The 435748-nt window shown below is 63.9% G+C and carries 413 protein-coding genes, 5 tRNA genes, 2 other RNA genes, 2 pseudogenes and 2 riboswitches (1 of these 424 running past the window's edge); of the genes and pseudogenes, 177 read left to right on the forward strand and 245 right to left on the reverse strand.

The features are described from left to right. Positions 1-1048: the beginning of a molybdopterin-containing oxidoreductase family protein gene (locus LK12_RS12205; RefSeq protein WP_052223426.1), read on the reverse strand. Its footprint begins 1214 nt before the window's first position; the window shows 1048 of its 2262 coding nt (coding positions 1-1048); its start codon is at positions 1046-1048; its stop codon lies off the left edge, out of view. A 488-nt stretch (positions 1049-1536) separates the two neighbouring features. Next, a complete protein-coding gene (locus LK12_RS24650; protein WP_156135467.1) occupies positions 1537-2154 on the reverse strand; it encodes a hypothetical protein in 618 nt (205 codons plus the stop codon). A 117-nt stretch (positions 2155-2271) separates the two neighbouring features. On the opposite strand from LK12_RS24650, the gene LK12_RS12215 reads away from it, so the two are divergent. Then, positions 2272-3852 (forward strand): winged helix-turn-helix domain-containing protein, encoded by a 1581-nt coding sequence (locus LK12_RS12215; protein ID WP_039284014.1) that lies wholly within the window; start codon positions 2272-2274, stop codon positions 3850-3852. A 204-nt stretch (positions 3853-4056) separates the two neighbouring features. Here the strand turns inward: LK12_RS12215 and LK12_RS12220 are convergent. The 4 genes from LK12_RS12220 to LK12_RS12235 all read right to left on the reverse strand — a co-directional run bounded on the left by LK12_RS12220 (position 4057) and on the right by LK12_RS12235 (position 5796). Beyond that, a tRNA-Arg gene (locus LK12_RS12220) sits at positions 4057-4133 on the reverse strand. Between the two features lie 62 nt (positions 4134-4195). Beyond that, complete coding sequence (locus LK12_RS12225; RefSeq protein WP_039284017.1) at positions 4196-4705, reverse strand: DUF1178 family protein; 510 nt, start codon at positions 4703-4705, stop codon at positions 4196-4198. Positions 4706-4712: 7 nt separating this feature from the next. Beyond that, positions 4713-5528, reverse strand: coding sequence for a carbon-nitrogen hydrolase family protein (locus LK12_RS12230; protein WP_039284020.1), 816 nt, complete (start codon positions 5526-5528; stop codon positions 4713-4715). 4 nt (positions 5529-5532) lie between these two features. Then, positions 5533-5796, reverse strand: coding sequence for a glutaredoxin (locus LK12_RS12235; protein WP_039284022.1), 264 nt, complete (start codon positions 5794-5796; stop codon positions 5533-5535). A gap of 160 nt (positions 5797-5956) precedes the next feature. Between LK12_RS12235 and LK12_RS12240 the strand changes: the two genes are divergently transcribed. The 3 genes from LK12_RS12240 (at position 5957) to LK12_RS12250 (ending at position 8970) form a co-directional block, all read left to right on the forward strand. Beyond that, the gene (locus tag LK12_RS12240) at positions 5957-6427 is read left to right on the forward strand and encodes an Hsp20 family protein (protein WP_039284024.1); all 471 of its coding nucleotides are present in this window, start codon (positions 5957-5959) and stop codon (positions 6425-6427) included. A 235-nt stretch (positions 6428-6662) separates the two neighbouring features. Continuing rightward, positions 6663-8558 (forward strand): methyl-accepting chemotaxis protein, encoded by a 1896-nt coding sequence (locus tag LK12_RS12245; protein ID WP_082010477.1) that lies wholly within the window; start codon positions 6663-6665, stop codon positions 8556-8558. A 70-nt stretch (positions 8559-8628) separates the two neighbouring features. Continuing rightward, entirely contained in the window at positions 8629-8970 is a 342-nt protein-coding gene (locus tag LK12_RS12250; RefSeq protein ID WP_039285263.1) for an energy transducer TonB family protein, read from the forward strand. A 78-nt stretch (positions 8971-9048) separates the two neighbouring features. Here the strand turns inward: LK12_RS12250 and LK12_RS12255 are convergent, their stop codons facing one another. From LK12_RS12255 to tpiA, 3 genes are all read right to left on the reverse strand, one after another. Then, positions 9049-10677, reverse strand: coding sequence for a CTP synthase (locus LK12_RS12255; protein ID WP_039284028.1), 1629 nt, complete (start codon positions 10675-10677; stop codon positions 9049-9051). 130 nt (positions 10678-10807) lie between these two features. Beyond that, positions 10808-11197: a preprotein translocase subunit SecG gene (gene secG / locus LK12_RS12260; protein ID WP_039284031.1), complete on the reverse strand. Its 390-nt coding sequence runs from the start codon at positions 11195-11197 to the stop codon at positions 10808-10810. A 147-nt stretch (positions 11198-11344) separates the two neighbouring features. Continuing rightward, the gene (tpiA, locus tag LK12_RS12265) at positions 11345-12103 is read right to left on the reverse strand and encodes a triose-phosphate isomerase (protein WP_039284034.1); all 759 of its coding nucleotides are present in this window, start codon (positions 12101-12103) and stop codon (positions 11345-11347) included. Between the two features lie 373 nt (positions 12104-12476). Between tpiA and LK12_RS12270 the strand changes: the two genes are divergently transcribed. The 9 genes from LK12_RS12270 (at position 12477) to lexA (ending at position 21803) form a co-directional block, all read left to right on the forward strand. Then, on the forward strand, positions 12477-14426 hold the full coding sequence (locus tag LK12_RS12270) for a SurA N-terminal domain-containing protein (protein ID WP_039284038.1): 1950 nt from the start codon (positions 12477-12479) through the stop codon (positions 14424-14426). Between the two features lie 18 nt (positions 14427-14444). Further along, positions 14445-15956, forward strand: coding sequence for an anthranilate synthase component I (trpE, locus tag LK12_RS12275; protein WP_039284041.1), 1512 nt, complete (start codon positions 14445-14447; stop codon positions 15954-15956). Positions 15957-16095: 139 nt separating this feature from the next. Continuing rightward, positions 16096-16872, forward strand: coding sequence for a phosphodiester glycosidase family protein (locus tag LK12_RS12280; protein WP_039284044.1), 777 nt, complete (start codon positions 16096-16098; stop codon positions 16870-16872). Between the two features lie 4 nt (positions 16873-16876). Next, positions 16877-17473 (forward strand): anthranilate synthase component II, encoded by a 597-nt coding sequence (locus LK12_RS12285; RefSeq protein WP_039284048.1) that lies wholly within the window; start codon positions 16877-16879, stop codon positions 17471-17473. Then, positions 17470-18462, forward strand: coding sequence for an anthranilate phosphoribosyltransferase (gene trpD / locus LK12_RS12290; protein WP_039284051.1), 993 nt, complete (start codon positions 17470-17472; stop codon positions 18460-18462). The genes LK12_RS12285 and trpD overlap by 4 nt, the downstream gene beginning before the upstream one ends. Before the next feature lie 52 nt (positions 18463-18514). After that, complete coding sequence (gene trpC / locus LK12_RS12295; protein ID WP_039284054.1) at positions 18515-19303, forward strand: indole-3-glycerol phosphate synthase TrpC; 789 nt, start codon at positions 18515-18517, stop codon at positions 19301-19303. A gap of 1 nt (position 19304) precedes the next feature. Beyond that, positions 19305-19814, forward strand: coding sequence for a cyclic pyranopterin monophosphate synthase MoaC (gene moaC, locus LK12_RS12300; protein WP_039284057.1), 510 nt, complete (start codon positions 19305-19307; stop codon positions 19812-19814). After that, positions 19814-21034: a molybdopterin molybdotransferase MoeA gene (locus LK12_RS12305; protein ID WP_039284061.1), complete on the forward strand. Its 1221-nt coding sequence runs from the start codon at positions 19814-19816 to the stop codon at positions 21032-21034. Before moaC ends, LK12_RS12305 begins: the two co-directional genes overlap by 1 nt. Before the next feature lie 85 nt (positions 21035-21119). Then, positions 21120-21803: a transcriptional repressor LexA gene (lexA, locus tag LK12_RS12310; RefSeq protein ID WP_039284063.1), complete on the forward strand. Its 684-nt coding sequence runs from the start codon at positions 21120-21122 to the stop codon at positions 21801-21803. A gap of 21 nt (positions 21804-21824) precedes the next feature. On the opposite strand, the gene LK12_RS12315 is transcribed toward lexA, so the two are convergent. Beyond that, on the reverse strand, positions 21825-24005 hold the full coding sequence (locus tag LK12_RS12315; RefSeq protein WP_039285264.1) for a ComEC/Rec2 family competence protein: 2181 nt from the start codon (positions 24003-24005) through the stop codon (positions 21825-21827). A 29-nt stretch (positions 24006-24034) separates the two neighbouring features. Here LK12_RS12315 and gltX point away from each other — a divergent pair, with 29 nt between their 5' ends. Both gltX and LK12_RS12325 read left to right on the forward strand, forming a co-directional pair. Then, complete coding sequence (gltX, locus tag LK12_RS12320; RefSeq protein ID WP_039284066.1) at positions 24035-25477, forward strand: glutamate--tRNA ligase; 1443 nt, start codon at positions 24035-24037, stop codon at positions 25475-25477. Positions 25478-25489: 12 nt separating this feature from the next. Further along, positions 25490-26773 carry a citrate synthase gene (locus tag LK12_RS12325; RefSeq protein WP_039284069.1) on the forward strand — a complete coding sequence of 428 codons (1284 nt, stop codon included), beginning with the start codon at positions 25490-25492 and terminating at the stop codon, positions 26771-26773. 117 nt (positions 26774-26890) lie between these two features. On the opposite strand, the gene LK12_RS12330 is transcribed toward LK12_RS12325, so the two are convergent. Beyond that, positions 26891-28969: a transglycosylase domain-containing protein gene (locus LK12_RS12330; RefSeq protein ID WP_156135468.1), complete on the reverse strand. Its 2079-nt coding sequence runs from the start codon at positions 28967-28969 to the stop codon at positions 26891-26893. A gap of 163 nt (positions 28970-29132) precedes the next feature. On the opposite strand from LK12_RS12330, the gene LK12_RS12335 reads away from it, so the two are divergent. Next, complete coding sequence (locus LK12_RS12335; protein WP_331454139.1) at positions 29133-29372, forward strand: hypothetical protein; 240 nt, start codon at positions 29133-29135, stop codon at positions 29370-29372. On the opposite strand, the gene LK12_RS12340 is transcribed toward LK12_RS12335, so the two are convergent. The 4 genes from LK12_RS12340 to LK12_RS12355 form a co-directional block, all read right to left on the reverse strand. Continuing rightward, positions 29373-30749: a sensor histidine kinase gene (locus tag LK12_RS12340; RefSeq protein WP_039284077.1), complete on the reverse strand. Its 1377-nt coding sequence runs from the start codon at positions 30747-30749 to the stop codon at positions 29373-29375. It lies immediately after the preceding gene. After that, positions 30749-31711: a hypothetical protein gene (locus tag LK12_RS12345; RefSeq protein WP_039284080.1), complete on the reverse strand. Its 963-nt coding sequence runs from the start codon at positions 31709-31711 to the stop codon at positions 30749-30751. The genes LK12_RS12340 and LK12_RS12345 overlap by 1 nt, the downstream gene beginning before the upstream one ends. Positions 31712-31746: 35 nt before the next feature. Next, the gene (locus tag LK12_RS12350; protein ID WP_039284082.1) at positions 31747-32925 is read right to left on the reverse strand and encodes a hypothetical protein; all 1179 of its coding nucleotides are present in this window, start codon (positions 32923-32925) and stop codon (positions 31747-31749) included. Positions 32926-33015: 90 nt separating this feature from the next. Further along, on the reverse strand, positions 33016-33318 hold the full coding sequence (locus tag LK12_RS12355; protein WP_039284084.1) for a hypothetical protein: 303 nt from the start codon (positions 33316-33318) through the stop codon (positions 33016-33018). A gap of 69 nt (positions 33319-33387) precedes the next feature. Here LK12_RS12355 and LK12_RS12360 point away from each other — a divergent pair, with 69 nt between their 5' ends. Then, complete coding sequence (locus tag LK12_RS12360; RefSeq protein WP_039284086.1) at positions 33388-36204, forward strand: coiled-coil domain-containing protein; 2817 nt, start codon at positions 33388-33390, stop codon at positions 36202-36204. A gap of 81 nt (positions 36205-36285) precedes the next feature. On the opposite strand, the gene LK12_RS12365 is transcribed toward LK12_RS12360, so the two are convergent. From LK12_RS12365 to ndhC, 21 genes are all read right to left on the reverse strand, one after another. Next, positions 36286-37932 (reverse strand): transferrin-binding protein-like solute binding protein, encoded by a 1647-nt coding sequence (locus LK12_RS12365; protein ID WP_231568337.1) that lies wholly within the window; start codon positions 37930-37932, stop codon positions 36286-36288. A gap of 198 nt (positions 37933-38130) precedes the next feature. Further along, the gene (locus LK12_RS12370; protein ID WP_039285269.1) at positions 38131-38418 is read right to left on the reverse strand and encodes a DUF1467 family protein; all 288 of its coding nucleotides are present in this window, start codon (positions 38416-38418) and stop codon (positions 38131-38133) included. Between the two features lie 10 nt (positions 38419-38428). Continuing rightward, a complete protein-coding gene (locus tag LK12_RS12375) occupies positions 38429-40054 on the reverse strand; it encodes a ribonuclease J (RefSeq protein ID WP_039284094.1) in 1626 nt (541 codons plus the stop codon). Beyond that, on the reverse strand, positions 40051-40830 hold the full coding sequence (locus tag LK12_RS12380) for a type III pantothenate kinase (RefSeq protein WP_039284098.1): 780 nt from the start codon (positions 40828-40830) through the stop codon (positions 40051-40053). The genes LK12_RS12375 and LK12_RS12380 overlap by 4 nt, the downstream gene beginning before the upstream one ends. Positions 40831-40844: 14 nt before the next feature. Next, complete coding sequence (locus LK12_RS12385; protein WP_039284101.1) at positions 40845-41567, reverse strand: biotin--[acetyl-CoA-carboxylase] ligase; 723 nt, start codon at positions 41565-41567, stop codon at positions 40845-40847. Between the two features lie 15 nt (positions 41568-41582). Then, complete coding sequence (nuoN, locus tag LK12_RS12390; protein ID WP_039284104.1) at positions 41583-43046, reverse strand: NADH-quinone oxidoreductase subunit NuoN; 1464 nt, start codon at positions 43044-43046, stop codon at positions 41583-41585. Next, positions 43046-44593 (reverse strand): NADH-quinone oxidoreductase subunit M, encoded by a 1548-nt coding sequence (locus LK12_RS12395; RefSeq protein WP_039284106.1) that lies wholly within the window; start codon positions 44591-44593, stop codon positions 43046-43048. Before LK12_RS12395 ends, nuoN begins: the two co-directional genes overlap by 1 nt. Positions 44594-44717: 124 nt before the next feature. Further along, positions 44718-46766, reverse strand: a complete 2049-nt coding sequence (gene nuoL / locus LK12_RS12400) for an NADH-quinone oxidoreductase subunit L (protein ID WP_039284109.1) — start codon at positions 46764-46766, stop codon at positions 44718-44720. Positions 46767-46770: 4 nt separating this feature from the next. Further along, the gene (nuoK, locus tag LK12_RS12405) at positions 46771-47076 is read right to left on the reverse strand and encodes an NADH-quinone oxidoreductase subunit NuoK (RefSeq protein ID WP_039284112.1); all 306 of its coding nucleotides are present in this window, start codon (positions 47074-47076) and stop codon (positions 46771-46773) included. Then, a complete protein-coding gene (locus LK12_RS12410) occupies positions 47073-47690 on the reverse strand; it encodes an NADH-quinone oxidoreductase subunit J (RefSeq protein WP_039284116.1) in 618 nt (205 codons plus the stop codon). The genes nuoK and LK12_RS12410 overlap by 4 nt, the downstream gene beginning before the upstream one ends. A 15-nt stretch (positions 47691-47705) precedes the next feature. Continuing rightward, the gene (gene nuoI, locus LK12_RS12415) at positions 47706-48191 is read right to left on the reverse strand and encodes an NADH-quinone oxidoreductase subunit NuoI (RefSeq protein WP_039284120.1); all 486 of its coding nucleotides are present in this window, start codon (positions 48189-48191) and stop codon (positions 47706-47708) included. Then, positions 48188-49234, reverse strand: a complete 1047-nt coding sequence (nuoH, locus tag LK12_RS12420) for an NADH-quinone oxidoreductase subunit NuoH (protein WP_039284124.1) — start codon at positions 49232-49234, stop codon at positions 48188-48190. Before nuoH ends, nuoI begins: the two co-directional genes overlap by 4 nt. Then, positions 49234-51252 carry an NADH-quinone oxidoreductase subunit NuoG gene (gene nuoG, locus LK12_RS12425; RefSeq protein WP_039284127.1) on the reverse strand — a complete coding sequence of 673 codons (2019 nt, stop codon included), beginning with the start codon at positions 51250-51252 and terminating at the stop codon, positions 49234-49236. The genes nuoH and nuoG overlap by 1 nt, the downstream gene beginning before the upstream one ends. Beyond that, positions 51252-52559 (reverse strand): NADH-quinone oxidoreductase subunit NuoF, encoded by a 1308-nt coding sequence (gene nuoF / locus LK12_RS12430; protein WP_039284131.1) that lies wholly within the window; start codon positions 52557-52559, stop codon positions 51252-51254. The genes nuoG and nuoF overlap by 1 nt, the downstream gene beginning before the upstream one ends. Then, positions 52549-52713 carry a hypothetical protein gene (locus tag LK12_RS24655; protein WP_156135469.1) on the reverse strand — a complete coding sequence of 55 codons (165 nt, stop codon included), beginning with the start codon at positions 52711-52713 and terminating at the stop codon, positions 52549-52551. The genes nuoF and LK12_RS24655 overlap by 11 nt, the downstream gene beginning before the upstream one ends. 11 nt (positions 52714-52724) lie before the next feature. Then, positions 52725-53393, reverse strand: coding sequence for an NADH-quinone oxidoreductase subunit NuoE (gene nuoE, locus LK12_RS12435; protein WP_039284134.1), 669 nt, complete (start codon positions 53391-53393; stop codon positions 52725-52727). Next, positions 53386-53586 (reverse strand): hypothetical protein, encoded by a 201-nt coding sequence (locus LK12_RS12440; RefSeq protein ID WP_231568338.1) that lies wholly within the window; start codon positions 53584-53586, stop codon positions 53386-53388. The genes nuoE and LK12_RS12440 overlap by 8 nt, the downstream gene beginning before the upstream one ends. Next, complete coding sequence (locus tag LK12_RS12445) at positions 53583-54788, reverse strand: NADH-quinone oxidoreductase subunit D (protein ID WP_197063531.1); 1206 nt, start codon at positions 54786-54788, stop codon at positions 53583-53585. The genes LK12_RS12440 and LK12_RS12445 overlap by 4 nt, the downstream gene beginning before the upstream one ends. Before the next feature lie 2 nt (positions 54789-54790). Beyond that, positions 54791-55663: an NADH-quinone oxidoreductase subunit C gene (locus tag LK12_RS12450; RefSeq protein WP_039284139.1), complete on the reverse strand. Its 873-nt coding sequence runs from the start codon at positions 55661-55663 to the stop codon at positions 54791-54793. Between the two features lie 7 nt (positions 55664-55670). Continuing rightward, on the reverse strand, positions 55671-56246 hold the full coding sequence (locus LK12_RS12455; RefSeq protein WP_052223363.1) for a NuoB/complex I 20 kDa subunit family protein: 576 nt from the start codon (positions 56244-56246) through the stop codon (positions 55671-55673). After that, positions 56243-56617, reverse strand: coding sequence for an NADH-quinone oxidoreductase subunit A (gene ndhC / locus LK12_RS12460; protein ID WP_039284142.1), 375 nt, complete (start codon positions 56615-56617; stop codon positions 56243-56245). Before ndhC ends, LK12_RS12455 begins: the two co-directional genes overlap by 4 nt. A 476-nt stretch (positions 56618-57093) precedes the next feature. On the opposite strand from ndhC, the gene LK12_RS12465 reads away from it, so the two are divergent. Next, entirely contained in the window at positions 57094-58287 is a 1194-nt protein-coding gene (locus LK12_RS12465) for a thiolase family protein (RefSeq protein ID WP_039284145.1), read from the forward strand. Between the two features lie 209 nt (positions 58288-58496). Here the strand turns inward: LK12_RS12465 and arsB are convergent, their stop codons facing one another. The 4 genes from arsB to LK12_RS12485 all read right to left on the reverse strand — a co-directional run bounded on the left by arsB (position 58497) and on the right by LK12_RS12485 (position 61150). Then, a complete protein-coding gene (arsB, locus tag LK12_RS12470; protein ID WP_039284147.1) occupies positions 58497-59567 on the reverse strand; it encodes an ACR3 family arsenite efflux transporter in 1071 nt (356 codons plus the stop codon). Positions 59568-59588: 21 nt separating this feature from the next. After that, entirely contained in the window at positions 59589-60059 is a 471-nt protein-coding gene (locus LK12_RS12475) for an ArsI/CadI family heavy metal resistance metalloenzyme (RefSeq protein ID WP_039284149.1), read from the reverse strand. Beyond that, the gene (locus LK12_RS12480) at positions 60059-60397 is read right to left on the reverse strand and encodes an ArsR/SmtB family transcription factor (RefSeq protein WP_039284151.1); all 339 of its coding nucleotides are present in this window, start codon (positions 60395-60397) and stop codon (positions 60059-60061) included. Before LK12_RS12480 ends, LK12_RS12475 begins: the two co-directional genes overlap by 1 nt. Positions 60398-60676: 279 nt before the next feature. Continuing rightward, on the reverse strand, positions 60677-61150 hold the full coding sequence (locus LK12_RS12485) for an SH3 domain-containing protein (RefSeq protein WP_039284154.1): 474 nt from the start codon (positions 61148-61150) through the stop codon (positions 60677-60679). Between the two features lie 81 nt (positions 61151-61231). Between LK12_RS12485 and LK12_RS12490 the strand changes: the two genes are divergently transcribed. The 3 genes from LK12_RS12490 (at position 61232) to LK12_RS12500 (ending at position 64233) form a co-directional block, all read left to right on the forward strand. After that, entirely contained in the window at positions 61232-62248 is a 1017-nt protein-coding gene (locus LK12_RS12490) for a 2-hydroxyacid dehydrogenase (RefSeq protein ID WP_039285278.1), read from the forward strand. A 130-nt stretch (positions 62249-62378) separates the two neighbouring features. Continuing rightward, complete coding sequence (locus LK12_RS12495; protein WP_039284156.1) at positions 62379-63683, forward strand: ammonium transporter; 1305 nt, start codon at positions 62379-62381, stop codon at positions 63681-63683. Positions 63684-63714: 31 nt separating this feature from the next. Next, on the forward strand, positions 63715-64233 hold the full coding sequence (locus LK12_RS12500) for a DUF805 domain-containing protein (protein ID WP_052223364.1): 519 nt from the start codon (positions 63715-63717) through the stop codon (positions 64231-64233). 20 nt (positions 64234-64253) lie between these two features. On the opposite strand, the gene LK12_RS12505 is transcribed toward LK12_RS12500, so the two are convergent. The 8 genes from LK12_RS12505 to LK12_RS12540 all read right to left on the reverse strand — a co-directional run bounded on the left by LK12_RS12505 (position 64254) and on the right by LK12_RS12540 (position 73004). Beyond that, positions 64254-65660: an NAD(P)H-dependent flavin oxidoreductase gene (locus tag LK12_RS12505; protein ID WP_039284158.1), complete on the reverse strand. Its 1407-nt coding sequence runs from the start codon at positions 65658-65660 to the stop codon at positions 64254-64256. Between the two features lie 51 nt (positions 65661-65711). Next, the gene (locus LK12_RS12510; protein WP_039284159.1) at positions 65712-66449 is read right to left on the reverse strand and encodes a class I SAM-dependent methyltransferase; all 738 of its coding nucleotides are present in this window, start codon (positions 66447-66449) and stop codon (positions 65712-65714) included. Positions 66450-66532: 83 nt separating this feature from the next. Beyond that, positions 66533-67660 carry a peptide chain release factor 2 gene (prfB, locus tag LK12_RS12515; protein ID WP_039284161.1) on the reverse strand — a complete coding sequence of 376 codons (1128 nt, stop codon included), beginning with the start codon at positions 67658-67660 and terminating at the stop codon, positions 66533-66535. Between the two features lie 131 nt (positions 67661-67791). Continuing rightward, positions 67792-68337 (reverse strand): peroxiredoxin, encoded by a 546-nt coding sequence (locus LK12_RS12520; protein WP_039284163.1) that lies wholly within the window; start codon positions 68335-68337, stop codon positions 67792-67794. 52 nt (positions 68338-68389) lie between these two features. After that, positions 68390-68620 (reverse strand): biotin/lipoyl-containing protein, encoded by a 231-nt coding sequence (locus tag LK12_RS12525; RefSeq protein WP_039284166.1) that lies wholly within the window; start codon positions 68618-68620, stop codon positions 68390-68392. A gap of 216 nt (positions 68621-68836) precedes the next feature. Beyond that, a complete protein-coding gene (locus LK12_RS12530) occupies positions 68837-70267 on the reverse strand; it encodes an acyl-CoA reductase (protein WP_039284169.1) in 1431 nt (476 codons plus the stop codon). After that, on the reverse strand, positions 70264-71634 hold the full coding sequence (locus LK12_RS12535; protein WP_156135470.1) for a long-chain-fatty-acid--protein ligase: 1371 nt from the start codon (positions 71632-71634) through the stop codon (positions 70264-70266). The genes LK12_RS12530 and LK12_RS12535 overlap by 4 nt, the downstream gene beginning before the upstream one ends. Before the next feature lie 20 nt (positions 71635-71654). Further along, the gene (locus LK12_RS12540) at positions 71655-73004 is read right to left on the reverse strand and encodes a hypothetical protein (RefSeq protein WP_039284172.1); all 1350 of its coding nucleotides are present in this window, start codon (positions 73002-73004) and stop codon (positions 71655-71657) included. 132 nt (positions 73005-73136) lie between these two features. Between LK12_RS12540 and LK12_RS12545 the strand changes: the two genes are divergently transcribed. From LK12_RS12545 to LK12_RS12560, 4 genes are all read left to right on the forward strand, one after another. After that, a complete protein-coding gene (locus tag LK12_RS12545; RefSeq protein ID WP_052223427.1) occupies positions 73137-73811 on the forward strand; it encodes a TetR/AcrR family transcriptional regulator C-terminal domain-containing protein in 675 nt (224 codons plus the stop codon). 60 nt (positions 73812-73871) lie between these two features. Then, complete coding sequence (locus LK12_RS12550; RefSeq protein WP_039284176.1) at positions 73872-75125, forward strand: MFS transporter; 1254 nt, start codon at positions 73872-73874, stop codon at positions 75123-75125. Positions 75126-75148: 23 nt separating this feature from the next. Then, on the forward strand, positions 75149-76030 hold the full coding sequence (locus LK12_RS12555) for an SDR family NAD(P)-dependent oxidoreductase (protein WP_039284179.1): 882 nt from the start codon (positions 75149-75151) through the stop codon (positions 76028-76030). Between the two features lie 326 nt (positions 76031-76356). Further along, positions 76357-77232: an HpcH/HpaI aldolase/citrate lyase family protein gene (locus tag LK12_RS12560; protein ID WP_039284183.1), complete on the forward strand. Its 876-nt coding sequence runs from the start codon at positions 76357-76359 to the stop codon at positions 77230-77232. Between the two features lie 105 nt (positions 77233-77337). On the opposite strand, the gene LK12_RS12565 is transcribed toward LK12_RS12560, so the two are convergent. After that, positions 77338-78708 carry a M20/M25/M40 family metallo-hydrolase gene (locus LK12_RS12565; RefSeq protein WP_039284186.1) on the reverse strand — a complete coding sequence of 457 codons (1371 nt, stop codon included), beginning with the start codon at positions 78706-78708 and terminating at the stop codon, positions 77338-77340. Between the two features lie 520 nt (positions 78709-79228). Between LK12_RS12565 and ettA the strand changes: the two genes are divergently transcribed. Further along, positions 79229-80908: an energy-dependent translational throttle protein EttA gene (gene ettA / locus LK12_RS12570; RefSeq protein ID WP_039284189.1), complete on the forward strand. Its 1680-nt coding sequence runs from the start codon at positions 79229-79231 to the stop codon at positions 80906-80908. Positions 80909-81174: 266 nt separating this feature from the next. Beyond that, positions 81175-82101 (forward strand): RcnB family protein, encoded by a 927-nt coding sequence (locus tag LK12_RS24230; RefSeq protein ID WP_231568339.1) that lies wholly within the window; start codon positions 81175-81177, stop codon positions 82099-82101. Between the two features lie 72 nt (positions 82102-82173). Here LK12_RS24230 and LK12_RS12580 read toward each other — a convergent pair whose 3' ends face one another. After that, the gene (locus LK12_RS12580; protein WP_039284191.1) at positions 82174-82725 is read right to left on the reverse strand and encodes a cytochrome b; all 552 of its coding nucleotides are present in this window, start codon (positions 82723-82725) and stop codon (positions 82174-82176) included. Between the two features lie 123 nt (positions 82726-82848). On the opposite strand from LK12_RS12580, the gene LK12_RS12585 reads away from it, so the two are divergent. Next, positions 82849-83514, forward strand: coding sequence for a prolyl hydroxylase family protein (locus tag LK12_RS12585; protein ID WP_039284195.1), 666 nt, complete (start codon positions 82849-82851; stop codon positions 83512-83514). A gap of 117 nt (positions 83515-83631) precedes the next feature. Here the strand turns inward: LK12_RS12585 and LK12_RS12590 are convergent, their stop codons facing one another. Further along, a complete protein-coding gene (locus tag LK12_RS12590) occupies positions 83632-85245 on the reverse strand; it encodes a lysine--tRNA ligase (protein ID WP_039285290.1) in 1614 nt (537 codons plus the stop codon). A 111-nt stretch (positions 85246-85356) separates the two neighbouring features. On the opposite strand from LK12_RS12590, the gene LK12_RS12595 reads away from it, so the two are divergent. Next, positions 85357-86232 carry a mechanosensitive ion channel family protein gene (locus tag LK12_RS12595; RefSeq protein WP_039284198.1) on the forward strand — a complete coding sequence of 292 codons (876 nt, stop codon included), beginning with the start codon at positions 85357-85359 and terminating at the stop codon, positions 86230-86232. A 69-nt stretch (positions 86233-86301) separates the two neighbouring features. Beyond that, on the forward strand, positions 86302-87765 hold the full coding sequence (locus LK12_RS12600; RefSeq protein ID WP_197063522.1) for an amidohydrolase family protein: 1464 nt from the start codon (positions 86302-86304) through the stop codon (positions 87763-87765). Positions 87766-87768: 3 nt separating this feature from the next. Here LK12_RS12600 and LK12_RS12605 read toward each other — a convergent pair whose 3' ends face one another. Both LK12_RS12605 and LK12_RS12610 read right to left on the reverse strand, forming a co-directional pair. After that, positions 87769-88059 (reverse strand): DUF2218 domain-containing protein, encoded by a 291-nt coding sequence (locus tag LK12_RS12605; protein WP_331454144.1) that lies wholly within the window; start codon positions 88057-88059, stop codon positions 87769-87771. Positions 88060-88064: 5 nt separating this feature from the next. After that, complete coding sequence (locus LK12_RS12610) at positions 88065-88652, reverse strand: PadR family transcriptional regulator (RefSeq protein ID WP_231568340.1); 588 nt, start codon at positions 88650-88652, stop codon at positions 88065-88067. Between the two features lie 205 nt (positions 88653-88857). Between LK12_RS12610 and LK12_RS12615 the strand changes: the two genes are divergently transcribed. Both LK12_RS12615 and LK12_RS12620 read left to right on the forward strand, forming a co-directional pair. Next, complete coding sequence (locus LK12_RS12615) at positions 88858-91575, forward strand: ATP-dependent DNA helicase (RefSeq protein WP_039284208.1); 2718 nt, start codon at positions 88858-88860, stop codon at positions 91573-91575. A 39-nt stretch (positions 91576-91614) separates the two neighbouring features. After that, positions 91615-92160 (forward strand): SixA phosphatase family protein, encoded by a 546-nt coding sequence (locus LK12_RS12620; protein ID WP_039284211.1) that lies wholly within the window; start codon positions 91615-91617, stop codon positions 92158-92160. Positions 92161-92165: 5 nt separating this feature from the next. Here LK12_RS12620 and LK12_RS12625 read toward each other — a convergent pair whose 3' ends face one another. The 5 genes from LK12_RS12625 to rpmF all read right to left on the reverse strand — a co-directional run bounded on the left by LK12_RS12625 (position 92166) and on the right by rpmF (position 95239). Beyond that, complete coding sequence (locus LK12_RS12625) at positions 92166-92564, reverse strand: MerR family transcriptional regulator (protein WP_039284215.1); 399 nt, start codon at positions 92562-92564, stop codon at positions 92166-92168. 14 nt (positions 92565-92578) lie between these two features. After that, entirely contained in the window at positions 92579-92875 is a 297-nt protein-coding gene (locus LK12_RS12630) for an integration host factor subunit alpha (protein ID WP_039285296.1), read from the reverse strand. A 114-nt stretch (positions 92876-92989) separates the two neighbouring features. Beyond that, complete coding sequence (locus LK12_RS12635; protein ID WP_156135472.1) at positions 92990-93961, reverse strand: beta-ketoacyl-ACP synthase III; 972 nt, start codon at positions 93959-93961, stop codon at positions 92990-92992. Beyond that, positions 93958-95019 (reverse strand): phosphate acyltransferase PlsX, encoded by a 1062-nt coding sequence (gene plsX, locus LK12_RS12640; RefSeq protein WP_039284219.1) that lies wholly within the window; start codon positions 95017-95019, stop codon positions 93958-93960. Before plsX ends, LK12_RS12635 begins: the two co-directional genes overlap by 4 nt. Positions 95020-95059: 40 nt before the next feature. Continuing rightward, complete coding sequence (gene rpmF / locus LK12_RS12645) at positions 95060-95239, reverse strand: 50S ribosomal protein L32 (protein WP_039284222.1); 180 nt, start codon at positions 95237-95239, stop codon at positions 95060-95062. Positions 95240-95401: 162 nt separating this feature from the next. Here rpmF and LK12_RS12650 point away from each other — a divergent pair, with 162 nt between their 5' ends. After that, the gene (locus LK12_RS12650) at positions 95402-95794 is read left to right on the forward strand and encodes an MAPEG family protein (RefSeq protein WP_039284225.1); all 393 of its coding nucleotides are present in this window, start codon (positions 95402-95404) and stop codon (positions 95792-95794) included. Between the two features lie 10 nt (positions 95795-95804). Here the strand turns inward: LK12_RS12650 and LK12_RS12655 are convergent, their stop codons facing one another. Together LK12_RS12655 and LK12_RS12660 are read right to left on the reverse strand one after the other, a co-directional pair. Continuing rightward, positions 95805-96482: an MBL fold metallo-hydrolase gene (locus LK12_RS12655; RefSeq protein WP_039284228.1), complete on the reverse strand. Its 678-nt coding sequence runs from the start codon at positions 96480-96482 to the stop codon at positions 95805-95807. A gap of 52 nt (positions 96483-96534) precedes the next feature. Continuing rightward, a complete protein-coding gene (locus tag LK12_RS12660; protein WP_039284231.1) occupies positions 96535-97185 on the reverse strand; it encodes a S24 family peptidase in 651 nt (216 codons plus the stop codon). A 95-nt stretch (positions 97186-97280) separates the two neighbouring features. Here LK12_RS12660 and LK12_RS12665 point away from each other — a divergent pair, with 95 nt between their 5' ends. Beyond that, positions 97281-97481, forward strand: a complete 201-nt coding sequence (locus LK12_RS12665) for a hypothetical protein (protein ID WP_039284234.1) — start codon at positions 97281-97283, stop codon at positions 97479-97481. Further along, entirely contained in the window at positions 97471-97833 is a 363-nt protein-coding gene (locus LK12_RS12670) for a hypothetical protein (RefSeq protein ID WP_052223366.1), read from the forward strand. Before LK12_RS12665 ends, LK12_RS12670 begins: the two co-directional genes overlap by 11 nt. A gap of 19 nt (positions 97834-97852) precedes the next feature. Here the strand turns inward: LK12_RS12670 and LK12_RS12675 are convergent, their stop codons facing one another. The 7 genes from LK12_RS12675 to LK12_RS12705 all read right to left on the reverse strand — a co-directional run bounded on the left by LK12_RS12675 (position 97853) and on the right by LK12_RS12705 (position 106191). Then, positions 97853-99526 (reverse strand): acetolactate synthase large subunit, encoded by a 1674-nt coding sequence (locus tag LK12_RS12675; RefSeq protein WP_039285301.1) that lies wholly within the window; start codon positions 99524-99526, stop codon positions 97853-97855. A 149-nt stretch (positions 99527-99675) separates the two neighbouring features. Further along, positions 99676-101127, reverse strand: a complete 1452-nt coding sequence (gene cysS, locus LK12_RS12680; protein ID WP_039284237.1) for a cysteine--tRNA ligase — start codon at positions 101125-101127, stop codon at positions 99676-99678. Between the two features lie 33 nt (positions 101128-101160). Beyond that, positions 101161-102066, reverse strand: coding sequence for a multidrug DMT transporter permease (locus LK12_RS12685; RefSeq protein ID WP_039284239.1), 906 nt, complete (start codon positions 102064-102066; stop codon positions 101161-101163). 54 nt (positions 102067-102120) lie between these two features. Then, positions 102121-102780, reverse strand: coding sequence for a nitroreductase (locus tag LK12_RS12690; RefSeq protein ID WP_039284242.1), 660 nt, complete (start codon positions 102778-102780; stop codon positions 102121-102123). A 41-nt stretch (positions 102781-102821) separates the two neighbouring features. Continuing rightward, positions 102822-104636, reverse strand: a complete 1815-nt coding sequence (gene cobT, locus LK12_RS12695; RefSeq protein ID WP_039284245.1) for a cobaltochelatase subunit CobT — start codon at positions 104634-104636, stop codon at positions 102822-102824. Between the two features lie 156 nt (positions 104637-104792). Continuing rightward, positions 104793-105443, reverse strand: a complete 651-nt coding sequence (gene fsa / locus LK12_RS12700; protein ID WP_039284247.1) for a fructose-6-phosphate aldolase — start codon at positions 105441-105443, stop codon at positions 104793-104795. Between the two features lie 58 nt (positions 105444-105501). Continuing rightward, positions 105502-106191 carry a DUF4197 domain-containing protein gene (locus tag LK12_RS12705; RefSeq protein ID WP_039284251.1) on the reverse strand — a complete coding sequence of 230 codons (690 nt, stop codon included), beginning with the start codon at positions 106189-106191 and terminating at the stop codon, positions 105502-105504. Positions 106192-106239: 48 nt separating this feature from the next. On the opposite strand from LK12_RS12705, the gene LK12_RS12710 reads away from it, so the two are divergent. Both LK12_RS12710 and LK12_RS12715 read left to right on the forward strand, forming a co-directional pair. Then, positions 106240-108405: a primosomal protein N' gene (locus LK12_RS12710; protein ID WP_039284253.1), complete on the forward strand. Its 2166-nt coding sequence runs from the start codon at positions 106240-106242 to the stop codon at positions 108403-108405. Between the two features lie 35 nt (positions 108406-108440). Next, complete coding sequence (locus tag LK12_RS12715) at positions 108441-109997, forward strand: cryptochrome/photolyase family protein (protein ID WP_039284257.1); 1557 nt, start codon at positions 108441-108443, stop codon at positions 109995-109997. Here LK12_RS12715 and ada read toward each other — a convergent pair. Together ada and LK12_RS12725 are read right to left on the reverse strand one after the other, a co-directional pair. After that, the gene (gene ada, locus LK12_RS12720) at positions 109994-111037 is read right to left on the reverse strand and encodes a bifunctional DNA-binding transcriptional regulator/O6-methylguanine-DNA methyltransferase Ada (protein WP_039284261.1); all 1044 of its coding nucleotides are present in this window, start codon (positions 111035-111037) and stop codon (positions 109994-109996) included. The two genes, LK12_RS12715 and ada, sit on opposite strands and share 4 nt — an antisense overlap. Further along, positions 111037-111516 (reverse strand): DUF1203 domain-containing protein, encoded by a 480-nt coding sequence (locus tag LK12_RS12725; RefSeq protein WP_039285304.1) that lies wholly within the window; start codon positions 111514-111516, stop codon positions 111037-111039. Before LK12_RS12725 ends, ada begins: the two co-directional genes overlap by 1 nt. Before the next feature lie 228 nt (positions 111517-111744). Here LK12_RS12725 and LK12_RS12730 point away from each other — a divergent pair, with 228 nt between their 5' ends. The 5 genes from LK12_RS12730 to LK12_RS12750 are packed head-to-tail and all read left to right on the forward strand — an operon-like array spanning position 111745 to position 116521. Then, positions 111745-112299, forward strand: coding sequence for a F0F1 ATP synthase subunit delta (locus LK12_RS12730; protein ID WP_039284263.1), 555 nt, complete (start codon positions 111745-111747; stop codon positions 112297-112299). 13 nt (positions 112300-112312) lie between these two features. Beyond that, complete coding sequence (gene atpA, locus LK12_RS12735; protein WP_039284265.1) at positions 112313-113842, forward strand: F0F1 ATP synthase subunit alpha; 1530 nt, start codon at positions 112313-112315, stop codon at positions 113840-113842. A gap of 59 nt (positions 113843-113901) precedes the next feature. After that, positions 113902-114777: a F0F1 ATP synthase subunit gamma gene (locus LK12_RS12740; RefSeq protein WP_039284269.1), complete on the forward strand. Its 876-nt coding sequence runs from the start codon at positions 113902-113904 to the stop codon at positions 114775-114777. Positions 114778-114801: 24 nt separating this feature from the next. Continuing rightward, positions 114802-116259 (forward strand): F0F1 ATP synthase subunit beta, encoded by a 1458-nt coding sequence (gene atpD, locus LK12_RS12745; protein WP_039284271.1) that lies wholly within the window; start codon positions 114802-114804, stop codon positions 116257-116259. Positions 116260-116263: 4 nt separating this feature from the next. Beyond that, entirely contained in the window at positions 116264-116521 is a 258-nt protein-coding gene (locus tag LK12_RS12750; RefSeq protein ID WP_039284274.1) for an ATP synthase F1 subunit epsilon, read from the forward strand. A gap of 83 nt (positions 116522-116604) precedes the next feature. Here the strand turns inward: LK12_RS12750 and LK12_RS12755 are convergent, their stop codons facing one another. Beyond that, the gene (locus LK12_RS12755; RefSeq protein ID WP_039284277.1) at positions 116605-116883 is read right to left on the reverse strand and encodes an HNH endonuclease; all 279 of its coding nucleotides are present in this window, start codon (positions 116881-116883) and stop codon (positions 116605-116607) included. Positions 116884-117097: 214 nt separating this feature from the next. Between LK12_RS12755 and LK12_RS12760 the strand changes: the two genes are divergently transcribed. Beyond that, positions 117098-118645: a CpaF family protein gene (locus tag LK12_RS12760; RefSeq protein ID WP_039284279.1), complete on the forward strand. Its 1548-nt coding sequence runs from the start codon at positions 117098-117100 to the stop codon at positions 118643-118645. Positions 118646-118693: 48 nt separating this feature from the next. On the opposite strand, the gene LK12_RS12765 is transcribed toward LK12_RS12760, so the two are convergent. Continuing rightward, entirely contained in the window at positions 118694-118903 is a 210-nt protein-coding gene (locus tag LK12_RS12765; RefSeq protein WP_039284281.1) for a hypothetical protein, read from the reverse strand. Between the two features lie 44 nt (positions 118904-118947). Here LK12_RS12765 and LK12_RS12770 point away from each other — a divergent pair, with 44 nt between their 5' ends. The 3 genes from LK12_RS12770 (at position 118948) to LK12_RS25175 (ending at position 120357) form a co-directional block, all read left to right on the forward strand. Continuing rightward, positions 118948-119922 carry a DMT family transporter gene (locus LK12_RS12770; protein ID WP_331454141.1) on the forward strand — a complete coding sequence of 325 codons (975 nt, stop codon included), beginning with the start codon at positions 118948-118950 and terminating at the stop codon, positions 119920-119922. Between the two features lie 70 nt (positions 119923-119992). Continuing rightward, positions 119993-120124: an entericidin A/B family lipoprotein gene (locus tag LK12_RS12775; RefSeq protein WP_039284284.1), complete on the forward strand. Its 132-nt coding sequence runs from the start codon at positions 119993-119995 to the stop codon at positions 120122-120124. A 104-nt stretch (positions 120125-120228) separates the two neighbouring features. After that, positions 120229-120357, forward strand: coding sequence for an entericidin A/B family lipoprotein (locus LK12_RS25175; protein ID WP_082010481.1), 129 nt, complete (start codon positions 120229-120231; stop codon positions 120355-120357). A 1-nt stretch (position 120358) separates the two neighbouring features. On the opposite strand, the gene LK12_RS12780 is transcribed toward LK12_RS25175, so the two are convergent. From LK12_RS12780 to LK12_RS24240, 12 genes are all read right to left on the reverse strand, one after another. After that, on the reverse strand, positions 120359-121357 hold the full coding sequence (locus tag LK12_RS12780) for a bile acid:sodium symporter family protein (RefSeq protein ID WP_039284287.1): 999 nt from the start codon (positions 121355-121357) through the stop codon (positions 120359-120361). An 84-nt stretch (positions 121358-121441) separates the two neighbouring features. After that, entirely contained in the window at positions 121442-122998 is a 1557-nt protein-coding gene (gene gcvPB, locus LK12_RS12785; RefSeq protein ID WP_039284291.1) for an aminomethyl-transferring glycine dehydrogenase subunit GcvPB, read from the reverse strand. Further along, complete coding sequence (gene gcvPA / locus LK12_RS12790; protein WP_039284293.1) at positions 122995-124365, reverse strand: aminomethyl-transferring glycine dehydrogenase subunit GcvPA; 1371 nt, start codon at positions 124363-124365, stop codon at positions 122995-122997. The genes gcvPB and gcvPA overlap by 4 nt, the downstream gene beginning before the upstream one ends. A 20-nt stretch (positions 124366-124385) precedes the next feature. After that, a complete protein-coding gene (gene gcvH / locus LK12_RS12795; RefSeq protein ID WP_039284296.1) occupies positions 124386-124757 on the reverse strand; it encodes a glycine cleavage system protein GcvH in 372 nt (123 codons plus the stop codon). 12 nt (positions 124758-124769) lie between these two features. Next, entirely contained in the window at positions 124770-125858 is a 1089-nt protein-coding gene (gene gcvT / locus LK12_RS12800; protein WP_039285310.1) for a glycine cleavage system aminomethyltransferase GcvT, read from the reverse strand. Between the two features lie 86 nt (positions 125859-125944). Continuing rightward, positions 125945-126065: riboswitch (glycine riboswitch) on the reverse strand. Continuing rightward, positions 126066-126168, reverse strand: a riboswitch (glycine riboswitch). Between the two features lie 62 nt (positions 126169-126230). After that, positions 126231-126914, reverse strand: coding sequence for an NAD(P)H-binding protein (locus LK12_RS12805; protein ID WP_052223367.1), 684 nt, complete (start codon positions 126912-126914; stop codon positions 126231-126233). Between the two features lie 14 nt (positions 126915-126928). Next, the gene (locus LK12_RS12810; protein ID WP_039284299.1) at positions 126929-128089 is read right to left on the reverse strand and encodes a deoxyguanosinetriphosphate triphosphohydrolase; all 1161 of its coding nucleotides are present in this window, start codon (positions 128087-128089) and stop codon (positions 126929-126931) included. A 42-nt stretch (positions 128090-128131) separates the two neighbouring features. After that, positions 128132-128449, reverse strand: a complete 318-nt coding sequence (locus LK12_RS12815; RefSeq protein ID WP_039284301.1) for a hypothetical protein — start codon at positions 128447-128449, stop codon at positions 128132-128134. 10 nt (positions 128450-128459) lie between these two features. Next, the gene (locus LK12_RS12820) at positions 128460-129965 is read right to left on the reverse strand and encodes an NAD(P)(+) transhydrogenase (Re/Si-specific) subunit beta (RefSeq protein ID WP_039284304.1); all 1506 of its coding nucleotides are present in this window, start codon (positions 129963-129965) and stop codon (positions 128460-128462) included. Further along, complete coding sequence (locus LK12_RS12825; RefSeq protein ID WP_039284307.1) at positions 129965-130270, reverse strand: NAD(P) transhydrogenase subunit alpha; 306 nt, start codon at positions 130268-130270, stop codon at positions 129965-129967. The genes LK12_RS12820 and LK12_RS12825 overlap by 1 nt, the downstream gene beginning before the upstream one ends. A 1-nt stretch (position 130271) precedes the next feature. After that, a complete protein-coding gene (locus LK12_RS12830) occupies positions 130272-131414 on the reverse strand; it encodes an NAD(P) transhydrogenase subunit alpha (RefSeq protein WP_039284310.1) in 1143 nt (380 codons plus the stop codon). Positions 131415-131429: 15 nt separating this feature from the next. Next, complete coding sequence (locus tag LK12_RS24240; protein WP_082010483.1) at positions 131430-131555, reverse strand: aa3-type cytochrome c oxidase subunit IV; 126 nt, start codon at positions 131553-131555, stop codon at positions 131430-131432. Positions 131556-131767: 212 nt separating this feature from the next. Between LK12_RS24240 and LK12_RS12835 the strand changes: the two genes are divergently transcribed. From LK12_RS12835 to LK12_RS12850, 4 genes are all read left to right on the forward strand, one after another. Next, the gene (locus LK12_RS12835) at positions 131768-133192 is read left to right on the forward strand and encodes a sigma-54-dependent transcriptional regulator (RefSeq protein WP_039284313.1); all 1425 of its coding nucleotides are present in this window, start codon (positions 131768-131770) and stop codon (positions 133190-133192) included. A 39-nt stretch (positions 133193-133231) separates the two neighbouring features. After that, on the forward strand, positions 133232-133696 hold the full coding sequence (locus LK12_RS12840; RefSeq protein ID WP_039284315.1) for a nuclear transport factor 2 family protein: 465 nt from the start codon (positions 133232-133234) through the stop codon (positions 133694-133696). A gap of 184 nt (positions 133697-133880) precedes the next feature. Beyond that, the gene (locus LK12_RS12845) at positions 133881-134270 is read left to right on the forward strand and encodes a limonene-1,2-epoxide hydrolase family protein (RefSeq protein ID WP_039285313.1); all 390 of its coding nucleotides are present in this window, start codon (positions 133881-133883) and stop codon (positions 134268-134270) included. Beyond that, positions 134267-135034: an SDR family NAD(P)-dependent oxidoreductase gene (locus tag LK12_RS12850; RefSeq protein ID WP_039284318.1), complete on the forward strand. Its 768-nt coding sequence runs from the start codon at positions 134267-134269 to the stop codon at positions 135032-135034. The genes LK12_RS12845 and LK12_RS12850 overlap by 4 nt, the downstream gene beginning before the upstream one ends. 10 nt (positions 135035-135044) lie before the next feature. Here LK12_RS12850 and LK12_RS12855 read toward each other — a convergent pair whose 3' ends face one another. From LK12_RS12855 to LK12_RS12865, 3 genes are all read right to left on the reverse strand, one after another. Then, positions 135045-135398 (reverse strand): hypothetical protein, encoded by a 354-nt coding sequence (locus tag LK12_RS12855; RefSeq protein ID WP_039284321.1) that lies wholly within the window; start codon positions 135396-135398, stop codon positions 135045-135047. 191 nt (positions 135399-135589) lie between these two features. Continuing rightward, positions 135590-136717 (reverse strand): dihydropteroate synthase, encoded by a 1128-nt coding sequence (gene folP / locus LK12_RS12860; protein WP_039284324.1) that lies wholly within the window; start codon positions 136715-136717, stop codon positions 135590-135592. A 228-nt stretch (positions 136718-136945) separates the two neighbouring features. After that, on the reverse strand, positions 136946-138079 hold the full coding sequence (locus tag LK12_RS12865) for a site-specific DNA-methyltransferase (RefSeq protein ID WP_039284327.1): 1134 nt from the start codon (positions 138077-138079) through the stop codon (positions 136946-136948). A 279-nt stretch (positions 138080-138358) separates the two neighbouring features. Between LK12_RS12865 and LK12_RS12870 the strand changes: the two genes are divergently transcribed. Then, entirely contained in the window at positions 138359-139072 is a 714-nt protein-coding gene (locus LK12_RS12870; RefSeq protein ID WP_039284330.1) for a sulfotransferase family protein, read from the forward strand. Here LK12_RS12870 and LK12_RS12875 read toward each other — a convergent pair. Then, positions 139057-139968, reverse strand: a complete 912-nt coding sequence (locus tag LK12_RS12875; protein WP_039284333.1) for an oxidoreductase — start codon at positions 139966-139968, stop codon at positions 139057-139059. The genes LK12_RS12870 and LK12_RS12875 overlap by 16 nt on opposite strands. A gap of 29 nt (positions 139969-139997) precedes the next feature. Beyond that, positions 139998-140633, reverse strand: a complete 636-nt coding sequence (locus LK12_RS12880; RefSeq protein ID WP_052223368.1) for a ribonuclease HII — start codon at positions 140631-140633, stop codon at positions 139998-140000. Between LK12_RS12880 and LK12_RS12885 the strand changes: the two genes are divergently transcribed. The 7 genes from LK12_RS12885 to LK12_RS12915 all read left to right on the forward strand — a co-directional run bounded on the left by LK12_RS12885 (position 140632) and on the right by LK12_RS12915 (position 146198). Next, complete coding sequence (locus LK12_RS12885) at positions 140632-141810, forward strand: PQQ-dependent sugar dehydrogenase (RefSeq protein WP_039284336.1); 1179 nt, start codon at positions 140632-140634, stop codon at positions 141808-141810. The two genes, LK12_RS12880 and LK12_RS12885, sit on opposite strands and share 2 nt — an antisense overlap. A 38-nt stretch (positions 141811-141848) precedes the next feature. Continuing rightward, complete coding sequence (locus tag LK12_RS12890; RefSeq protein WP_039284339.1) at positions 141849-142367, forward strand: GNAT family N-acetyltransferase; 519 nt, start codon at positions 141849-141851, stop codon at positions 142365-142367. 51 nt (positions 142368-142418) lie between these two features. Further along, complete coding sequence (locus LK12_RS12895; RefSeq protein ID WP_039284341.1) at positions 142419-142964, forward strand: DUF1285 domain-containing protein; 546 nt, start codon at positions 142419-142421, stop codon at positions 142962-142964. Next, positions 142961-143569, forward strand: coding sequence for a CoA pyrophosphatase (locus tag LK12_RS12900; RefSeq protein WP_039284343.1), 609 nt, complete (start codon positions 142961-142963; stop codon positions 143567-143569). Before LK12_RS12895 ends, LK12_RS12900 begins: the two co-directional genes overlap by 4 nt. Positions 143570-143665: 96 nt before the next feature. Beyond that, positions 143666-144838: a CCA tRNA nucleotidyltransferase gene (locus LK12_RS12905; protein ID WP_039284346.1), complete on the forward strand. Its 1173-nt coding sequence runs from the start codon at positions 143666-143668 to the stop codon at positions 144836-144838. Then, positions 144835-145506, forward strand: a complete 672-nt coding sequence (locus LK12_RS12910; protein WP_039284347.1) for a retropepsin-like aspartic protease family protein — start codon at positions 144835-144837, stop codon at positions 145504-145506. Before LK12_RS12905 ends, LK12_RS12910 begins: the two co-directional genes overlap by 4 nt. Before the next feature lie 44 nt (positions 145507-145550). Further along, positions 145551-146198: a retropepsin-like aspartic protease family protein gene (locus LK12_RS12915; protein ID WP_039284350.1), complete on the forward strand. Its 648-nt coding sequence runs from the start codon at positions 145551-145553 to the stop codon at positions 146196-146198. A 38-nt stretch (positions 146199-146236) separates the two neighbouring features. On the opposite strand, the gene parC is transcribed toward LK12_RS12915, so the two are convergent. Next, positions 146237-148525 (reverse strand): DNA topoisomerase IV subunit A, encoded by a 2289-nt coding sequence (gene parC / locus LK12_RS12920; protein ID WP_039284353.1) that lies wholly within the window; start codon positions 148523-148525, stop codon positions 146237-146239. 103 nt (positions 148526-148628) lie between these two features. Between parC and LK12_RS12925 the strand changes: the two genes are divergently transcribed. After that, positions 148629-149168: a type 1 glutamine amidotransferase domain-containing protein gene (locus LK12_RS12925; RefSeq protein ID WP_039284355.1), complete on the forward strand. Its 540-nt coding sequence runs from the start codon at positions 148629-148631 to the stop codon at positions 149166-149168. Between the two features lie 49 nt (positions 149169-149217). Here the strand turns inward: LK12_RS12925 and LK12_RS12930 are convergent, their stop codons facing one another. The 3 genes from LK12_RS12930 to LK12_RS12940 are packed head-to-tail and all read right to left on the reverse strand — an operon-like array spanning position 149218 to position 151671. Then, positions 149218-149580 carry a 2Fe-2S iron-sulfur cluster-binding protein gene (locus LK12_RS12930; protein WP_052223369.1) on the reverse strand — a complete coding sequence of 121 codons (363 nt, stop codon included), beginning with the start codon at positions 149578-149580 and terminating at the stop codon, positions 149218-149220. After that, a complete protein-coding gene (locus tag LK12_RS12935) occupies positions 149552-150631 on the reverse strand; it encodes a cysteine desulfurase family protein (RefSeq protein ID WP_039284357.1) in 1080 nt (359 codons plus the stop codon). The genes LK12_RS12930 and LK12_RS12935 overlap by 29 nt, the downstream gene beginning before the upstream one ends. Further along, entirely contained in the window at positions 150628-151671 is a 1044-nt protein-coding gene (locus LK12_RS12940) for a cysteine desulfurase family protein (protein WP_039284360.1), read from the reverse strand. Before LK12_RS12940 ends, LK12_RS12935 begins: the two co-directional genes overlap by 4 nt. Positions 151672-151801: 130 nt before the next feature. Here LK12_RS12940 and LK12_RS12945 point away from each other — a divergent pair, with 130 nt between their 5' ends. Beyond that, entirely contained in the window at positions 151802-152458 is a 657-nt protein-coding gene (locus LK12_RS12945; RefSeq protein ID WP_039284362.1) for an alpha/beta hydrolase, read from the forward strand. A gap of 40 nt (positions 152459-152498) precedes the next feature. On the opposite strand, the gene LK12_RS12950 is transcribed toward LK12_RS12945, so the two are convergent. Further along, positions 152499-152711, reverse strand: a complete 213-nt coding sequence (locus tag LK12_RS12950) for a hypothetical protein (RefSeq protein ID WP_039284364.1) — start codon at positions 152709-152711, stop codon at positions 152499-152501. Positions 152712-152787: 76 nt separating this feature from the next. Here LK12_RS12950 and LK12_RS12955 point away from each other — a divergent pair, with 76 nt between their 5' ends. After that, positions 152788-154674: a DUF885 domain-containing protein gene (locus LK12_RS12955; protein WP_039284366.1), complete on the forward strand. Its 1887-nt coding sequence runs from the start codon at positions 152788-152790 to the stop codon at positions 154672-154674. 56 nt (positions 154675-154730) lie between these two features. On the opposite strand, the gene LK12_RS12960 is transcribed toward LK12_RS12955, so the two are convergent. After that, complete coding sequence (locus tag LK12_RS12960) at positions 154731-155084, reverse strand: hypothetical protein (RefSeq protein WP_039284369.1); 354 nt, start codon at positions 155082-155084, stop codon at positions 154731-154733. A 113-nt stretch (positions 155085-155197) separates the two neighbouring features. After that, on the reverse strand, positions 155198-156799 hold the full coding sequence (locus LK12_RS12965; RefSeq protein WP_039284371.1) for a phosphoenolpyruvate carboxykinase: 1602 nt from the start codon (positions 156797-156799) through the stop codon (positions 155198-155200). A gap of 241 nt (positions 156800-157040) precedes the next feature. Between LK12_RS12965 and LK12_RS12970 the strand changes: the two genes are divergently transcribed. The 8 genes and pseudogenes from LK12_RS12970 to LK12_RS13005 all read left to right on the forward strand — a co-directional run bounded on the left by LK12_RS12970 (position 157041) and on the right by LK12_RS13005 (position 162876). Further along, a complete protein-coding gene (locus LK12_RS12970) occupies positions 157041-157811 on the forward strand; it encodes a response regulator transcription factor (RefSeq protein ID WP_039284374.1) in 771 nt (256 codons plus the stop codon). Then, complete coding sequence (locus tag LK12_RS12975) at positions 157804-159393, forward strand: sensor histidine kinase (protein ID WP_039284377.1); 1590 nt, start codon at positions 157804-157806, stop codon at positions 159391-159393. Before LK12_RS12970 ends, LK12_RS12975 begins: the two co-directional genes overlap by 8 nt. Then, the gene (locus LK12_RS12980; RefSeq protein WP_039285316.1) at positions 159393-159827 is read left to right on the forward strand and encodes an HPr kinase/phosphorylase; all 435 of its coding nucleotides are present in this window, start codon (positions 159393-159395) and stop codon (positions 159825-159827) included. The genes LK12_RS12975 and LK12_RS12980 overlap by 1 nt, the downstream gene beginning before the upstream one ends. A gap of 48 nt (positions 159828-159875) precedes the next feature. Further along, positions 159876-160820 (forward strand): RNase adapter RapZ, encoded by a 945-nt coding sequence (gene rapZ / locus LK12_RS12985; protein WP_039284379.1) that lies wholly within the window; start codon positions 159876-159878, stop codon positions 160818-160820. Positions 160821-160868: 48 nt separating this feature from the next. Continuing rightward, positions 160869-161274: pseudogene (locus LK12_RS12990) on the forward strand (PTS sugar transporter subunit IIA). After that, a complete protein-coding gene (locus tag LK12_RS12995) occupies positions 161271-161549 on the forward strand; it encodes an HPr family phosphocarrier protein (protein WP_039284382.1) in 279 nt (92 codons plus the stop codon). The pseudogene LK12_RS12990 and the gene LK12_RS12995 overlap by 4 nt, the downstream one beginning before the upstream one ends. 5 nt (positions 161550-161554) lie before the next feature. After that, positions 161555-162364: a TrmH family RNA methyltransferase gene (locus tag LK12_RS13000; protein WP_039284384.1), complete on the forward strand. Its 810-nt coding sequence runs from the start codon at positions 161555-161557 to the stop codon at positions 162362-162364. 92 nt (positions 162365-162456) lie between these two features. Beyond that, positions 162457-162876 carry an META domain-containing protein gene (locus LK12_RS13005; RefSeq protein WP_082010484.1) on the forward strand — a complete coding sequence of 140 codons (420 nt, stop codon included), beginning with the start codon at positions 162457-162459 and terminating at the stop codon, positions 162874-162876. A gap of 6 nt (positions 162877-162882) precedes the next feature. Here LK12_RS13005 and rmuC read toward each other — a convergent pair whose 3' ends face one another. The 6 genes from rmuC to plsY form a co-directional block, all read right to left on the reverse strand. Beyond that, positions 162883-164445: a DNA recombination protein RmuC gene (gene rmuC / locus LK12_RS13010; protein WP_039284386.1), complete on the reverse strand. Its 1563-nt coding sequence runs from the start codon at positions 164443-164445 to the stop codon at positions 162883-162885. 60 nt (positions 164446-164505) lie between these two features. Next, on the reverse strand, positions 164506-165075 hold the full coding sequence (gene def / locus LK12_RS13015) for a peptide deformylase (RefSeq protein WP_039284388.1): 570 nt from the start codon (positions 165073-165075) through the stop codon (positions 164506-164508). 80 nt (positions 165076-165155) lie between these two features. Then, positions 165156-165335: a hypothetical protein gene (locus tag LK12_RS13020; RefSeq protein ID WP_039284389.1), complete on the reverse strand. Its 180-nt coding sequence runs from the start codon at positions 165333-165335 to the stop codon at positions 165156-165158. After that, positions 165332-167938: a type I DNA topoisomerase gene (gene topA / locus LK12_RS13025; protein WP_039284392.1), complete on the reverse strand. Its 2607-nt coding sequence runs from the start codon at positions 167936-167938 to the stop codon at positions 165332-165334. The genes LK12_RS13020 and topA overlap by 4 nt, the downstream gene beginning before the upstream one ends. Positions 167939-168109: 171 nt before the next feature. After that, positions 168110-169231, reverse strand: a complete 1122-nt coding sequence (gene dprA / locus LK12_RS13030) for a DNA-processing protein DprA (protein ID WP_039284395.1) — start codon at positions 169229-169231, stop codon at positions 168110-168112. Further along, entirely contained in the window at positions 169228-169812 is a 585-nt protein-coding gene (gene plsY / locus LK12_RS13035) for a glycerol-3-phosphate 1-O-acyltransferase PlsY (RefSeq protein WP_039284398.1), read from the reverse strand. Before plsY ends, dprA begins: the two co-directional genes overlap by 4 nt. Positions 169813-169930: 118 nt before the next feature. Here plsY and murI point away from each other — a divergent pair, with 118 nt between their 5' ends. The 3 genes from murI to hemA all read left to right on the forward strand — a co-directional run bounded on the left by murI (position 169931) and on the right by hemA (position 172907). Continuing rightward, positions 169931-170773 carry a glutamate racemase gene (murI, locus tag LK12_RS13040; RefSeq protein WP_052223370.1) on the forward strand — a complete coding sequence of 281 codons (843 nt, stop codon included), beginning with the start codon at positions 169931-169933 and terminating at the stop codon, positions 170771-170773. Next, positions 170770-171591 carry a hypothetical protein gene (locus tag LK12_RS13045; protein WP_052223371.1) on the forward strand — a complete coding sequence of 274 codons (822 nt, stop codon included), beginning with the start codon at positions 170770-170772 and terminating at the stop codon, positions 171589-171591. The genes murI and LK12_RS13045 overlap by 4 nt, the downstream gene beginning before the upstream one ends. 101 nt (positions 171592-171692) lie before the next feature. Continuing rightward, positions 171693-172907, forward strand: a complete 1215-nt coding sequence (hemA, locus tag LK12_RS13050; RefSeq protein ID WP_039285320.1) for a 5-aminolevulinate synthase — start codon at positions 171693-171695, stop codon at positions 172905-172907. Positions 172908-173068: 161 nt separating this feature from the next. On the opposite strand, the gene LK12_RS13055 is transcribed toward hemA, so the two are convergent. From LK12_RS13055 to LK12_RS13070, 4 genes are all read right to left on the reverse strand, one after another. Further along, complete coding sequence (locus LK12_RS13055) at positions 173069-174295, reverse strand: type III PLP-dependent enzyme (RefSeq protein WP_039284401.1); 1227 nt, start codon at positions 174293-174295, stop codon at positions 173069-173071. Positions 174296-174660: 365 nt separating this feature from the next. Next, positions 174661-175863, reverse strand: coding sequence for a carboxynorspermidine decarboxylase (locus LK12_RS13060; protein WP_039284404.1), 1203 nt, complete (start codon positions 175861-175863; stop codon positions 174661-174663). A gap of 80 nt (positions 175864-175943) precedes the next feature. After that, a complete protein-coding gene (locus LK12_RS13065; protein WP_231568341.1) occupies positions 175944-176333 on the reverse strand; it encodes an endonuclease domain-containing protein in 390 nt (129 codons plus the stop codon). Positions 176334-176385: 52 nt separating this feature from the next. Continuing rightward, on the reverse strand, positions 176386-177597 hold the full coding sequence (locus LK12_RS13070) for a saccharopine dehydrogenase family protein (protein WP_039284407.1): 1212 nt from the start codon (positions 177595-177597) through the stop codon (positions 176386-176388). A 200-nt stretch (positions 177598-177797) separates the two neighbouring features. On the opposite strand from LK12_RS13070, the gene LK12_RS13075 reads away from it, so the two are divergent. From LK12_RS13075 to LK12_RS13085, 3 genes are all read left to right on the forward strand, one after another. Continuing rightward, positions 177798-179030: a DUF3419 family protein gene (locus LK12_RS13075; RefSeq protein ID WP_039284409.1), complete on the forward strand. Its 1233-nt coding sequence runs from the start codon at positions 177798-177800 to the stop codon at positions 179028-179030. Positions 179031-179033: 3 nt separating this feature from the next. After that, the gene (locus tag LK12_RS13080; protein ID WP_039284412.1) at positions 179034-179675 is read left to right on the forward strand and encodes a class I SAM-dependent methyltransferase; all 642 of its coding nucleotides are present in this window, start codon (positions 179034-179036) and stop codon (positions 179673-179675) included. A gap of 84 nt (positions 179676-179759) precedes the next feature. Continuing rightward, positions 179760-180266: a nuclear transport factor 2 family protein gene (locus tag LK12_RS13085; RefSeq protein ID WP_039284415.1), complete on the forward strand. Its 507-nt coding sequence runs from the start codon at positions 179760-179762 to the stop codon at positions 180264-180266. Here LK12_RS13085 and LK12_RS13090 read toward each other — a convergent pair. Next, positions 180256-180681, reverse strand: a complete 426-nt coding sequence (locus tag LK12_RS13090) for a PaaI family thioesterase (protein ID WP_052223373.1) — start codon at positions 180679-180681, stop codon at positions 180256-180258. The genes LK12_RS13085 and LK12_RS13090 overlap by 11 nt on opposite strands. A 194-nt stretch (positions 180682-180875) precedes the next feature. Between LK12_RS13090 and LK12_RS13095 the strand changes: the two genes are divergently transcribed. From LK12_RS13095 to LK12_RS13110, 4 genes are all read left to right on the forward strand, one after another. Next, positions 180876-181847 carry a threonine ammonia-lyase gene (locus tag LK12_RS13095; protein ID WP_039284419.1) on the forward strand — a complete coding sequence of 324 codons (972 nt, stop codon included), beginning with the start codon at positions 180876-180878 and terminating at the stop codon, positions 181845-181847. A gap of 54 nt (positions 181848-181901) precedes the next feature. Further along, complete coding sequence (locus tag LK12_RS13100; protein ID WP_039284422.1) at positions 181902-182330, forward strand: MAPEG family protein; 429 nt, start codon at positions 181902-181904, stop codon at positions 182328-182330. A gap of 5 nt (positions 182331-182335) precedes the next feature. Then, positions 182336-182593, forward strand: a complete 258-nt coding sequence (locus LK12_RS13105) for a hypothetical protein (RefSeq protein ID WP_039284425.1) — start codon at positions 182336-182338, stop codon at positions 182591-182593. A gap of 206 nt (positions 182594-182799) precedes the next feature. Next, positions 182800-183459 (forward strand): CPBP family intramembrane glutamic endopeptidase, encoded by a 660-nt coding sequence (locus tag LK12_RS13110; RefSeq protein ID WP_052223374.1) that lies wholly within the window; start codon positions 182800-182802, stop codon positions 183457-183459. A gap of 18 nt (positions 183460-183477) precedes the next feature. Here LK12_RS13110 and LK12_RS13115 read toward each other — a convergent pair whose 3' ends face one another. The 5 genes from LK12_RS13115 to ilvD form a co-directional block, all read right to left on the reverse strand. Beyond that, positions 183478-183939 (reverse strand): GreA/GreB family elongation factor, encoded by a 462-nt coding sequence (locus LK12_RS13115; RefSeq protein ID WP_039284428.1) that lies wholly within the window; start codon positions 183937-183939, stop codon positions 183478-183480. Further along, the gene (locus LK12_RS13120; RefSeq protein WP_039284431.1) at positions 183936-185195 is read right to left on the reverse strand and encodes a class I SAM-dependent RNA methyltransferase; all 1260 of its coding nucleotides are present in this window, start codon (positions 185193-185195) and stop codon (positions 183936-183938) included. The genes LK12_RS13115 and LK12_RS13120 overlap by 4 nt, the downstream gene beginning before the upstream one ends. Positions 185196-185288: 93 nt before the next feature. Continuing rightward, a complete protein-coding gene (locus LK12_RS13125) occupies positions 185289-186701 on the reverse strand; it encodes a bifunctional ADP-dependent NAD(P)H-hydrate dehydratase/NAD(P)H-hydrate epimerase (protein ID WP_039284435.1) in 1413 nt (470 codons plus the stop codon). Next, positions 186688-187056: a hypothetical protein gene (locus LK12_RS13130; protein WP_039284438.1), complete on the reverse strand. Its 369-nt coding sequence runs from the start codon at positions 187054-187056 to the stop codon at positions 186688-186690. Before LK12_RS13130 ends, LK12_RS13125 begins: the two co-directional genes overlap by 14 nt. 75 nt (positions 187057-187131) lie before the next feature. Further along, on the reverse strand, positions 187132-188988 hold the full coding sequence (gene ilvD / locus LK12_RS13135; protein ID WP_039284441.1) for a dihydroxy-acid dehydratase: 1857 nt from the start codon (positions 188986-188988) through the stop codon (positions 187132-187134). 205 nt (positions 188989-189193) lie between these two features. Here ilvD and LK12_RS13140 point away from each other — a divergent pair, with 205 nt between their 5' ends. Continuing rightward, a complete protein-coding gene (locus LK12_RS13140; RefSeq protein WP_039285324.1) occupies positions 189194-189619 on the forward strand; it encodes a DUF3806 domain-containing protein in 426 nt (141 codons plus the stop codon). Positions 189620-189637: 18 nt separating this feature from the next. Here LK12_RS13140 and LK12_RS13145 read toward each other — a convergent pair whose 3' ends face one another. The 3 genes from LK12_RS13145 to LK12_RS13155 form a co-directional block, all read right to left on the reverse strand. Then, the gene (locus LK12_RS13145) at positions 189638-190363 is read right to left on the reverse strand and encodes an N-formylglutamate amidohydrolase (protein WP_156135492.1); all 726 of its coding nucleotides are present in this window, start codon (positions 190361-190363) and stop codon (positions 189638-189640) included. A 22-nt stretch (positions 190364-190385) separates the two neighbouring features. Next, positions 190386-191201 (reverse strand): 4-(cytidine 5'-diphospho)-2-C-methyl-D-erythritol kinase, encoded by an 816-nt coding sequence (locus LK12_RS13150; RefSeq protein WP_039284446.1) that lies wholly within the window; start codon positions 191199-191201, stop codon positions 190386-190388. Positions 191202-191272: 71 nt separating this feature from the next. Beyond that, entirely contained in the window at positions 191273-192922 is a 1650-nt protein-coding gene (locus LK12_RS13155) for an electron transfer flavoprotein-ubiquinone oxidoreductase (RefSeq protein ID WP_039284450.1), read from the reverse strand. A 99-nt stretch (positions 192923-193021) separates the two neighbouring features. Here LK12_RS13155 and LK12_RS13160 point away from each other — a divergent pair, with 99 nt between their 5' ends. From LK12_RS13160 to LK12_RS13180, 5 genes are all read left to right on the forward strand, one after another. Continuing rightward, positions 193022-193774 (forward strand): uracil-DNA glycosylase family protein, encoded by a 753-nt coding sequence (locus LK12_RS13160; protein ID WP_039284453.1) that lies wholly within the window; start codon positions 193022-193024, stop codon positions 193772-193774. Between the two features lie 44 nt (positions 193775-193818). Beyond that, a complete protein-coding gene (locus LK12_RS13165) occupies positions 193819-195621 on the forward strand; it encodes a lytic transglycosylase domain-containing protein (RefSeq protein WP_039284456.1) in 1803 nt (600 codons plus the stop codon). Next, positions 195611-196138 carry a molybdenum cofactor biosynthesis protein B gene (moaB, locus tag LK12_RS13170; protein WP_039284458.1) on the forward strand — a complete coding sequence of 176 codons (528 nt, stop codon included), beginning with the start codon at positions 195611-195613 and terminating at the stop codon, positions 196136-196138. Before LK12_RS13165 ends, moaB begins: the two co-directional genes overlap by 11 nt. Before the next feature lie 59 nt (positions 196139-196197). Continuing rightward, on the forward strand, positions 196198-196704 hold the full coding sequence (locus LK12_RS13175; protein ID WP_052223376.1) for a DUF924 family protein: 507 nt from the start codon (positions 196198-196200) through the stop codon (positions 196702-196704). Between the two features lie 94 nt (positions 196705-196798). Beyond that, positions 196799-198004 (forward strand): cytochrome P450, encoded by a 1206-nt coding sequence (locus tag LK12_RS13180; protein WP_052223377.1) that lies wholly within the window; start codon positions 196799-196801, stop codon positions 198002-198004. A 4-nt stretch (positions 198005-198008) separates the two neighbouring features. Here LK12_RS13180 and LK12_RS13185 read toward each other — a convergent pair whose 3' ends face one another. Further along, positions 198009-198851 carry an arylamine N-acetyltransferase family protein gene (locus LK12_RS13185; RefSeq protein ID WP_039284461.1) on the reverse strand — a complete coding sequence of 281 codons (843 nt, stop codon included), beginning with the start codon at positions 198849-198851 and terminating at the stop codon, positions 198009-198011. A gap of 244 nt (positions 198852-199095) precedes the next feature. Between LK12_RS13185 and LK12_RS13190 the strand changes: the two genes are divergently transcribed. Further along, the gene (locus tag LK12_RS13190) at positions 199096-199884 is read left to right on the forward strand and encodes a DODA-type extradiol aromatic ring-opening family dioxygenase (protein WP_039284463.1); all 789 of its coding nucleotides are present in this window, start codon (positions 199096-199098) and stop codon (positions 199882-199884) included. Between the two features lie 76 nt (positions 199885-199960). Here the strand turns inward: LK12_RS13190 and LK12_RS13195 are convergent, their stop codons facing one another. Together LK12_RS13195 and LK12_RS13200 are read right to left on the reverse strand one after the other, a co-directional pair. Further along, the gene (locus tag LK12_RS13195) at positions 199961-202534 is read right to left on the reverse strand and encodes a TonB-dependent receptor (protein ID WP_052223378.1); all 2574 of its coding nucleotides are present in this window, start codon (positions 202532-202534) and stop codon (positions 199961-199963) included. A gap of 433 nt (positions 202535-202967) precedes the next feature. Continuing rightward, positions 202968-203846 (reverse strand): alpha/beta fold hydrolase, encoded by an 879-nt coding sequence (locus LK12_RS13200; protein WP_039284466.1) that lies wholly within the window; start codon positions 203844-203846, stop codon positions 202968-202970. A gap of 180 nt (positions 203847-204026) precedes the next feature. Between LK12_RS13200 and malQ the strand changes: the two genes are divergently transcribed. Beyond that, positions 204027-206015, forward strand: coding sequence for a 4-alpha-glucanotransferase (gene malQ / locus LK12_RS13205; protein WP_231568342.1), 1989 nt, complete (start codon positions 204027-204029; stop codon positions 206013-206015). A 15-nt stretch (positions 206016-206030) separates the two neighbouring features. Here malQ and LK12_RS13210 read toward each other — a convergent pair whose 3' ends face one another. From LK12_RS13210 to LK12_RS13230, 5 genes are all read right to left on the reverse strand, one after another. Continuing rightward, positions 206031-206483: a tRNA (cytidine(34)-2'-O)-methyltransferase gene (locus LK12_RS13210; protein ID WP_039284469.1), complete on the reverse strand. Its 453-nt coding sequence runs from the start codon at positions 206481-206483 to the stop codon at positions 206031-206033. Between the two features lie 50 nt (positions 206484-206533). Further along, positions 206534-207700, reverse strand: coding sequence for an alpha-hydroxy acid oxidase (locus LK12_RS13215; protein ID WP_039284471.1), 1167 nt, complete (start codon positions 207698-207700; stop codon positions 206534-206536). Positions 207701-207702: 2 nt separating this feature from the next. Next, a complete protein-coding gene (locus LK12_RS13220) occupies positions 207703-209013 on the reverse strand; it encodes an NtaA/DmoA family FMN-dependent monooxygenase (RefSeq protein ID WP_039284474.1) in 1311 nt (436 codons plus the stop codon). Between the two features lie 209 nt (positions 209014-209222). Beyond that, the gene (locus LK12_RS13225; protein ID WP_052223379.1) at positions 209223-209984 is read right to left on the reverse strand and encodes an MBL fold metallo-hydrolase; all 762 of its coding nucleotides are present in this window, start codon (positions 209982-209984) and stop codon (positions 209223-209225) included. A gap of 97 nt (positions 209985-210081) precedes the next feature. Then, entirely contained in the window at positions 210082-211881 is a 1800-nt protein-coding gene (locus LK12_RS13230) for a sensor domain-containing diguanylate cyclase (RefSeq protein ID WP_052223380.1), read from the reverse strand. A 468-nt stretch (positions 211882-212349) separates the two neighbouring features. Here LK12_RS13230 and LK12_RS13240 point away from each other — a divergent pair, with 468 nt between their 5' ends. Beyond that, positions 212350-213099, forward strand: a complete 750-nt coding sequence (locus LK12_RS13240; protein ID WP_197063524.1) for a phosphatase PAP2 family protein — start codon at positions 212350-212352, stop codon at positions 213097-213099. A gap of 93 nt (positions 213100-213192) precedes the next feature. Here LK12_RS13240 and LK12_RS13245 read toward each other — a convergent pair whose 3' ends face one another. The 7 genes from LK12_RS13245 to LK12_RS13275 form a co-directional block, all read right to left on the reverse strand. Continuing rightward, positions 213193-213696, reverse strand: a complete 504-nt coding sequence (locus tag LK12_RS13245) for a flavin reductase family protein (protein WP_039284483.1) — start codon at positions 213694-213696, stop codon at positions 213193-213195. 316 nt (positions 213697-214012) lie between these two features. Then, on the reverse strand, positions 214013-214873 hold the full coding sequence (locus LK12_RS13250; protein WP_039284485.1) for an OmpA family protein: 861 nt from the start codon (positions 214871-214873) through the stop codon (positions 214013-214015). Positions 214874-215242: 369 nt separating this feature from the next. After that, positions 215243-216010, reverse strand: coding sequence for an ion channel (locus LK12_RS13255; protein ID WP_197063525.1), 768 nt, complete (start codon positions 216008-216010; stop codon positions 215243-215245). Between the two features lie 103 nt (positions 216011-216113). Beyond that, positions 216114-217748, reverse strand: coding sequence for an alpha-D-glucose phosphate-specific phosphoglucomutase (locus LK12_RS13260; protein ID WP_039284487.1), 1635 nt, complete (start codon positions 217746-217748; stop codon positions 216114-216116). A gap of 169 nt (positions 217749-217917) precedes the next feature. Further along, on the reverse strand, positions 217918-218424 hold the full coding sequence (locus LK12_RS13265) for a hypothetical protein (RefSeq protein WP_039284490.1): 507 nt from the start codon (positions 218422-218424) through the stop codon (positions 217918-217920). A gap of 132 nt (positions 218425-218556) precedes the next feature. Continuing rightward, positions 218557-218895, reverse strand: coding sequence for a hypothetical protein (locus LK12_RS13270; protein ID WP_039284492.1), 339 nt, complete (start codon positions 218893-218895; stop codon positions 218557-218559). 76 nt (positions 218896-218971) lie between these two features. After that, positions 218972-219619 (reverse strand): helix-turn-helix transcriptional regulator, encoded by a 648-nt coding sequence (locus tag LK12_RS13275; RefSeq protein WP_231568343.1) that lies wholly within the window; start codon positions 219617-219619, stop codon positions 218972-218974. Positions 219620-219816: 197 nt separating this feature from the next. On the opposite strand from LK12_RS13275, the gene LK12_RS13280 reads away from it, so the two are divergent. After that, positions 219817-220566, forward strand: coding sequence for a hypothetical protein (locus LK12_RS13280; protein WP_052223381.1), 750 nt, complete (start codon positions 219817-219819; stop codon positions 220564-220566). A 319-nt stretch (positions 220567-220885) separates the two neighbouring features. On the opposite strand, the gene LK12_RS24245 is transcribed toward LK12_RS13280, so the two are convergent. Continuing rightward, positions 220886-222526, reverse strand: coding sequence for a DUF6119 family protein (locus LK12_RS24245; protein ID WP_082010485.1), 1641 nt, complete (start codon positions 222524-222526; stop codon positions 220886-220888). Between the two features lie 494 nt (positions 222527-223020). Here LK12_RS24245 and LK12_RS25370 point away from each other — a divergent pair. Continuing rightward, a pseudogene (locus tag LK12_RS25370) lies at positions 223021-223170 on the forward strand (hypothetical protein); the annotation flags it as partial. 452 nt (positions 223171-223622) lie between these two features. On the opposite strand, the gene lepA reads toward LK12_RS25370, so the two are convergent. Both lepA and LK12_RS13295 read right to left on the reverse strand, forming a co-directional pair. Next, a complete protein-coding gene (lepA, locus tag LK12_RS13290; protein ID WP_039284497.1) occupies positions 223623-225440 on the reverse strand; it encodes a translation elongation factor 4 in 1818 nt (605 codons plus the stop codon). A gap of 45 nt (positions 225441-225485) precedes the next feature. Continuing rightward, a complete protein-coding gene (locus LK12_RS13295) occupies positions 225486-228191 on the reverse strand; it encodes an EAL domain-containing protein (RefSeq protein ID WP_039284499.1) in 2706 nt (901 codons plus the stop codon). Positions 228192-228389: 198 nt separating this feature from the next. Between LK12_RS13295 and LK12_RS13300 the strand changes: the two genes are divergently transcribed. Then, positions 228390-229694 carry an FAD-dependent oxidoreductase gene (locus tag LK12_RS13300; protein ID WP_039285333.1) on the forward strand — a complete coding sequence of 435 codons (1305 nt, stop codon included), beginning with the start codon at positions 228390-228392 and terminating at the stop codon, positions 229692-229694. A gap of 99 nt (positions 229695-229793) precedes the next feature. Here the strand turns inward: LK12_RS13300 and dnaN are convergent, their stop codons facing one another. Next, positions 229794-230912: a DNA polymerase III subunit beta gene (gene dnaN, locus LK12_RS13305; RefSeq protein ID WP_039284501.1), complete on the reverse strand. Its 1119-nt coding sequence runs from the start codon at positions 230910-230912 to the stop codon at positions 229794-229796. Positions 230913-231129: 217 nt separating this feature from the next. On the opposite strand from dnaN, the gene LK12_RS13310 reads away from it, so the two are divergent. After that, positions 231130-231489, forward strand: a complete 360-nt coding sequence (locus LK12_RS13310; protein WP_039284504.1) for a hypothetical protein — start codon at positions 231130-231132, stop codon at positions 231487-231489. Positions 231490-231510: 21 nt separating this feature from the next. Here the strand turns inward: LK12_RS13310 and fabG are convergent, their stop codons facing one another. The 5 genes from fabG to LK12_RS13335 all read right to left on the reverse strand — a co-directional run bounded on the left by fabG (position 231511) and on the right by LK12_RS13335 (position 235358). Continuing rightward, positions 231511-232275 (reverse strand): 3-oxoacyl-[acyl-carrier-protein] reductase, encoded by a 765-nt coding sequence (gene fabG / locus LK12_RS13315; RefSeq protein ID WP_039285334.1) that lies wholly within the window; start codon positions 232273-232275, stop codon positions 231511-231513. An 8-nt stretch (positions 232276-232283) separates the two neighbouring features. Further along, positions 232284-232886: a class I SAM-dependent methyltransferase gene (locus tag LK12_RS13320; protein WP_039284507.1), complete on the reverse strand. Its 603-nt coding sequence runs from the start codon at positions 232884-232886 to the stop codon at positions 232284-232286. A 21-nt stretch (positions 232887-232907) separates the two neighbouring features. After that, positions 232908-233843, reverse strand: a complete 936-nt coding sequence (fabD, locus tag LK12_RS13325) for an ACP S-malonyltransferase (RefSeq protein WP_039284509.1) — start codon at positions 233841-233843, stop codon at positions 232908-232910. 134 nt (positions 233844-233977) lie between these two features. Beyond that, complete coding sequence (locus LK12_RS13330; RefSeq protein ID WP_231568344.1) at positions 233978-234517, reverse strand: VOC family protein; 540 nt, start codon at positions 234515-234517, stop codon at positions 233978-233980. Between the two features lie 31 nt (positions 234518-234548). Then, the gene (locus LK12_RS13335; protein ID WP_039284514.1) at positions 234549-235358 is read right to left on the reverse strand and encodes an LD-carboxypeptidase; all 810 of its coding nucleotides are present in this window, start codon (positions 235356-235358) and stop codon (positions 234549-234551) included. Between the two features lie 54 nt (positions 235359-235412). Here LK12_RS13335 and LK12_RS13340 point away from each other — a divergent pair, with 54 nt between their 5' ends. Then, positions 235413-236828: a glutamate ligase domain-containing protein gene (locus LK12_RS13340; protein WP_039284517.1), complete on the forward strand. Its 1416-nt coding sequence runs from the start codon at positions 235413-235415 to the stop codon at positions 236826-236828. 180 nt (positions 236829-237008) lie between these two features. Then, positions 237009-238541, forward strand: a complete 1533-nt coding sequence (locus LK12_RS13345) for a globin-coupled sensor protein (protein WP_039284521.1) — start codon at positions 237009-237011, stop codon at positions 238539-238541. Positions 238542-238553: 12 nt separating this feature from the next. On the opposite strand, the gene LK12_RS13350 is transcribed toward LK12_RS13345, so the two are convergent. Beyond that, entirely contained in the window at positions 238554-239501 is a 948-nt protein-coding gene (locus LK12_RS13350) for a DUF808 domain-containing protein (RefSeq protein ID WP_039284524.1), read from the reverse strand. Positions 239502-239753: 252 nt separating this feature from the next. Here LK12_RS13350 and LK12_RS13355 point away from each other — a divergent pair, with 252 nt between their 5' ends. Beyond that, a complete protein-coding gene (locus LK12_RS13355) occupies positions 239754-240578 on the forward strand; it encodes a flagellin N-terminal helical domain-containing protein (protein ID WP_039284526.1) in 825 nt (274 codons plus the stop codon). 147 nt (positions 240579-240725) lie between these two features. On the opposite strand, the gene LK12_RS13360 is transcribed toward LK12_RS13355, so the two are convergent. Further along, positions 240726-241394 (reverse strand): glutathione S-transferase, encoded by a 669-nt coding sequence (locus LK12_RS13360; protein ID WP_039284529.1) that lies wholly within the window; start codon positions 241392-241394, stop codon positions 240726-240728. Positions 241395-241510: 116 nt separating this feature from the next. Here LK12_RS13360 and LK12_RS13365 point away from each other — a divergent pair, with 116 nt between their 5' ends. The 4 genes from LK12_RS13365 to LK12_RS13380 all read left to right on the forward strand — a co-directional run bounded on the left by LK12_RS13365 (position 241511) and on the right by LK12_RS13380 (position 246244). After that, positions 241511-242755 carry a polyhydroxyalkanoate depolymerase gene (locus LK12_RS13365; protein WP_039284532.1) on the forward strand — a complete coding sequence of 415 codons (1245 nt, stop codon included), beginning with the start codon at positions 241511-241513 and terminating at the stop codon, positions 242753-242755. Between the two features lie 52 nt (positions 242756-242807). Next, positions 242808-243257 (forward strand): DUF2946 family protein, encoded by a 450-nt coding sequence (locus tag LK12_RS13370; protein WP_052223382.1) that lies wholly within the window; start codon positions 242808-242810, stop codon positions 243255-243257. 126 nt (positions 243258-243383) lie between these two features. Then, a complete protein-coding gene (locus LK12_RS13375) occupies positions 243384-245522 on the forward strand; it encodes a TonB-dependent receptor plug domain-containing protein (RefSeq protein WP_039284534.1) in 2139 nt (712 codons plus the stop codon). A gap of 2 nt (positions 245523-245524) precedes the next feature. Next, complete coding sequence (locus LK12_RS13380) at positions 245525-246244, forward strand: energy transducer TonB family protein (protein WP_039284535.1); 720 nt, start codon at positions 245525-245527, stop codon at positions 246242-246244. Positions 246245-246333: 89 nt separating this feature from the next. Here LK12_RS13380 and LK12_RS13385 read toward each other — a convergent pair whose 3' ends face one another. Beyond that, positions 246334-247044: an AbiV family abortive infection protein gene (locus LK12_RS13385; RefSeq protein WP_039284536.1), complete on the reverse strand. Its 711-nt coding sequence runs from the start codon at positions 247042-247044 to the stop codon at positions 246334-246336. A gap of 3 nt (positions 247045-247047) precedes the next feature. Next, positions 247048-248061 carry a hypothetical protein gene (locus tag LK12_RS13390; RefSeq protein WP_039284538.1) on the reverse strand — a complete coding sequence of 338 codons (1014 nt, stop codon included), beginning with the start codon at positions 248059-248061 and terminating at the stop codon, positions 247048-247050. 334 nt (positions 248062-248395) lie between these two features. On the opposite strand from LK12_RS13390, the gene LK12_RS13395 reads away from it, so the two are divergent. The 5 genes from LK12_RS13395 to LK12_RS13415 all read left to right on the forward strand — a co-directional run bounded on the left by LK12_RS13395 (position 248396) and on the right by LK12_RS13415 (position 252000). After that, positions 248396-248800 carry a hypothetical protein gene (locus LK12_RS13395; RefSeq protein ID WP_156135474.1) on the forward strand — a complete coding sequence of 135 codons (405 nt, stop codon included), beginning with the start codon at positions 248396-248398 and terminating at the stop codon, positions 248798-248800. A 410-nt stretch (positions 248801-249210) separates the two neighbouring features. Then, complete coding sequence (rpsF, locus tag LK12_RS13400) at positions 249211-249570, forward strand: 30S ribosomal protein S6 (RefSeq protein ID WP_039284541.1); 360 nt, start codon at positions 249211-249213, stop codon at positions 249568-249570. A gap of 3 nt (positions 249571-249573) precedes the next feature. Then, positions 249574-249798 carry a 30S ribosomal protein S18 gene (rpsR, locus tag LK12_RS13405; RefSeq protein ID WP_039284546.1) on the forward strand — a complete coding sequence of 75 codons (225 nt, stop codon included), beginning with the start codon at positions 249574-249576 and terminating at the stop codon, positions 249796-249798. A 13-nt stretch (positions 249799-249811) separates the two neighbouring features. Continuing rightward, positions 249812-250417 (forward strand): 50S ribosomal protein L9, encoded by a 606-nt coding sequence (rplI, locus tag LK12_RS13410; RefSeq protein WP_039284549.1) that lies wholly within the window; start codon positions 249812-249814, stop codon positions 250415-250417. A 152-nt stretch (positions 250418-250569) separates the two neighbouring features. Further along, entirely contained in the window at positions 250570-252000 is a 1431-nt protein-coding gene (locus tag LK12_RS13415) for an AMP nucleosidase (protein WP_039285338.1), read from the forward strand. A 47-nt stretch (positions 252001-252047) separates the two neighbouring features. On the opposite strand, the gene LK12_RS13420 is transcribed toward LK12_RS13415, so the two are convergent. After that, positions 252048-254450 (reverse strand): TonB-dependent receptor, encoded by a 2403-nt coding sequence (locus tag LK12_RS13420; RefSeq protein WP_039284552.1) that lies wholly within the window; start codon positions 254448-254450, stop codon positions 252048-252050. 611 nt (positions 254451-255061) lie between these two features. Here LK12_RS13420 and LK12_RS13425 point away from each other — a divergent pair. Then, positions 255062-256270, forward strand: a complete 1209-nt coding sequence (locus LK12_RS13425) for a L,D-transpeptidase family protein (RefSeq protein WP_052223383.1) — start codon at positions 255062-255064, stop codon at positions 256268-256270. A 36-nt stretch (positions 256271-256306) separates the two neighbouring features. Here LK12_RS13425 and LK12_RS13430 read toward each other — a convergent pair whose 3' ends face one another. The 10 genes from LK12_RS13430 to hrpB form a co-directional block, all read right to left on the reverse strand. After that, the gene (locus LK12_RS13430) at positions 256307-257062 is read right to left on the reverse strand and encodes an alpha/beta fold hydrolase (protein WP_039284555.1); all 756 of its coding nucleotides are present in this window, start codon (positions 257060-257062) and stop codon (positions 256307-256309) included. Then, positions 257059-257505 (reverse strand): GFA family protein, encoded by a 447-nt coding sequence (locus LK12_RS13435; protein ID WP_039284557.1) that lies wholly within the window; start codon positions 257503-257505, stop codon positions 257059-257061. The genes LK12_RS13430 and LK12_RS13435 overlap by 4 nt, the downstream gene beginning before the upstream one ends. Positions 257506-257542: 37 nt before the next feature. After that, entirely contained in the window at positions 257543-257908 is a 366-nt protein-coding gene (locus tag LK12_RS13440; protein ID WP_039284560.1) for a carboxymuconolactone decarboxylase family protein, read from the reverse strand. Between the two features lie 141 nt (positions 257909-258049). Beyond that, complete coding sequence (locus tag LK12_RS13445) at positions 258050-259075, reverse strand: aspartate-semialdehyde dehydrogenase (protein ID WP_039285343.1); 1026 nt, start codon at positions 259073-259075, stop codon at positions 258050-258052. Between the two features lie 181 nt (positions 259076-259256). Next, on the reverse strand, positions 259257-261662 hold the full coding sequence (gene lon, locus LK12_RS13450; protein WP_039285345.1) for an endopeptidase La: 2406 nt from the start codon (positions 261660-261662) through the stop codon (positions 259257-259259). A 154-nt stretch (positions 261663-261816) separates the two neighbouring features. Then, a complete protein-coding gene (locus LK12_RS13455; RefSeq protein WP_039284562.1) occupies positions 261817-262152 on the reverse strand; it encodes a YbaB/EbfC family nucleoid-associated protein in 336 nt (111 codons plus the stop codon). Between the two features lies 1 nt (position 262153). Beyond that, positions 262154-264058 (reverse strand): DNA polymerase III subunit gamma/tau, encoded by a 1905-nt coding sequence (locus tag LK12_RS13460; RefSeq protein WP_039284565.1) that lies wholly within the window; start codon positions 264056-264058, stop codon positions 262154-262156. 70 nt (positions 264059-264128) lie between these two features. After that, an RNA gene (gene ffs, locus LK12_RS24260) (signal recognition particle sRNA small type) lies at positions 264129-264223 on the reverse strand. A gap of 60 nt (positions 264224-264283) precedes the next feature. After that, on the reverse strand, positions 264284-264562 hold the full coding sequence (locus LK12_RS13465; RefSeq protein ID WP_039284568.1) for an ETC complex I subunit: 279 nt from the start codon (positions 264560-264562) through the stop codon (positions 264284-264286). Between the two features lie 45 nt (positions 264563-264607). Beyond that, a complete protein-coding gene (gene hrpB, locus LK12_RS13470) occupies positions 264608-267061 on the reverse strand; it encodes an ATP-dependent helicase HrpB (RefSeq protein ID WP_039284571.1) in 2454 nt (817 codons plus the stop codon). 199 nt (positions 267062-267260) lie between these two features. Between hrpB and LK12_RS13475 the strand changes: the two genes are divergently transcribed. Then, positions 267261-269195, forward strand: coding sequence for a putative bifunctional diguanylate cyclase/phosphodiesterase (locus LK12_RS13475; RefSeq protein WP_039284573.1), 1935 nt, complete (start codon positions 267261-267263; stop codon positions 269193-269195). A gap of 32 nt (positions 269196-269227) precedes the next feature. On the opposite strand, the gene LK12_RS13480 is transcribed toward LK12_RS13475, so the two are convergent. Further along, entirely contained in the window at positions 269228-269980 is a 753-nt protein-coding gene (locus tag LK12_RS13480; protein WP_082010488.1) for an energy transducer TonB family protein, read from the reverse strand. Positions 269981-270062: 82 nt separating this feature from the next. Then, positions 270063-271079 (reverse strand): polyprenyl synthetase family protein, encoded by a 1017-nt coding sequence (locus LK12_RS13485; RefSeq protein WP_039285347.1) that lies wholly within the window; start codon positions 271077-271079, stop codon positions 270063-270065. A gap of 109 nt (positions 271080-271188) precedes the next feature. Between LK12_RS13485 and LK12_RS13490 the strand changes: the two genes are divergently transcribed. After that, positions 271189-271491, forward strand: coding sequence for a chorismate mutase (locus tag LK12_RS13490; protein ID WP_039284576.1), 303 nt, complete (start codon positions 271189-271191; stop codon positions 271489-271491). Positions 271492-271511: 20 nt separating this feature from the next. On the opposite strand, the gene LK12_RS13495 is transcribed toward LK12_RS13490, so the two are convergent. The 4 genes from LK12_RS13495 to LK12_RS13510 all read right to left on the reverse strand — a co-directional run bounded on the left by LK12_RS13495 (position 271512) and on the right by LK12_RS13510 (position 274280). After that, complete coding sequence (locus LK12_RS13495) at positions 271512-271715, reverse strand: hypothetical protein (RefSeq protein WP_039284579.1); 204 nt, start codon at positions 271713-271715, stop codon at positions 271512-271514. 85 nt (positions 271716-271800) lie between these two features. Then, positions 271801-273276, reverse strand: coding sequence for a sensor histidine kinase (locus tag LK12_RS13500; RefSeq protein WP_407938160.1), 1476 nt, complete (start codon positions 273274-273276; stop codon positions 271801-271803). Continuing rightward, positions 273227-273904, reverse strand: coding sequence for a response regulator transcription factor (locus tag LK12_RS13505; RefSeq protein ID WP_039284584.1), 678 nt, complete (start codon positions 273902-273904; stop codon positions 273227-273229). The genes LK12_RS13500 and LK12_RS13505 overlap by 50 nt, the downstream gene beginning before the upstream one ends. Before the next feature lie 67 nt (positions 273905-273971). Beyond that, on the reverse strand, positions 273972-274280 hold the full coding sequence (locus tag LK12_RS13510; RefSeq protein ID WP_039285349.1) for a PepSY domain-containing protein: 309 nt from the start codon (positions 274278-274280) through the stop codon (positions 273972-273974). Positions 274281-274414: 134 nt separating this feature from the next. Here LK12_RS13510 and LK12_RS13515 point away from each other — a divergent pair, with 134 nt between their 5' ends. Next, positions 274415-276211, forward strand: coding sequence for an ABC-F family ATP-binding cassette domain-containing protein (locus LK12_RS13515; protein ID WP_039284587.1), 1797 nt, complete (start codon positions 274415-274417; stop codon positions 276209-276211). A 223-nt stretch (positions 276212-276434) separates the two neighbouring features. Here the strand turns inward: LK12_RS13515 and LK12_RS13520 are convergent, their stop codons facing one another. Further along, entirely contained in the window at positions 276435-276908 is a 474-nt protein-coding gene (locus LK12_RS13520) for a DUF6456 domain-containing protein (protein ID WP_039284589.1), read from the reverse strand. A gap of 89 nt (positions 276909-276997) precedes the next feature. Between LK12_RS13520 and LK12_RS13525 the strand changes: the two genes are divergently transcribed. Further along, positions 276998-277570, forward strand: a complete 573-nt coding sequence (locus LK12_RS13525; RefSeq protein ID WP_039284592.1) for a helix-turn-helix domain-containing protein — start codon at positions 276998-277000, stop codon at positions 277568-277570. 25 nt (positions 277571-277595) lie between these two features. Then, a complete protein-coding gene (locus LK12_RS13530; RefSeq protein ID WP_039284594.1) occupies positions 277596-278819 on the forward strand; it encodes a glycosyltransferase in 1224 nt (407 codons plus the stop codon). Between the two features lie 58 nt (positions 278820-278877). Here LK12_RS13530 and LK12_RS13535 read toward each other — a convergent pair whose 3' ends face one another. The 4 genes from LK12_RS13535 to yajC all read right to left on the reverse strand — a co-directional run bounded on the left by LK12_RS13535 (position 278878) and on the right by yajC (position 282731). After that, complete coding sequence (locus tag LK12_RS13535; protein WP_039284596.1) at positions 278878-279663, reverse strand: hypothetical protein; 786 nt, start codon at positions 279661-279663, stop codon at positions 278878-278880. 53 nt (positions 279664-279716) lie between these two features. Next, the gene (gene secF / locus LK12_RS13540) at positions 279717-280703 is read right to left on the reverse strand and encodes a protein translocase subunit SecF (RefSeq protein WP_039284598.1); all 987 of its coding nucleotides are present in this window, start codon (positions 280701-280703) and stop codon (positions 279717-279719) included. Between the two features lie 12 nt (positions 280704-280715). Then, complete coding sequence (gene secD / locus LK12_RS13545) at positions 280716-282329, reverse strand: protein translocase subunit SecD (RefSeq protein ID WP_039284601.1); 1614 nt, start codon at positions 282327-282329, stop codon at positions 280716-280718. A 66-nt stretch (positions 282330-282395) separates the two neighbouring features. Beyond that, positions 282396-282731, reverse strand: coding sequence for a preprotein translocase subunit YajC (yajC, locus tag LK12_RS13550; RefSeq protein WP_039284603.1), 336 nt, complete (start codon positions 282729-282731; stop codon positions 282396-282398). Positions 282732-283016: 285 nt separating this feature from the next. Between yajC and LK12_RS13555 the strand changes: the two genes are divergently transcribed. The 4 genes from LK12_RS13555 (at position 283017) to aroQ (ending at position 284603) form a co-directional block, all read left to right on the forward strand. Next, positions 283017-283093 (forward strand) — tRNA-Pro (locus LK12_RS13555). A gap of 122 nt (positions 283094-283215) precedes the next feature. Then, a complete protein-coding gene (locus LK12_RS13560) occupies positions 283216-283629 on the forward strand; it encodes a holin family protein (protein ID WP_039284605.1) in 414 nt (137 codons plus the stop codon). 117 nt (positions 283630-283746) lie between these two features. Further along, positions 283747-284088 (forward strand): hypothetical protein, encoded by a 342-nt coding sequence (locus LK12_RS13565; protein ID WP_156135475.1) that lies wholly within the window; start codon positions 283747-283749, stop codon positions 284086-284088. A 77-nt stretch (positions 284089-284165) separates the two neighbouring features. Then, positions 284166-284603: a type II 3-dehydroquinate dehydratase gene (gene aroQ, locus LK12_RS13570; RefSeq protein WP_039284608.1), complete on the forward strand. Its 438-nt coding sequence runs from the start codon at positions 284166-284168 to the stop codon at positions 284601-284603. Between the two features lie 219 nt (positions 284604-284822). Here aroQ and LK12_RS13575 read toward each other — a convergent pair whose 3' ends face one another. After that, complete coding sequence (locus tag LK12_RS13575) at positions 284823-285290, reverse strand: Lrp/AsnC family transcriptional regulator (RefSeq protein WP_039284610.1); 468 nt, start codon at positions 285288-285290, stop codon at positions 284823-284825. Positions 285291-285545: 255 nt separating this feature from the next. Between LK12_RS13575 and LK12_RS13580 the strand changes: the two genes are divergently transcribed. From LK12_RS13580 to LK12_RS13605, 6 genes are all read left to right on the forward strand, one after another. Next, positions 285546-287363 (forward strand): histidine kinase, encoded by a 1818-nt coding sequence (locus LK12_RS13580; RefSeq protein ID WP_039284612.1) that lies wholly within the window; start codon positions 285546-285548, stop codon positions 287361-287363. Positions 287364-287432: 69 nt separating this feature from the next. After that, complete coding sequence (locus tag LK12_RS13585; protein WP_039284616.1) at positions 287433-288437, forward strand: polysaccharide deacetylase family protein; 1005 nt, start codon at positions 287433-287435, stop codon at positions 288435-288437. A 64-nt stretch (positions 288438-288501) separates the two neighbouring features. Further along, a tRNA-Ile gene (locus tag LK12_RS13590) sits at positions 288502-288577 on the forward strand. Between the two features lie 270 nt (positions 288578-288847). After that, complete coding sequence (locus LK12_RS24660; RefSeq protein ID WP_052223384.1) at positions 288848-290479, forward strand: hypothetical protein; 1632 nt, start codon at positions 288848-288850, stop codon at positions 290477-290479. Positions 290480-290486: 7 nt separating this feature from the next. Continuing rightward, complete coding sequence (locus LK12_RS23830; protein WP_052223385.1) at positions 290487-291371, forward strand: glycosyltransferase family 25 protein; 885 nt, start codon at positions 290487-290489, stop codon at positions 291369-291371. A 179-nt stretch (positions 291372-291550) separates the two neighbouring features. After that, positions 291551-291627 (forward strand) — tRNA-Pro (locus LK12_RS13605). 86 nt (positions 291628-291713) lie between these two features. Here the strand turns inward: LK12_RS13605 and LK12_RS13610 are convergent. Continuing rightward, positions 291714-293366, reverse strand: coding sequence for an FAD-dependent oxidoreductase (locus LK12_RS13610; RefSeq protein ID WP_039284619.1), 1653 nt, complete (start codon positions 293364-293366; stop codon positions 291714-291716). Between the two features lie 202 nt (positions 293367-293568). Between LK12_RS13610 and LK12_RS13615 the strand changes: the two genes are divergently transcribed. Both LK12_RS13615 and LK12_RS13620 read left to right on the forward strand, forming a co-directional pair. Then, on the forward strand, positions 293569-295176 hold the full coding sequence (locus tag LK12_RS13615) for an EAL domain-containing protein (protein WP_039284621.1): 1608 nt from the start codon (positions 293569-293571) through the stop codon (positions 295174-295176). Positions 295177-295207: 31 nt separating this feature from the next. Beyond that, the gene (locus tag LK12_RS13620) at positions 295208-295639 is read left to right on the forward strand and encodes a BLUF domain-containing protein (RefSeq protein WP_039285357.1); all 432 of its coding nucleotides are present in this window, start codon (positions 295208-295210) and stop codon (positions 295637-295639) included. Positions 295640-295645: 6 nt separating this feature from the next. On the opposite strand, the gene LK12_RS13625 is transcribed toward LK12_RS13620, so the two are convergent. The 4 genes from LK12_RS13625 to LK12_RS13640 all read right to left on the reverse strand — a co-directional run bounded on the left by LK12_RS13625 (position 295646) and on the right by LK12_RS13640 (position 300210). Continuing rightward, entirely contained in the window at positions 295646-296821 is a 1176-nt protein-coding gene (locus LK12_RS13625) for a sulfotransferase family protein (protein ID WP_039284625.1), read from the reverse strand. 115 nt (positions 296822-296936) lie between these two features. Then, positions 296937-297626, reverse strand: a complete 690-nt coding sequence (locus LK12_RS13630) for a TadE/TadG family type IV pilus assembly protein (RefSeq protein ID WP_052223386.1) — start codon at positions 297624-297626, stop codon at positions 296937-296939. 11 nt (positions 297627-297637) lie between these two features. Continuing rightward, positions 297638-298258 (reverse strand): TadE/TadG family type IV pilus assembly protein, encoded by a 621-nt coding sequence (locus LK12_RS13635; RefSeq protein WP_052223387.1) that lies wholly within the window; start codon positions 298256-298258, stop codon positions 297638-297640. Beyond that, positions 298258-300210, reverse strand: coding sequence for a pilus assembly protein TadG-related protein (locus tag LK12_RS13640; protein WP_039284627.1), 1953 nt, complete (start codon positions 300208-300210; stop codon positions 298258-298260). The genes LK12_RS13635 and LK12_RS13640 overlap by 1 nt, the downstream gene beginning before the upstream one ends. A gap of 183 nt (positions 300211-300393) precedes the next feature. Here LK12_RS13640 and LK12_RS13645 point away from each other — a divergent pair, with 183 nt between their 5' ends. Next, a complete protein-coding gene (locus tag LK12_RS13645; RefSeq protein WP_039284630.1) occupies positions 300394-300879 on the forward strand; it encodes a low molecular weight protein-tyrosine-phosphatase in 486 nt (161 codons plus the stop codon). An 8-nt stretch (positions 300880-300887) separates the two neighbouring features. Here LK12_RS13645 and LK12_RS13650 read toward each other — a convergent pair whose 3' ends face one another. Beyond that, positions 300888-301475 (reverse strand): GNAT family N-acetyltransferase, encoded by a 588-nt coding sequence (locus tag LK12_RS13650; protein WP_039284633.1) that lies wholly within the window; start codon positions 301473-301475, stop codon positions 300888-300890. 14 nt (positions 301476-301489) lie between these two features. After that, positions 301490-301933 carry a MaoC family dehydratase gene (locus tag LK12_RS13655; protein ID WP_052223388.1) on the reverse strand — a complete coding sequence of 148 codons (444 nt, stop codon included), beginning with the start codon at positions 301931-301933 and terminating at the stop codon, positions 301490-301492. A 207-nt stretch (positions 301934-302140) separates the two neighbouring features. On the opposite strand from LK12_RS13655, the gene purC reads away from it, so the two are divergent. From purC to LK12_RS13675, 4 genes are all read left to right on the forward strand, one after another. Continuing rightward, entirely contained in the window at positions 302141-302923 is a 783-nt protein-coding gene (gene purC / locus LK12_RS13660; RefSeq protein ID WP_039284640.1) for a phosphoribosylaminoimidazolesuccinocarboxamide synthase, read from the forward strand. Positions 302924-303020: 97 nt separating this feature from the next. After that, positions 303021-305861: a M16 family metallopeptidase gene (locus LK12_RS13665; RefSeq protein ID WP_039285364.1), complete on the forward strand. Its 2841-nt coding sequence runs from the start codon at positions 303021-303023 to the stop codon at positions 305859-305861. Positions 305862-306001: 140 nt separating this feature from the next. Next, a complete protein-coding gene (locus LK12_RS13670; RefSeq protein WP_039284643.1) occupies positions 306002-307249 on the forward strand; it encodes an MFS transporter in 1248 nt (415 codons plus the stop codon). A 210-nt stretch (positions 307250-307459) separates the two neighbouring features. Then, complete coding sequence (locus LK12_RS13675) at positions 307460-308002, forward strand: hypothetical protein (RefSeq protein WP_052223389.1); 543 nt, start codon at positions 307460-307462, stop codon at positions 308000-308002. Positions 308003-308015: 13 nt separating this feature from the next. On the opposite strand, the gene LK12_RS23835 is transcribed toward LK12_RS13675, so the two are convergent. The 4 genes from LK12_RS23835 to LK12_RS13695 all read right to left on the reverse strand — a co-directional run bounded on the left by LK12_RS23835 (position 308016) and on the right by LK12_RS13695 (position 311731). Next, positions 308016-308948: an LLM class F420-dependent oxidoreductase gene (locus LK12_RS23835; RefSeq protein WP_052223390.1), complete on the reverse strand. Its 933-nt coding sequence runs from the start codon at positions 308946-308948 to the stop codon at positions 308016-308018. A 116-nt stretch (positions 308949-309064) separates the two neighbouring features. Then, complete coding sequence (locus LK12_RS13685; protein WP_039284647.1) at positions 309065-309940, reverse strand: isocitrate lyase/PEP mutase family protein; 876 nt, start codon at positions 309938-309940, stop codon at positions 309065-309067. 163 nt (positions 309941-310103) lie between these two features. After that, positions 310104-310769: a Crp/Fnr family transcriptional regulator gene (locus LK12_RS13690; RefSeq protein ID WP_039284650.1), complete on the reverse strand. Its 666-nt coding sequence runs from the start codon at positions 310767-310769 to the stop codon at positions 310104-310106. A gap of 287 nt (positions 310770-311056) precedes the next feature. Then, positions 311057-311731, reverse strand: coding sequence for an HAD-IA family hydrolase (locus tag LK12_RS13695; RefSeq protein ID WP_039284654.1), 675 nt, complete (start codon positions 311729-311731; stop codon positions 311057-311059). Positions 311732-311790: 59 nt separating this feature from the next. Between LK12_RS13695 and glmU the strand changes: the two genes are divergently transcribed. Next, a complete protein-coding gene (gene glmU, locus LK12_RS13700) occupies positions 311791-313158 on the forward strand; it encodes a bifunctional UDP-N-acetylglucosamine diphosphorylase/glucosamine-1-phosphate N-acetyltransferase GlmU (protein WP_039285372.1) in 1368 nt (455 codons plus the stop codon). A gap of 125 nt (positions 313159-313283) precedes the next feature. Here the strand turns inward: glmU and LK12_RS13705 are convergent, their stop codons facing one another. After that, entirely contained in the window at positions 313284-314030 is a 747-nt protein-coding gene (locus LK12_RS13705; protein ID WP_039284657.1) for a tetratricopeptide repeat protein, read from the reverse strand. A 209-nt stretch (positions 314031-314239) separates the two neighbouring features. Here LK12_RS13705 and LK12_RS13710 point away from each other — a divergent pair, with 209 nt between their 5' ends. From LK12_RS13710 to LK12_RS13720, 3 genes are all read left to right on the forward strand, one after another. Beyond that, positions 314240-315067 carry a TIGR00266 family protein gene (locus LK12_RS13710; RefSeq protein ID WP_039284661.1) on the forward strand — a complete coding sequence of 276 codons (828 nt, stop codon included), beginning with the start codon at positions 314240-314242 and terminating at the stop codon, positions 315065-315067. Between the two features lie 117 nt (positions 315068-315184). After that, complete coding sequence (gene glmS, locus LK12_RS13715) at positions 315185-317008, forward strand: glutamine--fructose-6-phosphate transaminase (isomerizing) (protein WP_039284666.1); 1824 nt, start codon at positions 315185-315187, stop codon at positions 317006-317008. Between the two features lie 87 nt (positions 317009-317095). Beyond that, positions 317096-319459, forward strand: a complete 2364-nt coding sequence (locus LK12_RS13720; RefSeq protein WP_039284669.1) for a putative bifunctional diguanylate cyclase/phosphodiesterase — start codon at positions 317096-317098, stop codon at positions 319457-319459. Positions 319460-319576: 117 nt separating this feature from the next. Here LK12_RS13720 and purQ read toward each other — a convergent pair whose 3' ends face one another. After that, positions 319577-320254: a phosphoribosylformylglycinamidine synthase subunit PurQ gene (gene purQ / locus LK12_RS13725; protein ID WP_039284673.1), complete on the reverse strand. Its 678-nt coding sequence runs from the start codon at positions 320252-320254 to the stop codon at positions 319577-319579. Further along, positions 320254-320490 carry a phosphoribosylformylglycinamidine synthase subunit PurS gene (purS, locus tag LK12_RS13730; RefSeq protein WP_039284675.1) on the reverse strand — a complete coding sequence of 79 codons (237 nt, stop codon included), beginning with the start codon at positions 320488-320490 and terminating at the stop codon, positions 320254-320256. Before purS ends, purQ begins: the two co-directional genes overlap by 1 nt. Before the next feature lie 130 nt (positions 320491-320620). On the opposite strand from purS, the gene LK12_RS13735 reads away from it, so the two are divergent. Together LK12_RS13735 and LK12_RS13740 are read left to right on the forward strand one after the other, a co-directional pair. Further along, a complete protein-coding gene (locus LK12_RS13735) occupies positions 320621-321526 on the forward strand; it encodes an SDR family NAD(P)-dependent oxidoreductase (RefSeq protein WP_039284677.1) in 906 nt (301 codons plus the stop codon). A 194-nt stretch (positions 321527-321720) separates the two neighbouring features. Further along, complete coding sequence (locus tag LK12_RS13740; RefSeq protein ID WP_156135476.1) at positions 321721-322518, forward strand: methyltransferase, TIGR04325 family; 798 nt, start codon at positions 321721-321723, stop codon at positions 322516-322518. Between the two features lie 34 nt (positions 322519-322552). On the opposite strand, the gene LK12_RS13745 is transcribed toward LK12_RS13740, so the two are convergent. From LK12_RS13745 to LK12_RS13760, 4 genes are read right to left on the reverse strand one after another with little or no spacing between them, the layout of a single operon-like run. Further along, complete coding sequence (locus tag LK12_RS13745) at positions 322553-322927, reverse strand: DUF2794 domain-containing protein (protein ID WP_039284680.1); 375 nt, start codon at positions 322925-322927, stop codon at positions 322553-322555. A gap of 5 nt (positions 322928-322932) precedes the next feature. Next, positions 322933-323643: a serine O-acetyltransferase EpsC gene (epsC, locus tag LK12_RS13750; protein ID WP_039284684.1), complete on the reverse strand. Its 711-nt coding sequence runs from the start codon at positions 323641-323643 to the stop codon at positions 322933-322935. Positions 323644-323697: 54 nt separating this feature from the next. Continuing rightward, entirely contained in the window at positions 323698-324321 is a 624-nt protein-coding gene (locus LK12_RS13755; RefSeq protein ID WP_039284688.1) for an HdaA/DnaA family protein, read from the reverse strand. 12 nt (positions 324322-324333) lie between these two features. Then, the gene (locus LK12_RS13760) at positions 324334-325623 is read right to left on the reverse strand and encodes a hypothetical protein (protein WP_039284691.1); all 1290 of its coding nucleotides are present in this window, start codon (positions 325621-325623) and stop codon (positions 324334-324336) included. 69 nt (positions 325624-325692) lie between these two features. Between LK12_RS13760 and purM the strand changes: the two genes are divergently transcribed. Beyond that, positions 325693-326796: a phosphoribosylformylglycinamidine cyclo-ligase gene (gene purM, locus LK12_RS13765; RefSeq protein ID WP_039284695.1), complete on the forward strand. Its 1104-nt coding sequence runs from the start codon at positions 325693-325695 to the stop codon at positions 326794-326796. A gap of 230 nt (positions 326797-327026) precedes the next feature. Here purM and LK12_RS13770 read toward each other — a convergent pair whose 3' ends face one another. Then, positions 327027-328112: an AI-2E family transporter gene (locus LK12_RS13770; protein WP_052223392.1), complete on the reverse strand. Its 1086-nt coding sequence runs from the start codon at positions 328110-328112 to the stop codon at positions 327027-327029. A gap of 188 nt (positions 328113-328300) precedes the next feature. On the opposite strand from LK12_RS13770, the gene purN reads away from it, so the two are divergent. Then, the gene (gene purN / locus LK12_RS13775; protein WP_039285379.1) at positions 328301-328915 is read left to right on the forward strand and encodes a phosphoribosylglycinamide formyltransferase; all 615 of its coding nucleotides are present in this window, start codon (positions 328301-328303) and stop codon (positions 328913-328915) included. Between the two features lie 91 nt (positions 328916-329006). Here purN and LK12_RS13780 read toward each other — a convergent pair whose 3' ends face one another. The 6 genes from LK12_RS13780 to LK12_RS13800 form a co-directional block, all read right to left on the reverse strand. Further along, positions 329007-329258 (reverse strand): YdcH family protein, encoded by a 252-nt coding sequence (locus LK12_RS13780; RefSeq protein WP_039284699.1) that lies wholly within the window; start codon positions 329256-329258, stop codon positions 329007-329009. Positions 329259-329346: 88 nt separating this feature from the next. Then, positions 329347-329592 carry a hypothetical protein gene (locus LK12_RS13785; protein WP_039284703.1) on the reverse strand — a complete coding sequence of 82 codons (246 nt, stop codon included), beginning with the start codon at positions 329590-329592 and terminating at the stop codon, positions 329347-329349. Between the two features lie 129 nt (positions 329593-329721). Beyond that, positions 329722-329856, reverse strand: a complete 135-nt coding sequence (locus tag LK12_RS25305; protein ID WP_269430664.1) for a hypothetical protein — start codon at positions 329854-329856, stop codon at positions 329722-329724. A 164-nt stretch (positions 329857-330020) separates the two neighbouring features. Beyond that, positions 330021-330443 (reverse strand): nucleoside-diphosphate kinase, encoded by a 423-nt coding sequence (gene ndk, locus LK12_RS13790; RefSeq protein WP_039284706.1) that lies wholly within the window; start codon positions 330441-330443, stop codon positions 330021-330023. A 78-nt stretch (positions 330444-330521) separates the two neighbouring features. Next, entirely contained in the window at positions 330522-330959 is a 438-nt protein-coding gene (locus LK12_RS13795; RefSeq protein ID WP_039284709.1) for a DNA polymerase III subunit chi, read from the reverse strand. 22 nt (positions 330960-330981) lie between these two features. Continuing rightward, positions 330982-332445, reverse strand: a complete 1464-nt coding sequence (locus tag LK12_RS13800; protein WP_039284712.1) for a leucyl aminopeptidase — start codon at positions 332443-332445, stop codon at positions 330982-330984. Between the two features lie 95 nt (positions 332446-332540). Here LK12_RS13800 and LK12_RS13805 point away from each other — a divergent pair, with 95 nt between their 5' ends. The 4 genes from LK12_RS13805 to rsmA all read left to right on the forward strand — a co-directional run bounded on the left by LK12_RS13805 (position 332541) and on the right by rsmA (position 338298). Next, on the forward strand, positions 332541-334847 hold the full coding sequence (locus tag LK12_RS13805) for an LPS-assembly protein LptD (RefSeq protein ID WP_039284716.1): 2307 nt from the start codon (positions 332541-332543) through the stop codon (positions 334845-334847). Between the two features lie 195 nt (positions 334848-335042). Then, complete coding sequence (locus LK12_RS13810; protein ID WP_407938165.1) at positions 335043-336413, forward strand: peptidylprolyl isomerase; 1371 nt, start codon at positions 335043-335045, stop codon at positions 336411-336413. A 20-nt stretch (positions 336414-336433) separates the two neighbouring features. Next, on the forward strand, positions 336434-337444 hold the full coding sequence (gene pdxA, locus LK12_RS13815) for a 4-hydroxythreonine-4-phosphate dehydrogenase PdxA (protein ID WP_039284719.1): 1011 nt from the start codon (positions 336434-336436) through the stop codon (positions 337442-337444). Positions 337445-337461: 17 nt separating this feature from the next. Further along, positions 337462-338298 (forward strand): 16S rRNA (adenine(1518)-N(6)/adenine(1519)-N(6))-dimethyltransferase RsmA, encoded by an 837-nt coding sequence (rsmA, locus tag LK12_RS13820; RefSeq protein ID WP_156135477.1) that lies wholly within the window; start codon positions 337462-337464, stop codon positions 338296-338298. Here rsmA and LK12_RS13825 read toward each other — a convergent pair. Then, positions 338258-338770 (reverse strand): PilZ domain-containing protein, encoded by a 513-nt coding sequence (locus tag LK12_RS13825; RefSeq protein WP_039284724.1) that lies wholly within the window; start codon positions 338768-338770, stop codon positions 338258-338260. The genes rsmA and LK12_RS13825 overlap by 41 nt on opposite strands. 56 nt (positions 338771-338826) lie before the next feature. Continuing rightward, entirely contained in the window at positions 338827-340932 is a 2106-nt protein-coding gene (locus LK12_RS13830; protein WP_039284727.1) for a malate synthase G, read from the reverse strand. A 268-nt stretch (positions 340933-341200) separates the two neighbouring features. Here LK12_RS13830 and LK12_RS13835 point away from each other — a divergent pair, with 268 nt between their 5' ends. After that, positions 341201-341476 (forward strand): hypothetical protein, encoded by a 276-nt coding sequence (locus tag LK12_RS13835; protein ID WP_039285386.1) that lies wholly within the window; start codon positions 341201-341203, stop codon positions 341474-341476. A gap of 82 nt (positions 341477-341558) precedes the next feature. Here LK12_RS13835 and ssrA read toward each other — a convergent pair. Beyond that, positions 341559-341917: a transfer-messenger RNA gene (gene ssrA, locus LK12_RS24265) on the reverse strand. 6 nt (positions 341918-341923) lie between these two features. Then, complete coding sequence (gene mscL, locus LK12_RS13840; protein WP_039284730.1) at positions 341924-342397, reverse strand: large conductance mechanosensitive channel protein MscL; 474 nt, start codon at positions 342395-342397, stop codon at positions 341924-341926. Between the two features lie 175 nt (positions 342398-342572). On the opposite strand from mscL, the gene LK12_RS13845 reads away from it, so the two are divergent. Genes LK12_RS13845 through LK12_RS13865 form a run of 5 tightly spaced genes read left to right on the forward strand, consistent with a single transcriptional unit; the run spans position 342573 to position 345506 of the window. Then, entirely contained in the window at positions 342573-343196 is a 624-nt protein-coding gene (locus LK12_RS13845) for a LemA family protein (RefSeq protein WP_052223393.1), read from the forward strand. 4 nt (positions 343197-343200) lie between these two features. Then, positions 343201-344007, forward strand: coding sequence for a TPM domain-containing protein (locus LK12_RS13850; protein ID WP_039284732.1), 807 nt, complete (start codon positions 343201-343203; stop codon positions 344005-344007). A gap of 11 nt (positions 344008-344018) precedes the next feature. Next, positions 344019-344702 carry a TPM domain-containing protein gene (locus LK12_RS13855; protein ID WP_039284735.1) on the forward strand — a complete coding sequence of 228 codons (684 nt, stop codon included), beginning with the start codon at positions 344019-344021 and terminating at the stop codon, positions 344700-344702. Next, positions 344699-345259 (forward strand): NUDIX hydrolase, encoded by a 561-nt coding sequence (locus LK12_RS13860; RefSeq protein WP_039284739.1) that lies wholly within the window; start codon positions 344699-344701, stop codon positions 345257-345259. Before LK12_RS13855 ends, LK12_RS13860 begins: the two co-directional genes overlap by 4 nt. Position 345260: 1 nt before the next feature. Next, a complete protein-coding gene (locus tag LK12_RS13865) occupies positions 345261-345506 on the forward strand; it encodes a hypothetical protein (RefSeq protein WP_039284741.1) in 246 nt (81 codons plus the stop codon). 63 nt (positions 345507-345569) lie between these two features. Here the strand turns inward: LK12_RS13865 and mmsB are convergent, their stop codons facing one another. The 6 genes from mmsB to LK12_RS13895 all read right to left on the reverse strand — a co-directional run bounded on the left by mmsB (position 345570) and on the right by LK12_RS13895 (position 351474). Beyond that, a complete protein-coding gene (mmsB, locus tag LK12_RS13870; protein ID WP_039284743.1) occupies positions 345570-346442 on the reverse strand; it encodes a 3-hydroxyisobutyrate dehydrogenase in 873 nt (290 codons plus the stop codon). Positions 346443-346541: 99 nt separating this feature from the next. Beyond that, the gene (locus LK12_RS13875) at positions 346542-347324 is read right to left on the reverse strand and encodes an enoyl-CoA hydratase-related protein (protein WP_039284745.1); all 783 of its coding nucleotides are present in this window, start codon (positions 347322-347324) and stop codon (positions 346542-346544) included. Then, entirely contained in the window at positions 347321-348364 is a 1044-nt protein-coding gene (locus LK12_RS13880) for an enoyl-CoA hydratase/isomerase family protein (protein WP_039284747.1), read from the reverse strand. The genes LK12_RS13875 and LK12_RS13880 overlap by 4 nt, the downstream gene beginning before the upstream one ends. After that, entirely contained in the window at positions 348364-349506 is a 1143-nt protein-coding gene (locus LK12_RS13885) for an acyl-CoA dehydrogenase family protein (RefSeq protein ID WP_039284750.1), read from the reverse strand. Before LK12_RS13885 ends, LK12_RS13880 begins: the two co-directional genes overlap by 1 nt. A 31-nt stretch (positions 349507-349537) precedes the next feature. Then, positions 349538-349978: a hypothetical protein gene (locus tag LK12_RS13890; RefSeq protein ID WP_039284753.1), complete on the reverse strand. Its 441-nt coding sequence runs from the start codon at positions 349976-349978 to the stop codon at positions 349538-349540. A 71-nt stretch (positions 349979-350049) separates the two neighbouring features. Then, positions 350050-351474 (reverse strand): aldehyde dehydrogenase family protein, encoded by a 1425-nt coding sequence (locus tag LK12_RS13895; RefSeq protein WP_039284756.1) that lies wholly within the window; start codon positions 351472-351474, stop codon positions 350050-350052. 399 nt (positions 351475-351873) lie between these two features. On the opposite strand from LK12_RS13895, the gene LK12_RS13900 reads away from it, so the two are divergent. From LK12_RS13900 to LK12_RS13910, 3 genes are all read left to right on the forward strand, one after another. Next, a complete protein-coding gene (locus tag LK12_RS13900; RefSeq protein ID WP_039284759.1) occupies positions 351874-352365 on the forward strand; it encodes a flavin reductase family protein in 492 nt (163 codons plus the stop codon). 103 nt (positions 352366-352468) lie between these two features. Then, a complete protein-coding gene (locus LK12_RS13905) occupies positions 352469-353236 on the forward strand; it encodes an SDR family NAD(P)-dependent oxidoreductase (RefSeq protein WP_039284762.1) in 768 nt (255 codons plus the stop codon). A 64-nt stretch (positions 353237-353300) separates the two neighbouring features. Beyond that, positions 353301-354089 carry an alpha/beta fold hydrolase gene (locus LK12_RS13910; protein WP_039284767.1) on the forward strand — a complete coding sequence of 263 codons (789 nt, stop codon included), beginning with the start codon at positions 353301-353303 and terminating at the stop codon, positions 354087-354089. Here the strand turns inward: LK12_RS13910 and LK12_RS13915 are convergent. The 4 genes from LK12_RS13915 to LK12_RS13930 form a co-directional block, all read right to left on the reverse strand. Beyond that, entirely contained in the window at positions 354079-356430 is a 2352-nt protein-coding gene (locus LK12_RS13915; RefSeq protein ID WP_039284771.1) for a TonB-dependent receptor, read from the reverse strand. The genes LK12_RS13910 and LK12_RS13915 overlap by 11 nt on opposite strands. An 85-nt stretch (positions 356431-356515) precedes the next feature. After that, positions 356516-357361 (reverse strand): SDR family NAD(P)-dependent oxidoreductase, encoded by an 846-nt coding sequence (locus LK12_RS13920; RefSeq protein ID WP_039284774.1) that lies wholly within the window; start codon positions 357359-357361, stop codon positions 356516-356518. 30 nt (positions 357362-357391) lie between these two features. After that, a complete protein-coding gene (locus LK12_RS13925; RefSeq protein WP_052223394.1) occupies positions 357392-358717 on the reverse strand; it encodes a cytochrome P450 in 1326 nt (441 codons plus the stop codon). Positions 358718-358918: 201 nt separating this feature from the next. Next, complete coding sequence (locus LK12_RS13930; protein ID WP_039284776.1) at positions 358919-359254, reverse strand: 2Fe-2S iron-sulfur cluster-binding protein; 336 nt, start codon at positions 359252-359254, stop codon at positions 358919-358921. A 275-nt stretch (positions 359255-359529) separates the two neighbouring features. Here LK12_RS13930 and LK12_RS13935 point away from each other — a divergent pair, with 275 nt between their 5' ends. From LK12_RS13935 to LK12_RS13975, 9 genes are all read left to right on the forward strand, one after another. Continuing rightward, complete coding sequence (locus LK12_RS13935; protein ID WP_039284778.1) at positions 359530-360816, forward strand: metal-dependent hydrolase family protein; 1287 nt, start codon at positions 359530-359532, stop codon at positions 360814-360816. A gap of 23 nt (positions 360817-360839) precedes the next feature. Continuing rightward, positions 360840-362270 carry an aromatic ring-hydroxylating oxygenase subunit alpha gene (locus LK12_RS13940; protein WP_039284780.1) on the forward strand — a complete coding sequence of 477 codons (1431 nt, stop codon included), beginning with the start codon at positions 360840-360842 and terminating at the stop codon, positions 362268-362270. Then, positions 362267-363031, forward strand: coding sequence for an SDR family NAD(P)-dependent oxidoreductase (locus LK12_RS13945; RefSeq protein WP_039284784.1), 765 nt, complete (start codon positions 362267-362269; stop codon positions 363029-363031). Before LK12_RS13940 ends, LK12_RS13945 begins: the two co-directional genes overlap by 4 nt. Beyond that, positions 363028-364191 (forward strand): CaiB/BaiF CoA transferase family protein, encoded by a 1164-nt coding sequence (locus tag LK12_RS13950; protein ID WP_039284788.1) that lies wholly within the window; start codon positions 363028-363030, stop codon positions 364189-364191. The genes LK12_RS13945 and LK12_RS13950 overlap by 4 nt, the downstream gene beginning before the upstream one ends. Beyond that, complete coding sequence (locus tag LK12_RS13955; RefSeq protein WP_039284791.1) at positions 364178-365401, forward strand: CaiB/BaiF CoA transferase family protein; 1224 nt, start codon at positions 364178-364180, stop codon at positions 365399-365401. The genes LK12_RS13950 and LK12_RS13955 overlap by 14 nt, the downstream gene beginning before the upstream one ends. Positions 365402-365441: 40 nt before the next feature. Further along, complete coding sequence (locus tag LK12_RS13960) at positions 365442-366362, forward strand: TIGR03619 family F420-dependent LLM class oxidoreductase (RefSeq protein WP_039284794.1); 921 nt, start codon at positions 365442-365444, stop codon at positions 366360-366362. 30 nt (positions 366363-366392) lie between these two features. Next, positions 366393-367124, forward strand: a complete 732-nt coding sequence (locus LK12_RS13965) for an alpha/beta hydrolase (RefSeq protein ID WP_039284798.1) — start codon at positions 366393-366395, stop codon at positions 367122-367124. Between the two features lie 202 nt (positions 367125-367326). After that, positions 367327-367758, forward strand: a complete 432-nt coding sequence (locus LK12_RS13970) for a Zn-ribbon domain-containing OB-fold protein (protein WP_039284803.1) — start codon at positions 367327-367329, stop codon at positions 367756-367758. Between the two features lies 1 nt (position 367759). Beyond that, a complete protein-coding gene (locus LK12_RS13975) occupies positions 367760-368929 on the forward strand; it encodes a thiolase family protein (RefSeq protein ID WP_039284806.1) in 1170 nt (389 codons plus the stop codon). A 72-nt stretch (positions 368930-369001) separates the two neighbouring features. Here the strand turns inward: LK12_RS13975 and LK12_RS13980 are convergent, their stop codons facing one another. Beyond that, positions 369002-370201, reverse strand: coding sequence for an acyltransferase family protein (locus LK12_RS13980; protein WP_039284809.1), 1200 nt, complete (start codon positions 370199-370201; stop codon positions 369002-369004). Positions 370202-370506: 305 nt separating this feature from the next. Between LK12_RS13980 and LK12_RS13985 the strand changes: the two genes are divergently transcribed. Then, positions 370507-371511: a LacI family DNA-binding transcriptional regulator gene (locus LK12_RS13985; protein WP_039284813.1), complete on the forward strand. Its 1005-nt coding sequence runs from the start codon at positions 370507-370509 to the stop codon at positions 371509-371511. Here the strand turns inward: LK12_RS13985 and LK12_RS13990 are convergent. The 3 genes from LK12_RS13990 to LK12_RS14000 all read right to left on the reverse strand — a co-directional run bounded on the left by LK12_RS13990 (position 371508) and on the right by LK12_RS14000 (position 374321). Continuing rightward, positions 371508-372779: an MFS transporter gene (locus LK12_RS13990; protein WP_039284816.1), complete on the reverse strand. Its 1272-nt coding sequence runs from the start codon at positions 372777-372779 to the stop codon at positions 371508-371510. The two genes, LK12_RS13985 and LK12_RS13990, sit on opposite strands and share 4 nt — an antisense overlap. 143 nt (positions 372780-372922) lie before the next feature. Then, positions 372923-373408 carry a VOC family protein gene (locus tag LK12_RS13995; RefSeq protein ID WP_039284819.1) on the reverse strand — a complete coding sequence of 162 codons (486 nt, stop codon included), beginning with the start codon at positions 373406-373408 and terminating at the stop codon, positions 372923-372925. A 130-nt stretch (positions 373409-373538) separates the two neighbouring features. Next, the gene (locus LK12_RS14000) at positions 373539-374321 is read right to left on the reverse strand and encodes an SDR family NAD(P)-dependent oxidoreductase (protein WP_039284822.1); all 783 of its coding nucleotides are present in this window, start codon (positions 374319-374321) and stop codon (positions 373539-373541) included. A 215-nt stretch (positions 374322-374536) separates the two neighbouring features. Between LK12_RS14000 and LK12_RS14005 the strand changes: the two genes are divergently transcribed. Further along, positions 374537-375778, forward strand: coding sequence for a CaiB/BaiF CoA transferase family protein (locus tag LK12_RS14005; RefSeq protein WP_039284825.1), 1242 nt, complete (start codon positions 374537-374539; stop codon positions 375776-375778). A gap of 51 nt (positions 375779-375829) precedes the next feature. On the opposite strand, the gene LK12_RS14010 is transcribed toward LK12_RS14005, so the two are convergent. From LK12_RS14010 to LK12_RS14030, 5 genes are all read right to left on the reverse strand, one after another. Further along, a complete protein-coding gene (locus LK12_RS14010) occupies positions 375830-377338 on the reverse strand; it encodes an alanine/glycine:cation symporter family protein (protein ID WP_231568346.1) in 1509 nt (502 codons plus the stop codon). A gap of 178 nt (positions 377339-377516) precedes the next feature. Beyond that, entirely contained in the window at positions 377517-378299 is a 783-nt protein-coding gene (locus tag LK12_RS14015) for an enoyl-CoA hydratase-related protein (protein WP_039284830.1), read from the reverse strand. 130 nt (positions 378300-378429) lie between these two features. Then, positions 378430-379410, reverse strand: a complete 981-nt coding sequence (locus LK12_RS14020) for an NAD(P)H-dependent flavin oxidoreductase (RefSeq protein WP_039284833.1) — start codon at positions 379408-379410, stop codon at positions 378430-378432. A 37-nt stretch (positions 379411-379447) separates the two neighbouring features. Beyond that, the gene (locus LK12_RS14025; RefSeq protein ID WP_039284836.1) at positions 379448-380653 is read right to left on the reverse strand and encodes an acyl-CoA dehydrogenase family protein; all 1206 of its coding nucleotides are present in this window, start codon (positions 380651-380653) and stop codon (positions 379448-379450) included. Beyond that, complete coding sequence (locus LK12_RS14030) at positions 380650-381747, reverse strand: acyl-CoA dehydrogenase family protein (RefSeq protein WP_039284840.1); 1098 nt, start codon at positions 381745-381747, stop codon at positions 380650-380652. Before LK12_RS14030 ends, LK12_RS14025 begins: the two co-directional genes overlap by 4 nt. A gap of 176 nt (positions 381748-381923) precedes the next feature. Between LK12_RS14030 and LK12_RS14035 the strand changes: the two genes are divergently transcribed. Next, positions 381924-383102, forward strand: a complete 1179-nt coding sequence (locus LK12_RS14035) for an amidohydrolase family protein (RefSeq protein ID WP_052223395.1) — start codon at positions 381924-381926, stop codon at positions 383100-383102. Positions 383103-383337: 235 nt separating this feature from the next. Next, positions 383338-384060: a hypothetical protein gene (locus tag LK12_RS14040; protein ID WP_156135478.1), complete on the forward strand. Its 723-nt coding sequence runs from the start codon at positions 383338-383340 to the stop codon at positions 384058-384060. Positions 384061-384090: 30 nt separating this feature from the next. Here the strand turns inward: LK12_RS14040 and LK12_RS14045 are convergent, their stop codons facing one another. Further along, positions 384091-384756, reverse strand: coding sequence for a TetR/AcrR family transcriptional regulator (locus LK12_RS14045; protein ID WP_039284845.1), 666 nt, complete (start codon positions 384754-384756; stop codon positions 384091-384093). Between the two features lie 153 nt (positions 384757-384909). Here LK12_RS14045 and htpX point away from each other — a divergent pair, with 153 nt between their 5' ends. Together htpX and LK12_RS14055 are read left to right on the forward strand one after the other, a co-directional pair. Further along, positions 384910-385812 carry a zinc metalloprotease HtpX gene (gene htpX, locus LK12_RS14050; protein ID WP_197063526.1) on the forward strand — a complete coding sequence of 301 codons (903 nt, stop codon included), beginning with the start codon at positions 384910-384912 and terminating at the stop codon, positions 385810-385812. Positions 385813-385962: 150 nt separating this feature from the next. Continuing rightward, a complete protein-coding gene (locus LK12_RS14055; protein ID WP_231568347.1) occupies positions 385963-387381 on the forward strand; it encodes an aromatic ring-hydroxylating oxygenase subunit alpha in 1419 nt (472 codons plus the stop codon). 93 nt (positions 387382-387474) lie between these two features. Here the strand turns inward: LK12_RS14055 and LK12_RS14060 are convergent, their stop codons facing one another. From LK12_RS14060 to LK12_RS14080, 5 genes are all read right to left on the reverse strand, one after another. Further along, positions 387475-388749 (reverse strand): DUF1214 domain-containing protein, encoded by a 1275-nt coding sequence (locus tag LK12_RS14060; protein WP_052223396.1) that lies wholly within the window; start codon positions 388747-388749, stop codon positions 387475-387477. A gap of 77 nt (positions 388750-388826) precedes the next feature. Further along, positions 388827-389639, reverse strand: coding sequence for a LysR family transcriptional regulator (locus LK12_RS14065; protein WP_039284848.1), 813 nt, complete (start codon positions 389637-389639; stop codon positions 388827-388829). 95 nt (positions 389640-389734) lie between these two features. After that, complete coding sequence (gene apaG / locus LK12_RS14070) at positions 389735-390133, reverse strand: Co2+/Mg2+ efflux protein ApaG (RefSeq protein WP_039284850.1); 399 nt, start codon at positions 390131-390133, stop codon at positions 389735-389737. 80 nt (positions 390134-390213) lie between these two features. After that, entirely contained in the window at positions 390214-391569 is a 1356-nt protein-coding gene (locus tag LK12_RS14075) for a PAS domain S-box protein (RefSeq protein ID WP_052223397.1), read from the reverse strand. After that, positions 391566-392774, reverse strand: a complete 1209-nt coding sequence (locus tag LK12_RS14080) for a trans-sulfuration enzyme family protein (protein ID WP_039284851.1) — start codon at positions 392772-392774, stop codon at positions 391566-391568. Before LK12_RS14080 ends, LK12_RS14075 begins: the two co-directional genes overlap by 4 nt. Positions 392775-392870: 96 nt before the next feature. On the opposite strand from LK12_RS14080, the gene LK12_RS14085 reads away from it, so the two are divergent. Next, on the forward strand, positions 392871-394154 hold the full coding sequence (locus LK12_RS14085; RefSeq protein WP_039284852.1) for a phospholipid carrier-dependent glycosyltransferase: 1284 nt from the start codon (positions 392871-392873) through the stop codon (positions 394152-394154). A gap of 32 nt (positions 394155-394186) precedes the next feature. Here LK12_RS14085 and LK12_RS14090 read toward each other — a convergent pair whose 3' ends face one another. The 7 genes from LK12_RS14090 to LK12_RS14120 form a co-directional block, all read right to left on the reverse strand. Beyond that, positions 394187-394672: a hypothetical protein gene (locus LK12_RS14090; RefSeq protein WP_039284853.1), complete on the reverse strand. Its 486-nt coding sequence runs from the start codon at positions 394670-394672 to the stop codon at positions 394187-394189. Positions 394673-394780: 108 nt separating this feature from the next. Next, positions 394781-395968 carry a glycosyltransferase gene (locus LK12_RS14095; RefSeq protein WP_039284859.1) on the reverse strand — a complete coding sequence of 396 codons (1188 nt, stop codon included), beginning with the start codon at positions 395966-395968 and terminating at the stop codon, positions 394781-394783. Positions 395969-396013: 45 nt separating this feature from the next. After that, complete coding sequence (leuB, locus tag LK12_RS14100) at positions 396014-397057, reverse strand: 3-isopropylmalate dehydrogenase (RefSeq protein ID WP_039285411.1); 1044 nt, start codon at positions 397055-397057, stop codon at positions 396014-396016. Between the two features lie 19 nt (positions 397058-397076). Continuing rightward, positions 397077-397682 carry a DNA repair protein RecO gene (gene recO, locus LK12_RS14105; RefSeq protein ID WP_039284860.1) on the reverse strand — a complete coding sequence of 202 codons (606 nt, stop codon included), beginning with the start codon at positions 397680-397682 and terminating at the stop codon, positions 397077-397079. A 50-nt stretch (positions 397683-397732) separates the two neighbouring features. Then, a complete protein-coding gene (locus tag LK12_RS14110; protein ID WP_039284862.1) occupies positions 397733-397987 on the reverse strand; it encodes an accessory factor UbiK family protein in 255 nt (84 codons plus the stop codon). Between the two features lie 42 nt (positions 397988-398029). Continuing rightward, positions 398030-398584 (reverse strand): TspO/MBR family protein, encoded by a 555-nt coding sequence (locus LK12_RS14115; RefSeq protein ID WP_039284864.1) that lies wholly within the window; start codon positions 398582-398584, stop codon positions 398030-398032. Between the two features lie 91 nt (positions 398585-398675). Continuing rightward, entirely contained in the window at positions 398676-399458 is a 783-nt protein-coding gene (locus tag LK12_RS14120; RefSeq protein ID WP_039284870.1) for a TlyA family RNA methyltransferase, read from the reverse strand. Positions 399459-399507: 49 nt separating this feature from the next. Between LK12_RS14120 and LK12_RS25310 the strand changes: the two genes are divergently transcribed. The 4 genes from LK12_RS25310 to LK12_RS14140 all read left to right on the forward strand — a co-directional run bounded on the left by LK12_RS25310 (position 399508) and on the right by LK12_RS14140 (position 404365). Further along, a complete protein-coding gene (locus tag LK12_RS25310; RefSeq protein WP_052223398.1) occupies positions 399508-400068 on the forward strand; it encodes a hypothetical protein in 561 nt (186 codons plus the stop codon). Positions 400069-400596: 528 nt separating this feature from the next. Next, positions 400597-402435, forward strand: a complete 1839-nt coding sequence (locus LK12_RS14130) for a cation:proton antiporter (RefSeq protein ID WP_039284873.1) — start codon at positions 400597-400599, stop codon at positions 402433-402435. Positions 402436-402512: 77 nt separating this feature from the next. Beyond that, a complete protein-coding gene (locus LK12_RS14135; protein WP_082010522.1) occupies positions 402513-403091 on the forward strand; it encodes an OmpA family protein in 579 nt (192 codons plus the stop codon). Positions 403092-403264: 173 nt separating this feature from the next. Further along, the gene (locus LK12_RS14140; protein ID WP_039284876.1) at positions 403265-404365 is read left to right on the forward strand and encodes a branched-chain amino acid aminotransferase; all 1101 of its coding nucleotides are present in this window, start codon (positions 403265-403267) and stop codon (positions 404363-404365) included. 95 nt (positions 404366-404460) lie between these two features. On the opposite strand, the gene LK12_RS14145 is transcribed toward LK12_RS14140, so the two are convergent. The 4 genes from LK12_RS14145 to LK12_RS14160 form a co-directional block, all read right to left on the reverse strand. Continuing rightward, positions 404461-404805 (reverse strand): hypothetical protein, encoded by a 345-nt coding sequence (locus tag LK12_RS14145; protein WP_039284879.1) that lies wholly within the window; start codon positions 404803-404805, stop codon positions 404461-404463. After that, positions 404802-406007 carry an aromatic ring-hydroxylating oxygenase subunit alpha gene (locus LK12_RS14150; RefSeq protein WP_039284881.1) on the reverse strand — a complete coding sequence of 402 codons (1206 nt, stop codon included), beginning with the start codon at positions 406005-406007 and terminating at the stop codon, positions 404802-404804. The genes LK12_RS14145 and LK12_RS14150 overlap by 4 nt, the downstream gene beginning before the upstream one ends. A 96-nt stretch (positions 406008-406103) precedes the next feature. After that, the gene (locus LK12_RS14155) at positions 406104-406730 is read right to left on the reverse strand and encodes a TetR/AcrR family transcriptional regulator (protein ID WP_082010495.1); all 627 of its coding nucleotides are present in this window, start codon (positions 406728-406730) and stop codon (positions 406104-406106) included. Positions 406731-406812: 82 nt separating this feature from the next. Next, entirely contained in the window at positions 406813-407412 is a 600-nt protein-coding gene (locus tag LK12_RS14160) for a DUF7700 domain-containing protein (RefSeq protein WP_039284885.1), read from the reverse strand. A 178-nt stretch (positions 407413-407590) separates the two neighbouring features. Between LK12_RS14160 and yghU the strand changes: the two genes are divergently transcribed. The 3 genes from yghU (at position 407591) to LK12_RS14175 (ending at position 410175) form a co-directional block, all read left to right on the forward strand. Beyond that, a complete protein-coding gene (gene yghU / locus LK12_RS14165) occupies positions 407591-408439 on the forward strand; it encodes a glutathione-dependent disulfide-bond oxidoreductase (RefSeq protein WP_039284888.1) in 849 nt (282 codons plus the stop codon). 111 nt (positions 408440-408550) lie between these two features. Next, a tRNA-Gln gene (locus LK12_RS14170) sits at positions 408551-408625 on the forward strand. 161 nt (positions 408626-408786) lie between these two features. After that, positions 408787-410175: a tyrosine-type recombinase/integrase gene (locus LK12_RS14175; RefSeq protein WP_039284891.1), complete on the forward strand. Its 1389-nt coding sequence runs from the start codon at positions 408787-408789 to the stop codon at positions 410173-410175. Positions 410176-410299: 124 nt separating this feature from the next. Here the strand turns inward: LK12_RS14175 and LK12_RS14180 are convergent, their stop codons facing one another. The 12 genes from LK12_RS14180 to LK12_RS14235 all read right to left on the reverse strand — a co-directional run bounded on the left by LK12_RS14180 (position 410300) and on the right by LK12_RS14235 (position 422293). Further along, positions 410300-410530 carry a DUF2274 domain-containing protein gene (locus LK12_RS14180; RefSeq protein WP_039284893.1) on the reverse strand — a complete coding sequence of 77 codons (231 nt, stop codon included), beginning with the start codon at positions 410528-410530 and terminating at the stop codon, positions 410300-410302. A gap of 2 nt (positions 410531-410532) precedes the next feature. Further along, positions 410533-411771 (reverse strand): TrbI/VirB10 family protein, encoded by a 1239-nt coding sequence (locus tag LK12_RS14185; RefSeq protein ID WP_039284895.1) that lies wholly within the window; start codon positions 411769-411771, stop codon positions 410533-410535. Further along, positions 411768-412631: a P-type conjugative transfer protein TrbG gene (gene trbG / locus LK12_RS14190; RefSeq protein WP_231568348.1), complete on the reverse strand. Its 864-nt coding sequence runs from the start codon at positions 412629-412631 to the stop codon at positions 411768-411770. The genes LK12_RS14185 and trbG overlap by 4 nt, the downstream gene beginning before the upstream one ends. After that, entirely contained in the window at positions 412628-413461 is an 834-nt protein-coding gene (gene trbF, locus LK12_RS14195; RefSeq protein WP_039284898.1) for a conjugal transfer protein TrbF, read from the reverse strand. The genes trbG and trbF overlap by 4 nt, the downstream gene beginning before the upstream one ends. Before the next feature lie 5 nt (positions 413462-413466). After that, complete coding sequence (gene trbL / locus LK12_RS14200; RefSeq protein WP_039285421.1) at positions 413467-414771, reverse strand: P-type conjugative transfer protein TrbL; 1305 nt, start codon at positions 414769-414771, stop codon at positions 413467-413469. 150 nt (positions 414772-414921) lie between these two features. Continuing rightward, entirely contained in the window at positions 414922-415653 is a 732-nt protein-coding gene (trbJ, locus tag LK12_RS14205) for a P-type conjugative transfer protein TrbJ (protein WP_039284899.1), read from the reverse strand. Then, positions 415650-418136, reverse strand: a complete 2487-nt coding sequence (gene trbE / locus LK12_RS14210) for a conjugal transfer protein TrbE (RefSeq protein WP_039284901.1) — start codon at positions 418134-418136, stop codon at positions 415650-415652. The genes trbJ and trbE overlap by 4 nt, the downstream gene beginning before the upstream one ends. Positions 418137-418155: 19 nt before the next feature. Then, positions 418156-418455 (reverse strand): VirB3 family type IV secretion system protein, encoded by a 300-nt coding sequence (locus LK12_RS14215; protein WP_039284903.1) that lies wholly within the window; start codon positions 418453-418455, stop codon positions 418156-418158. Further along, positions 418452-418784, reverse strand: a complete 333-nt coding sequence (locus LK12_RS14220) for a TrbC/VirB2 family protein (protein ID WP_039284905.1) — start codon at positions 418782-418784, stop codon at positions 418452-418454. Before LK12_RS14220 ends, LK12_RS14215 begins: the two co-directional genes overlap by 4 nt. A gap of 4 nt (positions 418785-418788) precedes the next feature. Continuing rightward, positions 418789-419802, reverse strand: coding sequence for a P-type conjugative transfer ATPase TrbB (gene trbB, locus LK12_RS14225; protein WP_039284907.1), 1014 nt, complete (start codon positions 419800-419802; stop codon positions 418789-418791). Next, positions 419799-420230 carry a hypothetical protein gene (locus LK12_RS14230; protein WP_039284908.1) on the reverse strand — a complete coding sequence of 144 codons (432 nt, stop codon included), beginning with the start codon at positions 420228-420230 and terminating at the stop codon, positions 419799-419801. Before LK12_RS14230 ends, trbB begins: the two co-directional genes overlap by 4 nt. After that, the gene (locus tag LK12_RS14235) at positions 420230-422293 is read right to left on the reverse strand and encodes a conjugal transfer protein TraG (protein WP_039284910.1); all 2064 of its coding nucleotides are present in this window, start codon (positions 422291-422293) and stop codon (positions 420230-420232) included. Before LK12_RS14235 ends, LK12_RS14230 begins: the two co-directional genes overlap by 1 nt. Before the next feature lie 171 nt (positions 422294-422464). On the opposite strand from LK12_RS14235, the gene LK12_RS14240 reads away from it, so the two are divergent. Then, positions 422465-422719 carry a hypothetical protein gene (locus LK12_RS14240; RefSeq protein WP_039284912.1) on the forward strand — a complete coding sequence of 85 codons (255 nt, stop codon included), beginning with the start codon at positions 422465-422467 and terminating at the stop codon, positions 422717-422719. A 338-nt stretch (positions 422720-423057) separates the two neighbouring features. Here LK12_RS14240 and LK12_RS25185 read toward each other — a convergent pair whose 3' ends face one another. From LK12_RS25185 to LK12_RS14255, 3 genes are all read right to left on the reverse strand, one after another. Beyond that, positions 423058-424887, reverse strand: coding sequence for a YecA family protein (locus LK12_RS25185; RefSeq protein WP_407938163.1), 1830 nt, complete (start codon positions 424885-424887; stop codon positions 423058-423060). Positions 424888-425366: 479 nt separating this feature from the next. After that, positions 425367-426479: an AlbA family DNA-binding domain-containing protein gene (locus tag LK12_RS14250; RefSeq protein ID WP_197063527.1), complete on the reverse strand. Its 1113-nt coding sequence runs from the start codon at positions 426477-426479 to the stop codon at positions 425367-425369. A 53-nt stretch (positions 426480-426532) separates the two neighbouring features. Beyond that, complete coding sequence (locus tag LK12_RS14255) at positions 426533-427375, reverse strand: hypothetical protein (protein WP_039284916.1); 843 nt, start codon at positions 427373-427375, stop codon at positions 426533-426535. Between the two features lie 301 nt (positions 427376-427676). Between LK12_RS14255 and LK12_RS14260 the strand changes: the two genes are divergently transcribed. The 5 genes from LK12_RS14260 to LK12_RS14280 all read left to right on the forward strand — a co-directional run bounded on the left by LK12_RS14260 (position 427677) and on the right by LK12_RS14280 (position 435284). Beyond that, positions 427677-428504: a hypothetical protein gene (locus tag LK12_RS14260; RefSeq protein ID WP_039284919.1), complete on the forward strand. Its 828-nt coding sequence runs from the start codon at positions 427677-427679 to the stop codon at positions 428502-428504. Between the two features lie 331 nt (positions 428505-428835). Next, positions 428836-429267: a hypothetical protein gene (locus LK12_RS14265; RefSeq protein WP_039284920.1), complete on the forward strand. Its 432-nt coding sequence runs from the start codon at positions 428836-428838 to the stop codon at positions 429265-429267. A 15-nt stretch (positions 429268-429282) separates the two neighbouring features. Then, positions 429283-430605 carry a hypothetical protein gene (locus tag LK12_RS14270; RefSeq protein ID WP_039284922.1) on the forward strand — a complete coding sequence of 441 codons (1323 nt, stop codon included), beginning with the start codon at positions 429283-429285 and terminating at the stop codon, positions 430603-430605. A gap of 72 nt (positions 430606-430677) precedes the next feature. After that, positions 430678-433908: a hypothetical protein gene (locus LK12_RS14275; protein WP_052223399.1), complete on the forward strand. Its 3231-nt coding sequence runs from the start codon at positions 430678-430680 to the stop codon at positions 433906-433908. 32 nt (positions 433909-433940) lie between these two features. Then, positions 433941-435284 carry a hypothetical protein gene (locus LK12_RS14280; protein WP_039284928.1) on the forward strand — a complete coding sequence of 448 codons (1344 nt, stop codon included), beginning with the start codon at positions 433941-433943 and terminating at the stop codon, positions 435282-435284. The last annotated feature ends 464 nt before the right edge of the window (positions 435285-435748 follow it).

Genomic DNA, 435748 nt, shown 5'->3' on the forward strand with positions numbered 1-435748 from the left:
AGGCGAGGTTCTCGTAAGGCTCGTCCTGCAGGGTCTCCCCGCCGGGCAGATCGAGATTGCCGGTTATCGCGCGCAGGATCGCCTGGCAGAGCAGCGCGGAGCGTGCCGCCCCCTCGCCGATCTGGCTGGTCGAGACCCCGAACGACAGGCGCGCCGGCGCGCTGGTGGCATAGAGGCGCGCGGCCTCGACGATGGCCTCCGCCGGAACGCCGGTGATTTCACTCGTCCGCTCGGGCGTCCATTCGCGCGCGATCTCGCGAACCTCGTCGAACCCGGTGCACCAGTTCTCCACGAAGTCCTTGTCATGGAGCCCTTCCTCAATGATCGCGCGGATCATGCCGAGGGCCAGCGCCCCGTCGGTGCGCGGTCGGGGCGCAAGGTGCAGGGTGGCAATGTCCGCCGATTTCGTGCGGCGCGGATCGATGACGATCAGCTTCATCTCTCCGCTCTGCACGGCCTTGCGCAGGTGCCCCCACCCCATGGGATTGCTTTCGGCGTAATTGGCACCCCACATGATCAGGCACTTGGTCACGCCGGGCGTGAACGAGGCCGTCACCGTGTCCCAGCCGTACATGGCGCATTCGGTGATCATCGAGCCCGAGCCGCAATTGCGCCCGCTGTTGATGAAGTTCGGCGTTCCCCATTCGGTGACGAACCGCCATGTCGCCCAGTCCCGGGCATGTTGCGTCCCGCCCAGCGTCGCTAGTGCTTCCGGGCCTTCGCGCTCGCGGATGTCGGCCAGCTTGTCGGCGATCTCGTCCATCGCCTGTTCCCAGCCGATCTTCTCCCATTTGCCCTCACCGCGCGCACCGACGCGCTTGAGGACATGGTTGAGCCGATCGGGGTGCTCGTACAGCTCGATCACGGCGCTGCCCTTGGGACACAGCCGCCCCGCATTCACCGGGTTGTCGGGATCGCCGTGGAACCGGACCGGGCGCCCATCCTCGACTTCCACGAGCATCCCGCAATTCGCCGGGCACAATCCGCAAAGCGTGCGCTTCACGTTTCCACCGAATGCGAGTCGGCCGTTCAGGCGCTCTCCTGACATCTTCATCCCCTGCCGTCGTCGCGGAATCCCTGACTTGCAGCCGGGCACCGTCCTTTGCGCCGCGTGCAGATTCGCCTGCCGCTGCCGCCTACGATACCAACGTACTTTGTAACGCCAAGTGTTTCGATCGGCGACACGTAGAGCACTGGGAGGGAAATGTCCGGGCCTTCGCCGAGGCTGTAGGCAAGTGAGGCCTCTCCCGAACAGCCGTCATTCACGGCCTCGGGTGTGGCGGAAGTACAGCTGTCACTTGCTTGCTGTCACGCCCCCGCCCGCGACAAACATTCGCGGCGGCCGGTTGCCAATGAGTCGCATTCAAATGCGACCATTTCCCTATTGAGGGCCGGTCAGGCTGGAAGATCTCGTTCGGGGCCAACTCTTTTCGTCAACCTGCCCATCTTACGCTCATATCATCCATTCTACCCGAGATGAAAATGGACAGCGGTGACGGAGGGACAGTCCGCCGCCGCTGTCCTCACCGGCGCACGTTAATGCACAATCACTTCGCGCATCACATAGGTGCCAGTGATCTTACGGATCTGGTTGTAAAGCTTGCGCACGGTTTCATCCCCCTGATCGACGTTGGCTTTGCCGTAGGCATCGAGGAACTTCATGTATTCCGCCTTGCTTCCCGCCCATTCCTTCACCGAAGGATAGACGATCTCCAGCACCAGATCGAAACTGTGATCTGTCGGCGCCGGGTTCCAGTAGATGCGATAGTCCTTGATCATCCCGAGTTTCTTGGCGACCTCGTTGCTGGCGATCCAAGTCGACTTGAGGCCTTCCAGATAAGTGTCGAACTGGCCGTCATCGACTTGCACGGTAGTCAGTTCAATGACCTCCTGGCCGGATTCGTAGTCCTCGTAGAGGTCCATTTTCGCCATCGCCGGGGCTGACACTGCCATTGCAGACACCGCAGCGGCGGCAGATAGGGCAAGATGCTTCCATTTCATGCCGGTAATCCCCTTCCTCATTTCGCTTCGCGGCCGCTCCACGGCATGCCGACGCGATTTTATTGGCAGCAGGCGACCCATAAATCCTGATGAAAAGGTGATGGCGGTGAACTTTGAGTAGAGAAGCTTTGATTTGCCAACACGTTCGGGCACAATATTCGCCCGACTTGTTCATTTCTCTTTGGGAGGAATGTAGGTGCGTTTGACAAGATGACCTACCCGGCGAGCGATCCGACCCGAAGGCCTGGGGATGCACGGCGAGTCTCGCGAGTGCCTCCGAGCCGCTTTCGTATCGGCGCGTTCACGGTCGACCCCTCCGGCAACCGGCTGGAATGTGCCGGGGTGAGCCACGCGGTCGAGCCGCTGGTCATGGATGTGTTGTGCTTCCTTGCGGGTCGTGCCGGCGAAACGGTCTCGCGCGACGAGTTGATCGAGCATGTGTGGTTCTTCAACCCCTATGCCGATGAGAGCCTCACTCGCGCAGTCTCGCTCCTCCGCCGCATATTCCGGCAGGATCTGCGCACCCGGAACTACATCGAGACTGCTTGGAAGCGGGGCTACAAGCTCACTGCCGAGGTGGCACCGCTGGCGCCGATCCGTCCCGAGGCAGGCAGGCATCAGGTACTCCTGCGCGAAGACGAATTCGCGGTCGCTGTCCTGCCGTTCCGCCAGCAAACGATCGAAAAGGGCGACGTTTTCCTGACCGACGGGCTGACTCGCGATCTGACCATGCTTCTTTCGCGCGTGCCGCGCCTGCGCGTCGCGGCCTACAGCTCAGCGCAGACGGTGCGCGAAGGGGTGGATCGCGCGCCGGCCATCTCCAATCGGCTGAACGTGCGCTACCTCGTATCGGGTTCACTGGCGCGACAGGGGGCGAACTTCCAATTGCGCATCGCGCTGATGGACGGGGTCGACGACGCCCAGCTTTGGGCACAGCGGATCGACGCGCCGCTCGACCAGTTTTTCGCAGTCCAGGACAAGATCGTACTCGACGTTTCAACCTCGCTATCTTCGGCTCTGCACCTGTCGCATGCAGCGGCGCTTCGGGAACGCAGGCCGTTTCAACTCAACGCCTACGAACTCGTCCAGCGAGCTGAATCGCTACGGCTCAACTACAATCGGGAGACAGCGCATGAGATCGTCGGCCTGCTGGAACAGGCGCTGGAAATCGATCCCAAAGACGGTGTCGTTCATGCGGCGCTGGCGGTTCAGCACACGCAGAACGTCACAAGCAAGTTCTGCGATGCACCGACCGAGACGTTCTCACTCGCCAAGCGCCATATCGACACCGGACTTGCGCTTTCGCCGCACGATCCGGAGGTCCTCGCGGCGGCGGGAATCACCGCGACGATGATGGGCAATGCCCGGCTCGCGGTGCGCCATCTGCGAGCGGCTTTGGACCTGGATCCCAACAACGCCCACACACTTGCCGTGCTCGGTTGGCAACAGTGCTGGCTCACCGGCGAAGACGAAGGGTTGCGGATGATCGAGACCGCAGAAGAGCGCGCGCCGCATCATCCACGATTCTCGGTCTGGGCCCATTATCGCGGGCATTGCGAAGTCAGGCTCGGCCGCATCGAGCGGGCGATCGAGGCCTACAGGGCCGGCGAAGCACGCAACCCCGGATACAGCCTCAATCTGGTGACGCTTGCAGCGGCACAGGCTGTGGCTGGCCAGACCGCGGATGCGCGCGCTACGCTGATGCGTCTGAGAGCAATCACACCCGACTATGCACTGGAAGACTATAACAATTTGGCCCGTCGAATGGCCTATTGGTTCGGTGAAGATCTCACGCGAGAGGCAATGGTCTGCGCGATAACAGAGGTCTGGCGTACGTTGCCGGCTGATTGAATTGCTGAGGAATCCGCCATGACGCTATCCGTCATCGGTGCGAAGTTTCCCGAAAGTAAGGAGGACCAGACCCTGCGTCTCCTTCCTTCTACGCTGTGGAGGTCTGCTGCAATCGTAATAGATTGCTCCAAGCCCGCGCTCGCGCGTATTGCGGCCAATCACCCGGATAAGGCCTTTGCAGGAGTTCACACTTTATTTCGGGGATGGCGCGCCCGACAGGATTCGAACCTGTGGCCCCCAGATTAGGAATCTGGTGCTCTATCCTGCTGAGCTACGGGCGCGCGCCGGGGTCTCCTAGCTTGGAGGCGGCGCCTTGGCAATCTGCCGAGAACAATCCCGAAAGTCAGTTCGTGCTGTCGGGCGGGGTGACCGGAAATGGTAGCGGCATGACCGAGATTCCCTCGTCCAGAAGTTCCTGGGCCTCTTCCAGCGTGGTCTCGCCGTGGATCGCTTCGGCATCGCGCTCGCCATAGTGGATCGCCCGGGCATCTTCGGCGAAGGATTGCCCGACGTAGCGCGAATCCTTGAGCGCATCCTCCTGCATCTTCGCCAGCTTGTGCATCAATTCGACGGCCTTCGGTGGCAGCGGCGCATTGGCGACCGGTGCGGCCGGCTCGGCGGGCTCCTCCACGCGCTGCGGTTTCGCCGGACGGCCCGCGCTGGAAGGTTCGGGTAATTGGTTGCTCTTGCGCGAGAGACGCGGCGCCTGCATCGCCTTGTCCACATCGGCCGAACCGCAATAGGGACAAGCGACAAGCCCCCTCTCCCGCTGCGATGCGAAATCGTCCGAGGACTTGAACCAGCCCTCGAATCGGTGGGAGCCTCCTCGGCATTGCAGGTCGTAAACGATCATCGGATGGCTATTTGGCGATCTCGCGGCGATTGGCAAGGCTGGGCAGTTGTGCCCGTACCTCGGCAATGCGGGCGGGATCGACCTCGGCATAGCCGAGGCCAGGTTGCGAGCCCCCCATGTCGAGCAGGACTTCGCCCCACGGATCGATCGCCAGGGAGTGCCCGTATGTCTCGCGCCCGTCCTCATGCCGTCCGACCTGCGCGGCGCTCAGGACATAGGCGCTCGCTTCCACGGCGCGGGCCCGTTGCAGCAGATGCCAGTGCGCCTTGCCGGTCGGCACGGTGAAGGCGGCCGGAATGGCGATGACATCGCATCCGGCCCGGCCCAAAGCCTCGAACAGCGCAGGAAAGCGAATATCATAGCAGATGGTCAGCCCGAGCAGCCCGAGCGGCGTTTCCACGGTTACCACGCGATCTCCGGCCGCATAGGCGTTGGATTCGCGCCAGGATTCGCCGGTATCGAGATCGACGTCGAACATGTGTAACTTGTCGTAACGGGCCTGAATTGCGCCGTCGGAATCGATCACGAAGGCGCGATTGGCCCATTTCCCGTCTTCGCGCGCAATCGCCAGCGATCCCAGGTGAACCCAGATCCCTTCGCGGGCCGCTGCCTCGCGAACGGCTGCCAGCACTGCATCCCCGCCCTCGGACCGGATCGCTTCGGCGGCCCGCGAACGCTTGCGATCGAGCAGCCCGGACATCTCAGGAGTAAACAGCATGGCGGCACCTTCGCTGCGCGCCTCGGCGGCGGCCGCGACGATCGCGGCGGCATTGGCCGCCGGATCGATTCCGGACGTCATCTGCAGAAGGGCAGCCCGCACCATCGGGTCAGAGGCCGAGCGCCGGATCGAGCTTGCCATCACGCTCGAGCGCGTTGACCTCGTCGAAGCCGCCATAGGGCTTGCCGTCGATCAGGATCTGGGGGACCGTGCGGGCACCCGGCACGCGCTCTTCCATCTCGGCGCGCTTGGGACCGCCCATGGTCACGTCGTACTCTTCGTAGGCCACCCCCTTGCGATCGAACAGCGACTTGGCCGCGACGCAGTAGGGGCACCCCCACTTGGTGTACATTTCGACCTTGGGCTGGCTCATGCGGCGCTCCTTCTTTGCCTGTGTGACGACCCTTGAAACCGCGGGCCGCTAGCATATCTAGGGTTTCGAGTCATGGCCCGCCATGGGGATGACTCATCAAGGAGGCGCCGGGTTCCCGGGCCTCGCCGAAACGAAGATTGCTCATTGGAGGATTTTTGTCATGAACCGTATCGATTTTTCGCCCTATCGCCGCACCATGGTGGGCTTCGACCGCCTTTTCGACATGATCGAGAATCAGGGACGCGCCAACACCGGCGACAAGTATCCGCCGTTCAATATAGAGCGGCTGGGTGACGATGCCTATCGCATCACCCTTGCCGTGGCCGGGTTCCGCGCAGCCGACATCGACATCACCGCGCAGGCCAACCTGCTGATCGTGAAGGGCAACAAGCCCGATGATTCGTCGGAAGGTGAATATCTGCACGTGGGAATCGCCCAGCGCGGCTTCGAGCGTCGCTTCGAACTGGCCGATTATGTGCGCGTGGATAGCGCCGATCTTGCCGACGGCTTGCTCGTGATCAACCTCGTACGCGAAGTTCCCGATGCCATGAAGCCCAAGAAGATCGCCATCGGCGGCAATCAACTAACTGTCGTAGATGGTGAATCCGACAAGGATAGTGCTGCGGCCTGACGCCGGGAGCGGCGATCAAAAAGCCAGGAAAACCGAGGCGGTCCGGGTGCCCGGGCCGCCTTTGTCGTGGTTAACGTTAGCGCGGTGTTCACCATGCCGTCACTGTACCGGGTAAAGTTCCCTAAGCTTTTACCTAAGCAATTGTAGGGCTATTGCCCCTGCTTCACTTAAATTCGCTCACACCCATACTGGCTAAACGGTCTCCTGCCCTACCCCCCCAGGAGACGGATTAGCCATGAAACGTTTGAAGATCGCCCACCGGCTGGTGTTCGCCTTCAGCCTTCTGCTGGCCATCACGGCTGGCATGGGACTGTTTGCCGTCCGCCAGATCGGTGAGGTCAATTCGCTCACCAGCGAGCTGACGAGCAATTCACTGCCGGCAGCGCAGGCGCTTGGCGACCTTCACGCCTATGCATCCCAATACCGCATTCATCAGGCCGACACGCTCGAGGCCGCCGGCACGCCGGGATGGGAACGCCAGACCAAGGTCCTGCGCAATTCCGGCGCGGTTATCGACGGGGTGCTCGACGATTACCGCAAGCACATCCACCAGCCCGCGCAGATCGAGGCGCTTGAGCAGGTCCGTGCCGACTGGCAGGCGTACGTGGCCCAGAACGATGCAATGCTCGAACTGGCGCAATCCGATCCCGAAGCGGCCCTCGAAACCTTCCAGGCCGAAGGGCTCGACAGCTTCTACAATCTCGAAGACCACCTGCTCACGCTGATCGACCTCAACACGAAGGCCGCAGATGCCGCATCCAAGCGTGGTGAAGCGATCTATGCGAAGGCCAGCAAGATCATGACCGGCGCTGCGCTGGGCGGCCTCGCCTGTGCGGCGATCCTGCTGTTCGTGATGATGCGGTCCGTCGCGCGGCCGATCAAGCGGCTGGACGGCGCCGTGCGCTGCCTGGTCGAAGGCGATACGGATGTCGTCATCCCGGGTGTCGAGCGCATGGACGAACTCGGCAGTCTTGCCCGCGCTCTGGAACGCTTCCAGGGCCTGGCGCGCGCCGATCAGGAACGCGCGCACGAGGAACAGGAACGTGCCAAGCACCTGCAGCACACCGTGCAGGCCATCGGTGACGGCCTGGCAAAGCTTGCCGAGGGCGACCTCGCCATTCGCCTTGCCGAGGATGGCGATGGCGCCCTCGCCCGCCTGCCGGTCGACTACAACCTTGCTGTAGCCCGCCTGGCGGAAACGATGCGCCAGATCGTCGATGGCTGCAATTCGATCCGCGTCGGCACCGACGAGATCGCCGCGGCGACCTCGGATCTCGCCGGCCGCACCGAGCAGCAGGCCAGTTCGCTGGCCGACACCGCCCGCACGCTCAACGAGTTCACCAGCGTGGTCCAGGTTACCGCGGACAATGCCCGCCAGACCAGCACGCGTCTGCTCGTCGCCCGCGACACGGCCACCAAGGTCGAGGACATCGCCCACCAGGCCGTCGATGCCATGCGCGGTATCGAAACGACCTCCAAGGAGATGGCCGCGATCATCAACACGATCGACGGTATCGCCTTCCAGACCAACCTTCTCGCCCTCAATGCCGGCGTTGAGGCCGCCCGTGCGGGGGAAGCGGGCAAGGGCTTCGCGGTCGTCGCCACCGAGGTCCGCGCGCTGGCACAGCGTTCGGCCGACGCCGCCAACGACATCCGCGGCCTGATCGATCGCAGCACCAAACAAGTCGGCGATGGCGTCTCGCTGGTGGAAAGCAGCGGCGATGCCCTGCGCCAGATCGTCGGCGAAGTCGCCACGGTCTCCTCGCTGGTCGAGGAAATCGCCGGTGCCGCGGAAAAGCAGGCCGAAGGCATTACCGAGATCTCGGGCATGGTTGCCGGGATGGACACCTTCACCCAGCAGAACGCGGCCATGGTCGAGGAAAGCTCGGCCGGTAGCCGAAATCTCTCGCACGAAACGCAGCGCCTGATGAGCCAGATGGCCGCCTTCCGGCTTGGCGACGGCGAACCTGGCTACACCTACGAGGCTTCGGCCCACGGTCTTCCGGCCGCCGATGCAGCCAACACGCAGGAGTCGGAACCGGACCATGCCCCTGAAGCCCCGGTACGCAAGCCGGCAGCCGCCGTCTCGGGTGCGAACGCCCTCGCCCTCGATGACTGGAGCGAATTCTAAGACGTTTTTTTGAGTGCCCCCCGGACGATGGGCCTTCGAGCCACTGTCCGACCGGAAATGGAGAATGACCATGAAGAAAACAATTCTGAAAATTTCCGCAGCGCTTTCGGTTGTAGCCATGACCGCAAGCCCGGCTCTGGCCGACGACTGGCTGAACAACGTGAAACGCGTCGTCGCTTCCAAGCAGACCTATCCGCGCACGGCGCAGATGCGCGGCGAGGAAGGCACCGCCCAGGTGAAGGTCTTCATCTCGGCATCGGGCAAGGTCGAAAAGGCCGAACTGGTCGGCTCGTCGGGATCGCGGTCGCTCGACAAGGAAGCGGTATCGCTGATGTCGCGCGTCGGCAACCTGCCCGCACCGCCGGCCGGCACCAGCTCGGTCGTGCTGCCGCTGACCTGGAAGCTGATCTAAGCCGATCAGCGCGGCGAGCCCAGGCTCGCCTTCCGGACAAAAAAAGACCGGCTCCCATCGGGGCCGGTCTTTCTTGTGTCAGACGAGGCGGGCCTGTTGCAGGGCCGCGGCTATGAAGCCTGAAAACAGCGGGTGCGGATCGAATGGCTTGGACTTGAGTTCCGGATGGAACTGCACGCCGACGAAGAACGGATGCTCGGGCCGTTCGACGATTTCGGGCAGCAAACCATCGGGCGACATGCCCGAGAAGATCAGGCCGCCACCTTCCAATGCATCGCGATAGGCCACGTTGACCTCGTAGCGGTGGCGGTGACGCTCGCTGATCTGGTTGCTGCCATAGATCGCGGCGATCTTGCTGTTGGGCGAAAGCAAGGCGGGATAGGCACCGAGGCGCATGGTCCCGCCAAGGTCACCGCCCTCGGCACGCTTCTGCAAACCGTCCTTGCTCATCCACTCTGTAATGATGCCGACGACCGGCTCTTCGGTCTGCCCGAATTCGGTCGACCCAGCCTTGGCAATGCCGACCGAGCGCGCCCCCTCGACGCAGGCCATCTGCATGCCGAGACAGATCCCGAAGAACGGAACGCCTCGCTCGCGGGCGAAACGCACCGCCGCGATCTTGCCCTCGGTCCCGCGCTCGCCGAAGCCGCCCGGCACGAGGATGCCATGCATCGGTTCGAGGGCGGCGGCGATCTCGGAATCTTCCTGCTCGAAGATCTCGGCGTCGATCCAGCGTATCTTGACCTTCACCCGGTTGGCCATGCCGCCGTGCACGAGCGCTTCGTTGAGCGACTTGTAGGCGTCCGGAAGGCCGACGTACTTGCCGACCACGCCGATGGTCACTTCCCCCTCTGGGTGGTCGTAACGGTCCGCGATGTCCTGCCAGCGCGTGAGGTCGGGATCGGGCGATTGCATGCCAAAGTGGTGCAGAACCGCCGCATCCAGCCCCTCGCCGTGATACTGCAGCGGGACATGGTAGATGTTGGGCGCGTCGAGCGCGGGAATGACGGCTTCGCGCCGCACGTTGCAGAACAGCGCGATCTTGGCGCGTTCGCTGTCGGGCAGCGGGCGTTCGCAGCGGCACAGCAGGACGTCGGGCTGGATGCCGAGGCCGGTCAGCTCACGGACCGAGTGTTGCGTCGGCTTGGTCTTCAGCTCACCGGCTGCGGCAATGTAGGGAACCAGCGTGACGTGGACGAAGCAGCTCTGTTCGCGGCCAAGCTCGTTGCGCAGCTGGCGCATGGCCTCGACAAAGGGCAGGCCCTCGATGTCGCCGACGGTGCCACCGATCTCGCACAGCACGAAGTCAAGGTCGTCGGTATCGGCCTGCGCGAAATCCTTGATCGCGTCGGTGACATGCGGGATCACCTGTACCGTGGCGCCGAGATAGTCGCCGCGGCGTTCCTTGGCGATGATGTCGCGATAGATACGGCCCGAGGTGATGTTGTCGCCCTGGTGCGCCGAGACGCCGGTGAAGCGCTCATAGTGCCCCAGGTCGAGGTCGGTTTCCGCCCCGTCGTCGGTCACGTAGACCTCGCCGTGCTGATACGGGCTCATCGTGCCCGGATCGACGTTGAGATAGGGGTCGAACTTGCGGATTCGCACCTTGAACCCGCGCGCCTGCAGCAGTGCTGCAAGGCTCGCCGCCATGAGGCCCTTGCCGAGCGAGGAAACCACGCCGCCGGTGATAAAAATATGCCGCGCCATGGGAGTCGGGCCTTAAATTGCATGGGGGCCCCAGGGCAAGCACCCAGAGCCTCAATCCACAGGACAAACACGAGGAATCACCCTCTGGCAGCGCCAGACGGCATTCCGGTTACGGTAAAACGCTTGAGGGTTACTGCTTGGCAGCTCCCGAAAGCGGATCGTCGGCGGGCGCCTGCTGGGCAGGAGTCGCGTCGCCAGCGGCCGCAGCACCCTTGTCGGCGGCCCCTGCCAGCGGATCGGCTGGCTGAGCCGGGGCGGTGTTGCGCTCGAGCGAGGTGTCGATGTCGCGGCCGGAAGTCTGATCCACGGCCAGAGCGGCCAGTACGATGCTGAGAGCCACGAAGAGAGTCGCCAGAACCGCCGTCGCCCGCGTCAGGAAATTGGCTGCGCCCCGTGCGGACATCAGCCCCGAGGGACTGCCGCCGACACCAAGGCCGCCGCCTTCGGACTGCTGCATCAGGACTACGGCAACGAGGCCCGCTGCAATCAGCGCCTGGACCACGGTGAGGAAAAGGAACATCTTCGTATCAGCCTTCTGGCGGGCCTAGCGCCCACATCGTTCGCCGCGCAGATAGGCCCTAGGCAGGCTTCGCGCAACCCGTGTCTTGGCCGTCTTCGGCCTCCATCGGCCGGGACGGACAAGCCTTGCCCGTCCCGCCGCATCGTTTCAGTCGCCGGCCAGCGAAGCCGCTGCGCCGACGATGGAAAGAAAGCTCTCGGCCGTGAGGCTGGCACCGCCGACCAGGGCACCGCCCACCTCGGGCACCGAAAGCAGCTCGGCGGCATTGTCCGCCTTGACCGAACCGCCATAGAGAATGCGCACTTCCGCCCCGCTCTCGCCGTAGATGGCAACGAGCTTTGCGCGGATCGACTTGTGCATCGCCGCCACGTCGGCGACGGAAGGCACGCGGCCGGTGCCGATCGCCCAGACCGGCTCATAGGCGACGGAAAGCTTTTCGGGCGCTCCATCGCCATGCGGACATGAGCCTTCGAGCTGCGCGCCGACGACCGCTTCGGCCCGTCCCGCGTCGCGCTCGACTTCGGTTTCGCCCACGCACAGGATGACCCCGAGGCCCGCACCGAGCGCCGCCTCGGCCTTGGCCTTCACGTCCGCATCCGTTTCGCCATGCAGCGTGCGCCGTTCGGAGTGGCCGACAATGGTAAAGTCCGCCCCTGCATCCTTGAGCATCACCGCGGAGATATCGCCGGTGAAAGCGCCACTTTCCTCTGCGTGGCAATCCTGACCGCCCACACCGATGATATCCGCCGCATCGCGCGTGCGGTAGATAAGAGTAGCCGGCGGCGCGACCGCGACCTGCACCTTTGGAAAGCGTGCCGCTGCCCGGTCTATCGCGCGCGCCTCGTTGAGCATCGCACGCGTGCCGTTCATTTTCCAGTTTCCAACAATGTAAGGCAAACCAGCCATTTCAAACCTTTTTAAATTCCGGGGCGAATCCTGCCGATTCCCGCCGGCGAGGGAATCAGGCTCGTCGCTGTCGCGGCGCTGCTAAGCTAGGGCCGCCCGGCTGTCAAAATTCATCGGCCATTAATTTGGTGAAGCCCGTCATTGCCCCCCCACGACCGCGCTGCCGGCGCTAAAGCAATTCGATTTGCGCGCTCCGACGTCACGGCCCCGGAAAAACCCGGAGAACATCGTCCGCCATCGCCGGGGCATCGACGCAATTGTCCCCAGTAGCCGCGCGAGGCATTGCAGGATGCGGCAAGGCCTCCTAAAGCCTGCGCCCGTTTACTGCGAAGCCGGCAGGTTTCGCGCAGGCAATCGCTGATCGGCACGGTCCATGATCTCTATCTTCAGAAAATTCTTCACATCCAAGATCGGCGCGGGGATTGCCCTCGTCGTGCTGGTGATCATCGCCATCGCCTTCGCCAGCGGCGACATCGCCGGAATGCGCGGTTCCAGCGCAGGCGGCGGCGGTTCAGCCGTGGCGACCGTCGGCGGCGAGGACATCGACGCCAACGATCTGGCGCAGGGCGCCACCCGGGCGCTCAACCGGGTCAAGCAGCAGGAACCGACCGCGACGATGAAGCTGCTGGTCGCCCAGGGCGGCGTCGAGCAGGTCCTGAGCGACCTCATCGACCGCACCGCGCTGTTTGTCTTCGGCAAGGACCACAAGATCATCGTCAGCGACCGGCTTGTGGATAGCGAGATCACGCAGATCCCGGCATTCCAGGGCGTCGACGGGAAGTTCGACCAGAACACCTTCCGCCAGGCCCTCGCCCAGCAGGGCATTTCCGAACAATCGCTGCGCGAGGACATTGCCCACAACATCACCGGCAAGGTGCTGATGGTGCCAGCCACCTCGGGCACCGAAATGTCCGAGTTCGCGGCCAAGCGGTATGCCTCGCTGCTGAACGAAACCCGCTCGGGCTCGGTCGCCGCGCTTCCCTCGCTGCTGTTTGCGCCGGACAAGGACCCGACGGACAAGCAGCTGGCGGCCTTCTACAAGGATCATACCGACGAGTTCATCCGCCCCGAACGCCGCGTGATCCGCTACGCCACCTTCGACCAGGATTCGATGAAGGCCCCGGCCCCTCCCACCGATGCGGAAATCGCCGCGCGCTACGAGTCCGAAAAGTCGGCCTACGCCGCGCAGGACAAGCGCAAGATCACCCAGCTGATCGTGCCGACCGAAGCGGCGGCCAAGGCCGTCGTTTCCGAAGTCGAGGGCGGCAAGTCGCTCGAGGCCGCGGCCCGGGAAAAGGGATTGTCGGCCGCCAACCTGGAATTCTTCAGCAAGGACGAACTGGCCAGCCAGTTCTCCCCGGAAGTCGCCGATGCCGTGTTCGCGGCACCGGTCGGCAAGCTCGCCACGCCGCAAAAGAGCCCGCTCGGCTGGCATGTCATCCGCGTCGATGAAGAGAGCAAGAAGCCGGCGCGCTCGCTCGACGAGGTGAAGGACGAACTGATCGAGCAGATCAGGGAAGAAAAGCGCCGCAAGGCCTTCATGGACATGGTCAGCAACGTCGAAGACCAGTTCGACAACGGCGCCAACCTGACCGAAGTCGCCAAGGCGATCGGTGCCGAAGTCAAGAAGACTGCCCAGGTCACCGCTGACGGCAATGTCTACATGAAGCCGAACGAATCCGTTCCCGAAGCGGTCAAGCCTGTGCTTTCGACCGCCTTCACCATGGAGCAGGAAGAGCCGCAGGTTGCCCCCGCGGTGCCGGGCAAGTCCTACGTCCTGTTCGACGTGACCGAGATCGCCCCGTCCGCGCCTGCGCCGCTGGACGAGATCAAGGACGACGTGAAGCTCGCCTGGAAGCTCTACACCGGCTCGGAGGCGGCCAAGAAGGCCGCGCTCAAGATGCAGGCCGAGATCAAGAAGGGCAAGACGATCGAGCAGGCCTTGTCGAGCATCGGAAAGCGGCTGCCGCCGGTCCAGCAGGTCTCGATGTCGCGCCCGACGCTCACCGAAGCGCTGCGCCAGGGCAAGCAGGTCCCGCCGCCGGTCTCGCTGATGTTCCACATGGCCGAAGACACGGTGAAGGTGCAGTCGGCCGCCCAGGAGCGCGGCTGGTTCGTGGTCCAGCTCAAGAAGATCGCGCCTGGCGACGTCGAGTCCGACGAACTGGTCAAGGGTGCCCGCAGGGAACTCGGCCGCCAGCTTGGCGATGCCTATGGCGATGCACTTGCCAAGGCGATCCGCAAGGACGTCGGCGTGACCAGGCACCCCAAGGCGGTCGCGGCCGTGCGCGACCAGCTTGCCGGTACCGGTACCCAGAACTGATCGGCGGGACGGCACGCCATGAACAGGGAATCGGATCGGTCGGCTGCGCTTGAAACCCTCTCGCAGGGCAGGCCCGCCCTGCTCTGGCGCAAGCTCGTCGCCGATACCGAAACCCCGGTGGGCGCAGCGCTCAAGCTGTTCGAGGAAGGACGCGGAGACTTCCTGCTCGAATCCGTGGAAGGCGGCGAAACGCGCGGGCGCTACAGCCTGATCGGCCTCGATCCCGACCTGGTATTCCGCGCCAGGGGCGCCGCGTGCGAGATCAACCGCGCGTGGGCAGCCGACCGCGATGCGTTCGAGGCGCTCCCCGGCGACAGCCTGTCCGAACTGCGCGCGCTTGTAGCCGCCTGCCACATCGACGTACCGGCCGAACTGCCCAAGGCGCTTGCCTGCCTCGTCGGCTATTTCGGATACGAGACGATCGGTCTGGTCGAGAAGTTGCCGCGCGCGCCCCAGAGCGCGCTCGACGTGCCCGACATGCTCTTCGTGCGCCCCTCGCTGATCCTCGTCTTCGACCGGCTGGGCGAGGAGCTGTTCTGCGTCGCCCCGCTGTGGCCCGAGGCAGGTGCACCCGAACGCGTCGTCGATGCCGCTGCCGAGCGCATCGACGAAGCCCTGCGCCGCCTCGCCGCGCCGGTGCCCGCTTCACCCGTTCGGGCCGACCTGCCCGAACCGCAGGCCACTCCGGTCATGCCCGCCGAGACTTACAAGTCCATGGTCCTCAAGGCGAAGGACTACATCGAGGCGGGCGACATCTTCCAGGTGGTTCTGGCCCAGCGCTTCACCTGCGAATTCACGCTGCCGCCGCTGGCCCTCTATCGCGCGCTGCGCCGGGTAAATCCCTCGCCGTTCCTCTATTTCCTCGACCTGCCCGGCTTCGCGCTGGTGGGATCGAGCCCGGAAATCCTCGTGCGCGTGCGCGATGGCGAAGTCACCATCCGTCCCATCGCCGGCACCCGCCCGCGCGGCAAGACGCCCGCCGAGGACAAGGCCAACGAGGCCAGCCTGCTCGCCGACCCCAAGGAACGCGCCGAGCACCTCATGCTGCTCGATCTCGGCCGCAACGACGTCGGCCGCGTGGCGACGCGCGGCAGCGTGGAAGTGACCGACAGCTACACCATCGAGCGTTACAGCCACGTCATGCACATCGTCTCGAACGTGGTCGGCCGGCTCGACGCCGAAAAGCACGATGCCATCGACGCGGTCTTCGCGGGCTTCCCGGCGGGCACCGTCTCGGGCGCCCCCAAGGTCCGCGCCTGCGAGATCATCGCCGAACTCGAACCCGAAACGCGCGGTGCCTATGCCGGCGGCGTCGGCTACTTCGCGCCCGACGGCTCGGTCGACTCCTGCATCGTCCTGCGCACCGGTGTCCTCAAGGACGGCGTTCTGCACGTGCAGGCGGGCGCCGGCATCGTCGCCGACAGCGACCCGGACTCCGAACAGCGGGAATGCGAACACAAGTCCGGCGCCCTGTTCGCCGCGGCACGCGAAGCCGTACGCGTGGCCGGAGAGCCGGGTTTCGGGCAGTGACGACACTCAAGCACACCAAGACATCGTCATTTCCGCGCAGGCGGGAATCCAGTTCCGCAGTTTCGTGTTGATACGCCGTCTGCTGGATCCCCGCCTGCGCGGGGATGACGAAAATGGGAACCGCAAACTCCCGGCGGGAATGGCCGCATTGTCGGCCCTCCTCCTTGCAGCGTGCTCTTCCGGCGAACCCGAAAAGCAGGCCGAAGCCCCGCCCCCGCCGCCGTGCGAAAGCGCGACCTTCGAAAGTGTCGCGCTCACCCATTGCACCGCCACTCCGGGCCGACACAGCATCCACATGGTGCTCGGCCCCAAGGCCGGCGCGCCCTATCGCAGCCTTTCGCAGCTTGCGGTCAACCGGCCCGACAACGCCCATGCCGTCGCCTTCGCGATGAACGGCGGCATGTTCGATGCCGACGGGCAGCCGATCGGCTACTACGTCGAGGACGGCGAGCGGCTGCACAAGCTCAACACCAACGAAGGCCCGGGCAACTTCCATATGCTGCCCAACGGCGTGTTCTACGGTGAGGCCGAGGGGCACTGGGCCGTGCGCACCAGCGAGGATTTCGCCGCAAACGTAAGCAAGCGCCCCGACTTCGGCACCCAGTCCGGCCCGATGCTCGTCATCAAGGGCAAGCTGCACCCGAAGATCGACCACGACGGCACTTCGCTCAAGCTGCGCAACGGCGTCGGCGTCGACAAGCAGGGCCGCGCGCACTTCGTCATAGCCGACGAACCGATCTCCTTCGGCAAGCTCGCCCGCTACTTTCGCGATGAGCTCCATTGCCCCGACGCGCTGTTCCTCGACGGCAGCGTTTCCTCGCTGTGGGACCCCGAACATGGCCGTGTCGACGGCGGACCGCCGCTCGGCCCCTTGATCGTTGTCGAGAAAACGGCGAAGGCGCCTCAGGAAAGGTAGCGCCATGATCCTGGTCATCGACAATTACGACAGCTTCACCTGGAACCTCGTCCACTACGTGATGGAACTGGGGGCCGAAGTCGAAGTGGTGCGCAACGATGCGCTTTCGGCCGGACAGGCGATCTCTTCGGGCGCGAAGGGCTTTCTGCTCTCGCCCGGCCCCTGCACGCCCAATGAAGCCGGGATCAGCCTCGATCTGGTGGGCGCGGCCGCCGATGCCGGCAAGCCGCTGCTCGGCGTTTGCCTGGGGCACCAGTCGATCGGCCAGTACTTCGGCGGCAAGGTGGTGCGCGGCGGGCTGATGCACGGCAAGACCTCGCCGGTCACGCACGACAACACCGGCGTTTTCGAAGGTCTGCCCTCGCCCTTCACGGCCACGCGCTACCACTCGTTGATCGTCGAGGACATTCCCGATGTCCTCAAGGTCAATGCCCGGTCCGATGACAATCACGTCATGGGTTTCCGCCACGAAAGCCTGCCGATCCACGGCGTGCAGTTCCACCCGGAAAGCATCGCCACCGAACACGGCCACGCGATGCTGGCGAACTTCCTGAAGCTGTGCGGGATCGACGCGAAGCTGCCCGAACGGATCAGCGCATGAGCCTGCCCGATCCGCTCTATCCGCTGGAGGAAGTCGAAGCCGAGACCGCATTCGGCGCGATCCTCGACGGCCGGGTGCCGGACGAGGACATCGCGGCCTTTCTCGTCGCCCTGTCCGATCGGGGCGAGACTGCAAGCGAGATCGCCGGCGCCGCGCGGGCTATGCGCGCCCGGATGATCCCGATTTCCGCGCCGGAAAACGCCATCGACGTCTGCGGCACCGGCGGCGACGGGCATCATACACTCAATGTCTCGACCGCCGTCTCGTTGGTCGTGGCCGCCTGCGACGTGCCAGTCGCCAAGCACGGCAATCGCGCCGCCAGTTCCAAGGCCGGTGCTGCGGACACACTCGAAGCGCTCGGCCTCGATCTCGATCGCGCGGCCGAAACGGCGGAAACGACGCTGGCGGAAATCGGCATCTGTTTCCTCTTCGCGGCCAAGCACCATCCGGCGATGGGCCGGATCATGCCGATCCGCAAGGCCATCGGCCGCCGTACGATTTTCAACCTCATGGGCCCGCTCGCCAATCCCGCAGGGGTTCGCCGTCAGCTCGTGGGCATTGCCCGCCCGGCCTATGTGCCGATTTACGCCGAAGCCCTTGCGCGGCTCGGCACCGATCACTCGATGGTCATCTCGGGCGACGAAGGCCTCGACGAACTCAGCCTGGCGGGCGGCAACGAAGTGGCCGAAGTGCGCGGCACCGAAGTCTCCATGCGCCGGGTCACGCCGCAGGATGCCGGACTTTCCGTCGCGCCGGTCGATGCCATCCGTGGAGGCGATGCCGCTTTCAACGCGGCTGCCCTGCGCGCGCTTCTGCAGGGCGAGCCCGGCCCCTACCGCGATGCCGTGCTGTTCAACGCCGCCGGCGCCCTGATCGTGGCCGGCGAGGCGCGGAGCTGGGCCGAGGGCGTGGAGGAAGCTGCCGAAGCCATCGACAAGGGCCTCGCCAATGCCCTCCTCAACTGCTGGATCGACGCCACCAAGGGCTGAACTGCAAATACCTCCCGAACGGCTAAGGCAGTGTGCGAATTTCGAGGAAACGATGTCCGACAAACTCACCGAAATCTGCGAGACCAAGCGCGAGGAAGTCGACGAGCGCATGGCCGTTGCCACCATCGCCGATCTCGACCGGCATGCCGCGCATCAGGACGCGCCGCGCGGGTTCGAGGCTGCCTTGCGCCGCAAGGCCGAAACCGGCTTCGCGCTCATTGCCGAGATCAAGAAGGCCAGCCCCTCGAAGGGCCTGATCCGTCCCGACTTCCGCCCCGCCGAACATGCCGTTGCCTATGAGCGCGGCGGCGCGGCCTGTCTCTCGGTGCTCACCGACGCGCCCTATTTCCAGGGGCACGAGGACTACCTGATGGATGCGCGCGCCGCGGTCTCGCTGCCGGTGATCCGCAAGGACTTCATGATCGATCCCTGGCAGGTCGCCGAGGCGCGCGCGATCGGTGCCGATGCGATCCTGATCATCGTCGCCGCGCTCGACGACACCCTGATGGCCGAAATCGAGGCTGCCGCGCGCGAACGCGGGATGGACTGCCTCGTCGAAGTCCACAACGAGGCAGAAATGGAGCGCGCCGCCCGCCTGAAATCGCGGCTGATCGGCGTGAACAACCGCGATCTCAAGCGCTTTGTCACCGATATCGGTGTGACCGAACGGCTCGCCCCGATGGCGCCGGAAGGCACGCTGCTGGTGAGCGAAAGCGGCATCAACACCCACGCCGACCTCGAACGCCTCGCCGGCTGCGGCGCGCGCACTTTCCTCGTCGGCGAAAGCCTGATGCGGCAGGCCGATGTCGAGGCGGCGACACGAACCCTGCTGGAGGGCTGACATGGGCAAGTCTCTCACCCACATCGATTCCGAAGGCTCCGCGCGCATGGTCGACGTCGGCGCCAAGGCCGAGACCCAGCGCGTTGCCGTCGCCTCGGGCCGGATCACCATGACCGTCGAAGCGCTCGCCGCCATCCGCGCAGGCGACGCGCCCAAGGGCGACGTACTGGGCACCGCGCGTATCGCCGGGATCATGGCCGCGAAGAAGACCAGCGATCTCATCCCGATGTGCCATCCGCTTATGATCGATGCAGTAAATGTCGATTTCACCTTCGAGGACGATGCCATCCGCGCCACCGCCACGGCTGCCCTCACAGGCAAGACCGGTGTGGAAATGGAAGCGATCACCGGGGTTTCCGTTGCGCTCCTGACAATCTACGACATGGCCAAGGCCCTCGATAAGGGCATGGTGATTGGAGAGATACGCTTGATCGAGAAACGTGGCGGCAAGTCCGGGCACTGGAAAGCCGACCTTGGGAAGGCCGATCCGGGGAAGGCTGACATAAGCTGATGGCAAAGGTACCGCCGATTCCGCTCGAGGAAGCCCAGTCGCGCCTGCTCGACCTTGCCGGGCCGCTGCCGACCGAACACGTCGATATCGAAGGTTCCGTCGGTCGCTATCTGGCCGAGCCGCTGCTCGCGCGCCGCACGCAGCCCGCCGCCGACCTCTCGGCGATGGACGGCTATGCCGTCACCGCCGACGATCTTGCCGGGCCCTGGCAGGTCGTGGGAGAAAGCGCTGCCGGGCACCCCTATTCGGGTGAAGTCCGCAAGGGGCAGGCCATCCAGGTTTCCACCGGCGCGCTGCTTCCCGCCGGCGCGGCATCGGTGATCCTGCAGGAAGACCTCGCCCGCAAGGACCACGAGATCACGCTGACCGGGGAAGCCCCCAAGCCGGCGCACAAGCACATCCGTCCCTGCGGCCTCGACTTCATGAAGGGCAGCGAAGTGATCGCTTCCGGTTCGCTGATCGGTCCAGCCGACGCGGCGTTGGCGATCGCGGCGGGACACAAGCACCTGCCCGTGTGCCGCAAGCCGCGCGTGACGGTGATCGATAGCGGCGACGAACTCGCCGCCGATCCCGAGTCCTGTGCGCCGCATCAGATCCCCGCCAGCAACGGCGCGATGCTGCTGGCCATGGCCCGAAAGCTCCCCGTCAATGCCGAACGAAGCGGCCCGGTCGCGGATACGCTCGATGCGCTCATTGACGCCTTCGATGCGGCAAACCACGCGGACGTTATCGTCACCAGCGGCGGCGCGTCGGTGGGCGAACACGATCTGGTCCGCCCGGCACTCGAAGCCTGGGGCGCATCGCTCGACTTCTGGCGCGTCGCAATCAAACCCGGCAAGCCGATCCTCGTCGCCCGGCGCGAGCGCAGGACCGGCCCGCAGATCGTGATCGGCCTGCCCGGTAACCCGGTTTCCAGCTTCGTCACCGCCTATCACTTCATGCTGCCGCTGCTGCGCCGTATGCTCGGCGCGCGCTATGCCTTGCCGATGCGGATCGCAACCAGGCTAGGCGCCCCGGTCCGCGCCAATGGCGGGCGTCGCGAATTCGTGCGCGGCATCTGGAACGGAGAGTGCGTCGTACCGCATACGCTGCAGGACAGCGGCGCGCTTTCGGCCCTGGCCGCCAGCAACGTGCTGATCGACCGCCCTGCCTTTGCACCCGAAGGGGCCGAAGGCGACGAGGTGCGGGTGTTCCTGCTCCAAAATGGCGGTATTGCTTGACGTTACGAATTTCGTTGCTTAATTGTTCTCCCAATGTTCGCGAAACGGAACATTCCGGGCGAACGCAGGACAAGAGGCAGCGACCATGTTGACGCGCAAGCAGCACGAATTGCTCCGGTTCATCCAGACCCGGCTTGAGGAAAGCGGCATCTCTCCCAGTTTCGAGGAGATGAAGGAAGCCCTCGATCTCAAGTCGAAATCGGGTGTCCACCGGCTGATCTCGGCGCTTGAGGAACGCGGCTTCATCCGTCGCCTGCCCAACCGCGCCCGCGCGCTCGAAGTGCTGCGCCAGCCCGAGGATGCGAACAGCAAGCCGGCGCAACCCGCGGTGCCGGCGAACAGCAACGAGACCCAGGCACCGCGCGCGATGCCCGAACCGGCGAACGACGTGGTCGAAATCCCCCTGCACGGCCGCATCGCCGCCGGCGTTCCGATCGAGGCGCTGGAAGGCCAGTCCACCCTGCCCGTCCCTGCCGCCCTGCTTGGCTCAGGCGAACACTATGCGCTCGAGGTTTCCGGCGATTCGATGATCGATGCCGGCATTCTCGATGGCGACTTCGCACTGGTGAAGCGCACCAACACTGCACGCGATGGCGAAATCGTCGTGGCTCTGGTGCGGGGCGAGGAAGCGACGCTCAAATACCTGCGCCGCGAAGGCAGCATGGTGCGGCTCGACCCCGCCAATGCCGCCTATGAGCCTCAGGTCTACGGCTCCGACGAAGTCGAGGTTCAGGGCAAGCTGGCCGGCCTGCTGCGCCGCTACCACTGAGAACCGCGGACGCCTCGGCGCTTATCTGCCGGGCCGCCACCAGCCATGCCGGCCCTGCCCGTCCGCGACGGTGGTAACCCCGGCCCGGTCCAGATCGATGGCCAGCCCGCCGGTTCGTGAGAGCATGGAGCGGTCCGCCTTGAGCCACTTCGGGCGGCAGCTCCTCGGCAGCCAGCGATCGGCGATGACGATATCCGCCTTGTCGCACGCTGCCGCCAGGGCCCGCTCGGGCACACGATCGCGGCTTCGGGTGAGAAGCAGGTTCCAGATGCGTCCTTCCCGCCTGACCGGAACCGAGCAGAAGTCACGATTGCACTGCGCACCCGGCCACTGCCGCAGGTTCACCGGCTCGCCTTCCATGCCGGCGAGTTCCAGCAGGTTGTCGCGCACATAATCGCTGCGGCTGTCGCGCAGGACAAACAGGCTGCTGCCATCCTGCGCCACGAGACCAACGTGGCGCCCATCGCCAGTAACAAGCACGTCCGGCGGGGTCATCGTGGCCAGAAAGGCCGCACCGACAGCGGCAGGTATCAGGCCGAACCAGCGTATTTTTCGGCTCCACAGGCCCAGCCACAGTCCGCCCGCGACGAACAGGAGGAAGGCGCCGGTGCCCATGGCGGGGAGCAGGTTCACCGCACCCGGCCGCGAAGCGATCCAGTGGGCAAGGCCGATCAGCAGGTCGATGGCCTGCTCCGCCAGCCACCATGCCGGCGCACCGGCCCCGACGATGTCCATCAGCAAGCCAGCGGCAATCAGCGGCATGACCAGGAAAGTCGTCAAGGGAATAGCGACTACGTTGGCCAGCGCGCCATAAACGCCGGCCCGGTGAAAGTGGTAAAGCCCGATCGGCATCAGCGCCAACTCGATCACGACGCCGGTCAGCAGCAACATGGCGACCCCGCGACCGGCACGCAGGAGAGCCGGCTCCTCGCGCGGGCCGAGAAACCGCCGTACCGGGCCCGCCGTACCGAGCGCGACAATGGCGAGAACAGCCGCGAAACTCATCTGAAAGCTCGGACCCACAAGCGATTCCGGCCATAGCAGCAGCACGCAGAACGCCGCGACAGCGAGCATCCGCAACGACAGCGCCTCTCGACCCAGCGCCAGGGCTATCAGAACCAGCAACGCGCCGATGCACGAGCGGACCGTTGGCACCTCGGCGCCCGTCAGCAGGGTATAGCCGATTCCCGCCAGCGCTCCGGCCCCTGCCGCAACTACCGGGAGGCGCACACGCAGGGCCAGCCAGGGCGAGAGCGCCAGCAGCCGCAGGGCCAGCAGATAGACCGCCCCGATCACTGCACTGACATGCAGGCCGCTGATCGAGAGTAGGTGGGCGAGCCCCGCATCGCGCATGGCCTGCGCATCGCCTTCCGCGATCCCCCCGCGATCGCCCGTCGCCAGAGCGGCGGCAATCCCCGCTTCGGCGGGCGCAAGCCGCGTGCGGACATGGCGGGACAGCGCGCTGCGCGTCGATTCCAGGCGGTTGCCCTGCAACCCCGGTTCGATGACTTTCACCGGCCCCAGAACCGTTCCTGTCGCCGCAAGTCCCGAAAACCAGGCGGTTCGCGCAAAGTTGTACGCCCCGTGCAGCATCGGTGGCGCCGGCGGCATCAGGCGCGCCTTGAACCTCACAAGCGCGCCCGTGCCCACGTTATCGGCGCCTTTTCCATCGGGAACATTCACCCGGACCTTGAGCGCCCGCGCCGTATCGCGTTCACGCATCGCCAGGATCAGCCGCTGACGATCAAGCGCGGGCTGCTCTTCCCGCGCCAGCACCCGCGCCGTGAAGGTTCCCGCCATGGGCCGTTCGATCGGCACCGCGCCTACGACGGACGATCGCGCCCAGACGACAAGACACCCCGCGGCCAGCACCAGCGGAAGCGCAATGGCCGCTTGCATCAGATGCGGGTGGCGCGCTTTTGCCGTGCCTGTCGCATAGAGCGCCCCCGCCAGCGCCAGGCACAGCACGCTCAACGCCGCCCACCATCCCGCAGATGGCAATGCGAACCACGCCGCTATGCCTCCACCGAACGCGACGGCCAGCCACGGCGCGCGATCGAAGCCTGCATCGGAAAGAAATCTCTCGAATCCCGCCAACCCTCTCGACAAGAGGAGCTTGCTGTTCCATGGCCGATGTTGCAGTGCAGCGCCTTCAAGCGCGTCTTCGCACGTGATATCGGATGAAGTGGCCTGGCTCGCCATGGCCCGCATAGGACAGGAAGGTTGGAGTAATGGCAAGCGGCAGTGCATCGGGCGGATCGAACGGCAAGAAGGCCGTCGTAACGCGCTTTGCCCCCTCGCCGACGGGCTTCCTGCACATCGGCGGCGCCCGCACCGCCCTGTTCAACTGGCTCTATGCCCGTCACCACGGTGGCAAGTACCTGCTGCGCGTCGAGGATACCGATCGCGCGCGTTCCACCGTACCGGCCATCGACGCGATTTTCGACGGACTTTCCTGGCTGGGACTGGAGGGTGACGAAAGCCCGGTGTTCCAGTTCGCCCGGTCGCATCGCCACGCCGAAGTGGCCGCCGAACTGCTCGAAAAGGGGCACGCCTACCGCTGCTACCTTTCTTCCGAGGAACTCGCCGCCCGCCGCCAGAAAGCGCAGGAGGAACGCCGCCCGTTCCGTATCGACAGCGAATGGCGCGACGCAGACCCCGCGACCTGGCCCGAAGGCGCGCCCTACGTGGTGCGCATCAAGGCCCCGCGCGAAGGCGAAACCACCATTCAGGACCTCGTACAGGGGCCGGTGACCGTGCAGAACGAGGAAATCGACGATTTCGTCATCCTGCGCAGCGACGGCACGCCGACCTACATGCTCGCGGTCGTGGTCGACGACAACGACATGGGCGTGACCCACGTGATCCGCGGCGACGACCACCTCAACAACGCCTTCCGCCAGCTCGTCATCCTCAAGGGCATGGGCTGGGACATTCCCGAATATGCCCACGTTCCGCTGATTCACGGCGCGGACGGGGCCAAGATGTCGAAGCGCCACGGCGCGCTGGGCGTCGACACCTATCGTGATGAACTGGGCGTCCTGCCGGAAGCTCTGTTCAACTACCTGCTGCGCCTGGGCTGGGGCCATGGCGACGACGAGATCATCGACCGCGATCAGGCGGTGCAGTGGTTCGACATCGCCCACGTGGGCAAGTCGCCCTCGCGCTTCGACCTCGCCAAACTTCAGAATCTCAACGGCCACTACCTGCGCGAAGCCGACGACGCGCGGCTTGCAGGCCTGATCCGACCGAAGCTCGGCGCCGGTGTGGAGATGGACCTGCTGACGCGCGCGATGCCCGTGCTCAAGGTCCGCGCCAAGGACCTCAATGATCTTGCAGAAGGGGCCGCCTTCCTCTTCGCCAAGCGCCCGCTCGAAATGACCGAGAAGGCGCAGGGGCTTCTGACCGACGAGGCGCGGGGGCGCCTTGCCGCGATTCACCAGCGCCTGTCCGGGGAATCCGACTGGACTCTGGAAGGCCTGGAAGCCAATCTGAAGGCAATGGCCGGGGAACTGGAACTGGGCCTCGGCAAGCTCGCGCAACCCTTGCGGGCAGCCCTGACGGGTCAGACGACCTCTCCGGGAATTTTTGACGTATTGGTATTGCTCGGCAGGGAAGAAAGCCTCGCGCGCATCGGTGCGCAGGCGGATGTTCCCGCCGGGTCGCAAGCATAAGGAGAAGAACAGGTGGGTGATCAGGTCAAGCTGAGCGCAGGTGGCGCGGAATACGACTACCCTGTCCTCAAGGGCAGCGTCGGCCCGGATGTCGTCGATATTCGCAAGCTCTATGCCCAGACGGGCATGTTCACGTTCGACCCGGGTTTCACGTCGACCGCAAGTTGCGAATCCGCGCTGACCTACATCGACGGCGACGAAGGCGTGCTGCTGCACCGCGGCTACCCGATCGGCCAGCTTGCCGAGAACTCGTCGTTCATGGAAGTGAGCTACCTGCTGCTCAATGGTGAATTACCCAGCAAGGACGAACTGGCCAAGTTCGAATTCACCATCAGCCGCCACACGATGCTGCACGATCAGCTGCGCACATTCTACCAGGGCTTCCGCCGCGATGCGCACCCGATGGCGATCATGTGCGGCGTGGTCGGCGCGCTTTCGGCGTTCTACCACGACTCGACCGACATTTCGGATCCCGAGCACCGCAAGATCAGCTCGCACCGCCTGATCGCCAAGATGCCGACGATCGCGGCCATGGCGTTCAAGTACGCCGTCGGCCAGCCGTTCCTCTATCCGGACAACAGCCTGTCCTACACGGGCAACTTCCTGCGCATGACGTTCGGCGTTCCGGCCGAGGAATACGAAGTGATCCCCGAAGTCGAAAAGGCGATGGACCGCATCTTCATCCTTCACGCCGACCACGAGCAGAACGCCTCGACCTCGACCGTGCGTCTCGCCGGTTCGTCGGGAGCCAATCCCTTCGCGTGCATCGCGGCCGGCATCGCCTGCCTGTGGGGCCCGGCGCATGGCGGCGCGAACGAAGCTGCGCTCAACATGCTCAAGGAAATCGGCACACCCGACAAGATTCCGCACTACATCGAGCGCGCCAAGGACAAGAACGATCCGTTCCGCCTGATGGGCTTCGGCCACCGCGTCTACAAGAACTACGACCCGCGCGCGACGGTCATGCAGAAGACCGTCCGCGAGGTGTTCGATGCGCTCAAGGTCGACGATCCGCTGTTCGAGACCGCGCTGCGCCTTGAGGAACTGGCGCTCAACGATCCCTACTTCATCGAGAAGAAGCTGTTCCCGAACGTCGACTTCTACTCGGGCATCATCCTCAATGCGATCGGCTTCCCGACCTCGATGTTCACCGCGCTCTTCGCGCTTGCCCGCACCGTGGGCTGGGTCGCGCAGTGGAACGAAATGATCTCCGATCCCGGCCAGAAGATCGGCCGTCCGCGCCAGCTCTACACCGGCCCGACGCAGCGCGATTACATTCCGCTCGACAAGCGCTGAATGTAGCTGCGGTCACCCGCGAAATCGGAAAGGCCCTCGCGCAAGCGGGGGCCTTTTTTCATTGGGAGAGATGCCGTCGCCCCCCCGTCAACATGGATGTTACTTTTCTAAACCGGCTTACGGTTGTTGCGAGGTGCCTTGGTCCCGCCGCGATTCCTCGAGCGAGCGCTGGACGTCGCGTTGAACCTCGTCCCGCGCCCGGCCGAGTTCCTCGGTGAGCCGGTCGCTGTCGATCTTCAGGCCGCCATTGTCGATCCGCAGGTCGATGGGATTGCCGTCGATCTGGCCGCTGATGACAGCTTGGCCGTTCTCGAAGCGCAGGTTGCCGACATCGCCCAGCGGAATCTCGCCGAGATCGGGCAAGTCGAGCGGCTGCACGGGGCCGCTCGGATCGGCGCGGGGTTCGGAAACATCGCGTTCGCCCAAGGCCTCGCGCATGAAATCGCGCCAGATGCGCGCCGGAATGGTCCCGCCGGAGACGCCCTTGAGCGGTGAGTTGTCGTCGTTGCCCATCCAGACGCCGACGACCAGGTCGCCGGCATATCCGACGAACAGCGCATCGCGGCTTTCCTGGCTGGTGCCGGTCTTGCCGTAATTGGGCGCACGCAGCATGGCCGCCCGGCCGGTGCCCCGATTGATCGCTGCGCGCAGCAGCCTCTCGATGTCCGTGTGGGTGCGGCCTGACAGGCTGTGTCGCTTGCCGAGGATACCGTCGAACCAGCCTTCCTTTTCCGCGGCAAAGGCCGTGGGCTTCACCGGGAAACGGTTGCCCGCCACACCCGCATAGGCCGAGGTCAGCTCGATCAGCGTCATGCTCGCCGTGCCCAGCGCCATGCTGGGGTCCCCCGGCGGCAAGGGTGCGGTTACGCCGAGCGCGCGGGCCATGTCGATCACCGCGGTATCGCCGACCTTGTCGAACAGGCGGACGGCAGCAACATTGCTCGAACGCGCGAAGGCATCCTCCAGTGTGAGTGTCGGCGAATAGCGCCCTGCGGCATTCTCGGGGCGATAGCCTCCGGAGCGAATCGGCGTGTTCTCGATCGTGTCTGCGGGTTTCCAGCCCTTCTGCAGAGCCGCCAGATAGACGAACAGCTTGAAGGTCGATCCGGGCTGGCGACGCGCCTGGGTCGCGCGGTTGAAAGGCGTATTGGCGTAGTCCTTGCCGCCCACCATGGCGACCACTTCGCCATTCGGATGCATGGCCACCAGCGCGACCTGCGCCTTGCCCAACGGGGCGCGGGCAATCGCACGCCGCGCGGCAGCCTGGAGGCGAGCGTCGAGCGTCGTCGTGTATGTCTGTTTGGCGTAGCTGCCGTCTTCTAGCGCGCGGGCCTGCGGCAGAGCCCAGTCGGCGAAGTAGGTCCCCGTCGGCAGATCGCTCGCGGTGCGGATGTCGAGCCGTGGCGCACGCACACTCGCTTTGCGGGCCGTGAGGTATCCGGCATCGACCATCGCCTGCAGCACCACGCGCATGCGCTTTTCGGCGAGGTCGTAATGACGCGACGGTGCCAAGGCCGATGGCGCTTTCATCAGGCCCGCCAGCATCGCCGCCTGCGCCGTCGTCAGCCGTTCGGGCTGGCGGCGGAAGTAGTGCAGCGAGGCGGCCCGTAGCCCATAGGCATTGTCACCGAAATAGGCGTTGGAGAGATAGCGCTGGAGGATTTCGTCCTTGGTAAGCCACGCCTCCAGCCAGAACGCGATGAGCATTTCCCGCCCCTTGCGCCCCAGCGTCTGTTTCGAGGAAAGGAAGGTGAACTTGGCGAGTTGCTGGGTGATGGTACTGCCACCCTCGGTACGGCCCGTGGTCATGTTGGTCCACAGCGCCCGCGCCAGGCCGCGCGGATCGATACCCCAGTGGTCGTAGAATCGCCGGTCCTCGATGGCGAGGAACGCCTGAACCACGTGGCCCGGCAGCTTCTTCACTTCGACCGGCGCTTCCACCAGCGCGCCATTGCGGGCGATCGGCGTGCCATCGGCAGCCAGCAGCGTGATCTGAGGCGGTGACAGCGGCTTCAGCGACTTGGAAAGCGGCGCGGTAACGGCCAGCCACCCGACCAGCAGCATGAAAAGCAGAAGCGTCGCGGCGATGAAGCGTGACAGGTACCAGCGTTTGCCGCGCCGCTTTTTCGGAACCGCGCCGTCATCGGCCTCGCGCTCCTCATGCCATTGCGCCAGGTCCTCCTCATCATCTTCCATGGGAGGAAGGCTTCGCAAGTCATCCATCTTCAGTGCCGGACCGTTCGCTATTCTGTCTGCGCTCCATAGCACCGGAAACTGACGGTACGAACACTTCGTGAAGCCGAACGGCGAAACGCTGTCGAACTTTTAAGCCACAATCCCGCCACAAGCCGCTATCACCTTGGGCGAAGACCAAGCGGGACGCGACACCATGCTGTTTGTCAGGATTATCGCTTTCATATTTGGCCTGCTTGCAGTGGCCATGGGTCTGCTGTGGGTGGGCCAGGGCACCGGCGTGGTGCTCTGGCCGGCGGACAGCTTCATGCTTGCCGACAGGGCCTGGGCGATACGCGGGGCTCTGCTGGCAGCCGTAGGGTTGATCGTGATCTGGCTCGCTCGCCGCGGAAACGGCAGGGCGTAATCACCCTTCCGGGTCGGCAGGCACGTCGAGGATGAAGCGCGCGCCTTGCCCCGGCGCGCTTTCGACGGTCAGACTTCCGCCCATCGCTTCGGCAAGACGACGCGAGATGTACAGGCCAAGCCCGGTCCCGCCATCGCCGCTGCGGCCCAGGCGTTCGAACTTCTCGAACATGCGGGCCTGCTGGTCTTCGGCTATTCCCGCCCCCTGGTCGGCCACGATGACCCGGGCACGATCGCCGGCGTCCTCCAGCCTGATCCAGACCTCGGAATCTTCCGGCGAATAGCGGATCGCGTTGCCGATCAGATTGAGCAGGACCTGCAGCACGCGGCGGAACTCGGCGATGGCGGGCAGCGTCTCGGAAGGCTGCGGCGGTTGCAGCGCGATGCCTTTTTCCCGCGCGCGAACACCGAGTATGCCGGCTGCCTGACGCGCCACTTCGGAGAGGTCGATACGATCGGGCGCAGTGCTGAATCCCTCCGATTCGACAACTTCGAGGTCGGCCATGTCGTCGAGAAGCTCGAGCAGCAGCTTCCCCGCGCTGGCGATTTCCCCGGCGTAGTCGGAATAGGCATCGGGCAAGGGCCCGGCGAGACGCGTGCGGATCGTCTCGGCATTGGCGATGATGCGGGAAATCGGCTGCTTGAGCACTGGTGCAAGATCCTGCCCGACGAGGCTGCGGCGGCGATAAGTTACCGGCGTACCGCAAGCGGACACCTCTTCCGGAGCCGGCTCGTCCGAAAGCAGCAGCAATTCGAAACCGACCGGCTCGAAACCGGGCTGCATGTGGGGGATCAAGGCGACTCGCCAGGTCCGTTCCGAACCCTCGACAAGCACACGCGCGCCGTCGAGCAGACGCCAGTGAAGCGGTTGCTGGTGCGCGGCATCGGCCAGCGGCAGGAACTCGGTCCAAAGCCGGCCCAATCCCGCTTCCATGGTCTGCGCAGTCCCGGCAAGCTCCGCGGAATTGCAGGCCACGGCCAGAAGCCGCTGACCGGCGTCGAGCTGGGCCGAGAGTTCGGCCAGATGACGTTCGGTCAGCAGACGCCGGCTTTCCGTCGCCGCAGGCTCTTCCGGCGGGGTCGGTGCCGAATGCCAGCTAAGGACGCGCAATTCGCACCCTTGCCCATCGCCCTGCGGCTCCACTTCCACCCAGGCCGTGACGGTATCCGCCCCATCTTGCACACAGACCGCGCGCGCCAGTTTGAACCCGTAGCGCCGGGCCTTGCGAACCAACTCGTGCAACTCGGGCGGTGCAATAGTGCCCGGAAGTTCGCCCCCGCAGCGCAGTTGCAGGCCTGCGAGCGGCTCGTCTGCGCTGAGCAGGCGATCGCCTTCGTCGCTGACCGCACGGGCAAGAATGGTGGCCTGGCCGTTCATCAGCCGCCGAAACGTCCTGCAGACTGGCCGGAGGAGAGAATGGCTGCTGCGAGATCGGGGCCGAGCCGTTCGAAGCCCGGCGGCAGAGTTACTTCGGGATGAAGGGCGAGGAACTGCTCTTCGACGGCGGCCGGCTTGAGTCCCGCGGAGCGCAGCGCCAGAGCCATGCGTGCGACCTGCGCCTCGTGGGTCGAGAACGTGACGGCATCGCGGTCCTGACCCGATCCCGCCGCGAGGGCGCTGAGAAACAGGGCAACCCCGGCATGGTTAACCGAAAGCGCCGCCTGCGCGCCGCTGCCCAGGTTCATGATCAATCGCGAAGCCAGTCCGAGCCGACTGGCACCCTCGTCGTAGGACTGGCGAACGGCAGCTTCGGCATAGGACACGCGATCCGCCGCACGAGGTGCCTCCTGGGCGACCAACCGCATGGTGAGCAGCACGGCATGAAGCAGTTCGCCGGGCAATTCGCGCAAGGGCAGCTTCATGCGCCGCTGCGCCTGGCACCACCGGGCCTGGCCGGCCAGAAACGTCATCGCCAGATCCTGCGTCGCCGCATCGGGCGAAGCGATCAGGTTCTGCATCAAGGGCGAGACGACCGGATCGAGCGACAGGCGAACCTGCAGTCTTTCAGTAAGTTGCCACTCTAGCGCCAGCGCGTGGAGATGCGAAAGCAGCCCGGGATTGTCGATAAACGCCTGCGTCAAATGCTCCGCGTCAATGCCGATATCGGTCGGCTCGTCACCGGCTGCCAGGACGGCCAGCAGTTCCCCCGCAAGGTCGGCCAGCATGCCGCGAACGCGCGCGAGAATTTCGTCGCTGAAAACGGAACTGTCCTCCGCCGCCACGAGATGCCGGAGAACTGGCAGTACGGTCTGCGCCATGGCGTCGCCTCGCGCGAGCTCTTCGCGCAGCACGGCCTCGACGTTTTCTCCGTTTGCCGGATGGACAGCTTGGTCGATCATCCGTCCTATGTACTACGCTTTTGGTTAAATACGGACTAATCTCTCGATCTTGCAGGCAGAAGCAGCCCCGTCACGATCAGGCCGATGGAGATAATCTGCACGGCGGGCAGCAGTTGGCCTGTCGCGGACACTACCGTCAAGGCCAGTCCCAGCACCAGACGATCACCGATCCACCGCGCCGCGCTGCCCGAGACGACCCGCGGCAGCAGCGTCACCAGCAGCATGAAGACAATTGGCACGGACAACCACGATACCGCCAGCTCTCCCGCGAAACGCGGCGTGCCTGCCAGGATCAGGAGCGCGAACACCAGGTCGGTCAGCCAGCCCAGCAGATCGGCGCGGGGAATGGCCGGGGGCATCCGGCCCAGCGCGTGGCGTTCCACCGATCGCACCAGTCGCGTCGCTTCGCACAGCACCCAGGCGAACGCCGCAAACAGGAATCCGCCCCAGACGAGGCCGAACCACCCCAGACCACCGGCGATCACCAGCGCGACCACGACCGCGATGGAAAGCGCATTGCTGGCATTTCCGGCATGGAGCAACGAGGAGCCGAAACTGACGACGCCGAGCCGCGCCAGGGACCGGCCCGGCGATGTCGGACCATCGGCGACGCGGGACTGCAGCCACTCGTTTTCGAGCGCGAAAGCCTCTGCCTCGGTACGGATCATGCGCCAGTCCGTGCCGACACGGACCGCCGAAGGCACCTCGCGCATGGCCACGCCGGATTGCAGCGCGATGCGCGTAAGGGCCGATACCACGTCGCAGTCGGCCGGCAGCTCGCGCAGGCGCTCGACCAGCTGGCCGGGTACCCGCATCAGCCCGGCACCGGCGCGATTGATGTCGATGCGCTCGTAGCCGGCCGCCAGTGCACCCTCCACGGGCTGCACCAGCACAACGGGACCGCGGTCCTCGAGCAGGGGCACCGCCTTTGCGGGCTCGACGAACAGGCCTTCGCTCACCACCACGAGTTCGTCGTTGGCGGTCACCAGGCTGGAAAGCTGCCCGGGGCCCGTGGCGATCGAGAATTTCAGTCCGGCGTCTTCGGCGAGGTGCTGGACGGCTATGACTTCCGGAGACGTGCCGCGCGCCAGGCAAATCACGCGCTGGCAATCGAGCGCCAACACCAGCCCGAGCTGGTGCTGTGCCAGCGTCGCACCTGCCACCGACAGGAACGCGCGCGGAAACGGCTGTCCTGCAGCAGCAGGTTCCGTCATGGCCAGCAATGCTATCCGCAAGTCCTTCCTCCGGCTCCGCGGTGCCTGATTTAGGCCCCCCGGCAGCGCGTGCCAAGCAGCGCGCGAAAATCAGCCAGCGGAAAACTCCGCCACATAGGTCTTTAGCCGGCGCACGACCGCCGGATCGCCGGGCGCGGCATCCAGGGCCTCTTCGGCCAACTCGAGCAAACGGGGGCAATGGAAGCTGGCGGCCAGACCCTTGAGGCGCATGGCCGCTATGTGCCAGTTTCCGTCGCAGCGCGAACGTTCGAGCAAATCCGCCTGCCGCGCCACGCCCTCTATGAAAGAGCCACGCAATTCCGCGAACAGCTCGGCATCGCCGCCTGCCGCCGCCGCGAGCGTCTCTTCGAGGGCACCTGCTTCATAAGCCATGTTTCCAGAATAAGACGGAAAGAGTTAATCCGGGGTTTATTGCCGCCCCATCCGTGATATCCTGTCGAGATGGCAGGGGAAAACAGGATCATCGCGTTCGGCGCGAATGACGGCGAAAACGCCGAGGTCGCTCGCGACCAGGCGACGGAGCTGCCCGAAGCACCCGGTGCGCAGGCCACGGAACAGGAAACCTGGGACGAGGCCCTCGTAGACGATACAGAGGCGCACGACATTGCCGGCTCCGGCGGATGGATCGCTCCGGTGCTGGCCGGTCTTGCCGTGGCCGCCTGGAGCGGCCTGTTCATCTGGGCCCTGCTGCCCGCACTGCAGGCGGGCGTACCGCTGGCCGAAGTACCCCAGCTGGTCATGCAATGGTGTGTTCCCGTCCTCCTGATCGGCCTCGTCTGGCTGCTGGCGCTGCGCCACAGCACGCGCGAGGGCAGACGCTTCGGCGACGTCGCGCGCACGCTGTCGACCGAATCCGCCTTGCTCGAACAACGCCTCACTACCGTGAACCGCGAGCTCAGCCTCGCGCGCGAGTTCATCGCCGCCCAGTCGCGAGACCTGGAATCGCTCGGCCGCATGGCCGCGGAACGCCTCTCCCAGAATGCCGAGCGCCTGCAGGACCTCGTGCGGGACAACGGTTCGCGCGTCGAATCGATCAGCACCGTCAGCAGCGCAGCCCTGCAGAACATGGAGAAGCTGCGCGGCCAGCTTCCGGTCATCGCCAGTTCTGCCAAGGACGTCACCAACAACATCGGCAATGCCGGACGCACGGCGCAGGTGCAGCTGGAAAACATGGTCCAGGGCTTCAACCGGCTCAACGAGTTCGGCACTGCCAGCGAACGCCAGGTCGAATCGCTGCGCGTGCGGGTCTCCGAAACGCTGGAGGAATTCCAACGCCAGGCCGAACAGTTCCAGGCCATTGCCGAAGAACGGTTTGCCGCCCTTGCCGAGCGTGGAGAAGAGTTCCGCATCGATCTGGACAAGCACGAGGTCGATGCCATCGCCTCGCTGCGCAGCCGGGCCTCCGCGCTCGCGGCCGAAATCGATTCGACACGGCACGAGCTGGACGAACACGAAGCGCAGAGCCTGACGTCGCTGCGCGCCCGTCTCGTCTCGCTGCGGGACGAAAGCGACGTCGTCGCGCGCGCGCTTCGCGAAGGCGAAGTACGGGCCCGCGAAGCGCTCAAGGAATCCCTCGCGGCGCTCGAGGCCGATCAGGCTGCCAGCACCGACCGCATTGCCGAAGCCCATCGGGGCGCTATCGACGCGCTCAAGGAATCGCTGGAATCCCTGCGCGAGGAACAGTCTTCCGCTGCGGCCGGTTTCAGGCTGACCCAGCAGGACGTGATCAAGACGCTGAAGGCTTCGCTGGAAGCGCTGCGCCAGGAACAGTCGACGGCTTCGGAGGCGATTGCGGCCACGCAGCAAGCCGCCGTCGATGCGCTCTCCGCCCGCCTCGCGACTCTTTCGGACGAAGCCGACCGCATGGACGCGGCGCTCGGCGAACGAGCCGAAAAGTTCACCATCGAGGCCGAAGAGCGTCAGGCACGGCAGGTCGAGCAGGAACGCCATGCGATCACCCGCATCGAACACATGCTCGGCGAACTCGACGGCAACATCGCCGAACGCCTCGAGCGCCACCGCCGGCAGACCACGGCGCTCGCCGAGCGCGCGCAAGCCGTGACCGAAGAACTCGAGCGCTTCGAAGCCCGGCTCGCCGATATCGCCGGCCAGAGCGGCGAGACGGAAAGCAACCTGACCGCCAGCCTCGAAGCCCTGACCGAACGCCTGACCGCGGCACGCGCAACGCTTACGGCAACGGATCGCGACGTCGAGAAACTCACCGAAGACTCGGTGCGCCTGCTCGAGCTGATCCAGGCCAGCGCCAAGAACACCCATTCCGCCTTGCCCGAAGCCCTCGCCGTTTCCGAGGGACGCCTGGTCCGCCTCGAAAGCGGCGTGTCGGACCTTCTCGACGTCCTGCGGGAATCGGCGGAAAGCAGCGAGGATCTCGCCTCGGGGATCGAGCAGTCGGGTGCAAACCTCAAGTCGCTCGTGGCGCAGCTTGCCGATGCGCAGTCCGCCATCGTCAGCCAGAACAATATCCACTCCGAGCATCTCCAGCGGCTGCAGGACACGCTGGCCGAGATCGACCAGTCGACCGAGCGGCTGAGCGGCAAGGCCCGCGACGAACTGACGGCCGCGATCGCCGCCCTGCGTGCGACACTGGCGGAATCGGTGGAATCCATCGAGAACGACAGCGCAGCACGCATCGCCTCGGTCGCAGAAGCGTTGAGCGAGGAAAGCGGGAAGGCCATCGACCGGGCCATGCGGGCCAAGGTCTCGGAGATTTCGGGCCAGCTGGAACAGGCCGTCTCCCATGCCTCCGGCGTTTCGCGTGAAGCGACGATCCAGCTGCGCGACCAGCTGGCCAAGGTCGATGAACTGACCGGCAACCTGGAAAACCGCGTCGCCCACGCGCGCAGCCGGGCCGAGGAACAGGTCGATAACGACTTCGCCCGCCGCGTCGCCCTTATTACCGAATCGCTGAACTCCAATTCGATCGACATTGCCGGCGCACTTTCGACCGACGTCGCCGACACGGCCTGGGCGGCCTACCTGCGCGGCGACCGCGGCATCTTTACACGCAGGGCAGTCCGACTGCTCGAAAGCGGCGAAGTGAAGCAGATCCAGCAACTCTTCGAACGCGACGATACCTTCCGCGAGCACGTGAGCCGCTACATCCACGATTTCGAAGCGGTGCTGCGTCAGGTCCTTTCCACGCGCGACGGCAATGCCCTCGGCGTCACCCTGCTTTCGTCGGACATGGGCAAGCTCTACGTGGCGCTGGCGCAGGGCATCGAGCGGTTGCGGGGATAGTTCCGGCTACCAGTTTTATGAACGGCGGCGCCCGTCCGGTATCAGTTGCAACGGGCGGCTCACGCCGTTTTTGCCGATCGTCTATCTGGCTTTTGCTACCGTGGCGCCACGAATGCCCACTTCCAGGGGATCGCCCTGCCCTGCACGCGTAAGAACCCAGAACGTGCCAGCCAGTTCTTCGGCATTGTGCCCGTAGAACTGCCCCCAGAACGATCCGCCATAGTAACCGTCTCGGTCGATCCCACCTTCGAGGATCGAGTTGCGCGCAATCAGCGCGCCATCGATGTTGAACACACCGAAATCTGCAAGGGCTTTGGTGACCTGTTCGGTGCCTTTCAGCGCCAGGGTTCCGGTGAACGCCTGCCGTGAGAAGTCGACGCTGAAGGCGGAGTTCCCTGTCACATCGTATTTGGCCGATGCATCCGCATTGACCCCGGTACCATAAGCGATGCCTTCATAACTCGCCTTACCCGTGCGTGCCGCGAGATAATTGTCACCGGTTTTGAAGCCATACGTGAAGTAGTAATCCGACACAGGGCCGCCATACGTTCCGGTCCAGTGGCCGAACGAGGCGTAGGTCATCTGCACCTCGCTGTTCGCTGCGCCGGGCTTGTACAGTTCCAGCGTGACCTGCTGCTCACCGTATCCGTTGTCGCCAGACTTGGCATATGCCGTGAAATTGGGGTCCGCGCTGGCAATCTTGTCATTGATGGTAAACCGTCCGCCGACCATGTCGGAAGATGGCATGTTGATATCGAACGTCTCTGAATTCAGCCACCTCAGGCTGCCGTTGACCCCTTCGCCAGTGTAGTAGAAAAGCTGCTCCTGTGTCATGGCTGTCAGCGTCTGATTGACTGGTTTCAAAGAGGCGTCTTTCGATCCTACCAAGGACCCTACGGCAGCCATTCCATAATCGTTGCCGGTAGCGAAAGTTGCGCCGAGTTCTTCGCCATTAGGCCCAAAGAAGCGCCCCGCTATCGAACCCGAGGATTGTCCGTTCCAGCTGCCATAGACGGCATTGCCGGAGAAACTGCCGTCTATGGCAGAAAGGCTGCCTCCAGCGCGAAACTCGATGCCACCGCCCATGGCGCTGAAATCCGTAACCAGTCCGTATTCGGTTACATAGGCCTGAGCGTCGAAGATGCCCTGCAGAAAGTCGACACTGAACTGTCCCGCGCCCTGGAAGGACAAAGGCTCTTCACCCGGCATCGACACGAGGCCGAAAACATCGATACCGTAGGCGGCCGTCCCGTTTCTCGGCACCGCCGCAGCCTGCGTAGGCAACCCGTAGGTGAACGACGCGAATTCGACCGACTGATTCGAACCTTCGGTCATATTATGCTGCCAGTAGCCCATCCCGACGTACTGCTTGGCATTACCGCCGGAATAGGGCCTGCTCACCAGCGTCAGATAATCGGTCTGCGAACCGGAAGTCTTCTTGTAGACCGTCTCGTCCAGATCCTGTGAACTGATGTCGGCAGAAGCGAAGGACAGGCTGCGGCTGGCCGAACTTACGGTATAGCTGCTTGTCTTCGCATCGTAATCGATGTTCAGGGAGCCGGCTTCGGCCTGTCCGTCAATCGCAGTCCCGGTCGTCTTGTCCCACGTACCCTTGAGATAGGCGGCGTCGTTGGAAAACGATTGGCTGTACTTGAGATCTGTAAGCGTGGCGTTGGTGGGAGTAGGAGTTGAGCTGGGAGCGGGAGTCGGTGCCGGCGTGCTCCCCACGCCGCCCGTTCGGCCACCGCATGCCGAAAGCGAAAGCAGCGCAATGGCGCTCGCTGTCCAGTATCGAATTTTCATGAATCAACCCCGCCATTGAAATATGGCTCTGGTGCGCACGCGCCGAGAAAAGGTCAATTCAGAACGGAATTGAGTCAATTAAATTACATACATAGCGCCCCTTTCGGGAGCGTGCGATCTACATCAGTACCCCAAATCCTCCACCGGCGGCTTGCCGAAGAAGTTCAGGTCTTCCAGCGTGATCCATCCGTAGATGTAATTCGCGTAGTAGATGGCGAAGAGCACGGCGGCGAGCAGCGTCGCGCGCAGGATGATCTTGCCGGGCCGGAAGTTCACCGGTGCGCTGTCGGCATGCCCCGTCTCGATTTTCTTCCCTTCCTCATGCGGCGTGCGCAGGCCGAAGGGCATGACCAGAAAGGCGCTCAGCACCCAGAACAGGCCATAGATCGCGACGATCGAGAACCACTGCATGTGCATGGGGTCAATCCTCCAGCAACAGGACCTGGACCTGCGGCCGCTTGCCCGACCAGCGGGTGGCGGCCCGGCGCGCGGCAAGGCGGGCCGCCTCGGAGCGGGCATCGCGATCGCCCTTCTTCGCCCGCCTCAGGGCCTCGGCGACGTCGCGGCGGGCTTCCTCCACGAATTCGGCATAGTCCTCGTCGAGCGGCAAGCCCATCGCGGCGACTTCGACATTACCCTTGCGGTCGGCCGCGACCGAGACCACGCCGTTGTAGCCGATGCGCCGGCGCATCACCATCGCCTCGCCATCGGACGGGGTGATGATGTCGCCGTCGAGTACGAGCCGTCCGGCCCGCACTTCACCGAACTTGCCGGGATGGTCGGGCGCGAGACGGACGAGATCGCCGTTCTTCTGGAACACCGCCTTGGGAATGCCGCAGGAAAGACCGAGCCGGGCCTGCTCCTTCATGTGACGGATTTCACCGTGGACCGGCAGCAGTATCTGCGGGCGCAGCCAGCCATAGAGCGCTTCGAGTTCGGGACGTCCCGGATGGCCCGAGACGTGGATCATGCTCTGCCGGTCGGTGACGAGTTCGACGCCCGCTTCGGCAAGCCGGTTCTGGATACGGCCGATGGAAAGCTCGTTGCCGGGGATCTGGCGGCTGGAGAAGAGCACGACATCGCCCTTTTCCAGCTTGATCGGGTGGCTGCCTTCGGAAATGCGCGCCAGCGCCGCGCGCGGCTCGCCCTGCCCGCCGGTGGCGATGATCAGCACTTCGTCGCGCGGCAGATCCATGGCCTCTTCGATGTCGACCAGTTCGGGCAGTTTCTTGAGGTAACCGCAAGCCTGTCCGGTGCGGATGATGCGGTCGAGCGAGCGCCCGGCCACGCAGAGCCGCCGCCCGGTCTTGCGCGCAACGTCGCCCAGCGTCTGCAACCGCGCTACGTTCGAGGCGAAGGTCGTGACCAGCACGCGCTTGCCCTTGTGGCGCTTCACTTCCTTGAGCAGGCCTTCGTAGACCTCGCCTTCGGATCCCGAAGCCTTGTCGTTGAAGACATTGGTGGAATCGCAAACCAGCGCCAGCACGCCCTCGTCGCCGATGGCGGTCAGTTCCTCGGCCGTTGCCGGGGTGCCGATCTGCGGCGCGTCGTCCAGCTTCCAGTCGCCGGTGTGGAAGATGCGGCCATAGGGCGTCTCGATCACCAGCGCGTTGCCTTCGGCAATCGAGTGCGCAAGCGGCACGTAGCGCACGCCGAAGGGGCCGATCTGGAATTCCTCGAGATCGTCGATGACGATCAGTTCCACCTCGTCGAGCAGACCCGCCTCTTCCAGCTTGGCCGCCACCAGCTTGGCCGTGAAGGGCGTGGCATAGAGCGGCACGTCGAGATCTTCGGCGAAATAGGGGACTGCACCGATGTGGTCCTCATGCGCGTGGGTGAGCACGATACCGAGCAGGTTCTCGCGCTCGTTCTCGATAAATTCGAGGTCGGCGAAGACCAGATCCACGCCGGGGTATTCGTTCATGCCGAAGGTCATGCCCAGATCGACCATCAGCCACTTGCCCTGACAGCCGTAGAGATTGACGTTCATGCCGATCTCGCCCGAACCGCCGAGCGCACAGAAAACCAGTTCCTTGCCGGGAATCACTTGGATGCGGCCCTTTCAGCCAGAATTGCCAGGCCCTCGATCGTGAGGTCGGCCTCGACCGCATCGAATATCTCGGTCGCCTGGTCGAACAGCACCGCCAGGCCGCCGGTGGCGACGACCTTGGCGGGGCGCCCGATCTCGGCGCGGATGCGGGCGATCAGGCCTTCCATCATTGCAACGTAGCCCCAGAACACGCCGATCAGCATCTGATCCTCGGTATTGCGGCCGATGACGCTGGGGCTTTCGGGAATTTCTATGGCGATGCGCGGAAGCTTGGCTGTGTTGCCCACCAGGGCATCGAGCGAGAGGTTGATGCCCGGCGCAATGATGCCGCCCTTGTAGGCGCCGTGGAAGTCGATGACGTCGAACGTCGTGGCCGTGCCGAAATCGACGACGATGAGGTCGCCTCCGTGCTTGGCATGTGCGGCAATGGCGTTCACCGCGCGGTCCGCACCCAAAGACTTCGGTTCATCGACATCGATATCGATGGCGTAGTCGGCCGCCCCCATGCCGGCGATCAGCGGTTCGACTTGAAAATAGTGCCGGCAGAGCACTTCGAGATTGTGAAGCGCGCGCGGAACGACCGTCGAAATGATGATCCGGTCGATCATCTTCGCCTCGACCCCGCGGATGGCGAGCAGTTGCATCAGCCATACGGCGTATTCGTCGCCGGTACGGCGCGGGTCGGTAGCGATGCGCCAGCGGCCCTTGATCGTGCGCCCTTCCAGCAGCGCGAAAACGACGTTGGTATTGCCGGCATCAATGGCGAGCAGCATGGCTTACGGTTTCCTCAATGCGGCGCACTTGCAAGCAGGACGTCGCCGGCATGGATCGTGCGCCGCGATCCGTCTTCCAGATCCAGCAGGAGATTGCCGTCCTGCGAAAGCCCGGCGAAGCTGCCTTCAAACGCTTCCTCACCCGGAGGGAGCACCGTCAACCGGGTACCCTTCGGATGCGCGGCACTTTGCCAGCGCCGCAGGAGCGGAGCAAGGCCGGCGGTTCGCCAGCGATGCAATTCCAGGTCGAACGCGACGGCCAGCGCCTGGGCGAACATGTCGCGGCCAAGATCGACGCCGAGGTCCGAAAGCGCCGCCACCCTGCGGTCGGGCACCTCGGGGGCCACCCGCAGGTTGACGCCGATGCCGACGATGACGAGATCTCCTACCGCTTCGAGCAGGATGCCCGCGATCTTCGCGCCGCCCAGCAGCAGGTCGTTCGGCCACTTGAGCCGAAGATCGGCGCGTTCGGGAAGATAGCCGACCAGCGCCTCGTAGACGGCGAGACCGGCCATCAGCGCCAGCGTCTGCGCCGGCGGATCGGCGGATGCCAATCGGACTATGGTTGAGCCCATGAAGTTCCCGGCCCCGTCGTTCCAGACGCGGCCGAGACGCCCCTTCCCCTCGACCTGCCGGTCGGCGACCAGCCATTCGCCTTCGGGCAGGTATTCCCCGCCCGCAAGGCGCGCAGCCAGATCCGCGTTGGTGGAGCCGGTTTCTTCGACGATCCTGATCAAAGCGTCCGGATCGGATCAGAGCGCATGGAACAGGGCCAGGGCCGCTGCGTCGGTCAGCGAACCCAGCCACTTCGTCAGCAGGAAGCCCAGCGGCGAGATCACCACGCAGGAGACGAGAAGGATCAGCTTGTGCCAGATATCGCTTTCGCCCTTCACCACGTCGGCAGGTTCGTCGAAGTAGATGATCTTCACGACCTTGAGGTAGTAGAAGGCGCCGATCACCGAGGCTGCGAAACCGAGTGCCGCGAGCGCGATCATCCCGCCATCGACGGCCGCCTTGAACACCAGGAACTTGCCCCAGAAACCGAACAGCGGCGGGATACCGGCAAGGCTGAACATGACCATGGCGATGCCCAGCGCGAGCGCGGGCCGGGTACGCGACAGACCGGCGAGTTTCGCGATCTCCTCGACGTAATTGCCGTTCTCGTCCTTGAGCATCAGGATCGCCACGAAGCCGCCCAGCGACATCGCCACGTAGATGGCCAGGTAGAACAGCATCGCCGATGCGCCCTCGGGAGTCGCCACGGCGAGACCGACGAGGATAAAGCCGACGTTGTTGATCGACGAATAGGCCATCAGACGCTTGATGTTGCTCTGACCGATGGCGCCGAGGGCACCGACCACGATCGAGGCGAGCGACACGAACAGCACGATCTGCTGCCACGCGGCGGCCTGTTCGCCGAAGGCGTCGAGCATGACGCGCATGGTGAGGCCGAGCGCGGCAACCTTCGGCGCGGTGGCGAAGAAGGTCGTCACCGGCGTCGGCGCGCCTTCGTAGACGTCGGGCGTCCACATGTGGAACGGAACGGCACTGATCTTGAAGGCGAGTCCGGCGAGCATGAAGACGATGCCGAACAGCGCGCCGTTCGACAGACCGCCCGCCAGCGCGGCATTGATGCCGGAGAACGAAGTCGTGCCGGTAAAGCCGTAGGTCAGGCTCATGCCGAACAGCAGGATGCCCGAGGCCAGCGCGCCCAGCACGAAGTACTTGAGGCCCGCTTCGTCCGAGCGCCCGTCGTTGCGCAGGAACGCGGCCAGCACGTATGCGGCGAGCGAGTTCATCTCGAGGCCGATGTAGAGCGTGATGAGATCGCCGGCCGAAACCATGATCCCCATGCCCAGCGCGGCGAAGATCACCAGCACCGGGAATTCGGCGCGCATCGCGTTGTAGCGCTCGAAGAAGGCAGGTGCGATCACCAGCGTGGCGGCGGCCGAGATGTAGATCAGGATCTTGGCATAGCTGGCGAAGGCATCGGCATAGAACTGCCCGAAGAAGGCCGAGGTGTCCGGTCCCATCGCCCCGCCGCACAGCGCGGGCGCGACGAGCGCGCTGGCCGCAACGAGAGCGGCAACCGCAAGGATCGAGATAAGACGGCTTGCCTTGTCCCCGCCCCAGGCGGCGACGAGCAGCAGGACCAGGCCCGCAATGCTAAGCGTTTCTTCCGGCGCGATCAGGCGCAGCGACTGCGACCAGTCCATCAGTGTGCCCCCTCATGCGCAGCTGTTTCTTCGTGCGCAGGCGTTTCTTTGCTGGTGGCGGCCCCCATGGCCACCTTGCTGTCCCCTTCCGGCGCCGCACGGGCGATCCGGGCTTCCAGCGCGGCGATATCGTCGCGCATCGGAGCAATGAAGCTCTCGGGGTAGATGCCCATCCACAGCACCGCGAGCGCCAGTGGAACGACCATCAGGTATTCGCGGACGTCGAGGTCGGCCATGGCGGCGGCATCGGCGTTCTTCTGTTCGCCGAAGGCAACCCGGCGATAGAGATAGAGCATGTAGGCCGCGCCCAGGATGATGCCGGTGGCGCAGACCAGCGTGGTCCAGGTCGAGACCTCGTAGATACCCGCGAGGCTCAGGAACTCGCCGACGAAACCGCTGGTGCCCGGAAGACCGATCGAGGCCATCGTGAACAGCAGGAAGAACAGCGCGTAGCGCGGCATGTTGATCGAGAGGCCACCGTAACGGTCGATCTCGCGGGTGTGGAGGCGATCGTAGATGATGCCGACGCTGAGGAACAGCGCACCCGAGACGAGACCGTGGCTGAGCATCATCAGCATCGAGCCTTCGAGACCCTGCTGGTTGAAGGCGAACAGGCCGATGGTCACGATCGCCATGTGGGCGACCGAGGAATAGGCGATCAGCTTCTTCATGTCGTGCTGGACGAGCGCGATCAGCGAGGTGATCACGACGGCGGCCATCGACAGGCCCCAGATCAGCGACGCGAAAGTCGAGGAAGCTTCCGGGAACATCGGCAGCGAGAAGCGGATGAAGCCGTAGCCGCCCATTTTCAGCAGCACGCCGGCCAGGATCACCGAACCGGCAGTCGGCGCCTGGACGTGGGCGGCGGGAAGCCAGGTGTGGACGGGCCACATCGGCATCTTCACCGCGAAGCTGGCGAAGAAGGCCAGCCACAGCCAGGTCTGGACCGAAGGATCGAAGTCGTAGACCATCAGCGTCGGGATGTCGGTCGTGCCGGCCACGTTGACCATGTAGAGCATGGCGACCAGCATCAGCACCGAGCCGAGCAGCGTGTAGAGGAAGAACTTGTAGGCCGCGTAGATGCGGTCCTGCCCGCCCCAGATGCCGATGATCAGGTACATCGGGATCAGGCCGGCTTCGAAGAACATGTAGAACAGGAAGATGTCCTGTGCGGCGAACACGCCGATCATCAGCGTTTCCATGAGCAGGAACGCGCCCATGTATTCGCCGACGCGCTTGTCGATCGACTTCCAGCTCGCACCGATGCAGATCGGCATGAGGAACACCGAAAGCTCGATCAACAGCAGGGCAATGCCGTCGATGCCCAGCGCGTAGGAGAAGCCGGAGAACAGTTCCACGCGCTCGGTGAACTGCCACTGCGCGCCGCCGACGTCGAAATTCTGCCACAGCACAATGCCGAGCAGCAGATCGACGAGCGTTGCGATCAGCGCAAGATTGCGCGCCGCTTTCGCGTCGAGGAACAGGCACGCCACTGCTGCCGCAAGCGGCACCAGCAACATCAGGGAAAGGATCGGAAAGCCTCCCATCACTTGCTCCCCTTCGTATTCAGCATTTTCATCCCCGTTCGTGTCGAGCGAAGTCGAGACACGGTGTTGCGCGCACGGTTCTCGACTTTGCTCGAACCGAACGGAACGTGTGCATTACCCGCGATCATCCCGCGATCACCCAGCTGATGGCGCCGACAAGGCCCAGCAGCATTATGAGAGCATAGCTGTACAGATAGCCCGACTGGACCTTCTGCGCGTAAGTGGACCCCTTGGCCACGGCCCAGGCGGCGCCGTCGGGACCGAAACGGTCGATGACGCCGATATCGAGGATCTTCCAGAACACCCGTCCGATCCAGAAGGCCGGCACCACGAACATGTAGTGGTACAGCTCGTCGAACATCCACTTGCGGTACACGAAGGTGTAGACCGGCCCGAGCTGTTCGGCGGCGGCCGCCGGGAAGCTGGTATTCCTGATGTACCCGTACCAGGCGAGCGCAAGGCCGATGATCATGACGATGAACGGCGTCCACTTGATCAGTTCAGGCAGGGCATGCATCGCGTGGATGAGGTGTTCGTGGAACACCAGGGCGCCCTTCCAGAATTCGCCAGAGCCATCGGACACGAAGGCATGCTGGAAGACGAAGCCGGCAAAGACCGCGCCCATGGAAAGCAGCACCAGCGGCACCAGCATGACCCAAGGGCTCTCGTGCGGATGATAGCCGGCCGTTCCCTCGTGCGCATCGGCGCCTTCCGAGGAGTGGTGGCCGGTATCCTCGCCCGAGTGTTCCTCGTCCGGGTGATCGTGGTGATCGCCGTGAACGGCATGCTGGACATGCTCGGAACCCGCCCAGCGCGGCTTGCCGAAGAAGGTCAGGAACACGAGACGCCAGGAATAGAAGCTGGTCATCAGCGCGGCGAGAATGCCCATCCAGAAGGCGAAGTTGCCCATCGAGGTCCCGCTGGCATAGGCCGCCTCGAGGATCGAGTCCTTCGAGTGGAAGCCGGCGAAACCGACACCGAAAACGCCCACGCCGGTGATGGCGAGCGTGCCCGCCGTCATGGCCCAGAAGGTGATCGGGATGTGCTTACGCAGGTTGCCGTAGAAGCGCATGTCCTGCTCGTGGTGCATCGCATGGATGACCGAGCCGGCACCGAGGAACAGCAGCGCCTTGAAGAAGGCGTGCGTGAACAGGTGGAACATGGCCGAGCCGAACGCGCCCACGCCGGCGGCGAAGAACATGTAGCCGAGCTGCGAGCAGGTCGAGTACGCGATGACGCGCTTGATGTCCCACTGGGTACAGCCGATGGTCGCGGCGAAGAAGCAGGTCGCGGCGCCGATGAAGGTCACGAAGGCCATCGCCGTCGGGCTTACCTCGAACATCGGCGAGAGGCGGCAGACCATGAAGACGCCGGCGGTAACCATGGTCGCGGCGTGGATCAGCGCCGAAACCGGGGTCGGGCCTTCCATCGCGTCGGGAAGCCAGGTGTGCAGGCCGAGCTGCGCCGACTTGCCCATAGCGCCGATGAACAGCAGCAGGCACAGGATCGTCATCGTCTCGAAGCGCATGCCGAGGAAGCCGATGGTCGAACCGGCCATGCCGGGTGCAGCCGCGAGGATCTCGGGGATCGAGACGGTGCCGAACACCATGAAGGTGCCGAAGATGCCGAGCATGAAGCCGAGGTCGCCCACGCGGTTGACCACGAAGGCCTTGATTGCGGCAGCATTGGCCGAGGGCTTGCGGAACCAGAAGCCGATCAGGAGGTACGAGGCCAGGCCCACGCCTTCCCAACCGAAGAACATCTGCACCAGGTTGTCGGCCGTCACCAGCATGAGCATGGCAAAGGTGAACAGCGACAGGTACGCGAAGAAGCGCGGCTGATCCGGGTCTTCCTCCATGTACCCCCACGAATAGAGGTGCACGAGCGCCGAGACCGAGGTCACGACGACGAGCATGACCGCCGTCAGCGTGTCGACACGCAGCGCCCAGTCGAAGGTGAGCGTGCCCGAGGCTACCCACTTCAGCACCGGAACCACGGTCGCTTCAGCGTTTCCGCTCAGGAAGCCGAGGAAGACCGGCCAGGACAGCCCGCAGGCGATGAACAGCGCCCCGGTCGTGATGACCTTGGCCGGAACGTTTCCGAGCTGCTTGTTGCCGAGCCCGGCGATGATCGCTGCCAGCAGCGGCAGGAAGACGATGAGCAGGATGGACAAGGCCTTATCCCTTCATCCGGTTGACGTCGTCGACGGCAATGGAGCCGCGGCCACGGAAGTAGATCACGAGGATGGCAAGCCCCACTGCTGCCTCGCCGGCGGCCACCGTGAGCACGAACATCGCGAAGATCTGTCCGGTCAGGTCGCCCAGGAAGGCGCTGAACGCCACGAGGTTGAGATTCACCGCAAGCAGGATGAGTTCGATCGCCATCAGGAGAACGATCACGTTCTTGCGGTTGAGGAAGATGCCGAGGACGCCGAGCACGAAGAGGATCGAGCTCACCACGACATAGTGTTCGACACCGATCACAGCGAAACCCCCTTGCCGATTTCCGGCTTGACGTTGACGGTCGCGTCGCCGGGACGGCGCGAGACCTGCTTGCCGATCTTCTGGCCGCGCACGTCGCCACGCTGGCGGTGGGTCAACACGATGGCGCCGATCATGGCCACCAGCAGGATGATGCCCGCCGCTTCGAACAGGAACAGGTAGCGGCTGTAGAGCAGCGCGCCGATGGCCTGGATATTGGTCATGCCAACGGGCGTGGCGGCGGTGCCGTCGGGCGTACCCAGCTGGATGGCACCGGCCTTGTAGGCGCCGACGCCGAGCACGATCTCGGCCAGCAGCACGAGTGCGACGAGCGCCCCGAACGGGAAGTACTTGACGAAACCGGCGCGCAGTTCGGCGAAGTCGATATCGAGCATCATGACGACGAACAGGAACAGCACCGCGACCGCGCCGACATAGACGATGACCAGCAGCATCGCGATGAATTCGGCGCCCGCCAGAACCATCAGGCCCGCGGCATTGAAGAACGCCAGGATCAGCCAGAGCACCGAGTGCACCGGATTACGCGAGAGGATGGTGATGGCGCCGGACGCGATGGTCATCACGGCGAACAGGTAAAAGGCGATAACGTGAATCATGACCCCGAGCGCCCCCTACCGATACGGCGCGTCGGCTTCAAGGTTCGCGGCAATCGCCCGCTCCCACTTGTCCCCGTTCGCCAGCAGCTTAGCCTTGTCATAGAGCAGTTCTTCGCGCGTTTCGGTCGCATATTCGAAGTTCGGCCCCTCGACGATCGCGTCCACCGGGCATGCTTCCTGGCAGAAGCCGCAGTAGATGCATTTCGTCATGTCGATGTCGTAGCGCGTGGTGCGGCGCGAGCCGTCCTCGCGCGGCGCCGCCTCGATGGTGATCGCCTGCGCCGGGCAGACCGCCTCGCACAGCTTGCAGGCGATGCAGCGCTCTTCACCGTTGGGATAGCGACGCAGCGCGTGTTCGCCGCGGAAGCGGGGCGAGAGCGGGTTCTTCTCGAACGGATAGTTGATCGTCGCCTTGGGCTTGAAGAAGTACTTCAAGGTCAGCCAGTGCGCCTTCACGAACTCGTAGAGCGTGAAGGATTTTACGAGTTGAGCGACGCTCATACTGCATACCTCGTAAGCATCAGGTAGCCCGAGACCAGCACGACGAAGCCAAGCGATACGGGCAGGAAGACTTTCCAGCCCAGACGCATCAGCTGGTCATAGCGGTAGCGCGGGACAGTCGCCTTCACCCAGGAGAAGACGAAGAAGAAGAACAGGACCTTGAGCAGGAACCACACGAAGCCCGGCACCACGTAGAGGAACGGAATGTCGAGCGGCGGCAGCCAACCACCGAAGAACAGCGTCGTGTTGAGCGCGCACATCAGCAGCACGTTGGCGTATTCACCCAGCCAGTAGGCGGCGAAGGCCATCGACGAATATTCGGTCTGGTACCCGGCGACGAGTTCCGATTCCGCCTCGGTAAGGTCGAACGGCGCGCGCTGCGTCTCGGCCAGCGAGGAGATGAGGAACATCACCCACATCGGGAACAGCAGCGGGTTGAACACGAAGCCGTTGAAGATGCCGAGGACGTGGCCTTCCTGCGCCTTGACGATGTCGTTCATGTTGAACGTGCCCGCCCACAGGACCACGCAGATCAGGATAAAGCCGATCGAGACTTCGTACGAGATCATCTGCGCCGAGGCGCGCATGGCCGAGAAGAACGGGTACTTCGAGTTCGAAGCCCAGCCCGCCATGATCGTGCCGTAGACACCCAGCGACGAGATCGCGAGCACGTAGAGCAGGCCGACGTTGATGTCCGCCAGCACCGCGCCCGAATTGAACGGGATCACCGCCCAGGCCATGAGCGCGACAGTGAAGGTCACGATCGGCGCGATCAGGAAGATGCCCTTGTTCGCGGCCGAGGGGATGATGGTTTCCTGCAGGAAGACCTTGAGGCCGTCCGCGAAGGACTGCAGCAGACCGAACGGGCCGACGACGTTGGGGCCGCGGCGCAGCGCCATGGCCGCCCAGATCTTGCGGTCGGCGTAGATGATCATGGCCACGCCAAGCAACAGCGGCAGCGCGATCAGCAGGATGCCGCAGACCGTCGCGACGAACCACGCCCAGTCATAGGACATGCCCAGCGATTGGAAGAAAGCCGTCATTATTCCGCAGCCTCCGCAATCTCCTCGCCGTGCAGCAGTTCTGCCGAGCAGCGCTGCATGGTCGCACTGGCGCGAGCGATGGGATTGGTCATGTAGAAGTCCTTGACCGGGTAGGCGATCTGGCCGGATGCGGAACCGCCGCCGGCAGGCAGGTCGCTCCCGTAGTCCGCCAGGCCTTCGCTGCCAAGGGCCGGAACCTCGGAAATCATCGCCGCGCGCAATTCCTCGAAGCTGTCGAAGCCGACCGAGACGCCGAAGGCATCGGCGAGCGCGCGCAGGATCGTCCAGTCCTCGCGCGCGTCACCCGGTGCGAACACCGCCTTGTCGGACCATTGCACACGGCCTTCGGTGTTGACGTAAGTGCCCGCCTTCTCGGTGTAGGCCGAGGCCGGCAGGATCACGTCGGCGGCATGGGCGCCCTTGTCGCCATGATGCCCGATGTAGACGATCATCGAGTCGGCGAACCTGGTGTAGTCCACTTCGTCGGCGCCGAGCGAGAGCAGCACCTTGGGCTTGGCCGCGACGATATCCGCCAGGCCGCCCTTCTGCGCGTAGCCGAGCATCAGCCCGCCCATACGGCTTGCCGCCATGTGCAGGACGTTGAAGCCGTTCCACTTCGTGCCGTCTTCCAGCTCGCGCACGATGCCGATCTGCTCGCCGACCGAAAGCGCGGCCTCGAGGCCGCCACGGCCCAACCCTGCCCCGCCGACGATGATCGCCGGGCGCTTGGCATCGCGGATCGTTTCCCACACGTGGTTCGGCAGATCGCCGATCTTCGAAAGGTCGTCGCCGAGGAACTCGCCGCCGAAGGTGGTATCCCACTCGGGACCGATCAGGAAGACCTTGGCGCCGCGCTTCACCGCCTTGCGCAGGCGGACATTCACCAGCGGCGCTTCGGCGCGCACGTTGCTGCCGACGATCAGGATCGCGTCGGCCGTCTCGATGCCGGAAAGCGTGGTGTTGAAGTTCACCGCGGCAAGACTGGACGTATCGTAGTCCATGCCGGTCTGGCGGCCTTCGAGCAGGCTGGAGCCGAGCGCGCCGACCAGCTTCTTGGCCGCGAACATCGTTTCGCAATCGAGCATGTCGCCGGCGACGGCGGCAATCGACTTGCCGGGCTTGAGCGTCGCGATCGCCTCGAACGCCTCGTTCCAGCTTGCGGGGACGAGCTTGCCGTCGCGGCGCAGGTAGGGCTTGTCGAGGCGGCGGCGGACAAGGCCGTCGACCATGTAGCGCGCCTTGTCGCTGATCCACTCCTCGTTGACGTCGTCGTTGACGCGCGGGAGTACGCGCAGCACTTCGCGGCCGCGGCTGTCGATGCGGATGTTGGAGCCGATCGCATCGGACACGTCGATGCCGAGCGTCTTCTTCAGCTCCCACGGGCGCGCCTCGTAGGCATAGGGCCGCGAGGTCAGCGCGCCGACCGGGCAGAGGTCGATCACGTTGGCCGACATCTCATGCTTGGCGGCATGTTCCAGATACGTGGTGATCTGCATGTTCTCGCCGCGATAGAGCGCGCCGATCTCGTCCACGCCGGCGATCTCCTCGGAGAAGCGCACGCAGCGGGTGCAGTGGATGCAGCGCGTCATCTGCGTCTTGATGAGCGGGCCCATGTACTTCTCGGTGACCGCGCGCTTGTTCTCGTGGTAGCGCGAACCGCCGCGACCATAGGCCATGGCCTGGTCCTGCAGGTCGCACTCGCCGCCCTGGTCGCAGATCGGACAATCGAGCGGGTGGTTGATGAGCAGGAACTCCATCACCCCTTCGCGGGCCTTCTTGACCATTTCGCTGTCGGTGCGGATTTCCTGGCCCTCGGTCGCCGGAAGCGCGCAGCTCGCCTGCGGCTTGGGCGGTCCGGGCTTCACCTCGACCAGGCACATGCGGCAGTTGCCGGCGATCGACAGCCGCTCGTGATAGCAGAATCGCGGGATTTCCTTGCCGGCCAGTTCGCAGGCCTGCAGCACGGTTGCGCCGTTGGGGACGTCGAGTTCGACGCCGTCGACTTTGACCTTTGGCATTATTCGGCAGCCTGTTGCAGCGAGCCGAGGCGCTCTTCGATGCGGCGCTCGATCTCGGGACGGAAGTGGCGGATGAGGCCCTGGATCGGCCAGGCGGCAGCGTCGCCCAGCGCGCAGATGGTATGGCCTTCGACCTGCTTGGTGACCTGCTGCAGCATGTCGATTTCCTCGACATGCGCTTCGCCGGTGCGCAGGCGCTCCATCACGCGCCACATCCATCCCGTACCTTCGCGGCACGGCGTGCACTGGCCGCAGGACTCGTGCTTGTAGAAGTAGGACAGGCGCGAAATGGCGCGCACGATGTCGGTGGACTTGTCCATGACGATCACGGCGGCAGTGCCGAGGCCGGAGCCCAACGCCTTGAGCCCGTCGAAGTCCATCGGCGCGTCCCAGATCTGGTCGGCCGGAACCAGCGGAACCGAGGAACCGCCGGGGATCACGGCGAGCAGGTTGTCCCTGCCGCCGCGGATACCGCCGCAGTGCTTCTCGATCAGTTCGCTGAAGGGAATGCTCATTTCCTCTTCGACGACGCATGGCTTGTTCACGTGGCCGGAGATCTGGAAGAGCTTGGTGCCCTTGTTGTTCTCGCGTCCGAAGCTGGCGAACCAGGCCGCGCCGCGCCGCATGATCGTAGGCGCAACCGCGATCGATTCGACGTTGTTGACCGTCGTCGGGCAGCCATAGAGGCCAGCGCCGGCCGGGAACGGCGGCTTGAGGCGGGGCTGGCCCTTCTTGCCTTCGAGGCTCTCGATCATCGCGGTCTCTTCACCGCAGATGTAGGCGCCCGCGCCGCGGTGGACGAAGACGTCGAAATCATAGCCAGACCCGCAGGCGTTCTTGCCCAGCAGGCCGGCCGCGTAGGCTTCGTCGCGCGCCGCGAAGAGCGTCTCGGCCTCGCGGATATATTCGCCGCGGATGTAGATGTAGGCCGCACGCGCGCCCATCGCGAAGCCGGCGACCAGCGCGCCTTCGAGCAGGATGTGCGGATCGTGGCGAATGATCTCGCGGTCCTTGCACGAGCCCGGCTCGGATTCGTCGGCGTTGATGACCAGGAAGCTCGGCTTGGGATTGCCCGCGGCATCGAGCGGGGGCTGCTTGGGCATGAAGGACCACTTCATGCCGGTGGGGAAGCCCGCACCGCCGCGGCCACGCAGGCCCGAAGCCTTGATTTCCTCGACGATGGCCTCACGGCCCCGGGCGAGGATTTCCTTGGTGCCGTCCCAGGCACCACGCGCCTGTGCATCCTTCAGGTGCCACGACTGGTAGCCATAGACGTTGGTGAAGATGCGGTCCTTGTCAGCGAGCATCGTTGCACCCCTTGATCGACTTTTTACTCTGCGCCGCGCCGATGGCGACGAAGGCCGCGCCCACGCCGAAGAAAGCGACGAATGCGGAATTGCCAGTGCCCATTCCCAGCGCACCCGCAACGAAGAACATCACGCCGGCCAAGATCAAAAGCATCCCGGCTTTCATCACCACTCCCCCCGGTAATCGTGATTTTCCGAAACCATCTCCTTGAGAGTGGTCGGTCCGCCGAGCGGCTCGACGGTGTGACGGCCAGGCTCCTGCGTGCCCGCCTTGGGCGTTTCGCCCCTGGCCAGGGCATCGAGCACGGCATCGAGGCGCTCCGGGGTAAGGTCCTCGTAGTTGTCGTCGTTGATCTGCACCATCGGCGCGGAGGCACAGTTGCCCATGCACTCGACTTCGGTGAGCGAGAACAGGCCGTCCTCGGTAGTGTGCCCCTTCTGCATCCCGCGCGCCTTGCAGGCGGCCATGATGTCGTCCGAGCCGCGCAGCATGCACGGCGTCGTGCCGCAGACCTGCACGTGGAAGCGGCCGATCGGGGCGATGTTGTACATCGTGTAGAAGGTCGCGACCTCGACCACGCGGATGATCGGCATGTCGAGGTAGTCCGCGACATATTCCATCACCGGGATCGGCAGCCAGCCTTGCGTGTCGAGCTCGGCGCCGACCTGGCGCTGGGCAAGGTCGAGCAGCGGCATCACCGCAGAGCGCTGGCGCCCTTCGGGATAACGCGCGACGATGTCCTTCGCCTTGGCGGCGTTCTCGTCGGTCCAGGCAAAATTGCCCCAACGCGCCCGCAGTTCGGGCGTATCGGGTTCGATATAGCGGTCAGCCATGCTTACCCCTGCGCTTCAGCCACTGATCCTGGCCGAAAAAGAAAATTTCGAATCCGGCGATGGCGGTCGCCAGCATCGCGATCGTCGGCGACGGCACCACGCCGACCGTCATCGCCCCGAAGTAGAGCGCGACGAGAAACAGGCCGGTGGCGGCCGCCCAGACGCGGATCATTTCGACGTTCGACAGGTTCAACGGTCGCACTCCCCGAAAACGACGTCGATCGCGCCCAGAATGGCGGTCGCGTCCGGCAGCATGTGCCCCTTGCACATGAAATCCATCGCCTGAAGGTGGCTGAACGCGGTCGGGCGGATCTTGCAGCGGTACGGCTTGTTGGTGCCGTCCGAGACGAGATAGACGCCGAATTCGCCCTTGGGGCTTTCGGTCGCGACATAGACTTCGCCCGCCGGGACGTGGAACCCTTCGGTGTAGAGCTTGAAGTGATGGATCAGCGATTCCATCGAGCTCTTCATCTCCGCGCGCTTGGGCGGCACGACCTTGCGGTCTTCCGAACTGATCGGCCCTTCGGGCATTTCCGCCAGGCACTGCTTCATGATCTTCGCCGACTGGCGCACTTCCTCGACGCGGACCATCATGCGGTCGTAGCAGTCCGAGTTGGTGCCGACCGGGATCTCGAAGTCCATGCGGTCGTAGACGTCGTAGGGCTGGCTCTTGCGGATATCCCAGGGGATGCCCGCGGCGCGGATCATCGGGCCGGAGAAGCCCCAGGCAATCGCATCATCGCGCGAGACCACGGCGATGTCGACGTTGCGCTGCTTGAAGATGCGGTTGTCGACGACGAGGCTCATGGCGTCCTCGAACAGCGTCGGCAGGCGCGTGTCGAGCCACTCGGCGATGTCGGCGAGCAGCTTGAGCGGCACGTCCTGGTGCACGCCGCCGGGACGGAACCAGGCCGAGTGCATGCGGGCGCCCGATGCGCGCTCGAAGAAGTTGAGGCAGTCCTCGCGGATCTCGAACAGCCACAGGTTCGGCGTCATCGCGCCCACGTCCATGACGTGGCTGCCGATGTTGAGCATGTGGTTGCAGATGCGGGTGAGCTCGGCGAACAGCACGCGCAGGTACTGGGCGCGCAGCGGCACTTCGAGGTTCAGCATCTTCTCGATGGCGAGAACGTAGCTGTGCTCCATGGCGAGCGGCGAGCAGTAGTCGAGCCGGTCGAAATAGGGGAGCGCCTGAAGGTAGGTCTTGTGCTCTATCAGCTTTTCGGTGCCGCGATGCAGCAGGCCGACGTGGGGATCGACGCGCTCGATCACTTCGCCGTCAAGCTCCATGACCATGCGCAGAACGCCGTGCGCGGCGGGATGCTGGGGACCGAAGTTGATCGTGTAGTTGGTAACGATCTCGCCGTCGGTGGTGGGGGACTCTTCGAGCTGCATGCTCACTTGTCGTCCTCCTTGGTGTCCTTGGGTTCTGTTGCGCCCTTGGTGTCCTGGGCCGATTCCTGCCGAGGCGCCTTGTCCGGACGGCTTTCCGTCGGCTTGGGCGCATCCTTTTCGCTTTCACCCGTGGTCTTGTGGGCGGGAGAACCCTTCGAGGCCTTTTCACTGGCCTTGCCGTTGGTCGGCTCGCCGGCTCCGCTGTCGCCCTTCTTCTCGGTGACCTTGGGCTTCTCCACCGGCGGCGGCGTGGCCTGCTCGGCTGCCTTCTCGTCGCCCGGGAGCACGTAATCGGCGCCTTCCCACGGGCTCATGAAATCGAAGGTACGGAAGTCCTGCGCGAGCTTGACCGGTTCGTAGACGACGCGCTTGTCCTCTTCGGAATAGCGCAGTTCCTGATAGCCGGTGAGCGGGAAATCCTTGCGGAACGGGTGCCCCTCGAAACCATAGTCGGTGAGGATGCGCCGCAGGTCGGCATTGCCGGAGAAGATCACCCCGTACATGTCGAACACTTCGCGTTCGAGCCAGCCCGCGTTGGGCCACAGCCTCGTCGCGGTCGGCACCGGCGTGTTTTCGGCGGCGTTCACCTTCACCAGCAGGCGATGGTTCTTCGTCAGCGAGAGCAGCATGTAGACGACTTCGAAGCGTTCCGCCCGCGAGGGGTAGTCGACTCCGGCCATTTCCATCAGCTGCTGGTAGCCGTGCTCGTCGCGCAGCAGGCGCAGCGCGTTCTCGATCTGGGCGCGCGCGACGGTGAGCACGATCTCGCCATGCTCCTCGCGTGCGGACAGCAGCATGGAGCCGAGCGCGCCGGTCAACGTGTCGATCACGCCCTCATTCGATGCGAACTTCGGTGCGGAATGCAGAACGGGCATCTGGTTCTTACCTTTCGACCGTACCGATGCGGCGGATCTTCCGCTGAAGCTGCATCACCCCGTAGAGCAGCGCTTCGGCGGTCGGCGGGCAGCCCGGCACGTAGATGTCGACCGGCACGATGCGGTCGCAGCCGCGCACGACCGAATAGCTGTAGTGATAGTAGCCGCCGCCATTGGCGCACGAGCCCATCGAGATGACGTACTTGGGCTCCGACATCTGGTCGTAGACCTTGCGCAGCGCCGGGGCCATCTTGTTGCACAGCGTACCGGCCACGATCATCACGTCCGACTGGCGCGGAGACGCGCGCGGCGCGGCGCCGAAGCGCTCCATGTCGTAGCGCGGCATGTTGACGTGGATCATCTCGACCGCGCAGCAGGCGAGGCCGAAGGTCATCCACCACAGCGAGCCGGTACGGGCCCACTGGAACAGTTCCTCGGTCGAGGTGACGAGAAAACCCTTGTCCGAGACTTCCTGGTTGAGGTCCTTGAAGTACGATTCCTCGGGCGGGATGATCTCACCGCCGGGGCCCGGATGGGCGGCGCGGGCCAGAGGCTGGCCGTCAGAATTCACGAGAGTGCTCATTCCCAGTCCAGAGCTCCCTTCTTCCATGCATAGGCGAGGCCGATCGCCAGTTCGCCGAGGAAAATCATCATCGTCGTCCACCCGGCCCAGCCGGTCATGTCGAGCGAGACGGCCCAGGGAAACAGGAACGCGGCCTCGAGGTCGAACACGATGAACAGGATCGCCACCAGATAGAAGCGAACGTCGAACTGGCTGCGCGGATCCTCGAACGCAGGAAAGCCGCACTCGTATTCGGAGTTCTTGTCAGCGCTGGGCTGATGCGTGCCGGTCAGATGGGCGACGCCGATCGGCAGGAACACGATCACTGCCGAGAGAAGGAGAGCGATCACCAGAAATATCAGGATCGGCAGGTATTGTGACAGATCGGTCAATGGTCTCTGGCCTCATACCGGGTGCGGCTGCCGGACTTGTCCCACGGGGGGCACGCCCGGTCGTTGGGCGCGCTCTTAGGCCAGCCCCAGCACCATCGCAAGGTGTCGGAGTGGATTAATCCGTCCATCCGCATTGCATTGCAACAAGAGATCGCCCCGAAACGCCGACTTTCAGGGATCCGCACGCGTTTCCGCCGCGACTCATGCCCCCTGTAACGAAATATTGCGCGAACCGGCACGGTCCGGGTCTGGCAATCGGGGGACGCCGCCCCCATCTCGACTCCAAGTTGCTTGGTGTTCACGGGCCGCTGGGAGCGTGGCAACCCGTGGAGCCAGGCAGGATGCGCCGGCGCTGATCGATCGCAATGCCGGCGTTACATGCCGCGGCGATAGTGCCGTTTCAGTCATTGCATTTGGTGCATCGCAACATTATCCGATCGACAACTGTCACATTTTCCAGTTCGAAAGGCACGCGTATGGCCCAGATTTCGGCTTCCGATCCGATCGTCATCCTCTCCTATGCCCGCACGCCCATGGGCGGCCTCCAGGGCGCGCTTGCCGATGTTGCGGCGACCGACCTCGGCGCCACCGCCGTCAAGGCCGCGGTCGAGCGCGCCGGAGTCGCCGGCGACGACATCGAGCGCATCTACATGGGCTGCGTGCTTCCCGCCGGCCTAGGCCAGGCCCCTGCCCGCCAGGCCGCGCTCAAGGCCGGCCTGCCCAAGTCGGTCCAGGCAACGACCGTCAACAAGGTCTGCGGCTCGGGCATGCAGACCGTCATCATGGGCGCCGAGGCGCTCGCAGCCGGTTCGCTCGACGTCGTCATCGCCGGCGGCATGGAATCGATGACCAATGCCCCGTACCTGTCGAAGAAGCACCGCGGCGGCGCCCGCGCCGGTCATGACACGCTCTACGACCACATGTTCCTCGACGGCCTCGAGGATGCCTACGACGGCGGTTCGATGGGCTCGTTCGCCCAGTGCACGGCAGACGAATACCAGCTCACCCGTGAAAGCCAGGACGACTACGCCATCGAGTCGCTGCGCCGTGCCGTCGACGCGATCAACTCGGGCGCCTTCAAGGACGAAGTCGTTCCGGTCACCGTGAAGACCCGCAAGGGCGAAGTCGTCGTCGACACCGACGAGCAGCCGCCCAAGGGCAACCCGGAAAAGATCCGCGCGCTGAAGGCCGCCTTCGCCAAGGAAGGCACGATCACCGCCGCCAGCTCCAGCTCGATCTCGGACGGCGCCGCCGCCATGGTGCTGAGCCGCAAGAGCGTGGCCGAAGCCAAGGGCCTCACGCCCATCGCCACCGTCGTGGGCGTCGCGGCCCATGCGCAGGAGCCCAGCAAGTTCACCACGGCCCCGGTCGGCGCGATCACCAAGCTGATGGACAAGGTGGGCTGGAAGCTCTCCGACGTCGACCTGTTCGAGATCAACGAGGCCTTCGCCTGCGTCGCGATGTTCGCGATGAAGGACCTCGGCATCGCGCACGACAAGGTGAACATCCACGGCGGCGCGACCGCGCTGGGCCACCCGATCGGCGCTTCGGGCACCCGCATCATCGTCACCCTCATCAACGCGATGAAGGAAAAGGGCCTGAAGAAGGGCGTCGCCAGCCTGTGCATCGGCGGCGGCGAAGCCACGGCCGTCGCGATCGAGATGCCGTGATCCCGCTATCCTGACGCGAAACAGGAAACCCCCGCCCTGACCGGCGGGGGTTTTCGTTTGGGGGAGCCGGAAGCGTCCTGACCTTCATACGTCATCCCAGCGCAGGCTGGGATCGCCATCGGCATTTCGTGTCGATGCAGCATGACGAGAGGCGGGAGCCAGTTTGCCAACGATCCCAGCCTTCGCTGGGATGACGGCATTTTCAGACCTCACTCCTCCGGAAAGCTCCCCCGCGTGCGGTTCGCGAAGGCCACCAGCGACAACATCACCGGCACCTCCACCAGCACACCGACAACCGTTGCCAGCGCCGCACCGCTGCCAAGCCCGAACAGGCCGATCGCCACCGCAACGGCAAGCTCGAAGAAGTTCGATGTCCCGATCAGCGCGCAGGGCGCCGCCACCGCATGCGGCACTTTCCAGAGCTTCGCCGCGCCATAGGCGAGGAAGAAGATCCCGTAGCTCTGCATCATGATCGGCGCGGCAATCAGCGCGATCAGCACCGGACGCGAGACGATGGTCTCGGCCTGAAATCCGAACAGCAGCAGCACGGTGAACAGCAACCCGATGATCGAAAGCGGCTTCATCCGTCCGGTGAAGTCCGAGATGGCATGCTCATCCCCACCGTGGCTCGCCAGCAGGCGGTGGCGCACGAAGGCCCCTGCCCCCAGCGGCACCACGACATAGAGCGCGACCGAAAGCAGCAGCGTCTCCCACGGCACGGCAATGTCGGTCACGCCCAGCAGCAGCGCGACGATGGGCGCGAAGGCGACGATCATGATCAGGTCGTTCGCCGCCACCTGCACCAGCGTATAGGCCGGATCGCCGCGCGTGAGCTGCGACCACACGAAGACCATCGCGGTACACGGCGCCGCGCCGAGCAGGATCAGGCCGGCGATGTACTGCTGGGCATCGGCAGGCGCGATCAGGTCGGCGAATATCACTTCGAAGAACAGCACCGCCATCGCAGCCATGGTGAAGGGCTTGATCAGCCAGTTCACCACCAGCGTAATCATCAGGCCCTTGGGCTTGTCGCCCACCCGGCGCACCGCACCGAAATCGACCGCGACCATCATCGGGAAGATCATCGCCCAGATCAGCACCGCAACGACGAGATTGACCGACGCGTACTCGACAGCCGCCAGCGCCGCGAAAAGCTGCGGCATGAGATTGCCCAGCGCGATCCCGGCGAGAATCGCAGTGCCGACCCAGACCGAGAGCCATTTCTCGAACAGGCCCAGTCCTGCCGCGCGGGCATCGATTTCAGCAGTCTTCGTGGTCATGATCTGCCCCCTCTTCTGCCCTCAACAGCAGGACGTCTTGGCCGGCACCACCGATGGCGCGCAGCACGCATCGGGCGCAGCATTGGCCGAGGCAAGCCGGTCGAAATCGGGGCTGCCGCCGTAAGTGATGCTTTCGCCTTCGGTCAGGAAGGCTTCCCAGACCACCCCGTCGGGATCGGCGATCCAGCTCTTTTCCGACTTGGCATAGCAGCAGGTCGTCGCGCCCTCTTCCAGCACCGGACGGTCGGCAGCGGCGAGCCGGTCATAGACCTGGGCGAGTTCGGCCTTGTCCTCGACCTGAACGCCGAGGTGCTCGATCCCCTTGGCGGCATCCTCGCGCATGGAAATTGCGAAATTGATGCGCGGGTCATCGAGCATCCACTTCGCGTAATCGGCCTTCACGACGGCGGGCTCGGCACCGAACAGGCTGGAATAGAAAGCGATCGACTTGTCGAGGTCGGCCACGCCGACATGCACATGGAAACGTTTCATCAGGCGCTCTTTCTTTGGGAATCGGGAAGGCAGGCGGTCGAGTCCCCGCAAGGCACGCCGCCGCAGCAGTTTTCGGTGAGGTAGCCCATCACCCCGTTCATCGCGGCATAGTCTGCCGAATAGATGATCGAACGGCTTTCGCGCCGCTGTGTGACCAGGCCCGCGTTGGCAAGCTGGGCGAGATGAAAGCTCATGGAAGACGGCGGCACATCGAGCTGTTCGGCAAGCGCTCCGGCGGGAATGCCGCCCTCGCCCGCCTGCACCAGCAACCGGTACGCAGCGAGTCGATGCTCCTGCGCCAGCGCGGACAAGGCGCGTATGACCGAATCGGCTTCCATCCGTCACTCCGATATTTCTATAACTATCGAATTATAGAATTCGGAATGACCGCGCAACGGTTTTTGCAGTCGGGATGCGCTTCCGATTTTCCTACTCGCTTCCGGTCGGACAGATTGCGGGCGGCATTCCTGTGCCCGCTCTTTGAACCGGTAAATCCCGTCACCGTCCGACGTGCGAAAATAGCGACGATCCAAGCCTTTGGATTCGCTGCCCTTCGCAAAGACTCACCATGGCGCGAGTCGACAAAGTTAGAGAAGTTTGCGCGGAGCGCGCAGGGATCAGGGCTCGCCCGCCCCCCACAGGGCGTCTTCGCGCACGAAGCCCTTGTGCCCGTCGGTATCGAAACCGCACCACCCGCCGTCGCACTCGCCCAGCAGACCCACGACTCCGGGCTCCACGCGCCAGAGCATCGGCGACGAACCGCTGGCCTCGGCATGCATCTCGACCAGCCCGTCGCCGATGACGATGGCCGAGCGCTGGCGCGAAAGCAGCAGGTCGCGCATCCAGCCCTTGTCCCCCGCCGGGTCCTCGATCTGGCGCCACGGTCCCTCTCGGCGGATGATCTTCACCGGCAGGTGCAGCCGGCGATAGACCCATTCGATCTTGTAGGTATTGCCCGGCCCCACGCGCATGTTGGCCACATCCGTATCGATGGAGGCCCAGTAGGGGACCTTGTCGTCGTCATCGGCCCGGGCCGGCGCGGCAAGGGCGCACAGCGCGAGCAGGTGCAGAATCCAGGCATGGCGTTTCATGTCCGATCCTTACTCCGCGCTACATCGCGCCATCAAGGCTGCTTGACCGCCCCCCTGTGGAAGGCATAGCCGGTAACCATGATGGTATCGGCTAGCGACACGTCCGCCCCTCCTCACCCGCCCCGCCCGCGGGTGGTGGTCACGCGAAAGCTTCTGCCCGAGGTGGAAGCGCGCATGACCGAGCTGTTCGACGTTTCGCTCAATACCGACGACAGGCCGATGACCCGCGAAGAACTGGCGGCCGCCATGCGCGAATGCGACGTGCTGGTGCCCACCGTCACCGACTCGATCGATGCCGACCTGATCGCGCAGGCCGGTGACAAGCTCGGCCTGATCGCCAGCTTCGGCGCCGGCACCGAGCATATCGACCTTGCTGCGGCGCGCGCCCGCAAGATCGTCGTCACCAACACCCCCGGCGTCTTCACCGACGACACCGCCGACCTGACGCTGGCGCTGATCATCCTCGTCTCGCGGCGGTTCAGCGAGAACGTAAAGATCCTGCGCGAAGGCAAGTGGGCCGGATGGGGCCCGTCGCAGATGCTCGGCCACTCGCTGATGGGCAAGACGCTGGGCATCGTCGGCATGGGCCGGATCGGCCAGGCGGTCGCGCATCGCGCCAGGGCCTTCGGCATGGAGATCCGCTACCACAACCGCAATCGCCAACCCGCCGCGCTCGAGAACATGTTCTCAGCCCGCTACGAGCCCGATCTCGACACGCTCACCGCCGAAGCGGACATCCTCTCGCTGCACTGCCCGGCCGGGCCCGAAACGGTGAAGCTGTTCGACGCGCGGCGACTGGCGCTGATGAAGCCGACCGCTTGCATCGTGAACACCGGGCGCGGCCAGATCATCGACGAGGAAGCTCTGATCGCGGCGCTTTCGGAGGGGCGGATTGCCGGTGCCGGGCTCGACGTCTTCGCCCACGAACCGAACGTCGATCCGCGCCTGCTGAATCTGCCCGGCGTCGTCGCCATGCCGCACCTCGGCAGCGCCACCTACGAAGGCCGCGGGGCGGCCGGCGAGCGGATCATCGCCAATATCCGTTTCTGGGTCGACGGCCACCGCCCGCCGGACATGGTCCTGCCCGAGCTGCCCTGAACGGTTCCCCGCAAGGCAAACCCGCAATTCCGGCAAACGCTTGTCTAGTAGCGATTTCCTGCTCTAAGGGCTCTCGAGGAGGAACACCGGGCCAGCGCCAAAGGTGCGGCCCCAAGGGGGAACATTGCCGATGACCAAGCCGCGCCTGCTGGCACTCGCAGCCGCACTCGCACTGATGCCGGGTATGGCTTTCGCTCAGGACGGGCAACTCGATGTCGCCAATAGCGGCGACACGGCCTGGCTGCTCGCCAGCTCCGCACTTGTCATGCTCATGGCGATGCCAGGCCTTTCGCTGTTCTACGGCGGCCTCGTTCGGACGAAGAACTTCCTGTCCGTACTCGTGCAATGCGGCGCTATCGCAGCGGTCGCATCGCTTGTCTGGATCGTGGTCGGCTATACGCTGAGCTTCGGCGATGTGACGAACGGCTGGCTCGGCGGCGGCAACGCGTGGATGCTGATCACGCTCGGCAACGTGCGCACAAGCACCACCGTGCCCGAAAGCGCCTTCGTCCTGTTCCAGATGACCTTCGCCGCGATCACCCCCGCGCTCATGGCCGGCGCCTGGGTCGACCGCGCCCGCTTTGGCTGGGTGATCACCTTCTGCGCGCTGTGGAGCCTCGTGGTCTATGCCCCGGTCACCCACTGGATCTGGGGCGGCGGCTGGCTGTCCGCCGGTGTCGGCACGCTCGACTGGGCCGGCGGCATCGTCATCCACACGACCGCCGGTGTCTCCGCGCTGGTGGTTGCGATCATGCTCGGCAAGCGCAAGGGTTTCCCGCAGACGCTGATGCTGCCGCACAGCCCTGCCCTCACCATGGCCGGCGCCGCGCTGTTGTGGGTCGGCTGGTTCGGTTTCAATGGCGGTTCGGCCCTGCATGCAAACGACGATGCCGCCGCGGCCATCATCGCCACCCATGCCGCTGCGGCCACGGCCGCGATGGTCTGGTTACTCGTCGAACGCATCATGGTCGGCAAGCCCACCAGCGTCGGCTTCGCGACCGGCGCGATCGCCGGCCTCGCCACGGTGACGCCGGCCGCCGGTTTCATCTCTCCCGGCGCTGCGATCGTGTTCGGCGCGGCGGGCGCCGTCGTCTGCTATTTCGCGATCCAGCTGGTGAAGCAGAAGCTCAAGATCGACGATTCGCTCGACGTCTTCGCCGTCCACGGCGTCGGCGGCATGCTCGGTTCTGTCCTTCTGGGCATCTTCATGTCCGCCAGCCTTGGCGGCGTGGGTTACGCGGATGGCATGAACATGGTCGCGCAGACCTTCGCGCAGCTTGTCGGCGTGGGGATCACGATCGTCTGGTCGGTGATCGCCTCGGTCATTCTCGCCCTGATGGCCTCGATGCTCTTCCCGATGCGTGTCAGCGAAGACGCGGAGCGCGAGGGCCTCGACATAACCAGCCACGGCGAGCGGGCCTGGGAATTCGATTGACAAGAACCCGGTAGCAGCGGGAGATCGCGTCATGACAGGCGATCTCCCGCTCTTCGGTCAGGCCATCAGGCGTTCCTTCACGATGAGGGGCCGCGCCCGCCGCACCGAGGTGATCGTCTACATCGTCGTCTCGCAACTCCTGGCCGCAAGTCTGGCCGCGCTGGCCGGACCGTTCCTCACCGACGAAACCGTTACCTGGGTCCGCTTCGCAGCGACCACGCTGGCGATCATTCCGGTCTTCACCCTATCGGCAAGGCGCCTTCACGACTTCGGGCTCAGCGGCAGGTGGACCGTTCTGCTGGTGCTGGTGGTAGCGAGAAGCCTTGGCCTCGAACTAGTCGCGCTCCTGGGAGGCTGGGATGCCCGGGCGATGATCGAAGCGCCGCTTTCCTATGTCGACTGGCTGCTTTTCCTGCCCTTCGCATGGCTTTACATCGCCCTGCTGATCGTACCGGGCAAGAAGGGGCCGAACCGCTACGGCCCCGATCCGCGCAGCAGTGACACCGAAAACGAAACGGCCGGTCCGGGTAGTCCCGAACCGGCCGCCTGAAACGCTCTGCGCTGAACCGATCAGTCGCCCGTCAGGATGCGGTCGACCAGTTCCTTGACCGTCGGCGTGAAGCCGTTGGAATAAAACGGATCCTGCTTGAACTTGTAGGCCGCGTGGCCCGCAAACATCAGGTTCTTGTCGACCGGGCCCCCGTGGGCGATGTCCTGCAGGGTCTTCTGGATGCAGAAGCTGCGCGGATCGGCAAGGCGACCGGTCGTGTAGTCGTCATGGTCCTTCCACGAAGAAAAACCGCAGTGCGAGAGACAGCCCATGCAGTCTGCCTGGTCCTGGCGGATCTCGTCGCGCTCTTCGGGCGAGACGAAGATGATCGTATCGTCGGGCGTGCGCAGCCCGTCGGTGTAGCCCTGCGCAGACCATGCCCGCGCGCGCTCGAGATCCTTGGGCGTGACCCAGAAGTTCTTGCCCTTCACGCCGACGTCGAGCCGCACGGTGTGCTCTCCGGCCTCCACCTTGGAATAGGGAATCTGCCGGTCCGAGCGTGCTTCCAGATTGCGCAGGAACGAGTTGCGCACGGCCGAGGAGTAGAATCCCGTCGGCGAGAAGCGGTGCAGCAGCACGTCGCCGGGCTCGAGGTTGCGCAGTTCGTCCTTCCAATCCTGCGGGATCGGGCTTTCCTTGGTCAGCAGCGGACGGGTGCCGAACTGGAAGGCGATGTTGCCCAGTTCCGGATTGTCGATCCACTCGTCCCAGTCGCGCAGGTACCAGACGCCGCCGGCCATCACGATCGGCACCTCGTCGGAAATGCCTTCCTTGCGCATCACCTCGCGCAGCGCCTTGACCCGCGGATAGGGATCTTCCGGCTTGAGCGGGTCCTCGGCATTGGACAGGCCGTTGTGGCCGCCGGCCAGCCAGGGATCCTCGTACACCACGGCCCCCATCAGTTCGGAGACCTTGTGATAGGCCCGCTTCCACAGGGCGCGGAACGCACGGCCCGAGCTGACGATGGGCAGGTAGTTGACGTTGAAGCGCGCCGCAATCTCGGAAAGCCGGTAGGGCATGCCCGCGCCGCAGGTTACCCCGGTGACCAGGCCCTTGGTCCGTTCCAGAATGCCCTCGAGCACCTGCTGCGCGCCGCCCATTTCCCACAGCACATTGATGTTGATGGCGCCCTGCCCGCCAGAAATGTCATAGGCCCGACGCACCTGTTCCACGCCGCCGTCGATGGCGTACTGGATCAGTTCCTCGTGGCGCTCCTTGCGGGTAAGCGCCTTATAGACCTGCGGGATGATCTTGCCTTCGGCATCGTAGCTGTCGGCGTTGACGGCACTGACCGTGCCGATACCGCCGGCCGCCGCCCAGGCGCCGGAACTCATGTGGTTGGTCGCCGACACACCCTTGCCGCCCTCGATCAGCGGCCAGACTTCCCGGCCACCGTAGACAATCGGCTTGAGACCCTTGAAACTCATATTCCCTTACGTCTTTCCCCTGGCGATGCGCTGAACCGCTGCCCGTTGCTATCAATCCGCCTTCGTGTCGCTCGACACGCGGCAGGGTGTAATGTTTTCGGGCGCAGGACGCGCACCCACGGCTTCGAACTGCGCATAGTACCCTTGCAGTTCCGGCTTACGAACAAATTCCGTCAAACGAAAGCCCACGGCGCCCAATTCGCAGAAGAGAAGCGCTGGTGGAATACCATGCATATCGGTCGGCCGATCGACATCGACGACAATAACCCGTCCTCCCGGGCGGAGCGCCGGGCGCAACCGCCACAGGAAGGCGTAAGGCTCCGAAACCTCGTGATACATGTGGACCATGAAAATGCGGTCGAAACTGTCCCCCGGCAGCCTCGGATTGTCCTCGGTCCCGACCTTGATCGATACGTTTTCCAGCCCGTCGCGCATGACACGCTGGCCGAGACGCTCGGTGGCGGCCGGATTGATGTCCTCGGCGAGAACCCTGCCCTTCGGCCCCACCCTCTCGGCAAGCCGGACGGTATAGTAGCCCTCCCCCGCGCCGATGTCGGCCACGCTCATTCCCGGCTCGATATCGGCCAGATCCATGACGACCTTGGCTTCGTTGACACTGTCGCGCTGGACTTCGGAAGAAATCATGTTTTCCGCCGCTTCCGAAACCGGACGGTCCGCCACCGGAAAGTCTCGCGCGGAATCGGGCCTTCCGTCATCCGCGGGTTGCGGCTGACAGGCGCAGAGCGCCAGCGTCAAGGCAGCAAAAACGGGGCGTCGGGGCCGAAGCATGCGGCCCCTTAGCGTTTCGCCCGACACTTGGCAAAATCCTTGTTAGCAGGGTATCCGCAGGCGCGGTCCGGCCATGCCCAGGCTCAGTCGACGTCCTCCACCTCGACCTTCTCGCCGGTAACGCGCTGCGAGAGGGCCGCGGCCATGAACGCGTCGAGATCGCCGTCGAGCACATCGTCCGGAGAGGTCGAAACCACGCCCGTACGCAGGTCCTTCACCTGCTGGTACGGCTGCAACACGTAAGAGCGGATCTGGTGGCCCCAGCCGATGTCGCTCTTGCTGGCGTGCTCGGCACTGGCGGCTTCCTCGCGCTTGCGCATCTCTTCCTCGAACAGGCGCGACTTGAGCATGCCCATGGCGATTTCGCGGTTCTTGTGCTGCGAACGGTCGATCTGGCTGGCAACGACGATGCCGGACGGCTGGTGGGTAATGCGCACCGCCGAGTCCGTCGTGTTGACGTGCTGACCGCCCGCACCCGAGGCGCGGTAGGTGTCGATCTTCAGATCGGCCGGGTTGATGTCGATCTCGAACGTGTCGTCGATCACCGGGTAGACCCAGACCGACGAGAAGCTGGTGTGGCGGCGCGCGGAGCTGTCGTAGGGGCTGATGCGCACGAGGCGGTGGACGCCGCTCTCGGTCTTGGCCCAGCCATAGGCGTTCTCGCCTTTGAGCAGCAGCGTGCAGCTCTTGATGCCCGCGGCTTCACCCGCGTGGTATTCGACCAGCTCGACCTTGTAGCCCTTGCGCTCGGCCCAGCGCGTGTACATGCGCTGCAGCATCTCGGCCCAGTCCTGGCTTTCGGTACCGCCGGCGCCGGCGTGGACTTCCAGATAGGTGTCGTTGCCGTCCGCCTCGCCCGAAAGCAGCGCCTGCACCTTGTCGCGGTCGGCCCGCTCGGCCAGCGCTGCCAGTGTCGACAGGCCCTCCTGGACCGTCTCGTCGTCGTCTTCCGCCTCGCCGAGTTCGACGAACTCGACAGCGTCAGCCATTTCGGCGCTGATCTCGTTAACCGCACCGATCGAGGCTTCGAGCCGGCGACGTTCCTTCATCACCGCCTCGGCTTCCTTGGGGTTGTCCCAAAGCGTCGGATCCTCGACGCGCGCATTCAGCTCGTCGAACCGGCGCAGCGCCCGCTCCCAGTCGAGCGATTTGCGCACCAGCGCGAGGGCCTTTTCGATGCGGTCAATATGGGCCTGACCTTCGGCGCGCATGACAAGAACTCCAATCAAGCAGGGCCACCCTGCGACGCCCGCTCAAACGGGATCGCGCGGAGACGGTTCCGTGCGGAAAGCGACGCCCTTACCCGGCAAGCCCGGTCCGTTTCAAGAGCGACCGCGAGAGATCAGCGTTTGGCGGCGAGCTTCTTCACCGCTGCGAGCGTGAGTTTGACGTGGTCGCGATAGTCCATGTCCGAATGAACGAGCGTGATAGTGCCATCCTGGGCGATCACGTAACTGGTGCGCTTGGTCATGTTCGCAGGCGCTCCCGGGTGCGTAAGTGCGACGTCGTACCCCTTGACGATCTGCGGGGTCGCGACGCCCACCGCGAACTTGTCGCGGCAGGCCTCGGTTGAAAACTTCTGCAGCGTCGGCAGGTCATCTACCGAGAGGCCTATCACCGTCGCTCCAAGCGCGGCGAAGTCGTCGGTCGCCTCGGCAAAGGCATGCGCCTCCGCCGTGCAGCCCTGGGTGAAGGCCTTGGGATAGAAATAGACTACCACTGGCCCTTGCCGCAACGCGTTGCGCAGGCTGAAGCGCTTGGCTTTCCCGGCGAGCGCGACCGACGTACGGAACATCGGCGCCTTGGTCCCGACGGGGAGATCGGCAAAAGCTGTGGCTGGCAGCATCAGGGCTGCCAGAGCTACGATAGTGGTCGGCAAATTGCGCATGGAAGCAATCTGGACCGGCCGGAACCCGTTGTCCAGCCGGTCGCGGAGGCCGTTATTCGATATAACCGAGAACGGTGCCCACTTCGTAGGTCTCGCCGGTCTGGGCGACGATCTTGAGAGTGCCGCTGGCGGGCGCTTCTACTTCGTTCGTCGACTTGTCAGCCTCGAGCGAAAACAGCGGCTGGCCTTCGGTCACCTGGTCGCCGTCCTTGGCAAGCCATTCGGCGACCTGGCCCTCTTGCATCGAGAAACCGATTTTCGGGAGCAGGATTTCAACGGCCATGGTACTTATTTATCCTCCATCGGTCGGCGGCCGCTGACACAGGTCGTCCCGCGCACGCGCCGCCACATTGCCCGGTGATGCCTAGCGCAACAGATGATGCAAGCAAGACTTTGCCGCCGGTGACGCTTTCACACGAAACCATTTCGTAGGGGCGATGGAATAAGGGCGCAATATCCCCTCCATGCGGGCCTGGGGGCGGAACGCGCCGCGAATGCATTACCTCGGGGCCGCTGGTTCCACGCCATCCTCGTGCGCCATCCAATGCACGAAGCGGTGCAGCGGATACATTGCATCGTGCGGATTGCCGATCGTCGATGGCCCCGCCTCGCCCAGGTGGACGATCCGCTGCGCGCCGCCGGCGGCTAGCCGGTCGCGGTAGTCGGCCATGCGGTCGAAGGGGTAGAATCCCACCGTCTGGGTCGCCACGTTGATCCACTTCACGGCATCGTCGAGGCTGTCGACCCGCACCACATTGGCCGTCTTGTTGATCGGATGGAAATCGACCGGCTCGTCCGAACGCACGACCAGACCTTTGCCGTCGGTCTTGCCCCAGACGCCGAATTCGTCGTCCATCATCACCATCATCTCGACCGCCTCGCGCATGTCCTGATCGAGCTTGCGTACGTCGCCGCTTTCGGCGGCGCGGCGGGCGATGTGGAAGTGCAGCCGCTCGCAGAAACGATCAACGTCTTCCTGGGGTCCTTCCACGAACTGATAGCGGCTGGCGACGCAGGCCTCCTGGTTCAGCGTCATGACGTCAGCCGAACACAAGTCCGCCACCTGGTCGAGCGTCTCGTCATTCACCAGGGCTTCCTTGCCCACCATCGAGATCGAGGTCTTGGGATCGAAAGAGACAAGCTGGAAACCCGGCATCAGGTACTTGATGACATTGTTGATTGCATCGCCGCCGCCCCAAGCCACGATCTTGTCGAAGTACTGCGGGCGGTAAAGCACGCGTTCGGTCGCATCGTCGCCGCCGCGCCAGTAGGCTGCGGACATCGACTTCACCACCGGATGCTCCGGGTCCAGGTCAGCCATGGTGCGCAGGATCGCGACCATGGTGAAAGGATCGGCGCTGGGCATCTTGAACAGGTTGATCGCCTTGACCAGCGCGCCCTGCGCGATCGACTGCACTGCAACCCCCGGCGAATTGCCGGGCATGACGTGGATGAGACGCGGGGCAAAGGCGCGCACGAAGCTCTTGCGCCCGGTGAAGTCGGACTTGGGCACCCACATGTCGAGCGCGCGCGGATCGGGGAAGTTCTGCTCCAGCACGGCGGTGAGCACCCGCTTATCGAGATAGGAGACAGCATGGCGGATGGTGTTTTCCACCACGGCACGCGGCAGGATGTGATGCGTGCACATCCGCTCGATGCATTCCTGCATGTAGGGGTTGTCGCTGGCGAGCATGCGCTGACCGGATTCGACGAGGAAATCCATGATCTCGGCCGTCGGCACATTGAGCAGCGGGGGGACTTCGGTGCGCGGCGGCACGACCCTGTCGAACGGCACCTTGGGCGTGGCGAAGGTCACGCCCAGGTCGCGCGACTTCTGGATCACGTCGCTGCCGTGGAGCACTTCGCCGCGCAGGAAGAAGGGAGCGGAAACGGCCGCTTCGGCCGGGTTGATCTCGGTTATCGTGTTCATGACATGCCTCTCACGTAAGCATCTACGGTTCCCGCGCAGCCGATCTTATCGTCGCCCTCGATATCCGAATAGCGATAGATGTCGTCGCGGATGGATGGTGACCTGGCGCCGCAGGCGCACGGTTCGTAGTCGACGTGAACGTGGTCGCCGGAGATCACTCCGCCCCAGCGCCCGTCCAGAGAGAGATCGAAGAAGGCAGCCCTCCCCTCGACCTGCCCCCTGCCGGCGCCGTCGAGCAGCGCATCGCCGGCCTTGTCCAGCGGCAGGATCACGACCCACGGCGGCACGTGGTAGCGCCCCCCTTCCTTGCAGCGCGCAAAGCCGGTGTTGAGCTCCTGCATGCCATACATCTGGTAGATGTAGTCGGGCTGCAGATTGAAAGTCTCGAACACGAACTCGCGATAATCCGGCGGCAGTTGCGCCCGCTTGAGACCGCCGCCGAGGTAGATGGCATTCTCGGGATGGAAGTCCTTGCCCGAATAGCCACGCTCGCGAACCTTCACCGCGAAGGGATATAGCGCGCCCCACATGCCGGTGATGTAAAGCCGCTTGTCGCGCTTCGCGATAATGTCGTCCACCGCGCCTTCCTGCGCCCGGTCCAGCGCTTCCTGTCGGGTCCGCGCTTCCTCTTCATAGGCCGCAACCTCATCGGGCCGGGCCGTGCCCTCGGCGATGGCCTTGCGCAGCAGCACCATCTTCGTAAGGGAGCCAATGGTGACAGGCGGAATTCCCGACTGGAAGCGCGGGGCCTCCGGGTCGACGAAGGCTTTCATCATTGCCTGCCCATTCGCGACGTTTCGCGGCGTATAGGCGACGGCGCTGGCGGGGCCGGCCGGCGTTCGCATATCGCCCGCCCTGATGCTCGAGCCCCACTGCACGGCCGCGACCGAATCCCTGCAGATGTGATCGAAGTCTGCCTGCGAGGCCACCAGCATCGCAGATTTGCCTGTCGTCCCGCTGGAGCACGAAACGAAAAGCCCCGCCTTGCCGCATGCCTCGACCCAACCGTCGATATCGGTCACACCCGTCAAGTCCACCCCGTCGGTTGGGTAGGCCGAGACTGTGCCGAGCCATTTCGTGAGCTTGTCCCACTTGCCTGCGAAGAGAAAGCTTTCGGGGTAGGACTTGTAGGCCGTGTGCGGCAACAACAAGGGCACCGCGTCTGCAAGCGACCGGATCTCGGTTATTCCCGCTTCCTTCGCTCGGAAACCGACCACCTTGATGCGGCCGAGGCGCCCCAGGAGCCGTTCGTTCATTGCCGCGACCTGCGCCTCGTGCACGTCGGCGAAGGCGTAGTCATAACAATCTTCCCGCCCCAGCGCGGACAGGAGATTTTCGACATGCGTTTCCGTGAGGGTACCGTCCATGTGTTCTTCCTCTTCCGTAATCACGCCGCGCCGCGCACATAGGCATCGACCGTGCCGGCACAGCCGATCTTGTCGTCCCCTTCCAGGTCCGCGTAGCGCACGATGTTATCGCGCACGGACGGGCCGTGATTGCCGCACTTGCAGGGGCTGAAATCGAGCGAGATCTTGTCGCCGGTGATCACGCCGCCCCAGCGGCCGTCGAGGGAAAGGTCGAAGAACGCGGCGCGGCCTTCCATCTCGCCGCTCGAGTGATCGAGCGCCGTATCGCCCGACTTGTCGAGCAGGACCGGGACCATCCACGGCGGCACATGGTAGCGCCCACCCTCGCGGCACTTGGGCATGCCCGAGTTCAGTTCCTGCATCGAATAGTTCTGGAAGTGGCGGTCTGCGGGGATGTTGAAGGTCTCGAAGACGTATTCCTGATAATCCGCAGGAAGCTGCGCGCGCTTGAGACCGCCGCCCACGTAGATCGAATTGTCGGGATTGAAATCCTCGCGGCCATAGCCCGCATCGCGCACTGCCTTGGCAACCTGCCACAGCCCGCTCCACAGGCCCGAAAGCTGCAGCTTCTTGTCGCGGTTCTCGATGATGAACTGCGCGGTGGCGGGCACCGCCTCCTCGATCGCCTTTGCGCGCGCGGCCGAGGTTTTCTCGAACGCCGCGATCTCGTCGGGCAGCGCGGTGCCTTCGGCGATCTTCTTGCGCATCACCACCATCGAGGTGAGCGAGCCCACGGTGATCGGTGGCACCGGATAGGTCCAGCGTGGCCATTCGGGATTGGCGAATGCATCGTACTGCGCCTGCGCGATCGTCGCGTTCTTGGGCACGGTGGCCACCGGTGCACAGCCGACGATCAGGCGATCCTGCGCCGGCTTCACGCCCGATCCCCACGAGAACACGTTGACCGTATCGATCTTCGACCAGTCCATGTCCTTCTGCGAGGCGATAAGCATGGCGGACTTGCCGGTCGTGCCACTCGAACAGGAGATGAAATAGCCCTTCGCGGCCAGCCGGGCGATCCAATCGTCGATGCCCTCGATGCCTTCGAGCGAGACTCCTTCGACGGGATAGGGAGAAATCGTGCCGAGCCACTTGGTCAGCCGGTCCCAGCGCTCGTCCATAAGGTAGCTTTCGGGATAGGACTTGTAGGCCGTGTGCGGGAACAGCACCGGCACGATGTCCGCAATCCTCTCGATCTTTTCCAGCCCGGCGTCACGGGCACGCAGGGACAGCAACTTGATGCGGGCCTTGCGCTCCTGAAACCGCTCGTCGAGCGCGGCGATCTGCGTCTCGCGCAGATCGTCATGCGAAAACGTAAAACGGTCGGGATCGGCTACCAGGGCCATGAGTTTGTCGGCTGCTGCGCCCATCTCCATCTCTCCTCTTGCGGTCGCGATCCGGCAGCTCTGGACAGTCCGGCGCGACTCGATTAATGGCATCTTATGCGTTTCATTAAGCGCGATTCTCTTGGCGAAGCAAGTGAAATCGGTATCAGTCAGTCCATGCCCGAGCGTACGCACCGCAAGCCCTCCCCCCCGAAGTCCGCGGCTGCGCCCGTACGCGCAGGACGCCCGACGCGCGAACAGGCCCGCGCCCGGCAGGAGGCGCTGCTGGACTGCGCGCTGGGGCATTTTCTGGAAAAAGGCTTCGAGGCCGCAACCATCGAGGCGATCGCGGCCGATGTGAACATGACCAAGCGCACGGTCTATGCGCGCTATACCGACAAGTCCGCCCTCTTCCGCGCAGCGATCCAGCGGGGAACAGAGCGCCTGGCGGCAACGCCCGAAGTCATTGCCGCCACGCGCGCTGACGGCCTCGAGGAGACGCTCGTCAATATCGCCGAGTTGCGCATCGCCCTGGTCTCGACGCCCGAAGGGACCAAGCTGCAACGGCTCATCAACACCGAGTCCTATCGCTTTCCGGACATATTCCAGACCTATTACGATATCGCCGCGCTGCCCACCGTGCAGTTCCTCGCCGGCATCCTTGAAAACGAGACGGCTGCGGGACGCCTGGCCATCGACGATCCGCTGCTGGCCGCAAACGTGTTCATGAGCATGGTGGTCAGCGGTCCGGTGCGTTTCATCCTTTCGGGCAATGATCCTGGACGGGAGGATATCGACCGCCGCGTGCGTTTCGCGGTACGGCTGTTTCTGAAGGGCGCCGAACCCCGATGAGGTGAAGGCGGCAATCCGTGATCTGCAAGAGCGGACGCGGACAATGGGAGAGAGTGTGACGTGACCTATTTCCGGGAATTCCGGGTCAACTGGCCCATGCTGCTCGGCGCCATGCTGGGCCTCGCCCTGGGATCGGCGCTCAATCACTACATGACCAACCTCTTCGCCCCGGCGCTGATCGCCGAGTTCGGCTGGGAGAAGTCGCAATTCGCGCTGGTGGGGACGCTGGGGCTGGCGAGCATGTTCGTCGTACCGCTCTGGGGCCGCTTCACCGACCGCTACGGCGCCCGCATTGCGGCAGCCATCGGCTTTACCGTGGTGCCGCTCACCTTCTTCGCCTTCAGCGTGATGAGCGGCAACATCTACGAATTCTTCGCGATCACCGTGTTCCAGCACTTGTTCGGCGTGTTGACGACCACGCTGGTGTTCAGCCGCGTGATCGTCCAGCGCTTCGATCTCGCCCGCGGCATGGCCCTCTCGATCCTGATGAGCGGCGCCCCGCTGGTGGGGGCCGGGGTGGTGCCGCTGGTCGGCGAAGTAATCGACAGCGAAGGCTGGCGTACCGGCTATCGCCTGCTCGGAGTCCTGTCTGCGATCGGCGGCATCGCGGCGGTCACGCTCGTGGGCCGCAGGCGCAAATCGGCCGCCGGACAGCCGCAACCCGCCGAACAAACCGCGCGCGCAATCACCAGGACGGAATTCGCCGCACTCCTGCGCCATCCTGCATTCCTGCTGATCGTGGCGGGGATGTTCTTCTGCAACGTGCCGCAGGTCATCGTCTCCTCGCAGCTCAAGTTGGTGCTGATGGAAAGCGGGGCGCCGAGCCACCTGGCGACCTGGATCGTCTCGCTCTACGCGGTCGGCGTCGTCGTGGGACGGTTCTTCAGCGGCCTGGCGCTCGACAAGATCTCTCCGCAGACGGTGGCGCTGGCCGCGCTGGGCCTTCCCGCCATCGGCTTTCTCATCCTCGCCTCACCGGCCGAACAAGGCTGGCTGCTCGCCTCCGCCGTGCTGCTGGTGGGGCTGGCGCAGGGCGCGGAAGGCGACATCGGCGCCTATCTCACATCGCGTACCTTCGATCTTGCGCACTTCAGCCTGATTTACAGCTTCCTCATCGCCTCGATGGGGCTTGCCACCGCTTTCGGCTCGATCGTGCTGAGCATGACACTCGGCGCCACGGCCCGCTTCGACGCCTTCCTGATCATTGCCGCGGCCCTGACCATTGTCGGCGCGCTTTGCTTCTTCATGACCGGACGCGGCGGACGCCCGCCCCGCAGCGAAGATGAAGCCCTCCTGACCGCCCCGGTCGCCTGAATTCCCGTATAAAGGAAGAAACCATGTCCCCATCCCAGAACGCCACCGCCTCGCGCTGCGTCGTCGTCACCGGCGCCAGTTCCGGGATAGGCAAGGCCAGCGCCGAGGCCTTCGCCCGGATGGGCTGGCACGTGATCGGCACCGGGCGGGATCCTGCGCGCTGTGCCGATGCCGAAGAAGCCATCCGCGCAGTCGCATCGCACGGCAGCCGCGTCGACTTCGTACGCGGCGACTTCACGGAAATGGCCGAGGTGAAGAGAGTAGCGAGCGAAATCGCGAACCTGACTGACCGCGTCCACGTTCTGGTAAACAATGCCGGCGGCGTGCGCGACGCCCACTACCGGACATCGGAAGGCCTCGAAGCCACCTTCGCCGCAAACCATCTCGCGCCGTTCCTGCTGACCCGGGAACTCCTGCCGCTGCTCGAAAAGGCCGCCGACGATTCGCCCCCGGGGACGGTGCGGGTGATCGCGGTCTCCTCGAGCGCGCATCTCGTATGCCAAGGCTTGAACTGGAACGACCTGATGATGGTCGAGGATTTCACGGCAAACGCTGCCTATTGTCAGGCGAAGCTGGCCAACCTGCTATTCACGCGAGAACTGAACCGGCGGCTTGCCGACAAGGGAATCGTGGCCCAGGCCATGCACCCGGGGCGTGTCGGCTCCAACTTCGCCAGCCACGGCGACGATGCGATGCAGGCCTATATGGCCGCCAACGAATGCATACTCCCCGAAGCCCCGGCGCGCACGATCATCTGGATGGCCACCGCGCCGGAGGTCGGCCGCGATGGCGGTCGTTATTTCCACGATCTTGCCGAAATCGATGCCGCACCGCAGGCCTGCGATGATGACGCCGCAGCACGCCTGTGGAGCGAAAGCGAGAACATGCTCGCAAACCTCGTCTGAAACAGACAGCAGTGTGCCGTCCCGCGCGCGCCGGACCATCCGGAATCGCGCGGGACGGCCGGTGCGACCCGCGAGGGATTTCAGAAACCGAAAATAACTTCGAAGTTCGATATTCTTCTCTGGCCGGCCCGACCTCTATCAGGACGCCCACAAACTGACGCTCAATTAACTGAGAGCGCGTGATGGATAATCAATATTAGCGACAGATCGAAGAATTACTGCGATCTTAATAGTGCAATAGTATACATTCAAGAGGTTTTTTATCGGCTGCTTGACCGTGATGCTTCTCGCACCCATGGAGGCGCGAAGCCCGAAAGGATGTGCCGATGACGACCCCAGCCGACCGCCCGCGCCGCAGTGCGCTCTATCTTCCGGCCTCGAACGCCAAGGCTCTGGCCAAGGCCCGCACCCTGCCGTGCGATGTTGTCATTCTCGATCTCGAGGACGCCGTCGCCCCGGAGATGAAAGCCGAGGCCCGCGCGGCAGCCGTTGCCGCCGTAGAGGAAGGCGGCTTCGGCCATCGAGAAGTGGCGATCCGCGCGAACGGCATCGACACCGAATGGGGCGCCGAGGACCTTGCGGCCATTGCCGGCTCCAAGGCCGATGCCGTGCTGGTCCCCAAGGTCGGCAGCCCGCAGGACATCGGCCGTTACGAGAAAGCGCTGGAGCCGGCCCCGGCCTCGATGCAGCTCTGGACGATGATCGAGACTTGCGAGGCGGTGTTCAATCTCGAACGCATCGCGGCGATGGCCCCTTCCACACGGCTGTCGCTTTGGATCATGGGCACCAATGACCTCGCCAAGGAAATGCGCGCACAATTGACGCCGGAACGCACACCGTTCCTGCCGTTCCTGTCGATGGCCGTCGCCGCGGCCCGGGCGCACGGCGTCACGATCCTCGACGGCGTGTGCAACGAGTTCCGCGACATTCCGGTATTCGAAGCGGAAGCGCGGCAGGGCCTGCTGTTCGGGTTCGACGGCAAGAGCCTGATCCACCCGGCCCAGATCGATCCATGCAATACCGTGTTCAGCCCGAGCGAGGCCGATCTGGCCTGGGCCCGCGCCGTGATCGAGGCGTTCAAGCAGCCGGAAAACCAGGGCAAGGGCGCCATCCGCGTCGATGGCAAGATGACCGAACTGCTCCATCTGGAACAGGCCGTGCGCATGGTCGCCGTGGCCGAACAGATCGCGGCGGCGGGTTAGTGAGCCCACCCCGCTGCGGCTAGGCAGCAAGCTGCCAAGCCTCGCGGCCCTCCCGCTTGCGGGAGGGCGAAATCAGCGCATCATACCGACGAGATTTCGTCGCTCCTACCCGCCAACGCCCTCGGCAATTTCGCCGGGCTCGTTGGCGATCACTTTCAGTACCGCCGTCCAGGCGTCGACGTTCTGCTGCAGCGTCGCCGGATCGACCTTGTCGAGCGTATCGTCGGGCGTGTGATGCAAGTCGAAGTAGTGCATCCCGTCCTGCCCCAGATCGACCACCGCCAGTTTCTGCTTGGCGATGATCGCGCCTACGTCCGCGCCGCCTTCGGTCTCTCCCGGATGCGGCACGATGCCCATCGGCCAGAGCGCGGCGTTGATCTTGTCGGCGAGCGCCTTGTTGGTGGGGGCGAAGTTGTTTTTCACCTGCCACACGTTGTCCGCTCCGAAGTCGCTTTCCATCGCGACGGCATGGGGCTCATCACCGTGCATTTCGGCATAGTGCGTTCCGCCGCCCTGCCCGTTCATGCCCATTTCCTCGTTGCCCGACCACAGCACTCGGATCGTGCGCAGAGTCTTGCCGTCCTTCTGCGCGGCGAGCGCAGCAGCCGTCACGATGGCGCAGCCGGAGGCGTCGTCGATGGCGCCGGTGCCGAGGTCCCAGGAATCGAGGTGGCAGGCGACCAGCACGATCGGCAGCGAGGGATCGCGGCCCGGCAGTTCGGCCACGACATTGCCCGAAGGCGCGCCGGGGTTGGGTTTGCCCATCAGTGTCATGTCGATCTGCATCGGCTTCCCGCGCTCGGCGATCCGGGCGATCAGGTCCGCATCGGGATTGGAAACGGCGCCGGCCGGGATCGGAGTGACGCCTTCGGCCCAGGCCGTAGCGCCGGTGTGCGGATTGCGGTGGCTGTCCGTGCCAGCCGAACGAATGACGATGCCAGCCGCGCCTTTCTGCGCCGCGATGCTCGGCCCCTTGCGACGCACATTGCCGTAAGGCCCATAGCCTGAACCATCCTGCGCGCGGCGCATGGCATGGTCGACGAAAGCCACCTTGCCCTTGAGCGATCCCTGGGGCGCGGCCTCCAGCGCGGCGAGCGTCGGAAAATAGACCATGTCCGCCTTCAGGCCATCGGCGGGCGTCGGCACGGAAAAGCCGAGCGCGGTGATCGCCAGCGGCTGCTGATAGGGCGCCGTCAGCTTGGCATGCTCCGGACCGCGCTGCCAGACATTGGCCTTGAACGGCTCGATCTTCACATTGCTGAAGCCGAGCACCTTGAGCTTGGCGTCGGCCCATGCCCGCGCCCGCGCTTCGGCCTCGGAGCCGGCGATGCGCGGCCCGATCTCGGTGGTCAGGCCCTCGACGATGTCCCAGGCGACACCCGAGCCCTGTTGCGGCGTCGCTGCGGCGGTGATGGAGGTAAAAGGAAGAGCGGCGATAGCGGCGAGAAGCGCCGCGCGGGGGAGTTTGCGAACCATGGCGCCATGCGTAACGCGGCGCGCGGGGAATGCCAACGCTGCAGTGCGTACCACTCGTCGTGGTGTACCCAACAGGTCGTCATCCCAGCGAAGGCTGGGATCGCTGCGAGCCTCGCGCAACGTCGAAAGAGATCCCAGCCTTCGCTGGGATGACGTGTCGGATTTCGCATGGCGTATCGGGTGAACGCTTTCCTACACGGGCGCTCTCTGGGACAATAGCCCAAATCCCGGGCTCGCTGACTTCACCACATTCGCCCCAAACGAAAGGTCACACCCATGCCACACATCCTGACCTGTCACCTTACGAAAACATGCCGGAATATCGGGCACTTCGCGCACCGCTGTTCGGCAAGGTCAGGCCCAGGGGCGACACACAATTCGACGCCTCCGTGTCAACCCGAACGTCACACCCTTCGCCGCCCGGCCCGCCGATCCGCACCACCCTTGGCAATCCCCGCGCTGCCCTGTAGAGCGGCGCGCAAACACCCCGAACACGCCAGATTTCATCCAGAGGAAACCGATGGCCGCGCAATACGCCTTCGTCATGAAGGACATGACCAAGACCTTCCCCGGCGCCCAGAAGCCGGTGCTGAGCAACATCAACCTGCAGTTCTACCAGGGTGCCAAGATCGGCATCGTCGGCCCGAACGGTGCCGGCAAGTCGACCCTGATGAAGATCATGGCCGGCATCGACACCGATTTCACCGGTGAAGCCTGGCCGGGCGAGAACATCACGGTCGGCTACCTGCCGCAGGAACCGCAGCTCGATCCGACCAAGACGGTGCTCGAAAACGTCAAGGACGGCGCCCGCGACATCGCCGACATGGTAGAGCGCTTCAACGCGATCTCGGCCGAGATGGGCGATCCCCAGGACGATACCGATTTCGACGCGCTCATGGAGGAAATGGGCACGCTGCAGGACAAGATCGACGCGGTCGACGGCTGGACGCTCGACAACCAGCTCGAAGTCGCGATGGAAGCGCTGCGCTGCCCGCCGGGTGACTGGTCGGTGGAAAGCCTGTCCGGCGGTGAAAAGCGTCGTATCGCTCTCACCCGTCTGCTGATCCAAAAGCCCGACATCCTGCTGCTGGACGAACCGACCAACCACCTCGACGCCGAAAGCGTGGACTGGCTGGAAAACCACCTCAAGGAATATGCCGGTGCGGTGCTGATGATCACCCACGACCGCTACTTCCTCGACAACGTGGTGGGCTGGATCCTAGAACTCGACCGCGGAAAATACTTCCCCTACGAGGGCAACTACTCGACCTACCTCGAGAAGAAAGCCAAGCGCCTTGCCCAGGAAGAGCGCGAGGAAACCGGCCGCCAGAAGGCGCTCAAGGACGAACTCGAGTGGATCCGCGCCGGCGTCAAGGGGCGCCAGACCAAGTCCAAGGCCCGTATCCGCAAGTTCGAGGAACTGCAGAACGCGCAGGACCAGCGCACGCCGGGCAAGGCCCAGATCGTTATCCAGGTGCCCGAGCGCCTGGGCGGCAAGGTCATCGAGGCCAAGAACATCTCCAAGGGCTTCGGCGACAAGCTGCTGTTCGAGGATCTCTCGTTCATCCTGCCGCCGGGCGGCATCGTCGGCGTGATCGGCCCCAACGGCGCCGGCAAGTCCACGCTGTTCAAGATCCTCACGGGTCAGGAAAAGCCGGACTCGGGCGAGATCGAGATCGGCTCGACCGTGCACCTGGGCTATGTCGACCAGAACCGCGACCACCTCGACGACAAGCACAACGTCTGGGAGGAAATCTCCGACGGGCTCGATTACATGAAGGTCAACGGCCACGACATGTCGACGCGCGCCTATGTCGGCGCCTTCAACTTCAAGGGCCAGGACCAGCAGAAGAACGTCGGCAAGCTCTCGGGCGGTGAACGCAACCGCGTCCACCTCGCCAAGATGCTCAAGCAGGGCGGCAACGTGCTGCTGCTCGACGAACCGACCAACGACCTCGACGTGGAAACGCTGGGCGCGCTGGAAGAGGCGATCGAGAACTTCGCGGGCTGCGCCGTGGTGATCTCGCACGACCGCTTCTTCCTCGACCGTCTGGCCACGCACATCCTCGCCTTCGAGGGCAACAGCCACGTCGAATGGTTCGAAGGGAACTTCGAAGCCTACGAGGAAGACAAGCGCCGCCGCCTCGGCGACGCGGCGGACCGTCCGACCGCGCTGTCCTACAAGAAGCTGACGCGCTGACCATGTGGCGCGTCCTGCCGATGCGGCGGGATGCGCCACCGGCGCCACGCAAAGTGAAGCGAGTTCCGTTTGCATCCAACCCGGGCTCGTATCTCCCGGCCGACGAGGCGCGCCGCTGCCCGGACAGCGCTGTTCATACAAAATAACAAATAGATTAACAAAAGGCGCACAATCGGTTCACTCCCCCGACAGCGCGTTTCATGTAATACCTGTCAGCAGGATGAGCCGCGATCGCCGTGCGGCAAGTCCGGTTTAGGAGACCGGATATGGCAGACAGGAAAACAATGAAGACCCGTGCCCTTTTGACAGCAGGAGCCTGGAGCGCGATGGCCCTCGCCGTCGCCAGCATGGCGGTGCCGGACATCGCCGCAGCGGCCGAGCGCCCTTCCCGTCATCAAAATCATGAACGGGGATCGGACAACCGCCCCAATTTCAACAACCGCACCCAAGGATCGGCTCGCGCCAGTGCGCAGGCTCGCGAAGCATGGTCGCGCAACAATGCCCGGCAGGCTCGCTCCGGCGCACCAGATATGACCGAATCCCGTCAACGCGCGATCAGAACCGCACGGGAGCAACGCCGTCAGGAAAGCCGGCGAGATGCCGAGCGCAGCCGCGAGACCTGGCAGCAGCGCCGGGCTGAACGTCACGAAGACCGGGCAGAACGGCGGGACAACCGCAGCAACCAATGGATGAAGCAATACCAGCGTCGCGATAACCGCGACGACCGCCGCGACAATCGCTATGACCGGCGCGACGACCGCCGCGACGACCGATATGACCGGCGCGACGATCGCCGCGACCACCGTTACGAGGGCCGCAATGACCGTCGGGACCATCGCTGGTCCGACCGTAACGATCGCCGCGAGTATCGCGACCATCGCCGTTGGGACCGCCACTCCTGGCGCCGGAATAATCGCTACGACTGGCGCGACTACCGGGCCCGCCATCGCTCAACGTACCGGATAGGCCGGTACTACGCACCGTACTATGGCTATTCCTATCGCCGGCTCGGCATCGGCTTCACCTTGGGCTCGATGTTCTACAGCAATCGCTACTGGATCGACGATCCGTGGATGTATCGCTTGCCGGAAGTCTACGGACCCTATCGCTGGGTGCGCTATTACGACGATGTGCTGCTGGTAAACGTCTATACCGGCGAAGTGGTGGACGTGATCTACGACTTCTTCTGGTAAGCCGCAGCGCTTCGCAAGAAAGCCCCCGGACCACGCGTCCGGGGGCTTTTCTCGTTTCCGCTACGGGACGTCTCAACGCCGGCGCAGCATCGGGATCATGCGGGCCATCGTGTCGTCGTGATCGAGGAACATGTGTTTCAGCGCCCCCAGGACGTGCAATGCGAACAGGGCCAGCATCACGATTGCCAGCACTTCGTGGCTTTCCTTGAAGATCCCGCCCAGCGCCTTGTCGGAACCCACGGGCAAGGCAGGGGCCTGGAAAAGCCCGAACCAGCCGACCGGGCGCCCCCCGCCGGAGACCATGGCCCAGCCGGTCAGGGGAATGAACAACAACAGGAAATAGAACATGAAGTGTGTCACCCGCGCCAGGGCCACTTCCCAGGCGCTCAGCGCCGCTGACAGGGCGGGCCCTTTATAGATGAGCCGCCAGACGATTCGGAACAGCGTCAGGCCCAGAACGGTCAGGCCATTTGCCATGTGGTACCCCATGAGCGCGGCCGCTTGCTCCTTGGGCAGGTCCTCGGCACTCCATGCAAGAACGAAATTTGCGGCAATGAGCAGCGCAATCAGCCAGTGAAGGGTAATTGCCACACGCGTATATTGGGGCGAACGTGTTGTTTTCATGCGCTATGCTCCCGAATTCGAGTGACCGACAACCGTATGTATCGTTCCGATATGGCTGTATTTTCGCTGCAGGGAAACAGGATCAATTGATCTACGCGTCCGTCCGCGTAATCTTCGTCCTGCATGGCAGGTTCAGTTCATCCCGATTGCAAGAGGCTTGCACGCATCGGCTCCGCCGTGCGCGAACGGCTTACCGCCGATCCTTCCGTGCAGCGGTTTCCCGAGGAGCGCGCCGAAATCTATGCTGTCGAGGGGTTTCTGCACACCGATGATTGCGCGCGCCTGATCGGTCTCATCGAAGGCATAGCGCGCCCGTCCGGCCTCGTGGACGAAGCCGACTGGCCCCAGTACCGCACCAGTTATTCGAGCGACATCGACGTTCACGACGATACCGTGCGCGCCCTGGACGACAGCATTGCCGCCCTCACGGGTCTACGGCTGGATTGCAGCGAGTCCCTCCAAGGGCAGCGATACAGGTGCGGAGAGTATTTTCACGAGCATTACGATTGGTTCGACACATCTGCTGAATACTGGCGCAGGGAAAGCGAATGCGGCGGGCAACGCAGTTGGACTGCGATGGTCTACCTGAACTGCGTCGAGGAAGGCGGTTCTACCGACTTTACGCGCATGCAGATCAGCGTGCCGCCACTTACCGGCAGCCTTCTGCTGTGGAACAACCTGTGTCCAGACGGGACGCCGAACCCCTGGACAATGCATGCAGCCCGGCCAGTCGTGCGCGGGGTGAAGTACGTCGTCACGAAGTGGTTCCGCACGCGCCGCTGGTGCTGAAACCTACGGTCGCCGCTTCGCCCTCCCGCGCGCCGCGCCCATGACCTCGCCCGGTAAGATGCGCGTGACCACGTGCCGCGCTTCGGCGTCAGTGCATCGTGCCTCGTCTCGCTGGCCTCAGGCGTCAAGCGCCTGCGCTATCAGTTGGCGCGTTTCCGGCACACCGTAAAGAGCGATGAAACTGCCCATCCGCGGCCCTTGCGAAGAGCCCAGCAGCGTTTCGTAAAGCGCCTTGAACCAGTCGCGCAGGTTTTCGAACCCATAGGCCTCGTCTTTGCCGATCTCGTAGACAGTGTTCTGCAATTCCTCTGCGCTCGTATCGGAGCCGGCCTTCGCCAATTCGGCATCGAGCGCCCGCAGGGCTTGCGCCTCGTTGGCGGTCGGCGCGCGGCGCTGCAGGCTCGGGGCAATGAAATCGCGGTTGGTGGCAAGCGCCGCGCGCACCAGCTCTTCCAGCTCCGGGTGGGCCTCGGGCGTCGCCTCGGCGACGTAATTGCCCAGGTAGGACCAGACCTGATCGGCCGTCGCCTCGGCTCCGAGCACCCCGACCAGGTTGAGCAGGAGCGAGAAGGTTACCGGCGGGGTATCGCCCGCGCCTTTCGGCGTGGTGCCCGCACAGTCCCCGTTCACGCGCAGAAGGTGCCAGACCGGATTGCCGAGCTGCTTGTCGAGCGGCTGGTTCGCCAGGTTGCCCCGAAACTGCCAATATTCGTCTACCGCCTTGGGAATGACGCCGACGTGCAGCTGCTTGGCGCTCTTGGGCTCGCGGAACAGATAGAAACCCAGCGATTCCTCGGTGCCGTAGGTCAGCCATTGCTCGATGGTCAGCCCGTTGCCCTTGGATTTGGAGATCTTCTCGCCGTTCTCGTCGAGGAACAGTTCGTAGATCAGCCCTTCCGGCTTCCGCCCGCCAAGGACCTTCACGATCTTGCCCGACTGCGTCACCGAATCGGTGAGATCCTTTCCGCTCATCTCGTAGTCGACACCGAGCGCGTACCAGCGCATCGCCCAGTCGACCTTCCACTGGAGCTTAGCCTGGCCGCCGAAGACCGACTGTTCGACGACGCTGCCGTCCTGATCGGTGAAGCGAATCATGCCGGTAGCCGGATCGAGCACTTCGACGGGAACCTGGAGAACGATGCCGGTCGAGGGAGATACCGGCAGCACCGGGGAATAGGTCTTGCGACGTTCCTCGCGCAGCGTGGGCAGCATGACGTCGAGGATCGCCTGATTGCATTCCAGGACGCGACTGAGCGCCGCATCGAACGCACCGGAATTGTACCGGTCGCTCGCGGAAACGAATTCGTATTCGAAGCCGAAACGATCGAGGAAGTCGCGCAGCATTGCATTGTTGTGGTGCGCGAAGCTTTCGAACTTGCCGAAGGGATCGGGAATCCGCGTGAGCGGCTTGCCCAGATTTGCGGCAAGCATCTCGGGCTGCGGAATATTGTCGGGGACCTTGCGCAAGCCATCCATGTCGTCCGAGAAGGCGACCAGCCTCGTCGGTGCGCCACCGGTCAGCGCTTCGTAGGCCCGACGAACGAGGGTTGTGCGCAGGACTTCCTGAAACGTACCGATATGGGGTAAGCCCGAGGGACCATAGCCGGTCTCGAACAGCACCGGCTCGCCGCCGGGTTTTCCGTTCGGGTATCGCTTGAGCAGCTTCTGGGCCTCCTGGAAGGGCCAGGCCTTGGACACACGGGCGGCTTCGATCAGGGCGTCATCAGTCATGGCGGCGCTCATTGGCTAATTGTGCCGGTTTCGCAAGTGCGAAGCTGACAGAGGAACCCCCACAATCGGGGATCGTTATGTGCAAAAAGGCACCGAAAGGACTGAAGAATCGTGAATTATGTCGCCATCCTGCGTGATGAACTCGAGGAAATGAGCAAGGCGTTCGTGCAGACCCTGCCCACGCTGGTCATCGCGCTGGTCATACTTTTCGCAACCTGGATCGTCGCTCGCGTGGCCGTGGCAGCGGTTTCCCGCATCACTGGCCGCACCACCCTGCGCGACGACCTCAAGCAATTGATCGACACGCTCGTCCGCCTAGTGGTCTGGATCCTGGGCATACTGATCGCACTGACCGTGGCGATCCCCAGCTTCACGCCGGCGGGCGCATTCACCAGTCTGGGTGTCGGCGCTCTGGCCATCGGCTTCGCATTCCAGGACATCTTCGAAAACTTTCTCGCCGGCGTGCTGATCATGCTGCGCGAAAAGATGAACATCGGCGATACCATCGAGTGCGAAGGGCTGTTGGGCAAAGTCGAGAAGATCACCCTGCGTGAGACGCACATTCGCCAGTTCTCCGGCGAACTGACAGTGGTGCCCAATTCGATGCTGTTCAAGAATCCGGTCGAGATCTACACCGACCAGCCCTTGCGCCGCTTCGACATCATTGTGGGCGTTTCCTACGACACCGATCTTTCCAAGGCGCAGCCGGTGATCCAGGGCGCGGTGGAAAGCGTGGAAGCGGTCGACAAGGAAAAGGGCGTGGTCGTCTTCGCCCAGGAATTCAATTCCAGCTCGGTCGACTTCCTCGTGCAGTGGTGGACCGACACCGTGGCCCAGGACCTGCGCCTGACGAAGAGCGAAGTGGTCATGGCGGTGAAGGCCGCACTCGACGAAGCGGGAATCGAAATTCCGTTCCCCTACGTTACCAATACCTTCAAGGAACCGCTGTCGCTGCAGCAGGTGCCGGAAGCCGCCAACGCGGCCTGACGAGGATCGCCCGCATCGGCGATGCTCTCCGGGGTTGCGCCGAGCGGACAGCAAGGCATCTTGGCCGGCATGATACGTCGATTCCTGCCGGCCTTGCGCCTCTTCGCCCGCTCCCTCGCGTTTTCGGGCGCGGTCTGCACAGCTTCTGCGACGCTCGCGGCCGAGACCGAAGGGCAGACAATCGTGCTGCGCCATGTCGACCTCGTCGATTTCAGCGAGGATGCCCCCCTGCGTTTGCATGACGGCATGGTGATCGTGTCCCAGGGCAGGATCACGTATGCTGGACCCATGTCGGGCGCGCCCTCGGTCAGGAACGCGCGTGACGTCGACGCGACGGGCCTCACGGCGATCCCCGGCCTCGCCGACATGCACGTTCACGTCTGGGACGAGGCGGAACTGGGCGCCTATCTCGCCCATGGCATCACGACCATCCGCAACATGTCCGGGATGCCGTTTCATCTCGACCTGCAACGCCGCCTGGAAACCGGGCAGATCGATGGTCCGCGGCTCGTCACCACGGGACCTATTCTCAACAGCCAAGGCGCGAATGCGCAGATCAACCATCAGCTGGTGGAAACGGCAGACGCGGCGAGAAAGGCCGTGGCCGATCAGGCAGAGGCGGGCTTCACCCGCCTGAAGGTCTATTCGAACCTAAAGCGGGCGCCCTACGAAGCGCTGCTGGACGAAGCACGCACTCGTGGACTGAAGATCACTGGCCATACCCCGGAGGGCGTCCGCCTCGACGGCATGCCCTTTGAGCGCCCTTTCTCGATCGGGTTCGAGGAAATCCTGGACGACGGGTTCGAGACCATCGAGCACGTCGAGTCGATCCTGTGGCACGGTCTTGCGGATGGGCGCGACGATGGCGCGGCGCGGGCCCTGGCACGCAGGATTGCCGCATCCGGCACCGCGGTAACGCCCACCCTGGTGGCCCACCACAATCTGGTGATGATGGCCCGAACCCATGGCGCGTACGCAGATCGGCCCGGCACAGAGACGCTGAACCCCGTCACCCAGGCCACGGAACAGGAATACATCGACGTCTGGTCGAAACAGGACGCGGCCCGGCACGAAGCAAAGGATGCCTGGCTCAGCCGCTTCACCCGGATGCTGGCAGAGGAAGGCGTCACCCTGGTGACCGGGAGCGATTCGGGGATATTTTCCAACGTCCCCGGTATATCGCTGCACGAGGAACTGGCGCTGATGCAGCGCGGCGGGATGAGCCCCTTTGCCGTACTCAAGGCATCCACCGCCAATGTCGCCAGTGTCCTGGGGGAGACAGGAAAGGCGGGCTGCCTGCTCCAGGGGTGCCGAGCCGATATCGTTCTGCTGGGATGTGATCCGCTCGAAGCTATCGCATGTACCAGACATGTCCGCGGCGTTCTCATGGGCGGACGGTGGTATGGTCCGGATAAACTTGCGGCCCTACAGGCTGCGGCAGCCCAGCCGGACCCCCAGCGCACGATCGAAAACCTGACCGAAGGCATGGCGGCTCAGGGCACCCCTCTCGATCCCGCCGCCCTCGGCCTCTGATCGTCAGCTTGCTGCCTCTTTCCAGGTCCAGTCGTACGCCAGCGGCGCTTCGCGGAAAGCGAAGCGATCGATGTGGCGGGCGACGACATCCGTGAGACGTTCGACCTCGCCGGCGTCGTCTCCGACGATGACAAGGGCAATGCCCTCGGCATCGGCATCCATCGTCACGATCGCGGAAGGGAATGTTACCCGCCCGCTGTCACCGTCGATCCGGGTCTCGAGCTTGTGGCTCCAGTGCTTGCAAAGCTGGCCAACGTACTTGCCGCCATTGTCGGTCTTCACCCGCGCGGTCATCGTGCTCACGTCTCGATCCTTTCGATCTTTCGAGTGGCTTCGTCGATTGCATCGGCAATCTGCAGGGCGAGGTCACGGTCCGCGCCTTCGTGATTGAGACGATCGAACACCGCCGTCTTCAATGCCTGCATCGCCCGGCGCACCGGAGCCGGATCAACCTTTTCGCGCTGCTGCGCCAGGGCCGTGAGTCTGGCCTTGAGCGATGCCGCCCTCTCGGAATCGGACTCGGCCTGTTGCCGGCCTTCTTCGGTCGCCTCGTAGGACTTTCGCGAGCTCTCATCGGCCACGACCGCAATCAGTCCGGATTCTTCCATGTACGTGAGCGCCGGATAGACCACGCCCGGGCTGGGCGCGTAGTCCCCACCCGACAACGCCTCGATCTCGCGGATCAGGTCATAGCCGTGCCGCGGCGCTTCGACGATCAGCGCCAGTAGCAGGGTCTGCAAATCGCCCTGGTCGAACAGCCGCTTGCGCCGACCGCCGTGCATGCCGGGACCGCGGCCGCCACCGTGCCCCCATCCGCGTCCCATACCACGCCCACCCCGGCGACCGCCGGAAAACGCCTCTTCGAAGCCGTCGCAACCGCCGCGCATCGAACCACTCCGCCTGCCACGAAGGCAGTGTCCATTGGTTACCATTGTGTCTCTCATCTCGGATTCCATAACTTTCATGATCGGTCTAAGATATATCTTAGCTAGGCACATGCAACCTGCAAAAAGGTATCGAGGTGTAATTTTCGGGTGACCGGGCGCCGCACCGCCGTTTCCAAGCGCAACCACGCCCCCTAAGACGTCGGTCATGGCTGCTCTGCCCATCTCCGCCCTCCACGCCAGTCACGGCGGTTGCTGGCTGCGTGAGGCGGACACCACCCGCATCGTGTCCAAGGGCGAAGCCGTCATGGCTGCCGCCGATACGCCGCTACTGATCCTGAACGCCCCTCTCGTGGCGACCCGCCTCGGCTACCCCGACCTGTCGGGCCTGGATCTGCTCGAGTTGTTCGCCTTCGTGCATCCAGCCCGCTTCGTGGTGCCCACGCCCAAAGGTCTCGCGCACGCGCTTGGTCTTTCCGAGCCTGCCGGTGATGCCGACGTCCCCGCCCTGCTGCAGCAGGCTGCCGGCGCACTGTTGGAAACGTGCGAATCCGCTGATTGGCCGGAACGCGAAGGCGCCTGGACCGCGCTGCAATCGCTCGTGCGCATGCGCTGGCCGTGGGCCACCCTGCTCACCGGGCGCATCGCCAAGCCGCAACGTGCCGAGCGTTGGCTGTTTTCACGATTGCCCGAATGGGAAGAAAGCCCCGACCTCCCGCAGCCGCGACAGATCTTCCTCGACAAGGACGACGTCCTGCGTCGGCTGGAGGACCTAACCGGTACTGGCGCCGAGCAGCGTCCCGGCCAACGCGCCTATGCCAGCGAAGCGACTTTCGCCTTCGAGCCACGCGAGACATCCGGCCACCCTCGCCTGCTGCTCGCACAAGCCGGCACCGGCATCGGCAAGACCCTCGGATATCTGGCCCCGGCGTCACTGTGGAGCGGTCAGGCCGGAGGTACGGTCTGGGTGTCGACCTACACCAAGGCGCTGCAACGCCAATTGCGGCACGAAAGCCGGCGCGCCTGGCCGGAGCGTCGGGCAGACGGCTCCCAGCCCGTAGTCGTCCGCAAGGGGCGCGAGAACTATCTTTGCCTGCTCAACCTCGAAGATGCGCTGCAAGGCGGCTTCGCAGGCCGGGCTGCGATTCTGGCACAACTCGTGGCGCGCTGGGCGGCCTACAGCCGCGACGGCGACATGATCGGCGGAGACCTTCCCGGATGGCTCGGCACGCTGTTTCGCCAGCGAGGGATCACGTCGCTCACAGACCGACGCGGCGAGTGCGTCTATGCGGGCTGTCCGCATTACCGCAAATGCTTCATCGAGCGGGCCTCGCGCGCCAGTGCGGGCGCCGATCTGGTCATCGCCAACCATGCGCTGGTCATGGTCAATGCCGCTCGCGGGCGAGACGTGGCCGCGCGGCCGACCCGTATCGTCTTCGATGAGGGCCATCACGTTTTCGATGCGGCCGATTCGACATTCGCGGCTGCGCTCAGCGGAACCGAGACCATCGAACTGCGCCGCTGGGTGATCGGCCCGGAAAAGACATCGCGCGGACGCCGCCGCGGTTTATCCGCTCGCCTTGCCGACATAGTCAGCTACGACGAGGCCGGCAGCAAGGCGATCGCCGCCGCACGTGCCGCAGCCGAAGCCATGCCGGGCGACGGCTGGATGCAGCGCATTGTCGAAGGTGCGCCCTGGGGACCGCTGGAAGAACTGCTCGCTGCAGTTCGCGCCACGGTCTATGCGCGCGATGAAAGCGGCGGCCAGGAGGCCGGCTATGGCCTGGAGACAGAAGCCGCGGGGCTCGACGGCGCCTTCATCGAGATCGCGCAGGCCGCGCGCGAAGCTCTGGCGGACTTGCGCCAGCCGCTGATCCGGCTCGGCGTCCGGCTCGAAGCCTTGCTCGAAGATCCGCCCGACTGGCTCGACGGTCCCGGACGTGCGCGGCTTGAAGGCGCGCGACATTCGCTGTCCTGGCGCATCGATACTCTGGCAGGGTGGGAAGCCCTGCTTGAACGGCTGGGTGGTCCGGCCGATCCGGAATATGTCGACTGGCTGGCCGTCGATCGCTCCGAAGCGCGCGAATTCGATATCGGCATTCACCGACGCTGGCTCGACCCGATGAAGCCTTTCGCCAAAGTCGTGCTCGAACCGGCGCACGGCGTCATCATGACCTCCGCGACGCTGCGCGACGGCGAGGACTGGGGCAAGGCGGTCGCCCGTTCCGGCGCTGGACATATCGGCGTCATGCCGCACCTCACGGCGCAGGATAGCCCGTTCGACTATGCCACGCAGGCCGAAGTCCTGATCGTCACCGACGTGCCCCGCGGAGACATTCCCGCGCTTGCGGCCGCTTATGCCCGCCTGATCGAAGCCTCGGGCGGTGGCGCACTCGGCTTGTTCACGGCGATACGTCGGCTGCGGGCCGTGCACGGCCGTATTGCCGACCGGCTCGCGCGCGCCGGCCTGCCGCTCTACGCACAACATGTCGATCCCATCGACACCGGCACGCTAGTAGACATCTTTCGCGACGATCCCGCAGCCTCACTACTCGGCACCGATGCCCTGCGCGACGGCGTCGACGTGCCGGGCCATTCGCTGCGACTGGTCGTGATGGAGCAAGTTCCATGGCCCCGGCCATCGATCCTTCACCGCGCACGGCGTCTCGCGGGGGGCGGTTCGGCCTACGACGATTCGCTGATCCGCGCCCGCCTCGCCCAGGCATTCGGCCGCCTGATCCGCAGCCGCGAGGATCACGGTCATTTCGTCGTGCTGTCCTCCGCATTCCCTTCTCGCCTGTTGACGGCCTTCCCTGCGGGAACGCCGATCCGAAGGATTTCTCTGGAGGAGGCTTTACATCGCGTAGCCGGCCATGCTTCAGGAGAAAGCAAGCACGAAGGCGAAGCCGCCCGCCCTCTGTTCTGATTTCCTCCTGAGTATTTTCGCCGAGAGTTGCCTGTCCGAATGAAGACGCTGGGAATCTTCCGTCACGCCAAATCGGACTGGAACGACGCGCGCCTGCGCGACTTCGACCGTCCGCTCAATACGCGTGGCCGGAAGGGCGCCGCCATCATGGGCAAGCATATCCGCGATCACGCCGTAGGCTGGAAGCGTATCCTCGCCTCCCCTGCGGTTCGGGTCACGCAGACCATCGAACTGGCTGGCGAGGCCGCCGGGGAAACGCCGCCGATAACGTGGGACCGGCGCATCTACCTGGCCAATTCCGCCACGCTCATGGACGTGTTGCGCGAACAGGAAGGTGATCCGCCCTCGATCATTCTCATCGGCCACAACCCCGGTCTTGAAGACCTGATCTTCGATCTCGTGCCCGACGATGGCACGAGCCCGCTGCGCGATATCGTCGAAGAGAAGTTTCCCACCGCCGCCTATGCCGTGCTGGAACTGGATATCGACAGTTGGGCCGACATCGACGAGGGCTGCGGACGCCTTGCCCATCTGGTGCGGCCGCGCGACCTCGATCCCGCCTTGGGACCCAGCGCAGTCGATTGATCGGCTCAGGCCGCAGCCAGCGCGTCGGCAAGCATGCCACGAAGTGAGACAAGATCCTCGAGAAGCGATGCGTTCGCGCCGATATCGTTCGCGTCCGCTTCCGTAGCCGCCTCCCCGGACGCCGAGCTCCTCGCCCGTTCCGAAATCGCCTTGCAGGCGCCGCGCAAGGTGTACCCTTCGCGATGTACCAATCGATCGATCTCGGCGATCAGGGCGACATCCTGCGGCCGGTAGTACCGGCGCCCGCCACTGCGCTTGATTGGCTGGAGGCGGGGAAACTGCTCTTCCCAGTAACGCAGGACATGCTGCTTGATGCCCAGAGCGCGTGCCACTTCACCAATCGTGCGCAACGCTTCGGGATCCTTCCCGTCGTCGAATACGAGCTGTTCTTGCGTGCCGCTCATCGTCCCTCCGGCCATCAGGTCCCGGCGATACGGTCCTTGAGCATCTGACTGGCGCGAAACGTCATGACCCGTCGGGGCGTGATCGGAACCTCGACGCCCGTCTTGGGATTGCGGCCGATCCGCTCTCCCTTGTCGCGCAACAAAAAGGTTCCAAACCCCGAAATCTTGACGTTCTCCCCCTCACTCAGGGCCTGCGTCATATGTTGGAGTATGGACTCCACCATCGCAAGGGACTCCGATCTGGAGAGCCCAAGCTTTCTGTGGATCGCTTCCGCGATTTCGGCCCTGGTAAGTGTCTCCGTGGAGCGCATCATGCCCGCATTCCCCTAACGTGCGCTAACCCCCGCGCACGATCATATGAAATTATTGGGGAAAAGCAATCCTAGGTGCAATAATGAACTTTAACTTGCGCTCGCGCCTCAAATTTACATGCGAATGAGACTTGCGCCCCACGTAAAACCCCCGCCCATGGCTTCGAGCATGACGAGGTCGCCTTTGACGATCCGGCCGTCGCGAACCGCCTGATCGAGAGCCAGCGGGACGGACGCGGCAGAAGTATTTGCATGCTGCCCGACGGTCATTACGACCTTCTCAGGCGAGAGATTCAGTTTCTTGGCCGTGGCATCGAGAATGCGGGCATTGGCCTGATGCGGCACCAGCCAATCGATGTCGGAAGTGGAAAGACCAGCCTCTTCAATGACTTCCTTGAGGACATCGGCAAGGTTCACGACAGCGTGGCGAAAAACTTCACGCCCCTTCATGCGCAGCTTGCCGACCGTGCCCGTCGTCGAAGGCCCGCCGTCGACAAAGAGCAGCTGGTTGTGTGCGCCATCGGCATGCAGACGCGTGGCGAGAATGCCGCGCTGCTGTTCGCCTTCCTGTTCCTGCGCTTCCAGGACGACGGCGCCGGCACCGTCGCCGAACAGGACGCAGGTGGTGCGATCTTCCCAGTCGAGGATGCGGCTGAAGGTTTCGGAACCGATCACCAGAGCGCGTTTTGCCATGCCGCTGCGCAACATCGAATCGGCAACACCCAATGCATAGAGGAAGCCCGAGCATACGGCGGCCACGTCGAATGCGATGCCGCCCCTGCACCCCAGGTTGTTCTGGACGGTGGTGGCGGTGGCCGGAAAGGTCTGGTCGGGCGTGGCCGTGGCAAGAATGATCAGGTCGATCGTCGCCGCCTCGATGCCGGCCGCTTCCAGCGCCTTCGTCGCGGCATCGGTGGCGAGGCTGGAGGTGGTCTCATCCGGTCCGGCCACGTAACGGTTGGAAATACCGGTGCGTTCGACGATCCATTCATCGCTGGTGTCGACTTGCTTTGCCAGTTCGGCATTGCTGACTGCGCGGCGCGGAAGGGCCGAGCCGGTACCCAGGAGAACCGAACGCAGCATCAGGCGCGCTCTTCCTGCGTTCGCGGCATGCGCCAGGATTCCCCGCCCACACGGGCGAGGTCTGCAGTAATGCGCTCGGTCACGTTTTCCTCCAGCAGCCGCGCGGTAACCGCGACGGCATTGGCCACACCTGCGGCGTTGGCCCCGCCATGGCTCTTCACGACAATGCCATTGAGGCCAAGGAAGACGGCGCCGTTATGGTTGTTTGGATCGAGATGATGCTTGAGCAGTTCCGTCGCCGGGCGCGAGATCAGGAAACCGATCTTCGAGCGCAACGAACTCGCAAAGCTGCGCCGCAGGAGATCCGCGACGAAGCGGGCAGTCCCTTCGACGGCCTTGAGAGCGATATTTCCGGAGAATCCGTCGGTCACCACGACATCGACGTCGCCGCGGCACATCTTGTCGGCTTCGGTGAAGCCATCAAAGGAAATCGCGAGATCCTCTGCCGCACCTTTCAGCGTTGCCGCCGCATCGCGCAGGAGGTCGGTACCCTTGATTTCCTCTGTGCCGATGTTGAGCAAGCGCACGCGCGGCTCGTTGCGCCCCGTGGCGACGCGCGCATAGGCCGAACCCATGATCGCGAACTGCACGAGGTTGCGGCTGTCGCACTCGGTGTTGGCGCCGAGATCAAGCATGATCACGTCGTTATCGCCGAGTGTCGGCAAGAGGGCGGCCAGCGCGGGGCGATCGATGCCCGGCATCGTGCGCAGCGTGAGCTTGGCAATCGCCATCAGCGCACCGGTATTGCCGGCACTGACGGCAGCACCGGCATCGCCGTTCTTCACCGCCTGAATGGCGCGCCCCATCGACGTGGTCTTGGCGCGGCGAAGGGCCTGGCTGGGCTTGTCCTCGCCGCTGATGACATCGTCGGTGTGCAGGATTTCGGAGCTGGCCCGCAGGTTCGGGTGCTTTTCGAGTGCGGCCTTGATCCGCGTCTCGTCCCCGACCAGCAGGAACTTGAACTGGTCGTGCCGACGGCGCGCAAGCGCGGCGCCCTCGATCATGACGCGCACGCCCTCATCACCGCCCATCGCGTCAACGGCGATACGCGGCAAACTCATGGGCTCTCTCCGAAACTCGAAATTCTAAGACTTTGACGTCTTAGATCTCGACCGCGACGATTTCACGGCCATTGTAGTGGCCGCAAGCGTTGCAGAGGTTGTGCGGACGCTTCAGTTCGCCGCAGTTCGGGCATTCGTGGAACGCTTCAGCCTTGAGGGCATCGTGGCTGCGGCGCATGCCCCGGCGGGACGGGGTCGTTTTTCTCTTAGGGACAGCCATTTCGGCACCTGTTCCTGAAAATGCGATTATGTCAAAAAGGCCGCCGATGACCGTTGGCGGACACGGCGGCTTGCGAAGGCGCGCCTATACCCGATTTCTGACGAGTTGCAACCCGTTCGTGCCTGCCCCATGAACTCTCCCGCCCGAGGGGAGAGCAATTCCATGATTCTGCAAACGACACTGAGCCTTGCCGCAGCCGCGGCGATAATCAACATCTGGCTGGCGTTCCGGGCCGGCAAGATGCGCATGAACACGAAGATCATGCATGGCGACGGCGGAAATCCGATGCTTCTGCAACGCATGCGCGCCCAAGCCAATTTCGTCGAGAACACGCCTTTCGTCCTGATCCTCGTCGCCGCCATCGAAATGACCGGCAAGGGCGGCACCTGGCTCGCCATTGTCGGATCCGTCTATCTCCTCGCGCGCCTCAGCCATGCATTCGGAATGGACAAGTCCGAAGCCAATCCGCTGCGCGCCGTCGGTTTCCTGGTGACAGCCCTGACCTTGGTGGGGCTGGCCGCCGTAGCCGTTCTGATAGCCCTCGGCCGCTTCTAGCGCGGCAGGTTCAGACCGGCAGCCCGCGCTTGATCGCCGCATCGCTCACGTAAGGGTTGGTGCGGCGTTCCTCGCCGAAGGTGCTGACCGGGCCATGCCCCGGCACGAAGGTCACGTCGTCGCCGAGCGGCCAGAGCTTCTTGGTGATCGATTCGATCAGGTCATCCAGATTGCCGCGCGGAAAGTCCCAACGCCCGATACCGCCCTGGAACAGCACGTCGCCGACGATGGCGAACTTGCTGGGCGCGTGATGGAACACCACGTGCCCGGGCGTATGACCGGGACAGTGGATCACATCGAGTTCCAGTTCGCCGACCGTGACCGTGTCCCCGTCTTCAAGCCAGCGGTCGGGTTCGAAGGTGTGCGCTTCCATGTTCCAGCGCGCCCCGTCGTCGTCGAGCTGGGCAATCCAGAAGCGATCCTCTTCCTGCGGGCCCTCGATGGGAACGCCCATTTCCTTGGCGAGCACGCCGGCCTGTCCGCAGTGATCGAGGTGGCCATGCGTCAGGAGAACCTTCTCCAGCGTCACGCCGGTCTTCTCCAGCGCCTCCTTCAACTTCGGCAGATCGCCGCCCGGATCGACCAGGGCGCCGCGCATGGTCTTGGTGCACCACAGGAGCGAACAGTTCTGCTGGAGCGGCGTGACGGGAATGATGCCGACGCGCATCGGCTGGCTTGTCTCGGTCATGTGTCCGGAAATGGCGGCAGTGAACGTCGATTGCAACCGCTGCGATGCAGCATCAGATCCGCCCGCCCTTCCATACCACCCGGCCGATCACCTCCACCTCGTCGGGCCGGCACTCGATCGGACGATAGACCGGGTTGTCGCTGAGCAGCACGACGAGGCCGGGCCGGCTGGTTTCCACCCGCTTGACCAGGAGGTTGTCTTCCAGTCGCAGGACGTGAATCCCATCCCGCAAGCCCTGGACGGTGCGATCGACGAGGATCTCGTCACCGTCGCGCAGCGTCGGGTCCATCGAATCGCCGGTCACGGCAATGGCCGAGAGACTTTCGACCCGCAGCCCCATGCTTCGCAACCAGCGCGCGGAAAAGCGGATCGTGTCGAATACCGCCTCTTCGCCATCGAGGGTGCCGGGCCCTGCGGACGCCCCAAGCGTCAGGCGCGGAACATCGACCCACCCCGGCGCCCCCACGGGATCTACCGCAATGAAGGAATTATCCTTCAACTTACCCAGCTCGGTCTCGTCCACACCGAAGAACCGCGCCAGCATCGCACGATCGCCTTCCTCCAGCTTGCGAGGACTGCCCTTCCTGACAAACTGCTGCAAATAACTGGGGTTCTTGCCGATCATGCGCGATAGTGACGCCAGGCTGACCCGGCGGGCATCGGCCAGTTCAAGCAAACGTCGAGGGGTGTCGGCGATTTCCATCTTGTAATGGGTATATGAAAGAATTTTCCTAGACAAGTAGGATTTCCATTGGAACATTAGAGGAACATCAGCAAAGAACGGAAGGACCTGCCACGATGCTCCTGCCCCGGATCGAGCGCTTCCTGCGCCAGACCGACATGCCCTGCACAAAGTTCGGCCGCCTAGCGGCCCACGATCCGCGCTTCGTTCTCGACCTGCGCAATGGCCGCATCCCCCGCGAGCGCACCGCGAGCCGCGTCGAATCGTTCATGACCGCCTATCTCGCCCGTACACAGGAGAGCAGCCATGCACGTTGACCCCCAAGGCGCCGACTGCATCTCGCCGAGAGCGCCCGGACGCGGCCCGTGGCTGCGCCTGCTGTCGCAGGTCCTGCAGCTGGCCGGCCCGCAGGCCGAATTTCTCACCCATGCGGAGCGTCCCTGGACCAGCGCGACCTTCGAAGGCACGCGGCATATCGTCATTCTGGCGTTCCGGGGACGCGATGCCATGGAGCGGGGAGAAGCCTTCGGCAGCGCCCTGCCCGATCACGAGTTCGATATTCCCGGCCACCTCGTCGCCGATGCCGCCATTGCCAGCATCGAACGTGAAAACGGCCCCTCCCCGCAAATGCGGGTCGAGGCCGACTTTCTCCTGCTGCGCGACTGCTGAGAGGTCGCGCATTCGCCCGCTAGAGCGCCCGGGACAGGTCCTTGATCTCCGTGTTGAGAATCCGGTCGTTCTCCGAATAGTCGACCGGACAGTCGATCAGGTGGACACCGGGCGTATCGCGGCAATGGGCCAGCAGTTCGCGAAGGTGCTTGGCACTCTCGACGCGGTGACCGTTGGCACCATAGCTCTGCGCATACTGGACGAAGTCGGGATTGCCGTAATCCAGTCCGAAGTCCTCGAAACCCATGTTCGACTGCTTCCAGCGGATCATGCCATAGGCGTTGTCGTTCAGCACCAGCACCGTGAGATTGAGCCCCAGGCGGACGGCGGTTTCCAGCTCCTGGCTGTTCATCATGAAGCCGCCATCGCCGCAGATGGCGAATATCTTGCGGTCCGGATAGACCATGGCGCTTGCCATCGCCGAAGGCAGCCCGGCACCCATGGTAGCGAGCGCGTTGTCGAGCAGGACCGTGTTCGGCTTGCATGCCACATAGCCACGCGCGAACCAGATCTTGTAGATGCCGTTGTCGAGGCAGATGATCGCATCGTCCGGCAATGCATCGCGCACCTGCTGGACCAGATGCGGCGGAAAGATCGGGAAGCGTTCGTCCGCAGCAAGCTTGGCCGTGTGCGCCACTTCCGCCTTGCGGTATTCCAGCATGCCGTCGAAGTCCCACTTGGGCGACGGCGTGATCGCTTCCTTGATCTGCCACATGGCATTGGCGATGTCGCCGATCACCTCGATCTGCGGGAAGTACACCGGATCGACTTCGGCGGTCTTCGTCGAGATATGAACGACCGTGCGCTCATGCTGGTTCGCTTCGTTATGCATGAAGAACGGCGGCTTCTCGATCACGTCGTGACCGATGTTCACGATGCAGTCGGACGCTTCGATGGCACGGTGGACGAAATCGCCGGCCGACAGCGCCGCACAGCCGAGAAACTTGGGATGGCGCTCGTCGATGACGCCCTTGCCGAGCTGGGTCGTCAGGAAAGGGATGCCGGTCTTTTCGACAAACTCGTTGAGCATCTTGCCTGTCATCTTGCGATTGGCGCCAGCGCCGATGACAAGGACCGGACGCCGGGCCTTTTCCAGTGCCTCGCAGGCCTGGACGATGGATTTCACATCGGCCGTGGGACGGCGGACGATGGAACGGGGCACGGGCCGCGATTCGGTATACTCGTCGGCGATGTCCTCGGGCAGTTCGATGTGTGTCGCGCCGGGCTTTTCTTCCTCGGCAATTCGAAAGGCCTCGCGCAGGCGGCTCGGAATGTTGTCCGACGAAGCCATCTGGTGCGCATACTTGGTGATCGGATGCATCATCGCGACCACGTCGAGGATCTGGAAACGGCCCTGCTTCGACTTCTTGATCGGCTTCTGACCGGTGATCATCATCATCGGCATGCCGCCAAGCGTCGCATAGGCCGCCGCGGTCACGAGATTGGTCGCGCCCGGCCCCAGCGTCGACAGGCAGACGCCTGCCTTGCCGGTGTGCCGTCCGTAGGTAGCCGCCATGAAGCCGGCACCCTGCTCGTGACGCGTCAGAATGAGTTTGATCTTGGACGAGCGCGAAAGCGAATCGAGAAAATCCAGATTTTCTTCACCCGGAACCCCAAAAACGTACTCGACGCCTTCCGCTTCAAGGCATTGCACGAACAGATCAGACGCCTTGGTCTTGTCAGCTTCTGCCACGACCATTCCTCCCATTGCCGGTCATTGTCCGGGTAACAGGAAGCCCGGCCATTCCCGAAGCGAAATACACGCCTTGGCCGGGAAATCGTCCTGATGGAATTGCCAGCTAGCAGTTGCATCAAAGCCGGGGCGTAGAAACCTGCCGCAGGTCAGCCGAGCTTCCATTCCCAACCGAGCGGATCGCCGTCCATCACCTCGACCCCACGCACCGCCAGTTCGTCGCGCAAGGCGTCCGAAGCGGCGAAGTCCTTGTCCGCGCGGGCCTGCTTGCGGCGTGCGAGCACGTCCTCGATCTCGGCCTCGGCGATCTCGGCGGCCTTCGGCCTGATGCGCAGGTCGGCGCGCGTCATGCCGAACAGGCGCAGCCCGAGCACGCCATCCATCAGCTCGACAGCAGCCCGCTTTGCGGTGGGATCGACCTTCTTGGCGGACAGCACGTCTTCCAGCGCGGTGAGCGCGACGGGCGTATTGAGATCCTCGCTCATGGCCTTGTCGAAGGCATCGAGCATGGGCGCCAACTTCTGATGGCAGGCCTCACCGGCCTCCACATCGGCCAGACGCTCGGCCGCCATAAGCATGCGCTTGAGGCGCGTGAGCGCTGCACCCAGCCCTTCCCAGCTGAATTCCAGCTCGCTGCGGTAATGCGCCTGCAGGCACATCATGCGGTAGGCGAGCGGGTGGTAGCCCTTGTCGATCAGCAGCTGCAGCCGCAGGAACTCGCCCGAGGACTTGCTCATCTTGCCCGAACGCTCGACGAGAAAGTTGTTGTGCATCCACACGCGCGCGCCCGAATTGGCGGGCACGTCGAGTCCGTTGGTGCAGCAGAACGCCTGATTCTGCGCGATCTCGTTGGGATGGTGGATTTCGCGGTGGTCGATGCCCCCGGTGTGGATGTCGAAGGGGAAGCCCAGCAGGTCGCCGGACATCACCGAGCATTCGAGGTGCCAGCCCGGCGCTCCCTTGCCCCAGGGCGAATCCCATTCCATCTGCCGCTTCTCGCCCGGCGGGGTCTTGCGCCAGATCGCGAAGTCGGCGGCGTTGCGCTTGCCCTCCACGGTTTCGATCCGGCCTTCGCCTTCCTCGGTCACCGCACGCGCCAGGCGGCCATAGTCGGCCACCGTCGAGACATCGAAATAGAGGCCGCTGTCGAGCTCGTAGCAGTGCTTATCGGCAATCGACTTCGCGAAGTCGATCATCTGCGGCACATAATCTGTAGCGATCGACCACTTGGCCGGCTCGCGAATGTTGAGTGCCTTGATGTCGGCCCAGTACGCCTCGGTATAGTGCCTGGCGATGTCCCAGATGGACTGCGCCCGCTCGGCCGCCATCTTCTCCATCTTGTCCTCGCCCGCGTCGGCATCGTCGGTGAGGTGACCGACGTCGGTGATGTTGATGACGTGGGTGAGCTTGTAGCCCTTGTAGCTCAGCGTGCGGCCCAGAACGTCTGCAAAGACATAAGCGCGCATGTTGCCGATGTGCGGGTAGTTGTAGACCGTCGGCCCGCAGGTGTAGACGCGCGCCTCGCCTTCATGAACGGGCTGGAACGGCTCGAGCTGGCGAGTGAGGCTGTTGAAGAGCGTGAGGGATTGCGCGTCGGTCATGGGCACGGGGCATTAGGCGGCGCGCCGTCCCAGTCAAGCGTGCGACACCATCAGGACCGCTACGCCGAGCGTGATCAGCATGAAACCGAACCATTCGCGGGCAGTAAGCCAGCGACCGGAGACGTACCGCGACATCACCGCGACAACCGGCATCTCTATCAAAGCCAGCGTGCGCACGTTCGCCGCCAGCGTAAGCGAGAACGAAATGAACCATCCCGCCGATGCCAAAGCACCAAGCGCGCCCGCCAGCACGCTCAGCCGCCATTCTCGCAGCGACCCGAAGAAACCGGAGGCATCCTTCACCACGAACCACACCGCCAGCGTCGCGGACTGGATCGCCAGCGAGACCACCAGCATCGTCAGGCTGCGCAGCATGAAACCGCCCTGCGGCACCAGATCGATCGACGCGCGAAAACAGATCGCGGTGAGGCCGAACAGCGCCCCACTGGCAACGCCCACGACCAGCGGCTTCCACTCCCTGAGCTTGGCCGCACTGTCTCCCATGCGCAGCGACGCCATGACCACACCGACGGTCACGATCAGCACGGCGACCCAGCCAAGCCACGACAGACGGTCGCCGATCATCACGAAACCGAGGACAGCCACCGTCACCGGCTCGGTCTTGATGTAGGCATAGGCCACGCCGAAATCGCGCTTGGCCATCACCACCAGCATCAGCGCCGTGGCGACGATCTGGGTAACCGACCCTGCAAACGACCACGCCAGCGCCTCGGTAGGGATCGACGGGATCGGGGCCGGGACAAAAGAGAGATAAGTTGCCAGCAGGATCGCGGCGAACGGCAACCCGTAAACGAAGCGCACCTGCGTGCCGCCGACAGTGCCGATGCGGGCCGTCAGGCGCGATTGCACGGCGTTTCGCAGAACCTGCGCAAACGCAGCCATCAGTGTGAACGGCACCCAAAGAAGGGCGTGCGTCACGACCGTCCCCCGGAATTGGCGAAAGACGCGCCGCGCTGAACTTCCAATCTCAACTCAGAACCCGAGAAGACGCACCTGATCATCAAGCGGCACCCTCTCACGCTCGAAATTGTTCACCGGCGCGTCGGGATCGCGGTAACCAATGGCCAGGCCGCAGAACAGCAGCGTATCGTCGGACAGGCCGAGGTGCGCCTTGATGGTCCGCCCATAAACGCCCATCCATTCCTGTGGACAGGAATCGAGCCCTTCGCCGCGCAGCAGCAGCATGATCGTCTGCAGCCACATGCCAACATCGGACCACTGCGGCTCCTTCATCAACTTGGGGAAATGGCTCAGCAACAGCACCGGCGCGCCGAACGAAGTCAGGTTCTGCTGCGAGAACAGGTTACGCTGATCGACATCCTCCCGCCCGATAGTCATCGCGCCGTACATCTGCGCACCGAGCGTGCTCAGGCGCTGCTTGTACTTGTCCACCTGACCGGGCGCCGAGAAATCGTATTCGAGCGGATCGTCCGGCTTGCTGGCGAGCAGAACGTCCTGCAGCGCCTTGAGCGGTGCGCCGGTGAGGACTGTCGCTTCCCAGGGCTGGTAGTTGCAGCCCGAAGGTGCCATCCGCGCCGCTTCCAGCACGCTGAGCAGGGTTTCCGTTTCGACAGGCTGTTCGGTGAACGCCCTGATCGAGCGTCGGGTGGCAACAGCTTCGGCAACGTCCATCGGCATTTCCTTGCAATTCGGCGGATCATCCGGCTAGGTGGTCATTCTTCCTCGAACAGCCCGGCGAGCTGCTCGATCATCGTTCCGCCAAGCTGTTCGGCATCCATGATCGTCACGGCGCGGCGATAGTAGCGGGTCACGTCGTGGCCTATGCCGATGGCCACCAGTTGCACCGGGCTCCTGGCCTCGATCCATTCGATCACCTTGCGCAAGTGCGCTTCAAGGTATCCGGCGGAATTCACCGACAGGGTCGAATCGTCGACCGGAGCGCCGTCGGAGATCACCATCAGGATGCGACGGTCCTCCGGCCGCGCGAGCAGGCGCTGGTGCGCCCAGAGCAGCGCCTCGCCGTCGATGTTTTCCTTGAGTAGCCCCTCGCGCATCATCAGGCCGAGGTTCTTGCGCGCGCGGCGCCAGGGCTCGTCTGCCTGCTTGTAGATGATGTGGCGCAAGTCGTTGAGACGGCCCGGGTGCGGCGGCTTGCCGGCGGTAAGCCAGGCATCGCGGCTGAGGCCGCCCTTCCAGTTGCGCGTGGTAAACCCGAGAATCTCGACCTTGACGCCGCAACGCTCGAGCGTGCGCGCCAGCACATCGGCGCTGATCGCGGCAATCGAGATCGGCCGCCCGCGCATCGACCCCGAATTGTCGAGCAGCAGGGTCACGACCGTATCCTTGAACTCGACGTCGCGCTCGATCTTGTAGGATAGCGACTGGCCCGGCGAGACGACCACGCGCGCCAGCCGCGCGGCATCGAGCAGGCCTTCTTCCTGGTCGAAGTCCCACGACCGGCTCTGCTGCGCCATCAGCCGGCGCTGCAGACGATTGGCGAGCCGCGTCACAACGCCTTGCAAGCCCTTGAGCTGCGCATCGAGATAGGCGCGCAGCCGCGTCAGTTCCTCATCGTCGCACAGTTCAGCAGCGGCAACGATCTCGTCGTAGGCGTCGGTGAAGACCTTGTAGTCGAAACCTTCGGGAATTTCGGTCCAGGGCCGGTTCGGGCGTACGGGCATCATGCCCTCTTCGCCCTCGTCGCCTTCCTGGCCTTCCTCCATTTCGTCGGAAGCTTCGCCCTCGCTCTCGCTTTCGCCCTCGTTCTCGCCCTGCGAGGGTTCGGCGGCCATTTCCGAGGGCTGTTGCTCCTCGCCTGATTCGTCGCCCTCCTGGTCCTCTTCGGTTTCCTCGTCGCCGTCCTGATCGTCTGGCTCTTCGGGCGGCTGTTCGATGTCTTCGGGGCGCGTCAGTTCGAGGTGCTGGAGCATGTCCAGCGACAGAGTCTGGAAAGCGTCCTGATCCTGGATCGACTGGGCCAGCGCGTCGAAATCGCCGCCCGCCTTCTCCTCGATCCACGAGCGGACCATGTCGACGCCGGCCCGCGCCGCTTCGGGGATCGGCTGGCCAGTCAGCTTCTCGCGCAGCATCAGCGCCAATGCGGATTGCACCGGAACCTGATCGGGGGTTTCCGCCCGCATGATCGGATCGGAAGCCATGCGCGCCATCAGCGACGCATCGAGGTTCTCGCGCATGCCGGGATAGGCATTGGACCCCAGCGCCTCGTAACGCACGGCTTCCACGGCGTCGTAGCAGGCGCGGGCCGAGGGCTCGGACGGCGCATTGCGCATGTGCAGCTTGTCGTTGTGGTGCCGCATCTTCAGCGCGAAGCTGTCGGCATAGCCCCTTGCCTGCATCGCCGCCCCGCGCGGAAGGCTCCTGCCCGGCATCGGCAGGCGGAACGTGCCGCCGCTCGCGCTGGGCGCATCGGCCGTCCAGTTGACCTCGATCTCCTTCTCGTGCGCGATGGCCCGGCTGGTGCCGGCGAGAACGGACTTGAAGCGGTCTGAAGGGGATTCGTCTGACATTGCCAATTTGCCTAGCGCATCAGTGTGGGCGGCTCAAATGGACGATGCGCCAGTATTCGCAATAGGACTTCGACAAGCTCAGCCCGAGCGGTTTTGGAAGGGTATGTATCCCTACCTCCGCTCATCCTGAGCCTGTCGAAGGATGTCGGCGCGATCTCAGATCGACTGGCCAGTCTTCGCCCAGTCTGCAAGGAAGCCTTCGATGCCCTTTTCAGTCAGCACGTGCTTGAACAGGCCCTTGATGACGGCCGGTGGCGCCGTCATCACATCGGCACCGATCCTGGCGGCTTCGAGCACGTGCATGCCGTGGCGGATGGATGCGGCGAGGATTTCGGTTTCGAAGGCGTAGTTGTCGTAGATCAGGCGGATGTCGCGGATCAGGTCCATGCCATCGAAGCCATTGTCGTCATGGCGACCGATGAACGGCGAGATGAACGTCGCGCCGGCCTTGGCAGCGAGCAGCGCCTGATTGGCCGAGAAGCACAGCGTGACGTTGACCATCGTGCCGTCGCCGGTGAGCTTCTTGCAGGTCTTGAGGCCATCGACCGTCAGCGGCACCTTGATGCACACGTTGTCGGCAATCTTGCGCAGCACTTCGGCCTCGCGCATCATCCCGGCATGGTCCAGCGCGACGACTTCGGCGCTGACCGGGCCGTGCACGATGCCGCAGATTTCCTTGGTGACTTCCATGAAATCACGGCCGGACTTGGCGATCAGCGAGGGGTTGGTGGTGACGCCATCGAGCAGACCGGTATCGGCAAGCTCCTTGATGTCGGCGATTTCGGCGGTGTCGACGAAGAATTTCATGGTGCGATCCTGAAGTGACGAGTCTCCGGCGCGCTATAGGGAAGCGGGCCCGGCGCGGCTAGAACCCTTTCAGTCCGGCAATCAGCACGGGGTCGTTGGTCGAGGCCGGATCCTCGCGGATGGCCGCTTCGCTGGCGCCGATCTCGTACCAGATGGCGTTGTCCGCATCGAGCGCAAGGGCATGCGCGGCATCGCTGACGTTTACTCCGGAAAGTGCGGAAATGGCCTGGTTGAGGATCGGGTTGTCGGCAAGGCGCATGGCCTTGTCGAGTTCGGGAATCATCGCGTTGACCAGTGCCGAACCCATGGCCTGACGCAGGAAAGTGGTTGCCGCAGTCTTGCCGCCCCGGATCAGCGCCAGCGCATCCCTGATGGATATGGTGCGGACCGCTTCAGCCACGACAGGCGCGGCCTTGCGGGCGCCATCCTCGGCAAGATTGTTGAGTTCGTGCTGCAGCTTCTCGCGGAAGGCCGGCGACCTCAGTACGGCCCCGGCGAGCGTGCCGGGCTTGCCGAAGAGGACCGGCAGGTCGATGCGGGCAACGGCGCTGTCCCAGAAGCCATCCGGCTCGGTCAGCCGTGCAAAGGCGCGCTGGGTGGAATGGCGAAGCAGCCGCTGCACAACTTCAACGTAGCTCATCTTCTCGATGGAGGCACAGCCGGACACGGCCAGTGCTCCCGATGCGAAAAGTCCGGCCAGCAGCGCGCGGCGCCCCAGTGCAAATTCATCCGATCCCCAGTCTTGCATGCACACCTCCTTCACCTCCGGAGCGACCGATGCCTATATGCAAGGCCGATGGAACGCGTCCGACTCCTTGTTTTCAATGCCGCACTGGGCGTTCTCGACTACCGTGTACCGCAGGGAATGACGGTCGAATACGGCTCGGTCGTCGTCGCCCCGCTGGGGCCGCGCCAAGTGCTGGGCATTGTCTGGGAAGCGGAACGCCTGAATGCGCAGGATGTGCCCGCATCCAAATTGCGGCCGCTGCTGGAAGTGCTGCCCGTGCCGCCGCTGCCGGCGCAGCTTCGGCGGCTGATCGAATGGACGGCGGACTATTACTGCGCTCCGCTGTCGTCGGTCGCGCGCATGGCGCTCGGCAGCACGGCGGCGCTGCGCGGCGGCGGGACAACCACCGAATACCGCCTGACGGGGGAGGAACCCAAGCGGATGACGCCGCAGCGCGCCGCGGCGCTCGACGCGCTGCAGGGCGAACAGGGCTCGATCCGCGAACTGGCCGAATTGGCGAGCGTATCCGAAGGCGTGCTGCGCGGTATGGTCGGTGCGGGGCTGCTGGAGCCGGTGACTGTCGATCTCGACCGCCCCTACCCCCCTGCCCGCCCCGACTTCGCCGTACCCAAGCTCAGCGAGGCGCAGAAGGAAGCAGCCGATACGTTCGTGGCGGCGGTCAAGGATCATGCCTTCGCGCCCTTCCTGCTCGATGGTGTGACAGGTTCCGGCAAGACCGAGTGTTATTTCGAGGCCGTGGCCGAAGCCTTGCGCCTGGGCCGGCAAGTGCTCGTCCTGCTGCCCGAGATCGCGCTGACCGAAAACTTCCTGCGCCGCTTCGAGCAGCGCTTCGGCGTCGCGCCGATCCTGTGGCACTCCTCGGTCAAGTCCAGCGAGCGGCGGCGAGCCTGGCGCGCCATCGTGCATGGCGAGGCGCAAGTCGTCGTCGGCGCGCGCTCGGCGCTGTTCCTGCCTTACGCCAGCCTCGGCCTCATCGTGGTGGACGAGGCGCACGAAGTCTCGTTCAAGCAGGACGACGGCGTGCGCTACAATGCGCGCGACGTCGCCGTGATCCGCGCCAAGTTCGAAGCGATTCCGGTGATTCTCGCCAGCGCCACGCCTGCGCTCGAATCGATGCAGCTCGCCGAGGCCGGGGTCTATCGCAAGATCGAACTGCCCGACCGTTTCGGCGGGGCCATGCTGCCCGAGATCGAGATCATCGACTTGCGCAAGGAAGTGCCCGAGCGCGGCCGCTGGCTGGCGCCCCGGCTCGTCGAGGAAATGAAGGACCGGCTGGCGCGCGGCGAACAGTCGCTGCTGTTCCTCAACCGGCGAGGCTATGCGCCGCTGACGCTGTGCCGCCATTGCGGCTACCGCTTCCAGTGCCCCAATTGCACCGCGTGGCTGGTGGAACACCGCTTCTCACAGCGCCTCGCCTGCCACCACTGCGGCCACGAAGTGCCCGTGCCCGATGCCTGCCCCGAATGCGGCACGGCAGACTGCCTCGTCGCCTGCGGGCCGGGGGTGGAGCGCATTGCCGATGAAGTGGCCGAAATCCTGCCCGAGGCGCGGACGGCACTTGTCACCTCGGACACGATGAACACCCCGGAAGCGATCGGCGAATTCGTCGCCAAGGCCGAGGGCGGGGCCATCGACGTGATCATCGGCACGCAGCTCGTCACCAAGGGCTACCACTTCCCCGAACTGACGCTTGTCGGCGTCGTCGATGCCGATCTCGGGCTGGAAGGCGGCGACTTGCGCGCGGCGGAGCGGACCTACCAGCAGGTCGCACAGGTTGCCGGCCGTGCAGGGCGCGGCGAGAAGCCGGGCGAAGTTCTGATCCAGACGCGCCATCCCGAAGCCGCCGTCATCGCCGCGCTGGCCAACGGCGACCGCGATGCCTTCTACGCCGCCGAAACCGAATCGCGCCGCGAAGCCGGGGCCCCACCGTTCGGGCGCTGGGCCGCGATTATCGTCAGCTCGGAGGATCAGGCAGAGGCGCTTTCCGCTGCCCGCGCCATCGGTGGCACCGCGCCGAACCTGCCGGACATGCTGGTTCTCGGCCCCGCCCCTGCCCCGCTCTCGCTGCTGCGCGGACGCCACCGCTTCCGTCTGCTGATCAATGCGCGTCGCTCCGCAGAATTGCAGAAGGCCCTGCGCGACTGGCTGGAGCCGCTGCAATTCCCGCGCGGCGTGCGCGTCAGCATCGATATCGATCCCTATAGCTTCGTGTAACGGCACAAAGCGCGCGCTGACCGGTTAGGCTTCCCATGGCAGGCAAGACTCTCGTTCCGATCCTCGGCGACCAGCTGACGCGCACTCTCGCCTCGCTGCGCGGCCAGACCAAGGCCGATACCGTGGTGCTGATGATGGAGGTCCGCGACGAGACCACTTACGTCAAACACCACAAGCAGAAGATCGCGCTGATCCTCTCGGCCATGCGCCACTTTGCCGCCAAGCTGGAGAAGGCCGGCTGGCAGGTCGACTATGTGAAGCTGACCGACAAGGACAACACCGGCAGCTTCAGCGGTGAAGTCGAGCGGGCGGTAAAGCGCCATTCGCCCGACCGTATCCGCGTCGTCGAACCCGGCGAACTGCGCGTGCGCGAGATGATGGATGCCTGGGCAGATGACTTCGACATCGATGTCGAGATCCTACCCGACGACCGCTTCGTCTGCTCGATCGTGGATTTCCGCAACTGGGCGGACGGGCGCAATAGCCTGCTGATGGAGAGCTTCTACCGCGACATGCGCCGCCGGACCGGCCTGCTCATGTACGGCGACGGTCCCGAAGGCGGCGAATGGAACTACGACAAACAGAACCGCGCCTCGCCTGACGAGGACATGGACCCGTCACCGACACCGCGCTTCGAGCCCGACAACATGACCTGCGAAGTGATCGAGATGGTGCAGAGCGAATGCGCCGATCACTTCGGCGATCTCGACCGGTTCGGCTGGCCGGTCACGTCCGATCAGGCGGACGAGGCTCTCGACGCGTTCATTGCTGAACGCCTACCCGAGTTCGGCAAGTATCAGGACGCGATGGTCCACGGGCAGGACGACCTCTACCACTCGCTCCTGTCCACCTCGATCAATCTCGGGCTGCTCGATCCGCTCGACTGCTGCCGGCGCGCCGAGCAGGCCTATCACGCGGGCGACGCGCCGCTGAATGCGGTCGAGGGGTTCATTCGCCAGATCATCGGCTGGCGCGAATACGTCCGCGGTATCTACTGGCTCGACATGCCCACGCTGCGCTCGGCCAATGCGCTGCAAGCGCGGCGCGCGCTGCCCGAGTTCTACTGGACCGGCGAGACGGACATGCGCTGCATCGCCGACTGCGTCCGCTCGACGCGCGAGAATGCGCATGCGCATCACATCCAGCGGCTGATGGTGCTCGGCAACTTCGCACTGATCGCCGGGATCGAGCCGCAGCAGGTCGAGGACTGGTTCCTCGTCGTCTATGCCGATGCCTACGAATGGGTAGAGCTGCCCAATGTCGCCGCCATGGCGCTATGGGCGGACAAGGGCCGGCTGGCCTCCAAGCCTTATGCGGCAAGCGGCAACTACATCAACAAGATGTCCGACTACTGCGGGGATTGCCGCTACACGGTCTCGAAGAAGACCGGCGAAGACTCGTGCCCCTTCAATTCGCTCTACTGGCACTTCATGGACCGCCACCGCACCCTGTTCGAGAAGAACCGCCGGATATCGCGGGTCTATTCGAACTGGGACCGGATGGATGCCGACAAGCGCAAGGCCTACCTGGATACCGCCGAGGTCTTCCTCAAGTCGCTCAAACCGGCCGGCAAGACCTGGGCCCGCGACTAGACCGAACCTTCGCGCTCCCGGCGCAGAAGTTCCCGCTTGATCTCCTCGCCATAAGCATAGCCGCCCACCGAGCCGTCTGTGCGGATCACGCGATGGCACGGGATCAACACGGCCACGTTGTTCGCTCCATTGGCTGTGCCCGCCGCCCGAACGGCGCCCGGCTTGCCGATCGCCGCGGCGATCTGGGCGTAAGTGCGCGTCTCACCGGCCGGGATTCGCTGCAATTCCTGCCACACGGCTTCCTGAAACGCCGTACCCCGCACATCGAGCGGGATAGCCCGGCTCCTTCCCGGTTGCTCGACGGCGGACACGACCTGCTCGACCAGCTTGGCAAAGTCCTCTCCGCCTTCGACCAACTCGGCGTTGGGGAAACGCTCGGCCAGTTCCTCCCGGCCCTCCGCGAAGGACAGGCGGCACACACCCTTGTCGGTTGCCGCAACGAGCATTGGCCCCAGGGTGGACGGCACCACCGTCCAGCGAATCGTCACGCCCAGCCCGCCATCGCGCCATGCAGAGGGCGCCATCCCCATTCTCCCTTCGCTCGCTTCGTAGAATCGCGAGGATGCGCCGAACCCCGCCTCGTAGATCGCTTCGGTCACGCTGGCACCGGCACTCAACGCTTCGCCTGCCAGCGCCATGCGCCGCGCGCGCATGTATTGGGCCGGAGAGAGGCCCACGGCGCGCTTGAACACGCGCTGGAAATGCGCCGGGCTGTATCCCACCACCTCGGCCAGTTCCGCCAACGCCGGAGGCTGTTCCGCCGCGCCAAGCAGTTGCAGCGCGCGCGAGATGGCTTCTTCATCGCGCGAGGCTTCATTGGGCCGGCACCGCAGACAGGGACGCAGCCCGGCGGCCTCTGCCGCTTCGGGTCCTGCAAAGAAGCGCACGTTCTCCCGGCGAGGATGGCGCGCCGAGCAGGACGGACGGCAATATATCCCGGTCGTGAGCACGCCGGTGACGAATCGCCCGTCGAAGGCCTTGTCCCGGGACATCACCGCCTGCCACGCGCGGTCGTCGTCCACTGCCGGTTGAGCACACATCACGCATCGTCTCCATGACGCTCTATCCGCGCCGCGAAACATCCATAGGCGGCATTGTGGGCGTGGATGCAAGCGATCCGCCTATCGGCAAACAGGTCGCGAATCCCCTGCTCCGTTTCACCGGGCATTGTCAGCCTGGCGCATACCAGATCCCCAGCCAAGTCGAATCCGCGAAGTGAAAGTGGCCGCCCCGCGAAGACTGGAGGCAGTCGATCGACCCAGGCCTCTGGCTCTCGCGCCGCTTCCCTCACATATATCGCATAAGCGGTACGATAGGGATTGGCGACGTCGTGGCTCACGAAGTTGAGCAGAATCAGGCTCTCGCCCCTGCGTGCATCCTCTAGGCTGACGCGGCAGGGAAAGCCTCTATCGGCATCTGCGGTGACCCGTCTTGCGCCCGACCGTGCGAGTTCCGCGGTGGTCATCGCGAAATAGCGGGCAAAGGTTTCGCGGGATAAGCCGGCAATTCTATAGGTCACGGGCAACTCCTTTTCGGTGTCACCAGAACCCATTAAGCATTGCACGCGCCTGCGCTTCCCGCCTGTTGCTTTCAAACCGCACGGGCGAGCATTGTCGGTAGTGGTCAAGGGGCGCCTTGCATCGCAACAATATCGTCGCTATGCGCGCCCCGTCTGCGGGCCGGGGGGCACGGTGTTATGTTGCGTCCCCAAGTGCCTCAGCCCACCCGATGTAAGGATAGGACACGCGTGGAGAATTCCGGCGGCATTAAAGCCAGCTTGCAAGGGCGCTACGCTTCGGCGCTGTTTGACCTTGCCAGTGAAAACGGCACCGTATCGGCGGTCGAGACCGACCTCGATAAGATTGGCGAAGCCATCAAGGAGAGCGCTGATTTCGGCGCCCTGATTCGCAATCCGCAGATCAGCCGCGACGCGGCCGGCAAGGCAATGGAAGCCGTTGCCGACGTGCTGGGCCTCTCGCCGCTCACCAAGAATTTCCTGGGCGTCCTGGCCGGCAATCGCCGCCTGTCCGCCCTGCCCGAAATCATTCGCGCCTTCACTGCCATCGCCGCCGCCCAGCGCGGCGAAGCGACGGCAGAAGTCACTTCCGCCCACGCGCTGAGCGACGAACAGGTCGAACAGCTGCGCCAGAAGCTGGAAGTGCGCGAAGGTCGCAATGTAAAGATGAAGACGAGCGTGGACCCCGACCTGCTTGGCGGTCTCGTCGTCACTATCGGCTCCAAGCGCATCGACAGCTCGATCCGCACTCGTCTCAATTCGCTCGCCCAGGCCATGAAGGGCTAAGAAAGGCAGAACAATGGATATCCGCGCAGCAGAAATCTCGAAGGTCATCAAGGACCAGATCGCCAGCTTCGGCACCGAAGCACAGGTTTCCGAAGTCGGCTCGGTTCTGTCGGTCGGTGACGGCATCGCCCGCATTCACGGCCTCGACAACGTCCAGGCCGGTGAAATGGTCGAGTTCGCCAACGGCGTTCAGGGCATGGCGCTCAACCTCGAAGCCGACAACGTCGGCGTCGTGATCTTCGGCTCGGACGCCGAGATCAAGGAAGGCGACACCGTCAAGCGCACCAACACCATCGTCGACGTTCCCGTCGGCAAGGGCCTGCTGGGCCGCGTGGTGGACGCTCTCGGCAACCCGATCGACGGCAAGGGCCCGATCGTCGCCGACAAGCGCGCGCGCGTCGAAGCCAAGGCTCCTGGCATCATCCCGCGTAAGTCGGTACACGAGCCCGTGCAGACCGGCCTCAAGGCCATCGACGCTCTCGTTCCCGTCGGCCGCGGCCAGCGCGAGCTGATCATCGGTGACCGTCAGACCGGCAAGACCGCCGTCGCCATCGACACCTTCATCAACCAGAAGGGTCCGAACTCGGGCGACGACGAGAGCAAGAAGCTCTACTGCATCTACGTCGCCGTCGGCCAGAAGCGCTCGACCGTCGCGCAGATCGTGCGTCAGCTCGAGGAAAACGGCGCGATGGAATACTCCATCATCATCGCCGCGACCGCTTCGGAGCCCGCTCCGCTGCAGTACCTCGCGCCCTACACCGGCGCCGCGATGGGTGAGTTCTTCCGCGACAACGGCATGCACGCCGTGATCGTGTACGACGACCTTTCCAAGCAGGCCGTCGCCTACCGCCAGATGTCGCTGCTGCTTCGCCGTCCGCCGGGCCGTGAAGCCTACCCGGGCGACGTGTTCTACCTGCACAGCCGCCTGCTTGAGCGCGCCGCGAAGATGAACGACGAGATGGGCGCCGGTTCGCTGACCGCTCTGCCGATCATCGAAACCCAGGCCGGCGACGTTTCGGCCTACATTCCGACCAACGTGATCTCGATCACCGACGGCCAGATCTTCCTTGAAACCGGCCTGTTCTACCAGGGCGTGCGTCCGGCCATCAACGTCGGCCTCTCGGTCAGCCGCGTCGGCGGTTCGGCCCAGACCAAGGCGATGAAGAAGGTTGCCGGTTCGATCAAGCTGGAGCTGGCGCAGTACCGCGAAATGGCGGCCTTCGCGCAGTTCGGTTCGGACCTCGATGCGTCGACGCAGAAGCTGCTCAACCGCGGTGCGCGTCTGACCGAGCTGCTCAAGCAGCCGCAGTTCTCGCCGCTGCCGTTCGAAGAGCAGACCGTCTCGATCTTCGCCGGCACCAACGGTTATCTCGACAAGCTCCCGGTCGACAAGGTGACCGAATACGAAGCCGAAATGCTCAGCTTCATGCGTTCGGAACATGCCGACGTTCTGGCGGAAATCCGCAACACGCAGAAGTTCGAAGGCGAGATCAAGGACAAGACCGTCGCGGCGCTCGACGCCTTCGCCAAGCAGTTCGCCTGAGACTGACCTGATCCCCATCGTTCCGGTTTCGGCCGGAACGATGAAACGGAGAGAAACGAGTGGCATCGCTCAAGGAACTCAAAGGCCGCATCAACTCGGTCAAATCGACCCAGAAGATCACCAAGGCCAAGCAGATGGTCGCCGCGGCCAAGCTGCGCAAGGCGCAGGCCGCCGCGGAGTCCGCGCGTCCGTACGCCGCCCGCCTCGCCGAGGTGATGGGCTCGCTCGCCAGCAAGATCACGGTGAGCGAGAACTCGCCCAAGCTGCTTGCCGGCACCGGCAGCGATCAGGTTCACCTGCTCGTCGTCGCGAACTCGGACAAGGGCCTGTGCGGCGCGTTCAACTCGAACATCGTCAAGGCCGCCCGGGCCAAGGCGCGCGAGCTTGAGGCAGAGGGCAAGACCGTGCTGTTCTACCTCATCGGCCGCAAGGGCCGTGCAGTGATCAAGCGCGAACACCCCAAGCAGATCGCTCACATGTTCGATACCACGGACGTACGCGATCCCGGCTTCAACGAGGCGGAACGCGTCGCCGACGAACTCGTCGCCATGTACGAGGACGGCAAGTTCGACGTTGCGCACCTGTTCTTCTCGAAGTTCCGCTCGGCCCTGCTGCAGGAACCGACCGGCATGCAGATCATCCCGGTTCCGGCCCCGAAGGAAGCCGCGACCGGTTCCGACGCGGTGACCGAATACGAACCGGAAGAGGAAGAAATCCTCGCCGCGCTTCTCCCGCGCTACCTGAAGACGCAGATCTTCGGCGCGCTGCTGGAGAACGCAGCGTCCGAACAGGGTGCGTCGATGACCGCCATGGACAACGCGACGCGCAATGCCGGCGAACTGATCGACAAGCTTACCATCGTCTACAATCGCACCCGTCAGGCTGCGATCACCACCGAACTCGTTGAAATCATCGCCGGCGCGGAAGCGCTCTAAGGCATCGCAGGCAAGGACAGAAAAATGGCCACCGCACCCGTGCTTAACCAGACCACGACCGGCAAGATCAGCCAGGTCATCGGCGCCGTCGTCGACGTGACCTTCGAAGGCGAGCTGCCGGCCATCCTCACCGCGCTCGAGACCGACAACAACGGTCAGACGCTGGTTCTCGAAGTTGCCCAACACCTGGGCGAGAACACCGTCCGCACCATCGCCATGGACGGCACCGACGGCCTCACCCGCGGCCAGGACGTGACCAACACCGGCAAGCAGATCTCGGTGCCGGTCGGCCCCAAGACGCTCGGCCGCATCATGAACGTCGTCGGCGAGCCGATCGACGAGCGCGGCCCGATCGGTTCGGACATGCACGCCCCGATCCACGCCAAGGCCCCGGACTTCATCGAGCAATCGACCGAAGCGGCGATCCTGGTCACCGGCATCAAGGTCATCGACCTTCTCGCGCCTTACGCCAAGGGCGGCAAGATCGGCCTGTTCGGCGGCGCCGGCGTCGGCAAGACCGTGCTTATCCAGGAACTCATCAACAACATCGCGAAGGGCCACGGCGGCGTGTCCGTGTTCGCCGGTGTCGGTGAGCGTACCCGCGAAGGCAACGACCTCTACCATGAGTTCCTCGACGCCGACGTCATTGCCAAGGACGCCGAAGGCAACGCCATTTCGGAAGGTTCGAAGGTGGCCCTCGTGTTCGGTCAGATGAACGAACCCCCGGGCGCCCGTGCCCGCGTCGCGCTCTCGGGCCTGACCATGGCCGAGTACTTCCGCGACCAGGAAGGCCAGGACGTTCTCTTCTTCGTCGACAACATCTTCCGCTTCACCCAGGCGGGCGCCGAAGTGTCGGCCCTGCTCGGCCGTATTCCTTCGGCCGTGGGCTATCAGCCGACCCTGTCGACCGACATGGGCGCGCTGCAGGAACGCATCACCTCGACCACCAAGGGCTCGATCACGTCGGTTCAGGCCATCTACGTTCCGGCCGACGACCTTACCGACCCGGCGCCGGCCACCTCGTTCGCCCACCTGGACGCAACGACCACGCTGAACCGCGCCATCTCCGAGCTGGGCATCTACCCGGCGGTCGACCCGCTCGACTCCACCTCGCGCGTTCTCGAGCCGCGCGTCGTCGGCAACGAGCACTACGAGACGGCCCGCAAGGTCCAGGAAACGCTGCAGAAGTACAAGTCGCTGCAGGACATCATCGCCATTCTCGGCATGGACGAGCTTTCGGAAGAAGATAAGCTCACCGTGGCGCGCGCCCGCAAGATCCAGAAGTTCCTCTCGCAGCCGTTCCACGTTGCCGAGGTCTTCACCAACATCCCGGGCAAGTTCGTGCAGCTCGAAGACACCGTGAAGTCGTTCAAGGCTGTCGTCGACGGCGAGTACGACCACCTGCCGGAAGACGCCTTCTACATGGTCGGCGGCATCGAAGAAGCCGTCGCGAAAGCCAAGAAGCTGGCCGAGGACGCCTGAGGCCATGGCTCTGCACTTCGAACTCGTCACGCCGGCGAAGCTCGTCCGTTCCGAGGACGTCCACATGGTGGTCGTCCCCGGTACGGAAGGCGAGTTCGGCGTGCTGGAGGGCCATGCGCCCTTCATGTCGACGATCGCCGACGGCGCGCTGCAGGTCTACAAGACCGCAAACGGCGCGCCCGAGCAGATCCGCATCACCGGCGGTTTTGCTGAAGTCGGCGATGCCGGCCTGACCGTGCTCGCGGAGCACGTGGAAGGCTGAGCGCCACACACATTGCTGACTACAAAGCGGGTGTCGTCAATTGCTGGCGGCACCCGCTTTCGTTTGCCTCCCCGCTCGGGCAGTCACTTTCTGCGCGCTGTCGGAGCGTGAAAGTCCGGCGGCTTGGTGCCGACCCAGGCAACGAATTTCGCGATCGCGGGTGACTTGCGCAGGGTTCGGCCATCGCTTCCGATCCGGTCCAGTTCCGCGTTGCTGAAATTTGCATGTATGGTGCGGTGACAGATGGGATGGACCGGCACCACATCGCGCCCGCCGCGGCTCTTGGGTACGGGGTGATGCCACTCGACCCGGCGCCCCAACGGCCTTGCGCACAGCCAGCAGGTCAATGCATCGTCGGTCATGGGAGGCTATCTAGCGTCTCCGGTCGACAGCGCCAATGCAGCCCTCGGCGTCCCTGACGACTGGCCTCGCAGCGGCGGACAATCCCGCCATATCTTTCTCTTTCAATATCGACGCCATTAGGAAGTTATCAAAGTTTCAACCTTAATGATCGGTTTTCAACACGATGAAACACGCCTGGCCCAGGCCGGGGCAGTGAAAGAGGTTGGAAGACTTATGAGCGCATTCGGGCGGCGAAACGGAATCGGCGGAATGGGACAGGGTTCGCGGCCTGCCTTCGGCGTGGCCAAGCCCCTGAAGGGTGGAGCCCAGGAAAAGGCCCCTCCACCACCCGCATCCGGCAATCCGGGCTCGGCACCGATCCCGGGCGGCGGCGACCAGTTTCCGCCGTTGCCGGGCGGCGATGGCGCGGCGGCGCCGCAGAACCTTCGCGAAGATGCCATGACGCGCCTGGCGGATCGCGCCAATGCGGTGCACGATTCGCAATCCGAGCAGGGCGGCTTCGAAGCCTCGATCCACAAGATCAAGGAACAGGTGCTTCCACGCCTGCTCGAACGCGTCGACCCGGAAGCGGCCGCCACCCTGACCAAGGATGAACTGTCGGAGGAATTCCGGCCGATCATCATGGAGGTGCTGGCCGAGCTCAAGATCACCTTCAACCGCCGCGAACAGTTCGCGCTGGAAAAGGTCCTGATCGACGAGCTTCTCGGTTTCGGACCGCTGGAGGAACTGCTGAACGACCCGGATGTCTCCGACATCATGGTCAACGGACCCAACCAGACCTACATCGAAAAGAAGGGCAAGCTGCAGCTCGCGCCGACCAAGTTCCGCGACGAGCAGCACCTGTTCCAGATCGCCCAGCGCATCGTCAATCAGGTCGGCCGCCGGGTCGACCAGACCACGCCGCTGGCCGACGCCCGTCTCAAGGACGGCAGCCGTGTCAACGTGATCGTCCCGCCGCTTTCGCTGCGGGGCACCGCGATCTCGATTCGTAAGTTCTCCGAAAAGCCGATCACCATCGACATGCTCAAGGACTTCGGTTCGATGAGCGAAAAGATGGCGACCGCGCTCAAAATCGCCGGCGCCTGCCGCATGAACGTCGTCATCTCCGGCGGTACCGGCTCGGGCAAGACGACCATGCTCAACGCCCTGTCGAAGATGATCGACCCGGGCGAGCGCGTGCTGACGATCGAAGACGCCGCAGAACTTCGCCTGCAGCAGCCGCACTGGCTACCGCTCGAAACGCGTCCGCCGAACCTGGAAGGCCAGGGCGCGATCACCATCGGCGACCTCGTCAAGAACGCCCTGCGTATGCGCCCGGACCGCATCATCCTGGGCGAAATTCGTGGCGCCGAGTGCTTCGACCTGCTCGCCGCCATGAACACCGGCCACGACGGCTCGATGTGTACGCTTCACGCCAACAGCCCGCGCGAGTGCCTGGGCCGTATGGAAAACATGATCCTGATGGGCGACATCAAGATCCCCAAGGAAGCCATCAGCCGCCAGATCGCCGAATCGGTGGACCTCATCGTGCAGGTTAAGCGTCTTCGCGACGGTTCGCGCCGCACCACCAACATCACCGAAGTGATCGGCATGGAAGGCGACGTCATCGTCACCCAGGAACTGTTCAAGTTCGAATATCTGGACGAAACCGACGACGGCAAGATCCTGGGCGAATTCCGCGCTTCGGGCCTGCGGCCCTACACGCTGGAAAAGGCGCGCCAGTTCGGCTTCGACCAGGCCTACCTCGAAGCCTGCCTGTAACCCTCTTGGCCGCACCTCCTTCCGGGAGGGCGGATCGGCCGGGCCTACTCAATTGCCGCCGAGCAAGGCCCGGCCGGACAAGCCAAGCAAGAGCACCGCTGACATCAGCGCCCAGAAGAAGATCGCCGTCCACGGCATGAAACCCACCCTGTCGAGGTTGCGCCGCCGGATGCGTCTGCGATCCTGAATCCATGCGAGCGCTGCCAGCAATGCGGACACCGCACCCGCGATTGCCATGATTCGGTTGGTATCCGTCATGCCCGGCCCTTGCCTGCCTGTGCGGCAGAGTTAAAGCCCCCGCAGTGACCTCCCCTTCTCGTCCCCCCTCGCACGACCGTCCGCTGCTCGCCATTATCCTGAGGCTGGCGGCGATGGTGATGCTGTCCACCATGTTCATGTTGATGAAGGTCGCCAGCGAACGCGGTGTCTCGCTGCCCGAACTGATTTTCTGGCGGCAGGCGATGAGCGTCCCGATGATCTTGGCCTGGCTGCTGGCCACGCGCAGCGTCGGCGTGCTCGCCACGACGCGCATGGGAAGCCATGCCTTGCGCGCCACCACCGGAACGGCGGGGCTTTGCTGCAATGTCGGCGCGGCCACGCTTCTGCCGCTGCCCGAAGCGACGACACTGGGTTTCACTTCCCCCCTGTTTGCCGTGCTGATCACGGCGCTGATCCTGCGCGACAAGGTCGGCAAGTGGCGCTGGATGGCAGTCGCCTTGGGCTTTGCCGGCGTGCTGGTGATCGCCCAGCCCGGCAGCGCCCCTGTCGCGCCCCTGGGCATTGCCGCCGGCCTCGGCGCGGGCGTGATCGTCGCCGCCGTCAGCTTCCAGATCCGCGACCTCGCCCGCACGGAGGCCCCGATCGCCTGTGTGTTCTGGTTCGCCTTTTACGGTGCCTTGCTGACGGCGACATTGTTGCCGCTCTATGCGGGCCCGCACGGCAGGACCGAATGGCTCATGCTGGGCGCCATCGCCATCACCGGCACGATCGCCCAGTTCCTCATCACCGCTGCCCTGCGCTTCGGCCAGGTCGCCACGGTGGTCGTGATGGATTACACGTCGCTCATGTGGGCGACCTTCTACGGCTGGCTGATCTGGGACAGCCTTCCACCGCATACCACGGCGCTGGGCGCCCCGCTGATCATCGCGGCGGGACTGATCATCACCTGGCGCGAACGCTACCTCTCGCGCCGCATATCTCCCACTTCGTCGATGGACGTCGGAGCCATCGAGGAGATGGACACGGGCGTATCCCGGGAAACGCCCGCGGGAACCTGATCGTGGCTTGCGAGTTGCGTTCCAAACAAGCGGTCCGGTCGAGGTCCGCTGCAGAGAAGGAACACGCAAGATGGTCAAGAAATTGGTTTTGGCAGCAATCGCGGGCGGTATCGTTTTCTCCGCCTCGGCCTGCAACACGGTCAAGGGCGCCGGCCAGGACATCGAATCCGTCGGTGAGGCCGGGGACGAAGCGATCAACTGAGCGAACGGGCCGGAGCGATGGACATCGGCGCGATGCCTGTTCGTGCCGCTTCCCATTGATCCGGCCTTCGCCTATGGTCGAACCATCCACTTGGGAACAAAGCGATGGTTCGGAAATTCGTTCTTATCTTGATTGCCGGCGGCCTGGTCATGGGCAGCACGGCCTGCAACACGGTTCGCGGTGTCGGCCAAGATCTGGAATCGGCGGCCAACACCGTCGATAACGCAACCTGAGCTAGGCTTCCTCGTCCATTTGAACCGGCGCAGGCGCGCGGTTCCAGATCGAGGCCATCAGGCTTCCTATCAGGACATGCATGACGGCCGAGATGGCTGCCGGCACGGGTGCCAGAGCGGCCTGCATCGTGCTGGGGAACTGACGTGCGAACGCCGGGCTTGAGGCCAGACTCGCGCCCAGGCCACTGTTCTGCATGCCCACCTCGATACTGATGGTTCGTGCAGAGGCCTCGCTCAGCCGCAGCATGCGGCTCACGAGGTAGCCCAGGCCGAAGCCCGTGAGATGCAGCGCGAACACGGCCAGCAGCAACACGCCGGCATGCGCTTCGATCAGCGGCTTGGACCGGGCGATGATGCCCGCCACGATGAGCACCACGAACACCACCGAAACGAACGGCGAGACGATCGTGAGCTTGCGCGTAGCCCGCGGCAGGTAGCGATTCAGCAACACACCGGCCACCACGGGCACGAGGACCACTGCGACCATTTCGCGAAACAGGTTCCAGCGGTCGATCTCGATGAAAACGCCGGCCAGCCACCCGGTCAGGACCGGCGTCAGCGCGATGGCGACCAGCGTGGAGGCCATCGTCATCGTTACCGACAGGGCGACATTGGCCTTTGCGAGATAGCTGATCACGTTCGATGCCGTGCCGCCTGGGCAGCAGGCGACGAGGATCAGGCCGACCGCCAGCCCCGGCTCCAGCCCGAAGGTCCAGGCCGAGGCGAACCCGGCCAGCGGCATCACCGTGAACTGCAGGGACACGCCGGCCAGCACTTGCCGTGGCAGTGCCAGAACGCGCCGGAAGTCGTCGAAACTCAGCGTTATGCCCATGCCGAGCATGATCACGCCGAGCATGACGCTGATCAGCGGCTGACCAAATGGCTGGAACCGCCCGTCCGCGACCCATAGGAACGTGTCCGGCTCAAACCACGCCAGTCCCACGCCCAGCACCGTCCACAAGGCGAACAGCCCCGTGATCCGCTCGAACAGGCGCGTCACAGCGCCGGTTCCTGCCGCAATTGCGATGTCATGCTATCGGCTGCCCCCTGCCCTCTCTCGTTCAGGGAGCAGCCGTTATCACGATCAGCCCTGCCAGACGAGCACAGGCTTGCGCGCGGCCTGCGTTTCATCGAGCCGGTGGCGCGGCGCAAAGTGCGGCGCGGAGTGCAGGCTTTCATCGCCGGCCTTGGCTCGCTCGGCGAGGCTGCGCAGCGAGGCGATGAAGCGGTCCAGTCCGGCCTTGCTCTCGGTCTCGGTCGGCTCGACCAGCATCGCGCCCTTCACCACCAGCGGGAAATAGACCGTCATCGGGTGGAAGCCCTCGTCGATCAGGCCCTTGGCAATATCGAGCGTCGAGAATCCCTCGGCCAGCCCGGAATCGCTGAACAGGGCCTCGTGCATGCACGGACCGCTCTTGGCGAACGGCGCCGGGAGCACGTCCTCGCAGGCGCGCAGCACGTAGTTGGCGTTGAGCACGGCGTCCTCGGCGACCTGGCGCAAACCGTCGGCGCCATGGCTGAGGATGTACGTCAGCGCGCGGGTGAACATGCCCATCTGGCCGTGGAAGGCGACCATGCGGCCGAACGACCGGCCATGGCCCTCGCCGCGGTTTTCCTCCTCCACCAGGTGGATATCCCCGTCCGGGCCGCGCGTAACGAAAGGCAGCGGCGCAAAGGGCGCAAGCGCTTCGGACAGCACTACCGGGCCGGCACCGGGACCACCGCCGCCATGCGGCGTCGAGAAGGTCTTGTGCAGGTTGATGTGCATGGCATCGACGCCGAGGTCGCCCGGACGGACCTTGCCGACGATGGCGTTGAAGTTCGCACCGTCGCAATAGACGTACCCGCCCGCTTCGTGAACGGCATCTGCGATCGCCTTCATGTCCGGCTCGAACAGGCCACAGGTGTTCGGATTGGTGATCATCACCCCCGCGACGTGCGGCCCGAGCTTTTCCTTGAGCGCCGCCAGGTCGACCCGGCCGGCGGGCGTCGCCGGAATCGATTCGACCTTGAATCCGGCGAACGCAGCGGTCGCCGGATTGGTGCCATGGGCGCTTTCGGGCACCAGCACCACGTCCCGTTCCTCACCGCGGGCATCGAGTGCCGCGCGGATGCACAGCAGTCCGCACAATTCGCCATGCGCACCGGCCTTGGGCGACATCGCGACCGAAGCCATGCCGGTCAGTCCGATCAGCCAGTCGGCCAGTTGCTCGATCACTTCCAGAGCGCCCTGCACCGTTGCCTGCGGCTGCATCGGGTGCACGTCGGCAAAGCCCGGCAGGCGCGCCATCTTCTCGTTGAGACGCGGGTTGTGCTTCATGGTGCAGGAGCCGAGCGGGAACGGCCCGAGATCGATGGCGTAGTTCTGGCGGGACAGGCGCGTGTAGTGGCGCACCACTTCGGGCTCCGTCAGCCCCGGCAGCGCCGGAGCCTCCTTGCGCAGGAATTTCGAAAGGCCCGGCATCGGCGCCCGGTCTGCCGCGTCGAGATCGACGCCGCACTTGCCTTCCGCACCAAGCTCGAAGCTCAGCGCCTCCTCGAGCATCAGCCCGTAGTCGCCGCTGGCCGTAGCGACACCGCCCGTCGCCTGCCCGGAATCGCCCATCGAAGGACGCCAGCCTGCTGCATTCACCGCGTTCATGCCGGCACTCCCACCAGAAGGTTTTCCAATTGCGTGGCCAGGGTCTCTATGTCCTCGTCGGTCGTGGTCTCTGTCGCCGCGACCAGCAGGCCCTTGTGAAGCCCATCGGCCACCGGGAAGAGGCGGCCAAGCGAGACACCGGCAAGCACGCCGCGTCCCGCGAGTTCGTTCACGACCTCGCGCGCGTCGCGCGGCAGGATCAGCGTCGCTTCGTTGAAATAGGCCTCGTTGAGCAGTTCGACGCCCGGAATGCGCGTGAGCCGCTCGATCGTCGCCTGCGCCCGCGCGTGATTGACGGCCGCGAGCTTTGCCAGACCGCCGCCGCCGAGCAGGGTCAGGTGGATACTGAATGCCAGCGCGCATAGGCCCGAATTCGTGCAGATATTGCTCGTGGCCTTCTCGCGGCGGATATGCTGCTCCCGGGTGGAGAGCGTCAGCACGAAACCGCGCTTGCCGTCGGCATCGACGGTCTGGCCGCAGAGGCGACCGGGCATCTGCCGCACGAACTTTTCGCGGCAGCCGAACAGGCCCAGATACGGGCCGCCGAACTGCAGGCCGACACCCAGTGACTGGCCTTCCCCGACGACGATGTCGGCACCGAGATGGCCCGGTGCCTCGATCAGGCCCAGAGCGACCGGCTCGGTCACGACGGCGACCAGCAGCGCGCCCTTGGCATGGGCGGCTTCGGCAATGGCCGCCAGATCGGGAATGCGGCCCAGTACATCGGGATACTGCACCACCACGCACGAAGTGTTGTCGTCGATCTGCGCGATCACCGCGGCATCGTCGGGCTCCGCGGTCAACTCGGTATCAAGCGAGACGATCTCGTCCCTGGTGAACTTTGCCATCGTGCGCACGACTTCGCCGTAGTGCGGGTGCAGGCCGCTCGACAGCACCGCCTTGCCCTTGCGGGTGATGCGCGATGCCATGAGGATCGCTTCCCAGCACGCGGTCGAGCCGTCGTACATCGAGGCATTGGCGATGTCGGTGCCGAACAGCCGCGCGACCTGCGTCTGGAACTCGAAGAGCACCTGCAGCGTCCCTTGCGCGATTTCCGGCTGATACGGCGTGTAGGCCGTCAGGAACTCGCCGCGCTGGATCAGGTGATCGACCGAGGACGGCACATGGTGACGATAGGCCCCGGCACCGAGGAAGAACGGCGCCGATCCGGCACTGAGGTTCTTCGCCGCAAGCGCGGACATGTGGCGCTCGACGGCCATTTCGCTGGCATGGGCCGGCAGCCCCTCGATCGGGCCGGGCAACCGGGCCTGGGCGGGAACGTCGACGAAGAGGTCATCGACGCTGGCCGCACCGATGCTTTCCAGCATTTCGGCGCGGTCGGCGGATGTCAGGGGAAGGTAGCGCAAGCGGCGTTACTCCGTACTAATCAGAGGCTTTCGACGTATGTCTTGTAGGCGTCCGCATCCATCAGGCTTTCCAGCTCGGAAGCGTTCGACAGCGTGACGCGAAACAGCCAGCCACCGACTTCGGCATCGGTATTGACCAGCTCCGGCTCATCGCCGAGCGCATGGTTGGCTTCGGCAATGGTGCCCGAAACCGGGGTGTAGACGTCCGAAGCCGCCTTGACGGAATCGACCACCGAGACGGAATCGCCCTTGGTGACGGCAGCGCCGGCTTCGGGCAGTTCCACGAAGGTGATGTCGCCGAGCTGGCCCTGCGCGTAGTCGGTGATGCCGACGGTGCCGAGGTCGCCTTCGACTTCGATCCACTCATGGTCTTCGGTAAAGTAGCGGGTCATGGGTGCTGCTCCTCAGCGATGGTAGCGATGGGGTACGAAAGGCATGGGCACGACTTTCGCGGGAAGCCGCTTGCCGCGCATCTCGATTTCAAGCGCCGAGCCGTCGGCCGCGTGGGCGGCATCGACATAGGCCATGGCGATGGGATGCTGCAGCGAGGGCGAAAATCCGCCCGAGGTCACCACGCCCACTTCCTGATCGCCCGAGAAAACCTTGGCGCCTTCGCGCGCAGCCATGCGCCCTTCGAGCGTCAGGCCGATGCGCTTGCGGGCCGGGCCATTGGCGAGCACGCCCTGCACCTGCGCAGCGCCGGGAAAACCGCCTTCGCTGCGACGGCGCTTGTTGATGCCGAAGACGAGACCGGCGCTGACGGGATCGGCGTCCGGCGTCATGTCATGGCCATAGAGCGGCAGGCCCGCCTCCAGACGCAGACTGTCGCGCGCACCGAGACCGATAGGCTTCACTTCCGGTTCACCGCACAGCAGTTCAGCCACCTGCGCAGCGGATTCGCCAGGGATGGAAATCTCGAAGCCGTCCTCGCCCGTATAGCCGGAGCGGCTGATCCAGGCATCGACACCACCCAGCTTGAAGCTCGCGCCCTTCATGAAAGTCAGCGCGGAAAGCGGCGTCTCGCCTTCGACATGGCGTTCCAGCGCGGCGAAAGCCTTGGGGCCCTGGAGCGCCAGCAACGCGTTTTCATCGAGGTGATTGAGCGTCACTTCATCGGGCAGCAGTTCACGCAGCGTGCCGATGTCGTCCCACTTGGTTGCACCGTTAACGACGAGATAGAACCCCTTCTCCCAGCGCGTGACCATCAGGTCGTCGAGGATGCCGCCGTTCTCGTCGAGCAGCAGCGAATAGCGCACCGAGCCGGTCTTCAGCGTCGAGAGGTCGATGGGAAGCGCAGCTTCAACCGCGGTCTCGAGATCTCCGCCGGTCAGGTAGATCTGCCCCATGTGGCTGACGTCGAACAGGCCGGCGTTCTCGCGCGTCCAGAGGTGCTCGGCCATGATCCCTTCGTACTGGACGGGCATCATGTAGCCGGCGAATTCGACCATCCGGCCGCCCTTCTCGCGATGCCAGGCATCGAGCGGCAGCAGCATCGGCCCGATATCCTCGGCCTGATCGTCATCATTGATGGGGTATTCGCTCAAGACATGACTCCGCACAAAGCATGGCACACCGTTCAGGTGCCCCCTCTGTCACGGAAACCTGAGAGCTTCCCCCGGATGCCTTGCGTTGGGCAAAACAGGGTTACACCGTCGGCGGCCACAGCCCGAAAGGCGGCGACACTTTCCAGAGTTGCGCTATCGACCCGCGCGGTCCTTTTGCCTGAGAGATTCCGGGGCGGTTGCTCCTTCGGCGCCTTTCGACCCGCAAAGCGAATCGGCAGGTCTCTCCCGCGCGTGTCAGCGATGGCCTAGCCTTGATTGACACCGGTCCCGGAGTCAACGCCCGGCAGACCGGCTCGCATGCTAATCCCCGGTCCGGCGAATGGCACGACGCATGCTGTCGTAGTCGTGCACGAACCGCCCGGCGGCCTTCTCGTGGGCCAGAGCGAAGATCGCCCTGGCCAGCTTGCGCGCGGACACCGAACGGAAACGCCGATACTTGCCGTGCAGCACCAGAAGATCGGCCACGGGCGCCAGGATCTGCCCCGCTTTCTCGAGGGGACGCCGCTCCCGGCGGTGCCCGCGCAGAAGGCCCGGCTGGAGAATATCCAGGCGCCGGAATCCCAGCTTGCCCAGGGCGTCCTCGGTCTCGCCCTTCACCGAAAGATAGAAGTTCTTGCTGGCCCCTGCAGCGCCGACGGAAGAGACCACGATCATGTGCTTGATCCCCGCGGCGCGGGCCGCCTCGGCACAGAATCGCACGAGGTCGTGATCGACCGCGCGAAAGGCTTCCTGGCTTCCTGCGGTCTTCATGGTGGTACCCAGCGCGCAAACCAGCACGTCGGCGCGGGCCGCGGCAATCAGCTGCGGCCAGTCGATCGGCTCACCGATGAGCATTTCCATCCGCGCGCCCTCGGGGAGGCTGGCCTCCCTGCGCCCGACGGCAATGATACGCACGTCGTCTCGCCCCACCGCTTCGGCCATCAGTGCGCTGCCCACCAGCCCTGTCGCGCCGACAAGGCAAATCCGGATCCCCCCCGAACCCACGTCAGTCGCCGCAATCAGACATTGGACAGCCCGGCGGTGGTGCGACCGTAGATCTGCTCGTGGCACTTGAGGGCGAAACGATCGGTCATGCCGGCGATGTAATCGGCCACGTGGCGGCTGCGTTCCGGCTCGAAGCGCGGGAGAGTGTCGATCCAGGCCTCGTCCATGAGCACCGGCTCCTGCGAATAGGCCGCGTAGAGCTCCGCCAGGACAGCCCGTGCCCGCTGGGCGGTCTCAAGCTGCTCCGGGTGGTAATAGAGCTTCTCGTACATGAAGCGTTTGAATTCGCGTTCGGCCTCCGCCATTTCCGGCGAAAAGGCGACCAGCGGCCTGCCCGCAGCACGCACGTCCTCCACGCTGCCGATACCGACGAGGTTCTCCTTCGTCTGCGCGAGAAGATCGTTGACCATTACCCCGATCTGGCTGCGGATCAGTTCGGCAAGCTGGCGGTCCGGCGGTGCATCGGGATAGCGACGTTCCACTTCAGCCCAGCGCTCGCGGACAAAGGGGTGTGCCAGGAGTTCGTCGATGTCGAGAAAGCCCGCGCGCAGGCCATCGTCGATATCGTGATTGTCGTAGGCGATGTCGTCCGAGAGAGCTGCGACCTGGGCTTCCAGCGAGGCATGCGTTTCCAGTTCGAGCCCATAGTCCGCATCGAGTTCCGCCAGCGCCCAGTTCGGCTCCGAAACGGGGCCGTTGTGCTTCGCCAGGCCCTCCAGCATCTCCCAGGTCAGGTTCAGCCCGTCATGCTCGCAATAGGGACTGTCGAGCCGCATCAGGGTGCGCAGGCAATGGGCGTTGTGATCGAACCCGCCGGCCTTGTGGAGCGCCCCGTCGAGCGCATCTTCACCGGCATGGCCGAAGGGCGGGTGGCCGATATCATGGGCAAGTGCCAGGGCTTCGGTCAGATCCTCGTCGAGCCCGAGTATGCGGGCGATGACGCGGGCGATCTGCGCCACTTCGAGGCTGTGTGTCAGGCGAACGCGGTAGTGGTCGCCATCGGGCGCCACGAAGACCTGCGTCTTGTACCGCAGGCGGCGGAACGACATCGAATGGATGATCCGGTCACGGTCGCGCTGGTAGGCACTTCGCGGCCCGCGCGCGACGGCATTTTCGAGGGCGAACTCGCGCCCGCGCGAACGGGCCGGGTCGGAGGCATAAGGGGCCAGGGTCAAGCTAAAGACTTTCCGCTTCGGCAATTGGGGACCGATGTCCCCCTAGCGGGCAAGCCCTGTGGAACACAAGGCTGCCGAACTGGTGGTGACGGCGACGATCTCGCGATCGTCCATCTGCTGCACGCCGCGCACCAGACCGCGCACCGTTCGGGTGTCCTTCTCGAACTCGGCAAGCTTGAACAACTGCACCAGGGAAAGCCGCTCGACCAGACGGCGCCCCACGCACGCCGCCGCATCGTCGCTCATGCCGGCTTCGGCAAAGGCCGTCTGAACGCGATATTGAGCATAGCGGTTGGCGCCGACCCATAGCACCGCAGACAGCCCGATCAGGATCAGGAGCAACTTGATCAGGCGGAACATGCGGCGCCCATCAGTCGGTGAGCGACTTGTTGATCTCTTCCACCATCTTCTTCGCGTCGGCCAGCAGCATCATCGTCTGGTCCATGTAGAAAACGTCGTTGTCGACGCCCGCATAGCCCTGTCCGCCCATCGAGCGCTTGATGAAGAAGATGGTCTTGGCCTTGTCCACATCGAACACCGGCATGCCGTAGATCGGCGAGGACTTGTCGGTCTTCGCGGCCGGGTTCACGACGTCGTTGGCGCCGATGATGAAAGCCACGTCGGCCTGTGCGAACTCGGAGTTGATGTCCTCGAGCTCGAACACTTCGTCATAGGGCACACTGGCCTCGGCCAGCAGCACGTTCATGTGCCCCGGCATGCGCCCCGCGACCGGGTGGATCGCGAACTTCACATTGACGCCATGTTCCTTGAGCAGGTCGGTCATCTCGCGCAGCGCATGCTGCGCCTGCGCGACGGCCATGCCGTAGCCGGGAATGATGATGACGTTCTCGGCTTCCTTCATCAGGAACGCCGCATCCTCTGCCGAACCGCGCTTCCATGGGCGCTGTTCCCTGGCACCACCCTCTCCCGCACCGCCGGCATCGGCACCGAAGCCGCCAGCGATCACCGAGATGAAGGAGCGGTTCATCGCCTTGCACATGATGTACGAGAGGATCGCACCCGAAGAGCCGACCAGCGCGCCAGTGATGATCATCGCCGTATTGTGCAGCGTGAAGCCCATCGCCGCCGCAGCCCAGCCCGAGTAGGAGTTGAGCATAGAGACGACGACCGGCATGTCCGCGCCGCCGATGGGAATGATCAACAGGAAGCCCACGGCGAAGGCCAGCAGCGTGATCCACACGATCAGCATGCCCTCGCCCGGTCCGCCGGCGCCACTCAGCACGTAGGCCGCAATCAGCAGGATGATGGCGCCCAGCACGCCGAAATTGATGACATGACGCGCGGGCAGCAGGATCGGCGCGCCGCTCATGTTGCCGTTGAGCTTGAGGAAGGCGATTACCGATCCGGAAAACGTGATCGCGCCGATGGCAATGCCCAGCGACATCTCGATGCGGCTCGGCAGAAAGATCTGTCCGGCATCGTCGAGAATGCCGAAAGCGCCGGGATTGAGCCAGGCGGCAAGGCCCACCAGCACTGCGGCGAGTCCGACCAGCGAGTGGAACGCGGCCACGAGCTGCGGCATCGCCGTCATGGCAATGCGGCGTGCCGTCGTCAGGCCGATGACCGCGCCGACGGCAATGGCGGCGAGGATCTCGATCGCCGTTACCACATCCAGATGGACGAACTCGACGAGCCATTCGTAGCCATGCGCATAGCCGACAGAGACATAGTCGCTGGCCAGGGGGGCATGCGTCAGCAGCGTGGTCACGACGGCGATCGTCATGCCCAGCATGCCGTAGCGGTTGCCCGCCCGGCTGGTCGCCGGCGAGGACAGACCGCGCAACGCGAGGATGAAGCAGATGCCGGCGATCAGGTACGCGACGGCGACCCATGGATTGACCGCGTGCGCTTCCATCACTTGCCGCCCTTCCCGGTGCCCGGCTTGTCCTTCTTCTTGTACATCGCCAGCATCCGCTCGGTCACGGCGAAGCCCCCGAAGATGTTGATGCTCGCGAGGACCACGGCGCCCAGCCCCAGCCACTTGGCGGCCGGCGCCCCCGCAGCGGCGGCGGCGATCAGCGCGCCGACGACGATCACCGAGGAGATCGCGTTGGTCACCGCCATCAGCGGCGTGTGTAGCGCCGGGGTTACCGACCAGACCACATAGTAGCCCACGAAGCAGGCCAGGACGAAGATCGACAGGATCGAGATGAAGTCCATGTTACGCTCTCTGCAGCCTCTCGCTCACGATCTTGCCGCCCTGTGTCAGGCGAACGGCATCCCCAATTTCCTCGTCGAGCACGGGCTTGCCCTGGTCCTTGTCCCAGAAGGCGGACAGAAAGTTGAACAGGTTGCGCGCATAGAGAGCCGATGCGTCGGCAGCGAGATGCGCAGGCGTGTTGGAGAAACCGATGATCTTCACTCCATGCCTCTCGACCACCTCGTCAGGCACCGTCCCTTCGACGTTCCCGCCCTGCGGCGCGGCAAGGTCGAATATCACGCTACCCGCCTTCATCGTCGCGATCTGCGCGTCGGTGATCAGCCGCGGTGCAGCCAGGCCCGGGATCAGCGCGGTGGTGATGACGATGTCCTGCTTGGCGATGTGGGCGGAAACCAGTTCGGCCTGCGCCTTCTGGTATTCCTCGCTCATCTCGCTGGCATAGCCGCCCGATCCTTCGCCTTCGATGCCCTCGACATTCTCGACGAAGATCGGCTTGGCGCCCAGCGAGAGAATCTGCTCCCGGGTCGCCGAGCGCACGTCCGTCGCCGAGACCTGCGCGCCCAGGCGGCGGGCCGTGGCGATGGCCTGGAGGCCGGCCACGCCGACGCCCATGACGAAGCACTTGGCGGCGCTGATCGTCCCCGCTGCCGTCATCATCATCGGAAAGGCCCGGCCATAGAGATCGGCCGCGGCGATGACCGCCTTGTAGCCAGCGAGGTTCGACTGGCTGGAAAGGACGTCCATCGATTGCGCGCGCGTGATGCGCGGCATGAACTCCATCGCCAGCGCCTCGAGTCCGGCGGAAGCATAGGCGTGCACGCGCTCGCGCTGGCCGAAGGGGTCGAGGATGCCGACGACCCAGGCACCCGGGACTGTCGTACCGAGCAACGCCGGATCGGGTCCCTGCACCCCCAGCACGATATGCGCGCCGGACACGACGACATCGGCCGGGCCCATTTCGGCCCCGGCAGCGCGGTAGTCTTCGTCGGATATGCTGGCGGCATTGCCGGCGCCGCTTTCGACCGCGACGGATGCGCCGAGGGCCGTCAGCTTCCTTACCGTCTCGGGGGTGGCCGAAACGCGTGTTTCCCCCGAAGCACGCTCCTTGAGGACCGCGATCCGCTGGCCTTGCGGTGCCGTCAATTCACGCGACCCCGATCAGGAAGTGATCAGGGCGACGACGATTGCGACAACCACGATGGTGATGCCGGCACCCCAGACCGAGGCCTTGATAAAGCCGTTGTAGGTAGCCTGCGCCGTCTTGATGTCGTTGCCAGAAGCCATGAACTCTATTCCCCTTGAGGTCCATCTGATCGCACCGCTCTAGCCGGGGGCGCCCGCCCGCTCAAGTGGGAAGCCGGCACAGTCTCACAAAGTACAGATCGCGGACCGTTCGCCCCGCAAGCGCGCGAGTCATTTCAGGCTTAATCCCGTCTTTACCTGATTCGGCTATCCCGGTGTCCCATTCCGAGAAAGCTGAAAGCAACGGCACTACCATGGCGGATATCGATCAACGCCTTCTCATGCTCATCGACGATGAGCCGGCCCAGAGCCGCCTCATCTCGGCATTGGCGGCAAGAGAAGGCTGGCGCACCGTCATCGTGCGCGATGCCGAAACCGCAATCGCGACGCTGGGTACCCGGCAGGGCATGCAGCTTTCGGCCATTATCCTCGACCAGTGGGTGCCCGGCGAAGACGCTTGCGCACTGATTGCCGAACTCAAGAATCGCCGGCCCGCGCTTCCCATTCTCATGCTCACCACCAGCACCTCGCCGCTGCTGGCGGTGGAGGCGATGCGCGCCGGGGCCACCGACTACCTCGTCAAACCGGTTGCACCCGACAGACTGATGCACGCGCTGCGCTCGGCCACGACGCGTGAGGCGCCGCGCGACGAGCTTGCCCCGCTGACCGAGAAGATGCCCTCTAACCCCGATTTCGAATCGATGATCGGGGCTTCGCCGAATTTCCGCAAGGCGCTGGCCGTGGCTGCCAAGGCTGCGCGCGGACACAGCCCGGTGCTGATCGAAGGTGAAAGCGGGACCGGCAAGGAAATGCTGATCCGGGCCATGCATGCGGCCAGCCCGCGGGCCAAGATGCCGCTGCGCCTTGTCAATATCGGCGGCCTTTCCGCAAGTTCGATCGAATCCGTGCTGTTCGGTCACGAAAAGGGAGCCTTTCCCGGCGCCTTCGATCGCCAGATCGGTGCCCTGCAGCACTGCGACGGCGCCACGCTTGCGCTGGACGAGATCGACCGGCTCCCCGTTTCGGTCCAGGAACGCCTGCTCGAATCGCTGCGCAAGAGCGACGTCCGGCCCATCGGCGCCCCCTATTCCTTCCGCATCGACGTGCGTCTGATCGCGGCCAGCAACATTCCCCTGGCAGACCTCGTGTCGCAGGGGCATTTCCTGCCCGAATTGCTGCAGATGCTGTCGCACACGCACGTGCTCCTGCCGCCGCTTCGCGAACGCACCGGCGACATTCCCGCCCTCACCCGCTTCTTCCTTGCCCGGATCGGCGAACAGCCGGGCCTGCGCGAGCTGGGCATCACCGACGGCGCGCTCTCGCTGCTCGCAGCCTACGATTGGCCCGGAAACGTGCGCCAGTTGCAGGCGGTGCTGTTCCGCGCCGCCGTGTTCTGCGACGGCGATGCGCTCACCGCGGAAGATTTTCCACAGCTTCTAAACATCCTTGGCACAGGTACGTCCACAAGCACCAGCAACCCGATGCACGAGAGCTCCGGGGTCATGCTCTACACCGACGACGGCAACCTGCGGCCGCTGGAAGAAATCGAGGCGGACGTCATCCGCCTGGCCATCGGCCTCTATCGCGGCCGCATGACCGAAGTCGCCCGCCGGCTCGGAATCGGCCGTTCCACGCTCTACCGCAAGCTGTCCGAACTCGGCATCGACAACGCCGCCTGACCCGTCCAAGTTCTCTCTCGACAAGGGAGAGGGACTTTCATGGATACCTGCGAGCGACTTGCCGCCATCGAGGACATCAAGCAGCTCAAGGCGCGCTACTGGCGAGGCGTGGACAATGGTGATGCCGCGCTGGTCCGCTCGGTACTCGCCGAAGACTGCGAACTGGACTACATGGGCTGTTGCACAGACCCGGTAACCGGCATCGACCACATGCCGGCCATGAACATGGTCCTCAAGGGCCGCGACACCTGGCCCGACACGACCGACCCCATCGGGCCCAAGATCGTCACCGTCCACCAGGGCAACGATCCCGACATCACCGTCGAAAGCGAAACGCGGGCGTGCGGCATCTGGTGCTTCACCGACCGCTTTTTCCTGCCGCCCGGCGGACCGTTCGAGCGCCTTACCGGATGGGGCCGCTATCACGAGACCTACGAAAACAAGGGTGACGGCTGGAAACTGAAGACCACGCGGATCGAACGGCTGCGCGTCGAAGTAGCCTGACCGGCCCTGAAGAACACCGAACGCTTGCCGGGCGAACCAGAAGGTTTTCTCTTCGCCTTGCCGCCAGAGTCTAGCTTTCGCGGTTGACCGCACGACCTCCGGCGAGGACATTCGCGCCGCTCGACGGCACTCGCCCCCGGCAAAGGGCGCCCGGAAAGCCGGCGTTACGATGGGAGAACTCGCGATGACACCAACCCAGACCGTACTGGCCTTCCTGGCCGAACTGGAAAAACCGGAAGGCTTCGAGGCTGGCGTTCGCAAGTTCTTCACGCCGACCACCCGCTATCTGAACGTTGGCATGTCGGATACCACAGGGGTGGATGAAACCGTCGAATTCGTCCGCGGGTTCGAGGCCCAGACCGGCATCAGCTACATGATCGCCGACATGCTGGCCATCGCCGAAGACGGCAACAAGGTACTCACCGAACGGATCGACAAGCTCTATGCCGCCGACGGTACGCTGGTCATGGCACCTCCGGTCATGGGCATCTTCGAAACCGGCGACGGGAAGATCACCGGCTGGCGCGATTATTTCGATACTCTGCAAGCAACCGGAGGGCAGGCTCCTTCATGACGGAATTCGAAGGGAGGAGCGCCCTCGTCACCGGCGCCGCCTCCGGCATCGGCGCTGCCACGGCGCGATGGCTCGACGCGCGTGGCATAGGCCGCCTGGTGCTCGTCGATCGCGACGAGGCGGCGCTCGGGGCGCTGGATTTGCGCGCGCAGGTTCGCTGCGTGGTGGGGGACGTGGCCGAGGAGGCCCTGTGGGATGACATCGAGCAGAGCGAAACGACCCTGCACCATGCCGTGCTCAATGCCGGTGTTGCGGACGGATGCCCGATCGCGACACTCGACTTCGCCGAATGGCGGCGCATCCTGTCGGTGAACCTCGACGGCATGTTCCTGTCCCTGCGCTCGGCGCTGCGACTGATGACCCAAGACGAAGACACCGTCGGACGCAGCGCCGTGCTCACCAGTTCCGTAGCAGGCATCAAGCCCGTGGCGATGACGGCGGCCTACGGCTCAAGCAAGGCGGCCGTGGCCCACCTTTCCCGCATCGCCGCTGCCGAGTACGCCTCCCAAGGCATACGGATCAATGCCGTCGCGCCCGGACGGGTCGACACCCCCATCTGGACCAAGAACGCCCATTTCCAGCAAATGGTCGAGGATCTCGGCAGCCGCGAAGCGGCGCTGGAAAAGCTGGCGGAGGATTCGACGCCCCTCGGCCGCTTCGCCAGCGCCGAAGAAATGGCCGGCCAGATCGGCTTCCTGCTTTCCGACGCGGCTTGGAACGTGACCGGCACGGTCCTCGTCAGCGACGGCGGCTACAGCCTCTGACCGGCAGCGATCAGTTCTCGAAATAGACCTGCGGAATGCGATAGCCCTTCTTCGCCATGGCCTTCACGTAGTCGTGGCGATTGTCCTTGAGTTCGTGCGTGTATTCCGACCACGCATCGCGCGTATCCTCCAGGTCGCTTGCCCGCTTGAGGTCGCTGGCCAGTTCCTTCTGCGATTCGGTCACGTTGATGCGGTAGTCGTACCACTTGCTGTTCGCGACACCGCCGATCGGCGACTGGATGATGCGGGCCTCTTCCTGGCGAGCCATCTGCTCCTCGTACATCATCGGCACGGCCGCCATGGCAACGGCAGGCACCGCGACGAGACCGACGGCGGCAGCGCGAAAGAACAGGGTCTGCTTCATGGTTTAAACTCCCTTCTGCTTGACGCGCGAACGACCAATCGTCCGCGGTTGGAGAAGGAACGAACCCGCGTACCAATTTCATCCCGCCGGCACGACAATAAGCCCGAAAAAAGGAGTCGGCCGCCATTTCAACCTAGACCGCCAGCCTTAGAAACTTCAGGTTAGCCAATACCTTATAGCTGGATTCCCGGTCAGTCGGCCAGCTGCGAAAAATCCGTAAGGGCGGCATCGCGAAGCCCGCGCCAGACGCGAACCGCCTGCACGGTTTCGGGGACGTCGTGAACGCGCAGGATGTGCGCGCCTGCCTCCATCGCCTTGACCGCAAGCATGATGGACCCGCCCAGCCGCTCGTGCGGCTGCGCCTCGTAAGACAGCGCCCCGATCATCCGCTTGCGGCTGGCCCCGACGAGCAGGGGCTGCCCGAGTGCGTGGAACAGCGGCAGTCCATTCATCAGCGCTAGGTTCTCGGCCACCGACTTGCCGAAGCCGATGCCGGGATCGAGGATGATTTTTTCAGGCGCGACTCCCGCGGCAACGACCTCGTCGCGCCGCGCCGCCAGCCAGTCGAACACGTCGAGCACAACGTCGGCGTAGGTGCCGTTCGAATGCAGATCGTCCGCCTTGCCCGGGGCATGCATGAGCACGACCGGAGCCCCGCTCGCTGCCGCCAGTTCCACGCTGCGCGGATCGTAGCGCAGCGCAGAAACGTCGTTGATGACGTGCGCCCCCGCCTGCAGGCTCGCCTCCATGACCGCCGGCCGCCGGGTATCGATGCTGATCGCCGCGCCCATCGCGGCAAGTTGTTCGACCATCGGCACGACGCGCTTGAGTTCGTCGCCTTCCCACACGGCGCCCGCACCCGGCCGGGTCGATTCCCCGCCGACGTCGACAATCGCGGCCCCCGTCTCGAGCATGGCGGACGCGTGATCGCCGGCAATCTGCGGGTCGTCGAGAAACTCGCCGCCGTCCGAAAAACTGTCTGGAGTCATGTTGAGGATACCCATGACCTGCGGCTGTTCGAGCCGGATCGTGCGGGTACCACCGCCCTTGATCGCGAAATCGAGAGGCGCGTGGACCTTGCGCAAGTTGGCCCACTGCATTTCGCCCTCGGCGGCAAGATCGGCCGAGAGCCCCGCCAGGGCGGCAGGCATTTCCTCGACCGAACAACGCTGGCGCGACACGATCCTGCCGTTCTCGCGGACGATCATCGCAAAGCGACTGGCCCAGACCATCGTGCCGCCGAGGCGCACTACCTGCCCCTCCTCGCTCTGGGGGCTTTCGGCCAGGGCGATGGGACGAATGTAGAGCGATCGGGTCATGGTCTCTTACCCTTGCTGAGAAAGGCGCGAAGGGGGCGCTTAGGACGGTTTGCGTGTCGGCGCAAAGACACGAAGAAGATTGTACACGGGACGCCTTTCGACCTGCCGCTCGACACCGGAGGTACGGCGCCGCGGCCCGGCCTGGCATCTCCCGCTAAAGATATCTTCTTCGTGCCTTTGCACACTCCCCCAACCGATCTCCGAACCTCTCGTAAAAATTGACCCCGATCAGGGCTCCGTCGCGAGCAGATACAATTGGCGGATGGCATCGATCGGCTTGATCTCGCCTTCGTGTTCGAGGTTCCAGAAAGTCCATCCATTGCACGAGGGCGCCCCCTGCAACTGCGCGCCAAGACCGTGGATGGAGCCGGTCGCATCGCCCGAGACCAGCGAACCGTCGGCCCTCACCGTGGCGGTGAACTTGCCTTTCTTGGCGACCAGTTGCGTGCCGGGCGCGATCCAGCCGGTTTCCACCAGCGTGCCGAAAGCCACCTTGGGCGCCGACCGCTTGGACTGCATGGTCTTGAGCGCACTTTCATCGAGCGGCAGCGCCATCTCGATGCGCTCCATCGCCGCCTCGCGATAGTCGCCTTCCCGCTCGCAGCCGATCCACTCGCGGCCGAGACGCTTGGCTACGGCGCCGGTCGTGCCGGTACCAAAGAAGGGATCGAGCACGACGTCGCCCTTGTTGGTCGTCGCCAGCATCACCCGGTAGAGCAACGCCTCGGGCTTCTGGGTAGGGTGAACCTTGCGCCCGTCCTTCTTGAGCCGCTCCTGCCCGGCGCAGATCGGCAGCACCCAGTCGGAGCGCATCTGCAGCTCGTCGTTGAGCGTCTTCATCGCACGGTAGTTGAATGTGTACTTCGACTTCTCGCCCATCGAAGCCCAGATCAGGGTTTCATGCGCATTGGTAAAGCGCGTGCCCTTGAAGTTCGGCATGGGGTTGGCCTTGCGCCAGACGATGTCGTTGAGGATCCAGAACCCCATGTCCTGCATGATCGCGCCGAGGCGGAAGATATTGTGGTACGAACCGATGACCCACAGCGACCCGTTCGGCTTGAGGACGCGGCGCGCCTCGCTCAGCCAGTCGCGCGTGAACTGGTCGTAGACCGCAAAGCTGGAAAACTTGTCCCACTCGTCGGTAACGGCATCGACGTGACTGCCATCGGGGCGGGAGAGATCGCCGCCGAGCTGCAGGTTGTAGGGAGGGTCGGCAAAGACCATGTCCACGCAGGCGTCGGGAATGGTGCGCATCGCCTCGATGCAGTCACCCGGGATGATCTTGCCGAGCGGCAGAAGTTCCTTCGGCGCGGCAGCAGGCGCGCGCGCGCGAATTCTTTCCTTGACCAGTACCTGACCCATGCCCGCTCCGCTGAAGGTAAACCTGAAAACTGTGGATTGACGCCATGGTGAGTCTTTGCGGACTCCGCGTCAAGTCGCGACTCGCCGGGAATCCTCGCGATTCCCGTGCGATAAAGAACGGAACAAAACGAATCCGGCACAATATATCGAGGCTCTGCGAGCTGAGCGGACTCTATATCTAGGGGGCGTTGCCCCAGGGACTCACTGCAAAAAATAGTTCTGCCCGCCCACGCCGGTCTGGGGTAGCGTGTCGCTGGAAGAACATTCTGGGGAAATGCCGTGGCTCTCAAGATAATCGGTGCGGGGCTTGGCCGAACGGGAACGATGTCGCTCAAGCTGGCGCTCGAACACCTCGGTTTCGGCCCCTGCTATCACATGTCGGAACTGCTCGCGTCAGCGCGTCGCAACCTGCCGCTATGGCTCGACGTGGTCGCCGGAAAGCCCGACTGGGATACGATATTCGACGGCTACTGCTCGACCACCGACTACCCCGCCTGCAACTACTGGCGCGAACTGGCCGACCATTTCCCCGAGGCCAAGATCATTCTGACCACCCGCGATCCCGATTCCTGGTTCAACTCGGTAAGCGAGACGATCTTCAGCCCGGACCATCTCGCCAGCTTCCAGGCCGAACCGGTCGGCACCTTCATCCGCGGCACCGTAACCCGCGACTTTGCAGACCGCATCCACGACCGCACCTTCATGACCGATTTCTTCGCCAGGCGAAACGAGGAGATCATCGCGACCATTCCCGCCGAAAGGCTGCTCGTCCTGCCCGTGGGCGCCGGCTGGGAGCCCTTGTGCAACTTTCTCGGCGTCGAGGTCCCGAAAGGGCCCTACCCCAGGGTCAATACGGAAAAGGAATGGCTGGCGACCGTTCCCCATGACCCCGATCATCACCCCACGCCCGACGAAGCCGAGCGTTTCGGCAAGCGGTTCATTTCCGCGATGCGTGACCAGGCTTTCGGCAACCGGGATCAGCCCAGCGGATAGCGCACGCCGGTCATGTCTTCGGAAACCTGCCATAGGCGCTGCGCCAATTCGGTGTCGCGCGCCATGTCGGTACGCTTGGCCACTCCGGAAGGTCCCGAGGCGCCGCCCATCCGCTGTGGGCCGTAGAACTCGCCCGGAACCGCATCCGGCGCAGTCGCGGCCTGCAGCGTCGGCCAGGCGCCCTGTGCCGCACTGTTGAAGATCGCTCCGGCGAGCGGGAATAACACGCGGAAGATGCCGCTGTGCCGGTCGAGATCGGTCTTGGCGAAGCCCGGATGACAGGCATAGGCGGTCACGGGCGAACCCGCAGCCTTCAGGCGCCGGTCCAGTTCCAGCAGGTGCAGCAGGTTCATCAGCTTGCTGTCCGAATAGCGCTGCGTGCGGCTATAGCGCTGGTGCGCGTCGAGATCGTCCCAGTCGATCTTGCCGCCCTTGTGCGCAAGGCTCGAGGTAATCACAACGCGCGAACCCGCCGATTCCGCCAGCTTGGGCAGCAGCAGGCCGGTCAGCGCGAAGGGAGCCAGGTGGTTGACGCCGAATTGCAGCTCGTGCCCCTGCGCCGTGCGCTGCAGCGGTGGAAACATGACGCCGGCATTGTTCACCAGCACATCGAGCCGCGGCTCGTCTGCGCTCACCTTGCGCGCGCAGTCATGCACCGAGCCGATGTCCGCCTGATCAAGATGCACGAACGCCAGATTCGCGCCGGGAACGGCCATGCGGATACGCTCGATCGCCTTGCGGGCCTTGTCCTCGTTGCGGCAGGCCATCAGCACGCGGGCGCCGTTGGCGGCGAGCGCCTTCGACGTCTCGTAGCCAAGCCCGGTGTTCGCGCCCGTTACGAGGAAACACTTGCCGGCCTGTGACACCACGTCCTTGGCGGTAAAGCCTTTCGCCATCTCTCTGCTCCTGCCCCTTGCGCCCCGCCTCAGGCAAACATGTCGAGTTGAGCCACCGGCGCGAAGCTGCGCCGGTGATGCACTGTCGGCCCATGGCGGCGAAGAGCCGCGAGGTGCTCCGCAGTGCCGTAGCCCGCGTTGCGCTCCCAACCATAATGAGGATGCGCCTGCGCCAGTTCCCGCATCATCCGGTCACGGTGTTCCTTGGCAATGATCGAGGCGGCGGAAATGCATGGTTCGCTCCCGTCGCCCCCGACGATCGCCCGCGCCGGCCAGCGCCAGTCGGCGGTGCGGCCATGCGGGGTGAGGTTGCCGTCGACGAGCACCTCGTGCGGGTCCTCGCCAAGCTCACGGCAAATCGCGGCAACCGCGCGGGTCATCGCCAGCATCGTGGCGCCAAAGATATTGAGCCGGTCGATCTCCTCGACCTCGACGACCCCTACCGCCCATCGGCAACGGCGCTTGATCGTCGCCTCGAGCCCGGCACGCTTCTCTTTCGAAAGCTTCTTCGAATCGTCCAGACCAGCCGGTCTCGGCTTGCACAGAATCACGGCGCCCGCCACAACTGGACCAGCCAGCGGCCCGCGGCCAGCTTCGTCCACGCCGATTACAAGCCTGCTGCTCGCGATGGCACCGGACGAAGACACAAGCGTTAAGGGTGACATGAATCTGCGATCCTTCCTTCCCTTCGTATCGACTTTCAGCGTCTTCCTCGCAAGTTGCGGACAGGCCGCGACCGGGGAAAAAGCACCCCCGCCTTCCCGGGAGGCACCGTTCACGGTCGAGACCATCGCCAGCTTTGATGAGCCCTGGGCGATGGATTTCGACGAAGGCAGCGGCGTGCTCGTCGTGACCGAACAACGCGGAGACCTTCGCTACCGCACGCCCGAAGGCAAGATCGGCACAATCGCCGGCGTTCCCGACGTCGACTACGGTGGCCAGGGCGGCCTCGGCGACTTCATCTTCGCTCCGGGGCAGACAAGCCCCGCCTTCGACCGCCGTACCGTCTATCTGAGCTGGGCGGAAGCCGGGCCCGGCAACAACACGCGCGGGGCCGCCGTCGGCAAGGCCACGCTTGTGTGCAGCGCACAGATGGACTGCCGGCTGGAAAACCTGAAAGTGATCTGGCGCCAGCAGCCAAAGGTCAGCGGGCGTGGCCATTATTCGCATCGGCTGACCTTTTCGCCCGATGGCCAGTACCTCTTCATCAGTTCCGGCGAGCGGCAGAAGCAGCAGCCCGCGCAGGACCTGTCGAACAATCTCGGCACGATCGTGCGCCTGCTGCCCGACGGGACGCCGGCACCGGGCAATCCCTTCGCCGACAAACCCTCTCCCACCAACCAGATCTGGTCCTACGGGCATCGCAACGTGCTGGGCCTCGCCTTCTCGCCCGATGGCCGGCTGTGGGATCTGGAGCATGGTCCGCGCGGCGGGGACGAAATCAATCTCGTCGAACCCGGCCGGAACTACGGCTGGCCGCTGGTCTCTGGCGGCAAGCACTACGACGGACGCCCCATTCCCGATAATTCAACGCGCCCCGATCTTGCCGGCCCCGCGATCAACTGGACCCCGGTGATCGCCCCGGGCGACTTCATCTTCTACACCGGGGATCAATTCCCGGCCTGGAAGGGACAGGCGCTGATTGCCTCGTTCGCCGTACCGGGTCTCGTCCGCGTGCGGATCGACGGCGAGAAGGCTATCGAAGAAGCCCGCTATCCCCTGGACAACCGCATTCGCGAAATCGATCAGGGGCCGGAAGGCGCCATCTGGCTGCTCGAAGACGGAACGCCGCCGGACAGCGGTCACCTGCTCAAGCTGACGCCGACAAAAACCGCGAATTGAATCGACAAAGCCGCGCCGCAACCCTATCGGCGCGCGCGATGATCGATACAGCCACCATCATCCCGCTCGACAACGTCGATCCTGCTCTCGTCGAGCAGTTGCTCGACCATGCCTTCGAGCCCGAACGACGCCAGCGCACTGCCTACAAGGTCCGCGAAGGCGTCGACTGGCTGCCCGCGCTCAGCTTCGCCGCGCTCGATACGCAGGACATGCTCGTGGGCACGATACAGTGCTGGCCAGTGGCGCTGACCGACGAATCCGGCCGCGCGCATCCGCTGATCATGGTCGGCCCGGTCGCCGTGCTGCCCGACCGGCAGGGCGAAGGCTATGGCAAGGCACTGATGTCGGCGAGCCTCTCCTGCCTCGATTCCCGCGCGCCGCTGCCGCAGGTGATGATCGGCGATCCCGAATATTACGGCCGCTTCTGGGGTTTCACCAACGAGCATACGCGCGGCTGGGAGTTGCCGGGGCCGTTCGATCCGAACCGCCTGCTGGTGCGCTGCGAGAATCCGGCGGTGTTGCCCCCCAAGGGCATGCTCGGCCCCTGGCTGGGATAAATCCACGCACTGGAACTTGGCGCGCGCCGCCCTATCTGGCATCGCGAAACGATGCCGTACGAACCGCCACCCGAACTTGCCGGATTGTCGCTCGCCGAAGTGGCCGAGCTCGTCGCCGCGCGCAAACTGCCGCCGGTCTCGCAATGGTCGCCCGAAAACACCGGCGACAGCGAGATGCGCATTGCCGCGGACGGACGCTGGTTCCATCAGGGCAGCCGGATCAAGCGCCCGGCGATGGTCCGCGCCTTCGCCTCGCTGCTGACGCGTGACGAGGACGGTCGGCACTGGCTGGTCACGCCCGCCCAGAAACTCTCGATCGAGGTCGAGGACGCCGCCTTCATCGCCATTGACGTCAAGCAGGACGGCGATGCCCTTGCGTTCCGGCTCAACACCGACGACCTGGTCATCGCCGGACCCGACCACCCCATCCGCGCCCAGGGCGATCCCGATACGCCCGCGCTCTATCTGGGTGTGCGCAACGGCACCGAGGCCAGGCTGAACCGCAGCACCTACACCCAGCTTGCGGAGATCGCGCTGGCCGGCAATGACCTGTCCGTGACCAGCCAGGGCGCCCGTTTCTCGCTTCAGCCGGCATGAGCACGCTGTTCGACGAAGTCTCCCGCCGGTACGAAGCCGGCCATGCCAAGGCGCCGCCCGCCTTGTGGATAGACCCACGCATCCACGAGATCGAAAGCTTCAAGCCCGCCGCCGTGCTCATCGCCATTACCGAGCGTGAACGGCCGGGTATGCTACTGCTCCACCGCCCTTCGAACATGCGCGCCCATCCCGGCCAGATCGCCTTTCCCGGCGGTCGCATCGATCCGGGTGAAACGCCGGTACAGGCAGCTCTGCGCGAGGCGAACGAGGAACTCGGCATCGATCCCGAAGACGTGCGCGTGATCGGCACCAGCGACCGCTACCGCACCGGCAGCGGCTACGAGATAACGCCGGTCATCGGCGTCGTCCCGCCCGATCTCGCTATCCACCCCAATCCTGCCGAAGTCGCGCAGTGGTTCGAAGCCCCCGTCGATTTCGTGCTCGACCGCGCCAACCAGATGACGCGGACGATAGACTGGGAAGGCCGCCAGCACAGTTTCGTCGAAATCACATGGTCCGACGAACGGCAGGATCACGTCATCTGGGGTGTGACGGGCGCGATCCTCCACAACCTCGCAGGCAGGCTCGAGTGGCATGCAGCTTGAAGTGATCTCCCGGACCCTTCGTCCTGAGGCTGTCGAAGGACGTTTCGGCGCCTTGCTGGCATCCTCCGACACGCTCGGGATGAGCGGGGTCTGGAAATGACGGATACACTGGACGCCCCCTGGATGCACCGCGCGGACATCGCCGGCCTCACGGTTGCCCTTGGCAAGGACAAGGTTCGCTTCGTCGGCGGTGCCGTACGCGACACGCTGCTGGGCCTGCCGGTGAAGGACATCGACATGGCCACCGTGCTGCACCCGACCGAGGTCATCGAGCGGCTCGATGCAGCCGGCATCCGCAATGTGCCCACAGGGATCGAGCATGGCACCGTCACCGCCGTGCTGCCCGGCGGTCCGGTCGAGATCACCACGCTGCGCCATGACGTCAGTACCGACGGCCGCCGCGCCACGGTAGCCTTCGCCAGTGACTGGCGCGAGGACGCGGCGCGGCGCGATTTCACTATCAATGCGCTCTATGCCGATCCGCAGAGCGGCGAGATCTTCGACTACTTCGGCGGCAAGCAGGACCTGGAAAAGCGCCACGTGCGCTTCATCGGCGATGCCCGCCAGCGCATCCGCGAGGATCACTTGCGCATCCTGCGCTACTTCCGATTCCAGGCAAGGTTCGGATCACAACCCGCTGACGAAGAAGCAGAAAGCGCCTGTCAGGATCTTTCCGCGACACTCAAGGGCCTTTCGCGCGAACGCGTCGGGATGGAAACCATGAACCTGCTCGGCCTGGCAGACCCGGCACCGACCGTGCAGCGCATGGCAGAACTCGGCGTCCTGCCAGTGATCCTGCCCGAAGCCGATCCCGCAGCGCTGGCAGCGCTGGTCGCTTGCGAAAAGGCCCAGGGGATCGCGCCGGACGCGCTGCGCCGCCTGGCCGCGCTTCTTCCGGCGCAAGTACCGCTGGCCGAACAGGTCGCCTCGCGCTTTCGCCTTTCGGGCGCGCAGAAGAAACGTCTCGCCACGGCAGCAGCACGCGAGGATGTACCGGGCGATGCCCGCTCCCTTGCCTATCGGCTGGGCCGTGACGGCGCGCTCGATCGGCTGCTGCTAGCCGGCGCCGACGTCTCGACACTGAAAGACTGGGACATTCCCACCTTTCCGCTCAAGGGCGGCCAGATCGTCGCCCGCGGCGTCAGTGCCGGACCCGAGGTCGCGCGCACCCTGCGACGAGTCGAGGACCGCTGGATTTCCGAAGGCTTTCCCGATGAAGGTCGCGTCCTGGCCCTGCTGGACGAGGACCTGAAAGGTCACACCGGATGAATCTGGGCGAACTGGGCCGCTACCTTTTCGACCAGCCGCTTCTGGCGCTCACGATCTTTGCCATCCTGCTTGCCGTGCTGGCCGGAATGCTGACGGCTACGCGGCCCCGCCTGGCGCAGGGCCTGCGCAATACGGCCTACCTCGGCCTCGCCGGCGCCCTGCTGCTGACGATTGCCGAACTGGCGGGCCACAATACCCGCTCGGAAGCGGCGGTCTGGCTCGACCGGACCCGTCCCGCAGGCGTCGAAGGCAATCAAACCATCATCTCCATGCGCGTCGACGGGCACTTCTGGGTAGAAGCGGAGCTCAACGGCGCCCCGACCGAATTTCTTGTCGACACCGGCGCGACCTATACCGGCGTCTCCGAGAAAACCGCCACCAGGGCGGGGCTGATGCCCGACGAGGGCGACGAGGGCATGCTTCTCGACACCGCCAACGGCCCCATCGTGGCGCGCAAGGCGACGGCTTCGTCACTGCGTTTCGGCGGGATCGAGGCGAACGGGCTCACTGTCGCCATTGCCCCGGACACCGCCGGGGAGATCAACGTGATCGGCATGAACCTGCTCTCGCAGCTCGCAAGCTGGCGGGTGGAGGGCAACAAGCTGATCCTTGTTCCAAAGACGGCGGCTCCCCAGATACGGCGGGTCATGCCGAAAGGGGGAATCTGATTACGGTCAGCCCCGGTCAATCTGGTCTTTGCTAGAAGCCGAACATGGATCTGTCCGAAATCGCCTCCTACCTCGCCGAGCAGCCGCTGCTGGCGCTGGCCATGGCGGCGATATTCGTCAGTGTCCTGGGCGGTATGATACGACGCGGCGCGCCGATGCTCGGCGGATTTCTGAGGGGCCTCGGCAACCTCGGCCTGCTGGCCGCACTGCTGCTGACGATCGCCCAGGTCACCCGGTTCACCACGGGCACCGACTTCGCGCTACCCCAGCTCGGGATGCCGCGCCAGAGCGTGGAGGGAACCGAAACGCGCGTGCCGATGCAGCCGGACGGCCACTTCTGGATACGCGCGGCCGTCAACGGGGTGGAGCGCGACTTCCTCGTCGACACTGGCGCAACGCTGACAGCGATTTCTCCGGGAACGGCCAACGATGCGGATATCCGGCAAAACCCGATGAACCGCTCGGTGCTGATGCGCACGGCCAACGGCACCATACAGGCCCAACTCGGCACGATCGACGAACTGCGCATAGGCAACATCGTCGCGCGCGATCTCGACGCCGTGGTCGCGCCGGGCCTGGGCAATGCCAATGTCATCGGGATGAACCTGCTCTCCCGCCTCGCCAGCTGGCGGGTTGAGGGCAGGACGCTGATCCTCGTACCACATCATCCGCAGCCAGTGGACGAGGTGTAAGCCCCCGGCTCCCCCCTCGATGGGGGAGGGAATCAGGCTCAGAACTTGTTGTCGCGCGGGAAGCCGTTCGGCGGCAGGCGTCCGGCCGCACCGCGGGCGACCTTCCACATCACCATGTCTTTCTCGGTGCGGGTGCGACCGCTGTCGCCGCCCATCGTCCAGGACAGGCCCTCTTCAAGCTTGAGCGTCGTGACGTCGGACATGCCGCCATCGCGGTAGCGCTGCAGGGTTACGCCCTGCCCTTTGGCAAGGACCGGCAATTCCTCGAGACTGAAGATCACCAGCTTGCGGTTATCGCCCACCACGGCGACGTGGTCGTGTTCGGGCGGGATTTCCCGCACGACGGCAAGGCGCACACCCGGCTTTGTCGACATGACCGCCTTGCCCTTGCGGGTCTCGGCCAGAATTTCGTCGGTCTCCACGGCAAAGCCCCTGCCGAGGTTGGATGCGAGCAGAAGCTGCGTCTTGGGACGGTGCGGCATAGCGGCAACGATATGCGCGTCGGCATCAATGTCGACCATGGTCCGGATCGGTTCGCCGAAACCGCGAGCGCCGGGAAGCTTGTCGGCGCCGAGGGTATAGAAGCGGCCATTGTCCAGCGCGATCAGTATCTTGTCGGTCGTCTGCGCATGGAAGGTGAAGGCCGGGCCGTCGCCTTCCTTGAACTTGAAATCGCCGTCGAGCGGTACATGCCCCTTGGCCGCACGGATCCAGCCGCGCTGTGAGAGGATGACCGTGATCGGCTCCTTCTCGATCATCGCGTCCATCGAGAATTCGACCGTCGGCTTGGCCTGCGCGATCGTGGTGCGGCGGCGGCCCAGCTCCGTGGTCTCGGCGTAGTCCTTGCGCAGCGTGGTGAGGTCGCGCTTGAGGCGGGTGCGCTGGCGGGCCGGGCTGTCGAGCAGCTTCTGCAGCTCGTCCTGTTCCTTCAGCAGGTCCTCGCGTTCCTGCCGCAGTTCCATTTCCTCGAGCTTGCGCAGGGAGCGCAGCCGCATGTTGAGGATCGCTTCAGCCTGCCGGTCGGTGAGATTGAATTCGGCCATCATCACCGGCTTGGGCTCGTCCTCGGTCCGGATGATCTCGATGATCCGGTCGAGGTTGAGGTAGGCGATGATGTAGCCCTCGACCAGTTCCAGCCGCGAGGCGATCTTGTCGAGCCGGTGGCGGGTGCGGCGCAGCAGGATATCGATCTGGCTGTAGACCCATTCCTGCAGCAGCAGCTTGAGCCCCATAACGCCGGGAGTCCGGTGCGAATCCAGCACGTTGAGATTGAGACTGAACCGGCTTTCGAGGTCGGTCAGCCGATAGAGGCTTTCCTTCAGCAGTTCCGGATCGACATTGCGGCTCTTGGGCACGAGGACGATGCGGATCTGCTCGTCGCTCTCGTCGCGGATATCCTCGAGGATCGGCAACTTCTTGTCGCCGATGAGCTGCGCGATCTGCTCGATCAGCTTGCCCTTGGCGAGCATGTAGGGGATTTCGGACACGACGAGCTGCCACTGCCCGCCGCCCAGCTTCTCGACCCCGGTCTCTTCCCAGGTCCCGGCCTCGTCGCGCCCGGTCGAGAAACGCCCGCGCATGCGGAAGGCGCCCTTGCCGGTCTCGTAGGCCTGCGAGATCACTTCCGGACTGTCGACCACAAGACCGCCCGTCGCGAAGTCGGGCCCCTTGAACACCTCCATGAGCTGGGCATGTTCGGTATGGGGATTGTCGATCAGCAGCAGCGTCGCATCGATGATCTCGGCAACGTTGTGGCTGGGGATCGAGGTGGCCATGCCCACGGCGATGCCGGTGGCGCCATTGGCGAGCAGGTTGGGGAACAGGCCGGGGAAGATTTCCGGCTCGCTTTCCTCGCCATTGTAGGTCGGGATGAAATCGACGGTGCCTTCGTCGAGCCCGGCCATGAGCTGGATGGCCGTCTTGGTCAGGCGCGCCTCGGTATAGCGGTAGGCCGCCGCGTTATCGCCGTCGATATTGCCGAAGTTGCCCTGCCCCTGCACCAGCGGATAGCGCAACGAAAAGTCCTGCGCGAGGCGCACCATCGCATCGTAGACCGATGCGTCGCCGTGCGGGTGGTATTTGCCGATCACGTCGCCGACGACGCGGGCGGACTTCTTGTAGGCGCTGGCCGGATCGAGCTTGAGCTGCCGCATCGCCCAGAGCAGGCGGCGGTGGACGGGCTTCAGACCATCCCTGAGGTCCGGCAGCGAACGCGCTGTAATCGTGGACAATGCGTAGACGAGGTACCGCTCCGACAGAGCGGCGTCGAACGGCGCATCGACAATGGCGTCAAAAGGATCGGAATCGTCGTCGGTCGTGGTCACCATGGCCGGACAGCCCTAGCAACGCGACGGCCCGAGCGGAACGGGCGGAACCGAAGTTTTCCGCCATTCATTCCTTATGTGAAAGCAATTCACAAAGGAGAACACCATGCCCAAGCGCGTACTCATCGTCGCCACCAACGGTTTCGAGCAGTCGGAGCTCACCGGCCCGCGCGATGCCCTCAAGGATGCCGGCATCGAAACCGTCGTCGCCAGTCCGGAAAGCGGCGAGATCAAGGGCTGGAAGCACACAGACTGGGGCGATCCGGTCAAGGTCGACATGACGCTGGACGATGTGAAGGCGACCGAATTCGACGGCCTCGTGCTGCCGGGCGGCCAGATGAACCCGGACATGCTGCGTATGAACACCACCGCCGTGGATCTCGTGCGCACCTTCGTCGAAGTCGGCAAGCCGGTTGCGGCGATCTGTCACGGTCCGTGGCTGCTGGTGGAAGCCGGTGTCGCGAAGGGCCGCACGCTCACCAGCTGGCCGTCGATCCGCACCGACCTGCGCAATGCCGGCGCCGAAGTGGTCGACAAGGAAGTCGTCGTCGATGGAAACGTGATCACCAGCCGCAAGCCGGATGACATCCCGGCGTTCTCTAAGGCAATGATCGCGGCAGTGAAGGAAATGGCAGAGGCGGCCTGAGCAATGCTGTTCGGGTCGGCTTCCCTCGGCCGGCCCGGCCCCGCGCGGATCAGCCGATCTGCATGTCGCGCGAGACGCCCGGTATCCGCACCTCGATTCCGTCGAGGTCCGGCGTCAATTCGATCTGGCATGAAAGACGGCTGGTCCGCGCGACCCCCGCAGCGAGATCGAGCATGTCTTCCTCTTCCATCGAGGCAGAAGGAAGCTTGGCAAACCATTCGGGTGCAACGATGACATGGCACGTCGAACAGGCCATCTGGCCCTCGCATGTGCCCTCCAGCGGCATGCCCGCATTCTGAGCCACTTCCAGCAGGCGAGCCCCCGGTTCGGCCTGTGCCGCAACCTTTTCCCCTTCCGCCGTTATAAAATGCACATTCAGCAAGTCAGACTCCCTGCGCCGCCGCAGCGGCATCTATTCTAGCGCAGGCATCCTCGAGTTCCCCCGCCTCACTATATCTCCCAAATCCCAAACGGATAGAGGCTTTGGCCTCCTTTTCCGTCAGGCCAAGGGCGCGGAGTACGTGGCTGGGCCTACCCGATCCGCTGGCGCAGGCCGAACCTGCGGAAAAAGCTAGGTCGCGCAAGTCGGACATGAGCCGGGCGACGTCGAGCCCCTCCAGCCGCAAGTTGAGATTGCCGTGCCAGCGCCGGGTGGCCGAGCCGTTGAGCGTCCAGCGGGAGAGCTTTTCACGCGCCTGCTTCCACAGCCCTTCGACCACCGCCGCATCGGCCTCCATGCGCTCCTTCGCGAGCGCTGCGGCTGCACCGAACCCGGCGCAGAGCGCGGGGCTCAGCGTGCCCGAGCGCAGCCCCTGTTCCTGGCCACCGCCATAGATGAGAGGCTTCAGATCGAGCCCGTCGCGCACCCAAAGCGCGCCGATGCCCTTGGGACCGTAGAGCTTGTGCGCGGATATCGCGATCATGTCGGCATTGCCCGGCGGGGCAAGTTTGCCTGCCCCCTGAACCGCATCACAGAGGAACAGCGCGCCAGCTTCGTGCGCCCGCTCCGCCAGGGCCTCGACGGGCTGGATCGTTCCGATCTCGTTGTTGACCTGCATGACGGCCAACAGACCAATGTCCTCATGCAAGTTGACCTGAGAGTCCACCAGCCCCTCCGGATCGACGGGAAGTATGTGCACGGAGGGATCGAGCGCCCGCGCCGTATCCAGCACCGCTGCATGTTCGATGGCCGACACGGTAAAACGGGAAACCCCGCTGCCCGCCATGGCGAGATTGATCGCTTCGGTAGCGCCGGACGTGAACACCACGCGTCCACCCGGCGGCAGCAGGGCCGCAACCTGTTCGCGGGCCACTTCCACAGCGGCAGCAGCAGCCCGTCCGGGCCTGTGCGGGCTATGCGGATTGGCAAAACCGACCGTGCCCGGCCCGCCGAGCCACGGCAGCATCGCCTCGCGCGCTTCGGGCGCAAGCGGCGTGGTCGCCTGATAGTCGAGGTAGATCATGCGCGCGCTCCGATCCCGGCGATCTGCTTCCACGCCGCGATGAATTCGTCGATCTCCGCCTCGGTCGTCTCGCGACCGATGGAGACGCGGATCACTTCGGCGGGGTGGGGATAGGCCATGGCCTGCAGAACATGGCTGGTCTTGAGCGAGCCGGAGGAACAGGCGCTTCCGGCGGAAACGGCGATGCCCATCGCGTCGAAGCGAATCAGCTGCGCATTCGCGGACTTGCCCGGCATCCGGTAGGCCCCGATGGTCGGTGCCCGATGCGCCTCGGCCGCGACCACGTCGCCGCCTGCCTGCACGATTGCCCGGTCGAGCCTTTCGCGAAGTCGCCGGGCCTCGATCATCCACTCCGAGCCCGCCTCCAGCGCTGCCGCCATGGCCAGCACGCCGGGCAGATTCTCGGTGCCCGGCCGGTAGCCGCGTTCCTGTCCGCCAGTGGGATGGAGAAGGCCCCAGTCCCGCACCAGCAGCGCCCCTGTCCCGATCGGCCCGCCGAACTTGTGCGCGGAAAGGGCAATCAGGTCCGCCTCCGGCAATGCGCGCTTGCCCACCCCCTGGGCGCAGTCGGCGAGAAGCACTCCACCGGCGGATCGGACCGATCTGGCAATGACATCGAGATCCTGCACGACACCGGTTTCGCTGTTGACCTGTTGCACCGCCACCAGCCCCGCGAGCCCGGTGTCTGCGGGATCAGCACGCCCGCAGGCATCCACTGCAAGGCTCGGTGCATTGGCGGCAAGGCGCAACACGGCGTCGTGCTCGACCGGAGAGACGGCGGAAAGCGGTGCCTTCGCCTGCCCCAGTGCGATGGCGAGCGCCTCGCTGGCACCGGATGTGAAGACCACTTCCCCCTCCCACGCCAGCGCTGCCTTCACGCGCGCGCGCGCCTCTTCCAGCGCCGCGCGCGCCGCACGGCCGGGGGCGTGCGGGCTCGAGGGATTGGCCCAGATGTCGGCACCATGCAGCCAAGCTTCGCGCGCTTGCGGGAGCAGCGGCGTGGTTGCGGCGTGATCGAGATATATCCGTTTTTGGGACATTGCCTGCAAAGTTGTTTTCAGGGCCAAGGGTTCTATATAGCCACCCGTATCTTTTCCACTCCCGTCCGTCGGTTACGAGCCCCAGCGCCGCCGCGGGGCGGGAGTTTCAACAGGTCAGGCCAGAAAAAACATGCCCGCAGTCATTTTCCCCGGTCCCGAAGGTCGTCTCGAAGGTCGGTTCCAGCCCGCTCCGCGCCCGCGCGCTCCGGTTGCAATGATTCTCCACCCGCACCCGCAGGCGGGCGGAACGATGAACGACCGCATCACCCAGCACCTGTACAAGACGTTCGTCAACCGCGGCTTCGCGACGCTGCGTTTCAACTTCCGCGGTGTCGGCCGCAGCCAGGGCAGCTTCGACAACGGCATCGGCGAACTGTCCGACGCGGCTGCCGCGCTCGACTGGGTGCAGTCGATCCATCCCGAAGCCCAGACGACCTGGATCGCCGGCTATTCCTTCGGCGCCTTGATCGGCATGCAACTGCTGATGCGCCGTCCGGAAATCCGCGGCTTCATCTCGATCGCACCGCCGGCGAACATGTACGACTTCAGCTTCTTGGCCCCCTGCCCGGCTTCGGGCATCATCATTCAGGGCACGGCCGATACGGTGGTAACGCCCAATGCCGTCCAGAAGCTGGTCGACAAGCTGCGTACGCAGAAGCACATCACCATCCACCACGACGAGATCCCGCGCGCCAACCACTTCTTCGAACATGAAACCGAAGACCTGATGCGCTCGGTCGACAACTATCTCGACATGCGCCTCTCGCCGGACTGCCCGATCAAGTAAGGCGGCACCGAAGGCTGAGTTTCAGGCAGGCGTCGGAGAGCTACTCCGGCGCCTGTTCCTTTTGCGCCTCGCCGGACAGCGACTTTCCGTCCGGCGTGGGCAGCGTCCAGATCAGGATGTTGATGCCCATGACCCCGGCAAGCACCAGCATGAGCAACGCCTGCTTGCGGTAACCTTCGCGATTCCAGAGGAAAATTGCGCCCAGCACGAGGGCCACGGCCGTCAAGACGAGCAGGGATAGGGCAATGTTCATGCCCTGCCCCTAGCGCAGCGGGGCGCGAGGCGCGAGCCGGTTTGACTCGGCGTGGTCGGCCCGCCATCAACCGCGCATGCCAGACACTTCCCCCCCAGCATTTCCCGATCCGCGCCGCCCCCTTTCCCGGCGCAAGGCCCTCAACCTCCTCGCCGCAGGAACCGCCGGCGTCGCTTTCGGCGGCCTCGCCCGTCCCTTGCTCGCACCAGCGGGCGCTACCGCGAGCCCCGCCTCCAACCAGGCCGGCGCCGCCATGCTGGACGCCATCGCGTGGCGCCTGATGGAACATTCGCCGGGGCAGGCGACAAGCCTCGGCGTGGATACCGGCCCGCACACATGGATGCGCTACCGCCTCGAAGACCGCTCGCCGGCGGGCATCCAGTCGCTCGCGGCAACATTGCGAGAGGATCTCTCCCGCATCGGGGCAGTCGACACCAGTGCCCTCGATCACTCTACCCGCACCAGTTTCGCCGTCGTGAAGAGCGCCTATTCGACCGCGCTAGACGGCTTCGCCCAGCCCTATGGCGATGTCGCCGTCGGCGGCTGGCGCAACACGCCCTATGTCGTCATCCAGAACGTGGGGGCCTATCTCGATACCCCGCGCTTTCTCGATGCGGAGCACCCGGTGCACGATGCCGAGGATGCAGACGCCTACATCGCGCGCCTGGGCCAGATGGACGAGCAGCTCGACGGCGAGCTTGAACGTATGCAGAGCGCCGCCGGACAGGGGCTTGTCCCCCCGGACTTCCTGCTCGAGCGCGCCATTGCCCAGATGACCAGCACCGTCGCCGATGCCCGCGAGGGCGGCGGCAGCATGGTCAAATCCCTGGTCAAGCGCACGCAGGACATTCCGGGCGACTGGGAAAGGCAGGCGCAGCAGATCGTCGCAAGCGAAGTGGTGCCGGCACTCGAACGCCAGCTTGCCGAACTCGAACGCCAGCGCGCTCTTGCCACCGGCGATCCCGGCATGCGCGAACGCCCGCATGGCAGCGCGTTCTACGACTGGGCGCTGCGCGCCAGCACGACAACCCGCGTTCCCGCCGAGGAAATCCACAAGATCGGCCGGGAACAGCTGGCCGAACTGCACGGCCGCATGGACCCGATCCTCAAGAGCCTGGGCTATACGCAAGGGACCGTGGGCGAACGCATGACGGCGCTGGGCAAGGACCCGCGCTTCATGTTCCCCGAGGGCGATCCGGGGCGCAAGGAAATCCTCTCCTTCATCCAGCACCGGATCGACTGGATCCGCGCCCAGATGCCGCGGGCCTTCCGCACCCTCGTCCCCGGCAATGTCGAGGTTCGCCGCCTGCCCCTGTCCGAGGAACCCGGTGCGCCCACCGCCTACGGCGGCGCCGGTTCGAAGGACGGCACGATCCCCGGCAAGATGTGGATCAACCTGCGCACCACCGACCTGCACCGCAAGTACGATCTGCCCACGCTGGTCCATCACGAAGCGATCCCCGGTCACGTGTGGCAGGGCGAATACGCCAACCGCCTGCCGCTGATCCGCTCGATCCTCGCCTTCAACGCCTATTCGGAAGGCTGGGCGCTCTACGGCGAGCAACTGGCGGACGAACTCGGCGCCTATGAAGACAACCCGGTCGGTCGCCTCGGCTATCTGCAGTCGATCGCTTTCCGCGCCTGCCGCATGGTCGTGGACACCGGCCTGCATTCGAAGGGCTGGACGCGCGAACAGGCAGTGCGCTTCTTCATGGAGAAGAACGGCAATAAGCGCGAGGAAGTGGTCAACGAAGTGGACCGCTACTGCTCATGGCCCGGTCAGGCCTGCGGCTACAAGATGGGCCACAACCAGATCAACCGCCAGCGCCAGCGCGCCATCGCGGAACTCGGCCAGGCCTATGACCTGCGCGATTTCGACCAGGCGGTTGTCGACGGCGGCAATGTCCCGCTCGACGTGCTCGAAGGAAACATCAGCGCCTACATCGCGGCCACGAAGGCCTGAACAAGTCAGAGAGGCAGGGTCTCGCTACGGCGGGGCCCTGTCCAGCCCGGCTATGCTCAGGACTTGCCGAAGAATCCCTTCGCCATATCGGTGAGGTCGTCGACGGCGCTGCCGTCCCCGTCCCGGTCGAGCAGGGCCGTCACTTTCGACGGGTCCGCGGCGATCTGATTGGCGAACTGCGAAAGCGAGCCCTCACCCCCGATCGCCGCGATGATCTGCTGGATCAGCGCCATGTCGAGCCCCGTCTTGCGCGCGGCAAGCTGCGCCGTGTCACCTTCCTGCTGATGGGCCACGCCGAGCGCGGCGATCGCCTTTTCCGCCATCGCCGGATCGATCCCGAGCTGACTGGCCAGATTGCCGACGTCCGCATGTTCGCTGACCTGGCCCAGAATACCGTCGAAAAGTCCCATCTGCGGTTTCTCCTTGAGGTGATCCGGACACCATGCACCCGGTGCATGACAAAACAAGGGGCCCCGGAACCATGATCCCGGAGCCCCTTCGGTTGTTTTGCAGTGCCGGTCGGTCAGGCAGCGACGGGAGCCGCCTTGCGCACGCCTTCGTCGACGTGAGCCTCGAACTGCTCGAAATTCTCGATGAAGGCCTTGACCAGCGTCTGCGCCGTCTTGTCGTACTCGGCACCGTCGGCCCAGGCGCCGCGCGGATCGAGCAGCTTGGTGTCGACGCCGGGAACCGCGACCGGAACCTCGAAACCGAAGTTCGGATCTTCCTTGAACTCGGCGCTGTTCAGGCTGCCGTCGAGGGCCGCGTTGAGCAGCGCGCGGGTGGCCTTGATCGGCATGCGGCTGATGCCTTCCATCGTGGCCTTGCCGCCCGACCAGCCGGTGTTGACCAGCCAGCACTTCACGCCGCCCTTGGCGATCCGCTCCTTCAGGAGGTTGCCGTAGACGGTAGGATGGCGCGGCATGAACGGCGCGCCGAAGCAGGTCGAGAAGGTCGCTTCCGGCTCGGTCACGCCGATCTCGGTCCCGGCAACGCGCGCGGTATAACCCGAGAGGAAGTGATACATCGCCTGATCCGGCGTGAGACGCGCGATCGGCGGCAGCACGCCATAGGCGTCGGCCGTCAGGAAGATGATGTTCTGGGGAACCGGGCCGAGGTTGTGCTTCGACGAGTTCGGAATGAAGTCGATCGGATAGGACCCGCGACTGTTTTCGGCGAGCGAGTTGTCGTCGAGGTCGATCTTGCGCGTTTCCGGATCGATCACCACGTTTTCAAGCACGGTGCCAAAACGGCGGGTGGTCGCGTAGATTTCCGGCTCGGCCTCTTCCGAAAGCCGGATCATCTTGGCGTAGCAGCCGCCTTCGAAGTTGAACACGGCGGTGTCCGACCAACCATGCTCGTCATCGCCGATGAGCGTGCGCGACGCATCGGCCGAAAGCGTGGTCTTGCCGGTGCCCGAAAGACCGAAGAACACGGCGGTATCGCCGTCCTTGCCGATGTTGGCCGAGCAGTGCATCGGCATCACGCCCTTGGGCGGCAGCAGGTAGTTGAGGATGCCGAAGACCGACTTCTTCATTTCGCCCGCATAGGAGGTGCCGCCGATGAGGATCAGCTTCTCGGTGAAGTTGACCGCGATCACCGTCTCGCTGCGGCAGCCGTGGCGCAGCGGATCGGCGCGGAAGCTGGGCAGGTCGATGATGGTGTATTCGGGCACGAAGCCGTCCAGCTCCTGCGCGCTCGGCCGCACCAGCAGCGTGCGGATGAACAGGTTGTGCCAGGCGAACTCGTTGACGACGCGGACTTTGACGCGGTGTTCGGGCTGCGAGCCACCGAAAAGGTCGGCAACGTAGAGCTTATCCTGCTTGGCCACCTCGGCCAGGAAATCTTCCTTGAGCGCCTGGAAATGTTCCGGCGTCATCGGGACGTTGGTCTTGCCCCACCACACCGAGTTTTCCGTCTCGGCGTCCTTGACGATGAACTTGTCCTTTGCCGAGCGTCCGGTGTGCTTGCCGGTAGCCACGACGAAAGGACCGTCCGCCGAAAGCATCCCCTCCCCGTTCGTGACAGCCTGCTCGACCAGCGGCGCCGTACCGAGGTTGGCGAAGATCTGCGCCGTGGTTTGTATGCCCTGGTTTTCGAGCGGGTAGCTAAGGGAAGCGGTCAATGTAATCTCCTCCAATAGATCGCTGCACCGGGCAGCCCAACCCGGCGAGCATATCCGAAATTCTCAATGCAAGAATCGGGTCGCGCATAATCTACCCCCTCTTTTCCGTCAAATTGAGTGCGATTAAAACCTACACCGAACGGATAGGAGCAATATGGGGCAAGTTTCGCCAGCGTTGTCAGGCTCAAAGCCAGGCGCTAGGCACGGCATTCGCAGCAGTGAAGGGAATGTCCGCTCGCTCATGGTCGATGACCCGACGCCCCAGACCTCTCCCGAAGAGCCAAACGGCACTGCGGAATCGCGCCAGCAGACGATCGCGCTGGTCGACGACGATCGTAATATCCTCGCCACGGTATCGATCGGCCTGCAGGCGGAGGGTTTCGCCACGCGCGTCTATACCGATGGCGAGACCGCCCTGAAGGCGCTGCTCGAAAATCCGCCGGACCTTGCGATCTTCGACATCAAGATGCCGCGCATGGACGGCCTGCACCTGCTCAAGGCCCTGCGCGAGAAGTCCAGCCTGCCGGTGATCTTCCTGACGTCGAAGGACGAGGAGCCCGATGAGGCGCTGGGGCTCGCGATGGGCGCGGACGACTATATAACCAAGCCGTTCAGTCAGAGGCTGCTGGTCGCCCGCATCCGCGCCATCCTGCGCCGCAGCGACCTGCCTCGCGGCCCGACCGGCGAGACCGATCCGGCCGACCTGCCCGAACCGGTCGTGCGCGGCCGCCTCCGGCTCGACCCGGCACGCCACCAGGTAACATGGGACGATCGCCCGGTCTCGCTGACCGTCACAGAGTTCCTGATCCTGGAAGCCATGGCGATGCGTCCGGGCGTGGTCAAAAGCCGAAACCAGCTCATGGACGCGGCCTACAACGAAGACATCTACGTCGACGACCGGACCATAGACAGCCACATCAAGCGCCTGCGCCGCAAGTTCAGGGCCGTGGACCCCGATTTCAGCGCGATCGACACGCTCTATGGCGCCGGATACTCCTTCACCGATGGCTGACACGGCAAAGGCGGGGCCACGAAGAGGGCTCAGGACCGGGCTTGCCATGCGGCTCGGCCTGCCCTGGCGCGTATCGCTCACTGCGCGCATCCTCGCGGTCAACATCATAGCCCTGGCGCTGTTGGCGGGAAGCCTGTTCTACATCGACAGCTACCGCCGCGAACTGCTCGCCGAACGATACAGGCTGGCGAAATCGGAGGCCGACATTACCGCCGCCGCGCTTGCCGGCGAACGCGGCAGCAGCCGGAGAGAGTTGATCATCCGCATCGCCTCGGAGCAGGACCTGCGGCTGCGCCTGTTCGGTCCGCAGGGAAACCTCGTCGCCGACAGCTTCAAGCTCGGACCGCCCTCCTATCGGCTTGTCGATCCCGCCACCGAACCCTGGTACCAGGACGCCGCCCGGATACTCGACCGGGGCATGAATTTCCTGCTCGGGGCCCCGGAAATTCCCGCCTATCACGATCCGCAGGATACCAGCGTCAGGGCCTGGCCCGAACTGGCGAACGCCCTGGCCCGGGGAACGACACTGGTAACCCACAAGGCGGCCCCGGACCAGACCCCGGTGATCATCGCCGCCACCCCGGTCGGACAGGACGGATCGGGATTGCTGGTGACCCGCAATGCGCGCGACATCACCGAAAACGTGCGCATGGCCCGCCAGACCCTGGCGATCATCGTCGGTGCCGCGCTGGTGGTGTCGATCCTGCTTTCGCTGTTCCTGGCCCGCACGATCGTCGAGCCGCTGCGCAGGATCGTGCGCGCCGCCGTGCGCGTGCGGCTGGGGCGCGACCGCAGCGTGGTCGTTCCGCGGCTTCCCGAGCGTCGCGATGAAATCGGTCTGCTGGCCCGCGCGGTGTCCGACATGAGCGGAGCGCTGCGCCAACGGATCGATGCCGTCGAAAGCTTCGCCGCCGACGTCGCGCACGAACTCAAGAACCCCCTGACCTCGCTGCGCAGCGCGCTCGAGAGTCTCGACCGGGTGGAGAAACCGGACCTGCGCCGCCAGTTGATCGGCATCGCCAAGGACGATGTCCGCCGCATCGACTTCCTCGTCACCGAGATCGCCGACGCCAGCCGGATCGACGCCCAGCTCAGCCGCACCACCTTCGAGCCCGTCGACATGCTGCGCCTCGTCCAGGCCCTCGTCAGCGAGCGCGACCATCGCGGCGTCAACGGCAATTGCCCCATCGCGATCGTTCGCGAAGGCAGCGGCGCGCTCGTCGTGCCCGGCGATCCGGCCCGCCTCGAAAGGGTCTTGCAGAACCTTCTCGACAACGCGGTATCGTTTTCGCCCGAAGGCAGCCCCATCGAGGTCAATCTCGCTTCGGACGGCGAGCGGGTGCGGATTGCCGTATCCGACCGCGGCCCCGGCATTCCCGAAAGCGCGCGCGAAAGCATTTTCGAACGGTTCCACTCGCTGCGCCCCTCGCGCGAGGAGTTCGGCAAGCATTCGGGCCTCGGCCTCGCCATTGCGCGGACCATCGTCGAGGCGCACTTCGGAAAGCTTTTCGCAACCGATCGGACCGACGGCGCTGCCGGCGCCCGCCTCGTCTTGTCCCTGCCCGTCTGGCAGGACGAATGATGGCATCACCCAAACCCAGATCCCGGCAGGCCGGGTGCATCGCCATTGCCGGGCGCGGCGTGCTGATCGAGGGCCCGCCCGGCACCGGCAAGTCCAGCCTGGCCTTGGCCCTGATCGATCGCGGCGCCGAACTGGTGGGAGACGACAGTGTGGAACTGTCCCTCCGCGCCGGCCGGCTGATCGCCTCGCCCCACCCCAACACGCGGGGCCTCCTGGAAGTGCGCAACCTCGGGCTGCTGCCCTTTCCCTGTCGGGGCGAGGTTCCCGTCGCCCTGATCATAATCCTCGACGAGGCAGCCCCGCGCTACATCGAAGCGGCCGAGATGGCCGAGATCGAAGGCATCGCCCTGCCCCGCGTGCGGCTTCGACCACAGGACCACCCGCCGGCGATCAAGGTCGAACTGGCTCTTCGCCACTACGGCTTGCAATTCTGAAAGCCCCCCCCTTTTCTTTCTGCTGCGGCAAGAGCAAACAGGCGCGCAATGCAGGATGAAACAGGAAATCCGGACAAGGGAGCGCCCCGGCAACGCGTATTGCTCGTCACCGGCATGCTGGGCGCGGGAAAAACCACGGCGCTGCGCGTGCTGGAAGACCTGGGCTGGGAAATCGTCGACAACTTTCCGATCCGATTGCTCGACGGCCTTCTGGAAAGCACGCCGAGCGCCGATCACGGAGGGGCCGCGCCGCTTGCGATCGGATTCGATTCCCGCACCCGCGGCTTCGATCCCACGCGCGTCATCTCGCAGGTCAAGGCGCTGGAGGGGCGCGAGGACATCGAACTCAATACCCTCTTCCTCGACTGTTCCAGCCAGGAACTGGAGCGCCGCTACAACGAAACCCGGCGCCGCCACGCCCTCGCGTCGGACACACCGGTCGCGACGGGCATCCGTGCCGAGCGCGAAATGCTGGCGCCGCTGCGCCGCTGGGCCGAGTTGCTGATCGATACGAGCGGCTATACCTCCAACGATCTGCAGCGCGTGATTCGCGAGCGCTTCGCACCTGCAACCGGCGAGGCGATGACCGTTACGGTATCGAGTTTCGGGTTCTCGCGGGGCATGCCCCCGGTCGCCGATCTCGTGTTCGATATGCGTTTTCTCGACAACCCGCACTGGGACCCGACATTGCGTCCACAGACAGGTCAGGACCCGGACGTGGGCGACTATATCCGCAAGGATCCTGCTTTCGACGAAGCATTTACGCGGATTCGCGACCTGCTGTTGCTGCTGCTTCCGCGCTATCGCGCGCAGGGCAAGGCCTATGTTCACATCGCCTTCGGTTGTACCGGAGGAAGACACCGTTCGGTTTTCACCGCCGAGCAAGTCGCGCTGGCCTTGCGCGAGGAAGGATTTTCGCCCACATTGCTGCACCGCAACCTGGGCTCGCGAGCAGCCGATCTTCTGGAAGGGGGTCTGCGGCGTGAAAAATGAATTCAAATCCCGGGTGCAGTCGCAGGAATTTCGGAGCGCTCCCCAAAAATGATCGGTATGATTCTGGTCACGCACGGCAATCTTGCCGAAGAATTCGTTCACGCCATGGAACACGTGGTCGGTGATCAGGCCGACGTGGCCACCGTCTGTATCGGCCCCAACGACGACATGGAACGCCGCCGCAGCGAGATCGCCGAGGCCATCTCCGCGCGTCGACAGCGGCGCCGGCGTCATCATCCTGACCGACCTTTTCGGCGGCACGCCTTCCAACCTCGCCATCTCGCTGATGCAGGCCGGCAAGGTCGAAGTGATCGCCGGAATCAACCTTCCCATGCTGATCAGGCTTGCCAAGGCGCGGGAATGCATGTCTGTTCGCGATGCGGCAGCCGCTGCGCGCGATGCTGGACGCAACTACATAACGATTGCCAGCGAGTACCTGGGACAGGATGCATGATCGATTGCCGTGATGCGGTTCTCATCGTCAACAAACGTGGGCTTCATGCCCGGGCCAGCGCCAAGTTCGTCAACCATGTCGCCGAATTGCCGGGCAGCGTCTCGGTCACCGTAGCCAAGGACGGAGCCTCCGCAGCGGGAAGTTCTATCCTGGGCCTGATGATGCTGGGCGCGGCGAAGGGTGACACCATCGAGATCTCCTGCTCCGGCGATGGCGCGGAAGCCGCGCTGGCTTCGCTGACGAAGCTTGTCCGCGAAGGCTTCGGCGAAGAGTAGAGACCTTGGCTTCACGCCGTACCATCACCGGTTTTTCCAATCCGCTGGTCAAGTTCCTGCGCTCCTTGCGGGACAAGAAACACCGCAAGCGCGAAAAGCGCTTCCTGGCAGAGGGGCTACGGCTGCTGACCGATGCCCGCGAATGCGGCAAGGTGCCCGAGATCCTCGTCATGGCGACCGGCCGCGAAGCGCACCCGCTGCTCGATGCGCTCGAAGCGGCAGTCGAAAAGGCCGGCGGCGAGATCGTCGAAATGGACGTGGACATCCTCGCCAAGGTGACCGGCAAGGACAATCCACAGGCCGTCGCCGGGGTCTTCGCTGAATTCGACACGCGGCTCTCGACGATAGACCGCGATGCCGCGCCGATCTGGCTCGTGGCCCAGGCACTGCGCGATCCGGGAAACCTGGGCACCATGCTGCGCACCGGCGATGCCGTCGGCGCCGGCGGCCTGATCCTGATCGACGACTGCGCCGATCCCTTCTCGGTCGAAGCCGTGCGCGCCTCCATGGGTGCGATCTTCACGCAGAAGCTGGCAACGGCGCGCTGGGAGGAATTCCTCCCTTGGCTGCGCTCCGGGTCCGGCCAGCTCGTTGCCGCCTCGCTGCGCGATTCCACAGACTATCGCACCGCACCTTATGCCGCACCCTGCTTCCTCATGGTGGGCAACGAATCCCAGGGCTTGCCCGCTGCCTACGAGGAGGCCTGCGACCTGCGCGTCACCATGCCGATGCTCGGCCGCGCCGACAGCCTCAATGCCGCCGTGGCGGGTGCCGTGCTGGCCTATGAGGCGCTGGCGCATTTGCGCGAGGTTTGAAAACCGGCGAAGGCCCGCGGCGGTCCTCGATCCACTTGCCCCCGCCTCCGTTCACCAGACCCTAATATGTCCCATGGCAATGTGGCGAGGTCATGCGGCGACTCGCTCTCTTCCTCTGGTTCCCGGCCCTTCTCGCCGGATGCTCCGATGGCGGCGACCGTTCGCATCTGGCACACACGATCTGGCGCTTCGAGCGGATCGACGGGCAGCAGCCGACGTCCAGCGACGCGCAGATCACGTTCGACAAGAGCAACATCGGCGTGCTGGTCGGCTGCAACCGGCTTGGCGGCCCCTGGCGCGTCGACGAGAACCGGCTTTTCGCGGGCCCCCTCGACCAGAACGAGATCGACTGCACCGATCCTGCCTGGCAGCAGGAACGCGCCGTCGGCGCCCTGCTCGTCGCCACCCCGCGCATGAGCGTGGATGGCGACCGGATGACCCTGCAATCGAGCGGGCACACCGCCGAACTGGTCCGCGTCGAGGGCAAGAAGGAAGGCCGCAAGGGCGGCTGATTTCGCCTATTCGGCGGCTTCCGGAAGCGACTTCGGATCGGTCGAGGCCGTATCCTCGATTTCAGCCAGGGCATCGGCGCCATAACGGGGCGCGGATTCGATGCGGGAAACCTCCTCGATCTCGCGCTTGCCGATCTCGATGTGCTTTTCCTTGAGCCGACGTCCGGAGCTGAGCACGTTGCGCTCGAAGCTGCCGACGAACTTGTTGTAGTTGTTCACCGCCGTTTCGAGCCCGGCGCCGACGCGCTTCATGTGCTCGGCAGCCACCGCCAGCCGGTCATAGAGTTCGCCGCCCATCCGGCCGATCTCGCGCGCTTCGCGGGCAAGGCCGTCCTGACGCCAGACCTGCGCGACCGTGCGGGCGATCGCGACGAGATTGGTCGGCGTCGCCAGCAGCACGCGGTTGCGGAAGGCGAAGTCCCACAGCTCCGGGTCCTGTTCGAGCGCGGCAGCGACGAAGTGCTCGCCCGGCACGAACATCACGACATAGTCAGGCGCATCCTCGAACTGGCTCTGGTAGCTCTTGGCGCCCAGTGTCTGCACGTGGTTGCGCATCGAAGCGACGTGCTGGCGCAGCGCCGCCTCGCGCGCGGCATCGTCCTGCGCCTCGAAGGCTTCCTGATAGGCATTGAGCGAGACCTTGGCATCGATCACCAGCTTCTTCTGGCCGGGAATGTTGACGATGGCATCGGGCCGCAGCCGCCCATCCTCAGTCTCGATCGAATGTTCGGTCACGAAATCGGTATGTTCGGACAAGCCGCACTGTTCGAGCAGGTTCTTGAGCTGCTGCTCGCCCCAGCGCCCGCGCGCCTTGGGGGCATTGCGCAGAGAATTGCCGAGCCGCTGCGCTTCCTCGCGCACCTTCTCCTGCCCTTCGCGCATCGACTGGATCAGGCCGGTGAGCTGGCCGAAGGAATCGACCCGCTTGGCCTCCAGCGCAGCGACCTGCTCCTCGTAGCTCTTGAGCCGTTCGCCCACGGGATTGAGCAGCATCCGGATGCGTTCGGCATTGGCCTTCTCGCTTTCCTCGAACCGCGCCCCCGCACGGCGCAGGAACGCTTCCTGCGCACCTTCGAGGACCTTGGCCCCGGCATTCTCGAATTCCTTGCGCAGCGCTTCCTGCGCTTCGATCAGGAGCCGCTTCTGCTCCTCGAAATTCGCGGATTTCTCGCGCAGCGTCGCCAGTTCGGCGGTGAGTTCTCGCTGTTCCTTGCGTAGCGCCTCGATCTGCTGGCCGTGTTCGGTTCGGGTGCGATCCAGCAGCGCCGTGCTTTCGCCGCGCAGCCGCTCCATCGCCTCGCCATGCTCGGCACGCGTGCGCTCGAGCGTTTCAGCCAAGGCATCGGCCCGGCTCGCCCGTTCGCGTGCCGCTTCCAGATCGGCAAAGGTGCGCAGATACTTGGCATCCAGCTCGCGATACTCGCGGTCCTGCGCATCCGCCTGCTCGCGCGCCTCCCGCTCGCGCGTCTCGGCCTGCCTGCGCCATTCGGCGACAGGACGAGACCCCAGGAACCAGCCCAGAGCGAGACCGATGACGAGTGCGACGATGGCAGCGACAGCAAGTTCCATCCCGGCAGGTTAACCGGAACGTTTAGGGAACGCCAGTCCTGTGAGGAATTTATCCCCGGCTCACGCCGCCTTGCGCAGCTTGTCCAGCTTCTTGAGCACCATCTGGCGCTTGAGACGCGAGAGGTGGTCGATGAACAGGATGCCCTCGAGGTGATCCATCTCGTGCTGGAGGCACGTGGCCATCAGCCCGTCCATCTCCTCTTCGTGGACCTTGCCGTCCAGGTCCTGCCAGCGCGCCCGGATGCGCGAGGGGCGTTCGACATCGGCGTAGATCTCGGGAACGGAAAGACAGCCTTCCTGATAGACGGTCTGCTCCTCGGACGGATCGAGGATCTCCGGATTGATGAACACGTGCGGCTCGCGCTTGAGCGGCTGGTGCGTGTGCTCATGGCCACCATGCGCGGTGCAGACTTCGGGCTCCGCATCCGGATCCTCGGGCTGGAGATCGATCACCAGCACGCGCAGCGGCACGCCCACCTGAATGGCGGCAAGGCCGATGCCGGGCGCATCGTACATCGTCTCGAACATGTCCTCGACGAGGGTCTTCAACTCGTCGTCGAACTTTTCGACGGGCACGGAGACCTGCTTGAGGCGCGGATCGGGGACTTCGAGGATTTCGCGAATAGCCATGGCTTGCAGATAAGCATCGCGCCGCCCGCGCGCAAGCGACTCGCGCGGGTCAGCATACGATTTGCGTGGGTCGGTCGTCCCTAGCGTGCCCTGGCGATCTCGAACCCGTGCTGGCGCGCGGCGTCCTTGGTCGATTCCTCGGTGCGGTTGAGGGCCTTGGCGATTTCCTTCAGCCCCTTCCCCTTCCCGGCAAGCGTACGCAGTTTCTGCAGTTCGTCCGGCTTCCACGGCTGCTTGTGCTTGGCGACCTTGTTGCTCATTCGGCCGACTCCCAAGGCACGTCATCCCCCTGATCGGGCGAAGGTTCTGCCTTCTTCTTCGCCGGAGTCTTCTTGGCCGTGGCCTTCTTCGCGGCGGGCTTCTTGACTGCCGCCTTCTTCTTCGGGGCGGCCTTTTTCTTGCGACCCTTCGCCGGCCCCTTGGCGACCTTGGCGTCGATCAGGGCGATCGCCTGTTCTTCGCTCAAATCTTCGGGCTTCTGGTCGCGCGGGAGCGTCGCGTTGGTGCTGCCGTCGGTGACGTAGGGGCCATAGCGCCCAGCCATGACCTTCATCTCGCCTTCGCTGGTGGGGTGCTTGCCCAGCGTCTTGATCGGCTCGGCCTTCGCCCGGCCACCGCGCCCGCCGTTCTGCGCGGCTTCGGCGAGCAGCGAGACGGCGGCGTTCATGCCGGTCTCGAAGACATCGGTGGTCGAGCGCAGCTTGGCGTACTTGCCGTTGTGCAGCAGATACGGGCCGTAACGCCCGATATTGGCGACGATTTCCTCACCCGTTTCCGGATGCGTGCCGACCGTGCGCGGCAGGCTTAGCAGCTTGAGCGCCCATTCGAGCGTCAGCTCGTCGATGTCCTTGGGGATCGAGGCGCGCTTGGCTTCCTTGCCCTCTCCGAGCTGGATGTAGGGGCCGAAACGCCCGACGCGGCGGGTGATCTCGAGGCCGGTTTCGGGGTCCTTGCCCAGTTCCTGATCGTCGGCCTGCTCCCCGTTGCCGCCCGGCTGCGCGAACTTGCGGGTGAACTTGCACTCGGGATAGTTCGAGCAGGCGACGAACGCGCCGTAGCGGCCGCCGCGCAGCGCCAGCCGGCCATCGCCGCACTTGGGGCACTGGCGCGGGTTGCCGCCATCGGCCTTGGGCGGGAAGAGGAAGTCGGAGAGGAATTCGTCGAGAACCTCGGTCACTTCCGAGGGCTTCTTCTCCATCACCTCGTCGGACTTGGGCTTGAAGTCGCGCCAGAAGGCTTCGAGCAGTTCCTTCCATGCATGGCGCCCGCCCGAGACATCGTCGAGCTCGTCTTCCATGCCCGCGGTGAAGTCGTAAGCGACGTAGCGTTCGAAGAAGCGTTCCAGAAACGCCGTGAGAAGCCGGCCCGATTCCTCTGCGAAGAAACGGTTTTTCTCCGTCCGCACGTAGTTGCGGTCCTTGAGGACCTGGATCGTCGCGGCATAAGTCGAAGGACGGCCGATGCCGAGTTCCTCCAGCCGCTTGACGAGGCTCGCTTCGGAATACCGGGGCGGCGGCTGGGTGAAGTGCTGCTCGGCGGTGACGTCCTTCTTGGCGGGCATGTCACCCGACTTCATGAACGGCAGCAGACCGCTCTCGTCATCGTCGGACTTGTTGTCCTGTCCTTCCTCGTAGACCGCGAGGAAGCCCGGGAACTTCACGACCTGGCCGGTGGCGCGCAGCTCGTTGCGGCCGGTGCCGTCGCGCAGGGTGACGGTGGTGCGTTCCAGCGCGGCGCTCGCCATCTGGCTTGCCATCGCGCGCTTGAAGATCAGATCGTAGAGACGGGCCTCGTCGCCCGAGCCATAGCGGTCCTTGGTGAAGTCGGTCGGCCGGATCGCCTCGTGGGCTTCCTGTGCGTTCTTCGCTTTGGTTTCGTAGTGGCGCGGCTTTTCGGGCAGGTAGTGCCCGTCGTAGCGGTCGGTGATGGCCCGGCGGCAATCGGAGATGGCGCCGGGGTCCATCTGCACGCCATCCGTACGCATGTAGGTGATCGCGCCGGCTTCGTAGAGGTGCTGCGCCACGCGCATCGTCTGGCTGGCGGCGAAACCGAGCTTGCGGGCGGCTTCCTGCTGCAGCGTCGAGGTGGTGAACGGCGGCTGCGGATTGCGGCGGTGCGGCTTGGTTTCGACATTCTCGACCCTGAAGGCGCCCTGCTCGACCGCGGCCTTGGCCCGCATGGCGACGCCCTCGTCCCCCAGCGAGAGCCTGTCGAGCTTCTCGCCTTCGAAGGTCACCAGCTTGGCGGTAAAGTCGGTACCGTCATGCGCCATCTTGGCGGCGACGGACCAGTATTCCTGCGGCGTGAAAGCCTCGATCTCGCGCTCGCGGTCGACGATCAGGCGCAAGGCCACCGACTGCACGCGGCCCGCCGACTTGGCGCCGGGCAGCTTGCGCCACAGCACCGGCGAAAGCGTGAAGCCGAACAGGTAATCGAGTGCGCGGCGGGCGAGGTAGGCGTCGATCAGGTCCTGATCGAGCTCGCGCGGGGCCTGCATCGCCTTGGTCACCGTGTCCTTGGTGATGGCGTTGAACGTGACGCGCTGCACGTCCTTGGGCAGAGCCTTGCGCTTCTTGAGCAGCTCCAGCACGTGCCACGAAATCGCCTCGCCCTCGCGATCGGGGTCAGTCGCGAGAATCAGGCGTTCGGAATCCTTGGCCGCATCGGTGATGGCGCGGACCTGCTTCTGCTTGTCGCCATAAAGCTCCCAGTCCATTTCGAAGCCCTCGTCGGGCCGGACGGAGCCGTCCTTGGGCGGCAGGTCACGGACGTGGCCGTAGGAGGCGAGGACCTTGTAGTCCTTGCCCAGATACTTCTCGATGGTTTTGGCCTTGGCGGGGGATTCGACGATGACGAGCTGCATTTGTGACTTTCGTTATGCTCTTCACGCCACGCCCTTACGTGCGTGCGTACGCGTATGTGTGTACGCATAGGTTGGGAAGCATCGGAGGCTTTCGTCAAGCACTAGCGTGCACGGATGGCAAGACGGCATCGCGTGCCGCGTCTGATCCCTTGCGAACGGACACAGCGCCGGTCAGCCGAGACTGACCCGTCCAGCCGCATGGCGCACCAGCCTCCCGGCGATCTCCAGTTCGAGCAGGGCCAGTTGCACCGCCGACGCGCTCGCGCCCGACTGGCGGATCAGTTCGTCGACGGCGATCGGCGCGGTGGTGAGGAGGTCGGCGATTCCGGTGGCAGCCGGTTCTTCGGAAACAGGCTGCGCAGCGGTCTGATCCAGAGTTGGACCGGCTTCTCGGACCACGGAACGCGGCGTACCGTCGAAACCGGACAGGAGTTCGATCACATCGTCGGGCGACTGGACCAGCACGGCGCCGTCGCGAATGAGCTGGTTGCAGCCGTGCGCGCGGGCGTCCAGCGGCGAGCCCGGTACGGCCATGACCTCGCGCCCCATCTCGCCGGCCAGCCGGGCGGTGATCAGGGAGCCTGACCGGGGCGCCGCCTCGACCACCAGCGTTCCGCTCGCAAGCCCGGCAATGATGCGATTGCGCGCCGGAAAGTGCCGGGCCAACGGCTCGACGCCCGGCGGCTGTTCGGCGATCAGCAGCCCTTCTTCGGCGATGCGATCCTGCAGCCGGGCATGTTCGGGAGGATAGGCGATGTCGATGCCACTCGCGATCACGCCGATGGTCGAACCGCTCTCGCCTGCGCCGAGTGCGCCCTCGTGGGCGGCGCCGTCGATCCCGCGCGCCAGTCCCGAGACGACGACATGGCCGGCTTCGGCAAGACCGTGGGCGAAATCGCGTGCAAGCTTGACTGCCCCGGCCGAGGCATTGCGCGCACCGACGATCGCCACGCAGGGACGCGAAGCGATCGCGGGATCGCCGCGAACGGTCAGGATCGGCGGCGCGCTTTCGGTCTCGCCCAGCAGGCCGGGATAGTCTTGGGAGTCGTGGAAGAGGTAGCGAGCGCCGGTCTTGCGCACCGCGGCAATTTCATCGTGCACGCGCCGTTCGGGCGCGATCCGATAGGCCTTTCCGCTCCGCCCGGCGAGTTCGGGAAGCGCCTCGAGCGCCGCGGAGGCGGTTGCGAAGCGGGCGATCAACTGGCGGTACGTGACCGGCCCGACATTGGGCGAGCGCAACAGACGAATCCGGGCAAAGGCTTCCTCCTGCGTCAGCCCGGCGCCTGAGGTCATGACTTCTTGCCGCCGACTTTCGGTTCGGTGCCCGCGCGCAGACGCGCGATGTTTTCGCGATGCTGAAAAAGGACGATGGCAGCGATCACGGCCAGGACCATGGCGCTGTGATGATCTCCCAGGGCCAGCGCCACCACCGGCGCGATAACCGCTGCGGACATGCCCGCCACCGAGGAAATCCGCACCGTGAAGACCAGCCCCAGCCATGTCACCGCGTAAGCCAGCCCGACAGGCCAGGCGAGACCGAAGGCGACCCCGGCCGTCGTCGCCACGCCCTTGCCGCCCTTGAAGCCCAGCCACACCGGAAAGCAGTGGCCGAGGAAGGCACCGATGGCCCCCAGGCCCACCCATTCGGGCCAAAGCTGCGCAACGATCAGAACCCCGGCCAGTCCCTTGAGAAGATCGAACAGCAGCGTAGTGGCGGCCAGGCCCTTGCGCCCCGTCCGCAGCACGTTTGTCGCGCCGATGTTGCCCGAACCGATGCTGCGCAGGTCGCCTGCTCCCGCGAGGCGGGTGATGATGAGCCCGAACGGCACGGAGCCGAGAAGATAACCGAGCGCCAGTGCGAGAATCCATTCCATGGACAAAGCCTTAGCGGCTAGTCGCGCGTTGCAGAAGCCGCCTTGCAGGATTGTACATTGCTCTTTGCGCGCCGCCGCGGTTAACAGGCTGCAAGATTCCGGTAATCAGGCCCCAAGAATGACATCCCAACCGCGCAGCGCGCCGCAAGGGGAAGCGCCGCCCCAAACCGATCCGGCCGCGCCGATCCTGCTTTTCGATTCCGGCGTCGGCGGGCTGACGGTACTTGACGAAGTGCGCAAGCTGCTGCCCGACGCGCCGATAATCTACGCCTCCGACAACGCCGGCCTGCCCTACGGCTCTAAGACCGAGGCGCAGGTCGCCGCGCGTGTGTCCGGGCTGCTCGGCCGCATGACCGAACGCTACCACCCGCGTCTGGTATGCATCGCCTGCAATACCGCATCGACGATCGCCCTGGGCATGGTGCGCGAAGTGCTGGAAGTGCCGATCGTGGGAACGGTACCGGCCATCAAGCCGGCAGCGGCCATGACCAAGACCGGCGTGATCGGTCTGTTGGGCACCGAAGCGACGATCCGGCAGGCCTACGTCGACAGGCTCGAGCACGAATTCGCCGCCGACAAGCTCCTGCTGCGCTACGGCGCGCCCAGCCTCGTCGAGGCTGCGGAAGCCAAGTTGCGCGGTGAACCGTTCGATTGCGCGGCGATTACCGAAGCCGCCGAGGCTCTGCGCGCCATGCCGGGCGGCGACAGGATCGATACGGTCGTCCTGGCCTGCACGCACTTCCCGCTGCTGCACGAGGAGCTGTCCCGGGCATTCGGCCCCGAGGTCACCTTCGTGCACGGCGCGCAAGGGATCGCCCGGCAGATCGCCCGGCTCACCGCCGGGCAGGAATGGTCTCGCCAAGTCCTCGACCGCGCGCTATTCACCGGCCGCGGGAATGTACTGGAAGCGTATCGCGCCATGCTGGCGCGCTATGGTCTGCTAGGGGTCGAAAGGTTTTGACGCGTCGACTGAACTACTGGTTGCTGGCCCTGGTCATCATCCTGGGGATACCCTTCTACTGGTACATGATCGATCCGGGCCCCGGCACGGTCCAGCCCAAGCCCGTGAGCATGGCTCAACTACGCACCCTTGCCGGCGCAATCCCCGGCCCCAGGCCCGAGCAGATCCGGGTCGAGACAGTCGGACGCCATTTCATCACGCGCAACCGGCTGGTCGCCGGATGGGGTCTGCGCCAGACAATGGCGGCCGTGAAAAGCTATGAGCTCGTGTTTCCGGACGAGAAGCCTATCGTGATCGACGCCGGGACCAGCGCAGCGATTGCTCGCAAGTTCGATTTCGTCGCCTACGACCCTGCGGCCCAGCGACGCGTCAAGGCGGCCATGGCGCGCGCGCGACGCGTGATCTTGCTCGAGGAAACGCCTCTCCACAACGGAGGGGCATCACGCCCGGACCTGGTCACCGCAGGCATCCACAGCGATGCGGAACCGCGTCCTTTTGCGCCCGGGGTCGTCGAAATACCCGCCAAGGGCCTCGGCTACGATGCGAAGCTGGTGTTCGTCCAACTCGCCGACGGCACCGAGTTTCTTTTCGCCGGCTCGGCGGCGAAAATCGCCCAGAGCCTGATCAGCGAAAATCCGCCTTCGCGGTGGGCAACGCCCGATTCCGTTCCCAACTATCGAGAGGAATCGAAATCCTGGTTGACGACGATCAATGCTCTGCACCGGCAAGCTCCCGATATGACCATCGTCACTGGCCAGGATCCGCAAAACCCCGACCATGCAGCACAGGGATTTCTCGATCAGTCTGAGCGAGGTTAGCGACTGGTCATGATTGTCCCGATGAGGTAAAGGCCGCCAGAACCGCACGTCGGCAATCTGATTTGGGACCGACTTGGCAAGGCAATGCAGGACAAAGCTTCGTGAATTACGAACACATTTTCGACCAGGCGATCGAGCGTCTTCATTCCGAGGGCCGCTACCGCGTCTTCATCGATATCCTGCGCAACAAGGGCGCCTATCCCAATGCCCGGTGCTTTGCCGGCCACAACGGGCCCAAGCCGATCACCGTATGGTGCTCGAACGACTACCTTGCGATGGGCCAGCACCCCAAGGTGATCGAGGCCATGGAAGAAGCGCTGCACGACGTCGGCGCCGGCTCCGGCGGCACTCGCAACATCGGCGGCAACACGCACTATCACATTGAGCTCGAGAGCGAACTGGCCGACCTGCACGGCAAGGAAGGCGCGCTGATCTTCACTTCGGGCTATGTCTCGAACGATGCCACGCTCTCCACCCTGGCCAAGCTGCTGCCGGGCTGCGTGATCTTCTCGGACGAACTCAACCACGCTTCGATGATCGCCGGCATTCGCAATTCGGGCTGCGAGAAGAAGGTCTTCCGCCACAACGACCTCGAGCATCTCGAGCAGCTTCTGGCCGAAACCGATCCCGACGTTCCCAAGCTGATCGCTTTCGAGTCGGTCTATTCGATGGACGGCGACATCGCCCCGGTCCACGCGATCTGCGACCTGGCCGACAAGTACAATGCACTGACCTACATCGACGAGGTCCACGCCGTGGGCATGTACGGCCCACGCGGCGGCGGCATCACCGACCGCGACGAAGCGGCGGACCGCATCGACATCATCGAGGGCACGCTGGGCAAGGCCTTCGGCGTCATGGGCGGCTACATCGCCGCCGACCAGAAGGTGATCGACTGCATCCGCAGCTATGCCCCGGGCTTCATCTTCACCACATCACTCTCGCCCGTCCTCGTGGCCGGTGTGCTCGCCTCGGTGAAGCACCTCAAGAGCTCGAGCGAAGAGCGCGAAGGTCAGCAGCGTGCAGCCGCCATGCTCAAGCAGATGTTCCGCGACGCGGGCCTGCCGGTGATGGATTCGACCACGCACATCGTTCCGCTGATGGTGGGCGATCCGGTCAAGGCAAAGAAGATCAGCGACATCCTGCTGGCCGAATACGGCGCCTATGTGCAGCCGATCAATTTCCCGACCGTTCCTCGCGGCACCGAACGCCTGCGTTTCACGCCCGGCCCGGCCCATACCGAGGAAATGATGCGCGAACTCACCGACGCTCTTGTCGAGGTCTGGGAACGCATGGAGATGAAGCTGGCGGCCTGACGGCCGGCGGCTTTCGTACCGTCAAGATATTCGACTGATAGGCTTCCCGCCACGTGCGGGGATCTGCTCTACGCAGCCTGACGTCCGGCGATTCTGGCCGATACGAACAACCCGCCGGAATTGCTTCCGGCGGGTTCTCTTGTTTCAAGGCGAAACGCCGCTCAGCGCAGCGAGACGACGTTGTCGGATACACGCGGATCCGGGCGACCGGTGTAGAGGCTGGCCATGGGCTCGTCGGCCACGTTGACCACCTCGCCGGTGCCGAAGCCGTTGAACGCCGTGCGCATGGCCGCGCCATAGGCGCCCAGCATGCCGACCTCGATCCAGTCGCCCGCCTTGATTTCCGCCGGCAGCATGAAGGGGCCCTCCATGAAGTCGGCATCGTCGCAGGTCGGCCCGTAGAAGGAGAAGGGCTGCATCTCGGCGACGTCGATCGCCGCGTTGTCGTTGGTCTCGTCGCGCGCGATGTGGCGCACCGGGAAACGCCATGCCACGTGCGCGGCATCGTAGAGCGCGCCGTAGGCACCGTCGTTGATGAACAACTCGTCGCCGCGGCGCTTCTCGACTTTGACGATCAGCGAGTTGTACTCAGCCGACAGCGCGCGGCCGGGTTCGCACCACAGCTCGGCGTTGTAGGCGATCGGCAGCGCCTCGAAGTGGCGGTGGATGATCGCGAAGTAGTCCTCGAGCGGCGGCGGCTCCATGCCGGGATAGCAGGAGGGGAAGCCCCCGCCCACGTCGATCATGTCGATCACGACACCGGCATCGGCAATCGCCGCACGCGCACGCTCCATCGCCTGAACATAGGCGAACGGCGTCATCGCCTGCGACCCGACGTGGAAGCAAACGCCCAGCCAGTCGGCGACCTGACGGGTCGACTGCAGAAGCGCACCGGCATCGGCCAGATCGATGCCGAACTTCGATGCGAGGCTCAGTTCCGAATAGTCGGAAGACACGCGCAGGCGCACGCAGAGGCGCAGGTCCTTGGCAGGATTGCCTTCGCTGTCGGTTGTCGCCGCGACAATCTTTTCGACCTCGTCCTGGGTATCCAGGCTGAAGGTGCGCACGCCGTGCTGGAAATAGGCCTCGCGGATCGCGCTCGCGGTCTTGACCGGGTGCATGAAGCACAAGGTCGCCTGCGGCAGCGTCGCGCGAACCATGCGCACCTCGGCAATCGAGGCGACGTCGAAGTGCGTGATGCCGTTGGCCCACAGGATCTTAATCAGATCAGGCGATGGGTTCGCCTTCACCGCATAGAGCGCCTTGCCCGGAAACTTCGTCGCGAAGAAGCGGGCAGCGCGCGCAGCAGCGTGCGGGCGGTTGAGGATTACCGGTTCGTCGGGCGCGAGCGAGCGCGCTACAGCCGATGCGTCAGGGTGAATGTGCAACTCAAGGGACCCCCAAACGGTGTGTTAACGACAAAAGCTGCCTTGCGGTTTGGAAGTCCCCATGGGGCAGCGAGGGGCCGCATATAGGCCCGCACTCGTGAATCGCAAGTGAAAACCCGGCGATTTCACAAAAATGTCATCGAACTGCCACGGGTGCGGCACGGCATCTCCGTCCCTTGCCGGATTCCATGCAAATACAGTGCTTTGCGCAGAATGGGCCATCGTCCTCTCCAAGACAGCCTGTTGCGGTTCGGTGCGCCTCGGGCGCACGGCGGCAGATAACACAACGCGTGAGCGGAAAAATCGCTCCCGGCGACTCGCCACGCTGCGGGCTGGCGGTGGCTAGAGCGGGTTGAGCCGTCGGGTCAACTCAGGCGATCGCGAAAATCCTCGTAATCGAACTTGCGGATGCATTCGAGCGAGTCGGTCTCCGAGTCCCACAGCCAGATTGAGGGCAGCGGAACGCCGTTGAACGTCGTGGTCTTCACCATCGAATAGTGCGCCTGGTCGAGAAACGCGAAGCGCATACCCGGCTTGACCGGCTCGGGAAAGCGGTAGTCGCCGATCACGTCCCCGGCGAGGCACGAAGGCCCGCCGAGCCGCACGGCCCCGCCCTGCCCTTCGTCGATCATGCGATCGTCCTCGGCGGGCCGTTCGCCCAGCATCGCCGGGCGATAGGGCGCCTCGATCACGTCGGGCATGTGGCAGGTCGCCGATACGTCGACCACGGCGACGGGCATGTCGTTCCAGCCCACGTCGAGCACGGTGCCGACGAGGATGCCGGCATCGAGCGCCACGGCCTCGCCCGGCTCGATGTAGATCTCGGCGCCTGTATCCTCGGCCATGTCGGCAAGGAACTGCACCAGTTCCTCGCGCTGGTAATCGGCGCGGGTAATGTGGTGACCGCCGCCGATGTTGAGCCAGTTGAACTGGCCGAAATAGGGTTCGAGGAAATCGAACACCTTGTCCCACGTGCGCTGGAGCGGTTCGAAGTCCTGCTCGCACAGGTTGTGGAAGTGGATGCCGTCGATCATCTCGACGTGCTCGTCGGCGAGCTGGTTGATCGGGAAACCCAGCCGCGAATGCGGGGCGCTGGGATCGTACTTGGGCACTTCGCCCTCGGGCTGCATCGGGTTGATGCGCAGGCCGATGTCGAAGTCCTCACCGCGCGCGCGGGCCGCCTCGATGATCGCCCAACAGCGCTCGATCTGCTGCGGCGAATTGAAGATTACATGGTCGGACAGGCGCAGGATCTCGTCGAGTTCATCTGGTTTGTAGGCCGCGCAATAGGTCGCGATCTCGCCGTCGTAGAACTCGCTCGCCAGCCGCGCTTCCCAAAGGCCGGAGGTGCACACACCGTCGAGGTATTCCCCGATGATCGGCGCGGTCGACCACATCGAGAACGCCTTGAGCGCGGCCAGCACCTTCGCGCCGGACCGCTCGCCTATGTCCTGCAGGATCTGCAGGTTGCTGCGCAGCTTCGCGGCATCGACCACGAAGGCGGGACTGTCGACGCGGGTAAGGTCGAAGTGGGCAAAGGCGCCCGGATCGCCGGCTTTGGTTTCCATATAAAATTCCTAACGATCCTCCCCGAATTTGCGAAGCACATTTGGGGAGGTGGCAGCGCGTAGCGCTGTCGGAGGGGGTATCAGCGTTTGCAAAGCCGCACCAAGGCTTCAGCGACATCTTCGGGTGATTTCAACACGTCGGACGCTGGAATACGTACTACTTCCAATCCCTGCTCTCGCAGGAGGGCGTCCCGCTGCTCGTCACGGTCGGGACTATTGCCCATGTCGTGCGCGATGCCGTCGATCTCGATGCAGAGTCTGGCTTCCGCACAATAGAAATCAACCGTGACGCTCTCAGCGAGGGAATGCTGCCGCCTGAACTTCACGCCATCGGGAGAATTGCGCAGAAGCTTCCACAGCAAGACTTCGGGCAGCGACATCTGCTGGCGCAGTTGCCGTGCTCTCGATGTGTTGCGGGGTGTCTTCGTTCGAGGCAATTCCCCCTCCGTCACGCCCTTCGGGCGCGCCACCTCCCCATTTGTGCCTTTGGCAAAAACGGGGAGGATTTAGCATGACATCCCATCAAAACGGCAGCGGTTCGCTCAGTTCCTCGACGGTCCACGGCAGGCCCTGCGTATTGAGCATGTCCATGAACGGATCGGGGTCCATCTGCTCCATGTTGAAGACACCGTCGCCCTTCCACTTGCCGGTGAGCATCATGGCTGCGCCGATCATCGCCGGAACGCCGGTGGTGTAGCTCACCGCCTGGTTGCCGGTTTCCTCGTAGGCCGCTTCGTGATCGCAGATGTTCTTGATGTAGAACGTCTTCTCGCCCGAGCCGTCGAGCGCTTCGCCGGTGGCGATGTCGCCGATGTTGGTCTTGCCCTTGGTGGTCGAGCCGAGCGAGCTGGGCTCGGGCAGGACGGCCTTGAGGAACTGCAGCGGGATGATTTCCACGCCGTTGTACATCACCGGATCGATGCGGGTCATGCCTACGTTCTGCAGCACGGTGAGGTGCTGGATATAGGCATCGCCGAAAGTCATCCAGAAGCGCGCACGCTCCAGTTCGGGGACGAACTTCGCGAGGCTTTCCAGTTCCTCGTGGTACATCATGTACATGTTCTTCGGGCCCACGCCCTCGAAGTCGAAGCTCTGCTTCGTGCTCATCGCGGGGGTCTCGACGAACTGGCCGTTTTCCCAGTGCCGCGCGGGCGCGGTCACTTCGCGGATGTTGATCTCCGGGTTGAAGTTCGTCGCGAAGGGCTGGCCGTGATCGCCGCCGTTGCAGTCGAGAATGTCGAGCGTGCGGATGGTCTTGAGCTTGTGCTTCTTGAGCCACATCGCGAAAACGCTGGTCACGCCCGGATCGAAGCCCGAGCCGAGCAGCGCCATCAGGCCCGCCTTCTCGAACTTCTCCTGATAGGCCCACTGCCAGTGGTATTCGAACTTGGCCACGTCCTTGGGCTCATAGTTCGCGGTGTCCATATAGTGGGTGCCGGTCGCCAGACAGGCATCCATGATCGCGAGATCCTGATAGGGCAGCGCGAGATTGACCACCAGCTTCGGCCCGATCTTGCGGATCAGCGCGCTGGTCGCCTCCACGTCGTCGGCATCGATCGGATAGGTCGTGATCGAAACACCGGTTCGTTCCTTCACCGATTCGGCGATCGCGTCGCACTTGGACACCGTCCGGCTGGCGAGGTGGATATCCGTGAAAATGTCCGGATTCATGGCCATCTTGTGGACCGCGACCGAGCCGACGCCACCTGCGCCGATCACCAGAACCTTGCTCACAAATCGTCTCCTTCGCCGAAGCCGGGGGAAACCCGGCCATATAGGGTACCTGCATGACAACTCAACGGGTGCCGCACGGGTCCGTGATCGCCCGTCCATCGCTTGGGATTGTCATAAACCGCCATGGCCGCGTCATCACCCGGTCACACCGCCGCCGCATGGGCGGAAGCCTGTTCCATGCGCACGGGGGGCGCTGACACATGCCGAAGACCGCAACCACTTCCACCGGCACCGAACTGATCGCAGGCGCCGTCGTTCGCCACGAAAGCCCGCGCGCCGCGCGCCTGCTCGACAAGGCTTTCGCGCTGGCCTTCAAGGGCCTCGTCTATGCGCAGATCTGGGAAGACCCGGTCGCCGACATGGAAGCGCTGCAGATCGGGGCGGACAGCCGGATCATCACCATCGCCAGCGGCGGGTGCAACGCGCTTTCCTATCTCACCGCCGATCCTGAAGCGATCACGGTGGTCGATCTCAACACGGCGCACATCGCGCTCAACACCCTGAAGCACACGGCCATCCGGCACCTGACCGACTACGCCGACCTGCGCCGGTTCATCGCCGAAGCCGACCATCCGGAAAACCTCGCCACCTACCGCGAGCGCCTCGCCCCACATCTCGACGAAGCGACGCGCCGCTACTGGGAAGGCCGCGATCTCGTCGGCCGCCGCCGCATCAAGGCCTTCACTCGCGGCGTGTACAAGCACGGGCTGCTCGGCAACTTCATCGGCATCGCGCACAAGCTGGCCAGGCTCTACAAGCTCGACCCGGCCGAAATCCTCGGCGCCGACACGCTGGAAGACCAGCGCCGCGTGTTCGACGAGCGCTTCGCGCCGATCTTCGAGCGGCGGCTCGTGCGCTGGCTGACCAACCACCCGGCCTCGCTGTTCGGCCTCGGCATTCCACCCGCGCAGTACGACGCCCTCGCAGGCGAACAGCGCATGGCGGACGTGCTGCGCGCACGGCTGGAGAAGCTGGCCTGCCACTTCCCGGTCAACGACAACTACTTCGCCTGGCAGGCCTTCGGGCGCGGCTACGGCAAGGGTGAGGGAGCCCCGCTGCCGCCCTATCTGCAGGCCGCCAACCTGCCGCAGGTGCGCGACCGGCTCGACCGCATCGATCTGCGGCATGCCAACTTCACCCATGTGCTCGCGGCCAGCGATGCAGCCTCGTTCGATCGCTACATCCTGCTTGATGCGCAGGACTGGATGACCGACGCACAGCTTACCGAGCTGTGGGACGAGATCACCCGCACGGCCCGCCCGGGATCGCGCGTGCTGTTCCGCACCGCCGCCGAGCCCTCGCTGCTGCCCGGCCGCGTGCCCGACGCGATTCTCGACCGCTGGGACTACCGCGAGGCGGAATCGCAGGCCGCCACCCTCGCCGACCGCTCCTCGATCTACGGCGGCGTCCATCTCTACACCCTGAAGGACTGACCCATGGCGACACGTCCGCACAGCCCCGACCATGCCGCACTGATGGACCGCGTCTATCGCGGCCAGCGCCACATCTACGACGCGACGCGCAAGTACTACCTGTTCGGCCGCGACCGGCTGATCCGTGAACTGAACTGCCGCCCCGGCATGGCCGTGCTCGAAGTCGGCTGCGGCACCGGACGCAACCTTGAACTTATCGCCCGGCAATGGCCCGCCGTGCGCTGCCATGGCCTCGATATTTCGAGCGAAATGCTCAAGAACGCGCGCAAGCGGCTGGGCACCAGCGGCGCGCTGGCGCTGGGCGATGCCACCGACTTCGATGCGCCGGCGCTGTTCGGCCGCGAAGGGTTCGACCGCGTGGTGCTGTCCTACACCCTCTCGATGATCCCCGACTGGCAGGCCGCGCTCGAACGTGCCGCTGCCGCATTGGCGCCCGGCGGTGAACTCCATGTCGTCGACTTCGGCGACTGTGCAGGGCTCGGCTTCCTGCGCCATGGGCTCGAAGCCTGGCTGGAACGCTTCCACGTCTCGCCCCGCCGCGACCTGCCTCGCGTGGCGGAACGGCTCGCGCTCACGCACGGGCTGCGTGCGGAGGTGGTGTGCGGCCCACTCGGCTACTATCAGGTCCTGCGCCTCACCCGCTGAACCCGCGCGTTTACCGGTTGCCGCTGGGCACGCCTTGTGGTCTCCAGTACGCAACCACAAGACACAGCGGAGAGGAGCGGCCCCATGCCCAAGACAATCGACGACCTGATCGCGGAATCGGAGATCAGGGACGTGCACGTGCGCTTCTGCCGCGCCAACGACCGCATGGACGAAGAGCTGATGCGCAGCTGCTTCCATCCCGATGCGGTCATCAGTCTGCACGAAGAACTCGACGTCGACGCCTTCATCGCGCTGGGCCGCACGATCCTGAGCCAGTACACCGCGACATGGCACAACACCGGCAACCAACTCGTCGAAGTCGATGGCGATGCCGCCTGGGCCGAGCACTACACCACCTCCTCGCACCGCATCGCCGCCGATGCCGATGGCCCGGAACGCGACTTCATTGCGCAAGGGCGCTACGTCGACCGCATGGAAAAGCGCGGCGGCGAGTGGCGGATCGCCCGGCGCACGATGGTGCTCGATTTCCTGCGCACCGATCCGCTGTCGCCCGGAGAAGCGGGCCTCGGCAGCACCGGCGGCAAGCGCGACCGCAGCGATCCGTCCTACACCTTGCGCATCAGGGGGTAACGTCGATCACCGCCGAAGTGACGCTCATCTGGGCGAGCACTTTACCGTCCGGCCCGAGCAGCTTCGCTTCCAGCACAGCCGTGGTGCGACCGAGCTTCACCACCCGGCCCTCTCCTACGAGACTGGTGACGGGGCAAGGCGAGAGGAACGTCACGTTGAAAGTGAGCGTGGGAACGGCCCTCGTTACCGGAAGCGACAATCTCGCCGCCATCCCGGCTGCCTCGTCCAGCATCGCCGCGACGTAACCGCCCTGCACGAAGCCGAGGATGTTCGCGAACTCCGGTTTCGGAGAGAACGACAAGTGCACGATCCGCTCCGCCTTGTCATAGGCCACGAACTCGGTGCCGAGACTCCTGGCCCCGGGTGACAGAACCCGTTCGAATATCTGCTCGGGTTCCATCTGTTCCGAATCCATCACGAAAGTCTCCCCGGTCTGCCTGCTACCGCTGGACCGTCGGAGGGGCCTGATCGGCGATTCCGGCGGCCTGCGGCTTACGTTGTGGTGCACTGCCACGAAAAGCACGCCATCGTCGACCGCTACCAAAGATAACCGGATAATCCGCGCGTTTCGGCTGGCTGCCTCGCCAAGCAACGGTTAAGAGCCGGCGCATGACCCCAAGCAGAGACCCGACCGCCGCCGGTGTTGCCGAAGCCGCCGCCAAGGTCTCCGCAATCCTGCCCCCTACGCCGCTGCTGCCGCTCGAGATCGAGGGGCAGACGATCTGGTGCAAGGCGGAGAGCCTGCAGCCCATCGGCGCGTTCAAGATCCGCGGCGGATGGCACCGGCTGACGGCGCTTTCGGACGAGGATCGGGCGCGCGGCGTTGTCGGCGTATCGAGCGGCAACCACGCGCAGGGCGTGGCCTGGGCCGCACGCAGGCTGGGGATCGCCGCGACCATCGTCATGCCCGTCGATGCCCCGGCAGTGAAGCTCGCCAATACCCGCGCGCTCGGTGCCGAAGTCGTGCTCTACGACCGGCCGGGCGGCGAGGACCGCGACGAAGTGGCCGGGCGCGTCTGCGCCGAACGCGGCGCGACGCTGGTCCATGCCTATGGCGATCCGTGGGTGATCGAGGGGCAAGGCAGTGCGGGCATCGAGATCGCCCGGCAGATGGACGCGCTGGGCGTGGGCGGCCCCGACCTCATCGTCGCGCCTTGCGGCGGTGGGGGTCTGACTGCCGGGTTGGCCCTCGCCTGCCCCGACGCGGCCGTGATCCCCGTCGAGCCCGAAGGCTGGGACGATGTCTGCCGCAGCCTCGCCAGCGGCACGATCCAGAGCGTTGCCGCCGATGCCCCGCCGACACCGTGCGACTCCCTGCAGACCATGGCGACGCGCCCGATCAACTTCCGCGTCCTGCGCGAGCGCTGCCCCTTCGGCCTCGTGGTGACCCCGGCCGAAGTGCGCGCGGCCCAGCGTCTGGCTTTCGAAAGGCTGCATCTCGTCATCGAGCCCGGCGGAGCCGCTGCGCTGGCCGCCGTGCTGGCCGGAAAAGTCGACCTCAAGCCCCGCACCGCCGTCGTGCTTACCGGCGGAAATACCGACGCCGCTGATTTTGCAGCGGTTTTGACCGGGGACAATTGACAAGCCCGGCCCCCGGGCCGACGAAGCGCAAGACTGGACGTGGAGGGAACAACAATGGTCGGAATGGCAATCCTGCAACCCGTGGTCGCACTGGCCGCATGGACCATGGTCATGTGGTTCTGGCTCTACGGCACCCGCATCCCGGCGATGAGCGCGGCCAAGGTCGACCCCGAGGAACTCGCCGAAGATCCTTCCATCACGCTGGACAACCTGCTGCCCCCGCAGGTCCAGTGGAAAGCCCACAATTACAACCACCTGCACGAAGCACCTACGGTGTTTTATGCGGTCGCCATCGTGCTCGCCATCATCGGCCAGGGCGACGGGCTCAATGCCCAGATCGGCTGGGCCTACGTGATCCTGCGCGTAATCCACTCGATCATCCAGGCGACGGTAAACAAGCTCTCGCTGCGTTTCGGCGTCTTCGCGCTCTCCAGCTTCTGCCTGATGTTCCTCGTCGCCCGCGCCGCGTTGGCAATGTTCTGAGCCCCATGGATTTCGAAGATCAACTGCGCCGCTACTTCGGCACCGACGATCCCGCCGCTATCGCGCCCGGCGCGCTGGAAGCGGGTATCGAAAAGATGCGTGTCGATTTCGGCATGGAAAAGGACAAGGGCCGCCGCTTTGCCTTGTGGACCCTGCTCTACCTGTTTGGCGGCGCCCCCGATCTCGACGTGGCCTTCGACAATGAAGACGACCGGAATGCGGCGCGAGACTTCATGGATATGATGGACAAGGCGGGGGGATGATCCGTCCGCCATTCGCATGAAGCGGCAGGTCCACAATATCGGTCTGTCCGGAAGGGGTACTTCCGCACATAATTCCTGAAGAGCATTCAGGCCCGCGTTCGACGGTCATCCGGGGGACGTGCAACCTGTGGAGCGACGCCCGCCGGGTGTTGAAGTCTCACGCCCACCATTTACCGAGCCGGATCGGGTTCAAATGAGGGCAATAAATGCAATTCGAAGAAAATGCGGCTGCGCTCGGCAAGCCGCTCCGGGCGCTTTTCACGCTGGCGCTGATCGTCGGCGCAATCCTGGCTCCCATACCGTTCCCGTTCAAGGTGCCTGCATTCGCCGCGGTCGCCCTGCTGTGGGTATGGGTTGAAACGCGCAGTCTGGCGCCGGTAGGGTTGAAACTTCCCGTCAGCGCGGGATCCACCTTGCTGTGGGCGGCAGCAGGGACGGGCGGCGTCATCTTCGTTCTGGGAGACGTGGTCAATCCTGTCATCGAGTGGGTCTTCTCGAAGGGAGCCGATCACTCCGGATATGGTGCCTTGAAAGATAACGGGCCGGCCGCGTTCAAATTATGGCTCTACGCCATGTTCAGCGCGGCCATCGCGGAAGAGATCGTTTATCGCGGGTTCCTGTTGCACCAGCTTTCTGTCCTTTTGCAGAAAGGACGGGCCGGCGAGTGGATCGCCATCCTGATCGGCGGCATAGCCTTTGCCGTTCCACATTATTCGCAGGGCTTGGTGGGCGTAATCTCGGTGGCCTTGGTCGGCTTCCTGTTCGGTTGGATATTCTTTCGCAGCGGACGCAACTTGTGGAGCCTCATGCTCGCCCATGCCCTTGTCGACACCTGGGGGATCTATTCGCTCTATCGGGGGTGGTAAGGCGGAACCGGCAATTCCCTAAAGCAGGGCGATCGCCACAACCTCGATCGCATCCTCGCGCCCGTTGAAGGGCAGCAGTTCCCCCGCTTCCTCGCCCATCAGCGCCCGTGCAAGCGGAGCGGAAAACGCCACCAGCCCCGCAGAGGGATCGGCCTCGTCGTCGCCGACAAGGCCCAGCACGCGCTCCTTGCCATTGAGCAGGAACGTCACCCGTGTACCGAAGGCCACCACGCTGCCATCCGGTTCGGGCTGGACGTCCGCCGTGATCTGACGGGTCTGCCAGTAGCGCAGATCGCGCTTCGCCGCCGTCAGCGCCGTTTCGTCCAGATCCTCTTTCAACCGCGCTTCCAGCTCGGCGACTTTCGCATCGATCAGCGCCTTGCCGCGTGGGGTTACGAGGTTCGGACCGGGCGGAATCGGGATCTCGAACTTGGGCTCGAGATGTTCATCGTCGTTCTCGCGACGAAAGGCGACGCTCATGCTTCCCTCAGGAACAGACTCGCCAGTTCCACATGCGTCGACCAGCGGAACTGGCCGACCGGGCGCAGTTCCACCAACCGGAAGCCTTCTTCCACCAGCCGCGCCGCATCGCGCGACCAGCTTGAGGGATTGCACGAGACATAGACCACGCGCTCGACGTTGGATTGGGCGATGGCCTCCACTTGCTCGCGCGCACCGGCACGGGGCGGGTCGAGCACCACGGCGGCGAACTTGTTCAGTTCGTCGGGCTGCAGCGGGTTGCGGAACAGGTCGCGGTGCATCGCGAAAACCGGCAATTGCGCGCGGTCGGCAGCGGCCTTGCAGGCCAAGTGTACATCGCGCGCGGCCTCGGCCGCGAGAACCTTGGTACCGGGCCCGGCCAACGCGAAGGCAAAGGTGCCGAGGCCGGAAAACAGGTCCGCCACCGTGGGAACGCCCTCCAGCCATTCGCGCGCCGCGCCGACAAGCGCCTGCTCTCCATCGAGCGTGGCCTGCAGGAACGAGCCCGGCGGGAACGGCACCGAGACATCGCCCAGCTTCACCGTGACCGGGACGGGCTCCCACACGGTCTCGAAACCGTAGCCGCCGTCCATGGTCAGGCGGGCAAGGCCATGTTCCTCCGCGAAGGCGAGCATGGCTTCGGTGGCCGCGAGGCCTTCCGCCGTGAGCCCCTTCACGCCGAGATCGACGCCCTGCTCGACCAGCGTCATTTCGATATCGGCCGCCATGCGCGCTTGCTGGTGCTTGCCCGGCTTGCCTTTTCCGCCCTTCTTCGCCGGCGCCGCCTTGCCCATCGTGATGAGCAGTTTGCGCAAGGGCCCGAGCAGCGCGACCAGTTCGGGCGCGAGGACGTGGCATTCCTCCAGCTCGACCAGCCGGTGCGACTTCGCCTCGCGAAAGCCGATGACGATGCGCCCGCCCGAGCTTTCCGCGCGCAGCGATGCCCGGCGGCGCGTGGCCGGCGGCGAGAGGTGCGGCGGCGCGATGTGCTGGGCGCCCAGCTCCTGCGAGGCGGAGGCATTGCTCACCCGCGCTTCGACGAAAGCGCGCAGGCTCTCCTCGTCGAGCTGCTGCAACTGGCACCCGCCGCAGCGCCCGAAGTGGCGGCACGGCGGCTCGACATGATGCGGCCCCCATTCGAGGGTGCCGTCGGCATGCAGGATGTCGCCCGGCGCCGCGCCCCAGGCAAAACGGCCCGAGGCGGTCACGCCGTCGCCCTTGGAGGCGATGCGCAGGATTTCTTCGGATTCACTCATGGTACAAAAAGTCCGCTCGCCCTGAGCCAGTCGAAGGGCGGTATGTTACGTGCCGGACGTGCTTCGACAAGCGCAGCACGAGCGGGATGAAAATTACAGATGCCCCGCCAGAGCCTCGGGCACCTTCGCTGCGAGTTGGCCGGCGGTGAAGGCAGGACCGCACAAATGCGCCGCTTCGCCGTGGAGCCATACGCCCTCGCAGGCAGCGTCGAAAGCGGAAAGGCCGGTTGCGGCGCGACTGGCGATCACGCCAGCCAGAACGTCGCCGGTGCCCGCCGTCGACAGCCACGACGTCGCGCGCGGTGCGCAGGCCAGGCGGCCATCGGGCGCGGCAATCACCGTATCGGGCCCCTTGGCGACCACGACCATGCCGCTTGCGCGTGCCAGCGCCAGCGCCCGGTCCGGACGGCTCCCCGCGCCATCGAGTTCGAAGCTGCGCTCGAGCGCGACCAGTTCGCCCTCGTGCGGCGTCGCGATAGTCTCTCCCTTGCGCTCGGCCAGCGAGCGTGGCGACAGCAGCACCAGCGCATCGGCATCGACCACGGCGGTGACCGGATCGGCCAGCGCCACGGCCAGCCGTTCACGCGCCGTGCCGTCGCGGCCCAGCCCCGGCCCGACCAGAACCGCGCTGTTGCGGTCGTCGGTCAGCACTTCGTTGAGCGAGCCGGTCTCGACAACCAGATCGGCGGGCGCGTTGCGCTTGCTCTCGGCGAAGAGCTTTACATAGCCCGCGCCTGCGCCCTGCGCGGCCACGGCGGCCAGCAGTGCGGCGCCGGGCATGTGTCCGCCGACCACGGCAAGCAGGCCGCGGCGATACTTGTGCGAGTCCGGCGCGGGCGCGCGTACCACCGGTGCCTGCAGCGCCATGGCCGCGCCTTCGACCGGATCGACACCGATCGGGATAAGCTGCATCCGGCCCATCTTCGCCGCGGCGGGCATCAGGTAGTGCGCGAACTTCCAGGCCCCCAGAGCGATCGTCAGGTCATAGTGCGGCAGTGCCTCGTTGAGCAGCATGCCGCTGTCCGACTGGATGCCGCTCGGCAGATCGACCGCCACGAGATGCCGGTGATGCCCGGCCAGACGCGTGAGCAAGGCAAAGTGTTCCTCGTTCAGCGGGCGGGTCAGGCCGGAGCCGAAAAGGCAGTCGACCAGCACGTCGCCATGCGCCTCGGCATCGGGGGCCAGCACCTCGCCGCCGAACAGGGCACGGGCGTTCTTCGCTGCATCGGTTTTCGGCTCGGTGGGTGCAACCACCTCGGCATGGCCGCCGCGCTCGCGGATGGCTTCGGCGATCACATAGCCGTCGCCGCCATTGTTGCCCGGGCCGCACAGAACGGTGACGCGGCGATGCGCGGACAGGCGCCAGATCCAGTCGGCGGCGCCGCGTCCGGCGATCTGCATCAGCGCATCGACGCTGGAACCGGCGTCGATCAAGGCCTGCTCGGCATCGCGCATCTGCTGGACAGTGAGAATCTGGCCGAGGTGGGGGGTATCAGTGTGCGGCATCGGCTTTCGTGCTTGCTGGAAATACGTAACGGTCTGCGCCTACCGTAACATCCAGCTTGCCGTCCACCAGCTTCGTCTGCGCTTCCTCTGCCCCGTCCGCGACCACAAGGCCCGAGCCGTCGGTCATGACGTCGAACCGGCGAAAGGCGCCGTCGGGATGGCGCACGACGAGCGTGAGCTTACCGTCTTCCTGCGCGCGCTCGACCGAGCAGACATCGGCCAGCTCCGCCGAACCGCCCACGGCGCAGGCGATGTGCTCGTCGCCTGCCGCGACCGGCGGCGGCTCGCTGTTCGAGGAACATGCGGCGAGAAGCAGAACCAGCGGTGCGCAGACATGCTTCGACAAGCTCAGCATGAGCGGGTCAGCTCCTGAAGTTTCAAAATCCGCTCGCCCTGAGCCTGTCGAAGGGCGGATGAAGGCCACCCGCCCTCACCCGCGCTTGAGCTGGGTAACGTCGCGCACCGCGCCCTTGGCGGCACTCGTCGTCATCGCGGCATAGGCCTGCAGCGCGGCCGAGACCTTGCGCTTGCGCGGGTGAACCGGGGTCCATGCCCCGTCCTCACGCGCTTCCTGCGTCGAACGGCGGTGGCTCAGCTCCTCGTCGGAGACCATCAGGTTGATGGTGCGGCCCGGAATGTCGATCTCGATGGTGTCGCCATTCTCGACCAGCCCGATCTCGCCGCCTTCCGCCGCTTCGGGCGAAACGTGGCCGATGGAAAGGCCCGAAGTGCCGCCCGAGAAACGGCCATCGGTGAGCAGCGCGCATTCCTTGCCCAGCCCCTTCGATTTCAGATAGCTGGTGGGATAGAGCATTTCCTGCATGCCCGGCCCGCCGCGCGGCCCTTCGTAGCGGATCACGACGACATCGCCGGCCTCCACCTGACCGCCGAGGATGCCCGCGACCGCTGCGTCCTGGCTTTCGTAGACGCGCGCCTTGCCGGTGAACTTCAGGATCGAGTCGTCGACGCCCGCCGTCTTCACGATGCAGCCATCACGCGCGATGTTGCCGTAGAGCACGGCCAAACCGCCATCCTGACTGAAGGCGTTTTCCTTGTTGCGGATGACGCCGTTCTCGCGGTCGGTGTCGAGCGCATCCCAGCGACGCGACTGGCTGAACGCGGTCTGGGTCGGCACGCCGCCCGGCGCCGCCTTGAAGAATTCCTGCACCGAGGCGTCATTGGTCCGCACGATGTCCCAGCGGTTCAGCGCATCGCCCATGGTCTTGCTGTGAACGGTCGGCAAATCGGTGTGCAGCAACCCGGCCCGGTCCAGTTCGCCGAGGATCGCCATGATGCCGCCTGCGCGGTGGACGTCTTCCATGTGCACGTCGGCCTTGGCCGGAGCGACCTTGGAAAGGCACGGCACCTTGCGGCTCAGGCGATCGATGTCCTGCATGGTAAAATCCACGCCCGCTTCGGCAGCCGCGGCCAGCAAGTGCAGCACGGTGTTGGTGGAGCCGCCCATGGCGATGTCGAGGCTCATCGCGTTCTCGAAGGCTTCGAAGCTGGCGATGGACCGGGGGAGCGCGCTTTCGTCGTCCTGCTCGTAGTAGCGCTGGCACAGGTCGACGGCGAGACGGCCCGCCTCGCGGAACAGGCGCTCGCGGTCAGCGTGCGTGGCCAGCGTCGAGCCGTTGCCGGGCAGCGAGAGGCCCAGCGCTTCGGTCAGGCAGTTCATCGAGTTCGCAGTGAACATGCCCGAGCACGAACCGCAGGTCGGGCAGGCCGACCGCTCGATGCTCTGCACTTCCTCGTCGGTGTAGCTCTCGTCGGCGGCGGCGACCATGGCATCGACGAGGTCGAGTGCGCGTTCTTCGCCCTTGAGGATCACCTTGCCGGCCTCCATCGGCCCGCCCGAGACGAAGACAACCGGAATATTGATGCGCATCGCAGCCATCAGCATGCCCGGCGTGATCTTGTCGCAGTTGGAAATGCAGACCATGGCATCGGCGCAGTGGGCGTTGACCATGTACTCGACACTGTCGGCGATCAGGTCGCGGCTCGGCAGCGAATAGAGCATGCCGTCGTGGCCCATGGCGATGCCGTCATCGACCGCGATGGTATTGAATTCCTTGGCAACGCCGCCCGCCGCCGCGATCTCCCCCGCCACGAGCTGGCCCAGGTCCTTGAGGTGAACGTGCCCCGGCACGAACTGGGTGAAGGAATTGACCACCGCGATGATCGGCTTGCCGAAGTCGGAATCCTTCATGCCCGTCGCGCGCCACAGGCCGCGCGCACCGGCCATGTTGCGGCCGTGAGTGGAAGTGCGGGAACGATAGGCAGGCATGGGACAAACTCCGGGATCGGCAGGTATATGCGTGTTGGTACTTCGCCAGCGCCCCTACGCGAAACAGGCGCGCAGCCGAAGCAAAAAATGTCCTGAACACGGCCGCCACGGCACGAAAATTACACGACTTGCGCGATCTTCCGGGGAAGACCCGCTTGCGCTTTTTGGCGGGACGCGGCCTCGGTGCTATATTGATTTTATGGCAATGCCCGAATCCCTTACCCTCGAGGCCGAGGAGGAGGAGTGGCTGGAACTGGCCAGAGGCTGGATCAAGGGCCACTTCGCGCAGAACCCGGACGATGCCTACGCCAGCATCGAAGGCAAGCTGGCCGTCGTGCGCGCCAATCTCGCACAGGGCTGGGTCGGTCCGGAAGACACCTGGAAGCTGCAGTCGCTGGGGATCGCCATGGGCGATGCACTGGCGCAGGATCTCATGCTCGACTGGGTGACTATCGATGACGAATACGGTCGCCAGCCCGCGCTCAACTGGCCGGGCACCAGCATCCTGTGTTTTCCGCTGACGATGATCTCCCAGCGTGTCGAGGAAGGTGAGCGCGTCGACATCGACATGATGTACGAAATGACGCGCGAGGAACTCAACGAAATCGCCTTCGGCGGCGAGGCCGAGTAGCCTGGCCTTCCTTCTCGCCTAACCCTCGATTTCGATGGCCACCCGGTTGCAGATGCGCGTCAGGCGTTCGGCCCATTCGGCCTGCCCGGCTGCGTCGGCGATAAGGTCCTGCCGGATCTCGATGTAGAGATAGGGGCGGCCCTCGCTCTCGACGTGGCGTTCGATGGCGGCGTTGTAGATCTTGCCCGAATAGGGAAGCTGGTCGCCGACTATCAGTCCTTCGGCTTCGAGCAGCGGCTGGGCAGCACGGGCGCCGCGGTCGTCCTGATCGTAGAGCAGCCCGCAGTGCCAGGGGCGCTTTTCGTCCGGCTTGCTTACGAGGCACGGGGTGAAGCTGTGCAGGATCAGCGTCAGCGCGGGCGGCGTGCCTTCGAGCAGGTCGGTGAGCTTGGCGTGAAACGGACGATGAAACCGTGCCAGCCGCGCCTCGCGGTCGATGCCGATATTGCCGGGGATGGCATGGCCGTCGCTGGTTTCGGGGATCGAGGCCGGGTCGCTTTCCGTGCGGTTGGTGTCGCAGACGAGGCGGCTGACATTGCCGACTAGGGCCGCCGTTCCTTCCCGCTTCGCCATGTGTTCGGCGATCCCGGCCACGCCGATGTCGATGGCGATGTGCTCGTCCATAAGTTCGGGCGAGATGCCGAGATCGATGTCTTCTGGCACGCGGTTGGAGGCGTGATCGGCCACGACAAGGATACCCCCGAAACGCGGGGTGCCGACGATGCGAAAGGCTTCGGAATTCAGGGGAGCATGCATGGCGGCAAGCTTAACGCAGTTTGCCCGCCATTTGCCACCAGCCGGGCCGGTCGCTCGCGATTTTCTCCGCAGCCGCCTGTAATTCCGCCTCGCTGTCGTAGAGCGCAAAGCACGTCGCCCCCGATCCCGACATGCGGGCGAGGAAGGGCCCGGTGTCCCTCAGCGCGGTCAGGACATCGGCAATGACCGGGCAGATCGCAACGGCCGGCGCTTCGAGATCGTTGCGTCCCTCCAGCGCGATCTGGCGCAAGGTGCCGGTCGGCATCGGCCCGCGATCGACCTGATCCCACGCCTTGAACACGGGCCCCGTCGGCACCGGTTCGCGCGGGTTCACCAACAGCACCGGGCAGCCGGCAAGATCGTTGACGGCCACCTCTTCAAGTTCGGTGCCGGTGCCGGTCCCCACAGATGGACGCGACAGGACGCAGGCCGGAACATCCGCGCCCAGCTTCGCGGCGCGGGCATGCCAGTCGTCGGGCAGGCCGTGCGCGCGCTCGACCATGCGGAACACCGCCCCGGCATCGGCCGAGCCGCCGCCCAGCCCGGCAGCAACCGGCAGCCTCTTTTCCAGCTTCACCGCCCAGCCCCGTCCGTGCGGCAGCGTGGAAAGCGCCTTGCCGACAATGTTGTCGAAGGGATCGTCGATCTTGCCTGCAAACTCGCCCAGCGTCGTCAGCGCATCGGCCTCGGCAGGCGTGGCCGAGAGCCTGTCGCCGTCATCGACGAAGGCGAACACCGTTTCCAACTCGTGATAGCCATCCTCCCGCCGCCTGCGGGCATGCAGCGCGAGGTTGATCTTGGCATAGGCGGTTTCGGTGAGCGTCATCGCATCCTCCCTGAAACGCGAAGAGCGCCGGGGCAACCCCGACGCTCTTCCGTTCCGCAGTGACCGCCGGATCACATATTCGGATAGTTCGGGCCGCCGCCGCCTTCGGGGGTGACCCATTCGATGTTCTGGGTCGGATCCTTGATGTCGCAGGTCTTGCAGTGGACGCAGTTCTGCGCGTTGATCTGCAGCCGCTCGCCGGTGCCGTCCGGATCGACGAACTCGTAGACGCCCGCCGGGCAGTAGCGCGCCTCGGGCCCCGCATAGACCGGCAGGTTGATCCGCGTGGGGACCGTCGGGTCCTTCAGCTTCAGGTGACAGGGCTGCTCTTCCTCGTGGTTGGTGAACGAGTAGGAGACGCTCGTCAGGCGATCGAAGCTGATCACGCCATCGGGCTTGGGATAGTCGATCGGCTGGTAGAGATCGGCGCGCTGCGTGTTCGAGGCATCGGTGTGATGCTTCATCGGCTTGGCGAGGCCGAAGCCGAACAGCGTGCGCAGCCACATGTCGGCGCCGGCGAGGATCGTGCCCAGTTCACCGCCCCACTTGGCGACCATCGGCTCGGCATTCTGGACGAGCTTGAGTTCCTTGGCGATCCAGCTGTCGCGCACGGCGGCGTCGTATTCCATCAGCGCGTCCTGCTCGCGGCCCGCCTTGATCGCCGCGGCAATCGATTCGGCGGCGAGCATGCCGCTCTTCATCGCGGTGTGCGTACCCTTGATGCGCGGGACGTTGACGAAGCCGGCCGAGCAGCCCGCCAGCACGCCGCCCGGGAACGCGAGTTGCGGCACCGACTGCCAGCCACCCTCGTTGATGGCGCGCGCACCATAGGCCACGCGCTTGCCGCCTTCGAGAATGGCGCGGATTTCCGGGTGCTGCTTCCAGCGCTGGAATTCCTCGAACGGATAGATGTACGGGTTCTTGTAATCGAGCGCGGTGACGAAACCGAGCGCGACCTGGCCGTTGGCCTGGTGATAGAGGAAGCCGCCGCCCCAGGCGTCGTTTTCCGAAAGCGGCCAGCCCTGCGTGTGGATCACGCGGCCGGGAACGTGCTTGTCGGGATCGATGTCCCACAGTTCCTTGATACCGAGACCGTAGATCTGCGGTTCGCAGTTCGCTTCAAGGTCGTACTTGGCCTTGAGACGCTTGGTCAGGTGACCGCGCGCGCCTTCGCAGAAGACGGTATACTTGCCGAGCAGGTTCATGCCAGGCTGGAAATCGTCCTTCGGATTGCCTTCGCGGTCGACGCCCATGTCGCCGGTCTGCACGCCGATGACCGCGCCGTTGTCGTCATAGAGGATCTCGGCGGCAGGGAAGCCCGGGAAGACTTCGACCTCGAGTTCCTCGGCCTTTTCGGCCAGCCAGCGGCACAGGTTGCCCAGCGATCCGGTGTAGTTGCCCTCGTTCGACATGAAGGGCGGCTGGATAATATGGGGCAGCGAGAACTTGCCCTTCTTTGTCATGTGCCAGTGCCAGTTGTCGGTCACCGGGGTTTCGGCCAGCGGGCAGCCGTCCTCGCGCCAGGTCGGCAGCAGCTCGTCGAGCGCCTTGGGATCGATGGTCGCGCCCGAGAGGATGTGCGCGCCGATTTCCGAGCCTTTTTCGAGGACGACGACCTGCAGTTCAGGGTCGACCTGCTTGAGCCGGATCGCGGTTGCGAGGCCCGCAGGCCCGCCGCCGACGATGACGACGTCAAATGGCATCTCTTCGCGTTCAATCATGGGTATCCCCCGAAACCTGTGTATCCGGCCATTTAGGCGCGCGATTAATTTCCTCTTGTGCCTTGATTGCTTGCGCGCGGCAGGTCAAGACCCGCTCCAATGGATGACCCGGCAAATCCCGATTTACTGGCCGATATCACAGGTGCGCTCGACTGGTGGCGCGATGCGGGCGTCGACTACCATTTTCTCGATGAACCGCGCGAATGGCTCACCCCGCCCGAAGCGCCGGTAGACGAACGCGGCCTGCCCGAACGGCGCCCGGCCCGCGCGCCTGCGGCGCCGGCAGAGCCGGAAGTCGCCCGCATCGGAGCCGATGCCCTGCCGCGAGATCTCGACGCCTTTGCCCCGTGGTGGCTGGCCGAACCCCTGCTCGACGATGGCAATACCGCAGGCCGTATCGCCCCGACGGGACCGCGTGGTGCAAAACTGATGGTCCTGGTGGAGGAACCGGAAGCGGAAGACAGCGACGCATTGCTCTCGGGCCCGCAGGGGCGGCTTCTCGATGCCATGCTTGCCGCGTTCGGCATCCAGCGAGAGGCCATCTACCTCGCCAGCGCCCTGCCCCGGCACACGCCGGCGCCCGACTGGAGCGCCCTGATCGAGCGCGGGATCGGCCAGGTGGTCGCGCACCATATCGCTTTGGCGGCGCCTGAGCGTCTACTTGTGTTCGGAGGGAACATCTTGCCGCTCATCGGCCACGAATTGCCGCAACGCCCTGCCGTTTTACGGCAATTTAACCAAGAAGAGCGAACGATACCAATGCTCGCCTCCTGGGGCCTGACCGCGTTGATGCGACAACCGCGCGCCAAGCCGGTCCTGTGGAGGGCATGGCTCGAGTGGACCGCTGCATGAACGTATGGCGGTTGCTCGAGAGAACACCGGCAAAGGTCTCGTTTATGCGGGGACAAGAATTGAAAACGACAAATCGGGCAAAATGGTTCGCGGGTCTGGGTCTTGCCGCTGCAGTGGCGATCTCGGCTCCGCCCGCCTTGGCCAATAGCGCGGCAGTCGACTACTTCCGCACGCGTGCGGACCGCACCGCGGTGCCCTCGCTGCTGAGCCAGGACGACCGCGCGTACTACAAGCGGATCTTCGACGCCATCGACGCCAAGGACTGGTCGCAGGTGCAGCAGATGCTCGCGACTCGCCCGGACGGTCCGCTGCACCAGCAGGCCCGGGCCGAATACTATCTTGCGGCCGGTTCACCGAAGATCGAGCTTCCCGATCTCCAGGCATGGCTGTCGCACGGCACGGAACTTCCCGGCGCCGACCAGATTTCTCGCCTCGCGCTCAAGCGCGGTGCCGACACGGTACCCTCGCTTCCCACGGAACAGCAGTTCGCGCGGCTGCCCTCGATGCCCAAGCGTGCGCGGCCCGGTTCGATCGAAGACGGCACGATGCCCGGCGAAATCTCCGCCGGCATTCTCGACCGCATCAGGAACGACGATCCCGTTGGCGCGCGCGTCCTGCTCGACGGCATCGACGCGGGCCTGAGCAGCGCCGCCCGCGCCGAATGGCGCCAGCGCGTGGCGTGGAGCTACTATATCGAGAACCAGGACGGCCCGGCCTACCAGATGGCGCAGCTCGCCACGCTGGGCAGCGGCCCGTGGGTCGGTGAAGCCTGGTGGACGGCCGGCCTCGCGGCCTGGCGCCTGGGCGACTTCGACGGCGCCGCCGAGGCCTTCGGCAAGTGCGCGAAGACTTCCACCAACGACGAACTGACCACGGCCGCGCAGTACTGGCAGAGCCGCGCCTTCATCCGCCAGCGCCGGCCCGACAAGGCCGAGGACGCTCTGCGCGATGCCGCCAGGCTCGACGAGACGCTCTACGGCATGCTCGCCGCCGAACAGCTCGGCATGAAGCTGCCCGAGCAGCACTCGGAAGCCGACTTCACCCAGACCGACTGGCAGCACCTGCGCACCAACCCCAACGTGCGTACCGCGGTCGAGCTGGCCGAGATCGGCGAGGACGGGCTGGCCGACGAAGTCCTGCGCCACCAGGCGCGTATCGGCGATGCCTCGCAATACGAGCCGCTCTCGCGCCTCGCCCGCGATCTCGGCCTGCCCTCCACGCAGCTCTGGATGGCCTACAACGCGCCGCGCGGCGGCAAGCCCGAACCGGCCACGCGCTTCCCGACGCCCAAGTGGACGCCGGTCGGCGGCTGGAAGGTCGATCCCGCGCTGGTCTATGCCCACACGCTGCAGGAGTCGATGTTCCGCACCAGCGTCGTCAGCCCTGCCGGTGCGCGCGGCCTGATGCAGATCATGCCCTCTGCCGCGCGCGACCATGCCGGCGACATCGGCGTCTCGGGCTCGGCCCGCGACCTCAACAACCCCGAAGTGAACCTGGCCTTCGGGCAGCGGCACCTGCTGATGCTCAAGGACTCTTCGGCCACCCAGGGCCTGCTGCCCAAGGTCATGGCCGCCTACAACGCCGGCCTCACCCCGGTCACCCGCTGGAATACCGAGGTCCGCGACGAAGGCGATCCGCTGCTCTGGATGGAATCGCTGCCCTACTGGGAAACCCGCGGCTACGTGAACATTGTCCTTCGCAACTACTGGATGTACGAGCGACAGGCCGGCGGTCCTTCGGAAAGCCGGATGGCACTGGCACAGGACATGTGGCCCACCTTCCCCGGCCTTTCGGGATCGCAAGGGGTTCGCATGGCAGCGAACGGAGCGATATTGCGTGGCCATTGATACGGACAGAACCTTCAAGCCGATCAACATTGCCCTGCTGACAGTATCCGACACCCGAGGCCCCGACGAGGATACCTCGGGCGACATCCTCGCGCAGAGGATCAAGGACGCCGGGCACAAGCTGGTCGCCCGCGCCATCGAGAAGGACGATGCCTCGCGCATCGCCAACCGGCTCAACAACTGGATCGACGACCGCAACGTGGACGCGATCGTCTCGACCGGCGGCACCGGCCTGACCGGCCGCGACGTGACGCCGGAAGCGCTCGACCGGGTCAAGGACAAGGAAATCCCCGGCTTCGGCGAGCTGTTCCGCTGGCTCTCCTACAAGACCATCGGCACCTCCACCGTGCAGAGCCGCGCCATGGCGGTGGTCGCGCGCGGCACCTATGTCTTCGCCCTCCCCGGCTCCAACGGCGCGGTGAAGGACGGCTGGGACGGCATCCTCGCCGAACAGCTCGACAGCCGCAACCGGCCCTGCAACTTCGTCGAGCTGATGCCGCGCCTCAAGGAGGTGTGAGCGGAACCCGCCTTCGTGCCGTCTGTTGACCAGAGGCTCCATAGCGAAGGAAAATGCCGATGAATGCGCAGCAGCGCGACGTCCTCGATTTCTGGTTCCGCGAACTCACGCCCAAGGACTGGTTCGAAGCCGGCGAGCGCAACGATCCGCTTGTGCGTGAACGCTTCGGCGCCTTGCTGGAGCAGGCCCGCAGCGGCGCGCTGGACCACTGGGCGGAAACGCCGCTGGGACGGCTGGCCCTCATCATCGTGCTCGACCAGTTCTCCCGCCACATCCACCGCGGCTCGGCAGAGGCCTTTGCTTCGGACGCGAAGGCGCAGCAGCTTGCGCTCGAAGGAATCGCGGCAGGCGTCGACGAACAGCTCGCCATGAGCCAGCGCCACTTCTTCTACATGCCCCTCATGCACGCCGAAGACCTTGCCATTCAGGCCAGGAGCATCGAACGCTTCGAAGCGCTGCGGGACTACGCCGAATGGATCCTGCAGTTCGCCCGCGACCACCGCGACGAGATCACGGAAAAAGGCCGCTTTACCGGCCGCGACGTGGCACTGGGGCGCTCCGGCTGAAATCCAAGCCTCCGCTGTCCTTAGTGCGAGTTGCAGCCTTCCCCTGCCCTCCTACCCTCCCCGGCGCATAAACAAGGATGGGAGAGCAGCACCCGTGGCAACAACGGCAGAAGTGCGTCCGGACAACGTTCCGGCAGACCGTGTCATCGAATTCGACGTCTTCGCGCCTCCGGGCGGAGAAAGCGACTATTTCGCTGCCTGGGACACGGTGCGGGGCAAGCATGGCCTTCTGTGGACCACGGCAAATGGCGGACACTGGATTGCTGCCGACGGCGAACTGACCCGGCAGATCTGGGGCGATGCGGAGACCTTTTCCAGCGAAGCGCTGGCTGTCACGCCCGGCCTCGGGGAAGCCATGCGCTTCATTCCGCTTCAACAGGACGCCCCCGAACACAAGCCGTTTCGCTCCGCGATCATGAAAGGCTTCGGCAACAACCATGTCATGGCCATGGAGCCGGTGATCCGCTCGGTGACGCGTGATCTGATTGCTGACCTTCGTCCTCGGCAGGGCTGCGAGTTCATGCAGGAATTCGCCGAGATCGTGCCGATCCACGTCTTCCTGACACTCATCGGCGTGCCCACCGAAGACCGCGCAAAACTGCGCCCGCTCGGCCAGCAGCTCACGCGCCCGGACGGCACGATGACTGTCGAGCAGCTCCGCGATGCCGCCGACGACTACCTGCGTCCCTACATCGTGGAACGCCTCGCCAATCCGGGGCAGGACCTGTTCAGCCGCATCCTCGCCATTCCCATCGAAGGCCGGCCCTGGACGCTCGACGAGGCGCAGCGCATGTGCCGCAACCTGCTGTTCGGCGGGCTGGACACCGTCGTCTCGATGTTCGGCAACATCGCGCTCCACCTCGCGCGCAATCCCAAGGACCAGGCGCTTCTGCGCGAGCGGCCCGATCTGATCCCGCAGGCCGCGGATGAACTGATGCGCCGCTATCCGATGGTCTCGGTCACGCGCAACGTCGTGCACGACGTCGATATGGACGGCGTCACACTGAAGGAAGGCGATCTCGTCTACCTCAACAGCTCGATCCACAACCTCGATCCGAAGTGCTTCGACAACCCGCTCGCGGTGGACTTCGAGCGCAACCTGCCACCGGTGCGGCACACGACCATGGGCGTCGGCGCCCACCGTTGCGTGGGAGCCGGACTGGCCCGGCTGGAAGCGATCCTGTTCCTGGAGGAGTGGCTCTCGGCGATTCCCACGTTTCGCGTTCGCGAGGGCACCAGCCCGACCTATCGGGCGGGCAATGTCGGTGCCATCACCGACCTGCGTCTCGCCTGGGACTGACGGTTCAGGAGAACAGCGCGAGCCGGGCGGCGTCCTCGTCGTCCAGCGCGATGTGGAACACCTTGCGCAGCGTGCGCGCATAGTCCGCGGCGTCGGCGATCGTGCGCGTCTCGGTGCCGCCCGCCCCATAGACGGTCATCTGGCGGTCGGTCAGGGCGGCAAAGCCGTCGGGCAAGGCGATGCTCGCGACATGGAGCGTGGTGAAGCGCGTGTTCGGCCGGGTCGAAGTCCAGTGGTTGGCCTGCTCCAGATCGTCCGCCCCCACTTCGCCGAGATCGAAGGTATACTGCGGTTGCCAGTCGCCGTGCGGCGCGGACCGTCCGTCGGTGGCGCTGGCCGGGCCGGCTCTTTCCAGCAGCCATTCGCCGCCGAGCGAACCGGCGATGCCGACCTTGCGCAGGCGATGCCGCGCCCCGTCCGCGGTCCGCGCTTCGGCCCCGTCGACGAGCGGCAGCGGCGGAACGAAGCTGCCCCCGAAACCGGCATCCGCAATCCACTGTTCACCGGCCAGATCGACGAGCAGCAGCACATGCGTGCGCGGCGGCGTGACTCCTTCCGGCACGCCCAGCCGCACGCGGGCGAGCAGAGGCCGGTTGGGCAAGCCCTGCGCCGTCAGGGCATCGGCGTAGAGCCGGTTCTGCTCGAAGCAGTAGCCCCCGCGCCCGTGCACCACGATCTTTTCGAACACGCTGGGGCCATCGATCCGGATTCCCCGGCCCAGGGGGATATCGAGGTTCTCGAAGCCGATCGCCTGACGGTGCGCGGCCTGCAAGGCCGCCAGCCCCTGCGGAGACGCGTCGGGCTTGTGTTCCATTCCGATGCGGATGAGGTAGCGATCAAGGTCCATCGGCAGCGCTTACGCTGTGGACCGGTCCGTGGGCAAGCCTGTGGATATCGTGTGGATGAGGTGTGCACGGGTGCAAAGAACGGCTCCGCCAATTCATTCGCATAAGTTGAACATTTCGATCGAACTTAACCCAGTATTTCGAATGTCCGGCGCCCCCTATGTCCAGCGCATGGCTCGCAGTGACAGCGGTGGACAACCGAGCCGTGCGAGAGACACAGCTTGGCCCTGAAGGGAAGACATCACGATGCGCCAACCGGTATTCTACATTCCCCATGGCGGCGGCCCCTGCTTTTTCATGGACGATCCGGCCGGCACCTGGACCGGTATGGAAGCCTTCCTGCACACCCTGCCCTCGCGGCTGCCCGAGCGCCCCCGCGCCATCCTGATGATCTCCGGCCACTGGGAAAGCGAAGACCGCTTCCTGTTCACCGGCAGCGCCAAGCCCGACCTGCTGTTCGACTACTACGGCTTTCCGCAGCACACCTATCAGCTGCGCTACGATGCGCCGGGCGAGCCGGACATTGCCGCGCGCGCCGTGGCGCTGATGGAAAAGGCCGGCCTTTCCGCCGGGCTCGATGCCGGGCGCGGGCTCGACCACGGTGTCTTCGTGCCGCTCAAGGTCGCGTTTCCCGATGCCGATATTCCGGTGATCGAGATGTCGCTCGACAGCAATCTCGATCCTGCGCTGCACATCGCCGCCGGGCGCGCTCTGGCGCCGTTGCGGGACGAAGGCGTGGTCATCATCACCTCGGGCATGAGCTTCCACAACATGCGCGGCTATGGCGATCCGCGCTTTACCCGGCCCTCGGAAGCGTTCGACCACTGGCTTTCCGAAAGCATGGCGCTGGAACCGGCTGCTCGCGAGAAGCGTTTGCGCGCATGGGAAACGGCGCCCGGCGCGCGCCAGTCCCACCCGCGCGAGGAGCACCTGCTGCCGCTGTTCGTAGCCGCCGGCGCGGCTGACGGTCCGGGCGACCAGATCTATCGCGAGACGGTGATGAAGACCGTGATCTCGGGCTTCGCGTTTTCCTGAATGCGGCTGGACCGGCGACGCACAAACGGCGGCCCTCGGAAGAAGGCCGCCGTCCAGTGGTCCAGAAAGGAGCGCTTTACGACCCGAAGCGGACTTTCAGCCGGACACCGTACATGCGCGGAGCATTCAACAGCTGGGACTCCAGGCCGAACGAGTTGAAGCCGTTTACCACGTTGACCGGGAACTTCTCGTTGGTGACGTTGGTCATGAAGAACGATGCATCGACCGGGCTCCCGAAAATCGAATCCCAGTTGGCATTGAGATTGAGCAGATTGGTCGCCGGCATCAGCCCCGGATTGCGCGGCGGCATGACGTCGGCGAAGACGATCCAGTCCTCCGGCGTCGTACCGGCCGGCGGGTTCTGATAGTTTTCCCAGGCCCCGTCGTCGGCGCGCGAAGCATACTGCTTGGCGGTGTAGACGAACGTCGCGCCGACAGAGAGCTTCCCGACGCTTTCCGGAACCGGAATGTTGAGCGTGCCGGTCAGCGTCAGGCGATGCTTGGGCGAGAGGCTGAGCGGCCCGCCGACGACTGCGGTCGGCACGACACGCGCCCAGGAGCTGGCGCCCGGTTCCCAGGGAACGAGTTCGTCCTCCGGAACGCCGCTCAGTTCCTGAAGCTTGGTGTTGAGGTAGGTATACCCGGCATCGAGCTTGAGGATGTCGGCGATCGTTACCGAGGCATCGACCTCGATACCCCAGATCCGCGATTTACCCGCGTTGATGATCGCGGTTCCGCCCAGCAGCGGCGCGCCCTGCTTGGCCACCAGCGTGGCCTGGATCTGCTGGTCGCGGAAGTCGTTGTAGAAGCCGGTAAGGTTGAAATAGCCCTTGAACATGCCGGCGAAGAACGAGGTCTTGGTGCCGAGTTCATAGGTATCGACCTTTTCCGGTCCCCACAGGTTGAAGGGGATATAGGTCGGGTTCACGCCGCCCGCACGATAGCCGCGCGTCCACTTGGCGAAGAGCAGGATATCGTTGGTCGGCTTGTATTCGAGGTCGATGGTCCAGGTCGGCTTGTCCGACTTGGCCGTGTCCTTTGCATAGCATTCCTCGAAATCCATCGGCGCGATGGGCTTCTTCTGACCCGTGTTCACGCCATCGACGATGAGGCCGTTGAGGGCGGGATTGTTACAGTACCAGGAGGGCACGAACGGCGTTTCGAAGAAGATGCCGGTGCCGTCGTACTCGTAGCTCTGGCTATCCCAAGTGTAGCGGGCCCCGGCCGTGACCGCGAGTTGATCGGTCAGGTTGTAAGTGCCTTGCGCATAGAGCGCGCGGCTCCTGTACCAGCGCTTCTGCCACGGGGTCGAAATGCTCGAAGACGTCGGGCTGATCCCGAAGCACTGATACTGATAGGGATCGACGCAGTTAAGCAGAAACGGGGTGAACTGCACATTGTATCCCAGCGGGTTGGCTTGCTCGAAATAGCCGCCGGCCTGCCAGGTCAACCGGCCGTCCGAGCTGCGTCCCTGGAATTGCAGTTCCTCGGTAATCGTCTCTTCGTCGGCATTGCGGAAGCCGGGGAAGTTGCCGAGGTGGATCAGGTTGATGAACGGGTTGATGGTGCCGTAGGGGCTCGTCCCGTCCGGGATGAAGTAGTATTCGCCTTCCAACGTCTGGCGGGCGATTTCCTGGAATTGCCCGTAGCTGACGATGTTCTTCACCGTCAGGTTGTCACTGGCCTGCCACGTCGTCGTGTTGATGATCTGCCAGGTGGTGAACTTGTTGCGGGCATAGGCATCGGTGTTGGACACGTCCCACCAGCCGCCGCCGACCGAGGCCTCGCCGGCGATCTGCCGGGCCGCAAAACTGCCGAAACCGGAATTCGGATTGTAGGCGATGACCTTGGGAACGGTGCCATTGGTGTCCGAACGGGTATAGTTGGCCACCGTGTAGTTTTCGAGATCGGGCGTGATTTCGGCCAGAATGCTGAGGCGCGCCGCGATATAATCAGTGTCGTTGAAGTTGCTCGGGCCGATATCGGTCAGATTGTTGATGTACCCGTCGCGTTTCATCCGGTCGACGCCGAGGCGGACCTTGAAGGTATCGGACAGCGGCACGTTGAGCACGGCCTGGACGCGCCGCATGTCGTAGTTGCCGTAGGACCCTTCGACGTAGCCTTCCAGCAATCCGCTCGGCTTCTTGGGCACCAGCAGCACCGCGCCGCCCGTGGTATTGCGGCCGAACAGCGTGCCCTGCGGGCCCTTGAGCACCTGCACGTTCTGCAGGTCGAACAGGCTGCCGACGCCGGCCCCCTCGCCGGAGGTCGTCGCACCGCCGCCGCGCGGCGCCACCACGTCGGCGAAGTAGACGCCCACCGAAGGAACGGTGCCGAGATCCTGCACGAAGCCGCGGATCGAGAAAGAGGCCTTTTCCGGACCGAACTTGGAATTCACCGACAGTGACGGCGTATATGTCGCCAGGTCGGCCGAATTGACGATGTTGCGCTTGGAAATGTCTTCCTGGTTGTAGACCGAGATCGAGATCGGCACGTCCTGCAGACGTTCTTCGGTGCGTCGCGCGGTCACGATGATGGCATTCGAATCCAGTGCCTCGCCTTCGGCATCCTGGGCCATTGCCGGTGTCGAAAGCACCACGCCCATTCCCGTGGCGGCCAGGATCGCAAACCTGCCGGTAAGTCCCTTCATGCATTCCCTCCCTTAGTTCACGAACGCGGGGAGTTACTCCTCGTCCGCAAGGTCCCTGTCGGCGCATGCGGGAGAAAGTCGGAAGCGCGGGTCGCCTTTGTCCGTTGGACCACTGTCGGCCGAACGTGGAAATCCCGGTTGTCATCCTCCCAAGGGCGTCTTGACGACACCTCTCATGCAAGGCCTTTTCCTGCCCCGGATTCTACACACATGTCAAGATTTCACGCATACCGACGAGATGGGAAATTGCAGCGCGACGAGCCTTGCCCCCTCAGCCCAAGGTGATCTTTAAGAACTATTTTTCTTATATTTACGCAAAATTTTGAGCGGGCGACCAAACCATATGAGATACCGTGGCGCATAGTCGCGACGGCGATGTCTTACATAGACAAGCGTCTTGTCGCCTCAGGGCGAGGCGACAAGACGCGACTGGTCAGCCGCCGATGAAATCGAGTACCATCGGCGTCAGCTTGGGCCACGACCGGAACAGCGTGTGGCCGTCCTTGCCTTCCATGGTCTGCGCCGAGCGGTAGTTCCATTCGTCGTCGTTCCACGGCGGATCGAGCATCACCGAATGCGGGATCAGCCGGTGCACCCATTCAGAGGTTGCACGCGTATGCGAGAGGTCACTCTTGCCGCTGCGGAAGACCAGCGTCGGCATGGTGATGCGGGCGAAGTCGCGCTGGCTCATTCCCGGCACCGGGGTAATCGGCGAGGGAACATAGGCTGCAGCCCATTTCTGCATCACGGCGATGAACCGGTCGGGATCGTAGTTGCGGATGTATTCGCGCGCCTGCTCGCTCTTGGAGAAGTTCTCCGCCCAGCTCGTCGCGTTCAGCACCGCTTCCATGCCGCCCGCGCTGGCCATCGTCGCCGCCTCGCCGCAGTAGTAGGTGGCGAGCTGCATGAGGCCGATGGGATCGCCGGAAATCCACCAGATCGCCAGGTGCGAGCAGATCTCCGGATCGCGCGCCGCGGCAAGCATCGAGACGCGGCTGCCGCCCGATCCGCCCGCGATCACCGTGGGGCCGAGATCGAGCTTGCGGATCAGCCCGGTCAGCGCCTCGGCCTGCATTTCGGATTCGCTGTCACCCAGCAGGCAGGCGTCGGACTTGCCGCAATTGGGCCGGTCGTAGATCAGTACCCGCTTGCCCGCCTTGACGAATTCCTCCGCCATTTCGCGCAGCCCCGGCACATCCATGGTGAAACGGCCGCCCGGCGTCAGAGCGACCGCCGGATCGCCTTCTTTGCCCAGCAATTCATAGGCAATCCCGATTTCGCCGCCGGTCACGGCGATGTTGGTCTTTGGCATTTCTCTCTCCCAACCAGTTTGGCCGCATCGTCAACTGCCCCTGCCTTGCGCGCAAGTCCCTAGATTGGAACGTGCATGCCGGTGCCGGCAGAAGCGGTGCGGCGGCAATTGTCGCCCTGCAGAGGGAACGCTAAGCTGGGCAGCGGCTTACCAGACGTAGGACTGCAATCCGCATAGCCGGTGGAGGCACGCATCACGCAATTGTACCAGCTTGCCGAGGCAATCGGCATTGCCCGTAGGTGGTGGAACGTCGACGGCGCGCGCCAGACCGTCTCCGACACCTCGCTGGCGACGATCGCAACCGCGCTTGGCTATCCGGCCGAGAGCGAGGGCGACATAGCCCGAAGCCTGGCGCAACTGGAGGCCGAGCAGCGCCAGCCGCCGGCGATGATCGTCACCGAAGCGGGTCTGCCCACGCCGCTGCCGACCAGTATCGCCCGCGCCGAGCTGACCGACGAGCACGGGTTCACCGCCGCGCTTCCGGTCGAGAACTGGGTCCTGCCGCCGGTCGACACGCCTGGCTATTACCGGCTTTCGCTGGCCGGCCACGACCTGACGCTCGCGGTCGCGCCGAAAAGCTGTCCGACGGTCCACGATTTCGCACCGGGCAAGCTGTGGGGCCCGGCGGTCCAGATCCCGGCCCTGCGCGGCGCGGCAAGCCATCCTTTCGGCAACTTCGGCGAACTCGACGAGGCGGTGCGCCTTTTCGCCGCGCGCGGGGCGGACGTGATGGCGATCAATCCGGTTCACGCGCTGTTTCCCGGCAACGGTGAGGGCTTCTCGCCCTATTCACCATCGAGCCGGCTCTTTCTCAACACCGCCATGGGCGCGCCGGACCTCATGGGCCTGTCGCCGCTGCCGGAGCAGGCGGGCGGCGCCCTGATCGACTGGGAAGGCGCCCTGCCCCGGCGCCTCGCCGACCTGCGCAAGGTCTTCGCGGGCCTCGACGCGGAAACGCGCGCTCGCATTGCCGAGGACAACGCGCCGCACGGCGAAGGCCTGCAGCGGCAGGCGCTGTTCGACGCGCTCGACGTCCACTTTCGGGCGAAGGGTGCGGATGGCTGGCAAAATTGGCCCTCTGCCTTCCACGACCCCGACGGCCCTGCCGTGGCCAGGTTCGCCGCCGAGAACCGCGACGAGATCGCGTTTCACCTGTTCGCCCAGTGGCTCGCGCGCGAAGGCATGGCGAAAGTGCAAACGGACGCGACCGAGGCGGGCATGGCCATCGGCCTGCTCGCCGATCTCGCCGTGGGCGTGCACACCGGCGGCGCCGACAGCTGGTCGATGCGCGATGCCATGCTGCAGGGCCTCACCATCGGCGCGCCGCCCGATCCGCTCGGCCCGCACGGGCAGAACTGGATGCTCACCGGCTTCTCGCCGCAGGGGCTGAAGCGGGCCGGCTATGCCCCGTGGATCGCCACGCTGCGCTCCGCGCTCGATCGTGCCGGAGGGCTGCGCATCGACCATGCCTTCGGCCTGGCGCGGCTATGGCTGGTGCCATCGGGCGAGGAGGCCAGCGCCGGGGGTTATGTGACGTATCCCTTCATGGACATGGTCCGGCTCGTTGCGCTCGAAGCCTATCGCGCCCGCGCCCTGATCGTCGCTGAGGATCTCGGCACCATGCCGATGGGCTTTGCCGCCCCGATCGCCGCCGCCAGGATGCTGGGCATGCGCGTCTTGTGGTTCGAGCGCGCCGCCGACGAGGGCTTCATCGGCGGCCGCGACTATCCGCCCACCAGCGTCGCCATGACCGGCACGCACGACACGACGACGGTCGCCGGGTGGTGGACCGGACGCGATCTCGAATGGGCGGAAAAGCTCGGCCGCTTTCCCGCCGATACGACTCCCGAACGGGAAGCAGAGCGCCGCGACGAAGACCGCGCCCGCCTCTGGGCCACCCTCACCCACAACACCCGCCTGCGACCCAAGCCCGACGATGCCGAGCCGGTGGTGGATGCCGCGCTGCGCCACATCGGCCGCTCCGCGTCGCAACTCGCCATCGCCCCGCTCGAAGACCTGCTGGCCGAACGCGAACAGCCCAACCTGCCCGGCACGATCACCGAGCACCCGAACTGGCGTCGCAGGCTCGATGCGCCGCTGGCGGACCTACTGGGCAAGCCGGACACCGCCGCGCGGATCGAGACGCTGGACCGGGCGCGGAAAGAGTAGGCGCGCTGGCTGCTGTTATGCAGGCAAGCCGCCCGTCTGCCGCAGGGCCTCGCCCAACGCGAGCGCGGCTGCCGTGGCGAGGTTCAGCGAGCGCACTTCGGGGCGAAGCGGGATGCGGACTTTCGCCTCGCACGCCTCGGCGACATGCGCGGGAACGCCCGCGCTTTCCTTGCCGAACAGCAGCACATCGCCAGGCTGATAGACGAAGTCATAGGCCGATTGCGTCGCCTTGGTGGTGAACAGCACCAGCCTGCTCCCACCGACGGCCGAGCGGAACGCATCGAAACCGTCGTGCCGCGCGAAACTGACGTGATCGATGTAGTCCATCGCCGCGCGGCGCACGCGCTTGTCGTCCCAGGCAAAGCCCATGGGTTCGATGAGATCGACCGGCGTGCCCATGCAGGCGCCCAGCCGCAGAATGCCGCCGACGTTTCCGGCAATTTCGGGTTCGAACAGAGCAATGCGCATCGCGGCTGCTTGGCGGGAGCGCTGCGCCGGCGCAAGCTGTATCGCCGCATTCAGGTGCGGATAGTCCCCGGAAGGAGATAGCTGCGATCCAGTTCATCGAGCCGGTTCACCCCGACCATGGCCATGGCGACGTCGATCTCGTTCGCCAGCAGGTCGATGGCATGGCGGGCCCCCGCCTCACCGCCCGCCGCGCAGCCATAGAGCGTGGCGCGGCCGATCAGCACCGCCTTGGCCCCGATCGCGAGCGCCTTCACCACATCCGCCCCGCGCCGCACGCCGCTGTCGAACAGCACGGTGGCGCGGTCCCCCACGGCATCGACCACCGAGGCCAGCACATCGATGGCGGGCGGCGAGGAATCGAAATTGCGCCCGCCGTGGTTGGAGACGGCAATGCCATCGACCCCGTGATCGAGCGCGATCCTCGCGTCCTCCGCACTGAGCACGCCCTTGATCACCAGCTTGCCCGACCACCGCTTGCGCAACTCGTCCACGTCCTGCCAGCAGACCGAGGCTGAATTGGCGACGCGGCTGACCGTGCCGGTGAGCTTGCCGCCCACTTCGGGCGGGTAGTTGGCGAACTGCGGCAGACCGCCCTGCATGTAGTAGCGGGCGATCACCGAGGCGAACCACGAGGGCCGCTTGAGGAAGTCGGAAACCAGCGTACGGTTGATCCGCACCGGATTGCCCATTCCCGCGCGCTTGTTGAACTCGCGCAGCGGCCACATCGGCGTATCGACCGTGAGCACCAGCACTTCGGCGCCATTCGCGGCGGCATTCTCGACCACGCGCCACGACAGGTCGCGGCGCTCCCACAGGTACATCTGCATCCAGTGCCCGGCCGTGGCGCACTCGGCGATATCGGCAAAGCTGGTGGTCGAACTGGTGGTCTGGGTAAAGGGAATGCCCGCCGAGGCGGCGGCGGAGGCAATCGCGCGCTCGCCACGATGCCACAGCAGATCGGACACGCCCGTCGGCGCGATCACCAGCGGCAGCGGCTGCTGGCGGCCGAACAGCTCGATCCCGGTCGAGCGCGCGGACACATCGCGCAAGGTGCGCGGCAGCAACTGCACGTTCTGCAGCGCCTCCACATTGCGATTGACCAGCAGGTCGTCTTCGGTGCCGCGCTCGATGAATTCCCAGATCGCGCGCGGCAGCCTCCGGCGCGCGAGTTCGCGCACCTGGGCGATGTTATGCGCGCGCCGCGAAATGTCCCCCATGCTCAGGCCAGTTCCAGGTTCTCGCGGAAGGTCGTGCCTTCGTATTCGGTGCGGTAGATGCCGCGCTTCTGCAGGATCGGCACGACTTCGTCGACAAAGTTCTCGATCGAGCTGGGCATCACGTTGGGCGTCATGTTGTAGCCGTGGCAGCCGGTTTCGCGCCAGATGTGCTCCATCTGATCGGCCACCTGCTCGGGGGTGCCGACAAGCTGCGGCATGCCCACCGAAAGCCCCCACTTCTGCGCCACTTCGCGCAAGGTGAAGGGCCGGTCGCCCAGCACCGAGGTAAAGGCCTTCATCAGCCCCTGCGAGGCATTGGTCTTCTGCTCCTGCATAGGCTTGTCGAGATCGATGCCCGCAAAGTCGACGCCCATGGTGCCCGAGAGGCGCGCAAGGCACGCGTCGAGCGGCATGCGCTCGATCAGCTCGTCGAGGTTCTTCTTCGCCTCTTCCTCGGTGCCGCCGAGGATCGGCTGGATGCCGAACACCACGCCGGGCGCGGGCTGCCCGATTTCCGCCGCCGCATCCTTGAGCTGGCCCATATAGCGCATCATGCCCGGCAGGTTGGGCTGGATCGAGAACACGACGTCGCCGTGCTCGATGCCGAACTTGAGGCCGCGCCCGGAGGTGCCCGCCTGGAACAGGACCGGCCGACCTTGCGCACTCGGCAGCACGGGGCCGACCGTCTCACAATTGAAGAACTCGCCGTGGTAGTCGACGAACTTGACCTTGGACGGATCGGCATAGACGCCGGCCTCCCGGTCGGCGAGGATCGCGCCCTCGCCGATGGAATCCCAGAGCGCGTAGCAGACCTCCATGAACTCGTCGGCCGCGTCGTAGCGGCGGTCGTGCTCCATCACGTCCTTGTATCCGATCGCGCGGTGCTCGCCCCGCAAGTGGCCGGTCACGATGTTCCAGCCGACGCGACCGCCGGACAGGTAATCGACGGTCGAAAGCTGGCGGACGATCGACCACGGCTTGTAGGAAGTGGTCGACATCGTCGCGGCGAGGCCGAGGTGCGTCGTCGAGGCCGCCAGTGCGGAAAGCAGCACCACCGGATCGTGGCTCGGCCAGCAGACGCCATACTTCACGGCATCCTCGTGGCTGTCGCGATAACGGTCGAACACGCCCGGCGTATCGGCGAAGAACAGCCCGTCGAACATGCCGCGCTCGAGCGTGCGGGCGAGGTCCTGCCACTTCTTCAGGTCAGCCATGGCCTCGAGCCGGTTGTCGCCCGGCGCGGCCCAACTGAGCACCGTGTGGTTGATCGGTGAATGGATCTGGAAGCTGATCAGGTGGATTTTCTTGCTCATGGTCTTTGCCCGTTCTTCGCGTTTCCTCTCGTGAGCGCGTGATGGAACTTCAGCCGGTCCGGGGCAAGGACTTTCTCCAATTTATGTATACATAAATCGCGATTACGAGGCATCGATAGGAGGAAACTGCCAATTTTGGCAGCGCAGCATATCCAATTGAGCGGAAACGCCGTGGGTTCGCGGCGAAAGATCTGACCAGCGAGGGAAGGTCAGGACGACGGGCGCGCGAGGCGGTCGCGCCATCGGGCAAAGGCTGCATCGCTGACGAAAGGGTTGGCCTCCCGCTCGTGTCCGAAAGTCGAGGAATCGCCATGCCCGGGTACGAACGCCACGTCGTCGCCCAGCACGAAGAGCTTTTCCCGGATCGAATGGACCAGCGCCTTGAGGTCGCCGTCCGGATGCTCCCACGCGCCGATCGTGTGGCGGAACAGGATGTCGCCCACGAAGGCCCTGCGCCCGGCGGCATTGTAATAGGCCACGTGCCCGTGCGTATGGCCGGGACAGTGCAGCACTTCCAGTTCCTCCTTGCCGAACCGAACACGATCGCCGTGCTCCAGCCAGCGATCGGGAGTGAAGCTGCGCACGCCCGATCCCGGCTGCGGCAGCTCTCCTTCCGCGCTGCGCATCGCGATGTCGCGCGCAGTGAGCGGCGCGCCGGCCTGTGCTGCGGCCCTCGCGGCGTGGAAAGCGGGTTGCTCGGCCAGGTTGCGCAAGAGGTGCGCATCTTCGCGATGCGGGCCTTCGATCCTGACTCCTGTCAATGCCGCGAACTGCGCGGCCCCGCCGCAGTGGTCGAAGTGCCCGTGGGTGACGAGGACCACCTCCGGTTCCAGGTCCAGCAGTTCGATGAAGTTCACGATTTCCGGGATGTCGCCGCCCGGATCGATGACCGCCGCCCGACGCGTCTCCTCGCACCAGACGATCGAGCAGTTCTGCTCGAAACGGGTGACGGGAAGGATCTCGAACTCCATGGCGGCAAGGCTAGAGCATCATCGGGGGCGAATGCACCTTCATTATGCAATGCTCGCCAACGTCGGTGACCCACGGTGCCGCCGCCGGGCCGCGATTTCAGGCGACCTTCAGCAGGTTGCGCCCCGAATTTTTCGCTTCGTACAAGGCCCGATCCGCAGCCTGGAAGATCGCCTCGACGCTCATTCCGGGCTGGTAGGTCGCCATGCCGATGCTGGTCGTGATCGGCGGGATCGCCGGGTTGTCGACCGCGATCTCCATCACCCGCGTCCGGATGCGCTCGGCCACGAACTTCGCCGTTTCCAGGTTCGCGCCCGGCAGGACGAGGAGGAATTCCTCGCCCCCGATCCGTCCGAACGTATCGGTGCTGCGCAGGCAGCCCGCCCCGATCTCGGCAACCTGCCGCAGCACCATGTCGCCCATGGCATGGCCGTGCGTGTCGTTGACGAACTTGAAATGGTCGACATCGAGGACGGCCACGACCAGATCGGCCCCGCCGACCTGCGCGCAGGCCACTGCCGTTTCGAATTCCGCCATGGCCCGCCGACGGTTGGCGACGCCCGTAAGCTGATCGGTTTCAGCCAGGATGCGCGAATGCCTGGCTTCGGCTTCCGCCTGCATGCGGGCAATGTCCAGCTGCTGATTGACATGAACACGCTGGGTCACGTCCTGGAAGACGCCGAACAGCGCGACGACCTCGCCATTGCCATCGACATCGGCTCGACCACGACTGTTGACGTGACGCACGTCTCCGCCGGTTGTGACGATCCGCGCGTCGAACTCGAACTCACCACCATTGGCTATGCAGTCGTCGAGCCACAGGGACACCATTCCCCGGTCGTCCGGATGATAGGCGTTGATCGCCTCACTCAAAGGCGGCGGCGTCCCGATCGGCAGGCCGTGGATCCGGTAGACCTCGTCGGACCACGTCAGACGCTCCTTCGCGATCTCGAGCCGCCAATGCCCGATATGCGCCGTTTGCGACGCCATCTCGAAGAAGCCTTTCTGGCGCATCAGTTCCTCGTAGCTCGCGTTGCGCGCAGAAAGCGCAGCTGCAAGAGGCAATGCGGAAATCAGCAAGGTCACGAGATAGATCTGCAGGAATGTGATCGAGGAAATGCCGTGCGTTGAAAACGCGGCACATGGACCGGTCCCGTTGAGGGTCGCCACCGAGCCGATGACCGCGACGATGAAGACGCTGAGCGCGGCGCCGATCGGACCGAACCGATACGTCGCGAAAAGGATCGGGGGTACCGAAAGAAACAGCAGCGGCACTTCGGACTGCAGGAAAACTGCCAGCGTCGTGATCACGACGAGCCCGAGGATGGCAGCCTCAGCCGCGTATTGCCGGGTATCGCCGTGGCCGAAAAAGCCGCCGATCTGACGTCGAATGGTAACCAGCAGCGGCGCGAAAATGAGTTGGCCCAGCAGCACGGTCATGAACCATGAGCCGGCGAATTCCCTACCGAACTGCCCGGTCAACAAGACCACGGCGATAGTACTGGCAATGGATGACACCAGGGCAATAACGGCAAACCGCCTGACTGCGCGCGGATCGGCGAATGAAGCCCCGCCGGACGTGACGGCCCCCACCATGGCCACGGCAACGAGAGCCTCGATGACGTTGGCAAGCGTGTAGGCAGCCGAGGCGGACGCGGACACCCCGGCCAGGAGATTCGCGAAAAGGCTGGCCATTGCAGTGGCCAGCAGAATTTGCGGATAGGCCCGACGCGGGGCCAGCAGCAGCACGCCCAGGACAATTCCGCTGGGCACCCAGATCGTCGCAGTCTCCCCGGGCCCCTGACTGAGCCGCAAGGCGACGATGGCCGATAGGAAATAGGTCGATCCGACGAACGCCGCCCAGCCCAGTTCACGCCCGCGATGTGCAATCCTTTGCATATGCCTGCTGATGGCGATTTGGGGTAAATATGCGCTTAAAGCCGGTAGCAGGACATATGCGTCGTCGTCGCTTCGCCCCGTGCGGCTATCGGCTTACAAAACCGGAGATACCCGAAACAAGCACAAGTTGCGACGGCGCCGCCGCAACTCATAAAAAGTATTATATCGAATATTCATTCGATATTGCCACACCCTCAAACTTTTTCGCCGAAATCTTGCATCGACAAGACGTCATTGAATTGTCATAATCCTTAAATGACGGAAATTCCTGACCATTTCCGGAAGGGTGGACACCGCGGATGGTCCGGGATCGAAAGCCGTGGCGCTTCCGCTCACCTTCGGGCGCGGCGCGGCTTCGGTTTCCGATGCGACGGTATCCGGTTGCACAAGCGCAATAAACGGAATTGTATGCCATGGGAGAAGCAACCGGGGGGGTAGTTTCACGTAATGCAGCAGTGGGATATTTGGTTGCTCCAGGCCATCAACGGTCTGGCGGGCCACAGCAGGCTATTTGATCTTGCCGTCGACACTATCCTGGGAATCGAAGCGATCAGAACACTTCCCCTGGTCCTGTGCATCATCTGGCTTTGGTTCGACAGGGATACCCGGGAAGATCGCCGGCAGAGGCTGGCCCAAATGATGTTCGGCACGTTCCTCGCGCTCGCCGTGGCCCGCGTGACGCAGAACCTGATGCCGTTTCACCCCAGGCCCTTCGTCACGCCCGGTCTCGATCTCGTGACGCCCTATGGCTTCAGCGAGAAAAGGCTGCACGAATGGAGCTCGTTTCCCAGCGACAACGCGGCCCTGGCTTTCGCCATGACGGTCGGCCTCTGGCGAGCGTCGCGACCGGTCGGCTGGTTCGCCCTGCTCTGGACGCTCGGCGCCTTCTGCTTTCCGAAGGTCTTCGCAGGCATGCATTACCCGAGCGACATCATCGCCGGGGCCGTGATCGGTTGGGCCAGCGTCCTGCTCGTCGCGTGGGTCCTGCCACCGCTCGCCTCGCGCCCGCTCGTTTCCGCGGCGATGACCGGACTGCGCTCCCGGCGCTGGTCGCGCCCGGCCTTCTACTGCGCCATGTTCGTCGTGCTGTTCGGAATCGTGACGCTGTTCGAAGATGCCCGGCACATCGCGCGCGGAGCCTACGAGCATCTCATCGGCGGGGAGGATTGCGTGGTCGAGGTCCGGCCTGTCTCTGCCGACAGCCCGGACTGCCAATAGGCGCCGCCCCCCGACCGCGCGCCTCGTCCACAGCGCCCTGCCGAGACCGGACCATCTGCCTGCGAAGCGCGCCCGCGGGGCGGCAGTCCCCGGCTATCCGCCATAGAAGACGTTGTCGCCCAAGTCCTTCATCTCGAGGATCGCGGCATCGGGGCGCCCCTCCGGGTGCTTGTGCAGGTGGACTTGCGTCACTTCGCCGATGACCACGTGGTGATCGCCCAGGGCGACGATCTCGGCCACCTTGCATTCCACCGCGGCGATCGCGCTGTCGATGATCGGCGCGCCGTTCTCGCCGGGGCGGAACGGTTCGCCCGACAGCTTCCCATCCTCCACCTCGGCGGGCTTGAAGAAGGCGAAGGCGGCGCCCTGCTGTCCCTTGCCGAGCATGTTGAGCGCGAATTGGCCGGATTCCCTGGCGGCCAGGTGGCAGCCCGAATCCTCTTTCACGCCCACCACCACGAGCGGCGGCGAAAACGACGTCTGCGTCACGAAATTCACGGTTGCAGCCGCCAACTGGCCGTCGGTGCCCTTCGCAGTCATGACGTAGATCCCGTAAGGGATCATCCGAAGCACGGTCTTCTTCGTTGCAGCGTCCATAAGCGCATCCTCTTCCTGCTTTTTCCGTCTGCCGGAGGTGTCCCGGCAGCGATCTGCAAAAATCGGGTCATGGTCATCGGGGGGGCGCCGACCATCCCCACCCGGCATATAGCCGAGCGATCTGCCTTGAAGCCACTTCTATTCGGCTGCATCGTCCTTGTCATGTCCACAGGGACGCACACGGAAAAGGAAAACCGGCGCAGCAGGGATACTGCCGCGCCGGTCTCTCGCTTGCGGCAATGCCGCCTGCGGGCATGTCCGCACCGGCCCTTGCAAGCCGGGTTGGGCGGGGTGGGCCCGGCCCAACCCACAGGTCTCACAGACCGTCGAGGCCCTTGCTGACGAGCACGTTCACTTCGACGCGGCGGTTCTGTGCCTTGCCTTCGACAGTGTCGTTGGTCGCCACCGGATTGGATTCGGACATCCCGGTCGGCGTCAGCATGCGGTACGGCTTCCAGTTGCAGGCCTGCTGCAGGTAATTGACGACGCTGCCGGCCCGCTTTTCGCTGAGCATCTGGTTGTATTCCTGGCTACCGACGGAATCGGTGTAGCCCACGACCAGCAGCAGCGCGTTGTCCATTTCCTCGGCCGCGGCGGCAGTGGCGCACAGCTCCTGCTTGGCCTGCGGCGAGAGCACGGCCTTGCCGGTATCGAAGTTCACGTTGGTCGTGCCCTTGATGTTGTACTTGTCGATGTCGGCCATGCGGCCGCGCAGCGCCTCGGTCGCAGCGGTCTGTTCGGCAAAGCGCTGGTCGGTACCGTTGTGGATCATCGCCGCGGTCTTGAAGTCGTTGTTGCGGAACTTGATCTCCTTGGCGACGAGATCATTGCCCCACTGCAGGGTCTTCACGTTGACCGGAAGCCCGTTCAGCAGCGAACTGGCGGCGCGCTCCTTGCTGGCGAGGCCGAGGAAGCCACCACGACCACGAATCTCGGTGTCGTCGTTGATGGTGATGACCGACTTGGAACCGTCCGAAGCGGTTACCTGCATCTTGTCGCCGCTGCGCGCGGAGATGATGCCCTCGATCTCGGGACCCTCGACCATCTGCGGGCTGGTGTCGCTGACCGTCGTCTCGAGACCACCTTCGGGGTCCTGCGACTGCGCGGCAAGGCTGCCCGATGCGGGAAGCGCCAGCATGGCGAGCACGATAAGCGAACTTTTGGAAACGAAACTCATTAACCTACTCCTTCAATTTGCATCAGCCGGCCTTGCAAATCCGCGGCCTGTAAGCGGGCCGCCCCCGTGATGGCGTGTCCGGCTGTCGAAACTTTCTTCATCTCGCTGTGTGGGACGGACGGCACAAAAGCCCCGCCTGGACGGAATGGGCGCCCTGAGTGTTCCCGGCATCCTTGCCTGCACATGAACACTTCCGGCACCCCTGTCGGTTGTACGGGTAATCCGAGCGCGCCGTGCGGTGAACCGTGGCACATTGCGCTGGCGCAATCGTGCGATCCTACCAGCGTAAGCTAACTGGCGCATATTTCCAGAAGTCATTTGCCCAAGCCTTGCCGGCTGTCCGGACGCGGCCCTTCCCGGCGGCCGTCGCTAGTAGGTGCCCTCGCTCCGGATATGCAGCACATGGCCGCAATGCTTGCAGTGGACGGCATCGGCTTCGTGCAGGAACAGGCCGCATTCCGGACATTCGTATTCCAGCTTGGGCGGGCGGAACAGCACCTGGATCAGGCGCACGAACAGCGACACCCCGAAAATCATGATCACGACCGATAGCAGCCTGCCGCTCGGCCCCGGCAAGGTGATATCCCCGAAGCCGGTGGTGGTGAGCGTCGTCACGGTGAAATAGAGCGCGTCCGCATAGTCCTGGATATCCGGGTTCACGCCGTGCTGCGTCTCGAACACCAGGGCGGTGGTCACGAAGATGAACAGCCCCAGGTTGATCACCGCGAACACCGTCGCCTCGTTGCGGCGGAAATAGGCAAAGTCGTTCCGCAGCTGCCGCAGGAGATGATAGGAACGCAGCAGCCGGAACGTGCGCACCACGCGCAGGAACGCGAACCCCTCGCCGGCGATCGGCGCCAGCAACGACAGGATAACGACCAGGTCCGCCAGCCCCCAGAATCCGAAGGCGGTTCGCAACCGCTTGCGACTGACGATGACCCGCGCAATGTAATCGAATGCGATGAACACCCCGAGCACGAGGTCGATGATCTCGATCGCCAGCGATCCGACGAAGAACGACGAGACGATCACATAGAGGACCATCGCGGCATCGAAGCCCAGCAGGAAATAGCCGTACCGACGGGAGACCACGGTGTCGCCGTCGTAGAGCCGGGACAAGCGGCTACGAATGTTCACTGGCTGCGCCCCTCCATGGCGCGCAGTCTCTCTCCAACGGCTTCAATTGTCCATTGGCGAGATCCCGTGACCGCGGAAGCTGCCGGCGGCGTCGGCTGGACGATCAGGTAATGACGTCGGGTTTGGTGCGCCCGGTGTGTCTTTCGATCCCGGCAATGGCTTCGGCCGCAGCAATCTGCGGGGCCAGCATGTCCCCGGTCTCGGCGCCGAGGTTGCCATCGGGACCGGTGTAGTTCTCCAGGTAGACGCGCAGCGTCGCGCCGTGCGTGCCGGTGCCGGAAAGGCGAAAGACCACGCGGCTGCCGCCCTCGAACAGAACACGGATGCCCTGGTTGGCGCTGACCGAACCGTCGACCGGATCGGTGTAGGAAAAGCTGTCCGCGACACTCACCGTCAGCGGACCGAAGGACTGGCCCGGCAACGACGCGAGCTGCGCCTTGAGTCCATCCATCAGCGCATCGGCGCCGGCCTTGTCCACGCCTTCGTAGTCGTGGCGGGCGTAGTAGTTGCGGCCGAAACGGGCCCAATGCTCGCGCGCCAGTTCATCGACGCTGATCTTGCGGACCGCGAGGATGTTGAGCCAGAGCAGCACCGCCCAGAGGCCGTCCTTTTCGCGCACGTGGTCCGATCCGGTTCCGGCGCTTTCCTCGCCGCATATCGTCACCTTGCCGGCGTCGAGCAGGTTGCCGAAGAACTTCCAGCCCGTCGGGGTCTCGAAACACGGTACCCCCAGAGCCTCGGCCACGCGGTCGGCAGCGGCGCTGGTCGGCATGGACCGGGCGATGCCGGCAAGCCGGCCCTTGTAGCCCGGCGCGCATTCGATGTTGGCCGCCAGCATCGCCAGCGAGTCCGACGGCGTGATGAAACGCCCCCGGCCGATGATCAGGTTGCGGTCGCCGTCGCCGTCCGACGCGGCGCCCAGGTCAGGCGCATCGGGGGCCATCATCGCCAGATAGAGCTGCTCGGCATGGATCAGGTTGGGATCCGGGTGGTGCCCGCCGAAATCCTCAAGCGGGGTGCCGTTGACCACGGTATCCCGCGCGAACCCGAGGCGGTTCTCAAGGATTTCGTGGGCATAGGGCCCGGTGACCGCGCTCATCGCATCGAACCGCATGGTGAAGCCCCCCTTCACTGCGGAACGGATCGCATCGAAGTCGAACAGGGTTTCCATCAGGTCGGCGTAGTCGGCCACCGGATCGATGACCGACACCGTCATGCCGCCGACCCGGTACTCGCCCGGGGTTTCCAGATCGATGTCCTCGCCCGGAACCGTCAGCCAGCGGTCGATCACCTGCGTTCGCGCATGGATCGCGCCAGTCACGCTCTCGGGCGCCGGACCGCCGTTGGCGATGTTGTACTTGATGCCGAAGTCCTCTTCCGGGCCGCCGGGATTATGGCTGGCCGAAAGCACGAGGCCGCCGCTCGCCTTGTACTTGCGGATCACGTGGCTCGCTGCCGGGGTGGAAAGGATGCCGCCCCTGCCGACCAGCACCTTGCCGTAGCCGTTGGCGGCGGCCATGCGGATCGCTTCCTGGATCACCGTGCGGTTGTGAAAGCGCCCGTCCCCGCCGATTACCAGTACCGCGCCCGGATCGGGCGATACCACGTCGAACACCGACTGGATGAAGTTCTCCGCATAGTTCGGCTGCTGGAAGACCTTCACCTTCTTGCGCAGGCCGGACGTGCCGGGTGCCTGGCCTTCGAAGGGACGGGTGGAAACGGTGACGATCTCGCTCAAGCGCAACTCTCCATCATGCCGCCCGTGACAGTGCTCGCCGGGCTACAGGCTGCGGGTGAGACAGTTTCGCTTTGGCTCGCCGATGTCAAATGTGTGCAGGTGCACAAATCGCAAAAAATGCCGCGTACGCCGTGCGATGGGGACGCCGGGCGCTCGTCCCGCGGAAGCGTCAGCGCTGGGGCAGGCGTCCGGCTTGCGCGGGAGGTGCGAAGGCGCTGCTCCACGAGGGATAGTCGCCGATCCGCCTGCGGCGCGCCGCGTGCCAGGCCAGCCCCAGCGTCAGCGCCACGAGCTGGATGTACGAGGGGATCATCGACATCATGTCGTAGGCGAAGCGGTTGATCTCGGTGAGCGAGAGCCGGTAGGCGTGCGCCATCATAGCGATGATCTGCGCGGCGCCGAGCCACAGCGGGTAGACCCGGTTGGCCCGCAGCGCCACCGGGATGACTACCGCGAAAACCATGCTGTCGAGCGCGAGGTGGACCAGGTCCGCCTGGCGCCACAGCATCGCGCTGGCCAACACCAGGTGCGCGAGGAGATGCAGCGCCATCGCGCCGGCGAGCGTGGTGGCCAGGATGCGCTCGGGGGCGGCGCCCTTCCACAGCGCGGCCAGGAACAGCAGCACGAAGTAGACGTGCTGCATGTTGGCCTTGTGATACCACAACGCATCAAGCATCCCGCGCGCCCCGCCCCTTTGCGTTGCTCCCCCGAGCGATTCTTTCCGGGAGGGTCCTCCCCCGGGCCGACCCTGCGCCTGCCGACCGCGGCGGGGCGCGATGCCGCGCGCGCCCGGCCGGCAGGCCGCGGATCAGGCGCTGCGGCGCATCGGGGCCGCGTCGCCGAGCGAGGCCTGGTTCGGGCAGCTTCCGGTCTCGTCGTCGATCGCCTTCACCTCGCGCCCGGTGCGCAGCAGTTCGCGGTGCACGCGGATCATGTCGTTCTGGCTTTCCAGCAGCGAGCGCTGCGAGCGGGCGAGGCGCAGCAGCGCGGCCTGGCCGGTGAAGGTCTCCACCCCCTCGCCCTGCCGGGCCAGCAGCATCGTCTCCATCAGCCGGGCCGAGGCCAGCAGCGCGGTGTCGAGCGAGAGCTCGGCTTCGGGAAGCTGGCGCGTGATGCGCGCCGTGGCAGCGGTGATCGTCATCGTCATGAGGTCCCTCCCTCAGCAGCATCGGCCCGGTCGATGTGCCCGAAACAAGCATGTCAGGAGGTCCGTGCCCAGCCGGTCAGATCAGGTTGCTCAGCGTCTCCACCACCGACAGACCGACCAGCCCCGCAAGGAGAATTCCCACGGCAATGGCGATCATCGCGGCGGTGCGGCTGAGCCCGGCATGGGCGCCGTCGAGCACCTCCGGGACGACCCGGCCCTCGCGCTCCCGCTGCCACGATGCCGCGAACCCATAGGTCGCTGCATCGATCGGCGAGCGAGTGCGGGCCCTGTCGTCCCGAGGCCACGGTTGCCCTGCACCGGTCCCGGCCGGAACCTGAGGAATCTTGCCTGGTAGAGGCTTACAGGTCGCATCGCCGGCCGCATCCTCGTCCGCGGCGCCGTCCTGCTGGTAGAGACGATAGGCGCGCGCCAGCTCGGCCCGCGGCGGAGAGCCGGTGCGCGAACGCACGCCCTCGATCCGCTGGTTCACCGCGCTTTCGGAAATGCCCAGCTCCCAGGCGATCTCCTTGCTGGTGCGATTTTCCGCGACGAAGCGCAGCACCTCGTGCTGCTTGGCGGTCAGCCCCGGAAAGGCCTCCAGCAGCCGCAAGGTCGAATCGGGTATCCGCGACGGATCGCCCGGCTGCTCGCCTGCCGCTTCGTCTTCAACCGACATCGCGCCCCAGCGCGCCGCCACGCTGCCCCATGTTTGCTTCCGCTCCACTCGTATACCTAACGATAGATAGACGAGTTAACCATACGCGGCACCCCCTCGATTACAAAAATGTCACGGGGATTACTCCGTATTCGAAGCCGCGGGCCAGCCAGAAAGACGGAAATGCGCCGTTTCGCGCTGTCCTACAGCCCCGCGCCTGAGGCACAATCGCCCGCCCTTCCCCCCAGACTCCGGAGATGCGCGCGATGATCGACAAGTCCCGCCCCCGCCTCGCTGCCCAGGGCAGCCCGCGAAAACCCCGCCGCAAGACCGCCCGCCTCAAGGCCCTCGCCGGCTTCACCCCGGTCCCCCGCCTGCGCGAGCGGCACGACGGATGGACGCCGCAGCGGCAGACCGGCTTCATAGAGGCGCTCGCCGACACCGGCTCGGTCCGCGCCGCCGCCCATGCCGTCAACATGACGCCCGAAGGCGCCTACCTCCTGCGCCGCCACCCGCAGGGCAAGAGCTTCCGCAAGGCCTGGGAAGCCGCCCTCGCGCTCGGCGTGCAGCGGCTGGAAGACATCGCCATGGAACGCGCCATCCACGGCGTGGAAGTGCCGGTGTACTCCTACGGAAAGCTCGTCGGCACTCGCCGCGTCTATAACGACAGCCTGCTGATGTTCCTCCTGCGCAACCGCGCCCCCCACCGCTTCGCCGCCGACAGCCTGCACAACCTCGACGCCGCCACCCGGTCCAGCCTCGACCGGCTCAAGAAGGAATGGCAGCGCGAATGGGAAGAGGAACGCCTGGCCGAACAGCGACAGAGCTCGGACAAGATCATCGACAGCATCAACGCCAAGATCGAAAAGATGGGCGAACGCCAGAAGGCCGGCATGAGCCCGAGAACCCGCCGCCTGTGGGAAGCCTACAGGAAGAGCAACGAAGCCGACAGCAAACGCCCCCGCGCCCTCCCCGCCCCGGACGACGATGAGGAAGAGGACGACAGCGAATACTGAGCGCCCCATTCCTCCCCGAGCTTGCTCGGGGAGGGGGACCGGCCGCGCAGCGGATGGTGGAGGGGTGATCGCCCCACAGCGCAAAGGTCGAAAAGAGGAAAAGGAGAAAGATGCGAGGGTCACGACCCTCGCGCTCCCCTTACTGCCGGCACTGTCGGCGCAACCAATTTCATCGCCCCCGAAGCGACGCATTCAATCTGCGTAGAACCAACGAGACACGATCCAATAAAAATGGCAAATCAATCCAACTTTAAGCACCATTTCAAAATCATTAAGCAAAACGAAAACATAAAATCTCGTCAATATTAGGAACTATTTTTTATAAAGGCGGGCTGGACAACTTAATAAAAGAAACTTCGACGGCTTTAAAGCCCAACGCCTCCACCTCACGCTTTACCTCATCTAGCGTAACCCGAGAGAAGAATGGAATTGTGTAATTTAAGGAGCCAGCAATCGGAACGTCGCCGAATTTGAACTCCACTGTCCAATTTGCAGGAAAGTCTGAAAGAATGGCGTCGGTAGTTTTCTGGCCGAGCGCTGCAGCTAAGTGTTGCGCAAACCCCCTACGTACAGCGTCATAAAGCCTTGTGAGTTTTGCCGAATTCATACCCTGCATGAGGAAGTGACTAATGACACTAGACCTTCGCCCACTTTTCTTTACGTGTATTAATCGCTTTTCTTTGACGTCAATTAAGTCACACACCTCAATACCAGGCCCTGGGGTGTTTGGTATTCCAACAAATTTTTGATCCATAAGTACATATCGCTTAGAGTCACTTTTGACTACGCGCTTGTTATAATCCTCTTCAACTTCATATACCGGCGTTTTCTTTTTCTTACCTCCCGTCACAACAGGCCAAGGTAAAAAGGCTTTATCAAGGCCTCGCGACGCCGCCTCAAACGAAGCATTTGCGGACGCAACTAGCGCTTGATCAATTCGATACCACCGCCCTTCGTTGAGAGCATACCGAGCATTTTGGAATTCCAGCGATCCAACAAGACCACGATAGACTGACCACTCCGCAAGCTTGTACTTCCCATCAACATCAAAACTTGCAACGCGGCATTTAATTAGATCATCAACTGAACCGAACGACCCCACTACCTCTTTGTACTTTGTAAGTGTAACATCTGGCAGCTGAAGCCTTTTTCCACTACCAGGCAGCGTCATAAAGCCTACTGGTTCAGTGCTAATCTCCGGAGCACCTAGTTCAAAACGCGGCTTGTCGGAATTCAAATCTTTTAGAAGCTCTCCATCAAGATTGCCTACTAAAATTGCGTCTAGCACAGGGCGAATTTTGTCTAATATGACAAATGCAGTTTTTCTGTATGAATCATCTTCGTAGAGCTCAACCAAAGCCGATGCAACTTTGTTCAACTCATCAATATCGAATTCTGAAGTTATAGTAACTGAACTCGAACCACTTATCGTTCCCTTGCCTTGTTTGTCTCGACCACTGAGTTTCCGAACAAGGCTTAATGCTCGATCCACATTAAATTCTTGAAGACGCGTAATTCCAGCGGCCTGAGTAGCGTCTCTTATAACACTCCCAAGATTGGCCTTCTCGACAAGTTTTACGTTGCCCTCAGACAACGAGTTTGCTGCTACGAGTAAGCCAAAGTCACTTTCACGCTTATTTCCATCTAGAAGCGAATGCCCATATCCGAATGTACAAGCTAATATACGCCCCTTGGCCTTAAGTAGGATCGCGCCCGCCGAGCCTGCCGTCTTGATTTTCCCATCTACAGCGAAAAACTCATCAAGCTTGTTAGCCCAAGCTGGAGCAGTGGGCGCAAGCGAGATATATCGCAACTGGCAATCGTATGTAAGTGGACCCCTTAGCGGGATTGAATGAGACTTCTTTCTAGCGTTTTCCGTTAGAAAATCTTCTAAATTATTCGTAGAACTGGTCGCCAAGTGGAAGGAATATTTAAATCGCCTTTCAGCTCTACCGGTCATTTTCCCCTCCTTTATCTGTCCCAGTAGGTTCTATTATTTATTATAAAACTCACGTTTAGGCAAATCAAGCAGAGCACGACCATCGAGAGCGATGTTAGTATTCGGCAACAACCTTACTGACCGTTCCCAACGTAGCTTCCACTTGGGGTCATGGTCCAGGCCGTTCCACCGACGTAAGTTCCATCAGGCGCCATCGTCCATGTACTTCCGCCGACGTATGTACCGTCCGGGGCCATCGTCCATTTACTTCCGCCGACGTACGTACCATCAGGAGCCATTGTCCATGACTTTCCACCAACATACGTACCATCAGGAGCCATTGTCCAAGTAGAACCGCCCACATATGAGCCGTCTGGTGCCATCGTCCACGCCATATGTTCAAATCCTTTAATAAAATTAAAATTACGAAGAACGATAATCAATAAACGCAATAACAATGTGATCAGCTTTTCCCGACACATTCCAATGGCTAATTTGCTTGTCCAACGAGCGTCTCAACAAACAGCGAATATCTCGGAGAAGCGCACGAGCCTGAAATTAACATCTCGCAAGCCTGCGAACCCGCGCTTGCCTATAGCATTGCCGGATTGCGTAGGCGTCTTGAGCCGGAAGAAAGCCGCCAGAGACGCTGGATGCTTTCATAAGCTCCTTCGCGCGCTCCCGCTAACAGCATGATTTGGCGATTTTTCCACGTCCTATCATAGCGAAGAGACGCCAGAGGCGGAATCCATGCTTTAGAATGTTAAGATTGTTTTCGGCTGCGAGGCGTTAGCAGGAAAGTGAAAGCACGCGCGCAGCAGACATTACGGGGAGCGCGAGGGCGATGGCCCTCGCATCTTTTTCATCACCTTTGCGTCTTGCCGCCTGTGCCCCTCCACCATCCTTCCTTCGACAGGCTCAGGATGAGCGGAAATGGTCCCCCTCCCCGCTCGCGGGGAGGATTTTGCGCATACCAACGTTGCTTGCGGACCTCCGCCATCATGGCAGAGCCATGACGTCGAACCTCACCTGCGGCGAGGCCGGCCGGGTCGGGTGATGCGCTGCGCGCACCGGCTTCCAGGCTACCGTTTGCTAAGCAAACGTCACCTGGGCGCCTTCACTCCTCCCCCATCCTCAGCGCCGCGATGAAAGCCTCCTGCGGGATGCTCACGTTGCCGTATTCGCGCATCCTCGCCTTGCCCTTCTTCTGCTTTTCGAGGAGCTTCTTCTTGCGGGTGATGTCGCCGCCGTAGCACTTGGCGGTCACGTCCTTGCGCATGGCGGAGATGGTTTCGCGGGCGATCACCTTGCCGCCGATCGCGGCCTGGATCGGGATCTTGAACAGGTGGCGCGGGATGAGGTCTTTCAGGCGCTCGCACATGCCGCGGCCGCGTTCCTCGGCGACCGAGCGGTGGACGATCATCGAGAGCGCGTCGACCGGCTCGTTGTTGACAAGGATGTTCATCTTCACGAGGTCGCCGGGTCGCAGGCCGATCTGCTCGTAGTCGAAGCTGGCATAGCCGCGGCTGATCGACTTGAGGCGGTCGTAGAAGTCGAACACCACTTCGTTGAGCGGCAGTTCGTAGGTCACCTGCGCGCGGCCGCCGACGTAAGTGAGGTCCTTCTGGATGCCGCGCCGGTCCTGGCACAGCTTGAGGATGGGGCCGAGGTATTCGTCGGGGGTGTAGATCACCGCCTTGATCCACGGCTCCTCGATTTCCTCGATCCGGTTGGGATCGGGGTAGTCGGCCGGGTTGTGCAGTTCGATGGTCGCTGCTTCCTCGGTCTTCGATTTGGAGAGCTGGATGCGGTAGACGACCGAGGGCGCGGTGGTGATGAGGTCGAGGTCGTATTCGCGGCTGAGGCGTTCCTGGATGATCTCCAGGTGCAGCAGGCCCAGGAAGCCGCAGCGGAAGCCGAAGCCGAGCGCGGCGCTGGTTTCCATCTCGTAGGTGAAGCTGGCGTCGTTGAGGCGCAGCTTGCCGATGGATTCGCGCAGCTTCTCGAAGTCCGCCGCGTCGACCGGGAAGAGGCCGCAGAACACCACGGACTGCACTTCCTTGTAGCCCGGCAGCGCCTTGGGCGCGCCGTTCTTCACGGTGGTGATGGTGTCGCCGACCTTGGCCTGCTCCACTTCCTTGATCTGCGCGGTGATGAAGCCGATCTCGCCCGGGCCGATCTCCGGCAGGTCGATGCGCTTGGGGTTCATGCAGCCGACGCGGTCGACCAGGTGCTCGGTGCCGCCCTGCATGAACTTGACGTTGAGGCCCTTCTTGATGACGCCGTCGTAGACGCGCACGAGGATGACCACGCCGAGGTAGGGGTCGTACCACGAGTCGACGAGCATGGCCTTGAGCGGGGCGTCGCGCTCGCCGGTCGGCGGCGGGATGCGCGCGACGATGGCTTCGAGCACTTCCTCGATGCCGATGCCGGACTTGGCGCTGGTGAGTACCGCGTCGCTGGCGTCGATGCCGATGATGTCCTCGATCTCGGTCTTGACCTTCTCGGGCTCGGCGGCGGGCAGGTCGATCTTGTTGATGACGGGGACGATCTCGTGGTCGTGCTCGATCGACTGGTAGACGTTGGCGAGCGTCTGCGCTTCCACGCCCTGCGCCGCGTCCACCACCAGCAGCGCGCCCTCGCAGGCAGCAAGGCTGCGGCTGACTTCATAGGCGAAGTCGACGTGGCCGGGGGTGTCCATGAGATTCAGCTCATAGGTCACGCCGTCCTTGGCGGTGTAGTTGAGGCGCACCGTCTGGGCCTTGATGGTGATCCCGCGCTCTTTCTCGATGTCCATGTTATCAAGGACTTGCGCGGACATCTCGCGCTCGGTGAGGCCGCCGGTGAACTGAATCAGCCGGTCGGCGAGCGTCGACTTGCCGTGGTCGATGTGGGCAATGATGCTGAAATTACGGATCTGCGAGAGTTCGGTCATGAAAGCGCCGTTAGCAGCGCTTTACGAGCCTGTCAGCAGCCCCTTTCAGGCAGACCGCCGCAATCGTGCCTGCTGCCCCGGCTCCCGCGCAGGCTTCGGCGGTGTAAACAGCACGGCCCCGGTGCCGTCGAGTTCGAGAGACTGGGCGAACTGAACGCCCATGCGGTCCTCCTTGCACCAGCGCGACGTCGCCACCATGACGTAGCCTTCGGCCAGATGCACGCCGAACTGCGTGCCCTCCGGCACGTTCCAGAGCCCCTCGATCAGCGCCCCGGTCTGCGAGATGTTACGGATGGTGCCCTGGTACGAATGCTTGCCATGCTCGAGTACGACCTTGCGCAGCATCGTCTGACGGGGCGCACGGGCCGAACGGGGGCCCTTCGCCACGGCTGTGAGACCTTCGGCAAGACGTGCGGTGGCCGCTTTCGTGTTCAGCGGCTTTTCGTAGATATATCCCTGGATGTGGCTGCATCCCAGGGTACGAACCAGGTCCAGTTCGTCCAGCGTTTCCACGCCTTCGGCAGTGGTCTCCATCCCAAGAGCCTCAGCAAGGCTGACGATGGAGGAAATGATGGCGCCATTGCGGCTGCCCTGGACCGTGGCGCCGCGCACGAAGCTCTGGTCGATCTTGATCTTGTCGAACGGCGCCCGCTTGAGATAGCCAAGAGATGAATAGCCGGTGCCGAAGTCATCGAGCGCCAGACGCACGCCGATGTTCTTCAGAGCCGCGAACATCGCCTCGGTCGACTTGTCATCGCCAAGGAACACGCTCTCGGTGATTTCGAGCTCCAGCCGTGCCGGCTCGATCCCGGCGGCGGCAATGGCGCTGGTCACGATTGCGGGCAGCGCCGGATTGGCAAACTGGAGCGGCGAGACATTGACGGCAACGCGTACACTGTCGGGCCAGGCGGCCAGATCGCTGCATGCGGTGCGCAATGCCCATTCGCCGATCTGCGCGACCAGTCCGGTCTCCTCCGCGATCGGGACGAATTTCGCCGGCGAAATGTAGCCGTGCTTGGGATGCTTCCAGCGCAACAAGGCTTCAAAGCCGGTAATCTTTTCGGTCGTTGTGCGTATCTGCGGCTGATAGTGCAGTTCGAGCGAGCCGCTGGCGATCGCATCACGCAGGTCTTCCTCGAGCTGCTGTCGCTCCTTCGCGTCGGAATGCAAGTCCTCGTCGTAGAAGTGGTGCCGCCCACGACCGCGACCTTTCGCCGCGTAGAGGGCAAGGTCGGCGTTGCGGATCAGATCCTCACTTGTGGTGCCGTCATCAGGACATATCGAAATGCCGATTGACGCGCCTATGATCACGCGAGCCCCCTCTATCGAGTAGGGTTGCGAAAGATTTTCGATGATCCGGCGGGCCATGTGCCCAAGCCCTTCGTGATGCTGGTGGCCCGGCAGAATCACCTGGAACTCATCGCCACCGAGACGGCCCACGCGGCCCATGTCCGCAACAGTCGTGGTGAGGCGCTCGGCGACCTGCTTGAGCAAGGCATCGCCGGCCGGGTGGCCCATGCTGTCGTTCACTTGCTTGAAGCGGTCGAGATCCAGCAGGAACACGGCGCACGCCCTGCTCTCGGCGCGAGGCGCACTGAGGATTTTCTCCAGCCATTCGGACATCTGGAACCGGTTCGCGAGCCGCGTCAGCGAATCGAATCGCGCCAGCTGCGTGACGTGTTCCTGCGATTTCCGGGTTTCGGTAAGGTCCGTCCCGGAACCGCGAAATCCCATGAAGTTGTTATATTGATCGATGATCGGCCGACCGGAAATCGACCACCAGCGCTCATCCTTCTCTCCGGTGGCCGCACGAACGGAAAGTTCCTGGAAGGACGACCGTGTCGACAAGTGGAACGGGAGCGTTCGCTCGCTTTCCTGCGCGTTCGCCTCGAGCGAAAACAGGCTGGTAAACGGCTTTCCTTCGAAATCCTGCGGAACCTTGCCGAGCAGATGGGCGATACGCGGCGAGACGTAGGTAATGTTGCCACGGCGGTCGGTTTCCCAGAACCAACCCTGCCCTGTTTCCTCGTATTCGTTCAGCAGTTCCTCGGCTCGGCGTTGCTCTCGCTCGCTTTCAGCACGCCGCTGCGCCTCCTCCGAAGCGAAACGCGACTGCCGGATGATCAGATAGAGAGCAAACAGGGCGCCCGCGGCCAGCATCAGGAAAGAGGTTTGCGAGCCGTCGATGATGGTCACGCCAGTCCACAACGAAATCGTTGCAGCGACGATGGACGTCGTTCGCCCTTCCAGCAAGGCCGTGGCAATCAGAATGACAAAGACGTAGGCATGAATAGTCATGCCCCAGTGGAACAGGGTGCTTTGCGTGGCCCATTGTGCAGCCGCGGCCCCGAAAATGATCATCGGCCAGCTGATCACGGTGAGCAGCAGCAGGTAGCGCCGCCAATCGCGGTGGTGCAACCTTGCCTCCAAACGCGACAGAGCTGGCGCGAGAAGACATGTCGCCGATGCACCGATCAGCACTGCACCGGTTGCCAAGCCTGGCAGTGTTCCGGACAAGAGCCCAAGCAATATGGAAATGCCCAAGAGCGAAGGCGCCATGGCAACCCAGCCCGGGGGAACAAAGAAGTGCAGCGGGTCACTGGCCGTCCCGGCCAATATTCGCGCGACATTGGGCGAAGCCTTGCCCTTTCCGGCGGCGGCCGCCTTTTTGGTGCCCAGCAGGAAGTTATGCGCTGGCCTGCCCCCGGGACGGGCGGATGCGGATTCGGGTCGGAGCGCCTTTCTGGCCATGCGCCGCTCATGCACGAAAGGCCATTTCAAAACGGTTAAGTGCAGAATTGACACTTGATGGGTTGCTGCAAAGTCGTGCGCTTCCCCGGACTCATCGTTGCGGCGTACTCTCGCGATTTCACTTGCTTAAGCCCTCCCGCCCGTGCTTGCTTGGCTTTCATCGGAAGGAAGCCAGAACGGCTGAAGGGAGACATTTTCGTGCGGCACATAGCAATCGTCGGTTCGGGACCGGCCGGCTACTACACTGCTGAAGCAGCCCTGAAGCAATGGGGAGAAGATGTCCGCGTCGACATCTTCGACAGTCTCCCGGTTCCGTTCGGCCTGATCCGCACCGGCGTCGCTCCCGATCATCAGTCGATCAAGGGTGTGTCTCGCCGTTACGAAAACACGGCGCTCAGCGAAAATGTCCGTTTCGTCGGCAACGTAACCATCGGCAAGGACATCTCCATTGCCGAACTGCAGGACCTCTACGACGCCGTTGTTCTCGCCACGGGTGCGCCCAACGACCGCAAGCTCGGCCTGCCCGGCGAAGACCTGCCCAATGTCTTCGGATCGGCGTCCTTCGTCGGCTGGTACAACGGCCATCCGCACTTTGCCGACCTCGACCCGGCTCTCAGCCATGACACGGCCGTGGTCATCGGCAACGGAAACGTGGCTCTCGACGTGACCCGCATCCTCGCCAAATCGCAGGAGGAATTCGAAGGATCCGACATTGTGGCGCATGCACTCACCGCGCTCGACGCCTCGCAGATCCGGCGTATCGTCATTCTCGGTCGCCGTGGTCCGCACCAGATCGCAATGACGCCCAAGGAACTGGGCGAACTCGGCCATCTCGCCCGGGCCAGTCCACGGGTCGATGCGGCCGACCTGCCCGACGAGGCGGAAGATGCCGGCCTGGACCCGGGCCAGCGCAAGTCGGTCGGCCATTTACGCGCCTTCGCTGCGGCTGAACCGTGCGAGGATCGCGACGTCGTCATCGAATTCGACTTTTTCGCATCCCCCAGGGCCATCATCGGCAGCAAGCGGGTCGAGGAAGTGGAAATCGAGCGTACGCGGCTTGAAAATGGCAAGGCCGTCGGCACCGGCGAAACCTATCGCATCCCGGCAGGTCTGGTGATCGCCTGCATCGGCTACCAGACATCCAAGATCCCCGACGTCCCCTATGACGACAGGGCCGGACACTTCGCGAACGAAGACGGGCGTATCGCTCCGGGCCTCTATTGCGTCGGCTGGGCCCGACGCGGCCCAACCGGCACCATCGGCACCAACCGTCCCGACGGCTTCGCCGTCATCGAGAAGATCGCCGAGGATATAGGCGATGGCGCAGGCAAGGCAGGACGGCCCGGCTTCGACGCACTCGCCGAAAAGCGCGGCGTCGAATACGTCAAGTTCACCGACTGGCAGAAGATCGACAAGGCGGAAGTCGCCAATGCCCGACAGGGGTCGCCGCGCGAAAAGTTCGTCGCCGTCGAACACATGATCGACGTGGTCAGCAAGGACTAGCCGCCGGCGACCGACGCCCTGACCAGGATCGCCAACGCCTCTTTAGAAAAGAACGCTACCGTTCAAGGCTAGCCGGGTTCGTCCCCGGCGATGCAGCCCTTACACGCGCATCGGCATCAGCACGTAGAGCGCGGGGCTCTTGTCGTCCTGACGGATCAGCGTCGGCGCGCCGGCGTCGGCAAGGTGGAGTTCCACCGAGTCGCCTTCGATCTGGCCGAGGATGTCCTTGAGATAATTGGCGTTGAAGCCGATCTCGAAGCCATCCGCCTGATACTGCGCAGGGACCTCTTCGGCGGCAGTCCCGTTGTCGGGCGACGTGACCGAAAGCGTCACGCGGTCCGGCTCGAGCGCCATCTTCACCGCGCGGGTCTTTTCCGTGGCGATCGTCGCCACGCGGTCCACACCTTCGAAGAAGCTGCGTGGATCGATCCTGAGCAGCTTGTCGTTGCCGGTCGGGATCACGCGGGTGTAGTCCGGGAAAGTGCCGTCGATCAGCTTGCTGGTGAGCACGACACCATTTTCGCCGCCCAGCGTGAAACGGATCTTGCTGGCGGAAAGGTCCACCAGAACGTTGGTGTCGAGCGCCTCTTCAAGCAGCTTGCGCAGTTCGGCCACGCACTTACGCGGCACGATCACGTCGGGCATGCCCTCGGCGCCATCTGGGCGCTTGATGGTGAAGCGGGCGAGACGGTGGCCGTCGGTCGCCGCGGCCTTGAACTCATCGTCAGCGACATGCAGGAAGATACCGTTGAGGTAGTAGCGCGTTTCCTCGGTCGAGATCGCGAAGCGCGTGCGGTCGATCATCTGCGCCAGCGTGGCGGCGGGAATCTCGAAGCTGGTCGGCAGTTCGCCTTCCGCGATCACCGGGAAGTCGTCGCGCGGCAGCGTCGGCAACGTGAAGCGACTACGGCCGGCCTTCACGATCATGCGGTTTTCGGCCGCGTCCAAGCTGACCTGGCTGCCTTCCTGCAGCTTGCGGGCAATGTCGAACAGCAAGTGCGCCGATACGGTGATCGCGCCCGGCTGATCAACCGAAACCGCGCCGAGCGTCTCGATCACCTGGAGATCGAGGTCGGTCGCCATGATCTTGACAGCACCGCCGGCGGAAGCCTCGATCAGAACGTTCGAAAGGATAGGTATGGTGTTGCGCCGTTCGACAACCGACTGCACGTGGGACAGACAGCGCAGAAGCGTGGAACGTTCGATTGTGGCCTTCATGACAGCCTCGGGTCCCCCTTGGTAGGCCTGGGATGCTTACGATCCCGAATACAGGACAGATATCTCTAACGCGGCCATGGCGTGCGGCAAGCGCGATGTGCCTGCAAAACCGCGAATCTGGGGATAAAATCGTGGTTTAATGTGTTATCCCCCGGGGTGCGGAACGTCCGCGGCGTGAACATCTCGCGAACGGACGGAACTACGGGAGACGAGACACTTGGTCGAGAATCTTCACATCCAACGGCAGGACGCCGAAGGCAACCTTACCGCCATCACGTTGGAGGAATGGGCCGAAGCCGTAGGTCGTATCGACGGCATCCGGATGGCAACCGGCGATGCCGCCGCAGCCAACCCGCTGACGGAAGACGTCGTCACCCTGCCCAACCGCGGCGGCGACGCCGAAGTCTACCGTCAGGACTGCCAGACATGGATGCGTACCATGTTCTGGACACCGGAGGGCACGATCCGCTTCGCAGCCCCGGAGAGCAAGGACGACACGATCCTGCCGCTGGCCGGCAAGCTGGCCAGGGAACTCGATGCCGGAATCTATGACGAAAGCGGCAAGGCCCACGCCTGAGCCTTACCGCCAGACCTTTTTTCAGACCATCACCATGCCGCCATTCACGTGGATCGTCTGGCCGGTGATGTAGCCGGCTTCCTTGCTGGCGAGGAACACGGTGGCAGCGGCGATGTCCTCGCCCTCGCCCATGCGGCCGGCGGGAATCTTGGTGTTGAGCGCTTCCTTCTGCGCATCGGGCAGCACATCGGTCATCGCGGTGCGGATGAAGCCCGGAGCGACGCAGTTCACCGTGACGTTGCGGGTCGCCAGTTCCTGCGCGAGGCTCTTGGACATGGCGGTGATGCCGCCCTTGGCCGCGCAGTAGTTCATCTGCCCCGGATTGCCGGTGGTGCCGACGATCGAGGTGATGTTGATGATACGGCCGAAGCGCGCCTTCATCATCGGCTTGGTCACAGCCCGCATCAGGCGGAAGGTGGATTCGAGGTTCACGCGGATCACCGCATCCCATTCCTCGTCCTTCATCCGCATGGCGAGATTGTCGCGGGTGATGCCGGCATTGTTCACGAGAATATCGATCTTGCCGAGCGTATCGAGCGCGGCCGGGACCAGTTTTTCGACCTGCTCGGGATCGGAGAGGTTGCAGGCGATGGCGACGTGATCCACTTCCTGCAGGTGCTGCGGCGTGTGCTCGTCGAGCTCGTCTCGGAACACGCGCAGCTTCTCGGCATTCGAGCCAGAGACCACCAGACGCGCGCCCTGGGCGGCCAGGCCGCGCGCGATCGACGAACCGATCCCGCCCGACGCGCCGGTTACCAGGGCCGTCATTCCGTGAAGGTCGAACATGCTCATTCCTATTCTCCAGGCTTTTTCGCGAGGAATTGAACGACCGCACTGCGGCCATGATGATATTTGCCCTCGTTGACTTCGCGCACCGTCTCGGCTGCGTGAATGATCTCGAGGTCCTTGAAATCGTCGAGCAGCATGGCTCGGGTGAAAGTGCGTTCAAGCTGGTCGCGCGGTGGCCCGCCAACGCCGGGATAATCGTACTTGTCCGGCGTGTAGGCTTCCAGAAGGAGGGTGCCGCCCGGCGCAAGGGCATTGACGATCCGTGCATGGACGGACCGGCGGAGATCAGGTGGCAGATGGCAGAATACGGAGACGATGCTGTCCCAAGCGCCCTCGCCCATGTCGTAGTCGACGAGATCGGCAACTTGCGTGGCGATCGACACGCCGCGATCCTTCGCCAGTTCCCGGGCCTTTTGCAGACCCACGGGTGACTGGTCCATCGCCGTGACATCGAATCCCTGCCCGGCCAGCCAGACCGCGTTGCGCCCCTGCCCTTCGGCAATGCACAGGCAGCGCGCGCGCTTCAGATCTCCCACGCGTTCGCGAAGGAAATCGTTGGGTTCGGTGCCGTAGGCATGACCCGGCTCGCTGAAACGCTCATCCCACATGGCCAGAGCTTCTAGACGCGATCAGAGCGCCTTGGCCAGCGCCTCGACGTCTTCCATCGACAGGGCCGCCGTCACGTCGACTTCGCCTGCGGACCGCTTGATCATCGGGCCGACGACCTTGCCGCCGAGCTCGACGAAGCTCTCCACCCCGGCGTCCTTCATGGCGATGGCACTCTCGCGCCAGCGGACGCGGCCGGTGACCTGTTCGACCAGCAGGCGCTGCACTTCGGCAGGGTCCGTCACCACGCTCGCCGTGACATTGGCGAAGAGGGCAACGCGCAGTGTGCCCGGACGCGTCTTGTCGAGGGCTTCGGCCATCGCTTCGGCGGCGGGTTGCATCAGCGGGCAGTGGAACGGCGCGGAGACGGGCAGCAGCATGCCGCGCTTGATGCCGTGATCCTTGACCATGGCAACGGCGCGCTCGATCGCTTCCTTGTGGCCCGACAGCACGACCTGCGTGGGATCGTTGTCGTTGGCGACCGTGCAGACCTGGCCTTCGGCTGCCGCTTCGGCAAGCGCGGTGGCCTTTTCGATGTCGGCACCCAGCAGCGCGGCCATGGCGCCGACGCCTACCGGAACGGCAGCCTGCATCGACTGGCCGCGCAGCTTGAGCAGACGCGCCGTGTCGGCAAGGCTGAAGGCTCCGGCAGCACAGAGCGCGGTATATTCGCCCAGCGAGTGACCGGCGACGAAGTCCGCCTTGTCGGCCAGCGCGATGCCACCTTCCTTTTCGAGCACGCGCAGTACCGCAATGGCATTGGCCATGATCGCCGGTTGGGCGTTTTCGGTCAGGGTCAGCTGATCTTCGGGACCGTCCGTCATCACCTTGAAAAGGTTCTGGCCCAGAGCGTCATCGACTTCCTCGAAAACCTCGCGGGCCACGGCACTGGCCGCTGCGAGTTCGGCACCCATGCCGACTTTCTGGCTTCCTTGTCCCGGAAATACGAATGCTCGCATTGTTTATGTCCTCCATCCTCGCGGGGGTTGGCGACCCTCGTCCCTTGGCGGAACCTGTCCAGACGAGGAAAGCGGCAGCGCTTATTGCTCTCGCGGCCCGAGGGCAAGCCCCGTGTAGCAATCGTTAACCAGCTTCAGCCCAAGGCGATATCCCTCAACACGCCCTGCGACATGTCTCCGGCACTGGCGCGCACGAGCGCATAGAAGTCGGTCAGGGCCGGTAGCGGGGCATAGAGTTCGAGCATGTGCCCGTAGCGCTGCACGGTATCGACGAAGACATAGCGGAAGCCGTCGTTCATCGTTGCATCGAGCGCGATGTCGTGGCCCTGCGCCTTCCAGGTCTCCGCCGCCTCCGCCACGTCCTCGACGAACAGGGCAACGTGGTGCAGCCCCGTCCGCCCCGAGCCCTCGGGATAGACATCGTGAAAGGCCGAGGGGCCGGGATTGTTTTGCTGGCAGAACTCGATCATCACCTCGCCCCACTGGCCATAGGCGCTGGAGTGATCGAGCGGCCGCTCCACGCCGCGATGGACCGAACGCATGAGCGGGATGTTGTCGGCCACGAAATAGGGACCGGACCCGAATGCCTCGGCATGCGCCTGCGCGGCTGCGCGGATATCGGGCACGAAATAGGCGATCTGGCGGATCGGCAGGTTCAGCATCGTCTCTCTCATTCTTCTTTTCGAGACGATGGTGCGCCGGACGTCAGCCGAACGGAACTATCCTATTGGCTGAGTCGTGGCCGATATCGGCCTCGCCCAGAAAAGGAATGGCGTGGCGCTCGCACCAGTAGCGCGCGATGTCCGTAGCTTCGCTGCCGAACGGACGGTCGTTTTCCGGCACGTCGCTGACCCGGCCCAGTCGCAACCCGGCAACGCCGCCCAAATGTGCTGTCAGATGGAAGAACAGCCGATCCACCGCATAGAGATATTCAGAGACCTCCTCGACCATCACCACGTGGCCGGCCAGCCCCGGCATCAGTCGTGTTCCCCCCAGCATGGCGAGCGTCATCAGGTTGAAGGCGACGACGGGGTGTTTCTCTTGCGCCAGTGACGGTTCGAGCCCCGCGCGGTCTCCCGAAAGAAAGGCCAGTGTCCGGCGGATCGCCTCTTCGCCCCCATCGCGCCGAATATCGGCCAGCATGGGCGCATGGACTGGCTTGCCGATCCGCTCGCGGTAGAGGCCGCCGAGCATGTATCCGCCGTCCGAATAGCCGAGGAACAGCTTGTCCTGCGCTGCATGGGTCAGGCGCGCAATCGAGTCTTCGGCTATCCGGCAGGCCCCATAGCCGCCGCGCGCGAACCAGACGGCGTCCACCTGCGGATCGTTCGCGCATTCGAGGAATGCCGACAGGCGCTCCTCGTCGCTGCCGGCAAAGTGCCCCTGCGTCGCGAAGCACTGCGGATGGATATCCAGCGTCAGGTCGGGAAACTCAGCGCCGGCGAGCGCCAGCACGCGGTCCGCGTCTTCGCGGGTGATCGGGGTGGACGGTGCACAAACTGCGATACGGGCCATATCCGCTTCCTATCGTGGTTGTCAGACGGAGCAAGGCCGCATACCGAAGCGGGCATGACGAACGCGCCCGCTCTCACCGATCACCCCTGGTTCTTCTGCGGCATCGGCGGATCGGGAATGCTGCCCCTCGCACTGATCCTCAAGGGACAAGGCGCGCAGGTCGCAGGGTCCGACCGCAGCCGCGATCAGGGGCGCACACCGGAAAAGTTCGCCTGGCTCGAAAGCCTGGGTTTCGAGCTGTTCCCGCAGGACGGCAGCGGGATGACTTCGGCGGACCAGACACTCGTTGCTTCGGCGGCGGTGGAAGACACCGTGCCCGAAGTCGTGCGCGCGAAAGACCTAAGCTGCGCGCGGATGAGCAGGGCCGAATTGCTGGCGACGCTGTTCAATGCGGCGCCCTTTGGCATCGCCATCGGCGGCACCTCGGGCAAGTCGACGGTAACCGGCATGATCGGCTGGATCATGACGCAGGCGGGCCGCGATCCCACCATCATGAACGGCGCGGTGATGAAGAACTTCGTCGCCCCCGATGCCCCCTTCGCCAGCGCGCGCGTCGGCAAGGGCGATGTCTTCGTATCCGAAGTCGATGAAAGCGACGGATCGATTGCGCTTTACCGGCCCAGGGTCGCCGTGCTGGGCAACGTCAGCCTCGATCACAAGAGCCTGGAGGAACTGCGCCAGCTCTTCGGCGACTTCGTGGCGCGCGCCGATGTCGCCGCGGTAAACCTCGACGATGCCGAAACCGCCGCCCTCGCCGCGCGGGCCAGGGCGCAGGTGACGTTCGGAATCACCTCTCCGGATGCCCAGATCGGCGCGGTCGATGTCGTGGAGAACCCGACCACCCTCACCGCCACCGTGCTCGACCGCCGCGACGGCAGCAGCCACGCACTGGCGCTCAAGGTCCCGGGCCGCCACAACCTCTACAATGCCCTCGCCGCCATCGCCGCCGCCAATGCCGCTGGCGTGTCGGTAGCCGAAGCGGTGGCCGCTCTCGGGAGCTTCGCAGGGCTCGCCCGCCGCTTCGACATCGTCGGCACAAACGATGCAGGCGTGACCGTGATCGACGACTTCGGCCACAACCCGGACAAGGTTTCCGCCACGCTGGCGACACTGAAAGCCCACCCGGGCCGGGTCATCGCCTTCTTCCAGCCCCACGGGTACGGGCCCCTGCGCCAGATGGGCGAGGAGTTGGCGGAAGTCTTCGCCCGCAAGCTGGGACCCGACGACGTCACGATCCTGTGCGACCCGGTCTACTTCGGCGGCACGGTAGATCGCTCCGAAGGCAGCGAGCGCATCGTCCGGCTGATCGAAGAGGCAGGCGGCCGTGCGGAATACATCCCTTCGCGCGAAGACTGCGGCCGCCGCATCGCCGAAATCGCGAAGGCGGGCGATCGGGTCGTGGTGATGGGCGCGCGCGACGATACGTTGACGGCATTCGCAGCGGGCATCCTTTCTCACGCCGCAGAGTGATTTCAAGCGCCGGTCACAGCAGGCAAACGGACGCGCATTTCCGTATGCCCGAACGCGACAGCTCGCTCCGGCAAGGGCTACAAAGCGGTAAATTCGGGACGAATACCTAGGGTTCGAGATACCTACGTTATCCAATGCCCGTCCTATTGACGCCTCGCCTAGCAAACGAGGACTCGTACATTGAAGCCGCCCCCCACCGACATTTCCGCCAAACTCCGCTCCTTCTCGCTGGATGCGGAGGATTTTTCCCGCTTCGAGGGCATCGGCAAATCCATCGAACGCCATGCTCCTAAGATTCTCGACCGGTTCTACGACGAGGTTCGCGCCGACCCCGCCCGCGCGAGCTTCTTTCCTTCGCGCCAACTCATGGACAGCGCCCGCTCGCGGCAGCTGAAGCACTGGATCGACCTCTTTTCGGGCTCGGTGAATCAAGCCTATCTCGACCGCGCCGAAAGGATCGGCCAGACGCACGCCCGCATCGGCCTGGAACCGGCGTTCTACATCGGCGGCTATGCCAGCATCCTTGCCGAACTGGTCGAGCGCGAACTGAGCCATTCCATCGGTGGCGCCCTTGGCAAGGCGAAGGCGCGCAAGATCGGTACGCTGATCAAGATGGCGCTGCTCGACATGGAGCTGGCGACGTCCGCCTATCTCACCGCCAAGGATCACAGTCGCGACGTTACCCTGCGCAGTCTTTCGAATGCACTGGAAGACGTTTCCAAGGGCGACCTGACGGCCGAACTCGGCGGACTGCCGAAGGAATTCGAGCAGATAGAACGCGATTTCTCGGTAATGCGCGAAAGCATTTCCGATGCACTCGGCGGGGTCGCCGCGACCTCCGAGCAAGTCAACGTCGGAGCTTCCGAGATCCGCAGCGCCAGCGACGATCTGTCCCGGCGCACCGAGAGCCAGGCCGCGGCCCTGGAGGAATCGGCAGCCGCCCTGAACCAGTTGACCTCCGGCGTTCAGACCGCCGCGCAAGGCGCCAGCCAGGTCAACCGGTCCGTCAGCGAAGCCGAAGCCGAAGCGCGCGAAGGCGGCAAGGTCGTCGAGGACGCCGTCGCGGCCATGGACGGCATCCAGAAATCCTCGCAGGAGATCGGGTCGTTCGTGAACGTCATCGATTCCATCGCCTTCCAGACCAATCTTCTCGCACTGAACGCAGGCGTAGAAGCGGCCCGCGCCGGCGATGCCGGCAAGGGTTTTGCCGTGGTCGCCACGGAGGTGCGCGCCCTCGCCCAGCGCTCGGCCGAAGCCGCCCAGAGCATCAAGGACCTGATCGGCGATTCCGAAAAGCAGGTCGAGCGCGGCGTCACGCTCGTTGGAAGAACCGGCGACGTGTTCAACCGCATCGCGGAAAAGGTCAGCGGCATCACCGGCCTCGCCGCCGAGATTTCCGAATTGTCACAGCAGCAGGCGGGACAGCTCAGCCAGGTCAACTCGGCTGTCAGCGACATGGACCGCATGACCCAGCAGAACGCGGCAATGGTCGAACAGGCGACCGCTGCAGCGCGCAATCTGGCACAGCAGGCGGAAGAGCTTGCAAGGCTCGTGAAGATGTTCAAGCTGTGCGGTACGCAACGCACGGCATTTGCTGCGCCCGCGCACGGCAGACCCGCAGGCCTTGCGTCAGCGCCGGTGCGGACCGCGGGGGCCCTCGCACTGAAGCCGGCAGCGATCCACGAAGCGGATAACGACTGGAGCGAATTCTGACCCCGGGCGCGGCTATTCGTGCGACTTGCTTCGCATGTGACCGATCACGTGCATGCCGACCGCGATAGCCGCGCCCAGCACCAGTCCGACGAGCGCGGATGCGGCGGCATAGCCGAGCCATCCGATCACGCCGCCAAGCGAACCGGTGGCCTCCGCGAGGCCATGCTCGATGCCATGGACGATGTGTGCGGGCTGGGGGAGGCCCAGTTCTTCCAGTCCATGCAGGATGATCCCGCCGCCGACCCACAGCATCGCCAACGTGCCGACACTGCCCAGCAACTTGAGCACGACCGGCATTGCCCTCAACAGGACTCGGCCAAATGCTTGCGCCGTTGCGCCGGGCTTGCGCGCCAGATGCAGCCCGACATCGTCCATTTTCACGATCAGCGCCACGGCGCCATAGACGCCCACCGTGATGAGGATGCCGACCAACGCGAGGGCGACGGCCCGCGTCAGCAGCGTGGTGTCCTCTACCTGGGACAGCGAGATCGCCATGATCTCCGCAGACAGGATCAGGTCCGTACGGATCGCACCCGACACGCGTGCAGCTTCGAAGCTGGCGGGGTCCTCGATCGGATCCTCCAGGGTCTCGCCATGCTTGGCGCCGCCCAGTTTCTCGATCACCTTTTCGGCGCCTTCGAAAGAAAGATAGCAGCCGCCCAGCATCAGGACGGGAATGATCGCCTCGGGCAGTAGCGCACTCAGGAGCAGAGCCAGCGGCAACAGGATCAGCAGCTTGTTGCGCAGGCTGCCCTTGGTGATCTTCCAGATGATCGGCAGTTCGCGGTCCGGCGTAAACCCGGTGACATAGCCGGGCGTCACCGCGGCATCGTCGATCACGACGCCCGCCGCCTTGGTGCCCGCCTTGGCAACGCCGGCCCCGACATCGTCGAGAGAGGCGGAGGCCGCGCGAGCAATGACCGAAACGTCGTCAAGAAGTGCAACTAGACCGGATGGCATGAACGCGTATTTCCCCGTGCCTGAAGGGCGAACAACAGGGCATGCGGAGGTTTTTTGCACCAATCAAGTGCCGCGACGCGAAACCTGCGAAATTGCAGGATTTTTCACCTCGATTGCTAACTGCCGGCGCTCGCGAGATCAGGCCGATTCATCCTGCGGCCTTAAACGGCCCGTGTTCCATCCGTTCTCCTCCTTGTCCGAAGGGCGCCCCCAATAGGCGCTCCGAAGCGACTGAAAACTGGGGAATTAATCATGGCTGTTATCAACACGAACATCAGCGCCATTCGCGCTTCGAATGCTTCCATCTTCGCCAACAAGTCTCTCGGCACCTCGATGGAGCGTCTTTCCACCGGCAAGCGCATCAACTCTTCCAAGGATGACGCCGCCGGCCTCGCTATCGCCACTTCGATGACTTCGCTCATCAAGGGCATGAACCAGGGCGTCCGCAACGCAAACGACGGCATCTCGCTCGCCCAGACAGCAGACGGCGCCCTCTCGGAAGTCACCAACATGCTGCAGCGCGTCCGCGAACTGGCTGTCCAGTCCTCGTCGGGCACCTACCAGGACGTTGACCGTGCGGCGATGCAGTCCGAAGTTTCCGCGCTGACGGAACAGATCGACGACGTGCTTTCGCAGACGACCTTCAACGGCAACACGCTGTTCTCGACCGCCACGGGCACCGATGTCACCTTCAATATCCAGACCGGCGCCAACTCAGGCGAGTCCGTTACGCTCACCTCCAAGGCCATCGACGGCACCAACCTCGACTCTTCCGCGCTCGACGTCTCGACTTCGACGATGGCGCAGACCACCCTCGACAACGTCGACAGCGCCCTCAAGGACGTGAATGCCACCCGCGCCGCTCTCGGCGCTGGTCAGAACCGTCTGGAATCGGCGATTACCAACCTCACCAGCAACGTGACCAACTTGTCCGATGCCCGTTCGCGGATCGAGGATGCCGACTATTCCCTCGAAACGACGGCCATGGCCAAATCGCAGATTCTCTCACAGGCTTCCACCGCGATGCTCGCTCAGGCCAACCAGGCCCAGCAGAACGTCCTGAGCCTGCTGAAGTAATCCCCAGCGAGACCACACCAGGTCCCGAAAGCACCCGGCGGGCATCAAGTCCGCCGGGTCACTTTCATTTTCGAGACACCGACGCGTGTTCCGCGACCACACATGGTCGGAACGCGCTTCCAACATTGGGCAGCATCGGCGAACGGATCAGAACTCGACGTCGAGTTCCTCCATCTCTTCAGGCTCGGCGCGCGCAGCAGCTGCCCATTCCTTCATCGGCTTCCACTCGGCGATGGTCTGGCAATAGGCCTCGCACGGTTCGGACAACGAGACAGCATAGGTAACGAAGCGGGTGGCCACCGGGGCGTACATCGCATCGGCGACGGTCGGCTCCTTCCCGAACAGGAACGGCCCCCCATATCTTTCCAGGCAGTCGGTCCAGATCGCTTCGATCCGTTCGATGTCGGGCCGCGCACCGGAAAAAACCGGAAAACTGGTATGGCGCACCTTAAGGTTCATCGGCAAAGCCGAACGCAGGTTGGTGAATCCCGAATGGATCTCCCCCGAAATGGACCGGCAGTGCGCTCGCGCGATCGTCTCGGCCGGAAGCATGTGCGCTTCGGGAAACTGTTCGTTGAGGAATTCCGCGATCGCCAGCGTATCCCATACGCTCGCCCCCATGTAGCTGAGGCGCGGAACCAGTACGGACGGAGACAACAGCAACAGTTCGGCCCGATTGGCCGCATCGTTGGCAACCTGTTGCTCGACCACCTCGAGCCCGGCGAGCTTGCACAGCAGCCAGCCGCGGAGCGACCATGCCGAATACGTCTTGCTGGAAATCGTGAGCGTCGCCCCGATCGCTTCATCGCCGGACATCGACTTCACCTCCGTTGCCGTCTTTTGCTTGCATCAGCTTATGATGCAGCGCAGCATGAATCCAGCCCAATCGATCCACCTTTCATGAATCGGGGCGGATTTGGCCGGTCGGAGGAATGTTGCACGTGCTCTATCAGGCATATCAGGCCTATTGTGACATGATGGCACCCGCGCGGATTACAGCACGCGCGGCCACTGGATTTCGCGATCGCTTCCTGGGCGATGCCGACAGCATGCCGTTCGCGCGCCGGTTCTTCGCGCTCGCCGAAGTGTTCGACAAATCCAAGATCACCCACAAGCGCCCGCCTTACGGCATTACCGAAGTGCTCTGCGGGAACGAGATGGTGGAAGTTCGCGAGGAAGTGGCGCTGGACATGCCTTTCGGCGACCTTCTGCATTTCGCCAAGCCGGAAGTCACTGTTCCGCAACCGAAAATTCTCGTCGTCGCGCCGCTCTCCGGCCACTTCGCGACGCTGCTGCGCAATACTGTCGAGACCCTGCTTAGCGATCACGACGTCTATATCACCGACTGGAAGAATGCGCGCGACGTGCCCTTGTCCGCAGGCGAATTCGGCTTCGAGGACTACGTCGACTACCTCATCCGGTTCCTGCAGGAGATCGGCGACCCGGCAGCCGGACGCGGGGCTCATCTGCTGGCTGTGTGCCAGCCTTGCGTCCCGGCGCTGGCTGCCGTCGCCGTGATGGCGCAGGACGACGACCCCTGCCAGCCGCGCACGATGACGCTGATGGGCGGCCCGATCGATACGCGCGAATCGCCTACCGTCGTCAACGAGCTGGCGACCGGCCAGTCCTTCGAATGGTTCGAGGCCAACCTGATCCAGACGGTACCGTGGCGCTACAAGGGCGCGGGACGAAAGGTCTATCCCGGCTTCGTCCAGCTCATGGCCTTCATGTCGATGAACATGGGCCGCCATGTCGGCCAGTTCCGCAAGCTCTACCAGCACATCGCGGACATCGAAGAGGCCGAGGCCGCCAAGATCATCGACTTCTACGACGAGTACCTCGCCGTGCTCGACCTCACCGCCGAGTTCTATCTCGACACCATCGACAAGGTGTTCCAGCGCGCGTTGCTCGCCAAGGGCGAACTGACGCACCGCGGCCGGACGGTCGATTGCGGCGCCATCCGCAAGACCGCGCTGCTCACTGTAGAAGGCGAACGCGACGATATCTGCGCGGTGGGCCAGACCGCCGCAGCGCACCTCCTGTGCACCAGCCTGCGCCCGCACCTGAAGCGTCACCACCTGCAGCCCGGCGTCGGCCATTACGGCGTGTTCTCGGGCTCGAAGTGGGAAAAGCAGGTCTATCCGCAGGTTCGCAATCTCGTCCTCGCGATGCACTGACGGGGGCGCCGGGCCGGATGCCCGGATGGGACCACGGCCCTGCGATTTGTTGATGCAAATCGATGACATTGGCCGCGAAGGGCGATACGGGCCCTTCCAGATGCACTCGATTCGAGCCTTCCTGAGCCGGCACCTTGCGGTTGCGGCCACGATCCTGGCGCTGGCGCTGGCGATGAAGGCGTTCGTGCCCGCCGGCTACATGGTGGGATCGGATTCGAAGTCGATCACCATCGAGATCTGCGGCGGCCAGGGCGATCGGGTGCTCTCGAAGCTGACCATTCCGGGCAAGGCCGGGGATGCCGGCAGCGACCATGCCAAGGCGGCGAAGGACTGCCCCTTCACCGCGCTGTCGATGCATTCGCTGTCCGCCACCGACGACGGCCTGCTGGTCATCGCGCTGGCCTTCATCATGGCGCTCGGCTTCGTGGCCGTGCCGCAGCTGCGTCTGCCGCGCATCGGCTTTCTCACACCTCCGCTGCGAGGACCGCCAGCCCTTTCCTGAAACCGGCCCGTTGCCTGCGCGAAGTGAGCGCACCGCAAATGCCGTGACACAGCCCATCGCCGGACCTGCGCGCCTCCGCGTCGGCCGGACGATGCCGCTTTCCCGTGCGATTTTCAGGAATATTCAATGCTCAAGCATACCCGCGCCCTGCGCGCAGCCCTTCTGACCACCTGCGTCTTTTTCGCCTCCAACGCCCATGCCCAGGACGGGGGCAACGCCCTGCCCACCGTCGATGTCGATACTTCGGCGCAGGTCCAGCCCGGCACCACGCTCTCGCAAACCCGTGTTTCCGCCGAGACCCTGCGCGCCGGTGACGTGACGTCGAGCGACACCGCCGGCATTCTCACCGCCATTCCCGGCGTGAGCGTCAACGGCGGTGGCGGCTTCTCCTCGATGCCTTCGATCCGCGGCCTTTCCGAACAGCGCATCAGGGTACTGGTCGATGGCCAGCCGATCGATGCCGCCTGCCCCAACGACATGAACTCGCCGCTCTCCTACACGATGCCGCAGACGATCGCCTCGGTGACGGTCGTGCCCGGCGTCGCGCCGGTGAGCATGGGCGGCGACAACATCGGCGGCGTCATCTCCGTCGCCGCGCCCGAACCGCGCTTTTCCACCGACGGCACGCTGCTGCTGACCGGAGAGGCCTCGGCCTTCTACCGCTCGAACGGCGACGGCTTCGGCGGCGCGGTCACGCTGACCGCGGCGGGCACCAATCTCTCGGCCACCTACACCGGCTCCTACACGCAGAGCGACAACTACAAGGGCGGCGGCAGCAAGGGCGAGGTCCTCTCCACCGAATACGCCAAGACCGATCATGCGCTCGCCCTCGCCTGGCAGAACGCGGCGGGCCTGTGGGAGATCAAGGGCGGCTATCACTTCAGCCCCTACGAAGGCTTCGCCAACCAGTGGATGGACATGACCTCCAACAAGAGCTGGTTCGTGCAGGGCCGCTACCGGGGCGTGTTCGACTGGGGCGACGTCGATCTTTCGGCCAGCTACCGCGACACCGACCACGAGATGAACTTCCTCGCCGACAAGCTTCCCGGCGACATGCCGATGAACACCGAGGTCCACACCTTCACCAGCGCGGCGAAGTTCCAGATCCCGGTGAGCGCGAACCACACCGCGAAGCTGGGCGTCGAGTACCACCACCAGTGGCTCGACGACTACTGGCCGCCGGTCGAAGGCTCGATGATGATGGGCCCGAACACCTTCGTGAACGTCAACGAAGCCTACCGTAACCGCATCGGCGCCTATGCCGAGTGGCAGGCGCGGTTCTCCGAGACGCTCTCTGGCGTCTTCGGCGTGCGCTACGACCGGGTCGAGATGAACACCGGCGAGGTGCAGCCCTACGGCACGTCGATGATGCAGATGGCCGACGTCATGGCGGCGAACGCCTTCAACGCCAGCGACCGCAGCCGCAACGACAACAACTGGAGCGGTTCGGCCATCCTCACCTGGGCGCCGAGCGACAGCCTCGCGCTGGAACTGGGCTATGCTCACAAGACCCGCTCGCCCAACCTCTACGAGCGCTACACCTGGGGGCGCGGCTCGATGGCGAGCCGGATGATCGGCTGGTTCGGCGACGGCAACGGCTATGTCGGCAACCTCGACCTCAAGCCCGAGCGCGCCGACACCGTCAGCGCCACCGCGTCCTTCGCCCCGGCGGCAGGCCTGAGCTTCAAGGTCTCGCCCTATTATACCCGCGTCGACGACTACATCGACGCGATCTACCTCCAGGATCTGACGACGCCCATGGGCATGCCCACGCCGTTCGTGCAGCTGCAGTTCGCCAACCTCGATGCCGAATTCTACGGTGTCGACGTTTCGGGTGAGGCCCTGGTCTCGGGCACACGCGAACAGGGCACGCTCGTCACCGCGTCGCTGGCCTGGGTTCACGGCCAGAACTTCACCGAGGACCTCCCGCTCTATCACCAGATACCGCTCAACGCGAAGCTGGGCGTGGCCCACCGCACCGGCGCACTGGAGCTGGGCGGCGAAGTCGAATGGGTGGACCGCAAGGACCGCGTGGACCCGCGCCGCAACGAACCGGAGACCGCCTCCTACGCCCTCGTCAACCTGCGCGCGGCCTATACGCTCGCCGGTGTGCGCCTGAGCGTGGAGGCCGCGAACCTGTTCGACAAGGGCTACGACCTGCCGCTGGGCGGCATGGCCATCGGCGAATACCGCAGCACCGGTACGCTTCGCCCGGTCGCCGGGCGCGGCCGGTCGTTCAATCTGGGTCTGAGCACGAAGTTCTGATCATGCGCGTGCGCCCTGTTCTTCCCCCGGACAGGGACCCCGGCCGCTATGCCCCCGGCCGGGGCTCGCGCACGCGCAATGGCGCTGCGCTGGCAGGCAGCTTGTTGTTGAACCTCCTGCTGCTTGCCGGCGTAGTTGCCGCAATGCGGGGCCCCGATTTCCTGCCCTCGGGAAACCACCCCGCGCTGGTATCGATCTCGATCGCGCCCAAACCGCAAAAGACCGCCCCGCCGCCGCCTCCATCGAATACCCCTCCCACGGACAAGCCAAGCCTCGCCCAGACACGGCCCGCCCCGCAGGACAACCCCGCGCCGCTGCCGATGGCCCCACGCGGCGCGCCACCGGCGAACACCGCCGCGACCACGCTCCCCGAACCGAAACCCACGTTGCTCCCCGCCGCCGCGCCGACCATGGCGCCGCCGCCACCGGGCAGGCCAGCACCGGACGCCGACCGCCTCGACGCCTATCGCCAGCAGCTATGGCACCGCATCCTCGCTGCCCGCCCCCGCCGGGCAACCGGAACCGGCACCGTCACCATCCGCTTCCGCATCGACCGCAAGGGCGCGCTCGTCTCAAGCGAGATTACCGGGTCTAGCGGCCAGTTCCTGCTCGACCGGCTGGCGCTGCAAGCCGTCCGCAAGGCCGCGCCCTTCCCGATTCCGCCTGCGGAAATGGACGACGCCGGGCTGACCTTTACGGTGCCGGTGGCGTTTCACGGGTGATGTGGGGGAGAAGGCAAGGCTGAAATGGGCCGGTTTCGGATTATCCACTTTGGAATCGTGATTGCCGAATAACCGACCGTTGCAGTGCTCTAAGTTTGATTGTCCTCGTCCTTCCGACCTTGGACCGATACTGGCTTGCCGTGCACAAATGCTTCGAGCGATTCAGGCGATGTATTTGTAAGCCCCTCGCGAAAGACTTCCCGCTGAAAAGCGAGCAGTGCCTCGACCATGGTTGGTTTCTCATAATGGGGCTTCACAATTTCCATCCACAACTGAAGTTCTCTCGCAGTCGTGACCTGTTCCCGGTTCAGCATTTTGGCGGTTTCGATGATCGTGGGCGCGAAGCTCGGATCAACTGCGTCGCCCGGGTCGCTCCAGCGCGGATTTTCACTGAAGCAGTCGGTGTAGAAACAAAGCTGTTTGACCGCATCGAGCATAGCCGTGTGATCGCCATCTTTGTCAGTTGCTTCCCGAAGCTGCATCATCGTCCGGGCCCCTTCGGCAGCTAGCTTCGGCAGAATCCACATGACGTTCTTGGCGCGGTGACTGCGATACTCCTTCCAACCTTGCTTGAGGTCCGCTCCCTCGGCGCGAAGCACTAGCGTCTTGATGATCTGAACCTTACCAAGTTCCTCAATCGCCAAGATCGCCAGTGCGCTCGCGGATGCATGCCGGTCCGCTTCAAGCAACAATTCGGCATCGGCGATCAGCCTGGAAGCGTTCTTGCGCGCGAGCGATATTCCCTCTGCGGCCTGCTCCGCAGTTAGCGGCCCGCGATATTGCGTCAGTTGCCGGGCCATCCATTACTGACCTAGATTTGATGGCGTTGTTTCGACGCTAGGCGGTTGTACCGGGGGAGCGGGAATTTCGAGAGCGCCTAGCAAGTAGGCGGCTGCCAGAGTTTCAAGGACCGCCGCGACAATTCCGATCCCCCAAGAAGCCACTCGAGGCCACGCCTTCCCTAACCAACCTGTCTTCTTTTCGCGCAGTTGAATGTCTGCGAAAGGCACGTAGCGCGAGTGTAGCCAGTTTACCCCGACAATTAGAGATAGCACTATGCCCATCAGGATAGCGCGATCCGAAAGATCGCTGAGGCTCGGTAGGAAGACGATCGCAGCGAGCAGCATAATCTGATTGATGCCGATCCCCCACCGCTTGAAATTCGTGACGTAGGTGCGCTCGTACCTCTTTAAATCACGTTTCAAGGTTTCAAGCTGACCGAGTACCCATGCCTCGTTCGCTCCCTGGGTCATTGCCGTATTAATCTGGGGCCCAAACTCGATTGAGACGACCTGATTGGCACCTGCCCCATCGGGCCTTTGAGCGAAGACCTTGATGATCTCGGCTCTATCGACGGCGAAATGGAGCTCTTTGAAGTCATCGAGATAGAGCGACTGTTCGGTGCCCGCGACTACTGTAACGATGACAGCTGGAAACTCGCGGCGGATGTTCTCGGCAATCTCAATGACCTGCTCCCGGTCAACCTCAATCGCGCCGAAATTGTGGCGGGCAGTATGAAACTGCTCAGTTCGTTGCACTTCATCGGGCTGTTCACCGCCGGCATGTGGAAAGAGGACGAACGTGCCAGCCGTTCCGATAGTCGATTCCCAGTCACCCTGTATTTCGCCCTTGGCATTCATCGTGCCAGTGGCGGCGAATTGGCCCAGTTCAACACCTTCGACTTCGCCGGCTGGTGTCCCCGTCAACTTGAGGGTGGGCGCCTCAAAAGAGCCGACGACGTTGTAAACCGCGATACCCGCGCCTTGTTCATTGATGCGAAGTACACCAGTGAGTGCCGCATCGGCTCCATCGAGCACTACAAACAAGTTGCCGATGTTCGTGCCCCAAGTCCTGCCAGCCCATCGTCTTGTAAGCACTATACCGCCCCCTCATTTTCGCTTTAACATAAATTGCTACGACGCAAATAGACTGGGACCAGAGTATAATTTCACAGATGGATAGTCGGGTGGCCAAATTTTGTAAGAGCCCTATGCCCGCAAAGTCGCAAGGTCGTGCACTCAGTGGCCCCTTTGAGGGGCACCGTGATCCAGATCGAAGACCGCATTGGGCACAGATCAGACGCCAACGCCTGACCTGCTGCATCCCCCAAACCATTTTCCTACACCCCATGCCACACCGTATTCTGCGCGGATGCCCCGCTCCTCTCCCGCTTCCTCGCCCCGCCGGTCCAACGCTGAATACCGCTGGACCCGCGACAAGGTCCTCGTCTTTCTGCGCGTGCTGGCCTTGCGCGGGTCGGTTGCCAAAGCGGCGCGCGAGGTGGGGATGAGCCGGCAGTCGGCCTATCGCCTGCGCGCGCGGCTGGGGGCGGAGTTTGCGCGGATCTGGGACGACGGGCTGGCGATCGGCGCCGCGCTGCGCCGGGACGGGCTAGTGCAGGACGGGCGGCTTGTGCGCGGGCCGCAAGGTGACACGCGCGGTTTACAGGGTGACACCGGGCCGGGCCAAGGTGACAGGTTCTGCGCGCAAGGTGACAAATTCGCGGTGCAAGGTGACGGTTTCGGGCGGCAAGGTGACACCGGAGGCGCAAGGTGACGGGTTTTTGCCCTGGACCGTGTCACGCGTGTCAACCTGTCACCTTGCGGGGTCATGCGGACAGATTGCGTTGGAGAGCCCATAGGCTGCGCTGGAAAGCCCACCCCCAGCCCCTCCCGCCTGCGGGAGGGGAGTATCAGCGCCACGTAGCCGGGGCAGCGCGAGTCTGCCCTCCCGCAGGCGGGAGGGCCGCGAGACTTGGACCTGCACCGCAGGGCCTAGTCGCAGCGGGGTGGGCTCCCCAGCACACCCCCAACCGCACTGCCCTTCCCCCAAACCGCTTGCATTTGCCCGCCAATCCGCTAAGGGCGCGCCTTCCCCTTGTTCGGGGGAGTTTGAAGAAAGCCGGAGGGGCCCCGCAATCCCGCGGACAAGCCAGCGATCGGTTAGATGAATGAAAGGAAGCGCCCGTGGCTCTATACGAGCACGTGTTCCTGGCACGCCAGGACCTCAGCCAGTCGCAGGTCGATGCGCTGGCCGCCGCCGCCACCGAGATCGTCGAGAGCAATCAGGGCAAGGTCACCAAGACCGAGACCTGGGGCCTCAAGAACCTCGCCTACAAGATCAAGCGCAACCGAAAGGCTCACTTCGTGATGCTGAACATCGAGTGCGCCGGCGACGTCGTCGCCGAGCTCGAGCGTCAGACCCAGATCAACGAAGACGTGATCCGCTACATGACCATCCGCGTCGACGAGCACGAAACCGGCCCGTCCGTGATGATGCGCAAGAACGACCGCGACCAGCGTCGCCGTCGCGACCGGGAGAACTGATCCATGGCACGTGCATTCTTCCGCCGCCGCAAGTCCTGCCCGTTCTCGGGCAAGAACGCGCCGAAGATCGATTACAAGGACGTCCGTCTGCTGCAGGGCTTCATGTCCGAGCGCGGCAAGATCGTCCCCAGCCGCATCACCGCGGTTTCCGCCAAGAAGCAGCGCGAGCTGAGCCAGGCCATCAAGCGCGCCCGGCACATCGGCCTGCTGCCCTTCATCGTCAAGTAAGGAGGACTTTCCCATGGACATCATCCTCCTCGAACGTGTCGAGAAGCTGGGCGCCATCGGCGACGTCGTTTCCGTCAAGGACGGCTACGCCCGCAACTACCTTCTTCCCAACAAGAAGGCCCTGCGCGCCAACGAACGCAACAAGAAGGTCTTCGAAGCCAACCGCGCGAAGATCGAGGCCGAGAACGCCGAGAAGCGTTCGGCTGCCGAAAGCCACTCGAGCAACGTCGAAGGCAAGCAGGTCGTCCTGATCCGCGCCTCGTCGAACTCGGGCCAGCTCTACGGTTCGGTTTCGGTGCGCGACATCGTCGAAGCCCTCAACGAACAGGGCGCCGACGTTGCCAAGCAGATGATCGTGCTCGAACGCCCGATCAAGACGCTCGGCGTGTTCGACGTGCGCGTGAACCTGCACCCCGAGGTTTCGGTCAACGTGCAGGTCAACGTCGCCCGTTCGCCGGACGAAGCCGAACTGCAGGCGCAGGGCGTCGACGTCATGGCCGCGATGTTCGAACAGGACACTTCGGGCTTCACCGAGGCTTACGATCCCAATGCCGAACCCGGCGAGATCGCGACCGAGGAAGCCGAAGAGGCTCCGGCCGAAGGCGAAGAGGAAGCCTGAGCTTCCCCGTCGCTGGCCAAGGAATTCAAGGGCCTTCGCTCCCCGGTGGAGCGGAGGCCTTTCCTTTTTCTGCAACGCCTCCGTTTTCTGCAACACTGGCATGCAAAAACCCCACCTATTGCAGTGCAACATGAATTGCGCGATAGATGGCCATGCAAATGATGAAAGAAACCCTCGCGGAATTGGTCCGCGTATATGACGCCGCCGTAGCCTGCCTGAAGGGCGATATCATCGCCTTCATCGAGAACGGCACCCTGCCCGCGCCAGATCGCCGCACCGACCGGCTCTGGACCTATCCCGAGCTGCGGATCACCTACCGCGGCAAGGAACGCACCGCGATCGCCTCGCGCGCCTTCGGCCGATTGGAAGCACCGGGCACCTACGTCACCACCGTGACCCGCCCCGGCCTCTTCGCCGAATACCTTGCCGAACAGCTCTCGCTACTCGAAGCCGAGTACGAAGTGGAATTCGAAGTCAGCCGCTCGGCGCAGGAGATCCCTTTCCCCTACGTGCTTGACGGCGTCGCCATCGGCACAGTGAAGCCGCAGGATCTGGCGCAGCACTTCCCGAGCACCGACCTTGCCATGATCGGCGACGAGATCGCCGACGGCATCCACGTCTTCGGCGAGGCCGACCCGCAGCCGCTCGCCCTGTTCGACGGGCTGCGCACCGATTTCAGCCTTGCCCGGCTTGCCCACTATACCGGCACGAGCCCGGAACATTGCCAGCGCTACGTGCTGTTCACCAATTACCACCGCTATGTCGACGAGTTCGTGGACTGGGCCGGAAAGCAGGTTGGCTCGGGCGGTTACGTAGCCCTCTCGGGCGCCGGCGGGCTCTACATCGACGGCCCGACCGAGAATGCCCGTGTACGCCTCTCGGACACGGCCTGGCGCCGCCACCAGATGCCGGCCTACCACCTGATCAAGGAAGACCGCTCGGGCATCACCCTGGTCAACATCGGCGTCGGCCCGTCCAACGCCAAGACCATCACCGATCACCTCGCGGTGCTGCGCCCGGAAGCCTGGCTGATGATCGGCCACTGCGGCGGCCTGCGCGAAAGCCAGCGGATCGGCGATTACGTGCTCGCGCATGCCTATCTGCGCGATGATCACGTGCTCGATCCGGTCCTGCCGCCCGAAATCCCGTTGCCGGCGATTGCCGAAGTGCAGCAGGCGCTGGCGCAGGCGGCCGAAATCGTCAGCGGCGGTGGCGGCGTGAACCTCAAGAAGCGGATGCGCACCGGCACTATCGTCACCACCGACGACCGCAACTGGGAACTGCGCTACACCGCATCGGCCAAGCGCTTCAGCCTCAGCCGCGCGATCGGCATCGACATGGAAAGCGCCACGATCAGCGCGCAGGGCTATCGCTTCCGCGTGCCCTACGGGACACTGCTGTGCGTATCCGACAAGCCGCTGCACGGCGAATTGAAGCTGCCCGGACAAGCGAACCGCTTTTACGAGGAGGCCATCGCCAGCCACCTCAAGATCGGGCTGATTACGTGCGACTTGCTTCGCGAACAGGGCGACCGTCTGCATTCGCGCAAGCTGCGCGCTTTCAACGAGCCGCCCTTCCGGTGATGCTCAACTGGAGTGCCCGAACCCGCAGGGTTCGGGCACTCCTGCTATCAGCTTCCGCCGTCGAACTTGTAGCCTATCGTCACGCCGTATGTCCGCGGCTCGGCCATCGGCGAATAGGTGCCGTAGGACGTGGTGCCGTTGTAATGCAGACGGTAGCGGTGATCGGACAGGTTCGTCCCGAACACGCGAACGTAGTATGTGTCGGTCGGATCGGTCCAGGTCACTGAAGCATTGTACAAGGCGTACTTCCCTTCGCGGTAGCGCTGTTGGCGCTGCCGGTCGGCGGGCACACCCGAACCGGTTCCCCAGACCGCCGGATTCGTGACCACATAGCTATCCGTATACTTCAGGTTGGCGGCATAGCGCACACCGCCCTTGCCGATCGGCACGAAGTAATCGACGCCGAGATTGGCGGAGAAATCGGGCGCGCGGGACATTTGCAATCCCGAAAGATCCTGCACCTGCGAAACGTTTAGGTAGGTCTTGAGCGGATCGGAACTGCTGTTGATCCCGACACCCCCACCTTCGGCCGGAGAGTTACTTACGCCCGTGCCGCTGAACGTGAAGCCCGAACCGTAGCGCGCATGCAGGTAAAGCGCGCCGGCCCGGATGGTGAGATTTTCGATCGGCTCGAATTCTACGCTGCCCTCGATACCCTTGATCTTCGCCTTGGGAGCATTGGTGACGTCAACGAAGGTACTGCCGTCCGGCAAGGTGATCGTCGAACTTACCTGAAGGTTCTTGTAGTCATAATAGAATGCCGCCACCTCGGCGCGCAGCATCGACCCGGCCGTCTTGAAACCGATCTCATAGGCATCGATCGTTTCCTGCTTTGCAGGCTGGTAGCAATCCGGGTCGGTGAGAATGCATGCAGGAAGCGTCGCATTGAAAGCCCCGCTTCGGAATCCCTTGGAATACGATGCGTAGACGTTGGTGCGGGGGGCTATCTCGTAGCGTATCGAGGCACGCGGCGTGAACTTGCTGAACTTTGCATGTTCGCGCGTCTCCGGGCGGGTCGACGTCGGGGAAATGCTTGTTTGTACGGCCCAGGGATCCTGGGTTTCCTCGCTGTAGCGGCCGCCGACATTGAGACTGAGTGCATCAGTCGCATGGAACGTGGCATCGGCATATACCGCCCAAGCCTCCTTGGTCTGGGCGAAATCGGCCTCGAAGAATTTTACATAACTATCAAGACCGGCAGGATTTGCCGGATCATACGGTACACCGAACACTGCCGGGCCGAGATAGAACTGATTGGGATCGATGTACTTGGTCCGATCCCGGAAATAGGTGCCACCGACGATGAGATCGACGCGGTCGATCGCCGTTACCGTGAAGTCCAGCGCCTGCTGGAACGTGCGGTTCTGAATACGGCTCGTGGACCAGGACAGCGGAATATAGGATCCGTCGAAGTCGAAACTCGTTCGCGCCCGGTTCTGGGTGTAACCGGTTATGGATTTGACGACACCGATGGCCGTATCCAATTGCAGCGTCAACGAACCTTCATGCTGCTTGGTGGTGACTTCCGTGCCAATATCGTAGGCAGCCACTCCCAGCTTCGTCGGCTGGAGTTCACCGCCGGGAAGGAGAAACGTCGGCGGCACGTTCTCGAAGGTCGTGAACATGTTGCCCCGCCCGTCGCTGACACGGGTATAATTGTAGGCCAGCGTTGCCGTAAACGTCTCCGTGAGCGCGAGCTTCAGCTTCGCCCGGATCGAATCCTGCTTGAGCGGCGCTGCATTGCCGTCGGTCTCCCCCGGAGTCGTGCGGCTGGCCAATTTCATGTAGCCATCGCTGCGACGCAGGTAACCCGCGAGGCTGATCCCGACGCGATCGGAGACGGGCCCGGCCACATAGCCGGAGAAGCGTTTGTCATCGAAGCGCGCGTAGGTTGCCGAGGCCTCGCCCTGCCACCAGTCGGAAGGCGTGATGGTTTCCAGCAGGATCGCACCACCTGTGGCGTTGCGTCCATAAAGCGTGCCCTGCGGCCCTTTCAGAACCTGGACACTCGAAATGTTGGGCAAGTCGATGTTGATGGTCTGCGGATTGACCTGGTAAATTCCATCGATGTAGACCGCGACATTGTTTTCGTACGTACCGTTGATCACGGTTGTGACACCGCGGACGGAAGGTTGCGGAAATGCGCCGCCCTGCCCCAGTTGCACGCCGGTCGTGACATTCTGGATGTCCCGCAGCGACGTGACGCCGGCATTTTTCAACGCCTCGTCGTTCAGCACGGATACTGACATCGGCACGTCTTCCAAAGCCTCGGAGCGCCGCTGTGCCGTGACGATGATCACGCTTTTGTCGACGCTGCTGGTCTCTTGCGCCAAGGCCGGCGTCACGAATGCCGGTGCCGTCAGCGCCGTAGTCGCGCAGACAATGGCAGCCACCCGGCGAGACGCCCCACTGACAGGCCGAAACGCCTGCCCCAGATATTTCCGCTTCATGTCCTCTCTCCCCTATTTTGCGTGCCCGCTACGGCCACGTCTTTCGACACTGACTTTGCTCCAACGGACACGTGTCCACATCTGACGGTAACGATCGAAGAACCCTCGGCAAGCAAAACGGCGGAGAAATAAGGCTGGATTTAGAATGGGCTGGGCAATAATCGCCTGTCGCTTCGGCAACACCCATGAACGCGCCACTGGGCCCGAAGATACCGCCAAAAGACGCGGGGATGGCTAATCCCCGGATTCCCGCAGCCATCACAAATGCCTCTCCCTGCACTTGCCGCTGCTGCTGGTTTTCCCAGTCAGCAGATAGTGGCTCTTGTTATGACCTACGGGTGCACGGATACTCGACAATCGCCAAGTACAAACTTGTACACGTGTCTAAAAAAACAATTTTTGCACCTTCACGGTCAATCGAGCTGGAGAGATATTACCGTGACAGTCACTTTTATCCCACCCGTCGCGGTCCTTTACGCCCGTCTGGTCGGCCTGCCCTGCCTTTCGATCCCCGGTCCGTTACCTCTACAACGGAATACGAAAACTCGTTGTGTTGCAGTGCTGTATTATGCTTACATTACCAAATGGGAATGAAAAGCAATGCCTCAAGCATGAAGCTCCGGGGCCCTCTATCGCTCGTATTGATGGTCTTGGGCCTCATGTCCTGCGGCGCGACCGATGGACCGGAAGCCGCCGCTCCGCAGAGCAACACTGCTCCGGAAGGATCGACCGTTTCGGCAACACCGACCTTGGCGATGGAAAGCTGGAATCCCGGCGAAGTGGAGAGCCTTGAACGATGGGCCCGATGCGCCCCGCGCGACGCTCTACCTTCACCGGACATCAGCGCTCTGAGGACCGCAGTCGCCAGCGGAGACCAGACGGCCATCGATCAGGCAGCAAACGCGCTGGCGCTGAAACTCGCGCGTATGTATCTTTTCGGGATTGCCGAGCCCGCACAGCGTGCAGGCTGGCACATCAAGGACACCGACGTCTCGATCGATCTGGTATCGCGCTTGCAGGACGCGGTCGTGTCAGGCGCTATCGACGCCTTCTTCGAGAACCTCCTGCCCTCCCACCCGGACTATGCAGAGTTGCGCTCGGCCTATGCAGAGGAGACCGACCCGGAGCGCCGCGAGACGATTGCCCGCAACATGGAACGCTGGCGCTGGATGCCGCATTCGCTCGGCGAATCCTATGTGCTGGTGAATACCGCGAGCTTCGAAGCCAGCCTCTGGCGGGCAGGCAGCCGCGTGAAGACTTGGCCGGTGATAGTCGGCAAGCGTTCCACGCCGAGCCCGGTGTTCTCCGCAAAGATCACCGGCGTCATTCTCAATCCCTGGTGGCACATTCCGGCAAGCATCATTCGCGAAAAGCACGGCAACTTTCCGGCCCGTCTGGGCTATGTCCGCACGGCGAACGGTTTCAGCCAGAAGCCCGGCCCCAACAATGCGCTTGGCCAGATGAAACTGGTGATGCCCAATCCCTTCAGCGTGTACATGCACGACACCCCCAGCAAGAGTCTCTTTTCCAGGGAAGTGAGAGCCTTCAGCCACGGCTGCATACGCGTCGGTAACGCGCTGGATTATGCCACGACCCTGCTGGACGGCGTAAAGTCTCGCGAAGACGTCGACGAGATCGTCGCCAGTCGGAAAACGACCACCATAAACCTGCCCAAACCGCTTCCCGTCTACATCACCTATTTCACGGCGACGAAGCTAGGTGACGGCACTTTCGTCATCGAGCCGGATATTTACGGGCGCGACAAGCGTGTGCCCGCAGTACTGGCATCGGCGGAAACGGAATGCTCCGGCTCCAAATAGGGTTCGGAGACATGGCCAGCGATCCTCCAGCTGAGGTTACGACTGGAGAAATTCAGCCATGGCGCGGCCCATTTCCTTGAATGTGACCGAAGACATGTGGTTGCCGGGCACTTCCTTGTAGGTGCCTTGGGGAAGCGTTGCAGCCAGATCGGGAGCCGACCCATTGTCTCCGTCGTCGGCGCCGCACACGCACAATGTCGGCATCGTTACGTTCTCAAGCGCTTCGGGCGGCGTATCGTCCACCGAACCGAGCAGAAGTCGGGCGGCTACCCTGTCCACGTTCATGGTCTTCATGAATGCCTGCGCGACAAACGCCGGTTCCCCCCGCTCGATGTTCCCGAAACGGTCTATGGCGTCGATAAAATGCGCACTCCGGCGCGCCCAACCGGCGAGACCGGACAGCCCCATTCCACCCAGGATCAGCTTGCGCGGCTCCAAACCGGCCAAGACTCCCCGCACCGATGTGCGCGCGCCGAGCGAAAAGCCGCCCAGGTCGAAGTCGTCCAACCCCAGTTCGCCAACAAGAAATTGCAGATCCTCAACCAGCACGTCCTCAGGATAGAGCCGCGGATCATGGGGCGCCTCGCTTTCCCCGTGGGCGCGCAGATCCGGCATGATGACCTCGAAACCCGCATCAGCCAGGATTTGCGCGTTGCCGAACTTGATCCAGTTTACCTGAGCACTGGAAAACAGGCCATGCAGCAGGACCAGCGGTCGGCCCTGACCCATGCTATGGATCGCAAGGCGGGTCCCGCCGAAACCTTCCACGTAATCCTTGCGCACTTCACTCACTCGGGGACCTCCAGACCAGCCGCTTTCCAGCGCGAAGCAACACTCTCGGTCGTTGCTGTGTAATGCCGTGGCAAGTCCTTGGTATCCAGCCAGCTTTCATGCAAGCTTTCGCAGCCTGCATGGGCAACCGGGTGGAAATATTCCGGTTCGTCGAAGCTTCCCACCGTAAGATCCATCTCGCCGCTGCTCTCCTTGAAATCGAAGCCTAGCGGCGATCCGCACCGTGAGCAGAAAGGGCGGCGGGCAATGGGCGAACTCTCATACCAGTCCGGTTCCCGATTCCATGCGACCGCGGTGGTCGGAACCTGCACGAACGCTGCGGCAAACCCGCCGGTCGCCTTCTGGCACATGCGGCAGTGGCACAAGTACGCGTCATCGCTCTCGAGCCGCGCAGTATATCGGATGTGGCCGCACTGGCAGCCACCGGTCATGGTTCGGGTCATGCCTGCAAGCTAGACCACGGCGCAAACTCGCGAAAGCCTAGCCCTTCGCCTTTTCGTCCCACTGGTCGAAAGCCTCCAGTGCCTGGGCGGCATACATCGCCGAGGGGCCTGCACCCATGTAGACGGCGATGCCCATGGCTTCCGCCACCTCGTCGCGCGTCGCGCCCTGACGCTGCGCGGCGGAGGAATGATAGGTGACGCAAGGGTCGCAGCGCACTGCCACGGAAATGGCCAGCGCAATCAGCTCCTTGGTCTTGGTGTCGAGCGCGCCCGGCTCCAGCGCCGCCTTGCCCATTTCGGAGAACGCCTGCATCGGCCCCGGCGACGAACGCTTGAGCTCTCCCACGGCGGGATTGAGGGTCTTGGCCATGTTCGGCCAATCCTTGAAGTTGCTTTTCGACATGAGGCTTCCTCCTTTGCCTGCTGGCATGTCCCAAGACATCGCACTGCGCCTTGCGGCACGTCAATTCGCCAAATCCACATGAAAAAGGCTCCCGAAGCATCTGCTCCGGAAGCCTTTTTCAATTCAGAACTGTAGCGTCCGTCAGCCCTTCTTGAGATGGCGACGACCCAGCAGCTCTGCGATCTGCACGGCGTTGAGCGCGGCGCCCTTGCGCAGGTTGTCGGAGACGCACCACAGGGCCAGACCGTTCTCCACGGTCGGGTCCTCGCGCACGCGGCTGATGTAGGTTGCGCTGTCGCCCACGCACTCGACGGGGGTGACGTATCCGCCGTCCTCGCGCTTGTCGACGAGCATGCAGCCCGGAGCCTCGCGCAGGATATCCTGTGCTTCCTCGGCCGAAATCTCATCCTCGAACTCGAGCGTGATCGACTCGGCGTGGCCCACGAAGACCGGCACGCGCACGCAGGTAGCCTGTACCTTGATCGACGGGTCCATGATCTTCTTGGTCTCGACGACCATCTTCCACTCTTCCTTGGTGGAACCATCGTCGAGGAACACGTCGATGTGTGGGATCACGTTGAAGGCGATCTGCTTGGTGAACTTGCTGGGCTCGACCGGATCGCCGACAAAAATCGCGCGGCTCTGTTCGAACAGTTCGTCCATGCCCGCCTTGCCTGCGCCGGAAACCGACTGGTAGGTCGAGACAACGACGCGCTTGATCTTCGCCTTTTCATGAAGCGGCTGGAGCGCCACGACCATCTGCGCGGTGGAGCAGTTCGGGTTGGCGATGATGTTGCGCTTGGTATAGCCGTCGATCGCATCCGGGTTCACTTCCGGCACGATCAGCGGAATGTCGGGCTCCATGCGGTAGAGCGACGAGTTGTCGATCACCACGCAGCCCTGCGAGGCGGCCTTGGGCGCATAGATCTTGGTCGGACCCGACCCCGCGGCAAACAGTGCAATGTCATAGCCGGTGAAATCGAAATGCTCGATGTTCTTCACTTTGAGCATCTTGCCGGTTTCGCCGAATTCGATCTCCGTTCCCGTCGAGCGGGGCGAAGCGACCGCTGCGATCTCGTCGCAGGGAAACTCGCGTTCGGCGAGGATATTGAGCATTTCGCGGCCGACATTTCCGGTCGCACCGACAACGGCTACCCGGTAACCCATTTCACATTCCTTCTTTTGGCCCATGCGGAAAAAGCGTTTCCGCACGAGGGCGGCGCGTTAGCGCCAGTACGTGCGCGTGACAAGCATCTGCGCACGACGATTGCTTTCAGCTCGCAGAACGCGACTGAAAATTGCGAAGGCCGGGGCGTCGCACGAAAAGCGACGCCCCGGCCTGTTCAAATCAGTGTGCGGTGGCGGAAGGCGCTGCGCTGTGCACGGGCGCAGCGGCCAGTTCGTCCGCCTCGGTCCACTCGATCGCTTCGAGCGGCTCGGTAAGCGCGCGCGACAGGACTTCATCCACGTGCGAGACCGGAATGATTTCAAGGCCTTCCTTAACGTTCTCGGGAATCTCCGCAAGGTCTTTGCGGTTCTCCTCGGGAATGAGGACGGTGGTGATGCCGCCGCGCAGCGCCGCCAGCAGCTTTTCCTTGAGCCCGCCGATCGGCAACACCCTGCCACGCAGCGTGACCTCGCCGGTCATGGCGACGTCCTTGCGTACCGGCACACCGGTCAGGGTCGAAATGATCGAGGTAACCATGCCGATGCCCGCCGACGGTCCGTCCTTGGGAACGGCGCCTTCGGGCAAGTGGATGTGGATGTCGCGGCGGTTGAACACACTCGGCTTCACGCCATAGGCAGGCGAGCGCGCCTTCACGAAGCTCCAGGCGGTCTGGATCGATTCGTTCATCACTTCGCCCAGCTTGCCGGTCGCCTTGATGGCGCCCTTGCCGGGAACGGTGACGCTTTCGATCGTCAGCAGTTCGCCGCCGACTTCGGTCCATGCAAGGCCCGTAACCGCACCGACCTGATGCTCCTCCTCGCTAACGCCGTGGCGGAACTTACGGACACCCGCATAATCGGCGAGGTTCTCAGGCGTAATGACGACTTCGGTCGCCTTGCCTTCGAGAATCTGGCGCAGCGACTTGCGCGCCAGCCGCGCGATCTCGCGCTCGAGCGTGCGCACGCCCGCTTCACGGGTGTAGTAGCGGATAAGATCGCGCAGACCCTCTTCAGTCAGCGTGAATTCGCCCTTCTTGAGCCCGTGCGCCTCGATCTGCTTCTCGATCAGGTGACGCTGAGCGATCTCGACCTTCTCGTCCTCGGTATAGCCCTCGAGCCGGATGATCTCCATGCGGTCAAGCAGCGGCTGCGGCAGGTTCAGCGAGTTCGCTGTGCACACGAACATCACGTCGGACAGATCGATGTCCAGTTCCAGATAGTGGTCCTGAAACTTGGAGTTCTGTTCGGGATCGAGCACTTCGAGCAGTGCCGAAGCCGGATCGCCGCGGAAGTCCTGGCCCAGCTTGTCGATCTCGTCGAGCAGGAACAGCGGGTTGGACTTGCCCGCCTTGCGCAGGTTCGTGACGATCTTGCCCGGCAGCGAGCCGATGTAGGTTCGGCGGTGCCCGCGGATCTCCGCTTCGTCGCGCACGCCGCCCAGCGACTGGCGCACGAATTCGCGTCCGGTCGCTCTGGCGATAGACTTACCCAGCGAGGTCTTGCCCACACCCGGCGGGCCGACGAGGCACAGGATCGGCCCCTTCAGCTTGTTGGTCCGCGCCTGAACGGCGAGATATTCGATGATCCGGTCCTTGACCTTGTCGAGCGCGTAATGGTCCGCATCGAGAATGTCCTGAGCCGAGGAAATATCGCGCTTGAGCTTGCTCTTCTTGCCCCAGGGCAGACCCAGCAGCACATCGAGATAATTGCGGATAACGGTCGCTTCCGCGCTCATCGGCTGCATCGACTTGAGCTTCTTGAGCTCTGCCGTGGCCTTTTCGCGTGCTTCCTTGGAAAGGCGCGTCTTCTCTATCTTCTCCTGCAGCTCCTGAAGCTCGTTGGCTTCATCGCCATCGCCGCCACCCAGTTCGTTCTGGATCGCCTTGAGCTGCTCGTTGAGGTAATATTCGCGCTGTGTCTTTTCCATCTGCCGCTTCACGCGGCCACGGATCTTGCGCTCGACCTGCAGAACGCCGAGTTCGCCTTCCATGAAGGAATAGACCATCTCGAGGCGCTTGAGCGGATCGGCTTCGGAGAGCACGGCCTGCTTGTCGGAGACCTTGGCCGAAAGCTGCGCCGCCACGGTATCGGCGAGCTTCGCCGGATCTTCGATGTCGTCGAGCTGATCGCCTGCATCCTGGCTCAACTTCTTGTTGAGCTTCGCGTACTCGTTGAACTGGTCGATCACCGAGCGCATCATTGCCGAGACCTCGGTTCCCTCAGCCTCTAGCGGTTCGATTGTCTCGACTTCGGCCACGAGCATGTCGCCGTCTTCGCTCGGTTCGGTCCGCAGCGCATTCAGCCGCGCACGGTCCTGCCCCTCGACCAACACGCGGACGGTTCCGTCCGGCAGCTTGAGAAGCTGCAGCACGCTGGCGACGACGCCGGTATCGTAGAGATCGTCGCGGTCCGGATCATCACAGCCCGGATCGAGCTGGGCGAGCAGGAAAATATCCTTCTCGCCGGCCATCGCCGCTTCCAGAGCGGCAACCGATTTTTCGCGACCAACGAACAGGGGCACGACCATGCCCGGGAAGACGACGATGTCACGCAGCGGAAGAAGCGGTAGCAGGTTCACAGAATCCATCCATTTCATCGCATGCGGAAAAGTATCAGCCCTCTCCGCAGCATTCAGCCGACGATATGGGGTGTCTATTCCGCCTTGCAATGGATTGGGGAGGAAACCTGTGGATGCGCATGCAGCGCCTCGTGGTCCTTCCCCTCAGGTCATCACCCGGCTGTCAGAACGGCATCTTGAAGCCTGGAGGCAGCCCCATACCCTGCTGCGCCTTGGCCATTTCCTCGTTCGCGACCGAATCTGCCTTGACGCGTGCGTCGTTGTAAGCGGCAGCCACGAGATCCTCCAGCATGCCCTTCTCCGACGGCTGCATCAGGCTATCGTCGATCGACACGCCGATAACCCGACCCTTGGCGGAACAGCGGATCTTCACCAGCCCGCCACCGGAAAGGCCCTCGACCTCAAGCTGGTCCAGCTTGGCCTGGGTCTCGTTCATCTGCTGCTGGATGGTTTCGGCAGCCTGCTGGGCCGCCTGGATCATCTCTTCCATCGATTTCATGTCAGCGTCTCCAATTGCGCGACCCGCCGCCGATCGCGGCGGGACGGTCGTCTTCGATGAGTTCTGCCCCCGGAAAAGCCGCAAGCGTCGCCTCCACCAGTGGCGAACTGCGAACCGCCTGCGTATCGGCCGCCTTGCTCGCCTCGGCCTGCTCCACCAGCGTCGAAACCCCTTCGGCGTTCACGCGCTCGACCTGCCAGCGTTCGCCGGTGGCGTCGGACAGGGCGGCACGCAGCTGGGCGGAAATGTCTTCGCGAAAGCCCGGCGGCTGCGTGTAGCGCAGGAGGCCCGGCGCAAGTTCGACCACGCGCACCTGCATGCGCATGACATTGGCCGCGACCGGCTGCCCGTGGTGCTCGACATCGTCGACCAGCGCTTCCCATCGCGGCGCGACGGCCGAAGGAGCCGCGGCCGATGCCGAAGGCGCGCCCGAGGGCGCCACCCCACTGCCGTTCGTGGAGTCAGGCGCGGGAGCGCGCGATGCAAGTTCCTCCAGCTTCTTCACCAGCGCCCCGGGGTCGGGCATGTCGGAAGCGTGCATGATCCTGAGCAGCGCCATCTGCGCTGCAACCAGCGGATCTGGCGCCGACTTGACCTCTTCATGCCCCTTGAGCAGCAACTGCCAGAGGCGATGCAACTGGCCGGCACGCATGGCCTTTGCCCAGCCCTCGATGGCCTCGCGCTCCTCCGCAGACGGCACGTCGGCGTGCCCCCCTACCTGAGCCACTGCAATGCGATGGGCCAGCTCCATCAACCCGCGCATCATTGCCAGCGGTTCGACGCCCAGCGAAAACTGGTGCGCGACAAGCTCCAGAAGTTGCGTTCCATCGCCGTCGAGGATCGCGCCCAACAGCTTGCGCTGCACCGACTTGTCCGACAGGCCCAGCATGTCACGGACCTTCTCGGCACGCACCTTTCCTTCGCCGTCGAGGTCGGCATGGGCAATGGCCTGGTCGAGAATCGACAGGCCGTCGCGCACCGACCCTTCGGCCGCGGCCGCCACCATGGCGAGCGCCTCTTCCTCGGCGCCGACACCTTCGTTGGTGCAGACCTTGGCGAAGTGCTCGGCCAGCATCGGCGTTGGAATGCGGCGCAAATCGAAGCGCTGACAGCGTGAGAGCACCGTAACCGGGAGCTTTTCCACTTCCGTCGTCGCGAAAAGGAACTTCACGTGCGCCGGCGGTTCTTCGAGCGTCTTGAGCAAGGCATTGAACGCATTGCGCGAAAGCATGTGGACTTCGTCGATGATGTAGATCTTGTAGCGCGCCGAAACGGCAGCGTAGCGCACTGCCTCGATAATCTCGCGCACGTCGTCGACGCCAGTGTGCGAGGCGGCGTCCATCTCGATCACGTCGATATGCCGGCCTTCGGCAATTGCGCGGCAGGGTTCACAGACACCGCAGGGATCGATGGTCGGGCCTCCCTGTCCGTCAAGCCCTATGCAGTTCAGCGCCTTGGCAATCAGGCGCGCTGTCGAGGTCTTGCCGACACCGCGCACGCCGGTCATCAGGAAGGCGTGAGCCAGGCGGTCGCGCTTGATGGCATTGGCGAGGGTCTGCACCATCGCTTCCTGCCCGATCAGTTCCCCGAAAGTCTGCGGACGATACTTGCGCGCCAGCACGCGATAGGGCTGCGAGGGCGTTCCTGCCGGCGGGCTTGCCGATGCAGCGGCAGGCGTGGGAGAGGTTTCCGCCGGAGCGGTGAACATGGCCGATTGCCCTGCAGCCTCGAGTTCGGCGGCGGTTGGTTCTGGCACTTCCTGCGGTTCAGGTGGCTCGGGGGCGGGTGCACCGAACATCGACGACTGGCCGGCCGCCTCAAGCTCGGCGGCGCTGGGTGCGGCGTCGTCCTCCTCTCCATCGTTCCAGGGAGGGGAATCGCCAAACATGTCGCGTGAATCGTCCATCGCTTCTCAAGGTAGGGACCAAACGCGATCAGGTCACGCCCGGCGGGCACGTTTTACGCTACGATGTGGCGATGAAGGAGCCGAGCGACCCGCCGCAATCCGTTGTGGCTGCTTCCTTCCGGACCTGACCAGGTTGGCGGACGCAAACGTCCACCCGACTCCCGGGCGGCCATATGGCTGTCGTCCGGCCGTTTGTCCAGTCCCCCACAGGGCCGGACTACCGGCTCAGCGGAAATTGTCGGCGTAGGCCTGGATCTTCAAACGGCGTGGGGGCGTCGCGTGCACTTCCACCTCGATGCCGTAGCGTTCGGCATAGGCCTTGGCATCCTCGCAAGTCGGGAAACGCAAGATTACCTGCTGCTGCGTGTCACCCGAACCTGCCCAGCCCATCAGCGGATCGGGCTTCTTGGCCTCTGCCGGGGCGAATTCGAGGACCCACTGATCGAGAAGCGCCTTGCCGGACTGCATGGCGTTCTTCGGGCGTTGATAGATGCGTGCACTCATGAAGCAGCGCTTTGCCTCCGAATCGCGGCGAAAATCAAGACGAAATCACTTCCCTTTCGTTGCCTCGAACGCGTTGCGGGTCTTGAGGCTGGGATCTTCGGTCCACGGCTCGTCGGGCCATCGGTGCTTGGGATAGCGCCCTTTCATCTCACGCTGGACATCTTTCCAGGAGCCGCGCCAGAAACCAGGCAGGTCGCGCGTAGTCTGGATCGGACGCCCCGCCGGCGACGTAAGCTTGAGCAGCAAGGGTTGTGGTGGCTGTCCGAACGTGGGATGGCGATCAAGACCGAACAGGGCCTGCACACGCACTTCCACGCTCGGGCCGCCTTCATCTTCGTAGTCGATTGCGTGGGCAGTTCCCGCTGGACTGCGGAACTCGGCGGGCGCCAGTCTTTCCATCGCCTGCTGATCTTCCCAGGTCAGCCTGCCACGCAGCGCCCCACCCAGTGCGCCTTTGTCCACGGCATCGAGCCGCCGGCCCATCAACGGCCCCAACCACTCGTCGAGGTGGTCCAGCAGCGCCGCTTCCGAAAGCGCCTCGATTCCGGCATAGCGCGCGCGGCACAGCAAGGAGAGGCTGGACTTGCCGAAAGGCACCACCCCCAGTCCTTTCTGTCGCACCCGGTCGAGCAGGAATGCGACAATAGCGTCCGCATCGGGCGAAGGATCGGGCCCGCTAGACAGGGTGATCGCGCCGAGACGGCGTTCGAGCCGCGCCTCGACGCGCCCTTCCTCGTCGTTCCAGCGGAGGACGGAACGACGTTCGATCCTCTCCCCGAGCCATTGCTCCACTTCCGACTCCTCGAGCGAGGCACCGGAGAGAATTCGCGCGCCCTTTGCCTGCCCCTGCGCATCGCCGATCACCATCCATTCGCGTGCGGCCAGAGGAGATGCCGGATCGAGCACATAGCCCCTGCCCCCGGCCGACAGCCAGGTCTCGCCAGCGGCATCCCGTCGCCGCGCAACCATCTCCGGCCTGCCGAGTGCAAGGAGGACGCCGGCCGGGAATTCCCCTCTCGCAGACCCTTCTGAAACGAGAGAACGGGCCCGCCTGGCCCAGCCTGCGGCCAGCTTGCGCGAGGCTTCCGCTCTCGTCGAACGGTCGCCATTCCAGCGTGCGAGCCTCTGTACGAGATCGTCGCTGCGCCCGCCAAGACCGCGTTCCTGCAGCAACAACGCCAACTTGGCTGCAACGCCCCCGCCGCCAAGTTCCGTGGCTCGCAGAATCATCGCGGCCTGAGCCGGGTCCATCGGCAAGCTGGCGACCTTGGCCCCAAATTCGGTGATACGGCCCGCACCGTCCAGGGCGCCGAGCGATTCCAGCCCCCTAGTTGCGGCCTCCAGAGCGGGTCGCTGCGGCGGATCGAGCCAGGCCATCGCACTCGGATCTGTGTTGCCCCATTTTGCCAGCGCCAGCGTCAACGGAGCCAGATCGCTGGTCATGATCTCCGGCGGATCGAATGCCGGACGCCCCGCGTGCGCCGCCTCTTCCCATAAACGATAGGCGACGCCCGGTCCCTGCCGCGCCGCGCGCCCTGCTCGCTGGGCAGCCGACGCCTGGCTCGCGCGGTGCGTTACCAGTCGGGTCACTCCGGCAGCCTTGTCGAACTCGGCCCGGCGCGCCAGGCCGCTGTCCACCACCACGGAAACGCCATCGAGTGTAAGCGACGTCTCGGCAATTGCGGTCGCCAGCACAATGCGGCGGCGTCCCTGGGGATCGCGGCGGATCGCGGCACGCTGGGCAGCAGGCTCGCACTGGCCGTGGAGCGGCAGGACGAGTGCTTGGGGCAGCCTTTCGGCCAAACGCTCGGCCACGCGTTCGATTTCCCGCACCCCGGGCAGGAATGCCAGCACGTCCCCTTCCTCTTCGCGCCATGCCGTCCCGATGGCCGAGGCCATGGCGTCCTCCACACGTAGCTCAGGAGCGCTGCCCAGCCAGCGCAGTTCAAGTGGCCAGGCCTTGCCCTCGCTTTCGATGACCGGCGTTTGCGCTCCCAGGAGCTTCGCGAAACGCGATCCATCGATGGTGGCAGACATGACCAAAAGCCGCAGATCCTCGCGCAGAACGTCCCGGCTTTCGATGGCGAGGGCCAGACCCAGGTCGCTGTCGAGATGCCTTTCATGCGCTTCGTCGAACAGGACCGCCGAAACGCCGGACAAGTCCGGGTCGGAAAGGATCGTGGAAACGAAGATCGCCTCGGTCATCACCAGCACACGGGTCGCGGCCGACCGTCTGGCGTCGAGACGCGTGACATAGCCGATCGTTTCGCCCGGCTTTTGCCCCAACTGCTCCGCCATGCGTTCAGCCGCCGCCCTGGCGGCGACGCGGCGTGGCGACAGCAGAATGACCCTGCCCGTGCACCAGGCCTGGTCGAGAAGGGCAGGTGCCACCAGAGTGGTCTTGCCTGCCCCCGGAGGCGCGATAAGGACAGCGCCGGTGGCCTGATGCAAAGCTGCCAGTAGATCTGGCAGCACGGATAGGACGGGCAGGTCGTTCACCGGCGTCCTCTTAGGGGCTGAGGAAGCCGGAAGAAAGCTCAGGCCTCCAAAACCTGAACGCCGTAAGCTGAGAAATGACATTGCATGTCATCTTCAATACAAACCGTCTTGTTGTCGGCGACTGTCCACAATTCCTAAACCCTTCTCCATTACTGGGGCAGTACCCCACATGGACAAAAGACGAGTCCGTATTCATACAATGAGTTCCGCCGGCCAGCACCCTCTCCCGGTAGCGCAGTTCTTGCGACTACGCGAACACATCCCGGCACTTTACGGGTTGCTTTCGATGAATGCCGCCATCCTGGCGTATACCCACCGCGAGCTTGCCCCGGGGCCGCTTGTACTTACGGTTCCGGCCATTCTGATCACCATCTGCGTGATCAGAATGCTCGTGTGGATGCGTCCCGTCACCAGCCAGGACCTGGATGTCGCTTTCGTAACGAGGCGGCTGCAGCGAGTCATGGTCCTTGCCGTCGTTCTATCGGTCGCCTACTTGTGCTGGGCTTTGATGCTGGATCGTTATGGCGGTCCCTACGAGCACGGCCACGTCGCCATATTCGTGGCGGTTACCGTACTCGGCTGCATATTCTGCCTCACGTTCCTGCCGATTGCAGCCATGCTCGTCACGGTCGCGGTGCTCGGAAGCTTCCTTGTCTACTGCTTTGCGACCGGCTCGGAAGTCCTCGTGGCCAGCGCGGTGAATATCGCGCTGGTGGCCGCTATCTTGATCAAGGTTCTGCGCGACTACTACGATTCCTTCGTCCGCCTCGAATTGTCGCAGCGAGAGTTGCATAGCGAGCGCCGGCAAGCCCAGGCTCTTGGCGAGGAAAATGCCCGGCTGGCCCAGACCGACGCCCTCACCGGCCTGCCGAACCGGCGTTACTTCTTCGCAGCCTTGGAAAGATTGCTCGAGCAGGCCGGGCCCGGAGATGTCTTCACGATCGGACTCATCGATCTCGATCGCTTCAAGCCCATCAACGACACCCATGGCCATGCACACGGCGATCGCCTGCTTCAGGTAATCGGCAGCAGAATTAAAGCTCAGTGCCCGGATAATGCGATTGTCGCCAGGCTCGGCGGGGATGAGTTCGGAATGATCGTCATGGCCGGGCCGGAGGAGGCCGAGAGCCTCGCACAGGTGCTGTGCAAGGCCATTCACGAAAAGGTGCGGATCGCCGATACGCTCGTTTCCGTAGGATGCTCGGCGGGGTTGGCGGTCTTTCCCGACACGGCGATGAAGGCAGATCTGCTTTTCGATCGCGCCGACTTCGCCCTCTACCACGCCAAACGGCACAAACGTGGCCGCTGCGTCATTTTTTCCAGAGACCTCGAAAAGCTGATCCGTTCGGAACAGGCAATCGACGCGGCCATGCAGACTGCCAGCCTCGCCCATGAAATTACCTTGGTCTACCAGCCGATCGTGGCAACCGATGAACTCGCACCGGTAGGCGTCGAATGCCTCGCTCGCTGGATGTCGCCTGAGCTCGGAGAGATATCTCCCGAACTGCTCATCTCCTCTGCCGAGCGCGTGGGACGGGCCCGTGAGGTGACGCTGATCCTGTTCGATATGGCTCTAACGGCGCTCAATTCGCTTCCCGATCGATTGTGCATGTCCTTCAACCTGTCAGGGTACAACCTGTGCGATGGCGAAACGATTACCGCCCTGCTGCAGCGGATGGCCCGGACCCGCTGCGACCCGGACAGGCTGATTTTCGAGATTACCGAAACATCGCTCATCACGGACATCAAGATGGCCGACATCGCCCTGCGGCGCCTGCGCGCCACAGGGGCGCGTATTGCGCTGGACGACTTCGGAACCGGCTATTCGAGCCTCTCCTCGCTGCACAGCCTGCCCCTGGACATGGTGAAGATCGATCGCAGCTTTGCCGCTCGCCTGGATGAATCATCAGGCCGGCGCCTCATCACTGCAATTCGCAACCTTGCCCGCGCGTTGTCGTTGGAATGCGTGATCGAGGGCATCGAAACCGAAAGTCAGCTGATCAGTGCCCGACTGGCCGGTTTCTCGCTGGTACAGGGATACTTTCTCCATCGACCAATGCCGCTGCACGAACTGCTCGATCGGATCAGGGACGAACCCGGCGATGACGGTGCAGCACACACAGCGGTGGAATAAAACAGCGGTGGAATAAAATCGCCGGCAAGAGATCAGCCCGAAGCCCTCGCTGTCGTTCCATACTCGATGCGAATGCGCACCCACGCGCCAAGCTGAGGTTTACCATTGAGGCGTGGCGGAACGACTCGGAATTGCCAGGCGGCATCGAGAACCGCACGCCCGAACCCGGATCCACGCGGCGATTCCCCCAGGATCTGGCAATTATCGACGCGGTAGTGATCCAGAGTCTGGCAGGCAATCATGCCCCAACCTTCGCTCGGAGCGGTCGCCGGCAGGTAGCCGCCCAACTGGGCATTCGTGGGCTCCCGATACCAGTCCGCATTGTAAAGGACCGCCCCGCCGGGTCCTTCCCCGGGGCCGTATGTCGCGCCGGAGCCGGCCGCCTCACCGCCCCCGGACCGATTCATGTTGCCGATGTCGGCTGCGGCCATGTCTGCGCTCGACAGCTTCAGGAATGTGAAAGCGGGTTTATCCCGGGCTACCGGTGTCTCGATGGGCGTTTTCGTCTTTGCCACCGCCTGCTCGGGTTCCGGCTGCTTATGCTCTCGCTTTTCAGGCTCTTCGGATTTCTGCTGGGCTTTTTGTCCCGCTTCCGAATCCCTGCCGGCAATATCGAACGTGACCGGGTTCTTGCGGCTCTCCAAATGCGGCTCGACCTGCGACTGATAGATTGCCACCAGCAGGCCAAGCACGATGATGGCCGCGGACAACACCGTGGAAACCAGACGTTGGCGGGGCGAACCGGGGCGATAGCCCGTAACTGCCCGATCGGGTTGGGAAAGCATCACTCGGTCGACTATGAGAGCCTGAATTGCACTGCAATTACGCCGATATTGCAGCTTCCGCCATCGGAAACCGCGTAATGCCTCAATAGCGGCGGGCGACGACGAATTCTACCGCCTCGGCCATGGCCGCCCGCGCCTCCGCGGACGGGAAACCGGCAATGGCATCGATGGCGCGCTGCGCGTAGAGGCGCGCGCGTTCGCGGGTTGCCTCTACGCAGCCGTGGCGGTTGATCAGTTCGACCGCATAGGCGAGGTCTTCGTCCTCGGTGCGGAAGCCGGCGATCGCATCTTCCCAGAACTTGCGCTCTTCTGCATCGCCGCGCGCGTAAGCGAGGATCACCGGCAGGGTCATCTTGCCCTCACGGAAGTCGTCGCCCTTGTCCTTGCCCGATTCGGTCGCTTCCGAATCGTAGTCGATGGCATCGTCGACGAGCTGGAAAGCAATGCCCAGGTTGCGCCCATAGGCGTCCAGGGCCTGTTCCTCGGCTTCGCTCTTTTCGGCCACAACCGCGGCAATGCGCGTGGCCGCGGCAAACAGGGCCGCCGTCTTGGAGCCGATGATCTGGAGGTAGTGCTCTTCACTCGTCTCGATCTTGCGCTGCGCCGTCAGTTGGTCGACCTCGCCCTCGGCGATGACCGAACTGGCCTTGGAGAGGATCTTGAGCACCTTGAGACTGCCGTCCTCGACCATGAGCTCGAATGCGCGGGTGAACAGGAAGTCACCCACCAGAACCGTGGCCGGATTGCCATATACGATGTTGGCAGCCGCCTTGCCGCGGCGCAGGTCCGAACCGTCGACGACATCATCGTGCAACAGCGTAGCGGTGTGGATGAATTCCACCGCAGCTGCGAGCTTGTGGTGGCGGGTGCCCTGGTAACCGCACAGTTCGGCGGCGGCGACCGTCAGCATCGGGCGCATGCGCTTGCCGCCTCCCGAAATCAGATGGCCGGCAAGCGCCGGAATCAGCGGAATCTCGCTCTGCATCCGATCCAGAATAACGGAATTGACGCTGTTCATGCCGGGGGCGGTAAGCGCCAGCATGGGAGCAAGGGAAGGCTGCTGCCTGCGCGGGCGCAGGGGGACGACATCTGCACTCATCGTCCGGCGCATTGGGCGCTGCGCGCGATTAACGCAAGTGCAAACACCATGAATCGCGCAAACTGTCCGACTGGCAGAGCCCGGAAACCCGTGCTAGCGCAGCCCCACGATGACCCAGGACACAACCGCTCCCGACCCCGTTCTCGCCGGTTTCCGCGCGAGCATCGACAATATAGACGCCGCGCTGATCCACATCCTGGCCGAGCGCTTCCGCATTACCAAGGCCGTGGGCGCCTACAAGGCGGAGCACAAACTCCCGGCCTCCGATCCCTCCCGCGAGGAACGGCAGATCGCGCGCTTGCGCAAGCTGGCAGAGGAAGCCAACCTCGATCCCGATTTCGGGGAAAAGTTCATCCGCTTCGTGATCGACGAGGTCATTCGCCACCACGAAAAGGCCAAGGGCGAAGCCTGACCGGCTCCGCCCGAAGCTTCTCACTCCTCCACGAAGTCCTGCAACTTCGCCATCAGGTTCTGAATGCGCGTGGCCGCTTCGGTGAAGGTCTGTACGTCGGCCCGGTTGCCGTTGCCGCGGGCTTCCTTGGCGGATTCGACGTAGCCTTCCATGTCGACCTCGAGCGCATCGACCAGCATTTCGATCTCGTCGGAGGTCAATGAGAGGTTGATGGTCTTGTTCATGGATGCTCCTTGAAATTCACAGATGGCGCAGATGAGGACGCGCCCGCCCGGCTGCAACCCGTCGCGTACGGCTTGTCCCCGACCCTCAGGCTACTGCGCGCGGCAGCTTGAGCTTCACCAGCAGGCCGCCAAGGTCCTCGCTTTCGTCCAGTTGCACTCTGCCGCCATAGATTTCGACGACGTCGCGCACAATGGCAAGGCCAAGTCCGGTTCCCGGCTTTTCGGTGTCCAGTCGGGCGCCACGGTCGAAAATGCGCACCCGGTCAGCCTCGGGAATGCCCATGCCATCATCTTCGACCCAGATCTCGCAATAGCGCGGATCGTCGCCGGCATCGACCGTGACGAACACGCTGCCGCCGCCGTACTTGGCGGCATTTTCGATCAGGTTGCCGAGTATTTCTTCGAGATCCTGCTTTTCCAGGGCCACGGACACGTCGTGGTTGCCATCGAGATCGAAGCGGGTCTGCTCATACAGCCTTTCGACCGCCCGCAAGACCGCCTCTAGACTCGGCCAGACTTCAGCCCGCGACATGCCGGCAGCGCGGCGTCCGACCGCCCGCGCCCGGGCGAGATGGTGGTCCACCTGACGGCGCATGACGGCAGCCTCGCGGATGACGGTGTCGGAAAGGTTCGGTGCCTTGGCAGTCGCTGCATTCATCAGCACCGTGAGCGGCGTCTTGAGCGCATGGGCGAGATTGCCGGCATGGGTGCGCGCCTCTTCCGCCTGCCGTTCGGTATGCGCAAGCAACGCGTTGAGTTCGTCGACCAGCGGCTCGACCTCTTGCGGCAGGGGCTCGGTCACACGCGCAGCACCGGTCGTACGCAGCTTCTGGATGGCGCGGCGAACATGGCGCAGCGGATAGAGGCCGTACCAGGTCTGCAATCCCGCCATCAGCATCAAACCCACGCCAAGGGCAACGAAGCTGTAGATCAGGATGGAGCGGATCATCTGGATCTGCTCGTCGAGATCCTTGCGGCTGGCCGCGACCGTGAACATCCACCGGGTATCGCTGCCCGGCAGGATGATCGAGCGTTCCATGACCCGCAGCGGCTCGCCGGCGAACTGATCGCTGTCGTAGACGTGCGGCTTGGCATCGAAATGGTCTTCGGGGACGTCGAGGCTGCGGTCCCACAGGGAACGCGACGGGAAGTCCTCGTGCCCCTTTCCGCGAATCTGCCAGTAGAGGCCGGAGTTGGGCTCCAGGAAGCGCTGATCCCCGAGCGGCCGGATGAAGAACACCTCCCCGTCCGGTCCGATTTCCGCCGAACCGATCATGCCGGTGAGCATGTAGCCGAGCTGCTCGTCGAAATTGCGCGTTACAAGACCGGTGAGCGTATGATCGAGCGCAAGCCCCCCGACCAGCAGCAGGATGGATATCCACCCCGCTGCAACCAGCATCATGCGCCGGGCGAGAGACCCGGTATGAGTAGTGCGCGCCGGCTGCGTCCCGCCAGTAGCCTCCGGAGCAGCCGCCGTTTCGGCGGCGCCTCCGGGCGCGCCGGGCGGCGGATCAGCGACGCGGGGCGTCGGCGGGATCGTCGAGGCTGTAGCCAAGGCCACGGATCGTCGTGATGACGTCGGCACCCAGCTTCTTGCGGATGCGCGTGACGAAGACCTCGATCGTGTTCGAATCGCGGTCGAAATCCTGATCGTAGATATGCTCGATCAGTTCGGTACGGCTGACCACCTTGCCCTTGTGGTGCATCAGGTAGGACAGCAGCTTGTATTCCTGCGCGGTCAGCTTCACCGGCTCTCCGGCCAGCGTCACGCGGCCCGAGCGGGTGTCCAGCCGTACGTCGCCGGCGGTCAACTCGCTGGAGGTGTTGCCTGAGGCACGGCGGATAAGCGCGCGCAGGCGGGCGATCAGTTCCTCGGTCTGGAACGGCTTGGCGAGATAGTCATCGGCCCCGGCATCGAGGCCGGCGACCTTGTCGGACCAGCTATCGCGCGCGGTCAGGACCAGAACCGGGAAATTCCGGCCTTCCTTGCGCCACATGCCCAGCACGGTCAGCCCGTCGATCTCCGGCAGGCCGAGGTCGAGCACGACAGCATCGTAATCCTCGGTCGAGCCCAGAAAATGGCCGTCCTCGCCATCGGCGGACAAGTCGACGGCATAGCCGTTTTGCTCCAGCGTGGTCTTGAGCTGGTTGCCCAGTGTGGGTTCATCCTCGACGATCAGGATGCGCAATTCAGGTCTCCCTTCTTGAACCCGCCCGAGATGGGGCCAAAGCCCGGCAGCGTCAAGCGACGCCCCCTTAACGGGACTGGCCGATGATGCGGCCGGTGCGCGCGTCCACGTCCACGAAATAGACTTTCCCGTCCTGAATGAACTTCAAGCGGTAAGCCATTGCAGCCGGGTCGTAATCCGGGCCGAGATACTGCTTGCCCGCCATCCGGGGCAGCACAATCTTCTCGATCTGGCGAATCGACAGGATGTTGCCCGCCTTGCGCTCCTTGCGCGCCTCGCCCTGTTCGCCACTTTCGGCATGGGCGGGGAGCGGGAGCGCGGCGACGCCGATCGCCAGCAGCGACAATGCGGAGAGAGGGGCAAGAAGGATCTTCATGACGACTTGGGTGCCTAAGCCCTCGGCATTGAACAAGCCCTGAATGTGGCCGCAGCTCCGCACAGTCTTTCAGGTGTTGCCGAATTCCCACTCCCGCTTGCCAGCCCCCCGCCGCCGGCTGTAGGGCGCCGCGCATGGCAATCGCACCGATCCTCAGCTGGGAAGGCCTCGGCCTCATCCAGGGTTCCGGCTGGCTCTTCAAGGACCTGGACATTCATATCGCCCCGCGCGACCGGCTGGCGCTGATCGGGCGTAACGGTGCGGGCAAGTCCACGCTGCTCAAGCTGATCGCCGGCGATCTCGAGGCCGATCAGGGCAAGCGCTCGATCCAGCCGGGCACGCGGGTGGTGACGCTGGAACAGGATCCGTTCTTCAAGGGCCACGAGACCCTTCTGGACTTCACGCTCCACGGCCCGGATGCGCCGCAACAGCACGAGGTGGAAGCCATTGCCGACCAGCTCGGCATCGACCTTTCGCGCGAGGCCGCCAGTGCCTCCGGCGGCGAGCGCCGCCGCGCCGCGCTTTGTCGCGCGCTGGCGTCCGAGCCCGACCTGCTGCTGCTCGACGAGCCGACCAACCACCTTGACCTCGCGGCAATCGAGTGGCTGGAAAGCTGGCTGCAGCGCTATACCGGCGCCTTCGTGGTGATCAGCCACGACCGCACATTCCTCACCCGGCTGACCAAGGCGACGCTCTGGCTCGACCGCGGATCGCTGCGCCGCAAGGAAGTGGGCTTCGGTGGGTTCGAGGCCTGGGAAGAAGAGGTCCAGAAGGAAGAGACGCGGGCCGCCGAAAAGCTCGACGCCAAGCTCAAGATCGAGGCGCACTGGCTCGAGCGCGGCGTCACGGCGCGACGCAAGCGCAACCAGGGCCGCCTTGCCAAGCTGTGGGAAATGCGCGCCGAGCGGGCCGCCATGCTCAGCCCCACCGGGACCGCCAAGCTCGCCGTCTCGGGCGATGGCAGCAAGACCAAGTCGGTGATCGTCGCCGAGCATGTCACCAAGCGCTTCGGCGAGGGCGAGAACCAGCGCACGATCTTCAAGGACTTCAACCTGCGCATCCAGCGCGGCGACCGGATCGGCATCGTCGGCGCCAACGGTGCGGGCAAGTCGACCCTGCTCAAGGTGCTGATTGGCGAGATGGCGCCCGACGAAGGCACCGTCACGCTGGCCAATACGCTGACCACCATCGTGATCGACCAGCAGCGCAGCTTCCTCAAGCCCGACATGCAGCTTCGCGACGTGATCGCCGAAGGCAGCGACTGGGTCGATGTGCGCGGCGTTCGCAAGCACGTGCAGGGCTACCTCAAGGACTTCCTGTTCGATCCGAGCCTGATCGACGCCAAAGTCGGCACGCTTTCGGGGGGCGAGCGTTCGCGCCTGCTGCTGGCCCGCGAATTCGCCCGGCCCTCCAACCTGCTGGTGCTCGACGAACCGACCAACGACCTCGACCTCGAAACGCTCGACCTGCTGCAGGAAGTGATTTCGGACTACGACGGCACCGTCCTGATCGTCAGCCACGACCGCGACTTCCTCGACCGCACGGTGAACCTGACGCTAGGCCTCGACGGCTCGGGCCAGATCGACATCATCGCCGGCGGCTATGCCGACTGGGAAGCCAAACGCAAGCAGCGCATCGTCTCCGCCAAGGCCAAGCCGAAGGCCGAAGGCGCCGCACAGCCCCCTCCCCCGCCGCCGAAGAGCACCAAGCTCTCTTACAAGGACCAGCGCGACTACGACCTGCTGCCGGGCCGGATCGAGGAACTGGAAGCGGCCATCGTCCGCGACGAGGAGGCCCTGGCCGATCCCGATCTCTACACCCGCGATCCGGACAAGTTCGCAAAGCTGACCGCCGCCATCGAAAAGGCGCGCGCGGAGAAGGAAGCGGCCGAAGAGCGCTGGCTGGAACTGGCGGAACAGGTCGAGGGCTGACCCTTCGCAAGGTGACACCCGGTTGACACGGTTTACAGTGTCCAGGGGAAGACGTGTCACCTTGGGCCGCATGTGTAACCTTGTGGGCTGAAGTGTCACTTTGCACACGCCAATCCCGAAGCCACCGTTCGTGTCGAGCGAAGTCGAGACACGATAGCATGGGCCCGACGTGTCTCGACTTCGCTCGACACGAACGGAAAGGGGTGTTCGGCAACATGAGCCCCTACCCCGGCAGCCGGTAAAAGCCGGCCACCCGGTCCAGCGCCAGCCCCAGCACCAGCTTTCCGCTGCGCACCGGCCAGCCGAGCGCCTTTTCCGCCGTGGGCACCCCCTCCCCGGCGCAGGCCACGCGCCAAAGAATATCCGAGAGGCCCGGCCCGGCCTCGGCCAAAGCCCCATCGAACCGCGCCTTGGCTGCGACCTGCCGCTCGCCCGGCGTCAGATCGGCATCCCTGCCACCCGAAACCCGCACCGGATCCCAGCGCATGGTGACACGCGGGGCAAGCTGCGCACGTTCCCAGTCGGCGCGCAACTGCTCACCCGCCGCCAGTTGCCGGTCGGTCAGATGCCCCCGCGCATGTAGCCAGGTGAGCGAGGATTCGGCGAGATTCACGGTCGCGCTGCGGCGCCCCTTTCGCGGCCTGCACCGCGCCGGGCCCTCGCTGGTCAGTTCGCGTTCGACGAGTTCTCGCTTCATGGCAGCCTCCTGAGAGTGGAAAGACGAACTTGCCAGACCGGCCCATCTGTAGGAAAGTTGCAAACCAGATCGGTTAAGGGGGCTACGCCATGATCAACCGCATTCGCGACATTCGCCGCCAGAAGGGCATGACCCTGGCCGATGTCGCCGCGGCTTGCGATCCGCCAACGACGGCGCAGACGATCGGGCGGCTCGAAACCGGGATGCGCAATCTGTCGCTGACGTGGATGAACCGGATCGCCGCCGCGCTGCAGGTCGAACCCGAGGTGCTGCTGCGCAGTGAAGATAGCGAGCCGCCCCGGATCGTCGCGGTACTCGGCGAACGGGGTGCCGAGGCGGCGCGCCAGCAGATCGAACCGCTTCTGCCCAATGCGCTTTCCGCCGATGCCCCTTGGCTGGTGCTGGTGGTGGAGGCATCCTGCGGCGAATACCGCAGTGGTGATCAGGTCTGGCTGCGGCAACACGAGCCCGCAGAATCGAGCAAGCTGATGAACCGCGACGTGCTTGCCCCGCGTTCGGGTGGGCGCTTCGCCTTCGGGCGGCTGATCGACCGGGACGAGGACCGTGTCGCGCTCCTGCCTCCGTCCAGCGGGCAGCGGCAGGTCGTGGTGGAACATCCTGCATGGCTGGCCGTTGCCGAAATGCTTGTCAGGAAGCTGTAAGGCGCGTTAGCAACGTCACCAACCCATGCGGATCCTTTCGATCTCCACGCTCTTCCCGAATCCGGTGAAGCCTTCGTTCGGCGTTTTCGTCGGGAACCAGATGCGTGCGGTCGTCGCGCGCGACGATGTCGACCTGACGATGATCAGCCCCATCGGAATACCGCCCTGGCCGTTGTCGCTCCGCAAGGCCTACAAGCGGCTGCGCGATGTGCCCGAGGTAAGCGAAGCTGTGGGCCTCAAGGTCTATTATCCACGCTTCACATTGATCCCCAAGATCGGGGGCGATTCGAACCCCGGCCGTATTGCCGATGCCGTGCTGCCGCTGGCGCGCAGGCTCCACGCCGAAAAGCCGTTCGATCTGGTCGACGCGCAGTTCTTCTTTCCCGATGGGCCGGCCGCGGCGAAGATCGCGCGCGAACTTGGCCTGCCGCTGACGATCAAGTCGCGCGGCGCGGACATCCACTTCTGGGGGCAGCGCCCCCGTGCGCTGGAACAGATGAAGGACGCCGCGAATCAGGCGGCCGGCCTGCTCGCCGTCAGCCTGGCCCTGCGCGAAGACATGATCGCGCTCGGCATGCCGGCCGACCGCATCGGCGTGCATTACACCGGCCTCGACCGCGAGAAGTTCCACCCGGTGGAACGCGGCGCCGCCCGTGCGCTCGTGTCCGCCATGCCCAACCTCGGCATCTGGTCCGAGGGCCCGCTGCTGGTAACGCCCGGCGCGCTGATCCCCCGAAAAGGGCAGCGGCTGGTGATCGAGGCGCTGAAGCATATCCCCGATGCCCGTCTGGCCTTTGCGGGTGCAGGAGAGGACGCAGCAGCGCTGAAAGTCATGGCCAAGCGCCTTGGTGTTGCCGATCGCGTTCATTTCCTCGGCCTTGTGGACCACGAAGTGCTGCCGCACCTGCTGTGTGCTGCCGACGTGCTCGTGCTGCCCTCGGCCAGCGAAGGTCTTGCCAACGTCTGGGTGGAGGGCCTCGCCTGCGGCACGCCCATCGTCATTCCCGACATCGGCGGCGCGCGAGAGATCGTTAAGGACGACAGCGCAGGCCGGATCGTCCCGCGCACTCCGGAAGGCATAGCCGCCGCCGTTTGCGAACTGCTTGAAAACCCGCCGAGTCAGGAAGAAGTCGCCGAAAACGCCAGCCGGTTCAGCTGGGGGCTCAACGCCAGCAATATCGTGCACTTCTGGCGCGACGTGCTCGAAGGCAGGCCAATCTCCAGCGACCAGCAACTGATGCAGGCCTAGACCCTTTTTCAGTCCATTCCGTTCGTGGAGTTTCGGTTCAAATGGGCCTGAGGGCCGGTCAGGCCAGGGGCTCCAGATATTCCGGCCGCGGCAGGATCTCGCGCCAGATCCCCGTTTCACTCATGGACGGCCCCTCGACAAAGCGGATGTCGCCTGGGCGGTGCGCGCGGAAATTGACGAAAGACAGACCCTCAGGCCCCGGCGTAAAGCTGTAGAGCGTATCGGCGGCGATCGCGAGCGCAGTGCCGGGGCCGACCAGCTTGCCGCCCAGCCGCATGGTCCCATCCAGCACGACGATGATCTCGTCCTCGCTGTGCGAGTGGACGCCCTTGGCCGCTTCTTCCGCGGTCGGCGGCGCGGTGCCGCTGAAGTGGTTCTCGTGCAGCCAGACTTCGCAGCTGGGGCAATCGGAGTCGGCGTGAATGGCGCCGCCGGTGTCGCTCTGTTCGCTCATGCGCTCGCAGGCGGGCACGCGGGAGCGGGGAAGGAGATGGACGTGACCGCCCTCGCCTCGCCCCGCTTCGGTTCCGGCGAAAACCAGGACAACGGCGCCCTCGAAACCGGCCTGGATGATTTCGCTGGCGCCGCGTTCGACTATGACGCTCGATCCGGCAGGCAGCGAACAGCCGCCCGCGCCGATTCCGCCGGTCCAGACATAGAGCACCGTGTCGGCTTCGCGCGGGCCGATCGCCAGGCGCTCGCCCGGTTCCAGCTCGCAGCGATGGAGTTCCAGCGGGAAGCGGTCCGCGGTGACGGCGGCGAAAACCTTGCCCTGCCCGTGCATTCCTGCCGGCATGGACGTTTCCACCGCCTTGTCCGGCTCGACCACCAGAACCTTAGCCATGTTCCCTCTCCTTCGTCTCGCTCGCCAGGCGGCGAGCGGGAAGCGGGGCCGGCTTACGGCTTCGCGCTGCGCTCCCGCGCCAGCCTTTCCTGACGGTCCACTGCCGACTCGGTGGGCACGAAGCTGTCGCCGCTTACGCCCAGCCAGATCAGGATCGGGGCCGCCATGTAGATCGAGCTGTAGGTACCCACGAAGATGCCCAGCACGATGGCCGCGGTCAATCCGAACAGGCTTTCCGGCCCGAAGAACAGCAACGGGATCAGCGCCACGAGCAGTGTCGCCGAGGTCATGACCGTACGCGCCAGCGTCTCGTTCACCGACATGTCCAGCAACTCGGGCAGCGGCATCCGGCGGTATTTCTTCAGGTCCTCGCGGATGCGGTCGTAGACGACGATCGTATCGTTGAGCGAATAACCGATGATCGCGAGGATAGCGGCGATGATCTGCAGGCTGAATTCGAGCTGGAACAGCGCGAACATGCCCAGCGTCAGCGACACGTCGTGGAACAGCGCGAAGAGCGCCCCCACGCCGAACTGCCATTCGAAGCGCACCCAGATGTAGATCGAGATCGCCAGCATCGCCGCGCCGAGCGCATAGATGGCGGTCTGGCGGAACTCGCCGGATACCTTGCCCGACACGGTACTGACGCTTTCGATGCGCACGTCGGGGTTGTTGGCGCGGATGGCTGCGATGATCTTCTTGGAAATCGCCTCGGCCGCACCGGGATTGCCCTCGGCGCTTTCCGGGAGCTTGGTACGGATCGAGACTTCGTTGGGCGCGCCGAAGCGCTGGATCACCGGATCGCCGTACCCCAGGGCGCTCACCTGCTTGCGCAGCGCCGCCACGGGTGCCTCGGCCTGCTTGGTGAAGGTGGCCTCGATCTCCTGGCCGCCGGCGAAGTCGACGCCGTAGTTGAGCCCCTGGGTCAGGACCAGACCCCAGCTCGCGGCAATCAGGATCATGCTGACCAGGTAGAACGGCACCCGCCAACGCAGGAACTTGATGTTGGTGTCGTCGGGGACAAGCTTGAGAAGACGCATGATCGCAGTCCCTTAAACGTTCAGTTCGGTGGGCCGCGCCTTGCGCAGCCAGTTGGCGACCCACATGCGCGTCAGCATCACGCCGGTGAAGACCGAGGTGAACAGACCGATGATGAGAACCACGGCAAAGCCGCGCACCGGACCCGAGCCGAACGCGAACAGCAGCACGCCCGCGATGAAGTTGGTGATGTTGGCGTCGTAGATGGCGCGGCTGGCTTCCTTGTAGCCATTCTCCACCGAGGCGATCACGCGCCGCCCCTTCTTTCGCTCCTCGCGCATGCGTTCGTAGATCAGCACGTTGGCGTCCACCGCCGCGCCGATGGTCAGGACGAAACCGGCGATGCCCGGCAGCGTCAGGGTCGTGCCCATCACCGCCATGATGCCCAGGATCATCAGCAGGTTGAAGACGAGCGCGACGGTCGCATAGATGCCGAAACGCCCGTAGGTGGCGATCATCAGCAGCACGACCAGGCCCGACCCCACGCCCATGGCGATGAGGCCCTTCCTGATTGAGTCGGCGCCGAGGTCGGGACCGACGGTGCGTTCCTCAACGACGGTGAGGTCGACCGGCAGGGCGCCCGAACGCAAGGCGATCGCGAGCTGCGTGGCCGACTGCACCGAGAAGCTGCCCGAAATCTGGGCGCTCCCGCCCAGGATCGGCTCGTTGATCTGCGGCGCCGAAAGAACCTTGTCGTCGAGAATGATGGCAAAGCGCTTGTTGACGTTCTCGCTGGTCAGCTTGGCGAACTTGGCGCCGCCGGTCTGGTCGAAGGTGATCGAGACCACCGGCGAATTGTTGCGGCTGTCGAACGATTGCTTGGCATCGGTGAGCTGGTCACCCTTGATGCCGCCCAGACGCTTGACCGCAATCACCGGAACGCCGCCGGCGCCAGGGGAATTGGGATCGGCCCAGGGCACGATCTCGTCGCCCGGAGGCGCGATGCCTTGCGCGACGTCGCTGGGCGTGGCGCTCTCGTCGACCAGCTTGAATTCGAGCTTGGCGGTCTGACCCAGCAGGTTCTTGAGCGCCTGCGGATCGTCCAGCCCGGGGACCTGCACCACGATGCGGTTTTCGCCCTGGCGGATGATCGTCGGCTCACGCGTGCCGAGCGCGTCGATACGCTTGCGCACGACCTCGATGGCCGAATCCATCGCGTTGGACACGGCCTGGTCGAGGCCCTCGCGCGTGGGGGTAAGCACGAAGCGGCTGCCGTCCTCGACACGGATGTCCCAGTCGCGCTGGCCGGTGAGGCCTGCGCCGGTTGTCAGCGGCAGGATCTCGTCACGCGCAGCATCGACCTGCGAGGGATCCTTGAGCATGAACGACAGGCGGCCGTTGGCGCTGGAAATGTCGCCGATGCGGATCCGCGGGTCCGCCAGCTTGAGCCGAGCGCGAACCGATTCCTCCATGTTCTCGAGCCGCTGCTGCGCGACCTGCTTCTCATTGGCTTCGAGAAGGATGTGGCTGCCGCCGGCAAGGTCGAGGCCCAGGCTGACTTCCGGATCGGGAAGCGCACGGGGCCAGGGAAGGCCGGCGACGTTGAACAGGGAAGGCAGCGCGGCGACGGCGATGACCAGTGTCAGCCCCCAGAACCAGAGCTTCTTCCAGGTGGGAAATTCGAGCATTGCCTGTGGCTTCTCTCCAACCGGGCCCCGCTTGCGGCGCCCCGGATATTACTGCTTGGGTCGGGTTCAGTCGTTCGCGGGCTTGGAACCGGCGGGGGGGATCACGTCGACGATCGTCGACTTGACCGCCTTCACCTTGACGCCCTGTGCGAGTTCGATTTCCGCATAGTTGTCGTCGACCTTGAGCACCTTGCCGACGAAACCGCCCCCGGTCAGCACCTCGTCACCCTTCTTGAGCGCCGTGAGCTTTGCCTTGTGCTCCTTCTGCTGCTTCATCTGCGGGCGCAGAATGAGGAACCAGAAGATCACCGCCATTGCGATGAACGGCAGGTACTGGATCCACGCCGGCGGCGTTCCCGTGGGAGCGGCTGCGGCAAGCTGATTGAGGATCGAGGTGTACATGGAACTGAGGAGCCTTCTCGTATTCGACCGGGATCCGGCTTGCCTGGCGACTCGAACGCGGCATCCGATTTGCCGCACATCTCGCCGGGAATCCGTTCACCCGACTTTTCCGGATGCGGGCGGTTAGCAACAAAGCGCGGCACTGGCAACGCGCGGCCTCTGTGCACACCCCGCCGATTGCGGCCCCGGCGGCGCTCGGACACGCCGCGAAAGGGGAGCGGTCAAAACTCTTTGCGGGAACGCTTGCCTAAGCGCGACGAGGTGCCTATAGGCCGCGGCTCCGGTCGGGACGTAGCGCAGCCTGGTAGCGCATCACACTGGGGGTGTGGGGGTCGGAGGTTCGAATCCTCTCGTCCCGACCAAAAATTTCTCCGAACATTGTCAGCCATCTCTTCGCACGCATGTGCGGGACGCGTCGTTTTCCTACACGCGTGTTTGTGGTTATCTGGTTTCGAGTCACCAACCCTCGCCGGGAGACTCGCCCATGCCGCTGCTCGATTCGATCCTCGGACCCGTCACCCACATCATCGACAAGGTCATCCCCGACCCCGTAGCGCGGGACCGGGCCAAGCTGGAACTGCTCAAGCTGAGCGGCACGCAGGAGCTGCGACAGCTGGAGGCCAGCCTTTCCGCGATCATCGCCGAGGCGGGCTCGGCCGATCCCTGGACGAGCCGCGCCCGGCCGAGCTTCCTGTACGTCATGTATGCCATCATCCTGTGGGCCCTGCCGATGGGATTCGTCGGCGCCTTCAGCCCGGATACCGCCCGCGCCATAGCCTCAGGCATGACCGGCTATCTCGCCGGCATCCCTGAACCGCTCTACGCTCTCTTTGGCACCGGTTATCTGGGATATTCGGCCATGCGACAGTGGGGCAAAGTCAAAGGATCCGACCGATAGGGGCGAGTTCCTGCCCCTGTCCTAAGGAAACGATAAGCCTTTGGCGTTAACCAGCCAGTCCGGGTTTGTCATTTTCACACCAGCCAGGTTTCGCCGATGTCAGGTAATCTCGCACGTATGACGCTTTTCCTCGTGGTCCCGTCCCTTGCCCTGACCGCCTGCAATTCCTCGCGGGAAGAGGAACTCGCGCAGCAGCTTGCCGAGGCGAAGGCCAAGGCCGCAGAGGAAGCGGCCGCCCGCAAGGCAGCAGAACGCGACGCCGCAACGCTTCGGGCAAGGGCGCGCGACGCAGCCCTCGCAGACTTCTACGCGAACGGGGACGGCAAGGACGATGCGGCCGTTTCGCCTGTCGAAGCGCGGCCGGCGGCGGAAGCCGCCACACTGCCCGATGCTCCCGCCGGAGTAGACACTCCTCTCGCTGGCGCGCGGGTCGCGGGCATGCCGCCGCCAGGTGGCTGACTGCGACGCTTGCACCCGTCGGCTCGCGCGTTAAAGGTCGTGCCTCTCGTCCACGCGCGCCCGGGGAAACGCGAAATATGGCAAGCAAGCTGGTCTACGTCCTCAATGGACCGAACCTCAATCGGCTCGGCAAGCGCGAGCCCGGAATCTACGGGTCGCAGACGCTGGAAGACATAGCCGGCCTGCTGGTCGGGCGTGGCCAAACGCTGGGCTGCGAGATCGAGATGCGCCAATCGAACCATGAGGGGCTCCTCGTCGACTGGCTGCACGAAGCGGAAGACAAAGGCGCCCATGCGGTGCTGCTCAATGCCGGCGCCTATACCCACAGTTCGGTGGCCCTGCTCGACGCGATCCGCGCGATTGCCGTGCCGGTGATCGAGGTGCACCTGTCCAATCCGCACGCGCGCGAACCGTTCCGCCACAAATCCTGGGTCGGCCAGGCCGCCAAAGGCACAATCGCTGGGTTTGGCGCGCAAAGTTATCTGCTGGCGCTCGAGGCGGCGGCAGCTCTTTAACCACCTTTATAACAAATGATAACGCGCAGAAGAATTCGCCACCTACAACGGTCTGGCGACCCGAAGAGCTCGATTTGATTCGAGTTTGACACCTCAAGCCCCGCCTTTCGAGCGGGGCTTTTTTTGGGTTGCAACTGGACGTGACAAACGGCGTGCGCCGCAGTCGTGGCGGCGGCCTTCCGGTCCAGGTGACGGCCCGGAGACCATCCCTGCCCCTTGTCACACTTCCAGCGGAACGCCGGGAATGTTCTTCGAAGTGCGGATCGTCAGCGAGGTCTTCACGCTGTCCACATTGGGCGCGGGCGTGAGCTTGCTGGTCAGGAATTCCTGGAAGCTTTGCAGGTCACGACTGACGATCTTGAGGATGAAGTCGATTTCGCCGTTGAGCATGTGGCATTCGCGCACTTCGGGCAGCGTCTTCATGTGATCCTCGAAGGCACGGAGCGATTCTTCCGCCTGGCTCTTGAGGCTGACGAGAGCAAAGACGGTGATCGTGAAGCCCAGTTTCGATGCGTCGAGGTCGGCATGATAACCCTGGATAATGCCAGCCTCTTCGAGACTGCGCACGCGCCGCAGACAGGGCGGCGCGGTCAGTCCGACCCGCTGCGCCAGTTCCACGTTCGTGATCCGCCCTTCGGCCTGCAGCTCCGCCAGCAAGCGACGGTCGATTTCGTCGAGATTGATCATCCGAAAATTCCCCTCCAGACCCCTCCATGCCATTCCGATGCAATATCCACATCGAAAACACCGGCAGCCTGTAATATTATTGTTCCATAGCGTAATCGTCCCGCTTTGCAACGCCCGCAAAGTGAACGCTTCCGATCATCCACGACTTTGGTAGGAGAAAACCTTCCCCGCTGTCCCGCGTTCGGTAAAATGCGGGGTTCACCTGCTCTTGCATGTCCCGCAACGGGATTGGCCGGGGCTGCGCCTGGAGTTTCGATGCACTTCGACGATCGTCTGGAAACGGTACTGCGCCTACCCGATTCCGGCGACGGTCTGGCGAGGATCCAGTTCCGCCAATTGATCGACATCATTGGACGGCTCCCCGCGGACAGTTCCTCGGACGTGCTCGACGCCGGGTTTGCACAACTCGAAACCCTGGCAACGCGGATTCCGGCAAGCGAACGTGCCCGGTATCTGCGCGAGCCGCTTCAGCCCATCAGCAATGCTCGCCTGCTGTCGCTCCTGGCCCAGGACGAACCCGACGTAGCCAGCGCCGCCATCGGCACCGCCAGGCTGCAGGACGGCGAATGGCTGGCCCTGATTCCCGAGCTGCCCGTGCGTGCGCGCGGCTTTTTGCGCCATCGCCGGGATCTTTCACCGGCGGTCGAGGAACTGCTGGAAAGGTTGGGCGTGCACGACCGGGGCCTGCCGCCGGCAAGCGCTCCCTACTTCCAGGACCAGGCCGCCGCCGCTCAGGTCGAGACCGGGACCGACGACGAGGAAGAGTACATCTCGGACGATGTGCTCGAGTTGCTCGATATGGTCGACGATCCGCCGCCGCCCACGTCGCTGAATGAGTGGGCGCGGGCGCGGGCCGCACGCGAGCACCAGCCGGCTCCAGCCGCCCGGCCTGCTGCGTCTGCCGAAGCGGGGATCGGCGTCATCGTCCGGCGCATCGAGGAATTCCGCAAGGCGCGCGAAGCCAAGGTCGGCCTCGTGCTGACCGAGGAAGATCCCCGCTTGCCGCTGGGCGATTCCGCACCCGGTACCGAGCGGCGCGCGAGCATCGTCGACTTCACAACCGACGCCGAAGGACGCATTCGCTGGGCGGACGGCCCGCATGCCCCGGCACTGTTCGGTCTCAATATCGCGGCGAACGACGACGACACGGGCACCGAGCCCGGACCTGCAGCGGCGGTGCGTCAGCGCCTGCCGCTGATGGCCGCGCGACTGCAGGTCCACGGCGCGCCGGCGGTCAGTGGCGAATGGCAGGTAGATGCGGTACCGCGCTTTGATCCGGCCGGGCGCTTCACCGGGTATTGCGGCCGCCTGCGGCGCCCTTCGACAGCCGCGACCGATGCAGCCGAGGCCACGCGCCGCGAGGCCGACCGGATGCGCGAGATCCTGCACGAGCTACGCACGCCCGCCAATGCCATCCAGGTCGCGGCGGAAATCATCCAGCAGCAACTCTATGGTCCGGCACCACACGAATATCGCGCCCTGGCGGCAGCGATCGCCAGCGATTGCGCCCATATCCTTGCCGGTTTCGAGGAACTCGACCGGTTGGTGAAACTGGAGACCGGGGCCCTGCAGATCGAAGCCGGGCAGTGCGACCTGGTGCAGGTGCTGCACCAGACGGTACAGCGCCTGCGCTCGTGGACCGATCCGCGCCGATCCGGCTTCGCCATCGATCCGAGCGCGGTGCCCGCCGAGCTTCCGGTCGGCATCGACCCGACCGAGGCCGACCGCCTGATCTGGCGCCTGCTCGCGGCTCTGGCCGGGGCGATGGCGCCCGAAGAAGCGCTGGCGCTGTCCTGGGCCCGCGACAGCGGCGGCGTCGCCGTCAGCGTGACGCTGCCTGCCGCCCTGGCTGCACGCGAAGACGAAGAGCTGTTCGGAGGTTCGTCGGCCGAGCGGGGGCACTCTCTGTCGGCGGGGATGTTCGGCATCGGATTCAGCCTGCGCCTGGCCGCTGCGGAAGCCTCAGCCGCAGGTGGGGCCCTGCAGAGAATGGATAATACGCTGTGCCTGTGGCTACCCGCCTTGACCGTCGCGAATGCAGGCAATAGCTCTCTTGAAAGCCTTTCGCACTAATTCATCATTTTGCGGATATGCATTCACGAGCGGGGCGCGTCGCGCCGCAACGTGACAAGGGGAGTTGCTTTGCCAGGGCCCGATATTCTGGAACCACCCGGCAAGGACGCCACGGCCGCCTTCCGCGAGGATTTCGGCCAGCGCTTCATCGTCACGGTCGACACAGAGGAAGAGTTCGACTGGGATGCCCCTCTCGACCGCACAAAACACAGCGTCGTCACGGTTCCCGCGTTGCGCAAGTTCCAGCAATTCTGCGAAGGGTTCGGAGTCGTTCCCACATATCTGATCGACTATCCGGTGGCCTGCTCTAAATTTGCCGCCGAGGCCATCGGCCAGGCGGTCACGCAAGGTCGCGCCGAGGTGGGCGTACAACTGCATCCCTGGGTCAGCCCGCCCTTCGAGGAAGACGTCACCGAGTTCAACAGCTATGCCGGCAACCTGCCCTTCGATCTGGAACGTGCGAAGTTCCGCACCTTGCACGAGCGGATCGAGAAAGCCTTCGGTGTCGCGCCGCTGATCTATCGTGCCGGCCGCTATGGTCTGGGATCCCGCACCGCCGAAATCCTGCAGGAGTTCGGCGTAGCCATCGACACCTCGGTACGCGCCCGCTTCGACTACAGCGGCGCCGGCGGCCCCAACTACCGCGACCATCCGCTGTCCCCCTATTGGGTCGACAAACAGCACACCCTGCTCGAACTGCCGCTGACCACCGTCTACTGGGGGCCGCTGCGCCAAGTGGGGAACATCATCTATCCCCATCTGTGGCGCGCGCCGTCCGTCCGCGGCGTGCTCGCACGCACCGGGTTGCTGGAACGCATACCGCTCACCCCTGAAGGGATTACCGCGGAAGAGGCGCTGCGCGGCGTGGACGTGGCCATCGACGAAGGGCTGCCCGTACTGGTGTTCTCTTTCCACAGCCCTTCGCTGGCACCCGGCCACACGCCCTACGTGCGCAACGACGACGATCTCGACGCGTTGTACGACTGGTGGCGGACGCTGTTTGCGCATCTCGAGCAGCGCGGCGTGAAGCCGACGAGCGTCGCGGAAATCATGTCGTCCGTGAAGCTTGCCTGATCGTTCTCAGCAAGCTAACGCGCATCCGCCCGGTCGGCTCGTGAACCGCCGGGCGCGGCGGTAGGGGCCTGTAGCTCAGCGGTTAGAGCTGGCCGCTCATAACGGCTAGGTCGCGGGTTCGAATCCTGCCGGGCCCACCACCGCCCCTTCCACGCCCGAGACGGCGATACGCCGCCCGGTCCGGGCGCCGGTCAATTCCCGAAACAGGCCACATTGCGTCCCCGGTTAGGGACGGAGCCTTCGGCTGCGTGCCTTAGTGGGACACCCGATGACGAACGCCGTGCATTGCTAACTCGTTTAGCCGTTGGCCATTGCGCCGCTTAACCCTGAATAGTCATTGTCCTCACAGACCATCGACTTACCCTTGACCATCCGCACTTCAGCACCCGGCGTTCAGCGAAGGTAGAGGCATGGGTAAAGACAAAAAGCGCGTCATCATGATCGGGCTCGACGGCTATGAGTCCAGCATCGGCAACCGGCTGATGGACGAAGGGCGCATGCCCCACCTTGCTGCGCTTCGCAAGAAGAGCGCCCGCTGGCTGCTCGAACATGGCGAATATCGCAACACCGGCCTGGCCTGGGAGCAGGTTTCGAGCGGTCTGGCGCCTGACCGGTCGGACCGCTGGTCTGCCGTGGTGCTCGATCCCGAGACCTACAAGGTCCGGCAGCAAGGCGCGGTCAACCAGCCCTTCGCATCGCATATCGATGCCAAGACCCTAGTTCTGGATGCGCCCTACTTCGATCTGGCCGCGGCGCCCAACTGCATCGGCGCCGTGAACTGGGGGGCCACCGATCCCGGCGTGGCGCCTTACTGTCGTCCAGCGAGTCTCTTCGAGGAAATCAGGGAGCGGTTCGGCCCCTACAAGGGCAAGGAATTCATCTACGCCTTTCTCTGGCCCGATGCCGAAAAAACGCGGCTTGCCGGCCAAGGCCTGGCCGCGGGCGTGGACCAGAGAACCGAAGTCATGCAATGGCTCATGACCGAGCGGCTGCCCGACTGGGATCTGGCTATTACCGTGATCAGCGAGCTGCACGCCGCAATCGAGCCGATGTGGCATGGCATGGACCCGACCCATCCTCTCCACAACCATCCAAGCGCTCCCGAAGCCAAGCGGGCCCTCGAAGGGGTATATGAAGCTCTGGATCGCCACGTCGGCGCAGTCCAGGCCGCGGCTCCGGACGCGACGGTGGTGTGCTTCGCCATGCACGGCATGGGCGAGAACGATGCCGACGTTGCCGGAATGGTGCTGCTGCCGGAAATTCTCTACCGTATGGAAACCGGCAAGACGCTGTACACGGCTCCCCGCGAGTGGACCGAGCTGGAAGACGGTATTCCGATCCTTCCTCCCCATACGCCTTGGGACCGCGCGATTCTCAATGCCATGCGCGGGGGACGGGCCTTGCGGGCGAGGAGAAAGATCAAGCGTGGTTTCCGCAGTCTCTACAGGCGACTTCGTCCCGAGCCGATGACCGAAGGCGATCCGGTGCAGCGCAATAGCGGGGAGCTTTACGTTCCGGCAGTCTGTTATTCCCATGCCTGGCCGGAAATGCGGGCCTTCGGTTTCCCGGCCTTTTACGACGGACGCATTCGCATCAATCTCGAGGGCCGAGAGGCCCGAGGCCGCGTACCGGTTACGCAATACGCAGAGGTGGTAGACGAACTCGTGGCGATGCTGCGGAGCCTGAAAGATCCGCGCACCGGTATGCCTGCGGTCAACGAGATCCAGACGCCGGTCGCGGACGACCCTTTGTCCGCCCATCCCACCCAGTCGGACATCACCATGTCCTTCGTCGGTACGCCGGCCGCTCTGGAGCATCCGGAACTGGGCATCATCGGCCCTGCCCCGTTCCGGCGCGTGGGCGGCCATACCGGGCCCTACGGCGTCCTCTACATTTCCGATGTGAACGTCGTCGCGGGAGACCATGGTGTGCGCAGTTCGTTCGACGTGGTCCCCACCATCGCGCGGTTGCTGGGTGACGAGGCTTGCGTGGCCTATTCGGGCGAGCCGGTTAACGTACCCAGGTACGCAATGGCAGGCTAACTCTGCGATGCGTGCCCATCCGCCGATTTTCGTCATCAACCTGGCGCGTGCATCGGACAGGCGAAAGCGCATGGCCCGGCTCCTTCGGGAGATGAACCTGACACCGCGCTTTTTCAGTGCAGTGGACGGTCGGAAACTCGACGACCGCTCCCTCGCCTTCTGGCACCGGGACGCCCGACGTCAGCTGCTCAATCCCGGCGAAGTCGGTTGCATGTTGAGCCATATCGAGGTGTGGCGTCAGATTGTTGCGGAGAAGGTGTCCAGCGCCATCGTCCTGGAGGACGATCTGTGCATCGCACCAACTTTCTCCGACGTTGTCGCGGCCGCGAACGACCTGGAAGACTTCGGCCTTGTCAGACTCGAAACCGAGCCCAGGTTTGTCGTGACCCGGGTTCGACCGACCGCCAAGGTCGCCGGTCACCGGTGCCACGCGTTGAGACGCGACGGGGCCTTTCGATCGGGAGCCTATCTGATCTCGCGCAAGGTAGCGTTGCAGCTCGTTTCCGCGTCGAAGCATTTCACCAATCCCATCGATGCCGAACTGTTCGACCGGCACCGCTCCGCTGTGACGGAATTGCCGGTGCAACAGCTGGTGCCCGGGCTTTGCCAACAGGCCGAGTCCTGCCCTGAAACCGTCGAACAGGCTCCGTTCCTGCAAAGCGCAATCGACCCCATGGGACAGCGCGCCGACGAGACTCAGGGTTGGAAACGGCCCGACGAGCCTCAACTCATTGAAACCCTCCGTGCCGTTCTGCGCCCGATGAAACAGATCGCCGCGAATGCGATGCTGTTGCCTTTCGGCTGGCAACGGCGAATGGTGAAGCTGACAGGCACCGCCGACCCGACGACAGATAAGGGTTATAGTCCGCGCGTCACGGCCCGCTCCGCATGAAAGCGGTCGTCGCCGAACGCTCCTGCGGACAAGCCCCGATCCGCGCGTTTACGGGCCTTTGCAACGAGTGGCCCCCGGCATCCCCACCGGCCCATTGCCGCAGCAGCCCACCGCTTTTCGGGACCGGCGCACTTAAGGCTTGCCTGCAAACTGCAGGAAACCTAAGGGCGTGAACGCGTCGGGGAGTGGCGCAGCCCGGTAGCGCGCCTGCTTTGGGAGCAGGATGTCGCAGGTTCGAATCCTGTCTCCCCGACCAACTTCCACAATTTCATTTATTTTCATGATCTTGAAGGAATTGCACGGTAAGCCTGCGTTCGGCACGCAGCGCTCCCGGCCTTTGCCTTAGTGGCTTGGGATATGGCTGCCGAGGTGGCGTCCGGCGATGTAGCCGAAGGTCATGCCGGGGCCCAGGGTCCCTCCGGCACCACCGTAACCTTCGCCCAGCACTGCCGCCATGGCATTGCCTGCAGCGTACAGGCCGGGAATCGGGTTGTCGTCCCAGTCCAGCACCTGGGCATCGGCATTGGTTTTCGGACCACCGGCCGTACCCAGAGCACCGGATTCCATCTTGACCGCGAAATAGGGCCCCTGATCGATTACGCCCAATGTGCGGTACGGGGGCTCGAAGTCCATGTCGCCCCACATGTAGAAATTATCGTAGGTGTTGTCGCCGCGATTGAAGTCGTCGTCGTGGCCCTTGCGGACCAAGTCGTTGAAGCGGGCTACGGTTGCCACCAGTCCCTCGGCATCGATGCCTGCCTTTTCCGCGAGTTCTTCCAGCGTGTCGGCCTGCATCATGTAGGACGGGATCGGTGAACCGGGCGGAGACGTGAAAGTCGGATACTTGTCCTTGTAGCGCTGGTCGATGATCAGCCAGTAGGGCAGATTGGAGTAGGAATGGGTTCCGGCATCGTAGGCGTGCAGAGCCTTGCCCATGGCGTTGTAGTTGGCGGCCTCGTTGACGAAGCGCTTTCCGGCCCGGTTAACGAGGATGGCGCCCGGTCGGGCCCTCTCGTCCGAGCCCAGCAAGTAGTTGGGCTTCGCATTGCGGTGCTGTGGCTTGAATTCCAGCACGCTCTGCTGCCAGAAGGCATGCTGCATGTTGCCGAGCTGGGCGCCGGCGTCGATGGCCATCAACAGGCCGTCGCCCTCGTTCTCGGGCACACTGACAGGACCTGTTAGCGGGCCGCGCAGAAAGGTCTTCACCAGTTTCTCGTTCCACTCGAAGCCGCCGGTAGCAATGACCACGCCGCGCCGGGCGCGTACGCGGAAATCACGGCCGTCGGTATCTTCGGCGACAACGCCGATTACGCGCCTGCCGTCCTTGACCAGTTTACGGGCCCGCTTTTCAAACTCGACCGGAATGCCGCGGTCGAGCACTGCCTTGAACAGCGAACCGGCCAGTGCCTGGCCAAGCCCCCGGAAGTCCTTCGCCTCGCGCTCGGCGAGAGTAGCCTCGTCGAGCGTACCTTGTACCGCTTCCATCAAGCTGCCGCGTATCGGATAGGCCATCTTGCTGGGGTTCACCCGGCTTGCCCATTTCCCGAGACGTTCGAACGAGAAGGCCGCGTTGTCCAGCGAGCGACCGCCGTCGGGCTTGGCTCCGGGCATATAGGGCTGGTAGTCGGGAAAGTCGGTGAAGACGTGGAAACGTACGGGCGTCTTTTCCGCAAAATAGCGGATCATCTCGGGCCCGCTTTCCATGAAGGCCATGAGCGTATCGGGATCCAGCGTTCCCGGGGAAAGCGCATCGAGGTAGGCGACGATGTCTTCATCGTCCTCTTCATAGCCGGCCTCGATCTGATGGTGGTTGCCGGGAATCCACAGCATGCCGCCCGACATTGCGGTAGTCCCACCCACCATTCCGGTCTTTTCGAGGATAACCACCTCCCTGGCGCCGAAATCACGCGCGGTAATGGCTGCGGTCATGGCTGCTCCGCCGGAACCCAGCACGACGACGTCCGCTTCCAGATCCCATGTACCGTCTTCAGTCATCGTGATGCTCTCCCAGTGTCGTTGCTTCGCGCCGGATCACGCGTGCCGCTCGGCTTGCCCCGGCTTCATTTTGCAACGGCAGTTATATTTTAATCTGGCAGAGGCAGACACTCCCCAAAGTCCTAGGCGGCGCCCAGGCCTCGGCGCAGGCCACTAGCTTCGCCTTTACCCTTCGTTACACCCTTCAATCTATTTCGGCTGGATGCCGACAGTCGCATCTCTCCCCGCCGACAGCGATGCGAGCCAATTCGAGGCTCTCGCCAAGTTTCCCTCGGCAGCACTGGTTATCGACCCGGCCGGTTGCGTCTCCCTGGCCAATGCGCAGGCCCAGGCAATGCTTGGCTGCGACCTTCATCCCGGGATCCTGCTCTCCCGCCTCTTCACACTGTGCGGCGTCCAGAGCGAGTCGCCGCTGCCGGGGCCTCTCGCCTCCCCGCATTGCGAGCAGCTTCTGCTGAGCGACGGACGGATCGTCCGGCTCAGATCCCAGACTCTATCCGGGGGCGGCAGCGTTATCGCTCTCGACGATGTCAGCGAATTCATGCGCGAAGCGGAAAGAGCTCGTATCGATGCTCTCACCGGGCTTTCCAATCGGGCAGCCTTGCAGGAAGAACTGGCGCTGGCCCTGGGCAGGAACGCTCCCCTAACGCTCTTTGCGCTCGATCTGGACCGGTTCAAGAGCATCAACGATTCGTTGGGGCATGCCATGGGCGATGCCCTGCTGCGCAAGGTGGCGGAACGTCTGCAGAGCATCGCCGGGGACGGCGACGTCGTGGCCCGCCTGGGCGGTGACGAGTTCATGCTGATGCGGACGGGACATGCAAGTCGCGCCGAGATCGAAACGCTCGCAGTGCGCATCGTCGATCTCATCGGCCGCACCTACGCTACCGAAGGGCACCTCCTTCATGTCGGCGCGAGCGTCGGCGTCGCCCGGTCGCCCGACGACGGGACTAACCTCGGCGCATTGATGCAGCATGCCGACCTGGCCCTGTATGCCGCCAAGTCGGCCGGCGGCGCAGGCTGCCGGTTCTTCGAGCCCGAGATGGATGCGCGCATGCAGGAGCGGCGAAAGGTGGAACTTGAACTGCGACGGGCGTTGGCGCTCAAGCAGTTCGAACTGTTCTACCAGCCGCAGATCGATCTCGGGACCGGCAAAGTGGAAGGGTTCGAGGCGCTGTTGCGATGGCACGCGGACGAAGGCCTGATGTCGCCAGCATCCTTCATTCCCATTGCCGAGGAAACCGGCCTGATCTCCCAGATCGGCGCTTGGGTTCTTCGCACGGCCTGCATGCAGGCAGCGAAATGGAAGCGGCCGGCCTCCGTGGCCGTAAACCTTTCGCCTTTGCAGTTTCGCGGGTCCGACCTCGTCCAGACGGTCATGTCTGCCCTGTCGCATTCCGGGCTCGACCCCGAGCGGCTCGAACTGGAAATCACCGAAGGCGCCCTGCTGGAAGACACTGATCTGGTCATCTCCACGCTCAACTCCCTCCGTGCAATTGGCGTGCGGGTTTCGATGGATGATTTCGGCACCGGATACTCGTCGCTCAGCTACCTTCAGAAATTCCCGTTCGACAAGATCAAGATCGACCAGTCCTTCGTGCAGCGCATGCAGCACAGCGGAGAAGCGAGCGCCATCGTGCGCGCCGTCACCCGGCTGGGCGTGAGCCTGGGCATGCGGACGGCTGCCGAAGGCGTGGAAACGGAGGAACAACTCGAAGCGATCCGCGCGGAAGGCTGCGACCAGGTGCAGGGATATCTCACCGGCAAGCCGATGACAAATTCGGATGCTGCAGCGCTTTTATCCGAATGAAGATCGCGCCGCCTCGACCCAAGGAGCGATGATGGACGACGACCTTTTCCGGCTGGTGTACTACAGTCGCAACTGCATCGGCACGGATCCTACCGATCAGATCGACGCGATCCTGCTCGCCAGCCGCAGGAACAATGCCTCCGCCGGTGTCACCGGTGCGCTCCTGTTCAACATGGGTTGCTTCGGCCAGGTTCTCGAGGGACCGCGGCGCGCCGTCGAAGCGACCTTCGAACGCATCCAGAGGGACGAACGCCACAGCGACGTCTCGCTGCTCGATTTCAAGGCTGTCGACGCCCGCCATTTTGCCAATTGGTCAATGGCCTTCGCAGGCTCGCGGCAGATCGATGCCGCGCGCTATGCCGGGATTGGCGAGCGGAGCGGCTTCGATCCGGCCCGCATTACCGCCGACCGCCTCTGCGACCTGCTACGCACGCTCACGATCGAGGAAGAATACCAGGCTTGAGCGAAGTTAGGCGTCGTTGGCCCGCGCCAGACCTTCGCTCTCCCGTGGTATCGCGAAGCGCTGCATGTAAGGCGCGAAGCGCGCAAGCGCCTCTGCCTCATCGATGCCGTATTCGGCCAGCGTGTATTCGTTTCGTCCGCGCGCGTTCTTGGGATTGGCTGCGTGCCAGTCCGCGACGGCGCGCGCCACCTCCTGAGGGGTGTCGACACCGATCCCCGCATGGATCGCGCGCATCTCGCGAACGGGGTCCGCAACCAGCGCGTAGTAGTCGACATGCACGATGCGTTCCCCCTCGGGTCCCGCATCGAATGCCATGATCCGATCGATGTGGCGGCCCACGAAATGCAGCATGTCACGTCCGACCTCGCCCTTGTCGACCGGCCCTGCAGCGCGCATTCCGCGCAGATTGAACGTCATCTTGGCGATCGAGGCCAGGGTCTGCAGTGGATCGCGATGCGTCATCACCATGCGCGCGTCCGGATAGACCTCGAGAATGGCGTCCAGCGCGATGACGTGATTGGGATACTTGAGCGCCCACGGCTTGCGCGGCGAACGCCATTGCAGCAGTTGAAGCTGGCGCTTGTGGATACGGTAGGTCTCGACAAGGTCCGCCTCGTCCAGCAGGTAATCGAAGTAGCCGAGCACCCGGTAGAGGTTGTGCAGACCGGCCGCACCGAAGCTCTGCTCCAGAAAGGCATGGCATTCGTCCGAGCCGTCCTCGTCATAGAGGTGAAGCGCTTCGAAGCCCTCGAAATGGGGACGCTGCTTCTGCATTTCCGAGAACAGCGCCCGACGCTGCGCCACGGATGCGGCATCGAAACCAGGGGGCGGCGACGGCATGACCGATTCCCAGGTCCGGATCAGCCGAAACCGCGGATCGCGGTCGAACAGATACTGGAAATACGTGGTTCCCGAGCGCGGCAGCCCCATCAGGAACACCGGCTCGGCAATAGGTTCTTCGACGATTTCGGGATAGTCGCGCAGCCACTTCAGCCCCTCGAGCCGATTGACGGTATCGCGCAGCAGGCTGTCGCGTACGGACGCCTCGCCTTGCACGGACATGGGAAAATCGCGCTCTAGCGCTGCGACCAGCGCTTTCAGGTTTGCGCGCACCGCCGGGTCGCCGTCGGCAACGCCGACTTGCCTCTCGGCGTCGGAAATTATCGCATCGGCATCGAGCATTGCCACCCCCTCTCCCGGCTTCGTGTTGCCGGCAAGGATGGAGCTACAGATGCCCGGCGCAAAGGGCAGAGGCTGATGGCGGACGATTAATCGCCCTAGCGAGATACGCCGTGGTTCAGGAGCAGGAGGAAGTTCCGCCCGTGCCAGTGACGCCCGAAGTCAGATTGCGATCGTCCCTGATGACAAATGCAGCTTCGCGGTGGAACTTGGGGTCGCTCATGAACATGGTTCCGAACAGCGGCTGATAATCGTAGAACACTTCTACGAACATGACTGCGGAATTGCTGTTGGCGGTGATCAGGTTGGTGCTTGGCCCCATGCCGGCCAGGGCCTTTCCGGAAAGACCCGTTCCGGCCGGTCCATAGTCGGAAGCGCGATCGAGATCCCCGATGCAGCGCTGCCAGTGGATGTATTGCTGACCGGTCGCCGAGTCCTTTTCCAGGCTGGACAGGATGATGCGTCCGTGCGCCTTGAAATCGAAGGCATCGCCTTCGTAGAGCGCGCCGGCCATCACCGAATCGATCTGTGTTTCGGTCACCGTCGGCGTGACCGAACTGTTGTCCGTCTGCCCGAGGCGCGAAGCGTTGTCGGCCACCGAGGTGGCGATCTCACCGACCTGCATGTTGACGGTGGCCATGTACGCGAGTTCCGTACCATAGAGGCCCAAGGTGAGGAGCATGGGCAAGGCGAATGCGAGTTCCAGCAGCGAAACGCCGCTGGTATCGCTCCGCAGTCGACCGACAAGCGCCCGTACGCGCGCAACGCGGCCGCGCAATTCGATTCCGGATCGCCTGGCGATGGTCATGTCACGCCCCCTCAACTGCACGTTCCGGCCGCGGAGCCACGGCTGCCCTGCAATGCAAACGGCTGGTTTTTCCTGACGGCACTGGCGCTCAGAGTGCGCTTGTCGCTGCTACCGTACAGCCCGGGGATGGGAAACATGGGCTCGTAGGTGACCGTCACGGTATAGACGACGACATCGTTCGCCCCGCCGTTGCCGGACTTGCCGACGTCCGCGTCCCATTGCCCGTTCTTGTTCTCGTCCGTGTAGCTTTCGGAATTATCGCAGACGCCGTTGTTGTTCTTGTCGTTCCAGGCTTCCGGCCGTTCGATGTCGGCGAAATCGTAGTAGCTCTTGCGCTGTGTCGTGACCGTCGCGCCCGGCGCTGCCTGGCGGACCAGCTTTTCGATGTAGGCATCCTGCGTGGCCGTGTCCGCGGATTCGATGGCACTGTCGCGCGCGGCGCGCTGCACCGCGCCATGAAGCGCGGCACTTACGTAGGCCATGTGCGACAGGTCGAAGATACCCAGAAGCAGCACGATCAGCACCGGCGCGGCCATCGCGAATTCAATGATCGTCACGCCGCGGCTATCGTCGCGGAAGTGGCAAAGCCGGGCGGTCACACGTTTCCGCAGGGTCTGGATCGGCCGGTACATCAGTTCGTAATCCGCAATTCGCCGACCTGCTTGGCGATTTCCTGGAAGGCCGCGTTGAGATCGGTGGAATCGCTGGCGGTGAAGGAACTGTCGTCCGAAGCGCAGGTCTTGAGGTCGTCGGACAGCCCGGAAGTGAACGCGATCACCCAGATCCGAATGCCCTTGTCCTTGATCGCCTCGCAGGCGGCCAGGAAGCGCGACGTGTGCCGTGACGTGTCCTCGCTGCTGCCGTCGGACGTCACCTTGCGGTCCCAGCGCTCGAGGCCCCAAGCCTGATTGATCGAGTTGTTCGGCTCCATCACGCCGTCGGTCATGAACACGATGTGCCGCGACACTTCGCCCCCGTTTGCCGGCGGAGAATTGACGGTGCTGGAGAAGATCCCGTCGGGCGAAAGCAGGCGACCGCCCCAGATCATGCCGATATCGAGGTAGGTATTGCCGGTTGCCGCCAGCGAGTTGGCATAGGTGTCGAATTGGCTCTGGGTCATTTCCTGAAGCCCCTGAGCCGCGGCCGGACAAGGCGAGGAGACGCGTTCGCCGTAGTCACCCGTCCCGGTCGTCATGGTGTATGTCGTCCGCCCGCGCCAGTCGGTACCGGTCACGTAGCGGTCGTAGACGATCTCCGGCCACATCGGGGCCCACTTGGTGTCTTCGTCGTATGTGTCCGGCGCGGAATCGATGTCGAGGTCGTAAGCGCCGGAAGGCGAGATTCCCGTCGAGGGAGAATAGCTGAAGCTGCTCTGGGCTACGGTCTTTCGCTCGTGAATGCACCCGTTCCAGGTTGCCGAGACAGCCGCGCCGGAATCACCGGTGTTGCTCGTGGTGGCCGCAAACGTCTTGAAGACGCTCGTATCGTAGCTGATCGGCAGATAGTCCCAATGGTCAAAGACCGTCGTGCTCGATGGCGTCGTCGTGTACGTCGCGCCTGTCTTCGTGGTCGTGGTTACCTTGTCGCGCGTATCGTACTGGACGATGACATAGTACTTGTTATTCGAATAGTAATAGCACTGATAGGTTCCCTTGCGCTGCTCTTGCGTTGTCGTGATTTCCACGACCAAGTCACCGCTGGAATTTGTGCTCTTGGTTGTCGTGCTGCTGGGCGATCCGTAGTCGGAATAAGCGGAATCATCGGCCGGAACCGCAGCGGTGCAGTCGCTCCACGATCTGTACCGGGTACCGTCGTAGTAATTCCAGTAGGTCGTCTGATAGTTTTGATACGTGGGCGAGCCGGCGGAACCGGATGCCGAACCGTAATCGATATAGGTCGCCTGCCGCGATGAATAGGTATGCGAATCCGCCAGATAGTTCGGATTCAGATTGTACAGCAACTGGCCCACGTTCACCGTGGTGCTGTAGGGCACGAAACCATACCGGATGCGCGCATTCGTGCCCGACGTTGCATTGGACAGCGTCGTATAGAAATTCTTCATCGCCGCCTGCAGGGCTTCCAGACGGGTTTGGGTGTAGGTGAGATTCGTACCCATCGACCCGGTATTGTCGAGCACCATGACGACGTCCGAATTGCCGACGCCCATGGAGGAGGAACACGTCGCGGTCAGCGCGAAATTGTTGAACCCGAACAGGCGCATGATCGCCGTGTCGAGCGTGGTCTGGGCCGTCCCTTTCACGGTGTTGCCGTTGTCATCCGAACTGGGGACGAAGGACGTCGAATGGGCTTCCTGGGTGTTGCCGTTGAAATTGGTCTCGAAATAGTTGTCGGCCGCGTTTTTCGAGGCCGTGTCGAATCCATTGGTCGTCACGGTGCGGCGTCCGGCCAGAACGGCCGCGTCGCAAGCAGCCTGCAACTGGTTCTTGACCCTGTATGCACGGCTGAGGTCGACCGCCGAGCCGACGATGATGGCCGCCACGATGGCGCCCATCGCCGCGATAGGCAGAATATTACCATCCGTTTCGCGACGAAGTCTCGCGAGAATTTGGATAAGTGTGCGCATAGGCTAACCAGTCTCACCCGCCCGTTTTAAGGGGGAACTCGCAAGGTCCTACCCGTCATTCGTTAAGGAAACCCTGCCCGGACCGCCCGGTCGCCTTGCAAGGCTGCGCCGTTTCTGCGCGTTTAGGGTCGTCTGGCGGCAGAAGCGGGTGACGCGGTCCGCAATGACATCTAGAGCTTGGAGATGACTGCAGATCGCCCCCGCCCGTCCATCCTCTTCGTCTGCCTGGGCAACATCTGCCGCTCGCCGCTCGCCGAAGCGGCGCTGCGGCACCGCGCACAGGAAGCGGGCCTCGAAATCCTGATCGATTCCGCCGGAACCGGGGACTGGCACGTCGGCAAGGGACCGGACCCGCGCTCCTGCTCGGAGGCCATGCGCCACGGCATCGATATCGGCGCCTATCGCGCCCGGCAGGTCGCGCCGGACGATTTTGCCCGGTTCGACCGGATCATCGCGCTCGACCGCGAAAACCTGTCCGACCTGCGCCGGATCGCGCCGTCGCAAGGGCGGGCTCGCTTGTCCCTGCTGCTGGACCATGTGCCCGGCATGGAAGGACAGGACGTGGCAGATCCCTACTTCGGCGGCCCGGAAGGGTTCGAGGAGACGTGGCGTCAGGTGAGCCAAGCGGCGTGCCACCTCGTGAACGCCATGCTTCGCGAAGGGCGCTAGGCCCGGGACTAGAGCGTCCTCATCCAGTACTGCATCGGCTTGGAGGTCTCGGCCAGGTCCCGGTGATCCTTCCAGTCGAGCATGGTCACGAAACCCTCGACCGGTTCATAGCCGCGTTTGCGCCAGAACGCGTCGAGAGGAACGTAGTCCGCCGGCCGGTCGGGATGGTCGGCGGGACGGATCACGGCGGCGAACGTGGCCGCTTGCGCGCCGCACTTGCGCGCCTGCGCTTCGCGATGATCGAAAAAGGCATGGCCGATCCCCTGCCCCCGGTATCCTGGCAAAAGCACCGATTCCCCGAAGTAGAACAGTCGCGAGACGTCCATCCCGCGCGCTTCGAACGGAGCGCGGAATTCCGCCTTCTGCGCATGCATCGGGGAAGCCGTGGCGGCGCCCACGACCCGGTCGCCATCGCAGGCCGCGACCAGTATCCCGTCAGGTGCTTCCAGGAATTCGCGCAGGTATTCCGCTTCGTACGCGGGGTCCCCGTCGTAGAGATACGGCCATTCGGCAAAGACGGTCATGCGCAGCGTCGCCAGGTCGTCGAGCGCAGCGCCAATTTCGCTTCCCGTCAAAACCCGAACAGTAATGGCCATCGAACTGCCGGTCCTCAGGTAACGTACAAGGCGAGCCAGGTGGCGACGAGCGCGGGCTTCTCTTGCCCTTCGATCTCGACGCTGGCCTGCAGCTTCTCGCGATAGCGACCCGGCTGGGTTTCGACAATTTCTTCCGTGGTGAAGTGCCCTCTTATGCGGTCGCCCGCATACACTGGCGAAAGAAAACGAACGCCGTCGAGCCCGTAATTCATCGCCATCTTCAGGCCGGGGCACGGCAAGAGGCCGGCATTCATCCGCATCGGCGACATGAGCGAGAGCGTCAGGAAGCCGTGTGCGATCGTCCGCTCCATGCCGGCGGCGCTGGCGGCCTCCTCATCGACATGCAAGAAGTTCCAGTCATGCGTCACGTCGGCAAAACCGGAAATCATGTCCTGGTCGACGGCGACCCACGCGGAGACCGCCGGATGTCCGACGACACGGGAAATCCAGTCCTTCACGGTTCCCGGCCCTTGTTCACTCACACGCATTCTCCCCTCGTCCCCAGCACCATGCACAATCCGTTCCTGTCCACCAAGAGCACTGCGGGTAGTTTGCTTTTGACCCGGCTTGCACTATATGCCCGCGCAAGTACCCCGGCCCGAGCAGTCGCCCGCGACTCGACTGGGCCGGGGTTTGTGCTTTTTGTCGTTTGAAGGACGAACACCATGTCCCGTCGCCGCCAGATCTACGAAGGCAAGGCCAAGATCCTTTACGAAGGACCGGAGCCCGGCACGCTGATTCAGTACTTCAAGGACGATGCCACCGCGTTCAATGCGCAGAAAAAGGGCACGATCCAGGGCAAGGGCGTGATCAACAACCGCATCAGCGAATATGTCTTCACGCGCCTCAACCACATCGGTGTGCCCAACCACTTCATCCGCCGCCTGAACATGCGCGAACAGCTCGTGCGGCAGGTCGAGATCATCCCCATCGAAGTGGTAGTGCGCAATGTCGCGGCCGGTTCGATCTCCAAGCGCCTGGGCATTCCCGAAGGCGACATGCTGCCGCATACGTTGATCGAGTATTGCTACAAGGACGATGCGCTGGGCGATCCGCTGGTCGCCGAAGAGCACATCCGCTGCTTCGGCTGGGCCGGGCACGACGAGATGCAGGACATCGCCGACATGGCGATCCGCGTGAACGATTTCCTGTGCGGCATGTTCGCGGCGATCAACATTCGCCTGATCGACTTCAAGCTCGAATTCGGCCGCATCTGGGATGGCGATTTCAGCCGCGTGATCCTCGCCGACGAGATCAGCCCCGACGGCTGCCGCCTGTGGGACATGGCCACCGGCGAAAAGCTCGACAAGGATCGCTTCCGCCGCGATCTGGGCGGCGAGGAAGAGGCCTATCAGGAAGTTGCGCGTCGTCTCGGCCTATTGCAGGACGACAACGGCCCTAGCGAAGTCTTCGACTTGTCGAAGCATCGCAAGCTGCGCGGCAAGTAAGCGCCACCAGCAGATACGGCACATGATCAGGGCCGGTCCGCAGATCCGTGCGGTCCGGCCCTTGTTATGTGCGCTGCCCTCAGGCATTTTCAACGCGATGAGAGGATTCCTGATTGCCGTCCTCGCGATGCTGGCATCGACGCCGCTGGCCGCGAAGCAAGTCCACTACCCCCAGGACCCGCACTGGGCCTTCGAAAAAAGCGACATTCCGGTCGATTCCGATTTCCGTTTCGGGAAGCTGGACAATGGCATGCGCTACATAGTGCGCCACAACGCCACGCCCGCCGGCACCGCCGTGGTGCGCATGGTCGTGCGCGCGGGATCGCTCGACGAGACCGATAGCGAGCAGGGATATGCCCACTTCGTCGAGCACATGGCCTTCAACGGCTCCAAGCGCGTTCCTGAAGGTGAAATGGTCAAGCTGCTGGAGCGCGATGGGCTTGCGTTCGGGGCGGATACCAATGCCTCGACCAGCTTCGAACGGACCGTCTACAAGCTCGACCTGCCGCGCAGCGATCCCATCCTGCTCGACACCGCACTGATGCTGATGCGCGAGACGGCAAGCAACCTCACCATTGCTCAGGACGCGGTCGAACGCGAACGCGGGGTGATCCTCTCGGAAATGCGCGACCGGAACACCTGGAGCTATCGCAACACCTTCGATGCCGCGCAATTCTTCTACCCCGAGGCCCGCTACCCTGATCGCTTTCCGATCGGTACCGCGGACACGCTGAACGCGGCCACTGGTGTCTCGCTGCGCGCCTTCTACACGCGAGAATACGTACCCGAGCACGTGACCCTGGTCGTGATCGGCGACTTCGATGTCGGCGCGGTGGAAGCGGGCATCGTTCGGCATTTCAACGACTGGCGCGGCCCCGCGGCCGAACCGCCTCCCGCAGCGGGCCCAGTGGCCATCGACGACGCCGACCGGACCGAAATCCACATCGATCCGGCGCTGTCCGAGCGAGTGACCATCCTGCGCAACGGGCGATATCAGGGCGAGCCGGACTCCGTGGCCGAACGTCAGCAGAACCTCTTGCGCACCATTGGCTATGCCATCGTCAACCGGCGGCTGAGACGCCTGGCCCGATCCGCCGAACCGCCCTTTCGCGGCGCCGGCTTCGGCACCGGAGACATTTTCGAAGCCGCGCGCTCGACCCGGCTGATCGTCGATACCGTCGACGGCCAATGGCAACGCGGCCTGGCGGCAGCGGGGCGCGAATACCGCCGCGCCCTTGCCTATGGCTTCGAGCCCGCAGAGATCGCGGAACAGGTCGCGGAAATCCGCACGTCGATCAATGATGCCGCGGCCTCGGGCGAGACCCGAACCAACCGTGCTCTGGCACAGTCGGCACTGTCTCTGGTCGAAGACGAGACGGTCCCCTCAACGCCGACCTCGGTGCGTGAACGCTTCGAGGCGTTTGCGCCGCAGATCACCGCCGAAGCCGTGCTGGCAGCCATGAAGCGCGAAGCGGTTCCGCTGGATAGGCCGCTCATCCGCTTCGAAGGCCGCGTTGCGCCCGAAGGCGGAAGCGAGGCGGTCCGCGCGACGTGGCAGCAGGTCATGGAAGAGCCCATCGCGAAGGCCGGCGGCAGCACCGCGACCACCTTCGCGTACACCGACTTCGGCCCGCCCGGAAAAGTCGTGAGCGATACCCGCGACCCCGAACTGGGCATTCGTGAAGTCCGTTTCGCGAATGGCGTGATGCTGAACGTCAAGCACACCGATATCGCCAACGGCAAGATACTGGTCAGCCTTGCCATCGATGGCGGTAACATGCTCGACAGCAAGTCCGATCCGCTCGCCAGCGAAATGGCCGCCTATCTCGATGAAGGGGGACTCGGCAAGCACAGCCGCGACGCTCTCGACACGATCCTTGCCGGTCACACGCTCGGCTTCGGACTGACACGCAGGGCTGCGTCTTTCGGCACGCGCGCGCGGACAACTCCGCGCGACCTGCCGCTGCAGCTCGATCTGCTGACAGCCCTGATCACGGATCCCGGCTACCGGCCCGAAGGGGAAGTGCAGTATCGACAGTCGGTCAACAACTACTTCGCCCGGCTGCGCGCAACCCCCTCCTCCACGCTGAACGCCGAGATCGGATCCATCATCTCGGACAACGATCCGCGTTTCAGCCTCCAGCCCGTGCAGGATTACCGTGACCTCACCTACGGCAAGTTGCGCAAGGACATCGGCAACCGACTTGCCCACGGCGCCATCGAAGTGGGTATCGTCGGCGATGCGGACGAGGACCGCGCGATTGCGCTGGTGGCCAGGACGCTTGGAGCCCTGCCGGCCCGCGAAGCCGATTTCCGGCCCTACGAGGACCAGCCGCCCCGCACGTTCACGTCCGACCGTTCGCTTCGCGTGATCCGTCATACCGGACCGACGGACCAGGCGCTTCTGAGGATTACCTGGCCAACCCGCGACGACAGCGATCCGGTCTCCGCTCTCACTCTCGAACTGCTCGAACGTGTCATGCGGGTGGAACTGACCGATCGTCTGCGTGAAGCCTTGGGCAAGGCCTATTCCCCTTCCGCGAGCAGTTGGCTTTCACGCAACTGGAAAGGCTACGGCACATTCTCGGTAACGGCTTCGGTCGATGTCGAAGACGTCCGGGCAGCGCATGATGCCATCGCCGAAGTGGTGCGCGATCTCAACGCGTCGCCGGTCAGCGACGACGTATTCCGCCGCGCTCGCCAACCGCTGCTCGAATCGCTGCACAATGCGCTGAAGAGCAATAACGGCTGGATGTCGCTGGTTGCCCGCGCCCAGTCCGAGGCCGACCGGATCGATCGGTACGAAAAGGCAGAACAGCGCCTCCTTGCCCTCACACCGGCAGACCTGGCGGTGATGGCGCGCCGCTACCTGATACCGGATGATGGACTGGCGGTTCTGGTCCTGCCGGAAGGAGTATCCGCACCCAAGCTGAAATGATCCTGAAATGACAGTCGGGATCGGCCAGGCGTTCTGGCTCGGCCAGCTAGATCGAATGTATACGAGGTTGATATTGGCACCTAGGGTCAAGCGATCGATCATCCCGCCCCCCGCACAAAGCCACCGGAACCCCATCGGAAATGACGACCCCATCAGGCGAGAGCAAACAGCTCATAGCGTGGCAGGAATGGCGGCAGTTCGGCAGCATCATGCCCGCGTGCCTGTTCGGCATGGTGCTGGTGGCCATCCACTCCTATGCTCTCGGCGTGATGATCGAGCCGCTCGAGCGGGAGTTCGGCTGGTCCCGTTCGCAGATTTCGGCAGGCCCGCTGGTCACCTTGATCGTGACGCTGCTCATGGCGCCGGTCGCCGGACGCGCACTCGATCGGCATGGCCCGCGTCGTATTGCACTGATCGGCATTCCGGCCTTTTCCGCCGCTCTCGGTCTGCTGTCCACGGCAGGCCCGAGCCTGATTTCATGGCTGGCGCTCTACGTGGTGCTGGCCTTTGCGTTGCTGCTGATCTTCCCGACGGTCTGGACCGCTGCAATCGCCATGCGCTTCGACAAGAATCGCGGGCTTGCCATGTCCATCGCGCTGTCGGGAACGGGCATCACTTCTGCTGTCATCCCGGTCCTGACGGCAAAACTGGTCGAGGAATTCGGCTGGCGCGGCGGCTATATCGGCCTTGCCATCCTGAGCCTCGTCATTGCCTATCCGCTCATCTATTTCCTGTTCGACCGTGACGGCGAGAAATACCGGGACCGGAGCAGGGCGCCGCGCGCGGCCTCCCCTCTCCCTCGCGCGACAAGCGAGTTTCGCTCTCCCCGCTTCATCCGGCTGGCGTTGTCGGCGCTGATCTACTCGATCGGGGCGACCGGGCTCGGGATCAACGCCGTGCCCATCCTGATGGAAGAGGGTTTCGTCCTTGTCCGGGCAGCCGAAATCGCCGGCCTGCTGGGCATCGGAACCATCACCGGACGCGTGCTCGGCGGATTCCTTCTCGACCTGATCGACGGCCGGATCATCGCGACGGGGTGCGGGATGGCGGCCATGCTGTCGGCCGGTGTCCTGCTGGCGACGGATCAATCTCCCGCCGCGGCGATGGCAGCCTGCTTCCTGCTGGGGCTCGCCAGCGGTGCGGAATACGACGCCTGCGCCTACCTTACGACGCGCTACTTCCCGCACCGTGTGTTCGGCTCGCTGTTCGGCGTGATCGGAGGCCTGTCCGCTGTCGGGTCCGGCTTTTCGCCGCTCATCGCGAACGCCATCTATGACGTGACGGGCACTTACGAGGCGGTCCTCTGGGGCATCTTCCCGCTGTTCACCGTCGCGAGCGCCCTATTCCTGTCGCTGGGCAAGTATCCGGACAAGCGCGAGCTCACTTGAGCGCGATCACCGCTGCTGTTCCGGTGCCGTAGCCGAGGATCAGTCGGCCGGCCGAGTCGCCTTGGCTCCGGCAACTCCGGACCGAGCCACTCACGTCCACGCGACGACATAGCCCGCGCCTCGCTCGCTCAATCTCAAGACCGCTTTCCCCCGCCGCTTGCCTGCAACAATGTATCCTGGTGGGGGCCAGGAATGTGAGGGAGACTTGGGTTGATTACCGGTCCAGCAGAGCGCCAGGATCATGAAATCGCGGAAAGACCGTTTGTCGACGGCGATGACGCGCTACGCCAGGACATGCACCTGGGATTACAGATCTGCCGGGCCAACAGCCTGTCGCTGACCCGCCTGCAACTCGCGCTGAACAATGGCAACAGGCGCCGCGTGCTGGAAGCTGTCGACAGGCTGCACGAGCTCGACACCCAGATCGGACGACTTTTGAAAAAGCTGCCGGTTACGGAAGGCGACGATCCGGACCTGCAAGCGATCTGCAGGCACGTCGACGAACAGAGCATGGCTGTCGCTTTCGAAAAGCTTGCGCTCGTCAGTGAAGTCAGCGGGCCTCACATGGTGACATCGTCCCGCGACTGGGACGATCACTTCGATGCGGCCGATCCCGAGGAAACCGGCAGCGACCAACGTGGACGAGGGATTCCTGCCGGTTCGAATCGCTACCATAAAGTGATAGGCTTGGTGCTTGCGCTGGCGGCGTTCATGGCTCTTGTCATAGTAGCGGGATTCGGCTTAGCAGGGTGATCGCTGCTTCCAGCTACGCCGTCCGGCCAAGGCCGATCCCGCCCGCGATGTCCTCCAGCATGGAAAAGGCGCCACCGTCTTCCAGGTCCGGCACGCCGAGAAGGATGCGGCCGACGCCGGCATCCTCGTATTCCGCGACCAGTTCAGCCGGCGGTCGCGGCTTGAGATCGTCGTAGGCGCCCGCCCCCCAGGGCGGCAGCGGGCCGAGACCGAAGCTGATGGCGGGAACGATCAGGCTGATGTCGAGCGATGCGAAATCGCGCCCCTCCTCCTCGCAGAACCCGCGTAGCATGGCGAGTTGCTCTTTCATCTGCGCCGGGCTGAGGAACGAAGGCAGCCAGCCCTGCGCCATGCGCGCCACGCGTCGCAGGATCGCCGTGTTGTCGGTCTTGTCGTTGCCTGAGCCGACCAGGATCGGCACATGTGGCCGCTGCAGCGGCTTGGGATTGCAGTGGATAGGCGGGAACGACACGTAGTCGCCCGAATAGGCCGCTTCTTCCTCGGTCCAGAGCACCTTGAGCGCGCGCATGAAATCGAGTGTGCGGCCAAGGCGCTTGTCGAACCGGTAACCGAAGATCTCCGCTTCCTCCTCGATCCAGCCGGTGCCGAAGCCGAAGATCAGCCGCCCTCCCGAAATGCGATCGAGCGTGGCCGTCTGCTTGGCGAGATGGATGGGATCGCGCTGAGGAACGATGCAGATGTTGCTTCCCAGCCTGATCTTCTCGGTCACCGCCGCCGCGGCGGATAGCGAGACGAACAGGTCCGGCATATTGCGGTAGTTGGGCGGCAGCGGCACGCCGTAGCGCACGGCATCAGCCGCCGCGACCGGGATCACCGGATGCTCGCCCATCCACAGCGATTCGAAACCCAGCGCCTCGATATGCCTGGCCATCGCCGTGATCGGCGGGCCCGACCACACGAAATTTCCGCTCACTCCGAACTTCATGGCGCTCTCCCCTCGCCGGCTGTGTGCCGGGAGAGGATCATTGCGCGGCGGCGCAGGCAAGGCGCATCGCGTGAAACGCCAGAGGCATTGCCCCTGCGGTCAACTGCGTGCGGGCATCAGGGGGCGTGGTTGGGGCGCGTGGGGCGTCCGGTCTTCTCTGCCCATTCCTCGATCAGCCCGTCGTAGAGCGGGTGATCGATCAGCTCGTACTTCTCGGGGAAGTTGAAGTTGCCCGACATCATGCGGCCTTCCTCCTTGAGCTCGCGCATGAGCTTGAGGTGGTTGGCAGCCGCCGTCACCCAGCCGCCGGTGGCCATGTTGAAGGCGGTATCGGGAAGCGTGAAGCCCATGGTCGCGACGGGGATCTTCGATCCCAGCGCCTTGACCACTTCGGGCACCCAATCGGGACGCGGTGGGTAGAACAGCACGTCGGCGCCTGCTTCCATATAGGCATGGCCGCGCTTGACCGCCTCGTCCATGCTGCCGGTGCCGCCACCGCCCATTTCGCTGGTGTAGAGTTCGTCGCAACGGGCGATGATCACGAAGTCCTGCCCACTGTCGCGCTGCGCCCGGCGGGCCGCATCGATGCGGGCCTGCTGGTCCTCGATCGACCACAGTCCGTTGACGTGCTTGGAGTGCTTGGGATTGCGCTCGTCCTCGACATGGAAGCCGGCGATTCCCTGCTGAATGTAGCGGCGCGTGAAGTGATAGGCGTCCGCCACCGTCTCGCCCAGCGTATCGGCATCGGCGATCAGCGGGATCGACATGACATGCGCGATGCGCGCGGCCTGCTCGATCTGCTCGACCTGGCTGTACACGCCGTTGTCGGGCACGGCGTAGTGAAACGCCGAACAGGCGTGGCCGCCGAGATAGGCTGCGGGAAACCCGACATGCTCGACGATGCGCCCGGTAATCGCGGAGAACACGTCGCCGCACACGAAGTGCTCGCCGTTTTCGATCAGGGTACGCAGTTTCTCTCCCGGTGTCGGCATGTCTCGTCTCCCTATAGCTGTTGCGCTCAGGGCTGGCATGATGGTCCGCGCGAGGCAAGCCGCTGCGCTTGCCTGAGGCGGTTATCGGTGGGGCGGTAGCGAAAAGTGCGGCGCTCACTTCACCGAGGAGGCGCTCGATCGCGCCAGTGCGCGCCCGCACTGTTCACGCCATTTCCTGTTCCTGCAGCCAGGTAGCGAGTTTGGCCGGGTCAGTAATCCGGATGTGGCGATAGCCGGTGGCGATGAAACCGTTTCGCGTCAGTTGCCGGAGCGCCTTGGCGAGCGTCACGGTCGACATGCCGAGCATCCCGGCAAACTCCTCCTGCAGGAAGTCCAGTCGTTCGCTACCTTCGGCGGCGCGGTGCATCCGGATGATCAGCCGGCCCAGCCGCACTTCCGGTGACAGGGTTCGCATGTCATCGAGCAGCGACAGAGACACGGACAGGCGAAAGGACGCGACAATGTAAAAGGCGCGGGCAATGGCGGCATTGCCGAGCAAGCGATCGAGGGCCGGACTTTCCAGGTGATCGATCACGGTTTCGCCAATCGCCACCGCGCGGTGCTGCCGCGCCTCGCCATGCAGCAATGCAGCGTCGCCGTAGTTCTGACCCGTGTGAATCAGTCCGGAAAAGACTTCGAGGCCATCGCTACGCGGGTTGATGAGCTTGACCTGGCCGGCGATGACGATTCCGATCGACTGGTCTAGATCGCCGCGCTCGTGAATGATTTCCCTGTCACCATATTTCCGGCGGCTTGCGAGCGATCCAATAAGCGCCCAATCAGCCGGCGACAGGAGTTCTGACAGTCTTGGAACACCCGAGACGGACACGTAAAACCTCAATTCTTAAATTCTTCATATTCTGAATGCTGCGGCTGGATTAGCCAGAGACCACACGCCGACCGATCCCGAAAGGGATTGCTAGGTTAGTGCGCACGATTTGCAACACAACGGGCTATTCGGGTCGCACCAATACCTGATGGCTTATACGAGCCGACAAATCGGGCCGGTCGGGGCGTCACGGCGAAAGAGACGCGGCGCCCCGACTTTCCTCATGGCGGGCTCCGAACACCTTCATTCCAGTGATCGACCACTCGAATCGGGATCTGTCCGCGCCCCTACCCGAGACGCTGCAGCGTCGGGATCAGTTCATCGAAATGGTCGATGACGCTGGCTGCGCCCAGGTCCGCCGGAGCCTTGTCGTTGAACCCGAAGCTGACGGCCACGCAGGGCATGCCAGCCGCGGCTGCCGCACCGGTATCGTAGGTCGTGTCGCCGACGTAGACCGCCCTGCCCCCGGCTGACCGCTCCAGCATCAAGTGGAGGAGATCGGGACGCGGCTTGGCCCTGCCGGGCCCCAGTGTGTCGCCGCCGATGATCGTGAAGAAGCGATCCGTCAGGCCCAGATCGGCGAAGATCCTTTTCGCGAACCGCTCCAGCTTGTTGGTCACGACGGCCAGTTTCACGCCGTGTTCGGCCAGTCCGTCGAGCATCTCTTCACCACCCGGGAACAGACGCGTTTCGACCGCGATATTGTTCTCGTAGAACGTCAGCAGCGCTTGGTGAAGATCGTCGAACCGTGCATCCGAGACGCCGCCACCGGTCAGGTCCAGCGCCTTGGCCAGCATCTTCTTGGCGCCGCCGCCGATCAGACCGCGCACTTCGCCGGCGGGAATGGACGGGCGGCCTTCGATGGCCAGGGCATGGTTCACCGCGTGGGCCAGGTCGCCGCTGCTGTCGAGAAGGGTTCCGTCGAGGTCGAACCCGACGATGTCGAAAGGAAATGCAGTCATGCCCGCCCCAGTGCAGTCTTGGTGTGGAAACCGCAACATTTTGCTGGCAGATGATGCCCATGACTTCTGCCAGTAAGCCTCTCGCCCTAGTCGTCCTCGCCGCCGGCAAGGGCACCCGCATGAAGAGCGACAAGCACAAGGTGCTGCACCCCATCGCCGGCCGGCCGATGCTGGAGCATTTGCTGGAAAGCGCACGGGCCTTGGCGCCGGAGCGGCAGGTCGTCGTCGCCGGTCACGGTCGCGACCAGCTGGAACGGGCTTTGGGCGGGAGTGCCGCGATCGCGGTGCAAGAGCCGCAGCTCGGCACCGGCCACGCGGTCCAGCAGGCCGAGCAGGCGTTAGCCGGATTCGAGGGCGACGTGCTGATCCTCTACGGCGACGTACCCTTCGTGCGGACCGAGACGATGCGGGCGATGATCGAGCGGCTGCACGCGCCGGATGCGCCCGCGGTGGTCGTACTGGGTTTCGAACCGGAAGACCCGCTGCAATATGGCCGCGTGCTCGCCCACGACGACGGCCGGATCGCGATGATGGTGGAATACAAGGACGCCAACGAGGAACAACGCGCCTGCCGGCTGTGCAACTCGGGCCTCATGACCGTGAAGTCGGCGGACCTGTTCGACCTGCTCGGCAAGGTCGGCAACGACAATGCCCAGGGCGAATACTACCTCGTAGACATCGTCAACATTGCCACGCTCGAAGGCCGCGATTGCGCGGTGATCATCACCGACGATCCCGATGAGGTGGGCGGCATCAACAGCCGCGGCGAACTCGCCGAAGCCGAAGCGCGCTGGCAGAAGAAGCGCCGCGTGCAGGCGATGGCGGACGGCGTTACCCTGATCGCGCCCGAAACCGTGTTCTTCGCATGGGACACGCAAATCGGGCGCGATGTCACCATCGAACCCAACGTCGTGTTCGGCCCCGGCGTAACCGTTGCCGACGACGTCGTGATCCACGCCTTCTCCCACCTTGAGGGCGCAACGCTGGAAACCGGCACCTCGATAGGCCCCTATGCCCGCCTGCGTCCGGGAGCCGTGCTCAGGGAAGGCGCGAAGATAGGCAATTTCGTGGAAATGAAGAACGCGGTGCTCGGCGAAGGCGCCAAGGCCAATCACCTGACATACCTGGGCGATGCCGAAGTAGGCGCCGCGGCCAATATCGGCGCAGGCACCATTACCTGCAACTACGACGGCTATTTCAAGCACAGGACCGTGATCGGCGATCGCGCCTTCATCGGCTCCAACAGCGCGCTGGTCGCGCCGGTAAAGATCGGCGCAGACGCCATCGTCGCGGCCGGAAGCGCCGTGACCCGCGACGTGGGCGATGGCGAACTACGTCTCGTGCGCGGTGAGCAGCTGGTCAAACCCGGCTGGGCCGACCGCTTTCACGATGCGATGAAGAAGAAGAAGGCCGAGGCCCAGAAATAGGGCTCAGGCTATCAGGCACCGCTCATCTTGAGCTTGTCGAAGACGCCGGCACCGCACTACGTCCGGCGCCCTTCGTCAACCCAAGGGCTGTTCTTCGTTCAGATGTTCCGCCCTGAAACAGCTTCTTACGAACCGATCGCCTTCTTGCGGGCAATGTAGCCGAGTTCGATCCTGGCCGCCTCGCTGTCGGGCTCGAATTCCTGCGACTGGACGAACAGACGCTGGGCGGAATCGAGATCGCCGAGTTGAATCTTGTTGTAGCCCATTCCGCGCAGCGCCCGCGCCGCCAGCGACGCGTCCGGACCGTCCTTGTCCTTGTCGACGATGGCCCAAGCATGGGCGAACAGGTCGTAGCTCTCCTGCCATTCACGCCGCGACTTGAAAAGTTCCGCATATTCATTGGCGAAGTGGGCATTGCCCGGAGCCATCTCCGTCGCCTTGCGCAGTTCGGATTCGGCAAGATCGCCGCGCCCCAGGTCGATCAGAGCGAAACCCTTGCCGAAATGCGCATCGCACACGGCGCCATCGACAAGCACGACGCTATCGTCCGTCGCGCCAGGTGCAGTGCGATCCGACCGGCACAGCGGCGCACGGGGATCGCTGGCGAGATACCGGTTGGCCGATGCGATGACGGAATCGAAGACCCTGACCGCCTTGGCCTGCTTGCCGCTGCGGATCAGGTCGAAGCCCTTGTCCACCTGCGCGCTGGCATCGAAACCGGTTTGCGGCTTCATGTCGTGACCGAAGGCCACGGCCAGTGCTGTCGTTTCGGGGATATTCGCGGCGGAAGAATTTTCGGCAACGGTCGCCGCCTGAGCTGTTCCCGCGACCAACAGGCACATCACCCCTGCAAACGCACTTCGGCTGAGCATCGACGAATCTTCCTCTCCCCAAAACACCGTTTGCTGCGCCGGTCTTTGCCGGGCCCTGTTTCCGGACCGCTATCGTCAGCCGGTGTTCGTTGAAGCGCCAAGAATATCCGACCGGCGCGGTTTGACAAGCGGCATTGCCGAAATCACACCGTCACACACCGCAATGGTCACAGCATTCATCCCTTTTTGCGCAAATACGGAGTGACGCGATGCCGAACAGCCCCTGGAGCCATAGCCGCAGCTCCTCGATCGCCGACGATGTCGATTTTGAAATCAAGGGCCAGGAACTCCAGTTCGTTGAGATAGAACTGGATCCGGGAGAAAGCGCCGTGGCCGAAGCCGGCGCAATGGTCTGGAAGGATTCCGACATCGAGATGTCGACGGTGTTCGGTGACGGGTCCGGCGGCGAAGGCAGCGGTTTCATGGGCAAGCTTCTGGGCGCCGGGAAGCGTCTCGTGACAGGCGAAAGCCTGTTCACCACCGTTTTCACTCACCACGGCAAGGGCAAGGCGCGCGTCGCCTTCGCGGCGCCGGTGCCCGGCTCGATTCTGCCGATCAAGCTGGACGAGGTCGGCGGACGGCTGATCTGCCAGAAGGATGCCTTTCTGGCCGCCGCGCGCGGCGTATCGATCGGCATCCACTTCCAGCAAAAGATCATGACCGGCCTGTTTGGCGGCGAAGGCTTCATCATGCAGAAGCTGGAAGGCGACGGCTGGGTCTTCGTCCAGATGGGCGGCATGGTCATCGAGCGCGAGCTGCGCGCAGGCGAGGAACTCCACATCGACACCGGCTGCGTCGCGGCTTTTACTTCAGGCGTCGATTTCGACCTGGTCCGCGCCGGATCGGTGAAGTCGATGATCTTCGGCGGCGAAGGCGTGTTCTTCGCGCGCCTGCGTGGCCCCGGAAAGGTCTGGATTCAGTCGCTGCCCTTCTCGCGACTTGCCGGCCGGATGCTCTCGGCTGCCCTCCCCGGTGGACAGCGGCGCGGCGAAGGTTCGATCCTCGGCGGCTTCGGCGACCTGCTCGACGGCGATTGAGCGGTCTTTCCACAAGCGCGGGCCACACGGGGAGCCTAAACCACTTCTCAAGCTTGTTTCGGCAAGCGCTAGCCTGCAATTGCATGGTGAACACGGTTAGGGCAGCGAACACGGCACATGTGTGGAATTATCGGCATCGTCGGCAGGGAAGAAGTCGCGGACCGGCTGGTCGACGGCCTGCGACGCATGGAATACCGCGGCTATGACAGCGCTGGCGTGTGCACCGTGCATGACGGGCAGCTGATCCGCCGCCGCGCGCAGGGAAAGCTGATCAACCTTGTAAGGGAACTGGCGAAGGATCCCGCGCCGGGCGTGACCGGCATCGCCCATACGCGCTGGGCGACCCACGGCGCGCCGACGGCCGCCAATGCCCACCCCCATGCCACGTCCGAACTCGCGCTCGTCCACAATGGCATCATCGAGAACTTCCGGGCCCTGCGCGAAGACCTGGAATCGCGCGGCCGCACGTTCGAAAGCCAGACCGACACCGAAGTGGTGGCGCATCTCGTTTCCGAGCAGGTCGAAGCCGGAGTATCGCCACAGGATGCCGTCAAGGTGGCCCTGCCCCAGCTCCGCGGCGCCTTTGCCCTGGCGATTGCCTTTCGCCGTTTCCCGGACATGCTGATCGGCGCCCGGCTCGGCTCGCCGCTGGTCGTGGGCTACGGCGAAGGCGAGACCTACCTCGGCTCCGACGCCTTGGCGCTCGCACCGCTCACCCAGCGCATAAGCTATCTGGAGGAAGGCGACTGGGTCGTCATCACCAAGGATGGCGCGCAGATCTTCGATGTCGACAACAACCCCGTGGAGCGCGAGATCGTGTCCTCGGGCGCCTCCGCGGTCGCCATCGAGAAGGGCAACTACCGGCACTTCATGCAGAAGGAGATCTTCGAGCAGCCGACCGTGGTGGCCCAGACCCTGCGCAGCTATGTCCGCCAGGTCGACCAGTCGGTGGCGCTGCCGCAGATCGACTTCGACATTTCCAGGATCGAGCGCATCACCATCGTCGCCTGCGGCACCAGTTACTACGCGGGCATGGTGGCAAAGTACTGGATCGAGCAGTTCGCGCGGCTCCCGGTCGACATCGATGTCGCTTCCGAGTTCCGCTACCGCGATCCGGTTCTGGAACCGGGTGGCCTTGCCCTGTTCATTTCCCAATCGGGCGAAACGGCCGACACGTTGGCCGCCCTGCGCCACTGCAAGGCCGCGGGACAGACCATTGCCGTCGTCGTCAATGTGCCGACCAGCACCATGGCGCGCGAGGCGGACCTGTTGCTGCCCACCCACGCAGGACCGGAAATCGGCGTCGCCTCGACGAAGGCGTTCACCTGCCAGCTCGCCGTCCTTGCCGCGCTGGCCGCCCACCTGGCCGTGGTGCGGGGCCGCATGGACCGCGCCGAGGAAATGGAGGTGGTCAAGCATCTGGTGGAAACACCCGCCTGCCTCAATGCCGCCCTTTCCCACGACGAGGAAATCGCGGACATGGCACACCTGATCGCCCCTGCCCGCGATGTGCTTTACCTCGGCCGGGGGCCCGATTTCCCCCTGGCTCTCGAAGGCGCACTCAAGCTCAAGGAAATCAGCTACATCCATGCCGAGGGCTATGCCTCGGGCGAAATGAAGCACGGGCCCATCGCACTGATCGACGAAGCGGTGCCGGTGATCGTGCTGGCCCCTTCGGGTCCCCTGTTCGAGAAGACCGTGTCCAATATGCAGGAAGTGCGTGCGCGCGGCGGAAAGGTCGTGCTGATTTCAGATGCCGAGGGCATCGCCGAAGCCGGAGACGGCTGCATCGCGACCATCGAGATGCCCAAGGTTCACCCGCTGATCGCACCGCTGGTCTACGCCGTTCCGGTGCAGCTGCTCGCCTATCATGTCGCCTGCGTCAAAGGCACCGACGTCGATCAGCCCCGCAACCTCGCCAAGAGCGTAACTGTCGAATAATAGATCCGAGCCCCCGCGGCTGCATTTTATCAATGAACCCCTTGCCCTTTACTCGGTAATAACCCTTCCCGAGTTAAGGGCGACCTTGTGAATATAAGGTCTCTTCAGAACAAGGCCCTCCCCAAGGACCTTCCCGTCTCGGCCGTTCTCGGGCTCACCGACCCGGAAGACGGCGACTGGGCGCGTTTGCGGGCGCTGCAGTACTCGAGCCTCAGTGTCGGCGCCTTTTCCCGAATCGCCACGCAGGTCGCGGCCTTGCTGGCCACCGCCATGCTGCTGGTGGGACAGGCCGAGCCGGGGTACGTTCTCGGCTGGGTAGCGCTCGTCGTCCTGAGCCTGTGGCATGGCTTCCGGACGGATCAGTCGCTCGCCGAAGCCGACCGGCGCCGGGTCTCACGCAGCGAGGTTCACGCGCAGATGATCGCCGCCGCCTTCAATGGGCTGGCATGGGCGGTACCGCTGGCGGGCTTCGGCCTTTTCGTGGACGCGGCAACGCAAGTGAAGATCTGGACCGTGCTCGCCGTGATAATGACGGCTTCGGCGGTGCTCCTGCCCGCCGTTCCCATGAGCACCCTGCTGTTCTGTGGCATCGTCGGCGGTACCACCATCGTGTATTTCCTGTTCGCGCACGCCTACGACATGGCCGCGATAACTGTGGTCTTCACGGGGACGCTATTCGTCGGCGCGGTCGAGGGCGCGCGGCGCTACCTCGCCACCCAGGTCGCCGAAGCCGGCATTCTCGAAAAGAACGAGGTTGTCTCGCTGCTGCTTCGCGAATTCGAGGAGGGCAAGGCCGACTGGCTCTGGCAGATCGATACCGCCCGCCGCGTCCGTTCGGTTTCGCCGCGCTTCGCCTTCGCCCTGGGCCACGACGCCGAGGAAGTCGAAGGCAAGTCCTTCATCCAGCTCATTTCCGGGCCTGCATGGGAAACCGGTCAGTTTCCCACCAGCCTGCACGACCTTGCCGAGAAGCTGAAGCGGCGCGAGAACTTCTCAAATCTGCTGGTTCGCGTGATGATCAAGGGCGAGCCGCGCTGGTGGGAGCTTTCCGGCACTCCGCGCTTCGCCGAGGATGGCTCCTTCGATGGCTTCCGCGGCGTCGGTTCGGACGTGACCGAGGCGCGCGAGAATACCGACAAGATCGCCTGGATGGCCCGATACGACACGCTCACCGGCCTGCCGAACCGAATGATGCTTACCGAAGCGCTCGGCGATGCGCTCGACTATGCCGAGAAATGGCGTACCCGCTGCGCCTTCCTGATGATCGATCTCGACCGCTTCAAGGCCGTCAACGATACTCTCGGGCACATTATCGGCGACCAGTTGCTTGCACGCGTCTCGGAACGACTCAAGGAGCAGATGACCGAAAACGAACTGTGCGGCCGTCTCGGCGGCGACGAGTTCGCTATCGTCATCCGCGATGCTTCCGATCTCGAACACGTCAAATCCGTCGCGCAACAGGTCATCCGCCGGCTCTCGCAGCCCTATGAGGTCGAACACCACACGCTGTTTGTCGGCGCCTCGGTCGGGTCTGCATTCGGGCCGCGCGACGGGGCGACGGTCGAGACGCTCATGCGCAATGCGGACCTTGCACTGTATCGCGCCAAGGACAGCGGGGGCAACGCGCACTTCGTCTACGAACCGGCCCTGCACGCCCACGCTGAAGAACGTCGGCAGCTCGAATTCTCATTACGCAATGCGCTCGAGAACAATGAATTCCAGCTCGCCTTCCAGCCCGTGGTAGATGCCGATACCGAAGGTGTCGTCAGTTTCGAGGCGCTGCTGCGCTGGAACAGCAAGGAACATGGATCGGTCAGCCCCGCCAAGTTCATCCCCCTGGCCGAGGATACCCGCCTCATCGTTCCGATCGGCGAATGGGTGCTTCAGGAAGCCTGCCGCGAAGCGGTAAAATGGCCCGATCACGTGCGCGTCGCAGTCAACGCCTCGGGCGAGCAGTTGCTCGATCCCAACTTCTCCGCCAGCGTCGTCAGTGCACTGTCGCAGAGCGGACTCTCGCCGCACCGGCTTGAAATCGAAGTCACCGAGAGCATCTTCCTGCGCGATGCCAGCCAGGCTCAGGCGGCGCTCGAACAGGTCATGGCGCTTGGCTGCGGCATTGCGCTCGACGACTTCGGGACCGGATATTCCTCGCTCGGCTATCTCCGCAAGCTGCGGTTCTCGACGATCAAGGTTGATCGCTCCTTCGTGCAGAGCGCAGCGACCGGCAATATCGAGAGCCTGGCCATCATTCGTGCCGTTGTCGCCATGGCCGACAGCCTCGACATGTCAACCACGGCCGAAGGCGCGGAGACCGAAAAGGAAGTCAAGCTGATCCGCGAACTCGGCTGCCGCAAGATCCAGGGCTATTTCTTCGGACGCCCGATGCCGGCACAGGATGCCGAGGCGCTGTTCCGCAATCCGCACTATCTCGCCAAGCAGAGCGCGGCCTGAGCCCTGCGCTCCATCGGCCCGCACCACGATTTCCCGGAAACTTTGCCAGCGGCCTTACGTGCCGCCGTGGGCGGTCGACATCACTGGCGATGCCCGCGAGTAGACCCTGCCCGCCGGTCAGGCGCCGATCAGCCCCTTGATCGCACTTTCGAACAGCGCGCGGCCATCCGTGCCGCCGTGGGCGGTCTCGATGGCGCGTTCCGGGTGAGGCATCATGCCGAGGACATTGCCCGCCGCATTCAGCACGCCGGCGATCGACCGGGCCGAGCCATTGACGTTCTCGACGTAGCGGAAGGCCACGCGGCCCTCGCCTTCGAGCCGGTCGAGCGTCTCGTCGTCGGCGAAGTAGTTGCCATCGTGGTGCGCGACCGGGATCACGATCTCCTGCCCCGCCTCGTAACCGCTGGTGAACAGCGACTGCGCGTTCTCGACCTTGAGAGTCGCATCGCGGCACACGAAGCGGATCACTGAATTGCGCAGCAGCGCGCCGGGCAGCAGACCGCTTTCGGTCAGCACCTGAAAGCCGTTGCACACGCCCAGCACCGGCACGCCCTTTTCGGCAGCGGCGATCACCGCCTGCATCACTGGCGAGCGCGAGGCAATGGCGCCGCAGCGCAGGTAGTCGCCATAGGAAAAGCCGCCCGGCAGTGCGATGAAGTCCAGCCCCTCGGGCAGGTCGTGGTCGCCGTGCCACACGCGGTGCGGCGCGGTGCCCGAAACCTTCTCCAGCGCGTCCGCCATGTCGCGGTCGCAGTTGGAACCGGGAAAGGTGATGACGGCGGAGCGGAAGGCCATCAGGCGGCCACCTTCTCGATGCGGTAGTTTTCAATCACCATGTTGGCGAGCAGCTTGCGGCACATGTCGTCGAGCGCTTCGTCGCTGGTGCTGTCGGCCACGTCGAGCTCGAACAGGCGGCCTGCGCGCACATCGTTGACGCCGGTGAAGCCCAGGCCCTCGAGCGAATGATGGATCGCCCGGCCCTGCGGATCGAGAACACCGGGCTTGAGACTGACGTGGACGCGGACTTTCATCGCAGGGCCTTTCGCTTGCGAGCGGGCAGATTCGTTACGAGCGCCTATGACTCGGGAGGCGCGCCGGGGCAAGTCATGCTATGGGCGCCGCTGTTGAACAGAGGCCCTTGCGGGCGATACGGAGTAACCCATGACCATTTCCCTCGCAGGCCAGGTTGCCATCGTCACCGGAGCAGGCAACGGCCTGGGTCGGGCCTATGCGCTGGAACTGGCCCGACGCGGCGCCCGGGTGGTCGTCAACGACCTCGGCGGCGCGCGCGACGGCACCGGTCATTCGGATGCCGCACTGGCCGTAGTCGAGGAAATTCGGGCGGCGGGCGGCGAGGCCATGGCGGATGGCGGCGATGTGTCCGACTACGCGCAGATGGAGGCGATGGCTGCGCGCACGCTGGAGAAATGGGGCGGCATCCATATCCTCGTCAACAATGCCGGCATCCTGCGCGACCGCACATTCGCCAAGATGGATCCGGCCGACTTCGATCTGGTCCTGCGCGTCCACCTGCTCGGCAGCGCCTATGCAACCAAAGCGGTGTGGAACATCATGCGCGATCAGGCCTATGGCCGCGTGCTGATGACGACCTCCTCTACCGGCCTCGGCGGCAACTTCGGGCAGGCCAACTACGGCGCGGCCAAGGCCGGCGTGCTGGGCCTTGCCCGCACGCTGCGGCTGGAAGGCGCCAAATACAACATCCGCGTCAACTGCATCGCGCCCACCGCCGGCACCCGCATGACCGCCGACATCTTTCCCGAAGAAGCCTACAAGGCCTTCGAGCCGGAAAACGTGGTACCTGCCGCCATATATCTCGTCTCCGAGGACGCCCCCACCGATGCCATCGTCGCGGCCGGCGGCGGCGTGTTCCAGAGCGCCTTCATCACGATGAATGAAGGCATCCTGCTGCCCGAAGACGAACGCACCGCTGAGGGCTTCGCAAAGGCCTGGCCGCGCATTCGCGATCGCACGGCCGACCATGTTTTCGAGAACGGCATGGAACAATCGCATCACGCGCTGCGGATGCTGAGCGGTGCGAGAAACTGAACTCGGGCACGGGCCGGCCGCTCGAACAATAAGCTGGTGCGAAATCCGTCTTCTGAACGTGCCTGAAAATCTTGGTTGTCTCCAGGCGTCCACTTCCTGCAACACGGAGAATATAATACAGATGTCTGCAATGCGGTAACATCAAGGAGGCCAAGCCTTTGAAGGTCGTCAGGTCATTACTCACCCAAAGCCGCGTGGGAGACGCTCTCGGACGCTTGCCCTATCTGCCGCAACTCTACGCAAGTCATTTCTGGCGCAAGAGAATGAACCTCTATTTCGGCCTCTACGGTTCGTTCGAGGAGGCTCAAGACACGGCTCAGCGGTTCGGAAAGAGCACCTGGGACGACGATAGACTGGCCGAGCTGATCGTGCACGATACGCCTGACGCGAGCAACGGCGGGCTCTCGACATTCCAAATCTCCTATTACCCCTACATCCTGTGGATGACCAAGATCCTGCAACCCGGGAACCAGGTCATCGACCTGGGCGGCGCGGGGGGTATCGGTTTCGAACTGCTATCGCGGTACTCGCAGATCCCCGAAGGGGTGCGGTGGCATGTCGTCGACCTGCCGGCGCTTACGGCTCGCGGCAGGAAACGTCATGGCGCAAACCATCCCGTTCTTTCATTTGGCGAGACCCTCGATGAAGCGCCGGACTGCGATATCCTGGTGAGCGCCGGATGCATCCAGTACATGCGTGATCCGCTTGGCGATATAAAACGGCTGCTGGACCGCCCGAAGTCTCCGGTCCACATCGTGTTGAACAAGGTACCTCTGACAGCCGGCGCGTCGTACTGGACCATCCAGAACCACATGAGCGTGGTGTCCCCCTATCGGATCTTCGACCGCGAAGAGCTGCTCGGGTTCTTTCGCGAACATGGATATGCCATACGCGACGAATGGACGGCACCGGACGTGTGGGTCGACATACCGTTTCATTCCGGCAAGTCGTTGGATCACACCAACGGGTTCCTGCTTTCTCGAGTGCACTAAAACGCCCTCGAACGCTCGCCCAAGAGCCAACGCCTCAGCTATCCACCACCTTCAGCAGCTTGCGTTCGAGCGGGCTCAGCACGCCGGCCAGCTCGTGCCCGCGCTTGAGGATCTGCCCGGCCTCACCAAACAGCGTCCACATGCCCTGCTTGTTGCGCAGGCCAGGGCGCTTTTCGACGCGGGCCTGCGGGCGCTCGGCAGCGCGGCGAAAGGCACTGAAGCTGGCGGCGTCCTTGCCGAAATCCATCGCATAGTCGCGCCAGAAGCCGGCAGCGACCATGCGACCGTAGAGATCGAGTATGCGCTGGAGCTCGAACCGGTCGAAGCCCACTTGCTGCGGGGCCTGTGCGGGAAAGGCGACAACGCTGGACGATGCGGAATTCACGGAACCGGTGGGGGCTGCCGCCATTCAGGTCAGACGCCCTTGCAGGCAGGGCCGCCGGACTCGGCTTCCTCGCGCTCGGCCGCCGCGTTGGTCAGCGCATCGACCTGTTCGCGCAGGAGAGCGATCTGCTCCTCCAGCTCGTCCACGCGCTGGTTTGGCGCCGGCTCGCAGGGCTCCTTGCAAGGCGTGCCGTAGGGCATGAACTGCTTGGCGTAGGTCTCGGCCGAAACCAGCGTGGAACGCGCCTTGACGCCAATCATCGTCGCCCCGTCGGGCACGCTCTCCGTCACGACTGCGCTGGCGCCGATGCGGGCGCGCTTGCCGATGGTGACGGGGCCGATGATCTGCGCCCCCGAGCCGACGATCACGTTGTCCTGCAAAGTCGGGTGACGCTTGCCGCCGACGCCGCTCGTGGGATTGGTGCCACCCAGGGTGACGCACTGGTAGATGGTTACGTTGTCGCCGATCTCGGCCGTCTCGCCGATCACGGTGAAGCCGTGGTCGATGAAGAAGTTCTTGCCGATGGTGGCACCCGGATGGATGTCGATGGCCGTGAAAAAGCGCGAGAGGTGGTTGACCATCCGCGCCAGGAAAAACAGCCGCGCCTTGAACAGGCTATGCGCGATGCGGTGCCAGAACAGCGCCCAGACGCCCGGATACAGCAGGACTTCCCAACGCGACCGCGGCGCGGGATCGCGCGCGACGATGGAATCCAGATAGCGGACAAGATTACCCAACATTGTCCGAAACTCCCATCAATCCGTCCGCGATGCAAGCATGCACACCCGCGGCGCTCAGTGTTCCTTACGATCGCCGCCCTTAGTCTCGATCAGCGCGTCGCGCCAGATCGCCATTGTCGGCGCCTGCTTGCGCTCCAGACTGAGCCGGTCGATCGCGGCGACCAGACGTTCAACGCCCAGATGGCTACGCTCGCACCGTCCTACAAGATAACGGGTTGCAGAATGGTCAAGAACGATGCCGCGCATTTCGGCGTGCAGTTCCATGAGCGCGATGAGCATGTCATCGTCCGGCTCGCCGATTTCCAGATCCAGCGCTGCGCCCAGCCGCGATGCCAGATCTGGCAGACGAACCTGCCAGCGCCCCTCGCCCTCGCCGCGTAGGCGATTGGCGACGATCAACAACGGGCGGCGGCTTTCCTGCGCGCGGTTCCAGCGGTGGAACAGCGCATCCTCGTCCATGCTCTCGGCATCGTCGATCACGTCGCCTTTCCCCGACTGCTCGAACCAGCGGGCCAGGAGCGACTTGCCCGAACGCGGAGGCCCGGTGAGAACCGCGGTGCGAAACGGCCAGTTTTCCGGCTCTGCCAGCGCGTCTATGACGGCAGCATTGGCATTGCCCACGACGATGCGGGGCGGACTCTCGCTCGCGGCGGACAAAGGTAGCGCGATCTGCCTCATGGCGGCGCAATCCTAGCGGCTGATCTTCAGTGTACCGCCGGAATTGGAGACTTTCCAGCCCTGCGCCTTCAACCCGTTGGCCAGGCGTTCGGCACCGCCGGCCACGGTCACCCGCATGACCGACGTCCCGCCGATGGCAAGGCTGACGGTCGCGGCGCCCTGCACTCCCGGAACCCCGCGCACGGCAGCAAGCGCGGCATCGACAGCCGCCGCGTCAGGCGTAGCGAACTGCACCGAAACGGCTTCCGCCGGAACTACGCCGCCAGGTTCCTGCGCGCCGGCAGTTGCGGTCGGCGACGCCGCGGGTGCGGGCGCCTCCGTCTCCTTGGGCATCATCGCCGACTTGAGTTCGCCAAAGGCACGGTCGAGCGCCACGCGGCTGCTGTTCAGCGTGGGATCGGGCTTGAGCAGGCCCTGGACCAGCGCATCGCGATAGAGCCGGTCGACCTTCTCGACGGCCTTGTCGAGCATGCCGGGCAGGTCCTGCTCGCCGCTTGCCGTCATCGTGAAACTGCCGAGGAAGGTGTTGTCGAGGCCGTAGCGCGCCGTGAACGTCCCCTTGATCGGGCCGCCGGGCCACTGCCGTTCGAGCCGCGCAACCGGGATGACCACGTCGGCGGCATCGAACTGTCCCAGCAGCGTGCTCCACCACAGTCGGCTGCGGCGACCCGGCTGGCCGGCAGTCAGAACCAGCGATTCGCCGCCGGAACCGATCGGGCGCACGTAGTCCACCGGGCTTCCGGCCGCCTGGAATTCGGCCCAGGCCCGCTGCCACGGCCCGCGCACTTCGAAAACCTGGCGAACGCCCCCTGAATAGAGCACCGGAATCACCAGCATCGGGGCGGAACGGGGAATGCCGCTCCCCTGCCCGCCGACATATTGCCCCGCCTTGGTCTTGTCGAAGATGACGCCGAGCTGGGCAACGTAACGGCGCGGACCGACCTGCTCGTGCTCGATCACCACCGAGGCGACCATCGCGTCAATCGATTCGGTCGGCATGTCCGGTCCGCCAAGCTTCTTCCAAGCCTTCACTTCGGCCTGCTTCCAGCCTTCAAGGCGCGCCTCGGCTCCGGTCTTGGCCGTAACGTCGACTTCGATGCCGGTGACCTGGATGTCTTCGGAATTGGCGAGCGGAGGAATTCCGCGGTCGCCTTCGATCTGGGCGATAAGCCGCGCGCCGCCCAGGCCAGCGAGCGCCAGTCCGGCCGAAGCGGCCAGCATCAGCGCCATGCGCTTGTGCCGACGAGTGCGGGGGCCCTTGCGGTCGGCCCGCAGGATTGTTGGGGAGATCATGAACGCCATTGTCGAAACCGGGGGCCTTTTGCCCAAACGGCGATGGAAATCCAAGAAGTAAAGCGCTACGCGGCGCGAATGTCCGACGATAACTCTCCGAAGAGCTACAGCTACGAGCAGGCCGGCGTCTCGATTGCCGCCGGAAATGCGCTGGTAAAGGCCATTGCCCCGCTCGCGAAATCGACCGCGCGCCCAGGCGCCGACGCCGACCTTGGCGGGTTCGGAGGCTTCTTCGATCCGCGGGCGGCCGGATACAAGGATCCGCTGCTGGTCGCGGCAAACGATGGCGTGGGCACCAAGGTCAAGCTCGCCATCGACCATGACCGCCACGACCACATCGGTATCGATCTTGTCGCCATGTGCGTGAACGACCTGATCGTGCAGGGCGCCGAGCCGCTGTTCTTCCTCGACTACTTCGCCACCGGCAAGCTGGAGAACGGCGTCGCAGAGCGCGTCGTCGCCGGTATTGCCGAGGGCTGCAAAATGGCCGGCTGCGCGCTGATCGGCGGCGAAACGGCGGAAATGCCGGGCATGTATGCCGAGGGCGATTACGACCTCGCCGGCTTCTGTGTCGGGGCCGTGGAGCGCGGCGAGCAACTGACCGGCGATCGTGTCTCGGCCGGCGACGTTCTGCTGGGCCTTGCTTCTTCAGGCGTGCATTCCAACGGCTATTCGCTGGTGCGCCGTCTCGCCGCCGACAAGGGCTGGAAGCTCGACCGCCCTGCCCTATTCGATCAGGAAACGCTGCTGATCGACGCGCTGATCGCGCCCACGCGCATCTATGTGAAGAGCCTGCTACCCTTCATCCGCGCGGGCCGCATCCATGCGCTGGCTCACATCACCGGCGGCGGGCTGCTGGAAAACGTGCCGCGCGTACTGCCCGACGGCCTGCACGCGCGCATCGATGCCGGCGCCTGGCCGCAGCCGCGGCTCATGGCTTTCCTGCAGGCGCAGGGGAATATCGAGCCGGCAGAGATGGCGCGCACCTTCAACTGCGGCATCGGCATGGTTCTCGCCGTCAACGCTCAGGATGCCGGGGCGCTTCAGGCGGAGCTGCAGGCGGCTGGCGAGGAAGTCTTCGTAATCGGCGCTATCGAGCCGGGCGACAAGGGCTGCACCGTCCAGGGCACTGCCGACGACTGGGCTGCCCTTGCGCAATGGGAAGCTACGCACCTCGCCTGAATTCCCTATATCGGTCTTTTGCGGGCGTTTACTCAGACGGCGGCACCTCGCCCTCGTATAATTCCCGATACCCAGGCCTCGGCAGAGCCGGCAAACATTTTCACGCGACCCGAAGGACATGTCACAGACATTGTCCAGACCTACCTTGGCGGCCCCTTGAAGGGGTCGCCATTTTGCCATCAGATACAGCGCGGCGGCAGCGAGCAGCCTGGCGGGCTTTCATGCCCGTACTAGGCCGAATCCCCGGCCCTGGCCTCTTTCTGCGGATGATCGGGAATTGCATCGATGTTCTCTTCCCCCAGGGTATCGCGCAAGTAGAACTCTCGCACGCCCACGAAGGTGACGACCAGCAGGGCCCCGGCAAAGAACACGCCATAGACGCCGAATACCGCTCCCACGCCGAGAATGGTGAACAAGGTCAAGGCCGGCGGGATATGGACCACCTGTCGGTTAATTACCGGCGTCAGCATCCACGCCTCGATCAGGCGAACCGCGATGTAGGCGACGATGGTGCGCACCAGCACGTCGCTGCCTGCCGCTGCGGCCAGACCGATCGAGGGCAGCATGGCCACCGCCGGCCCCACATAGGGCACGAACTCGCTGAGACCGCCGAGTAGCCCCAGTGCGGCCCACGAATCCAGTCCGGCCAGCCACAATGCCCCGCCAATGATCACGCTCATCGCCACCATCGCAATGAGTTTGGCCTTCAGCCAGAGCCGCAGGGCAAGTGAGATCCTGTCGAGCGCCCTGTCCATCGTCGGGCGCGCGGGCGGCGGCGTCAGCAAGACGACCGCCCGGCGATAGGGACCGGGGTTGCCAGCAATAAACAAGGCTCCCACCAGGACGATGAGGAGGTTGACGATGAACTCTCCGGCGCCTGCAAAGATCTGCCCCAACTGGTCGGCAATGGTGCTGCCGCCGGCGGCAGCTTCGGCGGCCTGGACCACCGCCTTGCCCACGGGAGTCGTCGAAAGGCCCTGCTCGATGGTGTCCAGCGTCCCGGGAAGATTGCCCAGCATCCCCCCGATTTCGCTGCCGAATTGCACGGTCAGCAGATAGCCTATGGCACCGAACAGGGCGAGCACCAGTAAGATACCCAGCGCCAGCGCCACTCTCCAGCTGCCGATGCCGGCCCGTTGCAGCAACCGCCCCGTGCTGCGGAACGCGACCGCACCCAGGACCGAACCGAAAGCCAGCAGCAGCAGGTCGGACGCCCGCCAAATAATCAGCAGAACACCCACCACCAGGACCGTCCAGCCCAGCCGGCGCAGGTAAACGAGGTCCTCGGGACCGGGTCTGAACGGGGCCTTGGTCATAGGAGCTCCATCATGCCCTCAAATACGGATGCGTAAAGTGGTCGCCGTCACCATGCAGTTGCCCGCGCGCAAGTGAACGCATAGGGGGAGGTTCGCGGGATTGCGGGCGGAAGGGCGGACATCGTCCGGTCCAAACGTCCGGAAACACGGACTGTTCCTCGGGAACATAACGATACAGAAAGACGAAGATGGCGCAGGTGCGTGCAAAAGTGGCGGTGATGATTTCGGGCAGCGGCACCAACATGGCCGCACTGCTCTACGCCAGCCGCGCCGAAGACTGCCCCTATGAGATCGTTCTCGTCGCCGCCAACGATCCGGAGGCAAAGGGCCTGCGGCTGGCCGAAGCGGAAGGGGTGGCAACCTATGCTCTTTCCCACAAGGGCATGAAGCGCGCCGAGCATGACATGGCGATGGACACGGCGATCCGCGAAAGCGGTGCGCAGTGGATCGCCCTGGCCGGCTACATGCGCATTCTCACGCCCGAATTCGTGTCCAAGTGGGAAGGTAGAATGGTGAACATTCATCCATCGCTGCTGCCGAAGTACACGGGCCTGCACACGCACGAACGCGCCATCGCGGCGGGCGACAGTCACGGGGGCGTGACCGTCCATCTCGTGACGGCGGAACTCGACGATGGTCCGATCCTCGGCCAGACGCCGGTGGCCATTCTGCCCGACGATACGCCGGAAGACCTTGCCGCACGGGTCCTGATTGCGGAACACCAGCTCTATTCGCGCTGCCTGGCGCGGCTGGTCTCACAGGGCACGCCGGCAGGCCAAAAGCTTGCGGGGCAGACTCGCTGATCGAGCGGGGCTTTACCCCCCCCTTGAGCCGATCTACGCAGGCGCAAACGAATGAATGAAACCGATCCAGGGCGACCGCCCTGTCGCGGCTTCAATTCGCCACGTGTCGTGCTTCGCGCAGGACTTCGCCAATCCGATCCAGCAGACTGAGCCGCTCCTTCTTCAATTCCTCTAACCGCTCGTCGGAAGCCGCATCCAGTTCCGCCTCGATGCGCATGATAGTGTGGTTCACTTCCGCATAGCGATCGGCAAGGGCGGAAAAATGCCCTTTTCCCTTCAGGCTGTGCAGCAGATCGACGTCATTAGGAAATTCGACAGCGAGATCGTGAGGCTTGTGGGACATTTCGGCTCCTTTCCCATCGGGTACGATCCATTGGTAAACGCTTCCCCACGCCCCCGCGTTGCTTCAAATCAAGCCGACACCGTCACGATCAAATTTCCGCGTAGTCCACCATGGGACGGCTTTCGCGCGTGCCGCGATAGAGTTTTTCCGGCTCCTGAGGATCACCCGCGATCATCACGTAGTCCTGGTGCACTTCCACGAGCGTTCCCACGAAGGGAAAACCTTCGAGACTACCATTGACCCGAAAACTGACGGTATCGCCTACCTTAAAGGTCTTTTCGTCGAAATTGAATTCGAAGGGGCAGGCTTCCCCTTCCTCACCCATACCCTGCATGGTGGATTCTCCTTTTGCCCGGCAGTCTATCGCAGTGATACACTCTCGATCAAATGTAATTCCGCACATGCCGGATACAACGCGCCAGTGAAGCAGATGCGGGCCCGAAATGCCCGGATATCCGAGAATTCAGCGCAAGACGGCCGGCGTTTCGTGTGCGAGTGCAGCCGATGTCCCATCGGGAGGGGTATGGGCCGCCTGCGAGGTCACGAAGGCTCCCGCAAAGGCAACCACGGCCGCGACAAGGATGGTTCTGCGAATCACCTCAATTTCCCCTGTAGCCCAACGCCGCGTCCGACGATGCCCAGGCATCGGTCGGCCCATGCGGCGCCCACGGCCGAAGAGTACGGGTGCAGTCGATTCGCACAAAAGGAAAAGGCCACCGAATCCGATGGCCTTGCCCTTCTTTAACAAGAATTAATCGTGATTTAGCCGACGATTTCTTCCGGCTTGAAGAAATAGGCAATCTCGATCGCGGCATTTTCTTCCGAGTCCGAACCGTGGACCGAGTTGGCTTCGATCGATTCGGCGTAGGTCTTGCGGATCGTACCATCGGCGGCATCGGCCGGGTTGGTGGCGCCCATCACATCGCGGTTGCGCTTCACGGCGTCCTCGCCCTCGAGAACCTGCACGACCACAGGGCCGGAGATCATGAAGGAGACGAGGTCGTTGAAGAAAGGACGCTCCTTGTGGACCGCGTAGAAGCCTTCGGCCTGATCCTTGGTCATCTGGATACGCTTGGAAGCCACCACGCGCAGGCCGGCCTCTTCCAGCATCTTGGTGACGGCGCCGGTCAGGTTACGCTTGGTGGCGTCGGGCTTGATGATCGAAAAGGTGCGGGTCACCGCCATGGTTTGTTCCTTGCGAAATTGGGATGTTATTGCCGCGCGCGCCCCTAGCGGGCTTTGCCGCGCGCGGCAAGCGGTGCTTCAACCGGCCTGGACCCATCGCCCGCCTTCCTGTTTCCAGTAGAAGTGCTCCACCCCTTCGCGCCCGCGGAGCATGCGCCAGGTGTCGCGGGCATGCTGCACGGTGGCATCGTCGAACAGGAAGAAAGTACGCTCGAAGGGCGTATCGCCTTCACGCCAGCAACCATCGGCAATCGCTATGAAGCGCGCGCCGTTGAGCGGCTCGGTGGTCTCGGAAAGGAGGATCGGCTGATGCTCCTCCTGCCCCTCGCCCGCCATGCCGTTGGCGAGAAACGTATCCTCGCCAAGCGACCATAGCGCCTGGCAGATGCGCTGGCGTTGCAGCGGATCCTCGGCAACCACCAGCAGACGCTCGCCCACTTTCATCACGTTGCGCGCGATGAGGGGGAGCGCCGCTTCGGCAGGATCGCGGCTGAGTTGGTAGAAGTCCACGCGCATCAGCCGCGTCCCCTGCCCTTACTCAAGCCTCGACCGTGTCGCGCACGAAGCGGTCGAGCAGGCGTACGCCGAAGCCGGTCGCACCCTTGTCCCACGTCGCGCCCGGCTTGTCGGACCAGACGGTGCCCGCGATGTCGAGATGCGCCCATGGGGTATCGTTCTCGATGAAGCGCTTGAGGAACTGCGCCGCCGTTATCGAGCCGCCGAAGCGGGTGCCGACGTTCTTCATGTCGGCGATCGCGCTGTCGAGCTGCTTGTCGTAGGCCGGCCCCATCGGGAAGCGCCACAGCAGATCGCCGGTCACCTCACCCGCCGCCGAAAGCGCAGCGGCAAGCTCGTCGTTGTTGGAGAACAGCCCGGCGTATTCATGCGCCAGCGAAGCGATGATCGCGCCGGTGAGCGTTGCCAGGTCGACGATCTTCGCGGGGCTGTATTCACGTTGCACCCAGGTGAGCGCGTCGCACAGGACCAGGCGCCCTTCGGCGTCGGTGTTGATCACTTCGATGGTCTGGCCCGAAAGCGACTTCACCACGTCGCCCGGACGCTGGGCATTGCCATCGGGCATGTTCTCGACGAGGCCGCAGATGCCGACGACATTGGCCTTTGCCTTGCGCAGCGCGAGCGCAAGCATGGTCCCGGCGACCGCACCGGCACCGCCCATGTCCCACTTCATGTCCTCCATGCCGCCGGGCTGCTTGAGGCTGATACCGCCGGTGTCGAAAGTGACGCCCTTGCCGACGAAGGCGACCGGTTTGTCGCCGTCCTTGCCACCGTCCCATTCCATCACCAGCAGGCGCGCCGGACGGACCGAACCCTGTGCGACACCAAGCAGCGAGCCCATGCCGAGCTCGGCCATTTCCTTGTCGTCGAGCACACGCAGCTTGAGGCCGGCCGCTTCCATGCGCGGCTTGCAGCGTTCGACGAAGGTCTCGGGGTAGATCGTGTTGGCCGGTTCGGTCACCAGTTCGCGGGTAAGCGACACACCAGCGGCCACCGCCTGCTCGACGTCCCACAGCGCCGCGGTGCCTTCGGGCGCGCCGAGCACGCTGATCTCGCCCAGGCTCGGCTTCTTGTCGTCGCTCAGCTTGGTGCGATAGACGTCGTGGCGCCACGAACGCAGCACTGCGCCCAGCAGCGCGCCGACGGCTTCCTCTGCCGAAAGGCCTGCCCCCGTAACATCCAGCGCCAGCGCGGAATCGCCCGAAGCGAGGTACTTCGCGACAATCGCGGCGCCGGCCTTCTCGATCGCGGCGCGGCGGTCCTTGGCATCGGCGGCGCCGATCCCGGCAAGCGCGACACGCACGACCTTTCCGTCACGTTCGACGAACCCTTCGAACATCTGGCCGGCCTTGCCCGAAAAGCGGGCCATCTTTGCACCCTCGGCCAGCACGGGCTCGAGGTCGGCGGGCACGGCATCCTGATTGACGAGACGGGCGACGAGCCGCGCGGGAGTGGCAGCCGACGCGTCAAGGAACTGGATCTGCATGGAATCTCCTGGAACTTTCCTGCGGGGCGCCCAACTTGTGCGCTTCACCGCATCACTGGATTGCAGTTAGGCACAGGCGATGCGATAGGCAAGCCATGCTCCCCGCGTTGCAGACCTCTCCGCAAGCCTCGGCCCGTCCTGTGAGTCCCGCCTTGCTCGGCGCCCTGGCGCTCGGCATTGCAGGGTGCGCGGCACCGGCCGGCGCCTGGGCCCAGGAGCTGTCCCGCCCCGTCGTCGCCGAACCGATGGAACAAGCGCCATCGGCCCCGCCGCCGGCTGCCGAAGAGCAACATATCGCCTTCGAGGCGGATACCGTCGAATACGATCAGAATGCCGAACAGGTTACCGCCAACGGCAACGTCGTGCTGCGGCGGGACCAGCAATCGGTCAGGGCGGACACGGTCACCTGGAACCGCCAGACAGGCCAGATCATCGCCAGCGGCGATGTTCGCCTGGTCGACCAGGACGGCAACCAGCTTTTCAGTGACCGGATCGAACTTACCGACGCACTCAAGACCGGCATGATGGAAAACATGCTGCTGGTCATGCGCGAGGGCGGCAGGCTGGCCGCGCTAAAGGGCGAACGCATCGCCAACGGCGACGTGATCCTCAGCCAGGCCGCCTATACCGGCTGCGACGTGGTGAACGAAGACGGCTGTCCGAAGAAGCCGACCTGGCGCATCGTCGCCAAGCAGGTGATCTACAGCGATGCGAAAAGACGCATCCGGTTCAAGAACGCGCGGCTGGAACTGTTCGGCGCGATCCAGGTCCCGTTGCTGGGGCTCACCGTAAGCACGGACGGCCACGCCGTTTCCGGCTTCCTGATCCCGGACCTGCGCTCCAGCCCGTCCAACGGCATAGAAGTGAGCCAGTCCTATTACTGGAAGATCGACGAAAACCGGGATCTGACCGCCGGCCTTTCGGCCTATACCAAGGCGGCACCGATGGGCTCGATCCAGTACCGCGCCCTTACCGACAAGGGCGCCTACCAGATCACCGGCTATGCGACCGCCAGCAACAAGATCCCGATCTTCGGCTCCAGTTCGAACACGGTGAACGACGGCGTGAGCGCCTTTCGCGGCTATGTCTTCGCCAATGGCAGGTTCCAGTTCGACGAGAACTGGAGCGTAACCGCCTCTATCAGGCGAGCTACCGACCGCACGTTCCTGCGCCGCTATGACATCAGCCGGGACGATCGCCTGCGCTCGATGGTCGAAGTCCAGCGAATCGGTCCCGACACATATTTCTCCTTCGCGGGCTATGCCACGCAGACCATGCAGGCGGGCCGAGACCAGGGGCTGATCCCGGTAGCCTTCCCCGTCGTGGACTATCGCCACCGCTTCGAAGACCCGGTGTTCGGAGGCAAGATCGAGACCCAGCTCAACACACTGGGCATTTCCCGCACTGACGGGCAAGACACCCAACGCGCCTTTGCCAGCGCCCAATGGTCGCTGCGCCGGATCACCGGCATGGGCCAGGAAGTTACCCTGACGACCCTGGCGCGCGGCGACGTCTATCACTCGGACGAGAATGCCGCGACCAGCACTGTAATCTATCGTGGCGATCCGGGCTGGCAGACGCGCGCCGTCGCGCTCGCCGCCGTCGACGTGAAATGGCCGCTGGTGGGCGAGGTCTTTGGCGGAACGCAGGTTTTCACTCCGCGCGTCCAGCTTGTCGCCAGCCCCACGATCCGCAACCTCGCGGTACCCAACGAGGATTCGCGCGCGATCGAACTGGAGACCAGCAATCTGTTCGCGCTCAACCGTTTCCCGGGATATGACCGGATCGAGGACGGCGTGCGCTTCACCTACGGTTTCGACTGGCAGTTCGAAGCCCCGCGCTGGCGCATCAAGACCACCGTTGGTCAATCGGTACGCCTTAACGACAAGCCCACGCTGCTGCCCAACGGTACCGGCCTGTCCGGCAAGGTCTCCGACATCGTCGGGCGTACCGAAGTGCGCTATCGCGACTTCATCAACGTGATCCACCGCTTCCGCATCGACAAGGACAGCCTAGCGGTGCGCCGCAACGAATTCGATGCTGTCTTCGGCAATACGCGGACGTACCTCGAACTGGGCTACACCAAGCTCAACCGCGACATCTCGCAGTCGATCGAGGATCTTCAGGACCGCGAGGAAGTGCGCGCTGCCGGGCGTATCGCTTTTGCCAACTACTGGTCGCTGTTCGGCTCTGCGGTGGTCAACCTGACCGACCGCAAGGAGGACCCGATCTACGGCTCCGACGGCTTCCAGCCGCTGCGTACCCGCTTGGGCGCCGCATACGAGGACGACTGCATGCAGATCGCCATCACCTGGCGCCGCGACTACCAGGCCACCGGTGACGCCCGGAAGGGCAACTCCTTCCAGATACGCTTCAGCCTCAAAAACATCGGCCTCAGGTAGCCGCACTTCTCCGGGGATTGCCGCAGACTCGGGGGCCGGCGCCCGTTGGCAGGCCGGTTCAAAGCCGCTATCGGGTGTGCTCATTTTGGGTTAAGCCGCAACGCGGCAGATACAGGCACGGATGCGGCAGATATTTCCGCGAGATGGAACTGCCGATAAGTATGTCCGGCGAGGCCGGTCGAAGACGGGATTGTGATCACGGTGCAAGCAGTCATTAGCAACAGGTCGATCAGGCGCGCGTTGAAGTCCATCGGGAGCCTGGCCGCACTGGCCGGCGTGCTCGCGGCGCCCGCGGCCCTGGCCCAGAGCGCTCCGCAGGGTCAGATCGTCATCCCCGACGACGTGAAGATCTTCGGCAACGACAATCCCAACGTGCGCCGCGCAACAGCGGTGGTGAACGGCGATGTCATTACCGGCACCGACGTGGATCAGCGCCTGGCCCTTATCGTGGCGGCCAACAAGGGCAAGATCGAAGAGGACGAAATGAAGCGCCTGCGCCTGCAGGTGCTGCGCAACCTCATCGACGAAACCTTGCAGATCCAGGAGGCCAAGGCTTCAGACATCGAGGTTTCGCAAGCCGAGGTGGACCAGTCCTATGCCCGCGTGGCCGCGCAGAACTTCAACCAGAACACCTCCGCGATGGATTCCTACCTCAAGCGCATCGGATCCTCGCCCGCCTCGCTAAAGCGCCAGATCCGCGGCGAGCTGTCCTGGCAGCGCCTGCTCCAGCGCAACATCGCGCCGTTCATCAACGTCTCGGAAGACGAGGTGAACGAAGTGCTGGCGCGCCTCAAGGCCGCCAAGGGCACCGACGAATACCGGCTAGGCGAGATCTATCTCTCGGCAACGCCGGAAACACGCCAGCAGGTCTATGAAAACGCCTCGCAGATCGTCGAACAGCTGCGCCAGGGCGGCAGCTTCGTTGCCTATGCCCGCCAGTATTCACAGGCCTCGACCGCGGCCGTCGGCGGCGACCTCGGCTGGATCCGCCTCGCCCAGCTCCCCGGCGAACTGGCATCCGTCGCACGCGAAATGCAGACCGGGCAGCTGGTCGGCCCGATCGAAGTCCCCGGCGGTTTCGACATTCTCTACCTGATCGACAAGCGCCAGGTCCTCACCGCCGATCCGCGCGATTCCGTGCTGGCTCTCAAGCAGATCTCGATGGATTTCCCCAGCGGCACCACAGAGGCCCAGGCCGGCGAGAAGGCCGAAGCCTTCGCGAATGCGATCAAGGCAGCCAAGGGCTGCGGCGACGTCGAACGCGTCGCCTCGCAGATCGGCGCCCAGGTGGTCACCAACGATCAGGTCAAGGCGCGCGACCTGCCCGCGCCCATCCAGAACGCCATCCTCCAGCTCTCGCCCGGCGAGACGCTGCCGCCATTCGGCTCGCTCGACGACGGTGTGCGGATTCTGATGCTCTGCGGGCGCGGGCGCGACGATCCGCAGGCGGAAAGCGGCCCGAGCTTTGAACAGCTTCAGGCGCAGATGGAGGACGACCGCATCAACAAGCGCGCGCAGATGTACCTGCGCGACCTGCGGCGTGACGCGATCATCGAATACAACTGATCGACGGCGGGGCACCTGACGTGGTCCAGGCGGCCCCGCTCGCCGTTTCGCTGGGCGATCCGGCCGGCATCGGTCCCGAACTGATCGCCGAGGCATGGATGCGCCGCGAGCGTGAATTGCTGGCCCCGTTCTTCGTGGTCGGCGGCGCAGGCGTGCTGTCCGCCGCCGCTGCATCGCGCGAACTTTCCCTCCCGGTAGTGCAGATCGGCTGCCCGGCGGAGGCAACGCAGGCCTTCGCAAGCGGACTGCCCGTTCTCGGCAAGCAAGACTGCACGCCTGCCTTCGGCGTTCCCGACCGCGAGGGTGCCGCCCTCGCGCTGTATTCGCTGTCTCAAGCCGCGGAACTGGCGGTGTCGGGGGAAGCCGGGGCGATCGTTACGGGGCCCATCGCCAAGTCCAGGCTGGCCGCGGTCGGTTTCTCCCAGCCCGGCCAGACCGAATTCGTCGCCGACGTATGCGGTCTTGACCACAAGGATGCCGTGATGATGCTGGCCGGCCCGTCGCTGCGGACGGTCCCGCTGACCGTCCATGCGCCGCTGAGTGCAGTGCCCGGCCTGATCACGCGTGACCTGATCGAACACAAGGCCCGGATCGTCGCGCGCGCCCTGGCCCGGGATTTCGGTCTGACCTTGCCCCACATCGCCGTGACCGGGCTCAACCCGCATGCCGGAGAGGACGGTCGGATGGGGCACGAAGACAGCGCGGTGATCGCGCCAGCCATTGCCGCACTTCAGGCCGAAGGGCTTGCCATTACCGGCCCTCATCCCGCCGATGCCCTGTTCGCCGCGCACGAACGAGACCGTTACGATGTGGCGCTGTGCATGTATCACGATCAGGCGCTGATCCCGATCAAGACGCTCGATTTCGACCAGGGCGTAAACGTTACCCTGGGCCTGCCGATCGTGCGGACTTCTCCCGATCACGGCACCGCTTTCGCCATCGCAGGCAAGAACGTCGCCAGCCCCGGCGCCATGATCGCAGCGCTGCGCATGGCCGGAGAGTGCGCCATGCGGCGTGCGGCTCCGCTTTGAACGGGGGCGGACGTCTCGTGACCCCCTCGCTTCCCCCGTTGCGCGAAGTCATCGCCAGGTACGGCCTTTCCGCCAGCAAGGCTCTCGGCCAGAACTTCCTTTTCGATGAACAGCTGCTCGACCGGATTGCCGCCATCCCCGGCTCGCTGGAAGGCGAGCAGGTGATGGAGGTCGGGCCGGGCCCCGGAGGTCTGACACGCGCCCTGCTGCGCACCGGGGCGAGGGTGACAGCCATCGAGATGGACCGTCGCTGCCTACCCGCGCTCGCGGAAGTGGAAGCCGCATTTCCCGGCCAGCTCACGGTGATCGAGGGCGACGCGATGAAGATCGCCCCCGCCACGCTCTTCGACGGGCCCTATCACATCGTTGCCAACCTGCCCTACAATGTGGGCACGGCGCTGTTCACGGACTGGCTGTCCAGCGAGGACTGGCCGCCGCAATGGCGCTCCCTCACGCTGATGTTCCAGGAGGAAGTCGCCCGGCGCATCGTCGCCGCACCGAACACGTCGGCCTACGGTCGGCTCCCGGTGCTGGCACAGTGGCGCTCACGGGCAAGGCTGGCGATGAAAGTCCACCGCAGCGCCTTCACGCCGCCGCCCAAGGTCATGTCGGCCGTGGTCCATGTCGTACCGGACGATGCGCCCGAGGGCGTATCGATGCGAATGCTGGAGCGGGTAACAGAAGCGGCATTCGGGCAGCGGCGCAAGATGCTGCGTCAGAGCCTCAAGGGTGTTCCCGGCGCACTGGAGGCGCTCGGCCGTCTCGGCATCGACCCGCAACGCCGCGCAGAGACACTCTCGGTCGAGGAATTCGTCAGCGTTGCGCGGTCGCTGGGGCAGCCGGATCGACCATAGCGGTCTGCGGCTTGGTCTCGGAGGCGCGACTGCTGCCCGCCAATGCCGAAACAGCCCAGACGGCAATACCGACGCCTGCGAACACCGCGGCAATCTGCGTCTTCTTTCCGGTACCCTTCCTGCTGAACGGCCAGGCTCCATTCCATCCTTCGCGATGGCGCTGCGCCGAAGCGATCTGCGCAAGCGTGACAGGCCCATGCCCTCCATCGAGCAAGGCTTCGACGCTGATGCGGTCGCGGAACGACAGGCCGAAGCGCTGCCCCGACTGCCAGCGGATGCGGCCCGGCAAGGCGTGCTCGCCGACCAGCAACTCGACAACCTCCCCACGCGCCGGCGGCTCGAGCGACATCGCCTGGATGCCTCCGGTGCTGGCATCCAGTAGCGTGATAGCACATTCCCCGGCCTTGCAGCGCAGGCGTGCACTGAGGTCCGCCCTGGTTCGGGGCTCGCTTCTCCGGTCTGGGTCAAGCATGGTTGCATCTCCCCCAACTGTCACATGACAGTTAGGGAAGAATGGTGAACAGGCAGTTAAGCGCTTGCTTTCTTCTTGCGGCGCCAGGCGTGAAGCAGGGGTTCGGTGTAGCCGCTGGGCTGCTCGACACCCTTGAAGACGAGATCGCAGGCCGCCTTGAAAGCGAAGCTGGTGTCCCAGTTGCCCGCCATCGGCTCGTAGAGAGGATCGCCCTCGTTCTGTGCATCGACCTTGGCCGCCATCCGCTTGAGCGAGTCCATCACCTGGTCCTCGGTGCAGACACCGTGCAGCAGCCAGTTGGCCATGTGCTGGCTTGAGATGCGCAGCGTGGCGCGGTCTTCCATCAGGCCCACGTCGTTGATGTCCGGCACCTTGGAGCAGCCGACGCCCTGATCGATCCAGCGCACGACATAGCCGAGCAGGCCCTGCGCGTTGTTGTCCAGCTCCTCGCGCACTTCGGCCTCGGACCAGTTGGTCCCTTCCGCCAGCGGCACGGTGAGGAGCAGATCCAGGCCCGGCACCGGCTCGGCAGCGATTTCGTCGCGCAGACCGAAGACATCGACCTGATGGTAGTGCGTGGCATGCAGCGTCGCCGCCGTGGGCGACGGTACCCACGCGGTGTTGGCACCGGTCCTGGGATGACCGATTTTCTGTTCCATCATGTCGCCCATCTTGTCGGGCGCGGCCCACATGCCCTTGCCGATCTGCGCCTTGCCCGAGAGGCCATGCTGCAGGCCGATGGCGACATTGCGCTTCTCGTAGGCGGCAATCCAGGTCGAACCCTTGATGTCGCCCTTGCGCATCATCGGGCCGGCGCGCATCGAAGTGTGGATCTCGTCGCCGGTGCGATCGAGGAAGCCGGTGTTGATGAAGACGATGCGGTCCTTCACCGCCGCGATGCAGGCAGCGAGGTTGGCCGAAGTACGGCGCTCCTCGTCCATCACACCGACCTTGATGGTGTTGCGCGGCAGTTGCAGCAGATCCTCAACAGCGTCGAACAAGGCATTGGTGAACGCGCATTCTTCCGGTCCGTGCATCTTCGGTTTGACGATGTAGATGCTGCCCTCGCGGCTGTTGCCGTACTTGGTCAGCCCCTTCACGTCCTGCGTCGAAATGGCGCTGGTGATCACCGCGTCCATGATCCCTTCGGGAATCTCGCTGCCATCGGCCAGCAGGATCGCCGGGTTGGTCATCAGATGGCCGACATTGCGCACGAACAGCAGGCTGCGGCCCGGCAGGCCGAGTTTCCCGCCATCCGCCAGAGTCACCGTCTTGTCGCCCGCGAGCGCGCGGGTCATGGTTTGCCCACCCTTCTCGAAGGTGTCTGTCAGATCGCCACGGATCACGCCAAGCCAGTTGCCATAGGCCAGGGTCTTGTCCTCCGCATCGACGGCCGCGATCGAGTCTTCCAGATCGACGATCGTGGTGATCGCCGCTTCCAGGATGATGTCGGCGATGCCCGCCTTGTCGGTGCTGCCGACCTGGCTCGACGGGTCAACGACGACTTCGATGTGCAGGCCGTTGGACTTGAACAGCCGGCCCTTTTCGGTGGTGCCAACAAATTGCGAGGGATCGGCAAGCGTCACCTCGGCGCTCTCGACGTCGGCCCAGCTGCCGGAAGCCAGCGGCAAAGCCTGATCGAGGAACTTGCGCCCTTCCGCGATAACAGCGGCACCGCGGACCGGATCGTAGCCCTTGCCCTGTGCCGGCACGGCATCGAGCGCATCCGTGCCGTAATAGGCGTCGTAGAGACTGCCCCAACGCGCATTGGCGGCATTGAGCAGGAAACGGGCGTTGAGCACCGGCACGACTAGCTGCGGGCCAGCCATCGTCGCGATTTCTGGATCGACGTTCTGCGTGGATATGGTGAAGGCATCGGGCTCGGGCACCAGATAGCCGATGTCCTTCAGGAACGCCTGATATTCGCCCTGATCGATGGGCTTGCTCGAATACTCCAGATGCCAGGAGTCAATCTTCGTCTGCAGATGATCGCGCTTCACGAGCAGCGCCCGATTCTTCGGGGCGAAGTCATTCACCAATGCGGCAAAGCCGCTCCAGAAGGCATCGGCGTCCTGCCCGATGGGCGGCAGGACCTGTTCCTCTACGAACTTCGCCAGACCGGCATCAACCTGGAGGCCCGAACGTTCAACCCTGTCAGTCATCTTTCCTCGCACTTCTCCGGACGCGCACGCCCGACTCCGGCGCACGACGAACTCACGATAACCAAAACTGCCCTGGGGAAGGAACGGCTGCCCTATGGCGCATGCCCGTGCACTTGGCAACACCGGGTTCGCTACCCCAGCTGTAGCGGTCGCTTACATCGGGCGTCGGAATCACTTACACTTCACAATGCGTTAAACATGGGAATCGGCGGAAACGCTGGGTTGGCATGGACGTTGCAGAGGAACAGGTCAGGATAAGAGGATGGGAATGCTTCGGAAAATCGGACGCCTGTTTACGATCAAGACGCACTGGGAAGCGTACATGATCATCTATGCCCTGGCGCTCGGCGCGATCGAGCGCGGCAGTGTTTATCTGACGCAATTCCCGGGATGGGGCGGCAGGCTTCTGTTCCTCGCCTGCACAGGCGCCGTCTTCATGGCCGGCGCCAAGATCCTCGACTGCATCAAGTACGAAAAAGCCGCGAAACAACAGGCTCTGGCCGTGGAAGCGGCGGACGAGACGGAGCGAAGAGAGGCCGCTTGAGCCCACCCTTCAATCGTCGTTGCCGCAATATCGATGTTCGCAAAGTGGGGTGATTCTGTTGCCAGGCTCACCCCGGGCCCCTGGAATCCGCTTCTGTTGCCCGGTGGGTCCAACCGCGCTTTAGCTTTGTAACTTCAGGGCGTTAGCCCCTAGAATTACGCAGCGAGAGCGAGTGCTTCGTTGTCGTTGGCACTTATGAGTTTTGAGCCTTGAACGGGTTACTCAGCCCGGACGAAAACGCCGCTTTTCAACACACGTCGATCCTAGTTCGGCCCCGTCATCACCCCTGCGACAACAGGGCGTTCCATACGGAACGGGTGATGGTGGAGCCGCCGGGTACCGCCCCCGGGTCCGCTGCGTCTATTGCACGTCGCAATTTATCGTCATAGCCGGCGAACCGGCACTGTCCCATATAGGCGATCGAGCCTGAATGTGAAGTGACTGGCCTTAAGTCTTTGCGGACTTGCGCAATTCCGCAAGAATTTCGTGCAGCACGTCGAGCTGCGGATCAGTAGGGACGCCGGGCGTTTCCGCCGTGCTCTCGGCAGCCTTCTTCTGCTCCTCGATCTGCTCGATGATGCGATTGACGCTGCGCAGCAGCAAGAACAGCACGGCGGCGATGATGAGGAAGTTGATGATCTGGGTGATGAGCACGCCATAGCCGATCATCGTCACGCCCGCCGCCTTGAGCGCGGCATAATCGGTCGCGCTGCCGGTGTAGTCCGCGGGTATCGTGCCCAGCAGAATGAAATGCTTAGAGAAATCGATGTCGCCGAACAACCAGCCGATCATCGGCATGATCACGTTCTCGGTCAACGATGTCACGATTTTGCCAAAGGCGCCGCCGATCATCACGCCGACCGCGAGATCGAGCACGTTGCCGCGGGCAATGAATTTCTTGAACTCGTCGAAAAGCGTCATCTTGCACCCCTGCCCTACCCGTCCTGCAGCAAGGATTGGCATAGACGCGCGCACTTCACAAACCTTTGTGGTGCTTGTCATCCGCACCTGCTGTTGCGCCGCATGGCAGCATCGCTATCTAGGGGCACGTGGTGGGAAGCCGGTTCCGGCTGGCCCGAAGTGGAGGATACCGTTCATGACCCCGTCGTACGCTGCCCGTACCTCGCAATTCGCACGAAAGGGCCGCGCCGTCATCGCACTGCTGGCCGCGCTTTCGCTGGCGGCTTGCGGTTTCAATTCGGTGCCCACCAAGCAGGAGGCCGCCAAGGCCAAGTGGGCCGATGTCGAGGCCGCCTTCCAGGAGCGCGCCAACCTGGTTCCCAATCTTGCCGCCGTCGCCAAGGGCGCGGCCGAGCAGGAAAAGGAAATCCTTACCGGCGTGATGGAAGCCCGCGCAAAGGCCACCTCGATCCAGGTTTCCGGTGACGATCTCAACGATCCCGCCAAGATGGAGCAGTTCGCTGCCGCGCAGGGTCAGTTGTCGCAAGGCCTCGGCCGTCTGATGGCGAGCTTCGAGGCCTATCCCGACCTCAAGTCGATCACCAATTACCAGATGCTCCAGAGCCAGCTCGAAGGGCAGGAGAACCGCATCCGCATCGCCATTCGTGATTACAATGCGGCCGTGCAGGACTACAACACCGAAGTCCGCACCTTCCCGACGATGATCGGCGCGCGTCTGCGCGGGGCCGAAACGCTGGTCCCCTACAAGGCGGTGACGCCGGGCGCCGAAGTCGCGCCGAGCCTCGAAGGCAAGATGTGATCCGGTGACGCATATCCGGACCCTGATTGCATCGCTCCTGCTGGCCCTGTGCTCCCTGCTTGCGGGGTCACAGGCAGCGTGGGCCGCCCCCGATTTTCCCAAGCTGTCCGGCCGTGTCGTCGATGCGGCCAATATCATCCCCGATGCCGAAGAGGCGCGGCTGACGCAAAAGCTGGCGGCGCTGGAGCAGCAGTCCAACCGCCAGCTCGTGGTGGCGACAGTGCCCAGCCTGCAGGGCTATGAGATTTCCGACTACGGCTACCAGCTCGGCCGCAAGTGGGGCATCGGGCAAAAGGGCGAGGACAACGGCGCCCTGCTGATCGTCGCGCCGAACGAACGCAAGGTGCGTATCGAGGCGGGCTACGGTCTCGAGCCGATCCTGACCGACGGCATGAGCTTCCTGATCATCAACAAGGAAATCCTGCCGCGTTTCAAGAAGGGTGACATGGCGGGCGGTATCGAAGCCGGTGCCGACGCCATCATCCAGCAACTCATGCTGCCGCCCGAAGAGGCGCAGAAGATTGCCGCACAGGCCGACGAGCAACGGGCGCGGAGCAACGGTGGCGGGTTCGGGACGGTGTTCTTCATCATCATCATCCTGTTCTTCGTCGTCATGCCGATGTTCAACGAAGTGCGCTCGGGCGGCCGGCGGCGGCGCTATGGTGCAGGACCGATCATCTGGATGCCCGGCGGCTTTGGCGGCGGTCACGGCCACGGAGGTGGCTTCGGTGGCGGCGGTGGCTTCGGCGGAGGCGGTTTCTCGGGCGGCGGCGGCAGCTTCGGCGGCGGCGGCGCGAGCGGCAGCTGGTAGAGGAGACGACGATGTCCGCCCCCACCTATCTCACGCAGGAAGACCATGCGCGCATCAGCGACGCCGTGGCCAGGGCCGAGCTGCAAAGCGCCGGTGAAATCGTGACGATCCTCGCCGACCGCTCGGACGGCTATACCGACATCCAGCTTGCCTGGTCGGCGGCCGCCTCGCTGCTGGTTCTCGGCGCGCTGGTGATCGCACCAGACTTCTACATGGGCCTTTACGACCAGTTCTTCGCTGGCTGGGGCCATGAGTGGACGCCGCGTGCGATCCTCTCGCTAGCCGCCGGGCTGGTCGCGCTGAAGTTCGGCGCGGTCTTCCTGCTGCAGTTCTGGCAGCCGCTCAAGTTCTGGTTGATCCCGCCCCCGGTGAAGACAGCCCGCGTACACGACCGCGCCATCCGCGCCTTCAAGATCGGCGCCGAGCGCCGCACGGTCGGTCGAACCGGGGTATTGATCTATCTGTCGATGCGCGAACACCGCGCGGAAATCGTCGCCGACGAGGCCATCGCCACCAAGGTCGAACCCGAAGTCTGGGGCGATGCCATGGCCGCCATGCTCGGTCATGTGCGCGAGGGCCGCATCGCCGAGGGCATGTCCGTAGCCGTCGAGAAGGTCGGCGCGATCATCGCTCCGCACTTCCCACGCGCCGACGACGATGTGAACGAACTTCCCGACAGGCTCATCGAAGTATGAAGCACCAGCCGCCGCAGTCCGATCACGACGATTCCGACAAGCCCGAGGAGGTGATGTGGGAAGGCCGCTTCATCACCGCCAAGAAGCGCGGACGCTGGGAATACGTCGGCCGTGCGCGGGGCATCCATGCCGCCGTGATCCTGGCGGTAGACGCAGACAATCACGTCATTCTCGTCGACCAGTACCGCGTCCCGCTGGGCAAGCGCTGTATCGAGCTGCCCGCCGGACTGGTGGGTGACCACGATGACACCGCCGGCGAAGACCCGAGCATTGCCGCGGCGCGCGAACTGGAAGAGGAAACCGGCTACCACGCAGGCCGGATGGAAGAGATCGGGCAGTTCTATTCCTCACCCGGCATGGTCAGCGAGAGCTTCACCCTGTTTCACGCCCACGACCTGACCAAGGTCGGAGACGGCGGCGGCGTGGACAGCGAGGAGATCGTGGTGCATCGCATACCGCTGGCACAGATCGATGAATACATCGCAGAGTGGTGTAGCCAGGGCTATGCCATCGACGTAAAGATGCTCATGCTGCTGGGCGCGAAGCTGCTCGGCTGACATGCGCACCCGCCCCGGCATTTGCGGACGCAAGGCCCGGTTCGCGAGCGAGGAATCCGCGCTGGAAGCTGCCGCCAAGGCACCCTTCCCGCTTCGTCCCTATCGTTGCGGGCTGTGCCGGAACTGGCATCTCACCAGTCGAACCAAAGGCATGAAGCTGCCACGCTTCGAGATCGAGCGGCGGCGGGTGACCAAAGACAGCACGCAAGCCCAACCGTTCGTGTCGAGCGAAGTCGAGACACGCTAGCACGGTATCAACGTGTCTCGACTTCGCTCGACACGAACGGGGCTTATTGTGTTCTGAGACGCCTCAGAGCGTCGTGAAGATCGCGCCGAAGTCCTTGCCGCCGTTGCCAGCCTCGACGAAGGCCTTGTAGATTTCCAGCGCATGTTCGCCCATCGGTACGGTCGCGCCACTGTCCTCGGCGCCGGCGATGGCGAGCCCGAGGTCCTTGAGCATCAGCGCCGATGCAAAGCCGCCCTGATAGTCGTAATCCGCCGGGCTCGTCGCGCCGACGCCCGGGACGGGGGTGTAGTCGTTGAGCGACCAGCAGTAGCCGGTCGACTTGGAGCTGATCTCGTAGAACTTCTGCGGCGCCAGACCGGCCTTCTTGGCCAGCGCCATGGCCTCGCAAGTGCCGATCATGTGGATTGCCAGCAGCATGTTGTTGCACATCTTGGCAACCTGTCCGCTGCCGATCTGGCCGGCGTGGATCACGGCCTTCGACATTGGCTCCAGTACCGTCTGCGCCCGCGCGAAAGCTTCCGAGGTGCCGCCGACCATGAAAGTCAGCGAGCCGCCATTGGCTGCGGCAATGCCGCCCGACACCGGCGCATCGACCATCATGTAGCCCGCGTTTTCAGCCAGTTCGGCGACTTCGCGCGTGGTGGCGACGTCGATCGTCGAGCAGTCGAGGAACAGCGCCCCCTTGGGCGCCTTGCCGATCACTTCGCTGGTGTAGACCGACTTCACGATCTTGCCGTTGGGCAGCATGGTGACGACCGCGTCAGCCTCGGCCACCGCTTCGCTCACCGTGGTGAAGGTATCGCAGCCGTTTTCCTTCGCCTTCGCCAGCGCATCCTCGGAGAGATCGAAGGCGCGGACCTTGTAGCCGGCGGTAACGAGGTTTGCGGCCATGCCGCCGCCCATGTTGCCGAGGCCGATGAACGCGATCTTCTTCATGATATTCTCCCAAGGGTCGTGCGGGTTCGTGCCGCCCGTCTAGTGCGCTTCGCAGGCTGGGGCAGCCAGTCAAAAGGCCAGCTGCCAGCAGAAATCGGCTTACTTGCCTTTCCAGACGCCCGGACGCTTCTCGACAAAGGCGGTCATGCCTTCGACCTTGTCTTCGGTCGAGGTCAGGATCTGGAACATGCGGCGTTCCGCCAGCAGGCCCTGATCCAGCGTGGTCTCGAAGGCGACGTTGACCATCTCCTTGTTGATCATCGTGGCGAGCGGCGGCATCGCCGCGATCTTGCCGGCGGTCTTGAGCGCCTCGTCGAGAAGCTGATCGGCAGGAACGATACGGCTCACGAGGCCCGAACGCTCGGCTTCCTCGGCGCCCATGTTGCGGCCGGTCAGGCACATATCCATCGCCTTGGCCTTGCCCACGGCGCGGGTCAGGCGCTGCGAGCCGCCCATGCCCGGCGCAACCGCCAGCTTGATTTCAGGCTGGCCGAACTGGGCCGTGTCCGAGGCGATGATGAAATCGGCCATCATCGCCAGCTCGCAACCGCCGCCCAGCGCGAAGCCGTTCACGGCCGCGATCCAGGGCTTGCGCGTCCGGCGCACGATGTCGGCCTGCCAGCCGGCGAAGAAATCCTCCAGGAAGAACTCGGCCCCCGACTTTTCGACCATCTCCTTGATGTCGGCGCCAGCTGCGAAAGCCTTGTCGCCCGAACCGGTGAGCACGGCGCAGCCCTGGCTCTTGTCGGCCTCGAACTTGGCGAAGGCGTCGGTCAGTTCGGCCAGCACCGTCGAGTTGAGCGCATTGAGCGCCTTGGGACGGTTGAGCGTGATGAGGGTTACGGCACCCTTCTGTTCGACCAGGATCGTTTCGTAGCTCATAACGGCTTCCATTCCTCTTCCGTGGGGAGCGGCGCGAAGATCGCGTCCAGCATTTCGTCGCTCACACCCTCGGGCGTGGCGGGGTTCCATTTCGGTGCGTGATCCTTGTCCACGATCACCGCGCGCACGCCTTCGGCGAAATCCGGCAGGACCAGCACCCGGCTGCCGATGCGGTATTCCATCGCCATGTTCTGGGCGAAGGTTTCCAGCTTTTCCGACTCTGCCAATTGGCGCAGCGAGACCTTGCAGGCCTGCGGGCTCTTGGTGCGCAGCGTTGCGAGTTCCTTGGCTGCCCATTCGCTGTCGTCGCTCTCGAGCGAGGCCAGCACCTCTTCCAGAGTGTCGAACGCGAAGTGCTTGCGGATGGCAGCGGCATTCCTGGCGATCTTTGGCTCGGGCGGCGTCACGGCCAGCGCGCTCAGCACGCCGGCAATCTCGTGCCCGGCGGCAATGCGTGTCTTGGCTTCTTCCAGCGCCTCACTGGGCAGATAGTGTGTGGCGAGACCGGCCCAGAGGCATTCCTCGCCCTTCAGCCGCGCGCCGGTCAACGCGAGGAACTGGCCCACGCGCCCATCGAGACGCGAGAGATACCAGCCGCCGCCGACGTCGGGAAACAGGCCGATGCCGGTCTCGGGCATGGCGAAGCGGGTGTTCTCGGTCGCCACCCGGTACTTGGCGGGCTGCGAGATCCCGACGCCGCCGCCCATGGTGATGCCATCCATGAAGGCCACCACCGGTTTGTCGTAAGTGAACAACTGGTGATTGAGGCGGTATTCGTCGAAGAAGAACTTGCGCCCTGCTTCGCCCCCGTCCTCCAGCGCGGACTTGCGCAGCAGGTTGATGTCTCCGCCCGAACAGAAGCCACGACCTTCCGAGTGGTCGAGGATCACTGCCTTGACCTCTGGATCGCCGGCCCACTGGCTCAACGTCTCCATCATGCCCTGGCACATGCCGAGAGTCAGCGCGTGAATGGCCTTGGGCCGGTTGAGCGAAATGACGCCGGCGACACCGTCGCGGCGGATCAGCAGTTCGTCGGTCATTACTTCAACAGGTCCCTACCGATGATCATGCGCATCACTTCGTTGGTGCCTTCGAGGATGCGGTGCACGCGCAGGTCGCGCCAGAAGCGCTCGATCGGATAATCGCGCAGGTAGCCGTAACCGCCGAACATCTGCAGCGCACGGTCGACAACCGAAGAGCCGGTGTCGCTCGCCATCATCTTGGCCATGGCGGCAAAGCGCGTCTTGTCGGGCGCCTTGTTGGTCACCTTGTCCGCCGCAATGTAGAGCAGCGCGCGGGCGGCCTCGAGTTCGGACGCCATTTCGGCAAGGCGGAACTGCGTGTTCTGGAACTCGGCGATCGGCTGGTCGAACTGCCTGCGATCCTTCACGTACTGGATCGCCTCGTCGAGGCAGCGCTGCGCACCGCCCAGCGAGCAGGCGCCGATGTTGAGGCGGCCGCCGTCGAGACCGGCCATCGCGAACTTGAAGCCGTCGCCCTCGGCGCCAACGCGGTTCTCCACCGGAATGCGGCAATCCTCGAAGATCACCTGCGCGGTGGGCGAACTGTTCCAGCCCAGCTTCTTTTCAGGCGCGCCGAAGCTCAGGCCGGGCGTGTCCTTTTCGACCACGAAGCAGGAAATCCCGCGCGACTTGTGATCTCCGGTGCGGGCCATGACGACGTAAAGGTCGTTGTAGCCGCCACCTGAAATGAACTGCTTGGTGCCGTTCAGGACATAGTGATCGCCATCGAGCTTCGCGCTGGTCTTGAGCGCAGCCGCATCAGACCCCGAGCCGGGTTCGGTGAGGCAGTAGGAGCCGATCTTCTCCATCGTGCACAGATCGGGAAGATAGCGGTCCTTGAGTTGCTGGTCGCCGAAAGAATCGATCATCCAGGCAACCATGTTGTGGATCGAGATGTAGGCGCTGGTCGCCGGGCAGCCATAGCTCATGGCTTCCATGATCAGCGCTGCGTCCAGGCGACCGAGGCCGATGCCCCCGCTTTCCTCGGAAACGTAGATCGCGCCGAAGCCCAGCTCGCCGGCTGCCTTCCAGACATCGACCGGATAGTGGGACTTCTCGTCCCACTCGGCCGCGAACGGCGTGATCCTGTCGGCGGTGAACTTGCGCGCGGTCTCCTGGATCGCGATCTGGTCCTCGGTCAGCCCGAACTGCTGCGTCATCTCAGCCCCTGTTCCTCTTGGTCTCTGCCTCTCATGGGCACTTGGTGTATGTCAGCGCATCGGGCGCGGCATTGGGGCCGGTATCCTTGCGCACGAGTGTTTCGCCGCCATCAGGCGTGGAAAGCGCGACGGCCATGATCCATTCGTCCCCCTCCCCGGAGAACTCGAACGACGCCGAAATCATAGTGTCGTCGCGCGCCTTGATCATGCCGAGTTGCGCCACCGATTCGTAGAATTCGAGCTTTTCGGGTTCGACCACGAGCAGTCCCTTGGCATCGCCCCGGTCACTGGTGCAGTCGGCCTCTGTCAGGCCCCAGCGTCCGCGCAAGGCTTCGGGGATGGTGTTTTCGGCGACGGCACTGGCGTCGGCCGCCTCACTGGTCGCCGCCGGCTCCGGCGCCTCGTTGCCGCCGGAACAGGCGGTCAGCGTCAGGGCAAATGCAGCGGTGGCAATGAGCGGAAACTTCTTCATCGGGTGCTCTCCTTTGCGGGTCCGGAATGGACCCGGAACGCGCCGGGACCTTTCCGGTTTCCGCAAAAGCGTCAGCCGACCAGTTCGATGATGTCCTTGCCGAACAGTTCCTCGTCCGAGGGGATCTTCTTGTGCTCCGGCAGTGGCTTGGAGACCCAGGTCTCGTTGATGAGGTCACGCCAGGTCACGTTGTTGTTGGTGGCGTTGCCGCCCCACGAACCGCAGCCCAGCGAGAAGGTCTGGCGCATGCCGTTCCAAAGGTTGCCCGAGTTCGAGGCGGCCTGCGGCTGGTTCACCATGACGCGGCTGGTCTTGGTGTGCATCGCCAGTTTCATGATGTTCTCGTCCGAGGTCGAGTAGATGCCACAGGAGTGGCCCTGGCCCTGATAGGCCTGGATCGCGTTGGTCAGCTCGATCGCCTCGTCGAGATCCTTGGCGCGGTAGAGCGCCATCGTCACCGTCATCTTCTCGCCCGAGAAGGGGTGTTCCTTGCCGTGGCCGGTTTCGGGCACGATGAAGAACTGGGTGCCTTCGGGGATCTCGAACCCGGCGTAATCGGCGATGAACTGCGGCGACTGGGCAACGACCTTGGCATTGATGTGCTCACCGTCTTCCCAGATGGCGTTCTGCAGCTTGGTTTTGTTCTCACCTTCGATGATGAAGCCACCCTTGGCCTTCAGCTTCTCGAGCATCTCGTCGTAGATCGCGTCGAGCAGGACGACGGCGTTGTCCGACGAGCAGGACGCGGCATAGTCGAGCGTCTTGGAGATCAGAATCTTCTCGGCGGCATCGTCGAGATCGGCAGTGTCGTCCACGGTGATGACAGCGTTGCCCACGCCCACGCCGAGCGCCGGGGTGCCGGACGAGTAGGCAGCCTTCACCATCGGCGTGCCGCCGGTGGCGAGAACGCGGTCGCACTGCTTCATCACTTCGTTGGTCTTCTCGACCGAGGGTTGCTCGATCGGGATCACCAGATCGGCAGGCGCGCCCATCTTCACCAGCGCGTCGCGCATCAGGTTGCAGATCTTGGCGTTGACGAACTTGGCGCGCGGGTGCGGGCAGATGATGATCGAGTTGCGCCCCTTCACGGCGCTGATCGCCTTGATGACCGGGGTCGCCTCGGGATTGGTCGAAGGCGAAAGCGCGCCGATCACGCCGACGGGCTTGGCAATCTTGACGAGGTTGCGCTCACGATCTTCCTCGATCACTCCGACCGACTTGTCGTGAATGATGTCCATCAGCGTGGCACGGGTCTTGACCGAGATCTTCTTGAACTTGCCTTCGTAGTTGCCGAGCTGCGTTTCCTCGACCGTCTCACGCGCGATCTCTTCGTCCATGCCGGGCTTGCAGACGGCATAGACCATGCCCTTGATCCAGGTATCGACCTGCTCCTGGGTCGCGTTCTCGATCTGCTGCTGCGCCGCGCGCGAGCGGGCAATCAGTTCCGCGACTTCTGCCGCGACGGGGGTTTCGGCGATGAGTTCAGCGGTGGCCATGTCATTCTTCCCTTGGCTTTCTGCGCGTCCCGGCGTGCCGGACCGCGGCAGGTCACGTGATTTTCCGGTCGACCGTCACCGATGCAACGGGCAATCCGATACATCCCGTCCACTGCACTTTTGGCGGCTCGATGGCAAGCTGTTTAAGCGCGCGATTAAATTGTCTCCACCTGCAATTATGAGCAGGTAATACGCACGGGTTTGCAAGCTTTTGCAGATGACGATTTCATGACGCCCCTTGCCCCAAGGCCGTGAAGAAGGCAGGAATCGTCGCAATATCGCGACAGCGAGGCAATTCGCATATGCTGCCGGAATTTCGCTATGGCGAATAATCCGCTGGCAGCGCAAGCAGTCGTCTTGACCATGCCTTGAACCGCAAAACAACGGGGACCCAGATACGTGAGTGAGACAACCATCGATCCCGCCGATTTCCGCAAGGTCCTCGGCAGCTATCCCACCGGAGTCTGCGTGATCACCGCCCTCGACGATGACAAGCCGGCAGGCATGGTGGTCGGCACATTCACCTCGGTCTCGCTAGATCCGCCGCTGGTCGGTTTCTTTCCCGACAAGTCCTCAACCTCGTGGCCGCTGATAGAGAAGGCCGGGCGCTTCTGCGTGAACGTGATGGGCAGCGACCAGCAGGACGTGTGCCGCGCGGTTACGGCCAAGGGCCCGGAGAAGTTCGTCGGTGTCGAATATGTGGTGTCGGATCATAACCTGCCGATCATCGCCAACTCGATCGCCTCGATCGAATGTAAGCTCTATTCGGTGACCGAAGCAGGCGATCACTGGTTCGTGCTGGGCCAGGTGCTGCGCATGGAAACCGTGCGTGAGGACGATCCGATGCTGTTCCACCTCGGCCGCTACGGCGGGTTCGCCGAACGCATGTAAGAGCCCGCCCTGTCAACATCGCCTAGGCGGCTTGACTTCGAGGCGAGCGATACTGTTCAGGTGTTCAACATCTGACGCATTCACTTCGGGAGAGAGCTTCCACATGACACGTTCCCTCAACGGCCGCGTAGCGGTTATCACTGGCGCCGGTTCGGGCATGGGCCGCTCGATGGCCCTACGCCTTGCCGAAGACGACGCCAAGATCGCGGTCTGGGACATCAATGCAGCCGGTGCGGAGGAAACCGCACAGATGGTGCGCGATGCCGGTGGCACCGCCATCGCCATCGAGGTCGACTGCTCCGACAAGCCCGCGATCAAGGCTGCTGCCGACCGGACTCGCGCCGAACTCGGCAAGATTTCCATTCTCATCAACAACGCCGGCATCGCACCATTCACGCCGTTCCTCGAAATCGATGAGGACCTGCTGGAACGCGTCCTGCGGGTCAACCTGATGGGGCCGTTCTTCGTCACCCAGGAATGCGTGCCCGATATGATCGAGGCGAAGTGGGGACGGATCATCAACATCACGTCCTCTTCGGTCCAGTCCGGTTCGGCCCTGCAGGCGCACTACACGAGCTCCAAAGGCGGTTTGCTGGGCTTCACCAAATGCCTGGCCATGGCGCTGGGAGAACACGGCATCACCGCCAACATGATCCCGCCGGGGTCGATCGACACCCCGATGCTGCGCGGAGCCGAGATCATGCAGCAGCCCGGCGCGATCGAGGCCTATGGCAAGGCCCTGCCCGTCGGCCGCATCGGCACCGGCGAGGACATCGCCGCCGCAGCGGCCTTCCTCGCTTCGGAGGAAGGCGGTTACATGACCGGCCAGACCATCTCCGTGAATGGCGGTCGCTACATGGGTTCGGCCTGAGCCCGGCACATGCAGGCTTGCGCACCCTTGAAGCATTCAAGGGTGGCGCTACCAAGGGGCGGTCATGACCACCCCTTTTCGTATCGATCTCGAAAGCGCCACTCTCGTCGGGGAATGGCGCGAAGGCACGGGCACACCGCTCGTCCTCGTCCACGGTTTCGGCGGATCGCGCCACGACTGGGAGCCGATGGTTTCGGACCTTGGTGCTGGCCTTCCCCTGATCACCTACGACCAGCGCGGCTTCGGCGACTCGACAGGCGAACTCGGCGTCCCCTTTTCGCACGCTGAAGACCTGCTGGCGCTGCTCGATCATCTCAAGATCGATCGAGCCGACCTTTGCGGCATGTCCCTGGGCGGCGCCACTGTCCTCAATTTCGCACTGAGCCATCCCGACCGGGTACGCAAGCTGGTGCTGATCAGCCCGCTGATGGTCGGCTGGTCCTGGACCAGCGAATGGATCGAGCGCTGGAAACAGATCGGCCGCGCCGCGCGCGCCGGCGACATGAAGACAGCGCGCGTCCTCTGGTGGGAACACCCGCTGTTCGATCCCACGCGGGCCAGCCCGGCGGCCGACATGCTGCGCGAATCGATCGCCAATTTTCATGGCCGCCAGTGGGTCCAGGACGATCAGCGTCCCGAACTGCCCGACGTCGACCGCGTGACCACCCTTCGAGTGCCGACGCTGCTGCTGACCGGTGCGCTCGATACCGAGGATTTCCGGCTGATTGCCGATGTCATCGCCGGGGCAGGACAGAACGTGGCCCGCATCGATCATGCCGATGCGGGCCACATGCTCAACTTCGAGATCCCCGGTCAGATCGCCGGGGAAATCGAGCAGTTCCTCAGTACTTGAAGCTCAGTTCCAGCCCATAGGTCCGGGGCTCGCCTACGGCAGCGGCATTGTGGCCAAGTGCAGCCGCCAGCGTCATCCCGCCGACGAAATAGGCCTTGTCGGTCAGGTTCTTGGCGAACAAGGCGGCCGAAAAGTCAGATCCGCCGATATTGTTCCAGTCGAGCCGGGCATGGACCAGTGCATAACCCGGCAGCCGCGTACCCGGTGCAATCGAGCCGGCAGCATTGGAGAAATACTGGGCCGATTGCCCATAGACTTCCCCACGCAGCGAAACATCACCCATGTTCTCGCCCACCGGCATCGATATCTGGGCGTAGGCCGTGCCCGAGAACTTCGGCGTATCGCCCACCGGGCCGTAGGCATAAGGCACACCGAACAGTTCGATGTTGCCGTCAGTAAACTTGGCATTGGTGTACGCCATCGACCCGCCGATCTCGAGCCATTGCGCCGGGCGGACGTTGCCCTGCGCCTCGAAACCCCAGATGCGGCTCGAAGGCACGTTGGCCGTCACTGCAATGGAAGCGAGGCCGCCCGGTCCGTCGGGATCGGGGAACTCGACCCGCTGGACGTCCTGAATCCACTGGACGAATACGGCACCGGCAAAATTGGCAGGACGGTCAAAGACATATCCGGCATATTTCACACCGCCTTCGATGTCTTGCGTATGCTCGGAATCAAATAGGTTGCCGCCGCCCGTTGCCGTGGCATTGACCGGCGGAGCGGCACCGTTGAAGCCACCCGACCGGAAGCTGCCGCGTGTCTTGAGGTAGGCGAACCACTCGGGCGTGACCTTGTATTCCAGGCCCACTTCCCACGACGGATCGGAGAAGGTCTTCTTCTGGTCCGGTGCACCGAAGGTATAAGTCGCCGCGGGCAGTTGCGAGATGGACACGCGTTCACGCGTCCAGCGCAGACCGCCCGTCAGCTTGAGATCGGGAACGACCTCGTAGGAAAGCTGGCCGTAGACCGCGTCCGTCTTGTTGCGAATGCGGAAGTTGTTGGTGACGTAACTTGGCGCCAGCACCGGAGACACATCGAAATAGGTCTGCGGCCAAAGCGTGTCGCTGCGCTGACGCTGCAGGTAGTAGCCGAAAATGTATTCGAGCTTCCCGTCCATCGCATCGCCGAGCACCTGCACTTCCTCGGAGACCGAGCGGACCTTCAGCTGATTACCATATTCACCCGCAGCCGCATTGGCGGTGAGAATGGTGATGAAAGGCGCGCCGAGCTGCGGCTGTTCGGATCGGGTCTTCGAGTTCGAATAGCCGAAGATGTTGCGCAGCGTCGCCCCGCCGCCCAGTTCGATCTCGGTGGTGTTGGAAACGAACCAGTCCTTGCCGTGGTGGCTGGCCCCGCCCGGATGCCGGGTCTTGTAGGGCCCGATCCGGCGCTGTTCATTCACGTAATCGACGAGGCCCGGCGCATAGGCATCGGGATGGGCGGCGAGATAGGCATCCCACAGGCCATCGACGCCGAAGGCCGCGTCCAGCCCCGGCCCGAACAGAAGCCCTGCGCTGCAGGTCAGCGCATAGCCATTATTGGTGTCGCCGCAGGAATAGACGCTGTAGGTATAGGACGCGCCGGTATTGGTGCCACCGGTCTTGGTGTACTGCACCATGGTGGTGTTGGTAATCCCCTCTGTCGGCTTGATCGTCAGCGTAACGCGGCCGCTGTCGCGCTTGATATTACCGAGGCGCTCGTCGTTGAGCAGGTTGCGGATATAGCCATCCTTGCGAATGGTATCGAAGGCAGCACGCAGCATCACGGTATCGTCGACCAGCGGCACGTTCAGCATGCCTTCGACTTCATGCATGTCATAGTTGCCGATGCGGCCACGCAGCGTCGCTTTCAGCTCGTTTACCGGCTTGGCCGAATTGTAGAGCACCGCGCCGCCGGTGGCGTTGCGGCCGAACAGCGTGCCCTGCGGCCCCTTGAGCACCTGCACGTTTTCCAGATCGTAAAACGAGGACGCGCCGTTGATCGTCAGCGGCACTTCGTTGAGATAGGCGATCACCGCCGAAGGCGAGCCCGAGAAGGTGTCGGCAGTCTGCCCGCGGATCGAATAGGTCAGCGAGTTGTTGCCCTGCGTCTGGCGGATCGTCAGACCCGGCGCGACGGTCTGCAGGTCCGAATCGGTGTGGACGCCACGCTGCACGAGATCGTCGTTGCTAAGAGCGGTGATGGCCGCCGGCACTGTCGACAGCGATTCATCACGGCGGCGCGCGGTGACGATGATTTCACCGGCAGACACTCCCTCGCCGGCGTTTTGCTGCGCCTGGGCGACGCCCGGCACAGAAAGGCACGTACCGGCCGCCAGCGCGACCACAAGTAGCTTCCTCATGATACACCTCCTCATTATGGCGCGCTCTGGGGCGCGTCCCCCATTTCCTCATCCGAATCGCCCCGTTGCCGGGGTCTAGAAATTCTCAGTTCGCGGACATCGCGGCGGCCCGCGCATCCATGATGTCCTGCAGGTGGTTGACCGGATCGCCGACCGTTACACCACCTTCGACGGGCAGCACCGCGCCCGTCATGTGGCGCGACTTGTCGCTCGCCATGAACAGCGCGACATTGGCAACGTCCTCGGGCTCGCCGCGCCGCTTGATCAGTTGGTTCGAGAGATAGACTGCGTTCACGCCCTGCTCGATCCGCGTCGCAAGGTCCGCGTCCGCGCCCTTTTCCCCGAACGAGGACAACTCGGTGCGAACGTGGCCGGGAACGATGCAGTTCACCCGGATGCCGTGCTGCGCGAGATCGATTGCAGACGACTTGCTGAACTGGATGAGCGCGGCTTTCGAGGCGCGGTAGGTCATCATCGCCATGCCCGCGAGGGTGCCCGCAATCGACGAAGTGTTGAGGATCACCCCGCCCTTGCCGCTTTTCGCCATGACCCGCGCAGCATTGCGCGTGCCGAGCATGGGGCCCAGTACGTTCACGCGCATGACGCGATCGAAATCATCGAGCTTGTCGTCGAGGAAGCTGGGATAGGCGCCGCACGAAATCCCGGCATTGTTGAACATTATATCCAGCCCGCCGAACCGTTCGACCGCAAGGTCGACGACGGCCTGCATGTCCGCTTCGCTGCTCACGTCGGTATGCCGGAACACTGCCGCGTCGCCCAGCTTGGCGGCCAGCGCCTCCCCCGGTTCGTCCTGCACGTCGGCGATTACGACGTTCGCGCCTTCGGCGACGAACAGTTCGACTGTCGCCCTGCCAATGCCGCAAGCGCCGCCGGTTACGATAGCGACCTTGCCGGCCAATTCCTGTGCCACGTTGTTCTCCCCCGATCCCTGAAACCGCCCTCAGCGGGCCTCGAACGTGATCGGCAGGGATTCGATCGTACGGGTGGCGACAGTGGGCGTGTAGCGGATCTCGCTTTCCGGCATCGCCAGCTTCAGATTTTTCATCTGCTTGACGATCTCACGCGCGGCCACCTTCACTTCCATGCGGGCCAGCGCGAGACCGATGCAACGGTGCGGACCACCGCCGAACGCGACGTGGCGGCCGAGGTTCTTGCGCGTGATGTCGAACTCGCGCGGTTCGGGGAACACGGTCTCGTCATCGTTGCCCGAACCATAGACCAGCAGCATGTGCGCATGGGCCGGGATCGTCGTGCCGTTCACGGTGACTTCGCGCGTGGTCATGCGCGACAGAGCGCGCACCGGCGGCTCTGCACGCAAGTGCTCCTCGATGAAGCGGTTGAGCTGACGGTCGTCGTCGATCACGCTTTCAAGCAGTTCGGCAATGCCGGGCTTGGTCGTCAGCACGTAGAAGAGGTTGCCGATCGCCGTCGCCGTGGTGTCGTTGCCGGCGATCAGCGTCGCGCGAACCAGCGACACGGCCTCTTCGAAGGTCAGCTTCTCCTTGGAACCGTCCTCGTTGGTGACTTCGGCATGCACGAGATCGGAAATCATGTCCTCGGTCGGATTGGTTTCCTTTTCCCTCATCTTGGCGATGAGGTAGTTCTGCAAGTCAGCGATCTGCCGGGCGTTCTCCAGCATCGTCTCGCGCGTCTGCATGGCGCCGATCTGTGCGGTCACGGCTACCGACCAGCGCGAGATCTTCTCTTCCATGCCGTGATCGAGACCGAGCTGCTCGACGATGACGCGGATGGTGAGCGGAATGGCGATGTCCTTCACCGCATCGCACCTGCCATTACCCTTCGCGACGACTTCGGCAATGAGATCGTGCACGACCGCGGTAATGCGCGGTTCCAGTTCCTTCACGCGGTGCGCGGTGAAGGCATTCTCCATCAGCTTGCGGATGCGCGTGTGGTACGGCGGGTCCGACATGATCGCGTCGGGAAAGTAGCCGCCGCCATGCTCGCGCAGATAGGCTTCGAACTCCTCGCGCATACCGCGCGCCTGCTGTTCGGAGTAGCCATGCTTGACCGAGAAAGTGACCGGGTCGGACTGGACCGCGGAAATATCTTCATGGCGCGTGACCAGCCAGGACCCCAGCTTCTCGTCGTAGTGGATCGGATCGCCGTGACGCATCGCGCGGTAGAAATCGCGCGGGTGCGCCTGGATTTCGGTGTCCGCGAGCGTGCCTTCCTTGAGCAGCTTTGCCTCCTCGGGAGAAAGCTCAAGTCGTTCTGAAATGCGGTCCTCGGTCGTTTGCGTAGCCATGGTGCCGTCCTGTCATCCTGCTCTTGTATCGCGCCGCAAAAAGCATCGGGCGCGACAATCGGTTTCTTGCCTATCCATATGGACGCGACACCGGCCGACCGCCATGCCCGCTTTCGAAGCCACGCTTGCCCTCACCTGCAAAGGCTGCCGCGTCAGGCATGGCCGCCGCGCGGACAAACTGCCGCCAGAGGCAATATCCGGTCAGTAGGAAGAGGCCGGCGCCACGGTCACTTCGATTCCGTCAAGATCCGGCGACATCTTGATCTGGCAGCCGAGCCGCGAATTGTCCTTCATCACATCGGCTACCATGTCGAGCATGGCGAATTCGATGTCGTCCGGTTCGCCGACCTTCTCGAACCAGTCCTCGTTAACGTAGACGTGGCAGGTCGCGCAGGCGCAACCACCGCCGCAATCCCCCATGATTCCGGCAACACCGTGCTGCTTGGCCAGTTCCATGAGGCTGATGCCCTCCTCGACATCGTCAAACGTCTTGGTCTCGCCATTGACGTCGGTCATGGTCACTTTCAGATTGCCCATCGCTTGCAATTTCCTCTCGATACTGCAGCCGCGGCGACCGCGCCCCGGCATATGCTCGTTTGCGGGTTTCCATGCCTCAGGCGACGGCCTTTTGCAAAGGACCCCCCACGCTCCGCAACTTGACTGGAGATGAAGCAGGCGACAGCCCAAGCCGTCAGGGGAAACCGGTTCTGCAGGGCCAGTCATTTGCCGAACCGGCCCCGCAAACTAATTTGCCAGACCTGAAATCGGCAAGGGGCCGCACCTGCGGCCTGCCGGGTAAGAGGAGAGGAAACGTGGGACGGACCCTGATCCAGAACGCCACGATATTCACGGCCACCGGTGCGGACGCTTTCAAGGGCGATCTCGTGATCGAAGGCAACCGCATCGTTTCGGTCGGTTCCGGCACGAACGCGCAAGCGGACGACGAGATCATCGATGCCGCCGGCATGTTCTGCATGCCCGGCATGACCGAGGGACATGCTCACCTTTCCTTCGAGAATGTCTGCGCGACCGAGAATCTCATCACGCCGAGTCCGGAGACGCAGGCCTTCACCACTGCGCGCGGGGCCAAGGCCCTGCTCGAAGCGGGGTTCACCAGTGCCTACGGGGCATCCGAAGCCAAGCTCAAGCTGGCCGTCGCCGTGCGCGAGGAAGTCAACGCCGGTCGGCTTCCCGGCCCGCGCATCCGGGCCGGCGGCCTCGAGATCAGCGTTACCGGCGCGATGGGCGATGAGAGCACCGCCCACAACCCGCGCATCGGCCCCTCGACCATCGTCGATGGCGTCGAGGAAATGCGCAAGGCGGTGCGCATGCATTGCCGCGAGGGTGTCGACAACGTGAAGCTCGATGTCTCGGGCGACCCGTTCTATCCGAACACCCCCGGCCACACGACGCCGATGACGTTCGACGAAATCCGCGTCGCCGCCGAAACCGCCCATGCCTATGGCCGCAAGATCAACGCCCACACGCGTTCGATCGACGGCACCAAGTACTGCGTGCGCGCCGGCGTCGACGGGCTGTTCCACACCGAATATTCGGACGAGGAACTGCTCGACATGATGGAAGAGGCGAAGGACCGCATCTTCGTCGTGCCCACCGTCGGTCTCTTCGCACAGATCATGGCCGGCGAGGCGAGCGGTCACGGGCTTTCTCCCGAAGTCGGCGGATACATGAACATCCCCGACCTGCTCGAGAACTCGATCAAGACTCATACCGAACTGCGCAAGCGCGGCATCCGCCACCTGATCGGCGGCGACTACGGCTTCGGCTGGAGCCCCCAGGGCACCCAGGGCCGCGACTTGAAGTTCTTCGTGGACTTCTACGGCTATTCGCCGGCCGACGCGCTGATCTGCGCCACGGCCAATGGCGGTCTGGCGATGGGGTACAACGGCGAACTCGGCACGCTCGAGGCCGGCAAGCTTGCCGACCTCATTCTTGTCGATGGCGATCCGCTGGCCGACATCTCGGTCCTTTCCGGCCCGGAGAAGGTCGCGCTCGTGATGAAGGACGGCGCCATTCAGAAGGTCGCCCCGGCCCTTGCCACCAAACAACACTCGCCCGCTCTGGAAGCGGCGGAATAAGCACCCAGCAGGAGTTGCAGAAGATGAATGTCGAAACCGGCATGTTGAAGCCCGGCGAAGCGCGGCATCCGGCCGAGTCCACGCAGGAAATCATTGCGCAGGACAACGTGAAGGCCCCTGAGTGGGCCGCCAGCGAGCACTACGAATACCTCGGTAGCGAGGACATCTCCAAGGATCGCTACATCGATCCCGAATTCGCCAAGGGCGAGTTCGAGAAGATGTGGACGCGCACCTGGCAGATGGCCTGCCGCGAGGACCACATTCCCGAGACCGGCGACTACTACGTCTACGACATCGGGCAGTATTCGTTCATCGTCACGCGCTGCGAGGACGGCGAGATTCGCGCGCACTTCAATGCGTGTCTGCACCGCGGGACCAAGCTCAAGCCCTCGGGCACGGCGGGCTTCGCCAACGACCTGAAGTGTCCGTTCCACGGCTGGACCTGGAACCTCGACGGGTCGATGAAGGAACTGCCCGAAAAGTGGGACTTCGCGCACACGGAAAAGCGCAACATGTGCCTGCCCGAAGCGCGCGTGGAACGTCTGGGCGGCTTCGTGTGGGTCAACATGGACCCCGACGCGCCGAGCCTGGAAGACTATTTCGGCCCCGAAGCCATGGCGCACTTCAACGCCTGGAAGCTGGAAAACCGCTACATCTACCTGCATGTCCAGAAGAGCTATCCGGCCAACTGGAAGTTGACGATGGAAGCCTTCATGGAGGCCTATCACGTTGGCGACACCCACCCGCAGGTCCAGCCCGCCAACGGCGACGTCAATTCGCAGTACGACGTCTACGGCGATCACGTGAACCGGTTCATCTCGACGCTCGGCGTCGTCAGCCCCAAGCTGCGCGACAAATACTCCGAGGCCGACATCATCGAGAACTTCACGCTGGGCGACAGCTCCTCGCTGGGCGGCACCAAGCCGGAGTTCAAGGAAGGCGACCGCGCGCGGCAGATCATGGCCGACATGTTCCGCCAGATGTTCGAGACGGCGACCAACACCGATCTCAGCCACGTGTCCGACACCGAACTGCTCGACACCTACAGCTACACGTTCTTCCCGAACCTGTTCCTGTTCCCGGGCATTTCGCTGCCGATGATCTACCGCTTCCGCCCGGACCCCAAGGATCACCGCCGCACGGTCTACGAAGTGATGTTCATGCGGCCCAAGCCGAAGGACGGCAGCTACGTGGAGACGGCCGAGGTGCAGATCCTGGAAGACCACCAGTCTTTCGCGGAAGCCGAGGGCATGGATCCCGGCTTCGGCAAGATTCTCGATCAGGATACGGACAACCTCTACGCGCAGCAGGAAGGCTTGGAAGCCAGTGCCAAGGAAGGCTTGACCCTGGCCGACTATCAGGAAATCCGCATCCGTCACTTCGAGAACACCATCGACAAATACATGGCGATGGAACCCAAGCGGCCGAACATGAAAGCTCTGCAGCGCACGTGACGTTTTCGCTAAAGGGTAGAACAGTACTGGTCGCCGGTGCCTCTTCGGGCATCGGCGCCGGCTTTTCTCGGGCCATCGCAAAAGCCGGAGGGCGCGTCGTCCTCGGGGCGCGGAGGCTTGAACGCACGCAGGCGCTTGCCTCCGAAATCGAAAGTGAAGGCGGCGAAGCTCTCGGCGTGTCGCTCGACGTGACCGACGAGGCTTCGGTGATCGCGGCATTCGATGCGGCAGAGGCGCGCTTCGGACCGGTGCACGGCGTCGTTGCCAATGCCGGTATCGGCACGGGCGGCCACGCGACCGACGTCGCCGCCGAGGGCGTGTCGGGCGTGCTCGACACCAACCTGCTCGGCAGCTATCTGGTCTCGCGCGAATGCGCCAAACGCCTGATCGCCTCCGGCAGTCGCGAGCGCGGCGACGGGCGCGTCGTGCTGATCGGCTCGATTACCGCACAGCAGAACGGCACCGGTGATGCCATGTACGCGGCAACCAAGGCTGGCCTTGCCCATCTCGGCCGCCAGCTTGCACGCGAGTGGATACGCCAGGGCATCAACGTCAATACGTTGCAGCCGGGCTGGATTCCCACCGAGATCAACGCGGATTGGTTCGCCAGCGAGCGCGGCCAGCAGGATATCCAGCGCCTGCACCGTCGCCGCCTGCTTGACTCGGATTCGCTGGACGCCATGCTGCTCTACCTGCTTTCCGATGCCTCGAAACAAGTGACGGGCTCGACCTTTACCATCGACGACGGACAATCGCTGTGACGCAGACACCGGGCGCCCTTGCAGGCCTGACCATCATCGAAATCGCAGAGCGGGTGAGCGGCGAATATACCGCGAAGCTGCTGGCCGACCTTGGCGCCGAAGTCATCAAGGTCGAACGGCCCGGCGGTGCGCCCACGCGCGCCATGGGACCGTTCAAGGGCGGCGAGAGCGCGTTGTTCGCCTATCTCAACACCAACAAGAAGTCGGTCGTGCTCGATCTCGACCAGCCCGAAGACCGCGCCACGCTCGACCGGCTGCTTTCGCGGGCCCATGCCCTGATCGACGACCATGATGAGGCATGGTGCGAAAACCACGGCCTCTCGCAAGCTGCCGTGGCAGAGGCTCACCCTGCTCTCGTTCACACCGTTGTTACCCCTTTCGGTCAGGGCGCGCCGGCGGAGTGGCAGAAGAGTCGCCCGATCAACGTCATCAACGCCGGCGGCTGGGCATACCACAGCCCCAGCGAAACCCCGCCGGACAAGCCACCGCTGAAAGGCGCCGGCCGTTTCCTGTCGGACTACGAAGCCGGCATCGATGCGGCGATGTGCACGATGGCCTCGCTGCTGCGCCTGCGCCGCACCGGAGAAGGACAGTTCGTCGACATTTCCGAGGTAGAGGTCCAGATCAACCGCATCGACTGCGTACTCGACCGCATGCTGGCCGGCGATGTCGACCCGAGCGCCGAGCGCACGGCCTACGACATGGGCGGCCCGGGCACTTCCTTCGCCTGCGCAGATGGCCATGTTTTTCTGTTCATGACCACCCGCCAGCATTGGAAGGCGCTGTGCGAACTTATGGACAATCCGGTATGGACCCAAGAGTTTCGCGAGGACTGGCTGGAGTTCGACTGCACCGCTCCCAACGTCGCGAAATTCCGCGAGAACTTCGAGGGCTGGATTGCCCTGCAGCAGAAGCTGCCGATCACCGAGGCCGCGCAGAAGGCAGGCGTCGCCATGGTCCCGGTCAACACCGCTGCCGACCTGCCCAAGCACGAACAGTTCATCCACCGAGAATTCTTCCAGAAGGCCGAACACCCTGCCTTCGGCGAAGTCGCCTATCCCGGCGCCTGCTATCGCATGAGCGCCACGCCCGTTCAGGTGCGCACCCCCGCACCGACGCTGGGCGCGGATCAGGAGGAGACCGTCAATGCAGCTTCCTGAGCACTGGAACCGTGATCGCGGCGGCCCGCTCAAGGGCATCCGCGTCGTCGAGCTGACCAAGGTCTGGGCGGGGCCTTATGCGGGCAAGATGCTCGCCCATCTCGGCGCCGAGGTCATCAAGATCGAGTCGATGAGCAACCTCGACGAAATGCGTGCCTATGGCGGGGTGGACATCAACTCCGCACCCTATTTCCTGTCGATCAATCAGGAGATCCTCTCGGTTCAGGTCAACATGAAGACCGACGAGGGGCTGGATCTGGTCAAGCGGATGATCGGTGAGGCCGACATTCTGATCGACAACATCCGCCCCGGCGCGATGGAACGCTCGGGCCTCGACTACGAGAACCTCAAAAAGATCAAGCCGGACCTGATCCAGTGTTCGATCAAGATGTGGGGCACCGACGGACCACTCGGCTATCAGACCGGCTATGCCCCCTGCTTCGCCGCGCTTTCGGGCCTGACCGCGCTCGTCGGCCATGAGGGCGAGACGCCCAAGGGCATGAACATCCGCTACGGCGATTCGACTGCCGGTGCCTGCGCTGCACTGGCCTGCATTGCCGCTCTGCATCACCGCGAAAGCACCGGCGAAGGCCAGTTCATCGACCTCTCCGCGGTCGAGACCATGACCAGCCTCGTGGGCGACAGCCTGTTCGCCTGGTCGGTCACGGGCGACGTCCCCGAGTCGGACGGCAACTTCCATCCGGAGATGTGTCCGCATGGTGCCTACCCCTGCCAGGGCACCGACTGGGCAAGTATCGCGGTAGCGAACGAGGAGGAATGGCAGGCGCTGTGCAAAGTGCTGGAGGCCCCTGCCCTCGCCACCGATCCGCGCTTCGTCTCGCTTTCGGACCGGCTGGCGAACCGCCATGCGCTCGACGCGGAGATCGGCGCACTGACCCGCTCCCATGATGCCGGATATCTCGCCGAAAAGCTCAGGAATGCGGGGGTTCCCGCCTTCAAGTCGATGAGCTCGATCGACCTGTGCACCGATGGCTTCCTGTGGGCCCGCGAGGCCTATCGCATGGTCACGGACAACAAGGCTGGCACCCGTCCGATCATCGGCCCCTCGTGGCGCATGGAACCCGATCCGCCGGTCGTCGAACGCGGCGCCCCGCTCCTCGGCGAGCACAACGCCTACGTCTACCGCGAGCTTCTGGGCTTGCAGGAAGATGAAATGGACGATCTGATTGCACGCAAGGTGATCGACTGAGGAAGAACGCTCCGCTCGATCACGACGAGGGGAGAGATTGATGAAGCTCGGTTTCGCGATGCCGCACATGCTGCGGCTCAAGGCCATGATGCAGCCCTGGGAAGCACAGGTTACCGGTGCCGACCAGACGAAGCTGGCCAAGTGGGCGGAAAAGCTCGGCTACGAGATGATCGCCATTCCCGAGCATCACATCATTCCGCGCAAGCACGTGGAACTGTCGGGCGCGTTCTACTTCAACGCTTACACCGCCATGGCCTATATGGCCGGTGCGACCGAGAACATCCGCGTCAATTCGTGCATCGCGATCCTGCCGGCGCAGAACCCGATCGTCACTGCCAAGGCGCTCTCGACCATGGACTGGCTCTCGTCCGGTCGCGTGACGATCACCTTTGCCGTCGGCTGGCTTGAGGAGGAGTTCGCGCTACTCGGCGTGCCGTTCAAGGAACGCGGCGCCATGGCCGAGGAATACATCCAGGCCATCATCGAACTGTGGACCGAGGACGAGCCCGAGTTCGAGGGCAAATACGTCTCGTTCAAGGATGTCGCCTTCGAACCCAAGCCGGTGCAGAAACCGCACCTGCCGGTGTGGTTCGGCGGCGACGCCGCGCCCGTGCTCAAGCGCATCGCCCGCTACGCGCAGGGCTGGTGGCCGTTTCTGACCAAGCCGGAAGACATTCCGGCCAAGATCGACTTCATCAAATCACAGCCCGACTACAACGGCCAGCTTGCCGATGTGTATTACGGCATGTCCACCAGCCGCGTGGGCAAGGGCCACAAGGTGGTCGACGATCCCAACGCCCGCGCCGGTCAGTCCAAGCAGCAGATCCTCGACCGGCTGGGCGAGATCAAGGATCTCGGCGTCACGTGGAGTTCCGTACCGATCCCCGCTGTCGACTCGATCCAGGGATACTACGACTATACCCAGTGGGTGGCCGAAGAGATCATGCCGGCAATACGATAGACCGGCACAGCAAGACATCGGGAGAGAGACATGGCGACTTTCGTTCTGGTCCACGGCGGAATGCATGGCGGATGGTGCTACACGCGGCTCGCGGCCGTCCTGCGCAAGGCCGGGCACGAAGTGCACTGCCCCACCCTCAGCGGCCTGGGCGAACGGCGCCACCTGCTGCACGAAGGCATCGATCTCGACACGCATATCGAGGACATCGCCAGCTACCTGTTTCACGAGGACCTGCACGACGTCTATCTGGCCGGGCATTCCTATGGCGGGATGGTGATCACGGGTGTGGCGGACAAGGCGCTAGACCGCGTGGGACACCTCGTCTTCCTCGACGCCTCACACCCCAAGGACGGAGAGTCCCTCGTCGATGTCGCGCCCGGCATGATGGAGATGGCCGCGGGGTTCATGCGGACCGAGAACGGCGTCGAGGTCGTGGAACTGCCCGACCCGGTCGCCATCGAAGCATTCGGCCTGCCTGATCCCGCAGACTACGCCTGGGCGAAACCGCGCCTCGCCCCGCAGCCGTGGAAGTGCTTCACGCAAAAACTGCGGCTCGAACGCGAGGCCGAAATGCGCCGCATTCCCCGCACGAGCATCAACTGCACCCCGACCCTTTCCGTGCGGCCCGACGGCCTGCAGCATCGCTGCTTCGAGGCCGACTTCGTATTCGAAGTCGACACCGGCCATGACCTCATGCTGACCGAACCGCAGCGCGTTGCCGAAATGCTGATCGATGTCGTAGGCCGCAGTCAGCCGAACTAGGGTCAGGCCCTGGATAGCGCCCCCGCATTGCCCGGACCGCAGGCACGATCAATCATCGGATCCCACTTGACCTTTTCTATCGCTGGCCGGACTGTCGCCGCCAACGGGAGGGCAGGATCGGCAGGCTTGAAGGACAGATAAGTCCAAGGCTTACCGGGCATCCTCTACCGCCCGCGGCGCAAGAATTGACCCGGAGCATGCGATGTCGAATCCCCCACGCCCCAAGCCCAGACTGGACCAGGAAAACACGCCTTTCTGGACCGGCGGCGCGGAAGGCAAGCTCAACATCATCAAGTGCGGCGATTGCGGCCAGTACACGCACCCGCCAAAGGTGCTGTGCCGCCATTGCCAGTCGGAAAACATCGCTCCCGAAGCAGTGGCCGGGACGGGCGTGGTCGATACCTTCACCATCAATTACCAGCCCTGGGCCAAGGGTCTCGAAGTCCCCTACGTGATCGCCCGGGTGGCGCTCGATGGCGTACCGGGCGTCTACCTGACCACCAATATCGTCAACTGTCCGGTAGATGCGGTGGATTTCGGTGATCGCGTTTGCGTCACCTTCGAGGAACAGGACGGCATCTTCTACCCCCTCTTCGAAAAGCAGAAACAGAACCAGGCCGAGGGAGCGAACTGAGATGGCGAGCAAGGAAGCCTACATCACCGGCATCGGCCAGTCCGAAGTTGGCGTGCGCCTGCCGCGCCACCCGTTGCTGCTGACACTGGACGCCGTGCGCGAGGCTCTCGACGACGCAGGCCTGACGCTGGACCAGATCGACGGCGTCTTCACTTTCCCCGGCAAGGCTGCGGGCTACCTGGCGTTCTCCCCGATCGGTGCTGACGACCTGATCGATGCCCTCGGCATCGATGCCAAATGGCACATGGGCGCCATGGAACAGCCCGCGCAGCTTTCCGCCATTGGCATGGCCGCCATGGCCGTGAAGCAGGGGCTGTGCCGCCACGTGATCTGTTTCCGCACGGTCTACGAGGCTGGCGGCATGGCCAATCCAGAAGTCTACATGTCGGGAATGAAGCAGGACACGGTTTCCGGCGCTTCGCAGTGGACCAGCCCGTTCTGGGCGACCTCCGCCGCCTGCTGGGTGGCGCAATATGCCTCGCGCCACATGCGCGACTATGGCCTGACCCGCGAGCAACTTGCGCAGATCGCGCTCAACGGTTCGCGCAATGCGATGAAGAACCCGCGCGCGCGCGCGATCACCAAGGAAGAGCTGACGCTTGAGAAGTACATGTCGGCGCGCCTGATCTCGACGCCGCTGTGCCTCTACGACTGTGATCGCTTTTCCGACGCATCGACCGTCATCATCGTCTCGGCAGGCGACGCCCTGGACGAAGTGAAGTGTGAGCCGGTACGTATCGCCTCGATGTCGGGTTCGGTCGACCGCTTCTCGTGGGATCAGGTCGACTGGTTCGCCGCCTACGAGACCGGCGAGGACCTGTGGAAGCACACCGACTACACCAAGGACGACGTCGACACCGGCCAGTTCTACGACGGCTTCGCCTTCCTGCCGCTAACTTGGCTAGAAGGGCTCGGCTTCTGCGAAAAGGGCGAAGGCGGCAAGTTCATAGAAGGCGGCACGCGCATCGCGCTGGATGGCGAACTGCCGCTCAACACCAATGGCGGCCAGCTCGGTGCCGGACGCCTTCACGGTTTTGGCTTCGCCCATGAAGCCGTCACCCAGCTTCGCGGGCTCGGCGGCGAACGCCAGATCCCGGGCGACCCGAAGGTTGCCGTCGCCACCTCGGGTGGCGGCCCCCTTGCGGCAGCACTGCTGCTGGCCAAGGACTGAGCTTGCACGAGTTCCGGTCCCGTGGGCTCTCCTCCCACGGGACCGGTCCCCTTTCTCGAGCCCGTTTCCTTTTCAGGTCGCTGAGGACGCCAGCGTCGGCCCCCGAGGCGTGCCGCGTTTTGCCGGACGCTGCCGCTTCAACCCGATCAGCGGCCGCAGCGGACCGATCTCGCGCCCGACGAGATAGAACAGCCAGGAACCGCCCGCCACCGACGCGCACAGGATCAGGAATTCGGGTAGCGCCGTCAGGCCCTTGTCTCGGATCCAGTAGCTTACGAAGACCATGATGGTCTGGTGCGCGATGTAGACCGGGAAGACCGCCTCCGCGAGCGTCGGACGCCACTTGGAATCGTAGTTCCAGAAGCGGTCGGCAATGCCGAACAGTGCGATCACCGTACTCCAGCTCTGGACGGACTTCGAGAAGCACAGGGCCAGGCGCCACTCCGGCGGGGTGCGAATGTTGCCGGGGTAGAAATAGGCATCGCTGGCAGTCCAGGCGAAGCCGAGAACCGCGAGAATCGCAGCAACCTTCCACTGCCGCGCAATTGCCAGCCTTAACGGCTCTGACTGACGCAGCAGGAAGCCGAACAGGAACACCGCACCATAGTGGAGGTGCGCCGCCCGGTCGTTCAGGAAACTGTGCATGTCCGTCCAGCCATGCGGCAGGTATTCGCGGACCGCGAAGACGAAGAGTATGCCCAGTGGCAGCAGCGCCCAGCTCGCGAGGACTTTTTCGGTGCCGGTCCGGATAGCGTCGCGCCAGGACTGCGGTAGCGCGGCCCGCACACCGCAGAGAATTGCCGTGTAGGCCAACAGATAGACCACGAACCACAAGTGCATGGTTCGCGGCACATATTCATACCGCACCTTCTGAAAGCTGAAGGCATCGTGCAGCAGGTAATAGATGTAGTCGTGCTGATAGCCGGAATTGACCAGCCCCATGTAGGGCTGCGGCGGCACCACGACGAGCAGGCCGAAAATCAGCGGAATGCCGAGACGCGCCAACCGACTGCGAAAGAAGGCGCTGGTGCTGCCCCCATCCTTTGCGAGCAGTGCTGCGCTGGCATAACCGGAGATCGCGAAGAGCAGCGAAAGGCGCCAAGGGCTCAGGCCCAGCAGCGGAATTTCGGCCCAGCTGACCGCGCCGCGCGTCGGCGTCTGGTAGCCCCAGGGGGTGAAGTTAAAGCCGACATGGTAGAAAATGAGCAGGACGAAAGCGCCAATGCGCAGCCAGTCCATTCCATAGTGGCGTTGCGACGGAGCAGGCTTCATCAGTTTCCAGGTTCGTTGGCCAAGGACCCTCGGCTTGAATCATGGTCCCTTAGGCGGGTTATGCCCGCTCTGCAATTGCACCGTTGCATGCGCCACGGCGGCATGGTGACGGCTGCCTGTTTCCGCAAGGCCCCGCCTGCTTGCCCTCTTCACCCTGTGCAAGGCCGCCTAACGGTCATTGGCATGACCCGTCGATTGCGCCATCAGGGGTTTGAATTACTGAATGAATGCCTCCCCCCGTCTCGCTCGGGGCGTTGCGAACCAACCCAGGCGGTCCGCCATCGAGGACCGGTAAAGGATTGCCGATGAAGGTCCCCTCCGCGCGCATGACCATTACCGAGATCGCCGAACTTGCCGGTGTCTCCAAGAAAACCGTCAGCCGCTACTTCAATCACGCAGAACTGCTGAGTGCAAACACACGCGCCAAGATCGAGGCGGTGATTGCCGAAACCGGATTCGTTCCGAATGCCCAGGCCCGCGCACTGGCGCTGCAGCGCAACTTTCTCATCGCCCTGATCCACGACAATTCGGACCGCGGCGTGCTCGAACTGGTCGAAACCGGCATGGCCGAGGCGCTGGAGGACAGCGAACTGGCCCTGGTGCTTCAGCCGATGGCTTCGCAAGCCCCTGCGTCGCGCCTACGCACCTTTCTCGACCGGCATCGTCCGAGCGGCGTGGTCCTCCTGCCCCCGCTCTCCGAACGCGAGGACCTTGCCCAAGCATGCGCGAATGCGCAGGTCCGCTGCGTGCGGCTGGGACGCGTCCGGGGCGAGCATGGGCTTGCCTGCAACGACCGCGCGGCCATGGCGACGCTGGTGAACTGGCTGGTTCGGCTGGGCCATCGTCGTATCGGCTTCGTGGGCGGTCCGGAATCCTCGCTCAACGCCCAGCAGCGCGAACTCGGTTATCTCGACGCCATGGCCGATCACGAACTCGACCGTGGCCCCTCGCTGATCGTGTCGGGCGACAACACCTTCGAATCCGGCATATCCGCGGGTCGGCTTTTGCTCGAAGTGAGCCCGCGGCCCAGCGCAGTCATTGCCTGTAATGACGAGATGGCAGCTGGCGTGCTCCAGGCCGCGGCACAGGCAGGTGCATCCGTACCATCCGCGCTGTCGGTGATCGGCTTCAACGACGCACCGCTGGCAGCAAGGACTGTGCCGGCGTTGACATCGATGGCCGTCCCCTGGAGCGCCATGGCGCGCGAGGCAGTCATCAGAATCATGGCGGGAAAGCAGGCGGAAGATGATCCGGCAACTTTCGAAGCCGAGCTTGTCATCCGCGATTCGGTGGAGCCCGGAAAAGGCTAGCTCGACCGCGCTTCACCCTTTCGGCCCCAGTCAGGATAAGGACCGAGGCCCAGCAGCAGCATCGCGCTGACCAGAGTTAGGGCGAACCCACCCCAAAGACCCGGCGCATAGCTGTCCCAGATGTCGTAGATGAGGCCGCCGAGCACCGGTCCTAGGCCCGAACCGGCCGCGATAAGGCTGGCCATGAGACCAAAGATGGTCCCGAACTTGCGCATGCCGGAGTAGGCCGCCGTGAGATAGCCGACCAGCTGCAGCTTGGTGCCGCCGGCATAGCCGTTGATCATGAGCGCGGTGACCATGGCCCAGCCCGGCGCGCCCGGCAGGACCAGGAGCAGGAAAGTGATGGACGTCGCACCGATGGTCAGCCCTCCGACCCAACGGGCTGGAAAGCGGTCCAGCAGCCACCCGGTGATCAATTTCCCGCCAATCCCCGACAGCCCTGCCGGCAAGGCATAAAGGGCCGCAGTCTCCCTGCTGAAACCGGCTTCGGTCAGGATCGGAATCTGATGCACGACGAGACCGATGGTCACGGTCATGATCACGAACGTGGATATCGCGATACGCCATAGCGCCGGATCGCGCAGGGCCTCGGCGACCGACAGGCCGGGCACATCGAGCAAGGTGTCTCCCTGCGATCGAGCCCCGTCTGTCTTTTGCGCCTTGCGGCTGATCTCGTAGCCGTCGCGCAGCCAGAACAGACACAGCAGCACGGCAACGGAACCCCACCCTGCTGCCAGCCAGACGAACGCCTCGCGCCACCCGTGCATGCGGATGAGATATTCAGCGATAATCGGCGTGAAGGCCTGGGCCAGCGCGCTTCCGGACAGCACCAGCCCGAGCGCCAGGCCGCGACCGGCATCGAAGGTGCTGTTCGCCGAGGCCGTCCAGACGGTGGACTTGGTCATCAGCGCGGCAACGGCATAGAAGGTCCAGATCGCGAACCACTGCCACCGCGAACCGTCGAGCAGGCTGAGCGAAGCGATGACCAGCGCCATAAGTATCAGGCCCGGTATCGCCATCCGGCGCACGCCCCACTTGTCGATAAACAGGCCGAACAGGGGCGAGAAGACGAACACGAGTATCGAGGTGATCGAAACGCCGGAGGAAGTGAGCGCGCGGCTCCACCCGAATTCCTCACTGATCGGCGCGATGAACAGCCCGGTACCGGCCGTGATGACCGATGTGAACGAAAAGCCGATCGCAGCTGCGACGACCATCGGCCAGTGGCGGCGGAACTCCTGCGCCGCGGTCAACTTTGCTTGCGACAAGCGGTGTATCTCCCTGCCGCCCGCACACCTATGCGGGCGGGTCGGACGTCCTGCCTAGCGCCATACTGGTACCAAGCCAATTCCCCGCACGGGAACAGGGGCCCGGCAAGCCGTCCCCCAATCGTCAATCAGCAGTGGCCGGATCATTCGGCGGGGGCGTTTTCGCGCAGCTCCTCAAGGGTAAATCCATTGGCCGGGGCGCACTGCTGCACCTCGATCACGTTACCTTCCGGATCGTACCCGTAGAGTGTCTTGACGTGCCCTACGTCGACGAAATCGCGGTCGTTGAAGGTCATGCCGCAGGCCTTTAGGTGGGCGATGTCCTTTTCGATGTCGGTCACGTCGATGCAAAAATGGGTGTAGCCGCGGTCGTAGGGCCTTAGGGGCTTTTCAAGGTCGGATTGCGGCGCGCTGTACTCGAACATCTCGAGATAGCAGGTGCCGGCACGCAACATGCAGCCCTTCGCGGCCGATTTCGGCACATCGACGATGTGGTCCATCACTTCCTGATCCGCCCAGGAAAAGCCTTCGTCGTCCACCGGCTCGAACCCCAGCGCTTCGCAATAGAAACGCTTCATCCGCTCGATATCGCGGCAGTTCATGCCGATATGGTGGATGCCTCTGATCATGCTCGTATCTCCCGCGCGTTTTGCCGGAGACTATTCATGAAGCATGCTCTGGCGCAACGGCTCTCGCTTGACCGGAGCGGAGATGACACGGGACTTGCGCCCCACATCCCGTCCCGCATACCGAAATGCTTCAGGCCTCGTCGGGCTCGATCCACTTGGTGCGTGTCACGCGCGGGCTCAAATACTTGGTCGCCGTCCAGCCGCCATCGACGACGATGGACTGGCCGTTGATCATTTCGCTGCCCGGCAGGCACAGGAAGGCGATGACCGATGCCACATCCTCGGGCTGGGCCAGACGCGGATAGGGTGTCGTCTCGACATTGTTGCGCTTGAACGCCTCGTCATCGAAGCGATGGGCGACCATGTCCGTCATGGTCACCCCCGGCGCTACGCAATTGGAGCGGATGCCGCGCGGGCCGTATTCGCAGGCCATGTGCTCGGTCAGCGACTTTAGGCCGCCCTTTGCAGCCGAATAGGCGCCGCCGCGCCGTCCACCGATGTGCGCGAAGGTGCTGGTGACGTTGACCACGCTCGCCCCCTCGGTGAGATGGGGGATCACGTCACGGCACAGTCGAAAAGGCGCCACCAGCATGATGTCGAGAAACGAATCCAATGTCGGGTCGTCGGTCTCGTCGAGCGGCTTGGGACTGCCGACACCGGCGTTGTTCACCAGCGCATCGATACGGCCGAAGCGCTCGAGAGTCTGGGCCACGATCATGCCCGGAGCGGCCGGATCGGTAAGATCGGCGCTGATTGCCAGCACGTGATCGGGATTGCCGATCCCGGCCTCCAGGGTTGCCAGCTTTTCCTTGCTGCGACCGACGCCGACGATCGCAAATCCCTCGCCATGCAGGATCTTGGCGGTGGCAAGTCCGATGCCGCTGCCTGCCCCCGTTATGATCGCTACCTTCATCTCACTGCTCCCTGCGCCTCGATAAACCGGATCAGCGCCGCGATAGCCTCCCGGTCGGTACCGGTCGAGCCGCCGGGGCGAATTTCGACGCTTCGGGATATAATCAACAACACCGTTGGACATCTACCCTCTTCACCCCGGCGAAAGCGACGGTTAGGGACAAGGGAATTCGATTCTGAGCACAGCGACGATCACAATCTTTCGGCGAGGATAGCATGAGCACAAACAAGAGCGCCCTCGAGGGCATCCGCGTCATCGACATGAGCCGCGTCTTTGCGGCGCCCGTCGGTGCCCAGATCCTCGGCGACCTCGGCGCGGACGTGATCAAGATCGAGCGGCCCGGCGTCGGCGACGACGGACGCGGGTATGGTACCGCCTGGGTGCAGGGAAAGGACGGCATCGAGACCCGCCAGTCCAGCTTCTTCACCGTATCCAACCGCAACAAGCGCTCCATCACGCTCAATCATTCCAAGCCCGAAGGGCAGGAAGTGATCAAGAAGCTGGTCGAAAGCGCCGACGTGCTGATCGAGAACTACAAGGTCGGGAACCTGGCGAAGTACGGTCTCGACTATGAGAGCCTGAAAGCGATCAACCCGCGGCTCATCTATTGCTCGGTTACCGGCTTCGGCCAGGACGGGCCGATGGCGGCGCTGCCCGGCTACGACGGGCTGTTTCAGGCCACCGGAGGGATGATGGCCGTCACCGGCATTCCCGAAGGCCAGCCCGGTGCCGGCCCGCTGAAGGCCGGTCCCAGCCTCGTCGACTTCATCACTGGCCACAATGCCGCATTGGCGATCCTTGGCGCCCTCATGTACCGCAACCAGACCGGCGAAGGTCAGTACATCGATATCGCGTTGCTCGACACGTCGGTGGCGATGGTCAGCCACATCATGCAGGACTACCTGATCAGCGGCGTGCCCCCGCAGCGCCTGGGCAATGGCGGGAATGGCGGCGGACCCGCCGACCTCATCCACTGCACCGACGGCATCATTTATCTCACCGCCGGCACCGACGAGCACTATCGCCGCCTGACCGTGCTGATGGGCCAGCCCGAACTCTTCACCGATCCCCGCTTCGACAGCAATTTCAAGCGGGCCAAGTCGGGCCGCGCCGAACTGATGGAGATCATCAACGGCTGGAGCCGCAAGTTCTCTCTCGCCGAGGTCCAGGGCATGCTCGACGAGGCCGGGATTCCCGCCGCGAAGTACAACGAACTGCCTGAAGTCTGGGAAGAAGAGCAGGTCAAGCACAGGGGGCTGCGGGCGCGCACGCCGCATGCCTACGCCGAAGCGGGCTACGTCGACCTGATCGAAAGCCCGCTGGCCAAGATGTCCGGGAGCCCGGCCAGCATCCGGATGGCCCCTCCCATGCTGGGCGAGCACAATGACGAAGTGCTGGGCGAACTCGGCTACAGTGCCGAGCGCATCGCCGAACTGAAGGCGATGAAGATCATCTGAGCCAGACCGCGCCATGGATCACGACGGCCCATGGCGCGGTCTGCAATCCCGCTAGCTCAGGTTCACCGGCTTCTCGCCTTTGGCGATCTTGAAGACTGCACCTGAAAGCAGCGCCAGTGCCAGCAGGTTGGGCAGCGCCATGAAGGCGTTCGAGATGTCACCGAGGCGCCACACCAACTGCAGCGGCTGACTTGCCCCGATCACCACGCCAAGGCACCAGATCACCCGCCACACCATGTGCAGGACCTTCTCGCCGCGTGCATTGGCGCCGGGGACGCGATCATAGAGGAAGGTGATTGCCCGCTCGCCATAGTAGCTGAAGGTGAGCAGCGTGGAGAACACGAACAGGATCAACGCGATCGAGGCCACCACGGAGCCGATGGCAACCCCGCCGATCTGCGCAGGAAACGCAGCGGCAAACGCGCCGGACGTCATGGCGAAGCCGGTAAGGTCGGACTGCCAGGCATGCTTCACCGCCTGGCCGTTGCCGACGAAATCGCCCTCCACGGTGAGAATGACGAGCGCCGTCATGGTGCAGATCACGATGGTGTCGATGAAGGTACCCATCATCGCCATGCGGCCCTGCACCCGCGGATCGTCGGTCTGGGCCACGGCATGCGCCATGGGCGTTGTGCCCTGCCCGGCCTCGTTCGAAAACAGGCCGCGCGCAACGCCGGCCCGCAAAGCGATCATGATCCCTGCCCCGACGAATCCGCCCATGGCCGACTGTCCGGAAAAGGCTCCGGAGAAGATGCGGCCGAAGGTTTCGGGGATGTCGCGAATGTCCAGCAGGATCGCCAGCAGGGCCATCGCGATATAGGCCGCAGCCATCAGCGGCACGACCTTTTCCGCCACGGCGCCGATCGACTTGATACCCCCGATGATGACCACGAAGACCGCGACGGCCGCGATCAGGCCGCCCAGCCATTCCTCGATCCCGAACAGTTCGTTCATGGAATCGGCGACCGCGTTGGCCTGGATCACGTTGCCGGTGATGATCGTCGAGCACAGCGTACCGATGCAGAAGAGGATCGCCAGCCAGGTCCACTTCGGCCCCAGCCCCTTGACGATGTAAGTCATCGGGCCACCGCGCCAGTGGCCTTCGGGGCCTTTCTCGCGAAATCGGATGGCGAGCGAGCCTTCGGAAAAGGCCAGCGCCATGCCGATCAGCGCCGTCACCCACATCCAGAAGATGGCACCCGGACCGCCCAGCGCGAGAGCGGTGGCGACCCCGGCCATGTTGCCCGTGCCGACTTGCCCGGAAAGTGCCGTGGACAGGGCCGCGAACGGGCTGATTTCGCCCGAACCGGCGCCTTTTCGGCCGCGGAACAGCCCAGCGAAGGCCCCGCCGAGATGACGCAGCGGATAGAATTTCAGGCCGATCATCATGTACAGACCGACGCCGAGCAGGATGATCACCATCGGCGGAAACGGCAGGATTTCAACGCCGTCCCATGTGCCGCCCCAGATGAAGTCGGAAATGTTGGTGATCCGGTCGATCAAGCTCGGTCCGGCTTGCACCGTGCTTGCGACGGAAGCCGCCATGTCGATTACGTTCATCCGCAGCAATCCCCTGTCCGCAACAGTCCAATGTGCGGTGCGGCCCGCTGGCCTGCACCGAGAGCCGAGGAACTGTGCAGTCGGTGGCGGCGACACGCAAGGCTGTCACCGCACAGACGTGGAATTTTTGTAGAAAACCGGGTTCTTTTCTTTCAATTACTCCGAGAGCCAACCCAATTCAGCGGCCCTTGAAGACCGGTTTGCGCTTCTCGACGAAAGCCGTGACGCCCTCGAGGAAATCCTCGGTCCGTCCGGCATCGCGCTGGCCGCGCCGCTCTGCCTGAAGCGCCGTCTCGAGACTGGAATCGAGCGCATCCCAAGCCATCCGCTTGATCATGCCCAACGAACGCGGCCCCGATGCAAACGACTTGGCCAGCTTCATCGCTTCGGCGTCCAGATCGGCTTCGGGCACAACCTTGGTGGCAAGGCCCCAGTCGAAGGCGGTCTGCGCGTCGATCTTTTCGCCTAGCAGCATCATCCGCATGGCCCGCACGCGGCCGACCGCCTGCGCCAATAGATAGGTCGCACCGCCATCTGGCACGAGGCCGACGTGGCAGAAGGCGCAGAAGAAGAAGGCATCGTCGGCCATGAGCACGATGTCGCCTGCCGCCGCCAAACCGGCGCCGAAGCCTGCTGCCGGGCCACGGATTGCCGTGATCACCGGCTGCTCCATCCGCTTGATCGCCATGATCACCGGATTGAATGCACGGTCCAACTGCCCGCCAACGTCGCGCATCGGGTCTTCGAGCATGTCTTTTGCCGCAGCGAGATTGGCACCCGAACAGAACCCCTTGCCCTCACCCGTCACCAGGACGGCCCGGGCTTCCTTGGCGGCGCGATCGAAGGCATCGACCATCTCGTGGCCCATCGCTTCAGTCACACCGTTCATGGTCTTGGGGTCGTTCAGCGAGATACGTGTGACGCCATCCTCGACGCTGTAGAGGATATGCTCATAAGCCATTCAATTCTCTCCATTCCGATTGGACCGAATGAAACCACGCTTGCACCGTCCCATCTCAGCTCATGCCGAGCCTGTAGTAGTCCCTGGGCCCAATGCCTGCCTCATTCGCGATATGCGAGACTGGTCTCCCTCAGCCCAGCATTGCGCCGAGACGTCCCTTCACGATTTCCTCGGCGTCGCCAATGATCCTTTCGATCAGGTCCTTGCAGCTCGGAATGTCGTGGATCAGACCCTGAACCATGCCGGCCCAGAAGATCCCCTGGTCGACATCGCCGGACTTGAGCATCTCGCGGCCGACCGCCCCGGCGACATAGGGCTTGATGTCCTCGAAGGTCGCGTCGGGCCGGGCTGATATCTCCACCACCTTGTCCGAAACGGAGTTCTTGCCGACGCGCGCGGTGTTCTTGAACTTGCGAAAGATGAGGTTGGTACCGCGCTCGTCGTTGTCGACGTAGAGCTGCTTGATGTTGTCGTGGATCGGCGCCTCCCGGGTGGCGCAGAAGCGCGTGCCCATGTTGATGCCTTCCGCGCCGAGCGACAGCGCCGCCACGAGACCGCGACCATCGCCGAAGCCGCCACTGGCGAGCATCGGGATCTTCACCTTGTCGGCAGCCGATGGGATCAGGATCAGGCCGGGAATGTCGTCCTCGCCCGGATGGCCGGCGCATTCGAAACCGTCGATCGAGATGATGTCGCAGCCGTGGCGCTCGGCCGACAGCGCGTGACGGACCGCCGTGCACTTGTGCAGGATCTTGATGCCATGCGGCTTGGCCATTTCCCAGATCTCGCGCACCTGCTGGGTGCCCGCGGTCTCGATGATCTTCACCCCGCCATCGATGGCCGCCTTGGCGTATCCGGCGTAATCGGGCGGCAGGATGGTGGGCAGGACGGTGATGTTCACGGCGAAGGGCTTGTCGGTCATCGAGCGGCAGCGCTCGATCTCTTCGCGCAGCGCTTCCGGGCTGGGCTGAGTCAGTGCCGTCAGCGTACCGAGCCCGCCAGCATTCGAAACCGCGCTGGCCAGTTCCGCAAGGCCCACGCCCTGCATGCCACCCTGAACGATCGGGTGTTCGATGCCGAGCATCTCGGTCACGCGGGTCTTGAATGCCATTCCTGTATACTCCCCTGAATTCGCTTGGTGTGAGGCCCTAGGCCGGAATCTGGTTGAATGGGACACCTTTGTCCGGTCGATGGTCCTGCGGCAGACCCAATATCTTCTCGGCGATGGTATTGAGCAGCATCTCGTCGGCCCCGCCCGCCTGCCGCATGGTCGGCGCACCGATCCAGCTCGAAGCCCAGTCGGCCTTGGTATAGGCGCCCTCCGTATAGGCAAGCCCTGCACTGCCCTGCAGATCGAGCGCCAGTTCCGACAGCTTCTGCCGGCTACGCACCGAAAACAGCTTGTTCAGCGCGCCTTCCGGCCCGGGCTCCATGCCCGCTTCCATGGCGAGCATGGCGCGGCGGCGGATCGAATCGAGACCCTGGCGCAGGGCATGATTGCGCGCGATCACCGAACGCACGCGGCCATCCTTCAGCGCCGGTTTTCCATTGATGGTCAGGGGACGCAGCATTTCGACGAAAGCGCCGATCGAAGGCCCGAAACCGTCTGCATCGGAAGCGGCATAACGTTCGATCATCAGCGTCGCCATCGCCACCGAAAAACCACCGCCGATCGGGCCCAGCCGCTGACTGTCAGCCACGGCCACGTCATCGAAAAACACCTCGTTGCACTGGATATCGCCGTTCGCGAGCCGGAACGGCCGCACGGTCACGCCCGGCGCTTTCATGTCGACCCAGAAGAACGTCAGCCCCTTGTGCTTCGGTACGGTGGGATCGGAGCGGGCGATGAGTATGCCGTAATCCGAATATTGCGCGAAGGTCGTCCAGAGCTTCTGGCCATTTATCGTCCAGCCCTGCTCACCCCCTTCGGCCTTGGTCCGCAGGCCGGCAAGGTCGGAACCGGCTGCTGGCTCGGAAAAGAGCTGGCACCAGATTTCCTCTCCGCGAAGGGCTGCCACCACGCGCTCGCGGACCCAGGCCTTGTCGTCGCAATAGCGAATGAGGATCGGCAGCGGCATCGCAGTGGAAACGCCGAAATAACCGATCGGCATCGCCGCCTTCGCTTCGAGCGTATCGAACAGAACCTTGTGCAGTGGTGAGAGGCCCTGCCCGCCGAATTCGATCGGGATCGTGATACCGGAAAAGCCAGCCTCGTGCTTGGCCGCCATGTAGCGGCGACCGAGGGCGAGATCCTCGTCTTGCGTCAGCCCGGCGCGGGCACGGAGACCGAATTCGGGCTCGACCGAGGCCAACCATGCGCGGGCGCGCTCCTGCCACACATCGAGATCGGTCATGCCGCCACTCCCGTCAGTTCAATGGCCAGAAGATCTTCCCAGAACAGGGCATTGCCCAACTCTATGGCCAGGCTGCGCGCGCGGCGCATGTGCAGGTGAAGGCCGCCGTCCCAGGTGACCCCCGAGCCTCCGTGAATCTGCACGGCATCGCGCGTCGCCATATCGTAGGCTTCTATCGCGCTCAGGCGTGCGCAAGCGGCAGCTTCGAGGAAGTCCCCGCGGCCTTGACGCGCGGCGGCATGAATGCAGTTTGCTCGCGCGATCTCGACCAGCCCGTAGAGTTCGGCAATTCGATGCTTTATCGACTGGAAGGCGCCAATCGGCTGTCCAAACGCCCTGCGTTCCAACGCATAGTCTCGCGCTGCCTGCATCGCCGCCTCGGCGCCTCCAGCCTGTTCATGTGCGGCAAGGACCGCCATCTGCGCCTGGATATCGAGCGCGGCCTCGTCCGCGGCATCGCCGGACACCAAAACGCGTGCCGGGGAGCCGTCGAAGATCATGTCCGCAAACAGCCGGCTGTTGTCAAAGCTGCGGATGGCGCGTCGTTCGAGGACATCTCCGGCTTCTACGAGGACCAGAACAGGCCCTTCAGCGGCGGACGCCGATACGACCACGATGTCGGCTGCGAGCCCCCCGGCGACGCCGGACTTCGCGCCTTGGAGCTTTCCCCCGCGAAATTCGACGGAAGGGTGCGGTTGCATGGGACTCGACTCTTCGGCAAAGGCAACCGCAGCCTTGACCTCGCCTTTAGCCAAACGCGGCAACCACGTGGACTGCAGGCCTTCGTCTTCGCTTGCCAGCAATGCACAGACGGCGCCATGGCCATATGTCAGGAAAGGCGCACCGGATACGACGCGGCCCGCTTCCTGCGCGACCAGGCCCAGCTCGATCAGGCCAAGTCCGAGACCGCCGAACGCTTCCGGCACGGCAAGCGCCGTCCAGCCCTGATCGACAGCGGTGGTCCAGAATGTCTCGTCCCATTCTCCGCAGCGATCGAGCAGTTCCAGCTGGCGCGCGCGGTCCGTGCGCGCCGCCAGAACACGGCGGGTTTCCTCCGCCATGGCCTGCTGCCCCTCGTCGTAGAGAATGGACACCTGTTTCCCCCCGCTTAGCTCTCATTCGCTGCGTTATGTCACAACCAGCGCCGCCTTCAACCTGCCCGACGCGCCAGAAGGATAGACTTTCGCGGCAGCCTCGATTCAAAAACCAAGCGCTTGCTACATTCTGCGGGCAAGCTATCATCCCGGCAACGGAACAAGGGAGAATCGCCATGGCCACTGCCGCAATCGACGCACCGAGAGACCGGCTCGACGAGATGGGCATCAAGCTCATCAGCGCCGACAATCACATCAACGAGCCGCGTAACCTGTTCATCGATCGCTTTCCCGAGCACCTGAAGGACAAGGCGCCGCGGGTAATCGAAGGCAAAGACGGCGGCGAAGGCTGGTCTATCGACGGCACCCCGCCCAAGCGCACATACGGGCTCGAGGCCATGGCCGGGTTCGACAAGTCGGAATACCGGATGAGCGGCCTGCGCTTCGACCAGTTGCGCCCAGGCAACTACATCGGCGAGGAGCACCTGAAGGACATGGACATCGACGGCACCTGGGCCTCGGTCACCTACCCGGGGTTCTCGCCCTCCTTCTACACGCACCCGGACAAGGAAGTCGCCGCAGCCGGTTTCGTCGCCTACAACGACTGGATCCTCGACGAATTCCAGGCCGCCGATCCGTCGCGTCTGTGCGGTCTGGCCATCTGCCCGAGCGAGCTGGGTATCGAGCACGCCGTCGCCGAGATGAAGCGTGTCGCGAAAAAAGGTTGCCGGGCCATGTACATACCGGGCAATCCTACGATCCCGTATAACCATCCGACGCACTATCATCCGATCTGGCAGGCGGCGGACGACCTCGGCCTGACCTTGTGCATGCACCGCAACCATGGCGGTCCGCCGGATTCGACCGACTGGGACCGCCTGCAGGAAGACAAGGTCTCGATCGGCGGCATCGTCACGCGCTATTTCTCGTGCCTCAAGCCGTTCTCGTACCTGATCTTCGCCGGGGTGTTCGACCAATGCCCGAACCTCAAGATGGTCGGCGCCGAAGTCGACTGCGGCTGGGCCCCGTTCTGGGTGCAGACCATGGAGCACCACTGGGACATCCAAAAGTCGTGGTTCCCGGTAAAGCTCAAGCACAGCCCGACCGAGTTCATCGGCAGGAACGTCTTCACTACCAATGTAGACGACTATGCCGGCTACCAGATGATCGGCACCGGCCTGTGGCCGTGGATGTCGAGCATGACGATGTTCTCGTCCGATTATCCACACTCGGCAACGATCTGGCCGAACTCGCGCACCGTGGCGCTGAAGATGACCGACGGGTTGAAGGAAGAGGATACCCGCAAGGCGCTGAGCGAAAATGCGGCGCGCGTATTCGGGTTCGATATTTCGTAGAGGGTGAAGGCCTCCCCATCGCAGACGGGACAGGTGCGTAGCCGTGACGCTCCATTCTGCCTGTCCGCTTGCGGGAGGCCCGAGGCCGGGCCTTTCGGAACATGGCAGCGAGAACAAAGTAAACGGCGCGATTGCTGACGCCTCGCCTCTTCATCGCTGAAAGTCGTTTGAGACAGGCTTCCGCCTGACCTAAGGCGACTTGAGGTCCATTAAGGAGGCTGGGATGTATCGGATTATGGCAGCGGTCATATTGGCTCTGGGAGCTGCACCGGCTCTTGCCGAACCGACAGACATCGTTGTGCGGGTCATCGCGCAAGACGCAAAATTTGTCGGCTCCTCGATGGGAGGGGTGCGCATTGTCCTGCGCGATCCGAAGAGCGGCACCGTCTTTGCCGAAGGGCGTACAGAGGGGGGAACGGGCAACACGGCCCGGATCATGAAATCCGATGGCCGCAGTCCGCTCCGTGTTGATGGATCCGAGGCGGCATTTTCGGCCACGCTGGACATCAGCAGACCGACCCTGGTTGAACTCGATGCCTATGGCCCTCTCGATTATCCGGAATCTGCCGTTCAAGTGAGCCAGCAGCGTTGGATCATGCCCGGAGAAAACGCCACGATTGGTGACGGTTGGACTATTGAGCTGCCAGGGCTTGTCATCAATCCGGAAACGAGCGTTGCCGGTCTCTCGGTCGGAATTTCAGCCAAGGTGATGCCGATGTGCGGCTGCCCGATCACGCCAGACGGACTGTGGCCTGCAGACGAGTATGAAGTGCACGTTTCAGCGTGGCAGAAAGGGTCGCAGCTCGCCACGAGCAAACTTGCCTTCGACACTTCGCCGGGTGTTTTTTCGGGGGATGTCGAATTGCCGGCCAAGGGCCGCTATGAATTGACCGTGTCTGCTCGCAACACACGCACCGGGAACAGTGGCGTCCGCACGATTGAGGTCGTCGCGGAATAGAGCGGCCATCCGGGGGGCGCTCGCCCGCTTTCAGTTACCCGCCCCCTCGCCGACCGGCCCGTTTGCCTCGATCCCTTCGATTACGAACGTGGCGATGGCCTCGCGGATTTCGGTGTCGCTTGCCAGGCCTGGCGGGAACAGCCAGTCCCGGAACATCAGGTTGGCCAAAACGGCGGCAAAGGACACGCGTACCATGAGCTCCGACGATACCGGCGCATCGCCTTCCATGCGCGCGCTCATCATCGCCTTGCCCTTTTCGAAATAGGCCTGCAGCCCATCGAGATCGGTAATCGCGTCTGCCGCCTCGGGCGAATAGGTATTGGCGACGATCAACGACATGAACATGCGCGAATGGCTCGCCATGAAATCCTGCAATTCGCCGATATAGGCCCGGGCGAGATCCTTGCCGCCCTTGCCCGATTCCTGGTCAGCAACGCTGCGCGCCTGAAAATCGGCAAAGTGGCGGTTCAGCGGCGTGAAGATCGCCGCCCGGAACAGGGCCTGCTTGGAGGCGTGGAAACGGAAAATCTGGGCTTCTGTCACGTCCGCTCGGCGGGCAATGGCGGCCGTCGTCGCGCCGGAGTAGCCGGACTGCTCGAATTCCTCGGCCGCAGCCTCGAGAATGCGGTCCGCCACTTCCTCGGACGAGCGCCGCCGCCGGCGAGGCGTCCTTGCGTCCGATTCCTCCTTCGCCAAGTTCGTGATCTCCGTGTCTGCAATATGTCTTTTGCGTCTATCGGCTGTGTTTGATGCTGCCAAGGGCGCGCGCGAAGAGCCCGGTGGGCCGTTGAAACGGCGGGGCCTCGCCCTAAATTTGAAGCAAGGTTTTACAGTGGAGAATGCGAAAAAGTGAACGGTATCAAGACGGCCATGCTGCTGGCGGCGTTGACGGCGCTTTTCATGGCACTCGGTTTCATGTTCGGCGGCAAGGGAGGTGCGATCATCGCATTGCTTGTGGCGGCAGGCATGAACCTGTTCACTTACTGGAATGCCGACAGCATCGTCCTGCGCATGCACAATGCGCGCGAAGTGGATGCCCGCAGCGCGCCGGAATTCTATGCTCTCGTCGCCGAGCTCGCGCAGCGCGCCGGTCTGCCCATGCCGCGCGTGTACCTGATCGATACCGAAGCGCCCAACGCCTTTGCCACCGGCCGCAATCCGGAAAACGCCGCTGTAGCCGCTACCACCGGCCTGCTCTCGATGCTGAGCCGCGAGGAAGTGGCTGGCGTGATGGCCCACGAACTCGGCCACGTCCGCAATCGCGATACGCTGGTGATGACCATGGTGGCGACAATTGCCGGTGCCATTTCCATGATTGCCAACTTCGGTCTGTTCTTCGGCGGGCACGGCGAGAACCGCCCCAACCCGCTGGTGGCGATAGCCGCCGTGCTCATGGCGCCGTTCGCGGCGATGATCGTGCAGATGGCCATCAGCCGCACGCGCGAGTTCGGGGCGGACAAGGCCGGGGCCGAAATCAGCGGCAACCCGCGCGCCCTCGCCTCGGCTCTTGCCAAGATTGCAGGCCCGGCGGCCCAGATGCGCAACCCGGCGGTCGAACGCAATCCAGCCACTGCGCAACTCTACATCGTGCCCTCGAGCGTGTCCGACATGTTCTCGACCCACCCGGCGACGGAAAAGCGCATTGCGGCGCTGATGGCGATGGACGACGGCCGGATCGAGCCGCCGGTTGCTTCGCCTTCCACGCCCCGCACGCGGGCTCCGTCTGCTCTCGACCCCAACCGTGGAGGCTGAAAACCAGCCATGCGGTAACACGGATTACTTGGTCCGGCAGGCCATTTAGCGCGCCCGCGATGATGTCCCGCGCCTGCGCCATTGCCTCACATGGCCCGGAAGGTACACTCGTGCGTCAACACAAGACTCACAATCAAAAGAGGTGCGGGAGTGCTTAAATCTGCTGACGGAGGCCTGAGGCCCGTCCCATTTCCGATCGACGATCCCGAACGGATCCCGGCCAAGCGTTACTACGATGCCGACTTCTACCAGGCGGAACTCGACCACCTCTGGCCGCATGCGTGGCAGATGGCCTGCCGCCTCGAGCAGATTCCCGAAGTTGGCGACTGGGTGGAATATTCAAACGTCGGCAAGTCGGTCATCGTCGTTCGCACCGAGGACGGCATCAAGGCCTGGCACAACGCGTGCCGGCACCGCGGTGTACCTTTCGCCGGCGGCACGCCCGTAAGCTGCTCGCATGCCAGTGCACATGGCAACTGCGCGAAGAAGGGTTTCGTTTGCCCCTTCCACGGGTGGCGATGGAACATGGACGGCGAAAACACGCTGGTCTACGCGAAGCATATCTTCAGCGAGCGCCAGCTCGACGACGATATCAATCTGCTGCCGTGCCGCGTGGAAACGTTTGGCGGTTGCGCCTGGATCAATCACGACGACGACGCCCCGCCGTTCCGCGAGACGCTGGGCCCGTTGGCAGATCGGCTGGAAGCCAACGGCCTCGCCGATGTGCGCGCCGAATGGCATTTCGGCACCGTCCTTCCAGCCAACTGGAAGATCGCGATGGAAGCCTTCATGGAAGGCTATCACGTTCTGCAGACCCACCCGCAACTGCACTATCGCACGCCGGACCTCTACACCCAGCGCTACGGCGGTGTGGACGACGTGCAGACCGCGCCGCCGCCCACCAACATCGCCGAAATGATCGAGGCGCAACTCGACGGCATGCAGTTGCTCAGCGACGGCATGGCCGGGATGATCCATGCCAAGGAAGTCGAGATCGCCCGCAGCGTGCCTATCGACGACCTACCCGAAGATCCGGCTCAGGCCATGCAGGCATGGTTCGGTATGGTCATGGGCGCCATCACCAAGGGACTGCGCGAAAGGGGCGAGGATGTCCCCGACATTCTCAAGGTCAAGCAGTCGGACCCGATCAATTCAGTGGAATTCCTGTTCCCGCACTACTTCCTGCTCCCTACGTTCACGTCGTTTTCCGCCTACCGCATCCGGCCGCTGGGCCCGGAAAGCTGCTTCTTCGAGATATGGTCACTGACCCATTTCCCGAAGGGCGAGGAGCCGGAACCGGTGATGACCCCGACGGTCCTGCCCTACGACAGCGCGGACTTCCCGCCGATCCCGCGGCAAGACTACGCGAACATTCCGATCCAGCAGGCAGGCATGCATGCCGACGGCTTCGAATTCATGCGCCTGTCCAAGGACGTCGAAGGGCTCATCAGCAACTATCAGCGCATTATCGACGGTTATCTCGCCGGCATCCCGGGAGACAAGCTGGCCAAGGCAACGAACAAGTTGGGCAACAATTTCGACGGGAAAATCGAAGACCTGGGCTTTTGAGCGCCAAAACCTGATGCCACCAAGCAAAGGCCCCGGCAGCTTGCGCTTCCGGGGCCTTTGCTTGGTGGCCGACAGAGCCTGTGCCCGCCCTGACTACCAGAGCGACCGGGCCTGATAGGCCCGGTTGCGTTCGCGCATGATCGCGTCGCGTTCCTCGGGCGTCACTGTCGCCACGTCGGCAGGCAGGTGCTTGCGCACTTCGTCGAGCCTGAGCTTGGTGAGGGTCGGAATCGGCTGGCTGCTGCATCCCGTCCAGCGCCCCTGGATGATCCCGCGCGAATAGCCTGCGGTATCGAGCCAGTTTCTTACGCCGGGATCCTTTTCCGACACCACGATGCGCAGCTTTCCGTCCGAATCCGGCGCTGCCTGCGCACCGTTGAGGCTGGAATGATTGTTGGTCCAGTCGATCGTCTCGTAGAGACCGTTGGTAAGGATGAGCGAGCGGTACTGGCAGGTCTCGGGTACGTCACTCTCGACTATGAGGGCCTCGTCATCCTTCAGGTCGAAAACTCCATCGTAGTAGAACTGCGATGCCAAGGCGCCTTCCGGCGGCACCATAACCTTGAAACGATTGACGTATCCCTCGGCGGCCAGAGCCTCCACCCGTCCGATGAACATCGGCGCGAGGTAGCCGACAGCCCGGGGCAGTGCCTGCAGCCGCGCGGTCAATTCCTGCGCCGAGGGACGAGGCCGCCCCATCGGTCCGCTGACGCGCTCTATCGTTACAACCGGTTGCACTTCGTCACTCCAGTCCGAACTGACCAGTCGCATCATCAACCGCCGGGTATCCGGCTCCAGTTTCCAGAAGTCGCCGGCATAGCCTTCGGGGCGTTCGGCACCGAGAAGCACAGAAAACCGCCCATCTTCACCGACATGAAGTGACGAGAGGTCCAGATGGGGCCGCGAATTGCTGCCAGGAAGCACTTGCGCAATGACCGCAATCGGAATCGTGCCGGCCTTGCCCGAGATGCGATACACCTGCGCGGGATCGACCGAGGCAGACTTGTAGACGGTATCGGCGTTGGGCTGGCCGACGTTGAGCACCCGTCCGATTGCGGGCAGGAACTCTGGCGCCTGCGGATCGGCACCGAGGGCCTCTATCGACGAACTTGCCAGTGCCTCAAGCGCAATACGACCGATTTCCGCGCGAACTAGCGGGTCCTTCCGCATATCTTCCGGCAACTTTGCCAGCATCTTTTCCGGAAGGGTGCGCAGACTTTCGACAAACTCGTCCCAGCCCGCCACCGGAGCGACCCTATCGGGACTGGTGCCGTCCTGCGCGCGCGTCGAGGAAGGGATCGTGACGAGCGCCGCAGCGGCGAGTCCGGCGACGGCAGTTCCCAGCAACCTGACACGGCAATGCTTCATGGTATTGTCTCCTCATCCCGTACCTCTTTGTGCACGAGAGGGTGACCCGGCACCCTGGGAGGGTCAATGCGGCAGAGCTACGCCTCGGCGGTAAGCGCAGCCACCAGCGCCTTCACCTTTTTCTGCCGCCACTGCGGCAGCGGCGCGACCAACCAATAGCCACGCCGGCAAGGTGCCGTAATCGGAACCACGCTATCGGCGGCGGCGTGCTGCAGGCCCGCAGTCAGCAGCGCCGGCACCCGGGCCCGCCCGAGGCCGGCAAGCGCCGCGGCGATGGCCTGTCCGGCGTCGCTGACGAATATCGGTGGCTTGCCCTCTTCGCCTTCGGCTGCTGCGCCTTCACCCTCGTCCGGCACTGGATCGCCCGGCCATCCGATCCAGTCACCGGTGCCGACCATCACCCATTCGGCCTGCCCGAGCGGCACACCTTCGAGATTGCCAGGCCCGTCGGTCCAGCGAACGGCAAGGTCCAGGTTTGCCTCGGTGAAATCGGTCTCCTCCCCGTCCACCAGCACGTAACGCACCTGAGGGTTTTCGGAACGGAATAAAGCCAGGCGCGACGCCAACCAGGCCGCGAAGAATTCGCGCGGGGCGGCGATGGTATAGACGTGGCTCGACTGGCCGGCCTGCATGGCCTGCACGGCATCCTCGAAATGGAGGAACCCGGTACGCAAGGCAGCCAGACCGGCGCTCGCCTCTTCGGTCAGTTCCAGTCCCTTGCTCGTCCGGCGAAACAGGACAACGCCAAGCAGGTCTTCCAAGGCACGGATCTGTTGACCAACCGCTGCCGGCGTCACGGCCAACTCGTCCGCGGCGCGCGTGAAGGAGAGATGCCGGGCGGCGGCATCGAAGACGCGCAAGGCGTTGAGGGGCAAATGCGTGCGCTTCATGGCACTTCCCTATGCCCGACAGGAACGGGGAGCAACGAAGTTCCGGTTGCAGAGGTAAAACCGCACCCTATCGAGCCTCGGCGCTAGGGCGCCGGTCAACCGGCCGTGGCAGGAGCCGCCAGCGGGAAGAACGGGATCAGGGCCTTGAATTCGGTGCCATCACCGCGCCGGAAGGTATAGTGCCCTTCCATGCTGCCCTGCGGTGTCGAGAGCGGACATCCGGAAACGTAGTCATGGCTCCCACCCGGTTCGAGCACCGGCTGTTCGCCGACAACGCCTTCTCCTTCGACAACGCTGACTTCGCCGTTCCCGTCGGTAATGCGCCAGTGGCGGGTCATCAGTTGCAGGGTGTGCGGCGTCTCGTTCTCGATACGGACATGGTAGACCCAGAACCATTTGCCCGCCTCGATACGCGACTGTTCGGGCAGGAAGTTGGCGGCAACGCGAACGGTAAGGCCGTCGGTATACGCAGTATGTTGAAACAGTTCTTTCATGTCAGGCACCAGCCTAACGACGAATCCGGAAGCCTACAACCGCTTTGGCACAACCCGAATGGACCGCCGCAGCGGCGCGATCACACAATCGAGGCGGCAGCGCACGTCAGCGACCAGCGGAAGCCCTCCTGCCGGTATTCGGTCGAAATCCGGGCATCGAGTTTCACGCGCGGAACGTCGACGATGATGCGGGTACCGAACCCCTGCTGCGAAGGCTCGTGCGCCGGTGGTCCGCCGCTTTCGGCCCATTCAATGCGAAACTGAGCCGCGTCCCTTTTCCCTTCGAGGGACCAGCGGATGTCCACCTGTCCCTCGGTCACCGAGAGTGCGCCGTACTTGATCGCGTTCGTTCCCATCTCGTGGAAAGCCATGGCCAGCGCCTCGGCGGCACCGGGTGAGAGCAGCACCTGCGGCCCCTCGCAGGTAATCTGCGCACGCGAGTCGCCGAGAGAGCGCAATTGCGCCTCGATCATCTCCGAGACGGGAATCCTTGACCACGAGCGGCGAACGAGGACGTCCTGGTTAGCTGCCAGACCTCGAATTCGTTGTTCTAGCCGCTCGACGAAATCGGGCCGGTTTGCATCGGTACGGCGTGCCAGCGATTGCACCACTGCGAGCATGTTCTTGCTGCGATGGTTCACCTCTTCCAGCAGCAACTCGATGCGCTGCTCCGCCTCGCGCATCTCGGTGACATCGGTGTTGGTGCCGAACCAGTACTCGACGTTGCCCTGCTCGTCGCGGATCGGCTTGGCCCGAGAGAGGAACCACCGCCACTCCCCGTCCGCGCTGCGGAGCGGAAACGTGTCTTCCCAGTCTTCGCCCGACGCGAAGCAGGCACTGATCTTTTCGACGACGGCGTCGACGTGATCGGGATGGTGCACGGCCTTCCAGCCCCAGCCCTTCATGTCGTCGAGGGTCGTGCCGGTATAGTCGAACCAGCGCTTGTTGTACCAGAAGATCCAGCCGTCGCTGTCCGCGATCCACGCCAACTGGCTCATGTTGTCCGCCAGCAGGCGAAAGCGCTGTTCGCTGAGCGCAAGCTGCTTGCGGATGTTGACGCTGTCGGAGATGTCGCGGGCAATCTTGCTCGCAGCGATCACCCGGCCGTCGCTGTCGAGGACGGGCGAAACCGTGACCGCCACGGCAACGGTGCCCCCGCCTTTTCGATTGCGGTACGTTTCGAAGGTCGGAACCCGGTCGCCGCAACTGATACTTGCGATGATCGCGTCTTCCTCGTCCTGCCGGTCCTCCGGGATAAGCTTGCGAATGTTCTGGCCGATCATTTCCTCGGCCGTCCAGCCGAAGACACGCTCCGCGCCTGCATTCCACGTGAGGATGCGCCCATCCAGCGTCTTCCCGACAATCGCATCGTCGGTCGATTCGACGATTGCCGCGAGAAGCGCCCCCGGATTGGCGCCGAGATCGACGGTGTTCAGAGGCCCACCTTCGCCAGAGCCTGATCCATGTCCTCGATCAGGTCATCGATATCCTCAAGCCCGACATTGATCCGCAGCATGCCTTCGGAAATACCCATTTCCTCGCGTCCCTCCGGCCCCATGTTGTGATGCGTCGTCGAGGCAGGATGGCACATCAGCGAGCGCGAGTCTCCGATATTGTTAGAGATATCGATGAGTTGCAGGGCATCGAGCACCGCGTGGGCCTGTTGGCGGCCGCCATCGAGAACGAAGCTGAAAATGGGGCCGCAGGCGTCCATCTGCTTTTGCGCAAGCGCCTTCTGCGGGTGGCTGTCGAGCCAGGGGTGCAGGATCGTCGGCACCCTCCCTTCGACGAACTCACCGAGCTTGAGGGCATTCTCGCTCTGCTTCTTTGCCCGCAGGTCGAGCGTCTCCAGTCCCTTGAGCACGATCCAAGCGTTGAACGGCGAAAGATTCGGGCCGGTGTTGCGCTGAAACGGCAGCAGCTTATCGTTGATGAATTCCTCGCTGCCGCACACGGCGCCGGCGAGCACCCTACCCTGCCCGTCCATCAGCTTGGTGGCCGAGTAGGCCACGACGTCGATGCCGAACTCGAGCGGCCGCTGCAGCGCCGGCGAGCAGAAGGCATTGTCGACAACCGTGGTGATGCCATGCGCCCTGGCAATCTTCGCGATGGCTTCGAGATCGGCGACATCCATGGTCGGGTTGGCCGGGGTCTCGAAGAAGAAGACTTTGGTATTGGGGCGGGTCGCCGCTTCCCAGGCCGCCGTGTCGCGCGCGTCCACCACGGTCACGTCGATGCCGAAGCGCGGCAGGAGGTTGTCTCCCAGCCAGCGACAGGACCCGAAGGCCGCCCGTGCCGATACCATGTGGTCGCCTGCCGACAGCTGGCACAACAGCGAGGCGGTCATCGCTGCCATGCCCGAGGCCTGAACGCGGCAAGCCTCGGCGCCTTCCAGCAGGGCGATACGCTCTTCGAGCATCGCCACAGTCGGATTCTGCAGGCGCGAGTAGGTCATGCCTTCCTCTTCGCCGGCAAAGCGGGCCGCGACCGTGGCCGCATCGTCATAGCTATATCCGGACGTGAGGAAGAGCGCTTCGCTCGTCTCGCCCATTTCCGAACGCCACGTGCCGCCGCGGATTGCGCGGGTAGCGGGGCGCCAATTGCGGGTCTGGTTGCGGTCCTGTCCGGTCGTGCGTTTCATGGCCAAGCCTCTAAGATGGCGCGAGAGCCAAGGCAAGCGGATGCAGTGCCCCGGCGGTCTTGCCCAAAGCCGGTTTCCCTCCTATCCGCCTGTCCGATGCCGCTTGCAGCCAGAAACGCCCGCGACCCGATTGGCTGGTGCCTCGGCATCACGGTCCTGTTTCTGGGTCTGGCCCTGTGGCGCATCGAAATGCCGCCACGCTATTACTTCGACGAGATCCACTACGTTCCGGCCGCCCTGAAGCTTCTGGACCTCATCCCCGCGAACCGCGAGCACCCGATGTTCGGCAAGGAAGTGATCGCGGCGTTCATCCATTTCCTGGGCGACCGGCCACTGGCTTGGCGCATGGGTCCGGCCCTTTCGGGCGCCCTCGGGCTGTTCGCCTTCTCCCGCCTGGTCTGGAACCTGTCGCATCGTCGCGCCGCCACCCTGGCGGCTACCGCCCTACTGGCGACCAATTGCATGTGGTTCATCCAGAGCCGCATAGCCATGCTCGACATGATCGAGGCCGGGCTGTGCATGGTGGGCCTTTGGCAGTTCGCAGCCGCTCTGCGCGCACGATCGCCCGGCAGCGCGCGTACGCGGCTGATCCTCTCGGGCGTCGCAATGGGGCTTTCGCTGGGCGCGAAATGGAGCAGCGCGCCGGCCCTCGTAATGCCGGGACTTGCCTTCCTGATCCTGAAAATCCGCGAAAGGAGCCTGGGCGTTATCGGGCGCAAGGCTTCCGGACCGACCAAGGGCATTTCGTTGCTGGAAGCAACGGTGTGGCTCGGGCTCTTCCCGCTTGCGGTCTACTGGATCACCTTCCTGCCGGCGATGTTCTACACCGATCGGCCCGTCGCCCCGCTGGGGTTCATCCAGCAGCACGAATACATGATCCGCCTCCAGGACAGCGTGAAGAAGCCGCATCCCTACCAGAGCTACTGGTACCAGTGGATCGTGAACTGGCGGGACATCTGGTACCTCTTCCGCAAGATCGACGGGGCGCAGCGCGGTATAGTGATGATCGGCAACCCGTTTTCCATGCTCGCCGGGCTGGTCGCGTTCGTCTGGGCCCTATGGACCAGCATGTTTCACCGGCGTTACGACGCCCTCGCCCTGATCGCGCTCTACCTCGTGTGCCTTGCCATGTGGGCGCTGAACGGGAAGCCTGTCCAGTTCTACTACCACTACCTGCTTCCGGGCGCGTTCCTGATGGGACTGCTGGCGCTTTGGCTGGATGCCCTGTGGCAACGCCGCGACCGCTGGCATGTGCTGGCGACCGCATCGCTGGTGCTTTCGCTGCTGATGTTCGCGATATTCTACCCGATCATCTCTGCCGCACCGCTGCCCTACAAGGATGCCTACAACCTGTGGATGTGGCTGCCGAGCTGGCGCTAGCTCGCGCCCGAAGCCAGCCCGGCAGCTGCAGGTCAGGCCGGAAGCCGGTGCCTCGCATCGCCATAGACCAGCATGGCTTCCCAAGCCTCCAGCCTCATCGCGGCAAGGTATTCGGCCTGCATGTCCGCGGTCAGCACTTCGACCATGCGTTCGCCCTCGATCCAGACTTCGATGACACCGAACACCCCGCCGCGCTTGCGGTACTTGGCCGGCCAGCCCTCCCGAGCCGCGATCGCGAACACGGCGGCGCAATCGAGCGGTGTCGCCATGGCGAAATGGGTGGCACTCAGGCCGGCGTCGCCCGGCAGACCTACGGCATCGGCATCTCCCGGCGCCTCGACGAGCTCTGTCCCGCGCGGATAGACCTCGACCAAGGTGTTGCGATCATCGCCGGCATGAGCGAGCCAGCTCCCTTCCGCGACCGGCGGAAACGGCGTTGCGCGGCCGCCGAACAGCTCGGCCAGCACCATGGCGACATGTTGTGGATCGCGCGCGTCAATGGAAACGTGAAACAGCATCGGACCTTCTCCCGCGTATGTGGTGCCGCGCGAAAAAGCGATTACTTCACGATCTACAAATGGATTCCGTCAAACGACTTACGATAGACGACAAAAAGCGTCGCCCGGTCAGTACTTGCCCCAGACGAACTTCGAAGAAAGAGCAAAATTCCATACGGATCCCAAGATGATACCGGTCACGACGGCAACGACGTCATGGAAACCGATCGTCTTGAGCACCGCAGCGGACCCCACGTTGGTGAGCAGGCCCAGCGAACAGGTCACGCCGAACTGCGCCCAGCCGCGCATCATCGGCCCGAAACCGCGCAATCGCTTGTCGGAATAGGTAAGTTCGTTGTTGAGCACGAAGTTGAAGGTCATCGCGATGACTGCCGCCAGCGTATTGGCTGTGTTGAACGTCGTGCTTTCCGACCAGTTGCCGTAAACGAACCGCTCCGCGAAGACGAGGTGAAGCAGTACCCACAAGGCGCCGAGTTGCACCAGGACGCCAAGAGCACCAACGGTACCGAACAGCGCGAAGCGGGTGGGAATGACGCGGCCGAGCCACTTGTCGTAAAGACCTACAAGGAATTCGAACACGACGGTCTGGTCCAGCTTGCTTTCGCCTTCCGCACGGGCGGCGAAGTTCAAAGGAAATTCCTTGACCCGCAGCGGTCGTTCGACCGTGGCCAGGATATCGAGCAGGATCTTGAAACCCACGCCCGACAGGCGATGCGCATCGGCGCGAAGCGTTTCCGTGGGCAGCATGAAAAAGCCGCTCATCGGATCGGTCAGTTCGACACCGGTTACCTTGTTGGCGATCCTGTTGGCCAGTCCCGAAGCCTTCACCCGGTCGGGACGCCCCCAAGCTTCCGTGCTGGCGCCTTCGGCAAACCGAGAGGCATAGGCGAGATCGTACTCACCAGACTGAACGGCCGCCAGCATCTTCGGCAGCAATTCGGGATCGTGCTGGTGATCGGCGTCCATGACCGCCACGACCGGGGCCGCCGTGGAACACATGCCCTCGATCGCCGCACTGGCAAGGCCGCGCCGGCCGATACGCTGTATGCAGCGCACGCGCGGGTCGACCTGGGCTAACCGGCGCGCCTCGTCAGAGGTCCCGTCGGGGCTGTTGTCGTCGACGAAGATGGCTTCCCAGGAAACACCGGCCAGCGCCTTGTCGAGACGCTCCACCATCGTGGTCACATTGCTGCGCTCGTTGTAGGTCGGCAATACGACTGCCAGCTCAAGCGGCCGGCTCGCGACATCGACAGCAGCGTCTGCAGCCACGGCAAGATCGGAACCGGTGATGTTCATGCGCCCCGCATATACAAGGTGAACCTCAATAAACCATTATCGCATTTACAGGCGTTCGACTACCGCGTCGCCAATTTGCCGCGTTCCCGCCGATCCCCCAAGGTCTCCGCCCTTCACTCCGGCCGACAGGGCGCCTGCCACGGCATTCTCGATCCGCACCGCCTGCTCCTCGAGACCAAGCGAATGGCGCAACAGCATGGCCGCCGAGAGGATCGTGGCCATGGGATTGGCGAGGCCCTTGCCGGCAATATCGGGTGCGGACCCGTGGATCGGCTCGTAGAGCCCGTAGGTCCCCTCTGCCAGGCTTGCGGATGCCAGCAGGCCGATCGAGCCCACGCACATACTGGCCTGGTCGCTGAGGATGTCGCCGAAGAGGTTGCCGGTCACGATGACGTCGAACTGTCCCGGATTCTTCACGAGTTGCATGGCCGCGTTGTCCACGTACATGTGGCTCAGTTCGACCTCGGGATATTCCTTCGACACCTCGATCACGACATCGCGCCAGAGCTGCGAGGTTTCCAGCACATTCGCCTTGTCCACCGAACACAGCTTCTTTGAACGCCCCATCGCCGCGGTGAAGCCGGAGTGCGCAATACGCCGCACCTCGTCTTCGGCATAGGACATCATGTCCCAGCCCTGCCGCCGGCCGTCGGGCAAGGTGCGGATGCCCTTCTCGCCGAAATAGACGTCGCCGTTGAGTTCGCGCACGATAAGGAGGTCGATCTCCCTGGCGACTTCCTCGCGAAGCGTCGTCAGCTCCTCGAGACCGGGGAACACGCGAGCGGGACGCAGGTTGGCGAAGAGACCAAGTTCCTTGCGCAGACCCAGGATCGCCTGCTCCGGGCGCAAGTGGCGCTCAAGGTGATCGCAGGAAAAATCCCCGACCGCTCCGAACAGGATGGCATCGGCGGAACGCGCGGTTTCCAGCGTCTGGGGCGGCAACGGGTGGCCGTGCTTGCGATAGGCCATTCCGCCTACATCGCCTTCGACCAGTTCGAGGCTGTCGAGCCCCAGTTTCTCTAGCACGCGGACAGCCTGCTCGGTCACCTCCGGACCGATTCCGTCGCCGGCGAAAACCGCGATGCGCATGGAGTTCTTGGTCATAATGTCAGCCTTCGATCCGCTTCAGCCGCTCACGCAGCAGGACGCGCGCCGCCATAACGTCTCTGCGGCGATCGGCAAGCGGGTAGCGTGCCAATTCGCGCCCGATGCGATCGAAGGCGTGGAGAATTGCCGACCAGTCGGCCTGCTGCGGGCGATCTACCGGCACGCCGTACCCCAGTTCGCGCAGGAGCAGCACCTCGTAAGACAGCAAGGGGAGCGCCCAGCCCCGCGCCGAGGGCGCGACGCAAACGGCCTCGATCAGGCCGGACAGCGCTTCGTGCAGGGCGGGATAAGGGTGCCTTTCCGGCAAGGCCGTGGCCGTCAGCGCCGTGACCCAGGCTATGGCGGCGGCAGGCAATGGTTCGGTCAACCATGGCCCGCGGCTCTGCACCAGTTCCACACGAGCGAAGGGAAGATGGCTTTCCGTCTTCGAGCGCACTTCGGCATCCACGGCGTTTCCAGGAATGAGCACCGGCCGCAATTGCCGCCCCCTGCCCCCGGCGACATAGGCGGCCACCAGGCCATGCTCGGCCGTGAGCAGCCGGGCTATGACTGCGGTTTCTCCGTGGGCGTGCGTGGCACAGACAAGGGCGGGCGCGCGAAAGTGCATGGCGCCTGTCTGGAACGTCGGGCTCGCTGCGACAAGAGCCGCCTGCGGCGTCAGCCGGCGGCGTTCAGCTTCGCTTCGATCGCATCAAGCCGCGCCTTGAGCGCATCCGCTTCCGCGCGGGCGTTCGCGGCCATTTCCTTGACCGCTTCGAACTCTTCGCGGCTCACGAAGTCCATGTCGCCCATGAACTCCTTGAACCGTTCGCGCGCATTCTCGCGGGCTTCGCGCCCCATGCCGGCCAGCGTGCCGGCGGCGCTGTTCATCATCTTGGTGAAATCGGCGATGAAGGGGTTTTCGCTTTGCATGCTGCCTAGATGGATCGCCGCGCCATGCCGCGCAAGAGGCGATCAGATTTTATAGCGAACGACCGCGCCGCCCCCTTCCACGCCATCCATCGTCGGATTGGCCTGATAGAAGGCGAAATTGAGATATGTCGCGAACAGGATCCAGGCCAGATAGGGAACCAGCAGCAGTGCAGCGACCGGTCGGACCCTCCCAAAAAGCGCGACCGTGATCAACACCAGGACATCAAGCACCGCGATCACAATCAGCGACACCAACAGCAGGTGAGCTCCGAAAAACACCGGCGACCACGCCAGGTTGACCAGGAACTGCAACACGAAAACACCGGCGGCCAATCCTCGTCCGCGCGCGCCCCGGGCCGAGAGGACGAAGGCCAGAGCGAGGCCCATCAACACGTACAGGATCGTCCAGACGATGCCGAAAACGGCCGGCGGCGGATAAAGCGCCGGCTTTACCAAGGCGGCAAACCAGGGATTTTCGGGCCCGCTCTGAGCGGACTTGCCGGAAAGGAAGCCGAGCAGCACGATTACGGGGACGCAAACAAGTGCCCAACGCAGAAAACTCGCACGCAACTGGCCGGAGGAGGCAAGCAGGTTCATTGAGCGTAATTACTCCCGAATCAGGAAAGACCACTAAGTCGGCGCAGTTTTGTGCCGGGCGAAGGGCAAAGGTGCAATCGTCTGCTAACTGTCAACTTACGCGCCGTGCCGAAATGAGAAACTCCACGTTTCCCTCAGGCCCCTTGATCGGGCTTTCGACAAGGCCCTGAATTTCCCAACCTTCGCCCTCCAACCAGACCCGCACTTCGTCGCAGACCCGGGCATGGAGTACGGGATCGCGAACGACGCCGCCCTTGCCCACTTCGTTGCGCCCCACTTCGAATTGAGGCTTGATGAGTGCCACCAGCCTGCAGTTCGGGGCGGCCAGACGCAAGGGGACTTCGAGAACTTTGGCAAGTCCGATGAAACTGGCGTCGCAGACCACCCAGTCGCAAGGCGCATCGATCATCGCAGGCGTCAGGATGCGGGCACTGGTCTGTTCCAGTACCGTCACGCGCGGATCCTGCCGCAGCTTCCAGGCCAGCTGGTTGGTACCCGAATCGACGGCAAAGACATGGCTCGCGCCCTTGCTCAGCAGAACATCGGTGAAGCCTCCGGTGGAGCTGCCAATGTCCATCGCCACCGCCCCGACCGGATCGAGTCCGAAATGCTCTATGGCGTGCGCCAGCTTGATGCCCCCGCGCGAAACCCAAGGATGGTCCCGCCCGCGCACTTCAAGCGGCGCGTCGGCCTTCAGGCTCTGGCCCGGCTTGGCGACCTTCATTTCGCCCGAAAAGACCAGACCGGCCAGAATGAACGCCTGCGCGCGGGTGCGGCTCTCCGCCAGCCCGCGGTCGACCAGCATCTGATCGACACGCCCCTTTGCGGGCGCACGGCGTTTTTCGACAGGGCGAGAGGCGGATGGGTCGGTCATGGGGGCTTGTGCACTTGAGGTAAGGCGCGTGTCATTCCATACCGGGGGCATGAAGGCAAATCCGCGCCGCCGCGCCACGATCTCCCGCCCCCTGCCGCTGACCGCGCTTTCCACCGCGATGCTGCTGGCTGCCTGCGTTCCGCAACCGCCGGCTCCTTCTCCTTCTCCGGTTCGATCCCAGGCGCCCCGGCCAGCTCCGACGCCCACGCCTGCGCCCCAGCCTGTCGAGCCGACAACGGACTGGCGCGACATGGCAGCGACGCCGGGGGACTGGACCTGGGGCCGCACGGCGACAGGCTCGCAGGCCACTTTCGCCGGCGGCCTGTTCTCCATGCGGTGCAATGAAGCGCGGCAGACCGTCACGCTGCTGAGAGCCTCCAACGAAGCGGGCGCGCAAGTTCCCATGTCCATCAGCACCACGGAAGGGACCCGCGCTCTCGTCGCCATCCCCGTACCGGGCGGAATCGCGGTCTCGCTCGACGCGCGTGATTCCCTGCTCGATGCCATGGCTTTCAGCCGCGGCCGCTTTGCCGTCGAAGCTGCCGGCAGCGCGCCGCTCTACATTCCCAGCTGGACAGAAATCTCGCGAATCATCGAAGACTGTCGCTGAGAGCGGCGCGCAGCCGTCAGGTGCAAGAAAACCTGTAAAAATCGGCGAATCCAGGCCGCACCTTCTGGTGCCCCGAACTGCGCCTGCAAATCGCCGCACAGCTGGGGAAAACTGGCCGGAAGTGCCGATAATGACCGCAAAAAAAATGATTGCAAGACTTGTTGTGCGTTGCGGAATCGGACACACATTTTCTCAAGACGGCGGGGCCCGGGAAACGCGCCCGGGATCGACCAAAGTCCCAGTCGCACAATGCGGCGTTCTTGGCTCAACAGCGCGAAAGGAGGTGATCCGATGTCTCATGGTTCAGCAGAGAGGTCGGCAATTTCCGTCGCGGAGCATTATCGCTGATTTTCTGAGTACGCGATAAAGGCTTCGCTGGCGGCACTTCCCGGCCGCTGACCATGCGAAGGGCCGTACCGAGCGATCGGTGCGGCCCTTCTCATTTGCGCGACGCCGACAACCCATCCGCCCTCCGATCGTTTAACTCCCTCGATTAACTTTGCCCCCTACGTGGAGTATGCCGGCCCCATGGAGCACCACGCCCTCGTCTTTGCGCTAATCGGAATCATCGGTATCGGCGCGCAATGGATCGCATGGCGCACAGGTTGGCCGGCCATCGCGCTGATGCTGGCGGCCGGCGTTCTCGCCGGCCCCGTGACCGGGCTCATCATGCCGGAGGAAACCTTCGGTGACTTGCTCGAACCGATCGTTTCGGTGTCGGTCGCCCTGATCCTGTTCGAAGGCGGGCTCAATCTCAATTTCCGAGAACTGCGCAAGACCGAGGGCGCAGTCGGGCGGCTGGTTTTCATCGGCGTGCCGATCGGCTGGCTACTCGGTGCCGTGGCCTGCTATTACGTGGCCGGCCTGGTCTGGCCGGTGGCCATGCTGTTTGCCGGCATCCTCATCGTCACCGGGCCGACGGTCGTCCTGCCACTGCTGCGCCAGAGCAACGTGGCCCCGCGCCCGCGCGCGATTCTCAAGTGGGAAGCGATCGTCAACGATCCGATCGGCGCGCTCTGCGCGGTCTTCACCTACGAATATCTTCGCCGCTCCGACGAAGGCGGCACCCTCTTTGCCGTGATCGTCTCGCTGCTGGGCGCCGCGCTCATTGCCGGCTTGATCGGCTATGCGGTTGCAAAGGCCATCGCCTGGGCCTTTCCGCGCGGGCACGTACCGGAATACCTCAAGGCTCCGGTACTGCTGGTGGCGGTGATCGGGACCTTCGTGCTTTCCAACTTCATCCAGCAGGAAACGGGGCTGCTCGCTGTCACGGTCACCGGGATCGCCCTTGCCAACATGCGCATGGATAGCATGCGCGACGTGCACCCGTTCAAGGAGAACATAACGGTCCTGCTGATCTCCGGCGTGTTCGTATTGCTTTCCGCATCGCTGGACCTCGAGGTGCTGCGCCAGTTCGAATGGCGATTCCTGGCGTTCCTTGTTGTCCTGCTGTTCCTCGTGCGGCCGGCGACGGTCCTGGTCAGCCTCGCGTTCAGCAAGATCCCGTGGAACGAGCGCCTGCTGCTGGCATGGATCGCGCCACGCGGTGTCGTTGCCGTCGCCATCTCGGGCCTTTTCGCCCTGCGCCTGAACCTGCTCGGCTATGCGGACGGCAGTATCCTCGTCGCGCTCTCGTTTGCCGTGGTGATCGCCACCATCGTCGCACACGGGTTCAGCATCCGTCACGTGGCGCGTTGGCTGAAAGTCACCGGTGCGCGAAAAAAGGGTATCCTGATCGTCGGCAGCAATTCATGGAGCCTGGCGCTGGCCGAACAGGTACGCTCGCTCGACCTGCCGGTGACGATCTGCGATACCAGTTGGGAACGCCTGTCCGGCCCCCGGCAAGCTGGCATTCCCTCCTATCACGGCGAGATCCTGGCCGAATCGACGGAGGACCGGCTGGACATCACGCAGTTCCAGGTCCTGGTCGCGACATCGCAGAACGAGGCTTACAACGCACTGGTCTGCAACGAATTCGCGCCGGACTTCGGCCGGGATTCGGTCTACCAGCTCGGCGGCACCGGCGATGACGAGGACCATCGCAGCCTCCCCGAGGCCCTGCAGGGGCGCGCGGTGTTCACCTCGGGCATCGGCGTGGAGGAAATCATCGACCGCGAACGCGCGGGATGGACCTTCCGCAAGACCCGCATCAGCGACCAGTTCGATTTCAAGGATGCGCAAGCGACGCTGCCGGACGAAGCCAACATGTTGTTTCTGCTGTCCAAGGACGGCAAGATCCGCTTCTTCACTCATGCTACCCGTCCGACCCCGCAGCCGGGCGACGTGATGATATCCTACGGCCCCTCTCGCCATGGTACATCGAGCAAGCCAGCCGCAACGAGAAAGAAAAAGGAGGCAAAAGCGTGATCAGGGTGCCCAAGCTACACGGCAGGTTGTCGCAAACCGCTATGTTCGCCGCGGCCCTCCCGCTCGCCGGATGCAACATGGGAGCGAACCCCGGCGTGCAGGCCACCGAAACTGCCCTGGCGAGCGCCACACCCGACGTCGTGGAAAGTCCAGTCGAGCCCAGTCCCACCGCAGAGCCGAAAAAGTCCATCATCCGGCCCGATGTCAGCCCCACACCGACCGAAGCACCGCCGCTGGAGCCGGAGCAGATCACTGTCCACTTCGCCGACAAGAGCGATGAGCCGGACGAAGAGGGCATCACTGCCCTCAATGCGCTCCTGCACAGCGCGACGTTCAAGGCGGGCGGACCGATCACCATCTGGGGCCACACCGATTCCCGCGGGACCGATACGGCCAACATGAAGGCTTCGCGCGAAAGAGCGGAGGCCGTGCGCGAATACCTCGCGACCAAAGACGTGGCAGACGAGCGCATGACGGTCATCCCGCTAGGGGAAAGCCGACCCGTGGCCCCCAACCGCAATCTCGACGGCAGCGACAATCCGGAAGGCCGGGCAAAAAACCGCAGAGTGGAGGTACGCGTCGAGCCCCCGCAAGACGAGCCAGGCGGGACGGAGCAGGAAATCGGCACCGCTTCGGCGGATACGGCCGCAGACTGACGCCACCACGTGCGAGGCTTCGGGCTGACATGCGGCTGAGCCGCCCCCCATTTGCGCCTATCGGCCACCGTGCTATGACAAACCAGTCGAGACGTAAAATTACTTTTCCGTTGCGCGTTACGTAATTTTCGTTCAACGGCGCGCAGTCACCATCTTGCAAGGATTCGAGTTCCATGGCGAGTCTCGCCGATGCCGGCCTGAAGTTCACTACCCTGCCCCATCCCGCCCCTGCCAGCGACGAGACGCGCGAAGCCGTCCTCGCCAATCCGGGCTTCGGGACCAACTTCACCGATCACATGGTGACCATCGAGTGGACCGAGGGACAAGGCTGGCATGACGCGCAAATAGGCCCGCGTCATCCGATCGCGCTCGATCCGGCCGCGTCGGTGCTGCACTACGCACAGGAAATCTTCGAGGGGCTCAAGGCCTACAAGCAGGCCGATGGCTCGATTGCGCTGTTCCGTCCCGAAGCGAACGCAGCGCGTTTCAACCGTTCGGCCGAGCGCCTTGCCATGCCCACCCTGCCCGAAGACGTGTTCGTTGAGGCGGTCGAACGCCTGGTGCAGATGGACCGCGCATGGATTCCGGATGCCGAAGGCGCCTCGCTCTACTTGCGCCCCTTCATGATCGCGACCGAAGCGTTCCTCGGCGTGCGTCCGGCCAAGAGCTACAAGTTCATCGTAATCGCCAGTCCGGCGGGCAACTACTTCAAGTCCGGGGCGCCAGCCGTCTCGATCTGGGTGAGCGAATACACGCGTGCCGCTCCGGGCGGGACCGGTGCGGCCAAGTGTGGGGGCAACTACGCGGCCAGCCTTGTACCGCAGGGTGAAGCCATTGCCCGAGGGCATGACCAGGTCGTTTTCCTCGACGCCGCAGAGCACAAGTGGATCGAGGAACTGGGCGGCATGAACCTGTACTTTGCGTTCGAGGACGGCACCCTGCTGACCCCTGCCCTCACTGGCACGATCCTGGCCGGCATCACCCGCGACAGCCTGTTGACGCTGGCCCGCGAGGAAGGACTTAACGTGGTCGAAGGCCGCTACAGCCTCGACCAGTGGCGCGAGGATGCCGCTTCGGGCAAGCTCGTCGAGACGTTCGCCTGCGGCACGGCTGCCGTCGTGACACCGGTCGGCAGAGTCGCCGGCCGTGACGGCGAATTCACGATCGGGTCGGGCGGTCCGGGACAACTGACCCAGAAGCTGAAGAACCGTCTGGTGGCGATCCAGCGCGGCGAAGCCGACGACACCCACGGCTGGATCCACACGATCGCTTGACGGCCCGCAAGCCGGCCCGGCCCTGCCGGCACGGCGGCGGGACCAAGCGGCTTACAGCGCAGACGCCGCGGTGCGGAGGTCTCGTCGAGTTCCGCTCAGGCGCCAGCCGGCGTGCGCGTGATGTGCATGTGCGCACGGTCGCGCGTGTGGCGAGGTTCCGCATCCTTCTGCTGCTCGACCGCGAGCGCGACATGGCCGAGGCAGAGCATCATGTTCATCAAGCGCTCGTCTGCGGCATCGAACGCGGCGAATCCTTTTTCGTCGAGATAATCGAGAGCACGCGGCAGATCGCCGGCGACTGCCGAATAGAACGCCTCACGCTCCTCCGGCGTGGAATTGCCCCGACGGCCCGCACGGGCGGCCGAGCCGGGCAATGCCCATCCCGCGACGAACGGCTCCAGCGATGCAAAGCCTTCGGGAAGCAATCTCTGCCCGGTCATGCTGCAGCTCCTTGCGCCTGCAGTTCGCCCCGATAGGCCGCCACTTTCTCGTTTACCGTGTTGAACAGATGGCGACACAGCGATTCCTGCGTCTGGAAATGAATGTGCTTGATCGCGCCGCTCGCCAGCCCCTTTTGACCGCGCTCGATCACCGCTCGGTCCTCGGTATGGACGTCACGCGCCGTCGCCATGAAGTATTCGCGGGCGAACCGTTCGCTGGGCGTCTCGTCCTCGCCGATCCAGTAGAGCCGGATCACCCCGCGCGACTTGTTCACCGCGATCGGATAGACCGTGTGCGAGAAGTGCTGCATCGGCGATCCGAACAGGAAGAAGTTCGGAAACAGCCCCAGATAATCCTTGGCCGTCTCCGTTCCCAGAATGCCGTCGGCCATTGCCTGGACCGCACCGCGCTGAAAGGCGATGGCTTGCACGCCCGTAGGCGGGTCCATGTCGGGCTTGGTCCAGATCCGCTGCGAGCGGTGCGGCCCATGGAAATCATAGGCAGCCGGATAGGCGAAGGGATTCTCGGGACTCGTTACCGGGCCCGCGGCCGACGGGTGGATAAAACGGAGATGGTAGTTCTCCTGGAAGTTGTCATACGTCAGCTTCCAGTTTGCATCGATATCGTAGACGTATTCGGAGAAGGTGGTCGCCCGTGCGACCGGCATCATCTCCAGCTTCGCGGCGTAGGGGCCGAGCCACTCGCGTAGAGAGCTCTCGGGCTTTCCCAGGTGGACGAAGATCAGGCCACCCACCACTTCGCAGACCACCTGCGGCAGTGCGCATTCAGCCTTGCTCACGTGGAAGGATTCGAAATCCGGCGCGGAAATGAGGCCGCCGTCCAGCCCGAAAGTCCACATGTGGTAGGGACAGCTGAAGTTATTGCGCTTGCCCGCATCCTCATCGACCAGAATCGTGCCGCGGTGAGTGCAGACATTGTGGAAGGCGCGGATCTCGCCATCCTTTCCGCGCGTGATCAGCAGCGAAGCGCCCAGCACTTCCAGCTCACGGCGAATGAAGCTCCCGCTCTCCGGCAATTCGCAAACATGGCCGATCTGCTGCCAGCTTCGGCGAAACACCGCCTCGCGTTCGAGCTCGAACCATTCGGGCTCGTAATAGGGCTTCGCCGGGACCGGATCGGTGCCCAACCAGTCGAGTTCATCCTGACCGACAGGAACGAATGCAGGGGTGGGTGAATTCATGGCGATCTCTCCCGCCCGCACTCTCCACACGAGTCCGGGCTTCGAGAAATCAAATAGACCCGTTTGGCAGTTTTTACAACACCCCTGTTGTAAAAACTAATCCGGCTCGATCCCGTGCAGCCGCAGCATGCTCACCTGCGTCTTCGTCACCCGTTCGATCGCCTCGTCGTCCGACAGATCCGGTCGTACCGAGTTGCGATAGACGCGCGGCCCCAGCATCGCCCAGGTCAGCATGAGCGTACAGTAGACCTCGGGATCGATGTCGGCTGTCTTGGGGGTCCTTCCAAATCGCTCGGTCATCGACGCGACCAGTCCGTCCCATTCGGGGTACCGATCGGCAATCTTGCCCGGCGCAAGGAAGTCGGCCGTCCACAGATCGATCACTTCGGGATTTTCGATGACGAAACGGGCGATATAACGCGTGCGTTCCTCGACCGAACTGACCGGAGCAAAGGCGGCCGCCAGTTGCCGGGCGGACCATTCCCGCACCGCCTCGACAAGCGCTTCGCGGCTTTCGAAGTGATAATAGAGCGTTGTCCGGTTTACGCCGGCGTCGCGCGCCACCTCGGACAGAGAGAGCGCTTCCACGCCTTTTTCCGAAACCAGCCGCACGGCTGTCTCGATCAGGGACGTATGGGTCTCATCGAAAGCCTTGTTGCGCCGCCGCGCACGTTTTTGCTCGGTAGCGTGGCGTCCAGCCGCCTCCCCTTGTGGTTCTGCCATGTCGTCCCTGTCAGCTTCGTCATCGCCACCATGGGGACGTGCCCGGCCTCGGGCAAGGGTCTCCGCGAACCGCCGTCGAGGGTCAGTATTCCCCTTCTTCCACGGTGTTGAACTGCGGATGGATCCGTTTCCATTCGTACATCCAGTCCATGCCCTCCTTGGCGCGCACCATGTCGTCCTCGCGCGGCGCAAGCGCTGCCGTGGCCGCCTGCGCCACCCCCTCCAGCACGGAAGTATCCCAGCCCTGCTCCTCCACCTCGCAGGCCAGCGCCTGTTCTCCGGCCCGCCGCAGCATCACCGGAAGCCGGTCTCGCAGGGCCGCGCAAGCCCAGGGAATCATTGGCCCGTTCACGTCCGGATCGTAACCCCACAGGATGTTATGGTGCACGTCGTTGAGAATGTAGTGATAGTGCAAGACCTTTCCGAACACATCGAAACGAATGTACTCCTCGCTGCGCGCGGCATTGAACACGTGAATGCTGGGGCCGCGCACCATGCGCTCCGGACTGTCGCCCAGCGCCCGCGCCTCGACCGCGATGGAGACTGGCCCAGCCTCGAACCACGTGGCGTGGTGGTCTATCATCGGGATGAGCATGAACTTGTGATATTGCCCGCGGATCGTCTCGACAGTGCGGTTGCCCAGTGGAGCGGTCGGCGGCGGCGCGGCGGTCCTGGCGTCCATGGCGTGTTCTCTCCCGTTTCAACTCTCGCTTTGAGTGAAAATGCAGGCGGTTTGCGCGCGACTGTCAATCTTCGCCGGTTGATCGATTGTCCAGACAACGTGCCCTGCAGACCACTCGGCGCTTGTTCCTGCGCTCGGCGCCCCTACCTCTTGGCGACTGCAAGCAAAGGAGCCCCCAATGTCCGATCCCACTTACACGCCACCCAAAGTCTGGACCTGGGATGCGGAAAACGGCGGCGAATGGGCCAAGATCAACCGGCCGATCGCGGGCCCCACCCACGAAAAGGACCTGCCGCGGGGCGACCACCCGCTGCAGCTCTATTCGCTGGGTACGCCCAATGGCCAGAAGGTCACGATCATGCTCGAGGAGCTGCTCGAGGCGGGGCACGCCGGCGCCGAATATGATGCCTGGCTGATCTCGATTGCCGATGGCGACCAGTTCTCGTCGGGCTTCGTGTCCGTAAACCCGAACTCGAAGATCCCCGCCCTTCTCGACTGCTCCGGTTCCGAGCCGATCCGCGTCTTCGAATCCGGCGCGATCCTGATGTACCTCGCCGAAAAGTTCGGCATGCTGCTGCCTACCGAGCCGGGACCGCGCGCCGAGTGCATTTCCTGGCTAATGTGGCAGATGGCTTCCGCACCGATGATCGGCGGCGGATTCGGCCATTTCTATGCTTATGCGCCGCAAAAATACGAATATCCGATCAACCGCTATGCCATGGAAACGAAGCGAATCCTCGATGTCGCCGACCGCCGGCTCGCCGAGAGCCGCTACCTCGCCGGCGAGGAATATACCATTGCGGACATCGCCGCCTGGGCCTGGTTCTCGCGTCTGGTGAAAGGCGAAGCTTATGAAGACGCGGCGACGTTCCTCGATTTGGCGAGCTACGAGAATCTCGGACGCTGGGTCGATCTGATCGATGTCCGCAAGGCCGTTCAGCGCGGATCGAAAGTCAACCGCAGTTCCGAGGGTTTCACGCCCGAACGCCACACCGCCGCTGACATCGACGCCGTCATGAACGCCTGAATGCCGGCCGGGCCTGCGGCGCTGAAAACTTGCTTCAAGACCCTTTTCAGCGTCGCCATTAGCCGCTAAGCGCGACGCCTCTCCTCGGCCGCCGGATCGGCGACCGACAGTTGGGGCGTAGCCAAGCGGTAAGGCACCGGTTTTTGGTACCGGCATGCGCAGGTTCGAATCCTGCCGCCCCAGCCAACCGAGTCTCTCAAGATTCGGCTTTCACACAGTGACTTACGCAGCATCATGGCATTGGGACAGTTCGACTGGGCTAGCCTTAGCTAGCCTCAGTTGGACAGCTATTCTGCCATGATTTCTGCCATGATTTTATCTGTGCCGGGAGCCGACAGGAGTCGGTTATGGCAAGCAAGGTTACACTCACACCGGCGTCGATCGACGCTCTTCAGACGGGATCCCTGGCAGATCTTCTGACACCCGGTCTCGTCATTGATGTTCTTGGCAGTGGGAAGAAGCGCTGGCGATATCGTCGCCAAGTCGCAGGCGCCAAAAAAGTGGCTACGCTGTTCGGAGGCTTGTTTCCGGCACAGACGATCACCCAGGCCCGCGAATGGGCTCGAGGCCTTAACGAACAGGTTGAAGCGGGAATCGATCCGCGCGAGGTCCTGCGCGAGGAACAGCGACACAACTCGATGACCGTCGCGAAAGCGCACGGACTTTACATGGAAGCCGTGCACGAGGGCCGATCCTCGCGCGCCAAGCGGCCGAACAAGCCCCGGACGATCAGCGAGAAACTGGAAATCTACCAGCGCGACATCAAGCCCAAGCTCGGTGACCGGATCATCTACGACGTGACAGAAGCGGATCTGGTCCAACTCGTGCAGACCAAGGGCAAGACTGCAAAAGTCCGTGCCAACCGGCTGGCTGCCGAACTGAAGGTCTTCTTCGGCTGGGCGGCTTCCTTGCGCGGTCAGGAGGTCGGGCTCGAAGTGGATCCGTCCCGCCGCCTCGGAGATCTGCGCTACCCGGAAACACCCCGCACGCGCCAACTGAACCTTGCCGAGATCGAGTGGTTTCTCAAGGCTCTCGTCGACGAGCCGCGCCACTTTCAACGCGGCATGCTGCTGTGGCTGCTTACAGCCGCGCGCATTTCCGAAGTCGCGCAAGCTCGTAGCGAGGAAATCGTCGATGGCGTGTGGACCATTCCGAGCGCGCGCGTGAAAAACTCCGTTGAGCACTCAATTGCACTGGGCCCATGGGGCCGTTCGCTGATGCAAAGCGACAATGAATGGGTCTTTCCAGCCGAAAAAATCGATGGACCGCGCAACAACTCGGTCTGGTACACGTCCCGGGACCGGGTTCGCGCCCGCATGGAAGCCCTTGCAGGCCATCCCATCGCCCGCTTCACGCCCCATGATTTCAGGAGGACCGCCCGCTCGAACACCAAGCGACTCAAGGTCGACTTCGAAACGGCAGAGGCCATGCTCAACCACATGAAGAAGGGGCTCGAGCGAACCTACGATCTCTACGGCCTCGAAGAGGAGAAGCGCGCCTGGTTCCTCAAGTGGGAACAGGAGATCGCCCGCATCGCCAGGCGCGCCGGCGTAGCCATGGCACTGGGTGTCCCGCAGGCCTCGCAGGCAAGCGGACACACCAGGACATCGGTTACTGTGACGCTACCACAAGGCTCGGGTATCCAGCCATCGGTTCACATCGGCAAGCCGGAAACGCGGACAACTGCGGTACTTGCTCAGCCCGCTGCCAAGCTCGTATTCACGCGGGAAACCTGAAGGCCGGCACTTGCGCAGCCTGTCGATCTGGCGCCTCGACAGGCAAGCGAGCCGCGCGAACTCCTCGACCGTAATGAGATCGCGGCGCGGGTCCCGACGGGAATCCGCGCCTCGATCCGGCCGGCTAGACATTTCGGTCAGCCGCCTCGCGGCACCACCTGGCAAAGGCCTTGTCACTCTCGAGGAAGGCCGCGACCATCGCCGGAACGAGATCACCGACGCTTTCCTCGGCTTCGTAAGCGGCCCGGTAGAAGGCAGCGTAGTGCGCGAGAGCCGCGTTGAGATCGGGACTGATGCTGACTGTCAGCTTCACCGGCGTACGATCCGGCAGCTTCGAAAGCTTGATATCGGCCATGCTCAACCTCCCGCTGGATGCCAGGGCCGCAGTACGATGTCCTTGTGGACCACGACCCTGAGCGGCCAACCGGGTCGCACCCTGATCGTGGGCTGGATACCGAGCGACTTCGACACCAACTGATCGCCGGCATTTGCTCCGCTCTGCTGGGCGGACTGACGGATGGCCCGGACGAGATCGCTTTCATTGTTGAGCGAGAGCTGCGTCCCAACCCCCAGCAGCGTCGAAAGCACGGCGCCTTTCAGCAATTGCCAGCTGTGACGATCGTTCTTGTCCGCGAGCCCGGAATAACCCTCGGGATCGCTCGCCGGCAGATCGTCGAGCCGGATCGAGGAACCGTCAGGAAGGATGATCCTCTCCCAGGCGACAAGGGCCCGTTGCTGCCCGAAGGCAACCACGCTGTCATAGCGCCCGATCAGGCGCGAGCCTTGCGGGATGAGGAGGATGCGGCCGGTCAGGCTGTCGTAGACGTTCTGGGTAACCTGGGCCGTCACCAGTCCCGGAAGATCGGAATCGAGGCCGGTAATGAGACTGGCAGCGATCACGCTGCCGGCACTCAGCGTGTAGGGCGAAGGGGCTGGCGTGAGCCGGAAGGCGCTGACGTCGCTCCCGGCATTGTCCTGGGCGAGAAACGCGGCCTTGTGCGCCTGGCCGTTGGGATCGCTTTCAGGACCGGCAACCGGGATCGCCCCGGCACTGCCATCCGCATAGGCCGGCTCGGCAACGGCGGTCGTGGCCGGCGCCGCCGCGGGCGGCTGAGCGCCTTGCCCCAGCTGTATCATTACGCCCGCTTCGCGTGCGGCCTTGCGCTGGGCGGCGATGCGCTCATGCTCGGCTTCCGCACGCTGCGCCGCCTGATCCCGGACGGGATCGGCGGGGGGGCGCTGCATGGCACCAAGCGATCGCTCGTGCTCAAGGATGGGACCGCCAAGGTCACCGGGAAGCGGTGCGCCAAGCTTGGGCCCGTCTCCATAGGTGCTCGGCGCATTGTTCACTTCCTCGGGCGGGGACGCGGCTTCGACCTTGTCGCTGTCCTGCGCGAAGATCCCGGGATGCGGCGACCTCAACGCCCGCCAGGCCGTTCCCGAAATGACGAGAGATCCCAGCGCGGCACCGCCAATGATGATTTCGCGGCGGAACCGCACAACCCGTTGCGGCGTGCCACGCAGCACCAGCGTTTCCGGATCGGCCTTTGCTGGGGTTGGAGCGGTCTCCTGCGATGATGGGGTCTGTTCGGTCACGATCCCCTCCCCCGGCGATGCGTCCTGGGATCGACGCGCGCGATGCGCACGACCTCCTGCCGCTTTCCGCCAAGACGCAGTTCGGCGGCACCGAACAGCCGGTCGACGACATAGAAGCGTCCCGACTGGCGGTAATTGACGAGTTCGGCTTCCCCTTTGGAACCGACGACAAAGAGCGGCGGTGCCTCGCCCATGGGCAGGCTCGCCGGAAACTCGATGTAGGTCTGCCGCCCGTCATCGAAGGCGCGCAATGGACGCCAGTCAGGCTTGTCGCCACTTATGGCGTAGTCGAAGTGGAGATTGGCCATCATGATCCCCGCCGCGACCGGCGCTGCCGCCGCAGCTGCCTCCTGCTTGCGTTGCAGGAGAAGCAGCGCTTTGCGGGGGTACGTCCAGGACAAGGCGGTCATGGCGGCTGCCGCGTTGCTGGTGAGTTCAAGGTGATAGGCCCGCTTGTCCGTCGTGATGACGAGATTGGTGTGCAATCCGGCCGAGAAGGGTTTCACGAGGATATGGACGCGCAGCCCTTCCCCGCTGCCGCTGGTCGTGTCGCCCACGGTCCAGCGAACCGTGTCACCCGCGGCAACCGAAGTGATGGTTTCGCCGGGCTCCAGCGCGATGTCGGTGACACGTTCAGGTGCGGCAAAGAGGCGGTAGGTGGCGCCGTCCTCGTAGGCATAGACCTGGACGGCTCCCAGGAACCCTGCATTCGTGGGTTCGCGCAGGGCCTTGTGGTTGGCGATGGCGACGCGCGCGGACGACGTGTTCGCAGCGCTGCCATGCGCGATGGCGGGAGCCGCGAGCACCACGAAACCGAGCGCCGCGAAGACCATTCGGGGCATGGGTACAATTCGGGTCATGGGACGTTCCTTTCCGGGGATGAGGGAATGGCGGGGGCGGAGTGGCCGGAACCGGGCAACGACGGCTCCGGGCGGGCGGCAGCGCCGTGCATTCCCGGCGAACCGGTCGCCAACTCGGACTTCGAAGCGGGTCCGCCCGTTGCGGCATCATCGAGCTCACGGCTCCAGTCGATGGCCTCGACGTAGAGACCCAGCGGGTTCTTCCGGAGGATCTCGGCCGTGCGCGGTGGCCTGACCGCGACAGTCAGGATCGCGGTCCAGTGCGTCGTGTCGGCGAGGCTGCCGCGGGCGTAGGCGCGTTCGGTCCACTTGACCTGAAACGATTCGTCGGAAGCCCGCACGACGCTCGTGACCTGCACCGAAACCGTCTCGTCCCCGACCCTGGCGAAGGGATCTGACGCGCGGGCATAGTCGCCCAGAAAGACAGCGCCCTTGCGGCCCACGAAATCGTAGGCCTGAAGCCAGTTCTCGCGCATCAGCACCGGGTCGAGCGACCGGGAGCGAATGTCGGCGATGAAGCGCGAGAGGAACCAGGCGATCTGCGGATCACTGGGATCATGCACAACATCGGCAGGCGCGACCGCCCTTGCCTCGCCTAGCTTGTCCACCTCGACCACGTAGGGAACGATCCGGCTTTGCAGCGATTGCCAGACAAGCGCTGCCGAAAGCCCGCCCGCCAGCATCAACGTACCGAAGGCCATGAGACGCCAACTCTGCGCCTGGACACGGGCCGAGCCGATACGTTCGTCCCAGAGCTGCCCGGCGCGTTGATAAGGCGTGACCGGCTCGGGTGTTCGCCCGTAACGCTGGGTGGCACGCTTGAATCGCATGGCAATTACTCCCTTTCCTGGATGTCGGGGTTGGCGGAGGCCCCGCCGCGTTCACCGTCGCGCAGGGTGTGGATCGCGGCCTGGCGACGGTGACTTGCCGTCTGCGCAGCCTGGAGCTTGCGCGCCCACGCTGGCGCGGCATCGGCGGAGGCTGCTTGCGGAGATTCGGCCTGCGATGCTCTTGCGACGTCCCCTGCCCGCCATGCGGCCTGGCGCCCGGCCTCGGCGGCAGCGCCAAGACCAAGTCCCGAGCGGATGCGCGACGCAGCAGCGCTCTTCGCGGTGCTTGCCATTCCCCCGAGACCCGCGCGAAGGCTCGATAATCCCGCGGTCTCCTGACCAAGCGAGTAGGCGGCCGATGCGGCGGAACCCATGGCCGTACCGGCACGGACTGCTCCGAGGCCACCCGACACCATGCTGCGCGCTGCCGAGATCGCTCCGGCACCGCCCATGGCTATCCCACCGGCGGCAAGCGCGCTCGAGGCCATGGCTGAACCCGCGCCGAGCTGCGGGGCGCCTGCGACCAAGCCCGACGCGATGCTCGGGCCGAATATGCCGAGACCGAAGAGCGCAAGGCTTGCCAGCATCAGCGAGACGGCCTGGTTGATATCGGGGCCATTGGCGTCGATCGCGCTCGTGAACTGGTCGAAGTAGTTCGAGCCGATGCCGACGATGACCGCGAGCACCATGACCTTGATGCCGGACGTGATCACCGAGCCCAGCACGCGCTCGGCAAGGAACGCGGACCGGTTCCACAGCGCGAATGGCACGAGCACGAAGCCGGCAAGGCTCGTGAGCTTGAACTCGAGGATGGTGACGAAGAGCTGGACCGCGAGAATGAAGAAGGCGACGATGACGACGATCCAGGCGATCACCAGTACCGCGATCTGGACGAAGTTCTCGAAGAAGCCAACCGGCCCCACGAGGTCCGAAGCCTGCTGCAGGAGCGGCCAGGCCGCGGTGAAGCCGGTTGCCGCGAGCTTGCCCGGCCGCAGCAGGTCATCGGCCGTGATCGCGCTTCCCCCTGCCGTCAGGCCAAGCCCGGCAAACGAGCGGAAGATGATCCCGGACAGCGTCTGGAACCGGTTCAGGATCAGCGCGAAGGCGCCGACGTAGAGGACCTTCCTGATGAACCGGGCAAGGACGTCGTCCTCGCCGCCCATCGCCCAGAACAGCCCGGCAAGGGTGATGTCGATTCCGATGAGCACGCTCGTCAGGAACCTGACGTCCCCGCCCAGGAGACCGAAGCCACTGTCGATGTAGGCGATGAAGGCTGCAAGGAAGCCGTCGATGACGTTGAGGTCGGTCACGTCGCTTGTCCTGTCCTGCTCGAAAGGGTGTCGCGGGGCCGCGAAGGCCATGGGGGAAGAACCTTCGCGAGGCCCCGCGACGGAGCGGCCACCGGCTGGGGAGCGCGGAAAAGCCCGGCGCCGCTCCAAGGGATCACTGCGCTGTTCGCATCACTTCGGCGTGTAGGCCGTCCCGTCCCCGAGGAAGCGGATCGTCGCCTCGCGCGCCTCGCGTTCGGTCTGGCCGCGGCGCGCCTGTTCGATCGCATCGGCCCGGAACTGGGCAGCCATGAGCGTTTCGATCTGCATCTGCTGCTTGGCGGCGAGAGCGAGAAGCTGGTTCGTCGCCTGACCCGCCTGCAGCGCCCCTTCGGCGTCCTGGCTCTTCTGCGCCAGCGCCGTCAGCGTCTGGGTGTCGCTGCGCACGTTCTCGACGATCTGGCTTTGGAGCCCCATCGTCTGGCGGAACGAGGCCATGGCCGTGTCGAGGCGCGCCTTCGCAGAGGCAAGACGGGTATCGTGCTGCGCAAGCTGGCTGAAGCTGTCCGGAAACTGCGCGCGAAACTGGCTGTCGAGGTCCTCCACCCGAAAGTTCAACCCCTGGGCCTGGTCCATCAGCTGCTCGATCTGCTGAAGCTTCTGCTGCAGTTCCTGAAGCTGGGGGAAGTCGATGCGGGTGAGGTTCTTCGCCTGGTTGACCAGCATCTGCGCTTCGTTCTGCAGCGAGCGGATCTGGTTGTTGATCTCCTTGAGCGTGCGCGCAGCGGTGAGCACGTTCTGCGCGTAGTTGCTGGGATCGAACACGATGAAGGCCCTGGCAGGCGCGGCCGGCAGCGCGACCAGGGCAAGGAGCCCTGTCGTTGCGGTCGCGGACAGGAGGACGGACACAAGTCTGGTCTTCACGGGAGAACACTCCTTTTCTTCGGGGGGGATGGAGGCCGGGAATCGGGGGATGAGGAAACGGGCGCCGGGAAACCGGCGAGGAGACCGGCAGCCCAGTCGAGCCCCGCCTCGGCGAGGAACCGGGCCGCGAAATCCGCTTCCCCATGCGTGGCCAGCAGGGCATCGATGCGCTTCTGGCTGTCGGGATCGGAGGCGCCGCACAGGGCAAGGGCGACATCGCCCAGGCCAAGCTCGAAGAGCCGGTTGCCCCGGGCGGACTGGAGGTAATAGTGGCGCTTGGGCGCGGCGCGGCTGATCAGCTCGATCTGGCGTTCATTGAGCCCGAAGCGGGCGTAGGCCTCGCGCGACTGGGGTTCGATCGCCCGGTCGTTGGGGAGAAGAATTCGCTGCGGGCAGCTTTCGATCACGGCGGGCGCGATGGCGGAGCCTGCGATGTCGGCAAGGCTCTGGGTCGCGAACACGACCGCGACGTTCTTCTTGCGCAAGACCTTGAGCCATTCGCGGATCCGTGCCGCGAACAGTGGATGATCGAGGAAGACCCAGGCCTCGTCGAGAATGAGCAGCGTGGGCCGGCCGGTAAAGCGCTCCTCGAGGCGGTGGAAGAGGTAGGTCAGAACCGGCGCGACGGCGCTTTCCTGCCCCATCAGCGCCTCGGTCTCGAAGCACTGCACGTCGGCATGGGCAAGATCGTCCCCGGCCGCATCGAGCAAGGCTCCAAACGGACCTTCGAGCGTATAGGGCGCGAGCGCCGAGCGCAGCACCTGCGACTGCAGCAACAGGGAAAGGCCCGTCAGCGTGCGCTCCACGGCCGGCGCCGAGGCGAGGCTGGTCAGCGCGGACCACAGCGCCTCCTTGATCTCGGGCGTGACCAGCACCTTCTCGTGGGCGAGCAAGGCCGCGATCCATTCGGCAGCCCAGGCACGTTCCGCGGAACGGTCGATATGGCGCAGGGGCTGGAAGGCAAGCGTCTCCTCGCCCTCCCCGCCAAGACCCAGGGCGTGGTGCGTGCCGCCCATGGCAAGGACAGCGGCGCGGGCGGAAAAACCCTTGTCGAAAATGCAGACCTGGCTCCCCGGATAGCGCCGGAACTGCAGGGCAAGCAGCGCGAGAAGCACCGATTTTCCCGCCCCCGTCGGCCCGGCGATCAGCATGTGACCGACATCGCCCACATGACTAGAGAGACGGAAAGGGGTCGAACCGCTGGTGCTGGCATGAAGCAATGGCGGTCCGCCGAGATGCGCGTTTCGTGACGGCCCTGCCCAGACCGAGGAGAGCGGCATCAGGTGCGCGAGGTTCAGCGTGTGAACGAGCGGCTGGCGAACGTTGGCGTAGACATGGCCCGGTAGGCTCGAGAGCCAGGCCTCGACGGCATTGACGCTCTCTCGGATGACAGTGAAGCCTAGGCCGCCGACGACCCGTTCGATGGCGCGCAGCTTGTCCTCGACCCGGGAGCGGTCCTCGTCCGTCACCGTGATCGTCGTCGTCAGGTACCCGAAGGCAACGTGATCGCCCCCGAGTGCCTGAAGGGCGAGATCGGCATCGGCGGTCTTGTTGTCGGCGTCGGAATCGGTGAGCTGGACGGGCTGGTTGTAGAGGACTTCGCGCAGGAGCGCGGTGACCGACTTGCGCTTGTTGAACCACTGCCGCCGCAGCTTCGTCAGAGCCTTGGTCGCATCGGTCTTGTCGAGCGCGATGAAGCGGGTGACCCAGCGGTACGGCAGCCCCAGGTGATTGAGCGCGTCGAGGATCCCGGGCCGGCTGAGGTTCGGAAACCCCGTGATCGTGAGCGTGCGCAGATGCCGGTCGCCCAGCATCGGCTCGAGGCCCCCGGTCAGCGTCGTGTCGGCGAGAATGCCGTCGAGGTACATCGGCGTTTCGGGCACCGCGACAGGGTGCCGCCGGGCCGAGATCGCACTGTGAAGATAGGTCAGGGTTTCGGCATCGCCGAGCGGCGTAATCTCGGGCATGAAACCGGTGAGCAGGTCGAAGGCCCGGTCGGTTTCGGCGACGAAGGCGGCAAGCGCCTGGCGCCAGTCGCGGCCCTGCACGTCCTCGCTGCGTTCGATCAGGGTGCGCCCCGCCGCATCGACCTGATCGGGTGGAGGCAGGAACGTGAGCGTCAGGTAATAGCGGCTCTCGAAATGCGCGCCCGCACTTTCGAACGCGGCGCGCCGCTCCTGATCGACGAGCCAGGAGGCCGGGTCGGGAAACCGGCTTTCGGGATATTCGAGCGCCTCGCAGCGCTCGGCCTCGATGTGGAGCGCCCAGCCCGATCCGAAACGCCGCAGGACATTGTTGGCCCGCGCGCAGGCCGAGACCAGTTCGGCTTCGGTCGCGGATTCCAGGTCGGGTCCGCGGAAGCGCACGGTGCGCTGGAAGCTGCCGTCCTTGTTGAGGATCACGCCCGGCGCGATCAGCGCTGCCCAAGGGAGATGGTCGGCAAGCCGGTCGGCTCGCTGCCGGTATTCATGAAGGGCGAACATGGGATCGGGCCTCCCGGGGTCAGGCGCTGAGAACAGGCTTGTGGCGAAGGTGGCGGACCAGCACGGCCGCGAAATCGGGGTCGCGCCTTGCCGCGAAGACGGCGAGCGTGTGGCCGAGCATCCAGAACACCAGGCCAGCGAGCCATTGCTGGAGTCCCAGCCCGAGCGCCGCAGCGAGCGTCCCGTTGAGGATAGCGATCGCGCGCGGCGCACCGCCGAGCAGGATCGGCTCGACCAGGGCGCGGTGGAGCGGGGCCTCGAATCCGGCGGCGTGTTCACCGCCGCCGGAGCCGAAACGCGAAGACGCTGCCAAGGTCATGCGACCAGCGCTCCGCCGCCAAAGCTGAAGAAGGAGAGGAAGAAGCTCGAGGCGGCAAAGGCGATCGAGAGGCCGAAGACGATCTGGATCAGGCGCCGAAAGCCGCCTGCCGTCTCGCCGAATGCCAGGGTGAGGCCCGTCACGATGATGATCATGACGGCCACGATCTTGGCCACCGGCCCCTGGACGGACTCGAGGATCTGCTGGAGCGGCTCCTCCCACGGCATGCCGGAACCGGCCGCCCATGCGTTTGTCGAAAGGCCAAGGCTCAGCGCGAACGTGGACGCCACCAGGATCGACGAACGGCGGCGGCAGAAAGAGGTACGCATGGGGTCAGTCTCCTTTGCTGGGGGGAAGGACTTCGGGGGAAAGGCTGTGGAGGGCGAAGCCGCCGCCGGGCTCGAGCCCGGCCACATGCGCGATCGTCTCGACGCGCCGGCCAAGGCCGCGCCCGGAGATGAACACGACGAGATCGATGGCCTCGGCGATGAGCTGGCGCGGCACGGCCACGACCGCTTCCTGGACGAGCTGTTCAAGCCGGTAGAGGGCCGCCTCAGCCGAATTGGCATGCACGGTGGCGATGCCGCCGGGATGGCCGGTGTTCCAGGCCTTGAGCATGTCGAGCGCCTCGCGGCCGCGCACTTCGCCAACGACGATACGATCGGGCCTCAGGCGCAGGGTCGAGCGTACGAGGTCGGCCATGGTCACGCTGCCGGGCCGCGTACGCAGCGCGACGACATCGGGCGCCGCGCATTGCAGTTCGCGGGTATCCTCGATGAGGATCACCCGATCGTCGCGGCTCGCCAGTTCGGCGAGGAGCGCATTGGCAAGGGTGGTCTTGCCCGAGCTTGTCCCGCCCGCGATCAGCACGTTCCTGCGGGCCGCCACGGCCTCGCCGAGAACCTGCGCGGTCTCGTCCGCCATCAATCCGTCTGCGACGTAATCGGCGAGCCGGTAGATCCGCGCCGCGGGCTTGCGGATCGAAAAGCAGGGGCCGAGGCTGACCGGGGGCAGCACGCCTTCGAAGCGTTCCCCTGCGCCCTCCCCGTGCGGCGGCAGCTCGGCCGAGACAATCGGTGTCGCGGCATGGACCTCGGTCCGGGCATGACTGGCGACAAGCCGGATGATGCGTTCGATCTGCGCGGCATCGTAACGGGTTCCGGTATCGGCGCGCCCTTCCCCCAGGCGGTCGAGCCAGAGCGCTCCGTCGGGATTGACCATGATCTCGATGACGGCGCTGTCGGCAAGCGCAGTGGCAATGCCGGGTCCCATGGCGGTGCGCAGCATGGAACGGCGGCGCTCGGCGGACACGGTGGATGACCCGCAGGATGCAGGGACGTGGCTCATGAGCGAGGGTCCTTATGGTGATCGTCAGGTTCGCCCAGCGTGCGCCGGCCCGCGGCCATTGCCTCGCCGACACGGGCGACGAAGGCATTGAAGCGGTCGCGCCCGATGGCGCGCCCGGCGTCATCCGCTTCGGCGAGAGGCGCCTGGACCATGAGTTCATAGCGGATGAACAGCGCGAGGCTCTCGAGCAGGACATGTCCGTCACGCTCGATCCTGCCCAAAGCCATCGACATGCGATCAAGGCGCCGGGAAAAGCGGTTCTCAAGCTCGCTCGCAGCCTGCCGGTCGAGCCATGTGGTCAGGGCGTCGGCCAGGATCGCCGACTTGGTCGCGCCGGGCCTGGCGGCAAGCGCTTCCAGCCTTTGGCTGAGCTCGCGGGGCAGGAAGAGCTGATAGCGCACGCGATCGGGTTTCACAGGCGCTGCCATCAGAAGCTCGGCAGCGCGTCGTGACCGCGCCCTTCATTGATGGCGTGGGCCCGGGTAATCGCATTGGCCGGCTGGGCGCGGTCCATGACGCGCTTGTCCGAAGCGGGATCGGCATCGTCGGAATCGAAACCGAGCAGATCGAGTTGCACCGGCTTCGGGGGCTTTGCCGGTGCCTCCTGGGCGATCTCCGGCGCACGCTGCTGCTGCAGCCCGCCATCTTCCTCGGTCTTTTCTGAAGGTACCGTCCGGGAAAGCCGGACATCGGGCATGCGCAGCCGATCATGCCAGTCGTCGGAGCGAGGTTCGGGACGGTCGCGATAGCCGACTTCTCCCACCTGTGCCGGGTTCGTCGCTGCACGCATCCAGTCGAGGTTAGGCGGTGCCAGGCGGCGCGGCTTGAAGTTCTCGTCTTCGTAGTAGCGCAGCTTCTGCGCCCGGATCGGCGCCATCCCGGAGATGAGCACCAGTTCGTCCTGCGGGGGCAGCTGCATCACTTCGCCCTGGGTCAGGAGCGGACGTGCCGTTTCCTGGCGGCTGACCATGACGTGCGCGAGCCAGGGCGCGAGGCGGTGCCCGGCATAGTTGCGCATCGCGCGCTGTTCGGTCGCCATGCCGAGCGCATCGGAGATCCGCCGCCCGGTTCGCTCGTCGTTGGTCGCGAAGGCGACGCGCACGTGGCAGTTGTCGAGGATGCTGTTGTGCTCGCCATAGGCCTTTTCGATCTGGTTGAGGCTTTGCGCGATAAGGAAGGCACGCACGCCGTAGCCGGCCATGAAGGCGAGACTGGTCTCGAAGAAGTCGAGGCGGCCCAGCGCCGGAAACTCGTCGAGCATCATCAGGAGCTGGTGCTTGCGGGCACCCTTCCCTGCACCATCGAGCGTTTCGGTCAGGCGGCGGCCGATCTGGTTGAGCACCAGCCGGACCAGCGGCTTGGTACGGCTTATGTCCGAGGGCGGAATGACGAGGTAGAGCGAAACAGGATGATCGGCCTGCGTGAGATCGGCGATGCGCCAGTCGCAGCGCGAGGTCACCTGGGCCACCGTCGGATCGCGATAGAGCCCGAGGAACGACATCGCGGTCGAGAGCACGCCGGAGCGCTCGTTGTCGCTCTTGTTGAGCACTTCACGCGCGGCCGAGGCGACCACCGGATGGACCTGCGGATGGTTCCTGGTGCCGAGGTGATTGGTCGCCATCATCCGCTTGAGGGTTTCGGAGAACGGTCGCTGCGGATCGGAGAGGAATGTGGCGACGCGGGCCAGCGTCTTTTCTTCCTCGGCGTAGAGGACATGCAGGATGGCACCGACCAGCAGCGCGTGGCTGGTCTTCTCCCAATGGTTGCGCCTCTCGAGCGCACCTTCGGGATCTACGAGGATGTCAGCGATGTTCTGAACGTCGCGCACTTCATGCGTCCCGCGCCGAACTTCCAGCAAGGGATTGTACCGGGCGGAATTTGCGTCGGTGGGATTGAACAGCAGTGCATGGCTGAACCGCGCGCGCCAGCCTGCCGTCAGCTGCCAGTTCTCGCCCTTGATGTCGTGAATGACGGCGGAACCGGTCCAGCTCAGCAGTGTCGGCACCACGAGACCGACACCCTTGCCAGAACGTGTGGGCGCGAAGGCCATGACGTGTTCGGGGCCGTCATGACGCAGATAGCGGCCATTGAAGCGGCCCAGGAACACTCCGGCGTCGCGATGAAGGCCAGCACGCTCGATCTCGCGCTGCGAGGCCCACCGGGCTGAGCCGTAAGTCGTGACATCGCGCGATTGCCGGGCGCGCCAGAGCGAGCCTGCGATCGCTGAGGCGCAGCCAAGAAAGCCGCTGGCGCCGCCCAAAGCCCCTGCCTTGTCGAAGACCTTGGGTGCATAGGCGTTGTAGTGGAACCACCAGGGAAAGATCGCCCACGGCCGGTACACCGGATAGCCAATCAGCGTGAACCATGCTGGACCGAGCTGCGCCTGATAGCCGAGCATGGCGGCGGCCCACTGCGTTGCGGCCCAGATGCCCAGTACGACGATCGCGAAGACCAGCACTATCTGGCCGATGAGCAACTTCGTCGGTGTCATCGTCTCTGGCTCCTTCCGGCGGACGGGTCGTCCTCAGGAGCCGGAAGAGTCGCATCGGGGCGGCATGTCCGAACACTGCCTTTTCACCGCCAGTAGGTACCTTTTTACCGCCACTTTGCCTAACAAAGCGCAGAGATTGACTCTGTGTTCCTTATTTGTTCTACTTCACTCATGCTCCGAGTCGACGACGAGATTCTGTCCCTGCACCTCGAGGTCGCGCTCGCGACCGCTGCCCCTTCCCTGCTCATTGGCTTGTCGGATTCAGACCGGCGGCGACGCCACATGGCGATCGGTGAGATTGCCCGGCAGCTGGTTGAGCGGCTGCGCTGCTTCGACATCACCAGCGATCCTTCAGACAGTCGCATCCACGGCCACCCTTCCCTCTTCCCTCAAGACCTCGGCCCAATGGGAATCCACGGTGACTGAATTTTCGAAGATGCTCTGACATCTCTCGGCGGTGCGATGTCCGCTATGCCGGACAATCCGGAACGTCTCCTTTTAGGAGTGCGGATTGGGATAGCTGATGTTCCAGTCGGCGAACCAGCGTGTCAGCTTTGCGCCCCATATTGGTCGTAAGTTGACTTTCGACAGCGATCCGAAAGCGGACAGTGACAAGACGCAGGTAGATCGGTTGCTGAGGTAGACGTTCCGGAATGTCCGCTGCCCAGAGCATGACTGAGGCACCGCCATGATCGGCGGGCCTTTTCACCTTCAAACTCACTTCCGCGCGATGAGCTGTTCGCGCCGGACCGCGATTGCGCCAGTCACGGCCCGCAACACTTCTTATACTTGCGTCCACTTCCGCAGAAACAAGGATCGTTTCGACCGATCTTGCGCCGCGTTCGGGTGCGCTGAAAGCCCTCCAATTTTTTTGGAATGCGCGACCGGGCATCCGGCGGCAAATCGCGCGCGAGCTCCGCGCGAAGCGGGTCGTATTCCCATGGAAACGCCAGCGCGAGGCCGACCAGGGGCAAGCCATTTGCCGGGTCGACAAACAATCCGAACCAACGGTTGGCCTTGCAGGCATATTTGCGCGCTTCCACATGGGCTTCCAGCCGGTCACGAACCTGCCGTGGCGGTTCATAGCTGCTATGTACGGTCAATCCTTCGCCGCCCATTGCGAAGCTGAAGTCGTGCTGCCGCATGTCGGCGACCGTCTGAGTTGTGATCAAGCCTACGCCCTCATTATAAGCCTTAATCGAGTTACCGCTTGCTTCGAGCATATAGAGTGCCAAGTCGACCAGCGGCGGTTCGGGGCGTTCCTCGATGCGTTTCAGCATACCGTCGAATGCGGTCCCAGCGAAGGCCGTGAGCGGCCCCTTCGGCGTCTTCTCTCCGGCGATGCCGCGCCGCCTGGCCAGCATGGCGATCTCGATTGACCCGGTGATGTTGTCGTCCAGCATCATCCCGCCGATGTCTTCGCTGATCCAGAGATTTTGCCGGACATGACGAGCAAGCAGCACCAGTTCGTGAGAATAGATCAGTCGTTCTCCGAACCGGTCCCGCATCTCGCAATAGCCGAGAAACCGCACTGGACGATCGAGCAGTTCTGCAATGGCATCAAGGGCGAAAATATCGGTGACAATGGGCTGGGCGACGCGGTCGATGTTTCGCTTCTTCAGGAAGCGATCGGTCTGGAAAACCAATGAGGGATAGTGGTCGGAGACAAGGCAGATGGGGTAAATTTTCTGCGGTGAATGCCGAAGTGTTACGACCGTGCCGTCGGCGAGCGTGATTGACGTGCTCGGATCAAACAGCGCCTCGGCGCAGATCTGAGCCTGATCATACGCATCCTGCACCGCGCCTTGGAAGTCGCGTCGCAAACTGCGCTCGTTGCCCCTCCGCGCCTCGATCGTGAGCCGTTTCGACTTGGCCTGAACCAACAGGAGCCGACCGCCGAATTCGACAAGGATGTCGATCTCGCCGATCCGGTCGCCCTTCGCGCGGTCGAGATTGAGGCCACGATGCACATTCTCCCGGCCGAAGACATCTATCAGCCGCTGATGGGTGAAAGCTTCGGTGAAGTCGCCCCGATGTGTTGCCGCGGTCGCCCGATATGCCTTGTCCGCAAACATCCAATACATCGGAGCTTCGTAGAGCGCCTCGACCGGCGCATAATGCTGCAAGACCGCGTAGTGGTCATCATCGAGCATGATCAACGGCGTCGAGACGGCACGATTATAGTCGTTGAGCGCGATGAACTCAACGTTGTCGCCAAGCGGGGTCGAGAACGCCGCAATGATCGCTGCAGCCCGCTTCTCGGGCACTCCGCTGCGCGCGATCAGATCGGCTTTCGAGACGATAAAACCGGGAAGAAGCGACCAAGTCGACGGATCATCGCGGTCCGCTGTCTTCCATCGGTCAGTAACCTGTTCCTCGGTGAGGGCGAGGCACGCATCGATGATCGCCGCCGCGTCCTCGATCGCAAAACCGCGATTGGTTTCGAGCCAAGTGTTATCCGTCCTGTATTTGTCGATCGCGAAGTCGCGATACTGGAAGTTGAACGCGGACTCGCCACCATAGAAGATCGGTTCGCGAAGCGTTTCGGCCTTCCCGCGGACGGCTAGAAAATTCTCGAACCCATCGCCGAACATGGACCAGCTCAGCCGGCGGTGGAGCTCCTCGAGCAATGCCTCAACCCTCGCTAGGAGCGCCGCGGGATTGTCGGGCAACGAATCGAAGACCTCTATCCCACCTTGGATCATGTATCCGATCAACGTCGCGACCTCGGTACGGATTAGCCGTTTGAAGCCAAAGAGATGCGCCATATCTTCCGGCTTCATCTCGTCCTGGTAGAAAATGAAATTATCACGAACGATGACGTGCGCGACCACATGGGCGAAGCCGGGCGTCCGGCAGAGTTGCTGCAGCTCGGCGAGGATGTCGGCCTCTTCGCGCGGTGGTATCGCGGGTGGGGTCGCAGCGCGTACATCACGACGCTTGTCGCGTTGCGACTTGAGCCGGCGGCGTCCGTTCTTAGCCATATTGGGCCCTACTCGCCTGCGACTAGGGACACGGCGCCGCGACCGCGGTGATGATCTTGGTATTCGGACTGGAGGGACGTTCTCATTGGCTAGCCATACACCGAAGCCTGACGCACCCGGCGAAGGAAATCCGCGATTAATGTCTCGTCATCGACGAACGAAACGATCTGCGGCCGGAGCGTGCGAACGGTGGTTGTGTTCCGAAACCAGGCACCGAAGTTCTCGGTCTCCTCGAGTGATTGCAAGGCCAGGGTAACGGCGAATGGCCCTTCGATCTCCTGTTCCGTGAGGAACTCGGAGAGGTCCTTCAGGTAGCGTTTGACGCTCAGATCGAACTCGCGAAGCGCGAGCCGTCCTTCGCCACTCGTCTGATAAAGGGCAAACGAGGCGTGCGCGTGGATGAACCAGTCGTCACGAACGAACAGCCGTTCGATCCCACGCTGATTGAAGTCATGATTGAGGACTTGGTGCCCATCTTCGCAAACTTTGAACCAGCCTGGCGCGCCCTCACTGAAGCTCGGCGCCGACGATCGGACATGGTCTTCCTGCGTGAAAGGCCGCCGCAAATGATCGAAGTGATCGCGGGGAAGAATACCAATGCGAAGTGCTCGTCCCGGTGCGACTACGTTGTTGGCTGCCAGCCGTGCATCTTCTTCCGCGGTCAGTTCATCGAGGGTACGTAGCCAATGCAGTTCGTCGACGAACCGGCTGCGCAGCATCCCCGGATCGATAGGCAGATTCCTTACGCCCGATCGGATCAGATATCCTCCGGTCAGTCGGTTCATGAACGGCCCGGTCGGGTGGCGGGGTATCCGAATGTCGAGAATGAACCCGCCATCCATGTGAAGCGGAACCACTTCGACATCCGCAGGCGTCGGGGTGATGCCGTCTTGGATCAAAGTCTGAACCCGAAGCGTGAACTTGTCGGCGTTGTCGGTCATCGGGCGGAAGCCGTCGAAACGGCCATCTCGTTCTGCGACCCCAACAATTATGCGCGACGGGCCGCGGTTTAGGAACGCGACGACGTCATCGATCAAGCGCGTCTTGGTTTCTGGTTTGTTGAAGTCGATCTGCCGTTTGAAATCAAGATCCTGCCCTTCCTGAAGATCTCCACCTTCGATCTCCGAGATGCTCAAAGGGGTGATAACATTGCGACGACGCCGCGGTTCTTTCTGACCTTCAACGGTGGTAATCGTAATCACGAGACTTGGAGCTCCTTCAGTAATCGAGCCTTCGCTGCCGGCACTTCGCTGGGTTAAGGCCTTTCGATGTCGATATACTCCATCTCGATCGAGAATTGGCCCTCAATGACGGGCCGGAAGAAGTGCCACTCATCGGTCGCCGTGTCGGCTAGAAAGACATAGTCGGGCCAGTCGTCTCGCTCTGCGAGAGCCGCTTCGAGCGCCTCAGCAATGAAAATGTGATTGCTGAGTGCAACATCTGACCATTCGAGGATCAAGAAGGTCGCGTCTCCCTCCTGAGCACAGTCGTAGAGCTTGGGCAGCTTTTTCTTGAGTGCCGTCCGCATTCGCTCAAGGCGCAGATTCTCGACATCTTCTCCGACCGTTCGTGAAAGGAACAGAGCGCCATCGTGACGCCCGGATTCATTCCAGTGCACCCGCAGCGTCAGCTTCAGAGGAATCCCTTCGATCTCGTCAGAACGCGATCCGTGATATCCATTCGGGCGGTGGTGGCGATCCTTGCGTTCCGGGCACTCGTCATGAAGCTGCTTGCCTGCCTCCACGATCCAGGCCGAAAGCCTCTCGCGCAGTTCGGCGTGCGTTCGCCGATGCTTCCCCAAGGTTGGGTGAACAGGAAAAAGTAGCACGTACGTGCCCGGTTTTGGCATGTTGCCGTTGAGATTGGCTTCGATCTCCGCTGCCAGTTCGCCAAACTCTTTCCCCGTCTGGATCGCGAGAGGGAATGGCTCGACTAGCGTGTGCTCAATGGCAATGCGCCGGTCGCCCAATCGCAAACGCATCTCGACCGGCGGACCCGATCCATCCTTTTCCGGGTAAGTCACATTGGACCGAGTCACCTTGAACTCGTGCTCAAGCAGCCGGACCAAGGCTTCGCATAGTGCTTCTTCATTATTCATGCGACCAGCTAGCATGTCGCCGACGCAATCCCTATGAAGGTTAGCTTCGCGCGCGCGGCGAGGTCAATCGTCGTCACCATTCCCAGATCGATCGCGCGTCCGAACGCGGCGGCAAAGCGCAACCCGATTTGTCCGACGTGCGCTTGCCCAATCCCGTCGACCTGACGCTCTTCTCCGATGCGTGCCTCGTGCACGACGGCAAGTTCCGCGTCGAAGCCGTGAGCGCGGCCCTCCCATCGCTGGCGACCAGATGCTAACGGGCGATGGTGTCATCCTCTCGACGTGAAAGAATCCGCCCGCCGTGACCAATCCAGAAAACCTCTCGCCCCGGCTCGCCGCGCTCAAGGCCGATCTCGCCGCCCGCATCCCGACCCGGAACCAGACGGCGCAGACCGAGCTCGCGGCCAAGTCGCTGTCCGAGGTGATCATCCTTTACCTGTCCTGGCAGGCGCGGCTTATCCGCCCGCGCCCGCGCGACGTGGTGATCTGGCCCGAGGTCACGGCCTCCAGCCATTATCCGGCCTACGCCGCCGAAATCGCGAACATCGAAGCCGCCTTCCGCGTCGGCGACGATATGAATCCCTATCTCTCGACCCAGGTTCGGACGCACGCCTATGCGGCCGAACTGCCACCTCCCACGGCGGCGTTGTCGAACGACGAATGGGTGAAACGAAACTGGCGCGGCAAAGACCGGATGCGCGTCACCGTCGATGCTCACCATTTGCATCTCGGCGGCAAGCAGGCCGATGGCAGTGTGGCCCGTTCGGGACCATTGCTGTTCGCCGGCATCACGCCCGATCAAGCATTCTTCCTGACGATCGGCGACCACGACAGTTTCGACGACGGCACTGTCTCGGGCATCATGCACGACAAGCTCGACGCCTATCTCGCATCGCAAGGGGGCGGTGCGATGCTCGGAGGCCCGATGATCACGCTCGGCGGCACGCAAGTGAAGGACGTCAGGCGCGCGGACAGCATCATGAAGACGCTCCGCAAGCTCGACGACGCACTCGACAATCATGCCGAGTCTGACGTGAATGCCAGTGTCATCCGGCTCGAATGGGATGATATTGTGGCGACCAACGACACGAGCGGGCAAGAGTTCGCGCGGATCAAAGGCCAGCTCTAAGACGCCACAAGATGCCCATCGCAATATTTCGAAGCTCAACGCGACTGTATGCGATGGTAAACTACAGATGGCGTTGGCGATTCGGTCCGTGACCCGCTGTCACGCGATAAATCCGCCGCCACGTGAACGTCTCGCAGGGTGATCGGGCTTCGCAGATGTTTGGGACGGGGCGGCAGGCGGCTCTGCGGCAGTATTCCGGCCGACAAACTGCTGGTGACCCCGCCGCCCCATGCCTTCTTTGGGCTCTTTCGGGGAAGCGCAAGGCGCTAAAATCGCAATTGTTACCTAAGGCTTGCGGGAAGTGGGGGGCTTGCACCAAATATGCGGCGCAATGAAAAACTCCTACGAAACCGCCAAAGCGTTCGCACTTGATTTCGGGCGGACGGAATATGCGCTCAAGCGCTCCGGCTATATTCGAAAGAACAAGGACGTCGCCGAGGCGGACTGGGACTCATTCGCCAGCGATCTCGGCGCGGATTTTTTCGCGCATATAGTCGAGAAGGCGATCGCCAAGACGCTCATTGGCGATCCACCGCGTCGACTGATGGCAGACATGACTTGGTCACCAGAGAAAACCTCGCCGCTCACCAACGTGCACGAGTTGATAGTTCAAGGCGTATGTCGCGTGCGGAATAGCTTTCTTCACGGAGAAAAATTCACAGGCGGACCAGAGGGGCAGTGGGATCGCGACCTTGCGCTGGTCAAAGAGGCGCACGCCGTGCTGACGGAAGCGATGGCCTGCGGGCACCTCACGCACAATTGAGCAAGGGTACGGTGAATGCGCTTCACAAAATCCGAAGGGCTGACTGAGTCCGAAGTGCTTCTTGCCTCGCTATGCGAGCAATCGTTCTTTGCGCTGTGGACATACCCAAATCTGTTCAAGAAGGCCGCGAAGGAAATGATCGACCTCATGGTCGTCTTTCGCAACGACGTCCTCCTCTTTTCGGACAAAAGCTGCGCCTATCCAGAAACGGATAATCCCGAACTGGATTGGAAGCGTTGGTATTCGCGTGCCATCGCAAAATCTGCCCATCAGGTGCAACAGGCCGAACGCTGGCTTCGAAATCAGCCGACCCGCATATTTCTCGACGCCAAGGCAACGGAACCGTTGCCCATCGACCTGCCACCTCCTGACACTCTCAAAATTCATCGTATTTGCGTCGCGACAGGTGCAGCGGGACATTGCCGCCGCGTAACCGGTCAGCCGATGCTCGGATTGGATTTTACCGCCACAGGCGACGAGGCGCCACTCCGCATCGGAACCGTGCCCGAAGCACACGGCTTCCTTCACGTCTTCGATGCAGAATCACTCGCCTTGGTGATGCGAGAGCTCGATACCATCAGCGACTTTGTGGAATATCTCGATGCAAAAGCCGATCTTGTGGCGGGAGGCAAATTCAAGGGGGCGCCGACGGAAGCGGACTTGCTAGCCTATTATCTCCATCATGGCCGCACATTCCCCGACGCCCAGCAGGATTTCGTCCTTCAACCAAATCTCTGGCGACAGGTGGAAGCACAGCAGCCGTTTCGGGAAGGCCGCGAACTCAACCGCCGCCATCGTCTGTGGGACCGGCTAATCGATCGCGTGACCCGGCTCTATCTTGCCGAGGAACTCCAGTTCGGCAACGAAACGACAATGGCAGACCATGAGCGCCTCGTTCGGGTCATGGCAAGCGAAAGCCGGTTCTACAGACGCATCCTGTCACAGGCGATCGAGGATCGCGCCGAGCGAGCGCGCGGCGGCTGGATCGGGTCCATTCTTCCATCCCAGGATCCGAATGTCCTCTACGTGTTGCTGATGGGGCCTGGCGCGCGCCGCGACCAATATGAAGAGTACCGAACGCAGCGGTCGCAGGAACTGGTTCTTCGTTGCTACGCCGCGAAGGCTGCTCGCCTGCAAGCACGCTTCATTGTCGGCATCGGCCTTGATGCCCCCGGCGGCGATGGATCGTCGGAAGATCTGGTTTATCTCGACACCGATGATTGGACCGCGGAGGAGGCGCAAAAAGCCGAGGATATTCGCCGCGACCTTGGTTATTTCGTCGAAGGCAAGATGCAGGAGCAGCTGTTGGACGTCGAGGAGTATCCAGGTTCGTCTTGATGACAGGGTAATGCCCCGATCCGGTTGCCAGTAGCATGGACGTACGCGCGAACCTGTTCTAATCTTGTTCCCATGGCGAGCACTTCAGCCCCGACTGATTGCGACGATGATACTCACGGCATCCTGCCGTCCCAGTTCCTGCGGGAGAGGCGGCCAGAAATCTATTCCGACACCGCCGGTCGGACGGACTATGAGCTCGACAGAGCGGTCTTCGATCATCACCTTGAGACCCTGACCCGGCGTAACCAGACTCACGGCTTCGAGATTTTTTGCAGAAAACTCTGCGAGCGCGCGATCTGTCCTAACCTTAGAGCGCAAACCGGTCCAGATGGCGGCGGCGACAGCAAGGCCGATGGCGAGAGCTTTCCCGTCGCCGACGAACTCAGCAATATCTTCTTCGAGGGCGAAGCCAATTCGGGCCGCGAACGCTGGGGCTTTGCATTCAGTGCGAAGGGGGAGTGGAAGCGAAAGATTCGCGAGGATGTCGACGGGCTCATAAAGACCGGTCGCAGCTATGATCGCATCATTTGCGTGACGAGCCAGTATATCAAATCGAAGGCGCGCGCGGCGCTTGAAGACGAGCTTTCACAAAGCACCGGTGTTCCGATCACGATCCACGACCGCACCTGGGTCATCGAGCAGGTTCTCGACCATGGGCGCAAGGACCTTGCTTATAATTATCTCGGGGTCGGCAAGGAAATCACCGACGAGAGCAAGCTTGGCCCGACCGACTATTCCCGCCTGCAGCAACTTGAAGAAATCGAACGAGACCTGGCTCGTGCGGCTTCCGGGCCGGGGATCGGCCGCGATCATGTTCTTGACGCCCTCGTCGCGGCAAAGCTGTCGCGTGGAGTGGAAAAGCCCAAGGTCGAGACTGACGGGCGGTTCGATCGCGCGATCCGTCTCGCGGACAAGTATGGCAACCTCCATCAGAGGGTGGAAGCTCGGTACGAGCGCATCTGGACGGCGGTCTGGTGGTACGACGATTTCGCCTTTCTCAACGATGAGTTTGACGCAATTGCAGCGCTCTCCAGCGAAGCCTCGCACGCGCGAACGCTCGGATTTCTCGTCAACCTGGGCCAACTTCTGTTCACTGCGGTCCTCCACGGACACGCGGGCCGGCAAGCCATTCAGCTCGACAAGCGCATCGCTAGGATCACCGAGCTGCTGACGCCTATGGGCGAAGACGGCGAGCGGCCGAACAACCAGCTCGAGGCCGACGCAGCACTGCTACACATCGAAATGAACTGGGCGGCGATGAGCAGGGACGCCGATGCGCTGACCGCCATTTGGCGCGGCTACGCCGACATTATCGATCGAGCCAAAGGGCTCGGAGAGTTCGATGCGGAGCGTGTCGCAAATCTGATTGAGGCCGCGGAGGCGGTGGCCGGAGACGATCCCGCTTACGCGGAATTGATCGACAAACTCGCGGATTTCGTGGCGGAGCGTAAAGGTGAGTCGCAAGGGGCTTTACTCCTGCTGCGCCGCGCGAAGAAGCTTGAGCTGACCAGGCATTTCGAGATGATCAGGCTGCTCTCGAAAGCCGTCCTGCATCTCACCAAGAAGGAACACAGCCACAGTCTCGAAGATGCACTGTCTCATCTGGCGATCGCGTATCGCAGTGCGGGGTTGTCTTGGGCAGCACGAGCGACCTGCATCTTCGCTATCTCCACCATGTTGATCGAGGTCGAAGAAGGCGACCGACTTCCGCTCCGTTTTGGCGTTTTGCTGAAGATCTGGATCAGCCTGTCCATTGACCTTCGCCATTATCCAGACATCGCCGTCGCGCTTCCCCTGCTCAAGGGGGTGGTCGCAGGACTTCCTTATAGCGACGAAGCGCGCGCGCAATTTGGCAAGCAGATCGAAGAATTCGAAATCAGCGCTGGCAGTCAGATACTGAACCTGTCGGATGACGAACTGGCTCGCCTCGCCGAGTGGCCGGATGTGCTCGAGCAGAACGAGATATTCCTTGTGCGTACGGCGTTGCTGTACGCACTCGGCTATGAGGACATCCTTCGCGGTGATGGTAGCATTCCCGAAGCCGAGACGGCCGAAGGTGTGGCGCAAAAGTTCTCAGTGATGCTCAGCCAGCCGATCGGGTCACAAAGGCCCGAGAATAGCCCGATCCTCAATGAGACGAGCAAGACCCAGCGCTTCACCACACGCATATTGGGCATGATGGTCGATGTCCGTACGCCTGGAAGTGACAACGGCATTCTGGTTGCCGAAATGTTGTTGAGCAGCCTCGAAGCCTTCCTCGCGACCGCGATCGAGCATCGGATCATGCCGCATGCCGAGCATTTCACGATCGAAGTGTCAGAGGACGATACGTGCGAACAGCCTGCATTCTCGATCGATCGTGACCATATGGTGGGCTCGCTTCAATGGCCCACATCATTGCCGCCAACGCGGTTTAGCGAACAAGCGATCATCCGCGATCTCTGGCCGAGCATCGCCGCGCAGCTTCTGGATGCGACCTGCATCGTTCCTGACGTCGAGAACGTCCTGACGGCCTTGACGCGCGAGGAACGGGCGATCGATCGGATGACAATCGCGACCACGTCGCCAAACAGCTATCATCGCGTATTCTCCCGATACCTCACGCGCGTGTCCGATCTCGTCGAGACGGACTGTCGGCCATATCCTCCGCGAACACGACCCAAGATCGAACGCATCGACATCGAGGGCCTGGTGGCAAAGCAATCTGGAAAATCGCGAGACGAGCTTCGCGAGCGTGAACCGCGCGGCGAGAGCCACCGAGATTATGGTATCCGCACCGTCATCGATCTCCATCTTTGGGACGCGGCAAACTGGCGCGGCGCAGGGTTCCTTGGAAACGAGGAAGGATATCCGCCGTTCTACGCGCTGCTGTTTGAGGACGAAGCAGCTGCAACCAAGATATTTGCACGGTGGCGCGAGCGCATTGGACCCTATGACGAAAGTGACATCATCCGCCTCTCAATCATCCGGCGAATACCGAACATCGATCACTTTCATTACTCGATCCAGATTAGCGCGAACCCTGACCGCGCAGAGATGGAATCCGGCCGAATTGTCGGATTCACAGCACGGTCGCTCGTGACGGAAGCCACGAGCGACCGCAATCTAGATACGTTCTTGGAGTTGTATCGTCAGTTCGGCGCCTACTATCTCATTCCCGCCATCTGGAACGATGGCATGGATGAGCCCCGTTTCCTCATCAATCTTCCGGTCCTGAAGCGCGCCCTTAATGTCTACGAAGCGGCAGACCTCACCGACCAGCACATCGAGCTGATGGCAGTGAAGCAAGCGCAGGAACGATAGGCGCTGACGGCTAGGCGCCCAATATCATTGAAATGGTCGAGCTTCTCAAGCAATTGAGCAATCGCGAGATTGCTACACTCATCTGGATCGGGCTTTTCTTGATCTGGATGCTAGCGATGCCGAAGATTCGGCAATCGCTAGGCGGCGTTGTCAAAGCCTTCTGTCAACCGGTCATTCTCAGGGTGGTCGCCATAGCGGCGCTCTACATCATGGGCACAATCTGGTTGCTGCATTGGCGCGGCATCTGGACGACCGATTTCATCTACTCGATCCTCACCTGGGCAATCACATTCGCACTGGTAGCAATGTTCGAGGCGCATAAGCTGGCGTCAGACAAGCGGCACATGGGCAAGATCATTCGAGACGTCATAAACGTCACGGCAGTGCTCATCTTCATTATCGAACTGCATAGTTTCTCGCTTGTAGTCGAGTTGGTCGCGCTTCCGGTCCTGACCTTCATCACGCTGATGCACGAGATGGCGAAAATGAAGGAGGAACACGCGGCAGTCGAAAAACTGCTCGGTGCGATCCTCGCGATCGTAGGCCTGTCTTATCTCGCCCTCAGCCTCTGGCAGACATGGACGGGATATGAGGATATCAATGGGCTCGATACACTTCGCGCCTTCATAATCCCGATCCTTCTCTCGCTGCTGTTTCTCCCGTTTCTGTTCGGCCTTGGTGTCTACATGACCTATGAGAGGATCTTCGCCAGCCTGTCGCTCTGGATAGATAAGAATCTCCTAAAGTACTCTAAGCGGCAGGCTGCCATCAGGTGTCGCACCAATCTCGACTACCTCGAACGCTGGCAAAGGGTCATGCAGCGCGAGCGCCCCGAAACGAAAGAGGTGATACGTAAACTCTTCAAAGATGTAGAAGCGGTTCTGAAGCGCGAGAAGTCGCCGCCTGAAGTCGACCCGAAAGATGGTTGGTCGCCGTGGTCAGCAAAAGACTTCATGCAGGTCTTCGATCTCGAAACGCGAGATTATCATCAGGGGTATGAAGGAAGATGGTTCGCAGAAACCAACCTCAAGCCTATTGGCACGGGATTCCCTCGGAACAACATCGCTTATTACATTGAGGGCGAAGCGAGTTGTGCAAAGCAGCTCAAGCTGAAACTGAACGTCAATGCGCCGGACGGTGATGGCGAGGCGCGAGCGTTGTTTGCGCAGGCGGCGCTTTATCTCCTGCTCAAGGCGAGCAATTCAGCGCCGACCAAGCAGATCGAGCGAAAGATCGAGGCGCTTGGAGATTTTGAACTCGCGAGAGCTCCACACACGATTTCGCTCAAGAAAGACGACTGGTCGCGCGGGACGCGGCCCGAATATGATCTCGTGTTCAAGATCGAGATGAAGACTAGTGACAGCTGCCAAGTCTGAGAACATCTGCCATTTGAGTCGTGAGCCGAATGGCAGCTTTTCAGCTTCGATCTGTTAGAAGCCGACAGTCTGCAAAGGCCCAGTTTCAGCCAAATCCGCCGCATGAATGTAGGGCAGGTTTCAACGAACTAACTCGAAGCAGGGAATGACGGCTCTGTCGGCGGCTGCCGACCCAAGTCGCGCCGTTCCGATGCGGTCGCTGGAATGTCCGCTGACGCCGGAACTGGTCATTCGCAACCGGGGTAGCGGCGCGCCCGCTCATGCTGCTCGGCGGTTAAATCGTCACACTTGGAAGTGGACATTCGAAGCCGGACATCCCAGGTCCATAGGAAGGAAGGAAGGAAGGAAGGAAGGAAGGACTGGGCCTATCCAGACCGTCCTCTCCGGATCACTTCAACTTGATTTCGGACATCGTGCCGGAGCAAAGTTGACGTCCGTTGGCGCCGCTAGAACGGACGTTTAGC

It is taken from the genome of Novosphingobium malaysiense, from assembly GCF_000802225.1.
GTDB lineage: Bacteria > Pseudomonadota > Alphaproteobacteria > Sphingomonadales > Sphingomonadaceae > Novosphingobium > Novosphingobium malaysiense.

Bases quoted from the DNA above. Each gene is read 5' to 3' on its own strand.
- moaC (WP_039284057.1), top strand. From the start codon at position 19,305: ATGGGCAAGTCTCTCACCCACATCGATTCCGAAGGCTCCGCGCGCATG.
- murI (WP_052223370.1), top strand. From the start codon at position 169,931: ATGACATCCCAACCGCGCAGCGCGCCGCAAGGGGAAGCGCCGCCCCAA.
- LK12_RS13910 (WP_039284767.1), top strand. From the start codon at position 353,301: ATGACCACCCCTTTTCGTATCGATCTCGAAAGCGCCACTCTCGTCGGG.
- LK12_RS12620 (WP_039284211.1), top strand. From the start codon at position 91,615: ATGAAGACGCTGGGAATCTTCCGTCACGCCAAATCGGACTGGAACGAC.
- LK12_RS13770 (WP_052223392.1), bottom strand. From the start codon at position 328,112: ATGACCAAGGCCCCGTTCAGACCCGGTCCCGAGGACCTCGTTTACCTG.
- LK12_RS12240 (WP_039284024.1), top strand. From the start codon at position 5,957: ATGAACCGTATCGATTTTTCGCCCTATCGCCGCACCATGGTGGGCTTC.
- LK12_RS12885 (WP_039284336.1), top strand. From the start codon at position 140,632: ATGAATCTGCGATCCTTCCTTCCCTTCGTATCGACTTTCAGCGTCTTC.
- LK12_RS13435 (WP_039284557.1), bottom strand. From the start codon at position 257,505: ATGACCCGAACCATGACCGGTGGCTGCCAGTGCGGCCACATCCGATAT.
- def (WP_039284388.1), bottom strand. From the start codon at position 165,075: ATGGCTATTCGCGAAATCCTCGAAGTCCCCGATCCGCGCCTCAAGCAG.
- LK12_RS13610 (WP_039284619.1), bottom strand. From the start codon at position 293,366: ATGACTGAAGACGGTACATGGGATCTGGAAGCGGACGTCGTCGTGCTG.
- LK12_RS14155 (WP_082010495.1), bottom strand. From the start codon at position 406,730: ATGGCAGAACCACAAGGGGAGGCGGCTGGACGCCACGCTACCGAGCAA.
- LK12_RS13155 (WP_039284450.1), bottom strand. From the start codon at position 192,922: ATGATTGAACGCGAAGAGATGCCATTTGACGTCGTCATCGTCGGCGGC.
- LK12_RS12580 (WP_039284191.1), bottom strand. From the start codon at position 82,725: ATGAAAACAACACGTTCGCCCCAATATACGCGTGTGGCAATTACCCTT.
- LK12_RS12475 (WP_039284149.1), bottom strand. From the start codon at position 60,059: ATGAAACGTTTCCATGTGCATGTCGGCGTGGCCGACCTCGACAAGTCG.
- LK12_RS14280 (WP_039284928.1), top strand. From the start codon at position 433,941: ATGGTCGAGCTTCTCAAGCAATTGAGCAATCGCGAGATTGCTACACTC.
- LK12_RS12280 (WP_039284044.1), top strand. From the start codon at position 16,096: ATGGCCGCATTGTCGGCCCTCCTCCTTGCAGCGTGCTCTTCCGGCGAA.
- LK12_RS23835 (WP_052223390.1), bottom strand. From the start codon at position 308,948: ATGAAGTTCGGAGTGAGCGGAAATTTCGTGTGGTCGGGCCCGCCGATC.
- arsB (WP_039284147.1), bottom strand. From the start codon at position 59,567: ATGACCACGAAGACTGCTGAAATCGATGCCCGCGCGGCAGGACTGGGC.
- LK12_RS13090 (WP_052223373.1), bottom strand. From the start codon at position 180,681: ATGGATTCGGAACAGATGGAACCCGAGCAGATATTCGAACGGGTTCTG.
- trbE (WP_039284901.1), bottom strand. From the start codon at position 418,136: ATGTTCGCCCTTCATGAATACCGGCAGCGAGCCGACCGGCTTGCCGAC.
- LK12_RS13280 (WP_052223381.1), top strand. From the start codon at position 219,817: ATGATCGACAAGTCCCGCCCCCGCCTCGCTGCCCAGGGCAGCCCGCGA.
- LK12_RS13930 (WP_039284776.1), bottom strand. From the start codon at position 359,254: ATGGGCAATCTGAAAGTGACCATGACCGACGTCAATGGCGAGACCAAG.
- LK12_RS12765 (WP_039284281.1), bottom strand. From the start codon at position 118,903: ATGACGGATACCAACCGAATCATGGCAATCGCGGGTGCGGTGTCCGCA.
- LK12_RS13120 (WP_039284431.1), bottom strand. From the start codon at position 185,195: ATGAGTGAATCCGAAGAAATCCTGCGCATCGCCTCCAAGGGCGACGGC.
- LK12_RS25175 (WP_082010481.1), top strand. From the start codon at position 120,229: ATGGTTCGGAAATTCGTTCTTATCTTGATTGCCGGCGGCCTGGTCATG.
- LK12_RS12235 (WP_039284022.1), bottom strand. From the start codon at position 5,796: ATGAGCCAGCCCAAGGTCGAAATGTACACCAAGTGGGGGTGCCCCTAC.
- LK12_RS13125 (WP_039284435.1), bottom strand. From the start codon at position 186,701: ATGCCGCACACTGATACCCCCCACCTCGGCCAGATTCTCACTGTCCAG.
- lepA (WP_039284497.1), bottom strand. From the start codon at position 225,440: ATGACCGAACTCTCGCAGATCCGTAATTTCAGCATCATTGCCCACATC.
- LK12_RS12230 (WP_039284020.1), bottom strand. From the start codon at position 5,528: ATGGTGCGGGCTGCCCTTCTGCAGATGACGTCCGGAATCGATCCGGCG.
- LK12_RS14040 (WP_156135478.1), top strand. From the start codon at position 383,338: ATGGCAGCGGTCATATTGGCTCTGGGAGCTGCACCGGCTCTTGCCGAA.
- LK12_RS13165 (WP_039284456.1), top strand. From the start codon at position 193,819: ATGCGGGGACAAGAATTGAAAACGACAAATCGGGCAAAATGGTTCGCG.
- LK12_RS12495 (WP_039284156.1), top strand. From the start codon at position 62,379: ATGACCAAGCCGCGCCTGCTGGCACTCGCAGCCGCACTCGCACTGATG.
- LK12_RS12305 (WP_039284061.1), top strand. From the start codon at position 19,814: ATGGCAAAGGTACCGCCGATTCCGCTCGAGGAAGCCCAGTCGCGCCTG.
- LK12_RS13075 (WP_039284409.1), top strand. From the start codon at position 177,798: ATGCCGAAGACCGCAACCACTTCCACCGGCACCGAACTGATCGCAGGC.
- purS (WP_039284675.1), bottom strand. From the start codon at position 320,490: ATGAAAGTCCGCGTCCACGTCAGTCTCAAGCCCGGTGTTCTCGATCCG.
- LK12_RS13415 (WP_039285338.1), top strand. From the start codon at position 250,570: ATGCAAATGATGAAAGAAACCCTCGCGGAATTGGTCCGCGTATATGAC.
- LK12_RS13860 (WP_039284739.1), top strand. From the start codon at position 344,699: ATGAAGCACCAGCCGCCGCAGTCCGATCACGACGATTCCGACAAGCCC.
- LK12_RS12485 (WP_039284154.1), bottom strand. From the start codon at position 61,150: ATGAAACGCCATGCCTGGATTCTGCACCTGCTCGCGCTGTGCGCCCTT.
- LK12_RS12910 (WP_039284347.1), top strand. From the start codon at position 144,835: ATGAATCTGGGCGAACTGGGCCGCTACCTTTTCGACCAGCCGCTTCTG.
- LK12_RS13855 (WP_039284735.1), top strand. From the start codon at position 344,019: ATGTCCGCCCCCACCTATCTCACGCAGGAAGACCATGCGCGCATCAGC.
- mmsB (WP_039284743.1), bottom strand. From the start codon at position 346,442: ATGAAGAAGATCGCGTTCATCGGCCTCGGCAACATGGGCGGCGGCATG.
- LK12_RS13865 (WP_039284741.1), top strand. From the start codon at position 345,261: ATGCGCACCCGCCCCGGCATTTGCGGACGCAAGGCCCGGTTCGCGAGC.
- LK12_RS13480 (WP_082010488.1), bottom strand. From the start codon at position 269,980: ATGCTTTCCCAACCCGATCGGGCAGTTACGGGCTATCGCCCCGGTTCG.
- LK12_RS13355 (WP_039284526.1), top strand. From the start codon at position 239,754: ATGGCTGTTATCAACACGAACATCAGCGCCATTCGCGCTTCGAATGCT.
- nuoF (WP_039284131.1), bottom strand. From the start codon at position 52,559: ATGCTCGCTGACAAGGACCGCATCTTCACCAACGTCTATGGCTACCAG.
- LK12_RS12500 (WP_052223364.1), top strand. From the start codon at position 63,715: ATGACAGGCGATCTCCCGCTCTTCGGTCAGGCCATCAGGCGTTCCTTC.
- yghU (WP_039284888.1), top strand. From the start codon at position 407,591: ATGTCCGATCCCACTTACACGCCACCCAAAGTCTGGACCTGGGATGCG.
- LK12_RS12945 (WP_039284362.1), top strand. From the start codon at position 151,802: ATGCCCGCAGTCATTTTCCCCGGTCCCGAAGGTCGTCTCGAAGGTCGG.
- LK12_RS13115 (WP_039284428.1), bottom strand. From the start codon at position 183,939: ATGAGCGTCGCCTTTCGTCGCGAGAACGACGATGAACATCTCGAGCCC.
- LK12_RS12530 (WP_039284169.1), bottom strand. From the start codon at position 70,267: ATGAACACGATAACCGAGATCAACCCGGCCGAAGCGGCCGTTTCCGCT.
- epsC (WP_039284684.1), bottom strand. From the start codon at position 323,643: ATGTTGGGTAATCTTGTCCGCTATCTGGATTCCATCGTCGCGCGCGAT.
- LK12_RS12835 (WP_039284313.1), top strand. From the start codon at position 131,768: ATGGCGGATATCGATCAACGCCTTCTCATGCTCATCGACGATGAGCCG.
- LK12_RS12245 (WP_082010477.1), top strand. From the start codon at position 6,663: ATGAAACGTTTGAAGATCGCCCACCGGCTGGTGTTCGCCTTCAGCCTT.
- LK12_RS12250 (WP_039285263.1), top strand. From the start codon at position 8,629: ATGAAGAAAACAATTCTGAAAATTTCCGCAGCGCTTTCGGTTGTAGCC.
- LK12_RS12350 (WP_039284082.1), bottom strand. From the start codon at position 32,925: ATGACGGAACCTGCTGCTGCAGGACAGCCGTTTCCGCGCGCGTTCCTG.
- LK12_RS12960 (WP_039284369.1), bottom strand. From the start codon at position 155,084: ATGGGACTTTTCGACGGTATTCTGGGCCAGGTCAGCGAACATGCGGAC.
- ettA (WP_039284189.1), top strand. From the start codon at position 79,229: ATGGCCGCGCAATACGCCTTCGTCATGAAGGACATGACCAAGACCTTC.
- topA (WP_039284392.1), bottom strand. From the start codon at position 167,938: ATGCAGCTCGTCATCGTCGAATCCCCCGCCAAGGCCAAAACCATCGAG.
- LK12_RS13940 (WP_039284780.1), top strand. From the start codon at position 360,840: ATGAATGTCGAAACCGGCATGTTGAAGCCCGGCGAAGCGCGGCATCCG.
- secG (WP_039284031.1), bottom strand. From the start codon at position 11,197: ATGTTCCTTTTCCTCACCGTGGTCCAGGCGCTGATTGCAGCGGGCCTC.
- LK12_RS14020 (WP_039284833.1), bottom strand. From the start codon at position 379,410: ATGGCATTCAAGACCCGCGTGACCGAGATGCTCGGCATCGAACACCCG.
- LK12_RS13830 (WP_039284727.1), bottom strand. From the start codon at position 340,932: ATGACTGACAGGGTTGAACGTTCGGGCCTCCAGGTTGATGCCGGTCTG.
- LK12_RS24240 (WP_082010483.1), bottom strand. From the start codon at position 131,555: ATGGCTTCTGGCAACGACATCAAGACGGCGCAGGCTACCTACAACGGC.
- LK12_RS12480 (WP_039284151.1), bottom strand. From the start codon at position 60,397: ATGGAAGCCGATTCGGTCATACGCGCCTTGTCCGCGCTGGCGCAGGAG.
- LK12_RS13215 (WP_039284471.1), bottom strand. From the start codon at position 207,700: ATGGGGGACATTTCGCGGCGCGCGCATAACATCGCCCAGGTGCGCGAA.
- LK12_RS12540 (WP_039284172.1), bottom strand. From the start codon at position 73,004: ATGGGCGCAGCAGCCGACAAACTCATGGCCCTGGTAGCCGATCCCGAC.
- LK12_RS13020 (WP_039284389.1), bottom strand. From the start codon at position 165,335: ATGAGCAACAAGGTCGCCAAGCACAAGCAGCCGTGGAAGCCGGACGAA.
- LK12_RS13905 (WP_039284762.1), top strand. From the start codon at position 352,469: ATGACACGTTCCCTCAACGGCCGCGTAGCGGTTATCACTGGCGCCGGT.
- LK12_RS13330 (WP_231568344.1), bottom strand. From the start codon at position 234,517: ATGAGAGAGACGATGCTGAACCTGCCGATCCGCCAGATCGCCTATTTC.
- LK12_RS12285 (WP_039284048.1), top strand. From the start codon at position 16,877: ATGATCCTGGTCATCGACAATTACGACAGCTTCACCTGGAACCTCGTC.
- LK12_RS13880 (WP_039284747.1), bottom strand. From the start codon at position 348,364: ATGACCGACGAACTGCTGATCCGCCGCGACGGTGTCGCCGGCGTCATT.
- rpmF (WP_039284222.1), bottom strand. From the start codon at position 95,239: ATGGCTGTCCCTAAGAGAAAAACGACCCCGTCCCGCCGGGGCATGCGC.
- LK12_RS13995 (WP_039284819.1), bottom strand. From the start codon at position 373,408: ATGATCAGAGGCATCCACCATATCGGCATGAACTGCCGCGATATCGAG.
- LK12_RS24655 (WP_156135469.1), bottom strand. From the start codon at position 52,713: ATGCTTTTGATCTTGGCCGGCGTGATGTTCTTCGTTGCGGGTGCGCTG.
- LK12_RS13615 (WP_039284621.1), top strand. From the start codon at position 293,569: ATGCCGACAGTCGCATCTCTCCCCGCCGACAGCGATGCGAGCCAATTC.
- LK12_RS14270 (WP_039284922.1), top strand. From the start codon at position 429,283: ATGCGCTTCACAAAATCCGAAGGGCTGACTGAGTCCGAAGTGCTTCTT.
- LK12_RS12750 (WP_039284274.1), top strand. From the start codon at position 116,264: ATGGCTCTGCACTTCGAACTCGTCACGCCGGCGAAGCTCGTCCGTTCC.
- LK12_RS12840 (WP_039284315.1), top strand. From the start codon at position 133,232: ATGGATACCTGCGAGCGACTTGCCGCCATCGAGGACATCAAGCAGCTC.
- LK12_RS13890 (WP_039284753.1), bottom strand. From the start codon at position 349,978: ATGAAGAAGTTTCCGCTCATTGCCACCGCTGCATTTGCCCTGACGCTG.
- leuB (WP_039285411.1), bottom strand. From the start codon at position 397,057: ATGCGCATCGCGGTTTTCGCCGGCGACGGAATCGGTCCGGAGGTGACC.
- LK12_RS13455 (WP_039284562.1), bottom strand. From the start codon at position 262,152: ATGAAATCGATGGAAGAGATGATCCAGGCGGCCCAGCAGGCTGCCGAA.
- LK12_RS14265 (WP_039284920.1), top strand. From the start codon at position 428,836: ATGAAAAACTCCTACGAAACCGCCAAAGCGTTCGCACTTGATTTCGGG.
- LK12_RS13375 (WP_039284534.1), top strand. From the start codon at position 243,384: ATGCTCAAGCATACCCGCGCCCTGCGCGCAGCCCTTCTGACCACCTGC.
- nuoI (WP_039284120.1), bottom strand. From the start codon at position 48,191: ATGAGCGTCGCTCAACTCGTAAAATCCTTCACGCTCTACGAGTTCGTG.
- LK12_RS13670 (WP_039284643.1), top strand. From the start codon at position 306,002: ATGACGACCCCATCAGGCGAGAGCAAACAGCTCATAGCGTGGCAGGAA.
- LK12_RS13485 (WP_039285347.1), bottom strand. From the start codon at position 271,079: ATGAGTGCAGATGTCGTCCCCCTGCGCCCGCGCAGGCAGCAGCCTTCC.
- dprA (WP_039284395.1), bottom strand. From the start codon at position 169,231: ATGACCTCAGGCGCCGGGCTGACGCAGGAGGAAGCCTTTGCCCGGATT.
- LK12_RS13245 (WP_039284483.1), bottom strand. From the start codon at position 213,696: ATGGACGCTGCAACGAAGAAGACCGTGCTTCGGATGATCCCTTACGGG.
- LK12_RS12615 (WP_039284208.1), top strand. From the start codon at position 88,858: ATGGCTGCTCTGCCCATCTCCGCCCTCCACGCCAGTCACGGCGGTTGC.
- LK12_RS13085 (WP_039284415.1), top strand. From the start codon at position 179,760: ATGCCCAAGACAATCGACGACCTGATCGCGGAATCGGAGATCAGGGAC.
- LK12_RS13960 (WP_039284794.1), top strand. From the start codon at position 365,442: ATGAAGCTCGGTTTCGCGATGCCGCACATGCTGCGGCTCAAGGCCATG.
- LK12_RS13265 (WP_039284490.1), bottom strand. From the start codon at position 218,424: ATGCTTGATGCGTTGTGGTATCACAAGGCCAACATGCAGCACGTCTAC.
- LK12_RS14090 (WP_039284853.1), bottom strand. From the start codon at position 394,672: ATGCTGTTTCACGTTTCCATTGACGCGCGCGATCCACAACATGTCGCC.
- fsa (WP_039284247.1), bottom strand. From the start codon at position 105,443: ATGAAATTCTTCGTCGACACCGCCGAAATCGCCGACATCAAGGAGCTT.
- cysS (WP_039284237.1), bottom strand. From the start codon at position 101,127: ATGACCGACGCGCAATCCCTCACGCTCTTCAACAGCCTCACTCGCCAG.
- LK12_RS13560 (WP_039284605.1), top strand. From the start codon at position 283,216: ATGCCGCTGCTCGATTCGATCCTCGGACCCGTCACCCACATCATCGAC.
- LK12_RS12605 (WP_331454144.1), bottom strand. From the start codon at position 88,059: ATGACCGCGCGGGTGAAGACCGACAATGGCGGCAAGTACGTTGGCCAG.
- LK12_RS12370 (WP_039285269.1), bottom strand. From the start codon at position 38,418: ATGCAGTGGTTCTCGATCGTCGCGATCTATGGCCTGTTCTGGGTGCTG.
- LK12_RS12690 (WP_039284242.1), bottom strand. From the start codon at position 102,780: ATGGACGTTGCCGAAGCTGTTGCCACCCGACGCTCGATCAGGGCGTTC.
- LK12_RS14275 (WP_052223399.1), top strand. From the start codon at position 430,678: ATGGCGAGCACTTCAGCCCCGACTGATTGCGACGATGATACTCACGGC.
- LK12_RS13360 (WP_039284529.1), bottom strand. From the start codon at position 241,394: ATGTCCGGCGATGAAGCGATCGGGGCGACGCTCACGATTTCCAGCAAG.
- LK12_RS13420 (WP_039284552.1), bottom strand. From the start codon at position 254,450: ATGAAGCGGAAATATCTGGGGCAGGCGTTTCGGCCTGTCAGTGGGGCG.
- LK12_RS13190 (WP_039284463.1), top strand. From the start codon at position 199,096: ATGCGCCAACCGGTATTCTACATTCCCCATGGCGGCGGCCCCTGCTTT.
- LK12_RS12935 (WP_039284357.1), bottom strand. From the start codon at position 150,631: ATGATCTACCTCGACTATCAGGCGACCACGCCGCTTGCGCCCGAAGCG.
- LK12_RS13140 (WP_039285324.1), top strand. From the start codon at position 189,194: ATGCCCGAATCCCTTACCCTCGAGGCCGAGGAGGAGGAGTGGCTGGAA.
- LK12_RS12655 (WP_039284228.1), bottom strand. From the start codon at position 96,482: ATGACCGAGACAAGCCAGCCGATGCGCGTCGGCATCATTCCCGTCACG.
- LK12_RS13350 (WP_039284524.1), bottom strand. From the start codon at position 239,501: ATGCCATCCGGTCTAGTTGCACTTCTTGACGACGTTTCGGTCATTGCT.
- purN (WP_039285379.1), top strand. From the start codon at position 328,301: ATGGCGCAGGTGCGTGCAAAAGTGGCGGTGATGATTTCGGGCAGCGGC.
- LK12_RS13495 (WP_039284579.1), bottom strand. From the start codon at position 271,715: ATGAACAAGACCATCAACCTCTCATTGACCTCCGACGAGATCGAAATG.
- LK12_RS13705 (WP_039284657.1), bottom strand. From the start codon at position 314,030: ATGCTCAGCCGAAGTGCGTTTGCAGGGGTGATGTGCCTGTTGGTCGCG.
- LK12_RS13185 (WP_039284461.1), bottom strand. From the start codon at position 198,851: ATGGACCTTGATCGCTACCTCATCCGCATCGGAATGGAACACAAGCCC.
- glmU (WP_039285372.1), top strand. From the start codon at position 311,791: ATGACTTCTGCCAGTAAGCCTCTCGCCCTAGTCGTCCTCGCCGCCGGC.
- LK12_RS13645 (WP_039284630.1), top strand. From the start codon at position 300,394: ATGACTGCAGATCGCCCCCGCCCGTCCATCCTCTTCGTCTGCCTGGGC.
- LK12_RS12815 (WP_039284301.1), bottom strand. From the start codon at position 128,449: ATGTTCCGCCTGATCAAGTTGCTCCTGATCCTGATCGGGCTGTCTGCG.
- LK12_RS13130 (WP_039284438.1), bottom strand. From the start codon at position 187,056: ATGCTGAGCTTGTCGAAGCATGTCTGCGCACCGCTGGTTCTGCTTCTC.
- LK12_RS12950 (WP_039284364.1), bottom strand. From the start codon at position 152,711: ATGAACATTGCCCTATCCCTGCTCGTCTTGACGGCCGTGGCCCTCGTG.
- mscL (WP_039284730.1), bottom strand. From the start codon at position 342,397: ATGACGCTTTTCGACGAGTTCAAGAAATTCATTGCCCGCGGCAACGTG.
- LK12_RS12980 (WP_039285316.1), top strand. From the start codon at position 159,393: ATGGCATCACCCAAACCCAGATCCCGGCAGGCCGGGTGCATCGCCATT.
- recO (WP_039284860.1), bottom strand. From the start codon at position 397,682: ATGCACTTTCGCGCGCCCGCCCTTGTCTGTGCCACGCACGCCCACGGA.
- LK12_RS12225 (WP_039284017.1), bottom strand. From the start codon at position 4,705: ATGATCGTTTACGACCTGCAATGCCGAGGAGGCTCCCACCGATTCGAG.
- LK12_RS13195 (WP_052223378.1), bottom strand. From the start codon at position 202,534: ATGAAGGGACTTACCGGCAGGTTTGCGATCCTGGCCGCCACGGGAATG.
- LK12_RS12905 (WP_039284346.1), top strand. From the start codon at position 143,666: ATGACGGATACACTGGACGCCCCCTGGATGCACCGCGCGGACATCGCC.
- gcvPB (WP_039284291.1), bottom strand. From the start codon at position 122,998: ATGAACGCGGTGAATGCAGCAGGCTGGCGTCCTTCGATGGGCGATTCC.
- nuoE (WP_039284134.1), bottom strand. From the start codon at position 53,393: ATGGCTGACCGCTATATCGAACCCGATACGCCCGAACTGCGGGCGCGT.
- LK12_RS14015 (WP_039284830.1), bottom strand. From the start codon at position 378,299: ATGGCTTATGAGCATATCCTCTACAGCGTCGAGGATGGCGTCACACGT.
- LK12_RS13220 (WP_039284474.1), bottom strand. From the start codon at position 209,013: ATGAGCAAGAAAATCCACCTGATCAGCTTCCAGATCCATTCACCGATC.
- parC (WP_039284353.1), bottom strand. From the start codon at position 148,525: ATGGTGACCACGACCGACGACGATTCCGATCCTTTTGACGCCATTGTC.
- LK12_RS13755 (WP_039284688.1), bottom strand. From the start codon at position 324,321: ATGAGGCAGATCGCGCTACCTTTGTCCGCCGCGAGCGAGAGTCCGCCC.
- LK12_RS12875 (WP_039284333.1), bottom strand. From the start codon at position 139,968: ATGGCGAAAGGCTTTACCGCCAAGGACGTGGTGTCACAGGCCGGCAAG.
- LK12_RS12900 (WP_039284343.1), top strand. From the start codon at position 142,961: ATGAGCACGCTGTTCGACGAAGTCTCCCGCCGGTACGAAGCCGGCCAT.
- LK12_RS12855 (WP_039284321.1), bottom strand. From the start codon at position 135,398: ATGAAGCAGACCCTGTTCTTTCGCGCTGCCGCCGTCGGTCTCGTCGCG.
- LK12_RS13490 (WP_039284576.1), top strand. From the start codon at position 271,189: ATGACCCAGGACACAACCGCTCCCGACCCCGTTCTCGCCGGTTTCCGC.
- LK12_RS12775 (WP_039284284.1), top strand. From the start codon at position 119,993: ATGGTCAAGAAATTGGTTTTGGCAGCAATCGCGGGCGGTATCGTTTTC.
- LK12_RS13440 (WP_039284560.1), bottom strand. From the start codon at position 257,908: ATGTCGAAAAGCAACTTCAAGGATTGGCCGAACATGGCCAAGACCCTC.
- LK12_RS13965 (WP_039284798.1), top strand. From the start codon at position 366,393: ATGGCGACTTTCGTTCTGGTCCACGGCGGAATGCATGGCGGATGGTGC.
- LK12_RS13835 (WP_039285386.1), top strand. From the start codon at position 341,201: ATGCTTCGGAAAATCGGACGCCTGTTTACGATCAAGACGCACTGGGAA.
- LK12_RS25310 (WP_052223398.1), top strand. From the start codon at position 399,508: ATGAAGGCAAATCCGCGCCGCCGCGCCACGATCTCCCGCCCCCTGCCG.
- LK12_RS13640 (WP_039284627.1), bottom strand. From the start codon at position 300,210: ATGCGCACACTTATCCAAATTCTCGCGAGACTTCGTCGCGAAACGGAT.
- LK12_RS13080 (WP_039284412.1), top strand. From the start codon at position 179,034: ATGGCGACACGTCCGCACAGCCCCGACCATGCCGCACTGATGGACCGC.
- LK12_RS12555 (WP_039284179.1), top strand. From the start codon at position 75,149: ATGTCCCCATCCCAGAACGCCACCGCCTCGCGCTGCGTCGTCGTCACC.
- folP (WP_039284324.1), bottom strand. From the start codon at position 136,717: ATGACCCGATCGCTCTACATTCGTCCCATCGCCCTGGCCGAAAGCCCC.
- LK12_RS13825 (WP_039284724.1), bottom strand. From the start codon at position 338,770: ATGCTTGACCCAGACCGGAGAAGCGAGCCCCGAACCAGGGCGGACCTC.
- rpsR (WP_039284546.1), top strand. From the start codon at position 249,574: ATGGCACGTGCATTCTTCCGCCGCCGCAAGTCCTGCCCGTTCTCGGGC.
- LK12_RS13530 (WP_039284594.1), top strand. From the start codon at position 277,596: ATGCGGATCCTTTCGATCTCCACGCTCTTCCCGAATCCGGTGAAGCCT.
- LK12_RS13565 (WP_156135475.1), top strand. From the start codon at position 283,747: ATGACGCTTTTCCTCGTGGTCCCGTCCCTTGCCCTGACCGCCTGCAAT.
- LK12_RS13250 (WP_039284485.1), bottom strand. From the start codon at position 214,873: ATGAGTTTCGTTTCCAAAAGTTCGCTTATCGTGCTCGCCATGCTGGCG.
- LK12_RS12490 (WP_039285278.1), top strand. From the start codon at position 61,232: ATGGTATCGGCTAGCGACACGTCCGCCCCTCCTCACCCGCCCCGCCCG.
- LK12_RS12890 (WP_039284339.1), top strand. From the start codon at position 141,849: ATGATCGATACAGCCACCATCATCCCGCTCGACAACGTCGATCCTGCT.
- LK12_RS12820 (WP_039284304.1), bottom strand. From the start codon at position 129,965: ATGGAAGCGCACGCGGTCAATCCATGGGTCGCCGTCGCGTACCTGATC.
- LK12_RS14215 (WP_039284903.1), bottom strand. From the start codon at position 418,455: ATGACCTTGGCAGCGTCTTCGCGTTTCGGCTCCGGCGGCGGTGAACAC.
- LK12_RS12955 (WP_039284366.1), top strand. From the start codon at position 152,788: ATGCCAGACACTTCCCCCCCAGCATTTCCCGATCCGCGCCGCCCCCTT.
- LK12_RS13320 (WP_039284507.1), bottom strand. From the start codon at position 232,886: ATGTGGGATGAGCGTTTCAGCGAGCCGGGTCATGCCTACGGCACCGAA.
- LK12_RS13580 (WP_039284612.1), top strand. From the start codon at position 285,546: ATGCACTTCGACGATCGTCTGGAAACGGTACTGCGCCTACCCGATTCC.
- LK12_RS14235 (WP_039284910.1), bottom strand. From the start codon at position 422,293: ATGACACCGACGAAGTTGCTCATCGGCCAGATAGTGCTGGTCTTCGCG.
- LK12_RS13160 (WP_039284453.1), top strand. From the start codon at position 193,022: ATGGATGACCCGGCAAATCCCGATTTACTGGCCGATATCACAGGTGCG.
- LK12_RS13735 (WP_039284677.1), top strand. From the start codon at position 320,621: ATGACCATTTCCCTCGCAGGCCAGGTTGCCATCGTCACCGGAGCAGGC.
- LK12_RS13970 (WP_039284803.1), top strand. From the start codon at position 367,327: ATGTCGAATCCCCCACGCCCCAAGCCCAGACTGGACCAGGAAAACACG.
- cobT (WP_039284245.1), bottom strand. From the start codon at position 104,636: ATGTCAGACGAATCCCCTTCAGACCGCTTCAAGTCCGTTCTCGCCGGC.
- nuoG (WP_039284127.1), bottom strand. From the start codon at position 51,252: ATGCCAAAGGTCAAAGTCGACGGCGTCGAACTCGACGTCCCCAACGGC.
- LK12_RS12270 (WP_039284038.1), top strand. From the start codon at position 12,477: ATGATCTCTATCTTCAGAAAATTCTTCACATCCAAGATCGGCGCGGGG.
- LK12_RS14150 (WP_039284881.1), bottom strand. From the start codon at position 406,007: ATGAATTCACCCACCCCTGCATTCGTTCCTGTCGGTCAGGATGAACTC.
- LK12_RS13575 (WP_039284610.1), bottom strand. From the start codon at position 285,290: ATGATCAATCTCGACGAAATCGACCGTCGCTTGCTGGCGGAGCTGCAG.
- LK12_RS13895 (WP_039284756.1), bottom strand. From the start codon at position 351,474: ATGGCCACCGCTGAACTCATCGCCGAAACCCCCGTCGCGGCAGAAGTC.
- LK12_RS12825 (WP_039284307.1), bottom strand. From the start codon at position 130,270: ATGGACTTCATCTCGATCCTGTCGATCTTCGTCCTGGCCTGCTTCGTG.
- LK12_RS13460 (WP_039284565.1), bottom strand. From the start codon at position 264,058: ATGGACGATTCACGCGACATGTTTGGCGATTCCCCTCCCTGGAACGAT.
- LK12_RS13795 (WP_039284709.1), bottom strand. From the start codon at position 330,959: ATGCGCGTGGACTTCTACCAACTCAGCCGCGATCCTGCCGAAGCGGCG.
- atpD (WP_039284271.1), top strand. From the start codon at position 114,802: ATGGCCACCGCACCCGTGCTTAACCAGACCACGACCGGCAAGATCAGC.
- LK12_RS13200 (WP_039284466.1), bottom strand. From the start codon at position 203,846: ATGCCAAAGACCAACATCGCCGTGACCGGCGGCGAAATCGGGATTGCC.
- rapZ (WP_039284379.1), top strand. From the start codon at position 159,876: ATGCAGGATGAAACAGGAAATCCGGACAAGGGAGCGCCCCGGCAACGC.
- LK12_RS13060 (WP_039284404.1), bottom strand. From the start codon at position 175,863: ATGGAAACCAAAGCCGGCGATCCGGGCGCCTTTGCCCACTTCGACCTT.
- LK12_RS13380 (WP_039284535.1), top strand. From the start codon at position 245,525: ATGCGCGTGCGCCCTGTTCTTCCCCCGGACAGGGACCCCGGCCGCTAT.
- LK12_RS14135 (WP_082010522.1), top strand. From the start codon at position 402,513: ATGGGAGCGAACCCCGGCGTGCAGGCCACCGAAACTGCCCTGGCGAGC.
- secD (WP_039284601.1), bottom strand. From the start codon at position 282,329: ATGCTCGAATTTCCCACCTGGAAGAAGCTCTGGTTCTGGGGGCTGACA.
- LK12_RS12380 (WP_039284098.1), bottom strand. From the start codon at position 40,830: ATGCTGCTCGCCATTGATGCCGGCAATACCAACGTCGTTTTCGCGCTG.
- LK12_RS12995 (WP_039284382.1), top strand. From the start codon at position 161,271: ATGATCGATTGCCGTGATGCGGTTCTCATCGTCAACAAACGTGGGCTT.
- LK12_RS13395 (WP_156135474.1), top strand. From the start codon at position 248,396: ATGCCCCGCTCCTCTCCCGCTTCCTCGCCCCGCCGGTCCAACGCTGAA.
- LK12_RS13845 (WP_052223393.1), top strand. From the start codon at position 342,573: ATGACCCCGTCGTACGCTGCCCGTACCTCGCAATTCGCACGAAAGGGC.
- plsY (WP_039284398.1), bottom strand. From the start codon at position 169,812: ATGGAATGGATTCTCGCACTGGCGCTCGGTTATCTTCTCGGCTCCGTG.
- LK12_RS14005 (WP_039284825.1), top strand. From the start codon at position 374,537: ATGAGCACAAACAAGAGCGCCCTCGAGGGCATCCGCGTCATCGACATG.
- LK12_RS12340 (WP_039284077.1), bottom strand. From the start codon at position 30,749: ATGAACGGCCAGGCCACCATTCTTGCCCGTGCGGTCAGCGACGAAGGC.
- LK12_RS13955 (WP_039284791.1), top strand. From the start codon at position 364,178: ATGCAGCTTCCTGAGCACTGGAACCGTGATCGCGGCGGCCCGCTCAAG.
- ndk (WP_039284706.1), bottom strand. From the start codon at position 330,443: ATGGCGGTGACCCGCACCTTTTCGATCATCAAGCCCGACGCCACCAAG.
- LK12_RS24230 (WP_231568339.1), top strand. From the start codon at position 81,175: ATGGCAGACAGGAAAACAATGAAGACCCGTGCCCTTTTGACAGCAGGA.
- LK12_RS12625 (WP_039284215.1), bottom strand. From the start codon at position 92,564: ATGAGCGGCACGCAAGAACAGCTCGTATTCGACGACGGGAAGGATCCC.
- LK12_RS14140 (WP_039284876.1), top strand. From the start codon at position 403,265: ATGGCGAGTCTCGCCGATGCCGGCCTGAAGTTCACTACCCTGCCCCAT.
- LK12_RS12450 (WP_039284139.1), bottom strand. From the start codon at position 55,663: ATGCCCGTTCTGCATTCCGCACCGAAGTTCGCATCGAATGAGGGCGTG.
- LK12_RS14230 (WP_039284908.1), bottom strand. From the start codon at position 420,230: ATGGCAGCGCCTGTGAAACCCGATCGCGTGCGCTATCAGCTCTTCCTG.
- LK12_RS12445 (WP_197063531.1), bottom strand. From the start codon at position 54,788: ATGCAGCTCGAAGAGTCCCCCACCACCGACGGCGAGATCGTTACCAAC.
- prfB (WP_039284161.1), bottom strand. From the start codon at position 67,660: ATGCGCGCCGAAGGTCAGGCCCATATTGACCGCATCGAAAAGGCCCTC.
- LK12_RS12670 (WP_052223366.1), top strand. From the start codon at position 97,471: ATGCACGTTGACCCCCAAGGCGCCGACTGCATCTCGCCGAGAGCGCCC.
- LK12_RS13270 (WP_039284492.1), bottom strand. From the start codon at position 218,895: ATGACGATGACGATCACCGCTGCCACGGCGCGCATCACGCGCCAGCTT.
- LK12_RS12930 (WP_052223369.1), bottom strand. From the start codon at position 149,580: ATGCCGCTGCGGCGGCGCAGGGAGTCTGACTTGCTGAATGTGCATTTT.
- LK12_RS12525 (WP_039284166.1), bottom strand. From the start codon at position 68,620: ATGGCCGTTGAAATCCTGCTCCCGAAAATCGGTTTCTCGATGCAAGAG.
- LK12_RS12665 (WP_039284234.1), top strand. From the start codon at position 97,281: ATGCTCCTGCCCCGGATCGAGCGCTTCCTGCGCCAGACCGACATGCCC.
- LK12_RS13465 (WP_039284568.1), bottom strand. From the start codon at position 264,562: ATGAGTGCACGCATCTATCAACGCCCGAAGAACGCCATGCAGTCCGGC.
- LK12_RS14220 (WP_039284905.1), bottom strand. From the start codon at position 418,784: ATGCGTACCTCTTTCTGCCGCCGCCGTTCGTCGATCCTGGTGGCGTCC.
- LK12_RS12925 (WP_039284355.1), top strand. From the start codon at position 148,629: ATGCCCAAGCGCGTACTCATCGTCGCCACCAACGGTTTCGAGCAGTCG.
- LK12_RS24245 (WP_082010485.1), bottom strand. From the start codon at position 222,526: ATGACCGGTAGAGCTGAAAGGCGATTTAAATATTCCTTCCACTTGGCG.
- LK12_RS12355 (WP_039284084.1), bottom strand. From the start codon at position 33,318: ATGGCTTATGAAGCAGGTGCCCTCGAAGAGACGCTCGCGGCGGCGGCA.
- LK12_RS12510 (WP_039284159.1), bottom strand. From the start codon at position 66,449: ATGCTTCGGCCCCGACGCCCCGTTTTTGCTGCCTTGACGCTGGCGCTC.
- LK12_RS12465 (WP_039284145.1), top strand. From the start codon at position 57,094: ATGGCCCAGATTTCGGCTTCCGATCCGATCGTCATCCTCTCCTATGCC.
- aroQ (WP_039284608.1), top strand. From the start codon at position 284,166: ATGGCAAGCAAGCTGGTCTACGTCCTCAATGGACCGAACCTCAATCGG.
- LK12_RS13915 (WP_039284771.1), bottom strand. From the start codon at position 356,430: ATGAGGAAGCTACTTGTGGTCGCGCTGGCGGCCGGTACGTGCCTTTCT.
- lexA (WP_039284063.1), top strand. From the start codon at position 21,120: ATGTTGACGCGCAAGCAGCACGAATTGCTCCGGTTCATCCAGACCCGG.
- LK12_RS12975 (WP_039284377.1), top strand. From the start codon at position 157,804: ATGGCTGACACGGCAAAGGCGGGGCCACGAAGAGGGCTCAGGACCGGG.
- LK12_RS14145 (WP_039284879.1), bottom strand. From the start codon at position 404,805: ATGACCGGGCAGAGATTGCTTCCCGAAGGCTTTGCATCGCTGGAGCCG.
- LK12_RS13800 (WP_039284712.1), bottom strand. From the start codon at position 332,445: ATGCAGATCCAGTTCCTTGACGCGTCGGCTGCCACTCCCGCGCGGCTC.
- LK12_RS13925 (WP_052223394.1), bottom strand. From the start codon at position 358,717: ATGGCTACGCAAACGACCGAGGACCGCATTTCAGAACGACTTGAGCTT.
- LK12_RS12760 (WP_039284279.1), top strand. From the start codon at position 117,098: ATGAGCGCATTCGGGCGGCGAAACGGAATCGGCGGAATGGGACAGGGT.
- LK12_RS14060 (WP_052223396.1), bottom strand. From the start codon at position 388,749: ATGAAGCATTGCCGTGTCAGGTTGCTGGGAACTGCCGTCGCCGGACTC.
- LK12_RS13975 (WP_039284806.1), top strand. From the start codon at position 367,760: ATGGCGAGCAAGGAAGCCTACATCACCGGCATCGGCCAGTCCGAAGTT.
- apaG (WP_039284850.1), bottom strand. From the start codon at position 390,133: ATGAAAGAACTGTTTCAACATACTGCGTATACCGACGGCCTTACCGTT.
- LK12_RS13985 (WP_039284813.1), top strand. From the start codon at position 370,507: ATGAAGGTCCCCTCCGCGCGCATGACCATTACCGAGATCGCCGAACTT.
- LK12_RS14065 (WP_039284848.1), bottom strand. From the start codon at position 389,639: ATGAAGCGCACGCATTTGCCCCTCAACGCCTTGCGCGTCTTCGATGCC.
- LK12_RS14085 (WP_039284852.1), top strand. From the start codon at position 392,871: ATGCCGCTTGCAGCCAGAAACGCCCGCGACCCGATTGGCTGGTGCCTC.
- trbF (WP_039284898.1), bottom strand. From the start codon at position 413,461: ATGCGATTCAAGCGTGCCACCCAGCGTTACGGGCGAACACCCGAGCCG.
- ada (WP_039284261.1), bottom strand. From the start codon at position 111,037: ATGTGTGCTCAACCGGCAGTGGACGACGACCGCGCGTGGCAGGCGGTG.
- LK12_RS14010 (WP_231568346.1), bottom strand. From the start codon at position 377,338: ATGAACGTAATCGACATGGCGGCTTCCGTCGCAAGCACGGTGCAAGCC.
- rplI (WP_039284549.1), top strand. From the start codon at position 249,812: ATGGACATCATCCTCCTCGAACGTGTCGAGAAGCTGGGCGCCATCGGC.
- LK12_RS13340 (WP_039284517.1), top strand. From the start codon at position 235,413: ATGACGAACGCGCCCGCTCTCACCGATCACCCCTGGTTCTTCTGCGGC.
- rmuC (WP_039284386.1), bottom strand. From the start codon at position 164,445: ATGGAACTTGCTGTCGCTGCCATCGTCGCACTCGTCATCGGTCTCGCT.
- LK12_RS13225 (WP_052223379.1), bottom strand. From the start codon at position 209,984: ATGGAGTTCGAGATCCTTCCCGTCACCCGTTTCGAGCAGAACTGCTCG.
- LK12_RS12360 (WP_039284086.1), top strand. From the start codon at position 33,388: ATGGCAGGGGAAAACAGGATCATCGCGTTCGGCGCGAATGACGGCGAA.
- LK12_RS12650 (WP_039284225.1), top strand. From the start codon at position 95,402: ATGATTCTGCAAACGACACTGAGCCTTGCCGCAGCCGCGGCGATAATC.
- LK12_RS12630 (WP_039285296.1), bottom strand. From the start codon at position 92,875: ATGCGCTCCACGGAGACACTTACCAGGGCCGAAATCGCGGAAGCGATC.
- LK12_RS13370 (WP_052223382.1), top strand. From the start codon at position 242,808: ATGCAAATCGATGACATTGGCCGCGAAGGGCGATACGGGCCCTTCCAG.
- LK12_RS12970 (WP_039284374.1), top strand. From the start codon at position 157,041: ATGGTCGATGACCCGACGCCCCAGACCTCTCCCGAAGAGCCAAACGGC.
- gcvH (WP_039284296.1), bottom strand. From the start codon at position 124,757: ATGACCCGCTACTTTACCGAAGACCATGAGTGGATCGAAGTCGAAGGC.
- LK12_RS13685 (WP_039284647.1), bottom strand. From the start codon at position 309,940: ATGCCGACACCGGGAGAGAAACTGCGTACCCTGATCGAAAACGGCGAG.
- LK12_RS13150 (WP_039284446.1), bottom strand. From the start codon at position 191,201: ATGACGCTCACCGAAACCGCCTATGCCAAGATCAACCTCGCGCTGCAT.
- LK12_RS14240 (WP_039284912.1), top strand. From the start codon at position 422,465: ATGCTCCGAGTCGACGACGAGATTCTGTCCCTGCACCTCGAGGTCGCG.
- LK12_RS13110 (WP_052223374.1), top strand. From the start codon at position 182,800: ATGCAATTCGAAGAAAATGCGGCTGCGCTCGGCAAGCCGCTCCGGGCG.
- trpC (WP_039284054.1), top strand. From the start codon at position 18,515: ATGTCCGACAAACTCACCGAAATCTGCGAGACCAAGCGCGAGGAAGTC.
- LK12_RS12940 (WP_039284360.1), bottom strand. From the start codon at position 151,671: ATGTCCCAAAAACGGATATATCTCGATCACGCCGCAACCACGCCGCTG.
- LK12_RS13875 (WP_039284745.1), bottom strand. From the start codon at position 347,324: ATGAGCTACGAAACGATCCTGGTCGAACAGAAGGGTGCCGTAACCCTC.
- LK12_RS12710 (WP_039284253.1), top strand. From the start codon at position 106,240: ATGGAACGCGTCCGACTCCTTGTTTTCAATGCCGCACTGGGCGTTCTC.
- LK12_RS12315 (WP_039285264.1), bottom strand. From the start codon at position 24,005: ATGGCGAGCCAGGCCACTTCATCCGATATCACGTGCGAAGACGCGCTT.
- LK12_RS14095 (WP_039284859.1), bottom strand. From the start codon at position 395,968: ATGAACATCACCGGTTCCGATCTTGCCGTGGCTGCAGACGCTGCTGTC.
- purC (WP_039284640.1), top strand. From the start codon at position 302,141: ATGTCCCGTCGCCGCCAGATCTACGAAGGCAAGGCCAAGATCCTTTAC.
- LK12_RS13710 (WP_039284661.1), top strand. From the start codon at position 314,240: ATGCCGAACAGCCCCTGGAGCCATAGCCGCAGCTCCTCGATCGCCGAC.
- LK12_RS12345 (WP_039284080.1), bottom strand. From the start codon at position 31,711: ATGATCGACCAAGCTGTCCATCCGGCAAACGGAGAAAACGTCGAGGCC.
- LK12_RS13005 (WP_082010484.1), top strand. From the start codon at position 162,457: ATGCGGCGACTCGCTCTCTTCCTCTGGTTCCCGGCCCTTCTCGCCGGA.
- trpE (WP_039284041.1), top strand. From the start codon at position 14,445: ATGAACAGGGAATCGGATCGGTCGGCTGCGCTTGAAACCCTCTCGCAG.
- LK12_RS12600 (WP_197063522.1), top strand. From the start codon at position 86,302: ATGATACGTCGATTCCTGCCGGCCTTGCGCCTCTTCGCCCGCTCCCTC.
- LK12_RS12535 (WP_156135470.1), bottom strand. From the start codon at position 71,634: ATGGACGGTACCCTCACGGAAACGCATGTCGAAAATCTCCTGTCCGCG.
- yajC (WP_039284603.1), bottom strand. From the start codon at position 282,731: ATGTACACCTCGATCCTCAATCAGCTTGCCGCAGCCGCTCCCACGGGA.
- LK12_RS13510 (WP_039285349.1), bottom strand. From the start codon at position 274,280: ATGAAGATCCTTCTTGCCCCTCTCTCCGCATTGTCGCTGCTGGCGATC.
- trpD (WP_039284051.1), top strand. From the start codon at position 17,470: ATGAGCCTGCCCGATCCGCTCTATCCGCTGGAGGAAGTCGAAGCCGAG.
- LK12_RS25185 (WP_407938163.1), bottom strand. From the start codon at position 424,887: ATGTTCGGCGATGGGTTCGAGAATTTTCTAGCCGTCCGCGGGAAGGCC.
- LK12_RS13805 (WP_039284716.1), top strand. From the start codon at position 332,541: ATGCTCCCCGCGTTGCAGACCTCTCCGCAAGCCTCGGCCCGTCCTGTG.
- LK12_RS23830 (WP_052223385.1), top strand. From the start codon at position 290,487: ATGCGTGCCCATCCGCCGATTTTCGTCATCAACCTGGCGCGTGCATCG.
- ilvD (WP_039284441.1), bottom strand. From the start codon at position 188,988: ATGCCTGCCTATCGTTCCCGCACTTCCACTCACGGCCGCAACATGGCC.
- LK12_RS14110 (WP_039284862.1), bottom strand. From the start codon at position 397,987: ATGCAAAGCGAAAACCCCTTCATCGCCGATTTCACCAAGATGATGAAC.
- LK12_RS13525 (WP_039284592.1), top strand. From the start codon at position 276,998: ATGATCAACCGCATTCGCGACATTCGCCGCCAGAAGGGCATGACCCTG.
- LK12_RS13695 (WP_039284654.1), bottom strand. From the start codon at position 311,731: ATGACTGCATTTCCTTTCGACATCGTCGGGTTCGACCTCGACGGAACC.
- LK12_RS13780 (WP_039284699.1), bottom strand. From the start codon at position 329,258: ATGTCCCACAAGCCTCACGATCTCGCTGTCGAATTTCCTAATGACGTC.
- LK12_RS13105 (WP_039284425.1), top strand. From the start codon at position 182,336: ATGGATTTCGAAGATCAACTGCGCCGCTACTTCGGCACCGACGATCCC.
- LK12_RS13760 (WP_039284691.1), bottom strand. From the start codon at position 325,623: ATGGCGTTCATGATCTCCCCAACAATCCTGCGGGCCGACCGCAAGGGC.
- LK12_RS13630 (WP_052223386.1), bottom strand. From the start codon at position 297,626: ATGACCATCGCCAGGCGATCCGGAATCGAATTGCGCGGCCGCGTTGCG.
- LK12_RS12585 (WP_039284195.1), top strand. From the start codon at position 82,849: ATGGCAGGTTCAGTTCATCCCGATTGCAAGAGGCTTGCACGCATCGGC.
- LK12_RS12850 (WP_039284318.1), top strand. From the start codon at position 134,267: ATGACGGAATTCGAAGGGAGGAGCGCCCTCGTCACCGGCGCCGCCTCC.
- LK12_RS12410 (WP_039284116.1), bottom strand. From the start codon at position 47,690: ATGATTCACGTTATCGCCTTTTACCTGTTCGCCGTGATGACCATCGCG.
- LK12_RS12455 (WP_052223363.1), bottom strand. From the start codon at position 56,246: ATGAGCACTCTCGTGAATTCTGACGGCCAGCCTCTGGCCCGCGCCGCC.
- LK12_RS12845 (WP_039285313.1), top strand. From the start codon at position 133,881: ATGACACCAACCCAGACCGTACTGGCCTTCCTGGCCGAACTGGAAAAA.
- LK12_RS12715 (WP_039284257.1), top strand. From the start codon at position 108,441: ATGGCAGGCAAGACTCTCGTTCCGATCCTCGGCGACCAGCTGACGCGC.
- LK12_RS13210 (WP_039284469.1), bottom strand. From the start codon at position 206,483: ATGCGCATTGCTCTGTTCGAACCCGAAATTGCCGGAAACGTCGGCGGC.
- glmS (WP_039284666.1), top strand. From the start codon at position 315,185: ATGTGTGGAATTATCGGCATCGTCGGCAGGGAAGAAGTCGCGGACCGG.
- LK12_RS13295 (WP_039284499.1), bottom strand. From the start codon at position 228,191: ATGGCCAGAAAGGCGCTCCGACCCGAATCCGCATCCGCCCGTCCCGGG.
- LK12_RS14025 (WP_039284836.1), bottom strand. From the start codon at position 380,653: ATGACCGATCTCGATGTGTGGCAGGAGCGCGCCCGCGCATGGTTGGCC.
- LK12_RS12880 (WP_052223368.1), bottom strand. From the start codon at position 140,633: ATGTCACCCTTAACGCTTGTGTCTTCGTCCGGTGCCATCGCGAGCAGC.
- LK12_RS13095 (WP_039284419.1), top strand. From the start codon at position 180,876: ATGACCCCAAGCAGAGACCCGACCGCCGCCGGTGTTGCCGAAGCCGCC.
- LK12_RS13385 (WP_039284536.1), bottom strand. From the start codon at position 247,044: ATGGCCCGGCAACTGACGCAATATCGCGGGCCGCTAACTGCGGAGCAG.
- LK12_RS12565 (WP_039284186.1), bottom strand. From the start codon at position 78,708: ATGGTTCGCAAACTCCCCCGCGCGGCGCTTCTCGCCGCTATCGCCGCT.
- LK12_RS12610 (WP_231568340.1), bottom strand. From the start codon at position 88,652: ATGCGCGGCGGTTGCGACGGCTTCGAAGAGGCGTTTTCCGGCGGTCGC.
- LK12_RS12545 (WP_052223427.1), top strand. From the start codon at position 73,137: ATGCCCGAGCGTACGCACCGCAAGCCCTCCCCCCCGAAGTCCGCGGCT.
- LK12_RS12755 (WP_039284277.1), bottom strand. From the start codon at position 116,883: ATGACCGACGATGCATTGACCTGCTGGCTGTGCGCAAGGCCGTTGGGG.
- LK12_RS13175 (WP_052223376.1), top strand. From the start codon at position 196,198: ATGAATGCGCAGCAGCGCGACGTCCTCGATTTCTGGTTCCGCGAACTC.
- LK12_RS13365 (WP_039284532.1), top strand. From the start codon at position 241,511: ATGTTGCACGTGCTCTATCAGGCATATCAGGCCTATTGTGACATGATG.
- LK12_RS13635 (WP_052223387.1), bottom strand. From the start codon at position 298,258: ATGTACCGGCCGATCCAGACCCTGCGGAAACGTGTGACCGCCCGGCTT.
- LK12_RS13980 (WP_039284809.1), bottom strand. From the start codon at position 370,201: ATGAAGCCTGCTCCGTCGCAACGCCACTATGGAATGGACTGGCTGCGC.
- LK12_RS14160 (WP_039284885.1), bottom strand. From the start codon at position 407,412: ATGGACGCCAGGACCGCCGCGCCGCCGCCGACCGCTCCACTGGGCAAC.
- LK12_RS13650 (WP_039284633.1), bottom strand. From the start codon at position 301,475: ATGGCCATTACTGTTCGGGTTTTGACGGGAAGCGAAATTGGCGCTGCG.
- secF (WP_039284598.1), bottom strand. From the start codon at position 280,703: ATGCGTCTTCTCAAGCTTGTCCCCGACGACACCAACATCAAGTTCCTG.
- LK12_RS13100 (WP_039284422.1), top strand. From the start codon at position 181,902: ATGGTCGGAATGGCAATCCTGCAACCCGTGGTCGCACTGGCCGCATGG.
- LK12_RS14180 (WP_039284893.1), bottom strand. From the start codon at position 410,530: ATGGCCGATATCAAGCTTTCGAAGCTGCCGGATCGTACGCCGGTGAAG.
- LK12_RS12560 (WP_039284183.1), top strand. From the start codon at position 76,357: ATGACGACCCCAGCCGACCGCCCGCGCCGCAGTGCGCTCTATCTTCCG.
- LK12_RS14080 (WP_039284851.1), bottom strand. From the start codon at position 392,774: ATGAAACGCACGACCGGACAGGACCGCAACCAGACCCGCAATTGGCGC.
- LK12_RS12590 (WP_039285290.1), bottom strand. From the start codon at position 85,245: ATGACTGATGACGCCCTGATCGAAGCCGCCCGTGTGTCCAAGGCCTGG.
- LK12_RS13475 (WP_039284573.1), top strand. From the start codon at position 267,261: ATGAGTTCCGCCGGCCAGCACCCTCTCCCGGTAGCGCAGTTCTTGCGA.
- tpiA (WP_039284034.1), bottom strand. From the start codon at position 12,103: ATGGCTGGTTTGCCTTACATTGTTGGAAACTGGAAAATGAACGGCACG.
- dnaN (WP_039284501.1), bottom strand. From the start codon at position 230,912: ATGAAGGCCACAATCGAACGTTCCACGCTTCTGCGCTGTCTGTCCCAC.
- LK12_RS12520 (WP_039284163.1), bottom strand. From the start codon at position 68,337: ATGCGCAATTTGCCGACCACTATCGTAGCTCTGGCAGCCCTGATGCTG.
- purM (WP_039284695.1), top strand. From the start codon at position 325,693: ATGTCCGACGATAACTCTCCGAAGAGCTACAGCTACGAGCAGGCCGGC.
- LK12_RS13515 (WP_039284587.1), top strand. From the start codon at position 274,415: ATGGCAATCGCACCGATCCTCAGCTGGGAAGGCCTCGGCCTCATCCAG.
- LK12_RS13520 (WP_039284589.1), bottom strand. From the start codon at position 276,908: ATGAAGCGAGAACTCGTCGAACGCGAACTGACCAGCGAGGGCCCGGCG.
- LK12_RS13620 (WP_039285357.1), top strand. From the start codon at position 295,208: ATGGACGACGACCTTTTCCGGCTGGTGTACTACAGTCGCAACTGCATC.
- LK12_RS12395 (WP_039284106.1), bottom strand. From the start codon at position 44,593: ATGGGAGGCTTTCCGATCCTTTCCCTGATGTTGCTGGTGCCGCTTGCG.
- plsX (WP_039284219.1), bottom strand. From the start codon at position 95,019: ATGAGTTTGCCGCGTATCGCCGTTGACGCGATGGGCGGTGATGAGGGC.
- nuoN (WP_039284104.1), bottom strand. From the start codon at position 43,046: ATGGACTGGTCGCAGTCGCTGCGCCTGATCGCGCCGGAAGAAACGCTT.
- gltX (WP_039284066.1), top strand. From the start codon at position 24,035: ATGGCAAGCGGCAGTGCATCGGGCGGATCGAACGGCAAGAAGGCCGTC.
- lon (WP_039285345.1), bottom strand. From the start codon at position 261,662: ATGGATTCTGTGAACCTGCTACCGCTTCTTCCGCTGCGTGACATCGTC.
- LK12_RS13885 (WP_039284750.1), bottom strand. From the start codon at position 349,506: ATGACGCAGCAGTTCGGGCTGACCGAGGACCAGATCGCGATCCAGGAG.
- gcvT (WP_039285310.1), bottom strand. From the start codon at position 125,858: ATGCTGCTGCCGCTCGATGCCTGGCATCGCGAGAAGGGCGGCCGGATG.
- LK12_RS13230 (WP_052223380.1), bottom strand. From the start codon at position 211,881: ATGCAAAGGATTGCACATCGCGGGCGTGAACTGGGCTGGGCGGCGTTC.
- trbB (WP_039284907.1), bottom strand. From the start codon at position 419,802: ATGAGCCACGTCCCTGCATCCTGCGGGTCATCCACCGTGTCCGCCGAG.
- LK12_RS13745 (WP_039284680.1), bottom strand. From the start codon at position 322,927: ATGGCGGCAGCCCCCACCGGTTCCGTGAATTCCGCATCGTCCAGCGTT.
- LK12_RS24660 (WP_052223384.1), top strand. From the start codon at position 288,848: ATGGGTAAAGACAAAAAGCGCGTCATCATGATCGGGCTCGACGGCTAT.
- LK12_RS14255 (WP_039284916.1), bottom strand. From the start codon at position 427,375: ATGAATAATGAAGAAGCACTATGCGAAGCCTTGGTCCGGCTGCTTGAG.
- LK12_RS14035 (WP_052223395.1), top strand. From the start codon at position 381,924: ATGGCCACTGCCGCAATCGACGCACCGAGAGACCGGCTCGACGAGATG.
- LK12_RS14115 (WP_039284864.1), bottom strand. From the start codon at position 398,584: ATGAACCTGCTTGCCTCCTCCGGCCAGTTGCGTGCGAGTTTTCTGCGT.
- LK12_RS12505 (WP_039284158.1), bottom strand. From the start codon at position 65,660: ATGAGTTTCAAGGGTCTCAAGCCGATTGTCTACGGTGGCCGGGAAGTC.
- LK12_RS13785 (WP_039284703.1), bottom strand. From the start codon at position 329,592: ATGCAGGGTATGGGTGAGGAAGGGGAAGCCTGCCCCTTCGAATTCAAT.
- LK12_RS14000 (WP_039284822.1), bottom strand. From the start codon at position 374,321: ATGAAGGTAGCGATCATAACGGGGGCAGGCAGCGGCATCGGACTTGCC.
- LK12_RS13535 (WP_039284596.1), bottom strand. From the start codon at position 279,663: ATGGCTAAGGTTCTGGTGGTCGAGCCGGACAAGGCGGTGGAAACGTCC.
- LK12_RS13445 (WP_039285343.1), bottom strand. From the start codon at position 259,075: ATGGGTTACCGGGTAGCCGTTGTCGGTGCGACCGGAAATGTCGGCCGC.
- nuoH (WP_039284124.1), bottom strand. From the start codon at position 49,234: ATGACGGCTTTCTTCCAATCGCTGGGCATGTCCTATGACTGGGCGTGG.
- LK12_RS12915 (WP_039284350.1), top strand. From the start codon at position 145,551: ATGGATCTGTCCGAAATCGCCTCCTACCTCGCCGAGCAGCCGCTGCTG.
- LK12_RS14120 (WP_039284870.1), bottom strand. From the start codon at position 399,458: ATGACCGACCCATCCGCCTCTCGCCCTGTCGAAAAACGCCGTGCGCCC.
- trbG (WP_231568348.1), bottom strand. From the start codon at position 412,631: ATGACCCGAATTGTACCCATGCCCCGAATGGTCTTCGCGGCGCTCGGT.
- LK12_RS13425 (WP_052223383.1), top strand. From the start codon at position 255,062: ATGAAGCTCCGGGGCCCTCTATCGCTCGTATTGATGGTCTTGGGCCTC.
- purQ (WP_039284673.1), bottom strand. From the start codon at position 320,254: ATGGCCTTCCGCTCCGCCGTCATCACCTTTCCCGGTTCCAACTGCGAC.
- LK12_RS12255 (WP_039284028.1), bottom strand. From the start codon at position 10,677: ATGGCGCGGCATATTTTTATCACCGGCGGCGTGGTTTCCTCGCTCGGC.
- LK12_RS13625 (WP_039284625.1), bottom strand. From the start codon at position 296,821: ATGCTCGATGCCGATGCGATAATTTCCGACGCCGAGAGGCAAGTCGGC.
- LK12_RS12865 (WP_039284327.1), bottom strand. From the start codon at position 138,079: ATGGGTCAGGTACTGGTCAAGGAAAGAATTCGCGCGCGCGCGCCTGCT.
- LK12_RS12895 (WP_039284341.1), top strand. From the start codon at position 142,419: ATGCCGTACGAACCGCCACCCGAACTTGCCGGATTGTCGCTCGCCGAA.
- LK12_RS13665 (WP_039285364.1), top strand. From the start codon at position 303,021: ATGAGAGGATTCCTGATTGCCGTCCTCGCGATGCTGGCATCGACGCCG.
- atpA (WP_039284265.1), top strand. From the start codon at position 112,313: ATGGATATCCGCGCAGCAGAAATCTCGAAGGTCATCAAGGACCAGATC.
- LK12_RS13335 (WP_039284514.1), bottom strand. From the start codon at position 235,358: ATGGCCCGTATCGCAGTTTGTGCACCGTCCACCCCGATCACCCGCGAA.
- LK12_RS12660 (WP_039284231.1), bottom strand. From the start codon at position 97,185: ATGGAAATCGCCGACACCCCTCGACGTTTGCTTGAACTGGCCGATGCC.
- fabG (WP_039285334.1), bottom strand. From the start codon at position 232,275: ATGTTCGACCTTCACGGAATGACGGCCCTGGTAACCGGCGCGTCGGGC.
- LK12_RS12705 (WP_039284251.1), bottom strand. From the start codon at position 106,191: ATGCAAGACTGGGGATCGGATGAATTTGCACTGGGGCGCCGCGCGCTG.
- LK12_RS14130 (WP_039284873.1), top strand. From the start codon at position 400,597: ATGGAGCACCACGCCCTCGTCTTTGCGCTAATCGGAATCATCGGTATC.
- LK12_RS12330 (WP_156135468.1), bottom strand. From the start codon at position 28,969: ATGGAAGATGATGAGGAGGACCTGGCGCAATGGCATGAGGAGCGCGAG.
- LK12_RS14175 (WP_039284891.1), top strand. From the start codon at position 408,787: ATGGCAAGCAAGGTTACACTCACACCGGCGTCGATCGACGCTCTTCAG.
- fabD (WP_039284509.1), bottom strand. From the start codon at position 233,843: ATGCGAGCATTCGTATTTCCGGGACAAGGAAGCCAGAAAGTCGGCATG.